Source organism: Plantibacter sp. CFBP 8775, assembly GCF_014839505.1.
GTDB lineage: Bacteria > Actinomycetota > Actinomycetes > Actinomycetales > Microbacteriaceae > Plantibacter > Plantibacter auratus.
Genome location: NZ_JACYNV010000001.1, coordinates 619,094 through 1,065,919, shown reverse-complemented (window position 1 = coordinate 1,065,919; position 446,826 = coordinate 619,094). Strand labels below are relative to the sequence as shown.

Here is a 446,826-nt window from a genome sequence, read left to right as displayed (position 1 = left end):
TACCGACGATGATCTTGCCCCGCGCGTGCAGCCGCTCAAGATCCTCGAACGCGTCGATGATCAGGTCGAACGGGTAGAACGCCGAGACGACGACCTTCAACGCGTGGTCGGCGGCGTACTCCGCGAGACGTTGCAGCTGCTTCGTGGCGTGCGCGGCGAACTCCTCGTCCGGCTCGAGTGCGGCGAGCTCGATGGCCTTCCGATCCTCGCTCGACCGGTACTTCTCCGGCGGGACGCCGAGTTCGAAGGCGAGCTCTTGGCCGTCCTGACCGAAGTTGTCGATGAACGCCGTCACGCCCTCTGGCGCGAGCTTGCGGATCCGATCCGCCATGCCCTCGCCGTAGACGACCGGCTTGACGCCCTGTTCACGGAGGAAGTCGTGATTGCGCTCACCACACGTGCCGATGACCCGGACCCCCGCGAACTTCGCCAACTGCGCCTCGATGTTCCCGACGCCACCGGCCGCCGCCGAGATGACGAGGGTGTCGCCCTGCTTGAGGTGCAGCCCGTCGAGCGTGTCGAGCGCCGTCAGTCCAGCGAGGTAGAGCCCGCCGGCCTCCTCCCAGCTCACGCGCTTCGGCTTGCGGACGAGGGATGACGCCGGGACGACGACCTGGGTGGCGTGCGCGCCGCGGACGGCGTGACCGATCACCTCGTCGCCCCGTTTCCAGCCCTCGACCCCGGTTCCGACCTCGCGGACCAATCCGGCGAAGTCGCTCCCCTGCCCCGTCGGCAGCTCGATCGGCACCGTCTCGGCGAGGTGCCCCTCGCGGACGAACGCCTCGATGTGGTTGATGCCGCTCGCGAGGACGTCGACCACGACCTCGCCCCATCTGGGATGCGGCATCTCGGACTCGATGAACTCGAGTACGTCGGGCCCGCCGTAGCGGGCGTAGCGGAGTGACCTCGTCGTCTGCTTCGAACCGAACATGGTTCATCTTCCACCTGTCGGTCGCTAGCCGATCGAACTATCAGCTGGCTTACAGGTTCACCGGACGGCTGCTCATGACGACGCCCGCTCGCCCAGGAATGGGCGAACGGGCGTCGGCTCGCCCATTTTTGGGCGAATGAGAGGGCTCAGCCCTTCACCGCTCCCGCGGTCAGGCCCTGCACGATGTACCGGCTCGCGAACGCGAACAGCACCATCGTCGGGATGATCGTCAGCACGGCGGCCGCCGACATGGAGCCCCAGTCGATGTTGTAGCTCGTGATGAAGCCGTTGAGCGCCGTCGGGATCGTCTTGTTCGCGTCACTGTTGATGAGCGTCACCGAGAGGAACAGCTCGTTCCAACAGTTCACGAAGTTGAAGATGAACGCCGCCACGATCCCGGGCTTCAGCACCGGGACGAGCACCCGGAAGAGCGCTCCGAACCGCGAGCAGCCGTCGATCATGGCCGCCTCCTCGAGGGCGTCGGGGATGTTCTCGAAGAACCCCCGGAGCATGACGGTGCAGAACGGGATGCACACCGCGATGTAGATGAGGATGAGCCCGTACCGGTTGTCGACGAGCTTGAGCTGCGTCATCAGCAGGTAGAGCGGGCCGAGCGCGATGAACGACGGGATCATCTGCGTGGCGAGGAACGCCAGCAGGATCGCCCCCTTGCTCCGGAACTCGAACCGCGCCAGCACGTATGCCGACAGCATCGAGATGAACGTCGCGACGACGGCTGCGATCGTCGCCACGATGAGGCTGTTGACGACGTAGGTGCCGAACTGCGCCTTGCTGAACAGGCCGAGGTAGTTCTCGACCGAGAACACCTCCGGCCAGTACGTCAGCGGGTAGGAGAAGATCGCGCCCGGCTTCTTGAACGAGGTGACGACGATCCAGTACAGCGGGAACACCGTGATGACGAGCCAGAGCCCGAGGAAGAGGAACTTGACGACCTTCGCCGTCCGGGTCTCCTGGTCGATCATGCCTTCACCTTCTTCTCACGCATGGACAGCAGGTAGAACGCGGTGAACACCAGCAGGATCGCGACGACGATGAGGCCGATCGCGGAGGCCCGGCCGTAGTCTCCGCGCTGGGTGGTCGCGATCATCCAGGTCGTCAGGATGTGGGTCTGGTTCGCCGGACCACCGCCCGTCATGCCGTAGATGATGTCGGGGAAGTTGAAGATCCAGATGACCCGGAGCAGCACCGTGAGGGCGAGCGTCGTGCGGATGTACGGAATCGTGATCTGGAAGAGCATGCGCGCCTTGCCCGCGCCGTCGAGCGCTGCGGCCTCGAAGAGGTCCTCCGGCACCGACTGCAGGGCGGCGAGGATCATGATCGCGAAGAACGTGACGCCGTACCAGACGTTTGCCACGATGACGGCGAACATCGCGGTGTTCGGGTCCGCCAGCCACGGGATCGGGGTGTCGATCAACCCGACCTTCTGGAGCAGGTCGTTGATCACGCCGAACTCGCTGTTGAACATCCAGCGGAACAGGATGCCGATGAGGAAGCCCGAGATGGCCCACGGGAAGAAGATCATCGCCTGGTAGAGGCCGCGGAAGCGGAACTTCCGGCGCAGCCACAGGGCGATGCCGAAGCCGATGACGAACTGCGGGACGATCGAGGCCACCACCCAGAGCACGGTGTTCGCGACGACCTTGCCGAAGGCGGGGTCGGCGAAGACGGCCAGGAAGTTGGCGAATCCCACCCACGAGGTGTCGGTGAGGTTGGCGAGGTTCCAGTTGCGGAACGCCATCTGCGAGCCGGCGATCATCGGGTAGTAGATGAAGATCGCCACGAAGATGAACGCGGGGGCGAGGAAGGCGAGGAGGCCGAAGCCGCGGCGCACCGTGAAGGTGCGCCGCCGACGCCCGCCGGCGGTCCGCGAGGGACCGGCCGGGGGTGTCGGGGTCGCACGCTGCTGCGTGCGACCCGCTTCGTCAGTGGTGGTCGTCATGGACGGTTACTCGCTCTTCCACTTCTCGGTCCAGTACTCGTCCCAGCCCGCGAGGAGCTTCTCCGGCGTCAGCTGGCCGATGAGGACCTGCTGGATCTCCGAGTCGGACTTCTGGATCCACTCGGTCCACCAGGAGGAGCCGCGCGGCTGCGTGACGCTCAGGTAGGTGTCCGGGTTCTCGTTCATCGTGACGTAGCTGGCCCACGGGCCGGTCTTGTAGAAGTCGCTGTCCGCCGCGCTCTTGACGATCGGGACGAGGCTGTTCTCCTGGGCGAAGGTGGTGGCCTGCTTGTCCTCGGAGAGGAACTCGATGAGCTTCGCGGCCTCGGCCTTGTGCTCGCTCGACGCCGCCGTGCCCCAGCCCGCAGTCGCCATGGGCTGTGCGGCCTTGCCGGTCGGGCCCGTCAACAGCGGAGCGGTGCTCCACTGCTCGGCCGTGATCGCCTCGGACTGCTCGACGGTCGCGATGACCTCCGGGTCCTGCAGGAGGAACGCGGTCGAACCGTTCGAGAAGCCTTCGACCATCTCGGGGTAGCCCCACGCGACGGACGACGGCGGCGAAGCCTCCTTGAAGAGGTCGAAGTAGGTGTTGACGGCGTCGAGCGCCTCCGGTGCGGAGAAGATCGTGTCGCCGTTGGTCAGCTTGAACGCGTTCTCGGTGTCGAGGTCGTCGGCGACGTAGGCCTCGATGGCCGCGACGACGTTGCTGTTCGCGTTGGTGCCGCCACGGAAGGCGTAGCCGAACTGGTTCTTCGCGGGGTCCTGGATCGCGGAGGCCTGCTCGAGGAGGTCGTCCCAGCTCGTCGGGGGCCCGTCGAAGCCGGCCTCCTTGATGAGGTCGGTGCGGTAGAACAGGCTCAGCCCGTAGAAGCCGTAGGGCACGTAGTAGACCTTGCCGTCCTCGCCCTTCGCGTACTTCGTCGCGTTGTCGGTGAGGTCGTCCCAGCCCTTCCAGTCCTCGAGCTCGCCGCTCATGTCGTCGAGCCAGCCGTTGGTGGAGAACGGGCCGACGGTGATGTCGCGGACCTCGAGCACGTCGACGCCCGAGCCGGACTGCAGCATCTGGGTGATCTTCTGGTCGGCCTGATCGGTCGGCGGCGAGATGAGCTCGACCTTGATCTTCGGGTTGTCGGCCTCGAAATCCGCGATGAGCGACTTCAGGACCTCGGTCCGGGCGGGGTTGGTCAGGCTCTCGACCATCTGCAGGGTGACGGTGCCGTCGCTCGCGCCGCCGGCACAGGCCGACAGGGCGAGGCCGGTGACGACGGACAGGCCGATGGCTGCCGTTGCGCGTGACTTCCTCATGCTCGCTTCTCCTTTGAGTGGTGCTGGTGGGGGTGCTGCGGGGGTGGGTGCTGTGGTGCCGGTGCGGTGCGGTGGTGCGGGTGTGGTGGTGTCGGGTCGGGCGGTTCCGCGCTCAGCTCGTGGCCGCGCGCTCCTCCTCGGCCCATCGCGCGAGGACCGGGACGGCGTGCTCGGCGAAGTGTTCGAAGTCCTCGGGGGTGTTGTAGACGTGGGTGGAGAGTCGGACGTAGCCGATCCCGTCGAGGCTCGTGAACGCGCCCTCGACACCGAGCTCGGCGGAGACGCGGTCGCGGAGACCGTCGGCGGTCGCGTGGGTCGTCGCGAGGCCGGTCGGGAGCTTGACGAGCCGGAGGGCGTTGACCGGCATGCCCACGTCGACGTGGCTGTCCTCGCCGGTGATGGCGGTCACGGCGTCGGCGACCACCTCGACGGCGTAGTCGGCGAGCTCGGTCATGTAGTCCCTGGCGGCCGACCAGCCCCACACGTCCTCGATGAACCCGAGCGACGTCGCCGCGGCGAGGTAGCTCGTGACGTCGACCGTGCCCTGGGTGTCGAAGCGCTGCGGGAACGGGTACGGCGAACCCCAGGAGTCGATGAGCGGGTAGAGCTCCTGCGCGAGCGGGCTGCGGGCGACGAGGACGGCCGCACCGCGCGGGGCGCACCCGAACTTGTGCAGGTTGCCGACCCAGAAGTCGCAGTCGAGGTCGCGCATGGGGTCGGCGTAGAGGCCGGGGACGTGGGCGGCGTCGACAAGCGTGGGGATGCCGGCGGCACGGGCCGTGGCGGCGATCTGTTGGACCGGCAGGAGTCTGGCGGTCGGCGAGGTGATCTGGTCCATCACGATGAGGGCCGTGCGGTCGCTGAACTCGGCGACGACGGCGTCGTGGGCGGTCTGCGCGTCGGCGTCGAGCGGGATGCGGGCGGTCCGGACGGTTCCGCCCCAGCGTCGCGCGAGGCGCTCGGCACCCATCGTGACGGCCCCGTAGCCGTGGTCGGTGACGATGATCTCGAGGTCGCGCTGCACGGGGAGGCTGGAGAAGACGACGCTCGCCCCGGCGCTCGCGTTCGGAACCATGGCGAGCTGGTCGACCGAGGCCCCGAGGAAGTCGGCGATCCCGACACGGGCCGCGCCGACCTTGGCCGGGAGGGCCGGGAACCAGGTGAGGGGTGCCGCCTCCATCTCGCGGCGGAGGGCCTGCTGGTGCTCCTGCGCGACGATCGGGACAGCCCCGAAGGATCCGTGGTTGATGTGACGCTTGGTCGGATCCAGCGTCCACCCGGCCGTTGCCGGTCGGCCGTCGCCGAGCGTGAGCGGCGCTGGCCGTGCGATGGTGCGAGTGTCCACAGTGACGTTCCTCCGAGTCGATTATGCAGTGGATTGTCCGATAACCATAGGGGCAACGTTTGATGACTTGGGTTTCTGTCGTGTTACAAGTGATCGCTCAGGTCGTTTCGGGATCGACTCATCGGATGACTTGGCTTTCAAGCGGGGAGTCATCGGATGTCTCGCGGCACGCGGCGGCTCGCGGATCACCGGCGAGGGGCCGCTACGATGGCGGGACGACCCCTGAGGAGGAGCCGCATGTCCGCAGTCGACACCGCGTTCCACGGCCTGCGACACATGATCGCGTCGGGACGGCTCGTGGCGGGGCAGCGGTTCCCGGCCGAGAACGAGCTCTGCGACGAACTCGGCGTGTCCCGCGGGTCCCTGCGGGAGGCCGTCCGCATGCTGGCCGCCCTCGGGATCATCGAGTCGCGGCACGGCTCGGGCACCTACGTGTCGATGCTCCGGCCCGAGGAGATCATCGGCAGCCTGTCGCTCACGGTCGACCTCCTCCCCCTCGACGGTCTCCTGCAGATGTACGAGCTGCGGCGGGTGCTCGAGACCCATGCCACCTCGCAGGCGGCTGCTCGCGCGAGCGACGAGGTGCGCGCCGAACTCGCCGAACTCGTGGAGGCGATGGAACGGACGACCGACCCCGCCGAGTCGAGCGAACTGGACCACCGGTTCCACGAACTCATCGCACGGACGGCCGGGAACGCCACGCTGACGGCCCTGTTGCAGGTCTTCCGGTCGCGCTCACGTGCCTACGACGTCTTCAGCCTGCCCGCCGGCGACGAGCTGCGTCGGGTCAGCAACCGCGGACACCGGGCGATGACCGAGGCGATCATCTCGCGCGACCCCGTCGGGGCGGCCGGGGCGGCGTCAGCCCACGTCGCGCAGACCGAGGAGTGGTTGCGGGTCCTGCAGCCGCCGGCGACCCCCGCCGACTGAGGTCTGGTTGCGCCAGCGCGGTGCGCTGACGTCAGCGCGGGTCTGTGGCGCGAGCGCGGGCCTCCGGAGGGGTGCGCTCAGCGCCATGCCCCGCAGTCACGCCGGTTGAGGCGCAGTCACGCGAGCGCACCGCGCTGGGGCCGATTCCCCCGCGCTCGTGTCAGCGCGGTGCGCTGACGTCTGTGCTCAGGAGGTCGGGAGGATGGGCGTGCCGATGAGCCGCTCGAGGTCCGTCCAGAGCGCCGCCGCGACGTCCCGGTCGGTCGTGATCGCGGCAGGGGTCTGCCGGACAGCGTCGCCCTTCGTGAGCCACCGCGGACCGTAGAACCAACCACCGTCAGCTGCTTCGTCGGTGATCGCCCGGAGCGTCGGCTCGGCACCCCGCTGCTTGCTCTGCGCGTAGACGGACTGCAGGGTGTCGGAGAAGCGGCGCCCGCGGGTCGGCTCGTTGACGCCGGGGACGCGACGGTCGAGTCCGTTGACCGAGTAGCCGGGGTGCGCGACGAGTGCCCGGACGGTGCTGTGCGACGCCGCGAGCCGACGGTCGAGCTCGAAGCCGAGCGACGAGAGGGCGATCTTGGACTGGGCGTACGCCTGCCAGCCGCTGTACCCGTCGCGGAGCTGCAGGTCGTCGCCGTGGAACCGGACGAGCAGGGTGGAGAGGCTTCCGAGGAGCACGACGCGCGGCGCGGAATCGTGCGCATCCGCCGTGCGCTGCAACACCGGCAGGGCCTCGGCGAGCAAGGCGGCGTGGCCGACGACGTTCGTCGCGAAGACCAGCTCGATGCCGTCGGCCGTCTCCTGCCGTTCCTTCGGCATGTGCACCATGCCGGCGTTCGCGACGAGGGCGTCGAGACGGTCGAGGTCCGCGAGTCGCTCGCCCGCCGCACGCGCCGAGTCGAGCGAGGAGGTGTCGAAGGGGAGGTGGCTGAGTCGAGCGTCGGGCACCTTCACCCGGATCGCCCGCATCGCCGCCTGCGTCTTCGTCGCACTCCGTGACGCGAGAATGACCTCCGCGCCCGCTCGCGCGAGCCCGAGGCTCGTCCAGAAGCCGAGGCCGGCGTTCGCTCCGGTGACGAGGACGACGCGTCCGGTCTGATCGGGCAGGGAGTCGGCGTTCCAGGTCATGGACTCATGATGGCGCAGGACGCTGGACACCGCCCGAAGAAGCGTCACTCCTTGCCCTGGCTCACCCGAGGTGCCAGCGCGGTGCGCCGACGTGACCGCGCGCGAATCGGGCCGACCGTGGACGAACGGGCCTGACCGCACACGAACGGGCGTGACCGCGGGCCACACGCGCGGGCGCGACCCTCCGGAGACCCGCGCTCACGCCACAGACCCGCGCTCGCGTCAGCGCACCGCGCTGGCGGAACGGAACACGAAGGATCAGTGCTGGTTGGCGAGACGCTCGTGGTGGTGGATGACCTCGGCGACGACGAAGTTGAACCACTTCTCGGCGAAGGCCGGATCGAGGTGCGACTCCTCGGCGAGCGCCCGGAGACGGGTGATCTGCCGCTGTTCGCGAGCCGGGTCGCTCGCAGGCATGTCGTGCTCGGCCTTCAGGCGACCGACCTCCTGCGTGCACTTGAACCGCTCGGCCAGCAGGTGGACGAGTGCCGCGTCGATGTTGTCGATGCTGCTCCGCAGGCGGCCCAATCGCTCGGTGGCCGCCTGGGCGTCCGCCGCAGCGGCGCCGGTCGTGGGTTCGGGTTGCTGCTCGGCCTGGCTCATGCGAAAACTCTAGCAACGCGCCGGGGGCCGGAGACGGGTCGCCGGGCGATCCCCAGCCGGTTCACCGCGGATCCTCGACGAGACATCCCGCCTCGAGGTGCACCCGCGCGTCGGCCTCCGCGACCGCGACCGGATCATGCGTCACCTCCACCACCGTCGCGCCACGGTCGGCCTCCGCCCGGAGCACCTCGCGGATCGCCAGCCCAGCAGCACGGTCGAGGCCGACGGTCGGCTCGTCGAGCAGCAGCAGGTCGGCCTCACGCGCGAGCGCCTGCGCGACGAGGACCCGCTGGCGCTGCCCGCCCGACAGCTCGCCGAAGGAGCGCCCGGCGAGGTGCAGGACGTCGAGGCGGGCGAGGCTCTCGTCGACGATGCGTCGGTCCCGAGCCCCGAGTCGACCCCACCAGCGACGCAGCGTCGGCCAGCGTCCCATCGACGCGACGTCGCGCACCGTGACCGGGAAGCGCTCAGGCACGGCGCTGCGTTGCGGGACGTACGCGGCCGACCGACCGTCGAGGCCGTCGACGCCGCCCGAGGTCGGTCGGTGGAGGCCCGCGATCACCGCGAGCAGCGTCGATTTCCCTGCGCCGTTCGCCCCGGTGACGACGGTGATGGCGGCCGCCCCGACCTCGACTGAGATCCCGTGCAGGACGCGCGCGCCGTCGTACTCGGCCGACACGTCGTGGAGTCGGATGCCGGACACGACGGGCCGTCCCGCCATCGGAGGGCGAGGAGTGCTCGTCGCGGATCGCATGTCATCACCCTATCAATACTGAGAATCATTTTCATGTAGAGTGCTCGACCATGACCTGGATCACCGAGCCGTTCACTGCGGCCTTCCTCCTGCGCGCCCTCGTCGGCGGTCTGCTGGTGGCGGCCGTCTGCGGTGTCGTCGGCACCTGGGTCGTCCTCCGTGGCCTCGCGTTCCTCGGGGAGGCGATGGCCCACGGCATGCTGCCCGGCGTCGCCACCGCGGCACTCCTCGGCCTGCCGCCGGTCGCCGGCGCGGCCGTCAGCGCGGTCGTCATGACCGCCGGCGTCAGTCTCGTCTCGCGGCGCGGCAGGCTGTCCCACGACACCTCGATCGGTCTCCTCTTCGTCGGCATGCTGGCCCTCGGGGTCATCATCGTGTCGTCGAGCAGATCGTTCGCCACGGACCTCACGGCGATCCTCTTCGGCGACATCCTCGCCATCCGGCCCGCGGACCTGGTGGGCCTCGCCATCGCACTCCTCGTCACCGTGGGCGTCGCGGTCGCATTCCACCGCCCGTTCGTCGCCCTCGCCTTCGACCGCCGGGTCGCCCAGACCATGGGTCTCCGGCCGCGATTCGCCCACGCGATGCTCGTCGGCCTCGTGACGCTCGCAGTCGTCGCCTCGTACAGCGCCGTCGGCACCCTGCTCGTCGTGGCGCTCCTCCTCGGGCCGGCCGTCGCCGCGGCCCACTGGGCGCGTCGCATCCCGCTCATCATGCTGCTCGCCACGGGTTTCGGGGGCCTGGCCGTGCTGCTCGGCCTGCTCCTCTCCTGGTACGGCGACACCGCGGCCGGAGCGTCCATCGCCGCCTGCTCGATCCTGCTCGCCACGGTGTCGTGGGGCGCGCGGGCGCTCGTCGGACGGCTCCGGCGGCCCATCGACCGACACCTCGACCACCCCGACGACCACCTCACCGAACCGACCCACCTGGAAAGCGCACCGTGCACCGACTCCTCCGACCGACCATCCGACCAGGCGGCCTCCGCCCGACCGACGACCGGCTCCCCCGCGCCACACGCACCGCGCTCGCTCTCGGCGCCCTCGCACTGACGCTCAGCGCCTGCGCGCCGCAGGGGTCGGCCTCACCCACCGCGACGGCCTCGGACGAACCTCGCGGACACGGCTACGTCGAGGGCGCGAGCGAGCTCCCCGAGCCGCAACTGCACCTCGCGACCGCCGACGTCGACGGCACCGTCGAGCTGACCGACCTGCTCAGCGAGGAGCGCACGACGCTCGCCGAGCTCGGCCCGATCTCGGCGCTCACGGGCGACGGCCGGTTCGTCGCCGCGCAGTCCGAGCCCGCCGGCACCGTGACGATGATCGACACCGGTGTGTGGACGGTCGACCACGAGGACCACCAGCACTACTACCGCGCCGAGGCGCGGGTCGTCGGCGAGATCGAGGGCGACGGACCAGCGACGATCACCGCCGGTTCGACGACCACCGCCGTGCGGTTCGCCGATTCGGGCGAAACACTCCTCCTCGACACCGCCGCACTCGGCACGGGCGACATCACGCAGTCCGGTCGGATCCGGACCTCGCCCGGTGCTCCCGGAATCACCGTGCCGATCGGCGAGACGGTCGTCGCGACCGACGGGACCGGCAAGCTGCATCTCCATGGCATCGACGGCGACCTCCTCGACCCCTCGTCGGCGTCCGTGACCGCTGCCGACGCCGTGCTCGCCGGGTGCACCGATCCGGCCGGCAGCATCACGACCAACGTCGGCGTCGTCATCGGCTGCGCGGAGGGCGCGCTCCTCGCCGTCGTCGACCGTGGCTCGAGCGAGGCCGACCCGGTCCCCACGTTCGAGGCGATCCCCTATCCGCAGGCTGTCGCCGCCGCCGACCGCGCGACGTCCTTCCACGCGCGTCCCGGCCGTCCGACGGTCGCCGCCGTCGCCGGCACCTCCGGCGCATGGCTGCTCGACACCCGCGAGCGCAGCTGGGCGCTGCTGCCGGCCCCCGCACCCCTGCAGCTGGTCACCGCCGTCGACGACCGCGACCAGCACGTCGTCGGCCTCACGACGACCGGCGACCTCCTCATCCTCGACGGTGCCACCGGCGCCGTGACGGGGACCGCGGCCGCACTCGTCGGTGCAGCCGACCTCGCCACGGGCGTCCAGCTGGAGGTCGACCAGAACCGCGCCTACCTGAACACCCCGGGCACGCGCACCGTCTCCGAGATCGACTTCGGCGACGCCGCGCGGATCGCCCGCACCTTCACCTTCGACACGGCACCGGCGTTCCTCGCCGAGACGGGACGCTGACCATGCGAGCGACCATCCCCCGGACGACCGCCCTCCTGCGCACGACCGCCGTCCTCGCGGCCGGCCTCGTGCTGGGCACCGGCCTGACGAGCTGTGCGGCGAGCGCCGACGACCGCCCGTTCGTCGTCGTGACCACGAACATCCTCGGCGACGTCGTCGGTGAACTCGTCGGTGACCAGGCCGAGGTCATGACCCTCATGCCGCCCGACGCCGATCCGCACTCCTTCGAGATCTCCGCGCGGCAGGCGGCACGCATCACCGGTGCGCAGCTGCTCGTGTCGAACGGCCTGGGACTCGAGGAGGGACTCACCCAGCACCTGGAGACCGCGGCCGACGAGGGGGTGCCGATCGTCGAGGCCGGCTCGCTCGTCGACGTCCTCGAGACCGCGTCAGGCGCGACCGATCCGCACTTCTGGACCGACCCGACGCAGATGACGTCGGTCGTGGACGGGGTCACCGAGGCGTTGCTCGAGGAGATACCCACGCTCGACGCGGCCGAGCTGCAGGCGAACGCCGCCACGTACACGGCCGAGCTCGAGGCGCTCGACGCCGAGATGGCCGAGGCGTTCGCCGCCATCCCGGCCGAGCAGCGGAAGCTCGTCACCAACCATCACGTGTTCGGGTACCTCGCCGCCCGCTACGACTTCCAGGTCATCGGCGCCGTCATCCCGAGCGGCACCACGCTCGCGGCCCCCAGCGCCTCGGACCTCGACGAACTGTCGACCGCGATCGAGGAGGCCGGCGTCCGGACGATCTTCGCCGACTCCTCGCAACCCGACCGGCTCGTGCAGGTGCTCGCCGACGAGGCGGACGTCGACGTCGCCGTCGTCCCGTTGTTCACCGAGTCGTTGACCGCCGAGTCGGGCGACGCCCCCACCTACCTCACCATGATGCGCGCGAACACCGAGCGCATCGCCACCGGACTCTCGCCCTGAGCGGGCGTCCACGAACCGATAGGAAACCATGCAGCAGCACCACCGCAGTCCCCTGGCATCGCGCCTGAAGCGCGGCCGGGTCCCGTTCCTCGCCGTCGGCACCGCCGCGGCCCTCCTCCTCACCGGATGCTCGACCGCGAGCGGCTCCGCGCCCGACCCGAGTGCGTCGACCTCCGCCGACCCGCAGCGTCGGATCACCCTGACCTACGACGGCGGCCTCCTCGTCCTCGACGCCGCATCCCTCGAGGTGGTCGGCGACCTCCCCCTCGACGGGTTCAACCGGGTGAACGCCGCCGGCGACGGGCGGCACGTGCTCGTCACCACGACGAAGGGCTTCCAGGTCCTCGACACCGGGACGTGGACGGACGAGGACGGCACCTCGAAGCAGGCCGACCCGGTCCTGACCGACCTCGTCTTCCCCGCCGACACCGCAGGCCACGTCGTCCGTCACGCCGACAAGACCATCCTGTTCGCCGACGGCTCCGGCGACACGACGATCTTCGACAGCGCTGACCTCCTCGAGGCCACCGACGAGCTGCCCGAGACCGAGACCATCCCGTCGGAGGCCGCGCACCACGGTGTCGCCATCGAGCTCGAGGACGGCACCGTGCTGTCCACGATCGGCACCCCGGACGCCCGGACCGGTGTCCGGGTGCTCGACGACTCGCGCACCGAGATCGCCCGCAACGAGCAGTGCCCGTCGGTGCACGGTGAAGGCACCGTCAAGGACGAGGTCGTCGTGTTCGGCTGCAGCGACGGCGTGCTCGTCTACGACAGCGGCGTGTTCACGAAGATCCAGGCGCCGGACGCCTACGGGCGCACGGGCAACCAGTACGTCAGCGAGACGTCCTCCATCGCGGTCGGCGACTACAACAGCGACCCCGACGCCGAGGGCTACGACCTCCGCCAGCTCGCGTTGACCGACACGGTCGCGAAGACGACGAAGATCGTCGACCTGCCGGAGGGCGTCGGCTACACCTGGCGCGACGTCGCCCGAGGGCCGAGCGACGAGGTCATCGTGCTCGGCAACGACGGTTCGTTGCACGTCCTCGACGAACAGACGGGTGCCGTCACCGACACGATCAAGGTCATCGACGCCTGGGAGCCGCCGGCCGAGTGGCAGGACGCCCACCCGGCGCTCGTCGTCCAGGACGGTGTCGCCTACGTGACCGACCCGGCGACGAAGTCGATCCACGCCGTGGATCTCGCGTCGGGCGACATCACGACGGGTGAACTACCCGGCGTCCCGAACGAGATCGCGGTCGTCACGGGCTGACCCGACCTCACCGAGAGCGCCCGTTCCGTCCTCCCCGCGTCATGCAGGGGACGGAACGGGCGCTCTCGTCGTGCGGGCCGGGCGCTCAGACGCGCTCGGGCGCTCGGAGCACCCCGGAGACGACTGGACGGGTCGCGCGAAGGGCCGCCCACACGAGCCCGATGCCACCGGCGAAGCACCCGACGATGACGAGGACCGACAGCGGGGCGAGGATGACACTGATGCCGGCCATCGGCAGGACGAGGAGGACGCCCAGTCCGGCCGAGCCCAGCGCGACCACCCGCAGGGGCAGCATGACCGCGCGACCGCGAGCCCGTTCCATCACGTCCCGCGGCACCCCCAGGCGGTCGAGGCTGACGTACAGGTCTCGCCGGTCGAGGACCGCCGACGCCTGGTTCACCCCGACGGAGCACGCGACCATGAGGAACGACGCGACGAGCGTGATGATCACGCCGGTGCGGATGTCGTCGATGAGGATGGCGCTCTCACGGTCGAGGTCGGAACCTCCGGCGGCGTCCATGAGCGCCACCCCGGTCCCGGCGACGACGGCGACGAAGCTCGTCATCGCCACGCCACTGACCTGACGCCACGCCGCCTTCGGCGACTCCAGGATCGTGCGGGCAGCGAGGAGCCGCTCCGGTGTCTTGGCACGCTTGGCCGACCCACGGCCGATCACCCCGACGACCCAGGGGCCGATCAACCCGAGCACCCCGACGCCGGCAGCGAACCCCACCCCCAGGACGGCGATCATGACGGCGACCTCCTGCAACCCCGTCACGACGGAGAGCATGCCGTAGGCGACGATCACGACGACGACCCCGACGACGATGCGCAGCCAGTGCACGGTCGGCGCCTGCTGCTTCGTGCGGACGCCGAGCGGGCTCACGTTCACCGCGCGGAGACCGATGGCGGCACTCGCTGCTGCGAGCAGCACAACACCGAGGATCACCGCGGCGATGATCGGGACACCGACCCAGACGCCCTCGACCCCGATCGGGGAACCACCGAACGGGATGAGCCCGACGAGCGGCAGCATGCCGAGGTATAGCAGGATCCCGGCGAACGCACCGAGGAGGGCGACCCCGGCCGACTCGAGGACGGTCATCGCCGTGACCGTGCCGGGTGTCGCGCCGAGGAGTCGGAGGGTGGCGAGTCGGTCGTCGCGGCGCCGGGTGGAGAGCCGCGCGGCCGCCCCGCCGAGCGAGCCGAGCGGGACGAGCAGCAGGGCCAGCGCCAGCACACTGAGCACCTGGTAGATGAAGGCCGTCTCACCGGTCCACCGCCAGAACATCATCGCGCCGCCGAGCACCGTGAGTACGAGAGCGGTGGTCAAGGCGAACGCGACCGCCGGGAGCACGATCGTCGCAGGGCTCTGCGCGCCCGGGCGGGCGAGCATCCAGGTGAGACGGACGACGTGACTGCGACCGCTGCCGGCGGGGACCGGGATCCGGGTCGGTGCGACCCCGACTGCGGCGGTCACGGTCGGGCTCCGTTCGGGACGACGCCGGTCGCCTGACCCGGGTGGGCCTGCGGCGGGTACGGCTGCGCAGCGGGCTGGGCGTACGGCTGCGGCGGGAACGGCTGCCCGGCGGGCTGCTGCTGGTACGGGGGCTGCTGCGGCGGGTACGGCTGCTGCACCTGCTGCGGCACGGGTGCCTGCCCGGTCGCGAACTGCTGCGGCGGGGTCGGCGCGCCGACCCCGCCCGGCTGCCCGACGATCCGACCGTCGGCCAGGCGGATCGTCCGGGAGCACCGCGCGGCGACCGTCTCGTCGTGCGTCACGAGGACGAGCGTGCGTCCCTGCCCGGTCGTCGCGTGGAGCAGGGCTCCCATGACGTCGGCCGAGGTCCGGGAGTCGAGCGCGCCGGTCGGCTCGTCGGCGAAGACGATGGGGGCGCCGGTCACCTGGGCGCGGGCGATCGCGACGCGCTGCGCCTGACCACCGCTCAGTTCGCCGATCCGACGGGTCTCCATGCCGGCCAGTCCCAGGGCGGCGAGCCACGCCGCCGCGCTCGTCTCAGCGGCGATGCGCGGTGTCCCGCCGAGCATCAGCGCGATCGCGACGTTCTCGACGGCGGTCAGCTCGGGGATGAGCAGGCCCTGCTGGAAGACGAAGCCGAAGGACTCGCGTCGCAGCTGCGAGCGGTGCCGTTCGTCGAGCTGGTCGACGCGGACGACGCCCGTCGGAGTGTTGAAGGCGATCGAGCCGGTGTCGGGGGTGACGATCCCGGCGAGCGCATGCATGAGCGTGGTCTTGCCGGAGCCGGAGGCACCCATGATGGCGACCGACTCACCGGGGAGGATGTCGAGGTCGACGCCGGCGAGGGCGACGGTCGGCCCGTACTGTTTCGTGAGTCCGCGAGCGGAGAGGATCGAAGTGTTCATGCTCCCATCGTCGGCGGCAGGTGTCCCTCGGCGCGTCGGCCGGGCGATGCAAGCTCCGCCGCCCGGGTCATCCGCGAGGTGGACCCGGCGTGGACCTCGCGGTCAGTTGCCGCGGCGGCGGTACTGGGCGAAGACCGCCGCGTCGGCTGCCCAGCCCGCACCGAGGAACCGGAGGCCTGTTCCGGCGTCGGTCCCGTCGGTTCCGGCCGCGGGCGCTTGCGTCGGCTCGACCGAGGCGGTGAGGTCGACCCCGGCAGCGCCGGCGGCGACGTGTGCCGTAGCGCTGACGCGCTCGGCGACCACTCCCTGCTCCGCGGCCTCGTCGCGCCGGCTCGGCATCGGCTCCGTCAGCGGGACCGCCCGCAGCGGTGCGGTGACCCGGGTGTGGACGGCGTGCGAACGGGTGATCGATGACATGTTCCCATCGTCCTGAACCCGAGCACCCGGCACATCCCGCAGTCGGGTGATCCTGCAGGGCCCGGTCTCATCCTCCGGTACCACGACAGCTGTCGGGCAAACGGGCGGTGGGCAATACGCTTGCGGCATGACGAGTGCACCCCATCGCCACCAGCCGCTGCGTCCGGCGGCACGTCAGCAGCGGGTCCGGTTCCGCGCCCACCGCCCGGCCGAGGTGACGACCACCGTCAGGACGACCCTTCAGCGCCCCTTCACGATCGGCTTCGTCGGAGCACTCGGAGCCCTCGCGGCCATACTGCTCATCCTCACCCTCGGCTCGCTGTCGACCATCCTCGTCTCCATCGCGGTCGGCCTCTTCATCGCGCTCGGCCTCGACCCGGTCGTCGTCCGGCTCGAGGCACGCGGCATCAAGCGCCCGTTCGCGATCGCGATCGTCTTCGCCGTCTTCGCCGTCCTGCTCGCGTTCCTCCTGGCCCTCGTCATCCCCGTCGTCACCCGGCAGGCCGTCGAGCTCGTGAGCAACGCCCCGACCTTCCTCACCGGCATCCAGGACCAGGAGTGGTTCCGGTCACTGAGCGACTACCTCGGTCCGGGCGTCGACCTCCAGGGCGCGCTCGACTGGCTCTACGGGGTGGCCGCCGACCCGAAGACGTGGGTCGTCCTGGCCGGCGGCGCCCTCAACCTCGGCGTCGGCATCGCGAACGGCTTCTTCGGCGGCTTCATCGCCCTCGTCCTCGCGCTCTACTTCCTCGCGTCCATGCAGGCGATGAAGAACGCGTTCTACTCCTTGGTGCCCCGTCGCTCCCGGCCACGCGTCGTGTCGATCACCGACCAGATCACCGCCTCGATCGGCGGATACGTGAGCGGCATGGTGGTGCTGGCCGGGATCAACGCCGTCCTCGGGCTCATCATGATGCTCATCGTCGGGGTGCCGTACGCCGGGATCCTCGCCGTCGTCATCTTCTTCGTGACGCTCATCCCGCTCGTCGGCTCGATCATCGCGACCGTCGTCGTCGCGACCGTCGGGCTGTTCGACTCACCGACGACGGCACTCATCGTCATCGTCTACTACCTGATCTACATGCAGATCGAGTCGTACGTGCTGACGCCGCGGGTCATGAACAAGGCGGTCGCGGTGCCCGGCGCCCTCGTCGTCATCGGCGCGATGGTCGGCGGTTCGCTCATCGGGCTGCTCGGCGCCCTCGTCTCCATCCCCGTGACGGCGTCGATCCTGCTGATCATCAAGCAGGTCGTCGTGCCACGGCAGAACGCGAAGGCGTAGCCCTTCGACAAGCTCAGGGACCGGTGGTGGGCTCAGGGGACCGGTGGTGGACTCAGGGGACCGGTGGTGGACTCAGGGGACCGGTGGTGGGCTCGGGAACCGGTGCTCAGGCCGCCTGCACCGGGACGGGACGACCGGCGAAGCGGATGCGGACGGACTCCCCCGCCTCCAGTCGTTCCGTCGCGCCGTGCTGCACCGCGACCAGCGTGCCGTCCGGCAGCTCGACGGTCGTGCGACGCACCGGGCCGAGGAAGCTCGAGGTGAGCACGACCGCAGCAGACCCGACCGCGGGCTCCGTCGCGTCGGTGAACACGACGTCCTCAGGCCGCACGAGCGCGACGACGGCCCCATCCCCCGGCTGCTCGCCGATCACCGGCAGCACCTGCCCGAGCACCTCGACCCCACCGGGCACGAGCTCCCCCGGGATCCGGTTGCTCAGGCCGATGAACTCCGCGACGAACGGCGACGACGGCCGCGAGTAGAGCTCCTCCGGCGTCCCGATCTGCTCGATGACGCCGGCACGCATGACGGCGACCCGGTCGGCGACGGCGAGCGCCTCCTCCTGGTCGTGCGTGACGAAGAGGGTCGTGATCTGCAGCTCCGACTGGATCCGACGGATCTCGTCGCGCAGCTGGACGCGCACCTTGGCGTCGAGGGCGCTGAGCGGCTCGTCGAGGAGGAGGACCCGAGGACGCGTGACCAGCGCCCGGGCGAGGGCGACGCGCTGCTGCTGCCCGCCCGAGAGCTGGTGGGCGTAGCGGGCGGCGAGGTGGCCGAGGCCGACGAGGTCGAGGCTCTCGGCGGCACGCGTCCGTCGATCGGCCGCGGGCACCTTCCGCATGCGCAGGCCGAACTCGACGTTCTCGAGCACCGTGAGGTGTGGGAAGAGCGAGTACGACTGGAACACCATGCCGAGGTCGCGCCGGTTGGTGGGCACGGACACGACGTCGACGCCGTCGATGAGCACGCTCCCCGAGGTGATGTCCTCGAGTCCCGCCAGGCTGCGGAGCGCGGTCGTCTTCCCGCACCCCGACGGCCCCAGCAGCGCGACGAACTCACCGGGCGCGAGGTCGAGGCTCACGCCGTCGAGGGCGCGGGCGCCCGAGCCGTAGTCCTTCACGACGCGATCGAACCGCACCGCTGCGCCGGCCGGGCGTCCGTCGCCAGGCGTCGCTGCGGGTGCCGACTGGTCGATGGTGGTCATGGTGTCTCCCTGATGCGTCGGATCGATCCGACGCGGCCGATGATGAACAGCAGGACGAAGGCGAAGGCGAGCGCCAGCAGGGCGAAGGCCACCGCGACGAAGGGGTCGCTCTTCGACACCTGCACGAGCGAGGTCTGCAGCGTGTTGCGTCCGAGGAGCGAGGCGATCGTGTACTCACCGAGGACGACGGCGACCGAGATGACCGACGCCGTCAGCACGCCGCGACGCAGGTTGGGCAGCAGGACGCGGACGAGGACGGTCCCCCAGCCGGCGCCGAGCGTGCGCGCGGCCTCGGCGAGGGTACCGAGGTCGACCGACTGCAGGTTCGCGGCGATCGCCCGGTAGGCGTACGGCAGCACCGTGATCCCGTAGGCGAACGCGAGCGTCCACGGCGCACTGCCGAGCAGCCTGGCGACGACCGAGTAGACCGGTGCGAGTCCGACGACGAGCACGATGGCCGGGACGGTGATCGGGATGATGCAGACGAACTCGAGGACGCGCTGCAGCTTCGGGAAGCGGAGCTTCACGAGGATCATCGTCGGTAGCAGGAGCACCACGACGATCAGCACGGTCACCGCGGCGAGCACGACGGAGTTGCCGATGCCCTGGAAGAGCACCCGGTACTTCCGCGAGTTCTCCGGGTCGAGGATCGCGGCCCAGTGGCCGAGGTCGTGGCCGCCGTCGATCCCGGCGCGCAGGGTGAACTCGACCATCGACAGGATCGGGACGGCGAACACCACCGCGACGACGACGAGGATGATGCGGCTCGCGAGCTTCGACGGCGTGGCCGAGTCGCGGACGGCGCTCATCGCTGCCACCGTTCCGTCCGCGCCTGCAGGGCGGAGTAGGCCGTCATCATGACGACCATCACGACGATCATCCCGATCGCGAGCGAACCGGCGAGGTTCTCCCGGCCGAGGACGGTCTCGCTGATGAGGGCACCGCGGATCTGGAGCGGCACGATCTGCGCCCCCTGGCTGATGAGCGCGGCGGCGGTCGCATAGCTCGAGAACGCGTTCGCGAACAGCAGCAGGAGCGACCCGAGGAAGGAGGGGGCGAGGATCGGCATCGCGATGCGGGTCCAGTAGGTGAAGCGCGTGCCGCCGAGGGTCGCGTTCGCCTCGGACCAGGTGCGCTTCAAGCCCTCCATCGCGGGCATGAAGGTGATGACCATGAGCGGCACCTGGAAGTACAGGTACGGCAGGAGGAGGCCCGGGACCTGGTAGAGCCAGACGCCGTCGGCGAAGAGGTCGACCCCGAGGCGGTCCTTGAGGAACACGGTCACGAGGCCCTGGATGCCGATGGTCGCGATGAAGGCGAAGGCGAGCATGACGCCGCCGAACTGGGCGAGGACACTCGAGGCCGCATCGACGAAGGTGCGGATGAGCCCGTCGGGTCGGACCGCGAGGAGCGCGTAGCAGACGAGGGCTCCGATGACGGCTCCGGCGACCGCGGTGACGGCGGAGACCCAGAAGGAGCTGGCGAACGCCCCGAGGACCGCCGGCTCGGCGAGCGCCGTGAGGTTGTCGAGCGTGAACGCGCCGTCGCCGTCGAAGAAGCCGGTGGCGAGGGCGAGGAACGTCGGGACCGCGAGGAAGAGCAGGGTGTACAGGGCGAACGGCGTCAGGCCGAGGAGCGCCCAGCGCGGACGGCGGCGGGGGCGCGCCGCGGCGGGTTCGGCCGAGGCGTCCGATGCGTCGGTCGGCGGGAGCGAGACGGCGGGGCCGGCGTGTGCCGACCCCGCCTCACTCCGCCGGGTGGCGGAGGCACTCATCAGGAGATCGCTGCCGCCCACTTCTCGGCGAGCAGCGAGGTGGCCTGCTCGGTCTGCTCGGGCGTGAACTGCACGAGGTCGGCGGGCATCTCGCCCACGGCGTCGAGGGCCTTCTGGTCGACGGTGTCGGCCTCGACCATCGCGGCGAGGGTCGACGGGTACGCGCCGGCGGCGAGGTACAGGTTCTGCGCCTCGGGGCTGAAGATGAACTCCTGCCAGAGTCGCGCGGCCGCGGGGTGCGGGGCGTCCACGTTGATGGCCTGGTTGTAGTAGCTGCCGACGGCCGAACCCGGGAGGACGGTGGTCTTCCAGTTGCGCTGGCCCTCGTTCTCGGTCGCCGCGGCGAGATTGTTGTAGCTCCAGTCGATCACGACGGGGGTCTCACCTGAGGCGATGGTCGCGGGGGTCGGGTCGAGGGGCAGGAAGTTGCCCGCCTGGTTGAGCTTCTGGAAGAAGTCGACACCGGGCTGGATGTCGTCGGCCGAACCACCGGACTGCAGGGCGGCGAGGTAGACGCCGGCTGCGGCGGCACCGGCCTGGGTCGGGTCGCCGTTCAGCGCGACCTTGCCCGCGAACTCGGAGCCGAGGAGGTCGTCGAGCGACTTCGGTGCCGGGACGGCGTCCGCGTCGTAGCCGATGGAGACGAGGCCGGTGTAGTCGTAGACCCACAGGCCGGTCTTCTCCTTCGAGCCCTCCGGGATGTCGTCCCAGTTGGCGACCTGGTAGGGCGCGAACTGGTCGAGGTTGTCGAGGGCGACGGCGGAGCCGAGGTCGAAGACGTCGGGAGCGGTGTCCTGGCCCTTCTGGTTCTTCGCGGCCGTGATCTCCTCGGCGCTCGAGACGTCGGGGTCGGCCGAGTTGACGGTGATGTCGTACTTGTCCTCGAACGCGGAGATGATCTTCCCGTAGTTCGCCCAGGTGTCGGGGAGGGCGATGACGTTGAGCTGGCCTTCGGCCTTCGCCGCCTCGACGAGCGCGTCCATCCCGCCGAAGTCCTCGGCGGAGGTCGCCTTCTTGGCGTCGACGTCGGAGCCGGCTCCGGTGTCCGCTCCGGCGGAGCATGCGGTGAGCGCGGTCGCTGCGAGCGCGACGATGGCGAGGGCGGTCATACGCCTGGTGTTCACGGTTCCTCCAGTGACGTCGGCGGCCGCCCGTGCTGTCGGGCCGTCGGATACCGCGTCCGTCGTCTGGAGGACAAGCTAGGGTCGCGACGTAGCGCGATCGGGGCCTGCCGGTGTCGCGCAGGTGAACAGTGCCCTTCGACAAGCTCAGGGACCGGGCGGGGGGGGCTCAGGGACCGGGCGGGGGGGCTCAGGGACCTGGCGGGGGGCTCAGGGACCGGGCGGGGGGCTGAGGAACCGGGCGGGGGCTCGCGGCCGCGTCAGCCGCGGAGGGCCACGGGGCCGGGGCTCCTGGCGAGGCGCTCCTCGAGACCGGCCCGGACCTCCGGCCACTCCTCGGCGAGCACGGAGAACAGTGCGGTGGTCCGCCACGTGCCGTCGGCCCGCTGCTTGTCGCGGCGGATGAGCCCCTCGAACGTGGCCCCGAGGCGCAGGATCGCGGTGCGTGAGCGCTCATTGCGCTCGTCGGCCTGGATCTTCACCCGGCCGAAGCCTGCGTCGAAGGCGAGTCCGAGGAGCAGCAGCTTCGTCTCGGCGTTGACGGCGGTGCCCCAGACGCGCGGGTCGTACGCGGTCCAACCGAGGTGGGCGGCCTCCCCCGGCTCGTCGAAGTCGCCGAGCGTGGACGTGCCGACGAGGAGCCCGTCGTGTTCGCCGCCGAAGAGCCGGATGACGTAGGTGTTGCGCACGCCGGTCGTGAAGTAGCCGTCCGCGAAGGCGTCGAACTCGGCCTGCGTCGTCGGCAACCCCGCAGGTCCGCCGCCGTAGCCGCCGGCGAAGACCTCCGGGTGCGCGATCGCCGTGAACAGCTCCGGATAGTGCGCGCTTTCCAGCGGTTCGAGGCGGATGGTCCGGCCGTCGATGGGACGGGGCTCAGGGCGTCGTGCGGTCACCGTTCCACCGTATCCGGTGGCGGGCGTCGCACGAGGACCGGTCTCGCGGTCAGGCGAGGATGAGGCAGGTGGGCGAACCGGCGTCGAGCGTCCCGAGGAGCGTCGTCGGGACCCCTGTGCGCTCATCGAGCCGGAAGCTCGCGATGGAGTTCGACAGCTGGTTCGCGACGTGCAGGAAGCGACCCGACTCCCGGTGGTGGCGCGGCATCGTCCCGCCGCACTCGACGTCGGCCACGGCCTCGACCCGCGAACCGTCGCCGGTGACGCGCAAGGTCGCGATGCGGTCGCTCCCGCGGACGCCGACGTGCAGCTGCTCCCGCGAGGCGGCGAGGCTGATCTCGGCACCCGTGTCGCCCTCGGACACGCCCTCCGACGTCGCGACGGTCGCTGCGAGCATGTGCCAGTGCCCGTCCGTTCCGTCGACGCCGAGGGTGAAGACCTCGACCGAGTACTCGGTGATGACGTGGAGGTGCCCGCTCGGGTGGACGACGAGGTGTCGCGGACCCGTGCCGCGCGGGAACACCACGGTGTGGTCGAGCACCAACCGCGATCCACGGAGCTGCCAGATGCGGACCGTGTCGTGGCCGAGGTCGGTTGTCGCGATGCGGCCGTCCGGGAGGAGTGCCGAGGCGTGCGCCCGCGACGGTCGGGACGGCAGCGCCTCGCCGACAGCGGCCTCCAGCGCGAGGAGCGTGAGCGCGTCCTCACCGGCGTCGGCTGACTCCGCCGCGAGCGCGGTGGGTGACGCCCAGGGGTCGACCGACGCCTCGCCGAGACGCGGGTCGCCGGCGAACGCCGCGTTCTCCGCGAGCGGCACCGTCACGACCCGACCGTCGCCGTAGCAACTCGCGATGAGGATGTCGGCACCGGGGACCGTCGCGACGTGGCACACCGAGTCGCCGGCTTCGATGGGCTTGCCGAACGGCGCGAGCCCGAACTCTCCGGAGCGTTTGAACGCCTCGACCGCCCCGGTCGACTCGCTCGCCGCGTAGACGATCGGCAGCGTCGGGTGCAGGGTCAGGAACGAGGGCGACTGCGCCTCCGACGACTGCACGAGGCGGAGGGTGCCCGCCTCGTCCTGGCGCAGCAGGCTGATGCCGGCACCGGTGCCGTCGGCCTCCGAGGTGTAGGAACCGAGCAGGAGATAGGGGTTGTCGTCGCTCACCCCCACAGTCTCCCATCTGCGCCGTCGGACACCGGCGCCCGCTCAGGAGATGCGGCGGGCGCGGACGCCGGCCGCGTACTCCTTCGGGGTCATGCCGATCGCCTCACGCACGATCCGGATGAGCGTCGCGCGGGTGATCCCGAGCGCGTTCGCGAGGGTGACCAACGAGAGGTCGGGATCGTCGTCGAGGGTCGCCAGAGCGCGCCGGACCCGCGGGTCGAGCGCACCGGCGTCGCGCTGGGCACGCACCGCCGGCCGAGGCCTGACCTCACCGCTCGTGAGCTCCTCGACCGGTGGCAGCCCGGGCAGGGACGGCTGACTGGATTCGTCCACCATGGCGCGTTCGACGCTCGTCGTTCGCTACTCGGATCAGTCGACGAGGTCGTGACGCACGACGATCGCGTCGCGCCCGGGACCCACGCCGATCGCGGAGATGCGCGAACCGCTCATCGCCTCGAGCGCCAGCACGTAGTCCTGGGCGTTCTTCGGGAGGTCCTCGAAGCGGCGGACACCGGTGATGTCTTCCTGCCAGCCGGGGAACTCCTCGTAGATCGGGACGGCGTGGTGGAAGTCGGTCTGCGAGACCGGCACCTCGTCGACCCGGACGCCGTCGACCTCGTAGGCGACGCACACCGGGATGGTGGCGAGGTCGTCGAGGATGTCGAGCTTCGTCAGGACGAAGTCGGTGACGCCGTTGATGCGCGCCGCGTACCGGGCGATCGGGGCGTCGTACCAGCCGACGCGACGCGGACGACCGGTCGTCGTGCCGAACTCGAAGCCCTTCGAGCGGAGGTAGTCGCCGGACTCGTCGAACAGCTCGGTCGGGAACGGGCCGGCGCCGACGCGGGTCGTGTAGGCCTTGACGATGCCGATGACGCGGTCGAGGCGGTTCGGTGCGACACCGGAGCCGGTCGCGGCACCACCCGAGGTCGCGTTGGAGGAGGTGACGAAGGGATAGGTGCCGTGGTCGACGTCGAGCATCGTGGCCTGGCCACCCTCGAAGAGGACGATCTTGCCGTCGTCGAGCGCCTCGTTCAGCACGAGCGCGGTGTCCGCCACCATCGGGCGGAGTCGCTCGGCGTAGGCGAGGAGGTCGGCCACGATCTCGTCGACCGTGATGGCGCGGCGGTTGAAGACCTTGACCAGCAGGTGGTTCTTCTGGTCGAGGGCGCCCTCGACCTTCTGGCGCAGGATGTTCTCGTCGAAGAGGTCCTGGATGCGGATGCCGACGCGGTTGATCTTGTCGGCGTAGGCCGGGCCGATGCCACGGCCGGTGGTGCCGATCTGACGCTTGCCGAGGAAGCGCTCCGTCACCTTGTCGATGGTGCGGTGGTACTGGGTGATGACGTGCGCGTTGGCGCTCACGAGGAGGCGCGAGACGTCGATGCCGCGGGCCTGGAGTGCCTCGAGCTCGTGGAACAGCACCTCGATGTCGATGACGACACCGTTGGAGATGACGGGGACGACGCCGCTCGTCAGGATGCCGGACGGCAGGAGGTGGAGCGCGTACTTCTCGTCACCGATGACGACCGTGTGCCCCGCGTTGTTGCCGCCGTTGAACTTCACGACGTAGTCGATGCGGTCACCGAGCAGGTCGGTGGCCTTCCCCTTGCCTTCGTCGCCCCACTGGGCGCCGACGATCACGATTGCTGGCATCTGGATGCCGCCCCTTCCGGATTCTCGTGTGCCCGGCGGATCCGCTGGGGAACCACGCCCTGACAGGCCGGACGCCCACCCTCTGCGGGCGGGCGTCTCGTGCACGCACCCCTCCATCGTACCGGAGGAGGGTCACGGGCACCGAGTCCCAGGCTGCGCTCGATACCATGAGGGGATGTTCAGGCCTCGGGCGGCCGTCCTGCCTGCCGATCGCCCTCGACGACCGTCCTCTCGACCGACCGAACGGAACCCATGACCTCCTTGCCGCGCCTCGTCGCCTTCGACCTCGACGACACCCTCGCCCCGTCGAAGTCCGCGCTCGACCCTCGCATGGCCGAACTGTTCGTTGCGCTCCTCGAACGCACCTCGGTGTGCATCATCTCGGGCGGCCAGATCGTGCAGTTCCAGAACCAGGTGCTCGACCGGCTCGGAGCCGCGTCGCCCGAGGCCCTCGGCCGACTGCACCTCATGCCCACCTGCGGCACCCGGTACGACCGCTTCGACGGCACCGCGTGGGTCACCGTCTACAAGCACGACCTCACCGACGACCAGAAGGCCCGCGCCATGGGCGCGCTCGAGACCGAGGCCAAGCGACTCGGCCTCTGGGCCGACGAGACCTGGGGACCGATCCTCGAGGACCGCGGCTCGCAGATCACCTTCTCCGCCCTCGGGCAGGCCGCGCCGGTCGCCGAGAAGACCGCCTGGGACCCCGACGGCGCGAAGAAGGAGTCGCTGCGCGCCGCCGTGCAGGCGCTGCTCCCCGACCTCGAGGTCCGATCCGGCGGCTCGACCTCCGTCGACATCACCATGGCGGGCGTCGACAAGGCGTTCGGCATGACGCGGCTCGCCGAGCACACGGGCATCCCGCTGGAGGAGATGGTCTTCGTCGGCGACCGCCTCGACGAGGGCGGCAACGACTACCCGGTCCTCGCGCTCGGGGTGCCGTCGGTGGCCGTGCACGGCTGGCAGGACACGGCGGCGTACCTGGAATCGCTCGGCCTGTAGGGCGTCGGTCCGGCCCTTCGACAGGCTCAGGAACCGGGGACGCGGCCTGCCCTTCGACAGGCTCAGGGACCGGGGAGGGAGCTCAGGAACCGGGACCGACAGGCTCAGGGACCGGGGAAGGGCTAGTCGGAGCCGAGGATGACGATCGCGGAGGTCGGCGGGGCCGCCGCCGCGACGAGGTACTCGATCTCTTCGGACGCAGTGGGGTCGGCCTCGCGCAGGAAGGTGTCGAGACGCTCGACCTCCTCGGTCTCGCCGATCGCCTTCGCGGAGCGGCGGAGCGCGTAGAGCGAGCGCAGCACCCCGCGGTTCGGCGCGTGCGACCACGGGATCGGGCCCTGACCGCGCCAACCGGCAGCACGGAGCGAGTCCAAGCCGCGGTGATACCCGACCCGTGCGGCCGCGTAGCCGGGGATCGGCGACTGCGGGTCGTGGACCGCGTCGGCGAGGAGTGCCCAGCCGAGCGAGGAGCGGGGGTGGGCCGCGAGGAGGTCCGCCAGCGCCTCGATCGAACCGACGGCCGCGTGGAACTCGGCATCGGTGGCGCTGTCGTCCGGCAGCAGTGTCGGAGGGGTTGCCATCAGATTCTCACCGGTCATCGTTCAACCATAGCTCCGTTCCCCGGGCCCGGCGTGGAAGGAACCTGGCAGCCCTCGCTGAGAGCTCGCCGCATCCACGAACGTCGATATTGCACACCGCTGTGCAAGATAGTACGATCGCTGTCATGACCACCACCCAAGCGCCCGCGAGCGGGTCGCGCGCCCCTCGTCGCGACGCCGCCGAGAACCGCGTCGCGCTGCTCGAAGCCGCCCGCCTGGCGCTCCGCAGCGACCCCGACGCCAGCCTCGAGACCATCGCGGCGGCCGCCGGCCTCACCCGCCGTTCGGTGTACGGACACTTCGCCACGCGCGACGAGCTCGTGAACGCCGTCGTCGTGGCGGGGGCCGAGCGCGTCGCCTCGTCGATCACGGCCGTCCAGGGCGACGACCCGCTCACCACCATCGCGCTCATCGGCGACGTCCTCTGGGCCCAGGTGGACCACGTCCGCATCATGGCGCCGCTCGCCGTCCGCGGGCCGCTCCGCGCGGTCACGGCAGCAGCCCTCGAACCCGTTCGGACCCTCCTCCTCCGCACCGTCGAGGCCGGTGTCGCGGACGGTTCCATCCGCCCCGACATCGACGCCGGCGTGCTCGCGCGACTCGTCGAGAGCACGGCCGTCGGGGTGCTCGAGGAGGCGACCCGATCCGGCCTCTCGACGAGCGCCGGCCGCCGCCTCGTCATGCTCGCCACCCTCGGGGCGGTCGGTCTGTCGTGGCAGGACGCCACGGCGGTCGCCGACCGCGCCGACACCGAACACGCAGACACCCACCGCCACACCACCGGCACCGGCACGAACGAGGAGTCCTCCCATGCGCGTTGAACTCGACGGCGTCTCCAAGGGCAAGGGCGGCATCGTCCTCGAGCCGACCTCCCTCTCCTTCCGGACGGGCGAGGCGACCTTCGCCCGCGCCGAGACCGAGCAGCGGCCGACCGTCCTCGGCCTCATCGCCTCCGGCCGGATGATGCCCGACACCGGCACCGTCCTCGTCGACGGGGCGACCGACCGCAAGACGATGCGCCGCGTGATCGCCCTCATCGACGCCCCCGACGTCTCCGAACCGGCCAGCGGCGTCGCGGTCTCCGGCGTCGTCGCCGAGGAGCTCATGTTCGCCGGCCGGGCGAGCCACCCCTTCGCCGTCGCGCGGTTCCTCGAGTCGCTCGACCTCGCGCACCTCGCGAAGCAGCCGATCTCGACCGTCGCACCGACCGACCGCGTGCGGCTCCTCACCGAGCTCGCGGTCCTCCGGGAGGACGTCACCGCGCTCGTCCTCGTCTCCCCCGACCGCCACGGCGGCGACCCGCTCGAGTGGTGGAACCTCGCCCGCAAGCTCGCCGCCCGCGGCTACGGCGTCCTCGTGATCGCCGGCGACGCCTCGGCGACCGCCATCAACGCCACCGCCGACGCCCCGGTGTCCGAGAACGCCACGGACGAACTCGTCCCCCTCTTCCAGCAGGACTGGTCGTGACGCACACCGTGCACCACGACCGTCCAGCCCTCCCCTCATCCCGCACCACCCGTCCCCAGAAGGACCTCCTGTGAAGATCTTCGCGATGATCCGCGCTGAACTGTCCCGCCTGTGGGCCACGCCCATGTCGCGGCTCGCCCTCGTCGCCCTCATGTGCGTCCCGTTGCTCTACGGCGGCCTGTACCTCTGGGCGAACCAGGACCCGTACGCCAAGCTCGACCAGGTTCCCGTGGCGCTCGTCGTCGAGGACACCGGTGCGCCGGCGACCGACGACACGACCGGCGATGCGACAGGCGAGACGGAGAACTACGGCGACGACATCGCCGACCAGCTCATCGAGGACGGATCGTTCGCCTGGCACGAGGTCAGCGCGGCCGACGCCGCCCGGGGCGTGAACGACGGCACCTTCGACTTCAGCGTCACGATCCCCGCCGACTTCTCGACCTCCCTCACCTCCGCGTCGGGCGACGCCCCGCAGCAGGCGACGGTCCAGCTCACGACGAACGACGCCAACAGCTACCTGGCGACGACGATCGGTGAGCAGGCCGTCAAGCAGATCAAGGCGACCATCGTGCAGACGGTGAACCGCCAGGCCGCCGGACGGTTCCTCATCGCGCTCGACACGATCAAGACGAAGCTCGTCGACGCCACCTCGGGCGCGACGCAGCTGGCCGACGGCGCACAGCAGGCCTTCGACGGCGCCGGGACGGCCCAGGCCGGCGCGGCGACCCTCGCCTCCGGCACCGCGCAGATCGCCTCGGGGACGGCCAGCCTGCCCGCCCAGACCGACCAGCTGGCCTCGGGTGCCGAGCAGGTGGCGTCCGGGACCTCGACCCTCGCCGGCAAGGGCGACGAGGTCGGCGCAGCCGCCCAGCGACTCGTCGACTCGATCCCCACGGCCCGCGCGCAGATCTCCCAGACCCTCGCGGAGAACGGCTTCACCCCCGAGCAGATCGCCCAGGTGCTGGCGCTGCTCGACCCGGTGGCCGCCGACGCCACGACGGCGAACGAGCGCGTCCAGACCGTCGTGTCGCAGGTCGACCAGTTGAACAGCGGCGCCCAGCAGGTCGCGGGAGGTGCCCGGAAGTTGAGTGACGCCATGCCCGCGCTCGCCTCGGGGACGCAGCAGGCCGCCGACGGAGCCGCATCGTTGCAGACCGGCCTCACGAGCCTGCAGACGGGCCTCGGCACCCTCCGTGACGGCATCGTCACCCTCCGCGACGGTCTGCAGTCCGGCGCGGACGCCATCCCCGCGACCACCGCGGACTCCCGCGAACTCCAGGCCAAGACGATCGCCGATCCGGTCAAACTGACCAACTCCTCGGTGACGAGCGCGGGCACCTACGGGGCAGGACTCGCTCCGTTCTTCGTCAGCCTCGCCGCCTGGATCGGCATCTACGCGCTCTTCCTCATCGTCAAGCCGGTCTCGCGGCGCGCCATCACCGCGCTCCACAGCCCCATCAAGGTGACCGTCGCCGGCTGGCTCACGCCGGGCCTCCTCGGGACGATCCAGATGGTCGCGCTGTTCGGCATCCTCGCCGGCGCCCTGCACTTCGAGGTCCACAACCCGCTCGCGACCTACGGGATGATGGCGCTCGCGTCCCTCACCTTCGCGGCGATCATCCTGACGCTCAACGTGTGGTTCGGCAGCGTCGGGCAGTTCCTCGGCCTCGTGCTCATGGTCGCCCAGCTCGTCACCGCCGGCGGGACGTTCCCGTGGCAGACCCTCCCGGCGCCGCTCGCGGCACTGCACCACGTGCTCCCGATGTCCTACGCGGTCGACGGCATGCGCCAGTTGATGTATGGAGGGCGGATGGACGCCGCCCTGCAGGACGCCGGGGTCCTGCTCGCCTGGCTGGCGATCGCGCTGAGCCTCTCGGCGATCGGCGTGACGCGGATGACGCACGCCAGGACGCTCCGCGACCTCCGGCCGAGCCTCATCGGCTAGGCACCGGTCGAGCGCGCAGGCGCCCGCGCAGGAGCGTCGTCCTCGGGTGGGACGACGCTCCGGCGCGTGTGGTCCGCCTGCTGCGTGCGACGCCCTTTCGGGTCGGGCATCGTTCGACGTCGGCGTCTGAGCGCCGCGTCGATCCGGGTTCGGGTCCGCCCGACAGCGTTGCACTCCCTTGAGTGATCGACCGGAGGCGCGATCATGACGCGGAACGCGGCAGATTCTCTGGAACGTCGTCGAGCCAGCGGACGGACCGGCCGTCNGGCGGCCACCGGTGCGACGGAACGGGCGCGTTCCGTCTAGAGCAGCTGAGCGACGTGGTTCGGGCCACGGCGATCAGCTGCGGGTGCAGCGCGCTGATCAGCTGGAGAGCAGCGACGCCTCCTCGCGCTGTTCGGCGAGCATCCGACGACGAGTCGCGAACGCGGCTCCGGCTCCCCAGATGAGGAGCGACGCGAACAACGCACCGGCCGGAGCGATGAGCTCGCCCGAGCCGGTCTGTGTCGCACTGATCGAGCTCGACGCCTCGTCGACCCGGGCGTCGGCCTGAGCCGGCGCGGCGACGCCGACGATGAGGGCGACCGCGAGGGCGGCGGGGACGGCGAGCGCGGCGATGCCACGGACCTTGGACGGGTGGGTTCCTCGTTCGGGCGAGGCTCCCAGGGCAGAACGGTGCGTCATCTTCGATTCATCCTTCGGGTGACCGCCGATTCGCACCGCACGGATTCGGGTCCGTGCGGTGGCCCTCGGTGGCTTCGGGTGCCGGAGGGATTCGGGTTCAGCGGTGGAGTGTTGCTCCGCTAGACAGTATGCCGGGCGGTGTCGGCACTTTGGGGGACCGCGGGGTCAATTGAGGGAATCTTGAGGTGTTCCTGAGGTAGGCGCAGCGGTGCCGTCGGAAACCACCCGCGGACGGGGGCCAACCCGATCAGGATGCGTCGAAGGAGACGTGCTGCATGACCCAGGCGTGCATCGCGACGGCCGCTGCCGCGGAGGCGTTGATCGATCTCGTCGACCCGAACTGGGTGATCTCGAGCACCGCATCGGCCGCGGCGAGCGCCTCCGGCGAGAGTCCGGGCCCCTCCTGTCCGAAGAGGAGGAGACACCGCTCGGGGAGCCTGAACGTCTCGATCGGGACCGATCCCGGCACGTTGTCGATCGCGATGATCGGCAGCTCGGCCACCGACGCCCAGGCGACGAGCGCCGCGACGTCGACGTGGTGCTCGACGTGCTGGTAGCGGTCGGTCACCATGGCTCCGCGCTTGTTCCAGCGACGGCGGCCGACGATGTGGACGGTGTCGGCGGCGAACGCGTTGGCGGTGCGCACGATCGACCCGATGTTCATGTCGTGCTGCCAGTTCTCGATGGCGACGTGGAACGGGTGGCGGTGGTCGTCGATGTCGGCGACGATGGCCTCCATCGACCAGTACCGGTAGCGGTCGACGACGTTCCGGGTGTCGCCGTCGCGCAGCAGCTCGGGGTCGTACCAGGGGTCGTCCGGCCACTCCCCCTGCCACGGACCGACGCCGGCCATCGGGCTCTCGGCCTGATCGGGACCGGCGACCGGGTCGTCCGGGTGGAGCGGGGTCTCTGGCACCAGCCAACCCTACCCGCGCCGTGCCACACTGGAGGTCCGGGCCCGACGCCGCGCCACCCCCGCGGCGCAGCGCTCGCGCAGCCCGCACGGAGCACCTGGAGGAACGCATGTCACGACGCGACGAGGTCGAATGCTGGCTCACCGACATGGACGGCGTGCTCGTCCATGAGAACCACGCCCTCCCTGGTGCCGCCGCGCTCCTGCAGCAGTGGCAGGACCAGCGGACGCCCTTCCTGGTGCTCACCAACAACTCGATCTTCACCCCGCGCGACCTGAGCGCCCGACTGCGCGCGTCCGGGCTCGACGTGCCCGAGGAGTTCATCTGGACTTCCGCTCTCGCGACGGCCGCCTTCCTGGCCGAGCAGGAGCCGGGCGGCTCGGCGTTCGTCATCGGGGAGGCCGGGATCACCACGGCCATCCACGAGGCCGGCTTCACCATGACGGAGACGAACCCCGACTACGTGGTCGTCGGCGAGACCCGCAACTACTCGTTCGAGGCCATCACCAAGGCGATCCGCCTCATCGCCGGCGGCGCACGCTTCATCGTCACGAACCCGGACGCGACGGGACCGAGCAAGGACGGCCCGCTTCCGGCGACCGGCGCCATCGCGGCCCTCATCACGAAGGCCACCGGCATGGAGCCCTACGTCGTCGGCAAGCCGAACCCGATGATGTTCCGATCGGCGCTCAACAAGATCGGCGCCCACTCCGAGAACACGGGCATGATCGGCGACCGCATGGACACCGACATCGTCGCGGGCATCGAGGCCGGTCTCCACACGATCCTCGTGCTCACGGGCATCAGCGACGAGGCCGAGATCAACCGCTACCCGTTCCGTCCGAACGAGATCCTGAGCGGCGTCATCGACCTCGTGAAGACGGAGCCCGTCGAAGTCGAGATCTAGGCCCTCCGCCACCACCAGCCCCACCGAACCACTCCGCCCCGCCCCGAGGACTTCCATGCGCGCCGTCGTCTACGACCAGTTCACCGCCGAGCCCGAGGTCCGTGACGTCGCGGATCCGGTGCCGTCCGACGCCGGCGTCGTGGTGCGGGTGGAGACCACGGGGCTCTGCCGGAGCGATGCGCACGGCTGGCTCGGGCACGATGACGGCATCGCCCTCCCCCACGTGCCCGGTCACGAACTCGTCGGGCGCATCCACGCCGTCGGCCCCGCCGTCGAGCGGTTCCGCGTGGGCGATCGCGTCACGGTGCCCTTCGTGTGCGCGTGCGGACGCTGCGTCCAGTGCCTCGCCGGGAACGGGCAAGTCTGCCCGAATCAGACGCAGCCGGGCTTCACCCACTGGGGTTCCTACGCGGAGCTCGTCGCCCTGCACGACGCCGACGTCAACCTCATCCCGGTGCCCGAGTCCCTCGACGCCGGTGCCGCCGCCCTCCTCGGGTGCCGCTTCGCGACGGCCTTCCGCGGGCTCGTCCACCGCGCCGGGCTCCGCAGCGGGGAGCGCCTGCTCGTCGTCGGCTGCGGCGGCGTGGGGCTGAGCGCGGCCATGATCGGCGTCGCGCTCGGTGCCGAGGTCATCGCCGTCGACATCGATGCCTCGGCCCTGGCGCGTGCGGCGTCGATCGGCGTCTCGCACACGATCGATTCGAGCGGGCTCGACGAGGCCGCCGTCCTCGCGCGCATCGCCGAAGCCGCACCGGCGGGCGTGCAGGTGTCGGTCGAAGCCCTCGGGCGTGAATCCACGATGCGCCTCAGCCTCCTGGCGCTTGCGCCGATGGGCCGTCAGGTGCAGATCGGGCTGTTCTCGAGCGAACCGACACTCCCGCTGCCGCGCATCATCTCGCAGGAGCTGTCGCTCCACGGCAGCCACGGCATGCCGGCGTCGGACTACTCGGAGCTGCTCGACCTCGTCGCGAGCGGTGCGCTGCGCCCGCAGGACCTCATCGAACACCGCATCGGCCTCGACGAGGCACCGGCAGCACTCGTCGCCCTGGCGTCCGGCGACCGCTCGACGGGCGTGACCGTCATCGACGTCGCCTGACCCGCGACCGCGTCAGGTGCGTCGTCAGACGGTGTCCGGGGCTCCGGCCGTCGACCACCCTGCGGACACGCTCGGCATCGTGGCGTCTGCAGCCGCACCGGCCGCGTTCGCGGCACCGACGAGCGTTCCGAAGTAGAACGCGAGCAGGAGCAGGACCGCGGCACCCAGCCCGACGACCGCCCAGAGCAGCGCCTTCGGGATGCCCTGATCCGCGTGCTCTCCACGGTATTCGGGGAGGTCGCGGTCGGGAGCGGACTGCGTGGCCTGTGGGGGCAAGGTGGCGCCGACGATACCCGCAGCCGCGGCCGGGGTCGTGAGCGCGCTCGCGCCGTCGAGTTCCGGGAACGCGACCGTCTCGCCGGGGAGCGCGGCCGGGGCCGTCTGCGGCACGTTCGCGACCGGTCCCTGCGAGGGGACGGCCGCGGCGTGTGCGCCGAAGACGGAGACCGAGGCGGGGATCACGGGTGTGGGCACGGTGTTCGAGGCGACATCGGGCTCGGCCACCGGGGAGGTGTGCGGAGCACTGTCGTCGTCTCCGGCCGCGTGGGCCCCCGTTCGTCGTGACCCGCCGGTGTCGCCGTCGGGGTCCGTGTCGTCGACATCGGCGCCGTCGGCGGCGACGAGGCCCGGGATGGGGGCGAGCGGGAGATCAGGCTCGGCGATCGCGTCGGCCTGGAGCGACCAGCCGCCCTCGGCGGCGAAGGCGTCGGCGAGCGACCGTGCCGAGGCCGCCTCCGCCGTGGCGGTGGCGGTGGCGTCTGGCTGATCGGACGGTTCGGACGGGGCGACCGTGGCCGTGCCGTCGGCCTGCTCGGTGTCGGCGAGCGGCGTGGCAGCCGGCTCACCGTCGGTCGCGGCGTCATCGGCCGGGGCGACCTGGACCGCATCCGTCTCGGGTCCGAGGTCGAACAGCGACTCGAGCCGCAGCTCCTCGCTGACCGGCTCGGGCTCGCCGACCGGCTCGAAGTCGATCGAGCCCTCGTCGGCGAGTGGGGCATCGGACGCCGCGGGATCCGTGGTGGGTTCGGTTGTACCGTCGGCAACGGTCCCGTCCGGCACGAACGACGGCAGCGGTGTGACGCCCGCCGCAGCGAGTGGGACGGCGTCGAACTCGACGATCTCCTCGTCGAACTCGTCGTCGAGCTCCTCCGGGTCGACGGCGAACGCCGGGGTCTCTGGAGCGGGAGTATCGATGACGGGGGTCGGTGCCGTCTCGGGAGCGGAGTCGGCGTCGCGGTCGGCCGAGGTCTCCGTGTCGTCGGAGTCGGCGCCCGAGCCGAGGCCGGAAGCGGCACCGGCAGCGGTTGCGGCCCCTGCGGCGGCGAGGCCACCGGCCGCGACGGCTGCGTCGAACCCACCGAGCGACAGCGTCGGGAAGAGGTCGACCGTGTCGTTCGCGGCGGGGACGATCGGCGCGGCGTCCGGCGCGGAGCTGTCGGTGTCGGTCGCGTCGTCGGTCCAGCTGGCGAACTCGTCGCCGGGTCCGTCGACGAGCGGGCGACCGAGCGTGACGGCGGCGAGGCCCGGAGCGAACGGCTGGACGTCGCCGGCGATGAACGCGGCATCGGGCACCTCGCCCTCGAGCGCGAGTTCCGACGGGGACTCCGCACTCACGGCTGACGACTCGGCGCCCTCCCACTCCACCGGCGGGACCGGGATGGGCTGGGTCGTGGGAGCCGCGTGCACGAGCGGGTCCAGGGCGTCGTTCGGCGCGAGGTCCCACACGAATGGCGCGGTGCCGAAGGGGCTGACCGTGGGCTCGGGTTGCACGCCGTCGAGGGAGATGAGCTCCGTGATGGAACGCTCGGCCTTCGGGGTCGGCGGGCCGAAGGCCGGGGGGACGTCGGCGGTGTCCGTCGCGTCGTCGTCGACCGGCGCATCGTCACGGCCGAGCTCGGCGTCCGTGTCGGCGTCGGGTGTCGGCGCCGGAGGAACCGCTGCTGCTGCGGCTGCGGCACCCGCCAGGGCCGAGAAGCCCGGACCGCCGAGGCTGTCGAACGGCCGCGTCTCATCGAGCGGCTCGGCGTCGACGTCGGGGACCGTCTCGGGCCACGGGACGTCGGCTGGTGAGGTCGGCTCCGCTGCACGCGCGGGCGAGGCCGCCGGGACCGTGTCCCAGCGGAACGGTGCCGCGGGGGTGATCGGCTCGGAGGCGACGACGCCGTCGGACGCGGCCTCGGGGTCCGAGTCGGCGGTCGGCTCGACCGGCTCGCTCGCGGCCGGAGACATCGCCTCATCGGTGGCGGCGACGGCGACGGACTCGTCCGCGGTGTCGACTTGCTGGGGCGCCTCCTCGACCGGCTCCGCCTGCGGGTCCTCGGACGGCTGCTCCTCCGGTGCCGCCGGCGCGGCGCCGAACGTCTCACCGAACGGTTCCGTCAACCAGGCCAACGGATCCGTGCGCGGTGCGGAGGCCTCGGCAGTCGCCGGCTCGGCGGTCCAGACGTCGTCGGCAGCTGCTTCGTCGGCCGGGGTTTCGTCGGGTCGCGCGGCGGTGGGCGCCGAAGCGTCGATCGTCGTGTCACGGACCTCGACGGTCTCTCCACCGAGGACGTCGTCGCCGAACGTCTCGGACAGGCTCCAAGAGCCCTCCGGGAGATCGTCGTCCTGCGCCTCGGTGTCGGGCGTCGTCGCGGAGCCTGACGGCACGTCGTGGTCCGCGGCGGGCGGCGTCGGCGTCACCGGCGGGGCGGTGGGCGGCTGCGGTGCGGCGGGAGTGCCGCCGGCGAGCGTCGAGGTGGAGGTCGTCGCGGCGGTCTCCTCCGCTTCGACCGCGGCCCAGGCCGCCGGGTCGTCGGCTGCGAGTGCTCGGGCCGTGGGCAGGACGGCCGTCGAGACATCCTCCGCGGCCACTGGATCGGCGTCGGTGTCGTCGCTGCCGCCGAGGCTCCAGGGCTCGTCGTCGACCGGTGGCAGGACGACCGGGTTCGTGGGCGCGGGCCGGAAGGTGCCTGCGGGCGCGTGCTGGAGGACGGAGTCGGTGTCGACCGTCAGCTCGTTGCGGGCGGGCGGGACAGGCGATGCCGGGGCAGGGGTCGGCGGGACGACCGGGAGTTCGAGGGCGTTCGGGTGACGCAGACCCTCCGACCGGACGGGAGCAGCCTCAGGCATCGGGTCGGCCGGGGCTGCAGGCGTGGCGGGTGGGACGGGCTCCGCGCTGGGTGCATCCGGCGTCGGCGGCGCCGAGACCGGTGTGGTGTCGTCGGCCGGGTTCGGCACCTGGCTCTGCCACCAGGCGAGGAGTTCGGCCTCGCTCGCGAACTCGCCGGGAGCGGTGGCCGGGGCGGCGGGGGTCGGCTCGGCGGCAGCGGGCGTCTGCTCGACGGGAGCGGGGGTCTGTTCGACGGGAGCGGGCAGCGGCTCGACCGGAGCCCGCGTCGGCTCAGCGGCCGTCGGGGTCGCGGGCGCATCCGGCACGGACGGCGCGGACGGTGCGGACCACTGGGGCTCTGCCGGAACCGGCGCGGGCACCGGCGAAGCAGCGGCGTCGCCGACGACCGGCAGGACGCGCGTCCGGTCGTCGTCGTCGACGGGCGACGGAGCGACGGCAGCAGACGGCTGCTCGTCGATCGCGTCGGTGGCGGGCTGCGTCTCGATCGCCTCCGTGTCGTCGGCGTCGAGCTGCGAGAGCAGCCAGTCGGTTCCGTCCGCGGGTTCGTCCGGCAGCCCGGCCCCGCCGCGTCCGGTTCCGTCGCCGGACATCAGACGAGTCCCAGGTCTTCCAGGCCGATCGCGGCCAGGTACTGGTAGCCCGCGGCCTCGATGATCTCGCGGGCGCCGGTCGCGCGGTCGACGACGACGGCGACGGCGACCACCTCGGCTCCGACCTTCTCGAGCGCTTCGGCCGCCTTGAGCGGTGACCCACCGGTGGTCGAGGTGTCCTCCAGCACGATCACGCGCTTGCCCTGGAGGTCGGGGCCCTCGACCTGCTTGCCGCGACCGTGGTCCTTCGGCTCCTTGCGGACGACGAACGCGTCGTACGTGAGTCCGCGCGCGGCACCCTGGTGCAGGATCGCGGCGGCGACCGGGTCGGCGCCCATGGTGAGGCCACCGACCGCGAAGACGTCGGGGACGTCGGCGATGAGGTCGATCATGACCTGCCCGATGAGGGGCGCGACGCGGTGGTCGAGACTCACCTTGCGGAGGTCGACGTAGTACGTCGCTTTCTTGCCGCTCGTCAGGGTGAAGTCACCGTGGAACACGGCTTCCGCCGAGATGTGGTCAATGAGCTGAGCTCGTGCGTCCGTCACGTCGACGAGTCTACAAGCTGTGACCCCCATCGCCGCAGTCGCCCGGATGGGGGCGTTCCGCGTCACCGAGGCAGGAGAGCCCCGGCGTGTCGGGCACGACTCGCCGGGGCTCGGGACGCGACGCCGCCACCGGTCTGCGTCGGGGCGGCTGCGTCCGGGGGTCAACGCGCGGTGCCGGAGCCCGGGTCCTCGGGACGGTCGGCTGCGAGCAGCTCAGCCTCGGTCGCGCCGCCGTAGCCTTCGGTCTCCGGGTCGCCGTGCAGGCCGCCCGAGACCGCGTACTCCTCCTCGGGCGACATGACGAGCCGGTGGCGACCCCAGACCGCGAAGGCGACCAGCATGACGACGTAGACGACGACGATCGCGATGATCGCCGGGAGGAACGTCGGGTTGAGCAGGAAGCCGACGAAGATGAGCGCGGCGATGACGGCTGCGATGACCGCCCCCGGCACACCCCACGGGCTGAGGTAGGGCCGCTTGGCGTTCGGGAACTTCTTCCGCAGCAGCAGGAACGCGATCATCTGCATGAGGTACGCGAGCACCGCGCCCCAGACAGCGATGTTCAGCACGATCGCCCCGGCGACGCCGCCTGATCCGCCGGCCGCGTCGACGATGAGCAACGCGATGAACCCGATGATCGCCCCGGCCACGAGGGCCACCCACGGCGTCTGCCGCTTGCCGGTGAGGGAGAGGAACCGCGGGTAGTACCCGGCGCGGGACAGCGAGTACATGTTGCGACCGTAGGCGAACATGATGCCCTGCAGCGAGGCGAGGAGCCCGATGAGGGCGAAGAGGGCGAGGACCGCCGCCGCACCGTCACCGACGATGGCCCGGAAGCCGTCGAGCAGAGGCTCTCCCGCCGTCCCCGTCGCTTCCGCACCGATCACACCGGTGTTGAGGAACAGGACGAGCAGACCGGTGACGATCAGGGTTCCACGAGCCCAGAACCCGGCCTTCGGGATGTCGCGCACCGGGTTGTGGGACTCCTCCGCCGCGAGCGGCAGCTCCTCGATGCCGAGGAAGAACCACATCGCGAAGGGCAGGGCGAACAGGATCGGGAGGACGCCGTGCGGCAGGAACTCGGTCTGGCCCGCGTCGGGGGCGATGTCGAACAGGTTGGCCCAGGCGAACTGGCCGGAGAAGATCGCCATCGCGGAGAAGACGAGCAGGATGCCGATGGAGATGATCGAGACGACGATCGCGAAGCGGAAGGAGATGCTCGCTCCCGCGGAGTTCAGCGCGATGAACGCGACGTACAGGATCGCCCACCACACGGGCGACGGCATGGAGAAGCCGAGCAGCTCGCTCGTGATGGCGTCGGCGTAGGAGGCCGAGAAGTACACGATCACGGCCGTGGTCGCGACGTACTCGATGGTCTCCGCGAGGCCGGTCACGAACCCGCCGAGTGGTCCCATCGCCGCTCTCGCGAAGGAGTAGGCCCCGCCGGTGTGCGGCATCGCCGCGGCCATCTCCCCGATCGAGAAGATCATGCCGTAGTACATCGCGACGAGGATGACGAAGGCGATGAGCATGCCGCCGAACCCGGCGAAGTCGATGCCGAAGTTCCAGCCGGAGAAGTCGCCGGAGATGACCGCCGCGACGGCGAGGCCCCAGAGGCCCCACACCCCGGCGGACCGCTTCAGGCTGCGTTTCTCGAAGTACCCCTCGCCAGCCGCGGTGTAGGTCACCCCGGAGATCTTGCGCGTGTCGTCAGCCATCGATGCGTCCTGTCGCTCGGGTTGCGCGCTCGTCGGGCTCGCACAACGTCCTCAGATTCGGTTGGCCCGACTCTAGGACCTGCAATGGTCGCGTGTACATACCTTTGTGAGGAAACCCGTCTCACAATTGCTTCGATCCGGTGGAGGTGCTGTGATGTAATGGTCGAGTTCGCGACCTTTCAGTTCTCCATCGAGGCAGAACGCCGACGACGGGTCCCCCGGATCAACGAGGAGCTGCCATGCACCCACGCTCAGGAAACCTGACGCTCGAGGAGCTCACGACGGCCGTCGCCGCACGCGAGATCGACACCGTGATTCTCGCGTTCACCGACATGCAGGGCCGACTCGTCGGCAAGCGCGTCTCGGCCCGCCTCTTCGTCGAGGACGTCGCCGAGCACGGAGCGGAGTGCTGCAACTACCTGCTCGCGGTCGACGTCGAGATGAACACCGTCGACGGCTACGCGATGTCGAGTTGGGAGCGCGGCTACGGCGACATGGCGATGATCCCCGACTTCTCGACCCTCCGCCGCGTGCCCTGGCTGCCGGGCACGGCCCTCGTCACCGCCGACCTCCAGTGGCTCGACGACGCCCCGGTGGTCGCTTCGCCCCGCCAGATCCTCATCGCCCAGCTCGAGCGGCTCGCCGAACGCGGCCTCGTCCCGTTCGTCGGCACGGAGCTCGAGTTCCTCGTCTTCGACGACACCTTCCGGGAGGCCTGGGCGAAGGACTACACGAAGCTGACCCCCGCCACCGACTACAACATCGACTATGCGATCCTCGCCTCGACCCGCATGGAGCCGTTGCTGCGCGACATCCGCAACGCCATGGACGGCGCCGGCATGTACTGCGAGGGCGTCAAGGGCGAGTGCAACCTCGGGCAGCAGGAGATCGCGTTCCGCTACGACCACGCCCTCGTCACCTGCGACAACCACTCGATCTACAAGAACGGGGCGAAGGAGATCGCCGACGCCCACGGCAAGAGCCTCACGTTCATGGCGAAGTTCGACGAACGCGAGGGCAACAGCTGCCACATCCACATCAGCCTCCGCGGCGAGGACGGTTCGGCCGTGTTCGCGGACCCCGACGCGCCCGACGGCATGTCGAAGCTCTTCCGGCACTTCCTGGCCGGGCAGCTCGCCGCGATGCGCGAGCTGACGATGTTCTTCGCCCCGAACATCAACTCCTACAAGCGCTACGTCGACGGCAGCTTCGCCCCGACGGCCGTCGCCTGGGGGCACGACAACCGCACCTGTTCACTCCGGGTCGTCGGCCGGGGGCTCGGCATGCGCGTCGAGAACCGGGTGCCGGGCGGCGACGTCAACCAGTACCTCGCCGTCGCCGCGCTCATCGCAGCCGGACTGCACGGCATCGAGAACGAACTGGAGCTCGAGGATCCGACCAGCGGCAACGCCTACACGGGCGGTGCGCCCCGCGTCCCGACGTCGCTCCGGGAGGCGGCCGAGCTCTTCTCGCAGTCGACGATCGCCCGCGAGGCGTTCGGCGACGAGGTCGTCGACCACTACCTGAACTTCGCGAAGGTGGAACTCGCCGCCTTCGACGCCGCGGTGACGGACTGGGAGCGGGTGCGCGGCTTTGAACGCCTCTGACCCGAACGTCCCAGCGACCGACCCGCCCGTCTCGAGCGCCCCGCTCATCGGCATCACGACCTACCTCGAACAGGCCCAGACCGGGGTGTGGGACGTCCCGGCGTCCTTCCTCCCCAAGGTGTACCTCGACGCCGTGACGGATGCGGGTGGGATCGCGGTCCTCCTCCCACCCCAGCCCGTCACCCGTGCCGTGGCCGCATCCGTGCTGGCCCGCCTCGACGGCCTCATCGTCTCGGGTGGCGCCGACGTCGACCCCGGCCTGTACGGTCAGGTCGCCCACCCGCGCACGGGTCGGCCACGGACCGACCGGGACGCCTGGGAGGAGGCGCTGCTCACGGCGGCGATCGACGCCGAGCTGCCGTTCCTCGGCATCTGCCGTGGCGCGCAACTGCTGAACGTCGCGCTCGGCGGGACGCTCGTCCAGCACCTCCCCGACCTCGTCGGCGACGACTCCTTCCAGCCCGGCGAGGGCGTCTTCGGGCCGAAGACCGTCGCGATCGACGCCGACTCGCGACTGGCCGCGCTGCTCCGGCAGGACGACGACGAGCTCGACGTGCACGTCTACCACCACCAGTCGATCGACCGCGTCGCCGACGGGCTCGTCGTCACCGCTCGCACCGAGGAGGGCGTCATCGAGGCGGTCGAGCTGCCGACGGTCCCCTTCGGTCTCGCCGTGCAGTGGCACCCCGAGGAGGAGACGGCCGACCGGCGTCTCTTCGCCGGGCTCGTGGACGCCGCGCGTCGACACCGCGACGCCGGGACCACCGCAGGACGCAGCACCAGCACCACACCCGGCACCGAGAGCAGGAGCACCACACCGTGAGCTACACGATCCTCAATCCGGCGAACGAACACGTCGTCACGACCGTCGAGCACCTCGACCTCGCCGAGACGGACGCCGCCATCGCCCGCGCCGCCGTCGCCCAGCGGTCCTGGGCGGCCGTCAGCCCCGCCGACCGCGCCCAGGCGCTCCGCCGCTTCGCCGCATCGGTCGACGCCGACCGCGAGCACCTCGCGAGCCTCGAGGTCGTCAACTCGGGCCACCCCATCACCCAGGCGCGGTGGGAGGCCGGTCACGTCCGCGACGTGCTCGAGTACTACTCGGCGTCACCCGAACGGCTCTTCGGTCAGCAGATCCCGGTCGCCGGGGGCATCGACCTCACCTTCCACGAACCGCTCGGCGTCGTCGGCATCATCACCCCGTGGAACTTCCCGATGACGATCGCCGCCTGGGGGTTCGCACCGGCGCTCGCGGCGGGGAACGCGGTGGTCCTGAAGCCCGCGGAGTGGACACCGCTGACGAGCATCCGCCTCGGGGAACTCGCCCTCGAGTCCGGCCTGCCCGAGGGCCTGTTCCAGGTGCTGCCGGGCCGCGGGTCGGTCGTCGGCGAGCGCTTCGTCACGAACGAGACCGTCCGGAAGGTGGTCTTCACCGGATCGACCGCCGTCGGCAAGCGCATCATGGCCGGCGCGGCCGAGCAGGTGAAGCGGGTCACCCTCGAACTCGGCGGCAAGAGCGCCAACATCGTGTTCGCGGACGCCGACCTCGAACGCGCGGCCGCCGCCGCCCCCTACGGCGTCTTCGAGAACGCGGGCCAGGACTGCTGTGCCCGGAGCCGGATCCTCGTGCAGCGGAGCGTGTACGAGCGGTTCATGGAGTTGTTGGAGCCGGCCGTGCAGGGTGTGGTCGTCGGCGATCCGAACGACGAGGCCACCGAGATGGGGCCGCTCGTCTCCGCTCCGCACCTGGCCGCCGTGCGCTCGTACGTGCCCGAGGGCGCGCCGGTCGCCTTCACCGGGAGCGCCCCGGACGGCCCGGGGTACTGGTTCGCGCCGACGGTCCTGACGCCCGGCCGCGACGACCGCACCGTCCGCGAGGAGATCTTCGGTCCCGTCGTCGCCGTCCTGCCGTTCGAGGACGAGGCCGACGCCCTCACGCTCGCGAACGATACGGAGTACGGCCTCTCCGGCTCGATCTGGACCCGCGACATCGGCCGTGCGATGCGGGCCGCTCGGGCGGTGGAGTCGGGCAACCTGTCCGTCAACTCCCACTCCTCCGTCCGCTACTCCACCCCCTTCGGCGGGTTCAAGCAGTCGGGTCTCGGGCGCGAGCTCGGTCCCGACGCCCCGCTCGCCTTCACCGAGACGAAGAACGTCTTCCTCGCCGTCGACTGAACGACCCGCACCACCCCGGTCCCTGAGCTTGTCGAAGGGCGGGGCAGAGAGAAAGAGCACCACATGACCATCACCCCCATCGACCTCACCCAGCGGCTCGCCGGGAAGGTCGCCGTGATCACCGGCGGCGCGAGCGGCATCGGCCTCGCCACCGCGAAGCGCTTCGCCGCGGAAGGCGCGACCGTCGTCATCGGCGACCTCGACCCGACGACCGGCCAGGCGGCGGCCGAGCTCGTCGGTGGGCTCTTCGTCCAGGTCGACGTGACCGACCAGGCGCAGGTCGACCACCTGTTCGACACGGCGGCCGAGACCTACGGTTCCGTCGACATCGCCTTCAACAACGCCGGCATCTCCCCACCCGACGACGACTCGATCGAGACGACCGAGCTCCCCGCCTGGGAGCGGGTGCAGGACGTGAACCTCAAGTCGGTCTACCTGTGCTCGCGCGCCGCCATCCGCCACATGGTGCGGCAGGGGAAGGGCTCGATCATCAACACGGCGTCGTTCGTCGCCGTCCTCGGCTCGGCCACCTCGCAGATCTCGTACACGGCGTCCAAGGGCGGAGTGCTCGCGATGAGCCGCGAGCTCGGCGTGCAGTTCGCGCGGCAGGGCATCCGCGTCAACGCCCTCTGCCCGGGTCCCGTCAACACCGCGCTGCTGCAGGAGCTCTTCGCGAAGGATCCGGTGCGCGCGCAGCGGCGACTCGTGCACATCCCCCTCGGTCGGTTCGCGGAGCCCGAGGAGTTGGCCGCCTCCGTCGCCTTCCTCGCGAGCGACGACTCGTCCTTCATCACCGGGTCGACGTTCCTCGTCGACGGCGGCATCTCCTCCGCCTACGTGACACCGGAATGAGCTGACGACATGCCCGGGCGGGGGACGCGACCCCGGGGAAATAGACTGATCCGATGAGCGAGACGCGGAAGGGCGACGAGGCGACCGAGGTGCTCAGCGCCGAGCTCCTCCTGCGTCCGGGCCGCGCCGGGAACGCCTTCGAGGAGACCGTCCAGCGGCTCCTGCAGTCCATCCGCCTCGGGCTCATCGAGCCGGGCGGTCGTCTGCCTGCCGAGCGCGAACTCGCGACGATGCAGGGGGTCAGCCGCGACACCGTGCGGGATGCGATCGCCGCACTCACCGAGGCCGGTTACCTGACCTCGCGGCGCGGGCGCTACGGCGGGACGTTCGTCATGGACGAGTTGCCCGACGACGAAGCGATCAACGCGGCCGACTCCCCCGAGGTCGGCAGGGTCACGATCTCGGCGGCGGAGATCGAGGACACGCTCACGCTCCGCAGCATCCTCGAGGTCGGTGCAGCCCGCGAGGCGGCGCAGTGCAAGCTCTCCGGCGCCGACCGCGAACGCCTGTGGCAGGCACTCGGAGACTGCCGGGACGCGGCGCCCGCCGACTACCGCCGCCACGACTCCCGCCTCCACCTGCTCATCGCGGAGCTCGTGGGTGCCCCCAGCCTCCTGCCACTCGTCGCCGAGTCACGCATGCGGGTCAACGAACTCCTCAACGGCATCCCGCTGCTGGCCGTGAACATCGCGCACTCCGACGAGCAGCACGAGCGCATCGTCAAGGCGATCCTGCGCGGTCACCCCGAGGAGGCGGCGCAGGCGATGGCCGAGCACGTCGCCGGCTCCGAGGCGCTCCTGCGCGGCTTCCTCGCCTGAGCGCCTGTCGCGGCGTGGACATGGAACGACCTCCCGGCGACGAGTCGCGAGGAGGTCGGATGCGCCGGCCGGGCCGGCGGGTGCGAGGTCCTAGAAGGACTTCGGGTAGGTGCGGGCCGGGATGGCACGGTAGCCGTCGCGCTTGACGACGACGACCGATCCGACGGCTGCACTCGCAGCGAGGAGGGCGATGATGCCGAGATAGATGGTCATGGTTCTATGAAACGCCTGTCAGCCGTGAAGGACAAGCGAACAATACTGACGCTACTCGGTAGCATCGCTACATGGATGTCCGCCGACTCGACCTGCTTCGCGAACTCGCCGAGCGCGGCACCGTGCACGCCGTCGCGGAGGCCACGCACCGCACGCCGTCCGCGGTCTCCCAACAACTCAAGGTCCTCGAGCGCGAGGCCGGTCTGCCGCTCACCGAACGACGTGGCCGCGGCCTCGTCCTCACCGACGCCGGCCGGGCACTCGCGGCCAGCGCCACGGACGTCGCCGTCGCGATCGAACGGGCGACGAGCGTATGGGACGAGTACCGCAACCGTCCGATCGGCACCGTCACGGTCGCGACCTTCCCCACCTTCGGGCAGATGGTCGTCCCCGCCGTGCTCCGCACGCTCGAAGCGGTACCCGGCCTGCGGGTCGTCGTGAGCGACCGAGACCCCGACCTCGAGGACTTCCCCGATCTGGCGGCCGACTTCGACATCGTCATCGCGCAGGCGATCGGCGGCGAGCGCAACTGGGTCCGTCGCGGTCTCCGCATCACGCAGCTGCTCTCCGAGCCGCTCGACGTCGTGCTGCCGGTCGGGCATCGCCTCAGCGGACAGACCGTCCTGAGCCCGGCGGACCTCGCGGACGAGTCCTGGATCGGCGTGCCGGTCGGCTATCCGCTCGACCGCCTGCTCCGCAGCATCGAGGCCGAATCGGGCGGCGAGCTCCGAGTGGTGCAGCGGGTGAGCGACAACCGCATCGCGGAGGCGATGGTCGCGGCGGGCCTCGGTATCGGCCTCCTCCCGCGATACACGGCCAGCGGTCCGGAGCGCGGCATCGTCCTCCGTCCGCTCGCGGGGCTCGACGCGACCCGTCGGATCGTCGCACTGTCGCGTCCCGACCGCGCCGAACGCCTGGCGGTGCGGACCGTCCTCGACGCGATCCGCGTGGAGGCGCAGTCGGTCGCCGCCTCGCACACCGCGCCGGAGCCCGAGGAACTCACCACGCCCCGCTGGGTGTGAGCGGGACCGTTCTCAGGAGTCCGTCGGTGCGCCGGTGGCGGCGGCGACGGACACACCGCAAGCGTCCTGAGAACGGTCCCGCGGGGACGGTCAGCCCTCGGCCCGACCGGCGCCGCTGCGCTCCCGGCGGTACCGCTGCACGCCGCGCCAGACCGCGACGCCGACGGCGATCACGACGCCTGCGATGACCACCTTCTGCAGGATGCCCGCGTACTCCTCGACGATGTGCCACTGCTCGCCCAGGAAGAACCCGGCGAGCACGAAGATGGTGTTCCAGATGGCGCTGCCCGCGAAGGTGAGCAGGGTGAACCGCAGGACCGGCATGCGTTCGACGCCGGCGGGGACCGAGATGAGGCTCCGGAAGATCGGGAGCATCCGCCCGAAGAACACCGCCTTCGAGCCGTGCTTCTGGAACCAGGCCTCGACGCGGTCGACGTCCTCGACGTGGACGAGCGGGACCCGCTCAGCGAGGCGGCGCATGCGGTCACGTCCGAGGACGGCGCCGATCGCGTAGAGGGCCAGCGCGCCGATCACGGAACCGGCCGTCGTCCAGATGAGGACCTCGACGAGACCGAGCTTGCCCTGACTGGCGGCGAATCCGGCGAGCGGCAGGATGATCTCGCTCGGCAACGGCGGGAACAGGTTCTCGAGGGCGATGGCGAGCCCGGCTCCCGGACCACCCAATGTCTCCATGAGGTCGACCGCCCAGTCGGCGACCCCTCCGAGGGCACTGTCCCCTCCGGTCGAGGCGGCGGACAGGCTGAACGTGGCGGCGGTGGACGTCGTCATACCCTCGACGCTACGCGACACCCGCTCGCCATCCCTGGGAACCTCCGCTCAATCCCCCACCCGTCGGCTCCACCGAACCGGTCCCTTCTCAGGACCTCTCCGGCGTGGCGACCCTCCCCCGGGGCGACACGCCGGAGGTCTCCTGAGAAAGGAAACCGATAGCGTTGGGGCATGCGCATCGCCACCTGGAACGTCAACTCGATCCGTACCCGCGTCGGGCGCGTGGTCGACTGGCTCGTCCGTGAGGACGTCGACGTCCTCGCCATGCAAGAGCTCAAGTGCAAGCCCGAGCAGTTCCCGATAGAGGCCTTCACGAAGGCCGGCTACCAGGTGGAGCTGCACGGGCTCAGCCAGTGGAACGGCGTCGGTATCGCCAGCCGCCTTCCGATGGAGGACGTGCAGATCGGCTTCCCCGACATGCCCGGCTTCGGCAAGCCACCGGCGAGCCTCGCGCTGGACGGTCCCGGCTTCGACGCCGACGGCCTGCCGCTCGAAGCCCGTGCTATCGGCGCGACGGTCGACGGCGTCCGCCTCTGGAGCCTGTACGTCCCGAACGGCCGCGCGGTCGGCGACCCGCACTACGACTACAAGCTCCGCTGGCTCGCCGCGCTCGAAGCCGACACCCGCTCCTGGCTCGCCGAGAACCCCGAGCTGCCGCTCGCACTCATGGGCGACTGGAACGTCGCGCCGCTCGACTCCGACGTCGGCGACCCGAGCTTCGGCCCGGACTCGACCCACATCTCGGCACCGGAGCGCGCCGCCCTCGCAGCCTTCGTCGACGCGGGACTCCAGGACACCGTCCGACCGTTCGTCCCCGAGGGCTACACCTTCTGGGACTACAAGCAGCTCCGGTTCCCCCGCAACGAGGGCCTCCGGATCGACTTCATCTACGGCTCACAGGCGTTCGCGGACCACGTCGTCGAGGCGTCGATCCACCGCAACGAGCGCAAGGGCGACAGTCCGAGCGACCACGTTCCCGTCGTCGTCGACCTCGACTTCACCCTCTCCGAGGAAGAGGACGACGACTCGCCGATGATCTTCGGCTGAGCCGGCGCCCCCTCACTCGAGTCCGGTCAGGCGTTCCGACGCCGGCGGGCGAGCAGGAGCGCGAGGGTTCCGAGTGCCACCACGCCACCGCCGAGGACCGCGGGAGCGAGCGACGAGACGCCCGTGTCGGGCAGCCTGGCCGCAGCACCGGCCACCGGTTCGGCCACGACGACGCCGTCGGCGCCGACGGTCACCTGACGCTGCAGGCTGTTCACGCCGGTCGCCGCGTCCCAGGTGCCGACGTTCGCCGTCTGGACGGCGTAGAGCGGGTTCGCCGCGACCGACTCGTGCGTGGCCGGCAGCGACAGCGCCGTGTCGTAGCGACCGGCCGGGACGTCGGCGAGTGACGCCTGAAGTGTGACGGTCTCCCCCGCACCCCAGGTGCGGGCGTCCGAACCGAACGGGACGCGCACCGTGCGCTCGGCGTTCGACAGCACGAGGTACGCGAGCCGGCTGTTGTACGGAGCCGCCCAACCGTCGTTCCGGACCGTGAGCGAGAGCGTGTCGTCCACGACCGAGCTCTCCGTCATCACGAAGCGGTAGCCGAGTCGCTTCGCGGTGGTGTCGAGGTTCTCCCGGCCCCAGGACTGCAGGACGTCCTGGAGGTAGTCCCAGTTCAGGTAGCTGAAGTTGTATCGCTCCATCTCGGCCGAGGCGGTCGCCCACTCCGACCGCGGCGGGTTCACGTTGCAGGTCTCGCCGCCGACCGGCACCCAGTCGCTCTCCTGCGCGAGGTAGTCCTGATCGAGGGAGATCGGGTCGGACAGGTAGGTGCCCCAGTCGTCGGGTGCCGCGAGGAAGCAGTCGTTGTGGTGCCCGATGCGCGAGATGGCGCTGCCGTCGAACGCCTGCGCCTCGGTGATGGCCCCAGCGGTTCCGGACGGCACCCCGAGGATGTTCTGCTTCATGTTCATGGTCCGCACCTGGATGGAGCGGTCAGCTGGAACCGCCTCGAGGAGCGCCTCGACGACTGCGCGACGCTTCGCCCAGTCCTCGTCCGTGAGGACACCGGGGTTCGCCGGGTCCGCGGCGAAGTGGTCCGTGTAGTAGCCCTCACCCCAGAGGCCGACGAAGCCGGCCTGCACGACCGAGATGACGTCGGCGTTGTCCTGGAAGATCGGCGTGAGCTGCTCGATGTGGTTGAGCACGATGTCGAGCGGTGCGTCGCCGTAGGGCGGTGTATAGGGCCAGTCACCGCCCGCCAGGTACGCGAAGCGGGGGATGATCGAGATGCCGGCGGTGCGAGCCGCGTCGAAGTCCGCCTGGACGAGCGCGAGCCAGGCCGGGTCGAGGGTCGGCTCGGCCACGAATCGTTCCATGTAGAAGACGCGGACGAGTTCGGTGATGCCCTCCTCGCGGTAGGCCGCCAGGGTGGCGACGTCGAGCGGCGTGTACCCCGGCCCGCCCTCGGTCCCCTCGGGGTAGTAGTGCGTGTTGTTCGTGTGGTCGAAGCCGCGCTCGGGATTTGCGATGATCGCATCGCTCGGCTCGTAGGCGACCGTGTCGGCCGGGGTCGGGGCAGGTGCTTGCGCCGCAGCGCTCAGCGGTGTGGCGACGACGATGCCGCACGCGGCGAGCACGGCGACGAGACGGAGACGACGGTTCACGGGAACTCCAGCGGGGTCCGGTGGTGCACGGAAGAGGTTGCCCACATCCTGCTGAACCGACACCCGAGGTGCAAGAGAATGCTCGAAACCGACCCGAAGTGATCACTATCGCTTAGCGATTCCCCGTGAACCGCCGACCCGCCGGTACCCGCGCTCCCGCTAGGACCGCGGTGCGCCCCCGCGCTTCCGCTTGTTCGCATCGATGGCGGGACGCTCCGCGACCACCGGCCAGGTGCCCGTGTGCCCCTCGCGTGCGGCCGCAGCGGCGAGGATCCGCGGCTTGGCGGCGAACCATCCGACGATGAGCAGCGGGATGAGCACGACGAGGGAGGCGAGCACCCAGCGGCCGGTCTCCGAGAACCCCATCGTCACGAGGACGAACGCGAGGAACGCCAACGTGAGGTACGACGTGAACGGCGCCCCGAAGAGGCGGAACGACGGCCGCTCGACCTTGCCCTGCTTCGCCCAGCGCTGCAGCTGGATCTGGCAGAGGATGATCGTCGCCCACCCGCCGATGATGCCGATCGCCGAGATCTCGAGCACGATTTCGAACGCCTTCGACGGCACGAGCGCGTTGAGGCCGACACCCAGCAGGGTGAGTGCCGCCGTGAGCAGGATGCCACCGAACGGGACGCCGTTCTTGCTCATCTTGCCGGTGAACGCGGGGGCCGAACCGTTGACGGCCATCGACCGGAGGATGCGGCCGGTCGAGTAAAGCCCCGCGTTGAGGCTCGACAACGCCGCGGTCAGGACCACGAAGTTCATGACCGACGCCGAGATCGCCCCGGCCTGCTCCGACCCGATGTGCGAGAAGAAGGTGACGAACGGGCTCTCGCCGGCCTCGTAGGCCGTGTACGGGAGCAGGAGCGAGAGGAGCAGCACCGAGCCGACGTAGAAGATCGCGATGCGGAAGATGACCGTGTTGACGGCCTTCGGCATGATCTTCTTCGGCTCGGCCGTCTCACCTGCGGCGGTCCCGACGAGTTCGATCGCCGCGTAGGCGAACACCACACCGGAGATCGCGATCATCGGGGCGAACGCCCCGACGGGGAACAGCCCGCCGTTGTCGCCGATGACCGAGAACCCGACCGCACCGATGTCGGTCCGGCCACCGAAGATGATGAAGCAGACGCCGACGATGAGGAAGATCACGAGCGCCGACACCTTGATGAGCGCGAACCAGAACTCCATCTCGCCGAACAGCTTGACGGAGACGAGGTTGAGCGCCAGCACCACCACCAGAGCGGCGAGCGCGAAGACCCACTGCGGGAAGTCCTCGAGCTCCTTCCAGCCGAACAGCTTGCCGAAGGTCTTGATGTAGAGCGCGGCCGCGGTGACGTCGACGATCGAGGTCATCGCCCAGTTGAGGAAGTACAACCACCCCGCGCCGAACGCCATCTTCTCGCCGTAGAACTCCCGGGCGTAGGAGATGAACGAGCCCGAGGACGGACGGTGGAGGACGAGTTCACCGAGGGCGCGCAGGATGAGGAAGGCGAAGAACCCGCAGAGCGCGTACACGAGGATGAGCGCCGGGCCGGAGCTGTTCAGGCGGCCACCCGCACCGAGGAAGAGCCCCGTGCCGATCGCACCGCCGATCGCGATCATCTGGATCTGCCGCGGCTTGAGGGTCTTGTGGTACCCCTCCTCCTCGCTGGAGAAGTCCTGCACGGCGAGCATCTCGTCGCCGACGGTCTCGCGGGATGCGGCCCAGTCTCCGGAACGTTCGTGTCGTGGGGTCGTGCCTTCGGTCATGTCGTCCCATCGGGTCGGGTCCGACGGCGCTCCGCCGGACTGGACGGTGGTATATCTCAGTCGTGCCCGCCCAAGAGTAGTCGCGATCGTTCGGCTTTTCCGGCCATCACTGTCCATGCTTCGGAGGACAGCGGCGCTTCGGACAGACCGGTTCCCGGGGGTCAGGCGAGCAGGGCGGCGACGACGACGAGGACCGGTACGGAGAGGATCGTCGTCAGCAGGACCGTGTCGCGGGCGAGCGTGACGCCCTGCTCGTACCGGCTGGCGAAGTTGTAGACGTTCTGGGCCGCGGGGAGGGCGGCGAGGACGACGGAGGCGAACAACGGTGTGCCGCTCAGCCCGAACCCGAAGTGGGCGATGAGGTAGGCGAACCCGGGCATCACGACCGATTTGATCGTCGTCGCCACGAAGATCTCCAGACGTCCGCTGCCGGCCTGCAACGGCCGCATGCCGTGCAGCGACATCCCGAACGCCATGAGGATGAGCGGCACGGCTGCGCCGCCGAGGAGCTCGAACGGAGCCATGACGGGCTCGGGGAGCCGGACGCCGAACAGGTTGAGCACGACGCCGATGATCGACGCGACGATCATCGGGTTGCGGAAGGGTTGCGTCACGATGCCGAGGAAGGAGACGGAGCCGCGCTGTCTGACATCGAGGATGGTGAGTGCGATCGGGGCGAAGACGAGCAGCTGCAGCAGGATGACCGGGGCGACGTAGCCGGCCTCACCGAGGACGTAGACCGCCACCGGGATGCCGATGTTGTTGGCGTTGACGTAGCCCGAGCCGAGCGCACCGATCGTCGCGACGGAGAGGTCCTTGCGCAGCCACACGGCGTTCAGCAGCACGAAGAGTGCGGCGGCCGACAGGGCACTCGCGAGGGCGACCCAGATGAAACTGCTGAACACCTCGTGCAGGTCGGCCGTGGCGAGCACGGTGAACAGCAGCGCCGGGTTGGTGACGAAGAACGCCACCCGGTTGAGCACATGCCCGGTCGTCGGGCCCCCGACCTCGAGACGCCCGGCGAGGTAGCCGACGAGGATGACGGTGCCGATGATCGCGAACCCCGTCAGCACTCCACCCATGCCGTCCAGCCTAGGTGCAGCCCGTCTGGCGGCCCGGTCGAGCCGACGGTTGTGGAGCGGGCGGTCGGCGTGGAGAATCTGGGGAGGAGAGCCGGGCACCACCAACGCCCCGTGATCCGCTCCCACCAGGAGCCCGCACCAATCACCCACGAGGAGATCCGACGATGACGTCATTCGACCCGGTCGCGTCCAGCGACGCGATGCACAGCACCACCCTCCCCCACGAACACCTCTCCATCAGCCGCGGACCGCGTTCCGGGCTGACCATCAGCGTCGCCCTGCACTCCACCGCCCTGGGACCGGCCCTCGGCGGCGCGCGACTCTGGCGGTACGGCTCCTGGCTCGAGGCCGTCGACGACTCCCTCCGCCTCGCCGCAGGGATGACGATGAAGAACGCGGCCGCCGGTCTCGCGCACGGCGGCGGCAAGTCCGTCATCCACCTGCCCGTCGGCACGACCCTCGACCCCGCGGAGCGCCGCGACGCGATGCTCGACCTCGGCGACGCGGTCGAAGCACTCGGCGGCGCGTATCGCACCGCGGAGGACGTCGGCACGACCGCCGAGGACATGGCCGTCGTCGCCGAGCGGACCGACCACGTCAGCGGGCTGCCGGCGGACCGCGGAGGCGTCGGCGAACCGAGCGAGGCGACGGCGGCCGGCGTGCACGCGGCCATCACCGCGACGCTCGAGACGGTCTTCGGCACCCCGCTCGTCGCGGGCCACCGGGCGACGATCTCCGGGCTCGGCCAGGTCGGCGGCCGTCTGGCCCGACGGCTCGCGGCCGAGGGGGCTCGCCTCATCGTCACCGACGTCGACCCACGGAAGCGCGCCCTCGCCGAGGAGATCGGCGCCAGCTGGATCGAACCGGGCGACGAGCACCTCGTCGAGACGGACCTCTTCGTGCCGTGCGGTGTCGGCGGCGCCCTGAACGCCCGGGTGATCGGGCAGCTGCGGTGTCGCGCCGTGGTCGGGGCGGCGAACAACCAGCTCGCCTCCCGCGCCGACGCGGTGGCCCTCGAGGAGCGCGGCATCCTGTGGGCGCCGGACTTCGTGGCGAACGCCGGCGGGGTGATCTACCTCGCCATGGCATCGGAACCGGGCGCCGACGCCGCGGCAATCGAACAGCGGGTGTCGGCGATCGGGCGGACCGTGCAGTCGATCTACCGGGACGCCGCCGCCGAAGGCGTCACGACGCTCGTCGCCGCCGAGCGCCTCGCGATGGCCCGCATCGATGCGGCCGGCGGGGTCCTCGCAGCGGTCTGACGACGGCGAACGGCCCGTCCACCCGGAGCGGGTGGACGGCCCGTCGGTCGCCGGTGTCAGGCGAAGTCGAGGGATCGCGTCAGAGCTTGACGACCATCTTCCCGGTGTTGGCGCCGCGCATGAGGGCGAGGAACGCGTCGAGCGTGTGATCGAGGCCCTCGTAGACGGTCTCGTCGAAGACGACGTCACCGTTCTGCAACCAGGCACCCATCTCACCGGAGAACGCCGGGAAGTGCTGCGTGTAGTTGCCGACGGTGAAGCCCGTGAGGGTGAGCCCGCGGGTCACGATGTTCGACAGGTTGCGCGGGCCCTCGGCACGCTCGGTGTCGTTGATCTGCGAGATGACGCCGCAGAGCGCTGCGCGTCCGCCGTCGTTGAAGGCGTCGATCGCCGCTTCGAGGTGCTCGCCGCCGACGTTGTCGAAGTACACGTCGATGCCGTCGGGTGCCGCGGCCGCGAGCTGCTCGGTGACGGGGCCGTCCTTGTAGTTGAACGCGGCGTCGTAGCCGTACTTCTCCGTCAGCAGGGCGACCTTCTCAGCCGATCCGGCCGAACCGATGACGCGCTTCGCGCCCTTGAGACGGGCGATCTGGCCGACCATCGTGCCGACGGCACCTGCAGCACCGGAGACGAACACCGTGTCGCCCTCCCGGAACTTGGCGACCTCGAGCAGACCGACGTACGCGGTGAGGGCCGTCATGCCGAGGACGCCGAGGTAGGCGGACAGCGGGACGCCGGGGAGCTCAGGGACGACGCGGAACCCGCTGGCGTCCTCCTGGACGAGGTCGCGCCAGCCGAACTGGTGCAGGACGACGTCGCCGACGGAGAAGCCCTCGGCGGCCGACTCGACGACCCGGCCGATGGCGCCGCCGGTCATCGTCTCACCGAGCTGGTACGGCGCGACGTAGGAGCGGGCGTCGTTCATGCGACCGCGCATATAGGGGTCGACGGAGAGGAAGAGGTTCTGGACCCGGAGCTGGCCGGGCGCGAGCTCCGGGAGTTCGACGGAGACGGTCCGGAAGTCGGACTCGGTCGGCCACCCGACCGGTCGCGAGACGAGCTGGATCTGGGTGCTGAGCGCGGGGGTGTTCATGTGGTGCCTTTCCTTGGTGCGGTGATTCGGTGGGAGGGCGCAGCACGTCGTCGGGTTGCGGACGGGGTGACGCCTGGGGCGTCGCGGAGGTATCAGACGGCCAGTGCGATGACGAGCGCGATGAGTCCGAGCAGCGGGGTGGTCCCCTGGACGATCGCGGCGCGGGCCTTCGTGCGGTCCGAGGTGATGAGGACGAGCGAGGCGAGGAGCATGGAGCCGGCCGAGGCGAAGACGAGGGCCGCGCCGATACCGGTCGAGCCGGTGATCAGGAAGACGATGCCGACGATGGTGCCGATCGCGAGGAACAGGTTGTAGAAGCCCTGGTTGTACGCCATCCCTCGGGTGGTCTCGGCCTCGAGCTCCGAGGTGCCGAAGGTCTTGCGGGTGGCCGGCTCGGTCCAGCGCAGCGACTCGAGCACGAAGATGTAGACGTGCAGGAGGGCGGCGATGCCGACGAGGACGAGACTGACGACGAGCATGGGACGGGCCTTCCGGGAGATCGGCGTCGAGTCGTCCAGGTGGAGCGACATTCTGTACCGATGGGTCTACTATAATAGTAGAACGCTCGGTACACAACCCGCCCTTCCGGAGGGCCGGCCGAGCCAGGAGGAGGCATCCATGGGACGCACGCAGGAGTTCGACACCGTCGCCGTCGTCCAGGCGGCGCGCGACGTCTTCTGGGACCGCGGGTACGAGGCGACCTCACTCGCCGACCTCGAAGCGGCCACCGGCCTGCGGCGGTCGAGCCTCTACCACGCCTTCGACAGCAAGCGCGGGCTGTTCGACGCCGCCGTGCAGGACTACCTCGACACCGTCATCCGACCGCGCCTCTCGGTCCTCGCGCGGGCGACGGACGGCAGAGCCGGGCTCACCACCTACTTCTCCGGCGTGCAGACGGTCATCGCGACCCTGCCCGACGACTCCCCTCGCCGCGGCTGCCTCCTCCTCAACAGCGCGGCCGGCCTCGCGGCCCACGACGATGCACTGCGCGAGGTCGTCGACGGCTACCGGGCCGAGCTCACCACCGCGGTCTCGGACGCCCTCGCCCTCGCCCGTCCCGAGGCGGACGCGGACGAACTCGCCGCGGCCGCACGGCAGCTCACCTCGTTGTCGGTCAGCGCGCTGCTGCTCGCCCGGGTCAACCGGGAGGAGGCCGTCGCCATCCTCGACGTCGCCCTCACGCAGGTCGGCAGCTGGTAGTGGACGCATAACACCGGAACCCTCCGGATGTCTCCGGCGGACGCCAATGTGACGCTCTGTTTCGGCGGCCGAGAGCGGTGCATCACCCTCGCGTAGCATGGCGGGCACCCCACCCCTGGAGCCCGAGACCCATGACGAACGCTGCCCCAAGCCCGCTCGCCGCGAGCTCGCCGGTCACCCGCGACGCCGTCCCCGTCGGCTCGGCGGATCGTGCGTCCACGGTCGCGTTCGCCGGGGTCGGCCGCACCTTCGCGAGCGGTGCCGGCAAACGCACCGACGCCCCGCGGCCCGTGCTGCGCGACGTCACGATCACCGCCGAGGCCGGCGAGGTCGTGGCGATCCTCGGCACGAGCGGCTGCGGCAAGTCCACCCTGCTGCGGATCGCGGCCGGTCTCGACCACCCGACCGCCGGCTCCGTGCTCATCGACGGCACACCCGTCGCCGGCATCGACCCGCGCACGGCCTTCGGCTTCCAGGAGCCTCGACTCCTCCCCTGGCGCACCATCGCGGCGAACGTCGCACTCGGTCTGCCCAAGCGGACGCCCGCAGCCGAAGGGCGTGCCCGCGTCGCCGAGCTGCTCGAACTCGTCGGGCTCGCGGACTTCGCCGAGCACCGCCCACGGGAGGTCTCCGGCGGCATGGCGCAACGCGCCTCACTCGCCAGGGCCCTCGCCCGCCGGCCGGGCGTCCTGCTCCTCGACGAACCGTTCGGTGCCCTCGACGCCCTCACCCGGCTGAAGATGCAGGATCTGCTGCTCGCCATCCACCTCGCCGCGCCCACCACGATCCTGCTCGTGACGCACGACGTCGACGAGGCCCTCCAGCTCGCCGACCGGGTCATCCTCCTGGGTCGTGAGGACGGACACCCCGGTTCGACCATCGCCCAGACCGTGACCGTCCCCGGCAACCGCCCGCGCGACCGCGGGTCGGCAGAGCTCGCCGAGCTGCGCGGCCGCCTCCTCGACGGACTCGGCATCGACCGCCACGGTCTCGCCCGCGGCGACCAACGACTGCCGTCCATCCCGCACTTCCCGTACTGAGCCACCCACCACCTCCGCCGTCATCCCGCACCGATCCACAGCAAGGACCAACGCATGACCTCACGACGCCGCTTCACCACCTCCCGCGCCGGGCGCGCGGCCATCGTCGCCGCGACCGCCGCCGCAGCGCTCCTCCTCAGCGGCTGCGTCGCGGGCGAGAACGCTCCTGCGGCCGGCGGTGACAGCACCGTCGGCACCACCGAGGGCGGCACGCTCGACATCGACTTCGCGACCTACAACCCGCTCTCGCTCATCATCAAGGACCAGGGCTGGCTCGAGGACGCACTCGACGACCAGGACATCACCGTCAACTGGGTCCAGTCGGCCGGCTCCAACAAGGCGAACGAGGCACTGCGGGCCGACGCGATCGACGTCGGGTCCACCGCCGGCTCCGCCGCACTCCTGAACCGGGCGAACGGATCGGCCATCCAGGCGATCGACGTCTTCTCGCAGCCCGAGTGGTCGGCGATCGTCGTCGGCCAGGGCTCGACGATCACGGACGTCGCCGAGCTCAAGGGCAAGAAGGTCGCCGCGACGAAGGGCACCGACCCCTACTTCTTCCTCCTGCAGGCACTGGAGGAGGCCGGTCTGTCCGCCTCAGACGTCACGATCGAGAACCTCCAGCACGCCGACGGCTGGGCGGCCCTGCAGAACGGTTCCGTCGACGCGTGGGCCGGTCTCGACCCGATCATGGCCGGCGCCGAGGAGGCGGGCGCGAAGCTCATCTACCGCAACGTCGACTTCAACAGCTACGGCATCCTGGCCGCGACCGAGTCCTTCATCGACGAGCGTCCGGACGTCGCGCAGACCGTCGTGAACGCCTACGAGCACGCTCGTGAATGGGCTGCGTCGAACCCCGACGAGACGGCGCAGATCCTCGCGGACGCCGCGGGCCTCGACCTCGCCGTGGCGACGAAGGTGATCACCGAGCGCTCGAACCTCGACGTCGACCCGGCGCCCGGCAAGGCGCAGGAGCAGGTCCTGTCGGTCATCGGCCCGATCTTCGTGGAGTCCGGCGACGTGTCGTCGCAGGACAAGGTCGACGACGCCCTGTCCGACCTCTTCAATCCGAGCTTCGTGGACGACGCGGACCCGTCCGCCATCGGCACGAAGTAGTCCGGCGCCTGAAGCCTTCCCGGTCCCTGAAGCCCAACCCCGGTCCCTGAGCTTGTCGAAGGGCGCCTGAACCGTCCCGAGAGGAAACCATGACCGAGTTCGCCGGTCTCGGCACCACCGCAGCCGCGGGTGCCCAGGCGACCCAGTCCGGCCGCGACGCGCGCGCCGTCCTCGGGTCCCGCAGGATCGTCGTCGTCCTCGGCGGCTTCCTCGTCCCCGTCGTCATCCTCGGGGCCTGGCAGCTCGTCACCGCGTTCGGCCTCGTCCCGGCCTCGCAACTCCCGGCACCCGCCGAGGTCTGGGCGGCCGGCGTCGATCTCGCGCAGCGCGGCTGGCTGCAGCAGGACGTCGCCATCTCGGTGCAGCGCGTGCTCATCGGGTTCCTCATCGGTGCCGTGCTCGGTCTCGTCCTCGGCGCGGTCGTGGGGCTCTCGCGCCTCGGCGACATCCTGCTGTCGACGACCTTCGCGGCGATCCGCGCCGTCCCGTCGCTCGCGTGGGTACCGCTGCTCATCCTCTGGCTGAAGATCGGTGAGGAGTCGAAGATCACGCTCATCGCGATCGGCGCGTTCTTCCCGGTGTACACGACGGTCTCCGCCGCGCTCCGCCACGTCGACAAGCACCTGGTCGAGGCCGGCCGCGCCTTCGGGCTGAACGGTGTCGCGTTGTTCCGGACGGTGCAGCTGCCCGCCGTGACGCCCTCGGTCGTCTCCGGCCTCCGGCTCGCGCTGGCGCAGTCGTGGCTGTTCCTCGTGGCGGCGGAGCTCATCGCCTCGTCCATGGGACTCGGATTCCGCCTGGTGGACTCGCAGAACAACGGCCGGGTCGACCGCATCTTCTTCGTCATCATCGTGCTCGCGCTGCTCGGCGCGATCACCGATGCGCTCGTCGGTGTCCTCGACCGCTGGATCAAGCGCCGCTGGGGGTAGCAGCCCGCCGAGGCCGACCGTGCAGTTCCCCAGCGCGAACGGCCGAATGTTGCAGCGAAGTCGCTCCTGACGCAAGAAATCCGCACCCCCTCCGCCCCTACGCTCGAAGGAATCGTCACCCACCCCGGGCGACGCCTGCGCACGCGGAAGGAGGTTCACCATGTCGAACGTCGCCACCACCCACACGAAGAGCATCGTCGGAGAGCCGGAGGTCGTCGAAGACGCCGCCGCACTCGTCGGGCACCCGGCCTGGACGGACCTCAAGGCCGCCGCGACCGCGCTGCAGGCCGTCCAGGTGAAGGACGGCTCGATCCCCGAGTCAAACGACCACCAGCCGGCGGCAGGGCACGTCGCCACGATCGTCACGAGCGTCCGCACCCTCGCTCCGAACTTCCCGCACGACGCCGAGTACCTCGACGCCCTCGTCGCCGACTTCGACCGCTGGGAGCGCGACGGCTTCGGCGTCCCGGACTTCCTCGACTCGCTCGTCGCCTTCCACCCCGAGCGGCATCGCGTGGACGGCCTGGGACACCTCGTCGTGTTCCCGATGGTCACGCAGAACGGTTCGACCGACCGCCACATCGAGGCCGTGCTCGTCGAGGTCATCTGGCCCGAGTTCATCGCCGCCCTCGAGGCCGGCGACTACACGAACGCGCTCTTCGTGCCGATCCGCTTCCTCGACTTCACGCCGGGTTACGACACGAACTCAGCGGTCCTCTTCCCCGAGACGGTCGCGATGCGCGCGATCCCGGCGTTCACCTGGGGCGCGATCTTCCAGGACCGCGAGGCGGCCCGGTACCGTCGGGTCGTCCGAGCCGCTTCCGAGATCACCAAGCTCGAGCTCCCGGCCGACGCCGCGTCCCTCCTGGACGACCAGCAGCTGGCCGAGGAGACCTTCGTCATGTGGGACCTCATCCACGACCGCACGCACATGCGTGGTGACCTCCCGTTCGATCCGTTCATGATCAAGCAGCGGATGCCGTTCTTCCTGTACTCGCTCGAGGAGCTGCGCTGCGACCTCACGGCGTTCCGCGAATCGGTCCGGCTGGAGCGCACGCTGACGACCCGCGCGGAGACCGAGACGCTCGACGCGGCGGACGTGGCGATCCTCGAGCACGCGAAGCTCGTCCAGTACGCGATCATCTTCGACCGCATCTTCCGGTTCGCCATCACCGGCTCACGCGTCCGGAACTACGACGGCGTCGGCGGCCAGCTGCTGTTCGCGTGGATGCACCAGCACGGCGTGCTGCACTGGACCGACACCAGGCTCACGATCGACTGGGACGAGGTCCCCGACGTGGTCGTGCGGCTCGGCGAGAGCATCGACGAGCTGTACTGGCGATCGATCGACCGTCCGAAGACCGCGCACTGGCTCGCCGCGTACGAGCTCGTCCGGACGACGCTGACGCCGCACCCCGCGTCGCAGTGGGCGCGTGGGCTGTCCGACGAGATCCTGAGCGGACCGCCGCGCGGGCTCACCGACGCGGTCCTCGACGACGAGTTCCCCCTGTCGATGTTCTATGAGGCGCTCGGCAAGAAGATGGCGGACGTCATCACGTCGACCGCCGGGATCACGGGACGATCCGCGGCCTGACCCGACCGTGCCGCGGAGGAGCCCGGAGCAGCACTCTCCTGAGTGCCGCTCCGGGCTCTTGTTCGAGTGCCGGACCGCCGCGCTCCGTCGCTCGACGGATGTCCCCGGCGGGGCGTCGCGCTAGCGTGGACGGCATGAGCGAGCCCGCCGTCGACCAGCAGGAGGAACGCCCGGTCGACCCCTACGACGCCGAGTGGCGGCGTCCGGCCGCGACGCCGTCGGAACAGCGATCCGACATCATCCTCGCCATCGCCCTCGGCGTCGGCACCCTCCTCAGCCTGACGCTGTACACGATCGCCGGGTTCTACCCCGAGCCCGCACCGATGTGGGCGTCCGTCCTCTGGGCGATCGGCATCACCGCGCCGCTCGCGTTCCGTCGCCGCTTCCCGTGCTCCGTCTCGATCGTCGTCGCCGTCATGTTCATCGTGGGCGGCACGGTGCTCGTACCCGAGGTCCTCTTCACGAACATCGCCCTGTTCCTCGCGATCTACACGGTCGGGGCATGGGTTCCGAACCGACGTCGCGCTGCGCTCGTCCGCGTGCTCATCATCGTCGCCATGTTCGTCTGGCTGCTCGTCTCCATGTTCATCCAGGCGACCGACCCCGACGCGCTGCCCAGCCTCTCCCGGGTGGGGCTCTTCTCGCCCCTCGTGGCGTTCATCCTCATCCAGATCCTGACGAACATCCTCTACTTCGGAGCCGCGTACTTCTTCGGCGAGCGCGTGTACCAGTCCTCCCGGGAACGGGCGGCGCTCGAGCAGCGCACGGCCGAGCTCGAGGCGGAGCGCGCCCGGTCCGCCCGCCAGGCGGTCGCCCTCGAGCGGGTGCGGATCGCGCGCGAGCTGCACGACGTCGTCGCCCACCACGTCTCGGTCATGGGGGTCCAGGCCGGCGCCGCGCGCACCGTGCTCGATGCCGACCCGGCCGCCGCGCGGGATGCGCTCACGAACGTCGAGCTCGGCGCACGGAGCGCGATCGACGAGCTGCGCAAGATGCTCGGCACCCTCCGCGCGCACGGCGAACCGACCGACGAGGAGAGCAGCCCGTCGACCGTCGGCGTCGGCCAGCTGGGCCGGCTCGCCGACGAGTCGACGGCGAACGGGCTGCCGACGAGGTTCGAACTCGTGGGCACACCGGTCCCGATCCCGGCCGTCGTGTCGTTCAACCTGTACCGGATCGCGCAGGAGGCGCTCACGAACGCCCGCAAGTACGGCGGTACCACGGCGACGGCCGAACTCAGGCTCCGCTATCTGGACGACGCGGTCGAGCTCGAGGTCACGAACACGGGGACCGTCCCGACGGTGGCCCGGCGCGGTGGGCTCGGACTCATCGGGATGCGGGAGCGCGTGGCGTCGTCCGGTGGCGTCCTCGAGGTCGGGGCACGAGCCCGCGGCGGCTTCCTCGTCCGGGCCGCCATCCCGCTCGGCCGGCCGGGCGACCAGGCGATGGAGCCCGTCGCCGCGTCCATCGCCGACGCCCGCCTCGCCTCCGCCGCCGCAGGACGACCCCAGACCACCACCACGAAGGACCAGGCATGACCGAGCAGCCCACCCGCATCCTCCTCGTCGACGACCAGGAGCTGCTGCGTGCGGGCTTCCGCATCATCCTGGGCTCGCAGCCCGGGATCGAGATCGTCGGCGAGGCGTCGGACGGCGCCGAGGCCGTCGCGCTCGCAACGACGCTCGCGCCGGACGTGATCTGCATGGATGTCCAGATGCCGGGCATGGACGGCCTCGAGGCCACCCGTCGGATCGTCGCGGATCCGGACACCAACGCCGCCGTCCTCATCCTCACCACCTTCGACCGCGACGACTACCTGGCCGAGGCGCTCCGTGCCGGTGCGAGCGGGTTCCTCCTGAAGAACTCCTCGCCGGAGGAACTCGTCGCCGCGGTCTCGGTGGTCGCGGGCGGGGAGGCGCTCCTCTCGCCGGCGGTCACCCGCCGGGTCATCGAGGGGTTCACCAGGCAGGCCCCCGCCGTCGAGGACGCCGTGGAGGATCGCACCGTCCCGGCCGGACCGACGACCGGCGCCGAATACGGGCAGCTGACGGAGCGCGAGCGCGAGGTCCTGCAGCTGGTCGCCCAGGGCCTGTCCAACCAGGAGATCGCGACCACGCTCTTCGTCGGCGAGGCGACCGTCAAGTCGCACGTCTCGAAGGTGCTGCAGAAGCTCGCCCTCCGTGATCGCATCCAGGCGGTCATCTACACCTACGAGCACGGGCTGGCGTCGCCGCGCAGCTGAGGGTTCGCTCCGTCTCCGCGCAACCCCGTCGGTCGGTCGGATGCGAGGAGTAGCGTGACGACCATGGAATTTCGATACCTCGGCAACAGCGGACTCAAGATCTCAGAGATCATCTTCGGCAACTGGCTGACCCACGCCTCGCAGGTGGAGAACGACGTCGCCACGGCGAGCGTTCGCGCCGCCCTCGACGCCGGCATCACCACCTTCGACACGGCCGACGCCTACGCGAACACGGCGGCTGAGCAGGTGCTCGGCGACGCCCTCAAGGACGAACGACGCGCGAGCCTGGAGATCTTCACGAAGGTCTACTGGCCCACCGGCCCGAAGGGGCACAACGACGTCGGGCTGTCGCGCAAGCACATCATGGAGTCGATCGACGGTTCGCTCACGCGTCTCGGCACCGACTACGTCGACCTCTACCAGGCCCACCGCTACGACAGCGAGACGCCCCTCGAGGAGACGATGCAGGCCTTCGCCGACGTCGTCCGGGCGGGCAAGGCGCTCTACATCGGCGTGAGCGAGTGGAACGCCGAGCAGCTGCGCGCCGGCCACGCCCTGTCCAAGGAGCTGGGCTTCCAGCTCATCTCGAACCAGCCGCAGTACTCGATGCTGTGGCGGGTCATCGAGGAGGAGGTCGTCCCGACCTCGCGCGAACTCGGCATCTCCCAGATCGTCTGGTCGCCGGTGGCGCAGGGCGTCCTCAGCGGCAAGTACCTCCCGGGCGCAGAGCTCCCGCAGGGCAGCCGGGCCACCGACGAGAAGGGCGGCGCCGACACCATCAAGCGCTTCCTCGACGACGAGGTGCTGACGGCCGTCCAGCAGCTGAAGCCCATCGCCGACGAGCTCGACCTCACCATGGCGCAGCTGGCGCTCGCCTGGGTGCTGCACAACGACAACATCGCCGGTGCGATCGTCGGGGCCTCGCGTCCCGAACAGGTCACCGCGAACGCCGCCGCGGCCGGTGTGAAGCTCGACGACACGGTCATCGCCCGCATCGACGAGGCCATCGGCTCCGTCGCCGAGACCGACCCCTCGAAGACGGTCTCCCCGGAGTCCCGCCCCGCCTGATCCAGCGCTCGGCTGGTCCACGACGCCCGGTATCCCCCACTCGACGGAGAAGGGGACCGGGCGTCGTCGCGTCAACCCGTCCTACGGCGGATGCCGGTGGCACACCACGCCGCGTAGCGTGATCGTCATACCGGGAGAACCCGACGCAGGACACTCGGTCCAGCACGCAGATCACAGGAGGCGGCCGATGCTCGAACTCAGCCACATCGACAAGTCGTACGGCGAGCGGAAGGTGCTCGACGACGTCAGCTTCCAGGTCGCCCCCGGCCGCATGACGGGGTTCGTCGGCGGGAACGGCGCCGGCAAGACGACGACGATGCGCATCCTGCTCGGTGTCCTCGCCGCGAACGCCGGAACCGTCACCCTCGACGGCACCCCGCTCACCCCGGAAGACCGCCGCCGGTTCGGCTACATGCCGGAGGAGCGCGGCCTCTACCCGAAGATGCGGGTCGAGGAACAGCTCGTCTACCTGGCCCGCCTCCACGGGTTCACGACCCACGCCGCCAAGCGCAACGCCGGCGAACTGCTCGAGCGCCTCGGCCTCGGCGAGCGCCGGAACGACGCCCTCGAGAGCCTGTCGCTCGGCAACCAGCAGCGGGCGCAGATCGCCGCGGCGCTCGTCCACGACCCGGACGTCCTCGTCCTCGACGAGCCGTTCTCGGGCCTCGACCCGATGGCGGTCGACGTGGTCGTCGGGGTGCTCAGCGAGTTCGCCGCAGACGGCTCCCCCGTCCTGTTCTCCAGTCACCAGCTCGACATCGTGGAGCGCCTCTGCGACGACCTCGTGATCATCGCCGGTGGCAGGATCCGCGCCTCCGGCTCGCGCGAGTCCCTCCGCGAAGCCCACGCCGGCAACCGCTACGAGCTGCTCACCGCGGCCGACACCGGCTGGCTGCGCGAGCGTCCGGGCATCTCCGTCGTCGACTTCGACGGTGGCTACGCCCTCTTCGACGCCGACGACGCCCAGGCGGCGCAGGCCGTGCTCCGTGAGGCGCTGACCCAGGGCGACGTCACGAGCTTCGCCCCCCTCCGACCCACCCTCGCCCAGATCTTCAAGGAGGTCATCCAGTGACCACGGCAACCGAGTCCCCGATCCAGCCCGCCGGTCGTCGTCGCTCCGGCCCGGCCTCCCCCAGCCTCGTGCAGAGCATCGGTCTCGTCGCCGAGCGCGAGGTCAAGATGCGTCTGCGCAGCAAGACCTTCCTCATCTCGACGGGCATCCTGCTCCTCGTGATCCTCGCCGGCATCGTCGTCGGTGGGTTCCTCGCGAAGAACACCGCCTCGGAGACCACGAAGGTCGCGGTCGTCGGGAACGCGGGTGCGGGACTCGTCGACGGCAAGACCTTCGACGTGACCGAGGCGACCGACGTCGCCGCAGCTGAGGCCCTGGTGAAGTCGGGCGACGTCGAGGCGGCGATCGCACCGGCCACCGACGACAACCCCACCGGCGTCCAGGTGATCTTCGACTCCGAGGCCTCCAACACGCTCATCATGCAACTGAGCGCGCAGCCGCAGGTCACCATCCTCGATCCCGACGCGGACGGCTCCGCGGGCTTCCTGCTCTACATCGTGTCGCTCGGGTTCGGTCTCGTGTTCTTCGTCTCCGCCACCACCTTCGGGGCGTCGATCGCGCAGAGCGTCGTCGAGGAGAAGCAGACCCGCGTCGTCGAGATCCTCATGTCCGCCATCCCCGTGAAGGCGCTCCTCGCCGGCAAGGTGCTCGGCAACAGCATCCTGGCGTTCGGGCAGATCCTGGCGATCGCGGCGCTGTCGGTGATCGGGCTGACGGTGACGGGCCAGACAGAGCTGCTCGCCGGCCTCGGGACCCCGGTCGTCTGGTTCGTGGTGTTCTTCGTGCTCGGCTTCATCCTGCTGGCGGCGCTGTTCGCCGCTGCCGGATCGCTGGTGTCACGTCAAGAGGACATCGGTTCGACGACGACCCCGATTACGATGCTGATCATGATCCCGTACTTCGCCGTCATCTTCTTCAACGACAACCCGGTGGTGATGACGATCATGTCCTACGTGCCGTTCTCGGCAGCCGTGGGCATGCCCGTCCGTCTCTTCGTCGGCTCGGCGCAGTGGTGGGAGCCGATCCTGTCCCTGCTGATCCTCGCGGTCACCGCGGCGCTCGTCATCCTCGTCGGCTCGCGGATCTACGAGAACTCGCTGCTGAAAATGGGTGGTCGGGTCAAACTCTCGGAAGCGCTCAAGGCATGAGCGGGCTCGGCGGGATCGACGAGGTCTTCAACCCGGGTGCATTCGAGGCCAAGCAGTTCCTCGACGCCGAGCAGCGCCTCCCCGCGCCGGCCCCGCTCGCGGGCGATCCCGCGGGCGACATCTACGGCGACGAGCCCATCGTGCTCGACCTCGTGGACGAGGACGAGGAGGACCAGGACGCCCGGCTGACGCCCGAGCAGGCCGCCGCGCTGGCGTCCGAGCAGCCGGCTCAGTCCTCCGCCGAAGACGAGGAGCAGGCCGCAGTCGCCTCCTCGATCGCCGTGCACGCGCTCGCCTACGAGCACGCGCTCGCGCAGGAGACCCCGGACGCGGAGCCGGAGCCCGGTGCGCACGCCGACGTCGACGCCGCGATCGACGCCGTGCCCGAGGAGGTCGTCCCCTCCTCCGACGGCCCGCGTCACGCCGCCGACTGACCTCGTTTCTCGGTTCACAATTCAGGAGCGCCTCGGCGCGTCCCCGCCGACACGCAAGGTGCGGGGGCGCCACGCCCGGGCGCTCCTGAATTGTGAACATGCTCGAAGGCGACCCGAGCACGCAGGAAGTCGGCCCGCGATGCACGGAAGCTGCGTGTGGCATGCGCGAGGATGGATCAGTGACCGACTCTCTGCATGACACCAGCATCCGTGGCTTCGCCTCCGACAACTACTCCGGCGTCCACCCCGAGATCCTCGACGCTCTCGCGGCGGCCAACGGTGGCCACCAGATCGCCTACGGCGAGGACGACTACACCCGTCGGCTGCACGAGGTCTTCGCCGATCACTTCGGCCGCGACGTCGCCGTGTTCCCCGTCTTCAACGGCACCGGAGCGAACGTCGTCGGTCTGCAGTCCATGCTCCCGCGCTGGGGTGCCGTCATCTCGGCGTCGACCGCGCACATCAACTCCGACGAGGGCGGCGCGCCGGAGCGGGTCGGTGGCATCAAGCTCCTGACGGTCGACGCCCCCGACGGCAAGCTCACGCCCGACCTCATCGACCGCGAGGCGTGGGGCTGGGGCGACGAGCACCGTGCACAGCCGCTCGTCGTCTCGATCACGCAGACCACCGAGCTCGGCACCCTGTACACGCCCGAGGAGATCCGCGCGATCGCCGACCACGCGCACGGTCACGGCATGAAGCTGCACCTCGACGGCGCCCGCATCGCCAACGCCGCCGCAGCCCTCGGCGTCCCGCTGCGCGCGTTCACCGCCGATGCCGGCGTCGACGTGCTGTCCTTCGGTGGGACGAAGAACGGGCTCATGTTCGGCGAGGCCATCGTCGTGCTCGAACCGTCGGCGTCGGAGGGCCTCGTCTACCTGCGGAAGCTCAACATGCAGCTGGCGTCCAAGATGCGCTTCGGTGCGGCGCAGCTCATCGCCCTGCTCGAGCCGGCGGCCGACGGTGGCGACGGGCTCTGGCTCCGCTCCGCGACCCACGCCAATGCGATGGCCGCGCGCCTCCGCACCTCCCTCGAGGCCCTCATCGCCGCCGGTGAGGCACCGGGACTCGGCTTCAGCCAGCCGACCCAGGCCAACGCGGTGTTCGCGACCCTGCCGGCGGGCGTCCCCGACCGCTTGCGCGAACGCTTCCGCTTCTACGACTGGGACGCCGCGAAGGGCGAGGTCCGCTGGATGTGCTCGTTCGACACCACGGAGGACGACATCGACGCGTTCGTCGCCGCGATCCGCGAGGAACTCGCCCGCGCGTAGCGGCCGGTCACGATGACGGCGGGCCTCTGCGCGTCGACCCCCGATATGGCAAGGTTGGAGATCGGGCTTCCAACCGGATGAGAGAGACGGTCATGCACTATCAGTCGACGCGGGGCCACGACCTGCCCCAGCACTTCTCGGACATCCTCCTCGGCGGGCTCGCCCCGGACGGCGGCCTGTACCTCCCGGCCGAGTACCCGCAGCTGACCGCTGACGAGCTCGAGTCGTGGCGCGAGCTGTCCTATGCCGACCTCGCGTTCGCCGTGCTGTCGAAGTTCGCCGACGACATCCCCGCAGCCGACCTCCAGGACATCACCCGTCGCACCTACACCGCCGAGGTGTACTCGAACGGCCGCGCCGGCGACGACGCCTCGCTCATCACCCCGCTGCGCGCCCTCGGCGAGGAGGGCGGCACCGAGCTGCAGCTCCTCGGCCTCTCGAACGGCCCGACGCTCGCCTTCAAGGACATGGCGATGCAGCTGCTCGGCAACCTCTTCGAGTACACACTCGCGAAGAGCGGCGACGAGCTCAACATCCTCGGCGCGACGTCCGGCGACACCGGGAGCGCGGCCGAGCACGCCATGCGCGGCAAGACCGGCATCCGGGTCATCATGCTGAGCCCGCACGGCCGCATGAGCAGCTTCCAGCGTGCGCAGATGTTCAGTCTCCAGGACGACAACATCGTGAACCTCGCCGTCGAGGGCAACTTCGACGACTGCCAGGACATCGTGAAGGCCGTCTCGAAGGACGCTCCGTTCAAGGCACTCCACGCCGTCGGTACGGTCAACTCGATCAACTGGGCCCGCGTCGTCGCGCAGGTCGTGTACTACGTGCACGGCTGGCTGCTCGCGACGGACGGCCCGGGCCAGAAGGTGTCGTTCTCGGTGCCGTCCGGCAACTTCGGCAACGTCTGCGCCGGGCACATCGCCCGCTCCATGGGGCTCCCGATCGACCAGCTCGTCGTCGCGACGAACGAGAACGACGTCCTCGACGAGTTCTTCCGCACGGGCGTGTACCGCCCGCGCTCGGCGGCCGAGACGCACCACACCTCCAGCCCGAGCATGGACATCTCGAAGGCGTCGAACTTCGAGCGCTTCCTCTACGACCTCGTCGGTCAGGACGCGACCCGCCTCGGGGAGCTGTTCCGGTCCCTCGACGAGGAGGGCGGGTTCGACCTCTCCGGGACGCCCGAGTTCGAGCGGATCATCGAGTTCGGCTTCGTCTCCGGTCGCAGCACCCACGCCGACCGCGTCGCCACCATCCGCGACGTGCGCGAGCGCTACGGCGTCACGATCGACCCGCACACCGCCGACGGCGTCACGGTCGCCCGTCGCCACCTGCGCGAGGGCGTGCCGATGCTCGTGCTCGAGACCGCGCTTCCGGCGAAGTTCGCCGAGATCGTCCGCGAGGCGCTCGGCGAGGAGCCGGAGCGTCCCGAGGCGTTCGAGGGCATCGAGGGGCTCGAGCAGCGCTTCGAGATCGTGCCGGCCGACGTCGACCGCATCAAGGCGATCATCGTGGAGCACACCGGCCGCTGACCCACCCCGGTCCCTGAGCCTGCCCCGGTCTCTGAGCCTGTCCCGGTCCCTGAGCCTGTCGAAGGGCACCGTGCTGTCGACACCGCGTCGGGTCCGGCGGGAAGCACGGAGGATAGGCGTCCGGCGTCCCTGAGCCAAGCCCCTGCGACGTCTCGGCGTCCGGCCTACGCTGCCGTCATGAGCACTCCCATGGATCCAGCAGCAGCAGACGCCCAACGCGAAGCCCTCGCCCACGGCGGCCCGGGCGCCCAGGCACACGTGCCCGGCGAGGACCAGACCGACAGCTCGGTCGGCGGTGTCGTGCCCGACGGCGGTGCGGTCGACCGCTCGGCCGACGACGCGGCCCCCGGTGACGGCGGCCTGAGCAACGCCGGCGACGGCGTCGGTGGTGACGACGTCGTCGGCGACGCGGGTCTGGACGACGACTCGGACACCGAGGACGCCGTCGAGGACCTCGACGACCAGGACGACCTCGCCGACCGCGCTCCCGTCGGCGACAGCTTCGGCGAGGGCCCGGAGTAGCGCTCGGTCCCTGAGCCTGTCGAAGGGCGCTCGCGCTCAAGTCACCCCGGTCCCCGAGCCTGTCGAAGGGCACTCCCGCTCAAGTCGCTCCGGTCCCTGAGCCTGTCGAAGGGCGCTCCCGCCCGAGCCACCCCCGGTCCCTGAGCCTGTACGAAGGGCACTCCCGCCCCAGCCACCCCCGGTCCCTGAGCCTGTCGAAGGGCGCTCCCGCCCCAGCCACCCCCGGTCCCTGAGCCTGTACGAAGGGCACTCCCGCCCCAGCCACCCCCGGTCCCTGAGCCTGTCGAAGGGCGCTCAGGGGATGAGGATGAGCTTCCCGCTCGGGTGACCCGACTCGCTCTCGCGGTGCGCCTCGGCGGCCTCGGCGAGAGGCCGGACGGTGCCGAGCTCGAAGCTGAAGCGCCCCTGTTCGACGAGGGACGCGACCGCCGGGATCGCCTCCGCCCGCCAGGCCTGTTCCTGCGACGTGAGCGGGAGCGGGTTGCCGCCGGACCACGCTTGGATCCCGAGGCCGGCCGCCTTCGCACCGACGACGATCGTGCCGATGTGCTGCCGGTCCTCGACCAGCTCGAACGAGGCCTCGAGCGCCTCGTCGGTGCCGACGGCGTCGAGCACGCGGTCGACGCCCTGCGGGGCCGCCTCGCGCACGCGCTCGACGAGCCCGGGACCGTAGGTGACGGGGATCGCCCCGAGCTCCCGCAGGCGTGCGTGGTTCCCCTCGCTCGCGGTGGCGACGACGGTCGCTCCCCACGCCACGGCGAACTGCACGGCGGCGTGCCCCACCGAGCCCGATCCACCGTGGATCAGGAGGGTCGTCCCCTCGGTCACGCCGAGCGACCGGAGCGCCTGGTAGGCCGTGCTCACGGGGATGCCGATCGCCGCCGCCTCCTCGAAGGAGATGGCCGCCGGTTTGCGGATGATCTGGTCGGGCGTGACGACGACGTGGGTCGCGTACGTCCCGGAGGCGTTGACGACGACGACCTCGTCGCCGATCGACCAGCCCTCGACCCCGTCGCCGACCTCGACGACGACCCCGGCGCCGTCGCTCCCGACGCGTCGGGTGCCCTGCAGCTCGCCGCCGCGGACACCACTGCGGAGCTTCCAGTCGATCGGGTTCACGCCCGCGGCGCGCACCTCGACGACGAGTTCACGGGGGCCCGCCTGAGGCGTCGGCACCTCGACGAGTTCGAGGACGTCGGCCGAGCCGAGTTCCTGGTACTGGATGACGGTCGCCATGTCGTTCCCTTCCCGAGATGCGCCTGCGCACCCCTGATCGACGTCCGCCACGCATCGCGGCGGCCCTTCGAGGCTACTCCCGACGCTCCTCCACAGCCCCTCGGAACCTTCGGACCGTGACGCCGCATGACCCGCGGATGGCACCGGCACCGGCCTCCCGCGTAGCGTTGCAGCATGCCTCCCACTGATGGATCGACGTCCGCAGCGCCCGCCGCCACGATCGCGAACCTCCTCGCCGAGACGCGCAGCTACGCCCCGCCGACCGACCTCGCCCAGACGGCGAACGTCGGCCCGGAGGAGTGGGCTCGCGCGGCCGCCGACCCGGTGGCGTTCTGGGAGGAGCAGGCCCGACGCCTCGACTGGGTCACCCCGTGGGAGACGGCGCACACCTGGGACCCGGCTCGGCCGGTCGAAGGGTCCGACCCATCGGACCCCGAGCCCGAACTCACCGTCCCCGCCGCCATCTGGTTCGCCGGGGGGACGCTCAACGTGGCGGTCAACTGCGTCGACCGGCACGTCGACGCCGGACGAGGCGACAAAGTGGCCCTCCACTTCGAGGGAGAGCCGGGCGACCGCCGCTCCATCACCTACGCCGAGTTGCAGCGCGAGGTCGCGAAGGCGGCCAACGCCCTGACGGCACTCGGCATCGGCCAGGGCGACCGCGTCGTCATCTACCTGCCGGTCATCCCCGAGACGGTCATCGCCACCCTCGCCGTCGCCCGCATCGGCGCCATCCACTCCCTCGTGTTCGGTGGGTTCTCGGCCGAGGCGCTGCGCTTCCGGGTGGAGGACACCGAGGCGAAGCTGCTCATCACCACCGACGGCCAGTACCGCCGGGGTACCGCCGTCCCCGTCAAGCAGAACGCCGACGCCGCCGTCGACGGTGTGCCGTCCGTCGAGCACGTGCTCGTCGTCGCACGCACGGGCGACGAGACGCCGAACGTGCCCTGGACCCCCGGTCGCGACGTCTGGTGGCACGACACCGTGGGTGTCGCCGCCGACACCCACGAGCCCGAGGCGTTCGATGCGGAGAACCCGCTCTTCATCATCTACACGAGCGGCACCACCGGGAAGCCCAAGGGACTCGTCCACACGTCAGGCGGCTATCTCACGCAGGCGTCCTGGACCCATTGGGCGATCTTCGACGCCAAGGACGACGACGTCCACTGGTGCACCGCCGACCTCGCCTGGGTCACGGCACACACCTATGAGATCTACGGTCCGCTCTCGAACGGGCTCACCCAGGTGATCTACGAGGGAACGCCGAACACCCCGCACCAGGCGCGGCACTTCGAGATCATCGAGCGCTACGGCGTGACGACGTACTACACGGCGCCCACGCTCATCCGGACCCTCATGACCTGGTTCCCCGAGGGGCCGCCCGCCGAGTACGACCTCTCGACCCTCCGGCTCCTCGGCACCGTCGGTGAGGCCATCAACCCCGAGGCCTGGATGTGGTTCCGCGAGCGCATCGGGCGCGGCGAGACCCCGGTCGTCGACACCTGGTGGCAGTCGGAGACGGGGTCGGCTGTCATCGCACCGCTCCCCGGCGCGACCACGATCAAGCCGGGTTCCGGCAGTCGCGCACTCCCCGGCCTGGAGGCGCTGGTCGTCGACGAGGACGGCGAGACGGTGCCGTACGGATCCGGCGGGTATCTGGTCGTCAGCCGCTTCGGGCCGTCGCTCGCGCGCACCGTCTGGGGCAACCCGGAACGCTACCGCGATTCGTACTGGGCGAAGTACTGGAAGCAGGGCTACTTCTTCTCCGGCGACGGCGCGAAGTGGGACGAAGACGGCGACATCTGGGTCCTCGGGCGCGTCGACGACGTCATCAACGTCTCGGGCCACCGCCTGTCGACCATCGAGATCGAGTCGGCCCTCGTGTCGCATCCCCACGTGGGCGAGGCCGGCGTGGTCGGCGTGCACGACCCGATCACGGGGAGCGCGATCGCCGCGTTCGTCATCCCGTCCTCGCGGTCCCACGGGCCGGAGGCGGACGGCGAGGCGTACTGGTTGGAGCGCTCTGCGGCACTCCGCGAGGCCCTGCGGTCCCACGTGGCGAACGAGATCGGCCCGATCGCGAAGCCTCGCGACGTCTTCGTGGTCCCAGACCTCCCGAAGACCCGCTCGGGGAAGATCATGCGGCGTCTGCTCGGCGACATCGTCGACCAGCGGGCCCTCGGCGACACGACGTCACTGCAGGACGAAGCGGCCCCGCACCGGATCGCGGAGATCGTCACTGCTGCACGGACCCCTCGAGCCCGGGAATAGCGCCCCGATCGATGCAGTTGCATCCATCGTCAACGGCGACGCAACCTCTGTCCACTTCCCTTGTTTCGCTTGGAGACCGCATGTCCATCGTCACCCGTACCGCCCAGACCGACGCCCCCATCCTCGACGTCCTCGCCGACCGCTGGAGCCCCCGCGCCTTCGTGAGCGAGCCCGTCGCCGCCGCGAAGATGGCCTCGGCCCTCGAAGCCGCGCGTTGGTCGCCGAGCGCCAACAACGTGCAGCCCTGGCGGTTCATCGTCGGCACCAAGGGGACCGCCACGTTCGACACGATCGCTGAGCAGCTGGTGGCCTTCAACCGCGGTTGGGCAGCGCAGGCCGGCGCGCTCATCGTCGCCGTCGCCGAGACCCTCGACGACGAGGGCAACGAGCGTCCCTGGGCCATCTACGACCTCGGCCAGGCGATGGCGCACCTCAGCATCCAGGCCCACAGCGACGGTCTCTTCGCGCACCAGATGGCCGGCTTCTCCGCCGACGGCATCCGGGAGGCGTTCTCACTGCCGGACGGCCTCGTGCCGTTCACCGTCACCGCGCTCGGCGAGCTCGGCGACCCCGAGCTCCTGCCCGAGGGCATGCTCCGCGACCGCGAGACCGCGCCGCGTGAGCGTCGTCCCCTCGCCGACCTCGTGATCGTCCAGGAGTAGTCCGCTCGGTTCCTGCACCACCACGCTGCGCAGTCCGGTCCGCCGGGCTGCGCAGTCGTCGTTCGCGGGGCTCATCCGTCATCGCTCGGGCTAGGCCGGTGACGACGCAGTCCAATAGCCGACACGATGAACAACGCAGTCAAGGCTGCTCCCACGCATGATCGCAAGATGAGTTCTCCAGTCGCGCCCCAGTGGGCCCCGTAGACGATCATGCTGACCGTCGCGAGACCGGCGAGCAGGGCAGCGAGAGCGCTCATCGAAGCTCGTTCCGTCAGACGCCACCAATCGCGCGACGTATCCGGCTCCGTTGCACCGCGTGACAGGCGGGCTATCGCCCAGACGCCGACCCCTTGGAACACCGCGACCACGGAGCCGCCGTCCGCCGTTCCAAACTGAACTGGCGCAGCCAGGAGACCGACGACAAGGCACACTCGCAGCAACCGCGAGCGTATCCTCAAAGGCTCAATCTGCTTGCACATATAAAATATGTAAGTATATCTCGAATCGCGACCGACAACTCGATCGGTCAAGGACCAGTGACGGTCGAGGAGTCCGCCCCCGTCCGCTCAACGCAGGCGGACATCCAACCGCCTGTCGAAGGGCGTGTCCGTCGCGCCGCTACAGCCCTGCGACGAGGTTGATGACGGTCGCGAGGATCACGGAGCCGAAGAGGTACGACAGCAGGGTGTGCTTGAGCACGGTTCGGCGCAGCTCGCTGGACCGCAGCGTCGTGTCCGAGACCTGGTAGGTCATGCCGAGGTCGAACGAGAGGTAGGCGAAGTCGCTGTACTGCGGCGCCTCCTCCTGGTTGAAGTCGATACCGCCCTCCGGCGCCGCGAAGTACATGCGCGCGTACCGCAGCGTGTAGATCGTGTGGATGAGCGCCCAGGAGAGCGCCACGCTCACGACCGCGAAGCCGGCGAGCACGCCCTGCTCGACCCCGGAGGATGCCCTCGCCTGCAGGATGACGACACTCAGGGCCACGAGGCTCCCGACGCTCGCGAGCACGATGAGCACCTCACTGGTCGTTCGCCCGGGCTCCTCCGAGGTCGCGTGTTCGCGCGTCCGCTCCGGACCCATCCGCCAGATGCGGATCCAGAGGGAACCGACGAAGACCACGCAGGTGGTCCCCCAACCGGCGAGGATCGCACCCGCCCAGAACCAGTTCAGGCCGACGATCACGCCCACGGCGACACCGATGAGGGCGGAGACGGTCAACCGGAGCTTCGCGCCGTGCCGCACCATGATCGTTCCGGACGTCGATGAGCTCACGAGCTGATCGTGTCACCGTCCGTCGAGCGGGTGGGGCAGGCTCGCGGCCGACGCCGCACCTCACACCGCTTCGACGAACAACTCCTCCAACTCGGCGAAGACGCCGACGGCGAGGCGCTCGAACTGCTCGGCGCTCAGCAGGATCGTCTCACCCGGGACGAGGCCGGTGAACGACGTCCCCTCGGAGTACTGCAGGACGGTCCCCACCGTGAACACCCGGTCGTGGTCGAGGACCGACGCGACGATGAGTTCGAGCTCGTTGAGGGCCCCGGGACCTTTCCCGAGCACCGAGCGCACCCGGTGGACGAACGGCCGGTCGAGCACGAGGGTGAGGCCGGTGAAGAACTCGGGGTCGACCACGGCGAGTGCTGCGGGGTCCGCTCCGGCTTCGGCCAGCGTCTCGCGTCCGGCGACAAGCGCGGCGATCATCGTCTTCGCCTGGTCGACCTCTCGCTGTTCGAAGGTCTTGCGTCCCAGCATGGGTGTCTCCTCGGCGTCGCGGATCAGGTGCGCTTCACGCTACTCCCCGGCACACCCGGATCACAGCAGGCCTCGCGCGTCCGTTGGTCAGGCCTGCTTCCGCTCGCGACGCGGGACGTGGAGCGACACGACGCCCGCCTCGCGGTTGATGCGACGGACCCGCGCCCGCCAGATGAGCGCGAACGCGACGACGAGCACCACCATGGCCGGCACCACGAGCGCCCTGAACACCGGCATGCTCGGGAACAGCAGCCCCCAGAGCACGGTGTTGCCGTCCCAGAGGCCGTGCATGACCGCGACGAGCAGGTAGGTCAGGAGCACGCCCACGGTGATCCGGAACCGGCCGTTGCGCGCAGCCGCGAACACGGCCGCGGCGAACAGCGCCGTCCACAGTGGGTGTCCGACCGGGTCGAAGACGGTCCGGGCGAATGCGGCCCCGGCCGCCTGGAACGCCGGGTGCGAGAGGATGGTCTCGAGTGGTGGCGAACCGGCGGCGAGCTTCTGCGAGGCCTCGACCCCGTTCGCCCACCCTTGCCCGATGTACCAGAGGTTCTCGAGGACGGCGAAGCCGATCCCGACAGCGCCGCCGACGAAGAGCCCGCCCCGGGCGGTCTTCACCGGCAGCCGCCACGCCACGATCACGACGGCGATGATCTTCGCGAGTTCCTCGGCGACCCCGGCGAAGAACAACCCGATGTCGTGCGGGTTCTCGCCGGCATCGGTCGCGGCGACGCCGATGAGGGAGTCGAAAGTGCTGCCGAGCGTGATGGCTATGAAGCCTCCGACCAGGACCGCCCAGAGGAGCGTCGCCGTCGTGACGCCGTCGCCCGGCTGGAGACGTCGGGCCATGATGAGCAGCAGGGTGGAGGCGGCCAGCCCTGAGCCGAGCAGGATCCACGCGGGGATCACCGCCGGGTTGCCGAGGAGGACGTGCGGCACCAGCAGCAGGAACAGCCAGAGCGCCAGGCCGCCGAAGAAGAACCAGGCGGGGGCGTGTGCGTGACGCCAGAGGGGCATGGCGGTGTCGCTGGTCTCAGGCGTCGTGCTCGGGGCTGCGTGTGACATCGGGTCCTCTCAGGGCGCGCCGATCGGGCCCACCGCGAGGATCACGCTAGTGCGCGGCATCCGTCGCGCACCAGGGGTTTCCTCCCCCACTCGGGGGTCACGGCCAGCGCGGTGCTGTCGCGCGAGCGCGGGGCACACGCGTGAGCGCGCCCCTCCGGAGGGGCGCGCTCACGTCGGTGGGTCGGGCTCGGGTCAGCGCACCGCGCTGGCCGCAAGCAGCCGGGCTAGGCCGGGACCACCGCTCGCTCGACCGTGAGGCCGTCGCCGTCGCTCGCGAGCCCGACGTGGACGGTGTCGCCGTCGCGGATCGAGCCGTCGAGGATCGCCCGCGCGAGGCGGTCGTCGATCTCCCGCTGCATGAGTCGACGCAGCGGACGCGCACCGTACATGGGGTCGTATCCGCGCTCCGCGAGCCAGGCACGGGCGTCGGGCGTGACGGCGAGGTGGAGCCGACGCTCACCCAGTCGACGCTGCAGGCGGTCGATGTACAGCTCGACGATCTGGCCGAGCTCCGCTTCGCTGAGCGACTGGAACACGACGATGTCGTCGAGACGGTTGATGAACTCCGGCTTGAAGGCCTGGCGCACGAGCTGCTGGACCGCCTCCTCCTTCTGCTCGAGGGAGAGTGAGGCGTCCATCAGGTACTGCGAGCCGAGGTTGGAGGTCAGCACGAGGATGACGTTCCGGAAGTCGACCGTGCGCCCCTGTCCGTCGGTCAGCCGACCGTCGTCGAGCACCTGCAGGAGGATGTCGAACACCTCGGGGTGCGCCTTCTCGACCTCGTCGAGCAGCACGACGGAGTACGGGCGTCGACGAACGGCCTCGGTGAGCTGCCCGCCCTGCTCATAGCCGACGTACCCCGGAGGCGCACCGACGAGCCGGGAGACCGAGTGCTTCTCCCCGTACTCGGACATGTCGATGCGGACCATGGCCTTCTCGTCGTCGAAGAGGAACTCGGCGAGCGCCTTCGCCAGCTCGGTCTTGCCGACGCCGGTGGGGCCGAGGAACATGAACGAACCGGTCGGGCGGTCGGGGTCGGAGATGCCGGCGCGGGTGCGCCGGACGGCGTCGGACACGGCGGCGACCGCACGGTGCTGCCCGATGAGCCGGCGGGACAGCTCCTGCTCGAGGTGCAGCAGTTTCTCCGTCTCGCCCTGCAACAGGCGACCGACGGGGATGCCGGTCCACGCGGCGATGACGGCGGCGATGTCCTCGGCGGTCACCTGGTCGTTGACCATCCGGGGTTCGCCGTCGGTATCCTGCTCGGCCGACTCCGCGACCGCGAGTTCGCGTTCGAGCTGCGGGATGTCGGCGTAGAGCAGCTTGGACGCCTGTTCGAGCTTGCCCTCGCGCTGGGCGCGTTCGGCCTTGCTCCGGGCGGCGTCGAGCTGCTTCTTGAGATCACCGACCCGGTTGAGGCTCGCACGCTCGCGCTCCCAGCGCGCCTGCAGCTCGCCGAGCGCGGCCTGGCGGGTAGCGAGGTCCTCCCGGAGGCGGGCGAGGCGCTCCTTGGAGGCGTCGTCCTTCTCCTTCTTGAGGGCGAGCTCCTCGAGCTTCAGGCGGTCGACGCTGCGTCGGAGCTCGTCGATCTCGACGGGTGCCGAGTCGATCTCCATGCGCAGCCGGCTGGCCGCCTCGTCGATGAGGTCGATCGCTTTGTCGGGCAGCTGCCGAGACGTGATGTAGCGGTTGGACAGGGCGGCCGCCGCGACGAGCGCGTTGTCGGCGATGGCCACCTTGTGGTGCGCCTCGTACCGCTCCTTGAGGCCACGGAGGATGGCGACCGTGTCCTCGACGCTCGGCTCCCCCACGAACACCTGCTGGAAGCGACGCTCCATGGCGGCGTCCTTCTCGATGAACTCGCGGTACTCGTCGAGCGTGGTCGCACCGATGAGCCGGAGCTCGCCGCGGGCGAGCATGGGCTTCAGCATGTTGGCCGCCGCGACGGATCCCTCGCCACCACCGGCCCCCATGAGGACGTGGAGCTCGTCGATGAAGGTGATGACCTGCCCGTCGGACTCGTCGATCTCCTTGAGCACCGCCTTGAGGCGTTCCTCGAACTGCCCGCGGTACATGGCGCCGGCCACGAGCGCGGAGAGGTCGAGGGAGATGAGCTGCTTGCCCTTGAGGCTCTCAGCGACGTCGCCCGCGACAATGCGCTGGGCGAGGCCTTCGACGACGGCGGTCTTGCCGACACCGGGCTCGCCAATGAGGACGGGGTTGTTCTTGGTGCGTCGCGTGAGCACCTGGCTCACGCGGCGGATCTCGGCGTCACGGCCGATGACCGGATCGAGCTTGCCGGAGGCGGCGATCTCGGTCAGGTTGACGCCGTACTGCTCGAGCGCGCTGCGCTGATCCGCTTGCTGAGGCGTCTGGCCTGCTGGCATGGGTACGGTCTCCTGTTCAAAACTTGAGTGGATCTGACTCAAGTTTACCACCGCCACTCCCTACCGACAAGGTGCGATCGGCAGGTGACCTCCAGCGCATCGAAGGGTAGGCTTACCTATCGATGCCTCGCCTCAGTGAACAGACCCCCGACTCGATCTTCATCCTCCTCGCAGCCGTCGTCCGGCGTATCGAGCAGGTGAGCCCGAGCTATCGGCGCTTCACGTTCACGGGCCCCGAGGTCCAGCACATCGCGGACAACCGTCACGACCAGCGCATCAAGCTGCTCTTCCCGCTACCCGACACCGGTTTCGACGAGCTGCCGATGCACGACGACTGGTACCAGGCCTGGCGACTCCTGCCCAACGACAAACGTCACCCGATGCGCACGTACACGATCCGCGAGGTCCGGCCCGAGCTCGCCGAGTTCGACGTCGACATCGCCCTGCACGGCCGCGTCGGCCCCGCGTCCACCTGGGCGATGGACGCGAAGGTCGGCGACGAGCTCATTGTCAACGTCCCGAACGCCCGGTCGGCCGTCCCGGCCGGCGGCATCGACTGGCACGCGCCGGCCACCGTCGACCAGGTGCTCCTCGCCGGCGACGAGACGGCCCTGCCCGGGATCGCCGGGATCCTCGAGCGTCTGCCGAGCACCGCGCGCGGGATCGCCGTCGTCGAGCTGCCGCACGAGGACGACATCGCCGCCCTGTCCACGAAGCCCGACGGCGTCGAGGTCGTCGTCCTCCCCCGCGGCGACCAGCCCGTGGGCACCCTGCTCATCCCCGAGGTCGAGCGCATCGCGAGCCGCCTCGCGCCGAGCGTCGACACCGCCACGATCGCCACGCAGCCGGCACTCGAGGACGTCGACGTCGACACCGAGCTGCTCTGGGAAGCGCCGGTCAACGCCACCGGAGGCCCCGTCCTCGAGAGCGCACCGCTCTACGCGTGGCTCGCCGGAGAGGCGTCGGCCATCAAGACGCTCCGTCGGCACCTCGTCTCCGGGTGCGGCGTCGACCGCAAGTCGGTCGCGTTCATGGGCTACTGGCGACACGGCAAGGCCGAAGACAACCGATGAGCCGGTGAGCGCCGACCTCGACAGCCTGCGGCTCCCGACCGCGGCCGCCCGCGCACGAGAGGCGTCGACCGGCATCGCCCGATCGACCGCCTCGCGCTGGCTCCTGCTCGTCGCCGCGCTCGTCGTGCTCGCCGCCATCGCCGCGGGCAGCCTCTTCATCGGCTCGGGGACGATCAGCGCCGCAGAGGTCTGGCGGGCGCTATCACAGGGCGGCGACGACACCAACGCGATCCTCGTCACCGGGTTCCGGGTGCCGCGCATGCTCCTGGCCATCGGCGTCGGTGCGGCGCTCGGCCTCGCCGGAGCGATGATGCAGGCCGTCACGCGGAACCCGCTCGCCGACCCCGGCATCCTCGGCGTCAACGCCGGGGCGTACATCGCGGTCGTGCTCGCCGTCGCCATCGCCGGCACCGCCGACCTGAGCTCCTACGTGTGGTGGTCCTTCGCCGGCGCGGGTCTCGCCTCCGTCATCGTGTACGTGATCGGCTCCCGGGGCCGCGCCGGGGCGACCCCGGTCCGTCTCGTCCTCGCCGGTGTCGCGCTCTCCGCAGCGCTCCAGGGGGTGACCTTCGCCATCACGATCCGCAACCCCGACATCTTCGACAAGATCCGCTTCTGGCAGGCCGGCTCGCTGCAGAACCGCCAGATGGACGTGTTCCTCGGGGTGCTGCCGTTCCTCATCGTCGGGGTCGTCCTCGCCCTCGTCGTCTCCCGGTCGCTCAACGCCGTCGCCCTCGGAGACGACCTCGCGACCTCACTCGGCACGAAGGTCCTCCGGACGCGGGTGCTCTCGGTCGTCGCGATCACCCTGTTGTGCGGTTCGGCCACCGCGGCAGCCGGACCGATCGCCTTCCTCGGACTGATGTCGCCCTACCTCGCCCGGGCCATCGTCGGACCGGACCAGCGCTGGGTGCTGCCGTTCACGATGGTGTTCGCGCCGATCATCTTCCTGCTGTCCGACATCGTCGGGCGGGTGGCCGTCCCCGGCGAGATGCCGGTCGGGATCGTCACGGCGTTCGTGGGTGCCCCGCTCCTCATCGTGCTCATCCGCCGTTCGAAGGCGCAGGGGCTGTGACCGCGGTCGCCGAACCGGGTCGGCGCACCGTGCGGATCGGTCGAGTCAGCTGGGTGGTCCACCGGCGTGAGCTGATCGTCGTCGGCGCCCTGGTCGCCGTCATCGTGGGGGTCGGCGCCTTCGCGCTCACCCAGGGCGAGTACCGCATCCCGCTCGACAAACTGCTCGCCGCGTTCACCGGCACGGGTTCGGAGAGCGTCCTCCGCATCGTGTTGGAGTGGCGCCTGCCGCGGGTCGTGATCGCCGTCGTCGGCGGGATCGCGCTCGGGCTCTCCGGCGCGATCTTCCAGTCGATCACCCGGAACCCGCTCGGCAGTCCCGACATCATCGGGTTCAACTCCGGCGCGTTCACCGGCGCGCTCATCGTCACCCTCGTCGTCGGCGGGAACTATGCGGCGATGGTCTCCGGGGCGTTGATCGGCGGGCTCGCGACGGCCCTCGTCGTCTACCTCCTCGCGTGGTCTCGAGGCGTCCAGGGGTTCCGGCTCATCGTGATCGGCATCGCGATCAGCGCCGTCCTCAACGCGTTCAACGACTACCTGCAGCTGCGGGCGGACCTCAACGCCGCCATCGCGGCCGCCAGCTGGGGCATGGGTTCGCTCGCCGACCTCGGGTGGCAGGACGTCGTGCCCGTGACGATCGCGGTCGCGGTCCTCGTCCCCCTCCTCGCGCTCATGTCCCGCCGACTCGGCATGCTGGAGTTCGGTGACGACATCGCGAGCGCCCTCGGCATCCCGGTCGAACGCACGCGGTTGCTGCTGCTCGTGATCGGCGTCGCCCTCACCGCGACCGTCACAGCGGTCGCCGGCCCCATCATCTTCGTCGCCCTCGCCGCACCCCAACTCGCCCGGCGCCTGACGAAGTCCGCCGGCATCACCCTCGTCCCCTCGGCCGCCATGGGCGCGGCGTTGCTCCTCGTGAGCGACGTCGTGGCCCAGCGGATCATCGCCCCGGCCGCCCTGCCGGTCGGTGCGGTGACCGTGACCCTCGGCGGCATCTACCTCATCGCCCTGCTCATCACGCAGGCGGGAAAGCGCTGACATGAAGACCGACAGCCCCACCACCAGACTCGCCGGAACCGCCCTCCGCGTCGGCTACGACCAGCGGACCATCATCCACGAGCTGGACATCGCGATCCCCGACGACTCGTTCACCGTCATCGTCGGGCCGAACGCCTGCGGCAAGTCGACGCTCCTACGCGCCCTCGCGCGGCTGCTGAAGCCGACCCAAGGACACGTCGTGCTCGACGGTCAGGAGATCACACGCTACCCGTCGAAGGAGGTCGCGAAGCGCATCGGGCTGCTGCCGCAGACGTCGATCGCGCCGGACGGCATCTCGGTGATCGACCTCGTGTCGCGTGGCCGGTACCCGCACCAGTCGATCCTCCGACGCTGGTCGGCGGCCGATGAGGCGGCGGTGCTCGCGGCGATGGAGGCGACGAACGTCACCGAGCTGTCCGGTCGCCTCGTCGACGAACTGTCCGGCGGCCAGCGCCAGCGGGTGTGGGTGGCGATGGCGCTCGCGCAGGAGACCCCGTTGCTGCTGCTCGACGAGCCGACGACCTTCCTCGACATCACGCATCAGGTGGAGCTGCTCGACCTCTTCACCCGGCTCAACCAGGAGGGTGGCCGCACCCTCGTCGCGGTCCTCCACGACCTCAACCAGGCGGCACGGTACGCGACGCACCTGATCGCGATGCGGGACGGCCATGTGGTCGCGCAGGGTGCGCCGGCGGACATCGTGACGGCCGAGCTCGTCGAGGAGGTCTTCGGGCTCCGCTGCCGGATCATCGACGACCCCGAATCACACACGCCGCTCGTCATCCCGCTGATGGGCGCGCACTGACCCGTGGTGGTGGCTGGCGTCAGCGCGGTGCGCTGGCGTGAGCGCGGGTTTGCAGGCGTGGGCGCGCCCCGCTGATGTGAGCGCGGGCCTCCGGAGGGGTGCGCTCACGCCGGTGGGGCGCGCTCACGGGGTGGACGCGTGCCGGTGTCAGCAGCCGATGGCTGGTGTGCCGGGGCGACAGGGTTTGTCGACGCCGACGGTCGAGTTCCGCACGATCTGCACCGCGTGGGGTTCTTCGGTCGGGATCGACAGGGTCCCGACGACGGGAAGCCAGCCACTGTCGCCGATACGGTACTCGGCGGCGTACTCGACCTCCGCGGTGATGGTCTTCGTTCCGACGCTTGTGTAGCGGTGGCTGGTCGGTGTCTTGGAGAACTCCGCGAGCCCGAGGGCAGCCCATGAGGATCCGCCGGTCCGGCTGGTGGTCGTGTCGCCGTCGCCGTAGTCGAAGGTGAAGCCGACGGGGATGAAGTTCACCTCCGCGACCTGGCCGAGGAGCGTGCCGGTGCGGGTGTGTCCGGAGGCGCCGGCGATGACGTTGGTGTGGAGCCCGCGGACACCCCAGGCGGCGGGTTCGGTGGTGACGGTGGGTGCGGCGGGTGCGAAGCTGGCGACGTCGCGGATCGTGACGGGCTGCGCTACTGGTGCTGCACCGAGGTCGGTACCGAGGTCGCCGGGTGTGAAGGTGTAACACTCGTCCGGCCGCATGAGGCTGCAGACCGTCCGCTCTCCGTTGGGCCCGTCGGTCACACCGGGCGGAAGCTCGGCTGAGCCGCCTCCTTCGTAGTCGCCTCCGCCCGTTCCGCTACCGGAACCACCGCCGGCGCCAGGGCGTTCGACGCTGCCGCCGATGTCGACCGAGCCGTTTCCGATACAAGCGCCATTCATGTAGTCCACCTCGGTGCAGCTGTTCGCAGACGCCGACGTGACCGGAGCAGTGAGCGATACAACGGCGATCAGTGCGAGTACCGTAGCGAGTCTTCTGGTCATGAGCAGATCTCACTTTCCGGGACGGGCTTTTTCGTGGAGATCAGCAGTTCCCCGTCCGCTGCGGTGAGCTGAAGCTCCGTTGAGCGGAGTTGATCTCGCTCTGGATTGACAACTGAGGTTCCGCCGGAGTCCAGAACATCGACGCTGGTGTAGTCGATGCACGCTTGAGCAACTGCGATCACGCCCACAGAATCGGGCCGAGGCCACCACTGGACGAGCTCGACGCGCTGAAGGGTGGCTTCGCCGGTGGTTCTCCAGCCCTTCGCAGCCATGTCTGCGAATCCTGCAGTCTCTGTTTCTTTCAGATCGGGCGCGAGAAGGTGGTCGAGTCGTTCTGGGTTTTGTCCGCCTTCGGCGCCAATCGTGTTCACGACGGTGACAAAGGAACCGACCGTCTCCGTCACCGCAGCCAGTGCCTGTTCCTCGTTCTCGAAGACCGGAGGAGTCCTGCTCGGAGCGGGAGCAGGCTCGGCTGCGGTGCACGCGGTGAGGGCGAGGATCCCTATCGTGAAAGCGAGTGCGGAGGCGGTTCGAGGTAAGGAGGTCGTTGACATTCCTCGACGCTACGGCCGGTCGAGGAGGCCCCTCGGGTTATCCACAGAGCAGATATGCCTACACCGACATATGTCGGGCATTCGTGTCCCCAGGGCCAGCGCGGTGCGCTGGCGTGAGCGCACCCCAGGGGACGTGAGCGCGGGTCTCCGGAGGGGCGCGCTCACGTCGGTGACCCGCGCTCACGTCAGCGCACCGCGCTGGCCGAAGCACAAGCGTTACCGGGACGTGACTTGGGAAGCTTAGGCTTACCTCATACCCCACGTCTTCAACGGAAAGCAGAACATGCGCCGCATGCCCCGCACCCTCACCGCCGTCGCCGCCCTCGCGGTCGCCGGCCTCGCCCTCGCCGGCTGCACCGCCGGGTCCTCCACCGACGACGCCTCCACCGGCACGCTCGGCACCGTCGACACGATGTTCGGCGAGGTGACCGTCCCGGAGCCCGCCGGCGACCTCACCGTCGTCGCCCTCGGCTGGTCCGACGCGGAGATGGCACTCTCCCTCGGCGTGGTGCCCGTCGGCGTGTACGACTGGCAGTCCTTCGGCGCCGACAACAAGGCCGTCGGCCCGTGGGCCACCGACCTGTTCGGCGACGTCACCCCCGAGATCATCGAGGACAGCGGCGACACCGTCAACTACGAGCAGATCCAGGCGCTCGAACCCGACCTCATCCTCAACACCCGCTCCGCCGGCGACGAGAAGCAGTACGAGCGACTCTCGGAGATCGCACCGACCGTCTTCGCACCGAAGGGGACCGCCGCGTTCGCGACCCCGTGGGACGTCCAGCTCGAGCAGGTCGCCGCCGCGCTCGGAAAGACCCAGGAGGGCGACGCACTCGTCTCCGCCACGAAGCAGTCGATCAACGAGGCCGCCGACCTCCACCAGGAGTTCGCCGGGCTCACCACCGTCGCCGCGACGAAGTTCGGCGACGCCTACGGCGCTTACCTCGAGGGCGACGGTCGCTTCGACATCCTCGCCGACCTCGGCTTCCAGCAGAACCCGGCCGTCCTCGACCTCGAGGCCTCCGGCTTCTACGCGGCGGTCTCCGCCGAGCAGGTATCAGCATTCGACGCCGACGTCGCCGTCCTCCTCCCGATCGGGTTCAGCGCAGCGGACACCACCGCCGACCCGCTGCTCGCGAGCCTCCCCGTGGTGCAGGACGGTCGCGCGATCGTCCTCGACCTCACCGACGAACTCACGCAGGCCTACAGCGCGGCGTCCGTGCTCAGCATCCCCGTCGTCCTCGAGCAGCTCGTCCCGAAGCTCGCCGAGGCCGCCGCGAAGGTCGCGAAGTAGGCTCCACCCCACCAGCACCACAGCAGGAGATCCGCGCGAGAGCCGGACGGAATCGCGTCTTCCGTCCGGCTCTCGCGCTGTTCTCCGGCTCTCGTGCCTGCCGGGTGCCGCTCGGGCTCAGGCAGGCCGGGACAGCTTCAGCAACCGCGCGAACCCCAGCGCCGCGACGATCACGAGCACCACGACGAGCAGGACGGCGGCCGCACCCGGCGCCACCGGTACCAGCGCCGTCAGCCCACCGCCGACGATGAGCGCCAGCAGGATGGCGTCCGACTGCCAGAGCAGGACGTTCAGCGAGGAGGCGTCGCCGAACGGCGTCGGGACGGGCATGAGCAGCAGGATCGGCAGTGGTCCCTTCGCGGCGTCGAACGTCCGGAGCACGACGATCCACACCGCGAGCAGCAGCCACCACCCGAGCGGCTGGAGGAGCGCCATCCCACCGGGAGCCGCGGAGGCGAGCACCCCGAGCAGGGCACCGATCCCACCGATCACGACCGCGGCCAACAGCGGGGCGACGGCTCCGGCGAGCACGAGCGAGCGCGGGCTCCGACCGTAGAGCGTCGGCGTCCCGGCGCTCTCGACCCCGTGTCGCACCGCGTCGCACCAGACACCCACCGCGAGGTAGGCGAGGAACGCAGCGGGGACGGCGAGCATCCACCGCACACCGTCCGGGAGCCCGAAGGAGAGACCGACCGCCGCACCGGACGCCGCCAGGATCAGCGAACCGAGGGCGACCCGCCCGGGTGTCCGCCGAGCTCCGACGATCGACCGCCGGAGGACGAGCCAGAACGGCCCGGTCATCCGCAGCGGGACACGGCGACCGCTCGTCGGGGAGGCTCGCAGCCCGCCGACGGCACCCGAGGCGTCACCGCTCTGCAGCATCATCCCGACCCGCTGCCAGCGCAGCGCCTGGTCGAGGAGGGGTCCGCTCCGCAGCCCGTCCAGCGCCCTCGGGACGAGCAGGAGGGAGACAGCCCCGAGCACGACGAGCGCGACCGCCGGCCACCACGACACCGGCACCCCCACCGACGCGAACCAACCACCGCCGCCACCCCAGGTGAAGAGCCCCGCCCAGTCCCCCGTCGCGAGCGCGCTGCCGAGCACCATGGCCTCGATGCCGCCAGCCACCGGCGACCAGAGGAGCCCCAGCCACCCCCACGGCGAAACGAGCAGCATGCCGGGGACGAGGAGACCGAGCACTCCGCCCACACCGGCGACGATGACGACGGCGGCGACCGTCCGTCGCGAACCGTGCTGACCGAGCAGCCACGCCACCGCGAGGAGCAGCGAGAAGCCCACGGCACCGACCACGAACGCCACCACGGCGGCGGGCACGGTCGGTCCGGTCATGCCGATCACCGAGGCTGTGTCGGCGGCCACGCCGATCGAGACGGCGGCTCGCTCCCCCGGCACCAGGAGTCGCGACAAGCCGACCACCCCGGCCACGAGGACCGAGAGCCCCGCGAGTGCGAGCGTGGAAGCGACGAAGGGACGACGCAGCGTGAGCCGACGCGGCAGTGGCGAATCGGCGAGGAACTGCACCGCCGCAGGCCTCGGCACGACCGGTCCCCTCGTCCGACCACCGAGCACGACGACGATCGTCGCGATCGCCGAGAGCAGCGCGACCGCCCCGGGCCGGACGGCCGCCACGACGCCCGCGGCATCCGGCTCGATCAGCCCGAGGACCGCGAACCGCACGAGCGGAGCGCCCACGATGAGTGCGACGAGCAGCGCGGCGTAGACGACGAACGCGACGTCGGTGACCCGCGGACGCCCGTCGCGCGCGGCGAGCACGGCCCGGCCGGCGCGGAGGATCCGACGGTCGTCGCGCGAGATGTGCCCGGAGTCGGTGCTCACGGGGCTTCGACCGTGATCGCCTCGTCCGCGATCCGTTCGACGAGTCCGGCGTCGTGGCTCGCGAAGACGATGGCCGCCCCGCGCTCCTTCGCGAGCAGGATGCGGTCGGCGACGAGGCCACGTCGTTCGGCGTCGAGGCGCTGCTCCGGTTCGTCGAGCACGAGGACGTCGAAGGGCCGGACGAGCGCCGTCGCCAGGGCGAACAACTGCGACTGACCCGAGGACAGCTCGGTGGCGAAGCGGCGCGCGAGCGTGTCGATGCGCAGGGCCGCGAGCAGCTCGTCGGCGGCGTCGTCCGCCGCCTGCCCGGTCACACCCCACGTCGTCGAGATGTAGCGCAGGTGTTCGCGCAGCGTCAGGTCCGGCGCGTAGGCCGGTGTGCCGACGAGGGCTGAGACGGAGCGACGCACCGTGCGGTCGCGGTCGTCGATGATCCGGCCGCCGATCGTCGCCGTCCCGCTCGACGGGCGCAGCCGTCCACTGAGGATCCGCAACAGGGTCGTCTTGCCCGATCCGTTCCGACCCCGGACGGCGAGCGCCATCCCAGGCTCGACCCGGATGTCCGTCGGCGCCAGCAGGGTCTCCCCGTCGATCACCGCTCCGACGCCGTCCGCCTCGATCAGCGGCTGCATCGCGGCAACCGACTCCCCCTCGTGTCTCGACATCGTCCCATCCTCGCAGGCGTCCGCCGAGGTGTCCTCCACCGTGCGGCGGATCGCGCGGTCGGGCGTCGGGGCTCAGCACGCCGGTCGAGGGTGCAGAATGCAGAGCATGGGAATCGTCACCGGGCGCCGGAACGCGCGTCCGCCGAAACAGCGCCGCGCAGGCGGACCACCCGAGGGCGACGCCTACGACGAGGTCGTGCGGGAGATCCGCGCCGGACGCCTCGACGCCGACGCAGGCGCGGAACGACTGATCGAGCGGCTGACCGACGCGGAGCTCCTGGGGCTGCTCGACGGCGACTCCCCGCGCCGACTCCTCCCGCTGATCCCCGTGCTGCTCCACCGGCGTCCGTTCGTTGCCGGAGCCGTCCCCCGGCTCGGGATCCCGGGGATCCGGTTCAGTGACGGCGCCCGCGGTGTCGTCATCGGCGAGTCGACCGCGTTCCCCGTGACGATGGCGCGGGCGGCCACCTGGGACCCGGTGCTCGAGGAGCAGGTGGGTGAGGCGATCGGTGCGGAGACGCGGATCCGCGGGGCGAACTACTCGGCGTCCGTCTGCGTCAACCTGCTCCGCCATCCCGCGTGGGGGCGCGCACAGGAGTGCTATGGCGAGGACCCGGTGCTGACAGGCCGGATGGGGTCGGCCATGACCCGCGGCGTCCGCGTCCACACGATGGCGTGCGTGAAGCACTTCGCGCTGAACTCCATGGAGGACGAGCGGTTCGAGGTCGACGTCTCGGTGGACGACCACGCGTTGCACGAGGTCTACCTGCCGCACTTCAAAGCCGTGATCGACGCCGGCGCGGACTCGGTCATGAGCGCCTACAACCGGGTGCGGGGCGAGTACATGGACGTCAACCGCCCGCTGCTCACCGAGGTGCTGCGGGAGGAGTGGGGCTTCACCGGCTTCGTGACGAGCGACTGGGTCTTCGGGACGCACGACGCCGTCGGCAGCCTGGAAGCCGGGATGGACGTGGAGATGCCGCTCCGCCTGCGACGGGCGCACGAGTTGCCCGCCGCCCTGCGGGACGGCACTCTCCACCACGCCACCGTCCTGCGCTCGGCCCGGCGCATCCTGCGGACGACCCTCCTGCACGCCGCGACTCGCACCGAACCGCAGCCCTCGGCGGACGTCGTCGCCGGCTCGGCCCATCGCGCGCTCGCCCGACACGTCGCCGAGGAGTCGATCGTGCTCCTCGCCAACCGCCCGGTCGGCGACGGCGTACCACTCCTCCCCCTGTCGGCGACAACCCGTCGGATCGCGGTGGTCGGTCGTCTCGCGGATCGGGCGAACCTCGGCGACCACGGCTCGTCACGCGTCCGTCCGCCGACCACCGTCTCGCCGCTGCAGGGGCTTCGTGAGGCACTCCCCGACACGCAGATCACGACCACCCCGGCCGGGAACGTGCGGACCGCGGTCGCTGCGGCGGCGGCCGCCGACACGGCCATCGTCGTCGTCGGCTTCGACCAGCACGACGAGGGCGAGTCGGTCGTCACCGGCGGCGTCGACGTCGGCGTCCTCGGGGCGGCCCTGGACTCGGGTCGACTCCGCAGCGCGATCACGGGCGTCGCGCACCTGGCGTCGCGGTTCGTGCGCGGCGGCGATCGCACCTCGCTCCGCCTCCGGCCCTCGGACGAACGGCTCATCCTGGCCGTCGCCGCAGCCAACCCGCGCACGGTCGTCGTGCTCATCGGTGGGAGCGCGATCCTCACCGAGGTCTGGCGCGACCGCGTCCCGGCCCTCGTCCTCGCCTGGTACGGCGGGATGGAGGGCGGTCGTGCCCTCGCCGACGTCCTGACCGGTGTGGTCGAGCCCGGCGGGCGACTGCCCTTCGTGATCCCGACCGATCCCGCGCACCTGCCGCCGTTCGACCGCGAGGCGAAGGCCGTCGTGTACGACGACCGCTGGGGTCAGCGGCGGTTGGACGAGGAGGGCCACACGCCGGCCTTCCCGTTCGGCTTCGGCCTCGGGTACACGACGATCGACCACCGCCTGCTCGGGCACCGGTTCGACGACACCGGTGGGACCGCCGAGGTCCTCGTGACGAACACCGGTCGCCGCGAGGGGTCGACCGTCGTCCAGCTCTACGCCGCCGACACCGCACTTGATCGACCGGTCGCCCAGCTCCTCGGGTTCCGGAAGGTGACCCTGCAGCCAGGCGAGGAACGCGTCGTCCGGATCGTCCTGGATCCGACACCGACGCTCGAACGCGACCCGGTCACCCGCCGCTGGTCGGCCCGCGCCGGCGACTGGGCCCTGCAGGCCGCCCAGCACAGCCCGTCGACGTGGGCGGACGCGACCCCGCTGCGGATCGGTGACAGCGACCTCGACGATGACCCCGCCCGACTGCCGGACACAGCCGGCTGACCCGAGCCGATCAGCTCGGGCCGGCCGACTCGAGGTCGGCGAGGCCCTCGACCCGCACGGCGAGCTCGTCGTCCCGTCCGAGGACGGCGCGGAGCAGACGCTGCGTGTCGCGCCGGACGGAGAGCACGGCGTCGTCGCGTCGCAGCACGAGGGTGCCGTCCGGCCCGGTGTAGCGCTGCTGCAGGTCGTCCAGCTCACCGGCCCGGAGCAGCGCCACCGTACTGGACGCCGCCGGGTCGACGAGGCGCACGAGGGCCGACTCGCCCTCGAGCTCACTCGCGACCACCCGCCGCGCGCTCGCGTCGAAGATCGTCTTCTGCGCTGCCCGGGTCACGACGAACGGTCGCGCCGGACCATCGAGCAGCCCGTCGACGACGTCGCGGGCCGCGTCGGGGCGACCGACCCGTCGGGCTGCGGCCTGCATCCGCGCCAGACGCCCCGGCTCGCCGAGGATCCCGTCGATCTTCCACCCGATCGTCGTCGCGGTGTTGCACCGTACGGCGGCACCCTGCTCCATGAGGTAGTCGCCGTTGCGGACCTCCTGCCCGGGGATGGGGTTCACGAGCACCATCGGCAGACCGGCGGCCATGCACTCCGACGCCGACAGTCCTCCTGGCTTACCGATGAACAGGTCGGCTCGGCGCAGGAGCTGCGGCATCTCGTCGGTGAAGCCGAGCACGGTGTAGCGGTCGTCGCCGGGCGCGATGAGGTCCTCGACGCTCCGCCGCAGCGCCTCGTTCCGCCCGCACACGATCGTGGCGGTGAACGGCGACCGGAGGTGCAGCGTCTGTCGGACGACCGCGAGCGCGTAGTCACCGCCGGACGCGCCGGCCGAGATGAGCAGCATGGGCGGCGCCGCCGGGTCGCGTTCGGCCGGGGCGCTCGGCTGAGCGGCGATGGGGATCCCCGAAGCCACGACACGGTCGGGCGGAAGACCGAGGGCCGTCAGCTGGACCCGTCCCTCCTCCCGGGCGAGGAAGAGCGCGTGGAAGGCGCTCGTCAGCCACAGCCCCTGGAAGTCGTAGTCCGTGGTGACGATCGCGGTCCTGGCGTCGACGGCGCCTCGGAGGATGAGGGAGGCCAGCAACTGGGCCGGGAGGAAGTGGGTGCAGATGATAGCGGTGGGTCTGAAGCGTTTGATCGCGCTGACCACCGGCATCGCGTTCGCCCGCGTCCAGGGGTCGAGCGGGCCGCGACGACGGAACGGCGCGTCGCTCAGGTCGTAGCCCCACTCCACGAGCCAGGGCGTCTCCTCGACGAGCACGAAGTACCCCTTGCCGAGGACGTCGCGGTACAGGGAGGTGCTCGCCTGGAGGACGTCCAGGACCTCGACCTCGGTGACGTCGGGACGCCCGGCGCACGCCTGTTCCACGGCGGCGGCGGCGCTGTTGTGTCCGGACCCGACCCCGGCCGACAGGATCAGGACGCGTTCGCCGCCGTCCGGCCCGGGGTGCTGCTTCGATGTCCTGCGCATGAGCCGATGCTAGCGCGCGGCCTCCGGCGCCAGGGCTGCCTCGTACAGGGCAAGGAGGCGGGTGGTCTGCGTCGACTGTCGCAGGGTGCGGGCGAGGCCCGGTGCGACGACCGGTGCCGTTCCCGCCTCGATGTCGGCGACGGCACGACGGATCGCTTCGGCGAGCGCCTCGACCCCGCCGTCCGTCGGCTGCCACATCGAGTCGGCCGGGAGCTCTGCCGCGATGTTCGGGTCGCTGATGATCGACGGCGTGCCGAGTGCGGCCGCCTCGAACACGGTCATGCCCTGCGTCTCGAACCCGATCGACGTCTGCACGAGGGCGTCGGCGTCGGCGATCGCGCGCAGCGAGTCGGGGTACGAGACACGACCGGCGAAGACGACGTGGTCGGCGAGGTCGTGTTCGGCGACGAACGCCTGGGCCTTCGCGAGCAGGAGTCCGGCCCCGTACAGGCGGAACACCGCGTCGACGTCCGCGAGCCGGACCGCCTCGAGGAACTCCATGAGCCGCTTCTCCTGGCTGAAGCGGCCGATCCACACGAACGACGGCAGGCGGTGCGGCACGTGGAGCGTGGTCGCGCGTTCGTCGAGGATCTCGTCGAGCACCGCGTCGTCGACGCCCGTCGACAGGACCTCGGCGTGGGCGGTCACCCCCTGCTCGCGGAGGACCCGCGCGAAGTGGTGCGATGGCGCGATGACGACGGACGCACGCTTGGCGAACTCCTGCAGATAGGACCAGACGCCGGTCGGCAGGGTCGAGAGCCGCGGCCGGAGGACCCGGCGCTGCCACCAGGACAGGGCTCCGACGACGAGGCCCGGCGCCGGCATGGTCTGCTCGATGCCGACGTCCATGCGGTTGTGCATCGTGTGGAGGGCCGGGATCCCGTGCCGTTCGGCGTAGCGGTAGGCCGTGAGCGCCTGCCAGAAGTCGGCCTGCACGTGGACGACGTCGACCGGGGGCAGCTCGGCCAGGCGTGCGTCGAGCCAGCGGTCGGTGAGCCGGCCGGGCACGGTCATCGAGTACTCGCGGTCGAGCGTGATAGGGATCGAAGGGGTGTCGAGATAGTGCGGGTCGTCGTCGTGCTCCTGGTGCATCCGCGGCGAGCACACCGTGACGGTGTGCCCCGCGGCCTCCAGGAAGCGCCGCTGCAGCCGGATCGAGACCTGGGCCCCGCCGGACGACTCGGGGTGCTGGTCGCTGAAGACGAGGATGTGCATGGTCACCAAGGCTACCCGTGGCGCCCGGGTCGCAGGTGTCCGGCGCCGCGACTCAGGCTTCGTCGAGGACGGCGACGATCGACTCCTGCAGGTACCCGAGCCAGGCGTAGATCGCCATCATGAGCTGCGGATCCTGCTCGTCGTCCGAGGTCGTCGGAGCCGGGTCGAACGGCTCCCCGTCGTCCTCCTCGATGCCGAGTCGCGCCGCGATGGTGAGCCGGGTGTCGTTGAGGAACCGCAGCCAGGTCCAGGCCGTCTCGCCCTCGAGGGTCACGGCTGCACCGTCCTCGTGCCCGACCGGGATGTCCGTCGGCTGAGCCGCGTCGGACGCGTCGGCGGTGAGCGCCGCCAGGACGGTCCGCGCCGCGGTCACCTTGCCGCCGACGAGGTCGTCGGCGGTGAAGCGTCGGAACTCCGCGGCGGCCTCGGGGTCGTCGCGGTACCCCTCCGGCACCAGTCGCGCCATGGCGGGGTCGAGCTCCACGGCGGTCGCCAACCCGGCACGCGTCGCGTCCTCGAGCATGTCGACGAGCTGGCTCGCCAGTTGCTCGAGGATCGAGGTCTCCTGCTCGTCGAGGCGGAGCACGACGGGTCCGACGGGCGGACGGACGAAGGCGCTCATGCGTCGGCCTTCGCGAGCGAGGCCCAGAGCCCGTACCCGTGCATGGCCTCGACGTGGCGCTCCATCTCCTCGCGGTTGCCGGTCGCGACGACCGCACGGCCCTCGTGATGCACGGCGAGCATGAGTCGCTCCGCCTCCTCGTGGGTGTGGCCGAAGTAGCTGCGGAACACGAGCGAGACGTAGGACATGAGGTTCACCGGGTCGTTCCACACGATGGTGACCCACGGCTGCATGGTGAGGGTCGCCTCGTCGACGATCGGCTGGTCGAGGATCTGCGCCATCCTCCAAGCCTCCCACGATGCGTGCCGCAGCGCCTCCCTGCCGGGGTCCGACTCAGGAAGCGGACGGTGCGCCGGCGCGCGGCTGGCGGAGCGGCAGGGTCACGGTGAAGGTGGAGCCGCGGCCCGGGCGGCTGGACACGGTGATCCAGCCATGATGCGCCTCGGTGATGGACTTCACGATCGACAGCCCGAGGCCGACGCCGGGCCGCGCGTCGTCGCGGACCTCCCTGGCCCGGAAGAAGCGGTCGAAGAGTTGCCGCTGGTCGTCGGGCGAGATGCCGATGCCGGTGTCCGCGACGTTCACGGTGCAGGTCTTCCCCTCCACCGCGACGGTCAGGACGACGCGCCCACCTCGCGGGGTGTACTTCACCGCGTTCGAAAGCAGGTTGTCGAGGACCTGGCGGAGCCGGCCATCGTCGCCCTCCAGCTCCACGTGCGGAGGGATCTCGGCTCGGACGACGACACCGGCCTCCGACGCCTGCGGCAGGATCGCGCCCACGCTCGCCCGGGCGATGTCGGCGATGTCGGTGTGCGCGATCCGCACCCGCATCTCGGCGTCGCCCGCCGCGAGCAGGTCGCCGATGATCGCGTACAACTGCTCCGCATTGCGCTGGATCGTCGAGACCTCGCGCTCCAGTCCGAGCTGCCGCAGGTCATGCCCCTCGGTGAGGAGGTCGAGGTAGCCGATGATCGACGTCAGCGGGGTGCGGAGTTCGTGGGAGACGTCGATGAGGAACGCTTCGCGCAGCGCCACCGCGTCGGCGAGGTCGGTGACGTCGTGACCGACGGTGATGGTACCGACGAACGTCCCGTCGTCGGTGTGCACCTGTCGCGCGTTCCCGATGATGGCGCGCTGGTTTCCCGGCTCCCCCACCCAGTACAGTTCGCCACGGAAGCTCTCTCCGCGCAGCGCCCGGTTGATGACCTGCTCCTCGGGAAGCAGCCGGGTCTTCCGGTCCGGTCCGTAGACGTGCACGCCGGCACGGGTCTTCCGGTCGAAGCCCGCCAGCTCGGCCTGTTCGTACGTCGCCTGATTGCGGAGCGCGGCCGTGCCGTCCGGTCGGAAGAAGGCGACGGCGGCGTCGACGGACTCCGAGACCGTCGTCGCGACGGCCGCCGCCTCCGTCGCCGCGGCGAGCGCGATGCGCGCGCGTCCCTCATGGGCGCGGAGTTGACGGGCGGCGAGGTGCACGGTGACGGAGATGATGAGGACGAGAGCCGGCAGGATGCAGATCGCACCCCACCCGCCCGGCGTCGTCGGCCATGCTCCGGCGCGCGCCACCGGGATGAGGGAGACGAAGATCGCCCCGAACACCGGCACGGGCAGTGCCGAGACCCCGAACCCACCCGCGAGCCAGAGCACCGGGATGACGATGAGGAGACCCGACGTCGGCAGGTTCGGCAGGGTGTCGCGGAAGAACCCGACGGCGAGGATGTCGATGGTCGGTACGAGCACGAGCAGACCACGGAGCGCGCCGGACGGTGGCACGGCGAAGAGCAGGGACGTCGCCGCCGCCGTCAGGGAGAGCCCGATGAGGAAGTCGGGTTCGAGTAGGGTCCAGGTCGAGGTCAGCCCGATGTACAGCCCGAGCATCAGGATCGAGGCGATGAACGCGAACTGTGCACCGGCGAAGAGGTGGTTGGTCCGCGGCAGGGGTGCGGCTGCCGCGGCCGGGACGGAGATGCCGACGGCCGGTGATGCGGGCCGTGGAGCGGCGGCAGGTCGAGCCGGGGCAGGGCGGGCCTGGCCCGCCGGAACGGGACCCGACTGCATGGGGACCGGCCGAGCGCCGCCACGATCACGGAAGCGTGGATCCTGGGGCTGACGCTGGGCCATGGCTGCTCTCCGGAAGGGGACGAGCGATCACCGGGATCGGGTCGCTCACTCCCGAACCCTACCCGGTGAGCGCACCGCCTTCAGCAACCGTTGACAGTAGGCGACTCAGGTCGGGAGTCGATCGGGCCGCTTGGGCGGGTACACCCAGGTGACCATCACCACCGAGATCATCATGAGGAGGAACCACGACACCAGCTTGGTGAGCGGGACGAGTTGCCAGCCGTCCTCCTGGTTCGGGTACAGCCAGGCGCCCGTGATCGTCCCGATGTTCTCGGCGATCCAGATGAAGCAGGCCACGAGCAGGAACGCCACCAGGACGGGCATGCGGTGCGTCCGACGGAACACGCGGAAGTGCATCATCGTCCGGGCGAACACGAGGAGGACGGCCGCGAGCAGCACCCATCGCAGATCCACGATGAAGTGCTGGCTGAAGAAGTTCACGTAGATGCCGGCCGCGATGATCGTCGTGAGCCACACCCGTGGATAGCGGTCGAACCGGAGGTCGAAGAGCCGGTACACCCGGACCATGTACGACCCGACGGCCGCGTACATGAACCCGGTGTACAACGGCACGGCGCCGAGGTGCAGGACCCCGCCGCCGTCGTACTCCCACGACCCCACCCCGGTCTTGAACAGCTCCATACCCGTCCCGACGACGTGGAACAGGACGATCACCCAGAGCTCGCGGCCCGTCTCGAGCCTGGTGACGATCATGACCACCTGGATGACGATGGCAGCGACGACGAGCGCGTCGTTCCGGGCGAGCCAGACGTCGTCCGGGTACCAGAGGCGGGCGGCGACGATGACCGCGAGCATCGCTGCGCCGAAGATGCACGCCCACGCCTGTTTCGCCCCGAAGACGAGGAACTCGACGGCCTTCGCCCGTGCACCGCCGTCGGGGGCGTCGCGCAGGAGCCGGTTGGCCCGGTCGTCGATCCAGCGCTCGACCGCGGTGAGATCGTGCTGATCTCGGCGGCGCGAGCCGCGAGGTGCTCCGTCTGCAGGGGTGGACGGCTCGGACATCGGGCCAGCATACGGGCACACTCGGCGCCGCACCTGAGACGTCGGGAGCACCCCGACGCGGGCTGCGGCGTGCGGCTCCTAGGGTGGATCCATGCAGCAGAACCGCACGATCCGGACCGTCGCCACGGCGCTGTTCACCGTGGCCGCCGTCCTCGGTCTCTCAGGCTGCGGCGACGTGAACGCGGCTTCCGCCGCCGGACGGGACTTCGAGCAGCTCCTGGACGGTGTCCCGGAGGTGGCCGATGTCGACACGACCGGGAGCAACACCCTGCCGTGGAGCGGAACGGCATCGGCGTCGGTGCTCCTGGACGACGACGTCACCGACGATCGACTGAGCGCGATCGTGGACCGCATCGGCGGATTCCTGAACGAGCAGGCGAAGCGGAGCGGCGGAGCGACGTGGGAGGGCGTCGACCTCACCGTCCGCGGGTTCACCCTGTCCGTCCTCGACCGACGAGCCGACAACGCGACCCAGCTGGAGCTGCTCGCCTCGCTCGAGGACGAGGGCGTGCCGGGCGGCGAGCTGCAGCTCGCCTCCGCTGGAACCGACGGTGCGCGCGCGGCCTCGCTCACCCTCGTGGCGCGTCCGGGCGAGGACTTCCTCGATGCCTACGACCTGGCCAGGGCGACCGCCGACGCGACGCCCGCCTACACCGCCGCGGTCGTCACCGGCCGCAGCGATGACGGTGTCGACCCGGCCGAACCCGGCGAGGACGATGCCGACGATGCGCCCCCCGGCTTCCCCAACTGGGACGGGGACGCGCGGTTCTCCATCTCCTCAGGCGTCGACGACGACGCGACGGTCAGCGGCGACCCCGATACGACTCGCGCCGCCTACCTGGCCGTCGCCGAGCAGTTCGAGGTCATCGGCGCCACGCTGACCCCGGACACGATCGACCTCCGCATCGCGAGCGTCGAGGACGTGGCCGCCGCGACCGCGGTGGCGACGGGTGCGGTTCCGGCGAACGTCGCAGTGGAGATCCAGGGCGGGATCGTCACCTGGGATGACGGCGACCAGTCGGCGGACATGCTGCCGGTCGTCCAGGCTCTCGGCGCGGTGCCCGGCGTGACCGCGATCGCGGCGTCAAGTGACCGCCTCGGGATCACGGTGTCGGATCCGATGGCGGGGCGCGCCGCCCTCGATGCGCTCGACGCGCTGCCGGCGGCGTCGATCGTCGAATCGCTTCGGATCGGTGGCCCTGTCGCGAGCGGCGACCCAGGCACGTTCTCGGTGAGCGGCTCTCGCGCGGAGGCCGCATCGCTGTTCACCCTGGTCGAGCAGCTGACCGCATCGGGCTCGCTGGCCTCGTTCGAGAGCAGCGCCGACCGCCTGCAGGTGGACGTCCGCGCGGCGGACGACGCGACACTCGGGGCGGCCATCGGGCTCGTCAAGGCTGGCATCGCGCCGGGGACCTGGACGAGAATCGGCGTCGACGGTGAGCCGGGGACCTGGTGGTTCGACGCCGCGAACACCATCACGATCGACGCCTCCGAGTACGCCGACGAGTCCCCTGAGGAGACCGCACTCCGCGAGCGCATCGAGCGCCTCTGGAACGCCGCCTGACGTCCACAACTCCTGCAACGCCCGTCCGGACGGTCGACGATGCCGGTGCCCGAGCGGCCGCTGCTCGTCGAGCGGTCCAAGCAGCAGGAGTTACGGACGCGGCTCGCCGGGGGCGCGGGGGCGCGAGATCGTCACCGTGAACTTCTGGTTGCGCGCGAACTGCGTCGTCGGACCGACGAGCCGCTCGAGGGCAGCCCGGTAGCCGAGGTGCGAGTTCCACACGACGGCGAGGGTGCCACCCGGCTGCAGGACACGCGCGGCCTCGGCGAACAGGTCGTGGGCGACGCCCGTGTGGACGGTGGTCCCGCTGTGGAAGGGCGGGTTCAGGACGATGAGGTCGGCTGACGCGTCCGGCTGCATCGACAGGCCGTCGTCGCGGAGCACCGTGATGCGCTCGGCCAGCCGGCGGTCGGCGTCGTCGTTGGCCGCGATGGTCGCGGTGGTCGAGGCGACCGCTGCAGCGGACTGGTCGGTCGCGATGACTGCAAGCTCGGGTCGGGCGATGGCGAGCGACACCGCGAGGACGCCGGTGCCGCAGCCGAGGTCGATGGCCGTCCGGGCGTCGGGCGCGATCTCCGGCAGCGCCTCGAGCAGGAAGCGGGTACCGATGTCGAGCTTCGTGCCCGCGAACGCCGTGCCGGCGGCGGCGATGGTCAGGCCGATGTCGGCATGGTGCTCGGTGCGCAGCGCGGTCGGGGCCGTGGTGTCAGCCTCGTCACGCGCTCCCTCGACGGCGGCGGTCACCGGGTCGCTGGCGCGGAGCACCCGGGACTTCTGCCGGGCGAGGCTCGCGGTGACGGTCGAGAAGCTCCGACCGAGGACCTCGTTCATCGCGGGCGTCAGGTGTTTCACCCGGCCACCCGCCAGGAGGCGGACGTCTGCGGCGCTCCAACGGGTCACGGCGGCGGCGATCTCGTGCAGTGCTTCGAGGTGCTTCGGGAGTTGCACGAGGACGAGTGATGCGCCCGTGAACAGCTCCTCGCCGAGCGGCAGGTTGCGGAAGCCGCCGTCGACGCCGAGCCGTTCGGCGTTGGCCGCGAGGGCCCGTTCTCCGACGGCAGCGTCCTGGTGGACCCGGACGTCGGTCGCCCCCAGGAGCGCGATGGCGCCGAGGGTCAGCGCCCCGTAGGCGTCGCCGACGACGACGATCTCGCCGGGCGTCGGCACCCGCCCGGCCAGGGCCTCGGACGCTTCGTCGAGCAGGAGCCGGTCGGTCGCGTCGACGGCGAAGAGGTTGGGTGCCTCGTGATCGGGGAACCGGCGCAGCGCGTCGAAGGAGAACTCGGGCATCCCCTCAGCGTACCGGCGGGTCGTCCGCACGGGTTCGCGCGGTCAGGACGCGGGGACCGCCGCCACGGCGTCGATCTCGACGAGCGCTCCCGGACGTGCCGGGGCGACGGAGACGACCGTCACCGCGGTCCGGCGACCACCCCAGACCGCCGTGGTCGCCGCATAGCCGTCGGACGGATCGATCCCTGGCGCGAGGTAGATGGTGAGCTTCGCGACGTGCTCGGGCCCGGAACCGGCCTCGGCGAGCACCGTGAGGACGTTCCGGAGCGCCTGTTCCGTCTGCGGACCGAGGCCGTCGAGGAGTGCACCCTCAGCGTCGACGCCGTTCTGCCCGCCGACGAACAGCGTCGGGCCGGCCGGGAGGATCATGCCCTGCGCGAAGGCGGGGCTCGTGTACATGGAGGGCGGATCGACGGCGATCGGCGGCGTGGACATGGCTGCTTCCCTTCTGGAGCGGCGACACAGCCTGGACCGGCTGATGCAGCGATTCTGCTCCCGGGGACCGACACCGTCCAGTGGTCAGCCGCGTCGACGGGCGCGCCGAGCCGGCTTCTCCGCCTTCACTGCTCGGAGGACTGCCGGGAAGACGAGGACGCCGAGCCCGGCGGAGACGAGGAGGTTGACGACCGTGGCGATGGCGACGCCCTGGCCGAAGGCGCGGACGGTCTCGAGGCCGCTGGCGTCCTCGGCGCGGACGGACGCGATCGCACCGAACACGATCACGAGGCTGATGACCGCGAAGATGAGCTGCAGCGGGACGGTGGCCCACATGCCCCAGTGCGTGACCGCTCCGGCGCGACGCACGCCGTGACGTCGCAGGATCCGCAGGCTGAGGGCGATGCCGCCAAGGAAGGCGACGACCCCGAGCGCGACGTACCCCCACACCCAGGCACCGAACGGCGGTGTCAGGAAGAGCAGGATGAAGCCGAACACCCGCGAGAAGCCGTCGACCCATTCGGCCTCGCCCGCACCGAGCAGGACGCCGACGAGGATGGGGGCGCCGATCACGACGAGCGTCAGCAGCGGAAGCACGCCCGCGATGACGCCGAAGTACATGAGCGGGTAGGCGGTCAGCCCGGTCAGGCGGGCGCCGCGCCGCCTCCGGGCCGTCGCGGGTGCGGTCTGCGCCGGGTCCGGCTTCGTCACCACGGGCTGCGCGCTCATGCCCCAACCCTACGCGGCGCGCACCCATACGACAGCGCACCCGTGGTCGTCATCCACGCGGGATGACGGCGACGAGTGCGCTGTGGTCGGCTACTCGGAGAGCGACGGCCGCCAGACGACGACCTCGGTCCGGCGGCGGGTGCGGGTACCGCTCCGCATCGGGACGACGCTCCCCTCCATACCGGCGGCGAACACCCGGTTACCCGGGGTACGCAGCAGGGCGTTGGCGAGCGCGTGCTCGAGCTCCCGCACCCGACCCTGGAGCGAGCTGACCTCGTTCTCCAGGGTCAGGATGCGGGAGATGCCCTCGAGGCTGACGCCCTCGGCACTGAGCCTCGACACCTCACGGAGCTGGGCGATGTCGCGCATCGAGTACCTGCGTGACTTCCCCGCGGTCCGCGTCGGCGACACGAGCCCGAGCCGGTCGTACTGCCGAAGGGTCTGCGGGTGCATGCCGGCGAGCTCGGCAGCCATCGCGATCGCGAAGACCGGCGAATGCTCGTCCATGCTCCCTGCCCTTCCGTGTGCTGCTGGCTGCTAGCCCCGCGCCCGAGCGATGAGCTCGTCGCGGGGGTTGTCCTTCGGCTCCAGCTCGTGGAACCGTTCGAGTGCTTCCTTGGCCTCGCCGCCGAGATGCGCCGGGACGACGATCTGCACGACGGCCAAGAGGTCGCCGGTGCCCTTCGTCGTCGCGACACCGCGGCCCTTGACGCGGAGGACGCGGCCGCTCGGCGTACCGGGGGCGACGCGCAGCTTGACGGGGTCGCCGCCGAGCGTCGGAACCTCGATCGTGGCGCCGAGCGCGGCCTCCACGAAGGTGACCGGCACGGTGACGCGGAGGTTCAGGCCGTCGCGTTCGAACACGGGATGCTTGCGGACACTCACGGTGACCACGATATCGCCGGGTTCGCCGCCGTCCGGACTCGGCTGCCCCTTGCCGCGCAGGCGGATCTTCTGTCCATCCGACACACCCGCCGGGATCTTCACCTTGATGGTGCGTCCCTCGGAGGTCTGCAGGGAGATGGTGTCGCCCTGCGTGGCCGTGATGAAGTCGATCGTCGTGTGCGCGGTGATGTCGCGGCCCGGCGTGGGTCCGCCGTAGCCGCGGAAGCCACCTGAGGTCTGGCCGAAGCCACCCTGGCCGAACATGCCGCCGAGGATGTCCTCGTATCCGGGAGGAGCCTGCTGGTAGCTGTAGCTCTGGCGACCGCCACCACCACCGCCCCCACCGAACATCGTCCCGAAGACGTCCTCGAAGCCGCCCTGGCCGCCGCCGGCACCCGGGGCGGTGAAGCGTGCTCCACCGCCCATGGCACGAACGGCGTCGTACTCCTTGCGCTGCTCGGGGTCGCCGAGGACCGAGTGGGCCTCGCTGATCTCCTTGAACTTCGCCTCCGCCTTCGCATCACCCGGGTTGGAGTCCGGGTGGTACTGCCGGGCGAGCTTCCGGTAGACCTTCTTCAGCTCCGCGGGCGTCACGTCCTTCTTGACGCCGAGGACCTTGTAGAAGTCCTTGTCGAACCAGTCCTGACTCGCCATGGCTAGCTCGCCGGGACCGCGACGACCACCTTCGCGGCGCGCAGCAGGGTGGAGCCCAGGTGGTACCCGGTCTCCACGACGTCGAGGACGGTCTCGCCCTCGGCGCCCGGCGTGGGCTGCTGGAAGATGGCCTCGTGCACGTTGGGGTCGAAGGTCTCGCCGACCGCTCCGAACGGCTTCAGCCCGAGCTTCTCGGCAGCGCCGCGGAGCTTGGCCGCGATCTGCGTGAAGGGGGCGTCGCCCTCGAGGTCGCCGTGCTTGTCAGCGCGGTCGAGGTCGTCGAGCACCGGGAGCAGGACCTTGGCGACCTCGCCGGTGGTGCGCTCGCGCTCCACCTCGCGGCCGGCCTCGGTGCGCTTCCGGTAGTTCGCGTACTCGGCCGTGACGCGCTGCAGGTCGCCGAGGCGTTCTGCAGCGAGCTGCTCGGCCGGGGAGAGGTCGCCGCCCTGCACGGGCTCCTCGGGAGCCGCATTGAGGATGTCCTCGACGGTCAGCTCGTCGTCGGCGGCCGGTGCCTCGGCGTCGGCGGATTCGGCAGGTGCGCCCGAGGGGGCCGACGCGTCGGCGTCAGCCCCCTCGGTGCCAGGCTGACGAACCTCGCCGGTCTCCGGGTCGTCCCCATGCTTCGCGGCCTGTCCTGAGCCTGTCGAAGGGATGATGGGATCGTCCTGGTTCTGGTTCTGGTTCTCGTCAGTCATGGTTACTTCTTGTCCTTGTCGTCTTCGTCCTCGACGACCTCGGCGTCGACGACGTCCTCATCGGAGGTCGCCTCCTCAGCCGGGGCCTCGGTTCCTGCGGCGGACTCGGAGGCCTGCGCCTGGGCGTAGATCGCCTCGCCGAGCTTGACCTGGCTCTCGTTGAGCTTGTCGAACGCGGTCTTCACCGCGTCCTCGTCCTCACCGGCGAGCGCGCTCTTCAGGGCGTCGACATCGGCCTGGACATCGGTCTTGATGTCCTCGGGCAGCTTGTCGTCGTTCTCCTTGATGAGCTTGTCGATCGAGTACGCGAGCTGCTCGGCGCTGTTGCGGACCTCGGCCTGCTCGCGGCGGGCCTTGTCGTCCGCAGCGTGCTCCTCGGCCTCGCGGACCATGCGCTCGATGTCCTCCTTGCCGAGGGACGAGCCACCGGTGATGGTCATCGACTGCTCCTTGCCGGTGCCCTTGTCCTTGGCGGACACGTGCACGATGCCGTTGGCGTCGATGTCGAAGGTGACCTCGACCTGCGGCACACCGCGCGGAGCCGGCGCGATGCCGGTCAGCTCGAAGGTGCCGAGGTTCTTGTTGTCGCGGGTGAACTCACGCTCGCCCTGGAAGACCTGGATCGCGACGGACGGCTGGTTGTCGTCGGCCGTGGTGAAGGTCTCGCTCCGCTTCGTGGGGATCGCGGTGTTGCGCTCGATGAGCTTCGTCATGATGCCACCCTTGGTCTCGATACCGAGCGACAGGGGGGTGACGTCGATGAGCAGCACGTCCTTGCGCTCACCCTTCAGCACGCCGGCCTGGAGGGCGGCGCCGACGGCGACGACCTCGTCAGGGTTGACGCCCTTGTTGGGCTCCTGACCACCGGTGAGCTTCTTGACGAGCTCCGCGACGGCGGGCATACGGGTCGATCCACCGACGAGCACGACGTGCGCGATGTCGGAGACCTTCACGCCGGCCTCGGCGATGACGTCGTTGAACGGCTTGCGGGTGCGCTCGAGGAGGTCGTTGGTGAGCTCCTCGAACTTCGCGCGGCTGAGGGTCTCATCGAGGTTCGCCGGGCCGTTCTCCGTGAGGGAGAGGTACGGGAGCTGGATCGAGGTCGACATCGAGGAGCTGAGCTCCTTCTTCGCCTGCTCGGCGGCCTCCTTGAGGCGCTGCTTCGCGATCTTGTCGCCCGAGACGTCGACACCGGTCGAGTCCTTGAAGCGCTTGATCAGGTAGTCGACGACGCGCTGGTCCCAGTCGTCTCCACCGAGGCGGTTGTCGCCGGAGGTGGAACGGACCTGGATGGTGGAGAAGTCGTCGTCCTTGCCCACTTCGAGCAGCGAGACGTCGAAGGTACCGCCACCGAGGTCGAAGACGAGGATGAGCTCGTCCTCCTTACCACGGTCGAGGCCGTAGGCGAGGGCAGCGGCGGTCGGCTCGTTGATGATGCGGAGCACGTTGAGGCCTGCGACCTCACCGGCCTCCTTCGTGGCCTGACGCTCGGCGTCGTTGAAGTAGGCGGGGACGGTGATGACCGCGTCGGTCACGGTGTCGCCCAGGTACTGCTCGGCGTCGCGCTTCAGCTTCGCGAGGATGCGGGCGGACAGCTCCTGCGGCGTGTACTTCTTGCCGTCGACGTCGAACTTCCAGTCGGTGCCCATGTGGCGCTTGACGCTCGCGATGGTGCGGTCGACGTTGGTGACGGCCTGGCGCTTCGCGGTCTCGCCGACGAGCACCTCGCCGTCCTTGGTGAATGCGACGACGGAGGGGGTGGTGCGGAAGCCCTCGGCGTTGGCGATGACGGTGGGTTCTCCACCTTCGAGGACGGCGACCACCGAGTTGGTGGTACCGAGGTCGATGCCTACTGCACGTGCCATGTGTTGGTTCTCCTTGTGTTGACTGCCGGTTCGGAACTCGTCGACTCGGGCGGCATGCTGTGGGCGTCCGGCCGACTCGACGAGCTCGGCACCGAGCTGGTTGATGGGTGATGCTGGTGTGACGTCGAGACTTGAGCCCCGATGACTCAATGCTACCGAGGCCCGGTTTCGACGTCAAGAAAGTTGAGTCCGCCTGGCTCAACTCCCAGCGGATGGCCAGTTTGCCTGCGCGGCGGCCAGCCGGAACGGCGACAGGCCCAGGGTCCGGAGGTCCGGTCCCTGAGCCTGTCGATCCATCTCCCGGCTTAGGCGGCTTCCGCCACCACCACGGACCGTTCGGTGACGACGATCTTCCCGCCGACCGCGTCGACGTGCACGGTCGAGCCGTCGCCGACCCCACCACTCACGACGAGCTCGGCGATGCGGTCGTCGACCTCACGCTGGATGAGGCGACGCAGGGGGCGCGCGCCGTACTCCGGCTCGTAGCCGAGCTCCGCGAGGAGCGCGAGCGCCTCGGGCGTCGTCTCGAGTGACGCACCGCGCGCGGCCAACCGTTCGGTCGTGCGGCCGAGCATCAGCCCGACGATCTCCTGCAGCTGCTGCTGGTCGAGCTTGCGGAAGAGGACGATCTCATCGATGCGGTTGAGGAACTCCGGACGCATCGCCTCGCGCAGCTTGCCCATGACCCGGGCACGCAGCGCCTCCTCGGAGCCGAAGCCCGTCGGGTCGTCGGCGCCGCCCGCCACGAAGCCCATCGCACCGGACCGGGAGGCCAGGAACTCGGAGCCGAGGTTCGACGTCATGACGACGACCGTGTTGCGGAAGTCGATCGTCCGCCCCTGACCGTCGGTCAGGCGACCGTCGTCGAGCACCTGCAGGAGCAGGTTGAACACGTCCGGGTGCGCCTTCTCGATCTCGTCGAACAGCACGATCGAGTACGGGTTGCGTCGCACGCGCTCGGTGAGCTGGCCCGCCTCGTCGAACCCGACGTACCCGGGAGGGGCGCCGACGAGTCGCGACACCGTGTGGCGTTCGCCGAACTCGCTCATGTCGAAGCGGATCACCGAGTGCTCGTCAGCGAAGAGGGATCCGGCGAGCGCCTTCGCGAGCTCCGTCTTACCCACGCCGGTGGGGCCGAGGAACAGGAAGCTGCCGACGGGTCGGTTCGCATCCCCCATGCCCGTGCGGTTGCGACGGACGGCCTTCGACACCGCGGTCACGGCGTCGTGCTGGCCGATGACGCGAGCGTGCAGTTCGTCCTCGAGGCCGGCGAGACGTTCCCGCTCGCCCTCCGTGAGCCGACTGACCGGGATGCCGGTGGCGCGGGACACGACGCCGGCGATCTGGGCCTCGTCGACGACGGCGTCGCGGTCGGTGCGCGCGCCGGGGCCGTTGGAGGCGGCGTCGAGCTTCGCCTGCACGGCGGTGATCTCATCGCGGATGCGCGAGGCCTCCTCGTAGTGCTCGGCCGACACGGCAGCGTTCTTCGACGCCTCGAGTGTCGCGAGCTCCTCGACGAGGGCGCTCACGTCGACCGCCTTCCCGAGCCGCAACCGCAGCCGGGCTCCGGCCTGGTCGACGAGGTCGATGGCCTTGTCGGGCAGGACGCGGTCGGGCAGGTAGCGGGCCGAGAGCTCGACGGCGGCGCGGAGGGCGTCGTCGGTGAAGCGGACGTCGTGGTGCTCCTCGTACGCCGGACGGAGACCGTCGAGGATGAGGACGGCGTCCTCGATCGACGGCTCGCCGACGCGCACGGGCTGGAAGCGGCGTTCGAGTGCCGGGTCCTTCTCGATCCCGCGGTACTCACGGAGCGTGGTCGCACCGATGAGGTGCAGCTCACCGCGCGCGAGACGCGGCTTGAGCATGTTGCCGGCGTCCATGCCGCCCTCGCCGGAGCCTCCGGCGCCGACGACGGTGTGGACCTCGTCGATGAAGACGATCAGCTCGGAGCGGTTGGCTGCGATCTCGTCGAGCAGGCCGGTGAGGCGCTCCTCGAAGTCACCGCGGTACCGGGTTCCGGCGACCATGGCCGGCAGGTCGAGTGAGATGACGCGCTTCCCGCGCAGCTGCTCCGGGACGCCGCCGTCGACGATCGCCTGGGCGAGCCCCTCGACGACCGCGGTCTTGCCGACGCCGGCCTCGCCGACGAGCACGGGGTTGTTCTTCGTGCGTCGGGAGAGGATCTCGATGGTCTGCTCGATCTCCTCCGAACGTCCGATGACGGGGTCGAGCGATCCGCCGGCGGCGAGCGCCGTGAGGTCGGTGCCGAAACGGTCGAGCATCGGGGTGTCCGAGTCGAGGTCGTCGGCATCGCGGTCGTCCTGGTCGTCGGTGGCGACGCCGGGGTCGCCGACGGTCTGGCGCATGCCCTGGGTCAGCGCCTCCGCCGTGACGCCGGCGCGGGCGAGGACTTCACCGGCTGGCGAGTCCTGGTTGATGACGAGGGCGAAGAAGAGGTGCTCGGGGTCGACGTACGTCGATCCGGCGGCGCGGGCCACCTGGTAGGCGTGGAACAGTGCGCGCTGGGCCGACGGCGTGATGGCCGGGTCCTTGACGCTCGGCGAGGACGCCTGCGGCAGGCGCTGCTCGGCGGCCTTGGCGATGACCTTCGGGTCGACGCCGAGGCGCGCGACGGCGTCCTTCGCGGGCTCCTCGCTCACGATGACGCGCAGGATGTGCAGCGCGTCGAGCTCGTTCTGGCCGCGCTCGAGCGCGAACCGGCCGGCGCGCTGCAGGATCTCCTGCGTCCGCGCGGTGAGGAAGCGGCTGAGGTCGATGGTCCGCGCCGAACGCGCCCGCTCGCCCTCGAGGTATCGGGCGAGGAAGTCGTCGAACGACGACGATCCGCCGTCTGCTGCTGCGCCGCCCTGGGTGAAGTCTTCGGGCACGTGAACCTCCTGGATTCAAACTTGAGTGTCGTACGCTCAAGTCCAACGCGGGGTGCCCGAAGCTATTCCCGGGCCCGTTCCGCATCCCAGCGAACCTTCAGCGAGCGAGCCTGTCCACCGCCGACCGACGATGCTCCAGCGCCGCGGGCAAAGCGAGGGCGGCGGCCAGCACACAGAAACCTGCAGCGCCGACTGCGAGGCCTGGCACGACGGCGAGCAGGGGGCGCGCCCCCGTTTCGAGGCGACCGAACGCCTCAGCCTCCACCACTGAGACAGCCGCTGCCGTCAGGAGCCCGAGAAACGTCGCGGTCACGGCATACATGAAGGCTTCGACGATGCCGGCCCCGACGATCGAGCGGTGACTGACGCCGCCCACAGCCAGCAGCGCCCGCTCGTGCGTTCGCTCACGAGCAGCCATCACCACGACCGTCGCGGTGCCGGCGATCGCCAGGACGACCGTCGGACCGAGAATGGTCCAGACGCCGGAGTGGTTGATACCGTGCTCGCCGGCGGGCACAAGCCCGGCCGCCCTCCTGGCGGAATCGGCGGTCTCGAACACGGTGTAGATCGAACTCGCGAGGGCGACCGCGACGTAGAGCGGAACGAGGGAGACGCCTACACGGTCCAAGCGGAAGGCGCAGCCGCGACGCGCGAGGTACCAAGCGGTCGACCATCGACGTGGGACGATCCACGTCCACGCTGCGAGGAACAGCGCAGTGACCCGCGAGACGTGCAGCGCGATCAGCGGGATGATCAGCAACGACAGGAGCATCGCGAGGCCGACCAGGAGCCCGAGCCGACTGGACACGTCGCCGCTCGCCGAGCCGACCATTCCGGCCGCCATTGCGAGGACCGCCGCCGAGATGACCAGGCTGAGCGCGAGCCTGAACGCGGTCGGGCGACTGCGGACGACGTCTGCGCTCAGGACCGCGTCGACCGCCGGTACCCGGAGGATCGAGCCGACGCCTCGCAGACCGGCGAGCAACAGGATGCCGATGATTAGTGCCCAGGTCGACAGGAGCGCCAGCGTGCTCGCCGGGGCAACGACGATCGCGGTGACCGCGTTGGCCTGCAGGACCCAGGCGGTGAACCGCGGCGCGACCAATAGGGCCAGCGGCAGCCCGAGCGCTCCGCCCACGGTCCCGAGCACGATCAGCTGCGATACCAGGACGCCGGCGATCCGCACTGACGACATCCCCGCGAGCTTCCAAGTCGCGAACGGTCGACGCTGGAGTTGCACCGCCAAGGAGACCGCGCTGGAGGTGATGACGAGGACGGCGAGCGAGGCCATCCCGTACATCGGCGTGCTCAGATTCCGGACGATGCGCTGTTCCCGGACGGGCAGCCGATCGGCGACCTCCACGAGCACTCCCACGCTGACAAGGAGCGCGTTCGCGAGTGCCAGGAACAGGAGCAGGGAGATCCACACCCGCCACTGCTGCTGGAGTGTGCGGAGAACGAGACCGGCCATCGTCATGCTTCCACGGACGTATGGACACTGTCCGCGCGGGCCGTTTCGATGGCGGACAAGAGCGCTTCCGGGGTGGCGGACGTCAGCTCGGCGTGGACGGAACCGTCACAGAGGACCAGCACACGATCCGCACGCGCAGCAGCGTCGAGGTCATGAGTCACCATCACCATCGTGCGTTCGGAACCGAGCGATCCGAACAGGAGGTCGAGCACGACCCGTCCTGACGACGTGTCGAGTGCACCGGTGGGTTCGTCGGCGAAGACCAATTCAGCCTGGGACAGCAACACCCGGCCGATCGCGACGCGCTGCCGTTCACCGCCTGACAGCTCGTCCGGGCGATGCCGGAGGCGCGACGCCATTCCGATGTCCGCGGCGACATCTGCGACCGCCTGACGCCCGGCTGCGCGACCGGCGAAGAGCGCTGGCAACGCGAGGTTGTCCCGCACGTTGATGGAGGGGATCAGGTTGTAGTCCTGGAACACGAAGCCGACGGACCGCCGCCGGAATCGGGAACGACCCCATTCGGTCAGGGATGACAGCTCCGTCCCCAACGCCACGACGCTTCCACGTGTCGGAGCTCGGAGACCAGATAGGCAGTGCAGGAGTGTCGACTTCCCGGATCCCGAGGGCCCGACGACCGCCAACGACTCACCGGCGGCTACAGAAAGACTCACCCCCCGCAACACGTGGACCGGGTCGCGGCGACGCGGCGAATAGCCGAAGGAGAGATCGCGTGCTTCCAGGCTCATCGTTGCAGTGTCTTTCGTCGTTCAGGCACGGTGTCTCCACCAGCTCAGGTCGGTCGTGAGCATCGGGGCTGCTGCGCTCGATGTCCTCGAAATATCAAATGTAGAGTTCGGTGTCGTCGACTGCAACGCCGGGCCTCCGCGCTACCGCCCGTTCACCACGCGGCACTAGCCTCAGTGCATGAGCACGACTCCCCCAGGTGGCACCGACGACACCGGCCGGACAGGTGGGCCCGGCGACGAGGCCCCGCGTCTCGGATCCCGGCCCCGCAACTTCCCGCCACCACCGCTCGTCACCCCCGACGCCGCAGCAGCCACCGTCGACCTCGACACCTCGCAGGTCGCCGCTGTGAAAGCGCAGGCGGGTCGCAAGGGTCGCATCTTCGCGTGGAGCCTGTGGGACTGGGGCTCGGCGTCGTTCAACGCCGTCGTCACCACCTTCGTGTTCACCGTCTATCTGACGAGCGACTCCTTCGGCGAGGAGGCCGCGGTGTCGGCGTCCCTCGGGTGGGCGCTCGCCGCCGCCGGGCTGCTGATCGCGATCCTCGCGCCGGTCGTCGGCCAGCGGTCGGACTCCGCCGGGCGGCGGAAGTTCTGGCTCGGCTTCAACACCTACGTCGTCGTCGCGATCACCGCGCTCCTCTTCTTCGTCGCCCCCGATCCGAACTTCCTCTGGCTGGGCCTCGTCCTCCTCGCGGTCGGCAACATCGTGTTCGAGTTCGCCGGCGTCAACTACAACGCGATGCTCGCCCAGGTGTCGACGCCCACCTCCATCGGCAAGGTCTCCGGTCTCGGCTGGGGCATGGGGTACATCGGCGGCATCGTGCTGCTGCTCATCGTGTACTTCGGCTTCATCTCCCCCGAGGTCGGACTCTTCGGCGTCACCGGCGAAGACGGCATGGACGTCCGCGTCGCGATGCTCGTGTCTGCGGCGTGGTTCGGGATCTTCGCCCTGCCCGTGCTGTTCGCGGTGCCCGAGTACCACGCACCCCAGGCCGTCGCCCGGCCGCACGTCGGGTTCTTCGCCTCCTACGGGGTGCTCGCCAAGAGCATCGCGGAACTCTGGCGCGACAGCCGACAGACGCTCTACTTCCTGCTCGCGAGCGCCGTGTTCCGCGACGGGCTCGCCGGTGTCTTCACCTTCGGTGGCGTCCTGGCCGCAGGGACCTTCGGCTTCTCACCCGGCGAGGTGATCATCTTCGCGATCGCCGCCAACGTCGTCGCCGGGATCGCGACGATCACGATCGGCCTGCTCGACGACAAGGTGGGCCCGAAACCCGTCATCGTCGCGTCGCTCATCGGCCTCGTCATCGCGGGAAGCGCCGTGTTCTTCCTCCACGAGGGCGGCGCGACGATCTTCTGGGTCTTCGGCCTCATGCTGTGCCTGTTCGTCGGCCCTGCCCAGTCGGCGAGCCGCTCGTTCCTGGCGCGCATCATCCCCGAGGGCCGCGAGGGTGAGGTCTTCGGCCTCTACGCCACGACCGGCCGCGCCGTGTCCTTCCTCGCGCCGACCGCCTTCGCTCTGTTCGTCACGCTCGGTGGGGCGCAGTTCTGGGGGATCCTCGGGATCGTGCTCGTGCTGCTCATCGGCCTCGGACTGCTGATCCCGGTGCACGCGAAGCAGGGGCGGCTCGCCTCGCGGGTGTGACACGCGCCGCCACCGCTCGTGCCATCGGACCTTCTAGCTTGATTTCGTAATTACGATATTTGTACACTTGGGTCATGACGACCATCGATCCCGGCGATCTCGAGGCACGTCTCGCGCGTCTCGAAGCCGCCGTGTTCGCCCGACCGGCCGACGACGACACGACCACCGAGCGACCGGACGACGTCGCGTCCGCGACGGGCGATGCCGACGACACCTTCTGGGCGCTCCGTGGGCTCGAACAGCGCACGGCGGCGCTCGAGCACGGGGCGGTCCTCTTCACCGGATCGGTCGTCGCGGGCGGCGGACCCGTGCAGTGGCAGTACGCCAGGGCCACCGACGACCTCCTCGCGCTCGGTGACGACCCCGACGCCGCGGAATCAGCAGGCTCCGGTCCACTCGCGACGGCGGCATCGCGACTCGCGGCCATCGGCTCCCCCGTCCGACTGCAGCTGCTCCTGGCCGTCGCCGACGGCACCTCTGCACTCGCGGACCTCGGCGAACTCGACGGCATCGGGACGACCGGCCAGGTCTACCACCACGTCCGCGTCCTGACGGCCGCCGGCTGGCTGCAACCCGCCGGCCGCGGACGGGTGGCGGTCCCGCCCATGCGACTCGTCCCGCTGCTCGTCGCCGTCGCCGCCATGGAATGACCACCGGCCCCAGGAAGGACCCCGCATGACCACCACACCACGCAGCACGTCCCGACCCAGACGGGTCTGGGTCATCGCCGCCGTCAGCACCGCCGTCGCACTCGCGATCGGGCTCGCCTTCCGGCCAGGGCCCTCGACGCTTCCCCCCGAGGCGACGGGCGACGCTGAACTCGCGGCCACCGTCCGCGAGCTCGCCGGCCCCGACCGCAAGGCCCTGCTGGCCGTCGTCGTCACCCCGGACGGCACCCGCACCGCGACGATCGGCGCCCAGCCGGACACCCGGTTCGAGATCGGATCGGTGAGCAAGGCCTTCACGGGACTGTTGCTCGCCGACGCGATCGAGCGCGGCGAGGTCACCCCGGAGACCAGGCTCGGTGACCTCCTCGAACTGGGCGACGCGCCAGCGGCGGACGTCACCCTCGCGCAGCTCGCCACCCACACCTCCGGCCTGCCACGCCTGCCGATCGACCTCTCGACGATCCTCTCCTCGACGTGGTTCGCGCTCACGACGGCGAATCCGTACGGCGAGGACCTCGACCAGCTGCTCGAGCAGGCGCGGTCCGCATCCCTCGACACCCCGAAGGGTACCTACTCCAACCTCGGCTTCGAACTCCTCGGTGCAGCCCTCGGCTCGGCCGCCGGCACCAGCTACGCCGACCTCCTCGGGGAACGGATCACCGGTCCGATGGGGCTCGACTCGACCAGCCCCGTGAGCGATGCGGCCGAGCTCGGCGACCGCGACCTCCTCGGTGAGACCGCCGGCGGACGCACGGCCGCCGCATGGACCGGCACGGCGATCGGGCCCGCCGGTGGCATCCGCTCGGACACGGAGGATCTCGCGCGCTTCGCGGAGCGACTGGCCGACGGCAGCGCGCCGGGCATCGAGGCGCTCGACCCACAAGCGGCGTTCGGCGATCGCGAGATCGGCTGGGCCTGGATCACCGACCGGAAGGCGATCGACGGTGAGGACCTCGTGTGGCACAACGGCGCCACGGGCGGCTTCGCGTCCTTCGTCGGCGTCGTTCCGGCGACCGGCACCACGGTGGTCCTCGTCTCAGCGACCCAGGAGTCGGTCGATGCGGCCGGCGTCGCCCTCCTCGAGCAGATCGGAGCAGCACGATGATCGAGATCCTGATCCGCGCCGTCGTCGCCCTCGTCGTCGCGTGGGTCCTCGCCCTCCAGGTCGTCCACGCGTGGAGTACGGGACGCTGGGCGGCGACCGAGCGCTACCGACTGGTCGTCGACGCGGTCGACAGCATCGTGATCCTCGCCCTCGTCCGCGCCCTCGCCGCGCCGGTCGGCGTCTGGTCCTGGGCGTGGATCATCGCCGTCGCGATCGTCGGCTTCGGACTCGCAGGCGCAGCACTCCGCTGGAACACACTCCCCTGGCACGCACCCAAGCCGAAGCGGACCCTCGACGAGCACGGGGCGACGGTCGAGACAGCCGTCGAACCCCGCACCCGCGGTCGGCAGGTCCTGTCGGGGATCTACGCCGTCGTCGGTGCCGCGATCGTCGCGCTCTGCTGGTGAGCGACCGCAGCCCACGGTCGGGTCAGGCGCCCGGGAGCACGAGCCCCTTCCGCAGGGTGACGTTCCCGTACTTCCTGGTCTCGCCCGTGCGGATGATGAGGAACGCCGTGGCGGCCTCGTCGTAGTAGGCGAACCGGTCGACGAAGCGCACGGCGTCCGCGGTTGTGCCGGCGGCGGCGATGAGTTCCCGCTGGACGTCGAGCACCGTGCCGTCGGCACTCGTCATGAGGTCGAGCACGGGCTCGTCGTCGAGCGGGATCACCGTGCGCACCGCTCGGAGGACCTCCGGCGTCGACAGCGTCGGCAGCACGACGACGCGTTCGCCGAGCCGGGTGGCCGGGAAGTGCGCGTCGGCGATCACCACCGCGTCCGAATGTCCCATCGCGTCCAGGTGCAGCAGCAGTTCGCCGCTCAGCACCGGGTCGATCCCTGTCAGCATGGTGACCTCCTCGTCATGGTTCCGTGTCCATCCGTCTGCCCGATCATGTCAGTCCGTCGACGCCGACCGGCCCGCGGGGGTCGAGCCGGTAGACGCGCGTCGCCGTCCCGCCACGCAGTGCATCGCGTTCCGCCGGCGACAACTCGTCGACGAGACCGGACAGCTCGTGCCATACCGCACCGTACCCGCCGCTCGTGACGGTCATCGGCCAGTCGCCGCCGAGCATCAACCGCTCGGGCCCGAAGCAGGCGAGTGCGGTGTCCCAGGCCCGACGCACGTCGGCCGCCACGAACGGCCGACCGGCTCGATTGAGGCCCGACACCTTGGCGACCACGTTCGGTGACGCCGCCGCCGCGGCCAGCTCGGTCGCCCACTGTGCGAAGGCCTCATCGTCGCGCGGCGGCTTCGCGAGGTGGTCGACGACGATCGTCAGCCCCTCCTCCAGCCGTGCGAGTCCGGTGGCGTCACGGAGCAGCCGAGGGAAGGCGTTCGGGACGTCGAGCGGAAGCCCACGATCCGCGAGGACCGCCGCCAACCGGCGCGCGGGCGCGGCCAGGAGCAGGCCGTCCCGGGGATCGTCGTGCAGCAACTGACGAACGCCGCGGAACCGTGGGTGCGCGCCCCAACGGTCGAGCAGTGCCTCGGCCCGCTTCACATCGTCGATCGGCACCCAGCCGACGACGCCGGCGACCCAACTGAAAGCGTCCGATGCAGTGAGCATGGACATCGTGTCGAGCTCCGTGTCGTCGGCCTGGACGAGGATCGCCGCATCGACGCCGGCCGCCTGCAGCTCCGCGGCCGCGCGCTCCGGCGTGAAGTCCTCGCGAAGTGCCTCGTCGGCCGAAGCGAGCCAGTGATACCCGTCGGCGCGATTCCACAGATGGAGGTGCGCGTCGATCGTCCGCATCAGCCGAGCAGCCCTCTGGTGCGCAGCTCCGTCCAGAAGGTCTCGGGGATCGGAGCCTCGAAGCGCTCCACGTTCTGGATCATCTGCTCCGGCCGCGAGGCGCCGACCGCGACCGTCCGCACGGCGGGGTGGCGGAGCGGGAACTGGAGGGCGGCCGCGGGCAGTTCGACCTCGAACCGACGGCAGATCTCGGCGATGTCGACGGCGCGGTCGAAGACCTCCGGCGGGACGGCACCGTACTCGTAGCGTCCGTCGCGGTCGGGGACGGCGCGGGCCAGCAGGCCGGAGTTGAACACTGAGGCGGCGACCACACCGACGCCGTGTTCCAGGCAGACGGGCAGCACCTCCGCGCCCGCCGGTTGCTCGGCGAGCGTGTACCGACCGGCGATCATGATGAGATCGGTCAGGCCCGTGCGCACCGCGGCGAGCAGAGCGGCGACGTCCATCGACCCGATCCCGACCGCCCCGACGAGTCCTTCGTCGCGGAGTGCGGCGAGCGCCGGTATCCCCTCGGAGATCCCGGACTCCGGATCGTTGCGTTCCGGGTCGTGGAGGTAGAGCACGTCGACGTGGTCGAGTCCGAGTCGTTCGAGGGACTCGTCGAGCGAGCGCCGCACGCCGGCCTCGCTCGCGTCCCACTCGCGCCGCAAGGTCGCCGGGACGACGAAGTCGTTGTCGGTGTCGAGCGCACCCTCCCCCGCGGGGTTCGGCACGAGGAGACGGCCGACCTTGGTGGACAGGACGTACTCGTCGCGCGGTTTCGTCCGCAGGAAGGCGCCGAGCCGACGCTCGGAGAGACCGAGGCCGTAGTGCGGAGCCGTGTCGTAGAAGCGGACGCCGTGTTCCCAGGCCGCATCGAGGATCGCCCAGGCCTCCTCATCGCTGAGCTCGCGGTAGAGGTTGCCGAGGTTGGCGGCGCCGTACGCGAGCCGCGGGACGAGCAGGTCAGGCACCGGCGCCCCGGAAGGTGAACTCGGCGATCGACGTCGCGAGCATCTCCGAACCGCCGCCGGGGGCGAGCGGCGCGCGGTATCGGCCGGCAACGATCTCGACGGGCTCGACGAAGTGCTCGTGCAGGTGGTCGACGAATTCGATCATGCGTCCATCCTCGCTCCCGGACACGGCGATGAAGTCGAACATCGAGAGGTGCTGCACCGCTTCGCACAGCCCGACGCCACCGGCGTGCGGGCAGACCGGGACACCGAACTTCGCGGCCAGGAGGAGGATCGTGATGTTCTCGTTCACGCCGGCGACCCGCGTGGAGTCGATCTGGAGCACCTGGAGGGCGTCGGCCTGCAGGAACTGCTTGAACATGATGCGGTTGGCCATGTGCTCGCCGGTCGCGACCGGGATCGGGGCGACGCCGCGGGCGATCGCCGCGTGGCCGAGGATGTCGTCGGGGCTCGTCGGCTCCTCGATCCAGGCGATGTCGTAGGGGGCGAGTCGCGACATCCAGTCGATCGCCTCCGCGACGTCCCACCGCTGGTTGGCGTCGACGGCGATCCGGATGTCGGGTCCCACGGCGTTCCGGGCGATGGCGAGACGACGGACGTCGTCTTCCACGTTCCCGCCGACCTTGAGTTTGACCTGTGTGAATCCGTCAGCGACCGCTTCGCGACACAGGCGGTCGAGCTTCTCGTCGGAGTAGCCGAGCCACCCGGGCGTGGTCGTGTAGGCGGGGTACCCGGCTGCGAGCAGGGCCTCGATCCTGGCCTCCCGTCCCGGTTCGGCGCGTCGGAGGATTGTGAGGGCGTCGTCCGGGGTGAGGACGTCGCTCAGGTAGCGGAAGTCGACGAGCTCGACGAGCTCTTCCGGCGTCATCGTGGCGAGCAGCCGCCAGAGCGGCAGGCCGGCACGTTTGGCCTTGAGGTCCCAGAGCGCGTTGACGACGGCGCCGATCGCCATGTGCATGACGCCCTTCTCGGGGCCGAGCCACCGGAGCTGGGAATCGTAGACGAGTTCGCGCCAGAAGGCTCCGAGGGCGTCGAGCACGGGCTCGACCTCGCGACCGAGGAGGTGCTCCCGGAGGGCGTGGATGGCTGCGACCTCGACGTCGTTGCCGCGTCCGATGGTGAAGACGAAGCCGTGGCCCTCGTGGCCGTCGTCCGCGTCCGTCACGAGCCGGAGGTAGGCGGCGGAGTAATCGGGGTCGGGGTTCATGGCGTCCGAGCCGTCGAGGGTGGTCGAGGTCGGGAACCGGACGTCGTGCGTCTCGAATCCGATGATGGTACTCACGTCGGCATGCTCCTTCGGGCTGGTGCCACCGAGCTTAGACATCCGATGTCTGGGCTGTCAATGCGCTCAGCGTGGACCGAATCACCTGTTGCAACGGCTGGATCGGGCGGTAGAGTTCAGACGTTATCGGCTACGGAGCCGGGTCCGCACGCGGACACCGGCGGAACCGGAAGGACCAGCATGCGCTTCGCCAGACTCGGCCCCGTGGACGGGGAGACCCCCGTCGTGTTCGCGGGCGACACCGCCTACGACCTCCGATCGATCACCCCCGACATCGACGGAGCGTTCCTCGCCGGCGGCGGCGTCGCCCGCGTTCGCGCCGCGCTCGAGTCGGGTGCGCTCCCCGTCCTCGACGGCGCCGACGAGCTCCGGATCGGCGCTCCGATCGCCCGGCCGAGTGCGGTCGTCTGCATCGGCATGAACTACGCGGCGCATGCAGCGGAGTCGGGATCCGCCCCTCCCGAGATCCCGATCATGTTCCTGAAGACGCCCAACACGGTCGTCGGCCCGAACGACGACGTCCGCATCCCGCGAGGCAGCACGAAGACCGACTGGGAGGTCGAGCTGGGCGTCGTCATCGGCGAGCGCACCTCCTACCTCGACAGCCCTGAGGACGCCCTCGGCCGCATCGCCGGCTTCGTCACCGCGAACGACGTGTCGGAGCGCGACTTCCAGATGGCGGCGAGTGGCGGGCAGTGGTCGAAGGGCAAGTGCGCTCCGGGCTTCAACCCGACCGGCCCGTGGCTCGTGACGCCGGACGAGGTCGACGCCGGCGCCCTGCGACTCCGCAGCTGGGTCAACGGCGAACCGCGTCAGGACTCGAGCACGGCCGACCTCATCTTCGACGTCGCCACGGTCATCTGGCACCTGAGCCAATACCTGCAGCTCGAACCCGGCGACCTCGTCCTGACCGGCACACCCGAGGGCGTCGCGCTCTCCGGCCGCTTCCCCTACCTCGCACCGGGCGACGTCTGCGAGGTCGAGATCGAGGGCCTCGGCCGCCAGCGACAGCGGTTCGTCGACCCGGTCCCTGGAATCGCGCCGTCTGCCAAGCCCGCCGAGGCACTCGGAGGCCGCGCATGAGCGCGGCAGACACCGGCGAGTTCGACGGACTCGTCGCGATCGTCACCGGCGGCGCTTCGGGGATCGGCGCCGCGATCGTCGAACGCCTCGCCGCAGCTGGCGCGAGCGTCGCGATCCTCGACCTGAACCCGTCGCCCGACGAGGACTCCGCCACCCGCCTGTCGGTGCGGGCGAACGTCGCCGACGACGCGTCGGTCCGTGCGGCGATCGACGCCGTCGTCGCACGGTTCGGCCGCCTCGACATCATCGTGAACAATGCCGGTATCGGCGCGCAGGGCACCATCGAGTCCAACGACGACGACGAGTGGCACCGCGTCTTCGACATCAACGTGGTCGGCATGGCTCGCGTGACGCGCGCGGCCCTCCCACACCTGCGCGAGTCGCCGTCGGCCGCGATCGTGAACACCGCGTCGATCGCCGCGACGGCGGGACTCCCCCAGCGCGCGCTCTACACGGCGACGAAGGGAGCCGTGCTGTCCTTGACGCGAGCGATGGCCGCCGACCACCTGCGCGAGGGCATCCGGGTGAACTGCGTCAACCCGGGCACGGCCGACACCCCCTGGGTTGGCCGGCTGCTCGACAGCGCCGCCGACCCGGCCGCAGAACGCGCCGCACTCGAGGCACGCCAGCCGCATGGCCGACTCGTCGCCGCGACCGAGGTCGCCGGTGCCGTCGCCTACCTGGCGAGCCCGCGATCAGGCTCGACGACCGGCACCTCGATCGCCGTCGACGGCGGGATGCAGGAGCTCCGCCTCCGCCCCGAGTAGCGAGGGCCGAGTCCCGATGCCGCCTCACCGTTCACAACGCAGGAGCGCCCCGGCGGTTCTCCCGCGAGACGGCCATCCCCAGGCCGACACGCCTGACTCCTCCTGAATTGCGAACGGCATGGACCGGACGGGTCCGCTCGTGCAGAACTCAGGCGCACGCGGGCGCGTCCCGCCACCGAGGGGATGATCCGGCTCGACTCACCGGGACGCTCCTGAATTGCGAACCCGGGGCCGAGGATCAGGCGGGCGAGCTACCGGTCGGTGTCGGGGCGCGGCCACGCGGCGGCGAAGCGCTCGAGGTACGCGGCGAACTGCGCCACCTCCTCGGGCGTGAACCCCGAGAGCGCGGTCGTGACCGCGTCGCGTCGACCCCGGTGCGCCTCCTGCAGGACCGCGCGGCCGGTGGCGCTCAGCTGCACCACGCTGCGTCGACCGTCGTTCGGGTCGACCGCGCGAGCGACCTCGCCGCGTTTCGTCGCTTCGGCCACGAGCCGGCTCGCGCGGGGCTGGTCGACGCCGATCAACTCCGCGAGCGCACTGATCCCCATGCCACCGGCCGCCTCGTCACGAGCGAGCGCGTCCAGCATCCGGAATCGAGCCGCCTGGGCGATCGCCTGCTCGCGCGGGTGACGGGCGCCACCGCCAGGACCCCAAGGCCCACCGAAGCCGGGTCCGAAGCCCGGACCGCGCCCACGCCCGCGTTCGTCCTCAGCGCCGCCGTCGGCGTCGTGCCGATGACCGCCCCCGTGCTCATCGTGGTGGTGATGACCGGGCCCACCGCGCCCACCGCGTCCGCCGAAGCGACGACCTGACTGGTCCCGTCGGATCTGGACGAGGGCCTGCTCGATCATCTCCACCGGGTCGGTTGCTGTGGGTTCGCTGGGCTGCGCTTGACGATCATCGGACATACATGTCATTATACATTTACATGTAACAGAGCATGCAAATAAGGAGACCACCCATGAACACCCCAACGACTCACCCAGAGCAGTCCACCACCCAGTCCGCCGAGCGCCCGCTCGGCTTCTGGCTCCGCACCGTCGATCACGCGGTCAAGCACTCGATGCACGAGGTGCTCGCCGAGGACGGCCTCGGCCGCCGCAGCTGGCGCACGCTCGAGCTCATCGCCTCCGGCGCGTCGAGCATCGAGGAGATCGACGCCGCGCTCCCGCCACACCGCCGCGGACCGCGCGGCCCCGAACGGTTCGGCCGCCGCGGCGGGTTCGGCCCCGGTCGCGGCTTCGGTCGCCCCGAGCGCACTGCCGAGACGACGGCGGACACCGCATCCGCCGAGCGTCCGGGCGACCACGAGCACCGCCACCCCGCTCACGATCGGGCCTTCGGGCGCGGGCGCGAGTCCGGTCGCGGCTTCGGTCGTGATCACCGTTCCGGCGGCGCACCGTTCGGTCCTGGCCACGGCCACCACCGCGGTCCTCGTCGCTCGACCGCGGACATCGTCATGGACTTCGCCGCCCGCGGCTGGGTCATCGTCGACGCCGACGGCATCACCCTGACGGACGCCGGTCGCGAGGCGCACGACGCGCTCCGCACCAAGGTCGACGCGGTCCGCCAGACCGTCGCCGACGCCGTCTCGCCCGAGGACCTCGCGACGACGCTCGCCAGCCTCGAGAGCATCGCCCGAGCCTTCGGCCGGGACGAGCACACGGCGCACGAACACGGCCCGCGTGGTCGCTTCGGTCGCGGCCCTCGCAGCGAGCGCTGACCGGCCGCCGGCGTCTTCCGCCCATGCGGACCCCAGCCGACCACCATGCACAGAGCCCCGGGCAGCAACCGCTGCCGGGGGCTCTCTCCGTTCACAACTCAGGACCAGTACCGCGCGTCGCGGCCAACCGGACCGCAATCGGAGGCGCCGCACCGGAGGCGTCCTGAATTGCGGACACACACAACCTGCGGTCCCTCCGTTCACAACTCAGGAGACCCGTCGCGTGGCGCGACTCGTCAGCGGGTTCCGGGGACGGACACGCCGGAGACGTCCTGAATTGCCAACCTCCGCTACTCCGTGAGGCCGTTCGCCTTCGCGACGTTCCCGAGCCACGCGAGGCTCGGCTTCGGCGTGCGTACGAAGGTCTCGCGGTCGACGGCGATGAGGCCGAAGGTCGGCCGGAAGCCGCTCGCCCACTCGTAGTTGTCGAGCGCGCTCCAGTGGAGGTACCCCTCGAGCTGGACCCCGTCCTGGATGCAGGCGTGCAGCTCGCGCAGGGCGCCGTCCGTGTAGTCGATCCGACGGGTGTCGTCTGAGGTCGCGATGCCGTTCTCGGTGATCATGATCGGCACCCCACCCGACAGCTCCCAGGCGCTCCGCACACCTTCGGCGGCGGCCGGCGGGTAGAACTCCCAACCGGTGAGCGTCGTCTCGACGCCGTCCTCGACGGGCAGCGGACCCTTCGGCCCGATGAACGTGCGCGTGTACGCCTGGACGCCGAGGAAGTCGTCACCGGCGGACTGCTCGAGGTACCAGTCGTCTCGCGGGTAGCCGTACTCGCGCAGCATCTCGTCGGAACCCGGCTCGCCGTTCGACCGGAACGCCTGCGTCGCGATGGTCCAGCCGGACTTCAGGCCGGACACCTGCGAGAGCACCTCGCGCGAACGCGTGTGCGACTCGAGAAGCGCGTCCGCCACGAACAGATCAGGGTTCGGCAGGCCGTACGCGACGAGGTTCGCCGCGTCCTCACCACCGGCGAGCATCGCGGCGATGTTCGGCTCGTTGATGGTGCAGACGTGTTCGACGCCCTCGCCGACGATCGGCAGGGTCAGCTCGGTGTACCGCGCGAAGAGGTCGGCGGCGTCCTTCGCCCGCCAGAACCCGTCGCGCTCGAACCAGCGCGGCACCGTGAAGTGCATGAGCGTGACGACGGGGTTGAGTCCCAGCTCGTGCGCGGTGTCGACCATGCGACGGTAGTGGTCGACCTCGGCACGCGAGACGATGCCGCGCTCGGGCTCGATCCGCGCCCACTCGATGCTGAACCGGTAGGTGTTCAGCCCGGCGTCGGCGAGCAGCTGCATGTCCTCGCGGTAGCGGTGGTAGCTGTCCATCGCGTCGCCCGAGGGCTCGACGATGTTCGTCCCGGCTTCGTGCTCGTGCACCCACCAGTTGCTGTTGATGTTGTTGCCCTCGATCTGGTGGGCAGCGGTGGCGGCGCCCCAGAGGAAGCCGTCGGGGAAGGTCAGCACGGGTGTTGCTCCTGTTTCATGTTGGGGTGTGGCCCTTTGACAAGCTCAGGGACCGGGAGGGAACCAGGCCCTTCGACAAGCTCAGGGACCGGGGGGAAGCGCAGGGACGGGACGGGCGTCAGCGCTTGGCGCGGGCCGGGTTGGGGACGGCGTCGAGCAGCTGGATCGTGTACGGATCCTGCGGGTGCTGCAGGACGTGCGCGGTCTCGCCTCGTTCGACGACGCGACCCTGGTTGAGGACCATGATGTTGTCGGTCACGAGTCGCGCCGACAGCAGGTCGTGCGTGATGTAGAGCATCGAGACGCCCCACTGCTCCCGCAGGTCCTCGAGCAGTGCGAGCACACCGGCACGCAGCGACACGTCGAGCATCGAGACGGGCTCGTCGGCGATGAGCACCTGCGGGTCGCTCGCGAGCGCCCGGGCGATCACGACTCGCTGCCGCTGTCCACCGGAGAGCTGGTGGGGCAGCTTCGCCGCGAACTGCTCGACGGGCGAGAGGCCCACCGTCTCGAGGAGTTCGAGCACGCGCTTGCGCACCGCGTCGCCCTTCAGCCCGGTGAAGTTCACCACCGGCCGGGTGAGCGTGTACTCGACCGTGTGCAGCGGGTTGAGCGCCGCGTACGGGTCCTGGAAGATCATCTGCACGTTCTTGTGCAGGTTCCGGATGCCCTTGCGGTTCAGCTGGGCGACGTCGAGGTCACCGAAGCGGACCGCGCCGGAGGTCGGCTTCTCGATGCCCGTGATGAGCTTCGCGATGGTCGACTTGCCGGAGCCCGAGGCCCCCACGAGCGCGAGTGACTGGCCGGGTTCGAGCGTGAACGACACGTCGTCGACGGCCGTCACCGCGGACTCACCGCGACGCGGCGGCGAGTAGACCTTCGAGACGGCGTCGACGATGACCGCCGACTCGGCCGAACGACCGGCCCTGGCGGCAACGGTCCCTGAGCCTGTCGAAGGGCCCGACTCGGAGCTCGCGCTCGTCGCGGTCGGGACGCTCGTCGTCGTGCCGGACACCGGAGCAGTGCCCCGGTTCGCCCGTGAGGGGAAGCCGGGCAGCTCGACGACCGCGGCGCGCGGGTCGGCGTAGTGGCTGAGCAGCATCCGCGTGTAGGGGTCCTGCGGACGCTCGAGGATATCGCGGCTCGGGGCGTCCTCGACGATGCGACCCTCGTGCATGACGAGCACGCGCTGCGTCGCCTCGAGCACGACGCCGAGGTCGTGGCTGATGAGGATGGCGGTGAACCCCTCGGCCTGCTGCAGCTCGGTGATCGTGTCCATGATCGCGTGCTGCACGAGGACGTCGAGCGCGGTGGTCGGCTCGTCGAACACCATGAGACGGGGCTCGAGCGACAGTGCCAGTGCGATAGACACGCGCTGACGCATGCCGCCGGACAGCTCGCCGGGGAAGCGCGCGAGCACCTGCGGCGTCAGCCCGACCTTGTCGACCAGCTCGGCCATCCGGGCGTCCCAGCGGTCGCGGGAGACGTGGCCGTGCGCCTTGAAGATGTCCACGAAGTGGTTGCGGATCGTGCGGACCGGGTTGAGCGCGTTCATGCCCGACTGCAGCACCATGGCGAAGCCGCCCTGACGCTGCTCACGGAGCGCCTCGTCGCCGAGCTCGCGGATGTCCTTGCCACCGAAGAGGATCTGCCCGCCGTTGATGCGGGCCGGCGGCTTCTGCAAGCGGGTGGCCGCGAAGCCGAGCGTCGACTTCCCGGAGCCGGACTCGCCGACGAGCCCGATGAACTCACCGGCGCCGACGGAGAACGACACGTGGTCGACCGCCTGGACCGGCGCGGCGCCGACGGACTCGTAGACGACGGACAGGTCGCGGACCTCGAGGAGCGCTCCGGTCCCGGCTGCCGGCGCGGATGCGCTCTCGGCCTGGAGGTTGACGGCGTTCATCGTGACTTCCCTTCACGGAGGCGCGGGTTGCTGATCGCGTCGACACCGAAGTTGATGAGGGTGAGGCTCATCGCGAGGAGCGCGATGCAGAGACCGGGGGCGAAGAGGAGGATCCACTGACCGGTGAGCAGGGCGTTGGAGTTCTGCGCCCAGTAGAGGATGGTGCCCCAGCTGACGATCGACGAGTCGCCGAGGCCGAGGAACTCGAGGCCGGCCTCCGCGAGGATCGCACTCGTCGCGGCACCGAAGAAGCCACCGGCGATGAGGGACGTCATGTTCGGCAGGATCTCGTTGAACACGATGCGGAACGGTCGGTCGCCGGAGAAGCGGGCCGCGGTCACGAAGTCACGCGAACGCAGCGACTGCGTCTGGCTGCGGAGCACGCGGGCACCCCACGCCCACCCGGTGATCACGATGACCGCGACGATCATCACGAGCCCACCGTTCTGGAGGTACGCGGCGATGACGATCATGAGCGGCAGGCCGGGCACCACGAGGAACAGGTTGACGATGAAGTTCACGACCTCGGCGCCGAAGCCCTTGATGTAGCCCCAGCTGAGGCCGATCAGGACGGCGACGATCGTCGACAGGATGCCGGCGATGAAACCGACCGTGACGCTGATCTGCGAACCGTAGATGAGCTGGCTGAGGACGTCCTCGCCCGCCGCTGTCGTCCCGAACCAGTGCTCGGGACTCGAGTCGGCGTTCCGGGGGAACCCGTCCTGGCTCGCGCCGTACGGTGCGAGCACCGGGGCGAAGATCGCGACGAGGATGAAGAACGCGAGGATGATGAGCCCGAGGCGGGACTTCCAGTTGGCCCAGAGCGTCGCCGCCGATCGACCGATGAAGGCGAACTTCCTCGGCGGACGCACGGCCTGGTCGGACTGCAGTGTCTTGACGTGCTGTGTGGTGGTCATCGGCGGGTCCTTGGGTCGAGTACGCCGTACAGGATGTCGACGAGGAAGTTGGCGATGAGCACGCTCACGGTGATGAGCAGGAAGAGCGCCTGCATGAGCGGGTAGTCCTGTCCGATCACCGCGTTGAACAGGAGGAAGCCGATGCCCGGGTATCCGAAGACCTGCTCCACGAGGATCGAGCCGCCGACCACACCGCCGAGCGCGAGCCCGAAGCCGGTGAGGTTGGGGAGGATCGCGTTGCGGGCCGCGTACTTGATGGCGACCGTGCGACCACGGAGACCGTTCGCCTCGGCGAAGGTCACGTAGTCGTCACCGAGGGTGTTGATCATCGCGTTGCGCATGCCGATGATCCAGCCACCGAGGCTCGTCACGAGGATCGTCAGCGCCGGCAGCACCGCGTGGTACGCGACGTCGACGATGAAGTCCCAGGTGAAGGCAGGCGAAGCCGTCGGGCCGAAGGCACCCGAGGTCGGGAACCAGTGGAGCACGTAGCCGGCGAAGAACAGCAGGAGCAGTGCGGTCCAGAAGTACGGGAACGTGCTGGCGAAGGTGCCGCTCAGCGTCGGCAGGGCATCGAGCCAGGTGTTCCGCCGCCAGGCCGCGAGCACGCCGATGAGGGTGCCGAGGATGAAGGCGACGATCGTCACGATCCCGAGCAGGATGATCGTGTATGGGAACGCCTGCCAGATGAGCTCACCGACCGACTGCGGGAAGAAGGTGTACGAGACCCCGAAGTCGAGCGTGACGACCTGGTGGAGGTACGTGACGTACTGCTCCCAGAGGTTGCCGCCGGGGACACCGAGTTGGGCCTCGATCGCCGCACGCGTGGCCGCGGAGACCGGGCCGTTCTGCGCGAGCTTCGCGATCGCGGCGTCGGTCGGGGAACCGGGCATGAGCCGCGGCAGGAGGAAGTTCAGCGTGACCGCCGCCCACAGGGTGAGGACGAAGAGGCCGAGTTTGCGCACCATGTACACGGTCACTCACCGTCCTTCCGGAGCTTGAGGTGCGTGAACACGAGGAGCGGGGTCTGGTCGTAGGTCTGCAGCGGTGCGTAGGGGTTGTCCGCATCGGGCCAGCCGGTGAACTTCTTGTCGTTGTAGAGACCCCAGAGTCCGCCGTAGTACATGCCGATGACCGGGAAGTCGCTGTAGACGATCTGCTGCATCTGGTGGCTCAGCCCCAGGCGAGTGGCCTCGTCGGTCGTCTCCTTGTACTGGGCGAGCAGCTGGTCCATCTGCGGGTTGCGGTAACGACCGAAGTTGCTGGACGTCGTCTCGCCGATCGGCTTCGCGAACTCGCTGTTGAAGCTGTTGTTGAAGCCCTGGAACATGATGCCGTTGCCCATGCCACCCATGGCGACCTCGAAGGCGCCGCTCTGGATCGCCTGCTGGTACCCCGGCGGCTGCGGCTGCTTGATCTGCACGTCGATGCCGAGGGCGCCGAGCTCCTTGCGGACCTCCTGGACCGCGCGGAGCCAGTCCGCGTAGCCGTTGGCGGTCGTGATCGAGAAGCTGAACTGCTTGCCCGCCGCGTCGACGAGCTTGCCGCCCTGCTGGGTGTACCCGGCGGCCGCGAAGGCCTCGAGGGCGCCGGCGGTGTCCTGCGTGATCATGCCCTGGTTCGGCAGGGTCGGGTCGAGTTCTGCCTCCTGGTTGGGGAGCATGAGGCTCGACTGGCCGGCGGCACCGAGGTAGCCCTCGGTCGCTGCGTCGGCGATCTTGTCGCGGTCGAGCGCCAGGGCGATGCCGCGACGGACGTCGACGTTGTCGAACGGGGCGACGTCCATGTTGGGCACGAGCCCGATCACGCCTCCCGGCGGGAACCAGAACTTGTTGTGGTCGTTGGCCGCACCCCAGGTGCCTTCGACGTTCGACAGGAACGAGTACGCCCAGTCGAAGCCCTTCGTGACGATGTCGAGTTCGCCGGTGGCCGCGGGGATCACGAGGTGGTTGACCTCGATCTTGTCGGCCTGCCAGTACGTCTCGTTCTTGTCCATCGTGTACTGCTGCGAGGTGTAGTTGCCGAGCACGTACGGACCGGTGCCGACCGGGTTCGGGTTCCGCCAGGTGTCGGGGCTCTTGACGTCCTTCCAGATGTGCTCCGGGACGATGAGCGTCTGCGAGACGATGTCGGCCGCAGGGGCGTCGTCGTCGAGCAGGTGCATGATGACGTGCTGGCCCTTGACCTCGATCGTGTCGATGTGCTGCCAGGCGCCCTTCTGATCGAGCGTCGGGTACTGCTTGATGAGGTCGAAGGTGAACTTGACGTCCTCAGGGGTGAAGGCCTCGCCGTCGGACCAGGTGGCGCCGTCGCGGATCGTGTAGTCGATCGTGCGGGCGTCCGGGAGGTCGACCTTCTCGGCGAGCCACGGCGTCTCCTTGCCGTCGAGCACGTTGATGATCACGAGCGGCTCGTAGATGTAGCTCGAGGCCGAGCGCTTGTTCACGAGGTAGGGGTTGAAATTCCGCTCGAGCATGGGGGTGCCCTTGTCGGAGGCCAGCAGCATCGTGTCGGCCGGGATCGAGGGATCCGGCTCGCTCTTGATCTGGATGCTACAGCCGGAGACGAGCAGGGCCGCCGCGGCGATCATCGCCGCTGCTCCGAGTCGTCTGCGCCTGCGGACCTTGGTCCGCTCGTGCGTCGTGTGCGTCATCGCCACCGTCCTTGCTGAAGTCTGTACCGGTTGAGTGTAAGCGCATACATTGCCCGGCGCAACCCGTGTCGGACATCCGATCCTGTTCGCAATTCAGGAGAGCCTCGGCGCGGCGGCCTCGCGGCGGACGGACGCGCCGCGGCACGCCGCGGGCTTCCTGAATGGTGAACGCGAAGGGAGGGGATGATCAGGACGTGATCGACTCGGAGCTCTCGCGGAGGACGACCTCGACGGGGAGTCGGACGGACATCGCGGGCAGCTTCGGCTCGGCGAGGCGACGGGCGAGCGCCTGCACGGAGACCCGGCCGAGCGTCTCCATCGGCTGCCGGACCGTCGTGAGCCGCGGAGCGGACAGGCGGCCGGCATCGATGCCGTCGAATCCGGTGACGATGAGCTCCTCCGGGACCGCGACCCCGGCGATCCTGGCGGCGTCGATCACGCCGAGCGCCATCTGGTCGTTGGCGCACACGACGGCGCGCGGCAGGCCGTCGCGTCGGAACAGCTCCCGACCGACCCGTCGCCCACCCTCCCGGGTGAAGTCGCCGCGGAGGGTCGGCTCCTCCGGGGCCTCGAGCGACCGGTCCGCGAGGGCCGCGCGGAACCCGCTCCAGCGCTCCGCATCATCGGGCGAGCCGAGGCTTCCCGCCACGTACTCGAGCTCCCGGGCACCGAGGTCGTCGATGAGGTGCGCCGTGAGTGTGCGCATCCCCTCGGCGTTGCTCACGGAGACGTGGTCGAGGTCGTCGCCGCGCCGGGGCCCCGCCATCACGACGATCGGGACGTGCCGCGACAGGCGCGCGAGCTCCTCCTCGCTCGCGCTCCCGGCCAGCACCATGAGGCCGTCCACCCGACCCGCCATGTCGCGCACGGTCTGCGTCGCCGTGGATCCGCGTCCGACACCGACGAGCAGCGCGAACCCGCTCCGCCAGGACTCCAGCTCGCAGCCGCGCAGCACCTCGTCGAAGTAGAGGTTGAGCGTCCGCGTGTCGGTCCGCTCCGGGATGTCGCGGACGATGCGCGCTCCCCCGGCCGCCGCCTCGTCACCCTCGAGGGCGATGTCCCCGAGGTCGTCCATCGCGTCGAGCCCCTGGAAGAACAGGCCGATGACGCCGGTGCGGCGTGCGGCGAGCCCCCGCGCGGCTCCACTCGGGACGTACCCGAGTTCACCGACCGAGGCGAGCACGCGGTCTCGCGTGGCCGGCTTCACGTCGTCGGGTCGGCTGAGCACCCGTGAGACCGTCGCGATGGAGACGCCGGCGTGGTGCGCGACGTCGTAGACCGTCGGCGGTTTCGTCATGGGAACGCCTTCCTTCGGCCACCAATGATACGCACGGCATCCTGCCCGCCCGGTCCACCGGCGGCGTGGGATGGCGCGCGGAGCGCCCTCGTCTTGCGTCACGGGAGCGGCCCACAGGAGCCGGGAACCGCAGCCAACCCGAACGTTCCCTGAATTCTCGACGCTTGTCGGCTGGGCGGCCGGCGTGCGCTGGCAGACTGCGGACATGACTGATCAGCATGCCAAAGCCGTCCTCCTCAACTCCCTCCACGAGCCGGGTTCCCCGCTCATCGTCACCAACGTCTGGGACGCCATCACCGCGAAAGTCGTCTCCGAGGCCCCCGGCGTCGTCGCCCTCGCCTCGGCGAGCCACTCGGTGTCGAACGTCCGTGGGCTCGAAGACGGCGGCGGCCTCGACGTCGACGAGGCGATCGCCGCCGCGAAGATCATCGTGGGCGCCGTCGACCTGCCGGTGACGATCGACTTCGAGAAGGGCTACGCGTCCGGCGCGGCCGGCGTTCGTGAGAACGTCCGCCGCCTCATCGTCGAGTCGGGTGCCGTCGGGATCAACCTCGAGGACTCCGTCGGTGCCGCGAAGGCTCCGCAGTTCCCGATCGAGGAGGCCGCGGCCCGTGTCGCCGCCGCTCGCGCCGGAGCCGAGGACGCGGGCATCCCGCTCGTCATCAACGCCCGGGTCGACACCCTCGCCGGCGACCCCGAGGCGTGGGACGAGGCCGTCGCGCGCGCCAACGCCTACCTCGAGGCCGGTGCGGACGTCGTCTTCTTCCTCGGACTCGGTACGGAGGAGCTCGTCGCCAAGGCCATCGAGCAGGTGCACGGACGCATCTCCGTCATCGGCTACCCCGGCGCGGTCCCGCTCAAGCGCCTCGCCGAACTCGGCGTCTCACGCGTCAGCTTCGGCCCCGGCACGCTCGGTCTGACCCTCGCCGCCCTCCAGCGCGCGGCGACCGGCCTCACCGAGCTCGGCGAGTACCCCGAGGACCTCGGCTTCTCCTTCGAGCTCTGAGCCTCGACTGACGACCCGTTCTCAGGAGGATCCGGGCGTGGCGCCGAGTGACCTCGGCGGCGCGCCCGGGGACTCCTGAGACAGGGTCGCCGCGGGTTCCGGTCAGGACGTCAGGAACCAGTACCAGATGATGAGCATCGTGATGAGGAAGCCCGTCAGGAAGTTGAGGCGGAGGAACCGCTTCCAGCCCGCGTTGGCCCGCTCGGCGTCCTCCTCGCGGAGGTTCCAGAACGGCAGCACACTCGCGGCATAGGGCAGCGCGAGCAGGCCGGCCAACGGGATCGGCCACGGGGTCACGAGCATGAGCGCACCGCCGGCCAGGTAGGCGACGAAGGCGAACCGGACGGTGGCCGCCGCACCGATGACCGTCGCGATCGAGCCGATCCCGCCCTCCCGGTCCGCGATGATGTCCTGCACCGCACCGAAGGCGTGGCTGGCGATCCCCCAGAGGAAGTAGCCGACGAGCAGCGCCCAGAGCGCCGGAGTGAAGACCGCGCCGGCGAGGACGAGGCCGTAGACCGCCGGGCTCACGAAGTGCGTGCTCGAGGTGAGCGAGTCGATGAACGGCCGCTCCTTGAACCGCAGGCCGGGTGCGCTGTACGCGATGAGCGCGAACACGCTGATCGCGAGGACGAGCCATGACAGCGGCGACCCGATGACGACGAGGTAGACGAGGAACGGGACGTTCGTCACGATCGCCGCGAAGATCGTCAACCGGTGCATCCGGCGGTCCAGGACCGCGCCCTCGACGCCGCCCTTGCGCGGGTTCCGCAGGTCGGACTCGTAGTCGAAGACGTCGTTGATGCCGTACATCGCGAGGTTGTACGGGATGAGGAAGTACAGCGTCCCGAGCCAGAAGGTGAGGTCGAGCTCGCGCGTGGTCAGCAGGTACGCCGCTGCGAAGGGGTACGCGGTGTTGATCCACGACAGCGGTCGGGAGGACAGCACGAGCTGGCCGAGTCGGTTCATGCCGGGTCCTCCTGGGACGGGGATGGGGAGACGGGAGCAGGGGTTCGGCGCTCGAGGAGCACCCAGAGCGACGGGAGCAGGACGGCCGCGGCGATGGCGTAGGCGAAGTCCTCGAGCGGCGCGATGCCGATGAAGGCGCCGGAGATGAGTGCCGGGTCGTAGCCGACGAGCCCGATGCCGATCATGATGTTGTCGAACAGCGCGGTCATGAGCAGGAGGACGACGAGCCCACCGCCCACCGCGAGCAGCCAGGTGCCCGCCGTCAGACCGGTGGAGCGCGATCCGCTCGCACGGCGCCGATCGAGCCGGACGACCGCGAGCAAGGCGACGACCGCCACGACGGCGAGGAACCATGCGTTGAGGGCCCAGTAGGTCATCGTCCGCTCACCTCGGTGGCGCCGGTCGTGCGACGGGACGACCGACCGAGCGTGTGTCGCGCCGCGCCGAACAGGTTCATCGTGAGGTAGCAGAGCAGCGTCAGGAAGAAGACCTCCTCGATCGGCAGCTCGGGCGCGACCTGCAGCCCGGTCATGAACGAGGTCTCACCGCGGAAGAAGATGCCGGTGCCGATACCGAGCAGGTCCCACACGAGGAAGAACACGACGCCGATCGGCAGGATGATCGCGGCCCGCCGTCGGTCGGCCCAGAAGAAGAGCCGGAACCGCCGGTCGAGCATGACCATCCCGGTGATCGAGACGAGCAGCGCCAGCAGGTACAGCAGACCCATCAGCCGGTCGCCTCGGCGCGCGCGCGCAACGGCTCCGCCATCGGTCCGGTGGTGATGTCGCCGCGCATGCGCTTCACGACGAGCTCCGCGCTGATGAGGCACATCGGCAGGCCGATACCCGGGATGGTGGAGCCACCGGTGTAGAACAGCCCGTCGACCTTCTTGCTGACGTTGCCGCTCCGGAACATCGCGCTCTGCGAGAGGATGTGCGCCGGCCCGAGGGCGGTGCCCTTCCAGACGTTGAGGTCGGTCACGAAGTCGGCCGGTCCGACGTCGCGACGCACCACGATGCGCTCGGCGAGGTCGGGGACGCCGGCCCACTCGGCGATCTGCGCGATGGCGGCGTCGCCGATCTCCGCGACCCGGGCGTCTCCACCGCCACCGATGGACGGATCGGCCGGGACCGGGACCAGGATGAACAGGTTCTCGTGGCCGTCGGGTGCGACGCCCGCATCGGTCGCGCTCGGACGGCAGACGTAGAGCGACGCCGGGTCGGGCACGCTCGTCTCCTCGCCGAAGATGCGGCCGAAGTTGTCGCGCCAGTCGGCCGTGAAGAACAGGCTGTGGTGCAGGAGTTCCGGCAGCTCGCCGCGGACGCCGAGCATCACGAGCACGGCTCCCGGTCCGGCGGTGCGCTTCTCCCAGTACTCGGCCGGGTAGGTCTGGAGTTCGCGGGGCAGCAGCGTCGTCTCGGTGTGGTGCAGGTCGGCGGCGGACACGACCCGGTCGGCGCGGAGCAGCTGCCGACGACCGTCGGCGTCGAGGTAGTTGACGCCGTCGACCCTGGCGCGGCGGCCGGCGGGCATCGTGGTGATGCCGGTGACCTCGGCGCCCGTGATGATCTCCACACCCTCGGCGCGGGCGAGCTCGGCGATCGTGTCGATGATCCGCGAGAAGCCGCCCTGCGGGTAGAGCACGCCGTCCTCGAGGTCGAGGTAGCTCATGAGGTGGTACATGCTCGGCGCCTCGAAGGGCGAGGAGCCGAGGAACACGGCCGGGTAGCCGAGGATCTGCTGCAACCGGACGTCGGAGACGGTGCGCGCAGCCAGGGTGTCGAGGTCCTCCGTGAGGAGCTTCGCGAGCTTCGGCATCCGGGCGAGCACCTCTCGGCTCGCGAGCGTCCGGTACGACTCGAACGTCGTGTACAGGAAGCTCCGGATGGCGATCTCGTAGGTCTCCTTCGCGCTGCGGAGGTACTCGTCCATCTTCGCGCCGGCACCGGGCTCGACCGACTCGAACAGCGCGAGGTTGCCGGCCCGGTCGGCGGCGAGGTCGAGGTGTCCGTCGCGGCCCTCCGAGTAGACGCGGTAGGCGGGGTCGAGTCGCCCGAGGTCGAGCTGCTCGGCGGCGGAGGTGCCGAGGAGGCGGTAGAAGTGGTCGAAGACCTCCGGCATGAGGTACCAGCTCGGGCCGGTGTCGAAGGTGAAGCCGTCCTGCTCCCAGGTGCCGGTGCGGCCGCCGAGCACCTCACGTCGTTCGAGCAGCGTGACCCGCTGGCCGTCGCGGGCGAGGAGGGCTGCGGTGGCGAGACCGCTGATGCCGCCGCCGATGACGACGGTCCGGTTGTGGGAGGTGGTCATGACTGCGAACTCTCGTCGATCGTCGGGATGGAGCCGGTGGTGCCGGTCGTGGCTGGTGTGCGACCGGCGAGCGCGCCGGCGGCGATGCGGAGCTTGACCGGGTCGGGCACCCGGACACGCGTGCGGACGAGCGCCGAGGCCGGCGTCGTCCGGATGCGTCGGGCGAGTTCCGAGAAGAGCTCCTGGGCGAGGGCGACCGCGCGACGGCTCGACTTCGGCAGCCGCCCGAGGACCGCTGCCGAGCGGTCGAGATCGGCTTCGATGTCGTCGAGCAGGCTGTGCTTCTGCGCCTCGGTGAGCTCGTCGACGGCGACACCCGGGAAGTAGCTGCGGCCGAGCTCGTCGTGGTCGGCCGAGAGGTCGCGGAGGAAGTTCACCTTCTGGAAGGCGGCACCGAGACTCCTGGCGCCGACGACGAACGCGGCGCGCTGGGCGTCGTCGACGTCGTGGCCGCGCAGGAAGATCCGCAGGCACATGAGCCCGACGACCTCGGCGGAGCCGTACACGTAGTCGCGGAACGTCTCCGGGGTGTGGACGGTCCGCGAGAGGTCCGCGCGCATGGACGCGAAGAACGGACGGGTGAGGTCGACCTCGATCCCCGCCGACCGCGCCGAGATGGCGAAGGCGTGGACGACGAGGTTGCTGCTGTACCCCGTCGCCATCGCGTCCTCGGTGTCCTGCTCGAGGGCGTCGAGCATGCGGAGGACTCGCTCGGGGTCGAGCCCGGCTGCCGCGGCCACGCCGTCGACGATCTCGTCGGCGATGCGGACGAGTGCGTACACGTTCTCGACGTCCTGGCGGATGTCGCCACCCAGCAGCCTGGCCGCCAGGCCGAAGGACGTGGAGTACCGACGGATGACGATGCTCGCGGTCTCCTGGGCTACCCGGTCGTAGAGCTGTCGTGCGTCGCCGACCGCCGAAGCGTCGTCGGCCGGTCGCCCGGTCCCGTCCCCTGCTGCGGTCATCGCGACCGCTCGAGCACGGTGGCGACGATGGGGCGGAGCTCGTCGCGGAGCTGCGCCGGGATGCTCGGCGAGGCCAGCTGCTCCCAGGCGCGGTTGGCGTAGTCACCGGCGAGCAGGGTCGCGTGCTGGCGGGCGCCCGTCGTCGTGAGGACGTCGCGCAGGACGGCGGCACCCTCCTCGTCGAGGTCCGGGTCGCCGAAGAGGTGCTCGACGGCGTGCCACTCGGGCTGCTCCGCCGCGAACGCCACCATGACCGTCAACTTGCCCTCGCGGAGGTCGCCGATCGTCGTCTTGCCGGTCGTCTTCGAGTCGCCGAAGACGCCGAGGACGTCGTCGATGATCTGGTAGGCGATACCGATCTGCTGCCCGAACGCTCCGAGCGCGTCGATCGTCGCCTCCGGAGCGCCGGCCAGGACGCCGCCCGACTGCAGGGGCGCCTCGAACGAGTAGTAGGCGGTCTTCAGGCGCTCCATGCGGATGATGTCGTCGACCGTCGGGACGACGCCGCCGACCGTGAAGTCGACGTCGGCTAGCTCGCCGGCCGCCGAGGCGGAGATCGCGTCGTCGAGGATCTCGCGCAGGCGGGTGCGGACCGCGTCGGCGCTCCCGGCGCGGTCGATCAGGCGGTAGGACGCGGACAGGGCGAGGTCGCCGGCGATGACGGCGACGGACATGCCGCGGTGCTCGGCGAGCGGCAACGGGATGCCCGCGGTCTGCGCGATGTCGCGGTAGCTGCCGGAGACGTTGGGGCTGCCGCGCCGGACGAAGTCGCGGTCGATCACGTCGTCGTGGACGATCAGCGCGGTGTGCAGGAGTTCGTAGGCGGCGGCGACGTGAGCCGCGGCGACGATGTCCGTTCCACCCAGCGCCTCGTAGGCCGTCATGACCATCCGTGGGCGGAACCGCTTGCCGCCGGCCATGCTGCGCTCGATGGTCTCCCAGAGCCGCAGGTAGCCGGCGCCGCCGAACGACACCGCCTGCGTCTTCGCCAGTTCGAGGAAACGCTCGAGGGCATCCTCGACCTGATGCTGTTGTCGATAGGGCGCGTCGACGACGTGGTGGGTCTCCATATCACGAGGCTACTTCACGGAGCGGTGAGATTAGTACGCTAGCTGTCCATTCGCGTTCGCCCCGATCGTCGGGGAGAATGGACGTATGTCGGTACCCGAAGAACTCGTCGTCCTGCTCGCCGAGGACGGCACCCGCATCGGCACCACGCCGAAGGCGACCGTCCACACGCTGGAGACGCCACTCCACCTCGCGTTCTCCTGCCACGTCATCGGGCCCGACGGACGCATCCTCGTGACCCGGCGCGCGCTCTCGAAGCTCACATGGCCGGGCGTCTGGACGAACTCGTTCTGCGGACACCCCGGCCCGGACGAGGACAGCGTCGACGCCGTGCTGCGTCGGGCGAGCGCCGAGCTGGGCCTGCCGATCTCCGCGCCGGAACTGGTGCTGCCCGACTTCCGGTATCGCGCCGTCGACGCCTCGGGCGTGGTCGAGTACGAGATCTGCCCGGTCTACGTCGCCTACACGGACGCGACGCCCGAGCCGAACCCCGACGAGGTCATGGAGTGGGCCTGGGCCGAGCCCGAATCGCTCCTGGCGTCCGTCGAGCAGGCGCCCTTCGCGTTCAGCCCCTGGCTGACGCTCCAGCTGCCGCTCGTCGTGCCGCTGCTCGCAGAGTCCGCGGCCCGCTGAGGCGCCCGGATCTGCGCGGATCGAGCCGGTTTCCGAACAGATTCAGGCGACTGAGCGAGGTCAGGCTCCGCGGAGCGCTTCGACGGCCGCGGCGATCCGCTTGTCGCGCGTCGCATCCGTCTTCGCCAACGCGACCGGCTCGGCCAGCGCGCGCTGTCGGCTGAACGACAGGGCTCCGTAGGCGGCGAGCGCCGGCTCGTCTCCCGCGAGCGCCGTCTCGAGCTCGGGCGGCAACGGGAACACGCGCGGTGCGTCGTCGACCTCGAGGTCCACGTCGACCTCGTCGCCTCCCGCGACCCCGGCGGCGGCGCGGTTGGCGGCGCTCAACGCGATCAGGTACCGGCCGCCCATCGGGGTGATGGTGCTGCGGTACGTGGTCGCACCGACGGTGACGACGACGGGCACGCGCTTGCCACGATCCAGGCCCTCGACGACGGCGTCGGGGACGAGGATGCCGGTGTTGTTGCCCTGGAGTTCGATGACGGTGCTGAATCTCATGCGCTCAGTATGGCCCGGGGTCGCCTCGCGGTGAAGACCAGGATGAGGGAGCCGGCGACGACCGCGATCCCGAGCACTTGTCCGAGGCTCAGCGCCTCGCCGAGGACCGCGAGGCCTGCCAGCACGGCGACGACGGGACTCAGGAGGCCGAGGAACGACACGGACCCGACGGGCAGCGCTGCGATGCCACGGAACCACAGGGCGTACGCGAGGGCCGTGCCGACGAGGGAGAGGTAGCCGTACCCGCCGATCGCCGCTGCGTCCGGCGCGTCCGACGGAAGTCCCTCGACGAGGAGCAGCACCGGCACGAGGACGAGACCGCCGGCGACGAGCTGCCAGGCGGTCAGCGCGAGGCCGGAGACCGGTGCGCCGCTGCCGGCGTTCGGGTCGAGGTCCGGGCTCGTGCGCCGGCGTGCGCCGATCCGGCGGCCGACCTCCGGTCTCCCCCACCGCTTGCTCAGCACCGATCCGAGCGACATCGAGACCGCCCCCGCGAGTGCGGCGACGACGCCGACCGCGTCGAGACGCGCGTCGACCTGCAGCACGATGAGGGCGACGCCCAGCACCCCGGCGAACCCGGCGACGACGCGACGTACGGTCAACGCCTCCCCGACCAGCAGGCTCGCGAGCACGGCGACGAGCACGGGCCCGATCGCCCCCATGGTCGCGGCGACCCCGCCGGGCAGTCGGTAGGCGGCGAGGAAGAGGAACGCGAAGAAGGCGCCGATGTTGAGCGTGCCGAGCACGAGCGACCGCCACCACCAGCCACCGACCGGCAGGGTTCGCGTGATCGCGAGGAGCAGGAGGCCCGCAGGCAGCGCCCGGAGCACAGCTGCCAGCAGCGGTCGTCCCGGCGGGAGCAGTTCGCTCGTGACGAGGTAGGTCGTCCCCCAGCTGATCGGGGCGATGGCGGTGAGGGCGGTGATACGCAGTCGATTGCTAAGCACTGAGCAATAATAGCTCAGCACTAAGCGAATTGCTACGCTGGCTGCATGAGCACGCGCGTCGACGACATCCTGGGCCAGTGGCGGACCGAGCGACCCGATCTCGACGTCTCGCCCATGGCCGTCATCGGACGACTGTCGCGAGCAGCGACGGCGGTCGACGCACGCCTCTCCTCGACCTTCGCCGAGCACGGTCTCGACAGCGCCTCGTTCGATGTGCTCGCCACCCTGCTCCGCGCCGGCTCACCGCACGAGCTCGCGCCGAAGGACCTCGCCCATTGGTCGATGGTGACGTCGAGTGCGATCGCCCAGCGCGTGAACAAGCTCGTCGAGCGCGGTCTCGTGACGCGCCGCCCGAGCGAGCAGGACGGTCGCGGGACGGTCGTCGCCCTCACCCCGGCCGGCAAGCGCCTCGTCGAAGCGGCCCTGCCCGATCATCTCGCCGCCGAGGAGCGTGTCCTCGACGGCTTCTCCACGGCCGAGCGCGAGCAGCTGGCGTCGTTCCTGGAGCGCCTGGCGCGCACCGACCCCTGAGTGTCGCGGTGGAGGGTGGAGACGGATCCGCTCAGGCGATGCGGCGACCCTCGTTGTGCTCCTGCAGCCACCAGGTCGCGCCCTCGTCGTCGGACACCCAGCTCTCCCAGGTGTACGAGTCCTCGGTGATGCCGCTGAAGTTCCACCGGATGAGCTTGTCGTCGTTCCGTGTGCCGTCCTGGCGGATGCCGTCGGCGCGGTGCGGCGTCGCGACGAGCTGGCAGAACTCGCCGCGCCGCGGCTCGACGTAGTTCACGCGCCAGGCACCCATCAACCGGTCGTAGACGCGGAGAGCCGTGCTGACCGTCTCCCAGCCCGACGGCTCCGCGTCGTTCGCGACGAGCTGGACGTCCTGCACGGCGCGCCCCTCGAGGATGTACGACACGATCCAGCGGAAGTCGGACTCGACCCACTCGCCACTCTCGTCGTCGAGGCGCTTCGAGTGGACGTCCCAGGATCCGACGAACTGCCCGAACCGGACCATGCGACGCGGGTAGAGCGGCGTCGGCCCGTCGGCGGTGATCGCGCGGGCGAAGTCGGGTCGCTCTGACGTGCTCATGGCGGGGCCTTTCTACTGGTCCACCTGCTCGCCCGTCGTCGGGACGCCCGCCTCAGTCCTGCGTCAGCGCTGCGTCTCGCCGACGTCGGTCCGGTGGAAGTTCTGGAAGGAACGGGAGGCGGTGGGTCCACGCTGTCCCTGATACCTGGAACTGTACTCGCTCGACCCGTACGGGCGCTCGGCCGGTGACGTGAGCCGGAAGAAGCACATCTGACCGATCTTCATCCCCGGCCAGAGCTTGATCGGCAGCGTCGCGACGTTGCTGAGCTCGAGGGTGACGTGGCCCGTGAAGCCCGGGTCGATGAAGCCGGCGGTGGAGTGCGTGAGGAGCCCGAGACGACCGAGCGAGCTCTTGCCCTCGAGGCGCGCGGCGACGTCGTCCGGAAGGGAGACCCGCTCGTACGTGGACCCCAGGACGAACTCGCCGGGGTGCAGGATGAACGGCTCGTTCGGGAGCGTCTCGATGAGGCGCGTCAGCTCCGGCTGATCCTCCGCGGGATCGATGAAGGGGTACTTGTGGTTGTCGAAGAGGCGGAAGAAACGATCGAGGCGGACGTCGATTGACGACGGCTGGATCATCTCCGGCGAGTAGGGGTCGAGCGCGATGCGGGAGGCGTCGAGTTCGGCTTTGATGTCACGGTCCGAGAGCAGCACGGTGACAGTGTATCGGCCGGGAGCCCGAAGCCTCGGGCCGGTGACGACGCCCGGATTCGCTACGATGCTCGCACGGTGACGACCTCCGCGACCCGGCGGAGACGGGTCGCGCCGCCCCAGCGACCTGGAGGCCTCCGATGACCAGACCGCACGTCCTCATCCTGCAGCACGTCCCCTGGGAGCGACCGGCGGTGCTCGGGGAGGTGCTGACGGCGTCGGGGATCGATTGGACGCTCGACACCATCGTCGAGCGTCGTGAGCTGCCGCCGGCGCGCGAGATCACCGGGTTCGACGGGCTCGTCCTCCTCGGCGGCCCGATGGGCGCGCTCGACGTGGAGGAGCACCCGGGTCTCGGGCTCGAAGCGCAGCTCGTGCGCGATGCGGCGGTGCTCGGCATCCCGGTGTTCGGGGTCTGTCTCGGGCATCAGCTCATCGCGACGGCCCTCGGAGCCACGCTTCACTCGGCGGCCGCGCATGAAGTGGGTGTCGGCGACGTCGAGCTCCTGACCGAGAGCGAACTCGGCATGCGTGGCGAGCGACTGCCGGTGCTGCACTGGCATGGCGACGTCGTCGAGGCTCCGTATGGAGCGACGGTCCTCGCATCGTCGCCGTCGACGCCGAACCAGGCGTTCCGGATCGAGGACCGGGTCTTCGCGACGCAGTTCCACCTCGAGGTCGACCCGCCGATGCTCGACCGGTGGCTCGCGGAACCGCTCATGCTCCGCGATCTGCCGTTCATCGCCGGGACCGCGGAGGAGGCGGCCGACCGGCTGCGGTCCGAGGTCGCCGCGGTGGCGGGGCCGATGCGCGAGGCCGGGGAGCGGTTGTTCGGGGCCTTCGCCGACGCGGTGCTCCGTCGGACGAGCGTCGACCCGTCCCTGCGGTAGGACTCGGATCGCGCCCCGGACACAGCGAAGCGGCCGGCCCCCGGAGGGACCGACCGCTTCGTGAACTCGAGTTCGAGTTAGAGGGCCTTGCGACCCGTGATCGTCCTGATCAAGAACGCGATGATCGCGATCGCGAGCAGCACGAGGCCGACCCACAGCAGGAAGTTGAGGGACTGGACGAACCCACCGGTGATGGCGAGAACGATGGCAACGACGATGACGATGATGAGCAGGATGTTCATGGTGAAGCTCCTTTCGCAGAACTCCGTCCACCGTATGGGGGCCTGACCATTCCGTCGCGGGGGTTGACATCGCCGGAAGTCGTTCCGCTACGCGCGCGGAGCGCCCCCGCGTTGCACACCTCCGCCGTCCTGCGTTTCGGCTTGCGCCAGCGCGGTGCGCTGACGCGAGCGCGGGCCGCACGCGTGAGCGCGGGTCTCCGGAGGGTCGCGCTCACGCGCGTGCGCCGCAGTCAGGCCTGATCCCAGGGGCTCGGACCAGCGCACCGCGCTGGCGCCGGTTGGTGACCTCTCGGGCGGCAGCACCGCGCTGACCAGGGATTCCCGAGCTGAGGGTCGCCCCGGCGAGCTGCGCTAGAGGAGGCCCGGCTGGTCCGCGGGGTCGCCGTCACCGGGCTCGGAGCCCGGGTCGTCGACCGTCGGCGCCGCCATCGGGTCGTCGCTCTCCGGCGCGTTGTCGGGCAGCGCTCGGGAGATCGCCTCCTGCGCGTCGCCGATCGGGTCGTCCATCTCGTCTCGTGGGTCGCTCATGCTGATTTCCTTTCCTCGTGTCCCGACGGTAACGCGGGACGCCTCACAGCCACACCCCCTGGCAGAACGGCCCGGTTCGTCCTACGAGTAGAGTGCCCGGGCCCGTCAGACCGGTGTCGATGACGTCGTCGACGCCGCTTCCGCGAGTCGCTTCGCCGCTGCGAGCACGCGTGCACTCGCGAACGGCTCGACCGTCGGCGCCCCGGCCGCGTCGAACACCTCGATCCCGGAGGCGTCGCGGTCGGACCGCGACCAGCCCGGCGACCCGTCTCGGACGAACGCCACGACCGCGCCGTGGATCCGATCCGCGAGCTCTTGCGGCGCATGCGGGCCCGCCACCCGGGTGACGTCCGGGTCGTCGAGCACGTCGAAGATGAACGGGACGTCGAGGCAGTGCTCCGCGATCCCGCTCACCGCCGAGCGCCACACGAAGTCGGAGACCCAGGTCTCGGCGTCGTCCCGCAGCGTCAGCCAGCGGATGACGCGTTCCCGGAACATGACGTCGCTCACGAAGCGCCCCGCGACGAGTCCCGTGCGTTCGCCGGGCTGGGTCGCGACGTATGCCTCGGCGAGCGGTTCCGGCACGCCCATCAGTTCCAGGGCTCGCGTCGGCGCCACGGCGTCGAAGTCGTCGAGTCGACCGGTGAAGAACCCGGCGAACTCCTCTCGGGTCGCGCTGACGAGCAAGGGCTTGTCCGCGCCTCGTCCCGCGGCCATGCCGGCTTCGACGGTGTCGACGACCAGCTCGCCGTCGACGACCGGGCCGAGGCCGAGGCGGCCGTTCATCGTCGTCATCCCGCGGAGTACGGACTCCGGGTCGGCCGCACCGCCGGGGACGAGTTCGAACCGCTGGGCCTCGATCAGCGTCGCCTCCGGGACACTCGCGAAACCGGCCAGGGTCGCGGGCACCCCGAGGTGCTCGGCGAGTCGCGCGGTCAGGGCCTGAGCCTCGACGAGCGGCACGTCGCCGGGGACTCCGGACACGGAGATCGCCCGCTGGAACAGGTGTTGCGCGGACGGGACCGTGAGCAGGGTCATGACGGACCCGCCGCCCGCGGACTGGCCGGCGATCGTGACCCGCTGCGGGTCGCCGCCGAACGCCGCGATGTTGTCGCGCACCCACTCGAGCGCGAGGATCCAGTCGAGGACGCCGCGGTTGGCGGGGGCGTCCGGCAGCCAGCCGAACCCGTCGAAGCCGAGGCGGTAGGACACCGAGACCGTGACGACTCCGTCGCGGTTGAAGGCCCGACCGTCGTACCAGGGGCTCGCCGGCGACCCGGCGATGAAGCCGCCGCCGTGGATCCAGACGAGGACGGGTAGACCGGCACTGTCTGCGGCGGGTGTCGGGTCGGGCGTGAAGACGTTGACGTTGAGCGTCGAGTCGCCGGGGATCGATGGTTCCGGGATCGTCGTGATCTCGGCCATGGCCTTCCGCTGCGGTGTCGCGCCGTAGGCGGTCGCGTCGAGGAGGCCGTCCCAGGGGGCCTTGGGCTCGGGGGCCTGGAATCGTCTCGCTCCGGTCGGCGGCTCGGCGAACGGGATGCCGAGGAAGGCGACCGATCCGTCGGCGCGGCGCGTGCCGCGGACCGCTCCCGAGGTCGTCTGTGCGGTGGGCTGCTCGGGGCTGGAATCGGTCGTCATCGGCGGATCCTCCGGGTACTCGGCTGCGCGCTCATCCGACGAGCGTCGCGTGGTGATCCGCCCAGTATGCCGTGCCGTCTTCGAATCCCGTTCGATGTTCGGGCTTCACCCAGCCGACCCACCCGATGCGCCAGCGCGGTGCGCTGACCCGAGCGCGCCCCGGAGCCGTGAGCGCGGGTCTCTGGAGACCCGCGCTCACGTCCGATGCACCGCGCTCACGTCAGCGCACCGCGCTGGCCAACCCGACAGGTGCGGGGTTGGCGGAGGGGGTTAGGCGACGATTGCCGCGCGAAGGGCTGCTGCGGAGGCCGCCGGGTCGTCGGCCGAGTAGATCGCACCACCGGCGACGGCGACCTGCGCGCCCGCCTGCTGCACCGACGCGATCGTCGACACGTTCACGCCACCGGCGACCGAGAACGGCACGGCGGCCGCTTCACCGTCGGACAGGAGCGTCTGGAAGGTGAAGCCCTCCTCCGCCTGCTCGTCGAGACCGGCGTGCATCTCGACGAACGCGGCACCGAGAGCGGTGACCTCCTTCGCGCGCTGCACCTTGTCGGCGACCCCGATGAGGTCGACGACGACGGACTTGCCGTGCGCCTTCGCGGCCTTCACGGCGCCGACGATCGTGCTGTCACCGGCGGTCCCGAGGACGGTGACGATGTCCGCACCGGCGGAGAAGGCGATGTCGGCTTCGAGCTCACCGGCGTCCATCGTCTTGAGGTCGGCGAACACGATCTTGTCGGGGTGGGCGTCCTTGATCGCGGTGACGGCACGCAGGCCCTCGCTCTTGATGAGGGGCGTGCCGAGCTCGAGGATGTCGACGTAGGGCGCGACCTTCCCGGCGAGTTCGAGGGCTGCCTCGGTGGTGAGGACGTCCATGGCTACCTGGAGCTTCATGTGGTGCTGCTTTCTGTCGTGATGGGATGCGTCCGACGTCTGCCGGGCGCGTTGGAAGGGATCGGGGTGACTACTCGAGGTTCGCGTGGCGCGGCCACAGCTCCTCGGCGCTGACGCCGTCGGACTGCCAGAGCGCATGGAAGAACGCGTCGCCGAGCAGCATGACCGCCTGCTCGAAGAGGCTCCCCGAGTACTGCACGGAACGCGTGCCGCCGTGGTCGGTCTTCTGCGCGGCGGGGACGACGATCGTCTCGGCGGCCAACTCGGCGAGCGGGGATGCGGGGTCGGTCGTGATGGCGATCACCTGTGCTCCGACGGAGACGGCCGTGTCCGCGGCGCGGACCACACCCGTCGTCGTACCGGAGCCGCTGGCGACGAGCAGGACGTCACCCGAGGTGATGGCGGGCGTCGTCGTCTCGCCGACGACGTGCACGGTGAGCCCGAGGTGCATGAGTCGCATCGCGGTCATCCGGAGCGCGAGACCGGAACGACCGGCACCGGACACGAACACGCTGTCCGCCGTTCGCAGGCGGTCGAGTGCGCCGGCGAAGGGAGCCGGATCGGCCTCCAGCAAGCTCGACACGGTGCGATGCAGCTCGGCGTCGATCGCGGCGAGCGCCCCCTGGACCGTTGAGGTCGCAGGCGTCACCGACGTGGATGGAGGGACGGTGGGGTTCGTCATCCCTCCATCCTGGGCGTGATCGGGTAGGTGCACCGCTGCTCGCCCGAACGGTTTCAACTACCCGAACGGGTAGGCGTGGACCGATGGGATAGGGTGCGGACATGACCGAACGCACTGTCACCTACCCGGTCGAGCTGCTCGACAGCTTGGCCTCCGTCGCATCGAGCTCGCTGCTGCGAATCGCCGGTGCGTTCCGGGAAGTCCTCGAGCCGGTCGTCGCCCATTCCGCGCTCGTGATCTTCACCGAGGACTGCACCGGTCGCCCCCGGAAGAAGGCCGGCGACCCGGCGATCGTCGAGGGCGTCACGATCGCCGAGCTCGACGCGGTCCGACAGCGCACCCCGCGCGGCCCGGTCACCACGGCACTCGCTGATGCCGACCCCCACGCCGACCGGCCGACGTCGGCGGTGATCGCAGGCGCGGAACGTCCGATCGCGGCGTGGTTGGCCGACACCGGCGCCCTCCTCGTCCTGACCGACCCGCAGGGACCGATCGACGACCGGCTCGTCGGCGCCCTCTGGGAGGTCGTCGCGGCCGGTATCCGACAGCAGGTCGCGACGGCGGCCCCAGACTACCTCCGCGACTCGCGGGCCGCGTCGAGCGAGCGGGCCGGCGCGATCGCGGAACTCACCGACGCCCATGCGACGACGCTGGAGTCGATCCTCGCGGTCACCAGGTCGCGCCAGACGTCGCCCGAGGACGCCCGAGCGGCCGTGACCGAGATCGCCTCGGCCGCGATGGTCGAGCTGCGGGCGGTGTCCGACCGCGACCGCCAGCTGGCCGAGGAACCGGTCGCGCGCGCCTTCGCCAGACTCCGCGAGGACCTCCGCCCGCTGGCCCGCTTCGGCGGTCCGGAGGTCCAGTTCATCGAGCCGCCCGTCGACGGTCGGGCCCTCCCCGGTGAGGTGGCGCACGCCGGACGGGCGATCGTCCGCGGCACGGTCCTCGCGCTCGTCGAGCAGTCCTCGGTCGGGCGGGTCCGGGTGCAGTGGGACTGCGACGGTAGCAACCTGCTCATCGGCATCCGCGACGACGGCCCCGGCGAGTTGACCGTCGACACCCCGAGCGTGCAGCAACTCGGCGCTCGGGTCGCGGCACTCCGCGGCAGTCTCGATGTCCAGGCGACGCCCGGGTGGGGCTCGGAGCTGCACGTGACGCTTCCGCTCGACCCACCGCCCGCAGCCCAGACACGTTCCGACTCGGCGGCCGCCGCGCTGACCGAGCGCGAGTGGAGCGTCGCCGAGCTGGCCGCCGGTGGAGCACGGAACCGGGCGATCGCCGAGACCCTCACCATCAGCGAGAACACCGTGAAGTTCCACATCGCGAACGTCCTGCGGAAGCTCGGCGTCGCCAGCCGCGTCGAGCTGGCGGCCGCGTTGGCCGCCAGCCGCTGAGCCCGTGCAAGCTCCCTCGCCGCCTACCGCTTCGAGCTCGTACGGCCCCGGTCGCGATCCCGGTCGCCGAACCGTCGCGTGATGAGCGCCCACCCGAGGATCCAGCTCCCGAGCGCCGTGACCAACCACACCACCAGCGGTGCGAGCACCCAGGCGAGGACACCGCGGATGTGGAGACCGCCGGGGAGGATCGACGCGATGAAGAGCGACACGAGCGTCGTCACGAGTCCGATGCCGCCGAGGATCGCCGAAGCGTAGCGCCGCGCGAGGCGGAGGATGAACGGCCCGAGGACGCCCTGCGCGATCGTGAAGACGACGACGGCGATGATGAAGCCACCGAGCGACAGACGGACGCCGGGCACGACCCAGTCGGCGACGAGCAGCCCGATCGCCGAGGACAGCAGACTGACGGCGATGCTGAGCAGGAAGCGGGTCATGTGCCGACCCTAGCGCCGGGTGTCGGCCGCGTCGAGAGCGCGACTGAGGGGAGGCGGGTCGTCACCTGGCGAACGGCCGGACGACGACATGCCTCCCCTCGGGAGTGCCGGGACGGCTCAGTCGAGCGCGAGCACGCGCCCGGTGCCGACACCCTCGACGGCACGGACGAACGCGAGGCCGACCACGTCGGACGCGACCGGAGGGAAGCCCGGGAACGCGTCGTGGTAGCCGGTGGCCTCGGCCAGCACCGTGGGGCTGACGGCGTTGATGCGGATGCCGCGCGGGAGTTCCGGGGCGGCACCGATCACGAAGGACTCGACCGCCCCGTTGGCCATCGAGGCCGCAGCACCCGTCGCGATCGGCTCGCGGGCGAGGATGCCCGTCGTGAGCGTGAAGGAGCCGCCGTCGCGGACGAACGGGGTCCCGATGCGCACGACGTCGAGCTGGCTGAGCACCTTGCCGAGGAAGGCCGCACGGTAGTCGTCGCGCGTCAACTCCTCGACGGGCTTGAACGGGACCGATCCGACGGCGACGATGACCGCGTCGACCTCGCCCACCTCGGCGAACAGCGCCTCGATCGACGCCTCGTCGGTGGTGTCGACGGCAGGCGCCGTCGAGCGCGACACCGCGATCACCTCGTGACGCTCCGCGAGGGCGTCCTGCGCCGCTCGTCCGACATGTCCACTCGCACCGATCAACAGGATTCTCATGCGGGCGACGCTAGCACCGGCTCCCGACGGCGGCATCGTCGATCGACGGCGTCAGTGGGCGTCGTCCATCCCGGTGACGTGGACGGCGTAGCCGTGGCAGCCGGCGAGCTTCCAGTCGTACGGTTGATCGTCGGGGTTCGTCCCCCACCGGGCCAGGAAGGCGGCGTCGGTCGTCTCGCTCATGACCATGCCGAAGAGCGGATCGAGGATCTTGGATCGATCGTTCGTCCACGCATACCAGAACCCCTGATCAGCCATGCACTTCGCGATGATCTGCTGCTGTGCCTCCCAGATCCCGTCACTGAGGTACGAGTCGGTGCTGGGCACGATCGAAGCCGGGTCGGTNGCCAGCGTCCGGCGTGGCAGTGGGATCCGCGGGCACCACGGGTTCGACGGGCGGGAGTTCGTCGAGCGACGCTGCGGCCTCGGCGACCGCTTCGAGGGACCGCGCGTCGTCAGCGGCCCCCTGGGCGTTCGACACCCCGATGAACACCCCGCCGGCCGCCACCGCGAGCACCCCGCTCATCGCGATGCCGAGCCCGATCCGTCGACGGAGCGTTCCGGGACTCCGGCGGACGGGTGCCACCTCCTGCGCCGCCTCTGGCCCGTCGTGGATCTCGTTCCCGCTCATACCGTCTCCCCCTGCATCGACGCCGCTGCGTCCCGTTCCGCCGTTCGGCGACCCCCCGGCCACCACCACACCGCGGCTCCGATGAACCCGAGCGCAGCACCCACGCCGATCGCCACACTCATCACCCACCACGGTTCGACACCGGCTCCGTGCGAACTCAGACGGGACACGATGAGCACGCCGGTCGCGCTGACGCGGTACATGATGTCGCCCGCGAGCACGCCGATGAGGACCGCTGCGGGCGCCAGGAGCCCCGCGCCGAGCCATCGACTGCGTCGCCGCAGCGACAGCACGAGCCCCACGACGCCCAGGACCGCCGCGACCGCCACACCGAGCGCGCCCGCCGGCACCTCGACTACGTCGCCGATGACGAGCGCACGGACGATCCGGACGAGGAGGAACAGTGCAGCTCCGGTGACCAGGACGCCACCGGTCACCACGAGGGCTGCGAGCACGTCGCCGGCCCGCCGCATGCCGAGCGGCATCGGGTCGACGCCGTGGCCCGCGCGCAACTGCCCGGAGCGCCACGAGAGGTCATGCGGGATCCCACGGATGGCCCGCAGCATGATGTCGCGCCGCAGCCGCTGCGGCGTGACGCCCGCTTCCTCGGCCCAGACGGCGTGCTCGTGCAGGTCGGACGCGATCTCGTCGCGGCGCTCCCCGGCGACGTCGGGCGAGAGGTCGCGCGTGTACCACCCGCACCAGTTCAGGACCCGGTGGGCTGCCGTGCGGTACTCCGGCGTCCGGATGGCGGTCATGCGATCGCCCCCTGCGTCCACGCCGCACCCGCCGGCCTCGCCGCGGCGGCCTGCTCACCGGCGATCCTCGCGTGCTCCCGATCCCGGGCCGTCGCTCCTTCGCCCGTGATCCGGTACAACCGTCGGCGGGGGCGACCCTCCGCCTCCGCGACCTCCGGGTCCTCCCAGGTCGCCTCGATCAGGCCGGCGTCCGCCATCCGCGACAGGGCTTTGTAGAGCGTGCCGTGCGCGGTGAGGGCGGCGTCCCCGGCTTCGGCGAGCTGCTTCGCGAGGGCGAACCCGTAGAAGCTCCCCTCGGTCGACTGCAACACGGTGCCGACGTCGAGGATGTCGAGCTCGAGCGGGAAGAGCGTGCCGGGTCGTCTGCGTGCCATGGAGCCACTATAGGAAGATAGGTTCCGATGCGTCAAGCTGCCCTCGCGCTGAGTCGCCCGGAACTGCACAGGTGCCGCCGGTTTCCGTGCAATTCCAGACGACTCAGCGGGGGTCAGCTCCCGTTGCGGAGGTCCGTCGGGGGTGCTGCACCGAAGGCGATCTCGTCGAACCGCGCCTCGCAGGGCGGACCGAGCGGCGCCTGCGAGAGGAACCCGACGCGCACCGGGGCGTCGCTGTGCAGACGGAAGACCCGGACGAAGTCCCACGTGACACCGTCGTTCGAGCTGTGGAACGCCCATGCCTCACCGAGACGACTGACGCGCATCCACACGTGGTCGGCCGTGACGTGCGTCGAGTTCACGTCGTCCGACCAGGTGTTCGTCACGACGCTCACCACCATCGCCTGCCCCTGCGGCGACTGCTCGAAGCAGAGCTTGGCCCAGTGCTCGTCGTCGATCCAGAGTGCGAGGGCACCGGCGTCGAAAGTACTGCGCTCGCCCACGACCGCGACCCGTGCCGAGAGCGTGAAGTGGTCGGGTGCGTCGAAGGCGAGCGCCGTGGCACGCAACTCACGCGGCCCACCGAGCGAGCTGTTGCTCCAGTCGACGCCGGCGGCGGAGGTGAGGGTGAGCGCTCCGGCATCGGCGTCGAACGATGCGATTCCGGGGGTCGAGGTCCAGGCGAGGTCGGGAAGCCCGTCGATGCGGGTCACGTCGGTGTGCATGGTCCGACCCTATCGGGACCGCACGTTCCCGTGAGTCGCCCGGATCTGCTCGGCATCCGGCTGATTCCGTGCAGATCCGGGCAGCTCAGCGAGGCGCCGGGACGTCGACGACCCGTTCCTCCCCGACGGCTACGGCGAGCGAACCGTTGGAGGCCGACGCGACGTCCGCCTGGAGCCGCTCCAGCTCCGCCGGCGGCACCCACAGTTCCAGCTCCGCCTGCGCCCCGTAGGTCTGATCGCCGAGCGTCGCGCCGTGGCTACCGGCCCAATCGCGCAGCAGGTTGTCGTACCGCCCGGCCTCGGCGTGCGGGACGACGAGGGTCGCGCGGGTCAGCGTCTCACGGCGCACGAGCGAGGCGAGGTCGAGGGCCTCGGAGGCCGCCGAGGAGTAGGCACGGACGAGCCCGCCCGCGCCGAGCTTGACGCCGCCGAAGTACCGCGTGACGACGACGACCACGTCGGTCAGTTCCCGCCGCCGGATGACCTCGAGGATCGGCATCCCCGCCGTGCCGGACGGTTCACCGTCGTCGGACGAGCGGGCCTGGTCGCCGAGCAGCCCGGTGACCATCGCGACGCAGTGGTGTCGTGCGTCCCACGCCTGCTTCTTCACCCGCGCGATGACCGCTTCGGCGTCCTCCGGCGACGCGACCGGGTGCGCGAGGCCGAGGAAGCGCGACTTCTTGATCACGAGTTCGTGCTCGACCGGCGCGGCGATCGTCGCCGGGTACTGCCGCGCGGTGGTCATCCGTCCGAGCGTACTCGGCCGGTCGACGAGACCCGTTCGGCCTACGGCCGCAGCACGTCGTCGGCCGGGTGGGCCTGCACGTGCCCACGGACGAAGATCAAGCCGATCACGGCCACGAGCATGATGAGCAGGTTGGCCGGACCGGCGATCGCCAGGAACACGCTCTGACCGGCGGCGGCTCCCGCGTGGTCGATCCCACCGGTCGAGAGGAAGAGCGTCGGGTCGTAGAGTCCGTGGATCAGGATCGGCCAGATGAGGTTGCCGGTCACCCGGAGCGTCAGGTACATGCACACGCCGAATCCGAAGGTGTAGACGACGGTCACGAGCACGGTCGTGACCGGTTGGCCCGACAGGAGGTTGGAGGCGTGCAGCAGGGCGAAGACCAGCGAGGAGACCACCATGACGATCCACTCCGAGCTGCCGGCGTCGCGCAGCATCTTCACGACCAGGCCGCGGGTCAGGATCTCCTCGGCGAACCCGATGAACACCCCGGACAGCATCGCGACAGCGACCACGGAACCCTCGTAGCTCCCGTAGTCGATGCCGAGCAGGCGCAGGACGACCGCGGCGAGGATCACGATCGGTGCGACCCACATCCACCACCGGCCGCGGATGGGCTGCCTTCCGAACAGCTCCCGGAACCATCCGACCGAGAGGACGAAGCCGGCCAGGAGGAGGGAGCCGACGACGAGCGGCAGCATGAGCCCGAAGAACACGCTCTGCGGGGTCGCGAAGACGTCCTCGCCGATCTGCGAGCCGAAGAGCTGCCCGACGACCCATCCGGCACCGAGGTACAGGGCGAGGTAGACGATCGCCAGCAGGAACGCCCGCCCGACACCGCCCTTCGCCCAGAAGTCGTGCCATCCGCTGGTGGTGAGTGTCCGCTGACCTCGGTGCCCGTGACCTCTGTGCTCGCCCATGCGTCGATCCAACCACTCAACGGGCCCGAGCGTCGGACAATCCGGGAGGTCAGTCGGCGAGCGCCGCCGCGGCGTTGCTCCAGACCGCGTAGAGGACGAAACCGCCGAGGGCGAGGAGCCCGAGCACCGGTTGAGCGAGGACGATGACCGCCCAGGCGGCCAGGAGGACAAGCGAGAGCAGCGAGGTGCCTGGCCGACGGACGGTCCGGACGAGCCCGCCGAGCAGCTGTGCCCGGAACCGCAGGCCCGGAGCGGCCGCCAGCCCGGCGAACACGCCGAAGGTTGCGACGACCGCGAGCAGCAGCACGACGACGAGCAGCGGCCCGAGCAGCATCGCGAACGGCGTCCCCCACACGGCGACGATGTCGATCACGACGACGAAGGTGAGCGCGCACACGAGCGACCACACGGCGAGCGCCGGTCGCCACGTCCGCAGCAGGCCGATCCCGACCTCCCGCAGTGGCCCCGCATCGGCGGCGTCGCGCGACCGCTGGAACGACCAGCAACCGGCGGCGAAGGCGGGGCCGAGCGGGAGCGAGCACAGCAGCAGGAACGGCCAGCTCGCGAGCGGCTCGGCGACGAGGACGATCGCGGCCGCCAGCGGGAGCGCGCCGATCCCGACGCCGACGCCGACCATGAGGGATCGGTACACGACGCCGAACACCGACTCGAAGGTCTCCCGGCGCGGCTGCAGCAGTCCGCGCACGCCGCCGGCACGGCTGTCCGCCCGCCGCTCGGTCACCGCGGTCATCCCTTCATCCCGCTCGTCGCGATGCCCTGGATGAAGTAGCGCTGGCCGAGGAGGAAGATCAGCACGATAGGGATGACGGAGACGACGGACCCGGCCATGATGAGCGCGTACTCGGCGTCGTACTGCCCGACGAAGGAGCGCAGACCGAGCTGCACGGTCCAGAGGTCGTTGCTCGTCAGGTAGATGAACGGACCCATGTAGTCGTTCCAGGTGGAGACGAAGGTCAGCAGCGCGAGACTCGCGAGCGCCGGCTTCGTGAGCGGCAGGATGATCCGCCACCAGATCGCGTACTCGTTGAGGCCGTCGATGCGGGCGGCCTCGCTCAGTTCGTCGGGGATGGTCAGGTAGTACTGCCGCATGAGGAACACGCCGAAGGCGCCGAACGCCTGCAGCAGGATGATCGAGAGGTGCGTGTTCACGAGGCCGGCGTTCTGCATCATGATGTACTGCGGGATCATGTAGGCCTGCCACGGCACGGCGATCGTCGCGATGTAGGCCACGAACAGGACGTCACGTCCCTTGAAGTGCATCTTCGAGAAGCCGTAGGCGGCGAAGCTCCCGGTGAGCACCTGCAGGATCGTGATCGTGACCGACAGGAACAGGGAGTTCTTGAGGTAGGTCAGCATCGGGATGCGGGTCCAGATGTCGACGTAGTTCTGCCAGACGAACTCGGTGGGGATCCACTGGACGGGGATCGAAAACACCTCGTTGTTCTGTTTGAGCGACGACGAGACCATCCAGAAGAACGGGACGAAGATGATCGCGGTCAGCACGGTGAGCATCACGTAGATGAGCACGCGGCGCAGCGGCGAGATCGGTCCGTGGCGGCGCACCCGGGTGCGCTTGCCTCCAGCCCCGGGCAGCACGGGCGGGGTGATGGCGTCGGTGACCTCGGCGATCGCGACCTCCGCCGACGACGGGACCGTGGACGAGGCACGCGTGGTGGCACTGGTCGACATCAGCGTTCCTTCCTCTGCTGCAGCTTGAACTGGACGACGGTGAAGACGAGCACGATGACGAACAGCACGAGCGAGATCGCCGAGGAGTAGCCGAAGCGGTTCTCGGTGATGCCCTCGCGGTAGATGAGCTGCGACAGGACGAGCGTGGATCGGCCTGGCCCGCCTCCCGTCATGACGACGATGAGGTCGAACACCTTGAAGCTCGCGATCGTCACCATGATGAGGACGAAGAACGTCGTCGGACGGAGCGACGGGATCGTGATGTTCCAGAACCGCTGCCAGGCGTTCGCACCGTCGACCTCGGCGGCCTCGTAGTACTCCTGCGGGATCGCTTGGAGGCCCGCAAGGTAGAGCACCATGTAGTAGCCCATGTCGCGCCACACGCTCGTGATGATCACGGCCGGCATCGCCCACGCGGAGCTCGTCGTCCAGCCGGGCGGGTCGGCGACACCGATGAGCTCGAGGAACTGGTTGATCGGGCCGGCGGTGGGGTTGAAGAGCATGTTCCACACGACGGCTACGGCGACGAGCGAGGTGATGTACGGGAAGAACATCGCGGTGCGGAAGAAGCCGAGGCCGCGCAGCTTGCGGTTGAGGAGCAGTGCCAGGCCGAGCGACGCGAGGATCGTGAGCGGGATGTGCCCGGCCGCGTAGTAGGCGGTGTTGCCGAGCGCGATCCAGAAGGACTCGTCACGCATCATGCGCGCGAAGTTCGCGAACCCGACCCACTCGGGCGGTGAGTACGAGTCCCACTTCATGAACGCGATGACGAACGCCGCGCACATCGGGATGAGGGTCAGGAGGGCGAAGCCGATGAAGTTCGGCAGGATGAAGCTCCAGCCGACGAGCGCATTCCTGCGGACGCGACTGCTGGAGCGGGTGCGTTGCGGTGGGGCTGCGATCGCCATGACGAGCCTTTCGAGGACGGTGGTGCGGGGTCGGTGGGGACGCGCCGGGCGGACGCGGGGATCGCGGGGCCGGGCGTGTCGGCCCCGCGATCGCGACTAGTCGACGAGGACGTCGTTCTTGACGCGGTCCTGCATCTTCGTGATGGCGTCGTCGACGTCCGACTCGCCGACCATGATGAGGTCGTGCTCCTCGTCGAGGATCGAGCTGACGTCGGAGGAGTACTCGCTCACGGGCATCTCGAGGACGACGTCCTTCGGCTCCTGGAACGCCTTGACCGAGAGGTCGTCGGTCGGGAGGGCCGTGAACGCCGCGGTGACGTCGTCGGACTGGTACGCGGGGACGACACCGATCGCCGCGATGGCCTTCGCACCGGCCTCGCTCGCGGCGAACTCGAGGAAGGTCTTCGCGGCGGCCTGGTGCGTGGAGTTCTTGTTGACGGCGAACGCGGTCGGCGAGCCGAACGTCACCGTCTCCTCACCGGACTCGAGCTGCGGCATCTGCGCGACACCCCAGTCGACGTCGGTCGCGCCCGTCTCGATCGACTGCGCGATGCCCGCGATGTACCAGGTGCCCATCGGCATCATCGCGGCCTTGCCGGTCTCGAACATCGTGCGGTAGCTGATCTGCTGGGTCTTCGCCGTGCCGTAGTCGAGCGCGTAGCCCTTGTCCTGCAGGTCGAGGGTGAGGTCGTACTGGTCCTGCATGAAGCCGTAGTCGCCGCTGATGAGGTCGCCACCGGTCTGGGCTGCGGCGATCGACTGGACGACGGAGCGCCAGTAGTGGTTGTACGTGCCGTAGACCTTGGAGTCCCCGTCGCCCGAGGTGAGCTTCGCCGCGATGTCCGCGTACTCGTCCCAGGTGAGGTTGTCGGGGTGCTCGATGCCTGCTGCATCGAAGATGGCCTTGTTGTAGTACAGCAGCCAGAAGTCCTGGCGGTACGGCGCCGCGTAGTAGGTGTCGTCGAGGGCGAACGGCTCGATCCCGGCGAGCTTGTCCGCGCCGATGTCGTCGACGACGTCGCCCACATCGACGAGCTGGCCACGGTTCGCGTAGCGCGCGTAATCGGTCACGTTCTTCATGGTGAGGACGTCGGTCTTGTCGCCGCCCGCGAGCATCGTCGTGACCTTGTCGGAGTAGTCGTCGGCGAGGATGTCGACGGGCTCGATCGTGATGTCGGGGTGCTCGGCCTCGAAGGCGTCGAAGAGCGCCTTGAACTCGGGCGTCTGGTCGTAGTTCCAGACCGAGACGCTGAGCGTGACGGGGCCGTCCTCGTCCTGCTGGGCGGAGCCGGCACCTGAGCAGCCGGTGAGGGCGAGGCCGGCTGCTGCGGCGATCGCGGAGATGGTCAGGATGGGTCGCTTCATTGCGGATGCTCCTCGGTGAGTAGTGGTGCTGTCGGTGGTGATGGCGGTGCTGGTGGGACGGGGATGCTGCGGGGTGGAGCGGTCGGTGGGCGTCAGTGCGACGCGGGCAGGTCGAGCGACGTCGTCGCGCCGTCCGGCCAGGTGATGGTGCGGGCGGTGGACCCGGCGACGCCCGCCATCGCCGGGGCGACGACGCCCGGCTGCGTGGCGCCGTCCAGGAGGAGCGCGAACGCGTGCCAGTGGTCCGGGCGGACGGGACCGTCGGTCTCGCACCACGGCGTGCCCGAACGGGGTCCGAGCGGGGTGGCGTCGTCGAGGTCCCGGACGCCCGACCGGAGCGCGCCGGTCGGAAGCGGGTCGTGCTCGCTCGGGAGCGCGACGACGACCGAACGCACGCCGTCGGCGACGGCGACCGCCGAGGTCTGGTCGGTGGCGACGGTCAGGTCACGACCGCTGACGGTCCACCCGCCGACACGCAGTGCGCCGAGCGGGACCTCGTCGCCGGCACCCGGGACGACGCGGACGAACCGCACCTCCCAGGGCCCGCGGACGGCCGAGCAGAGGTCGATCCGCGCGCCCGTGCGGGGCCGGTCCGCGGCGTGGCCGTGGCCATGGTCCGGGCCGTCGGCATCGGCGTCGATCCAGCGGGCGAGACCGGAGGACGTCGACCAACCGGTGGACGAACCGTCGGAGGTCGGCAGCGGCGTCAGGGCACCTCTGGTGAACCCGGAACGGTGACTCGGGACACCCTCGGCGTCCAGGAGCACGACCGATCCGTCGAACGGGTCGCGGGCATCGGCGGAGAGCACCGGCGCGGTCGCCGTCGAATACCCGAGGCGTGCGTACAGCGGGGCGTCGCGTTGGGCGACGCCGTCGTTCGCGTGGTCCGTCCCGTGGTTGACGACACGGACGATGCCGTCGGCGGTCATCCCGCTGACGATCCAGCCCGGGGCGACGATGGTGCGGAGGACGTCGCCCCGCTCGATCGGCAGTGCTTCCTCGGTGGCCGTCCACACCGGATGGTCGGCCGGGAGCGCGAGTCCGAGCATGCCCTTCGACGCCCAGTAGGGCGAACCGGGACCGGAGTAGGACTGTGCGAGCTGCCGCCACTCGTGGTGCCAGCCGAGCGTCAGGATCCCGCGGTCGTCGGGGGCACCGGCGGCGTCGAAGTGCGACACGACGCCACTGGCCGCCCGACGGATGAGTCCCGGCGAGAGCGCGGTCGATCCGGCCATCGCACCGGCCCAGAACGGTGCCGCGGCGGCGAAGCGGTAGATGAGACTCCGCCCCTGGACGAGCGGCGATCCGTTCGCGCCGACGAGCGTGACGGCGTCCTCCAGGTAGCGGTCGAGGTGGGCGTCGTAGCGGTCGAGGCGTGCCTGATGCGGGTGGCCCGGCGCGAGCATCGTCCGCCACAGCACTGGATAGAGGTGGAGCGCCCACCCGGTGTAGTGGTCGTAGGCTCGCGTGCCGCCGTCGGCGAACCAGCCGTCCTCGCGGAAGAAACCGTCCGCGATCGCGAGGTCCTCCTCGAGGTCCGCCTCCGATAACGGGCCGCTGACCGTGCGCAGGAACTCCTCGACGACGATGCGGAACCACACCCAGTTGATGGGCGGGTACGGCTGACCGATGACGGTGGCGAGCCAGTCGATCGTCGTGCGCTTGGTCCGGTCGTCGAGACGGTCCCAGAGTTCGGCACGGGTGAGGTGGAGTCCGATCGCGATGGCTGCGGCCTCGACCTTGGCCTGGTCGACCTCGTCCGGCAGCGGCCACCGCTCCGGGGAGTCCGGGTCGGTGCCCGTCGCGAGGCCGGCGGCGTAGCGCTCGACGAGGTCGCCCGTCCGTGCGGGATCACCGGCGATGCGGAAGGCGGCGAGCATGAACGTCCGCGCGAACCCCTCCAGGCCGTCGATGTCGGAGCCGTAGCCGCCTGGCGCACCCGGGAACAGGATGCGGGCACGACCGGGCGAGGTGAAGGGTTCGGCACCGCCGAGCAGCCGGTCCGCGAGGTCCTCCCAGTGCCTGCGCGTCCAGCCGGTCGATGGTGACAGGGTGCGGTCCAGGGCGAGTGTGTCCGACGCCGGGGCGGTCAGGAGCACGACCATCAGGCGCTCACCCCCAGGTCGGCGACCCGGACGGCTTCGCGCGGGTGCTCGCCGTTGAGGAACCGCTCGAGGTCGTCGAGCGCCGCGTCCGTCATGCGCAGCGTCTCCCGGCCGAGGGAGCCCGCGATGTGCGGGGTGATCGAGACGTTCGGGAGGTCGAGCAGCGGCGAGTGCACGGGCAGCGGTTCCGGGTCGGTGACGTCGAGGATCGCGTCCAGACGTCCGCTCGCGCACTCCGCCGCGAGGGCGTCGGTGTCGAGCAGGCTCCCGCGGGCCGTGTTGATCACCGTGGCGCCGTCCGGGAGCGCCGCGAGCTGGGCAGCCCCGATCATGCGCTTCGTCTCCGGGAGCTCCGGAGCGTGCAGCGAGAGCACGTCGACGTTCGGTAGGAGCTCGTCGAGCGGGACGAGGCGGGCTCCCGCCGCGGCGACGGCCGTGGCGTCGGCGTAGGGGTCGGCGACGAGCACCTCGACCGCGTCGAGCTGCTGGAGCAGGGCGACGACGCGACGGCCGATGCGCGAGAAGCCGACGACGCCCACGCGGCGTCCGAGGTTGGACAGGTTCGTGGTCTCGAGCAGGGTGCGCCACTCGCGACGGTGCGCCCGCGGGTCGCGGGCGAAGACCTGTGCCCGCTTGCCGGCGAGCACGATCGAGGCGAAGGTGAACTCGGCGACCGGGATGGCGTTCGCCTCGGCGGCCGTGGTGACGACGATGCCGCGCTCCCAGACCGCGTCGGTCACGAGCGAGCGGACCGTGCCTGCGCAGTGGAAGACCGCGCGCAGCCGGGGCATGCGGTCGAGTCGCTCCGCCGTGAGCGGCGGGGTGCCCCACGAGGTGATGAGCACCTCGACCTCCGCGAGCCGTGCGGCGAGCGCCGGGTCGTCGAGGTCGCCGGTGGTCTCGTCGTCGCGGACCTCGCACAGTGCGTGGAGCCGGGCCAGACGGGCGTCGTCGAAGAGCGTCGAGAACACGTCGGGCCACATGGCGACCAGGGCTGCGGGGCGCGCGGCGTTCGACATCTGGTGCTCTCCTTCGAGTGGGCCGCGGTTGCATGCGGTTGTCAGGTAGTGAATACTCCAATCCGATCGGAGTCAAAACAGTCGATCACAAACGAACAAGCTCGATCGAAGATGATCATGGAGACGTCGTGCATCCACCCTCGCAGACCGCACCCGCCACACCGGCCACCGATGAGCGGCGTCGGTCGCACGGCCCGTTGGTGACGGCGTGGTCACAGCGCCCAGCGACCGCACTGCAGTCCATCGTGCCGGACGGCGACTGGAGCTCGATCGACCGACGGCTGCTCGACTCCTTCGTCGCCCAGGCGACGCGCGAGTCCGCGGCCACCGACCGCGCGGCGGCGCCCTGGCCCCAGCCGCTCTTCTCGCAGTACAGCGCCTATCCGCTGATCGGGGAGCGCCTCTCCTACGAGACGGCGGTCGGTGACCGACTCGCACGCCTCTCCCGCGCCGTGGTCCTCGCCGCCGCGTCTGCAGCCGGTGTCGAGGTGACCGCACCGCTCGACCCGCTCGCCGAGGTCGCCGACGGCCTGTGGCTCCTCGCGGAGCAGACGACCTGGTGCTGGGCGGCCCACGACGACGCGTTCCGCCGGTTCGGGACGGTCACGCCGTCGCTCGGCGAACCGTTCCTCGACCTCGGCGCCGGTGAGGCGGTCGCGGCCGTCGCCTGGGCGATCGCCGTCCTCGGCGACGAGCTCGACGAGCGCTACCCGGGGCTGACCGATCGGCTGCAAGCCGAGGCCGAGCACCGGGTGTTCCGGCCGTTCCTGGACCGCGACGACTGGCACTGGCTCGGCCTCGATGTCGATCCTGACGGCGAGCCGATCGTCCTCCACAACTGGAACCCCTGGATCCTCGGCAACACGATCGCCGCGGCAGCGGTGCTCTGCAGCCCCGACCGCGCCGAGCTCGTCATCGACCGAGCCGTCGACGGCATCGACCGCTACCTGGCGGGCCTCCCTCGGGACGGCGCGATCGACGAGGGCTGGGAGTACTGGTGGAACGGAGCGGCTCGCGCCCTCGAGGCGGTCGAGACCCTCGATCGTCTCGCCGGAGGTCGCCTCGCGCTCGACGTCCTCGACCTGCTGCCCGAGTCACTGCGCTTCCCGCTGCGGATGCAGCTGTCCGCCGACTGGTACGTGAACGTCGCGGATGCCCGAGCACGCGGTGATCGCACGCTCCCGTTCGATCTCCTGCATCGCTGGGGCCGGCGACTCGAGCTGCCGGACGTCGTCGCGTACGCCACGGCGCATCGCGATCCCGACGCACCCGTCGCCACGGACCGGGCCGGACTCGGACGTCTCGTCCGCGTCTGCTTGGACGGTGCATGGGCGGTCGCGGACGCCCGGAACGCGACGCTGCCGCTGCCGCTGCCGGCATCGGTCGACCTGCCGTCGATCGGCGTGAGCCTCGCCCGTGAGCACGACGGGCGTTCCGACGGACTCGCGGTCAGCCTCAAGGGCGGCCACAACGACGAGAACCACAACCACAACGACCTCGGGAGCGTGATCGTCGCACTCGACGGCGTCCCCGCGGTCATCGATCCCGGGCGGCCCACCTACGACGCGCGGACCTTCGGCCCGGACCGCTACGACATCTGGTGCATGCGCAGCGACTGGCACAGCGTCCCGGCACCGCGCGGTCTGCTGCAGCAGCATGGACCGGAGTTCGCGGCGCGCGATCGCCGGGGCGGAGACCATGGCGCACAGGCGAGCTGGTCGATGGACCTCGCCGCGGCCTACGGACTGGCGGAGCATGAACACTGGCGCCGGACCGCGACGCTCGACCGCACGGCGTCGCGCGTCGTGATCGAGGACGTCTGGACGCTCGACGACCCGGCTGGCACGGCCGTCACCCTCATGCTGTGGGGCGACGTGACCGAGGTCGATCAGGCGACCCTCCGCCTCCACCGGCCGGTCGCCGGCGTCCGGGACGTGATGCTCCAGCACGACGCGGATGAGGTCACGATGGAGGTCGTCCGACTCGACGACGCGATGATGCGGTCGTCCTGGGGCGAGACGATCACCCGCGTGCGGCTGCTGCCACGTCCCGATGCGGATCGTCTGCTCGTCACCGTGGAGGCCGCACGATGAGCGACGACGACGTCTCCGGCGACCGGGGAGCACCGGCCGGCACCGGACCCTCGCAGGTCTTCGGCATCGAGCGCCGCGAACGGATCATGGACGAGGTCCGACGCAACGGTTCCGTCGTCGTCCGCGAACTCGCCGTCATCCTCGGCGTCACGGAGCTGACGATCCGACGCGACATCACCGCGCTCGCCGACCTCGGGCTCGTCACGCGGGTCCACGGTGGCGCGACCGCCCGGAGCTCCCTCGACCAGACGGTCGCGCGATCGGCCGACGCCGCTGGCCCCGCCAGGTACCGCATCGGCATGGTCGTGCCGTCGCTCAGCTACTACTGGCCGCAGATCGTCAACGGTGCCCGCGCCACGGCCGCCCTCAGCCGATCGCAGCTCGTGCTCCGCGGCTCGTCCTACGACCCGGCCGACCAGCGCCGGCAGATGGCCGCGCTCGTGGAGACGGGTGGGATCCACGGGCTCATCGCCGCACCCGACACCGCGGGCCAGGACGGGTACGCCCTCCTCGCCTGGCTCGATGCGCTGCCGATCCCGGTCGTGCTGGCCGAGCGTCGCGCGCCGTCCTCGCTCGCGCTGCGGTCGCTCGAGTGGGTCACGACGGACCACGAGTTCGGCGCGGTGCTCGCCGTCCGCCACCTGTACGAGCAGGGGCACCGCCGCATCGGCATCGCCGCGGCACGGCACTCCCCCACCTCCGACCACCTGCGGCGCGGCTGGGCCAGGGCGTCCGCGGACCTCGGGCTGGACACGGGACTGACGGTGAACGCCGAGATCGACGACGTCGAGAACGGCGCCAGGGACGCCCGGCTGGGTGCGCTCGTCGACGAATGCCTCGCCACGGGGACCACCGCGCTGTTCGTGCACGCCGATCCGCAGGCGATCCTGCTCGAGCACCACTGCCTCGACCGCGGCGTGCGGATCCCCGAGGATCTCGCGATCGTCGCCTACGACGACGAGGTCGCGGAGAACGGCGAGCCGCCCATCACCGCGCTGCGCCCACCGAAGCAGCACATCGGTCGGATGGCCGTCGAGACGATGGTCGCCCGCCTGTCCGAGGGCCGCCGACGCCCGACGCAGCGCACCCAGGTCCTCCCCGAGCTGCAGGTCCGCGCCTCGTCCCTGACCGCCCCGCCCGCCTGAGTCGCCCGGATCTGCGCGAAATCGACGGTATTTCGCGCAGATCCGGGCGACTCAGCGGACCTGTGGAGAACGTGGACGGGGAACCACTCGGTGCAGGCACAGTGAAGGGATGCCCCTTGAGCCTCCGGACGGACCGTTCCTCGTCGGCGACGCGCTCCGCAGCGGGATGACACCCGGCGAACTCCGCAGTCGTCGACTCGAGAAGCCGGGTCACGGCATCCGGTCCACCCGCCCGGTGGAGACGGTCGAGGATCACTGTCGTGCGTTCCTCCACCGCCTGTCCGAGCAGGTCTTCGTCTGTGGTCCGACCGCTGCGCTCCTCCTCGGCCTGCCGCTCCCGTGCCGGCTCTCCACCCCGGAACGCCTCGACCTCGCCGTGGCCGCGCCGGCCCGCGCTCCACACGCCGCCGGGATCGCCGGCCGGTCGGTCACGATCGATGACGAGGACGACGTGATCGTCCAGGGCGGCATCCGGCTGACGAGTCCGGTTCGAACGTGGCTGGACCTTGCCGCGACGCTCCCGCTCGCCGATCTCGTCGCAACAGGCGACCATCTGCTTCGGACGAGTACCGCAGGCCTGGCCGAGTTGGAGGAGGCTGCAGCCCGCTATCCGAGCCGGCGCGGCCGTGGAGCCATCGCCGCCGCACTCCCGCTGCTCGATCACCGCGCGGAATCACCGCCCGAGTCCATCGTCCGCGTCGCGCTGGTGCGCGGCGGCGTCACCGGCTTCGAACCGAACCAGGAGATCCGGGCGGCGAACGGCTCGTTCCTCGCACGCGCCGACCTCTGTCACCGTGCAGCGCGGATCGTCATCGAGTACCAGGGCGACTACCACCGGGTCGAGGTCGACCGGTGGCGCAAGGACCGCGCTCGCTCCAACCGCCTGCGGGCCGCGGGTTGGACGGTCATCGAGCTGACGGCCGACGATCTCCGCGACCTCCGCGCCGTCGTCGCCTCGGTGCGCGCCGCCCTCGCCGGCCGCTGAGTCGCCCGAATCTGCACGAAATTGGCCGGATTTTCGACAGATCCGGGCGACTCAGCGGGCCATCCGCACGCCGCCGAGGACACGGGCGCTCGTGCGGGCGAGCGTCCGACGCGACAGCAGCCGAGTCGCGAGCGCGGTGAGGTGGTTGCTGCGGCCGGACACGACACTGGGGCCACCGTCAGCCCGGTCGAGCGCGCGGAACGCGGTGTCGATGACCTGCGCGCTCGTCTGCTTGCGGCCGACGGCAGCGTCTTCGCTCCCGACGACGTCGAAGAACTCGGTCTTGGTGGGTCCGGGGCTCACAGCGAGCACCCGCAGCCCGGTGCCGCGAGCCTCTGCCCAGAGCGCCTCGGTGAAGCTCAGCACGAACGCCTTCGTCGCGCCGTAGACAGCCATGCCCGGCGTCGGCTGGTAGGCAGCGGTGCTCGCGACCGTCACCAGGGCGCCGGACCCCTCGAGCAACTGCGGCATGAATGCACGCGTGAGCTCGACGAGGGTCCCGACGTTGAGTTGGATCTCTCCCGTCATGCGCTCCGGGTCCGCCTGGTCGAAGGCACCGTGGCTGCCGAACCCGGCGTTGTTGACGAGCGAGGTGATCCGGATGCCGCGGCGATCCAGCTCCTCGTGGAGTGAATCGGCGGCACCCGCGACGGCGAGGTCGGCCGGCACAACCGTGACCTCGACACCCGAGGCAGACCGGAGTTCGGCCGCCAGCACCTCGAGGCGATCCGCGCGCCTTGCGACGAGCACCAGGTTCGACCCGCGGTTCGCGAACCGTCTGGCGAACTCGACGCCGAGGCCGGAGCTCGCGCCCGTGATGAGTGCGGTGCCACCGCGGAGATCGAGTGTCATGGGGAATCCTTCAGCTGGCGGTACACGAATGTTGTCAGTGACATCATCACCGTCTCTGCTCGTGTTGTCAATGTCAACATGGCGGTAGGCTCGTCTCGTGTCAGCCCAGCCCTATCACCACGGAGACCTCCGCCGGACGCTCCTCGAGGCGGCCGCAGCCAGCCTCGAGACGGACGGCGTCGACGAGCTGTCGCTGCGCCGCCTCGCCCGCGATGCCGGCGTCAGCCACGCGGCGCCGAGCCGACATTTCCGCGACAAGCAGGCCCTCCTCGACGCGCTCGCCGAAGACGGTTTCCGTCGTCTCTCCGCGGCGCTCGAGCGGGCGACCGAAGCCGAGGTCACGTCATCGGCAGGTGCCCGCGAACAGGTCGACGCACTGGCCCGAGCGTACGTCGGCTTCGCGCTCGCTCAGCCGACGCTCCTCTCGCTCATGTTCGGCCTCAAGCACGCGCCCGATGCCCGGGAGGAGCTGCTCGCCGCCGGTCACGCCTCGATGGAGATCGTCGTCCGGGTCGTCACCGCCGGGCAGGAGATCCGGGCGATCACCGCCGGCGATCCGCACCACATCGCGCTCGTCGCGTTCGCGACCTTCCACGGCATCGCCGCACTCGCCTCTGGCAGTCTGCTCGACGGCGTCCCGGCCGACGACCTCGTGACGAGCGCCGTCGACCTCTTCTGGCGGGGCCTGACTCCCGAGCCTTGAGTCGCCCGAATCTGCACAAAATCAGCCGGATTTCGTGCAGATCTGGGCGACTCAGCGGGTCAGCCGACGCCGTTCAGGACCGAGGAGGCGAAGGACGCGGCACGGACGCTGAGCGTCGCGATGCGCTCCTGGCGGGCCGCCTCCGCGTCGAAACCGACGTAGGCGAGCGGCGGCAGCTTCCGCACGTTGGCCGAGCACTGGAAGTCGGCGCAGACGAGCGTGCCGACCGTGTCGCCGTTCTTGCCGGCCTGTCCGGCCCGCTTCGCGCTGTAGAACACGACGTCGTTGCTGAGCGTGATGTCCTGGCACCACGCGCACTGCGGCCGGGTGCGGGGCATCGCGTCGGCCTGCCGGAGCAGGATGCCGACGGGTTCGCCGTCGACGATCGTGACCACGTACGCGCGTCGCGGCAGCTTCTTGTCGCGCCACCCGAGGAAGTCATGCACCTCGAAGTCGAGCGTGTCGAGGTCGATGGGAAGGCTCACGTCACTGACCTCCTTGCGCGACGCGTTGACGAAGGAGGCTCGGATCTGGGATTCGTTCAGGGGGATCATGGGTTCACCGGTTTCGGCTGGGCCGTCGTGGAGACGGCGGAGAGGCCCTCCGCGCGTCGATGCGCTGCGGTGGGTGCGTCAGGGTGCGCGGCCCCGTCGTCGTCGCTCGGACGAGCGCGATGGACGAGGCCGACGTCCTCACCGGGTGGGCGAGGTGGTCGACCGGGTGCGCTGCTCTCTCGGGCCGGCGTTGCGGACGCCGACGACCTCCAGACGCCCGACACGGGGCGGAGCGATGAGCTTGGACACACAGGCACTGTATCAAGCGATGGCGCGCTCGCTCCCCCGGTCCGCACGTTCAGGCTCCCGGAGCGGCAGGATGGACCCATGACCCTCGACGTCGCCCTCCTCCGTACCGCGTTCCCCTCCCTCGCCTCGGGCATCGCCCACTTCGACGGCCCCGGCGGCACCCAGACGCCACTCGCCGTCGGCCAGGCCATCCTCGACACCCTCACCGGGCCGCTGTCCAACCGGGGCTCGTCGGTCGCCTCCGAGCGTCGGGCGGACGACGCCGTGACCGCCTTCCGTGCCGCGTGCGCCGACCTGCTCGCCGCAGAGGAGCGCGGCATCGTCTACGGCCGCAGCGCGACCCAGCTCACCTACGACTTCTCCAGGCATCTGTCGCGCGGCTGGATCCCCGGCGACGAGATCGTCCTGTCCCGACTCGACCACGACGCGAACGTCCGCCCGTGGGTGCAAGCCGCGGAACGCGCGGGTGCGACCGTGCGCTGGATCGATCTGGACCCGGCGACGGGCGAGCTCGACCTGGAGGACCTCGACGCCCTCGTCACCGAGCAGACGAGACTCGTCGCTGTGACCGCTGCATCGAACCTCCTCGGCACCATCCCGCCGGTGCGGACGATCGCCGACCGGGCGCACGCGGTCGGCGCGCTCGTCTGGGTCGACGGCGTCCACTACACAGCGCACCACGTCGTCGACGTCGAGGCCCTCGGTGCCGACTTCTTCGTCTGCTCGCCGTACAAGTTCTTCGGGCCGCACTGCGGTGTCCTCGCCGCGTCGCCGGCGCTGCTCGAGTCGATCCACCCCGACAAGCTGCTGCCGTCGACGAACGTGGTGCCCGAGCGCTTCGAGTTCGGCACGCTGCCCTACGAGCTCATGGCCGGCGTGACGGCGGCCATCGGCGTGCTCGCGTCGATCGACCCCGGTGACGCCACGACGAGGCGCGACCGTCTCGTGGCCTCCGCCGCAGCCGTCCACGAACAAGAACTCGCGCTACGCACCCGCATCGAGGAGGCTCTCACAGAGCTCGGCCCGCTCGTCGAGCTGCACTCGCGAGCCGCCGAGCGCACGGCGACGCTGTTCATGACGTTCCCGGGCAGGCGTGCAGCAGACGCGGCCGCGTTCCTCGCCGCTCGCGACGTCCTCGCACCGGCTGGCTCGTTCTACGCGGTCGAGCCGTTCGCGGCACTGGGCCTCGACGACGTCGGCGGCCTCCGCGTCGGCGTCGCCCCGTACACCTCGGACGAGGACGTCGACCGCCTGCTCGACGGCATCAGGGCCTTCCTCGCCGACTGAACGGCTCGCGGGCTGACCGGCTCGCGGGCTGAACGGCTCGCCGGTTGAACGGTTGGCGAGGCGCCCCGGCGACAGCGACCTCAGGACCGCTTGCCGCTCTCACGTCGCAGCACGACGAACCCGGCGACCATGACGACCGCCCCGAGGATGAGGGTGATGATCCGGAAGAACCCGAAGTCGTCGACACCGAAGATCAGGGGTCCGGCGAAGAGGAACGTGGCGCCGACGAAGTACCAGACGGAGGTCGTCCCACCGTTGAGCGACGTGGGCGGCGGCGTCGATTCGGGCTCCGCCGAGGCGGGACCGTCCTGAGGCACCTCGTCCCCGTGTGGTGCAGGTTCGGGCTGCGTCGATCCGGTCATCATTCGCTCCGATCCGCGTCGCGCTCGGTGGTGTCCACGACGTCGAGCCCCACGCTACGCAGCCCTCGAGCCCGGCGAATCCCCCAGGTGACGGAGATCAGGCCTCGCTGGCGAACATCCGCCCGTCGGGGTCGAGCTTCGTCAGGAGGGCGGCGGAGATCTCGCCGAGCTGCTCGATCTGCGCCGGCGTCAGGGCGTCGAGGACCAGGGATCGCACGTGCTCGACGTGGCCCGGCGCAGCCTGGACGACCTTGTCCCAGCCCGCATCGGTGAGCGTCACGTTCGTCGCCCGTCGATCCTCCGGGCACGGTGTCCGCGCCACGAAGCCGGCCTCCTCCAAGCGCGTCAGCACCCGCGACAAGCGGGGCAGCGTCGCATTCGTCCGGGCCGCGAGCGCCGAGGTGCGCAGCGTGCGGCCCGGGGTCTCGGACAGCATCGCGAGCGTGAAGTAGTCGAAGTGGGTCAGGTGCTCGTCCCGCGTGAGCTGGAGGTCGAGCGCGGCCGGCAGGAGTTCGAGCACCGCGGCGAAGCGCACCCAGGAGCGTTGCTCGTCGTCGCTCAGCCATCGCGTGTCGGTCATGTCTCCAGCGTAGCAATAGTTGCGCCTACAACTAACCGGTGTTACGTTAGTTGTATCAACAACCAATTGACCCGTGACCAGGCGGCCACGAGAAGGAGCATCGTCATGACGAACGTCACCATCTTCGGAACCGGCAACATGGGCAGCGCCATCGCCGGCGTACTCGCAGCAGGCGGCGCCTCCGTCGACCACCTCGGGTCGGCCGAGACCGGCACGATCACCGGCGACATCGTCGTCCTCGCGGTCCCCTACCCGGCCCTCGCGACGATCGTCGAGCAGTACGCCGACCAGCTCGCGGGCAAGGTCGTCGTCGACATCACCAACCCCCTCGACTTCTCGACCTTCGACGCCCTCACCGTCCCCGCCGGCAGCTCGGCTGCAGCGGAACTGCAGGCGAAGCTCCCGACGTCCCACGTGCTCAAGGCCTTCAACACGAACTTCGCCGCGACCCTCGCCGCGAAGCAGGTCGGCGACGTGACCACCACGGTCCTCATCGCCGGGGACGACGCCGACGCCAAGGCGGCACTCCAGCAGCTCGTGACCGCCGGTGGCCTCGAGGCCGTCGACGCCGGGTCGCTGAAGCGCGCGCACGAACTCGAGGCGATCGGCTTCCTGCAGCTCGCGCTGGCGGCGTCGGAGAAGATCTCCTGGACCGCGGGGTTCGCGCTCGTCAAGTAGTCGTCGGATCGTGATCCGGGAGCAACGATCCTCCCGGATCACGACGGACTGGAGGACGATGGGCGCATGACCTTCCGCGCCCTCGCCCCCGGCCAGCGTTCCAGCGTCCTGCTCGGCGGGCCGCACGATGACGCGCCCGTGCTCCTCTTCGAGACCGACGAGCTCCTCGTCGAAGCACCGAACTGGTCCCTCGACGGCCGGACGCTGCTCCTCAACGGCAACGGGCGGCTCTGGGCGCTCGCGGTCGATGACCCGACCGCGGGGCTCACGCCGATCGAGTTCCACGGCCTTCCCGAGCTGAACAACGACCACGTCCTCGACCCCGATGGCGAGCACATCCTCCTCTCGGCGATGGACGGTCACATCTACCGCGGCGCGCTCTCCGGCGGGCCGGTCACGAAGCTCACCGCTGACGACGACCGGTGGCACTTCCTCCACGGCGTCTCGCCCGATGGCACGCGGATCGCGTACGTCGAGCTCGAAGGTTTCGAGCACCCCGGTCGACTCGCGATCGCTCCGGCGGTCGAGGGCGGCGGCCCCGTCACCGTCCTCGACACGGGCGACGGCCACCTCGACGGTCCGGAGTGGTCGCCCGACGGCCGGTGGCTGCTCTGCAACACGGAACACTTCGGCTCGGCCCCGGGCCATGCGCAGCTCGCACGGATCCCCGACGGCGGCGGCGAGCTCGAGCGACTCGTCGTGAACGACACCGTCGACTGGTTCCCGCACCTCTCCCCCAACGCGCGACTGGCCTCGTACATCGCCTTCCCCGCCGGCACGATCGGACACCCGGCCGACCTCGACGTCGAGGTCCGGCTCGTCTCGACCGACGACTGGGCGACCCCGCTCCGCCGCTATCCCCTCTTCGGCGGCCAGGGCACGCTCAACGTGAACAGCTGGGCACCCGACAGCTCACGGTTCGCCTTCGTCGCCTACCCGATCGACGACTGAGTCGCCCGACGCTGCACGGTTTCGACGAAGAATCGCACCGATCAGGGCAACTCGAGGGGCTCGTCGATAGGGTCGGAGCGTGACCGATGCCAGCAGCGCCCACTCCCAGACGCTCTCGCGCGGCATCCGGATCCTCGAGGTCCTGGCCGACGCGCGCACCCCGCTCACGATCGACGCCCTGAGCGCGACGCTCGGTCTGCACCGAAGCGTCACCTACCGACTGCTGCGGACCCTCGAAGACCACCGCCTGGTCGTCCGCGACGGTGCGGGACGGATCGCACTCGGATCACGCCTGGCCGCCCTCGCCGCCGGCGTCTCCCACGATCTGCAGGCCGCCGCCCTCCCCGAGCTGACAGCGATCGCGAACGAGCTCGGCATGACCTGCTTCCTCACGCTGCTGGACGGCGACGAGATCGTCACGCTCGTCAGCGTCGAACCACGGCACACGATGGGGTCGATCGCGCAGCGGCCCGGAACCAGGCATCCGGTCGGTCTCGGCGCGCCCGGGAAGGCGATCGCATCCCGCCTGTCGGAGTCGCAATGGCCGGACGCGCTCGACGACGACCACCGCGCCGAGCTGGCGGTGGTCCGCGAGCACGGCTGGGCGTCGAGCCACGACGAGGTCATCACCGGTCTGCGCGCCGTCGCGGCCCCGCTCGCTGCGCACGGCTCGCCGGCCGCCGCCCTCGCGGTCGTCTACGTCTCCAGCAGCCGCCCCGAGACCGAGATCGCGGCCCGCCTCATCGAGGGGGCCGCGACCATCGCGTCGTCGGTCTGACCGCGGCTACCTCCGCGCGCCGTAGACCTGACCACGGCTCTGCTCGTCCTCCGCCTCGCCACCGAGCGGGATGCCCGTGCGGTCACGCAGGAGGAGGGTCGCCGCGAAGGCGATCACGATCATGCCGGCGATGTAGAACGCGACACTCGTCGACGACCCCGTGACCTGCACCAGCCAGGTCGCGATCGTCGGCGCGAACGCTCCGCCGAGAATGGCGCCGATCGCGTAGGTGACCGACACACCCGTGTAGCGGATCGATGCAGGGAAGAGCTCGGCGAAGTACGCCGCCTGGGGTCCGTAGGTGAAGCCGTTGCCGATCGTGAACAGGGCGAGCCCGAGGAACAACAACCACGGATTGCCGGTGTTCACGAGCGGGAAGAGCACGAAGACGGTGGCCAGGAACGCGACCCACCCGATGATGTAGGTGTTGCGTCGGCCGATCCGGTCGGAGAGCGAACCCGCGAACCACGTGACGATCAGCCAGACGATGGCCGACCCGGTCACCGCGAGCAGCACCGGCGTCCGCTCCATGCCCACCAGGCCACCGTCGGCGAGCGGCGTCGTCGCGTAGTTCTGGATGTAGCCGCCCGTGGTCATGTAGCCGGCGGCGTTGTTGCCGGCGAAGGTGAGTGCCGCGAGCAGCACGAGCAGCCAGTGGTGGCGGAAGAGCTCGACGATCGGGACGCGGCGACGCTCCTTGTTGCGGGCGAGGGCGACGAAGACGGGGCTCTCGTCGACCTTCCGGCGCACGACGTAGCCGACGATGATCAGGACGAAGCTCAGCAGGAACGGGATCCGCCAGCCCCACTCGAGGAACGCCGCGCCGGGCGAGATCACGCCCGTCATGAGGGCGAGCATGCCGGAGGCGAGGAGGAGTCCGATCGGGACGCCGATCTGCGGGAACGCGCCGAACCGACCGCGGCGACCAGTCGGAGCGTGCTCGACGGCCATGAGGACGGCGCCGCCCCACTCCCCGCCGGTCGACAGTCCCTGCAGGATGCGGAGGAACACGAGCAGCGCGGGGGCGATGATCCCGATCTGGTCGTACGTCGGCAGCAGACCGATGAGCGTCGTGGCGGCGCCCATGAGGAAGAGCGTGATGACGAGCATCTTCTTCCGGCCGATGCGGTCGCCGAAGTGCCCGGCGACGAACGCGCCGAGCGGCCGGAACAGGAAGCTGACGCCGACCGTCGCGAACGACAGCAGCAGCGCGGCCTGCGGTCCGGCGGGCTGGAAGAAGAGCTGCGAGAAGACGAGTCCAGCGGCGCTCGCGTAGAGGAAGAAGTCGTACCACTCGACCGTGGTGCCGATGACGGTGGCGAAGGCCACGCGCCGGAGTTCCGCGGGCGTCGTCGCTCGCGCCAGTGATGCGGTTGTCATTGTCTCGAGACCCCTTTGTCCGTCGCGGCCCGTCATTGGACCGCCAGAATGTACACCACATCGTATACAATCGTGGTCACCGCGCAAGAGGCAGTCGATGACGACGCACCGTATCGTGATCGCAGGCCGCAGTCGACGCAGATGAGGACGGGACGCGATGCAGGATCACGAACGACAGGCGATCGCCGACGAGCTGGCGGCGGCGCACGAGGAGCGGAGCGTCATCCCCCTCCTCACCGCCCGGCACCCGGGCATGACCATCGAGGACTCCTACGCCGTGCAGGCACTGTGGGCCGAACGCCGCATCGCCGCCGGTCGGCGCATCGTCGGCCACAAGATCGGCCTCACCTCGAAGGCGATGCAGCAGGCCACCGGGATCACCGAACCCGACTACGGCGTCATCCTCGACGACCAGGTCTTCGACTCGGGGGCGACGCTCGACTTCGACGCCTACTCCAACGTCCGCGTGGAGGTCGAGCTGGCCTTCGTCCTCGGCCGCCCACTGCAGGGGCCGCACTGCACGATCTTCGAGGTGCTCGACGCGACCGACCACATCGTGCCGGCGCTCGAAGTCCTCAACTCCCACATCGAACTCGACGGTCGCACGATCGTCGACACCATCGCCGACAACGCGGCGCTCGGTGCCATGGTGCTCGGCGGAACGCCTGTCCGCCCCGACGCGATCGACCCGCGATGGGTCTCGGCCCTGCTCTACCGCAACCAGACCATCGAGGAGTCGGGGGTGGCCGGCGCCGTCCTCGGACACCCGGCACTCGGCGTCGCGTGGCTCGCCGGCAAGCTCGCCCAGCACGGCGGGAGTCTCGCCGCTGGGGAGATCATCCTGTCGGGATCGTTCACGAGACCGATGTGGGTCGAACGGGGCGACACCGTCCACGCCGAATACCAGGGACTGGGAGCCGTGACATGCCGATTCGAATGACCCTGCCGCCGACCTTCGGCGAGCGCCTGCGCACCGCGGATCGCCCCCTCATCGGAATGTGGGTGGTGTCTGGCAGCCCGATCGCGGCGGAGATCGCGGCGGGCAGCGGGCTCGACCTGCTCCTCATCGACGGCGAGCACTCGGCGAACACCCTGGAGAGCATCCAGCTACAGCTGCAGGTGGTGGCCGCTTTCCCGGTGTGTCCGCTGGTGCGGGTGCCGTTCGGCGACGCGGTCGTCATCAAGCAGGTGCTCGACCTCGGGGCACAGAACCTCATCGTGCCCATGGTGTCGTCGGCCGAGCAGGCGGCGGCACTCGTACAGGCCGTGCGGTACCCGCCGCAGGGCGTCCGCGGGGTCGGCAGCGCGCTCGCGAGGTCCTCCCGCTGGAACCGGATCGACGACTACCTCGCGCAGGCGAACGATTCGGTGTCGCTCACGGTGCAGATCGAGTCGGCGGAGGCCGTGGAGCAGGCGGACGAGATCCTCGCGGTCGACGGCGTGGACGCGGTGTTCGTCGGTCCGGCCGACCTCTCGGCGTCGCTCGGACTGCTCGGCCAGCAGGGGCACCCCACCGTGGTCAGCGCTGTCGAGCGGATGCTCGATGCCGCCGCCGCCGCGGGGAAGCCGGCCGGCGTGAACGCCTTCGACCCCGTCATGGCCGAGCACTACCTCGACCGCGGGGCGTCCTTCGTCCTCGTCGGCGCGGACGTGTCGCTCCTCGCCCGCGCATCCGAGCAGTTGGCCGAGCGCTTCATCGACGGCCGGAGCGACGCGACCCGCAGCGACGGGTACTGACCCTTCCCCACTGTGTCCGGATCGTATACGATTCTGGATACCGACAACGAGGACGTGTGATGAGCAGCCACCAGGGCATCGAAGGCCTCCCGAACAGCGGGGGCGGCAAGATCATCGCCGTCCACCTCAACTACCCGTCACGGGCCGCCCAGCGCGGCCGCACGCCGGAGCACCCCTCGTACTTCCTCAAGCCGTGGTCCTCCGTCTCGAGCACGGGCGGCACCATCGAGCGCCCGGCCGGCGCGGAACTGCTCGCCTTCGAGGGCGAGATCGCGATCATCATCGGTACCGCGGCGCGCCGCGTGAGCGTCGAGGACGCCTGGCAGCACGCCTCTGGCGTCACCGCGGCGAACGACTTCGGGCTCTACGACCTCCGCAGTGCCGACAAGGGGTCGAACCTGCGCTCGAAGGGCGGCGACGGCTACACGCCCCTCGGCCCGTCCGTCATCCCCGCCGAGCAGATCGATCCGGCCGCTCTCCGCGTGCGCACCTGGGTCAACGGCGTCGTGGTCCAGGACGACACGAGCGACACGCTGCTCTTCCCCTTCGCCCAGCTCATCGCCGACCTCTCGCAGCTCTCGACGCTCGAGCCCGGCGATGTCATCCTCACCGGCACACCCGCCGGCTCCTCCGTCGTCGTGCCCGGCGACGTCGTCGAGGTCGAGGTCGACGCACCGACCGCACCCGGCACCCCGACGAGCGGTCGACTCGTGACGACGGTCGTCGAGGGCACCGAGCCCTTCGGCGGGTTCGGCGCGAAGCCGGTCGTCGACGACCATCAGCGGATCGAGGCCTGGGGGGACGCTGTGGCGGCGGGTCTGCCTGCACCGGCTGAGCCTCTCACCGCTGCATCGCCCGCCGAACCGCTCGACCCCGCGGTCGCCGAGCAGCTCGCCTCGGTCTCGACGGCGACGCTGAGCGCCAAGCTGCGGGCCCGCGGGTACACCGAGGTCTTCATCGAGGGCGTCCACGCCTCACGACCGGGCACGCGCATGGTCGGCGTGGCCCGCACCCTCCGCTTCGTCGCCTACCGGCCCGACCTCTTCGCCGAGCGTGGGAACGGCTTCAACGCGCAGAAGCGCATCTTCGACACCGTCGAGTCCGGCGAGGTCATCGTGATCGAGGCACGCGGTGAGCGCGGCACGGGCACCGTCGGCGACGTCCTCGCACTTCGGGCGCAGCAACGGGGATCGGCCGGGGTCGTCACCGACGGCGGCATCCGCGATGCCGAGCAGGTCGCGGCGTTCGACCTGCCGACCTTCTCGCAGGGTCCGCACCCGTCCGTCCTCGGGCGCCGCCATGTGCCGTGGGAGACCGATGTCGCGATCACCTGCGGTGGGGCGACCGTCCTGCCGGGCGACGTGATCGTCGGGGACGGTGACGGCGTCATCGCGATCCCTCGGGCGCTCGCCGCCGAGGTCGCCGCGGAGGCGGTCGTGCAGGAGGCGGAGGACGCGTGGATCGCCGAGCAGGTCCGTGGCGGTGCCGCCGTCGACGGACTCTTCCCGCTGAACGCCGAGTGGCGGGCGCGATACGAGAGCGAGCAGGGACGATGAGCGGGCCACACCCGACGACCGGGCAGGAGGCGTCGCTCAGCAAGTCCGAGCGCGCCTACCGGTTCATCCGCGAGGCCATCGACGAGGGGCGCTTCGTCCCCGGGTACCGGCTGGTGCTCGGCCAGATCGCCGGCGAGCTCGACATCAGTGTCGTCCCGGTGCGTGAGGCGATCCGGCGGCTGGAGGCCGAGGGGCTCGTGACGTTCGAGCGCAACGTCGGCGCGCAGGTCGCGATGCTGCACGAGACCGAGTACCTCTTCACGATGCAGACGCTCGCCCTCGTCGAGGGCGCAGCGACCTCGATGAGCGCCGCCTACCTCACCGACGACCACCTGGCCCGCGCCCGCGAGATCAACGAGCGGATGCGCCGCACCCTCGACGACTTCGATCCGCACGCGTTCACGGCGTTGAACCTGGAGTTCCACACCGTCCTCTTCGAGGAGTGCCCGAACCCGCACGTCCTCGACCTCGTCCACCGCGGCTGGCGGCGGCTGAACGCGCTCCGCGATTCGACGTTCAGCTTCGTGCCCGGCCGCGCGCGGGAGTCGGTCGCCGAGCACGACGGCATCCTCGAACTCATCGCCGCCGGCGCGCAGCCGCTCGAGATCGAGATCGCCGCCCGCGACCACCGCACCGCGACGCTCGACGCCATGCTCGCGTACCAGGCGGAGCACCAGCCGCCCACCACGGCCCGCCCGCCGTCGTCACCGCCGTCCACCACCGACCGGAGGAACCACCCATGACCCAGCACGTTCCGGCAGCGTTGCCCGACCGTATCCGGCACTACATCGACGGCGCGTTCGTCGACTCGGTCGACGGCGACACCTTCGACGTCCTCGACCCGGTGTCGAACGAGACCTATGTCCGGGCCGCCGCCGGCAAGCAGGCGGACATCGACCTCGCCGTCGCCGCCGCCAAGCGCGCCTTCGACGAGGGTCCGTGGCCGCGGCTCCTCCCCCGCGAGCGCAGCCGGATCCTGCACCGGGTCGCCGACGCCGTCGAAGCGCAGGACGCCCGCCTCGCGGAGCTGGAGAGCTTCGACACCGGGCTGCCGATCACGCAGGCGCTCGGGCAGGCAAAGCGCGCCGCGGAGAACTTCCGGTTCTTCGCCGACCTGATCGTCGCCCAGCACGACGACACCTACAAGGTGCCCGGGCGGCAGCTCAACTACGTCAACCGCAAGCCCCTCGGTGTCGCGGGGCTCATCACGCCGTGGAACACGCCGTTCATGCTCGAGAGCTGGAAGCTCGCTCCGGCCCTCGCGACCGGGAACACGGTCGTCCTGAAGCCGGCGGAGTTCACCCCGCTCTCGGCGAGCCTGTGGGCGGACATCTTCCGCGACGCCGGAGTGCCCGACGGCGTGTTCAACCTCGTGAACGGGCTCGGTGAGGACGCCGGCGACGCCCTCGTGAAGCACCCGGACGTGCCGCTCATCTCGTTCACCGGCGAGAGCAGCACCGGTCAGCTCATCTTCGCGAACGCCGCGCCGTTCCTGAAGGGGCTCTCGATGGAGCTGGGCGGCAAGTCGCCGGCCGTCGTGTTCGCCGACGCCGACCTCGACGACGCCCTCGACGCGACGGTGTTCGGGGTGTTCTCGTTGAACGGCGAGCGCTGCACCGCCGGCAGCCGCATCCTCGTCGAGCGGAGTGTCTACGACGACTTCGTCGAGCGCTACGCCGAGCGGGCCCGCAACATCGTCGTCGGGCACCCGAACGACCCGGCCACCGAGGTCGGCGCGCTCGTGCACCCGGAGCACTACGAGAAGGTCATGGGCTACGTCGAGATCGGCAAGACCGAGGGCCGCCTCGTCGCCGGTGGTGGTCGCCCCGAGGGGTTCCCGACCGGCAACTACGTCGCGCCGACGGTCTTCGCCGACGTACCGCCGACCGCCCGCATCTTCCAGGAGGAGATCTTCGGGCCGGTCGTCGCCATCACCCCGTTCGACTCCGACGAGGAGGCACTCGCGCTCGCGAACGACACGAAGTACGGGCTCGCCGCCTACATCTGGACGAACGACCTCAAGCGGGCCCACACCTTCTCGCAGAACGTGCAGGCCGGGATGGTGTGGCTGAACTCGAACAATGTGCGCGACCTCCGCACGCCGTTCGGCGGGGTCAAGGCCTCGGGCCTCGGGCATGAGGGCGGCTACCGCTCGATCGACTTCTACACCGACCAGCAGGCGGTGCACATCACGCTGAACCAGGCGCACTCCCCGCGCTTCGGGACCGGCGGACCGCTGCAGGCCGCGCACTGACCGCTCCCGGTCGACCCCCACCCAGCAATCGAGATCAGCAAGGACGCAGATCATGTCGAAACCCATCACCCCGTCGTCGGCCGAGCCCGTCGTGACCGCCACCGACCCGATCCCCGTGCCGGTGAACCGCATCCCGACGCCCGCCGCCACCCCGCCGGACATCCTCCGCTGTGCGTACATGGAGATCGTCGTCACGGATCTCGCCGCGAGCCGGAAGTTCTACGTCGACGTCCTCGACCTCGTGGTCACGGAGGAGGACGAGACGACCGTCTACCTGCGGAGCTTCGAGGAGTTCATCCACCACAACCTCGTGCTGCGGCAGGGGCCGGTGGCGGCGGTCGCGGCGTTCAGCTACCGGGTGCGGAGTCCTGAGGACCTCGACCGCGCGGTCGCCTTCTACACGGAGCTCGGGTGCCGGGTGGAGCGTCGGGCCGAGGGGTATGTGAAGGGCATCGGCGACTCGGTGCGCGTCGAGGATCCGCTCGGGTTCCCCTATGAGTTCTTCTACGACGTGGAGCACGTCGAGCGGTTGGCGTGGCGCTACGACCTGTACACGCCAGGCGCGCTCGTGCGGCTCGACCACTTCAACCAGGTGACGCCCGACGTGCCGCGGGCGGTCGCGTACATGGAGGACCTCGGGTTCCGCGTCACGGAGGACATCCAGGACGAGGCCGGGACGACCTACGCGGCCTGGATGCGTCGGAAGCCGACGGTGCACGACACCGCGATGACGGGTGGCGACGGACCGCGCATGCACCACGTGGCGTTCGCGACGCACGAGAAGCACAACATCATCGCGATCTGCGACAAGCTCGGCGCGCTGCGGATGTCGGACGTCATCGAGCGCGGCCCCGGCCGGCACGGCGTCTCGAACGCGTTCTACCTGTACATCCGCGACCCCGACGGCCACCGGATCGAGATCTACACCCAGGACTACTACACGGGCGACCCCGACAACCCGGTGGTCACGTGGGACGTGCACGACAACCAGCGGCGCGACTGGTGGGGCAACGCCGTCGTGCCGAGTTGGTACACCGACGCATCGCTCGTCCTCGACCTCGACGGCGAGCCGAAGCCGGTCGTCTCCCGGACCGACGACTCCGAGCTCGAGGTCACCATCGGTGCCGACGGCTTCTCCTACACCCGCAAGGGCGACGACGCGCAGGGCTTCAAGCTCGGCAACACGCTCTAGGCCTCGGTTCATTCGCCCATCTTTGGGCGACGCAATGTCCGCTCGCCCAAACATGGGCGAATGAACCCGGAGACACCAGTCCGCGAGGAGACACGGTCGGCTAGGGTCAGCCCCATGAACGCGGACGACGCTTGTGGCTTCTGCACGAACATCACTGAGGGCACGTTCGACGTGGTCGCTCGGGGAACCGGTGTCATCGCTGTCCTCGACCGGCACCCGATCAATCGTGGCCATGTGCTCGTCCTGCCGACACGCCACGCGCCAGACCTCACGGCACTCCATCCCACGGAGATCAGCGAGATGGTTGTCGTCGCGCAGCGCGCGGATCGAGCGATCCGAAACGTCTTCGGAAACGCTGTCGAAGGGACGAATCTGCTGATGTCGAACGGCGCGGCTGCGGACCAGGGCGTCCCCCATGCCCATCTCCACGTCATTCCGCGTGCCACCGGTGACGGCTATGAGTTCCGTGAGGACGCGAGCCGTTATCCACTCGTCCCGCTGGACGCAGCTGAGCGCGCCGCCCTGAGCTCGGAACTCGACTCAACGAACTGATGCACTGAGTTGAGTCGAACGGTCGCACGCTCGCCGCTCATGCGACGATCTGCCTCACTTCGCGGGCTCGATGCTCTGCCACTTCCCTATGCTGGCTGGATGATGAGCCCGGTCGGCTACACCTCGTTCACCGGATCCGCACCCGACGGCGTGTGGGGTGAGGTCACGCAGCTGTTCGTCGCGGCGTTCACCGCCGAGCCGTACAACGAGGACGCGATCGACCTCGCGACCATCCGGCAGTGGGGCCCGGAGCATCTCGGGCACCGCGGCGGACGCCTCGTCATCGCCACGGTCGACGGCCGGGTCGTGGGCTTCGCGCTCGCCCACGGCCTCGATGCCGACCCGGCCTGGCTCGGCATCCTGGCGCAACTGGCCGACTCCAGCAGTACGGCATCGGCTGCGCTCGCGCGGCCGGAGGACGCCGTCGTGGTCCACGAACTCGCCGTCGCGGAGGATCAGCGCGGACGTGGGGTCGCCCGCGGCTGCCTGGCCGCGCTGCTGCAGGACCGGACGGAGACACAGACCTTCATCGGCGTCTACGAGCGCGCGACCGAGGCGGCAGCGATGTATCGCAGCTGGGGACTCAGCGAGCTCGGCCGTGTACCGATGCCCGGCGACGCGATCGCCCTCCGCGTCCTGACCACACCCACGACCGAGCTGGTGTCGCGCCTGCGATCCACCGGGGAGTCGGCACCGTGACCCGGCGGACCCTCTGGCTCACCCGCTGGGAGTGGCGCTGCTGCGGCGGCCCCCTGGTGACCGGGCAGCAGGTGACGCTGTCCGTCTGGCCCGTCGACGACAGACAGCGGACCTGGCTAATCGATGAGATCGGAGCCGATCTCACGGCGCGTATCGACGGTGTCGAGAGGCACCACGAGGAGGACCCCGCTCCGGAGTGCTTGACGGGCACGCTGTCGAGGCTGTCGACGGTGTCCGTGCTCTCGCGCCTCGTCCACACGGAGCGCCCTCCGTTGCCACTCGGAGCCCTGCCTGCGGCGAGGCGACTGATCGGTCCCCCAGGCAGCGGCGTGTACATCGGCGTACCGCACCCCCCGTTCGCGACGCATCATGAAACTGTGCCAGGGCCGCCCATCGTGCAGGAGACGCCGCGTATCCCGCCCCGGCGCGGGGTCGAGGGCGCCGACGCCCGGTCGGCAGCACGAGCCCGGTCAGCAGCACGCGCAGCGGAACAAGCGGCCGCGGACGCGGAAGCCGAAGCACATGCAGCGCGCGGGACCATCCCACCACCGGGCTATGTCGAACCACGACTTGTCGGCTATCTCGTCGAACTCGACCTGGACGTCGACTGAGCCGGACCGGCGTGGCTCAGTCCGCTCGGCGCAGTCCCCGCAGCGTCGCGTCGATCAGCCGTTCGGCACGCTCCGGCGTCAGCCGATCCGACTGCTCCGCCGCTCGCGCGACCGCGATGCCGTCGAGCACCGCGAGCAGGAGTGCCGCATCGTCCGCGGCCAGGCCGTCATCAGGGAACGCGGCGACGAGCAGCCGCAGGAGGACCTCCTCGGTGCGGGCCCAGTCAGCGGTGTGGATCGCTCGCACCTCGGTCTCCGTGCTCGCCCGGGCGGCGAAGGCGACCCAGACGATCCCGTCGGTCAGGTCATCACCCTCGATGCAGGCGATCTCACGACAGAAGATCCGAAGTCGCTCCTCCTCGGAGTTCACAGCCTCGAGCCGCGCTGCCACGCGCCGACGGAAGCGCTCGTTGACCTCGGTCATCGCCGCGACCACCAGTCGGTCCTTCGTCGGGAAGTGATGCTGGACCGCGCCGACGGAGACACCGGCCTCGCTCGCGACCGAGCGGATCGTCAACGCATCGGCGCCGCGCGACGCCATGATCCGCAGCAGTGCATCGAGGATCCGATCCCTGTTCGTGTCCTGCTCGGTCATCGCCTCCGCTTTCGCCATCGCCCACTCGACAGGGTACGGTCTTCACATGACCAATACGAGCGTATTGCCTCCGTCGCAGCCGACCTCCCGACGCATCGCCGCACTCGACGTGGTCCGTGGACTCGCGATCCTCGGCACGCTCGGGACCAACATCTGGGTGTTCTCGCACCCCTGGGGTCTGCTCGGGATGCTCTCGGCCCCGGTGACGCCGGAGACCGGCCCCGCGGCGGGCGCGATCCAGCTCGCCCTCATGGCACTCACGCAGGGCAAGTTCCTCGCCCTCCTGACCCTGATGTTCGGCGCGGGACTCGCGATCCAGCACGCCACCGCACGCCGACGCGAGCAGCGCTGGCCGGGCCGGTACCTGTGGCGCGCCACCCTGCTCCTCATCGACGGTGCCGTGAACTACGTCCTCATCGCAGAGTTCGACGTCCTCATGGGCTACGCGGTCACCGGCGCCATCGTCGCCTGGCTCCTGCTCACCAGGCCCCGCGCCCAGCGCGCCATGATCGCCGTCTTCGGCGCGCTGCACGTCCTCCTCATCAGCACGATCGTCGCGTTCATCGCCACGACGCCGGCGGTGTCGGGCGACCTCCCGCTCCCCGCCGGACCGAGCCCGTACGCCACTGAATCGTTCCTCGGCCTGGCGGTCTTCCGGCTCGACAACGTGGGGGTCTTCCGCGCGGAGCCCGTCCTGATCGGGTTCCTCACGCTCGCCATGTTCCTCGCCGGCGCGCACCTGTTCCAGGCCGGCGTCTTCGGTGAAACCGGTGGTCGACTCCGACGCCGCCTGATGATCATCGGGGCCTGCGCGCTCCCGATCGACCTCGCCCTCGGCATCTGGGGCGGCACCGCGGGACTCCTCGCCGAACGCTACCTGGCCGCACCCCTCGTGGCGCTCGGCATCCTCGGCGCCACCGTCGAGCTCTGTCGTCGCTTCGGCACCGACGGCTGGGTGGCCTCGCGTCTCCGCGAACTCGGGAAGGTCGCGCTGAGCGCCTATCTCCTGCAGAACCTCCTCGGCGGCGCGATCTTCTACGGGTGGGGCTTCGGCCTCGCCGAACTCACCGCTCCGTGGCGTGTCCCGATCACCGTCGCCGCGTTCGTCGTCATCGCCGCGCTCGTGACCGGCTTCGCCCACCTCTGGCTCCGGCGGTTCGCACTCGGTCCCGTCGAGTGGCTCTGGAAACGCGGCGCGGAGCTCGGGACGAAGCAGCCGGAGGGCCGACCCTCGCTACGGTGAGACCATGACCACCGTGCACCTGACCGGCCAGTTGATCTGCGCGACACCGACCGACGTGGCGATCGTCGAGACCCATCTGCCGGAGCATGTCGCTCTCACCCGAGCCGAACCGGGGTGCGTGTCGTTCGAGGTGACGCCGACGGACGACCCGCTCGTCTGGGACGTCGCCGAGGTCTTCGAGGACGACGAGTCGTTCGCGGCACACCAGGCCCGCGTCGCGTCCAGCGCGTGGGGACGCGCGACCGCGGGCATCGAGCGCCGCTACCAGGTGACCCGGTCGCCAGCGGGTCAGACCGTCATGGACGTCGGCGACGACGACCTCGCCGACCTCCGCCGCAGACTCCACGACACTCGCTGGCCTGACCGTTGGCCGACCGCCGGTTGGGAGGCCGGCACCGACCAGGACGAGCTGCGACGGCTCGTCACCTACTGGGCGGACGACTTCGACTGGGCGGCACAGCAGCGGGACATCAACGCCCTGCCGTGGCACCGGGCGGAGATCGATGGGGCCGCCATCACCTACCTCCGGTTCGACGCCGAGGCCCCGGGCGGCATCCCCGTCGTCCTCACGAACGGATGGCCGAGCACCGCCCTCGAACTGGTCGGACTCGCCAGGCGCCTCGCGACGCCGTCCCGCTTCGGCGGGGACCCGGCGAGCGCCGTCACCGTCATCGTGCCCGCGCTGCCCGGACTGCCGTTCTCGCCGCAACGGCCGACCTTCGGCGATCAGACCCACGAGCTGTGGCACACCCTCATGCACGATCACCTCGGCTTCGCCCGGTACGCCGCCCATGGAGGCGACCTCGGGGCCGGGATCACCTCTCGGCTCGCGCAGGCGCATCCCGAGGCGGTCGCCGGCATCCACCTCCTCGCGGTCGCCGCGCCGCTCGAGGTCGACGCCGAGATGCTCACCGAGGAGGAGCGGGCGCATCTCGCCCGGGTCGAGGCCTGGGACGCCGAGGAGGGTGCGTACGAGCATCAGCACCACACGCGTCCACTCACGCTCGCTCCCGCACTGTCCGACTCCCCCGTCGGCCTGCTCTCGTGGATCCTCGAGAAGCATCGGGCCTGGAGCGATTGCGACGGCGACGTCTCGTCCCGGTTCAGCGACGAGTACCTCGCGACACTCGCCTCCGTCTACTGGTTCACGAACGCGATCGGCACCTCGCTCCGCCCGTACTACGAGTCCGCGACCGGGATCACGACCCGTGTCGACCGGGTCGACGTGCCGACCGCGGTCGCGCTGTTCCCGCACGACCTTGCGAGCCCACCGCGCAGCTGGGCCGAGCGGAGCTACGACGTGCGACGGTTCACGACGATGCCCCGAGGCGGCCACTTCGCGCCGCACGAGGAGCCCGAGCTCCTCGCGGAGGACATCCGGGCGTTCCTGACGACGCTGTAGCGGACGGCAGCGCGACGCTCGTCGTTGCCGGGAGGCTGCCCGACATGTCTCCAGTTCGTGATTGATCGGTCCGCGCGTCGTCCCCGACGCTCGTCGTCCCGATCCTGATCACCCCGCGCGCCGTCGAGCGCGCCCGTTTCACTGGAGTCCTTCTCATGTCGTGCACCCGGACAGCGCGTTATCTCGACGTGCTCGCACTTCCCCATGTCCCGTTGACCTTCGGGTCCGCTCTCATCGGCAGATCCGCCTACGCGCTGGTACTGCTCCCCCTGCTCTACGCGGTCTCCGAAGCGACGGGTTCGATCGCCCTCGCGGGTGTCGCGGTGGCTGTCTACGGCGCCACGGCGAGCCTCCTCGCACCGCTTCGGGCCTGGTTCATCGACCGCCACGGCGCTCGTCGTGTCCTGGCCATCCTGATCCTCGTCTTCGGTGGCGCCATCGCGGGCCTGGCCGTCGCGTCCCTCACCGCCGCTCCCGGGGCGCTGTTGATCACGCTCGCAGGACTCGCCGGCGCGTTCGCTCCGCCGCTCGGCCCGACGATGCGTGTCGCCTGGGGTCGGCTCACGCCAGACGGTGAACTCCTGCGCAAGGCACTCAGCCTGGATGCGGTCATCGAGGAGCTCCTCTGCCTCGCGGGACCCGCGGCGGCCGGGTTGGCCCTCGCCGTCATCGCCCCGGGGACGGCACTCCTCGTGCCCGCCGGATTCGTCCTCATCGGCGGACTCCTCTTCGTGAGCACGTCGACCGTCGGCAGCATGGCGCCGCAGGATCGCAGCATCCCTCGGCAGGACCGTGGGCGGTCACTCCTGCTCGACGCCCGCTTCATCGCCATACTTCTGCCGGTGCTGGTCGCCGGGGCGGTCTCGGGCACGATCAGTGTCGCCGTACCGGTCGTGCTCGCGGAACACGGTGGTGCAGCTGCCGCGGGCATCGCCCTCGGACTCTTCGCCGGCGGGAGCGCCCTCGGCGGACTGCTCTACGGGGCGCTCTCGGTCCCGGGATCGGCCGTCCGCCAGCTGGTCGCACTCGCGGGGGCACTCCTCGTCTCGGCATCGCTCATCGCCACGGTGACCGGCTTCCTCGCCGTCAGCGTCGTCCTCGCGGTCGCCGGGCTGTTCTTCTCGCCGATCATGATCGTCTCCTACGTCGCCGCGCACGCAGCCGGTGGGCGGTACCAGCAGAACGCCGCGACGACCTGGGTGAACACGGGACACAACATCGGTGCGGCAGCGGGCAGTGCGATCGCCGGCGTCCTCATCCAAGCGGCCGGCGCACCCACCGCGGTCGTCGGTATCTGCGCGGCCGCAGCCGTCATCGTCCTCGTGGCGGCTGCGCTCGCCACGCTCACGCCGGGTGAGTCGTCCACCGGGGACGACTCACTGCAGGCGTGACCCGGGCCCATCGATACGGTGAGAGCATGAGCACCGTCCGAGACGCCTACGCCCGGCGGTCCGCCGAGTACGCGACGCTGCTGGGCACGATGGCATCGGTGCACCCGTCGGACCGGCAGCTCGTGACCTCCTGGGCCGACCGGATCGCCGGTCCCGCGCTGGACGCCGGCTGCGGCCCGGGGCACTGGACTGCGTACCTCGCCTCGCGCGGGCTCGACATCCGTGGCGTCGACCTGGTCCCCGAGTTCATCGCGCATGCCCGCGCCGAGCACCCGAAGACCCGGTTCGACCTCGGCAGCCTCGACACCCTCGACGCGGAGACCGGCTCGGTGGGCGGCGTCCTCGCCTGGTACTCGCTGATCCACCACCGTCCCGACACGATCGACACCTCACTCGCGGAGTTCGCTCGCGTGCTCCGGCCGGGTGCCGAACTCCTGATCGGCTGCTTCGAGGGGCCATCGGTCGAGCCGTTCGACCATGCCGTGGTGACGGCCTATCGCTGGCCGATCACGGAGCTGGCCGAGCACGTGCGCCGAGCGGGCTTCGAGGTCATCGAGACGCACACGAGGACGAGCCTCGATCAGCGACCGCACGGGGCGATCCTCGCCACCCGCATGTGACGCCTCGGGTGGGGCCGGGGGTGCTGGACGCAGCGGGCCTGCGTCTCCTCGCAGTTCCAGAGTACGCCGGGCACCGGGGCTTGCCGCAAGACCCCCTCCGGCCTCCAGAATGGGTGGCCGCGGTCGCCTCCGACCACGAGAACGGGGTCCTCATGCACGACGTCATCATCAGCGGTGGAGGCCCGACCGGCATGATGCTGGCCGCCGAACTCCGCCTCCACGGCGCCGACGTCCTCGTCCTCGAGCGGGACGCCGAGCCGAGCCCTGTCGTGCGGTCGTTGGGCCTCCACCCGCGGAGCATCGAGATCCTCGACCAGCGCGGCATCCTCGACCGGTTCCTCGCCGAGGGCACGCAGCACCCGGGGGCCACCGGCCACTTCGCCGGCATCGTCCCACCGCGACCCGTGCCGCTCGACACCGCGCACGACTACGTCCTCGGTCTCCCGCAGCCGGTGACCGATCGACTCCTGACCGAGCGCGCGGTCGAGCTCGGCGCCGAAGTGCGTCGCGGGAGCGCACTTGTCGACCTCGAACAGGACGACGACGGCGTCACCCGCGAACAGGACGACGACGGCGTCACCGTCGAGCTGGACGACGGCGAGCGCCTGCGGGCGCGGTGGCTCGTCGGGTGCGACGGCGGGCGGAGCACCGTCCGGAAGATCCTCGGCATCGGCTTCCCCGGCGAGCCCGCGCAGACCGAATGGATCCTCGGGGAGATCCAGGTCACGCTCCCCGCGGACGAGATCGCAGCCATCGCCGAGGAGGTCCGGAAGACGCACCGTGGCTTCGGCATCGGGCCGGTGTCGGGCGGCTTCTTCCGCGCGGTGGCGCCCGCCGATGCTCCCGCCGACGAACGCCTGGCGACTCCGACGATCGAGGAGTTCCGGGCCCGGCTCGAACGCTTCGCCGGGACCGACTTCGGCGCACATTCCCCGCGCTGGCTGTCGCGCTTCACCGATGCGACGAGACTCGCCGAGCGCTACCGGGTCGGCCGGGTGCTCATCGCCGGTGACGCCGCCCACGTGCACCCGCCCCTCGGCGGGCAGGGCCTCAACCTCGGGATCCAGGACGCGTTCAACCTCGGATGGAAGCTGGCCGCCGAGCTCGCCGGCTGGGCACCGGCCGACCTCCTCGACACCTACGCGATGGAGCGCCGCCCGGTCGCCGACGACGTCCTCACGCTCACCCGAGCGCAGAGCGTCCTCCTGTCCCCCGACCCCGGCCCGCAGGCGGTGCGTCGACTGTTCTCGGAGCTGATGCGGTTCGACGACGTGGCCCGCTTCCTGGGCGAGCGGATCGCGTCAACCGGCATCCGGTACGACGTCGGAGGTCCTGTCGCCGCGGTGGACGACGGCTCGGACGACGGGTCGCTGCTCGGTCGACGGCTCCACGACCTCCCCCTGGCCGACGGCGGGCGCTTGTTCACCCTCCTCCACGAAGGTCGCGGACTCCTGCTCGACCAGTCCGGAACCCACACCGTCACCGGCTGGGCGGACCGCGTCGACCGAGTCGTCAGCACGACCCCGGAGCTCGCGGCCACAGCGGTGCTCCTGCGCCCGGACGGTCACGTGGTCTGGCTGGCCGACGGGCGGGAGCCGCTCGAACCGGCCCTCCGGCGCTGGTTCGGCGAGCCGACACGGTGAGGTGAGGTGGTTCGTCGCCCGCCCCGAGACTCTGCGACGATCCGCCGCATCTCAGCGAGCGCTCAGTCGTGGTCGATGGAGGCGACCGCGTCGGCCACCTGCGACTTCCCCTCGGCCACGCGGTCGTCGTCGTCGGTGACGATGCCGATCGTCTCCTCGATCCGACCTCCGACGGCCTGGATGATGGCCGCTGGCTGCGGTGCCTCCGGCTCCTTGTCGTCGCTCCCGTCCGAGTCCTCGGGGTAGACCTGGAGTCGGTCGTCGTCGCCGTCCGCCACCGTGCGCCTGGCGTGGTCGACGCAGAGTTTCGCGACCTCCTCGGCGTGCGCGTACATGACGGAGTGCGCAGCACCCGGGATCTCCCAGAGGCGTGAGGAGGGCAGGAGTTCGCCGACCCGTTCCACCCACTCGCGCGGTGCGACGGCGTCGTACTCGCCGCGGATCACGAGCGTGTGCGCCTGCACCTTCGGCAGGGCCTCTTCGATCGGGTAGGTCAGCATCTCCGGCAGGACCCGCGAGAACCACTTGAAGCCGCAGAAGACGTAGGCGCTGACGGCGAGCACCTTCACCGTGAGCGGTTCGTGCCAGCTCGACTGCAGGAACCGGACCGCCTGGGTGAGCACCCGCCGCTGACCCGGCACGACGACCGGGCCGATGAGGATGAGGGTCGACAGCTCGGGGCGCCGGGAGACGAGGTCGCTGACGACCTGGCTGCCCATCGAGTGGCCGACGATGATCGGGTCCTTGAGATCGAGCTCGTCGATGACCCGACCGACGAGGTCCGCGTACTCGCGGATCGTGAGCGTCGACGAGGGGTGCGGCACCCCGCCGAAGCCGGGGAGGTCGAGCGCGTGCACCGGCCCGAACTCGTTGAGGTGCGGCGCGAGGCGCTCGAAGTACGTGGACGAGACACCGATGCCGGGGATGAGGATGAAGGAGCGATCCCCGCTGGACCCCACGGAGTTGACCCGGACGTAGACGTCGCCGTCGTACACGCGATCGACCCGCACACTCCGCTTGCGACGCTTGCGTTCGATCCTCGACATGCCCCAAGCGTACAAGCGGCCGGCGCCCGCACCGTCGGAGCTGTCAACCATGCGGGATTCGGATCGGCGAGCGCGATGATGGAGGCAACCGGAGCGGCAATCCCACGCTCCCCGAGAGGTGGCACCACGATGACCGTTCCCCGCGTCCTGATCTCCGGAGCCAGCATCGCCGGCCCCGGCCTGGCGTTCTGGCTGAACCGCTACGGCTGGGAGACGACGGTCGTCGAGCGCGCGCCGGCGTTCCGCGACGGCGGCCAGAACATCGACGTCCGGGGCGCTGCTCGCGAGGTCCTGCGACGCGCAGGCCTCGAGGACGCGGCACGCGAGGCGACCACCGGTGAGCGCGGCACCCGGTTCGTCGGTGACGCCGGTGAGACGATCGCCGAGTTCCCGGTGTCGGACTCCGAGACCGACGGCGCGACCGCCGAGGTCGAGATCCTCCGTGGTGACCTGGCCCGAATCTTCATCGATGCGACGGACGGCACCACCACCTACCGGTACGGGGACCACATCACGGGACTCGACGACGACGGCGAACGGGTCCTCGTGTCCTTCGCACATGGCGAGGATGAGGCGTTCGACCTCGTGATCGCGGCGGACGGCATCCGATCGTCGACCCGTGAGCTGGCCTTCCCCGGCGAGGCGGTGACCCGGTCCCTCGGCCTGGAGATGACCTACCTCACCATCCCGCGCGACGACGCCGACGTGCCGTGGTGGCAGTGGTACTCGGGCGTCGGCGGCCGCAGCGTCACGCTCCGACCCGACCGGCACGGCACCACCCGGGCCGTCCTCACGGAGGTCACGTCCGACCGCGGCGACGGCGTCGTCCCCGCGCGCCGCGACCTCGACGCACAGCGACGGCATCTCAGGAACCGGTTCGTCGGGCTCCCCTGGCAGGCGAACCGGATCCTCGAGCACCTCGACGACAGCGATGACGTCTACTACGAGTCCATCGGCCAGGTCAGGACGCCCCGCTGGGCATCCGGGCGGGTCGCACTGCTCGGCGACGCGGCCTGGTGCGCGTCGCCCGTCAGCGGCATGGGGACGAGCCTGTCGATCGTCGGCGCCTACGTACTGGCCGGTGAGCTGGCCGCGCACGTGCACCACCGGGACGCCTTCCGCGGGTACGAACGCATCATGCGCCCCTACGTCGAGCAGGCCCAGTCGCTGCCGCCGGGTACGCCGCAGCTCGCCAATCCGACGTCGAAGGCCGGCGTCGCGGCCTTCCGCACCGCACTCCGTGTGGCCGGGTCGAAGCCGGCGAAGCTCGTCGGTGCGCAGTTGTTCTCCCCGCCGGCCGACAAGATCGACCTGCCCGAGTACGAGCACCTGGCATGACCGGCGAGCCCCGGCCGATTGCCTCGAGCGCACCGGCACTGTCCGGCCCGGTCGTCGCCGCGCAGGAATGGCGGGACCTGGCGTTCGTCCACTGGCGCGTCCCGGCGAGCGCCGTCGCGCCGCTGCTCCCGCCCGGGGTGGTCCCCGACGTCTTCGACGGCTCCACCTGGGTCGGACTCATCGCCTTCCAACTGGGCGACGCGAGAATCGGCCCACTGCCGCCGTCGCCCATCGGCGGTTCCTTCACCGAGGTGAACGTCCGGTTGTACGGGGTCGATGCCGAGGGGCGTCGTGGCGTCGTGTTCCGGTCGCTGGAGGCGTCGAGCCTGCCGGCGGTCCTCGCGGCTCGCGCGATGTTCGGCCTGCCCTACCAGTGGGCGCGGACCGCGCAACGGCCGACGGACGACGGCTGGGAGTACGCGTCGCGGCGGATCGCCACGTCGCCGACGACACGAGGTCCGGGCTTCCAGCTCGGCGTCGACGTCGACCGGGCGACGGCCGTCGACGACGAGTTGTCACAGTTCCTGACGGCGCGGTGGGGGCTCTTCCAGAGCCGCTTCGGTCGGACGCAGTGGTTGCCGAACGAACACGAACCCTGGGTCCTGCACCCGGCGCGCGTCACCTCGTTGCGCGACGAGCTCTGCGCGGCGGCGGGCCTCCCGGGTGTCGTCGAGCACGAGCCCGACTCGGTACTCTTCAGCCCCGGCGTGACCGCCCGATTCGGCATCGGCTCGTTCCTCGCCCGCTAGTGCCGGATCAGTCCGCTGCAGCGACCGCGGCGAGCACGGCGGGGTCCTCGCAGCCGCGCGCGAAGCCTCGGATGCGGCGGTCGATGTCGCGCTGCAGGACGATCGCACCGATGCGCTCGGCGATGGGCGCCAGCCACCGCGGCTTGCACGTGAAGTTGTAGCGCCAGACGGCGAGGGTGCGCTGGTCGTCGCCCTCCACCGGGCTGAAGCGCCAGCCGCCGGCGAGCCGCTCGAAGAACCATGAGCCCTTCGTCATCTTCATACCGACGTTGGTCGGCGGGTGGTACGAGACGTACTCGCTGACCATCCGGAACCCGAACCGCTGGACGGTGAAGGTGCGGACGCCCTTGGCGGCCTCCTTCGCGCCGTCGAGGAAGTACTGCCGCCGGATGAACGGATCCCAGCGCATCCGGGTCTCGCCGGTGGTCTGGGAGATCGCGAACGCAACGTCGGGCGGGACGGGCACGGTGCAGCGGGATTCGACGACGGGCATGCCCCATCCTGACACGGGTGCTTGACGAGTATCGCTTGTTCGTGTTCAATCAGTCACATGAGCCGATCGACCGCCGAGGACCAACGCGTCCGCACCATCGCGAGTGCGGTGGAGGTCTTTTCGATCGCCGGTTACCGCGCCACCCCCGTCGCGGACGTCGCTGCGGCGGCCAAGATCTCCCCCGCGTACGTCTTCCGTCTGTTCGACGGCAAACTCGGCCTCTTCGTCGCCGCGGTCGAGCACTGCTACGAGCAGGTCGCGAACGCGATGTCCGCAGCCGTCGAGGACCACCCGGAGTGGGGCCCGGACGACAAGCTCGACGCGATGACCCAGGCGTACATCGAGCTCATCCGAGACCGCAGTCTCATCGCCCTCCAGGTGCACGCGCAGAGCGCCTGCGACGTCCCCGAGATCCAGGAGGCGGTCCGTTCCGGGCTCGCACTCGTGGTGCGCGTCATGTCCCGTGACTCCGGGGCGGACGCCGGCGCGGTCCAGCGCAGTCTCGCCTACGGGCAGCTCTGCCATCTCGTCGTGCAGGCGGGCCTCAGTGACGTCGACGCCGACTGGGCGCGCGTCGTCGACCACGGCATCCGGCACGACTGATCGACTCCGAGCCACTAAACGCACCCGCTGCTTTTCGTACCCACAGTTGTGACTGTTCAGTCACACACAACCATCACGAGATCGGAACACGCCATGAACGCCACACCCTCCGCGACCACCACCCAGGTCGTCCTGCCAGCCCTCGTCGAGCCGTCCGGCCTCGAACTGGCCACCGTGCCGACGCCCATACCCGACGCCGGCCAGTTCTTGGTCGAGATGGAGGCGACCGGGGTCTCCTTCGCCGAGCAGTCGATGCGCAAGGGCCGGTACTTCGGCCAGCCGGCGTTCCCGTTCGTCCCGGGGTACGACCTCGTCGGACGGGTGCTCGAGGTGGGCGCCGGTGGCGACGCGACCCTCATCGGCGAACGGGTCGCGACCCTGACCAAGACGGGCGCCTGGGCGACCCACGCCGTCGTGGCCGCGCGCGACAGCATCCTCGTGCCGGACGGCGTCAGCTCCGAAGACGCCGAGACGGTCGTCGTGAACGGGGTCACCGCCTGGCAGATGCTGCATCGCGCTGCGCGGGTCCAGCCGGGCCAGACCATCCTGTTGTTCGGCGCGAACGGCGGTGTCGGCGGAATCCTCATCCAGCTGGCGCGGCTCCACGGCGTCCGCGTCATCGGTGCGGCGTCACCCCGGCATCACGAGGCACTCCGCGCGACGGGCGTCATCCCCGTCGACTACGCGGACCCCGAGCTCGCGACACGCGTTCGCGAGCTGGCGCCGGACGGGGTCGATGCCGTCTTCGACAACGTCGGCGGCGAGACGACCCGCACGGCCTTCGGGCTCCTCGCCCGCGGCGGCACGCTCGTGACCTACTCGATCATCTCAGCGGTCGGCGGCACGGGACCGCTCATGGCGCCGTTCCTGCTGGCGATCGGTCAGGCGCTGCTCTGGACGGCCCTCCCGAACGGCCGCAGCTCGACCTTCTACGACCTGTGGGCAGGCCACCGCTTCCGTCCCGCCCGCTTCCGCCGCCACCTGGAGGCCGACCTCGGCGAGGTCTTCCGACTCCTCGAGCACGGCGACATCACCGCCAACATCGCCGCCCGGTTCCCCCTCACCGAGATCGTCGCCGCCATGGAACTCGCCGAGTCGCGGACCCTCAACGGGAAGGTGGTCCTGCACCCCTGAGCCGGGCCGCAGGCTGAGGTGAGGCAACTGGTCGCCCGGAACGCTGGCAGGCGACCAGATGCCTCACCTCAGCGACGGAGCGCGGCGGGCAGCACCCGGTCGACGAGCTTGAGCAGCACGGCGAACACGATCGCGACGACGAGCACCATGAGCGCGTTCCGGACGGCGCCGTCGAAGCCGAGCTGCGTCGCATCGAGGAAGGGGTAGGGGTACCAGCCGGTGATGCCGCCACGGATGAAGGTGAAGACCACCCAGGCGAGCGGCCAGAGGAACGCCCAGGCGACGGTGCTCCAGGTGAACCGCGGACGCGGACCGAACACGAGCCAGGCACCGAGCGTGAGCCACGGCGAGAGGTAGTGGAACCCGATCGTGATGACGAGCGCCCACCCCGTGAGGTTCACCTGCGGCGCGAGCACCACGGCGTAGACGATGCCGGTGATGACGATGCTGAGCAGGGCGTCGAGCCGTGCCACCCGCCAGAGCCGGCCGTCACGCAGGGGGTCGATCGCCAGCAGGACGGACACCGCGAGCACGATGAGGTTGCTGAGGATCGTGAACGCACTGAAGATACGTGCGAAGCGGGTCGCGAGGCCGACGGACATGTCCACGCCACCCGAGCGGGCGTCGGCGCCGCCGGTGATGACGAGGACGATCTGGATGACGAGCGAGATCGCGATGATCACGGCGATCAGGAGGTAGACCACACGGCTGGCGGTGACGACGACCGCGGACGGCGCGACCTGCGTGGGATGGACGGTGGTGCTCACCCGCCAACCCTAGCCAGCCCGCCGCACCCCACCTCCCCCAAGCCCTGACGCATGCGCTTTCAGGCCAACAGCGGCAGTCGCCCGACGATCCGGTCCACCCGGTTGCGCGGCCCGACCAGGGCGACGGCCAGCGGGGCGAGGGCCTCCGACGCGGTCGCCGCCACCGCCTCGAGGTACTCGTCGTAGACCCGGGTGAGCTGGGCCGCCTCCGGCATGTCGACGACGAGCACACCGTCCGAGCCCGCCGCCTTGGTCCGGATCGCCGCCAGTTGCTCGGCCGGAGCGGTCAACACGCTGCACCCGGCCCACGGCAGTCCGGGATGAGCCGAGCCGTCGGCGTCGACGGCGTCCGGTCCGAGAAGTCCCTGCACCCGTGCTCCGATCGCCGCCGCGACGCAGGCCGCCGCATTCGCGGCTCGACCGGCCGGGAGGTCCTGCTGCACGACGACGACCCATTTCAGCCGGGCGGACCGCGTGGGCGCCGCCGTGTCGATCTCCTCCGGCGCGAAACCGACGAGCTGTTGTTCCTTCATCTCTCTCCCTGATGTCGTACGTGAATCGACCATCAGACTATGTCGAGCGGCACCACAGCGAATTCAACCCCGTACATCGTCCGGACGAACTGGCACAATCGACCGCATGGACGAACTTGATACGGCGATCCTGCGCGAACTGCAGCGCGACGCACGGCGCACCAACCGGGACATCGCTGCCGCGGTCGGCGTCTCGCCCACCACTGCGCTCGACCGGACCCGCAGCCTGTACCGCCGCGGCGTCATCCGCGGCGCGCGACTCGACGTCGATCTGCCGTCGCTCGGTCGCTCCGTCCAGGCGCTCATCGCGATCCGGATCCGACCGCCGTCGCGCGTCAACATCGACGCGTTCCGCAGCTGGGCGATCACCCTCCCGGAGACCATCGGCGTGTTCGTCGTCTCCGGGAACGAGGACTTCCTGCTCCAGGTCGCCGTCACCGACAACGACGCGCTCTACGCCTTCGTCATCGACAAGCTGACCGAACGCGAGGAGGTCGCCGACGTCCGGACGAGCGTCGTCTACGAGCACGTGCGACCGCACGTGGTGATGCCCGCGGAGACGAGGGACTGAGCGACTGTGGCGACAGATCAGCCGACGTGCTCGCCGAGGAACCCACGGACGTCGTCGATCTCGGCCTGGTCGATCCCGTGGGCGAGGCCCGGGTAGGTGCGCTCGGTGAGGGTCGTGTGCAGCGGCAACCACGCTGCGGCGCGCGCGACGGCCGGCGCGGCGATGACGCGGTCCTCGAGACCCCGTCCCCAGAACACCGCGGGTTTCGTCGCTGCCAGCATCTCGTCGCCGGGCTGCGGCGCACTCAGCACGAACCCGGCGAGGATGACCGGCGCCACGACCCGCTCGGGTCGCGTGCGCAGCAGCTGCGAGGCCATGAAGCCGCCCTGCGAGAAGCCGATGGGCACGATGCGAGCCTCGGCCGACACGTGCTCGTCGATCCAACCCCAGACGGCGTCCGTGGCACGGGCGATCGGCTCCGGGTCCGGGTTGCCCGGCGTCGTGATCTCGAACCAGGCCGCCCCGCCGTGACCCATCTCGAGCGGCGCGCGCAGCGACACCCAGGGCATCCCGAGCGCGAGCGGCCCGACGAGGCCGGTGAGGTCGTGCTCGTTCGAACCGTAGCCGTGGAGGAGCACCGCGACGACGGGAGCGGACGACGCGGCGTCGGCCCAGTCGACGGAGCGGACGTCGCGCAGTGCGGTGGTCATCGGGACAGCAGCTCCTCGGTCGACAGGTCGGGCAGGGCCACCGTCACGCGGGTCCCCCACGGGTCGGAGACGGTCACGGAACGACCGTCCGCGTCGAAGGGGATCGTGCGAGCGCGCAGCCTCGCGGCCAGCGTATCGAGGTTCGCGAGGTCGGGGACGGTGATCGACACGTCGCCGAGGCCGAGGGCGGCCGCGCGAGGTCCGGCGCCCTGGCTGTTCCAGACGTTCATCGCGATGTGGTGGTGGTACCCGCCGGCGGAGGCGAAGATCGCGCCGGGGTACTCGGTCTGCGTGGTCTCGAATCCGAGGGCGTCGACGTAGAAGGCTCGGGCGGTCTGGAGGTCGCCGACCTGGAGGTGCACGTGCCCGACGGCACCGGCCAGCGACGGCCCGGCGCCGAGGGCGTCCTCCGTGAGGTGCCGCTGCAGGTAGGCGTTCGGGTCGAGGTAGGTGGTGGTCATGGCGATCTGGTCGCCCGAGCGCACCCAGCTGCTGCGCGGGCGGTCCGTGTACAGCTCGACGCCGTTCCCCTCCGGGTCGGTGAAGTAGAACGCCTCGCTCACGAAGTGGTCGCTCGACCCGACGAACTGTCCACGGGGGTCCTGCGCGGCCCGATAGACCGTCGCTGAGAGACTCGACTCGTCCTCGAACAGGAACGCCGTGTGGAACAGGCCGGCCTGCCGCCGGTCGACGGCCGGCAGGTCGGGCGTGTGCACGAGCCGCACGAGCGGGGTGTCGCCACGACCGAGCACCCGGTGCACCTCGCGGTCGCGGCTGCGCTCCTCGAGCGGCTCCATCGCGAAGGCGTTGGCGTAGTAGCCGGACATGAGGTCGAGGTCACCGACGCGGAGCGTGACCGCGCCCATCGACGTCTCCGGGGCGAGCAGACGCTCGTCGAGCACAGCGGACATTCGGTCTCCGATCGGGTGATGGGGTCGGTACAGGCTACCCCGTTTACTTGTAGATGTAACCAATTCCGGGTCGTCGTATTCCGTGATCGGCCGACACGCCTGTCAAGCCCTTGTCTCGCGCGCGCGAGGGGTGTGGGCTGGAGGACCACAACGAGAAGAGTGCTCACATGACCGATGCCAGCAGCGCGGCCGACCGCAGACGGAGTCGCCGCGGACTTCCTCCCATGAAGACCCTCCTCACCGACCTCCGCGAAGACGTCGTCCGCCTCGTCACGGGCGAGATCGCCCTGTTCAAGGCGGAGATGACGAAGAAGGCCAAGGACCTCGGGGTCGGCGCGGGAATGCTCGTCGTCGCCCTCGTGCTCGTGCTCTTCGGCTTCGGGACGCTCATCGCGGCCGCCGTCCTCGGACTCGCCACCGTGCTCCCCGCCTGGCTCGCCGCCCTCATCGTCGGCGTCGTACTCATCCTCGTCGCCGGGATCCTGGCGCTCGTCGGCGTCAAGAAGCTCAAGGCCGGCGCCAAGCCCGTCCCCGAGCGCAGTGTCGAAGCCCTCACCGGCGACCACCTCGCAGAGCACCAGCAGCACGACTCGAAGCACGACACCAAGGAGGCCGCAGCATGAGCGACCAGGATCTCGCCCGCCCCACTCCCCCCGAGGGTGCCGGACTGAACACCCTGCAGCTCGAAGTCGAACAGACGCGTGAGCACCTCGCGCAGACGCTCGACCTCCTCTTCCAGAAGTTCGACGTCCGCACCGCCGTGGCGTACCACCTGCGCACCACTGCCATCGTCGTCGCCTCGGTCGCGGTCGTCGGTGCGGGCGTCCTGCTGTGGCGTGCAAACCGAGGGCACCGTGTCTGAGTCCGCCAAAGAGGACCGTCTCGATCGGAGCACGGCTGACGATCCGCGGAACCGCGATGCGGACCACGCGGAAGAGACGATGAACCCCCAGCGCGTCCCCGTCCCCTGGGGCTACGTCCTGAAGCGGACGCTGCACTCCTTCACCTCGAACCAGTGCACCGACCTCGCCGCGGGGCTCACCTACTTCGCGATCCTGTCGCTCTTCCCGGCCGTCCTGGCGCTCGTCTCGATCCTCGGCCTCTTCGGACAGAGCCGCAACGGCACCGACGCCCTCCTCGAGATCGTCGGCAACCTCGCACCGGGCGACAGCCTCGGCTTCCTGACCGACGCGGTGAACCAGTTCGTCGAGTCACCGGCGATCGGCTTCGCGCTCGTCGTCGGTATCGGCGGTGCCGTGTGGTCGGCATCCGGCTACGTCGGCGGCTTCGGACGCGCGCTCAACCGCATGTACGGGGTCGAGGAGGGGCGCAAGATCTGGTCCCTGCGTCCGACGCAGCTCGGCGTGACCCTCGTCGTCCTGCTCGTCATCTCGGTGATCGCCCTCGCGCTCATCGTGTCCGGGCCGGTCGCCCAGGCCATCGGACAGGCGGTCGGTCTCGGTGAGACGGGCCTCACGGTCTGGTCGATCGCGAAGTGGCCGGTCATGGCCGTCGCGCTCGTCTTCGTCATCGCCGTACTGTACTCCGCGACGCCGAACATCAAGCCGGAGAAGTTCCGTTGGATCAGCATCGGTGCGCTCGCCGCGCTCCTGATCCTGCTCATCGCCTCGCTCGGGTTCGGCTTCTACATCGCCAACTTCAGCAACTACGACGCCACCTACGGCTCGCTCGCCGGCATCATCATCTTCCTGCTGTGGATCTGGATCGCGAACCTCGCGCTGCTGTTCGGTGCCCAGCTCGACATCGAGATCCAGCGAGGCCGCCAGCTCGCCTCGGGTGTCGCCGCCGAGCAGGAGCTGCAGCTGCCCCTGCGCTCGGACGCCGCGATCAAGGCGCTCGCCGACCGCGACGCGAAGGACGCCCTCGAGGGCCGTCGCGTGCGACGCGCTGCAGACCGCACGGACTGACCCAAACAGCCCGCGAACTGTCAGAAGAAGCTAGTCGGATGGTGGTCTGACTAGCCGCAACTGACAGTTCGCGGGCTGCTGTGGGGTGGGACGGGGTTACGGCGTGGGCATACCGCCGTTGACGTTCAGGGTCTCACCGAGCACGTAGCTCGACTCCGCCGACGCGAGGAACACGTAGGCGGGCGCGAGCTCGGCCGGCTGTCCCATGCGGCCGAGCGGGGTGTCCTCGCCGAACTCCGCGATCTTGTCCTGCGGCTGTCCGTCGGAGACCTGGAGCGGCGTCCAGATCGGGCCGGGAGCGACCGCGTTGACACGGATGCCCTTGGGCGCGAGCTGCTGCGCCAGCGCCTTCGTGAAGGCGTTGATGGTCGCCTTGGTCGACGCGTAGTCCACGAGGATGTCCGACGGCGAGTACGCCTGGATCGACGTCGTGTTGATGATGGACGAACCGGCCGGGAGGTGCGGCAGGGCGGCCTTCGTGATCCAGAACATCGCGTAGACGTTGGTCTTGAAGGTGTCGTCGAACTGCTCGTCCGTCAGGGTGGTGAGGTCCTCGTTGAACTTCTGCTTGCCGCCGTTGTTCACGAGGATGTCGAGGCCGCCGAGGCCCTCGACCGCGCGCTCCACGAGGTCGCGGCAGTAGGCCGGGTCGCGGAGGTCGCCGGGCAGGGTGAGCACGGTCGCACCGGCGTCCTGCAGGATGCCGGCGATGCGCTGCGCGTCCTCCTCCTCCTCGGGAAGGTAGGACAGCGCGACGGACGCGCCCTCGCGGGCGAAGGCGATCGCGGTGGCCGCGCCGATGCCGGAGTCGCCACCGGTGATGAGCGCCTTGCGGCCGGTGAGCCTGCCGGAGCCGCGGTAGCTCTTCTCGCCGAGGTCGGCCTTCGGGTCGAGCTCGGCGTCCAGTCCGGGCTCGGGCTGGTGCTGCTTCTCGGCGGTGATGTGGGCGTAGAGCTTCGCCGGGTCGGTGAAGGTGTACTGGTCGTTGGCCATGGTGATGGTCCTCTCGTTCAGTGTTCGGTCGTGGTCGGACAGGTCGGAATGGTTCAGGTCAGATGCGGTCGGTCGCCGGGTCGGGCACCGAGGTCGATCGGCGTCCGTAGGAATTGACGGGTCGGCCGGTCGCGAGTCCGTCGAATCGGAAGATGCCGCCGCTGAGCGGTGCGTCCACCAGGTCCGCCTCGGTGAGGTTCTCGCGGGCCGTCCCGACGAAGAGCGTCGTGAGCTCGGGCCCACCGAAGGCCACCGAGGTGACGCCTGGGGCGGGCACGCTCAGCTCATCCTCGACGGTGCCGTCCGGGCTCCACCGGAGCACGCGACCACCGCCGTTGACGCCGTTCCAGAATCGACCGTCGGTGTCGAGCGCGAGGCCGTCGGAGTCGTAGCCGACGAGGAAGGGCTCCAGCGGCCCGAGTCGGCCGTCTTCTCCCGTGCTCGCCCGGTAGACCGTCTTCACGGTGGTGTCGGCCACGTACACGGTACGACCGTCGTCGGACCACTCGAAGCCGTTGGTGACGCCGAAGCCGCCGAGGAGCGTGCGGAGTCCGGTGTCGTCGAGCAGGTACAGGGCGGCATTCGGTTCGCCGGTGGTGACGTTCATGGAGCCGACGAGGAACCGGCCGAACGGGTCGACCTTCGCCTCGTTGCTGCGCAGACCGGCGTGGACGTGGTCGAGCTTCGCCAGGGTCTCGGCGATGAGCCCGTCGTCGTCGAGGGTGACGATGCGGTCACCGAGTGCGGCGATGTAGCCGCCCGCGGCACGCGGCTGCACGGCGCTCAGCGGCGGTGGGAGCTCGGTGACGCGGTCGTCACTGCCGTCCACGGCGCCATCCATCCGTCCGCGGTGGAGCGTGCCCGCGGTGATGTCGACCCAGACGACCTCGTCGGTGCGGGCGTCCCACCAGATGCTCTCGACGAGGATCGCGGGGGTGTCTCGGAAGACCTGTGGGTGAACATCCATTGCCTCCACGGTACGGACCCGGACGGGTGTCCCCGCGGGGCTTGCTTTCCCAGCATCCGGCCGGTACCCGCGTGCGTGGGCCCTTCGACACTTCGACAGGCTCAGTGCGGCGCAGCTCAGGGACCGGGAGCGCTCAATCCTGCTCGGTGAGCTCCTTGATCGTGAGGGCCGCGTTGATGAGCGCGAGGTGGCTCAGCGCCTGCGGCAGGTTGCCCCAGTGCGCGCCGTCGGCCGGGTCGATCATCTCGGCGAGGATCCCGACGTCGTTGGTCATGCCGACGAGCTCGTCCATGGCCGCGATCGCCTCGTCGTGACGACCGACGCAGGCGAGCGCGGAGGCCCGCCAGAACGCACAGGCGACGAAGGTGTACTCCTCCTGCTGCACGCCCGAGTACCGGTACATCAGCGCCCCCTCGCCGAGTTCGGCCGTCAGCGCGTCGATCGTCGAGGACATCCGGTCACCGCGGTCGAACCCGCTCATCGCGTGCAGCAGCACGGAGGCGTCGAGATCGTCGCTCCCGGGGAACATGACGTACGCCCCGCGCTCCTCGTTCCACCCGTGCTCATCGATCCACTCCCGGATGCGGGTCTGCTCGGTGCGCCAGCGGTCGGCACTGCCGGCGACCTGCCCGAGCTCCGCCAGGTGCACCGCGTCGCCGAGCGCCTGCCAGCAGCCCATCTTCGACGACACGTAGTGCTCCTCCTGGGGCAGCTCCCACATGCCGGCGTCGCGGTTCCGCCACAGGTCGCAGGTGCGGTCGGCGACCTCGGCGAGGAGACGGCCGGTCTCCACGTCGAGGACGTTGCCGGCGTCGACGTAGGTGCGGCAGATCGCGAAGAGGTCGCCGTAGACGCCGAGCTGCAGCTGCCCCTGGGCCGGGTTCCCGCTGACCACCGGACCGATGCCGCGCCAGCCGGCGACGTCGTGCTCGACGACCCCGTCGGGCACCCCGCCCTCGAGTCCGTAGAAGATGTGCAGCTCCGGCCCGTTCTCGCGGATGGTGCGCAGCAGCCACGACACGGCGGCGTGCGTCTCCTCGCGGAGACCGAAGCGGACGAGCGCGTGCGCGGTGTACGCGAGGTCGCGCACCCAGGCGAAGCGGTAGTCCCAGTTCTTGGCTCCGCGCGGGTTCTCCGGGAGCGAGGTGGTCGCCGCGGCCGCGATGGCGCCGGTGGGGCTGAAGATCAGGAGTTTGAGCGCGAGCGCACTCCGCTGCACCTGATCCGCCCATGGGCCTTCGTAGGAGAAGGCCCGGGACCAGGCGCGCCAGTTGTCGATCGTCCGATCGATGCCCACGTCGACGTTCGCCGGGACCGGCAGATGGATCGGCTCACCGTGGGTGGCGACGATGATCAGCAGGTGACGGGAGTTCTCGGTCGTCGTGAAGCGACCGGAGAGCTCCGTCGGCATGGCCCCGTCGACCTCGACCTCCTCCGGCCCGTACTCGTCGCCGACGACCGCGATCGTCGTCGCGCCGGAGCGGATGATGGGGCCGCGCGTGCTGTCCTCGATCCAAGGCGAAGCCGTCCCCAGCGCCGTCCCGGGCCGGACGCGCCAGGTGAACTCGACACTGCCCGACACCCCGTCGATCCGGCGCGCGAGTTCGGCCCAGGGCAGGCGACCCGCGATGCCCGTGACGAGTGCGTCCGTGATCGTCGCGCGCCCGTGCTCGGTCGTGAAGGTCGTGCGCAAGACGTTGGTGCCGGACACGTAGCGTCGCGTGACGGTGTACTCGCCGACCGGCTCGAGCTCGATGCACCCGCCGGAGTCGTCGTCGAGCAGCCGGGCGAACACCGGCATGGAGCCGAGGTCGGGGATCGGCAGCCAGTCGACCTGGCCACGGAGTCCGATGAGGGCGACGGTGCGGCCGTCCCCGATCGGTGCGTACGAACGGAGATCCTCGCCAGCTGCGGTCATGCGATTCACCCTACGAGCCGCACCTCCGAATCGCCGGGGCTGGCGGCCCCGCCACGCGGCTGCTAGCGCGGGACGCCGGGTGCCGGGCGGGCGTCAACCCCTGGAGGCGGATCGCTCGGATCGGCTTGGGTTGGAGCACCACAACCGCAGCATGCCGACATCCACAGCAGCACGGATCCACAGCAGCACAGGGAGGAACACCATGAACCAGCCCGCTCAGCAGCAGCAGCCGCCCGGGACCGAGGGAGCGCTCACGCCGCAGGCCGACCACGGCGAGACCGGCTACCGGGGTTCGGGCAAACTCGAGGGCAAGGTCGCCATCATCACCGGCGGCGACAGCGGTATCGGCAAGGCGGTCGCCATCGCCTACGCCCGCGAGGGGGCGGACGTCGTCGTCAGCTACCTCGACGAGGACGAGGACGCCGCCGACACGGTCCGCTGGGTCGAGGAGGCCGGCCGGACCGCCCTCAGCATCGGTGGGGACCTCACGAGCCCCGAGCACTGCCGTGAGATCGTCCGCACGACGGTCGAACGCTTCGGCAAGGTCGACATCCTCGTGAGCAACGCCGCGTACCAGATGACCCGGGAGAGCCTGGCCGAGATCCCGGACGAGGAATGGGACCACACGCTCGCCACGAACCTGAGCGCGTTCTTCCACCTGAGCAAGGCGGCCGTCCCGCACATGGCTCCGGGCTCCTCGATCATCGCGACGAGCTCGGTGCAGGCCGACTCGCCGTCGCCGCAGCTCATGCCCTACGCCATGACCAAGGCGGGGCTCGCGAGCATGACCGCTTCGCTCGCCCAGATGCTCGGCGGCGACGGGATCCGCGTGAACGCGGTCGCCCCCGGCCCGATCTGGACGCCTCTGATCCCGTCGACGATGCCGCCCGAGACGGTCGAGTCGTTCGGAACGGACACCCCGCTCGGGCGTCCGGGCCAGCCTGCCGAGGTCGCTCCGCCCTACGTGCTGCTCGCCTCGGACGAGGGGAGCTACATCTCGGGCGCCGTCATCGCGGTGACCGGCGGCAAGCCGATCCTCTGAGGACCGCGCGCCGGGCGCCGCTCAGGCGTCGGGCGACCGCTCCGAGCGTTCGATCTCGGCGTGGATGCGGCGCAGCGCGAACAGCAGGTTCTCGCCGCCCGCATCCTCCGCCGGGTCGTCGTCGTCCGGCTCCCGACCCGCCGCCCCGTTCGCGCCCGCGTGCGCCGAGCGCGCCGCCCGTCGCAGCGTCGTCAGCGCCTGGTCGGAGGCACGCAGCGCCTCGGAGAGCCGCTCGTCGTCGATCGCGGCCTCGACGAGGTCGGCCGAGGCGTCGATCGCATCGGCGAGCGCGCTCCGGACGCCCTCGTCGAGGTCGACCGGCACCGGGATCCCCCAGAGCGCCGCACGCAGGGCGTCACCGATCTCCACGACCACCGGCGCGATCCGTTCGAGGGCGGCGAGCGCCCCCTCATCCCCGCGGAAGTCGTGCCGGTTCCACCGCGTGCGCGGATTGGCCCGGCGGCTCTCCGCGGCGTCCTTCATCAGCCCGCGGGCTGCGTCGACGTCGTGCCGGATGGCGAGCAGCGAGCTGTCCCAGGACGGCGGGTCGTCCGGGGTCGGTGCCGACTCGGATCGGAGGGTGTCCGACATGCTCCGGAGCGCACCGACCATCCGCGACCTCGCGGCCGAGATCCCCGCTGCCGACTCGCGGACGAACAACGGCGGCATGATGAGCAGGTTCACGAGGAGCCCGACGAGCACGCCGAGGGCCATCTGCACGAGGTAGCCGACCGAGAAGTCGTTGGCGTTCGCTCCGCCGATGATGATGACGAACAGCGCCGCGATGGGGACGTAGTCACGGCCCTGTCCGAGCCCCGGCAGGCCGGCGAGCAGCGTGCCGAGCCCCACCGACAGCGAGACGGACACCCAGCCGGGCGCGGGCGAGATGATGAGCAGCCACGCGAGTCCGATGCCGAGGCCCAGACCGATGAGGGTCTGCAGGCTCGAGCGCACCGAGTCCATGAGCGTCGGCGTGAGGCTCACGAGGGCGCCGAGCGGGGCGTAGTAGGAGAAGTCGCCGAGCTCGCCCGGGAGCAGGCTGCCGAGGAACCAGGCCGCGGTGGCCGCGATGGCCACCTTCAGCGCGAGCATGAGGCGCCACGGGCGCAGCGCGGGCATGATCCACGCGCCGACCCGTTGCTTCGGTGTGCGGATGCTCCCCGTCGGGGTCTCGCGCCCGGTCACCTCATCACCGCTCATCACAGCCGCCATGCTGGTCTGGCCCTGTCGAAGCGTCAACCCCCACGCGCCGATCAGCTCGGCGGCCTAGCGTTGGTCTGGTCATCTCCGATGGCGACAACCAGGAAGGAAGCGAACATGACGAACGCATCTGCATCATCCTCACGTCCCGACGCGGAAGAGATCCCCGACGGTTCGGGCTCCGACGGTTCCGAGCCGAACGACGGCGAGGACACGGCGTCGGGTGGCGGCGCCGACGACGAGTAGTCGTCGCCGGCCCTTGGTCGTCGACGAACGACCGGGCGGCGCTGCCGACGACGCGTGGTCGTCGGGCGCCGCCCAGGGTCACCGCCTGCAGGTCAACGACTGCGGGTCGCCGTCCGGTTCTCCGCGCTGATCATCCACGCGAACTGCTCCAGCTGCTGGATGATCGCGTGGAGGATGTCCGCGCTCGTCGGGTCCTCATCGTCGACGTCGTCGTGGACCCGACGCATCGTGCCGACGACCGCCTCGAGTCGGACGGTGATCAGGTCGATCGTCTCCGAGGTGTCGATCTCGCCCTGCGGGTATTCGGGCAGTGTCGTGGTCTCGGCGACGATGTCGCTGCGGCCGTCCGGCACGGCGTGCAGGGCACGCATGCGCTCCGCGACGGTGTCGCTGAACTCGCGCGCGGCGTCGATGATCTCGTCGAGCTGCAGGTGCGTGTCGCGGAAGTTGCGTCCGATGACGTTCCAGTGCGCCTGCTTGCCCTGGATCGACAGCTCGATGAGGTCGACGAGGACGGCCTGCATGTTGGCGTCGAGTTCCTTCGACGCGACGAAGCCCTTCTCGGCGTTCTGCCGACGGGTGGGCTTCGGCCCGGATCCTCCGGGAGCCGATCGGGTCGTGCTCTCGGTCTTGCTGGTCTTCTCTGCTGTTGCCATGGTTGGCACCTCCTGCACGGCAGGTTACGCACCGTACCTGTCGATCCCGGGGCCCTTGACATCGACGCCGAAGCGTCCCATTCGCGCCCGCGCGGCCGCCAGCTGGGTTTTCGGAGCCGGGAGTCTTAAGGTGAAGCAACACACAGCGCAGAGCGATACCGCATGACGCACGACGAGGAGAGCACGGCCCGCCATGGGAAAACTGATCTACGGTTCTGAGGTCTCGATCACCTTCGAGGACCGGCTGCTTGCGCACCTGCAGTTCGTGATCGGTGCGAAGCTCCGCCGGAACGAGGCCTTCTACTTCGGTTGGAAGGACGACCCGCGCGCCGGCGACGGGCGCAGCGTCATCTGGATCCACCCCTCGGTGCCATTGCGTTTCAAGTACTCGGGCAGTGTCCCGATCGACCTCAACCGCGCGTGGATCGACGCGCTGAACGTCACGGCGAACTCCGCCCACGGCCTCTCGGTCATCGCGGAGCCCGCTCCGAGCCGGACAGGACAAGTCGCATGAGCCGCATGGAGATCGTCTACCAGGGACTTCCGTACTCGATCGCCGTCGAGGATCCGGACGAGTTCCGCGCCGAGGTGCTCGACAGCATCTCCACCGGACAGTTCCGGTGGCTGCAGGTCGACCGCGGTGAGGGTCAGCTGGAGCCCATCACCATCTTGATCGGCCCCGGGATCGGCATCGCGATGGGCACACCGGACGGTCCTTCCCAGGACACCCCTTCCTCGGCACTCCCCCAGGGACAGGACCCCGACCTGCTGTCCTGACCGCCTCGCCAGCGGAAGCTGGCATAGCGCAGCCGACACCTGGAAATCAACAGTTCAGAGCGACGATTTCAAGTTTCCTACACTTGTTCGGCGGACATTGAAGTGGGTCTCCAGGCTGGCCGCTCGACACCGGCGCATCTCGCCGTGTCGATCGTCGGAGGCCCGGAGAAGGGCACAGCACATGGGCGCGATCGTATACGGCACGGGCGAGAACCGGTTCCACCTCGAAGACCGGATGCTGGCTCACGTCAAGACCATCACCCTCATGAAGCTCCGCCGGAACGAGTCGTTCTCGGTGACCCTGCGCGACACCTCGACGGAACGCGGCCGCGTCACGCTCTGGCTGCACCCGTCGATCCCGCTGCAGTTCAGCTTCGACTCGGACGAGACGTTCGAGATGGACCGGCCACTGCTCGAGGACCTCATGCACGGCGCCAACGGCGGCGAGGTCACCGTCCGCGCTGACGCGGACGAACTGGCGTAGTCATCGGGACCGCTCACGGGTGCCGCACGAAACAGGAGGGACTTCGTGCGGCCCCGTGAGGGTTCCGGCGGCCGACAGCTCAGGCGGCGATCGTGAAGCGGACCGCGTGCAGCGCATCGGCCCGTGAGGAGCCGCCCACCCGCAGCTCGAACTCGCCCGCTTCGACGACCCGTCGTCCCCTCGCGTCGACGATGGAGCAGTCGGCGACGGGCAGCTCGATCGTGACCGTCGCCGTGTCGCCCGGTTGGATCGCGACCTGACGGAACGTCTTCAGCTCCTGGTCGGCCCAGCTGACCGAGGTGACGAGGTCGCTGACGTACACCTGTACGGTCTCGAGGACGGGGCGCGAACCGCTGTTGTGCACCTCGACCTCGGCGCGCACGGTGGCGTCACGTCCGTAAACGGCCTGGTCGAGGCGCGGCTCTCCGTACTCGACGCTCGAGTAGGACAGCCCGTCGCCGAACGCGAACGCAGGCTCCTGGGTGAGGTCGGCGTAGCGGTCGCCGTGCTGTCCACGGATCTGGTTGTAGTACGTCGGCTGCTGGCCGGCGTGCCGCGCGAAGGAGATCGGCAGGCGACCGGTCGGATCGATGAGACCGAGCAGGAGTTCGGCGATCGCGCGGCCACCCTGCATGCCGGGGCTCGCCGCCCACACGATCGCGTCGGCGTGCAGCGCGGACGGCGGCAGCACGAGCGGCTTCGAAGCGAGCAGGACCACGACGAGCGGCTTGCCGGTGGCGGCCAGGGCGTCGAGCAGTGCCACCTGTCCGCCGATGAGCTCGAGCGTCGCGGTGGAGCGACCCTCCCCCACGAGTTCGATGCGGTCGCCCACGACGGCGACGACCACGTCGGCGTCCTCGGCCAGCGCGACGGCTTCCGCGATGAGCGCCTCGTCAGGTCGCGCGGGCGTGACGAGCGGCGGACGCGGCTGACCGTCGGGGAAGGTCGCCCCCGCGGGATCGGGTGAGAGCGTGAGGATGTCCGCTCCGAACGCGGTCGTGACCGTGCTCCCGGCGGGTGCGACCGCACGCAGGCCGTCGACCACGGTGGTGATCATCTCGCGCGGCTGGCCGTCGGGCAACCAACCGGCCTGGCCGGAGTTGCCCGCCCAGTCGCCGAGCTGCATCTGTGCGTCGTCCGCGAGCGGACCCACGACGGCGATGCGCTGCGGCCCGGCCTCGGACGTCGCGATCGCCCTGCCTGCCTCGTCCGCCCGGTAGCCGCCGGCGAGCGGCAGCACGCCCTCGTTGCGGAGCAGGACGAGCGAGCGACGCGCGGTCTCGAGGTTGAGCTCGGTGTGCTCTGGCGAACCGATCACCGCGAGCTGCTCCGCGGCGTCCGGGTGCCGCGGACGCTCGAACAGGCCGAGCGCGAACTTCAGGGTGAGGATGCGACGGACCGCGCGGTCGAGGTCGGCCTCCTCGAGCAGCCCGCGCTCGAGCGCCTCCAGGGCACCTTCGAAGAAGCCGGGCGTGGTCATCACCATGTCGTTGCCGGCGCGGATCGCGGCAGCCGAGGCGTGCACGTAGTCCGGGCTGACCTGCTGTTCCCACACCATGCGGCCCACGTTGTCCCAGTCGGTGATGAGCGTCCCCTCGTACCCCCACTCGCCACGGAGGACGTCGTTGAGCAGCCACTCGTTGACCGTGATCGGCACCCCGTCGATCGACTGGTAGCCGAGCATGAAGCTGGCGCAGCCCTCGCGGGCGACCCGCTCGAACGGCGGGAGGAACCATGACCGCAGTTTGCGCGGGGAGATGTCGGCTTCGCTCGCGTCGCGCCCGCCCTGCGTCTCGGAGTAGCCGGCGAAGTGCTTGGCCGTCGCCAGGATGGCGGTCGGGTCGGACAGGCCGTCGCCCTGGTAGCCGCGCACCATCGCGGACGCGAGCTCGCCGATGAGGAACGGGTCCTCACCGAAGGTCTCGCCGACGCGCCCCCAGCGGAGGTCACGGGCGATGCAGAGCACCGGCGAGAACGTCCAGTGGACACCCGTCGCGGCGACCTCGACGGCCGTGGCCCTGGCGACCCGCTCGAGCAGCTCGGCGTCCCAGCTCGCGGCCATGGCCAGTTGCGTCGGGAAGATCGTCGCGCCGAGGTGGAAGGAGTGACCGTGGATGCAGTCCTCCCCCACGATCAGCGGGATCCGCAGTCGCGTCCGCCCGACGAGTTCATGCGCGACCGCGAGACGCTCCGGTGACGCGTGCAGGATCGAGCCGACGTGTGTCTCGAGGACGTGCGCCTCGATGTCGTCGCGCGCGTCGAGCTGCATCATCTGCCCGACCTTCTCGCGGACGGTCATCCGCTCGACGAGGTCGTCGACGCGGGCTGCAATGGGCAGCGTGGCGTCGAGGTAGCGGGCGTCCTCGAGGTGAGGGGCGGTGTCGGTCTTCATCGTTCGGTGGCTCCAGCGCGTTCGGTGTGGGTCGTGTCGGTGATCGTGGACGGGCCGGTCGTCTCAGTGCGGACGGCGGTGACGCTCGCCCCGGGCTTGATGCCGCGCTTGCGCAGGGCCCTGGCGCGTTCACCCGCCGAGCGGAGTCTCGGGTTCACGTACTCGTCGATCCCGAAGTTGATGAGCGACAGCGCGACGCCGAGCAGGGCGATGCAGACACCGGCGGGCACGTACCACCACCAGAAGTCGGGGAACGCGCCGTTCTGCTGCGCCCAGAACAGGATGGTGCCCCAGTTGAGGTTCGTGATGGGGATGACGCCGATGAACGCGAGCGTGGTGAGCCCGAGCACTGCAGCGGTCACCGTGCCGACGAAGCTCGAGGCGATGATGGCGGTCAGGTTCGGCAGCATCTCGACGGTGATGATCCGGAAGAGGGACTCCCCGTTCGCCTTCGCCGCCTGGATGAAGTCACGGTTCCGCAGCGACATCGTCTGCGCGCGGAGCACCCGGCCGCCCCACGCCCACCCGGTGAGCGCCAGGACACCGGCGATGAGGAACAGGCTCGGGTTGTCGTACTGGGACGCCACGATGATCATGAGCGGGAGCCCCGGGATGACGAGGAAGACGTTCGTCAGCGCGGACAGCGACTCGCTCGTGAACCCCGAGACGTACCCGGCGGTGACCCCGATCGCGACGGCGATGATCGTCGCGAAGATCCCGGCGAGGAAGCCGACGAGGAGCACGCCCCTGGTGCCGTAGATCAGCTGGCTCAGGACGTCCTCACCCATGTGCGTCGTGCCGAGCAGGTGCGCGGCCGACGGAGCCTGGCGCAGCGCGGTGAAGTCCTTCTCGAGCGGGCCGTACGGCGCGATGAGGTCGCCGAAGACCGCGACGAGGACGAAGAACCCGAGGATGCAGAGCCCCGCGATCGACTTGCCGTTCCGGAACATCGCGAACGACGACGCGAACCGGGCGGCGAACGAGCGACCAGCGGGCGTCGGCTTGGGCGCCTCGGCGGTGGCGAGGGCCTCGGTGGTGGGGATGGTCATGTCAGGACTCCATCTGGCGGGTGCGGGGGTCGAGCACCGCGTAGGCGACGTCGGCCAGGATGTTCGCGACGAGGACGGTGAGCGTGATGACGAGGAAGAGCCCCTGCATGAGCGGGTAGTCCTTCGCCGTCGTGGCGTCGAGCAGGAGTTTGCCGACGCCCGGGTAGGAGAAGACCATCTCCATGACGATCGTGCCGCCGACGATGAAGCCGAGCGACAGGGCGAAGCTCGACAGCTGCGGCAGCATCGCGTTGCGCGCCGCGTAGTCGACGAGCACCCGGCGGGTCGGCAACCCCTTCGCCTGGGCGACGGTCACGTAGTCCTCGTCGAGGACGGTGACCATCATGTTGCGCATGCCGAGGATCCAGCCGCCCAGCGAGGCGAGCACGATCGTCGCCGCCGGGAGGAAGCCGTGCGCGATCACCTGCCCGAAGAAGTCGAGCGAGAACTCGGGCCTCGATCCCTTGCCGTAGGCGTGGGAGGCGGGGAACCAGCCGAGCAGGGTGGAGAACACCGCGATCGCGATGAGGCCCATCCAGAAGTACGGCACCGTCGAGAAGAAGGTGGACAGCGGGACGATGAAGTCCGCCTTGCTGCCGCGTCGCCATCCGATGAGGGCGCCGATGGACGTCCCGAGGACGAACGACAGGATCGTCGCGATCCCGACGAGACCAACGGTCCACGGGAGGGCGGCGGCGATCACGTCGGTGACGGGCGCGAGGCCCTTCGAGAAGGACCGTCCGAGGTCGCCTGAGAAGAGGAGCCGCCAGTAGTCGAGGTACTGCTCGAGCATCGACTTGTCGGCGTCGAGTCCGAACAGGGTGCGCAGTGAGTCCGCTGCCTCGGGGCTGATGCGGCCCTGGTTCTTGGCGATGTACGCCGAGACGGGGTCGCCCTTGAGCATCCGTGGCAGGAAGAAGTTGATCGTGATCGCGGCCCACGCGGTGAACGCGTAGAAGGCGGCGCGACGGAGGAAGAAGGTCATGCGATGGTCTCCGTTCCCGCGAAGTGGCGGTCGGGGTCGGGCGACGCGTTGCGGAGGGCGAGCGTGTACGGGTGTTGCGGGCGGAGGATCACGTCGTCGGCCGGGCCTCGCTCGACCACCTCGCCGTGGTGCAGGACCATGATCTCGTCGCTGAAGTGCCGCGCGGTCGCGAGGTCGTGCGTGATGTAGAGCACGCCGAGTTGTGACTCACGCTGCAGCTCGGCCAGGAGGTTGAGGACGCCCAGCCGGATGGAGACGTCGAGCATCGAGACGGGCTCGTCGGCGATGAGGAGGGACGGACGCGAGGCGAGCGCACGGGCGATGGCGACCCGCTGGCGCTGACCGCCGGACAGTTCGTGGGGCCGACGGTCGATCGTGCCGGCCGGATCGAGCTGCACGCGCTCGAGGAGGCGGTGCACCTCGTCCTCGACCTCGGCCTCGGGGACGACGTGGTCGAGGCGAAGCGGTCGCTCCAGGTGGTGGCGGATCGTGTGCGACGGGTTCAGTGAGGCGAACGGGTCCTGGAAGACCATGCGGACCTGCTGACGGTAGCGGCGGAGTGCACGACCACGACGCGGGATCGCCTTGCCGTCGAGCAGGATGTCGCCGCTCGTCGCCCGTTCCAACTGGGTGAGGATCTTCGCGATGGTCGACTTGCCGCTGCCGGACTGTCCGACGAGGGCGAGCGTCTGGCCGGACCGCAGGGTGAAACTGACGTCGTCGAGCGCGAGCATGTGGCCGGAACCACGGACCCGGTAGCGCTTCGAGACGTGCGAGAACTCGAGGGTGGTCATGCGGTCACTCCTGCCTGGGTGGCCGACGTGGCGGCACCGGTCCCACGGACGAAGTCGCCGCGCTCGCCGGTGAGGCTCGGGAAGGACGCGAGCAGCTTCCGCGTGTACGGGTCCTTCGCCTGTCGGTAGATGCGTTCCGCCGTGTCGATCTCGACGAGTCGGCCGGCGCGCATGACGGCGATGCGATCGGAGATCTCGAGGAGCAGCGGGAGGTCGTGGGTGATGAAGATGACCGAGAAGCCGAACTCGGTGCGGAGCTCGGAGATCTGTTGGAGGATCTCGCGCTGCACGAGCACGTCGAGCGCGGTGGTCGGCTCGTCCATGATCATCAGCTGCGGTTTCAGGGCGAGCGCCATCGCGATCATGACGCGCTGGCGCATGCCGCCGGAGAGCTCGTGCGGGTAGGACTTCAGGCGGTCGCGGCCGACCCCGACGATGTCGAGCAGCTTGCCCGCCTCCTCGCGGCGTTCGGCTCGCGACAAACCCCGGCGGTGCGTGGTGAAGACGTCGTCGAGCTGCCGCCCGATCGAGGTGACCGGGTTGAGGGCGTTCATCGCGCCCTGGAACACCATGGAGGCCTTGTCCCAGCGGAACGCGCGCATCTCCTCCTCGCCCAGCCGGCCGAGGTCGATGTCCTCGCCGGACTCGTCGTGGAAGACGGCGGTCCCACCCGTGATGACCGCCGGTGGTTTGAGGAGCCGTTGCAGGCCGTAGGCGAGGGTGGTCTTGCCGCAGCCGGACTCGCCCGCGAGGCCGAGGATCTCGCCGCGGCGGAGGGTGAGCGAGACGTCGCGCACGGCTTCGACGGGTGGTTCCACGTCGTAGGTGACGCTGAAGGAGGACACCGTCAGCAGGTCGTCGTTGGTCACTGCATGAGTCCGTTCTGTGCTGATCGCGGTGCATGCCGTTGCGCATGCGGGAGGTGACGGGCGGGGCGGATGAGCGCCCCGCCCGTCGGTGTGGTGCCCGTGTCTACTTCGCGGCTTTGAGCTGCGTGAGGATGTAGACCGCGGTCGGCTGCGTCGGGTCGGCGGGCGCGTAGGGGTCGTCCTCGCTCGGCCATCCGGTGTAGTTCCGCGTGTTGTACGAACCGATGAACGGGCGCGTGCCGATCGGCATGGCCGGGACGTCGGACACGAACAGCTTCTGCACGGTCTCGAGCGCGGCTGCGCGCGTGGCGTCGTCCGTCGCGTTGGCGTAGGCGGCGAGCGCCGCGGTGGCCTCCGGGCTGTCGTACCGACCGAAGTTGAAGTCGGCCGCCTCACCCTCGGCGACGAGCCAGCGGCCGTCCATGATGTCGGAGTACAGGTCGTACGGCGTCGCGCCGGTGTCGGTCCAGTGCAGGATCGCCTGGAAGTCGCCGTCCGACTTCGCCGCCCACCAGGTGTCCTGGTCGGGGGTGTCGACCGTGGCGGTGACGCCCAGCGTCTTGACCGAGTCGGCGATGAGGCTGATGCCGGTCACGTAGTCGTTCCAGCCCTGCGGCACCGACAGCGTGAAGGTGACGGCCTCGCCGGACGGGTCGGTGAGGACGTCGTCCTCCCAGGTGTAGCCGGCGTCGGTGAGGACCTGCTTCGCGGCCTTCGCGTCGACGGTGTAGTCCTCGCCCTCGAACTCGGAGGCGATGAACGCGTCGCCCGCCGGGGTCGGGAGACCGGTCACCGAGCTGAGCTCGGGGACGCCGCCCTCACGGGCGATCTGCTGGTGCTGCTCGCGGTCGATGACGAGGTTCACCGCCTGGCGGAACGCGGGGTCGTTGAACGGCTTCGTCTGCGTGTTCACGAACATCGCGTCGACGGCGAGACCGGCGGCCGCCCAGTAGACGTTGTGTTCCTTGTCCTTGTCGAGGTACGCGGACTGCACGTTCGGGATGAAGGCCTGCGCCCAGTCGGCGTCGCCGTTCGCGAGCGCGGTGGTGAGGGCCGTGTTGTCGTTGTACGACACGTAGTAAAGCGTCGGCACGGCCGGCTGCTCACCCCAGTAGTCGTCGCGGGCGGAGAGTTCGACGCTCTCGGTGCTGAAGCTCGTCAGCGTGTACGGACCGGTGCCGACGGGCTCCGGGTTCTCGAAGGTGGCGGGGTCGTCGACGGACTCCCACACGTGCTTCGGGACGATCTGCTTGAGGAGCACCTTGTCCTGCTTCACGAACATGGGGTTCGTGAACGACAGGGTGACGGTGTCGCCCTCGGTCGCGACCGTGGTGAGGCCGAGGGCCGAGTTGTCGAGTTCGGGGTGGTCGATGAACTGCTGGAAGGTGAACGCGATGTCGTCGGCGCTGAACGCCTCGCCGTCGTTCCAGGTGACGCCGTCGCGGGCGGTCAGCGCGACGGAGGTGTAGTCGTCGGACCAGGCGATCTCGGAGGCGAGCCACGGCTTCACCTCGGCGCTCGGGTCGACGAGGTTGACGATCGCGAGCGGCTCCAGGATCGCGTTGATGTAGCCGAGCTTCATCGCGGACGAGTCGCCGACGTAGGGGTTGTTGGACTCGGTGGCGATCGAGCCGTCCGGCTTCGCGATCGTCAGGGCGGCGCCGCTCTCGGGGCCGTCGCTCGACCCGCCGCCACCGGTGCATCCGGTGAGCAGCAGGGCTGTGGCCGCGAACGCGGCCAGCAGTGGGGTTCTCAGCTTCATCGCTTTCTCCTCTTGGGTGTGCGCTGCGGCAGTGCGGCGCAAGTCGGGATTCGGTGATAACTTACTGACCATTCAGTAAGTTGGCAAGCGCGGTAGTGTCGGGCGCATCGAGGCCCCCGCGGAACGGACACCATGAGCACGGTGAAACGACAGAACACGGCGAAACGACCAGCCCAGCCACGCCCGGCGACTGTGGCGAGACGAGCCGAGGTCGTCCGGTCCGCGCTCGACGTCTTCGGCGCCAAGGGGTACGCGAACGGCACCCTCATCGACATCGCCGAGCTCGTCGACATGACGCCGGCGGGCATCCTGCATCACTTCGGATCGAAGGACCAGCTCCTCCTCGAGGTGCTCAGCTACCGCGACGCGACGGATGTGCAGGACCTCGACGACCAGCACATCCCCGGCGGCATCGACCTGTTCAAGCACCTGATCCGCACTGCCGCCGCGAACGCGCAGCGCGCCGGGATCGTGCAGGCGTTCGTCGTCCTGTCGGCGGAGTCGGTGACCGAGGACCACCCGGCCAGGCACTACTTCGACGACCGCTACCGGACCCTCCGGCGTGAGATCGCGGAGGCGTTCGAAGTGGTGTGCGCCGAGCGGGGCGTGGATGCGCCCGAGACGATCCACCGTGCGGCGGCGTCGATCCTGGCGGTCATGGACGGCCTGCAAGTCCAGTGGCTCATCGACCCTGCGGACGTCGACCTCGCCGAGACGAGCGAGTACGCGATCCGGGTCATCGTGGAGTCGGTGCTCGGGCCGGGCGCGCTGGACGACTGAGTCGCCCGGATCGGTCGGTTTTCCGGCTGATTTCGAGCACTTCTGGGCGACTCGGTGGGCTGAGCAGGATTCGAGAAGCGCCGTGGGGCTCGCAGGGCTACCGTGAGAGGCGGACCACAGCCCCGGGCGGAAGGACACCGACATGGCCGAGAAGCAGTCGAGCACGAAGAGCGGATTCAGCGCCGAGGAACGCGCGGCGATGAAGGAGCGCGCCAAGGAGCTGAAGGCGGCCGCGAGTCGCGAGGAGGCTCTGCAGGCCGTCGTCGAGGCGATCGCCGACATGGAGGACGCCGACCGCGCGATCGCCGAGCCGTTGCACGAGCTGATCATGGGCGGCGACTCCGGCCTCGCGGCCAAGACCTGGTACGGCATGCCCGCCTACGTCGGTGCCGACGGCAAGGCGGTCGTGTTCTTCCAGGCGGCGGCGAAGTTCAAGGCGCGCTACGCGACCATCGGGTTCAACGACTCCGCGAAGCTCGACGACGGCGACCTGTGGCCGACCGCGTTCGGGGTCACCGCCTGGAACGACGCCGTCGCGAAGCGTGTCGCAGACCTGCTCGCCCGGGCGGTCTGACCCCGTCCGGCCAATGGGCCGGGCGCCGGTCGAGCGCCGGCCCCTGAGCCTGTCGCCAGTCGACCCCCGGTCCCTGAGCTTGTCAACGGGCACACGCAAGAACCCCACGAATCCGGCACCCTCCCACCGCTCCCTGAGCCTGTCGAAGGGCCCACGGACCACCCCACGAATCGGGCGACGCTCCCCGGTCCCTGAGCCTGCCGAAGGGCACACGAGGAACCTCCCGCTCCGGTGATCTTCCCCCGGTCCCTGAGCCTGTCGAAGGGCACACCAGCAACCTCCCGCGCCGGTGATCTTCCCCCGGTCCCTGAGCCTGTCGAAGGGCACACGGAGCACCTCACGAATCCGGCACCCTTCCCCCGCTCCCTGAGCCTGTCGAAGGGCACACGAGCAACTTCCACAACCGGCACAACTCGGCATCTGGAATGTCAGTGGTCCATGGTGGACTGGTTCCATGACCGAGACCACCACCACCGCGATCCGCGCGAGCGACGAGTACGCCGCGCGGCTGGCGGAGTTCTCGGATCACTACGCCGACATCCAGCGGCGGCGTGCGGCTCTGGACGGCGAGGAGGCCCGCCTCCTCGCCCGCTCCGCCGCCTATGCCGACGCCTTCGCAGACACGGTCGTCCCTGCCGCGTTCCCGCCTGCCGAGCGCCGCGCTCTGTCCCGCCGATCGACGTGTGCCGCGATGGCGATGGCGACCCGCACCTCTGAACGGACGGTTCAGCGGGCGACGAACGATGCCGAGGCGCTCGTGAACGACGCCCCGTCTGTCCTCGACGCTCTCGAGGCGGCGCGCATCTCGGCCCGGCACGCCAAGACGATCACCGACCAACTCTGCGATGTGCCCACCGAGGGGCGGGCCGCGTTCTTGGCCAAGGTGCTCCCGGTCGCGGAGCAGACCACTGATGCGGAGCTTCGGCGGCGCGCCCGGGTCCTCCGCGAACGCCTCCACCCGGACTCCATCACGACGCGCGCGAAGCGTTCCGAGGCGGACCGCCGCGTCGAGTTCGAACCCGCCGCCGACGGTATGGCGTGGGTGCACTTGTTCACCACGGCGCCGATCGCGCAGGGCATCATCGAGCGGATCGAGGCGGCAGCTGCCGAATCCCGCTCAGCAGGTGACACCCGCACCTGCGCCCAGCTCCAGGCCGACGCCCTCGCGGCCCTCGCACTCACCGGCGTCACGCCCGACGACATCATGACCAGCCCGGTACTCCCGCACCCCATCGAGGTTCAGGACCACATCAAGCCCACCGTGCAGATCACCGTCCCCGCCCTGAGCCTGGCCGGCGTCAGCGATGCCCCGGCAACGCTCGACGGCTACGGCCCGATCGACCCCGAGACCGCGGCGCGTATCGCGGTCAACGCACCCAGCTTCACCCGCATCCTGGTCCAACCGGAAACCGGCGCGATCCTCTCCGTCGGGCGGAACCAGTACCGGGTTCCGGCAGACCTCCAACGCGCGGTCCGCCTCAGAGACGGCACCTGTCGCGCACCGGGCTGCGGCAGACGCGCTCGGGCGTGCGACCTGGATCACTCGGTCGCGTGGGAGGACGGCGGGACGACGGATGTCGGCAATCTCGCCTGCTTGTGCCGGCATCACCACCGCATGAAGCATCTCCCCGGGTGGAACCTCGACCACGGGCCCGGCGGGGTGCTCGAGTGGACGACACCCGACGGAAAACACCACCGGACCGAACCGGATCCCGCGCCGTTCTGACCTCCACCGGTCCCTGAGCCTGTCGAAGGGTTACTCGTGGGCACTTCGACAAGCTCAGTGACCGGAAGAAGTATGCCCGGAACGATGGGGCATCCTCGTGGGCACTTCGACAAGCTCAGTGACCGGAAGAGGTTCGCCCGGAACGACGAAGCGTCCTCGTGGGCACTTCGACAGGCTCAGTGACCGGGAGAGGTGCGCCCGAACCGTTTCGGTCCCTGAGCCTGTCGAAGGGCGCCCAAGCCGCGCAACCTCGGTCAATGGAAGAGGTTCACCCGGATGAACCCGGTCCCTGAGCCTGTCGAAGGGTTCTTCGTGCGCACTTCGACAAGCTCAGTGACCGGGCTGGACTGTGCTCGGATGCATTTCGGTCCCTGAGCCTGTCGAAGGGCAGCCGAGCCCAGGCACCTCGGTCAACGGGGAAGGTGCACGCGGGTGACTTCCAGCTTCTTCCTCACCGCCCAGGCAGAGCCAGCCCGGTCGGTCGCCCTGACACCGCGAGCAGCAGGTCGAGCGCCGATCCGCGGACCTCATGGCCCGCACCCCAGCTCGTCCCGGCGTCCTCCGCGACGAGCCGAACCCCCTGGGCGCGTTCCTTGCCGCCGCCCATCGAGACGCCGGTCCGGAGCTGGTACTCCAACGCCACCAGGACCGCGGCTATCGGGTAGTCCGCGCTGACGCTGAGCGGCCGACGGACGTCCTCCCCGTGCACGATGATCTCGACGAGCCTGGTCGCGAGGTTCGCCGGCGGGGTGCATGTCAGCTCGGTGGTGTCCGCCAGGGCGCGGAGCGTCTCCTGCGGGTCGTTCCTCCGCTCCCGCTCGACCCCGCGTGCGTTGTCCAGGTCGAAATCGAACCGCGCCGCGATGAGCCGACGGGCGAATCCCAGCCGCGTCGTCTTCGCCGAGTCGACGAGATGAGCCACGACGTCATGCACATCCCATCCCGTGCACAGCGACGGCGTCCCCCACTGCTCGTCCCCCAGCACCGACAGGTCCGCGACGAGCCGCCGACGCTCCTCGTGGACGACCGGCCACACGGTCCCCGGTGACACCCTCATCCGCGCCGGTCCCCCATCATCAGCGGTAGTGCTGCTCGCCCCGAGCGGCCTTCTCGACCACGTCCGCGATGCGGGCGGCCCTGATCGCGGGCGTCTTGATGTTGCTCAGGCGGAAGAAGACGCGGAAACGGTCGGTGCGGCCGAGCGTCGCGAAGTAGGCCGCGGCCTCGGGGTTCGCATCGAGCGCCGCCTGGAGATCGTCCGGTGCGACGGCGTCCTTCTGCCGGTACGCCACGTCCCACCGCCCGTCGGCCTTGGCACGCTCGATCTCCGCGAGCCCACCGGGACGCATCCGCCCCTCCTCGATGAGGCGGGCGACGTGCTCCCGGTTGATCTGCGACCACGGGCTGCTCTTCCGCCGCGGTGTGAACGCCTGCAGCGTGTAGTCGTCGTCGAACCGTTTGCTCTGTCCGTCGATCCATCCGTAGCAGAGGGCGACGTCCAGCGCCTCCGACCAGGTGATCCCCGACGCCTTCGAGGTCTTCTTCCGCAGCTTCAGTCGCACACCCGCGTCGCTCGGCGCGCCGGCGAGGTAGGCCTCCCACTCATCGAGTGTGAGGTCCAGGATCGGTTTCTCCTCGAAGCTCGCCACGTGAGCGAGCGTAGCGCGCACGGGCGACGCAGCCCAGATCCCGGTGTAGCCCAGACCCCGGTGCCGTCCGGACCGCCACCCAGGACTGGATAGGGTCGAAGCATGCTGATGAACGACGAGACGCTGTCGCGCGCCGCCGACACCCTGCGAGCCTGGGCCCTCGACGAGGACCTCAAAGCGCGAGTCCTCGCCCACCCGGAGGCCGCCGCCGTCGCCAAGCGGGCCGCCCTGCGATACATCGCCGGCGAGGACGCGGCCTCCGCCTTGCGGCTCCTCGAAGCGAACGCCGATCGTGGGCATCGCTGGAGCATCGAGCTCGTCGGCGAGTCCGTCCGCGACGCACTCGTCGCCGACGAGCAGACCGCGGAGTTCATCGACCTCGCCCGCCGGATCAGCGAATCCGACCAGACCGCGACGATCTCGCTCGACCTCTCGCACATCGGTTCCGTCGTCTCGCCCGAGCTCGGCCTGCGGAACGGCCTGTCGCTCGCGCAGGCGGCCCGGGACGCCGGAACTTCGCTCATGATCTCCGCGGAGGGCTCCGACCGCACGGACCTCGTGTTGTCGATCTACGAGCAGATCGCCGACCCGTTCCCGGAGACCGGCATCACCCTGCAGGCGAGATTGCACCTTACCCCCGCGGACCTCGACCGCGTGCTGGACCGACCCGGGCCGATCCGCGTCGTCAAGGGCGCCTTCCTCGAATCGGCCGAGGTGGCCCACCCCCGCGACTCCGCACCGATGACCGCGGCCTACATCAGCATGGTCACGCGACTCGTTGGGTCGGGTCACCGGGTCAACGTCGCCACCCACGACGCGAACCTCGTCGCCGCACTCGAGGGCGCGCTCGGCGACGACCTCCGTCAGCCGCACGTGGAGTTCGAGATGCTGCAGGGACTCGGCACCGAACTGCTCGACGACCTCCACCGCCGCGGGTTCGCGACGCGTGAGTACCTCGTCTACGGACCCGAGTGGTGGCTCTACGTCCTCAACCGGATCGCCGAGCACCCCGAGCGGGTCATCGAGGCGATCGCGGACATCGGCCCGATCGCGCTCCTCGCCTGATCAGCCGAGCGGGTCGGACTCCAGGCGGTGGAAGTTGCGGTTCTGGTAGACGAGCGCCGGCGCATCCGTGCCGGGCGGGATGACCTCCAGCACCTCGGCGATGACGAGCATCGAGCTGCCGGCCGGGACCGTCTGCACGATCCGGCAGCGCAGTGCCGCACGGGCGCTCGGCAGATAGGGCTCGCCGGTCGCGAGTCGCTCCCAGTGCTGTTCCGGAGTGAAGCGCGGCTCCCCCGTCTTGGCGAACGCCTTCGCGACCTCCAGGTGGTGGTCGGCCAGGAGGTGGACGACGACCGTCCCCGCACTCAACAGTCCGCCCGCGGACCCCGTGGCCCGCGTGACCGAGAAGGACAGCATCGGCGGGTCGACGGCCACCGACGCGACCGATGACGCCGTCAGCCCGACGTCTCCCCGATCGGTCGAGGCACTGATCAGCGCGACGCCCGCCGGGTGGTCACGGAACGCCGTCTTGAACCCGTCGACGGTCGCGGCGCGGGCGAGGGCATCGGGATCAGCGGACGGCGTGGTGGGAATGGTCATGCTTCAACCGTAGAACCTCAATCGGTCTTGAGGTCAACCCAAGGAGCGGCGATCTCCGACTACTCGAACATCTCCGCCAGAAGCGCATGCGGGTCGCCGTCGACCCGGTGCTTCGAGCGGCCCTCGGGCCAGAACGTGACCCCGTCGTCATCCCAGCACGGGACGACGTGGAGATGGAGGTGGGGGACGCTCTGCCCGGCGTCGGCACCGGACGCACTCACCACGACGACGCCGGTCGCACCGAGCGCCGCCCGCATCGCGCGTCCCACCCGCTGAGCGAGTGCGGTCGTCGCCTGCAGGGCTCGCGGATCGGCGTCGAGCAGGCCGACGCTGTGCGCCCGCGGCACCACCAGGGTGTGGCCGGGCGCGAGCTCCGACTCGGGCAACGGCCGGAAGGCGACCGCCTCGTCCTCGCGCTCCACCCAGGTGATGTCGTCGGGCTCGTCACGCAGGATGCGGCAGAAGGTGCAGGTGTCGGGCATCGTCCCATTCTCGGGGCTCACCGCGGGCACGTCGATCACCTCAGGACACGCGGTCGCGCGCACCCCGGATCAGGCGCGGGCCGACGATCCACACCAGCCCGATGACGACGACCACGGCACCACCCGCCCACAGCCCGACCGCAGGTGATGCGACGAAGTCGAAGACGAACAGGACGATCCCCGCGAACAGCAGCGACGCCGCCCCGAGACACACCATGAGGATCCTGCTGGACAGCCGCACCAGCTGTGGTTTCTCCAGTCGTCCGAAGACGAGCCGGTGCATGATGACCGGTGCGAGCGCGAGGAGCGTCACCGTCACGGCCAGGACCACGAGGACGAGGTACAGCACGTGGTCGAATCCACTGAGCTCGGTGAACCGCGGCTGGAACGGCAGCGTCAGCAGGAAGCCCGCGAGGATCTGCGTGCCCGTCTGCAGGACCCGGAACTCCTGCAGCAGCTCCGACCAGTTGCGGTCGGATCGCTCGTTCAGCGTCTCGTCGCGACCGTCCCCGGGCAGGGCGTCGGCCGGATCACTTGCGGCGGGCATGACCGGACACCGTCAGCGGGCGAGCTTGCGCGCCACCGCGACCACCGGCACGGCGACGACGAGGACCGACGCCGCCCGCGCGAACAACGATCGCTTCGGGAACTCGGCGCGCTTCCGATCTTCGGCCGTCGGCTCGGCCGCCTCGACCAGGTGGGTGCCGCCGGCGCCGCCCTCGGCGAGGTGGGCGAGTCGGCGCAGCGTCTCGATGTTGCGGATGTGCAGCCCGATGTCGAGGAGCCAGACCGGGATCAGCGCACCAGGGCCTGTGACGGCGTGCTCATGCAGGTGGACGATGCACCCGCGCTCGTGCGGCTCCACCTCGACCGCGACGCGGGCCTCACCGAGCGGCCACCCCTTCGGCTGGATGACGAACCGGTGCGGAGCATCCCACTGGAGCACGGTCGTCTCGTCGTTCAGCACCGCCGGCCAGACACCGAAGGAGTGGTGCAGCTTCCCGCCCACGTGCGGCCACCGGTCACCGACGTCGCGCATGCGGGACGCGCCGACCACCCACGCCGGGAAGAGCCAGCCGTCGGCGAGGACGGCGAAGACACGGTCGGGCGGGCAGTCGAGGATCCGAGTGGTGTGGGACACGGTGGTGTTCCTTTCGCTGGAGCAGGGACGGGGTCAGGAGGTCGGACTCGGTCGGTCGGGCGCGAGCGACGGCATGCGGTCGCGGCCGAAGACCGAGCGGAGGGCGCTGCGGGCGGCGTGCCAGCCGGCGAGACCGTGGACGCCCGGGCCGGGCGGAGTCGACGAGGAGCAGAGGAAGATCCCCGGCGTCGGTGTCCGCCACGGGTCGTTCGAGAGCACGGGACGCGCGACGAGCTGCGCGAAGCTCGCGGCGCCGGCCGCGATGTCGCCGAGCACGTAGTTCGGGTTGTACCGCGCCATGTCGCGGGCGGTCATCGACGCCGACGTCAGGATCACGTCGCGGAACCCGGGGGCGAAGCGCTCGATCTGCCGGGTGATCGCCTCGGTCTGATCGAGACCGGACCCGCTCGGCACGTGCGTGTACGCCCAGAGGACCTGAGCGTCACCAGGAGCGCGACCAGGATCGCCGACGTCGGGCTGCGAGACGAGGACGTAGGGCGACTCGCTGTGCCGGCCGCGGGCGACGTCGCGCTCGGCTTCGGCGATCTCCGGGCGGGTGCCGCCGAGGTGGAGCGTGCCGGCCCGGGCCAGTTCCGGGTTCGTCCACGGGACGGGGCCCGAGAGCGCGAAGTCGACCTTGGCCACGCCGTCGCCGTAGCGGAACCGGGAGAGACGACGGAGGTACGCGTCGGGCAGTCGGCTGCCCGCGATCTCGGCGAGCGCCTTCGGCGTCGTGTCGAACAGGACGGCGCGGGCGGACGGCAGCTCGTCGATGGATCGCACCTCGGTTCCGGTGACGATCTCACCACCGTGGGCCAGCAGGTCGGCCGCGAGCGCGTCGACGATCGCTTGGCTGCCGCCGACGGGAATGGGCCAACCGCGGGCGTGCGCATACGCGCCGAGCGACAGGGCGGCGGCCGAGGTGGACAGGCTCGGCATCGGCCGGATGGAGTGGGCGGCTACACCGCTGAGCATGGCCGGGGCCGTCTCCTCGCGGAACCGGAGATTCCAGGCCGGGCTCCCCTGCTCGAGGGCGCGGAGGCCGAAGCGTGCGACCGTGACCGGGTGTCGCGGCACCTGCAGGAGCTTGCCGCCGGTGAACTGCGAGACGCGGTCGGCGTCGGCGGCGAGCGGGCCCATGAGCGAGCGCCAGGCCGCGCCGTCACGTCCGAGGGCGTCGGCGGTGCGGTCGATGTCTCGGTAGGCGATCCCGGCCCGTCCACCGTCGAGCGGGTGGGCGTAGGAGATCTCCGGTACGACGAGGTCGATGCGGCGCTCGAGGCCGAAGGACCGGAAGAACCCGGAGGCGAGCGCCATCGGGTGGACCGCGGAGCAGATGTCGTGGTGGAAGCCGGGCAACGTCAGCTCGGCGGTCCTGGCACCACCACCGATCGTGTCGCCCCGCTCGACCACCTGCACGTGCAGGCCGGCCCTGGCGAGGGTCACCGCGGCCGCAAGCCCGTTGGGACCCGCGCCGACGACCACCGCGTCGAACTGCTCGCGCCGCGCCATCGTGCTCAGCGCCGCTTCGCCGCGCCGGCCACCAGGGCGACACCCGCTGCGAGGGTGCCGGCGGCGGTCGCGTACACGGCCCGCCGGTGGCGGATCGCCCAGGTCTGCGGGCTCCACGAGTGGGCCTTGTCGCTGAACACGCCACGAGCGCCGTGGTCACCGGGGGCGGGCGTGTAGACGTTGTCGGGCATGCGCGGGTCGTGCTTGTCCGGCGCGAGCTGGCCGGAGTATCCGGTCCTGGCGAGGAACCAGTCGAGGAATCCGCCGGCGAAGCGGTCGCCGAGGATCGTGCCGACGGTGGACTCCCCCACCCAGGTGCGTCGCCTCGGTCGGTCTGCGACGTCGGCGATGGCGGTCGCACCGACCTCGGGCTGGTAGATCGGCGGCACCGGCTGCGGGTGCTCGGGCAGCTGCGACTTCACCCAGCTGAACTGGATGGTGTTGAGCGCCGGCATGTCCACGGTCGACAGCTTGACGTTGCTGCCGTCGTGGAGCAGTTCGGCGGTCACCGACTCCGTGAAGCCTCGGGCGCCGAACTTCGACCCGCAGTACGCGGCCTGCAGCGGGATGCCGCGGTGGGCGAGGGCGGAACCGACTTGGATCACGTGCCCACGGTCGCGCGGCGTCATTCGCGAGAGGGCGGCCCTGGTGCCGTTGACGAAGCCGAAGAAGTTGACCGCCACGGCACGCTCGAAGTCCGCCGGTTCGGTCGTGAGGAAGTCCCCGAAGACGCCGACCATGGCGCAGTTCACCCACAGCTCGATCGGTCCGAGTTCCGCCTCGACCCGGTCCGCCGCCTGCTCGACGGCCTCCCGGTCGGCGACGTCCGTCGGCACCGCGAGAGCACGACGCCCGGCCTGCTCGACTTCCGCGATGGTCGCCTCGAGTCCGTCCTCGCCGCGCGCCAGCACCGCGACGTCCCAGCCGCGCTTCGCGAGTTCACGGACGGTCGCACGACCGAGCCCTGCGGTTCCGCCGGTGACGACGGCGACCCCGCGGCTCATCGCGCCGACCGATCGGTTGCTGCGGACCGGTGGGCGGAGGGGCGCGGAGAGGTTGTCGTCGTCAGAGGCATGACGCCACGTTAGGCGAATCCACCCCGCCAAGGCGGCCCCTTGCTTTCCCAGGCAGGACGGATCGCCACCCGGCGATCGCAGCGGGATAGCCGTACGATGAGCGGAGACCACCCTTGAGCCCGGAAGGAATGCGGACATGAGCGACACCTTCGCCATCGTGTACAGCGCACTCGACCGGGTCGACGAGGACGACCAGCTGGTGGAGCCGATCCTCCGGCTCATGCCCCTCAGCGGCGTCTCGATCGCGACGCTCGGCGACACCCTGAGCCCCGAGACGATCGCCGCGAGCGACGAGCAGATCGCGCTCATCGACGAGCTGCAGTTCGACCTCTCCGAGGGCCCCTGCTGGGACGCCGTCGGAAGCGGCCGCCCGGTGCTCGAGGAGGCCGTCAAGCGGAACGGCTACGACTCCTGGCCGTCGTTCACCGAGGCGATCCGCGACCACGCGGTCGGCTCCATCTTCGCCTTCCCCCTCCGCGTCGGGCCGCTCCAGGTGGGCGCGGTCGAGCTGTACGACACCGAGGAGCGCACGCTGGACGCGCAGGCGGTCGAGGACATGATGTCCCTCACTCGCCCGCTCAGCCGGTACGTGCTCCGACGCACCCTCGAACTCGCGAGCCTTCCCGACACGACGCAGCTGAAGCCCCACGCCCGACGACGGATCCATCAGGCGACCGGGTTCGTGATCGCGCAACTCGGCCTCACGCCCGACGACGCCCACCTGCTGATCCAAGCTCAGGCCTTCGCCCAGAACCGCTCGATGTCGGACGTCGCCGAGGACATCCTCGAACGTCGCACCGGCTACGTGCTGCGCGACGACACGATCGAAGACGAGCGATGAGCGCGCGCGGCGACGACGGGACCGGCTCCGAGCTCCGTCACTCGACCGCCCTCCTCGACGTGTTCGCGACGCTCGCCGACACCCTGGTGGACGAGTACGACGTCGTCGACCTGCTCCAGACCCTCGTCGACGCGACCGTGGACCTCCTCGACGTCCAGGCCTCGGGCATCCTCCTGGCCGACCCGAACGGTGATCTCGAACTGATCGCGTCGACGAGCGAGTCCGGGAAGCTCGTCGAACTTATCCAGCTGAGCGCGGACGAAGGCCCCTGCATCGACAGCTTCCGTGATGCGACGCCGGTGTCGATCCCCGAGATCGCCGCGGTCGCAGCCGACTGGCCGAGATTCGCCGAGGTCGCGGCGACCGCGGGATTCCGGTCGGCTCATGCCTTCCCGCTGCGACTCCGCCGGACCACCATCGGCACCCTCAACCTGTTCCGCACGACTCCGGAAGCCCTCGACCGGTTCGAGTCCCAGGCCGCACAGGCGATGGCCGACGTCGCGACCATCGGGATCCTGCACGAGCGGACCCTCCGCGAGAGTGACGCGACCCGCGAGCAGCTGGAGTCCGCGCTGCAGTCCAGGGTCGTCATCGAGCAGGCGAAGGGCGTCGTCGCCTACACCGCCGCGATCTCGGTCGAAGAGGCCTTCGAGCGCATCCGGAAGCACGCTCGCGGCGGACGTCGTGCCCTGGCCGACGTCGCCCGCGACATCGTGGAGCGACGCCTCGAGCTCTGAGGCCCGGTCACCGGCCCCGGTCGACCTTCAGCGCGGCTTCCGCGCGAACACATAATGCACGACGCCACTCGGTGATGCGGTCACCTCGACCGTGAACCGCTCCTCGAGGCCTTCGAGCCCGTCCCAGAGCCGCACCCCACGACCGAGCAGGATCGGGACGACGACCACATGGAGATGGTCGACGAGGTCGGCCGCGAGGAACTGGCGGACCGTCGTCGGTCCTCCGCCGAGACGGACGTCGAGTCCGTCGGCGAGCGACGTCGCGAACGACAACGCGTCGACGGCGGACAGGTCACGGAAGAGGAACGTCGTCTCACCGACCACCAGGTCCGGGCGTTCATGGTGGGTCAGCACGACGACCGGCGTGTGGAACGGCGGCTCCTCGCCCCACCATCCCCGCCAACTCTCGTCCTCCCATGGTCCGAGCTGCGGACCGAACTTGCGCCGGCCCATGATCTCGACGCCGATGCGATCACCCGTGGCCGCGGCGAACGCGTCGTCGACCCCGCGCGTCCCCGCGCCGACCGCTTCGTCCTCGTGCCCGCTCATCGACACGAAGGTGCGGGTCGGGAAGAACCACTGCATGAGCCGGTGCTGGGCGTGGCCGAAGGGGGTCTCGAAGGACTGGCCCTCGCCCGTGGCGAACCCGTCGAGCGAGACGGCGAGATTGTGGACCCGGAGCGTCGTCATGGGCACACGCTAGTCCGAACGTCCGGGCCCGTCGAGTAGCAGCTCGACGACGGAAAGGCAAGAGCGCGCCGAACGGCCGAACGGGAACGACACTCGAAGGAGGGCACGGCGGTCTGACGACCGGTCGACGCAGCCGGCCCGCCTGACATCGGGTGCCACGACGCGCCCAGAGAGGAGATGCTCGTGTTCACCGAGCTCGACGAATTCCTACGCGGCATGGAGTACCCCTGCCGCCCCAGCGACCTGACGCGTGAGGCCCGCCGCGACCTGCTCCCGCCCCACCTGGTCGAGGCGCTCCGCTCACTCCCCGAGCGCAGCTACACCAGCCGCTGGGACGTCCTGCACCGCACCTCGATCGCGGAGGCGCTGCCGATCAGCGTCTGAGCGATCGCGCACCACCGCTGAGCGGCACCGGCATCGCGCCGATGCCGCTTCGGCGTGTCAGGTCCGGTGACTCGCGCCGGTTCGCAACCCCCGCGGGGAACGTGGTGCTTCCACAGGACCGGGCCTACGGTGGAAACCGGAGAGCGGAGCAGGAGAACCCATGGGCAAGATGATCTACGACGCAGACGTGTCGGTGACGTTCGACGACCGGGTCCTCGCCCACCTGCAACAGGTCATCGGCGCGAAGTTGCGTCGCGGCGAAGCGTTCTACTTCGGGTGGAAGGACGACCCGCGGTCAGGCGACGGCCGGACGACGATCTGGCTCCACCCGGCGATGTCCCTCCGGTTCAAGTACGCGGGCAGCGTCCCGGTCGAACTCAATCGCGCCTGGCTCGATGCCCTCGCGGTCAGCGCCGACTCGAACCAGGGTCTCGTCCTCGTGCCGGAGCCGGGTCCGCGCAGCTGAACCTCGCGGTCGCGCGCACCTCGCGGTCGTGATCGCAGCCCGATCTGCCCTCACATCGAGCGTTCGTCGAACTCCAGATCGTCGACGTCGGTGAGTTCGGTCGCCCACTCCGGTCGCGCCGGCTGGAGCGCGGCGGTCCGCCGTTCGAGCTCGGCGATGATCTCCTCGTCGAAGGGTTCCTTCGAGGCGTTCTCCACAGGGGTCGAGAACAACTGGCTCGCGGGTCCGACAAGGAGGTGGGCGTACCCGAGGCTGCCACCGTCCGAGATGGTCGGCACCACAGCAATGTCGGACTCGCCGGTCTGGGCGAGGGCTCGCGCATACCGGAGGAGCGCCTTGCAGGTCTGGTCGGCCATCAGCAGGTACCCGCCGGCGTAGTGCAACTTCCTCATACGACCATTCTGGGAACCGAAGCGGTCGGGCCGTCAGACCTTGCATCCGCAACCCGGAGGGTATACCGGAGGCACCACGCGCCCGTGCGCTATCGTCTGGGCATGACCGACAGCGACCAGACTCCCACCACGCACGACGAGAACCGCCACGACCAGCTGACGACCGCCCCGAACGCGACCGAAGCCGACGCGGCTCCCCGCATCGACGTCACCGACCAGGGCGACGGCGTGACCCGGATCGACATCCGCGACGACGCGGCCGTGCGGCCGGGCGCGGACCCCGAGGAGACCGAGCAGGGNAGCGAGCGTCCGTGTCCGGCTGCTCGAGCACGTCCGGCTCGTCCGCCGTGTCCTCATCCGTCGACTCGTCCGGGATCTCGGTGGGCGGCGTGCCGACCACCATGTCCGGGTCGGTACCCAATGCGTCTGCTCCGGTGAAGTCGCTCATGTCGCTCCTGCTTCCTGTGGTGGTGGTTTCGATGTGGTACTGGTGTCGGTCTGCTGCTGGTCAGGCGACGACGACGTGCAATCCGCCCGTGATCTCGATCTCCTCGAGCATCTCGGCGGCCATGCGCTCGTCGATCGGTGGCTCGAACTCCGCGTCGAACGCGAAGACGATCGGCTGCTCGGGCGACACGGTGACCGGCTCGGACGATTGGAAGCGCCCACGGTGGAGCTGCAGTCGGAACGAGCGCTCGCCGAGCATGCGGGTGAGGATCACGCGTTCCAGTTGGGCGAGCGTCTGGTCGTCGACCTGTGAGCGGAGCGCGCCGAGGCGGAGGAATCCCATCGTCAGCCCCTTTCTCAGGTGTGCCACGCTAGCCTGCGGACCTCGGCCTGCGGGGGCCATTGCGCGAAGGGCCCGAGCAGCGGACAATGCGCGGCCCCGCCAATGGGCCGTTCGTGTTGTGGATAATCGGGCGCGCGCCAAGAATGTCTCGTATCCTGAGAGAGCGCTTCACCGGCCCGGACCCCGTCGGGATGCGCACAGCAGTCGGCCGTTCGCGTCGTCGGCCATCGCAGGGGTCGGAAGTCGAGGGATCCCATGGGACAACTGGTCTACGGCACCGGCGATGCACGCGTTCGGCTCGACGATCGAACGCTCGCCCATGTCAAGACGATCGCGCTCATGAAGCTCAGGCGGAACGAGTCGTTCGCGCTCACGATCCGACAGGACTCCACCACCGACGGACGCACGACGCTCTGGCTGCACCCGGCGATCGCCCTGCAGTTCTCCTTCGACTCCGACGAGGTCGGCGACATGGACCGCGCGCTGCTCGAAGGCTTCATGCACGAGGCGAACACCGGCGAGGTCGTCGTCCACGCTACCACCGGTGACGACACGACCGCTCCGGCGAAGTAGCCCGGGCGATCGCGCCGCCTGTTCAGCTGTCGCGGAGCATCGAGATGAGTTCGCTCTTCCGCTTGCCGGAGTAGCCGCTCAGACCGATCTCCTTCGCGCGCTCGCGGAGCTGCGCGACGGTCCAGTCGTCGTAGGAGCCGGATTCACCGCCCTTCTCCCCGATCGTCGAGCGCCCCTGCTTCGCAGCGGCGTTCGAGATCCGGGCGGCCTTGCCCTTCGACGCTCCGTCGTCGCGGAGCTTCTCGTAGAGTTCGGGGTCCTTCAGTGACGGGTTCTGCTTCCCGGGCATGTCGTCCTCCCTCGTCGTCCGGTGATCGGCCGATCGGCCTGCCACCAGCCTCTCGCTGCCCGACGGATCGGTGGAGGGGCTGGTGTCAGGGACACGGACGCGCTAGTTCAGGAACCAGTCCCTCGGGTGCTGGTCCGCGGTCGGCGGTGTGCGCTCGATCGTCGGGCGCGCCCACTCGGCCGCGTTCGCCAGCACTCGACGGATGTCGGGGTGGTGGTAGACCGGGTACTCCTGGTCGCCCGGCGAGAAGTAGAACACGCGCCCGCGACCGCGGTGGTAGGCGACACCTGACCGGAACACCTCGCCGCCGGCGAAGGTGGAGAGGAACACCTCCTCGTCGGGACGCGGGATGTCGAACTGCTCGCCGTACATCTCCTGGCGGTCGATGACGATCGGGTGCGGGACGCCCTGCGCAATCGGGTGGTCCGGGAGCACCGTCCAGACGAGCTCTCGCTCGCCGTCGTTCCGCCACTTGAGGGCGCAGCTCGTGCCCATCAGCCGCTGGAAGACCCGCGAGTAGTGCCCGGAGTGCAGCACGACGATGCCCATACCGGCGTGGACGTGGCGCACGACCCGCTCGACGACCTCGTCGGAGACCTGGTCGTGGGCGATGTGCCCCCACCAGAAGAGGACGTCGGTGTTCGCGAGGACCTCCTCGGTGAGACCGTGCTCGGGATCCTGGAGGGTCGCGGTCGAGACGGACACGGCGTCGCCGAGCGACTCCTCGAGGCCCGCCGCGATCACTACGTGGATGCCGTCGGGGTAGTGGCCGAGCACCACGGCGTCACCGCGGGACTCGTGGACGAACTCGTTCCAGACGCGGATGCGGATCGGTGTCGTGGTGCTCATGCGGGGACCTCCAGTTCGTGCCCGGCGGCGGCCGAGGCGTAGGCGGCGTCGATGACGCGGCTGCGGTGCAGGGCATACTCGCCGTGGTGACCGGCGAACCGGAGCTCACCGCCGGCGGTCTCACCCGCGCGGATGGTGTCGAGGAACTCCGCGATGACCGACTGATGGTGGCCGGCCGGGACCTGGACCGCGGGACGTTCGATCGTCGGCGCACCGGCGACGTCGCGGTAGATCGTGACCGTTCCCTCGGTGTTGTAGTTGTCGACGTGGAGGCGGACGCCGCCCTCCGAACCGAGGAGCTCGACCGAGATGTCCTCGTGGGCCTTCGAGTAGGACGCCCACGACGCCTCGAGCTGCAGGCTGCCGCCGTCCTCGAACCGCAGGAGGGCGGACGCGAAGTCCTCGACGTCGAAGGCGTGCGTGGACCGGCTCGAGACCGGACCGCCGCCGGAGGAGCCACCGCGACCGGCGCGGCCGAGCTCGTTGTACGCGACGGCCGAGACGTGCGTCACGCGCGGCTCGCCGAGGAGCGACAGCGCGATGTCGAGCACGTGGGAGCCGAGGTCGATGAGCGGCCCGCCACCGGCCGCGGCCTTGTTCGTGAACCAGGAGTCGATGCCGGGCACACCCTGGCGACGGAGCCAGGAGGCACGCGAGTGGTAGACGCGACCGATCGGCTCCTCGGCGAGGTAGCGCGCGAGGTAGGCGACGTCAGCACGACGGCGGTGGTTGTACGCGACCTCGAGGACGCGGTCGGCGGCGGTCGCGGCCTCCACCATCTCGGCGGCGAGGTCGGCGGTCGTGGCGAGCGGCTTCTCGCAGAAGACGTGCTTGCCGCTCCGGAGCGCGGCCACGGCGATCGGGTGGTGCAGGGCGTTCGGCACGCCGATCGAGACGATGTCGAGGTCGTCGCGGGCGACGAGGTCCTCCCAGTCGGCGTAGGTCTCGGGGACCCCACGGCTCTCGGCCAGCTCGGCGAGGCGCGCCGGTTCCTGGCCGGACAGGGCGACGACGGTGGCACCGGGGAGCGCGGTGAAGGCGTCCAGGTGCGTGGTCCCGGCGAAGCCGAGGCCGATGACGCCGACCCGGAGGCCCGGAGCGTCTGATGATGTCGGGGCGGTACTGGTGCTCATGCTCGGACGGTTCCTTTCGGGGTGCGGAGCCGAGCACTGTCGTGACCGGCGGTGGTCGACCTTCGCCACTAAATATAGCGGCCATATCTAGTAATGCAACCCTGCTACAGTCGCCCCATGGCGGAACCGGGGATCGAGACGGGCAGGGCGAGTGTCGAACTCGTCGCCGCCTACGCCTTCGACCACGGTGCGTTCACGGCGAGTGACGTCATGGACGGGACCGGCCTGACCCGCGCCACCGTGCTGAACGCCTGCGACGCCCTCGCCGACCGCGGCTGGATCCGTGAGCTCGACGACGCCCGGGCCGCCGGTGACTACCGGCGAGGACGACCCGCCAGGCGCTACGAACTCGCCGCGGACACCGCGTTCGTGGTCGGACTCGACGTGGGGCAGCATCGGGTCGCGGCACTCGTCGCGACGCTCCGCGGCGAGGTCGTCGGCCGCGCCGAACGTCCCATCGTGGGCGGGGACGAGGACCCAGACCTCCGCCTCGCGACCGCACGGACCGTCGTCGAGGAGGCGACCGCGCAGGCCGGCGCGACCCCGGGACAGGTGCTCGTGACCGCCGTCGGCGTCCCGGCACCGGTGGACGCGCACGGCCGCTCCCCGCGCGGCGATCACGACTACTGGGCCCGGATGAACCCCGACTTCGCGAGCCGCCTCGGCCCCTGGGGCGACGTCGTGCTCGAGAACGACGCCAACCTCGCAGCCACGGCCGAGCGCGCCCTCGGGGAGGTGGCACGCGAGTCCATCGCCGTCCTCCTGGCCGAGGCGAGCTTCGGCGCGGGACTCATCGTGGACGGCGTGCTGCTCCACGGCGGGGCCGGCGGTGCAGGCGAACTCCGCGTGCTCGGCATGGTCGAGGGCGTCGGTTCGCCGGAGGGCCTCGACGGCGCGGCACGGTCGTGGCTGGAGGAGGATCAGCGATCCGGCGCGGTGCCGGCGGCCTCCCCCCTCGCCCGGATGCCGATCGGCACGCTCGACGTCGGCCGCATCATCGACGCCGCAGCCTCGGGCGACGCCTACGCCGGCAGACTCGTCGAACGCCTCGGGGAGCGCCTCGGGCGGGTGTGCGTCCTGCTCGGCAGCCTGCTCGACGTGGACGAGGTCGTCGTCGCCGGCGGCGTGGCCCGCGTCGCCTCACCCGTCATCGCCGCGGCGCAGACCTGGCTCGACGAAGGCACCTACGCGCCGACGCCGATCGTGCGGGCCTCGCGACTCGGCGCGGACGTCGTCGCCCTCGGTGCGATCACCCGGGCCGTCGCGACGATCCGCTCCCAGCCGTGGCGCTTCGCTACCGCGATCCCGCGCTGAGCGGCCTACACACGGTGCAGGGCGGCCCGGGCACAGCGCAGGGCCCCACCTTCCGCCAAGATCGGTGGGGCCCTGTGAGCGGTGTCACCGCAGTGCGAACGGTCGTTCCGGCCGTACTCGTTCAGAGCGTTCGCAGGGGACGGGCGACGCTGAGCGGGCCCGTGTGCTTCAAGATTCGCAGCAGAAACGCGTTCATCCAGCCCCAAACAGTTGTTAAGAATGGTTGTTCTTATCGATTGCTGAAGTTCTGCGCGAGCGCGGCTACTGCACCGACCATCCGCCGTCGGACGGCAGGATGACGCCGTTGACGTTGACGCCGTCGTCGCTCAGCAGGAAGGTGATGGACGCCGCGAGCTGCTCCGCGGTCGCGATCGTCGGGATCGCCGCCTGGAACGGTCCGAGCCGCGCCGAGCCGGCCTCGGAGACGTTCGGCGGGAAGGGGATCCCCGTGGCGACACCGCCCGGAGCGACCGCGTTGACCCGGACTCCGTGCGGTCCGTACATGAAGGCGGCGCTCTTGGTCATGCCGACGACCGCGTGCTTCGAGGTCGTGTAGGCGTTCCCCGAGGCGTTGCCACGAAGCCCGGCCTCGGACGCGATGTTGACGACCGAACCGGATCCAGCCGCGACCATCGACGGCAGCACGGCCCGGGTCAGCTTGAAGGCGCCGGTGACGTTCACGCCCATCACCCGCTCCCAGGTCGCGTCGGAGGTCTCGTGGAGCGGGGAGAAGTCGTCGTTGATGCCGGCGACGTTGGCCAGCGCGTCGATCCGTTCCCCCGCCGCGGCGACGATCGCGGCGATGTCGTCCTGCTTCGTGATGTCGCCGGCGACCGTCACGAGGTCGGCGTCCGGCAGGCTCGAGGCGAGGTCGGCGAGCTTGTCCTCGAAGAGGTCCACGGCCACGACCCGGCCGCCCTCGCGCGCGACGCGGGATGCCGTGGCACGGCCGATGCCGGAAGCGGCCCCGGTGACGATCACGGTCTTGCCGGCGAACCGACCGACGGTGATGCGCTCCTGCCACCCCTGGGGCGCGTCGTCGACGGGTGCGACGCCGTCGTTCGCGGCGAGGACAAGGTCGTCGATGAGTGACTGGGGCAGCTTGCCCTGGCTCAGGGCGACGAGCTGCTGGAGCGGGAGGCCCGAGATCGGGGCGAGCTGCGACTCCTCGGTGCCCAGCTGGGTGAGGAGGCCGCGGATGAGCGGACCGCCGGTGGGGTCGGCGAGCCACGCGGCGATCGGGGTGTTGGCGGTGAGGGCGCTCATGGGGTTCCTTCGTTCTCGGGAGGGCGATGAGCAGCGGGATCGCATGGGCCTCGATCCATACCGGACATCATTGTCCGGTACACGTTACGCCGTCCAGGTTATGGCCACCAGCCCTCACGGCGGGCTCCCAGCCGGGTGCTCAGGACCGGCCGCGCGGCGTTACGCTACCGGGATGTCGTCCACGCCCCCGAAGCCGAACCGCGGCCCGAGCGCAGGACCCGAGAACCGCCGTGCGCTCGTCGCCGCGGCGCGTCAGGTGTTCGCCGCGGACGGCTTCAGCGCTCCCCTCAGCGCGGTCGCGAAGCGGGCGGGCGTCGGACAGGGCAGCCTGTACCGACACTTCCCCGACCGACTCTCCCTCGCGCTCGCAGTGCTCGACGAGAACGTCGGCGAGTTGGAGGAGCACACCGGGCGACCCGATGCGACCCTCGACACCCTGCTCGACGTCGTGATCGACCAGGCCCTCGTCACCTCGCCCTTCGTCGAGGCGATCCTCGGCGAGGGCGACGACCCGCGCGTGATCGAGCTCGGCACCCGCCTCGACCGCCTCGCGCACGCCCTGCATGCGAAGGAGCTGGCTGCGCACCGCATCGCCGACCACGTCGAGCCCGACGACATTCTCATGGCGATCTCGATGGTGGGAGCGACGCTCACCCGCATCCCCGATTCCCATCGAGCCGACACCGCGGCGCGTGCGAAGGCGATGTTCCGCCGCTCGTTCGGCCGATGAACCGGGGCGGAATGATCGATGCGGCTGGGTCGGTGGCACAGGACACCAGCGAACCGTGTGCCGACAGCCCATTGAGGCGTGCGAGGGACGACCGTAGGGTCGGAGGGACAGAGAAGGGGTCCGCCATGCAGGCCAGCGCGTTCGCGTCGATCGACGTCGACACCATCCGTCGCTCCCTCGGCGAACCGGATCCCGCGGCGACGGCCAAGATCATGGACGAGCTCGACGAGAACTGCCTCGCCTTCCTCGCCCACTCGCCGTTCTGCACCATCGCGACGTCCGACGCCGACGGCCGGTGCGACAACTCCCCGCGTGGGGACTACCCGGGGTTCGTCCGGGCGCTCGACACCCGCACGCTCGTGATCCCGGAGCGCCTCGGCAACCGGCTGGCCGACTCCCTGCAGAACATCGTCCAGAACGGCCACATCGGCATGCTGTGCTTCGTCCCCGGCATGAGCGAGACCCTCCGGATCAACGGCAGGGCCACCGTCACCGACGACCCGGCGCTCATGGCGATGCTCGAGCAGGACCACGTGACGCCGCAGCTCGCGATCGTCGTGCGCACCGAGGAGGTCTACCTGCACTGCGGGCGGGCACTCCTCCGCGGCGGGCTGTGGGACGCCGAGATGCAGGAGCTCGCGGCCGAGGTGCCGAGTGCGGGCCGGATCTGGGCGAGCATGTCGGGCCTCAGCACCGAGGTCGGCGACGCCATCGACGAGGCGGTCGCCGTCGGGAACCAGAGCCTGTACTGATGCGCAATCGCGCGGGCATGACCCCGCTCATCGTCCAGGAGATCGTGCGCGAGACGCCGACGATCGTCAGTGTCGTGCTCGCCGATCCGGAGGGCCGCCGGCTCCCGCCGTGGGACCCCGGAGCGCACATCGACCTGCAGCTCATCACCCGCCACGAACGGCAGTACTCCCTCTGCGGTGATCCGGCGGACGAGTTCCGGTATCGGATCGCCGTCCTGCGGGAGGAGCACTCGCGGGGCGCCTCGCACTACATCCACAACTTCCTCAAGGTCGGTCGGAAGGTGTTCATCCGGCCGCCGCGGAACCTGTTCCCGCTCTCGGACGCGAAGCGGCACCTGCTCCTCGCGGCCGGCATCGGGATCACGCCGCTGCTCTCGATGGCGAGGCGGTTGGCCGCGGGCGACGCCGACTGGACGCTCGTCTACGCGGTGCGCACGCGCGAGGACATCGCGTTCGCGCCGGAACTCGAAGCCCTGGGCGACCACGTGCGGATCCACGTCAGCGCGGAGAGCGGCCGACTCGACCTGGCCGGCCTCCTCGCGGGACTCGAGCCGGGCACCGACGTGTCGGCCTGCGGGCCGCGCGGGTTCACGGACACCCTCACGAACCTGGCCGAGACGCTGCCCGAGGACTGCCGGTTGCACCTCGAGCGGTTCGAGCCCAAGCCCCGCTCCTACCTGCCGAACACGGCGTTCACCGTCGAGTGCGCGAGGTCGGAGCGGACCGTCGAGGTTCCCGCCGGGCAGACGATGCTGCAGGCGATGCAGGCCGCGCGGGTCGGTGTCGCCGGGTCGTGCATGCGCGGCGTCTGCGGATCCTGTGCCGTGCAGGTGGTGGACGGGACGCCAGAGCATCGCGACTCGCTGACGACCGACGACGCCTCGATGATCATGTACCCGTGTGTGTCGCGGTCGCTGACGCCGACGCTCGTGATCGACGCGTAGGCGGCGCAGCGCGCCCCCGGCCCCCGAGCACCCCATCCCGGTCCCTGAGCACCCCATCCCGGTCCCTGAGCCTGTCGAAGGGCGACGTACCCCCGTGGGCACTTCGACAAGCTCAGTGACCGGAGGAAGACACGACGACCAACAGCGGATCCGGTCCCAAACCGGACAACCCACCCCGATCCCTGAGCACCCCACCCCGGTCCCTGAGCCTGTCGAAGGGCAGTGCACCCCGTGGGCACTTCGACAAGCTCAGCGACCGGAGGAAGACACGACGACCAACAGCGGATCCGGTCCCAAACCGGACAACCCACCCCGATCCCTGAGCACCCCACCCTGGTCCCTGAGCCCGTCGAAGGGCAGTGCACCCCGTGGGCACTTCGACAAGCTCAGCGACCGGAGGAAGACACGACGACCAACAGCGGATCCGGTCCCAAACCGGACAACCCACCCCGATCCCTGAGCACCCCACCCTGGTCCCTGAGCCCGTCGAAGGGCAGTGCACCCCGTGGGCACTTCGACAAGCTCAGTGACCGGGTAAAGGCGCAGCGGCCACAAGAGGGGAGCCGGTCCCTGAGCCTGTCGAAGGGCGACGTACCCCGTGGGCACTTCGACAAGCTCAGTGACCGGAGAAAGGAACCCCGGACCAGGAGGTCCCAGCCCCAAACCGGAACACCTACCCCGGTCCCTGAGCCTGTCGAAGGGCGACGTCATCCGTGAGCACTTCGACAAGCTCAGTGACCGATGGAATAGGGCTCAGTGACCGGAGGACGGCACCCCGGTAGTCAGGGACGCCAGGTGGCGTCTGCCGAGGCCAGGACCGTGCCGTCGGCGGCACGCACGACGACCGAGGTGCCCTCCGGGCCGTCCGTCCCCGCGATGCGGAACGCCGTGTCGACGAGCACCGGCGCCTTCGCCCGGAAGCGGACCGACGCGAGCCGACGACCACCGGCGTTCGCCGTGAGGGCGTCGAGCACCAGGATGCGGGTGAGCGGGCCGTGCACGAGGAGGTCATCGAGCCCCTCGACCTCACGCGCCCACTGGCGGTCGTAGTGGATGCGGTGCGTGTTGCCCGTCACGGCCGAGAAGCGGAACAGCTGGCGGGAGTCGAGCGAGCGGGTCACGGTCCAGTCGGCTCCGGCGTCGAGATCGAGCGCATCCTCGGCGGCCACCTCGGGTGCCGCCGTCCGCGGCGAGGGCACCGCGGGCTGCGCCTCGAGGAACACGTCGTGCCAGGTGCTACGGACGGCGACCTCGCCGTCGACGAGGTACTCACGCACGAGGTCGGCGAAGACCAGGCGGCCGGCCCGCCCCTGCTTCTCGACGAGCGAACCGAGGCTCGTGCGCTGCGTCACCATGTCGCCGTAGCGGAGAGGCGACAGGAACTCGGTGTCCTCCCCCGCGTACATGCGGCGCGGGAGGTCGATGACCGGCAGCACGCCGTCCTCCGCGGGTGAGCCGTCCTCGCGGAGCTGCGCGAACGGCGTCTCGAACGGGAAGTGGACGCCTTCCCAACCGGCGGGGAGCTCCTCGCCGAGGACCGGTTCCGGTGCCGCGATCGCGAAGGTGCTCCGGTACCAGGAGGCGGGACGGAGATCGAGCTGCTCTGTCCGGTCCACGGCTTCCACTCAGATCACCCCGTCGGAACGCAACGCGGCGATGCGGTCGGCAGGCTGCTCTGTCCGCTCCACGGCTCCCACTCAGATCACCCCGTCGGAACGCAGCGCGGCGATGCGGTCGGCGTCGTACCCGGCGAGCGCCGTGAGCACGTCGTCCGCGTGTTCGCCCATGTGGTTCGCGGGACGGTCGGTGGTCGCGGGGGTCGCGCTCAGTTTGATCGGCTGGCCGAAGGAGCGGAGGGTGCCGAAGGAGCCGTAGTCGGTCTCGACGACCATATCGCGTTCGGCGGTCCCCGGGTCCTCGACGACCTCGCCGATGGTCTTCACGGCGGTGAGCGGGACGACGTCGCCGGCCAGCTCCTCGAGCTCGGCGCGGGTGCGGTCTGCGAACCAGGAGACGACGAGCGGCTTGACGCGTCGGGCGTAGACCTCCTCGTCGAAGCGCTTGCGCATGGTGTCGATCTCGGGGTCGGCGATCGCCTCGGGCGTGCCGAACAGCTCGCAGCTCGCCTTCCAGAGCTTGTCGGTGTACGCGCCGAAGAACACCTGTCCGTCGGCACAGGGGAACAGCTCGTAGGGCCGGACCCAGGCGTGTTCGTTGCCGGACGGCGACGCGACGGTCCCGTCGACGGTGTAGTCGACGACGGCGGTCTCGGTCATCGCGATGATGCTGTCGACCTGGGCGACGTCGACGAGCTGCCCGACGCCGGTGCGCTCGGCGTGCCGGAGCGCGGCGAGGGTGCCGATGACGCCGAACATCGTGGCGGAGAGGTCCCCGATCGTGACGCCGACGCGCACGGGCGGCTGGTCCGCGTAGCCGTTCATGGACCAGAGCCCGCCGGCGGCCTGGGCCGTGTTGTCGAACGCCGGACGGCGGCTCCGTGAACCCGTCTGCCCGTAGCCGGAGATCGCGGTGTACACGAGCTTCGGGTTGATGGCGGCGAGCGCCTCGTACGGCAGGCCGAGCTTCGCCATCGTCCCCGGGCGGAAGTTCTCGACGAGGATGTCGGCGCTCGCGACGAGGTCGCGCAGCACCTCCTTGCCGGCGTCGCTCGCGAGGTCGAGCGCCAGGCCGAACTTGCCGCGGTTGTACTGGCCGTAGTAGCCGCTGAACTCCTCGTCGCCGTCGCGCAGGTAGGGCGGGAAGCCCCGGGAGACGTCGGGGTCGTTCGGGTTCTCGATCTTGATGACGGTCGCGCCGAGGTCGGCGAGCATCGACGCCGCGTAGGGGCCGGCGAGGACGCGGGAGAGGTCGAGGACCACCACGCCCTCGAGCGAGCCGGGCGGGACGGCGAGTCGTTCCGTGGCCGCGAGGACCGCTTCGGTGTCGGCTCCGGTCGACGGCTGGTGCTCGGTCATGCGTGTCCTCCTGATCGCCGTACTCCGTACCGGTCAACGGTATCGGGCGGTGGAGGCCTCACCCATGTGCGAACCCCACACCTCCGGCGCCGATCCATGGACCGCCCGTCCGTCACCGACGATGACGGGTGTGCATCGCGACCGGGATAGGTGAGGCTAGGCTTACTTTATGCGCAGCGCGACCCTCCTCCGATCGAGACGCGCGCTCGCCGTCGGCACGCTGGCCGCCGCGCTCCTCGTCGTCGCCCTTGCAAGTCTGATGCTCGGGAGCAACCTCATCAGTCCCGTGGCCGTCCTCACCGCCCTGTTCGACCCCGCCCAGGACACCGGCGCCGTCGTCTGGGGGTCACGGGTGCCGCGCACGGTGCTCGGCGTCCTCGTCGGCGTCTGCCTCGGGATAGCCGGTGCCGTCATGCAGGGGCAGACCCGCAACCCGCTCGCCGACCCCGGCCTGTTCGGCGTCTCCGCCGGCGCGAGTCTCGCGGTCGTCGTCGGGGTCTACGTGCTCGGCACGAGCTCGGTGGTCACGACCCTCTGGCTCGCCCTGCTCGGCGCCACCGTCGCCAGTGTCGTCGTGTTCTCCGTCGCCGCACTCGGTCGCGGCCTGTCGAGTCCCGTCCCGCTCGCGATCGCCGGTACCGCCGTCTCGGCCCTCCTCGTCGCCCTGACCTCGTACCTCGTCCTGTCCGACGAGACGACCCTCGCCGCCTACCGCATCTGGGTGGTCGGTTCGCTGTCCGGCCGATCGCTCACGGGCGTCGACGCGGCCCTCGTCTTCGCCGGACTCGGCCTCGTGTTCGCGGTCGCCAACATCCGCTCGCTGAACGCCCTGGCGCTCGGGACGGAGCTGGCGAACGGTCTCGGCGAGAACCTCATCCGCGCGCGACTCGTCGGGCTCGCCGCGATCACCCTGCTCACGGCCGCCGCCGTCGCCCTGACCGGCCCGATCGCCTTCGTCGGACTCACCGCGCCGCACATCGCCCGCACCCTCGTGGGCGGGCATCACGGCTGGCTCCTCCCCGCCTCGGGACTCGTCGGCGGGAGCGTGCTGCTCGCATGCGACGTGATCGGTCGACTCATCGGTGGCACCGCCGAGGTGCCCGTGGGCGTCGTCCTCACCGTCGCGGGTGGGGTCGCCTTCATCGCCATCGTGCGCCGCGGACGGATGGCGGAGCTGTGAGCGCCGTGCAGGAGGGCAGCCGCTTCTTCGGCCGTCTGTGGCGAGGGCGGGTCGTCGGCGTCACGATCGCCTGCCTCGTCGTCGCCCTGGCGTTCGCCCTGCTCGGGATCGTCGCCGGTTCGTCGTCCCTGACGATCCCCGACGTGATCACCACCCTGCTCGGCGGCGGGACCGGTGGTCAGGAACTCATCGTGTTCGAGCTCCGCCTCCCCCGCGTCGTCGGCGGTCTCCTCGTCGGTGCGTCCCTCGGACTCGCCGGGGCGCTCACCCAGACGTTCGCACGCAACCCGCTCGCCACCCCGGACATCCTCGGTGTCACCTCGGGTGCCGCGCTCGGGGCCGTGGCCGCGATCGTCCTCGTCGGCGGCAGCTACTCCGTCGGGGCCGGCGCGCTCAGTCTCGGCCTGCCCGCCATGGCCGCGACTGGCGCGCTCATCACCTCGGCCGCCGTCTACGCGTTGTCCTGGCGCGGCGGGGTCGACAGCTTCCGACTCATCCTCATCGGCATCGGTGCCACCGCGACGCTCGGCGGCATCACGAGTTACCTCATCGCCCGGGCGCAGATCACCGAGGCGGCAGCGGCGGCGCAGTGGCTCGTCGGCAGCCTCTCGGGGATCTCCTGGTCGAGCGTGTGGCCGGTGCTCGTCGCGCTGGTGATCCTGACACCGATCGCGGTCCTGCAGACGAGCAGCCTCGACATCAGCCAGCTCGGCGACGAGTTGTCGACCGGCCTCGGCGTCGCGGTCCAGCGGCATCGGATCGTCGTCATCGCGTGCGCGGTCCTGCTCGTCGCCGCAGCCGTGTCCGCCGCAGGGCCGATCGAGTTCGTCGCCTTCGTCGCACCGCAGATCGCCCGCCGCCTCGCCCGCACCGGTCGTCCGCCGCTGCTCGCCTCCGCGCTGCTCGGAGCCGTCATCGTCACGGGCGGCGACGCACTCGTCCGTGGCGTCCTGCCGGGCGAGATCCCGGTGGGCATCATCACCGCGATCGTCGGCGCGCCCTATCTCATCTGGTTGCTGACGCGCCGCAAGGAACGGGAGACCTCCGCATGACCGACCCCGCCACGACCCCCTCGCTCGTGAAGGAACGCCCGACGCCCGCCCTCGAGGCCCGGGGCGTCTCCCTGGCCTACGACCAGACGGTGGTCTTCGAGGGGCTCGACCTCCGCATCGAGACCGGTGAGGTCACGACCCTCATCGGCGCCAACGGCTGCGGCAAGTCGACCCTGCTGAAGGCGTTCGGTCGCCTGCTCACCCCGACCGCCGGCACGGTCGAGCTCGACGGTCGCGGCGTGCGCTCGATCCCGACCCGCGAGGTCGCGCGCCGCCTGGCGATCCTGCCGCAGAAGCCGCTGACGCCGTCGGCGACGACCGTCCGCGACCTCGTCTCTCGAGGGAGGCACCCGCACCAGAGCCTCCTCAAGCCGTGGACGCCCGCCGACACGATCGCCGTCGACGAGGCCCTCGCCGCCACCGGTCTCGAGACCCTCGCCGACCGCGACACGGCCTCCCTGTCGGGCGGGCAGCTGCAGCGGGCCTGGATCGCCCTGGTGCTCGCGCAGCGGGCCCCCACGATCCTGCTCGACGAGCCGACGACCTTCCTCGACCTCAGCCACCAGCTCGACGTCCTCCGACTCGTGCGGTCGATCAACCGCGAGCGCGGCGCGACGGTGGTCATGGTGCTGCACGACCTCACCCTCGCCGGCCGGTACTCCGACCGCCTCGTCGTCGTGGGGGGCGGCCGGGTCATCGCCGACGGCACGCCCTGGGAGGTCCTCACCCCGGCCGTGCTCCGCGAGGCGTTCGACCTCGACGCGATCGTCATCCCCGACCCGAGCAGCGGCTCGCCGCTCATCGTGCCCGTCGACCCCGACGACGCGATCGCCCTCGACGCGGAGTGATCCGGGCGATCGGGCATTCCGATATCATTTCGTGACTTAGGTTCGGCTACCCTAAGTATCATGACGATCTCTTCACGCCTCCGCCGCGCCGCACTCGTACTCGTGCCGGCGCTCGCCCTGGTCGGCCTCGCCGGCTGCTCCCCCACCGCCGCATCCGACGCCGACAGCAGCGGCGCCTGGAGCTACACCGACGACACCGGCACCACGGTCAAGCTCGATGAGCAGCCGAAGCGCGTCGCGAGCTTCGCCGACTACGCGCTCGGCCTGCACGGCAACGGCATCGACCCCGTCGCGGTCTTCGGTCGCGTCGACGTCGCCACCGACAAGCGGTTCTCGGACTACGACCTCGGCGACACGGCCATCGTCGGCAACAGCTACGGCGAGATCGACCTCGAGGCACTCGCCGAGGCGGCACCCGACCTCATCGTGACCGGGATCTACCCGACCGACCGCGACGGCACGCTCGACCTCAAGGGTCCGTACTACGGCGTCGCCGACGTCGAGCAGCAGGAGCAGCTGGAGAAGATCGCTCCGGTCGTCGCCATCAAGGTCGGCGGCAAGGGTGCCGACGTCATCGCCTCGCTCAACAAGCTGTCCGAGGCGCTCGGAGCCGACGAGGACACCATCGCCGCGGCGAAGGAGAAGTACGACGCCGCTGCAGCAGACCTGACCGCCGCGGCGAAGGAGACCGACCTCGAGGTCACGCAGATGTACGCGGACGCGAGCGGCATCTACGTCGTCAAGCCGCAGGACGAGCCGGAGACCGAGCTGTACAGCGAACTCGGCGTGACGTACACGAACGCGAACCCGGACGGCTACTACTACTGGGACATCTACAGCTGGGAGAACGCGGGCCAGGCGATGACCGGTGACGTCCTGCTCGTCAACGTCGAGGGCTTCCAGCAGAGCGACCTCGAGGCGCAGGCGACCTTCGCCTCGCACCCGGCACTCGTCGCCGGTCAGATCCACTCCTGGAACACCGCCGCCCTCGACTACACGTCGCAGGCGAAGCAGATGGAGACCCTCGCCGGGATCCTCCGCGAGTCGAAGGCGCTGTAGCGGGCACGGGGTGGGGCCAGCCTCGGGCGCCCCACCCCGTGTGCTCCTCACGCACCGGATCGGCTTCGGAGTGTGCCGACCGCACATGGGCTGAGCCTCCAGACGGCCGGTAGCCTCGTCAGGCGTCCCGGCCGTCCGGGTGCGCCCAACACGAAGGAGTGCCATGGCCATCCAGAGCGCGCGCGAGAGCGACCCACGCGGAGCAGACACCACCGCCGTCGGCCAGAGCGACATCGATCGCGACGGCCTCGACTCCCGGGTGCAGCGTCGCCGCGCCATCCTCGCCAGCTCGGTCGGCACCGTCATCGAGTGGTACGACTTCACCCTCTACGGGCTGGCCTCCGCGCTCGTGTTCGCGCCGCTGTTCTTCCCCGGCGCCGGTGACCTCGCCGGCCTGCTCGGCGCGTTCGCCGGCTTCGCGGTCGGCTTCGGTGCCCGCCCGATCGGCGGCCTGATCTTCGCCCACTACGGCGACAAGCTCGGGCGCAAACCGACGTTGCTCATCACGCTCCTCTTCATGGGCGTCGCGACCACCTTCATCGGCCTCCTCCCCACCGCCGACGCCATCGGCATCTGGGCGCCGATCCTGCTCATCGTGCTGCGGATCTTCCAGGGCATGGGCTCGGGCGCCGAATTCGCCGGCGCGATCACGATGGCGAGCGAGTCCGCCGACGTGAAGCACCGCGCGTTCGCCGCGTCGTTCCCCGGTGCCTCCGTGTACGTGGGCATGGCGCTCGCCACCACCGTCTTCGCCGTGGTCAGCACGCTCCCGATCGAGCAGTTCCAGAGCTGGGGCTGGCGGATCCCGTTCCTCGCGAGCGTCGTCATCGTCGCATTCGCGCTGTACTTCCGGCTGCGGGTCAAGGAGACGAAGGCGTTCGAGAGCGCCGAGGAGCGCGGCGCGGTCACCTCGGCACCACTGGTCGGCGCCATCCGCTCGCACTGGCGGGTGATCCTCTGCGGCATGGGGCTCTTCGCGTTCGCGCTGCCGTGGGTCTACGTCGTGCAGGTGTTCTCGCTGTCGTACGTGACGGGCACGCTGAGCGTGAACCCGACGGAGGCGCTCATCGGCCTCATCGTCGCCGAAGTCCTGACCATCCCGACGGCGCTGCTGTTCGGTCGCCTCGCCGACCGCATCGGTCGGAAGCCCGTCCTCATGGGCGCCGCGATCTTCGGCGTGGTCTACGCGTTCCCGATGTTCCTGCTCTACGACACGGAGCAGTCGGCCCTCGTCGCACTGGGCCTCATCCTGGGCCTCGCCGTCATCCAGGGGGCCACCATCGGCACCTCGGGTGCACTGCTCGCCGAGATCTTCCCGACCTCGATGCGCTGGAGCGGCATCGCACTCTCGCGGGAGATCCCGGCCGCCCTCGTCGGCGGGACGGTCCCGCTGGTCGCGACCGCGCTCGTCGCCGCGAGCGGTGGCGCACCGTGGTTGGTGGCGGCGTACCTGCTGGTGCTCAGCGCGATCGGCATCGTCGGGATCGCGTTCCTCCCGGAGACCCTGCCGCGCAAGCAGCGCGGCTGACCTGTCCCCCCCGGTCCCTGCGCCTGTCGAAGGGCGACGTCACCCGTGGGCACTTCGACAAGCTCAGTGACCGGCGGAGGTGAGCTCAGTGACCGAAAGAAGTGAGCTCAGTGACCGGAACCAGGCCAACCCGGCAGACGCGGTCCCTGAGCCTGTCGAAGGGCGACGTCACCCGTGGGCACTTCGACAAGCTCAGTGACCGGCGGAGGTGAGCTCAGTGACCGGAAGAGGTGCGCTCAGTAATTGGGAGGGCTCTGGCCCGCAGACCCGGTCCCTGAGCCTGTCGAAGGGCGACGTCACCCGTGGGCACTTCGACAAGCTCAGTGACCGGAAGAGGCCGACCCGGTGACCCCCGGTCCCTGGCTAGTCCTCGTCCCAGGTCATGCGACGGCCCATCACGGGCACCGAGGCCAGCAGCTCGCGGGTGTAGGCGTCCTCGGGAGCGGCCAGGACGGTGGCCGTCGGGCCCGCTTCGACGACCCGGCCGGCCTGCATGACACTCACCGAGTCGCACATGTAGTTCACGACGGCGAGGTTGTGTGAGATGAACAGCACCGTGAGTTCGAGCTCACGCTGCAGCTCGCGCAGCAGGTTGAGGACGACGCCCTGCACCGACACGTCGAGCGCCGAGGTGATCTCGTCGGCGATGAGGACCTCCGGTTCGGCCGCGAGCGCTCGGGCGATCGTGATGCGCTGCCGCTGACCGCCCGAGAACGCCGACGGCAGGTCGCCAGCCCGGTCCGGGTCGATGTGCACGCGCTCGAGCAGCTCGCCCACCCGGGACCGCTGCTCGGAGCGGCTCCAGGAGCGCCCGGTCGCCCGGGACCCCTCGGCGATCGACAGACCGATCGGCATGCGTGGGTCGAGCGCGGAGTACGGGTCCTGGAAGACGAGTTGCACGCGTCGACGCGCACGACGAGCAGCGGACGAGCGCCCGACGATGTCGGCGCCGTTCAGTCGGATGCCGCCGGCGCTCGGGATGACGAGACCGACGGCGGCCGCGGCGACCGTCGACTTGCCCGAGCCGGACTCCCCCACGAGGCCGTGGGACGTGCCCGGGCGGACCGTCAGGTCGAAGCCGTCGACCGCGGTGTGCGCGGACGCGCCGTGGCCGTAGCGGACCGTGAGGCCGGAGAACTCGAGACCGGTCATGCGCGCTGTCCTTCGGTGGTGATGGGCCCTTCGACAAGCCCTTCGACAAGCTCAGGGACCGGCCCTTCGACAGGCTCAGGGACCGAGAACGACTCACCGATGACCGGGAGCGGCATGGTGCGGTCGGAGGTCATGTCGGGGACGCAGGCGATGAGCCCGCGGGTGTACGGGTGCCGCGCCTCGTGGAGGCGGTCGGCGTCGAGCGATTCGACGATGCGGCCGTCCTTCATGACGAGGATGCGGTCGCAGAACCCGCTGACGAGGGCGATGTCGTGCGAGATGAGCAGGATCGCAGCGCCCGTCTGCTCCTGCGCCTCGTGGAGCACGCGGAGGACCTGGCGCTGCACCGTCACGTCGAGCGCCGTCGTGGGCTCGTCGGCGATGAGCAGCTTCGGGCGTCCCATGAGCCCCATGCCGATCATGGCCCGCTGGCGCATGCCGCCGGACAGCTCGTGCGGGAACTGCTTCAGGCGCTTGGCCGGAAGCGGGATCCGCACCGACTCGAGTGCGGCCTCGGCGCGCTTCGTCGACTCGGCCGCCGACAGCCCCTCATGGACCTCGACGGTCTCGCGGAGCTGCTTGCCGATCGTGAGCGACGGGTTGAGCGAAGTGAGCGGGTCCTGGAAGACCATCGCCAGCTCGAGGCCGAGGCGGCTGCGCTCGGCCTTCGTCAGCGGTGCGGTCATGTCGATCCCGCGGAAGCTCAGCTCCGAGGCCTGCACCGAGGAGTCGGGCCCGAGGAGGGCGGCGATCGCCATCGCGCTCACCGACTTGCCCGATCCGGACTCGCCGACGACACCGACGACCTCGCCGGGCATGATCGTGAGGCTGATGCCGTGGACGCGCTCGACGAGTCGGCCGTCGCGGTCCGGGAAGGCGACGCGGAGGTCGCGCACCTGCACGACGGGCTCCTGGCCGGCCGGCGTCGCAGCCGCAGCCGAGGCGGTCGCGGGAGCCGCGGTGCGACGTCGCGCCGGCGCCGGCAGTCCGAGGAGCCGCTTCGACGACTCGTTCCAGAGTTCGCCGAGCTGCGTGAAGATGACACCGCACACGACGAGCGCGATGCCGGGACCGATCGCCGCCATCGGATTGCCGTAGATGCGGGCGATCCCGAGGCCGAGGAGGCGACCCCAGTCGTACTCGGGCGCCTGCACCCCGAGACCGAGGAAGGACAGGCCGGCGAAGGCGAGCAGCGTGCCGGAGGCGGAGACCGCCGCGTTCACGAGCATCGGCGGCAGCATGTTCGGCATGACGTGCCGGACGAGCACCTCCGCCTGCCCGACGCCGGCGATCCGCGCGGCCTTCACGTAGTCGCGACCGATGAGCGACGACGCGAGCGTGTAGGTGAGGCGGGCGAAGGTCGGCACGCCGGCGAACCCGACGGCGAGCATCGCGCCGGTGGCGCTCGCGCCCCAGATCACCGAGAAGAACAGGGCCATCAGGAGCCACGGGAACGACAGCAGGATGTCGATGAGTGCGGTCACGAGTCGGCGGAGCGGTCGAGGCAGGACCGTCGCGACGGCCCCGAGCAGGACGCCGCCGATGACGGAGATCGCCGTCGCGCCGAGGGTCAGCAGCACGGACACCCGCGTGGCGACCATGACCCGGGCGAAGACGTCCCGGCCGAGCTCGTCGGTGCCGAAGGGGTGGGCGAGGCTCGCACCGGCGAGGCGGTCGGCCACGGACGTCGTGTCGGCGGCGGACCCCCAGACGGTCGGGCCGACGACCGCGACCACGATGATGAGGAGCGCTCCGATCGCGCCGGTCAGGCCGCGCGGGGTGCGGAGGCGGTCGAGCACCGGGGACCGGCGTGAGGGCGTGGGCCTGGAGGTGGTCGGACGAGTGCTCATGAGCTCAGCCCTCCGTGATCGAGGAGCGCGGATCGATCGTCGCGAGCGCGATGTCGATGAGGAGGTTGAGGCCGAGGACGAGGATCGCGTACACGAGCACGATGCCCTGGATCATCGGGTAGTCCTTCGAGGTGATCGACGACACGATGCTCGTCCCGAGACCGGGGATGGCGAAGACCGTCTCGATGAGCACGGTGCCGGCGACCATGCCCGTGAGGATGATGCCGCCGATCGTGAGCGTCGAGGTCACCATGTTCGGCAGCGCGTGCCGGAGGTAGACGAGGTGTGTCGGGAGGCGCTTGCTCCGTGCCGTGGTCATGTACGGCATCTCGAGGACGGCCAGCATCTCCACGTGCACGATGCGGGCCAGATACGCCATCGGACCGACCGCGAGGGCGACCACCGGCAGGATCGCCTGGTCGAAGCCTCCCCAGCCGGCGGCCGGGAGCACCTTGAGCCCGATGCTGAACACGGCGATGAGACCGACGGCGAGCAGGAGGCTCGGGATGGCGATGAGCACGCCGAGCAGGCCCGAGACGCCGAGGTCGGCGAGGCGACGGCGGCCGGTGCGCGAGGACACCGCGGTCGCGACGCCGATGGGGAAGGCGCCGATCGCGGCGAGGAGGAAGGACGCGACCGCGAGGGTGAGCGTCACCGGGAAGCGCTGCGCGATCGTGTCGGCGACCGGCCGCTGCGACCCGATCGCCGTCCCGAAGTCGCCGCGGAACAGCCCGCTGACGTAGTTGACGAACTGCTCCGGCACCGGCACGTTCAAGCCGAGGTCGGCGCGTGTCCGCTCCACGAGTTCCGGGGTCGCGCTGTTCCCGAGCGCAGCCCGCACCGGGTCGCCCGGCACGAGCTGCACGATCAGGAACGTCGCGACGATGACGATGGCGAGGGAGACGAGTACCCGGCCGAGTCGTCGGAGGATGAACGAGGTCCGCGGGGAGAGTCCGCCGAGGACGCCGCGACCCCCTCGACGCGCGACCGCCGGGCCGCCGGGGCCCTGGGCCTGCTCGGTGGCCTGCTCGGTGGTCACGGTCGAGGGGATCGCCATGATCAGCCGACCATCCGGATGCTCGTCGGGCGGATGAAGTTCGGACGCTCGACCTCGGCGCCGTTCAGGTACAGGAAGTCCTGCGCGTCGGCGATCGGGAACACGTCCGTCCGCTCGATGAGCTTCGCCTCGGCCTGCTGCCAGAGGTCGCAGGTCTCCTCCGGGCTGGCCGTCTTGGCCTGCTCGGCGAGCGCGTCGTACTCCGGGTTGTCGACGAACATGAAGTTGTTGCCGCCCTTGTCCGGGGTCTCGCCACCGAAGAAGGTGTTCACGATGACCGGTCCGCCCGGAGCGATCTGCACGAAGCCGGTGTCCCAGTCGAAGGTCGAGAACAACTGCTCGGACCAGGCGTTCGCGTCGTTGCCCGAGAGCTCCGTCGTGACGCCCAGCTCGTCCCAGGTCTGCTGCACGAGCTCGGCCGCTGCCGCGTGGCTCGGGGTGGCCGCGTCGTAGATGAACTTGATCGTCAGCGGCTCACCGTCCTTCGAGCGCTTGCCGTCGGAACCGAGCGTCCAGCCCGCCTCGTCGAGCAGCTCGCCGGACTTCTCGACGTCCGTCTCGGGGAGCGTCCACTGCGGACCGTCGGCGACGCAGAGGTAGGGGCTCTTCACGACGAGGGACTTGGACTCCTCGGCGGTGCCGTCGGTGACGACCTCACCGACCTGCTCGCGGTCGATCGCGGTGACGAGGGCCTCACGGACGAGCGGGTCGGAGGTGGGGCGCTCAGGACGCTCGTTGAAGAGCATCTCGCCGATCGGGTTGCGCACGCCCTCGCTGCCGAGACCGGCGGCCTCGACGCGGTCCTGGTCGGCGCCGCCGATGCTCGCGGCGTTCACGTCACCGGAGAGCAGCAGGTTCGCGGCGGTCCCGGGGTCGGTGACGACGCGGACCTCGAAGGTGTCCGGCAGGCCCTTGGTGTCGCTCGTGACGTCCTCGGGGCCCCAGGTGTAGTCGTCGCGCTTCGTGAAGGTGTAGCTGGAGCCGGGGGTCGCCTTGTCGAGGGTGAAGAGGCCGGTGCCGTTCATCGTCTCGACGAGGGAGTCCGGGTCGTCGAGGCCGGCCTGGCAGACCATCTCGACGGTGCCGGTGTTGGCGAGGATGAACGGGTCGGGCGTCGAGCTCGTGACGGTGAGCTGGTTGCCGTCGGCGGTCGCGGTCATCCGCTCGGAGACCTGCGCACCGTAGTAGAAGGTCGCGTTGGCCGGGTCGGCGTTGTAGGTGATGTTCGCCGCAGCGGTCTCCGCGGTGAACGGGGTGCCGTCGGCGCAGGTGATGCCGTCCTTGAGCGTGTAGGTGATGGAGGTGGAGGTGGCGTCCTCCTCCCAGCTCTCGGCCAGCCAGGGCAGGAGCTCGCCGTCGGCGTTGACGTACACGAGCGACTCGTAGTGGAAGCTGATGATCTCGCGGGCCTCGAGGCTGATGCCCGTCATGGGGACGAGGCTCCCCGGGTCGCCGCTCATGGCGGTGACGAAGGTGCCGCCGGAGACGTACTCGCCGGAGGAATCGGAGGATTGCGAGGAGGTGCACGCGGTGAGGGCCACCGCGGTGAGGGCCGCGGTGGCGAGTGCCGCCGCGGCTTTCCGCTTGTTGTTCATGCTGGATCCTTCGTACTCGGGTGGCCGTGGTGCGCGGGTGGCCGGATCAGATGGGGTGAGAGGTGCCGTGCTGGTGCTGGTGGAGAGCGGTGCTGGTGCGGTGGTGCGTCAGATGCGCTGTCGGGTCGCCGTGCCGATGCGGGCGAGGGGACCCGCAGCCTTCACGGAGACCTTCAGGGTGGGGCGGGTCGCGTACGAGACGGGGGTCTCGAGCACGTCGACGATCTCGACCGAGCGCGGGTCTGCGCCGGCCTGGATCGCCTTCTCGATCGCGGAGCGTCCTGCCTCCTCGATGGCGGCTGCGCGGTCGGCGAAGTCGCAGAGCTGATCGGAGCGCCCGCCGGCGAGCGCGATGGCCGCGCCCACGGCGTTGGCGACGTTGCCGCGCGCCGGGCGCAGGACCTCGCTCGCGCCGAGGACGGCGTCCGGGACGAGGAATCCTCCGCCGCCGACGACGACGAGCGGGAGGCCGGTTCGGCCGAGCGACATGCGCTCGACGGCGGACTCGATGCGTTCGTGGGCGACGCCGAGCGCGTGCTCGAGGGCCTGGCGGGTCGCGCGGTCGAGGGGCGGTAGCTCGCGGTCGGCGATGCCGAACTGGAGCGAGGCCGCGTCGGTGAGGGTCGGGGTGGTGCCGCCGAACAGCAGCGCCTCCTCGGTGAGGCGGTAACCGACCGAGTCGTGCCGCGGGACACCGGTCGCGGTGTCGACGATCGTGCCGCCACCGAGGCCGACGCTCAGGATGTCGGGCATGCGGAAGTTCGTCCGCACGCCACCGACCTCGCGGGGCAGCGTCGACTCGCGGGGGAACCGGTCGACGAGCACGCCGAGGTCGCTCGTCGTGCCGCCGACGTCGATGATGATCGCGTTGTCGGCACCGGAGAGGAAGGCGGCCCCGCGGATGGAGTTCGCCGGCCCGGAACCGATCGTGAGCACCGGGTAACGCGCCGCGTACTCGACGGCCATGAGCGTGCCGTCGTTCTGGGCGAAGTAGGTGGTCGCGTCGAGTCGTTCCTCGGCGACGACGGTCGTGAGCGCGTTCGTCACGTCGCGGGCGACGGCGTAAAGCGACGCGTTCAGGACGGTCGCGTTCTCGCGCTCCAACAACCCGAGCGCGCCGATCTCGTGGCTCAGCGACACCGGGATGTCGACCCCGACGTGGTCTTGGACGAGCGCCTCGACCTCGAGCTCCTGCTCGGGGAACGACGGGCTGAAGATGCCGCAGACGGCGACCGCGTCGAAGGTGCCGGCCAGGGCGTCGAGCTCCCGGCGGATGAGGTCGCGGTCGAGCGGGGCGATCGGGTAGCCGTCGACGAGGTGGCCGCCGCCCGCGAGGATGCTCCCCGCGAGCACGACGTCGCGCAGTTCCCGCGGCCAGCCTGCGAGCGGCGGGAGCGAGGTGGCGGCGGGCGAGCCGAGTCGGATGACGACGACGCGACCGAGGTCGCGACGGTTGACGATCGCGTTGGTCGCGTGGGTGGTGCCGAGCATGACGCGGGTGACGAGGCTCCGGTCGTCGCCGAGCTGGTCGAGGACCTCGGCGAGCGCCGCCCGGATACCGCCCGTGACGTCGCGGGTGGTGGGCTGCTTCGTCCATGAGACGACCTCGCCCGTGCCCGAGAGCGCGACGGCGTCGGTGTTGGTCCCGCCGACGTCGATGCCGATCGCGAGTTCGCCCGAGGTGTCGGTGACGGTGCTGGTAGTGGTGCCGGCGCTCATCGGGTCGCTCCAATGGTCTCGTCGGCGCTCACACCGAAGGGCTCGTAGTCGAGGTCGTAGCCGAACGCGCGCGGGCCGGCGAGTTCGAGGCCGCGCTCGGTGCGCCACAGTGGATCGCACGCCCAGGCGAGGACGCTCACCCGCTGCCCGAAGCGCAGCATCTCGGTGGAGATCGCGTCGCCCGTCTCGGAGTCGACGATCGTGACGAGGTCGGGGACGCTGACGATGACCGCTCCGTCCTCCATGACGACGAGGTTCTCGTTCTGGATCTCCACGCGGGTGAGGCGACCGCGGTGCTCGCCGATCCCTTCGACCGTGACGGAACCACGGGTGAACCCGCCCTCGGTGCGGCGCTCGATGTCGACGACCTTGCCGCCCGTGATGAGGGACGCGCCGAGTTCGTCCGTCAGCGCACCGACGGGGTCGGTGGCGGTGAGGAGCCGGCGCCCGACCTGCACGGCGCGGCTGACGCTGCCCTCGATGACCGCGCCGCGGACGGTGTCGCGGTCCATGACGTAGTTGGCGCCGATCGAGATCGCACCGCTGGCCACGGTGAGGGCGCGGGCGTGGCGCTCGAGCCAGGCGAGGCTGACGGGCCGCAGGATCGAGACGTTGCCGATCACGTCGCTCAGGACCGCGTACCCGGGCGGGAGGTTCGCGACGTTCATCGCGGTCATCGGCGCTTCCGGGAAGGCGCGTCCCATGCCGTCGGCGTCGAGGAGGCTGAGGCCGAGGCTCGCGGCCCAGCCGACGGGGCCGACGCCGTTGCTGCCGCCGATCTCCGTCGCCATGATCGTGGTGATGCGCTTGCCGGTGAGGCGCTCGATCTCCTCGACGATGATCTCGGCCTGGCCGCTCGCGCCGAGCATCTCGAAGCCCACCGACGGGGCGCCGATGCCGGACATGGCGACCACCACGTCGTCCGCGTCGAGGTCGGCGACCTGTTTGACAGGGACCGGACCGAATTGCTCCAGGGCGATCTCGACGCCGAGCTGCGGGGTCTGCACCGCGCCGCCGCCGCCGGTACCGAAGATGGCGCATCCTGCGGCGAGCGCCGGCACGTCGGCCAGGGTGATGCGGGTGATCGGCGTGGCCGACGCTGCGGAGCGTGCAGCGGGGTGGTTCGTTGACATGTACCGAGCGTAGGCAGGGTCGGGAACCACGACAATGTTCCCGCAGCCCACACAATCGGGGCAGAATGTGCTCATGGCCCAAGTCACCGTTGCGGACGTCATCCTCCAAGCCGAGCATCTCGGCGCCCGCTGCGTCGCCGGCGTCCCCGCAGGCGTCCCGGTCACCGGCGTCGAGATCCTCGCGCTCGACGAGCTGAACGACGCGACCGAGCACTCCATCGCCATCGTGACGACCCCCGACGGCGCCGTCCCGAGGCCGTACCAGGTCGACATCGCCATCCGCCGGGCCATCGCCGCGGGCTGTGCCGGCCTCGTGTTCGTCGGTGCGTTCCCCGTCGCCGAGACCTCGCGGGCCCTCGCGGACCGCGGTGGTCTGCCGGTGATCATGAGCGAGGGCATCGCCTCCGACCTCGCCGTGCTCATGGACCGCACGATCCGCGGTGGTGCCGAGGAGGCGATGTCGCGCGCCGAGTTCGCGATCCAACGGGTGATCAGCGCGTCCGCGGCCGAAGCGGAGCAGGCGTCGGGTGTCGGCGTGCGGGAGGCGATCCTCGAGGTCGCCAGCACGACGCTCGGGGTGCCCGTCACGCTCGTCGAGGATGCGAGCGCGAGCTGGCTCGAACCGGACGCGGTGTGCATCGGTGAGATCCCGATCGGCCGGGTCCACGCCGAGCGCGACGACCCGGCCGCGGCGATCGCCCTCCCGGTCATCGCCTCCGTCCTCTCGCGCGCCCTACAACGGGAGCTGCACGGACGGTTCGGTTCGGTTCGCTCGCGGGCGGAGCTCATCATCGAGCTGATCTTCGCGGAGTCGTCCCGCATCGACGGCTTCGCGATGGACGCGGTCCGTGCCGGTCTGCCACTGCAGCTGTCGCACGCGGTGGCGTGGCTGACCCCGAAGCACGCGAGCGACCCGGACCGCCGCGCACCCACGGTCCTCGCGCCCTCCGTCGAGCTCTTCGCGCTGCAACTCGTCGACCAGCGCGAGGAGCAATGGCACCTCGCGATGCGGCGCGACGAGATCGTCGTCATCTCCTCCGAGGAGCTCGGCGCACCCGACCACCAGCGGCGACTACGCGACGTGATGGAGCGGATCGTCGCGCACGCTGCCACGATCGCGGGGCCGGAGTGGACCTTCACGGTCGGGCTCGGGACCCCGCAGAGCGGGGCGGCGGGGCTCCGGCAGTCGGCGACCGAGGCGCGGGTCGCGGCGGAGGCCGCCATCGCGGGTGGTCGTTTCGGCACCATGGAGGCGACGGACGTCACCGGGTTGCGGCGGGTGCTGCTCGACTTCTACGCCTCACCGCTCAGCCGGACACTGCTCGACGACATCCTCTCGCCGCTCGACGCCCTCGGGCCGGAGCGGGCCACGATCTCGGTGCGGACGCTCCTCTCCTACCTCAGCCATCGGAACTCGCTGGCGCGTGCCGGGGCCGAGCTGAACCTGCATCCGAACGCGGTGAACTACCGGATCCGGCGCATCGAGCAGTCGCTCGAACTCGACCTCGCCGACCCGGACGTCCGCTTCGCCGCGGAGCTCGCCTGCCGGGTGCGGCTCATCGGCATGCCGTAGGCCCCGGTCCCTGCCCTTCGACAGGCTCAGGAACCGCGTGCCGAAGGGCCCATGCATAGCCCTCCCGTCGGCGACACGTCCTCCGAGCCGCATTTCGACAGGCTCAATGACCGGACGAACTCCTCGCCACCCGGACGATGCCGGCGGCGAGCGTCGGCCAGAGCTCGGCGGGGATGAGGTGCCCCATGCCTGGCAGGACGTGGAGCTCGGCCGCCGGCATCGCCTGGGCGATGTCCACGGCGGAGGTCCAGTGCAGGACGTCGTCCTCGCGACCGTGGAGCACGAGGGCCGGCACGGTCACGTCGCGCAACCGTTCGAGTCGCTCGGGCGCACGTAGCAGCGCCGCCCACTGCCGGCTGAAGCCCTCCGGCGCGTAGCCGCGGTCGTAGGCCTCCCCCGTCGCCCACACCTCCCAGGCCGTGTCCGGCTGGTAGCGCGCGCCGGGCACGGGTGCGGCGAGCTCCGCCATCGCGGCGACGGACTCCTCCCGGGTGTACCGCACAGGCGCGACGAGCAGCTCGCGCCGGTCGCCGTGCAGGATGTAGCGCGGGTCCTGGCCAGGGATCGTGGACAGCAGACCGAGGCTCAGCACGCGCTCCGGATGGTCGAGCGCGACCATCTGCGCCATCATGCCGCCCATCGAGTGCCCGACGAGGTGCGCCTGCTCGACCCCGAGGTGGTCGAGCACCCGCAGGACGTCGTCACCCATGTCGGCGAGCGAGTACCCGCCGTCGAGGTCGGTCTCACCACCGAACCGCTGCGAGAAGCCGACGTCGCGGTTGTCGAACCGCACGACGCGGAAACCCTCGTCCACGAGCATCGCCCGGAACGGGTCACGCCAGGTGAGCAGCTGCGCACCGCCGCCCGCGATGAGCACGATCACCGGGTCGGCGGGGTCGCCCTCCACCTCGTAGTAGATCGAGACGTCGTCGGTGTCGGTGTACGGCATGCGGTGCTCACTCTCCTCGAACGTGCTCCCTGGCGGGCGTTCCGAGGCTAGCCCGCGGCCTGACCATGCACCATGTGCCCGGACACCACGGTTCCGGTGGAGACTGTGCCGGCGCCCCAGCCGTCGGCACCGAGGACAACGCGGGTAGGCTCGCGACATGAGCGCCGAACCCCTCTCCGGAGACGACACCCTGCAGCTGCCCGAGTTCGACACCCCGCCCGCCGAACCCATGCTGCTCGCTCAGCAGTGGCTCGCCGCAGCGATCGAGCGGGACGTCAGCGAACCCCGGTCGATGACGCTCGCGACCGCCACCTCGGTCGGTGTCGTCAGCGCGCGGACCGTCGATGTGAAGACGCTCGACGATCGCGGCCTGATCTTCGGCTCATCGACCGAGAGCCGGAAGGGCGGGCAGCTCGCCGAGAACCCGAGCGCCGCTCTCCAGGTGTACTGGCGCGAGACGATGCAGCAGCTCCGCTTCGAGGGCCGCGTCGAGCAGCTGAGCGCCGAGGAGTCCGACGCGCTGTTCGCCGATCGCTCACCGAAGTCACGAGCGGCGACGGCGGTCGCCCACCAGTCGACGCCGTTCCGCGACGGCCCGGAGGAGACCCTCGACGCCCTCATCGCGCAGGCGAACGCGTTGCTCGAGCGCGAGGGCGACGACGTCCCGCGGCCGGCCACGTGGGTCGGGTTCCGGCTCGTCCCCGACATGGTCGAGTTCTGGCACGCCAGTCGCGACCGCATGCACCGGCGCCTCCGCTACCTGGCGGCCGACGGCGGCTGGATCGTGGACCGCCTGCAGCCGTAGCAGGGAGGCAACCAACGGGCGTCTCTCCATATGGAGAGAATTTCCGTCATTAACGCGTATAGTGGCGAATATGTTCGTCATTAACGAGAAGGTGTCATCATGGCCGCCGGTCCAGGTCTGAGCCGCGAGATGGTCCGTCTCGGATCGAACGTCCGAGCCTGGCGCAAGATCATCGGCCTGACGGCGGACATCGTCGCTGAGCGCGCCGGTATTTCGCGGGACACGCTGCGCGCCATCGAGAACGGACGGTCGACCTCCTCCGAGAATCTGTTCGCGGCACTCCGAGCTGTCGGGATCCTGTCCCAGGTCGTCGACGCGTCCGATCCACTGGCGAGCGATTTCGGCTCGCGGAACTTCGCTCGAACTGGCGTCGAGCGCGTCCGGATCCCTACGCCGACGTCCTCAGACGATCCACGATGACCGTCGACATGGCGCCCGACCACCTGATCGAGGCGAACGTGAGCCTGGTGCTGCCAGACGGCGTCGAAGTCCCAGCCGGGCGGGTCACGACCGACGGGCTCCCGGGGTCGGCGGCGCCCGGCATCGTCTTCCGATACGCGGAATCGTTCCTCCTCGATCCACGCGGCTACGATCTGTCGCCGGACATGCCACGGAGCGCTGGTCCGCTCCGTGCGTGGTCGGGCAGTGAATCGCTCGGTGCACTCGGCGATGCCATGCCTGACAGCTGGGGACGTCGGATCATCCGCGCGGGAACGCAGGCGCGAAGCGGGCTGGACTACCTGCTGCACGTGAATGACGAAACACGCCAGGGTGCCTTGCGTTTCGCGGCGAAAGGCACGTTCCTCGGGCGACGCACCCATCCCGTGGCTCAGGTTCACGACCTGCCACGGATCCTTGCAGCAGCACGGGCATTCGAGACAGGCACCGAGTCCGACGAGGAGCTCGCGGTGCTGATCGAAGCAGGGACCAGCGCCGGAGGAGCGCGCCCGAAGGCGGTCGTCCGTCATCACGACGCACTCTGGATGGCGAAGTTCGCTCGCGACACCGAATACTCCGACCCGATGGCCTGGGAGGCGACGGCGCTCGCGCTCGCCCGTCAGTCAGGTGTCGAGACACCCGCCTTCGAGCTGGAGCGGATCGCCGAGGGCCGGTCGATCCTGCTCACGAAACGGTTCGACCGCGTCGGCGAGCAGCGCATCGGGTATCTCAGTGCTCACTCGCTCACCACGAAACCGGAGGACCAGCCTCTGTCGTACGTCCATCTGGCCGAAGCAGTCGCGTTCGCAAGCCCGACCCCGCGAGTGGATCTCGCCGAACTGTTCCGACGAGTCGCACTCAGCCTGCTCATCGGCAACGTGGACGACCATTTTCGGAACCACGGGTTCCTCCGGCAACACACCGGCTGGAAGCTGTCACCGGTCTTCGACCTGGAACCGAACCGGCGCCCAGACCGAGTGGAGGCCACGCCCATCACCGAAGGAGGCGAACGATACGGTCGTGACATCCGCGAACTCCGCGCCGTGCACGATGCGTTCCGTCTCTCGGCGACGGCCGCCGCTTCGATCATCCGCGAAACAGCGGAGCGCACGATGGATTGGCGGACGGTCGCGATCGGCTACGGCATCTCGCCTGAAGCCGCGGTCGTGGCCGAGCGTGCGTTCGACGGCGACAACCGGCACCGCGCCCTGGAGATGCCTTCCCAGTGACCGAGCGGCCCGGCCACCGGGAAGTCCCCGGCCATTGAGCCGAGCCCGGTCATTGAGCCCGAACCCGGTCATTGAGCCCGAACCCGGTCATTGAGCCTGTCGAAATGCCCTTCGACAAGCTCAGGGACCAAGTAGACCCGGTCATTGAGCCTGTCGAAATGCACCCGGAGAACCTCACCCTTCGACAAGCTCAGGGACCAAGTAGACCGCTCAGGGACCGGGCAGGCAGCTCTGGGCCCCGGGGCCCGCGCTACCTCGGCGCGCGGACGACCACGACGCCGCCGACCGGCGGCTCGACGACCGCGGTGCCGTTGTCGGCGTCGACCGCGATGACGTAGGCACCGACGGCCACGCGCTGCACACCGGCGGTCGCCGGGTGCACGATGACGTCGAGCCCGGGCTCCACCCGGGAGACCTGCTGGTCGGCCGGGTCGGGGTCGGTCGTGAGCACGTGGGCCGGGTGCGTCCGCTCGGCGGCGGCCGCCGCCTCCCGGCGGGTCAGCTCACTCGACGGTGTGGCCACGTGTGCGGCCGTCCCCGCGGTCACGCCGGCACCCAGGGCCGCCGTCTCCGCGCCGTCGACCGCGTTCCGCGGCTCGCCGCTCGACGGGGCGGTCGCGACCGAAGCCGTGTCATGCGGGTGGCTGCGCTCGAGCGCGGCACCCTCGACGTCGACGTTCGGCAGGATGCGGTCGAGCCACTTCGGGATCCACCAGGCGCTCTTCCCGAGCAGGTGCATGACCGCCGGGATGAGGAGCATACGGACGACGAATGCGTCGACGAGCACGCCGAACGCCAGACCGAAGCCGATGGACCGGATCATCGCCGAGTGGGAGAAGATGAACCCGCCGAAGACGGAGATCATGATGATCGCCGCCGCGACGACGACCGTCCGGCCGGCGTGCAGCCCGCGCTGGACCGCCAGTCGCGCCGGGGCACCGTGCGCGAACGCCTCGCGCATGCCGGACACGAGGAACAGCTGGTAGTCCATCGCGAGCCCGAAGAGGATGCCGATGAGGATCGTCGGCAGGAAGCTCAGGATGGGCCCCGGGTCGTGCACACCGAACACCGGGCCGAGCCAGCCCCACTGGAAGATCGCCGTGATGCCACCGAAGGTCGCTGCGAGCGACAGCATGAAGCCGAGCGTCGCCGTGAGCGGCACGAGGATCGAGCGGAACACGAGGATCATGATGATCAGCGACAGACCGACCACGAGCGCCAGGTAGAGCGGGAGGGCGTCGGACAGCTGCTTCGAGACGTCGATGTTGCCGCTCGCGCTACCGGCCACGCCGAGCTCGACGTCACCCGACAGCGGCGAGAGGTCACGCAGGTCGCGGACGAGCTGCTCGGTGGAGACGGCGTTCGGCCCCTCCTTCGGGATCACCTGGAAGGCGAGCACGGAGTTGTCGTCCGAGGCACCCACAGGCGCAACGGCCTTCACGTCGTCCTGGTCGGCGATCTCCTGGCCGATCCGCACCTGCTCCTCGAGGACCTCCTCGTCGGTGGCGGCGTCGGGCAGCGTGGCGACGACGAGCAGCGGACCGTTGACGCCGGCACCGAACTTGTCCTCGATGAGCGTGTAGGACTGGTACTGCGTCGAGTCGACGGCTTCCGAGCTGCCGTCCGGCAGACCGAGGCGCATGTCGAGCGCAGGGATCGCGACGACGCCGAGCACGACGAGTCCGGCGACGAGCGTGCCGACGGCGCGCAGGGTGCCCATGGGCTTGGTCGGGACGGCGTCCGGGCGCGGCGTGCCGATGGTGCCGCGTGCCTTCCGGCTGAGGATGCGGAGGCCGAGCAGCGACAGCAGGGCGGGCGTGAGGGTGACCGCGAGCAGGATCGCGACGGCGACGCAGATCGCGCCGACGGTGCCCATCAGGCCGAGGAACGGGATCCCCGTGACGTTGAGCGCCAGCAGGGCGACGAGGACGGTCGATCCGGCGAAGACGACCGCGTTCCCCGAGGTGCCGTTCGCGAGGCCGATGGACTCGTGCAGTTCGACGCCCGCGAGCAGCTGCTTGCGGTGCCGGTTCAGGATGAACAGCGAGTAGTCGATGCCGACCGCGAGCCCGAGCATGACGCCGAGCACCGGCGTGATCGAGAGCATGTCGACGACGCCCGAGAGCGAGAGCGACGCGGTGACGCCGACACCGACGCCGACGATCGCCGAGACGAGCGGGAGCGATGCGGCGATGACCGTGCCGAGCATGACGAGCAGTGTGATAGCCGCGATGATGAGGCCGATCGCCTCGCCCACGCCGAACAGCTGCGGCAGGCTCTGCGCGAGCTCGTTCGAGAACTCGACCTCGACGCCCGACGGGACGTCCTTCTTCACCTGGTCGATGACCGACTGCTTCGTCTCCGGCGTGACCTCCTGCTGACGCTTGTCGAAGACGACGTTCGCGACCGCGGTGGTGTCGTCGGTCGAGACGGTGCGGATGCCCGAGGAGAGGTCGAGGAGCTGGGAGGAGAGTTCGAGCTTCGTGCTCTGCTCGTCGAGCTTCGCGAGGTTCTCGGTGATGGTGGCCTGCTGGGCGTCGAGCGCCGTCTGCTGCTGCGTGATCGCGGTCTGCTGCGCGTCGAACTGGGCCTGCGCGGCGGCGGGGAGCGTGCCGCCCGCGGCCTGCTGTGCCTGGGCGAGCGCGGCGCTCAGCTGGGTCTGGGCGTCGGTCAGCTGCTGCTGTCCGGCGTCGAGCTGCGTCTGGCCGTCGGTCAGCTGGGTGCGGCCGTCGTCGATCTGCGTCTTGCCGTCGGAGATCTGCTTGGCCTGGTCGGCGATCGTCTCCTGCGTCTCGAAGGGGTTGACCGTGGAGTCGACGCCCTTCAGGTCGGCCGTCTCGTCGAGCAGCTCACCGATCGCGGTCTTCTGGCTGTCGGTGAAGGCGTCTCCGTCCTTCGTGTGGAACACCATCGCCCCGGTGCCGCCGGAGGCGCTCGGGAACGACTCCTCGAGCTGGTCGGTGACCTTCGCGGTCGGCGTACCCGGGATGGTGACGGCGCTCGAGAGGGTGCCGCCGAAGGCGAGGAACGCGCCGACCGAGATGCCGAGGATCACGATCCAGGAGATGAGGACGGCCCACGCGCGACGCGCGGAGAAGCGTCCGAGGCGATACAGCAGTTCAGCCAAGGGAGTCTCGATTCTTCGGGAGGTGGTGCTGGTGACGTGTGCGGGGACGGAGCGGGAAGCGGATCAGTGCGTGGACGCGTAGCCGGTGCGGACGCTCGCGATGAGCCGTTCCAGCAGGTCGGTCCAGAGGGCACGGGCTTCATCGTCCGTGGTGGCGCCGGTACTCGCGATCCAGTGATGGGCGAGCACTTCGACACCGTGCATGAGGGAGGACACCAGGAAGCCGGCCTCGAGTTCGTCGACGTCGGTGTTGCGCTCGGCCAGTTCGTGGGCGAGCTCTTGTGTGGTGCGGGAGAAGGTGGCCTGGAACAGCTGCTGCGGGCGCGAGTCGTCGGGTGCGAAGCCGCCGAGCGCGTTCCAGAGGAAGGCGATGACGCGGGGTATGTCGGTCGTGCGGAGCGCTGCGGCGACGTCCTCGAACATCGAGACGCGCGACCCCGGGCCTGCCGGTCGTGCGTTGACTGCGGACCGGAAGCTCTCGATCACGACGGCCAGCTCCTCGGTGCATGAGGTGGTGACGAGGTCGTCGATCGAGGAGAAGTGGTTGAACACCGTGCGGCGCGAGACGTCGGCGCGGTCGGCGATCACGTCGACGTTGAAGCCGGCGATGCCCTGCTCCGCGATCATGACGCGGGCGGCGTCGAGGATCGCCCGATGATGGCGCGCGCGGAGGGCGGCGCGTCGATCCTCGGCGGGGGCGGTGGTGGACACGTGGGTACACTACGTGCACCGATGCACTCAGTGCAACTTGTTGACGCGGTGTTCACCGATCTGCCAGGAAGCGCGCGAATCGCCGTCGATTCGGAGACGAATCGTGGCGACTCGGCCACACGCCCCGAGCGCGAGCTAGCCTGGACATCTGGAATTTCAGGAGAGATGGAGGTCGCAGTGGACATCACCACGGAAGCCCGCCCCACCAGGTCGACGAGCTGGGTTCCTCTGGCGTTCATGGTGGCGTGCGCGCTCGGCATCTCGATTGGAGTGACTGCCATCATGGGCATGTTGCTCGCGGCACTGGCCTTCAGCCAGACGACGACGATCGTCGTCCCGTTCATCGCGACCTTCCACGGGTTCCTGGACACCACCGGAACGCACGCGGTGACCGTCACCGGCTCCTGGGCCGCCGCAGGGGTCGTGGCGATGGTGGTCGCCGCCGCCCTATCGGCTCTCGCGGCCCGGCGTTGGCGCTGACTCGCCCGTTCTTGCACGAATATCGCCGATTTTCGTGCAAGAACGGGCGACTCAGCCACGCCGGGACGGGTGCCGGGATGGACGGACGGTCGGGTCGGGTGGACTGGGCGTCGGGTGGAGGGGTCGCGGCTCCGGCAAGCTGAGAGCATGACGACAGACGAGAAGCTCGACGCTCCACGAACGGGCTCGGTCCCCACGACGAACGCAGCCGCGTCCGACGCCCCACGCACGCGGACCGCGTGGGCGGCCGTCGCCGTCATGATGGCGACGAGCTTCGTGCTCGTGCTCGCCGAGTTCCTGCCGCCGAGCCTGCTGCCGTCGATGGCCGCGTCGCTCGGGATCACCGAGGGCCAGGCCGGCCAGGCCGTCACCGCGACGGCGTTCATCGGCTTCCTCACGGCACCGACGATCGGGATCCTCGTCCCGCGACTCGACCGTCGCCTCCTGCTCGTCCTGCTCGCAGCGGCCGCCGCGGTGTCGAGCGCGCTCGTCGCGATCTCCGCCGACTTCGTGATGCTGCTCATCGCCCGGCTCCTGCTCGGTGCGGCCCTCGGCGCCTTCTGGGCGATGTCGATCGCGATCGCCGCCCGGTTGTCCGCGCCGCACCACCTCGGTCGGGCGATCATGCTCGTGAACACCGGCACCACCGTCGCGACGGTCGCCGGTGTCCCGGTCGGCACCTACCTCGGTTCGGTCATGGACTGGCGCCTCATCTTCGCCGGTGTCGCGGTCATCACCGCGGTGGTGGCCATCGCGCTGCGGCTCGTCCTCCCGCCCGTCGCGCCGGCACCGTCCAGCGGCGGTCTGCGGTCGCTCGTCGACACGCTCCGGGTCCCCGGCATCCGCGTCGGCCTCACGGGGCACATCCTGACCGTCCTCGGCCACTTCATCGCCTTCACCTACATCCGGCTCGCGATCGAGCGGGTGCCCGACCTCGACGCGGCCGGTGTGGCCGTCCTCCTCGCGGCGTTCGGTCTCGGCGGCGTGGTCGGCAACTTCGTGATCGGGCTCCTCGTCGACCGCCACCTGGCGGCCCTGCGCTACGTCGTCCCGGCCTTCATCGGCATCTCGATCGCACTGGTGACCCTGTTCCCGGGGCAACCCTGGATCGTGACCATCGCGATCACCACCTGGGGCATGGGTTTCGGGGCCTGGCTCACGACCCTCAGCACCTGGATGGGTCGCCTCGTCCCGGACCGCATGGAGTCCGGTGGCGGACTCGTCGTCGCGGGGTTCCAGCTCGCGATCACCGTCGGTGCCGGAGCGGGTGGACTGCTCGTCGACGCGGTCGGCATCGTCCCGGCGCTCACGGTCGCGGCGATCTCCGCGATCGTCGGCGGCATCGTCTTCGGGTCGGCGCGCACGGCGCGGTGAGGCCGAAGGCTGTCCGGCCGAGCATCTACGCTGCGAGCGCCGCCTCGGCACGCCAGCGGGCCGGCGTCAGGCCCGTGTACCGCTGGAAGGCGCGCGCGAAGCCGTCTTCCGACACGTAGCCGAGTGCGCCGGCGAGCTCGGCAACGGACGCGTCGCCCGTGAGGATGAGCCCCTTCGCCGTCTCCATGCGAACGGTCGTGAGGTAGGCGCGCGGGGTGTGCCCGACGACCTCGCGGAACCGCTGGGCGAACGCCGACCGCGACATCATGGCGATGCGGGCGAGCGTCTCGAAGGTCCATGGTCGCCCCGGTTCGGCGTGCAGGGCGTCGAGGACCGCGCCGATGTGCGGGTCGCCGATGCGCTGCAGCCAGCGATCCGGAGCGCAGCCGGCCTCGTTCCACGTGCGCAGCGCGGCCGACACGATCGTGGTCGCGATGCGGCTGCAGATGACGGTGTCGCCCGGCCGCGGACGACCAGTCGCCTGCGGGCAGCCCATGCCCTCGATGAGCGCCACCATCGAGGGCTCCTGTCCGGCGAAGTCGGCGACGTACAGGTGCTCGGGCAGCGTCTCCGCCACCTGTTGGCGCTGACCCGGCGGGGTGAAGGCGACGTCGAGGAGCTCGGCGTCCTCGAGCGCGACCACCGTCGTGGCGTGGGCGCGGGGGAAGAAGACGAGGTCCCCGGCGTCGAGGTCGCGGGTGCCGTCTGCGGCGGTGAGGCGGACACGTCCACTGGAGAGGTAGACGAAGCCGGACGCCGTGTGCGGTCGTCGCAGCGGGTTGCCCGCGGCGAGGCGGTCGCGGTCGGTGCCGTGGATCGTCCACTCCAGGCTCGCGAGAGCGCGATCGAAGGTGTCGATCGTCGACGCTGGAGGGGTCGCGGTGAGGGTCACACCGATGCGAACGCGATCGCGTCGCCGGATGTTCCGCGACCCTGCCCGCTGAGTCGCCCGGATCTGTCCGATTTCGGCGTGGATCCGAGCAGATTCGGGCGACTCAGTCGCGGCTAGCGCCCGTCCACCACGGACATGAACCCCGCGAAGGCGAAGGCGGCGGGGATGAAGTAGAGCAGCGTGCGGGTGACGAGCCAACTGACCGCACCGACGGCCACCCAGATCGCATGGAAGCGCGCCCGGACGGTGAGGCGCCGGCCCTCCTCGCCGACGACCGTCTCCTTCCGGGTCCAGACCTGCTCAGCCTCCATGGCGTCCCGCGCCGCCTCGAGGACGCTCTCGGCGTCCTGTCCCGCCACCCGTTCGTCGCGGTACCGCTCGGCCCTCGTGATGAGACGCGGGACGAGGTCGGTGAGGATCGCATCGATAGCGACCCAGGGGGCGGCGTACGAGAAGTCGGCGGCCGGCTTACTGAAGAAGACGACCCGATCGTCGACCATCTCCACGTTGTAGTACGCCGCGGTGCTGACGAGCGACGACATCACGTCGGGGGTCAGCACGTATCGCGCGTCCGTCCCGTACCCGGACGGCGCGTAGACCCGGAACCAGCGGTCGAAGTCGCCCTCGAGGGAGATGCGCAGACCCCGGTCGAGGCCCGGCGGCAGGTCGCTGCGGACGGTGTCGTTCGTCGTCGCGTCGAGCAGGAGATGCGGGAGCGGGGCCGGCAGCTGCACGGTCAGGTAGTGCCAGTCCCGCGACCGCTTCACGTCGTCGACCAGGTTGCCGAACTCGACCCGGTCGCCGACGAACCGCGGGTGGGAGTGCACCTGTGGTCCCGGCACGGTGATGAAGGCGTTGTTGTACTTCCCCGTCGTGGTGATGAGCGAGGAGAACATCGCACGTCCTTTCGACTCCTCCTCGAAGCCGTTGGCCACCGCGGTCAGGTGGCGCCGCCATTCGGCGAGGCGCGCCTTCGGGGACGGCGGACGTCGCGACCAGCGGTACAGGAGCCACGCACCGACGAGCAGCCCGATGAGGACGAGCACGGCGACGATCAGACCGACGACGTCATCGGCCTCGACGCGACGGTCGTGATACTCGTCGACGCTGACGCCGACCGAGACGAGGGCGATCGCGAGGTACCAGAGGACGAGGCTGAAGTAGAGGTGGAAGAGCACCCTCCGCCCGGTGGGCACCCACTTGGACCGGCCAGAACGACGCTCGTCCGCCATCGCCGCGGCGACCTCGTGTTCGGGCGCCGTCAGCCACCGCAGTTCCACTGATCCAGATCCCCTCGACGCCCTCAGCCTCCCAGCGTAGGGCAGGGTGACTACCGGCTCGCAGCGTTGACGACGGCGCGGACCGACGCCTCGAGCACGGAGCGATGGCGCCCGGCTGCCCACACCGTCTGCGCGCCACGGCGGACCTCGAGGAGGGTCAGGGCCTCGGCGCCGCTTCCGGCACTGAGCGAGGTCTGATGCAGGGAGACGATCTCGACGTGGATGCCGTGGTCGGCGAGGAGACGGGTCGCCGCCTCGACCGGACCGACGTCGGCGAAGGTGGCCTCATGGCGATCCCCGTCGATCACGAGACCGATCGTCGTCCGCGAGGTCTCGCCGGTCGTCGCCACATCGACCTCGAGCAGCTCGACCCGGGACGGCGTCGCCGACAGGTAGCTGCGCTCGAACGCCGCGAGCAACGCCTCGGCGTCCAGTTCGCGACCGGTCTCGTCCGCCTGCTGCTGGACGCGACGCGAGAAGTCCACCTGGAGACGACGGGGCATCTCGATGCCGTAGTCGCGCTCGAGCAGGTAGGCGATGCCGCCCTTGCCCGACTGCGAGTTCACCCGGATGACCGCCTCGTAGCTCCGGCCGAGGTCCGCGGGGTCGACCGGCAGGTAGGGCACGCGCCACGGGAGGTCCTCCGGGCGGCTGCCGGTCGCCTCGGCCCGCGCTCGGTGTTCCGCGAAGCCCTTCTTGATCGCATCCTGATGCGTCCCCGAGAACGCGGTGTGGACGAGGTCGCCGACGTAGGGGTGGCGCGGGTGGATCTCGATGCGGTTGCTGTGCTCCACGACCCGACGGATGTGGTCGATGTCGGAGAAGTCGATCATCGGGTCGACGCCCTGCGTGTGCAGGTTGAGCGCGAGGGTCGCGAGGTCGACGTTGCCGGTCCGCTCGCCGTTGCCGAAGATGCACCCTTCGACGCGTTGGGCGCCGGCGAGGACCGCGAGCTCAGCGCACGCGATCCCCGTACCGCGGTCATTGTGGGGGTGGACCGACAGGATGACGGCGTCGCGGCGGTCGAGGTTGCGGTGCATGTACTCGATCTGGTCCGCATAGACGTTCGGGCTCGCCGCTTCGACGGTCGCGGGCAGGTTGAGGATCACCGGGCGGTCCGGCGAGGCATCCCACAGGGTCGTCATGGCGTCGCAGAGCTCGAGGGCGTAGTCCGGCTCCGTCAGGTTGAAGACCTCGGGCGAGAACTCGAACCGCACCCCGTCGAGGTCGCCGGCGAACTCGACGACGTCGGAGCCGCCGGCGAGGATGAGCGCGCGGAGTGAGTCGCGGTCGTGTCCGAGGACGACCTCCCGCCAGAGCGGCGCCGTCGCGGTGTACAGGTGGATGACGACCGGGTTCCGGATCCCACGGATCGACTCGACCGTGCGCTCGATCAGGTCGCGGCGGGCCGGTGTGAAGACGACGATCGTGACGTCCTCGGGGGCGATGTCGGTCTCGGCGATCAGGCGGACGAAGTCGTAGTCGGTCTGCGAGGCGGAGGGGTAGCCGACCTCGATCTCCTTGTACCCCATCGAGACCATGAGCTCGAAGAAGGCCCGCTTCCGCTCGGGGTCCATGGGCTCGGCGAGCGCTTGGTTCCCGTCGCGCAGGTCCACCGGCACCCAGAGCGGCGCCTCGGTCAGTCGTCTCGACGGCCAGGTGCGGTCGAGGAGGGGGACGTCCACCCGCGAGTACAGGTCCTGGTAGCGATGGGACGGCATCTGCGAGTGGCGCTGGCGATTCCAGCTCGGCGCGGAGGACGGGACGGGGCCGGCGGGCGTAGAGAGTCGGGAGTCTGCGGGGATCACGCGGCTACGCTAACACAACTTGTCAGACAAGCGGAGGACTATGATCGACACATGGACACCGTGCACCGCGAATCACTCTCCGACCAGGTCGCACGCTTGCTCCTGCAGCGCATCCAGGCCGGTGAGTGGGAGATCGGCCAGAAGCTGCCCGGCGAGACGACCCTGGCACCGCAGCTCGGTGTCGGCCGGTCGACGATGCGCGAGGCGATCCGCCAGCTGGCCGGCCAGGGCGTGCTGTCGAGCCGGCAGGGATCGGGGAACTTCCTCCGGTCGCGCACGCCGGTCCAGGATTGGGACGCGCTCGTCCTGCGGACCGCGATCGGCTCGGTCATCGAGGCGCGCATCGCCATCGAGTGCGAAGCGGCAGCCCTCGCCGCGCAACGCCACACGGCGTCCGACCTGACCGCCATCCGGGCAGCGTTGGCCCATCGGAACGCCGATCGCGCGACCATCGAGGGTCGTGTCGACGCCGACACGGCGCTCCACCGGAGCATCGTGGCCGCGAGCGGGAACGAGATCCTCACCGAACTGTTCGACACCTTCGCCGAGCGCAGCCGCGAGGCGATGATCCAGATGCTCCGCCTCAGTGGCGCGCCGGGGACGGACCACGACCAGCTCGTCCATGAGCACATCGTGCAGGCGGTCGTGGATCGCGATGCCACCGCGGCCTTCGACCGCAGCCGCACCCATCTCGTCGCCCTCCGCGACGGGTTGACCCGTTCGGACTGATCGCAGCGCGCGCGTGACTATACGCCTGTCGGCGCACGGATGACACGCCCCCACGGATATCGATCGGCAGGCGCAGGCTGGGCGTGAGTACCGCTCCGCCGGGGCGGGCACCGAGCACTGCACCAACGCGCCGATCAGGCGTCGAACTGGTCCTCGCGGGGACGGGCGGGAACACGCAGCATGTCGAAGGCTCCGAACCGGAACAAGCCACCCAAACGCATCCGGAAGGACCGCTACGAAGCGGAACTGGAACGACTCCAGATCGAACTGGTCGCGATGCAGCGCTGGGTGATCGAGACCGGCGCACGGGTCGTCGTGGTCTTCGAGGGCCGAGACGCCGCAGGCAAGGGCGGCGCGATCAAGCGCATCGTCCAATATCTGAACCCGCGTTCGGCACGGGTCGCCGCCCTGCCGACCCCTGGTGAGCAGGAGCGCGGCCAGTGGTACTTCCAGCGCTACGTCCAGCACCTGCCCACGGCGGGCGAGATCGTGCTGTTCGACCGCTCGTGGTACAACCGTGCCGGCGTCGAACGGGTGATGGACTACTGCACCCCTGAGCAGTACCGGCGATTCCTCCGCCAGACTCCCGTGTTCGAGCGGATGCTCGTCGAGGACGGCATCATCCTCATCAAGTACTGGTTCTCGGTCTCCGACGACGTCCAGGAGCAGCGGTTCCGCTCGCGTCTCGACGACCCGATGCGTCGCTGGAAGCTGTCCGACACGGACCTCCAGTCGATCACCCGCTGGGAGGACTACTCGCGCGCCAAGGACGAGATGTTCGAGGCCACCGACCACGCGGACGCACCCTGGTGGACGATCGAGAGCGACGACAAGCGGGCGTCCCGGTTGAACGCGATCTCGCACCTGCTCTCTCAGATCCCCTACGAGCAGCGCGCCCCCGAGCCGATCGACATCCCCGAGCGGCCGGGCGCCGACGGGTACGACCGACCCGCGCGCGAACGGTACCGGTACGTGCCGGATCACGCCCACACGCTCGGGCACTGAGCATCGCGGGCACTGCACGTCGCGGAGGAGGGTCGGCCCGAGTCAGTCGGCGCTCGGGCCACCCTGTCGTGCGCGGTGGGCGCGGACCCGACCCCGACTGGCACAGGCCGGCGACGGACACCAGTGCCGTCTGCCGGAGGTGTCGAGGAACACCCAGCGGCAGTCGACCTCGGCGCACTGACGCAACAGCTCCCGGTCCGGCCCCTGCAGCATGACCAGCGCCTGGACGGCGATCGCGGCGAGCGCCGCGTCGAGCGTGACGTCGGCCTGAGCGGGACCACTCCACAGCGCTCCGGCCGACCCTGACGCGTGTCCACGCACCTGCGTGAGATCGTCCGAGGCCGGTTCGCGCCCGGCGACCGCCGCCATCGCCAGCTCGCGGAGCGCTTCCCGCAACCGCACGAGGCGGTCGAGGTCGTCGGAGCTCAGCTCGCCAACCACCCCGAACCCGACCAGGCCGAGCCACCGCCGTCCCGCCTCGGGCGTCCCGATCCGCTCCACCGGCCGCGTTCCGAAGCTCTGTCCCTGCGTGGCGAGCAGGTTCAGCCAGGTGGCTCCGCCGTCGAAGCGGAAGTCGGTCTCGGTCGTCATGGTTCGAGTGTAACGTGTCAACCGTTACAACCGGGACGAGTGAGGGAACGATGATGCAGGGAGCGACGATGCACGAGGTGTTCGATGTGGCGGCCGGCCGCGAACGACTGGCGGAGCTGCAGGACGAGACGACGACCGCGGCCTGGCGCGCGACGGTCGATGCGGCGGCGCCGGGCTTCGACGAGTGGATCGTCGGCGCCGTGTTCGGTGGGACGTATCAGCGCGAGGGCCTGACGCCGCGCGACCGACAACTGCTCATCATCGGCGCGCTGACGGCGCTCGGCGGCGTCGACCCGCAACTCAGCGGCCACCTCACGACGTCGCTCCGGATCGGGATGACCCGGACGGAGCTCGCCGAGGCGCTCGTCCACCTCGTGCCGTATGTCGGGCTGCCCCGGGTGATGGCGGCACTGCGACTCCTCCCCGAGCCGGCGGCCGGACCACCGGCGACCGACCGCGACGTCGACGCCCGGTGACCCGGGTGCGGCTCGGGACCCGGGTGATCCGCACGGTGCTCGGCGACATCGACCCGGCCACCGCGGGCGTGGTCGACTCCCACGACCACCTCTTCCTGCGGACACCGGTCCTGGCCGGTGAGGACCTCGTCGAGGAGCCTGACGCCACGACCGCGGTCGAGCGGTTCGCAGCGGCGGGCGGCAGGACCGTCGTCCAGTGGACGCCTCGAGGTCTCGGACGCGGCCTCCCGGCACTCCGGCGGATCAGTGCGTCGACGGGGGTCCACGTCGTGGCGGCGACCGGACGACATCTGCGACGCGTCTACCCCGACGGCGCTGCGGAACCCGCGCGCTCGGCCGACGAGCTCGCAGCGGCGTTCATCGACGACGTCGACCGGCACGGGTGCGGACTGATCAAGATCGGTATCGGCCCCGACCGCCTCGCCGAGGACGAGCGGGACGCGGTGCGGGCCGCCGCGATGGCGCATCACGCCACCGGTGTACCGATCGCGGTACACCTCGAGCAGGGAGCCGCGGCCGACCTCGTCCTGGCCGCGCTGGACGCAGAGGAGGTGGACCCGAGGTCCATCGTCCTCGGGCATCTCGGCCGGAACCCTCACGTCGAGCAGATCCTCGATGCCGCGCGTTCCGGCGCGTGGGTGTGCCTCGACACGCCATCGCCGGCTCATCCGATGGACCCCGCTCGACTGGCGCGGATCCTCGAAGCCCTCATCGACGACGGACACCTGCCCGCCCTGCTCCTCGGCGCCGACACGACCACGTCCGCCTCCCGCGCGCGGCCGGAGGAGTACGGTCCGGCGGCGCTCCTGACGACCGTCGCACCGCAGCTCGCGCAGGCCGTCGGCGCGGAAGCGGTGTCGACGATCACCCGCGACAACCCCGCCCGCGCGGGGGCGTTCGAGCCCCGCGCACCACGCACCGTAGGGAGGTCGTGAGGATCCACGCGGAAGGCGTATGGAAACCGTGAGGACCGCCGTCGGAGGTCGTTGACGGGTGTTGGCTCTGAGCTGTCCCGAACGGGACACAGCACCACGCACCCGCACCACGCACCCACTGGAGTCCTCTTGCTCGACCTCGTCTACGTACTCGGCGTCATCGCCGTGTTCGCTCTGGTCGGCCTCGTCGCCCGGGGAGTGGAGAGACTGTGATCGTCTTCGAACTCCTCGCCGCCGTCCTGGCCGTCGCCGCCGTCGTGTACCTCGTGTACGCGCTCGTGAAACCCGAGAGGTTCTGATGCAGACCCTCTTCGCGATCCTCCAGGTCTCTACCCTCGTCCTGGTCCTCGTGCTGCTCTACCGTCCGCTCGGTGAGTACCTCGCCCGGGTGTACACCTCCAGTAAGGACTTCGCCGTCGAGCGCGGCTTCTACCGCGTGATCGGTGTCGACGCCCGCTCCGAGCAGACCTGGCAGGCCTACCTCCGCGGGGTGCTCGCCTTCTCGCTCGTCGGCGTCCTCCTCGTCTACGCCCTGCAGCGCGCCCAGGCCGTCCTGCCCTTCGCGCTCGGCCTCCCCGCCGTCCCCGAGGGCCTGTCGTTCAACACGGCCGTGTCCTTCGTCACGAACACCAACTGGCAGTCGTACTCCCCCGAGGTCACGATGGGCTACACCGTGCAGCTCACGGGCCTCGCGGTGCAGAACTTCGTGTCCGCGGCCGTCGGCATCGCGGTCGCGATCGCCCTCGTCCGCGGGTTCGCGAGTCGCCGCAGCGGCACCATCGGCAACTTCTGGGTCGACCTCACCCGCGGCACCCTCCGCGTGCTGCTGCCGCTCTCCGTCGTCATGGCGGTCGTGCTCATCGCGGGCGGGACCATCCAGAACCTCAACGGCTTCACCGACGTCACGACCATCACGGGCGCGACGCAGACCATCCCCGGCGGGCCGGTCGCCTCGCAGGAGGCCATCAAGCTCCTCGGCACGAACGGCGGCGGGTTCTTCAACGCGAACTCCGCGCACCCCTTCGAGAACCCGACCGCCTGGACGAGCCTCGTGCAGAACATCCTCATGCTCGCGATCCCGTTCTCCCTGCCGCGCACCTTCGGCCGCATGGTCGGCGACCACAAGCAGGGCTATACGATCCTCGCGGTCATGGGCGTCATCTTCCTCGCCTCGTTCTCGATCCTCACGGCGCTCGAAGCCCGCGGCCTCGGAGCGGCACCGATGGCGGCCGGCGGCGCGATGGAGGGCAAGGAGCAGCGCTTCGGCGTCTTCGCCTCGACGCTGTTCGGCTCGACCTCGACACTCACCTCGACGGGTGCCGTCAACTCGATGCACGACTCGTACACCGCACTCGGCGGCATGATGCCGATGATCAACATGATGCTCGGCGAGATCGCCCCCGGCGGCGTCGGCTCAGGCCTCTACGGCATGCTCGTGCTCGCCGTCATCGCCGTGTTCATCGGTGGGCTGCTCGTCGGCCGGACCCCGGAGTACCTCGGCAAGAAGATCGGCCCACGGGAGATCAAGCTCGCGAGCCTGTACATCCTCGTGACGCCGACCCTCGTGCTCGCCGGCACCGCACTGAGCTTCGCCATCCCCGGCGTCCGCTCGGACGTTGAGACGACGTCGATCTGGAACCCGGGCCTCCACGGCCTGTCCGAGGTCCTCTACGCCTTCACCTCCGCCGCGAACAACAACGGTTCCGCGTTCGCCGGCCTCACGGCGAACACCCCGTGGTTCAACACGGCCCTCGGTGTCGCGATGCTCCTCGGCCGCTTCATCCCGATCGTGCTCGTCCTCGCGCTCGCCGGTTCGCTGGCCGCACAGGACCGGGTGCCGTCGACCGCCGGAACGCTCCCGACCAACCGGCCGCAGTTCGTCGGCCTCCTCACCGGTGTCGCCGTGATCATCACCGCACTCACCTACTTCCCCGTACTCGCGCTGGGTCCCCTGGCGGAAGGGCTGTCATGAGCCACGTCCGCGACGCACACCGCGTGATCATCACCGCACTCACCTACTTCCCCGTACTCGCGCCAGGTCCCCTGGCGGAAGGGCTGTCATGAGCCACGTCCACGACGCACACCGCGTGATCATCACCGCACTCACCTCCTTCCCCGTACTCGCGCCAGGTCCCCTGGCGGAAGGGCTGTCATAAACCATGTCCACCACGCACACGCTTCCCGCCCCGGCGGAACCCGAGCAGGAGCAGGACCACCACCACGAGCCCGCGAAGGCCGCGTTCGGTCCGGCGCAGTTGCTCGCCGCGACCCCGGGCGCCTTCCGCAAACTCGACCCGCGGCTCATGGTCAAGAACCCGGTCATGTTCATCGTCGAGGTCGGGGCTGCACTGACGACCGTCCTCGCGATCGCCGAACCGTTCCTCGGTGGCGCGCAGGAGTCCGGCGGGTCGGCCGTGCCGGCGTCGTTCACCTGGGGCATCGCGATCTGGCTGTGGCTCACGGTCGTCTTCGCGAACCTCGCTGAGTCCGTGGCCGAGGGACGTGGCAAGGCGCAGGCCGACAGCCTCCGCAAGACGCGCACCTCGACCATGGCGAACCAGGTCACGGCCTACGACGCCTCGGCGGACCCGTCCGCGGAGCACGCCGCCGTCGGCCAGGTCTCCTCCGCGGACCTCACCCTCGGCGACGTCGTCGTGGTGACCGCCGGCGAGCTCGTCCCGGGCGACGGCGACATCGTCTGGGGCATCGCCTCGGTCGACGAGTCGGCGATCACGGGCGAGTCGGCCCCGGTCGTCCGCGAGTCCGGCGGCGACCGCAGTGCCGTCACCGGCGGCACCCGCGTGCTGTCCGACCGCATCGTCGTCCGCATCACCTCGAAGCCCGGTGAGACCTTCGTCGACCGCATGATCGGCCTCGTCGAGGGTGCGGCGCGGCAGAAGACGCCGAACGAGATCGCGCTCAACATCCTGCTCGCGAGCCTGTCGATCGTGTTCGTGGTCGTCGCACTGACGCTCAACCCGATCGCCTCCTATGCGGCGGCTCCCGTCAGCGTCCCGGTCCTCATCGCCCTGCTCGTCTGCCTCATCCCGACGACCATCGGCGCCCTGCTCTCGGCGATCGGCATCGCCGGCATGGACCGACTCGTGCAGCGGAACGTGCTCGCGATGTCCGGCCGCGCGGTCGAGGCCGCCGGCGACGTCACGACCCTGCTGCTCGACAAGACCGGCACCATCACCTACGGCAACCGGCAGGCGGTCGAGTTCATCGCTCTCCGCGGTGTCACGCCGGAGGAGCTCGCGCAGGCCGCAGCCCGGTCCTCGCTCAGCGACCCGACGCCCGAGGGCAAGTCGATCGTCGACCTCGCGGCCGAGCGGGGCATCCACCTGGACGGGTCCGTGGCAGGCGAGATCGTCCCGTTCACGGCGCAGACCCGCATGAGCGGCCTCGACCAGCCGGACGGTGCACAGATCCGCAAGGGCGCAGGCTCGGCCGTGCTGGCCTGGGTGGAGTCGTTCGGCCCCCTCGCCGAGGCGACCCGCGCCGAGCTCCAGGAGCACGTCGAGGCGGTGTCCGCCGGCGGCGGCACCCCGCTCGTCGTCGCGCAGACCGACACCAGCGGCACCGCGCGGGTGCTCGGCGTCGTCCGCCTCAAGGACGTCGTGAAGGCCGGCATCGCGGAGCGGTTCGCCGAGCTGCGCGCCATGGGCATCCGCACGGTCATGATCACGGGTGACAACCCGCTCACCGCGAAGGCGATCGCCGCCGAGGCCGGAGTCGACGACTTCCTGGCCGAGGCGACGCCCGAGCAGAAGCTCGAGCTCATCCGCAAGGAGCAGGAGGGCGGCAACCTCGTCGCGATGACCGGTGACGGCACGAACGACGCTCCGGCGCTCGCACAGGCCGACGTCGGTGTCGCGATGAACACGGGCACCTCCGCTGCGAAGGAGGCCGGCAACATGGTCGACCTCGACTCCGACCCGACGAAGCTCATCGACATCGTCCGGATCGGCAAGCAGCTGCTCATCACGCGTGGCGCGCTCACGACGTTCTCGATCGCCAACGACGTCGCCAAGTACTTCGCGATCATCCCGGCCATGTTCGCCGGGGTGTTCCCGGGGCTCGCACTGCTCAACATCATGCAGCTGCACTCCCCCGCGTCGGCGATCCTCTCGGCGATCATCTTCAACGCCATCATCATCGTGATCCTGATCCCGCTGGCCCTCCGCGGTGTGAAGTACCGACCGCTCAGCGCCTCGAAGGTCCTCAGCCGCAACCTGTTGGTCTACGGGCTCGGTGGCGTGATCGCGCCGTTCATCGGCATCAAGCTGATCGACCTCGTCGTCACCCTCATCCCCGGCTTCTGAGCCGACGACCCAGATCAAGCTGATCGACCTCGTCGTCACCCTCATCCCCGGCTTCTGAACCTCACCCAGCACACGAAAGCAGACAGATCATCATGAGTGCATCCCGCAGCGGCATCGCCCAGTACTGGGTCGCCATCAGGGCCATGCTCGCCCTCACCGTCGTCCTCGGCGTCGGATACCCCCTCATCGTCACCGGCATCGGGCAGGCGACGATGTCCTGGCAGGCGAACGGATCCGCGGTCACCGAGGGTGGCACGACGGTCGGCTCGGCGCTCATCGGGCAGTCGTTCACCGACGCCGACGGCAAGCCGCTGCCGCAGTGGTTCCAGTCGCGTCCGTCGGCGGCCGGCGACGGCTACGACGGTGGCGCGTCGAGCGGCAGCAACCTCGGGCCGGAGAACACCGACCTCGTCGCCTCGATCGAGGAACGCCGCGCGGCCATCGCCGCCTTCGAGGACGTCGATCCGTCGAACATCCCCGCCGACGCGCTGACGGCGTCCGCGTCCGGCCTCGACCCGCACATCAGCCCGGCCTACGCACTGCTGCAGGTGCCCCGTGTCGCCGCCGAGCGCGGCCTCGACGAGGGCGAGGTCCGTGCGCTCGTCGAGCGTCTGACGCAGGGCCCCGACCTCGGCTACCTTGGGGAGTCCACGGTCAACGTCCTGCAGCTGAACCTCGCCGTGGCCCGACTGAACGGATGACCATGCAGCGCGGACGACACAGCGCGGCCCCCGAGGTCGGCAGGCAGAGCGCCATGCTCCAGGAGGACTGAACACCATGCAGCGCGGACGACTCCGGGTGCTCCTCGGCGCGGCCCCCGGGGTCGGCAAGACCTACGCCATGCTCGAGGAGGGGCACCGCCTCGCCGGGGAGGGCGTCGACGTGGTCGTCGCGGTCGTCGAGACCCACGGTCGGGCCGCGACCGCCGCCCTGACCGAGGGGCTCGAGACGCTGCCGCGTCGGGGTGTCGAGCACCGGGGCGTGACGCTCGACGAGATGGATCTCGAGGCAGTCCTCGCGCGCCGCCCCGGACTCGCGCTCGTCGACGAACTGGCCCACACGAACGCCCCCGGCTCCACGAACGACAAGCGCTGGCAGGACGTCGAGGCCCTGCTCGCCGCCGGTGTCTCGGTGCTCTCGACGGTGAACATCCAGCACATCGAGTCGCTGAACGACGTCGTCCGGCAGATCACCGGGGCGCCGCAGCGGGAGACGATCCCCGACGCCGTGCTGCGGGCGGCCGACCAGATCGAACTCATCGACCTCGCTCCACAGGCCCTCCGCGACCGGCTCGCCGGTGGCCGGGTCTACCCGGCCGAGCGGATCGACGCCGCCCTGTCCAACTACTTCCGCCTCGGCAACCTCACGGCACTGCGCGAGCTGGCGCTGCTGTGGCTGGCCGACGAGGTCGACTCCGCCCTCCGCGACTATCGCGCCGAACACGGCATCGACAGCACCTGGGAGGCGCGCGAGCGGGTCGTCGTGGCCCTCACCGGCGGCCCGGAGGGCGAGACCCTGCTCCGACGCGGCGCCCGGATCGCCGCCCGTTCCTCCGGTGGCGAGCTCATCGCGGTGCACGTGACGACGCAGGACGGCCTCCGCACCGCGAACCCCGGCGCGCTCGCGCAGCAGCGGGCGCTCGTCGACACCCTCGGCGGCACCTTCCACCAGGTGGTCGGCGACGACGTGCCGCGCGCGCTCGTGGACTTCGCGAAGGCGGCGAACGCGACGCAGCTCGTCATCGGTGTCAGCCGACGCAGTCGCCTGTCCGCCGCCGTGACGGGGCCCGGCATCGGCAACACGGTCATCCGCGAGTCGGGCAACATCGACGTCCACATCGTCAACCACGAGGCGGCGGGCGGCCGGTTCCGACTGCCGAAGCTCGGCGGTGCTCTGAGCGCACGGCGCCACATCGCGGGCTTCGCGCTCGCGCTCATCGGCGGGCCGCTCGTCACCTGGCTCCTCCACCTCGCCCGGACCGAGGAGTCGATCACGAGCGAGGTGCTGTCCTACCAGCTCCTCGTCGTGCTCGTCGCGCTCGTGGGCGGGTTCTGGCCGGCGGTGTTCGCAGCCGTCCTGTCCGGGGTCACGCTCGACTTCGTCTTCGTCCAACCGCTCTACACCGTGACCATCGACGATCCGGCGCACCTCGTGGCGCTCGTGCTCTACGTCGTCATCGCCGTGATCGTGAGCGGCGTCGTCGACCTCTCGGCGCGGCGGGCCCGCACGGCCAGGCGCGCGGCCGCGGAGTCCGAGCTGCTCGCGACGGTCGCGGGCAGCGTGCTCCGCGGCGAGGGCGCCCTGCAGGCGCTCGTCAGCCGGACCCGCGAGTCCTTCTCGCTCGCCGGCGTGCGCCTCGTCGCTGGTGAGCAGGTCCTCGCCGTCGACGGCGAACCGACCCGCGGAGGCGACTTCACGAGCATCCCGATCGGCACCCGCGCGGTGCTCGAACTGCACGGCGGGGTGCTCGCCGCGTCCGACCGCCGCCTGCTCGCCGTCATCGCAGCGCAGCTCGACGCCTCGCTCGAGCACACCGATCTGCGCGCCACCGCCCAGGAGGTCGGCCCGCTGGCCGCGACCGACCGGGTGCGGAGCGCGCTGCTCTCGGCGGTCAGTCACGACCTCCGGCGCCCCCTCGCCGCCGCGACCGCCGCCGTCACCGGACTGCGCGCGACCGACGTCGAGCTCACCACGGCGGACCGCCGCGACCTCCTCGAGACCGCGGACGACAGCCTGCGCACGCTCGCGGCCCTCGTCACCAACCTGCTCGACGTCAGTCGCCTCCAGGCCGGTGTCCTCGCCGTGACTGTCGCGCCGATCGACGTCGAGGACGCGATCCTGCCGGCCTTCGACGAGCTCGGCATCGGGCCGCACGACGCCGAGCTCGACCTCGCCCCCGACCTCCCGCCCGTCCTCGCGGACGCCGGCCTCCTCCAGCGCGTCATCGTGAACCTCCTGACGAACGCGCAGCGCTTCAGCCCGGACGACACCCCCGTCCGGATCGCGACGAGCGGGTTCCGCGACGCCGTCGAGATCCGCATCGTGGATCACGGCCCGGGCATCGCGCCCGACCGACGCGAGGACGTGTTCGTCCCCTTCCAGCGGCTCGGCGACACCGACAACCTCACCGGTCTCGGCCTGGGACTCGCGCTGTCGAAGGGCTTCGTCGAGGGGATGGGTGGCACACTCGAACCGGAGGACACGCCGGGTGGGGGCCTCACCATGGTGGTGTCACTGCCGGCGGCACGTGATCAGGAGGGGACCGCTCGATGAAGATCCTGATCGCCGACGACGACCCGCAGATCCTCCGGGCCCTGCGCATCACCCTCACCGCCCGGGGCTACGAGATCATCACGGCCGAGGACGGCACCGCTGCGCTCAACGCCGCGACGACGCACCGCCCCGACCTGTACCTGCTCGACCTCGGCATGCCTGGGCTCGACGGGCGGCAGGTGATCGAAGGCCTCCGCGGTTGGACCGACGCGCCGATCCTCGTGGTGTCCGGTCGTGCCGGCTCGACCGACAAGGTCGAGGCGCTCGACGCCGGAGCCGACGACTACGTGACGAAGCCCTTCGCGATCGACGAACTGCTCGCCAGGATCCGCGCCCTCACCCGGCGAGTCCCCGGCGCCGAGGCCGAACCCACCGTGCGGTTCGGCGACATCGTGGTCGACCTCGCTGCGAAGCAGGTCACCAAGCAGATCCCTGGTGCGTCCCCGGCCACCGTCCGCCTGACGCCGACGGAGTGGCAGGTGCTCGAGCTGCTCATCCGGAACGCCGGCAAGCTCGTGACCCGACAGATGCTGCTCACGGAGATCTGGGGTCCGACGCACGTGACCGACACCGGCTACCTGCGCCTCTACATCGCGCAGCTGCGGAAGAAGCTCGAACCTGAGCCGGCCACTCCCCGCCACCTGCTCACCGAGGCCGGCATGGGGTACCGCTTCCAGCTCTGAGCGAGGGCTCGCGTCGAGTCGGGCAGGGTAACAGGTTGCAGCGCCCGAGGCCATGCCCCCGGAATCGCAGCTTGCACGCGTACCGTCGCAGTCGCGTCCGGGCTTTCCGGACGAGACCCACGCAGGTACCGCAGAACCAGAGAGGATGGCGCCCATGACCCAGGTCATCGAAACCATCGACGTCGACGTTCCCGTCTCCGTCGCCTACAACCAGTGGACCCGCTTCGAGGACTTCCCCAAGTTCCTCGACGAGGTCGACTCGATCACGCAGGTCACCGACACCCTTACCGAGTGGACGGTCAGCGTCGCCGGACAGACCCGCACCTTCGAGGCGGAGATCACCGAGCAGCACCCCGACGAGCGCGTCGCCTGGACCAGCACTGGTGGCGAGGTCGACCACGCCGGCGTCGTGACGTTCCACCGCCTCGAGGAGGCCAAGACGCGCGTCACCGTGCAGCTCGACTGGGAGCCCAAGGGGCTCCTCGAGCACCTCGGCGCAGCCGTCGGTGTGGCCGGCCATGCGGTCAAGAAGGACCTCGGCAACTTCAAGCAGCTCGTCGAATCCGAGGGCCAGACCGGACAGGGATGGCGTGGCGATGTCAAGTGACGGCCCCCGCCCCGGTCCCCCGCACACGCACGACGACGACGTGAAGCACGATGTGCCGAAGCCCGAGGAGGTCGACCCCGAGACGGGGACCGACGCCGAGGGCGACCCCGTCGAGAACCCGTCGGGCTAGCAACACGCCCGTCACACCGCATCACCGCCTCTAGGCTCGGAGCATGAGTGCTCGCGCCGGTCAGGCGAACCCCCGCCCCGCGCTGTCCGCCCCTCTTCGGCGGCGGCGCGGGGCGATCTTCGTCTTCATGCTCACCGTCGGCGTGGGCCTGTCGTCCTTCATCGTCCGGACGCCCGCCGTCCGCGACCTCGTGCACGCGAGCACCGCCGAGATGGGACTCATCCTCTTCGGGATCTCCGTCGGGTCGATGACGGGCATCCTGTCGTCCGCGGCGCTCGTCCGCCGGTTCGGTGCGCGTCGCCCGATCATCATCGGTGGGGCGGCGTTCGTCATCGGCCTCGCCCTCCTGGCGCTCATGGCGGGTGCCGGGCAGGGCGTCGGCGTCTTCCTCGGTCTGATCGGCATCGGTCTGGGCTTCGGCCTCGCCGAGATCGCGATCAACATCGAGGGCGCGATGATCGAGCAGCTGTCCGGGCGGTCCATCCTGCCCGTGCTCCACGGCTGCTACAGCCTGGGTTCCGTCATCGGCTCGGTCGCCGGCATCGCGCTCACGGCGATCGCCTTCCCGGTGATGATCCATCTACTGATCGTCGCGACCGTCGCGCTGGCGGCGCTGCTGTGGGCGATCCCGAAGATCCCGGCCGAGACCGGACGACAGTCGGACACGGGCGCTGGCTCCCCCGGGATCCGTGCGCAGCTCGCGGTCTGGCGGCAGCAGCGCGTGATCTTCCTCGGGCTCATCGTGCTCGCCCTCGCGCTCGCCGAGGGCGCCGCCGGCGACTGGTTGCCGCTCATCATGGTCGACGGGCACGGCACCACGGCAGCCGTCGGATCGATCGTCTTCGCCGGGTTCGCACTCGCCATGACGATCGGTCGCTTCGCCGGCGAACCGCTCCTCGCCCGCTTCGGCAAGGCCAACGTGCTGCGGGTGAGCGCGCTCGTGTCGGCGGTCGGCATCGCGCTCGTCGTGTTCTCCGACAGTGTGCTCGTCGCGGGGCTCGCGGTCCTGCTGTGGGGGCTCGGTGCGGCGCTCGGCTTCCCGGTGACCCTCTCGGCGGCGGGTGAGAGCGACGATCCGACGACGACCGTCGGGGCGGTGGCTTCGGCCGGCTACGTCGCATTCCTCGTCGGGCCGCCGCTGCTCGGGTTCCTCGGGGAGCACTTCGGTCTGCGCGGCGCGATGATCGTGGTGCTCGCCGTCGTCGTCCTGGCGTCGTTCCTGACGTCCGCGGCGAAGCCCCAGGAGCGGCAGCGTACGGCCTCCCCTACCGGTCCCTGAGTCGCAACCGCTGGTCCCTGAGCCGCAGTCACCGGTCCCTGGGCAACACCATCCCGGTCCCTGAGCTTGTCGAAGGGCGCACTTCGACAAGCTCAGTGACCGGGGACCGCTCAGTGACCGGGGCTGCTCAGCGCGGGTGGCGCTTGGAGCGCCGGATGTATCCGGGGAGCAGCACGCGGCCGGAGACGCCCGTGCGGCGGGCGAGGATCTCGCCGAGCGTGACGCCGGCGGCGAGCGCGAGACCGGTGAGGCCCGCCTGCAGCAGCTGTTCGACCCCCTCGGAACCCTGCTCGCCGTTCACGAGCGCGAGCATGCCGCGGTAGATCGCGAGCCCGGGCAGCAGCGGCACGATCCCACAGATGGTGAGGATGATCGCCGGGATGCGCAGCCGCGGGCCGAGCGCCTCCGCGGCGAAGCCGATGATGAGCGCGGCGAGCGCACTGGCTGCGGCGGGCGCGACGCCACTGCCGGAGACGAACACGAAGACGGAGAACGCGATCGCGCCGGTGACCCCGGCGAAGAACGCTGCACGGAGGGCCGCCTGCGAAGCCATCGCCCAGGCGGCGGAGGCCACGGCCGCGCCGACGATCTGCACGGCGACGGGCCACGGGCTCACCGGGAGGTCGAAGAGGACGAGAGAGATACCGAGGCGCCGGGCGAGGTCGAGGACGCCACCGATGCCGACCACGATCCCGATGGTGAGGAGCATCACCTCGACGAGCCGTCCGCTCGCGGTGACGGGGAAACCGTTGATCGCATCGTCGGCCGCTCCCACCAGGGATGCCCCGGCGAGGAGGACGACGATGCCCGACGCGACGATGAGGGCCGGCGGCAGGGCCGAGAGGTCGTCCGGGACGTAGGGGCTGAGGATCGAGATGAGGACGGCGATGGTCGTGGCGATGGCCGCCCCGGTGAGTTGGAGGAAGAAGACCGGCAGCTTCCAGACGTTCAGTGCGCGGAAGGCGCTGTCGATGAGCGCGGTGGTGGCGGCGGCGAGCAGCATCGAGACGACGCCACCCCCGAGGAGGACGGCGACGGCCGCCGCCATGGTCGACAGCAGCACGGTGACGAAGCCGCGGCGGTAGGTCCGTCGTGCGGTGAGGATGCGGTCGAGGTCGCGGTGGGCGGCGCCGAGGCGGGCGTGCAGTTCGTCGCGGAGGTCGGCTTCGTCGTCGCGGGCGACGTCGGTGACCGTCATGATCGGTTCGGATCGGTTGGTGATGCCCTCGGCGACCACGACGACCTTGGCGAGGCGATCGAAGTCGGCGGAGGGCGAGCGGACCACGCGGAGCACGGTGACGCCCGGCGACAGCTCGGACCCGTCGTGCGCGATGAGGATGGAGGTGAAGGTGAGGTCGACCTGGCATTCGAGGTCGAACGCGCGGCACACCCGGCGGATGGCGTCGGTGACCTCGGCCGCTGCTGCTCCGAGTGCCAGCATCGACTCGCCGATCCGGCCGGCCAGCTCGAGCACCTCGCGCACGGGCCGTTCCGCATTGAGGCGGACGACCGCCTGCTCGTCGACGCCCTCCGGCGCCGCTCCTCGGACTCCCCCGGCCAGCTGACTCAGCAGCGAACGCATACCCACCCGCTCATCGTACGAGCCACCGGTGACGGCGAGCTCGCCCTGGTGTTCGGCGGTCGTCTGTGCGAGGCGATGGGCGGGTCCGAGCGACCCAGATCCTCGTGATCATCTCGAATGTCAGTGGTCCATGTTGGACTGGAGTCATGACCGAGACCGCCACGTTCGAGGGCCCCGAGGTGCACGAGCGCTCGAGGTATCCGGAGCACCCGGAACACCCGAGCGATGCCTTCGCGGCTCGGATGGCGTCGTTCACCGACCGCTTCGTCGATCTCGCCCGGCGCCGCGCGGCGCTCGACGCCGAGGAGGCACGGCTCCTCGCCGAGGCGTTCGCGTATGCCGACGCCACCGCGTCAGCGCTCGTCTCCGCGAGCACCACCTCGACCGACGCCCGCGACCTCGCGAGGCGGTCGATGTGCGCGTCACTCGCGATCGCCACGAGGATGTCCGAGCCCACGCTCCAGGCACGGGTCGGCGACGCCGAGGCGCTCGTCCACCACGCACCCAGCGTGCTCGAGGCGCTCGCGGAGGGTTCCATCAGCGGCGGTCACGCCCGTGCGATCACCGACCAACTCCGCGACGTCCCGGCGGAGGGCCGTGCGGTGTTCCTGGAGCAGGTGCTGCCCGTGGCCCTCCGCTCGACGACCGCACGTCTCCGCCAACGCGCGAGGGTGGTGCGGGAGCGGCTGCACCCCGAATCGATCACCGCTCGACGCACGCGCTCGATCACCGACCGCCGTGTCGAGCTCGAGGCTGCGGCCGACGGCATGGCCTGGCTGCACCTGTTCACCACGGCCCCGCTGGCGCACGCGATCAGGAGCCGCCTCGACGCCGTCGCGGTCCCGGCGCGGATCGCCGGCGACACCCGCACGCTCGCGCAGCTGCGCGCCGACGCCCTCGCGTCGCTCGCCGTCGCCGGCACGGTGCGCGACGACGTCGGTCCCATCCCGGTGGACCCGGAGACGACCGGGACGTTCACGTGGCTCCCCGGTTCCGCGCCGCTCGACGACGCCACCAGGATCGCCGAAGAGGCGGTCGCCGCCGGGGCCGACCCCCTGCTCGCCGAGCCCGTCGGCATCGAGGCCCGCATCCGAGCCACCGTCCAGATGACCGTCCCGGCGCTGTCCACCCTCGGCGTCACCGACGAACCCGGTGTGCTCGACGGCTACGGCCCGATCGACCCCGACACCGCCGCCCGACTCGCGGTCACCGCGCCCTCGATGACCCGCATCCTCACCCAACCGGAAACGGGAGCCGTCGTGTCCGTCGGACGCGAGCAGTACCGGGTACCGGCAGATCTCGCGCGTGCCGTCCGCCTGCGAGACACCACGTGTCGGGCTCCGGGCTGCGGACGAGCCGCCCGGAACTGCGACCTCGACCACTCGGTCGCCTGGCAGGACGGCGGCACGACAGCGGTCGACAACCTGGCCTGTCTCTGCCGACATCATCACCGGCTGAAACACCTGCCGGGTTGGAACCTCGAGCACCACCCCGGCGGCATCCTCACCTGGACCACACCCGACGGTCGACGACACGAGACCAGACCCGAGCTCGCCGAAACGGGGTGAGTGCGAGCGCGCCCGACGCTCCCCGCACCCACGGTTACCATGGATACCCGTGACCAACCGCCGACTCCCGCTCCACGCGCAGCTGCGCCGGCGCATGCCGCTCGTCCGACTCGGGACGTATCCCGCCGACTCGGGGACGTCGCTCCGCCGTTCGCTCGGTGTCTGGCAGCTCACGATGATCAGCGTCGGCGCGACACTCGGCACCGGCATCTTCGTCGTCCTCGGCACCGCCGTCCCGCTCGCCGGGCCCGCCGTGTGGATCGCGTTCGCGGTCGCCGGGCTCGCAGCACTCCTGTCGGCCCTGTCCTACGCCGAGATGGCCGGTTCGGTACCCGTCTCCGGATCCAGCTACTCCTACGCCTACGCGACGATGGGTGAGGGCGTCGCCTGGGTGTGCGGGTGGTGTCTCGTGCTCGAGTACGGGGTCTCCGTCGCGGCGGTCGCCGTGGGCGCCGGGCAGTACGTGAACGAAGCGCTCGCGGTCTTCGGCCTGGGACTGCCGCCGGCACTCGCGAACCCGATCGGCGTCGCCGACGGCCTGATCAACCTGCCGGCCGCCGCCCTCGTCCTCCTCGCGATGCTGCTGCTCGTCCGCGGCGCGAAGGACAGCGCCTGGGCGAACACGATCATGGTGTTCGTGAAGCTCGCCGTGCTCCTCGTCTTCGTCGTCATCGCGTTCTCGGCGTTCTCCCTCGGCAACTTCGAACCGCTCGCGCCCATGGGGGTCGCCGGTATCGCGGCAGCCTCCAGCCGGCTGTTCTTCTCCTACATCGGGTTCGACGCGGCGTCGACCGCCGGCGATGAGGCGACGAACCCACGTCGCGACCTGCCGCGCGCGATCATCCTGTCGATGGTGATCGTCACCGCCGTCTACATCCTCGTCGCCATCGCCGCGATCGGTGCCCGGCCGTGGACCGTCTTCGCGGACGACGAGTCCGCGTTCGTCGGCATCCTCACCGAGATCACCGGACAGCCGATCGTCGCCCTGTTCTTCTCCATCGGCGCGGTCATCGCGATCGCGAGCGTGGTGCTCACCGTCTACTACGGGCAGACGCGCATCCTGTACCGGATGGCGCAGGACGGCATGGTGCCGCGGGTGTTCTCGCGCGTCGGTCGCCGCAGCGGGACACCCGTCGCCGGGACCGTCATCGTCGGAGCGGTCGTCGCGGTGGTCGCCGCCCTCATCCCGCTCGGCGAGCTCGCCGACGCCACGAGCATCGGCACGCTGTTCGCGTTCGCCCTCGTGAACCTCTCGGTCATCCTGCTGCGTCGCCTGCGTCCCGATCTCGACCGCAGCTACTCCGTCCCGCTGTTCCCGGTGGTCCCCGCGCTCGGCATCGTCATGTGCCTCGGGCTGATGGTGTCGCTCGGCGGGACGACCTGGATCGTGTTCCTCATCTGGATGCTCGTCGGAGCGGCGCTCTACCTCGGGTACGGGCGTCGGCACTCGACGGTCGGCGCCCTCAGCGATGCGGAGTACGCCGAGGCGATCGCGGCGGAGGACCCCTCGCGCGGGTAGTGCGCTGCGCCCAGATGACGCCCTGTTACGGGCGAGGCCGATTGCCAGGCGACGTCCGGGACTCGTGATGCAGGATCGTGCGTATGACCCGACAGATCCGCTTCAACGCCTTCGACATGAACTGCGTCGCCCACCAGGCATCGGGCATGTGGCGTCACCCCGACGACCGCTCGAGCACCTACAAGGACCTCTCCTACTGGACGGACCTGGCGCAGCTGCTCGAGCGCGGCAACTTCGACGGCATCTTCATCGCCGACGTCCTCGGCACGTACGACGTCTACGGCGACAGCAACGAGGCGGCGATCCGCAACGGCGCACAGGTGCCGGTGAACGACCCGATCCTGCTCGTGTCGGCGATGGCCGCGGTGACGAAGCACCTCGGGTTCGGGGTCACCGCCGGCACCGCCTACGAACACCCGTACCCGTTCGTGCGGCGCATGTCGACGCTCGACCACCTGACGAAGGGGCGGGTCGGCTGGAACGTCGTCACCGGCTACCTGCCGAGTGCGGCGCGCAACATGGGGCACGACGACCAGCTCGAGCACGATGAGCGGTACGACGTCGCCGACGAGTACCTCGAGGTCCTCTACAAGCTGTGGGAGGGCTCGTGGGAGGACGACGCCGTCGTGCGCGACCGCGAGACGGGCGTGTTCACCGACCCGACGAAGGTCCACGAGATCGGCCACTTCGGCAAGCACTACACGGTGCCCGGCATCCACCTGTCCGAGCCGTCCACGCAGCGGACGCCGGTCATCTACCAGGCCGGTGCGTCGCCGCGCGGCATCCAGTTCGCCGCTGGCAACGCGGAGGCGATCTTCGTCGGGGCGTCGACGAAGGCGGGCCTGAAGGCGACGGTCGGACGCATCCGCGATGCCCTCGAGGCCGCCGGTCGCGACCGGTACTCGGCGAAGATCTACACGCTGCTGACGATCATCACCGACGAGACGAGCGAGCAGGCCCAGGCGAAGCACGAGGACTACCTGCAGTACGCGTCGCAGGAGGGTGCGCTCGTGTTCATGTCGGGCTGGATGGGCATCGACCTGTCGCAGTACGACCCGGAGGAGCCGATCGGCAACGTCAAGAGCAACGCCATCCAGTCGGCGGTCGCCAACTACCAGGCGGCCAATGAGGAGGGTGGCGAGTTCAAGGTGAAGGACATCGCGCGCATGGGCGCGATCGGTGGGCTCGGTCCGCGGATCGTCGGCAGTGCGTCGGAGATCGCCGACACCCTGCAGGAGTGGGTGGAAGAGACCGACGTCGACGGCTTCAACCTCGCCTACGCCATCACGCCGGGCACCTTCGAGGACATCGTCGAGTTCGTCATCCCCGAGCTGCGACGTCGTGGTGCCTACCCCGAGGAGTACGTCGAGGGCAGTCTCCGCCACAAGCTCCACGGCCGTGGCGACCGTCTCCCCGAGGAGCACACCGGGGCCCGCTACCGCTACGCGAAGGACCCGGCCTAGGACGGACATCCAGGTCCCTGAGCCCCGACCACCCCGATCCCCGTCCGCCGTCCCGCTCGGTCCCTGAGCCTGTCGAAGGGCACCACGCAGCCAACCGACCGCGACCCGCTCCCCCAACCACCCCGGTCCCTGAGCTTGTCGAAGGGCACCACGCACCCAACCGACAGCGACCCGCTCCCCCAACCATCCCGGTCCCTGAGCCTGTCGAAGGGCACCACGCAGCCAACCCGCTCCGTCCGCCGTCCCGCTCCCCCAACCACGCCGGTCCCTGAGCCTGTCGAAGGTCACCACGCACCCAACCGACAGCGACCCGCTCCCCCAACCATCCCGGTCCCTGAGCCTGTCGAAGGGCACCACGCAGCCAACCCGCTCCGTCCGCCGTCCCGCTCCCCCAACCACGCCGGTCCCTGAGCCTGTCGAAGGGCACCTGGACTCACCCCGCCCTTCGACGAGCTCAGGCACCGAGGAGCACTCCGATCAGCGCGCTCCGAGCCACTCCCGCACGGCCACCTCGAACGCCTCCGGCGCGACGTTCCACTCCAACCCGTGCGGCGCAGCGGCGACCTCGACGAGCTCGAACGAGGGTGAACGGTGAGCGACGGCCCGCGTGAGCTCCACGGGGATCGTCGTGTCGCCGGGCGAGTGGATAGCGAGCGTCGGCAAACCGTCGATCGGCCCGGCGGACAGCGCGCGGACCGGAACCGCGCCGCGCACCCCGGCGGATCGCGCCAGCACCGGCGTCGAGAGTGCGGCGAGCGCCGAGTGCACGAGCACCCGCGGCACCCCGGCGACCGCAGCCGCATGGAGCACCGTCTCGCTGAGGCCGAGCATCGGCGAGATGAGGATCGCGCCCTGCACCATCTCGGGTCGCTCGCGTGCCGCCGCGAGGCTCAGGGCGGCGCCGTAGGACCACCCGCAGACGATGACCCGTCGCGCACCGAGCGCTACGGCGTCGTCGATGGCCGCGATGACGCGGTCGACGTCCGTGGCGTCAGCCCCGGAGCGACGCTCGGCGAACGCGGACCCGAGGCAGGTGACGAGCGACGGCAGGCCTGCGCGCTGCACGGCCTGCACGGAGCGGAGAGTCGCGAGCGGCGAGGCCCCGAGTCCGTGGGTGTGCACGACCCAGGTCATGTCATGTGCGGCGCTGTCGGCGTCGCCGTCGAATCGCCACGCCCCTGACCGCGCCCTCGGAACCCGCGCCTCGTCCACCCCGAGGTCCGCGGGCGTCACGGCTGCGCCGGTGAACCGCGCACGGGTCGCTCCGGCTGGAACCCGGCCGGCGATCACGGCTCGCATCACGGAACCGTCCGTCGTCTCGCGACCGATCACGGGCCCGACGATGACTCGCGAGCCGTCGTCGAACTCGAGCCCGTATCGTCCCGGCAGCTCGGTGGCAGCGTTCCGTTCGAGCCGCACGGTCTTCGGAGACGAGGTCGGCAACACGTCGCTGTAGTGCACGCGTCCTGCTCCGATGACGCGACGGGCGACCATCGCGCTCGCGATCCCGAACCCGGCGACGGCAACGGCGGCGAGGCCGGCCACGACGACACCTGTACTGCGCTTCACGTCACACCCTCGATCCCGTCCCGCTCGGGGAACGGTGAACCAGCCTAGCTCCGGGCACCCCGGAGGTCCCTGGCACCCCCGACCCGACCCCGACGACCTCACCAGTCCTGGTCCCCGGTCCAGCACCACTCGGTCCCCGGTCCAGCACCAACCCCCGGTCCCTGAGCTAGCACCAATCCCCGGTCCCTGAGCCAGCGCCAATCCCAGGTCCCTGAGCCAGCGCCAATCCCCGGTCCCTGAGCTTGTCGAAGGGCATACGACGACACCCGCCCTTCGACAAGCTCAGGGACCGAGGGTGAGACTCACGGGCCGAACGGTGCCCGCACGCAGGGACCGGACGAAGGCCACCTCTTCATGTACGATTACTCAGGACGCTCCGGCGCCACGCGGATGTAGTTCAATGGTAGAACTTCAGCTTCCCAAGCTGATAGCGCGGGTTCGATTCCCGTCATCCGCTCCAAAGACCTGGTCAGGATGGATTTCCTCACGACCATCAGGTCATCTCCGGACTGCAGCGCGAGCAAGCGTCAGCCTCAAGCCAGTTGGTGATCGCCTCCCCGATCCGGAGCCAGGTGGACTCTCCCGACACGGCGACGGCCTTCGCGATCGAGAACGGGAGGTCCGCTTCGACGTCGCGACCGGGGTGATGAAGTTGCGACCGTTCCGTTGAGTGCTCAGTTGCGGGTGGTTGCGTGGAGTTCTGCTTGGGGGGTCGCCCATGCGGTGACCGGGTTGACGTCGGTGTCCGGGCGCCCAGCACTGCTCAGCCGGGTCGCGGCGTCTCGTCGGCTTCTGATGAGCATCGCTGTCAGGGTGAGCAGGATGCCCGCAACCGCCCAGATCCCGAGTCGGATGATCGGGGCGGAGACAGCGGCGCCGTCAAAATATTCGACGGATCGTAGGAGGTCGAGAGCGTCTCCCTGCGGGAAGACGTAGTACAGGGTCTGGAAGAAGTCGTTGAGGACGTGAATGCCGAGGGGCCCGCCGGAGGACGTTTTGCCAAGAATGACCAGAGCCAGGGTCATGACCAGCGCGGCGATGGTTCCGCCGAGCGCGGCCACGCCGGTCACTGCCCCGCCAATGGCGACGGCGGTCAGCCAGAGGACCGCGAACACGGCAGGGGGATCAACGGTGATCGCGTTGAGGGCGGAGTCGATCCAGAGAGAGATCAATCCGGCGAGCATTCCCGAATAGGCGACGAGGACCACACTGCGCTCGACGAACTTCGCCGACGTGTCCACCGTTCCCAGGATGCGACCGAAGATCGTTGCACCAAGAGCCGCCCCGAGCCCCGCGAAGAGGATCGCGTAGAACTCGATGGATCCGACCGGGTCGTTCTTCCCCAATGGGGCAAGATCGGTGGTTTCGTTGGCGGCACTGAGCTTCCCGGCAATGGAGTCGCCGATACCAGCGACCGCCTGACTGAGGCCGCGGCCCCCACCGCTGGCGACGTACGTGGTGACAACGGCGTCCGCCCCGGGGGTCGGCAGCACGATAGCGCCGTCCGTATCTCGATCGAGGACCGCAGCTCGCGCCTCCATCGCGGAGCCCACCACGGTGAGCTCGAGGGAGTCCTGCTGCTCGAGCGCGACGATTGTGGCTACATCGCCCGTTACAGCGAGGTGGACGTTGTTCGGAGTCGGGTTGCCGAACGCACTCGAATAGCTGATGAGCATCGCCATCGCCAGCAGGAGGATGGCGAGACCGCCAAGGATGAGGTTCCGATATCGATGCGTGGATCCTGGTCCCTCAGAGGTCAGTGGGCCACCGGCCACTGCCGCTTCGAACTCCGGGTGCTGCGGAACGCTTTTGTGCTGCGGGGCCGGATCGTTTGCGTGCGTCATGGCGTCCTTTACGATTGTCAATTAGATGACGAATGTACATCATGCGGTCGAATCCTGGCAAGATGGAGGCATGTCGGAAAGAGCATTGACCGTGGAGGCAGGAGAACAGCGGGTGGACCCGCGGGTAACCCGGACGCGGGCTGCCCTCATTCGGGCATTGACGGCCCTGGTCTCCGAGTCACCGAAGGGCGAGACGATCGCGATGAGCACGGTGGCTGACCGGGCAGGCTTGAGCAGGCAGGCGCTGCACAACCACTACAGCAACGTCGGCGACCTCGCGACCGACGTTTGGATCAGCCGCCTGCTCAGCGACTGGCTTTCCCTCGATGAGGTTGCCGCGAATCTCGATGCGGCCCTCATCGAAGCCGTTCGAGCGCGCGGAATCGAGCCGCTACTCGCGGCCGGTCGAGAAGACCGCGCGTTCTTCGAGAAGCTTCGCGCGATCCCCCGCGGCGAGCGTGTTGCCGAGGTCATCGCGGCGGCGGTCACCGCCTGGTTGACGGAGTCGGACCGCGATCCAACCGGATCCACGATCGCGCTCGATGGCGATGCTCGCATCTTCACCATCGGCGGGATGGTGGCACTCGTGTCCACCTGGCAGACCGCGGACACCCCGCCGCCCATCGCCCAGCAGATCGCAACGCTCCGCGCTTTTGCGACCGGGGCAGCCGCCGTCACTACTGAATGAGCGCACCCGGAGCTCCAGCACTCTGAACGGCTTCCCGTCCGGCGCCGAGGGCACCGGACGGGAAGGATGTCAGTGGTCGTAGGCGACGTAGTGCAGTTCCGCGTCACGTCGCTCGGCGTAGAGCTTCACATACGCCTGCGCGATGACAGCGGGCTCGGCATCCGGGCGGCCTCCGCCGATGAGGGCGGTGATCGCGACGAACGCGACGTAGACTCCCGTGTCCGTCAGGGCGCTGTTGAGATTGAGCGTCCAGTTGCGGAGTCCCGCTGCAGCAATGTTGATGTTGCCACGAACCGGTGTCGGGGCAAGTGAGCCGCCGCCGGTTGTCACGAGGATGGTCCCGGTGCCACTGGAGATCATGTCCGGCAGCACTGCGCCGACGGCGGTGATAGCGCCGCCGAGATAGAAGTCGATCTGCGGCTGGAGGTTTTCCATGGTCACTTCCAGAGCATCGACGGATTCCAGGGTCCGGTCCGCCGGCGAGAACTCGAGGACGTCGATCGGGCCGAGTGCTTGCCGGATCGACGTGAGTGCATTCGTGATCGTGGCCGGCTCGCTGACGTCGGCAGTGAAACCCTGAGCGTGGATGCCTTCACCTGCAAGGGTTCGCGCAAGTGCGTCGAGCTTGGTCTGGTCTCGGGCGACGAGCGCGACGTCGAAGCCCTTCTGCCCGAAGGCCCGCGCGATCTCCAGACCCAGTCCAGGGCCAGCGCCGATGATGGTGATGAGGGGCATGACGTCTTCCTCCGTGGCCCACCGCCGAGCCGGTTGTGTTCTGGTGCGGTAAGTTGAGATGATCCTCAACTCACGCCAAGCATATGTTGAGGTGCCCCTCAATTTCTACTGGAGTTGCCGTGACCACCACGCCTGGCCTGCGCCGAGACGCACAGGCGAACCTCGAGAAGCTGCGCGCGGCCGCCCTGGCCGTGTTCTCACGCCGAGGACTTTCCGCCCCACTGGAGGACATCGCCCGAGAAGCCGGCGTGAGCATCGGGACGCTCTACAACCGCGTGGGCTCCCGCGAGGAGCTCATCGACGCCGTGGTTGACAACCTCGCCGGAGAGAAACTCAAGGCGCTCAGAGAGCGGACATTGGAAGCGGAGACTCCTCGCGCGCAGCTGGAGACGTTCATCACCGAGATGATCGACCTCCAACTCAGCGACCCGGCGATGAACGACGCGATGCTGCGCCGCTATCCAGACGCCGTACTGCTCATCAATGCATGTGAACGATCCATGGCGCTCGGGGCCGAACTCGTGCAGAACGCCCACGACGCTGGCGCGTTGTCCGAGGAGTTCACCCCCGACGACCTCATGACCGTGCTGTGGATGGCGGGGATGGCCAGCCACGACCCTGCCGCCCCCCACGGCTGGCGTCGCGTTGTCGATCGCAGCGTCTCTGCCGCCTGGACCGATCAACCCAACCACTGAGTCTCGGCGTACCTCCTCGATCGAAACGCCATCATCGCCGGCGAGGTCGGCCGGAGCGCGCCACTAGGGCGCCGTCATGCCGGAGTCCTTTCGGACGTCGGGCGCGGGTACCGCCTGCGGAATCGATGCGAGGGCGAGGCTGTCTGCGCCGTCGATCTCGAGAGCCTTGGGGAGGATGTCCCGTTCGATCGTCGTGGCCAGTGGCTTCTCCGTGACGAACAGCAGCAACACCGCCGCCGCGAGGACCATGGGGACCATGTACATGAACACGGGCGCAAGAGCGTCGTTGTACGCGCCGACGATCACGTCGCGGATCGCATCGGGTAGCTCTCGTACCAGTGCCGGGGTGAACGAGTTGCTTCCCCCAGCCGCAGTGGCGGCGCCGGCAGGGAGACGAACTGCGAGCAGATCCGTGAGGTTCGCAACGAACAGGCTGCCCACGATCGCAGTGCCCAGGCTGGCACCGATCTGTCGGAAATAGTTGTTTGCCGCGGTCGCAGTGCCCACCTGGGAATTGGGGAACGAGTTCTGCACGATCAGGATGAGGATCTGCATGCTCATGCCCAAGCCCAGACCCATGATCGCCAGGTAGGAGCAGAGTATCCAGATCGGCAACGTCGGCGTCATCGTGGACAGGAGGAACAGGGACACGGCGATGATCGCCGTTCCCACGACCGGAAGCCACTTGTAGCGACCGAATCTGCTGACGAGCTGACCGGAAACGATTGAGCTGACCAGCAGGGCGGCCATCAAGGGAATCATCAGCAGACCTGCCTCTGTCGCGTCGACGCCGGTGACCATCTGCAGGTAGGTGGGGATGTAGGCGATAGCGCCGAACATCGCAATGCCCGTGATCAAACCGGCGATCGTGGTCAGGTTGAAGTTGCGATCCTTGAAGAGCTGAAGCGGCATGATCGGCTCGGCGGCGCGACGCTCGACCAGGACGAAGGCGACGCCCGCCACGATGGTCGCGACGATCAGCGAGATGATCACGGCCGAGTCCCAGTCATAGGTCCTCCCGCCCCAGGTGGTGACCAGGACCAGGCCGGTCGACGCAGCGGCCAGCAGGCCCATCCCGGCGAAGTCGACGTTGGGTCGCCCTGCCGTGTTCTTGGGCAGATGCAGGAACACCGCCGCAGAGACGATGGCGAGGACTCCCAGAGGGATGTTGATCCACAGGCCCCACCGCCACCCGGGCCCTTCTGTGAACCAGCCTCCGAGCAGGGGCCCGGCGACGGACGAGATCGCGAAGACGCCGCCCATGATTCCCATGTACCGGCCGCGCTCGCGGGCGGGGACGACGTCGGCGATGATCGCCTGCGACAGGATCATGAGCCCACCGCCGCCGAGTCCCTGCACGGCTCGACCGACGATGAGCACCGTCATGTCCTGTGCCATGCCACCGATGATGGAGCCGAGGACGAACAGGCTGATCGCACCGATGAACAGTCCTTTCCGACCGATCAAGTCGCTGAGCTTGCCATAGACCGGCAGCATGATCGTGGAGGCGAGGATGTAGGCGGTCGTCACCCACAGCATGCTGTCGACACCGTCGAGTTCCCCGACGATCGTCGGCAACGCAGTGGAGAACATGCTCTGATCGAGTGAGGAGAGCAGCATGGTCAGGATGAGGCCGGCGAAGATGAGCAGAATGTTGCGATTCGAGGCCGGCAACGCGGTTGTGCCGTGCTCGCTGAGAGAGGTGTCGGTCATGGTCAGTACGCCGTGCCCTTCGGCTGTCGAGGGTGATCGTTGGTGATGCGTTGGATGAGTTCGATGGAACTGCTCAGGAGATCCCGCGTGGACGCTCCTGGGCGCGCGCTCACCCATCGGCGCCTCACGTAGTGCAGGACGCCGGTGGCGAGTGCGACGACCATCCGGGCTTCGTCCTCCAGCTCGGGATGGTCGGCGCGGTGTCGTCCTTGGAGCCCATAACGGGTGATGATGATCGCGACGAACTGGTCTTCGGATTCGCCCATGCGAGCCGTTTCTCTGGCGAGAAGCTCCGGAGTGCGCATGATCAACTCCCGTCGAGCCTTGAAGAGCGCGGCATCTGGTTCACGCTCCAGGAGCGATGAGGTGATCATCGTGAGGAAATCGGCAAGGACATTCGAGCCCGTCGACCGAGTGAACGCGTCGATGTGTTCGTCGCTCGGCATCAGTGGTGCGCCGCCGACGATGACCCCCTCCTTCGATCCGAAGTAGTTGAAGAACGTGCGTTGTGACACCGCACTTGCCGCGCAGATCATGTCCACGGTGACGTTCTCGAAGCCGTGCTCGAGCGCAAGCGAGATGGCGGCACGTTCGATGTGTTCCTGTGTCGCCGCTCGCTTCCGTTCACGCAACCCGCCATCCATGTTCGCCTCCGCTTGTTCCGACATTCCTGCGATTCGTGCAGTCTATGCATTTATGCAGCGTCTGCACAAGTCGGCTCGTCGGGGCCCTGGAGTTCGCAGCCGGAGGGGCCTTGCCGGAGTTCCGCAACAGACGTACACTCGTCATCTACTTGACGAATGTCAAAGAACAGGTTCGCCAAGTCGGGGCAACTGACCAGCGTCGCCGAGAACACATGGAGGGTGTCACCATGCCGGGCAAGATCGATGTTCACCAGCACCTGCTTCCACCTCGCTACCTGGAGGCACTGGCGGCGGCGGGAGATCTGATGGCAGGGAGCGGAGCCGGGGCGCAGGCCGTGGCTGGCGGGTCCGCGCAATGGAATCCGTGGGCTGAAAGCGGTGGCACAGCGGCGCGCACAGGTCCGCGGGCCGTCGGCGGATGGCTGATGCCTGAATGGGACCCTCAATCGGCGATTGCCATGATGGACGAGAAGAACATTGAGACAGGGATCCTGTCGATCAGCGCACCCGGTGTGCATTTCGGTGACGATGCCGCTGCCCGCGACCTCGCCCGCGAGCTGAACGACTACCAGGCCGAGCTGGTCAGAGAACACCCTGACCGTTTCGGACATTTCGCGGTGCTGCCGCTGCCGGATTTCGACGGCGCAGTCGCCGAAGCCGTACGGGCCCTCGACGAGCTCCATGCCGACGGCGTGCTCCTCCTGTCGAACGCGCACGGGCGCTACCTCGGCGATCCCGCGTACGAGCCGTTGTGGACCGAGCTCGCCGCGCGTTCGGCCGTGGTGTTCGTGCATCCCACGGCACCGCCGATCCAGCAGTTGCCCGGAATGCCCACTGCGCTGTTGGACTTCCCATTCGACACGACCCGCACTGCCGTGGACCTCGTCGCGCACGGGGTGTTCGACCGGCATCCGGAACTCCGCGTGATCCTGTCACACGCAGGCGGTTTCCTGCCCTACGCTGCAGATCGATTCAGCGCCGCCGCAACGTTCAACCCCGGCACGACGCCTGAGGGCATCCAAGCGGGCCTTCGTAAGTTCTACTTCGACACCGCCCTCTCTGCCACCCCCACCTCACTGCCGTCGCTTCTGACATTCGCGGAACCCGGCCACATCCTCTACGGCAGCGATTTCCCCTACGCGCACCCAGACTGGAGCGCCCGTTTCGACCACTCGCTGGCCACCTACGACGGCCCAGGTGCGGAACGGCTCGGCGCGGTGCACCGCTCCGCTGCTGAGCGACTCTTCCCCCGCTTGGCGACATAGTCCGCGACGCCGTCGAAACGCGCATACGAGCGGGCGCATCTGCATCATCGCCCAGCGGATCTTTGTTCCGTCGTGCCTGCTTTCGCTCGGCGATCAGGTGGTGACGACGAGCTTGCCTGAGTGCGTACCGTGTTCCATGTCGCGGTGGGCTTGCACGATGTCCTCGAGCGAATAGACCTGTGCAATGGGCACTCGCGCGGTGCCGGCTGCCACCGCCTCCAGGAATTCCTGCAGCACCGGCGAGGGAAGGTCGCTGGCTTCACCGGAGTATGCGGTGAGGCGGACCCCATTGGGAATGACATCCATCGGGTAGAAGTCCGGAATGGTCCAGACATCGGAGAGCATCCCGGTGAATGACACCGTTCCGTGAACGGCGGTGGCTCGGAGCGTGTCGGGCAGCGTGTCGGTACCGATGAGCTCGACGGCGCCGTGAACACCGCTCGGGATGATCGCGCGGACGTCCGCGGCGATGTTGCCTGTGTCGATGACGACATGGTCGGCGCCGGTGCGGTGCAGCAGCTCGGCACGGTCGGGGTTTCGGGTGGTGGCGATGACGGTCATGCCCTGGCCCTTCGCCAGGACGATACATGCGAGTCCGATCGACGACGTGCCACCCCGGATGAGGAGCGTGTCGCCCGGACGGGCGCCCACGCCCACCGTGAGCGACCCGTGCGCGGTTTGCAGCATCTCGGGGATCGCACCGAGGGTTGCCCACTCGAGGGTGCTGACGAAAGGCAGGACATTGCCGGCCGGGACGAGGGTGTACTCGGCATAGCCGCCGTCGAAGTCACGACCCATCCCTCCCATGAGCGCGGCGACCTGGGTACCGACTTCGTACTCTCCGCCGGGCGCTGCCTCCACGATTCCCACCGCCTCGATCCCAGGCACGCGCGGGAAGCTTCCGAAGTCGCCCATCCCACGTCGGAAGTGCAGCTCGGACCGATTCAGCCCGAAGGCCTGAACCTGGATCAGCACCTGACCTGCCTCGGGAGTGGGTATCGGGATGTCACGAAGCTGCAGAACCTCTGGTCCGCCCGGGGCCTCGATGACCACGGCCCGCATCCACCGAGTCATCTCGCAACCTCCAACGCGGCCTGCACCCGTCCCAGCGCTGCGATTCCGATGGTCATCGCCTCGGTGTCAGCGCCGGTCAGCACGCTGTCCAGAGCCTGCGTGAACCGTTCTTGCGTGGTGTTGTACGCGTCGCGTCCTTGGGCCGAGAGCGCGCTCCGCACGCTGCGGCGGTCGGTCGGGTCCGGCGAACGCTCGATGAGACCGTCGGCCGCAAGACGATCGAGGAGCCGACTGGATGCGGCGATCGATGTCCCGACGCCGGTCGCGACATCCTGCACGCGTGCGCCGGCCGGCGACGCCTCGATGACCCGCAACACTTCCAAACGCGCCAGACTCAACACCCCCTCGCCGCGCATCCGTTTCTCGACCAGGTTCCACAGATTGGTCTCGTGCCTCACGAGGGCCGCGAAGTATTCACGGGCACGAGCCGATCGCTCGCTTCCGCCTGTCTCTGGAGCGGCCGTATCGAGGACGGTTACCGGGTTCGCACGCATACCTCCACTCTAGCCGGGTTACTTGACATGTAAAGTAGTTGCTCCACCGCACCGCGCCCCTCGACGATTGGATCTTCGTGACCACCGACCCCAGAACTGCTCTGCACCGGTTTGTCGACTTCATCAACACCGCAGATCCATTGATCGGTCGGGAGGTCATCTCGCCCGACGCGGAGTTCCTCACGCCGTTCTCTTCAGAACCGTTCCGGGGCCTCGACGGGTACCTGCAGATCCTGTCGATCATGCGGAGTGGCTTCTCCGACATCCAGTGGAGGATAGACCGGCTGGTCACCGAGGGAGACGTCGTCGCCGCACGCTTCGAACTCTGCGGCACGCACGACGGCGAGTTCCTCGGCAATCCTCCGACCGGACGGAAGGTCGCCGTGCACGCTACCAACTTCTACCGCTTCACCAACGGGCTGATCGTCGACGAAGTCGGACAGCCAGACCTGGCGGGACTGCTCGGGCAGATCGGGGCGCTTTCGTCTCACAGTCCCGGAGCCGAGTAGGGCGCCGAACCCCCCTTGCGTCGCGAGTACGAGAGCTTGAGGCAAGGGGCTCCCATAGCGCGCCGGAACCCGCGGACGACCGTCCCGAGTCCGTACCGATAACTATGACTATGCACACGCGACGCCCCAGGAGCGAAGTGCCGTCTCATCGTCATGAGCTCCCTCAACTTGCGCCGCTCAGTCACCACCGCGGTGTTCCCGCTTTTCTCACCCGAAATTCGAACACACCAGGTCCAACCGTGTCTCACACTCCCCCCGACATCACGCGGAACTTCGCTCCAGTGAGCTCCAGTGAGCCGACAGTTGGTAACTTCGGCTTCCCAAGCTGATAGCGCGGGTTCGATTCCCGTCATCCGCTCCAAGTCCCGCTACGGGCTCGTCGTAGAGTCGACGACATGCCCTCGATTCGAAACATCACCGTCGGCCTTCCCATCCGAGACGGTCACGTACTCGTCTTGAACGGCGTGGACACCGTGAAGAACCAGGCCTTCCACCGCGCGATCGGGGGCGGCATCGAGTTCGGTGAAACCGCTGAAGCCGCCCTGCGCCGAGAGTTCGTCGAGGAGCTCGGCGTCACTCTGGGCCACGTGACCCTGCTCGACGTTGCGGAGAACATCTTCGAATACGAGGGTGAGCCAGGCCATGAGATCGCTCACATCTTCGCCGTCGAGTCGGCCGAGATCGACGCCATCCCGCTCGACGCCCGACTCCACGTCCTGGACGAGGGAAGTCCTGTTCGGTGGGTGTCGATCAGCGAGACCGATCACCCCTTCTACCCGGCAGGTGTCACGCGCCTCCTCCGTTCCCCGGCACTCGCGGCCTCATCGCGCCAGGTCGTTCTCCACATGGACTCGCCGTGACAACACCTGGCCCGGCCACGCTTCAGCCCCGTCGCCGACCGTGAACGTCACGTCACGCTCATAGCCAGCGGCCTCATAGAACCGTACGAGATCCCCCGAGCCTCCCGCGTAGCAGTCGACCCGCATGCGACCGACCCCGGCGGCCTGCGCGCGCTCCTCGGCGAATGCCAGCAATCGGCGACCGGTGCCCTTCACCCGCGGGTCGCGCGAGCCGATCAACACGCGGACGTAGACCTCCGGCTCGGTGGCGGCCGGCACGTACTCGAGCGCCTCGCCCAGCACGAGCGCTCCGCAGACGCCGACCGTGGGATGCTCGGCGACCCAGGCATCGGATGAGGCACACCACTGCTCGACACGCGTGATCCAGCGCTCCTGCCCAGATGCAGGTTCGGTACCCCACTGCCGTGTGTTGCCGATCCGCACGAACCAGGCGATCGCTGCATCGAAGAGTGCCAGCACCGCACCTGCGTCCGCCGGAACGGCCCGACGAATCTTCAACTGCACCCGATCGCCCATGCGCGACGCAGGCTCCAACCCACCCGTCATCGAGCTTTCCCAATACGCTTCGACATGTCGCCTGCTCTCTCGATCCGATGCCAGGTTGGCATGAGTCGCCCACGGGACGCCAACACCTGCAGGGCTTGAGCCGGCGGACTCGACGAGCTCGGGTCAGTCTGTCGAGCGTCGAAGGATGGCCCACCAGATGAGCCCGGCGAGGCCGATCACGAAGAACACCGCACTGAGAATGTAGCCTTCAGCGCTACCTCCCCCCATGGCCGTGGTGACTGAAACGAGGAACGCTGGCAGCAGTCCGAGGACAGTGATCCAAGCGGCGATCCGACGCTGCAGCATGCGCCTGCGCGTGGTGGTCATGAGTGGCCTCTCCGGTGTTCGTTCGAGCATCCGTGTCAGACGTCTCCGCTGGACGATCCTCTCATCAAGGCGATCAGCTGTGCGTCGTGTTCGCGCGCATCTCCTCGACGGTCATCTCGGGTGCGCCGCCGGCGGCCGCCTCCGGGTCCATCCAGACGAAGTCCCAGTGGTGGCCGTCGAGGTCGTCGAAGCTCTTCGAGTACATGAAGCCGTGGTCCTGCTCGCCTGCAGGTGTAGCCCCGCTCGCGATGGCCTTCTCAAACATCGAATCGACGTCGCCTTTACTCTCGGCACTGAGAGCGAGCTGCACCTCGGTGGAGGTGGTGGCGTCGATGATCGACTTGCTCGTGAACTCCGCGAAGAACTCCCGCGTGAGCAGCATCGCCGTGATCGTGTCGCTGATGACCACGCTGATCGCGTTCTCGTCGCTGAACCCCTCGTTGATCGAGTACCCGAGCGCCTCGAAGAACACCCGTGACCGGGCCAGGTCGCTGACAGGCAGGTTGACGAAGATCATGGTGGACATCGGGGCCGTCTCTCTCGAGGGTGCCGGCGGCTCGTCGCCGTCGATCGCACTCGAATGATGGCGAGGATGCTCGACGACGTCAAGAGTCATCCGACGCGAAGGGGCTCGAGCAGCGCACGCCTGTGGTCACGACGGAACGTCCGCGCACGGATTCACGCCTACCTGTGGTGGACAGCAGCCACCGGACGTTCAAGCACACCACATCCACGAACGATCGCGGTCGACCTCTGGTCGTGAGTGAGCGGGAGACACCGTACCGATGCGGCGCTCAGCGAGGCAGTGGTCGCAGCTGGTCCTCGGTCACGGGGAAGGAGACCTCGTAGTACAGCTGCGTGGCGGTCATGTCACCCCAATCGTCCTTCTTCACCCGGATACCGGCGGTCGAGACCTCGGCGATCCGGACACGCAACCAGGAGCCGTCCTCCAGACGAAGCTCGTGCGGGTCGGCGAGATAGCCCATGCCGATCTCGTCGAGCGCCTCCTCGGCATGGAACCAGTCCAGCGCATCGGTTCGCTGACGCCCCAGGAGATCGATGACGACGAACCCCTCACCGACAGGCTTCATCCACCCCAGTCGCTCCCGATCCTCCGAGCGCCGGTGTTCGATCCAGTCCGGTTCCATGCAGCGAGCGTAACGGCCACCGAGGAACAACGACTGACGGATGACTGACCGAACGCCAGCCCACCAACAGCACGAGGGGGCCGACTCGAGAGCCGGCCCCCTCGTGCGTCGTACGACGACGAGCGATCAGTGCTCGTCGTAGTGCTCGCCGTGCGCCGCGTGCTGGTGGCCGTCGTGAACGTAGTCGACGTGACCGTCGTGGTCGACGGCGTCGTGACCGCACGCCGCACCGTGCTCGTGGTCGGCGACGGTGTGCTCGGCGACGCTCTCGTGCTCGTCGTAGTGACCGTCGTGCAGAGCGTGGTGGTGCGTGCCGTGCACGTAGTCGGTGTGGTCGTCGTGCTGGACGGCTTCGTGGCCGCAGTCCGTTCCGTGCTCGTGCTCGGTGACGGAGTGCTCGGCGTGGATGTCAGTCGTGCTCATGATTGCCTTTCGAAGGAAGAGATCGGGTGTCGCGACGGGCGGCGACACGTCATCAGTACATCTCATTCATAAGCGAATTGCAATACATGCAGCTAATCGATAGTGGTTCTCGCTATCCCTCGAGCGCGTGCTGCACGGCGTCGTCGACGATGTGCGAGACGTGCACGTCAGCGACGTCGTAGTGCGCCTCTCGACCGATCCGTTGCACGGAGACCAGGCCGGCTGATCGCAGCGTCCGCAGGTGCTGCGAGACCAACGGCTGCGACAACTGACTCTGTTCCGCGAGCTGACCGACCGTGGACGTGCCGGCGGCCAGGATGCGCAGCAACCGCAACCGCGAGGAGGAGGACAGGGCCTTGAACAACTCGGCAGCGGGTTCGAGATCCTCGTTCATCTGTACATATAAGCAGATGTGAATGCATCAGGATCGCCTGAATCCTCGAAGACCCCGTTCGACGTCCACCCGATGGATCATCACTCTGACGATTAGGCTGGGCGACTGTGCTCGATGGACCGCTGATCGCCGAATGGCTCCCCGTCTCGGTGGCCGCGCTCGTCCTCCTCCTCGTCGCGGCGGGAGTGGCCGGCTGGGTCGACGCGGTCGTCGGCGGCGGCGGACTCATCCAGTTGCCCGCGCTCGTCATCGCCGTACCGAGCGACGTCGCGACCCCCTTCATCCTGGGTACGAACAAGCTGTCGTCGTTCTTCGGCACCCTGTCGGCGAGCTGGGTGTACCTGCGCAAGATCAGGGTGCAGTTCGTGCTGCTGGTGCCGCTCGTCGCCGGGGCCTACGCCGGGTCGACCGTCGGTGCCGCCTTGTCGCGGTACGTCCCTCGCGACGTGTTGACGCCCATCGTGCTCGTGGCCGTGATCGCCGTGGCGCTGTACACCCTCTTCAAGCCGACCATGGGCCTGCACCACGAACCCCGCCATGACCGCGCCACCGCCGTCGCCTGGCGGGCGGCGATGATCGGCCTGCTGGTGGGCTTCTACGACGGCATCCTCGGACCGGGAACGGGCTCGTTCTTCGTCATCCTCATCGTCGGCGTGCTGGGGTACGGCTTCCTGCAAGCCAGCGTGAACGCGAAGATCGCCAACCTCACCACGAACCTCGCTGCCCTCGTCGTGTACGGGGTGCACGGCGAGGTCCTGCTTGCGCTCGGTCTCGCCATGGCCGTGATGAACATCACCGGCGGGTTCATCGGCGCCCGTATGGCGACGAAACGCGGAAGCGGCTTCGTGCGGATCGTGTTCCTGGTGACCCTGTCCATCCTCATCGTGAAACTCGCCTGGGACACCGTGGTGCAGTTCACCGGTTCATGATGCACCCGGCAGAGCGACCTCGCCGGCGGGTGTTCCGAGCAGTCGCCTCGTCCAGTCAGCCAGGGCCGCGATGGCGGCCCGCGAGACGGCGGCACTCGGCACCATGCTCGTGAAGCCGTGGAACGCCCCCGGCCAGACGTGCAGTTCCGCGTCGCCACCCGCAGCCCACATCGCGCTGGCGTAGGCGACCGTCTCGTCACGGAACACCTCGGCGCTGCCACAGTCGATGTAGGTGCGCGGCAGGCCGGTGAGGTCGGTCGCCCGTGCGGGGGCGGCGTACATCGAGACGTCGTCACCGGCACGGCGGGGTCCGAGGTACGCGTCCCAGCCGAACCGGGTCAGCTGCCGATCCGCGACCCCGACCCCGTCGATCTGCATCGTCGACACGGTGGCATCGCGGTCGTCGAGCATCGGCGAGACCAGGATCTGCCCGAACAGGGCCGGCCCACGGCGGTCTCGGGCGAGCAGGGTGGTACCCGCGGCGAGCCCGGCACCCGCACTCTGGCCCGCGATCACGATGCGGTCCGGGTCGACACCGAGTTCGTCCGCGTGCTCCGCGATCCAGACGAGTCCGGCGTAGCAGTCCTCCACCGGGTACGGGTCGGGGTACTCGGGGGCGAGGCGGTAGTCGACGCTGATGAGCACCACGTCGTGGTCGTTCAGGAGCCAGTCGTCGTAGGACTCGAGGTTGCCGAGGTGATGACCGAACATCATCCCACCGCCGTGGATCGTGTAGACCGCCGTCGTCGCGCCGGAGCGCCCGATCCGCTGGATGACCGCGAGCGTGATCGGATCCCCGAGATGGCCGGGCACCGTGACGGAGCGCCGCTCGAACCCCCGGGAGCGCAGCCGTTCGTCGAGGGCCTCCTCGGTCGTGTCGAGGCCGCGCATCCGCGGAAGCATCTCGGTCGTCAGGGTGAACGGCCCGCGCGCCTCGAGCGCGGCGAGGAACGGGGTGAGTTCGGGATCGAACGGGGGACGGGGCATGCGGTCAGACATGGGAAGGCTCCTGGGTTGCGGGCTGAGATGGGAGGTGATGTGAACGGAGGACACCGACAGCCACCAGGGCTGCAGCGAGGGCGGTGATGGTCGATCCCGCGATGAGGACCGCTTGCTGGAACGACGCGACGAGGGCCGGGGTGAAGTGCTCGGTCGCGATGCCGCCGCCGACGACCGCAGCGAGGATCGTCCCGGTCGCGGCGATCCCGACAGCGGTGGCGATCTCGCTCGCGGTGTCGACCAGGGCCGCACCGATGGACGTGCGGTCCGCCGGGAGCCCGCGGAGGACGTTGTTGCCGGCGACGACGCCGACCACCCGCATCCCGGCGGCCACGAGGACGAGTGCGACGAGGACCCACGGGTAGCCGAACCGGCTCAGGAGCGCGAACACGGCGAGCCCCGACACGACGGCGGCGGCGCTCATCCAGGCCGCCCGATCGAGACCGACGCGGTGCACGAACGGACCGACGAAGTGACCGCTCGCCAACAGCACCACGACCTGCGGGAGCATCGCGACAGCGGCCAGGGCCGGCGGCCACCCCCAGGCGAACTGCAGCTGCAGGGTCGCCAGGTACGACAGCCCGGCCATCGCCAGCCCGGCGGCAGCCTTGTACGCCAAACCGGAGGCCACGAGCGGCTGAGCCACGAGACGGAGATCCAGCAACGGGTGGCGGGCGGTGCGCTCCCTGACCACGAAGCCGATCGCGGCGGTCACCGTTGCCGCCGCCGCACCCCAGCCCGCAGCGACGTCGGTGTCGGCGACGAACAGGGTCGGGGTGAGGAGGACGCCCACGACGGTCGCGGTCCCGAGGACGGCTCCGAGCACGTCGATCCGGTCCCGGTGCAGGTGCGACCGCTCGTCGGCACCGATCCCGGCACGGATCCCGATCCAGGCGATCACCGCGATCGGCGCGTTGGCGACGATGAGCACCTGCCACGGCGCCACGGCGAGCACGAAGCCGCCGATCGTCGGCCCGGCGGCGAGGCCGACCAGCCCGGCGGTCGAGATGACCGTCAGCGCGCGGACACGCAGGTCGTCCCGCTCGAACAGGCGGAACGCCAACGCCATCGATCCCGGAGTCGTCATCGCCGCAGCGAGACCCATGAGCGCGCGCACGGCGATCAACTGCTCCACCGAGGCGACGAACACGGTCAGCACGCTGACGACGGCGAGCAGCGTCAGGCCGATCAGCATGACCCGACGCCGGCCGAACCGGTCGGCGACCGCACCGAAGAGCAGCATCAGTCCACCGAAGGCGACCGAGTACGCCCCCGACACCCACTGCAGTGATGCGGTGGAAGCGGTGAGGTCACGGCCGATGGTCGGGAGCGCGACGTTCAGGACGGAGTTGTCGAGCATCTCGAACAGGAACACGGCCGAGAGGCCGGCAAGCGCGACCCACGCGTCGCGGAGGCGTGGCGGCGAGTCTTCGACAGCCGTGGAGGTTGAGGGTTCGAGCATGGGCGCACTCCTTCGATGAAGAAGTGGCGACTCCCACGAGCCGCGTGCGCGTTTCCGTCGGCCGAAGCACGACGGGATTTTTCCCTCTGCGACGAGGGTAACGCATCATCGGCCTGTCGTGGCACCTGCGGATCACCGCAGATACGCGTCGACCATGAACGGGCCTCGGATCGCCCTGAGCGTGTCGACCAGCCGGTCAAGCGCACGGCGGTTCCATGAGGAGAGCTGGAGATCGTGGGGGCCAAGGGGCTCGAGCTTCCCGGTGCGGAGGCGGACGACCTCCCATCCGGCGGACCGCAGCGCGCGGTCCTTCCGTCGGTCGACCTCCTCGCGGCGCCCGACGTGCTCGAGTCCGTGCCGGCCGATGCTGTCGTACTCGATGGCGATGCGCAGTTCCGGGTAGACCAGGTCGGGCCACACCTCCAGGTGCTGGAAGAACGGACGCTGCACCCGCACGGCGTTCAGTCCCTCGGTCAGCGCCAGCCGTTGATGGACGTCCGCGCGCAGCTGAGCCTCGACGGCGGACGCCGGTTTCGGCGCGCACACGGACGTGAAGGCCTCCCCCACCGGCAGGTCAGGGGTCTTCTCACACAGCGAGGGTTTCGGTCGCGCGCGACGCTCCCGGATGATCCCGGCGACCGCGGGCGCCGGATCGGTCACCGACTCCCGCATCGGCAACGCGACGACCCTCGACGGATCGGCCGCATCGGAACATTCGGGACACCAGGCGCTGCGGCGACGCTCGCGTCCGGGCCGCGAGCGCTGTTCGGCCGGCGTCGCGACGAACCGGTGACCCCGATCGCACTGCCACTGCAGCAGGACGTCGGCGGCCGGCGGCACCTGACTGAGGACGATGCCGGCGTTGAGATCGGCGTGGTACTGACGCCACAGCGCGGGGAACGACGCCCAGGCCTGCCGGTAGGCGCCCACCGGGTACGGCGTCTCGAGACCCTTCGACCACTGACGGCGGGCCCACCACGCTTCCACACGTTCCGGCACGAGCCGAACCTACGACGGGCCCCCGACACCGGCCACGAGTGAGGACCCAGTGGTCGTCACTCCAGCACCACTACCGTCAGACCGCGAAGTCGCTCGGCCACCCGTGGTCGGCGAGCGACCGGCGGACACGCTCCACATCCTCGTCGCTCGGCAGCTCCGCGGTGACCCGCGCGATCGCGGTGGCGACGTCGACCCGGCTGAGCGACGTGTCGCCCTCCGCCGCGAGGCGTGCGCCCACCTCGGCCACCTCGGCGTCGCCCAGCCGCCGACGGAGGAGCGCCACGAGCGGGACGAAGTCCTGGTCGGGGAATCCGGCAGGATACCCGGCTCGGAGCCAGCGCACGATGCGGGCGACCAGCCCTCCGCGTTCCTCGAGGAGGTTCGCGCGCGCCTCCCGACCGGCGTCGTCATGGTCAGTCGCCACCGCGCGGACGTCATCCGGGCTGCCGAGTGGCCAGCCCGCGCTCGCGAGCCGGGCGGAGACGCGGACGAGGTCCGCCGGGAGCGCCGGACCGAGGAGGAGCTGTTCGACACGCGCCCGCAGGCGATCGTGGCCGACCGGCTCACCGCTCGCATCGGCGTTCTCCGCCTCGATGAGCAGCCCGTCGACGACCTGGTCCAGCTCCTCGGGGGTGAGGCTCCGTCGGAGGATGCCGAGCAGCGGCACGTAGTCGTGCTCGGGCACGCCCGACGGGTATCCGGCGCGGAGCCAACCGACGACGCGCGCCACCACGCCGGACCCGTGGCCGGTGAGGTCTGCCCCGTTCTCGGAGGGCATCCTCAGTCCTTCGGGGTGAAGGTCGGGAACACGTGGTCGAAGCTGACCTCCTGCCCCAGACCGGTGGCCACGATGATCGTGAGACCGACCAGCACCGCGGCGACGACGACGGCGAAGCACAGCACGCCGATGGCACGCAGGAGCCCCGACGGGAGCGTCGGTGAGCCCGGCCCGCTCCGGTCTTCGGAACCGGCACCTCCGGCGACCGCGAACGAGCGGACACCCAGCGCGAAGAGCGCGGGAAGCCCTGCGCCGAGCACGAGCGCGATGACGGCCACCTGGGCGGCGGCTTCGAGGAAGAGCATGAACATGTCCGACGTCCTTACGCTGCGGTCTTCTGCGACGAGCGGGCGGGGGCGTCCTGCCAGTCGTCGTTCACGTTGTGGGATCCGATGCTGTCGCGGCGCGACCGCAGGTAGATGGCGAGCGCGACACCCACGAGGATGGCGACCATGAGGATCCCGCCGATCGCCCCGCCCGCGAGGTGACCGAGCCACCACATCACCGCACCCATGAGCGCGGCAGCCGGGAGGGTGATGATCCAGGCGACGACCATCCGCAGGGCCACCCGCCAGCGCACCTGCGCACCTGGCCGCCCGACCCCGGAGCCGAGGATCGATCCGGTCGCGACGTGCGTGGTGCTGAGGGCGAAGCCGAGGTGGCTCGAGGCGAGGATGACGGCGGCTGAGGAGCTCTCAGCTGCCATGCCCTGCGGCGTGTTCAGCTCCACGATGCCCTTGCCGACGGTGCGGATGATCCGCCACCCGCCGATGTACGTGCCGAGCGAGATCGCGAGGGCACACGCGAGCTTCACCCACAGCGGGACCGACTCGGTGTCGTCCCAGCCGCCGGCCGCGATGAGCGCGAGGGTGATGACGCCCATCGTCTTCTGTGCGTCGTTCGTGCCGTGGGCGAGCGAGACGAGGGACGCGCTGCCGATCTGCCCGATCCGGAAGCCGCGGTGGAGACGCCCCTGGGCGAGGTTGCCGATGACGCGGAAGACGAGCCAGGTGCCGATCGCAGCCACCGCGCCGGCGAGCAACGGCGACATGAGCGCCGGGAGGATGACCTTGCCGACGACGCCGTCGAGCTTCGAGCCGTCACCGGCCCAGTTCACGCCGTTCAGGCCGAGGCCGGCGAGCGTCGAGCCGATGAGACCACCGAAGAGCGCGTGTGAGGAGCTCGACGGCAGGCCGAGCAGCCAGGTGAGCAGGTTCCAGATGATGCCACCGATGAGCCCGGCGAGCACGATCAGCAGGAGCGCCGAGCCGCCTCCCTCGAGGAGCGCGGGATCGGGAGCTCCCGACGAATCCTGGATCTTCACGACCGCGTTCGTGACGGTGAGCGCGACCTCGATGCTGAGGAACGCGCCCACGAGGTTCAGCACCGCCGAGAGGGTGACCGCGATCTTCGGCGACAGCGCACCGGTGGCGATGGAGGTCGCCATCGCGTTCGCGGTGTCGTGGAAGCCGTTGGTGAAGTCGAAGGCGAGTGCCGTGATCACGACGAGCGAAAGCAGGATGATGGGGTCCACGGCGACGAGCTTGCTCCTCGATCGCGGGATCGACAACGGGTGAGCGGGCGGATTCACCCGTTGTTCACGTTCCGTGGAAGCCGACTCCCTCCATGGCGAGCGAGTCGGTCATCGGCCTCCTGGCCCGCTAGGACGTCGGATGATCGGCGTCCTCGACGACCGCGACCTCCACGCCGGCGGCACGCAGTCGATCGAGCACCGCAGGAGGGGCCGAAGCGTCGGTGACGAGGACGTCGACGTCTTCGAGCGCACACACGATGGCCATGGAGCGCAGGGAGAACTTCGACCCTTCCGCGATCAGGATGACGCGCGCCGCCGATGCGACGATCGCCTGCTTGATCGCGGCGTCGCCCAGGTCGAACGCCGTCACGCCGGCCGACGGATCAGCTGCACAGCAGGTCAGGATGGCCGTGTCGAAGCGGAGTGAAGCGATGGTCCGCTCCGCGATCGGCCCGACGATCGTTCCCTCTGCGCCACGCACGGTTCCACCAGACAGGACGAGGCTGACCGTCTGACTCGACGACAGCGCGGCGATGCCCTGCACCGACAGGGGCATCGCGGTCACCCTGCGGTGGGCGAGTTCCGCGGCGGCAGCCGCTCCGGTCGTGCCGCTGTCGACGACCACCGCTTCACCGTCGTCGATGTAGGCCACGGCTGCCGCTGCAAGCCGCGCCTTCAGTCCTTCGTCATCGACCGCTCGAACGGAGAAGGGCAGCCCCTCGCCATGCAGGGCCGTTCCGACAGCACCACCCCTGACCCGCCGCAACGCACCGACCGCGGCAAGATGCTCGAGGTCGCGTCGGACGGTCATCGACGACGTGCTCAACTGCTTGGCGAGCTCGTCGACCTGGACGCGGCCGGAGCGACGGAGCTCATCGAGGATCTCGCGGTGGCGGACTTCCATCTGCATGGACATATCGTACCCGATGTGTTCGAATGAACATTGTGAATGTTCATAACTCGTCTCGTCCGATCACCATCAAGGATGTCGCTCGCATGGCGGGCGTCTCGCACTCCACCGTTTCGCGAGTGCTCAACGGAGTCGACCTCGTCACACCAGCGACGCGAGCGCGGGTGCTGGAAGCCATCAACTCCTCCGGGTGGACCCCTGACGAGACCGCAGCCGCGCTTGGACGTCGCAAGACCCCCAAACCCGGGCCGATGTCCTGAAGCCGCACCACCCGGTTCGACAACGCCCGTCCAAGCCCATTCCGTGTCACCGCACCCGACCGCCCTTCCAGATCGGAACAGCCCCATGACCACGTCCTCCCTCCGGAGCACGCCTCCGTCCGCGTCCCTGGACGCCCGACACGCTCGCGTCGCCGTCAGTGTCCTGTTCTTCACGAACGGCGCACTGATCGCCAACATCCTCCCGCGGTACCCGCAGATCAAGGCGGATCTCGACCTGACCAACGCCGCCTTCGGCACCGCGGTCGCCGCCTACCCCTTGGGCGCACTCATCGCCGGGCTCAGCGCAGGACTCCTCATCCGCCGCTTCCGTTCCTCCCGTGTCGCCATCGCCGCGACGCTCGTCACCGCCGTAGGGCTGCTGCTCACCGGAGTCGCGCCCGGCTGGCTCATCCTCGCCATCGCCCTCTTCCTGGCCGGCGCCATGGACTCCATCACCGATGTCGCGCAGAACTCGCACGGCCTCCGCGTGCAGCGTCTCTACGGACGGTCGATCATCAACTCGTTCCACGCCGTCTGGTCCGTGGGCGCCGTGACCGGAGGCGCGATGGGCGCCGTCGCCGCGCAACTCGAGGTACCCCTGCTGGTCCACCTGACCATCTCCGGCGGGCTGTTCGGGATGGCAGCCCTCCTGTCCTACCGCTGGCTCCTGACCGGCCCCGAACCGGACCTCGGCGCCGAGGCCCTGCTGAACTCGGATGGCGACACCCGGCCGGAATCGGGCGCCACACCGACGGATGCGCCGAAGACCCTCGGCCTCGTGGCTCGCTACAGCGTCCTGCTCGCCCTCGTCGTCATCGCCTCAGCGGGAGCCATCGTCGAAGACGCGGGGAGCTCCTGGTCCGCGATCTACCTCTCCGACAGCCTCGGAGCATCCGCCTTCGTCGCCGGTCTCGGGTTCATCTCCCTGCAGGGGATGCAATTCGTCGGGCGCGTGTTCGGCGACCGCATGACCGACCGGTTCGGCCAGCGGACGATGGCCCGCGGTGGCGGTGTCCTCGTCCTCGTCGGCATGGGTGCTGCGCTCGCCTTCCCGAGCGTCATCGGCACCATCATCGGTTTCGGCATCGCCGGCTTCGGCGTCGCAACCCTCATCCCCTCGGCCATGCAGAACGCCGATGAGATCCCCGGCTTCCGCCCCGGCAGCGGGCTGACCATCATCGGCTGGCTCCTGCGGCTGGGGTTCCTCCTGTCCCCGCCCCTCGTCGGGGCGATTGCCGACGCCACGGCACTCCGATTCGGACTGATCGTGGTCCCCGCCGCCGGTCTGCTCGTGCTGCTCTTCGCCCGGGTCCTCTCGACGCGTCACCGCTGAGCGCCCAGGACGGTCACCCCCGTCCGGACACCGGCGGACAGCGCGAGTCCTCGCGCCGCAGGATGATGGGTCCATGTGGGATACGACGTCGCGAACGTTCGAGCTGCTGGGGATGCTCCAGCGCAACGGGTTCGTGGCCAGCGAGCGCCTGGCGCGCGACCTCGGGGTGACGACCAGGACCGTGCGTCGAGACGTGGCCAGGCTCCGTGATCTCGGCTATCCGATCGACACGCGCCAGGGCATCGACGGCGGGTACTCGATCGAGGCCGGGGCGGTGCTCCCACCCATCTTCCTGTCGACCGAGGAGGCACTCGCCTGCGCGTTGGCCCTTCGGCGGTGGAAGGAGGACGCCGATCAGACCCTCGCCACCAATTCGCTCGAGAAGGTCGCGGCGTCCCTGCCGCCCCGGGTGCGCTGGGTGCTCGACGCGGTGGCCGAGGTCACCGTCGATGCCCCGGTGGACGGTCTGGCTCCGATCGATCACCCGGCGGTCGACATCGGTCTCCTCGGCGAGTTGGCGAGATCGTGTCTGCTCCGACGCCGGGTGGAGTTCCAGTACACCGGGCGAGACGGCGACTCGAGACCGCGCCGGGTCGAGCCGCGCGCCCTGGTCAACACCGTGCGGCGCTGGTACGTCGTGGCCTTCGACATCGACGCCGACGACTGGCGGACGTTCCGCGTCGACCGGATCTCCGACCTCGTGGTGTCCGAGCTGCCGGCCAGGACGCGGGTCCTCCCCGACGCGGACCTCGAGGGTTGGGTCACGCGACGGCTCCAGCTCGGATGGCAACAGGTCAGCGCCACCGTCCGCGTGCACGCCCCGAGCGAAGCGGTGCGGCGGTGGGTCGCTCCGGTCTGGGGATCCGTCGAAGCCGAGTCTCCCGAGGTCACGGTGGTGCGCGCCGGAGCAGACAGCTACGACGCGATCGCCAGATGGCTCCTGCTGGTGCAGGCCGACGTCGAAGTCGTCGAGCCCGACGAGCTGCGCAACGCGTTCGGCCGGGTGGCCGAGCAAGCGCACCGAGCCAGCCGGCCCAGCTCGGGCGGGCCGAACCAGCAGGCCGACCCGCCCAGTGCTACCGGAGCGGCCTGAAGAACTCGGACAGATCGTCCATGAGGAGCGCCGGTTCTTCGAGGGCGGCGAAGTGGCCACCGCGGTCGGTGACGTCGGTCCACCGCGTGATGGTGTTCTCGCGCTCGGCGTAGCGGCGGATCCCGACATCGTGCGCGAACATGATCGCGCCCGTCGGAACGCCGGACGGTTCGCTGACCGCTCCCCACGCCGAATGCTGCGCGTATCCGATGTACGCGGCGGTGCTGGCCGTCCCGGTGAACCAGTACAGCGACACGTTGGTCAGGATGCGGTCGAGGTCGATGATCGTCTCCGGGAGCGCCTCGTGCGGCATCGTCCACGCCTGGAACTTGTCGATGATCCATGCCAGCTGGCCGGCCGGTGAGTCGGCGAGCCCGGCCGCGATCGTCTGGGGTCGGGTGGACTGGATCGCGATGTAGCCGATCTCGTCCTGCATGAAGGCCTGGACCCGGGCGAGACGGTCGAGCTCCAACGGGGTGAAGGCGGCGAGGTCCGCCTCGCTCGGAGCGCCCAGCGGCATACCCATCGATCCGTTGACGTGCACACCGACAACGCGCGTCGGTGCCGCTCTCGCGACCTCGGTCGACACGGCAGCCCCGATGTCCCCGCCCTGCACGCCGTACCGTTCGTAGCCGAGCCGTTCCATGAGCGTCGCCCAGGTCCGTCCGATACGAGCCGCATCCCATCCACCCTCGGCGACCGGGCTCGAGAATCCGAATCCGGGCAGGGAGGGGATGACCACATCGAAAACGTCTGCGGCGTCCCGTCCGTGCGCTTCCGGATCGGTGAGCGGGCCGACGAGGTCCAGGAACTCGACGAACGAGCCCGGCCAGCCGTGCGTCAGCACCAGCGGCAGCGCCCCCTCCACCGACGAGCGGACGTGCAGGAAGTGGATGGTCTGCCCGTCGATCACCATCGTGAACTGCGGGAACTCGTTCAACGCCGCCTGCTGCGCCCTCCAGTCGAAGGTCTCAGCCCAGTAGGCGACCAGTCTGCGGAGGTAGCCGACCGGGACTCCCGTCGCCCAATCGTCGCCCGGCAGGGCCGGCGGGAAACGTGTCTCCCTGAGCCGGCGGCTGAGCTCGTCCACCGCACTCGCGGGGATGTCGATTCGAAACGGCTGAACATCGGCGTGCATCACAGGTTCCCTCCATCGCGTGCGGGCTCGAGCGAGCCACGTCACAGGAGCGACGATAGGAACGAACGAGGACACGACCTGTCCTCCGCTGAGATGCGCGGAGCGACAGACAGCGATGAGTGCGATGCTCGATTCATGCCATGGCCCGTGATCGAACCGCTGAAGTCCGAGCGCCTCACGCTCGAGCCGTTATCGCTCGACCATGCCCGGCCGATGGTCGACGTCCTCGCCGACCCCTCCCTGTGCACGTTCACCGGCGGAGAGCCGCCGACGCTCGACGCACTCTCCACTCGATATGCCGCCCAGATCCGCGGGCCGGCCGACGGCTCGCAAGCCTGGTTCAACTGGATCGCGAGGCGGCACGACACCGGCGCGCTCATCGGGTTCGTCCAGGCCACCGTGACGTCCCAGGGCCAGGACACGCTGGCCGAGATCGCGTGGGTCGTCGATCCAGCCCACCAACGCCAAGGCTTCGCCTCCGAAGCGACGGCCGCCCTGATCGGTTGGCTGCACGCTCGAGGGGTCACCCGGCTCACCGCGCACATCCATCCGGAGCACACTGCGTCTCAGCGGGTGGCACACCGCCAAGACCTCCGTCCGACATCGAGCATCGAGGACGGCGAGGTCCGTTGGGAATCGCCGACTCACGACGATCTCTCCTGAAGCCGAGGGTCCGGTTCGGCGCGCCCGATAGCCTGTCTCCACCGAATCCAGCCCGATCGCTCCCGGAGAATCGACCATGACGCACACGCTCGACGCACAGCTCGACAGCATCTTCGCGGCTCGAGACCGGGCTGACATGGGTCCAACCATCGAAGCACTGCTGCCCATCTACGACGAGCACCCTCACCACCCGAGAGTCCTCTACGAGCTCGGTGGCGCCTACGACACCGCGGGCGAGGAGGCGAGAGCACTCGACCTCTACGAGCGGGCCATGGAGAGCGGCCTGGCAGGAGACATCCGTCGCCGTTGCTACCTGCAGTACGGAAGCACCCTCCGCAACCTCGACCGGATCGATGAGTCGCTGGATGTCTTCGCACGGGCGCGTGCCGAGTTCCCGGAGTCAGTCGCGCTCGGAGCATTCGAAGCCCTCACCCTCCACGCCGCCGGGCGGTCGAACGCCGCGCTGTCGAGCCTCCTCGAACTCCTGGCCGAGCACGTCGACGCGGCTGAGCTCACGCGTTACAAGCCGGCCCTGCGAGGCAATGCCGAGTACCTCCGGTCACTGGACGAGGAGCCCCGGTCCACGACGGAGGACTGACGGCGCCGACGCCCGCAGACCATCGGCCTCACATCTTCACACCGCCTGGACGATGAGGGCGACACCGAATGCGACGATCAAGCCGTTGCCGACGACAGCCGTCCACCTCCGAAAGGACGCGCCCGTCCTCCGCCGGAGTCCGGCTCCGAGCGCGACCAGCAGCGCCTGCCAGCCGAAGGATGCGAGCCCGACACCCGCGATGAAGGCGACCGCCGTCGACCCTGATTCCGTGAACTCGGCCAGCCCGGTCAAGATCGCCGCGAAGTACACCAGGGTGGCCGGGTTGAGCGCCGTCAGGCCGAGGAAGAGCAGGTAGCGCTGACGCGAGGAGCCCGTGCGCCCCGCCGGCCGGTCCCCCGCTGGCGGCTTTGCGCGCAAACCTTGCAGGAGTCCGTGCGCTCCGAGCGCGATGACGGCGACACCACCGAGGAGCTGCGGCCAGGGAGACCAGCCGCTCACGATGGGACCGGCGAGCGCACCGGCAGCGACGGCGGCCGCGCAGTACGACACGTCCACCGTCGCCACGGCGGCGGCGGCAGGCAGTCCACTGCGCAACCCGCGCGTGATGCCCTCCTGCAGGAGCAGGATCCCGATCGCACCGAGCGGAGCAGCCAGCGCGAGGCCGGCGACGGAACCGGCGAAGAGAGCGAGGAGGACATCCATGCCGACGACTCTGGCGCAGCGCGACGGTAGCGACGGTGCGTTCTGGCAGTGAGACGGCATACTGTGTCGCATGGACGATCTCGACAGTGAAATCATCGACGTGCTCCAGGTGAACGCGAGGATTTCGTTCAGTGAGCTCGGTCGCCAGATCGGCTTGAGCACGAATGCGACGGCGGCCCGTGTGCGTCGCCTGGAGCACAGCGGCGTCATCACCGGGTACCGCGCGATCCTCGGCTCCGATGCCCCGGTCGCCGAGGACGGCCTGGAGGCGTTCATCGACGTCCGACTCGACCCCGCGCGCAAGTCGGAGGAGTTCCTGGAGTGGACCCGTCGGATCCCCGAGATCAGAGACGCGGTGCACGTCACCGGCGCCTACGACTACCTCGTCCACATCCGTGTCGCCGGCACCGCCGCCCTCGACCGCCTCCTCCGCAGCATGAAGAACGACGGAGGGGCGACCCACACGCAGACGCGGCTGGCGCTCCGATAGGCGGGAACCACGCGCGCCGTCGCATCGCGCGACCGCGGCCTGTCTCTAGACCGGCGCAAGCGGTTCGCGGGCTCCGTCCGGCAGTTCCACGGTGATCGGGTCATCGGGCTGCACGACGCCACCGACAAGCACCACACCCATGACTCCCGTCTTGCGGACGGTGCGGCCATCGGCGTCCGTACCGACGACCTGCTTGAGCAGGCCTGGTTCGTGGCGGTCGATCTGGACACACGGGTTCCGCAGGCCCGTCACCTCGACGACAGCGTCCGTCCCGAGCCGGAGCACGGCTCCCTCGGGGAGGTCGAGGAGGTCCAGTCCCTCGGTGGTGATGTTCTCGCCCAGCTCACCCGGGGTGAGGTCCGCGTCCACCTCCGCGAACAGCTCCTGGTGGATGAGGTGGACCTGCCGGAGGTTGGGCTGCGTGGGATCGCGTCTCACCCGGGACCGATGCTGCACCGTCGCACCGAAATGCGCGTCCCTCTCGACGCCCAGCCCGGCGACGAGCGTGATCGCGTCCCGTCGCGGCTTGGAGAAACGGTGCTCATCGTCGCTGCTGACCGAGACGACACGGGCGATTGTCATCACCCCAGTGTGCACGGGGGAAGCGCGGAACTCCACTGGCCTCAGCGACCGACGGGCTCGTCACCTGCGTGGGCTCCGTAGAACTCGGACTGACGCCGCATGAGCTCGCGCATCGACACCTCGGGTCCGACGCCGTACACGGTCCCGCCGAAGTCGAGCTGTCGCTGGATCGCCCAGATCTCATCGTGACGTTCGGGCGGGAGGATCGATGCCGGCGTCCCGACCGCGACCCATCCGATGGGAACAACGGCACCCGGCTCCAGCACGGTGTTGACCTGGACGACACCGTTGATCCGGACTTCGGCACCGTGCCCGACTCGGCTGCCGGGGAACAGCGAGGCACCCGTGGCGATGAACGCCTCGTCGGCCACCACGCTGCCGTTCACGTGCGTGTGCGGCCCGATCATGACGGCGGCTCCGATGAGCGCTGGGTGACCGGACCGTCCGCGGATCAGGGCATGCTCCATGACGACGGTGTCCTCGCCGATGACGACCTCGCCGTCTTCGGCGGACACCACCGCACCGTGCAGGATCCGAGCACCCGCCTCGATCCTGACATCGCCCACGATCATGGCGGACGACGCGACGGTCGCGGTCTCGTGGATCGACGGTTCGCGGTCCCGGTGTCTGATCAGCATGCGCTCACGATAGCGAAGGCGCCCGGTCCCGGATGGTCAGCGGTGCAGGATCACCTGGTACAGGTTGTGGTCCTGCCAGGTGCCGGCGATCCGCAGGTACGACGGAGCCATGCCGATGTGCTCGAACCCCGCTTTGCGGAGCACCCGTTGCGAACCGTGGTTGTGCAGCAGGGTGCTCGCCTCGACCCGGTGCAGGCCGAGGTCGTCGCGCGCCACCCGGACGATCGCCTGCACGGCGGCCGTCGCGAGGCCCTTGCCCGCGTACCCCGCGTCCACCCAGTAGCCCAACCCGGCGTTCTGGAACGGGCCACGGACGATCCCCGACAGGTTGAACCTGCCGACGATGGTCGTGCCGTCGAACAGGCCGAGCGAGTATCCGCTCCCGGCGGCACTCGACGCGAGCTTGCTGGCGAGGTCAGCCGATTGCGCGGCCTCGGTGAAGAACTCGTCGGATCGAGCCGGCTCCCAGGGGGCCAGATGGTCGCGGTTCCGCGAGTACGCCGCAGCGAGTTCCCTCGCGTCGCCGAGTTCCAAGGGCCGCATGTCGATGCCGTCGGCGAGGTTGATCACGGTGAACACCCGTCAACGGTAGTCGCCGCCGGGCGCACTCGACCACCCCGATGCGACGTGCGTATCGCTGAGCGAGACTCAGCGGCTGGCGATGGGGTGGGCCCGGTACTCGCGCAGCACCAGGGCCGTGCTGACGGGACCGAACCGGCCGATGGCGTCGATGATCTGCTCGAGGCGTTCCGGCGAGGGGGCGTGCACGTCGAGGACGAAACAGTCCTCGCCGGTCACGCGGTAGATCCGGTGGATCTCCGGCAGCTCGTCGAACTGGGTCAGCGACGCCTGGATCTGTGCGTGGGTCGTCCGGAGTCGGACGACGGCGTGCGTCGTGAGGCCGAGCTTCTGCGGTGACACCCGAGCCCCGTAGCCGGTGATGTACCCGGCGAGCTCGAGCTTGCGGACCCGCGCCGACACCGCCGGCTGGGACAGATGCACGAGCCGGGCGAGGTCGGTCATCGTGGTTCGCCCGTCGACCTGGAGCACGTCGAGGATCGTCTGATCCGTTCGATCGAAGGAAAGCGAAGCATCGTCCGTCATCTGCTTAGTAAACAACGGATGATGACGCTCCAGCTGCTGACACCGAGGGCTCGACTGGCACGCTGAGAGCAGATCGCCCGACCACGACGAAGGAATCCCATGTCGATCATCACCATGCCCGGGATCGGTGGATCCGACGACGCCCACTGGCAGTCCCACTGGGAGCGCGCGACGCCTGCGATCCGACGGTTCGCACCGGCTTCCTGGGACGAGCCGGATCTCGACGACTGGTCCGCTGCGCTCGACCGGGCGGTGGCGGACGAACCGGCGATCCTGGTGGCCCACAGCCTCTCGTGTCTGCTGGCCGTCCGCTGGGCGGCGGCGAACCCTGCACGAGTCGCCGGGCTGTTCCTCGTCGCCGCCCCCGATCCCGACGGGCCGCGGTTCCCGAGGGTCGCCGATGCGTTCGCCGAGGACCTCGATGTCCGGCCATCCGCACCCGCGCTGCTCGTGACCAGTGACGACGACCCGTACTGTTCGGAGGCACGCGCGGCCGGGTTCGCCGCGACGTGGGGCGTGCCTCGGATCACCATCGGGCGCCAGGGCCACGTGAACTCGGCCAGTGGACTCGGCGCCTGGCCGGAGGGCCGGCGACTGCTGACCGCGTTCAGCGCGGGCACCGCGAACGCCTCCCCGCCTCGAGGGAGCTGAGCGCCGGGATTGGCGGCAGGAGCGAGCTGCGCGGTGCCGCTAACCGTTGTCGCTTACGCGGACTTCTTCACCAAGCGAGTCGATGGACCGGCGAGCTGCTGAACGCGCTGGTAGCTCACACCGAGAATGGCCCCGGCCGCTTCCATCGGGTAGCCCTCTTCGCGGAGCTTGCGCGCTGCCTCGCGCCGCAGTGCGTCGGCGCGCTCGATCGCGGCCTTGCCGGCCGCATTGGCGTCGTTGCTCTCGGCCACGAGCCGGACGATCGCACTGGGCGCCTCGACCGTCACCGTCACCTCGAGTTCGGAGGGCTCGATATCCAGCCAAACGGACGCAAGGTCCGATGCAGCCTTCTTCACTCCTCGGAAGGTGAGTGCGGAACCGGTGGCGATGATCGTCGCTCCACTTGGCGCGGCGGACGTGAGTTCCGGGATCGTGATCGTCCACGTGCCGTCCTCGTCGCGGGTGGCGTGTGCTGTGACCTGCGTCGTCATGGCGGTTCCTCTCAGTTCCAGCTGCTTGGGGTGTCGGTGAAGGCAACCTGGACCTGACGGACGATCCCTGCCTTCACCGTGTCGCCGTGGACCGGGATCGAAATCTTCATCATGCCGTCCTCTGATGACCAGATACGGTGGCTGCCCCGCGTGCGAATGTGCACCCACCCTCGCGCGCGGAGGAACCTACTCACGTCCCGGTACTTCTGCGGTTTCGTCACACAGGTTATACTATCTACCCTTGTAGTGTCGATACAAGCGACGATTGTAGTTTATCGATGCATGGTCGAACAGGATGTCACTGCCACCTGGCGACACGGCTCGCCCTACTAGTCGGTGCTCGATGCGGCGGGCCGTGCTCGGTGGTGGCGCTGCCAGTCGACTGACGCGACGCCGTTCAGGACGCTCAGCACGGTCCGTTCAGCCAGGCCGTCGTCGATCGGCTGGTGCCCGAAGAAGGCGCGGTAGTAGAGCGGGGCCGCCAGGAGGTCGAGCGTGAGTTCCATGTCGAGGCCGCCCTGGATGTCGCCACGCTCGACCGCGTGTTCGAGCACCGCTCGCGAGGTCGCCCGGCGAGCCTCGAAGTAGTCGCGGCGGAAGACCTCGCGCAACGCCGGATCCGCCTCGAGGTCGGAGACGAGCCCCGGAAGCGCCCGGGTGATCGGGGAGTCTTGGAAGGCGTCCGCCAGGGTGGAGATGCCGGTGATCAGGTCGCAGTGGACGCACCCGGTGTCGGGCGTCGGCGTCGCACCGAGCACGGAGATGAGGGTGTGCACGACGACCCCGGGCAGACTGCCCCAGCGGCGCCGCAACGCCGGTTTGCTCGTGCCGGCAGCCGCCGCGACCCCCTCGAGCGTCAGGGCGCTGTAGGGCACGGTCGCGAGCATCTCCACGACCGCGGCGGTCGCTCTCGCGTCGATCGTCGTGTCGCGCGGGCGACCCGCTGGTGGCGGGCTTGTCGCGGACGCATCCCCGTGCTCCGTTTGCTTCATTCCATGATCGTACTCTAGATTCATTACGTTCCGTAGTGGAATGAAACCGAAGGAGTGGCGATGACCGATGACACGATGACCGACGACGACACCGGAGGGGTCTTCGCGCCACGGTTCAGAGGCTTCACGATCGGCATCCTCGCGAGCGTCGGTGCGGTGGCGTTCGAATCGCTCGGCGTCGCGACGATCCTCCCGGCGGTCGCCGAGGAGCTCGGTGGCCTGGGCGGCTACGGCTGGGGGCTCTCGGCACTCATGCTGGCCAACATCGTCGGCACCGTCGTCGCGGGCACCGACATCGACCGACGAGGGCCGGCCCGAACCGTCCTCGTCGGCACCATCGTCTTCGCGCTCGGCTGCCTGCTCGCCGGACTCGCCCCCGGGTGGGGCGTCTTCATCGCGGCCCGCGCCCTCCAAGGGCTGGGCATCGGCGCGATCATGGCCTACGCCTACAGCCTCGTCGGCATCGCCTACCCGGCACGGTTGCAGGCCGTGATGTTCGCGTTCCTCTCGTCGGCCTGGACGATCCCGTCGCTCATCGGACCGGTGTTCGCCGGAGCGCTGACCTCGCTACTCGACTGGCGCGTCGTCTTCTGGTCGATCGCGCCGCTCACGCTCGTCCTCCTCCCGCTCGTGCTCCCCGGCGCCCGACGGCTGTCGCGTCCGGAACAGCGCTCGACATCCGGCTCACGGCGTCGACTCCCGGCACCGGTGTGGTTCTCGATCCTGCTCGCCGCCGGCACTGGAGCCGTGCTCCTCGGGCTCGAACTGGACGCCCTCCCCGCCCTCGTGGCGCTGGTCGTCGGCGGACTCGTCGGCGCCGTCCTGGCGCTGCGGTGGATCCTGCCGTCCGGAACCCTCCGACTCCGCCGTGGCGCCCCGGTGGGGATCGTCATCCGCTTCATCCTCTGCGGTGTCTACTTCGGTTCGGAGGCCTTCCTGCCACTCGGCTTGTCGAGTGTCCACGGACTCGACGTCACCCTCGCCGGTCTGGGTCTTGCCGCCGGTGCGCTCGCTTGGACCGTCGGGTCGTTCGTGCAGGCGCGGATCGACACTGCGCGCCCCGGCAGACGCGCACGGTCGACGCGCGCCGGCATCCTCGCGCTCGTCGGCGGCGAGGCACTCATGGGCATCGCCGTCGCACTGCCTGGCGTGTGGCCGGGCTGGGCCATCGTCGGCTGGACCATCGCCGGGATCGGCATGGGCGTCGCCTTCAACGCCGCGACCTCGGCGACGATGGCGGTGACTCCGGCCGACACCGCGGGGAGCATCAGCGCGAGCCTGCAGCTCGCGCAGACACTCGCCACCGCGACCATCGCCGGCGTCGGTGGGGCGTTCGTCGCCCGACTCGGCGCCACGACACCAGCCTTCCTGGCGGTCTTCGGACTGACCGCCGCGCTCGGACTCCTCGGGGAGTTGCTCGCCGGCCGCCTGGACGTCGGGAAGGCCGGTCACCGTCGGTGAACCCTGCGATGAACGGCGTCCGCGCTGTGCGCCGGTCAGGCAGACTTGAGCCGTGACCCGAGCCGACACCACCCGAGCAGCCCTCCTCCGCGACCGCATCGTCCAGCAGGTCGCCGAGCAGGGCTTCGGCGCGCACGGCCTGCACGTGCTCGCCGGTGACGACGAAACAGGGCATCGCTGGACCGAGGACGTCCGTGAGGACATCCATTCCGCAGCGAAGGGCGTCTGCGTGCTCGCCGCCGGCCTCGCCATCGACGACGGACTCATCACGATGGACACCACGCTGGGCGCCGTGTTCCCGGAAGCCGACTTCGGCGAGGGCACCGCAGACGTCACCCTCCGGCACCTCCTGAACATGACGAGCGGCGTCGACCTCCCCTGGTCGCCGACCCTGCTGTCCGACTGGCCGGACCTGACCCTCGAGTTCCTGAGCAGGCCGTCCCGCGGTCGCGTCTTCCAGTACTCGAACGCCAGCACCTACACCGCGATGCGCGCACTCGAGACCCGGGTCGGCGACGTCGGCGACTACCTCGAGCAGCGAGTCCTCGCGCCGCTCGGCATCCACGACGCGCCCTGGGAGCGATGCCCCCGCGGATTCATCGCATCCGGCGGCGGGCTGCAGCTTCGCACCACGGAACTCGCGCGCATCGGCCGCCTCATCCGCGACCGTGGCCGGTGGGCAGGCGAACAACTCCTGTCACCGGAGTGGATCGACGCCATGCACACCGACTGGGTATCCTCCGGAACCGGCATCGGCTACGAGCGGTATGCGCTCGCCGGATGGGATGGTCCGGGCGCGGCCTGGCGACTCCACGGCGCCTACGGGCAGCTCGTCATCTTCGCCGGCGATGCCGTGGTCACGATCACCGCCGAGGACCACGAGGGTGCCGACCGCATCGCGGCCTCCGTGTCCTCGCTCCTCGCCGACACCACGGGCTGAGCCAGGCTGCGGACGCGGGTCAGCTTCCGGCGCCGAGCACTCCCGCCGCCGCTTCGACGGTCGAGACGAATGTGGCGCCGACGCTCCGGTGCCCGGACCGGATCTCCTGCTGCGGAGTGCCGGAGAGCACGACCACGTCGATGTCGAGGATGCGACAGACACGCGCCTTGTACGCGATGTCGACGCGGTCCCCAGCTCGCGGGCACAAGACGACCGCGCTCGGTGGGAAGCGCTCGTTCGTGAGCATCTCGCCCCAGGAGGACGCCGCGATCGTCACCTGCAGATCAGGTGTGTGGATGCCGAGCCATGCGACGACCGACGCACGCGCTCGGTCGTCGCTGTCCAGAACACCGACCGTTCGCACTGGACACCTCGTCGTTCGGAACCTGCACCTGGTGTCGCACGCCGATGATTTCGGCGCCATCCGTAAGGTACCAGCGCCAGGACGAGCTTGCGTGCCAGCAGTCCTGGCGGGCATCATGGCGACGTACCGCGGTGTCGTGGTGATCGTCGAAGCCCAGGCCGACTTGTCTGCCGACCGATCCCCCGCTCCGCCTCGGAGGCATCGTCCATGACGACTGCTCGCTCATTCCCGCCCTCCATCCCCGGCCCCTTCCGCTCGGCCGCCAGCCGGTACCGCGGTGTCCTCGGCCGGCCCGGGGCGCCGCAGTTCTTCCTCGCTGCGGCCCTCGCCCGGCTCGGCGTCGCCATGACCGGACTCGGGCTGCTGTTCTCGATCCAGCACGCGACGGGGTCGTTCGCGGTCGCAGGTGCGGGGACGGGGGCGTTCGCCCTCGCCGAGGCGGTGGTCGGTCCGCAGATCGCACGACTCATCGACCGGTGGGGCCAGACGGCGACCGTTCCGGTAGCCGTGCTCGTGCACGTCAGTGCAGTCATCGTCGCGATCACCACTGCAGGACCTGCGCCGATCGGCATCACCCTGGCGACCGTCGTCATCGCGGGCGCCGCGATCCCGCAGCCCGGCGCCCTATCGGCGGCACGCTGGTCACGGCTCCTCCCGGAGCCCGAGGCGCTCCGGACCGCCTTCTCCCTCGAGGCGAACGTGAACGACGTCGTGTTCCTGTCGGGACCGATCCTCGTGACGCTCATGAGTTCCTTGCTCGCGCCGTGTGCGGGATCCGCAGCTGCGGGGATCCTCGTGGCCGCCGGCTGTGTCACACTCTCCCTCCAACGCTCCACCGCACCGCTACCGCGACGTCGACCGGAGCGTGGGGCGGACACCCACCGCTCCACCCTCCTCGCCCCGCCGTTCCTCGCAGCGCTCGGGGTGAACCTCGGGCTGGGGTGCTTCTTCGGTGCGGTGCCACTCCTCGTCACGGCGGCGGCGACCACGGAGGGACGGCAACCGTTCATCGGACTCGTCCTCGCGCTCTCCAGCGCCGCGAGCATCGTCGCCGGCGCGCTGTACGGGGCGATGCGATCGACCCCGCGGCCGCAGACCGTGCAACTGATCGCGTCCGTCGTCCTCACGCTCGCCGTCCTCGTCGGCACCGTCTGGCCGACCCTGCTCGGGCTGGCGATCATGCTCCTCGTCGGCGGGACCGCGATCGCGCCACTGCTCGCGTCCTCCTCGCAGATCGTGCAGGCGACGGTCGTCCCCCAGGAACTGACGCAGGGGTTCACCTGGATCAACTCGGCTTCCGCCGCGGGAATCGCGGCGAGCGCCGCGCTCACCGGTTGGCTCGTCGCACAGGGAGGCGTCGAGGCCTCGATGCCGACGCTCACGGTCCTCGTCCTGATCGCGGTCGCGTCAGCAGGTTTTGCGCAAGCGCGAGCGAAGGCGGGCCGACGTCGCGAAGATGTCTCGCTCAAGCCTCACCGGTGAGGCCCGAGGACTGTCAGCTGGGGATGCGACGTCGACCGGATCACACGCTAGAGCGCGCCACCGACACCGGTCACCGACATCGTGTGCAGCCGTGGTGTTGCAGAGCCCGTCGCACTCGTCAAGCGGGCTCGGGAGGTCGGTGGGCGGAGGTACCGTCACGGACATGGGTTCCTCTCGTACGTCCTCCGGTTCCGTCGACCGCATCGCTCGCGATGACTTCGGATGGGAGACGTTCCTGCCAGGACAGCGGGAGGCGATCCAGTCGGCCGTCGCGGGGCGCGATACGCTCCTCGTCCTCGCCACGGGCGGCGGGAAGTCGGCGGTCTACCAGGTCGCCGGTGCTCAGCGCGGTGGTGTGACCCTGGTGATCTCGCCGCTGGTCGCGCTGCAGGCCGATCAGCTCGCCTCGATCGAGGCGGCACCGGCGGCCCCTCCGGCCGTTGCGCTCAACGCCTCGCTCGGACCGCATGCGATCGCGAAGGCCTGGGACCGCATCGACGAGGACGGGCCCGTCTACGTGCTACTGGCACCGGAGCAGCTCGCGAACGAGGAGACCGTCGCCCGCCTCAGCGCGGCCGGTGTCTCACTCATGGTCGTCGACGAGGCGCACTGCGTCTCCTCCTGGGGAACCGACTTCCGACCCGATTACCTGCGCCTCGCCGACGTCCGTCACGAACTCGGCGACCCGCCGGTCCTCGCCATGACGGCGACCGCCTCCGGCCCCGTCCGCGCTGAAATCATCGAACGCCTGCGCATGCACGATCCGGACGTCCAGGTGCACGGCGTCGACCGCCCGGAGATCCGGCTCGTCGTGCACCGACACGAGAGCGAAGCCGAGAAACGAGCCGCGGTCGTCGGCGAAGCCCGCGCTTGGACCGCGCCCGGACTGGTCTATGTGGCGACGCGACGTGACACGGAGCGCTACGCCGAGGAGATCGCGGCCGAGGGACGCCGGGTGGCCGCATACCACGCCGGTCTGAAGACCTCAGAACGTCGTGCCGTCCACGATCGCTGGCGCGCCGGCGAACTCGACGTCGTCGTCGCGACCTCGGCGTTCGGGATGGGGATCGACCGCGCCGACGTGCGCTTCGTCCTCCACGCCACGACGACCGAGTCGCTCGACGCCTACTACCAGGAGGTGGGCCGCGCGGGGCGTGACGGCGAACCCGCGACCACCGCGCTGCACTACCGGGCGGAGGATCTCGGGCTCCGCCGCTTCTTCACCAAGCGGTCGGTGTCGGAGTCGGCGTTGCGCGCCGTGTGGCGGGCCGTCCGCGCGACCCCGGGCGCGACCGTCGGCGATCTGGCCGAGCAGCTCGATCGGCCGCGGCGCACGGTCGCCCGCCTGGTCAACGACCTCGCGGATGCCGGGCTCGTCGACACCGCCGACGGCGTCCGCGCCATCGACGAGGTCGGTCCGAAGCGCGCGATCGGCGCCGTTCGGGAGACGCTCGAATCACGCGAGCGGATCGCGGAGTCGCGGCTGGCCATGATGCGCGCCTACGCCGAGACGTCGCACTGCCGCCGGCGGGTCCTGCTCGAGTACTTCGGCGTCGAGGCCCCGGAGTGGTGCGGGAACTGCGACGGCTGCGAACGGCACGAAGCGCATCAGGAGCAGGAGCGGGCACAGCAGCACGCCGGGACGGACAGCGCCAGCGACGCCTCGCCGTTGCACGTCGACCAGGCGGTGCACCACGAGGAGTTCGGTCCAGGCACCGTGATGGGCGTCGAGCCCGACCGCGTCACCATCTTCTTCGACGCCGAGGGCTACAAGGTCGTGGCGCTCTCAGCGCTCGAGACCGGCGTCCTCACCGCCCGAGAGCTCGCCTCGGCCTGAGCGCTCGGGCGCCTGCGCACCGCGAACCGGTACTCCCGCGGCGTGCAGGCGACCCCGAAGGTCGTCGACCGTCGTGAACCGGTGCGTGGACATCGACAGGCGTGCTGCTCCGGCGAGCTTCGCTGCCGAGTCATCGGTGAAGAACACGTCCTCGCCCCGCACCTGCAGCGCATCGAGCATGTGCTGGAACGCTCGGACGTCGGGTTTCGCGAAGCCGATGTCCGCCGAGTTGAAGATCGCGTCGAAGTGGTCGGCGATGCCGGACGTCGCCAGCTCCGCAGCGATGGTGTCCGTGCCGTTCGTGAGCACCGCCGTCCTCAGCCCGGCGGCGCGGATCTCATCGGACAGGTCCAGTAGCGCGTCGTCGACCGACCACGTCTGAGCACCCCATTCCTCAGCTGCCGCCTGGTCACCGACGAGGTGTCCGATCCGGCTGACCCATTCGACTCTCGTGATCCGGCCGGTGGTGACCTCGTCGATGAGCGGCGCCGCGAAGGCGATCCCGGCGAGCGCACCGGGCTGCAGCCCGTACCTGACCTCGATGTCGGAAACCGGTGCCGGATCGAAGTGTCGGATCACGCCGTCGAGGTCGAACAGGACGACGCTGATCACGACCCGACCCGTTCCTCGCTACCCGCCGACTCATGTCCAGGGGCGTCGCCGATGACGCGATCGATCCAATCGCGTCGCGGCAGGGTCGGGATCTCGTCCCGAGCGAACCAACCGAGTTCGAGAAGTTCCTCGGGATCTGCGGTCGCCTCACTGAGGAGCTCGCAGTCGTAGGCGGTGGTGACGTACCCGACGTGGTCGCCGTTCGGGTAGCGCACCATCATCGGTTCACCGCCGTACACCCCGACGATGCCGCGGATGCGGACCCGGGCGCCGGTCTCTTCGAGGACCTCACGGAGCAGGGCGTCGGCGGGCTCCTCGCCCGGCTCGACGCCGCCGCCGATGAGGCTCCACAAGCCGGAGTGGTGATGGCGACCGAGGAGGAACCGGTCCCCGTCCCTGATCACCGCGGTGACCCCGGGGAGCATGAGGAACCCGGTCCCGATGTGGGCGCGGATCGAGGCGACGTAGTCGGACATCGGCATGCGGGGAGTCTACGGAACCGGTCTGACCGGAACGTGTCAGTCGGCGTGCTCCGGCGGCCACACCACGGCGAAGTACTCGAAGACGATGTCCTCGGACTCCGACCACGCCGCACCCCGGGCCGCGCTGGTCCGCTCCCAGTAGCGTCGGTGTTCGCGCTGCCAGCTCTCGAGCGTGCGGTCGTCCTCACCTTCGGCGAACGCGAACGCGGCGTCTGCACTCGCGAACGGTCCGATGCGCAGCGCGGTGCTGCGGATGATGATCCGCGGGGCCCCGGTACTGTCGCACGCGATCCAGTGCGACCCGATCCGCGGGAGCGGGTCCCCGCGGTGCGCGAACTCCGAGACGAGTTCGGCGGTGGCCCGCTTCCGCCCGGTCAGGACGATGTCGAGCAGTTCGTCGGCCAGCCCGGCCGTGTCGCCGAAGTGCTCGACCGTGTAGTCGGCGTCGTCCAGTCCCGCGCCGCCGCGATGCTCGGCATACGCCTGCCACATCGTCCTCGCGGCATCGACGTCGGGGGCGGCGACCGGGCTGGCGGCGTGTGCGGAGTCCATACATCCGATCGTGCCAGACCATCCGACAGACCCGTCGACCATGGCTCAGCGCAGACGGCCTCCAGTGAACGCGTTCGTCGCGGCGAGGACGGTGTCGACGGGTGTGTCGATCGCCACTTCGCCGACCTGGAAACCGAGCTTGCCGAGCGCGGCGAAGGACCTCGGCGGGAGGGTCGTCGAGACGCCCGGAGACTGCGCGGTCAGACCGGGGACGAGGTGGAAGGTCAGGATCCGCCACTTGCCGCGTGAGCGTACCGAGATGCGCTCGATCGCTCCCCACGGGAGGAAGACCTCTCCTTGCGGGATGCTCCCACGAAGGCCGTCGGCGTCGAGCGTCAGTACCGTGCGAGCCACTGACTGCGCTCCACGGACCGTCGCGAACTGCACCACCGCGAACAGCATGAGCCAGGAGATGACGCTGAAGGACAGTCCGGACAGCATGCCGAGGGCGAATCCGCCGGACGTCGTGGTCAGCACGGCGAGGAGCATCCCGAGCACCGGGATCAGTGCCGCTCCGATCAGGGTGAAGACGAACGCCGGGCGGGTCACCCGCTCCGTACGCACCGGGTCGGAGCCGACGACGAGTGGCGGGAAGGACTGCGGTGCACCGTTCATGAGGACAGTATGCCGCTCACCGCGCAGTGAGGCCCGAGCCGTCCGCATCGGCGACGAACGAGGTGGAACCGTAGTCGTCCCCGACACTGAAGGTGATCTGCGGCGGTCCGGCCGAACGGGCGAACGTGGGGCTGTCGACGTCGGTGTCGGTCGACCGGACGACGTATGCGAGCGCGTCACCCACGGGCAGGCCGACCTGCTCTGCGCCGTCCTGCATCAACGCCCAGACGCGGTCGAGCGCGACGTCCGACCAGGAGAACTGCTCGGCCGCCGATTCGGGTTGGATGCTCGCCGCGCCGTCGTTGGTGACCTGGCCATACCGGTACTCCCACCGGTCGGTCTTCGTGTCCCCCACGGTGAGCGGCGCCTGGACGATGACGAAATCGGCGGCGACCGTGATCGACACCACACGGTCATGACCGATCGCTTCCTGGAGCGCGCGCTGCGCCTCCGCGAGCGCCCCCGGGCGACGGAGGTCGGGTCGGAGGCGTCCGTCCTCGAGGGCAGCGATCGCCTGCGCGACGGACTGGTGGTACGGCACGACCACGATGGCCGCTGCCGCGATGGCGACGATCGCGAACAGGGCGAAGCGGCCGGGACGACCGGCCCGCCCGACGCCGAGCAACGGTCCGCGTCGCCGTCCGTCGACGATGCGCCGGTGCGGCTCGACGGGGAGGAACGGGACGGACGCGCGAGCCGGCACGCGCAACCGTGAACGCTCCGCCGGAGCGAGCTCGCCGGCGTCGATGAAGGCGACCTCGGGGCCGCCGTCGAGCAGGATCGCGACATCGCGCTCGGTGGCCGGCTGGAACATCGGGATGGCGGTCAGCGGGACGACGGTGCGCATCGTGCTCGCGAACGCCGCTCCGTGAAGCGGCTGGACGGTCAGGTCGAGTTCGCACAGCGGCTGGTCGTTGATCTGGGTGCCGGTCTGACGGAGCGCATCGACGCGGGCGACCCCGAGCCGACGAGCGTCCTTGGCCTGCTGCACGGCCTCGGGCGAGGCACCGATCGCACTGCCCATCGAGCGGCCGACGAGCGAGAGCACGGTCGCGAAGATGCAGACGGGGAGTGCGACACCGGCGACTGTGTACCCGACGTCGGGCGGACCGACGGTGATCACGATGACGCCGCCGAGCAGAGCACCGAGAGCCGCGAAGGCGATCAGACGAAGCATGCTTTCGACCTTATCGAAGCGCTCGATCCCACCACCGCTGGCGGTTCAGCCGGGTCCATCGCTCGCCGCGGCGAGCAACGGCACGATAACGTCGCTGATCGGCGTGGGGATGCCGTGCACGCTCCCCCGCCGCTGGATCACCGCGTTGCGGACGTCCCATTCGAGCGGTCGCCCCTGTTCGCGGTCGGCCAGGATCGACGTCCCACGGTCGAGCGGAGCTGCTCGGAACTGGTCGAGGAGCCGCCGAGGTTCGTCGTCGGTCAACCGCGCACCCTCCGCGCGTGCGACGGCCGCGCATTCCTCGAGGTAGCCGAGCATCAAGCGGCCGATGTCGTCGCGGCGGTACATGCCGGATCGGCGTCCGGTCAACGCCATGAGTCCGGCGGCGGCGTTCTGCAGGAGCTTGCGCCAGGCGAGGGTCGTGAAATCGGTCGAGACCTCGACGGTGCAGCGGGAGCCGCGCAGCGCGTCCTCGACGACGATTGCGCCGGGTGCCTCCGGCAGGGACAGGCGCGGCGGGCTCAGCAGGGTGACCGGGCCGCCGGGCTCGCGGGTGGCCGGGAACCACACGACCGCGGGGACGACCGTTCCCGCTCGGACGAGTGGCTCCACCATCTCGCGCTGCTCGACGCCGTTCTGCAGGACGCACACGACCGTGTCCGGGCCGCACAACGCGGCGAGCCAGTCGGCAGCGGCAGCCGTCTGGGTCGCCTTGACCGCCAGGAAGACGAGGTCCACCGGCCCCTGGGCCTCGCCCGGATCGGTGTGGACCGGCCCGGGGACCGTCACCGTCTCATCGCCGACCTGGAGCTGGAGTTCGGACCGTTCCGACCGTCCCGCGATGAACGGGGTCCGTCCCTGTTCGTGGAGCGCTGCCGCGACCACGGTGCCGATCGCGCCCGGCCCGATCACTGCGACGCGGTCGGGTCCCCCGGGCGTCACGCCTCGCTCGATCCGTGCAGGGCGACGCGGGTCGCGGCGATGACCGCTTCCGGGAACCGCCGGAGCTGGTCGATGTCCACCCATTCCTCGACGGCGTGCAGTCCGCCACCCGCTGGGCCGCACACGACGGTCGGGATCCCCGCCGCCTGCCACAGCGCCGACTCCATCCAGTAGGGAGCGCCGACCGCCGCCGGCACGGTCTCGCCCTCCGCGGAGAGCTCTGCTGCGAGGAGGGCGGCGAACCGTGCAGCCGGCCCCTGCTCGTCGGCCTCCCAGGCCTCGCGCTGATGGGTCAGCCGAGCGCTCGTGCGGAGACCAGGCGCCCGCGCGGTGACCGCGTCGAGGATCGCCTGGACCTCGACCAGGGCATCCTCCGCGCGTTCACCCGGCAGGGTGCGTCGCTCGATGACGAGGGTCGCGTCGGCGGCGATCGTGAACGGGGCGCTCCCTGCCCGGACCACCGTCGTAGTGAACGAACCGTGGTCGAGCAACGGGTGCGCCGGTCGCCGATGGAGCTCGTCGTCGGCCCGCTCCACCTCCTGCAGCAGCGCGCCGAGGGCGCGGATCGCATCGACGGCCAGACCGGGCTGTGACGAGTGCGCGGCCGTCCCCTGCAGCGTCACCTCGACGACTGCGTACCCCCGGTGCGCCGACACCCGATCCAACCAGGTGGGCTCGGCGATGAGGCACACGTCCGCCGTCACACCACGATCGGCGAGGTGTCGGAGGACGGCAGCGGCCCCCACGCTCGCGTCCTCCTCGTCGGCGACGCCCGTGAAGACGACCGTGCCGGGGTGGTCCGCCGCGGCGAGTCGCTCCGCGGCGACGATCAACCCCGCCAGGCCGGACTTCATGTCGCTGGCGCCGCGCCCGAAGAGCTTGCCGTCCGCGATCCGCGGGTTGAAGGGGTCGACCATGCCCTCGACGCCCACGGTGTCGAGATGGCCGTTGAACACGAGCGTCCGACCAGGCTGCGATCCCGCGTGCACGGCCACGACGCTGACGCGCTGCGCATCCTCCGGCGCGGGAACGAGGTCGACCACGAAGCCGGCGCCCTCGAGTCGCTGCGCGATCACCGCCGCGATCCGTCCTTCACCGGGAGCCCCTGGGACAAGGGTCGGACTGACGGAGTCGATCGAGATGAGCAGGCGGGCGAGCTCGAGCGCGTCGTCGCCGGGGCTGAGGTCGGACATGCCACGACGATAGCGGGACGGCTCGTCACGGAGACGCCTGAAGACCAGAACAGGCGCCCGTCTCCGTGAGGGGACAGACGCCTGAGCGCATCACCGACCACGATGGGCCGCTGATCAGGACTAGCGGTTCTTGACCCGCGTGACTGCGTCGGTGTTCTCCGAACGCGCGTTGCCGGCCTTCTTGTCGGCCTTCGCGGTGCGCTTCTCCTTCAGCGTCTTCGCGGGTGCGGTCTTGCCGCCTTCTTTCCGTGCGGACTTCTCGCCCATGGTGTTGCTCCTTTGCGAGCCACGATGGCCCGGTACCGCTGAGAGTACAACCACATGCTGTCCCCGAGTCCAGCGAACCCATCCTTGTTAGCATTCGGGGATGACGAACCCGGCACACATCACCGACGTCCCGATCGGCGGCGACTCGATCCGACTCGGGCAGTTCCTGAAGTTCGCCGGTCTGCTCGACTCCGGCGGCGACGTGAAAGCGGCCATCGCGGACGGCGTGGTGAGCGTCAACGGCGAAGTCGACCTCCGACGTGGTCGCCAGCTCCAGATCGACGACGTCGTCTCGATCGAGGGACGCGCCGTCCGCGTCCGCCCCTGAGAGGAACCCCCGTGAACCCGAGCACACCCCGACCCATCGCCGTCACCGGATCGACCGGTGTGCTCGGCGGCCTGGTGGCGCACGATCTCGCCGCTCGCGGGATCCCGCAGCGTCTGCTGGTGCGCACCCCGGCGAAGGCGCCGCAGCACCCGCAGAGCACCGTGCACCCGTTCAGCTATACGAACCAGGACGCTGCCCGCGCAGCGCTCGAGGGCGTCGACACCCTGTTCATGGTGTCTGGCTCCGAGAGCGCCGACCGGGTCGACCAGCACCGGTCGTTCATCGATGCGGCCTCCGCCGCCGGCGTGCAGCACCTGGTGTACACCTCGTTCGCTGCGGCGGCACCGGATGCCGTGTTCACGCTTGCGCGCGACCATCACGCCACCGAGGAGCACATCCGTGCGTCGGGCATGCGGTGGACGTTCCTCCGCGACGGCTTCTACCTCGACTTCATGGAAGCCCTCGTGGGTGAGGACGGCGTCATCCGCGGGCCGGCCGGGGACGGTCGCGCCTCCTTCGTCGCCCGCGCCGACATCGCACGGACCGCCGCGGCGATCCTCGTCGACCCGGCGTCCCACGCCGGTCGCACCTACGACCTCACCGGACCGGAGGCGCTCACGATGGCCGAGGTGGCCGCGACGATCAGCCGGGTACGCGACCGCGAGGTCACCTTCCACGACGAGACGATCGAGGAGGCGTACGCGTCCCGCGCCTCCTACGGCGCACCCGACTGGGAGGTCGACGCCTGGGTGAGCACCTATACAGCCATCGCCAGCGGTGTGATGGCCGAGGTGAGCTCGTCGATCGAGGACGTCACCGGTGTCCCACCGATGGACCTGGAGACCTACCTGCGGGCGAACACGAACTGAGGACTCCCCCGTCCGACGATCGACCGGGCACGACCACCCCGCTGGATCACAGGCCGTAGAACCCCAGTTCCCAGTCGACCGCTTCCGTGGGGCTGAGGTCGACGTGCGTCGACTCGGACACGTCGTTGGTCGTGAAGTAGATCGACGTCCCAGGGCTCACGAAGACGCTCGCGAAGTCCTCGCCGACAACGTCCAGGTCGACGAATCCGCCCCCGGACAGCGCGGTGCGCTCCATCGTGATGTCCTCAATGAGGTCATGGTGCGCGAACGGCAACCGCACGCCATCGAGCGGTGCGAACCCGTCTTACGGCTCCACAGCGACGCGCTTCCGACGGAACTAGGGCAGATGCCCGAGGTAGGCATCGGGCCTCAGCGAGGAACGTGAGTGGTCGAGCACGGACACCAGCACCGTGCGCAGCGGAGGAACCATGTTGATCACGAGCGCCAGTCACAGCCCGTTCACATCCGTCGAAACGAGACGGTTCATCGAGCAGGAACTCCAGCGGGATCTCGAGCGGGAGCGTCGCCGCCGGGAACGACGACTCGAGGAGCAGGGGCGACTCACGGAGGCCGCGGCCGATGGTGACGAGGGTGGGACCATGGAGTGGTGAGCCTGCCCACCACCAGCCCGACGATGATCGGGCGCGCCTCCGACCTCAGCGCGCTGCAGGCCGTGTTCGACGCCGTCGCCGCCGGCGAGTCACGCAGTGTGGTCCTGAGCGGCGAGGCCGGTATCGGCAAGACGCGCCTGCTCACCGAGTTCACGCGGTCGGTCCGGTCGTCGGCGCTCGTCATCACGGGCCAGTGCGTGGACCTCGGTGACGTCGCCGCACCCTACGCACCGGTCCTCGGCCTCATGAAGGACCTCGTCGCGCAGCGCGGACGCGACGCGGCGCTGGAGGCTGCGGGCCCGGGCAAGGCCTCCCTCGCGACGCTGCTGCCGACACTCGGTCCCGACGCGGGGGATCAGCGGGAGGGCGGCGTCGGGCGGCTCCACGAGACCGTCGCCGTGCTGTTCGAGGCGCTCTCCCGCGACCGGCCGGTCGTGGTCGTCGTCGAGGACGTCCACTGGGCCGACGGCGCGACGCTCAGCCTGCTCGCGTTCCTCGTCCGTGCCCTCACCTGCGATCGCGTGATGATCTTGCTCACGTTCCGGAGCGAGGACGTCTCCCGCGGACACCCGTTGCGCGGGTTCCTCGCCGAGCTCGACCGCACGAGGCGCGTCGAGCGGCACAGTCTCGAACGGTTGAGCCGCAGCGACGTGCTCCGCCAGGCGATCGCCATCCGTGGCACGTCGCTCGACACGGTCTCGATCGACAGCGTGTACGCGCGGAGCGAGGGCGTCCCGTTCTTCGTCGAGGAGTTGCTCGGTCTCGACCAGGACCGCGACGGCGAGGGCGACGAGCTCCCGGACACGCTCCGCGAACTGCTGCTCGCGCGCTACGAGCGCCTCGCGCCCGCGACCCAACAGCTGCTGCGCGTGATCTCGGCCGGTGGCGTCTGCGTCGAGCACGCCCTCCTGGAGCGGGTGTTCACGGGCGGCCCCGACGCTCTCGACATCGGCGTGCGGGAGGCGATCGGATCGAACGTCCTCGTCGCGGACGCGACCACGTACGAGTTCCGACACGCACTGGTCCGGGAGGCGATCCACGACGATCTGCTGCCCGGCGAACGGAGCCGGTTCCACGCGGGGTTCGCCGAGGCGCTGGAGGCAGGCGTCGGTGGTGAGCCGGTCGCTGCGGCGGTGTCGCACCACTGGATGCTCGCCCGCGACTTCGGACGGGCCTTCCCCGCGACCGTGCGCGCCATGGAGCAGGCTCACGCTGCATACGCGTACAGCACGGAGTCGCAGCTCGGCGAGCGTCTCCTGGAGATCTGGGACCAGGTCCCCGATGCCGCGGCACTCGTCGGCCGCTCGCGTTCGGAACTCATGCGACGGACGGCGAGCGCCTTGCGGAACGCCGGCTGGACGGACCGGGCGATCGCCATGGTCGACGAGGTGCTCGCGACGCCCGAGGACCGCGACGACCTCGACCAGGCCAAGCTCCTCCGCGACAAGGCCTTCTACCTCGCCAACCTCGGGCGACCAGGCTCGGTGGACCTCCTCGAACAAGCGCTCGACCGGGTCCCGCCGGGCACCCCCGGCGATCTGCGTGGTGTGCTGCTGACGAGTCTCGGCGCGCGGCACATGATCATCGGGCGGCTGGAGCGGGCGATCGAGTACGCCGACGAGGCCGCTCGGGAGGCCGTCCGCACCGGTTCCGCGCGGAACGCCTCGGTCGCCGCGAACATCGGTGGGATCGCGCGCATCCACCACGGTGACCTGGAGAGCGGCAGCAGGATGCTCGCGACCGCTGAGACGCTGGCGGACGGCGACGGCAGCGCCCTGCTCCGGTACCGGGTGAACGCGTCCGACATGGCGAACCTGCTCGGCTCGTACGAGGAGGCGCTCGCGTCGGCATTGGAAGGCGTCGCACGGGCGAAGGAGCTGGGTGTCGAGCGCAGCTCGGGCCTCATCCTGTCGTCGAACGCGGTCGACCCGCTGGTGGCGCTCGGACGCTGGGACGAAGCGGAGGAGCGTGTGCATCGGGCCCTGGCGCTGCAGCCGCCGCTCGCGTTCTCGGTGTACCTCCGCCAGTCGCTGATCCTGCTCACCCTCTGGCGAGGCGACACCGAGAGCGCGGCGACCATGTACCGCCGGTGGCGGAAGGGAATGCTCTCCCTGTCCGGCCTGGAGGTGCAGACGAGGTTCGGCGTCGCCCGTGTTGTGATGCAGGTCGGTTTGGCGGCCGGCGACCTCGCCGGGGCCTGGTCGCCGGCGGGGGTCGGCGTGTTCGATGCAACGGACCACCGCCCGATGCCGGCGTACGACCTGCCGGCGCTGGCGGACGCGGCCCGCGTCCTGGCTCGGGTCCGTGTCGCGCTGGCCACCGGCACGCTCGACGTGGCGTCCGGCCCCTTTGCCGGCGTCGACGACGATCAGCTCGGGCAACTGGAGGAACGCTGGCGGGCGCTGCTCGCCGAGGAGCGGTTCTGGCCGACCGCGCCGCTGTGGAGCGCGCTGGTCGACGCCGAACTCGGCGGGCCGGACGGCACCGGTGACGACGTCGGTGTGTGGGAGGCGGCTCGCGCGATGGCCGAGCGTCCGTTCGCACCGGCCGCGCTCGCGCCCTACACGGCGCTCCGGCTGGCTGAGGCGCGCGTGGCCGCCGGTGATCGCCCCGGCGCACAGGACACGCTCGTCGTCGCGGTCGCCGAGGCGACGACGCTCGGTGCCGGCCTCGTGCTCGACGGTGCGCGGGTGTTGGCGGAGCGAGCGTCGCTGAACCTCGACGGCCGCCCCCGAGCGCGCGGCACGAGCGGCTCCATCGAGTTGACCGCCCGGGAGCGCCAGGTGCTGCAGCTCATCGCGGAAGGCCTGAGCAACCGACAGATCGGCGAGCGCCTGTTCATCAGCGCGAAGACCGCGAGCGTCCACGTCTCGGCCATCCTGCGGAAGCTCGGAGTGGCGACCCGGACCGAGGCCGCGATGGTCGCCGGAGCGAGCGGATTGCTCGCGGCGAGCGCCAGACACGCCGACCGACCCTGACGTCTGCCTGGCGGTGAAGTGGGTCCCGGCCGGAATCGAGGGGAAGCCGGCCGGGAACCCTGACAGGGCGAAAGGGTCCTGTCGGGCATCAGCGTAATCACGGAGCCGGGCGTCGTGTGGCCCGTTGCGCTCTGTGGATATGCGCGCGCCCCAAACATCTGTACTGATGACCGCATCGTCATCCGGAGCACGCGCGACATCGGTCCGCATCACCGACGAGCCGCACTGGCCGCTATGGTTCTCGGGTGGCGAGAGACGGATCGAGGTCGGCCGGCGGCAGAGCCCGCCGCCGTGGGCAACTCGCCGCCGCGCGTCCCGTCCAGGTCATCTCGATCGCGTTCGGGGCTGCGACCCTCGTCGGCACCCTGCTCCTGATGCTTCCCATCTCGAAGACCGGCCCGGGCGGCGCGAACCTCATCGAGGCGCTGTTCACCGCGACGAGCGCCATCTGCGTCACCGGCCACATCATCGTCGACACCCCGGTGTTCTGGACGCCGTTCGGGCATGCCGTCATCCTCGCGCTCATCCAGATCGGCGGCATCGGGGTGATGTCGTTCGCGACACTTCTCGGTCTACTCGTCGCCCGGCGGCTCGGTCTGCGGACGCGGCTCACCGCGGTCAGTGAGACCCACACGTTGGCGATCGGCGACGTGCGCCGGGTCCTGCGCGGCGTCATCCTCATCGCGCTCGGCGTCGAGGCCCTCTGCGCGATCATCCTCGCCCTGCGCTGGATGATCGGCTACAACTGGGCACCGGGCGATGCGATCTGGTACGGGGTGTTCCACGCGGTGTCGGCCTTCAACAACGCCGGCTTCGCCCTGTTCAGCGACAGCATCATGGGGTACGCGACCGACCCGTGGATCTCGCTGACCATCTGCGGGGCGGTCATCCTGGGCGGGCTCGGATTCGGCGTGATCCTGGAACTCCGACGGCGGTTCCGAACGCCCTCGCGGTGGACGCTGAACACGATGACCGTCGTCGTCGGCACCGTGATCCTGCTCGTCCTCGGTTGCGGGTTCATCACCGCGTTGGAGTGGTCGAACCCGGCGACGCTCGGTGCGCTCGCTCCGGCCGACCGGCTGCTGGCGGGGTTCACCGCCGGCGTCCTCCCCCGCACCGCCGGGTTCAACAACCTCGACGTCAGTCAGATGCACCCGGTCACGTGGCTCGTCACCGACATCCTCATGTTCATCGGCGGTGGCCCGGCGAGCACCGCCGGCGGACTCAAGATCACCACCTTCGCGGTGCTGTTCTTCATCATCGTGACCGAGCTGCGCGGCGGTGCGGCGGTGAACATGTTCGGCAAGCGTCTCCCACGGTCGACGCACCGGGAGGCCATCACCGTCGCGCTCCTGTCCGTCGGCCTCGTCGTCGGCGCAACGGCCGCGATCATGCTGATGACCGACTACAGCCTCGACCGCGTCCTGTTCGAGGTCATCTCCGCCTACGCGACGGTCGGACTCTCCACCGGCATCACCGCCTCTCTCCCGGTCGCCGCGCAGCTGATCCTGGTGGTCCTCATGTTCGTCGGCCGCATCGGCCCCATCGCCCTCGGTTCCGCGCTCGCGCTTCGGACCGAGACCCGTCTGTATGAACTCCCGAAGGAGCGTCCGATCATTGGCTAGACCGTTCAGCAACAAGCGTCAGCGCGGCGTCGAGTCCGTCGTCGTCATCGGCCTCGGACGGTTCGGGCGCGCCCTCGCCACCGAGCTCGTCGAATCGGGCACCGAGGTCCTCGGGATCGACACCGACGAGGACATCGTCCAGTCGCTGAACGGCGTCCTCACCCACGTGGTGCGTGCCGACACCACCCGTGACGGCGTGTTCGACCAGCTCGGCATCGACGAGTTCGACCGGGTCGTGATCGCCATCGGCACCGACCTGCAGGCGAGCATCCTGACCGCGTCGCTCCTGAAGCGCCGCGGCACCACGAGCATCTGGGCGAAGGCCGTCAGCGAGCAGCACGGCCTGATCCTCGAGCAGATCGGGGTCGAGCACGTCGTCTACCCGGAGTCCGACATGGGGCGTCGCGTGGCGCACCTCGTCCGCGGCGGCGGGATGCTCGACTTCCTGGCCGTCGAGAAGGATTTCGTCATGGCCAAGACGACCGCACCGGCCGAGGTCGTCGGGCAGACCTTGACCGCAGCGCGCATCCGCGACCGGTTCAGCGTGACCGTCGTCGCCGTCCGGCACGACGACCGGTGGACCTATGCGACCGGCGACACGATCCTCACCGCCGGCCAGCGCCTCCTGGTCCTCGGACCGACGGACAAGACGGAGCGGTTCGCAGCGCTACCGCGGTAGACCCCGTAGCCGTCGGCGACGAAGGCTCGCACGTGCGGCGTCACCTTCGTCAGATCGATGAGCGCCGGTTCCTCAGCGCGAAGAGGGCGAGCGTCCACGTCTCGGCCATCCTGCGCAAGCTCGCCGTGGCGTCCTTGCGATACTGGGCGGATGTCACAGCTGAGCCTGCAACCCATCGAGCGCCCTCGGGACGACGACGCGTTCGTCGAGTTCTTGAGCACTCACGAGTTCCCCTTCCACGTGCGGCCGCGACCGACAGCTGAGGATGTACGCGCACGCCTGGTGGCCGGCGTCCTCGACGGGCCCGGCGCCTTCGGATGCTGGGTGCTCGCAGACGGCGAGGTGGTGGGAGTCGTCACCTTCGAGGACCTGGAGGACGACGCACCGTTGATCGACCTGCGGCTCGCCGAAAACGCACGAGGGCGCGGGATCGGAACAGCGGTGCTGCCGGTCATCGTCAACGAGGTGTTCGGGCGGTTCCCGTCGGTCCGCAAGCTCGAAGGGCAGACCCGCGAGGACAACGTCGCCATGCGTCGTGCCTTCCGTCGGGCCGGCTGGGTGAAGGAGGCCCACTACCGCGAGGGCTGGCCCGTCGACGGCGGACGTCCGCTCGCCTCGGTCGCCTACGCGATCCTCCGCAGCGACGTGCAGTCGGGCACGACGACGCCGGTCCCCTGGGACGACGAGCCGTGAGGCGGGCCGGCGCGCGTGTCTCGGCGCGGACCGGGAACCGCCCTTGTGAGGACCGTCCGATCACTCTCGTCCGGTCCGGTCACCCCTGCTCGGGAGGAGACCACCAGGACGAGCCGTCTTCGACGGGCGCGGGCCCAGCCACGGCGGCCAGCGCACGCAAGTACTGATCACCCGTGCGGACGAGGGTGATGGTCCGGAGTCGATAGCCCAACGGGCCGGCGTGCCACGTCGCATCAGATCGAACCTCGAGCAGATACAACCAGCGACGTCTCAGTTCGGCGGGCACACCGACCCACAGGAGGTCGGGTTTGTTCCGGCGTTCGAGCGCGCAGAGGACTCCCTCCGCGAGGAACGACCGCAACATGCCGCGGGTCGAGTCCAGATCGGGCGTCGGCCGACCGGGCGGAGGGTTCACGGGCCACTCGGGTCGAGTTTCGGAGAAGCGGCGTTGGAACGATCGATCGAACCGGACTCTGGCGATCTCGCGGACGCGGATGACCGTGTAGCCGTCGAAGAACCCTCCTGTGGCTATCGGTGCGACGAGCACCCACTTGTGACCGATGGCGACGACGAACCCATCGAGGGTCTCGTCCGGGGCGGACACCCGGTTCAGCTTCACGATCGTGGAGCTCTGCTGGGCGAGACCGAGCCGCTTGAGGATCTTTGAGCGCGTCTGCATGGCTCATTCTCCCGCGAGAAGCCGGGCATCGCCCGTCACGGCAGCAACAGCAGACGCAATTCCCTCCGGGCCGCCTCGTCGACGCCGACTGTTTCGAAGACCCCGTCCGCATCGGCGACGAACGCCCGCACGTGCGGGGTCACCTCGTCGAGGAAGGCGTCGACCTGCTCCGACGTCCACGACGCCTGGCGGTCGTGGGTCGGGCCGCTGTGGGGTGCCGTCCCCGCCACTGTGGAGCCGTCTCCAAAGAGGCGATGGCGAACCGGCAGCTCCTCACCCGCGCCGCAGTTCGGCCTTCACCGGCCGAGATTGACGATGGCCCGCTGATAGGCGTCGAGGTTCGCACGCCGCCCGACGGCGACAGCCTCGACTGCGACGGCGTGGATCTCATCCGGCGTGTAGCGGTAGACGAGTCGGTACCTCGGCTTTCCGGATCCGTCCGGGTCGAAGTAGAGCTTGCGACAATCACCCAGGTCCCCGGTGCCGACCCGCGAGTCGAGCTTCACGCCCGCGATCTTCCCGTCCCGGACGAGGACGAGCATGTCCAGCGCCATCTTCTTCGTGGCGAGGTCCGGGAGCGCGTCGATGTCTTGCTGAAAGCCCGGGAGAAGAGCAGTCAGCTTGAGGGACGCCGCCATCAGCGGTAGACGTCAGGATCGAGGCCGAGACCGAGAGCGACATCAGCCAGGGACCCCGACCCACCAACGGCAGCGCGCTCGCGCACCAAGTGTGCGATCTCGATGTCTTCGATCACAGGCAGCAACTCCGTGTAGAGCTCGAACGGGATGACGACGCCCTCGGCACGACGGTGACCGCCGAACACCATGGGCTGCGCCATCACACCCTCGGAGCGGAACCTGCGCAACGCGTTCGGCAACTCGGTACGCGCTTCAGACGTGGGCAGCACCGGCTGGATGGGCATCGCGGAAGAGATCGACATGGCGCAAGTGTACCAACTTCTCGTCCCGAAACTCGTACGACTTTGAGGACACCTGTGGGCTAGCGATTGCTCGCAGCACGCTGGACGGCTCCGAACGTGCCGGCCGCGCACAGTCAAGGCAGCAGGAGCTGACGCAGCCTCTGTCGGGATGCTTCGTCAACTCCCAGGGTGTCGAAGACACCGTCCGCATCGGCGACGAAGGCTCGCACGTGGGGCGCCACCTCGTCGAGGAAGACGTCGACCTGCTCCGAGGTCCAGGAGGCCTGGCGGTCGTGGGTCGGGCCGCCGTGGGGCGCCGTCCCGGCCATGGCACGGACCGATGCCGCGTAGTCGTCGACGATGGCGTCATCGGGGACGCCGGCGTTTGCGAGGAGCAGCGCGCTGATCATGCCGGTGCGGTCTCGGCCGGCTGCGCAGTGCACCAGGACCCCGGGGTCGGATGAGGCGACCGCCTTCAGCGCACCGCGGACGAGCTCCGGCAGGATGCGCACGTTGTGCTGCCAGTACTCCGGGGAGTCGAGGATCGGAAGACACACCTCGCGGAACTCCGGATGGGTCTGATCCTCGGTCGGCGCGAGCGTCATCACCAGCTCGGCTGGTGGCCGGACACCCGGGTCGGTTTCGCGCGCTCCGGTCTCATCGGCGCTGCGGAGGTCGACCACGGACCGCAGCCCCCATCGCATCGCGGCGTCCCACCCTGCAGCGGTGAGGAGCTCGCGTCGGGGACCCCGCGCGATCCGCCCGAACGCTGTCAGGCCGGTGGACGACAGCGGTGTCGGCAGGCCGCCGAGATCCCTGAGGTTGCGCAGGCCGTCCCAGTCCAGATTCCGCATCTGGCAGAGCGTACCCGAACCGACCGGGCGGCTTCCGACTGCGAGTTAGCGATTGCTGGCTGCGCGCCGGATGGCACCGAAGACGATCGTGCCGATGATGAGGACGATGCCGATGATCCCGAGCCACAGCAGGCCCTTCAGCGCGAAGCCGACGATGGAGAGGATCGCCCAGATGACGAGGAGCACGATGATGATCTGCATGACTTGGGTTCCTGATTCCGTGGGGTGATGGGAGTGGTGATGGTGGCTCAGTGGATGCGGAGCTCGGCGACGAGCGGACACGCGAACGGGTCTCGGGCCCCGAGACCGACGCGGTTGAGGTAGCGGACGACGATCCCGTAGGAGCGTAGCAAGGTGGTCTCCGTGTAGGGGACGTCGAGTGCGGCGCAGTGGTCGCGGACGAGCCGTCGAGCCTCTTTGAGCGCGGGGCGCGGCATCGAGGGGAACAGGTGGTGCTCGACCTGGTAGTTCAGGCCGCCCATGAGGAACGACACCCACCATCCGCCGGCCACGTTCCGCGACGTCAGGACCTGCCGGGAGAAGAAGTCGACGTTCGCGTCATTGGCGATCGTCGGCATCCCCTTGTGGTTCGGGGCGAAGGAGGCACCCATCATGACGCCGAACACCGCGAGCTGCACACCGAGGAACGCGCACGCCATACCGAACGGCAGGAACCAGAACACGACCGTGAGGATGATCCCGAAGCGTGCGACGAGCATCACGCCCTCGATCACCCGGTCGCGCACGCCGGCCCGCGTCCCGACCCCGCTCACGACGGAGCGGATCGCGAGCCAGTGCAGGTTGAGGCCTTCGAGGGTGAGGAGGGGGAAGAACAACCAACCCTGGTGACGGTAGAAGATCCTCGCCGCCCGGTTCCGCACGGCGTCGACGTCCTCCGGCAGGAAGCGGATCGTGTCGGGTTCGATGTCGGGGTCCTTGCCCACCGTGTTCGGGTTGCCGTGGTGACGGGTGTGCTTGTTCATCCACCACGAGTAGCTCAGTCCGACCAGGAAGGTTCCGAGGAAGCGGCCCGCCCAGTCGTTCCACGCACGGGACTCGAACACCTGCCGATGCGCGGCCTCGTGGGACAGGAAGGCGAACTGTGTGAACAGCACGCCCAGCGCCGCCGCGACCAACAACTGCAGCCAGGAGTCACCGAGGAACGCGAAGGCGACCCAGCAGCCGGCGGTGGCCAGCACCAGGACGGCGAACAGCGTCCAGTAGAAGCCGTAGCGCCGTCGGAGCAGACCGGCCGACTTCACCTCGGCGAGGATCGCGGAGTAGCTCGAGGTGCCGCCAGCCCGCGTTCTCCCGCTGGGTCCGGTCTTCCGGAACCCGCTGCTGCGTTCGACCGTCATCGGACGCGCTGCGCCGGTGGGACGGGCGGTCTCGTCGACCACGAAGGTCGCCGACGGCGCGCGAGAAGAAGGCCGACGGGGTGCGTGCTCATGAGGCTCCTGGGCATCATCAGAAAGGACGGACAATCCGGCAACCGGGGTCTGGGGCAGCGCTCGTTCAGCGTAGAACGGTCTCGCGACCCGGTGCAAATCCGCACGAGCGGGTCTCGACCACCGGCGGTCATGGACGACCTCCGGCCTCGGTTACGGTTGATCCGTTGATCAACAGATGAGGACGAACACGCCCATGGACGACACGCGCGAAGCACGGCTCATCGAGACATTCGTGACCCTCACCGACAGCCTCGTCGCCGACTACGACGTCGTCGACGTGCTGCAGACGCTGGTCGACCGGGCGGTCGAATTGTTCGACGCCGCCGCCGGGGCCATCCACCTGGCAGACCGCGACGACGTCCTGCAGGTCGTCGCGTCCACGAGCGAGCGGAGCGAGTTCATCGGTCTCCTCCAACTCAACGCCGGCGAGGGGCCGTGCATCGCAGCGGTGACGACCGGCCGACTGGTCACCGCGGAGAGCGCCGAGGAGCTCCAGGAACACTGGCCGAGGTTCGCGGAGGCCTCGAAGGAACGCGGATACGCGGGCGTCCACGCGATCCCCATGCGGCTCCGCGACACGACCGTCGGGTCACTGAACCTGTTCCGCGAGACCGAGGGCGCCCTCAACGGCGCCGACGCCCGCGCCGCCCAGGCGCTGGCCGATGTCGCGACGATCAGCCTCCTCCAGCAACGCACGATCGAGAACGCGACGCTCGCCGCCGAGCAACTCCAGCGCGCACTCGACAGCCGGATCGCCATCGAACAGGCGAAGGGGTATCTGGCCCGTGCGGCGGGAGTCGACATGGACACGGCCTTCGGGATGATCCGGCAGTACGCACGCACCCGCCAGCGGCGGCTCGGTGACGTCGCCGCTGCGGTCGCCCGTGAGGAAGTGCCGCTCGACGAGGTCACGGCGGCCGGCTCCCCCGGAGCGGACGGCGCCTGACCGCCGCTCCGGCCGTGGGGTGGCTGGTCGATCCTCCACAACCCACTCCAAACTCAGCCGGAACAAGGCAGGATGGAGGTTCGAACATCACCGAGCACTCTCGAAGGAACACACCCATGGCAGGCCTCAGCCTCTCCAAAGGCAGCAACCTCTCGCTCACGAAGACCAGCCCCGGTCTGACGATCGCCACCGTCGGTCTCGGGTGGGACCCGCGCACGACCGTCGGCGTCGCGTTCGACCTCGACGCCTCCGCGATCCTCGTCGCCGAGAACGGCAAGATCCGCTCCTCCGCCGACTTCATCTTCTACAACCAGATGTCGACCCCCGACGGCTCCGTCGTCCACCTGGGCGACAACCGCACCGGCGAGGGTGACGGCGACGACGAACAGATCACGATCGACCTCCGCACGGTGGAGCCCGACGTCGCCCGCATCGTCATCGCGGTCTCCATCCACGACGCCGACAACCGCCGCCAGAACTTCGGCCAGGTCCGCGACGCCTTCTGCCGGGTCCTCGACCAGGACCAGCAGGAGATCGTCCGCTACGACCTCACCGAGGACGCTTCGCAGGAGACGGCGATGCTCTTCGCGGAGATCTACCGCCACAACGGCGAGTGGAAGTTCCGCGCCGTCGGCCAGGGGTACACCACCGGTCTCGCCGGCATCGCGGGCGACTTCGGCGTCCCGCTCGACTGAGCCGGACACAGGCGCCCGAACGGCCGGCGGTCAGTGACCGCCGGTCAGCTTGCCGGCCAGCCGGCTGTGGATCCGCGTACTCGCGTCGTTCATCCCCTCGATGACGACCCGCTTCCCGCGACGCTCGTACTTCGTGGTGATCGCGTCGAGGGCGGCGACGGTCGACGCGTCCCAGACGTGCGACTGCGAGAGGTCGATGACGATCCGCTCCGGGTCGTCGGCGTAGGCGAACTGGGTCGTCAGGTCGTTACTGGACGCGAAGAACAGCTCTCCGGTGACGGTGTACCGGGCGGTGGGCGTCGCGACCGACAGATCGACCGTGCGTTCGACGGTGGCGAGGTGGGCGACCCGCCTCGCGAACACGACCATCGCGGCGATCACACCGACCACGACGCCGATCGCGAGATTGTGCGTCAGGACCACCACGACGACCGTGGCCACCATGACGACGGTCTCGCCGAGGGGCATGGCGCGCAGGGTCCTCGGGTTGATGCTGTGCCAGTCGAAGGTCGCGACGGACACCATGATCATCACCGCGACGAGGGCGGCCATGGGGATCACCGCGACCACGTCGCCCAGCGCGACGACCAGGACCAGCAGGAACACCCCGGCGAGGAAGGTCGAGATCCGCGTCCGCGCGCCAGAGGCCTTCACGTTGATCATGGTCTGGCCGATCATCGCGCAGCCACCCATGCCGCCGAAGAACCCGGAAAGCACGTTCGCGATCCCCTGGCCCAGCGACTCACGGGTCTTGCCCGACGGGGTGTCGGTGACGTCGTCGACGAGTTTGGCCGTCATGAGCGACTCGAGGAGCCCGACCAACGCCATCGCGGCCGCATACGGGGCGATGATCGTGAACGTCTCCAGGGTGAACGGCACGTTGGGGATGAACAGGGTCGGGAGGCTGCGCGGCAGTTCGCCCTGGTCGCCGACCGTCGGCACGTTCAGTCCGGTGACCACGGTCGCCGCGGTGATGAGCACGATCGCGACGAGCGGGGCCGGCACGACACTCGTGAGGCGGGGCATGACGACCATGACCACGATGCCGACCGCGACGAGCGGGTACACGAGCCACGGCACGCCGATGAGGTTCGGGAGCTGGGCGGTGAAGATCAGGATCGCCAGGGAGTTGACGAACCCGACCATGACGCTGCGTGGGATGAAGCGCATGAGCTTCGCGACGCCGAGGAGGCCGAGGACCACCTGGAAGACACCGCCGAGGATGACCGTGGCGATGAAGTAGTCGAGGCCGTGTTCGCGGGCGACCGGGGCGATGACCAGGGCGATCGCCCCCGTGGCCGCCGTGATCATCGCCGGGCGGCCGCCGAGGAAGGCGATCGCCACGGCCATGACGAACGAGGAGAACAGCCCCACCTGCGGGTCGACGCCCGCGATGATCGAGAAGGAGATCGCCTCCGGGATGAGCGCCATGGCGACGACGAGGCCCGCCAGCACCTCCCTGGTGAGGATGCGGGGGCTGCGGAGGGCGGAGAGGACGGTGGCGTCCGGTGCGGCGGGTTTGAGGCCAGTGGCCATGAGTGCTCCTGTCGGAGTCGGGGTCCTCAGCGCGAGGACCGGATGGGAATGTCTGGGTCCGGCGCTGCGGTGCGCACGCCACCGACCGCGCGGGGACGTCACGCGCGGGAGAATGGTGGGGAGATGCGGCCCGATCGGCCGCCATCCATAACTCTACCCTAACGTAAGGGTTGATTTGAAGTGAGGCGACCGTGACGAGCGAACCGACCACCATGCACATCGGCGAACTCGCCGAGCGCACCGGACTCTCGCTCCGCACGCTGCGGCACTACGACGACGTCGGTCTAGTCTCGGCCTCCGCGCGCACCGAGGGCGGATTCCGCTTGTACACGCAGGACGACTACGACCGCCTCATCCTCATCCGGCGCATGAAACCGCTCGGCTTCTCGCTTGAGGAGATGGCCGAGCTCCTCCGGGTGATCGACGCCATGGACACGGCACCCGACGACGACACCCGCGCGATCCTCGACGGCTTCGTCACCGACGCGGCCGAGCGCCGCGCCAAGCTACAACAGCAGCTCGCGATGGCGGACGAGTTCGTGTCACTCCTCGAAGCCCGCCGCTGATCAGCAACGATCCCGCCCGAGGTGACGATGGTCACCCCGGACGGGATCGATGCCGTGTCGGCGCGGGCTAGGCGGCGACGCGTCGGCGACGGACGACCAGCCACGCGCCGGCTGCGAGGAACAGCCCGGCCAGACCCAGGAATCCGACGACCGAGACACCGGTGGTCGACAGCGCACCAGGACCGGAGCCCGCAGCGCCGGGAGCCGCGGCATCCGCAGCCAGGACGGTCAGCGCCGCCTCGGCCGTGATGCCGGAGTCCGCACCCAGCGCCTGCAAGGTGTGTGCACCCGGCACCACCGTAGCGGGCACGGTGAGCGTCGCAACGAACGCACCCGAAGCGTCCGCGACGACGGTCCCGAGGTCGGTCGGGGTGGAGAACAGCGTGAACCGAACCTGCTCCCCCGCGGCGAAGCCGGACCCGGACACCGAGATCGACTCACCCACCCGCACCGACGGCTGGTCGATCGTCAGCGTGCCCTCGGCACCGGGCACCGCGATCCGCTGCGGGCCGACGCTCTCGAGGGTCGGGACGACCGGGTTCATGAGGCCCGTCTCCGGGTCGAACGTCAGCCGGTCGATCGTCGTCTCGCGGTGCTGGCCGTCACCACCCGGGATGGCGAACCGGTGGTAGACGATGTACCAGTCGTCGGTGCCCGGCACGTTGAGGATCGAGCTGTGACCGGTGGCGAGGATGCCGAGTTCGGGCTGCTTCTGCAGGATCACACCGCGGTACGTCCACGGGCCGTCCACACTCGTCGCCGTCGCGTACCCGACCCGGTAGTTCTCCGAACCGGTGTCGTCGATCGAGTACGTCAGGTGGTAGATCCCGTCCCGGTAGTTGACGAAGGCCCCCTCTCGGAAGTCGGTCAGGCCGTCGATGCGCTTGAGCGTGTCGGCCTTGATCGACAGCATGTCGTCCGACAGCTCGGCGTACACCGGCGAGCCGTTGCCCCAGAACAGGTAGCTCTTCCCCGTCACCGGGTCGGTGAACGTGGCCGGGTCGATCGCCTGTCCCGAGGTCACCGCTTCGTCGTTGAGGATCATCGCGTTCGGCTGGGCTGTGAACGGACCGGCCGGGCTGTCCGCGACGGCGACACCGATGGTCTTCCGGTCGACCGAGGGGTTGTGGCCGCTGAAGTAGAAGAAGAACTTCCCGTCCTTCTCCCCGATCGTCGGCGCCCAGGCGTTGCCGGTCGCCCACGGCACGTTCCCGTTCGCGCCGTCGAGCGTGAGGATCGGCTCCGCCGAGCGCTCCCAGTCGACGAGGTCCTTCGACGACCAGACGAAGAACTCCTTGCCACCCCAACCGGCGAAGCCGTCGGTGGTCGCATAGATGTAATAGGTGTCGCCCCAGACGAAGACGTTCGGGTCGGCGTAGAGACCGGGGATGACCGGGCTCTTCATCTCGACCGCCCGCATCGTCCACGTCACGGCCTCACCGGAGGTCGGCGTCAACGTCACGGACACCGGGCTGCTGAGGTCGACGGCGGTCCCCGAGGCGGGGCTCGCCGTGACACCGGCCGCGGTCGTGAACGTCGGGCTCAAGGCGGTGCGGTCCGTTCCCGGTCGCACCGGGAAGACGACCTCGTGGTGGTCGTCGTCGACGATCGGGGCGGTCTTCAGCACGTCCTCCTCGAGGCCGATGTCGGTCAGCGCAGCGGTGTTCCCGGAGCCGGCGAGCACCTCGTCCGCCGAGAGCGCGCGGCTGTAGATCGCGAACTCTCGGAACGCACCCTTCAAGCGGTTGTCGGCGTCGTAGTTCGAACGGCCCAGGTAGTTGGCGCTCGTCCACCCGCCGCCGATGTCGCCCGGATCGGACGTCACGGTCCCGGTGCCGACGGCGATGCCGTCGAGGTAGATCGTGGCCGTGGTGCCCTGCAACGTGTACGTCAGTTTCGCCCAGCGACCGCGCGTCAGGTCCTTGCCCTGCGACACCGTCTGCTCTGTGCTCCAGTTGCCGGTCGCGAGGCTCGTCCGATACGCGTTGCCGGTGCTGAACAGGTAGCCGTCGCCGGCGCCACCGGTGGTGTTGCCGAGCCCGTAGATGAAGTACGGGTTGGCCTGTGTCGGGTCGATCCAGACCTCCGCCTCCACCGTGACGTCCTTCACGCCGGCGAGCAGGTCGTCCGGCAGCTTGACGTAGTCGTCGCCGCCGTCCAGCTGCAGCGCACCGTCGGAGAAGCTCGCGCCGCCTTCGACCGTCGCGTCGAGGCCGTTGCCGGACACGTCGTTGAGCGTCGAGCCCGCGGAGCCGGCGAAGTCGTACCGGACGATCTCGCCGTCCTCGTTCGCGGGCACCGGCTCGGGTGCTCCGCCGAGGCTGTCCTCGAGCAGCTGCAGCTCTGCGGCCGTGACCGGGAGCACGGTACCGTGGCGCGGGCTCGCGGGCAGGTCGTAGTCCTTCGCGACCTGCCAGTCCGGGTTCGCGATGTCCTCGGTCTCGAGCGGGATGTAGCCGCGTCCGCCGTACTCGTCGACGAAGAGGTAGAACTTGTCACCGTTGACGTCGCCAGGATTGGCGGCGAACGCCGTCGGCCCCTCGACCGCACTGGTGCCGGCATCGCGACCGATGCAAGTGTCGAGCACCGTCCAGGACTCGAGCGTGGCCCGCAGGTCCGTCGAGGACTCCTGGATGATGTCGGCGCACCCGGTGCCACCGGCGCCCTCGTCCTTGGTGAAGCGGTAGTAGGTGTCGCTCGACTTGATCACCGTCGAGTCGATCCGCGAGACACCCTGGTCCTGCCAGACCTGCGGCTCGCTGAACGTCGTGAAGTCGCGGGTGGTCGCGTACATCATGCGGTGGTAGCTGTTCCCGGTGTGGTCCGGGTCGTCGGCGCCGTAGAGCGACGAAGCCCAGAAGACCACGTACGCGCCGATGGTGTCGTCGTAGTACGCCTCAGGCGCCCAGGTGTTGCCGGCGTTCTCCGGTGCGACCTCGATGTGCCGCTGGTCGGACCAGGTCACGAGGTCGTGTGACTCCCACACCTCGAGGTAGTGGCTGCCCTTCCGGACCGAGTCACCCCAGGACGTGCCACTGCCGATCGAGAGGTCGGTGGCGATGAGGTAGAAGGTGTCGCCCTCGGGAGAGCGGATGAGGAACGGGTCGCGCAGCCCCTTCGTCCCCTCGTCCGAGGTGAGGACCGGGCGTCCGGCGTTGAGTTCGTTCCAGTCGAGCGCGTTGTTGCCCTCACTGGCGGCGAAGTAGATGTTCTCGCCGGCGAGCGAGTTGCCGGTGAAGTAGGCGAACGCATAGCCCTCGTAGTCGGGGGCCGCGATCGCGGCGCGGACGGTCGCCGTGAACTCGCGCGTCGCGGTCGCCTCGCCCTGGCTCAGCGTGGCGGTCAGGGTGACGGTGGTGTCCGTGGCGGGCCGCGTCACGACACCGTCGGTGGTGATCACGGTGGTGTCCGACGACGCCCAGGCGATGTCGATCCCCTCGGGGGCTCCCGGCAGGGTCAGTCAGATTGCCGCGCACGTCGTCGACGTTCGCGATCGAGAGCGCCGCCGCGGCGGCGTCCAGATCCTCCTGCGCCGTGGGGGCGGCTCGGAAGCCGGACTGGGAGGTCGCTGCCGGGGCGGTCCCCGGCGACACCGCTGCGGCGGCGCCGGAGGCACCGACGAGCGGCAGGATCAGGGCCGCGATGGAGGTCGCGACGACCGTTTTGAGGCGCAGTTGTCTCATGGGGGTTGGTTCTCCTGGTTCGGCGTCGTTGTCGAGCGGGATGGAACGGGTGGTGCTGCGGGGGGGGTGCGGGCGTCAGGTCTTGCGTTTGCGCGAGACCACGAGTCGCTGGAGGAGGACGAAGACGAGCAGGATGCCGCCGGTGATGATGGTCGTCGCCTCCGGCGGGATGCTGCCGTCGCGGGTGATGAGCACGTTCATGAGGCCGAGGACGAGCGCGCCGACGACGGAGCCGAGGACGAAGCCGGCGCCTCCGGTCAGCAGCGTGCCGCCGATGATGACCGCGGCGATGGCGTCGAGCTCCCAGCCGACGCCCGTGATGTTCTGGGCGATGCCGAGCTTCGAGGTGTAGACGACGGCCGCGAGACCGGCCAGCGTGCCGCTGATCACGTAGACCATGAGTTTCGTGCGGACGACCGGCAGCCCCATGAGCAGCGCCGACTGCTCCGAGCCGCCGATCGCGTAGACGGTCCGGCCGAGGCGTGTCTTGTGGAGCACCACGAACGCCGCGGCGACGACGAGCAGAGCGATCAGGACGTTCGGGGTGGTGATGAGGTCGTTGATCTTCGGGCCGTCGATCACCTTCCACTCGGTGGACAGCGAACGGATCGGCGAGTCGTCGGCGAGACGCTCCGGGGTGGTGCTGAGCATCGACGCGAGACCGCGCCCGAGGAACATCATCGCGAGGGTGGCGATGAACGGTTGCACGTTGAAGTACTGCACGAGCACGCCCGAGAACACGCCGAACGCGGAGCCGATCAGGATCATGATCACCATGACCGCGATCGGGTTCCAGCCCGAGTTCGCGAGCATCACCCCGATCAGACTGCTGATGGCGATGATCGCACCGACGGAGAGGTCCACGCCGCCCGTGAGGATCACGAAGGTGAGCCCGACGGCGAGGATGATCAGGTAGGCGTTGTTGATGAGCAGGTTCGAGATCGTGCTGGCCTGGACGATCCGTCCGTAGGCGATCTCGCCGTAGACGACCATGCCGATGAAGATGACGACGGCCGCCAGGGTGGGCAGGGTCTCGAGGTTGGGCGTCAGCCGGGACAGCAGCGAGCGCCGCGGGAGCACCGGAGCGTCGGGCGCCGGTCGGTCGGTGAGGGTGCTCATGCTGACACCGTTTCCTTTCGCGTGGGGACCGACGCCGTGGGCGTCGTCCGGGACTTCCGCCGGGCGAACAGGGCTCTCACGCGCTGTGACTGGAGGAGGCAGATGATCACGATCACGACGGCCTTGAACGCCGGCGTCGCCGAGGAGGGGATGGAGAGGAACACGATCGTCTTGTCGAGGGTCGCGATGAGGAGCGCGCCGATCACGCTGCCGGTGAGGGAGAACTTGCCGCCGGCGAGCGAGGTGCCACCGATGACGACCGCGAGGATGGCGTCCATCTCCGCGTTCAACCCGGTCTTCGCCACCTCGACCGTCATGACGCTGGCGGTGCTGAAGATCCCGGCGACACCCGCGAGGACGGCGCTCACGATGTAGACGGCGATGAGGATGCCGATGGGGCGGATACCCGCCATCCGGGCGGCGCGCGGGTTGATACCGATGGACTCGATCATCAGGCCGAGCGCGGTGCGCCGGACGAGGAAGGCGACGATCGCGACGATGACACCGGCGATGATGAAGACGACGGGGAATCCGAACACGGTGCCGTTGGCGAGCCAGCGGAAGGGCTCGTTCGTGGCGGAGGTGTTCTGCCCCGAGGTGATGACCTTCGCGAGGCCGCGGCCGGCGAGCATCGTGATCAGCGTGGTGATGAACGGCTGTAGGCCGACGATCGAGACGAGCACTCCGTTGACGGTGCCGAGGAAGGCGCTCACGGCGAGCGCCAGCAGCGCTGCGACGATGGCCGAACCGGCGTCGCCGCCGCTCTGGTTGCTCATGAACTCCATCGACACGGCGCCGGAGACGGCCATGACGGAACCGACCGAGAGGTCGATGCCGCGGGTGGCGATCACGAGCGTCATCCCGACCGCGATCATCATGATCGGGGCGCTCGCACGCAGGATGTCGATGGGGTTGCCCGACAGGTTGCCGGTCGTGCCGTTGACGGAGACGCCGAGGTAGCCGGGGTCCTTGACGAGGTTGATGATGAGGAGGAGCAGCAACGTCACGATCGCCCAGATGTAGGGCTGGTGGACGATGGTGCTGACGACGCCGCGGGCTGAGCCCTGGCCGCCGCGTGCGGAGGAACCGGAACGGGCCGGCCCCTGACTGGTGGCGCTCACGTGGCGCTCCCTTCGGTGGCGATCAGGTCGACTATGGTGTCTGCGGTGACTTCGGGTCCGTTGACGATCTCGCCGATCTTACGGTGGTCCTTCAGCACGACGATCCGCTCGCTCAAACGCACGACCTCCTCGAGCTCGGAGGAGATGAACACGACGGACATCCCGTCCTCGGCGAGCGCGGCGATCGCCTCCTGGATCTCGGCCTTGGCGCCGACGTCGATGCCGCGGGTCGGCTCGTCGAGCACGATGAGCTGCGGCTTCGTCGCCAACCATCGGCCGAGGAGCACCTTCTGCTGGTTACCACCGGAGAGGTTCTTGATGGGTCGTTCCGGGTCGGAGGGGCGGACGTTGAGTTCGAGCAGGTACTTGTCGCAGAGCTCGTTCTGCTCGCGGCGGGAGAGCGGGCGCGCCCAGCCCCTGCGGGCCTGGACGGCGAGGATGAGGTTCTCCCGCACGGTCAGGTCGCCGATGATGCCTTCGTCGCGTCGGTTCTCCGTGGAGAAGGCGATCTGCTTCGACAGGCCGGCCATGGGCGTGTGGACCTCGGCGGTCGTGCCGTCGATCGTGACCGTGCCGGAGTCGGGACGGTCGGCACCGTAGATGAGCCGACCCAGCTCGGTGCGGCCCGACCCGAGGAGCCCCGCGAGACCGACGACCTCGCCGGCGTGGACCTCGATGTCGACGGGGTCGATCGAGCCCTTCCGCCCGAGGTCCTTGGCGCTGTAGAACGCCGGGGTGTCGGCTGTGGCGGTCCGGCCGCGGTTGGAACCCAGGGCGGCGAGCGCGCCGTAGTCCTTGCCGATCATCTTGGAGATGAGCTCGGTGCGGTTGAGGTCGGCGGTGCGGTACTCCCCGACGAACTCACCGTTGCGGAGCACCGTGAGTCGGTCGCTGATCGCGTAGACCTGGTCGAGGAAGTGGGAGACGAAGAGGATCGCGACGCCCTGGTCGCGCAGTCGGCGCATGACCTGGAAGAGGCCCTCCACCTCGTTGGCGTCGAGGCTGGAGGTCGGCTCGTCGAGGATGAGCACCTTCGACTTGGTGACCATGGCCCGGCTGATCGCGACGAGCTGTTGCAGCGCGAGCGAGATGCTCGAGAGCGGCTGCTTGGGGTCGATGTGCCCGAGGCCGAGCCCGACGAGCGCTTCGTGTGCAGCTTCGTGGGTGCGGCGCCAGTTGATGCCGAAGGGACCGCGGACCTCGTGGCCGAGCATCACGTTCTCGCCGACGGTGAGGTTGTCGCAGAGGTTCACTTCTTGATAGACGGTCGAGATGCCGGCGCTCTGCGCGTCCGCCGTTCCGGAGAAGGAACGGGGGCCTCCGGCGACCAGGATCGTACCGGAGTCGATCTTGTACACACCGGTGAGCGCCTTGATGAGCGTCGACTTGCCGGCGCCGTTCTCGCCCATGAGCGTGTGGACCTCGCCGGGGAAGAGACGGAAGTCCACGTCTTGCAGGGCTTTGACGCCTGGGAACTCGATGGAGATGTGCTGCATCTCGACGATCGGCTCGGTGATTGCCATGTCTGCCTGGTCGTTCTGCCGGTCGATCCGGCGTCGTCGCCGGGGAGTCTGGTCCCCGGGAAGCGGGTGGGCGGTCGCCCGGCAGCGAGGGAGTGGCTGCCGGGCGACCGGGTCGGATCAGTAGGCGCGTTCGGGCAGTGCTGCCGTCGCGGCGTCCGGGGAGTCGAACGTGACGCTCGGCACCACGATGTCCGATTCGACCTTGTCGCCGGCGAGTGCCTTCTTGACGATGTCGATCGCGGTCTCACCGAACAGCGGGTTGTACTCGGCGACGAAGCTCAGGCGTCCGGCGGCGAGTGCTTCGAGCGCCGCCTTGGTGCCGTCGATCGTGATGATCTTGACGTCGGTTCCGGGCTTCAGGCCGGCCTCCTCGACGGCGAGTGCAGCGCCGAGGCCCATCTCGTCGTTCTGTGCGAAGACGAGCTGGACGTCGTTGTTGTTCGCCTTGAGGATGGTCTCGAAGACGCTCTTCGCCTCTTCGGTGGACCAGTTGGCCGACTGCGACTCGAGCTTGGTGAAGTTCGGGTCGATGGTGTCGTCCCAGCCCTTGTTGCGGTCGTTGACGACGGAGAGGCCGGGAGGGCCCTCGAGGACGACGTACTTGGCGCCGTCGGGGAACTGACCGTTCGCCCACTCGGCGGCCGAGGCGCTGATGCCGACGTTGTCGGGGGCGATGCGGCTCGTGTAGAGCTCGGTGTCGTTCGGCTCGATGCCGCGGTCCAGCAGGACCACGGGGATCTCGGCCTCCTTCGCGCGCTCCAGGACGCTCTCCCAGCCGGTCGCCTCGGTGGCGGACAGCAGGATGGCGTCGACGCCCTCGTCGATGAACGAGGTGAAGGCGGTGATCTGCGAGTTCTGGTCGCCGTTCGTCGCCGGTGCGTACTTGAGGTCGAAGCCGTTCTCCTTCGAGAACGAGTCCTGGATGTTCTTCTCGTTCGCGGTGCGCCATCCGCCTTCGGGACCGACGGCCACGAAGCCGATGGTGGTGAGTTCGCCGTCGGAACCGGCGTCGCCGTCGGAGCTTCCGGAACCGCTCGAGCAGGCGGTCGCGCTGAACGCGAGAGCGCCGACCAGGGCGAGGCCCGCGAGTGCGCGGACACGTGTTGTCTTGAACATTGTTCTCCTCTTTGAGACCCGCGGTCCCGACGATGGGTGCGGCGTGAATGTGACGTGCGTGGTGCTGCGGTGACGCAGGTGGTCGGTGATTGTTAGCGATCACATCTGCGTTGTGCTGAACATTAGCCACGGCTCGAACCGGTTGTCAACAGGCAATGTTAGCCCTCACAATTCTTCCGGAGCGGCCTCCCGGCGGCGCCGTCGCGCGCGCTAGAGTCAGGTGATCAGCGGACACCCCGGCCGCGACCACCTCGATGGAGAGTTGCAGATGACCTCGCCCACGCCACTCGTGCAGTTGCGCGGTGTCTCCGTGAGCTTCCCCGGCGTCAAAGCGCTCGACGACGTCGACCTCCGGTTGTTCCCCGGTGAGGTCCACTCCCTCATGGGCGAGAACGGAGCGGGGAAGTCGACCCTGATCAAGTCGCTCACCGGGGTCCATCGGATCGACAGCGGAAGCATCCTCCTCGAGGGACGAGAGGTGTCGTTCTCGAGCGTCGCCGACGCCCAGGCGCACGGGATCAGCACCGTCTACCAGGAGGTCAACCTCCTCCCCAACCTGACCGTCGCCGAGAACATCCTCCTCGGCCGCGAACCACGCCATGCCTGGGGAGGGATCTCGGGGAGGCGCATGCGCGAGCGCGCCCGCGAACTGCTCGCCGTCGTCGGACTCGACATCGACCCGGCCTCGCAGCTCTCCGCCCACCCGCCGGCGATCCAGCAGCTCGTCGCGATCGTCCGGGCGATCGCCGTGCGCACCAAGGTGCTCGTCCTCGACGAACCGACCTCGAGCCTCGACAACGACGAGGTCACCGAACTCTTCCGGGTCATCTCGATCCTCAAGGCCGAGGGCGTCGCGATCCTCTTCATCTCGCACTTCCTCGACCAGGTCTACGAGATCTCCGACCGACTCACGGTGCTGCGCGAAGGCCGACTCGTCGGCGAATACCTCCCGCACGAACTGCTCCGGATCGACCTCGTCCACAAGATGATCGGCAAGGAGCTCGCGACCTTCGACGAGATCCGACGCGGGCTCGACACCTCCGACGAGGGCGACGCCCTGGACGGTGAGGACCCGTTCGTCGCGGCGATCGGGCTCGGGCGCCAGGGTGCGATCGAACCGATCGACCTGAAGGTCTACGAGGGCGAGATCGTCGGCATCGCCGGCCTGCTCGGCTCAGGACGGACGGAGCTCGCCAGACTTCTGACCGGCGTCGACCGGGCCGACACCGGCTCGGTGGAGGTGGCCGGGAGGGCCACCCGCCTCGGATCCCCGCGTCGCGCCCTCAAACAACGGATCGTCTACGCGTCGGAGAACCGTCGCACCGAGGGCATCATCGGCGACCTCAGCCTGCGCGACAACATCGCGTTGGCCCTCCAGGCGGACCTCGGGTGGTTCAGACGGATCCCGCTGCGTCGCCAGAACGAACTGGCCGAGAGCTACATCCAGGCGATGGGCATCAAACCGGCGAATCCCGATGCGCTCATGAAGGAGCTCTCAGGCGGGAATCAACAGAAGGTACTCTTGGCGAGGTGGCTCGCGCTCGCTCCTCGACTGCTCGTGCTCGATGAACCGACCCGAGGCATCGACATCGGCGCCAAGGCCGAGATCCAGAAGCTCGTGACCCGGCTCGCCGAGAACGGTCTGTCGGTCGTGTTCATCTCAGCCGAACTCGAGGAGGTCCTGCGCATCAGCCACCGGATCGCCGTGCTGCGCGACCGACGGAAGGTCGCCGACCTCCCGAACTACGACCTCACCGTCTCGAAGCTGCTGGCCGCGATCTCGGAGGGGCCGGACGAGGCCCCGCCGGAACCGATCACGACCGCCGACGACGAGAGGGGACCGCGTGGCTGAGCCGTCCCGTCATGCGACGATCTTCGACGTCGCGCGGCTCGCGGGGGTCTCGCACCAGACCGTGTCACGGGTGCTCAACGACCTCCCGAACGTGCGCCCGGCGACGAAGGCGCGGGTCGACGAAGCGATCAAACAGCTGCGCTACGTCCCCTCCCCCGCCGCCAGGACGCTCGTCACGAAGCGATCCCGGACCATCGGCCTCATCGCCACCGGCGGCACCGAGTTCGGGCCCTCGTCCTCGGTCCTGCACTTCAACGCCGCGGCCCGCGACGCCCGCTGGTCGGTCTTCACCGCGAACATGGTGGACAGCGACCCGGGTTCCGCGCGTGCAGCGGTCGAGGGGTTCCTGCGCCAGAACGTCGAGGGGATCGCCGTGATCAGCGCGCGCGAGGGGGTCACCGACATCGTGGCGGGGATGGAACTCAGCGTGCCGCTCGTGGCTCTGCACGCCACACCACGTGCAGGTATGGTCACCGTCGGCGTCGACCAGTACGCCGGCGCGCGTGCCGCGACCGCCCACCTCATCGGGCTCGGCCACCGGCGCATCGGGCACCTCGCCGGACCACCGGACGCGATCGACGCCCGCGAGCGCGAGCGCGGCTGGCGAGACGAACTCGCCACCGCGGGTCTCGTCGCTCAGGTCGTCGGGACCGGCGACTGGACGCCGACCTCCGGATACGCTCTCGGCCGTCAGCTGGACGACGAGGTCACCGCGGTGTTCGCCGCCAACGACCAGATGGCTCTCGGGCTCATGCACTCGCTCACCGAACGCGGACTCCGGGTCCCGCTCGACTTCAGCGTCGTGGGGTTCGACGACATCCCCGAGGCGGAGCACCTCTCGCCGCCGCTCACCACCGTGCGGCAGGACTTCGAACAGGTCGGCCGGACGCTGCTCGCGACCCTGCTCGACCACGTCAACGGGGAACCCCCGGGAGCGGTGTCACCCTCGGTACCGGAGCTGATCCTGCGCGACTCCACGGCGACGGCGAACGCCGAGCGCTTGGCGAGGCGCCGGGTCGACGTCCCCTGAGCACCTCCGGTCCCTGAGCCTCAGCCAGCCCCTGCCCCCACACCGGTCCCTCAGCCCCATCCCGGTCCCTGAGCCGCCCCTCCTCCGGTCCCTGAGCCGCCCCTCACCCGGTCCCTGAGCCTGTCGAAGGGCGAATTCCCAGGTACCCGTCCACCCCCTGACCTACACTTGTCGGAGCAGGGGGAGTACTCCTTCGCGACATGCTCGTCAGTACGGATCCGCCATCGGGTCCCGGGGTGTCGGCTCTCATCGAGAGTGGAGAAGACCGTGTTCCGACCATCGCGTCGGAGTCCCGTCCTCGAGCCCCTGGAGCCACCATGGCCGTCACCCCGCTGATCTGGATCATCACCATCGGTGTCACGATCCTCTTCTTCGTCTACGAGTTCTTCGCGCACGTGCGGAAGCCCCACGAACCGACGATCGCCGAGTCGGCACGCTGGTCGATCTTTTACGTCAGCCTCGCCCTGCTGTTCGGCGTCGGTATCGGCCTCGTCTCCGGCTGGACGTACGGCGGCGAGTACTTCGCCGGGTATCTGACCGAGAAGGCGCTGTCGATCGACAACCTGTTCGTCTTCCTCATCGTCATGGCCGGGTTCGCCGTCCCGAAGGCGTACCAGCAGAAGGTGCTGATGATCGGCATCATCATCGCCCTCATCATGCGCGGCGCGTTCATCGCCGTCGGCGCCGCACTCATCGAGAACTACTCCTGGATCTTCTACCTGATGGGCGCGCTGCTGCTGTTCCTCGCGTACCGCCAGGCGTTCGGCAGCCACGAGAGCGACCCGGCCAACGGAAAGGTCGTGGGATTCGCCCGCCGCATCCTCCCGATCACCGACACCTATCACGGTGACCGACTCTCGGTGAAGATCGACGGCAAGCGCTTCTTCACGCCGATGCTGCTGACCATCGTCGCGATCGGGTTCGTCGACCTCGTGTTCGCGGTCGACTCGATCCCCGCGATCTACGGCCTCACCGAGCAGGCGTACATCGTGTTCACCGCGAACGCGTTCGCCCTGATGGGCCTCCGCCAGCTGTTCTTCCTCATCGGTGGTCTGCTGGAACGCCTCGTCTACCTCGCCCAGGGTCTCGCCGTCATCCTCGCCTTCATCGGCGTGAAGCTCGTGTTCCACGCCCTCCACGTGAACGAGCTGCCGTTCATCAACGGCGGTCAGCACATCGACTGGATCCCCGACATCCCGATCTGGTTCTCGCTGCTCTTCATCGCCGCGACCATCACCGTGGCGACGGTCGCCTCGCTCGCGAAGACCCGTCGCGACGCGCGGGCCGGCCTCGAGCGGTAGGGGTCGACCGACCGCACATGCGCTCCTAAGCTGAGCGCATGTGCGGTCGCTTCGTCGTCGGAGCGGCCGGCGGCCTCCTAGCCGTTCAGGGCGCTGAGACTCCGACTCCATGCCTGTGTCGCGACCTGCACGGCGTCCCACGGGGAGCCGAGTGGCGGCGTGTACGAGAGGTCAAGGTCGCTCATCGCGTCAACCGTCATGCCGTGGTGCAGGGCGGTGGCGTAGGTGTCGACGCGTTTCGCGATCTCCGCGCCGCGGGTGCCGACGAGCTGCGCACCGAGCAACAGCCCGCTGTCGGTCGCTCCGGTGATGCGGATGCTGATCGGTGTTGCGCCCGGGTAGTAGGCCTTGTGGTCGTCCGCGATCGCCGTGGAGCTGTGCGGCGTGTATCCGGCCGCGACCGCTTCGTGGTCACGGAGCCCGGTGCGAGCGGCAACCAGGTCGAAGACCTTCACCACTTGGGTGCCGAGGCTGCCGGCGAAGCGGGTGTTGCCGCCGATCGCGTTCTCGCCAGCGACCCGGCCCTGCTTGTGCGACGTCGTGCCGAGCGGCAGATACGTGACGCCCAGCAAGCGGTGGTGGGTGACGATGCCGTCGCCCGCCGCCCAGACGTGCGGCAGGCCGGTGCGCATCTGCTCGTCGACGACCACCGCACCACCCGGCCCGGTCGACGCGCCGGCCTCGGTCAGCAGGCTCGTGTTCGGCTGCACGCCGACGACGACGAGCACGAGCTCGGCGCTGCGCTCGAATGGCCGGCCGTCCTGCAGGCCGGTCACGGTGAGGCCAGCGCTCGTCTTGCTGAGGTGCTCGACGCGGGTGCCGGTGATGACGTTCACGCCGTGGCGGGTGAGTTCGTCGTGGACGAGGGAACCCAGTTCCGGGTCGAGGGTGGAGAGCACCTCGGGGCCGCGCTGCAGTTGGGTGACCTGGAGGCCGCGGACAGTGAGCGCTTCGGCCATCTCCAAGCCCACGTACCCGGCGCCGACGATGATCGCGGTGCCTGGCTGGTGGGTGTCGAGGTAGTGCTCGAGGGCGAAGGTGTCGCCCATCGAGTGCAGCAGGTGCACGCCGTCTGCGGGGCCGAGCTGGTCGAGGCCGGTGATTCCGGCGGTGGAGGGTGAGGCTCCGGTGCCGACCATGAGTTCGTCGTAGGCGATCGTCGATTCCGTGCCGTGCTCGTCGCGGACGGTGAGGCGCTGTCCGGCGACGTCGATCCCGGTTGCGAGGGTGTTCAGGCGCAGGGTCATGCCGGTGGCTTCGAGGTCGGCGTGGGTGCGGTGCGCGAGGGACTGCCAGGGCTGGACCTCGCGGGAGAAGTAGTAGGGGATGCCGCAGATGGAGAAGTTCGGGTAGGCGTCAGCGACGATCACCGTCACATCCACGGAGGGGTCGAGTTCGCGGGCGCGGAGAGCGGTGGAGATACCGGCGTCACTGCCGCCGATGACTGCGAGATGCATGAGGGTGCCTTTCAGAGCTGAGCTGCAGGTTGTGGAGCCACGGCCGCAGCGGTGCTGCGCGCGGGAGTCGGATAGAGCACGAGGACCAGGCCGAGCCCGAGGATCGCGCCGATGAGTTGCGCGGCGATGAACGGGCCGACCGAGGCCGGGGCGATCCCGGCGAAGGTGTCGGTGAACATGCGGGCGATCGTCACGGCCGGGTTCGCGAACGACGTCGAGCTCGTGAACCAGTACGCCGCCCCGATGTAACCACCGACCGCAGCCGCGGTCACCGCGCCCTTCCCGGAGCGAGCTAGGGCGAAGATCACCAGGATGAGCCCGGCAGCCGCGACGACCTCACCGAGCAACGTCCCAGCGCTCGCCCGGTCCGTCGTGGAGAGCACTGGTGCTGTGCCGAACATCGCCCCGGCCAGTACGGTGCCAGCGATTCCGCCAACGATCTGCGCGGCCACATACGGCGGGACGTCGCGCACCGGCAAACCGTGCGGGGTGCCGCGGCTCACCCACCAGTCCACGAGTGACACCACCGGGTTGAAGTGGGCCCCGGACACGGGCCCGAGCACCAGGATCAGCACGGTGAGCCCGAGCGCTGTCGTCAGGCTGTTCTGCAGCAACTGCAGCCCGACGTCATCCGGGGACAGTCGTTGCGCCATGATCCCGGAGCCGACGACGATCGCCACCAGGAGTCCGGTGCCGACGAACTCGGCAAGCATCCGACGCAGCAGGTGCGGTCGGACCGGGATGGGAGCGGGATTCGATGGGTTCATGGCGGCATCATCTTGACTCACAAAGTTACTTCAGTCAATATTGAACCAATGAACGTCGAACGAACTGAAGTGGTCGAAGCGCGGGCGGCGAAGCACGCCGCGCTGAGCGATCCCACGCGCCTACAGATGATCGACCTGCTGACGTTGGGTGACCTGTCCCCGACGGAGATCCGGGTCGCACTCGGCACCCCGGGCAACCTGCTCACGCACCACCTGAACGTGCTCGAATCCGTCGGCATGATCACCCGCACGACGTCCGAAGGCGACAAGCGCCGCAGCTACGTACACCTCACCCCTGGCGGGTTCGACGGCCTGATGCCCGGTGCTGCAGGCGCGGCCAGCCGGGTCGTGTTCGTGTGCTCCGCGAACTCCGCCCGCTCACAACTCGCCGCCGCCCTCTGGGCGCGCCAGAGCACCATTCCCGTCGCCTCCGGCGGCACGCACCCCGCCGAGCGAATCGCGCCCGGCGCGATCGCCGCCGCCGAGCGCCACCAGCTCGCCCTCCCGTCGAGCGCGCCGAGCGCCCTGGACACGGTGCTGAGTGATGGGGACTTCGTCATCACGGTCTGCGACAACGCGCACGAGGAGATCGGCGTCACGGGCGATCTGCACTGGTCGATCCCCGACCCGGTGCGCGTCGGCACCGACGCCGCGTTCGACGCCGCCTACACCGAACTGGAGCGCCGCATCGCGGGCCTCGCTTCCCGCCTGCTCGCCTCCTGACCAGAAAGCACCAGCACCCTCATGACCACGACCAAGCCCGTCGTCCTGTTCATCTGCCAGCACAACGCCGGCCGCTCCCAACTCGGCGCAGCCCTCCTCGAACACCTCGCCGGAGACCGCTTCACCGCCACCTCAGCAGGCCTCGCCCCATCGGGTGCCGTGAACCCTGCGGTCGCCGCGACCGTCGCTGAGCTCGGCCTCGACATCACCGACCGAGCGCCACGGGCGGTCACTGCCGCAGACCTGGATCAGGCCGACGTCGTGGTGCTGATGAAGCCCGGCCTGATCTTGCCTGCCACCCCGCGCGGCGAGGTCTTGGCCTGGTCGTTCCCGAACCCCGAGGCCTGGGACGTCGAAGCCGTGCGCCCGCTGCGGGAAGCCGTGGCCGAGCAGATCCGCACCGAGCTGCTCGCCCGGTAGCTCCCGCAGCGAGCGGTCAGACGCTTGCCGGCGCGCGACCGATCTGCAGCACCTGCTCCGGCACCGCGCAGCACGAACCACCCAGCGACGCACCAGCGGCATCGAACAGGCCGGCCCCGCCACACACGCCGGTGTCCGGGAGGACCAGTTCCACCCGCTCGGCCGCAGCCTGGTCGCCGGCGAGGGCTGCGACGACGGAGCGGACCTGCTCGTAGCCGGTCATCGCGAGGAACGTCGGGGCACGCCCGTAGGACTTCGCGCCGACGATGTAGAAATCCGGTTCCGGCTGCGCGAGATCCTTCGCACCGGTTGCGGCGACCGATCCGCAGGAGTGGAGGTTCGGGTCGACCTCGGCCGCGATCCGCACCGGAGCCTGCAGCGTCGCATCCAGCTCGATCCGCAACTCCGACAGGAACGACAGATCAGGCCGGAATCCGGTCAGCACGATCACCCGATCAGCGCCGGGCAGCTCGCGGCCGTCCTCCGACACCAACACGGTCTGATCGCCGTCGCGCGTCACGCGCTCGACGCGGAAGCCCGTCACCAGGTTGATGAGGCCACCGTCGACGAGTTCCTTCGCCTTCACACCCAGCGCTCCGCGGGCGGGCAGCTCGTCAGCGTCGCCGCCGCCGAAGGTGTTCCCGACCGTGCCGCGGCGCAGCACCCAGGTGACCGTGGTGTCCGGGTTGCGGCGTACGATCCGCGCGAGCGCGATGACCGCGGTGACCGCGGAGTGCCCGGACCCCACGACGACGGTGTGCTTGCCCTCGAACCCGGCCCGGTTCCGGAAGTCCGGGATCCGGTAGCTGAGCGTCTCGGATGCGGCCCGCTCCCCGAGTGCCGGCAGACCGTCCGCCCCAGCCGGGTTGGGCGTCGACCAGGTGCCCGAGGCGTCGATGACCGCCCGAGCGTCGAGGCGGTACTCGCCGTCCGCGGACTCCACGTGCACCGTGAACGGCTGCTCTGCCCGGCCGGCATCGACCAGGCGATCGCGGCCACGGCGGGACACGCCGACGACGCGGGAACCGAACCGCACCCGCTCTCCCAGGGCGTCAGCGAGCGGCGCGAGGTAGGAGCTGATCCACTGCGCGCCAGTCGGGTACCCCGTCGTCGGCGCCGTCCAGCCGGTCAGTGCGAGCAGTCGAGCGGATGCCGCGTCGACCAGCTCGGACCAGTCGGAGAACAACCGCACGTGACCCCACTCCGACACCGCCGCAGCAGCCGAGGAACCGGCCTCGAGGACCAGCACCGGAACGTCGCGCTCCACCAGGTGCGCTGCAGCAGCCAGCCCCTGCGGCCCTGCACCGATCACGACCACGGGCAGCTCGTTCACCATCATCAGCTCCAATCGACAACCATCAATGCATCGAGACTGATCGATACATCGACAGATGTCAATACGACGTGTCAGAATGTGTCCATGCTGATCGAACTGCCCCTCCTGGAAGCCGACGCCACAGCGTGCTGCACCCCCGTGACCGGCGGGGTGCTCGCGCTCGACGAAGCCGAGCGGATCGCGCACACCTTCAAAGCGCTCGGTGACCCGACCCGTGTCCGGCTGCTGTCGCTGATCGCAGCGAGCGAGGGCGGGGAGGCGTGCATCTGCGACCTCACCGAGCCCGTCGGGCTCTCGCAGCCCACCGTGTCGCACCACATGAAGATCCTCGTCGACGCCGGGCTCGCAACCCGCGAACAGCGCGGCCGCTGGGCGTACTTCCGCATCATCACCGACGGGCTCGAACGCGCCTCCCAGGCGATCCGCCCGTGACCGACGCCGTCACCATCCGTCCGCTCGACGCCGCCGACTGGGCTGCGGTCGAGACCATCTACCGCGAGGGCATCGCCACCGGCAACGCCACCTTCGAGGCCGACCCACCGAGCTGGGAACAGTTCGACGCAGGCAAGCTGACCATCGGCCGACTCGTCGCCGTTGATGATTTGGGTTCGGTCGTCGGGTGGGTCGCCGCATCGCCGGTCTCTGCGCGCGAGGCGTACCGCGGCGTGGTCGAGCACTCTGTGTACGTCGCCGCGGCAGCGGCAGGACGCGGCGTCGGAACACGGCTGCTCTCGGCATTCATCGCGGCCGCTGATGACGCCGGGATCTGGACAATCCAATCGAGCATCTTCCCCGAGAACATCCCGAGCCTGGTCCTGCACGAACGAGTCGGGTTCCGCACGATCGGGCATCGCGAGCGGATCGCCCGCATGAGTTATGGACCCTACGCCGGACGCTGGCGTGACACGGTACTCCTCGAGCGGCGGGCCCCTTCACCTCCGCTTGACGTGTGAGAACTCTCGTAACCTGGTGCCCCTCGGCCGAATAGTCGCCCGCTGCCGGGGAGGCCTCGACCTCACGGTTCCCCGCTTCTAAGCTGAGCGCATGTGCGGTCGCTTCGTCGTCACCGATTCCACGTCCACTCTCCTCGCGGACCTCGTGGCCGAGTTCGAGGCGCCTGCGCCCGACTACAACGTCGCGCCCACCACCGAGGTGACGGTGGTCCGCACCCGGCACGAGGAACGGACCGCGACCAGCGCCCGTTGGGGCTTCGTCCCCGGCTGGGCCAAGGACTTCGCGAAGCAGCGCCCGCAACCCATCAACGCGCGCATGGAGACGGTCGCGACCGCCTCCATGTTCCGCAAGGCCTTCGCCTCGGCACGGTGCATCGTCCCGGCCAGCGGGTACTACGAGTGGGTCGTCACCGAGACCGGCAAGCAGCCCCACTTCATCCACGACCCCGAGGCCGCGCTCGCGATGGCGGGCATCATCAGTGCCTGGCCCGACCCCAGCAAACCTGAGGGCGACCCGGACAAGTGGCGTCTGTCGATGGCGATCATCACGCGGGACGCGCACGTCTCACCGGGCGAGGTCCACGACCGCATGCCCGCCTGCCTCACCCCCGACGGCTACGACGACTGGCTCGGCGACCACCTCGACACCGACCAGCTGTTGCAGCTGCTCGACCGGGAGTCCTTCGCGGTCTCCCACGACCTGACCCACTACGAGGTGACGCGCGACGTGAACAACGTCCGCAATACAGGCCCGCGCCTCATCGAACCGCTCCCGGCCTGAGTGGTCGGTGCGGGTGGTCGTCGCATCCCTCAGCTTCCTCACAGACGCTCGTCTAAGCTAGACGAACGTCTGACTCAGACGATCGTCTAACGGCCCGATCGACGGGCCCTCCACCTCGAAGGAGCGCCGGTGAGCGGTCTGCGCCAGTACGCGATGAACCAGGTCCGCGACGAGATCATCGACGCCGCCGGGCTCGAGTTCGGCCGGAACGGGTACGCCGGGACGTCGTTCTCCGGCATCGCGTCCGTCATGGGCAAGCCGAAATCGGTCATCGGGTACCACCTGTTCCCCTCGAAGCGGAGCCTCGCGCACGCGGTGATCGCGGAGCAGGACGAACGATGGCAGGCGGCGGACGCACGGATCGGCGTGCCTTACGGCGCGCTCCGGTGGGTGACGATGATCCTCGCCTCCGCGCAGGAAGCGCAGCGATCCCCCATCGCGATGGGCGCCATCCGGCTCCTGCACGAACTGCCACGGATGGACGACCCGGTCTACACGGTGTTCGACTGGCGGGCGTACACCCGCACGAACCTCCGCATGGAGGCCGCAGCGCACGATCTCGACCTCCCGGACCTCGACGGCGTCGCAGACGTCCTGCTCGACGCCTGCTTCGGACTCGTCACCACGACGGTCGGCGACGACGATGCGGCTGAGCTCAGCGAGCGACTGATCACCCTGATCCGGCCGATCCTCGCGACCGTCGATCCCGCCGGCGCTGCAGCCACGACGACCGCCGCAGCGGCCGCTCATGAGCTCGTCGCCGGACCGGCCGAACACTGACCCTCTCCCGAGCACCGACCCCTCCCCCGAACCCCGTCTCCGCAATCGGAAGGACGCCCATGTCCCAGATCGACGCCGTGCCGAACGGCACCACCCGCAGCACCACGGTCACGGATCGGGTACACCTCGTGCAGGGTCCGTCCGTCAACTGGATCATCGTCGAGGGCGACCTCGGGCCGGTCCTCATCGACACCGGCTACCCCGGCGACGGCGCGGCCGTCACCGCGACCCTCGGCGCGCTCGGCTACGCGGTCGAGGACGTGCAGGCGATCCTCCTCACTCACGGACACAGCGACCACATCGGCAACGCGACGTTCATCGCCGGGTTGGCGGAGTGTGACATCCTCGCGTCCCGCGACGAGATCCCCAACGTCCGCCGGGAGGTGCTCGAGCAGGTCGGACTCGCCGACGTGCAGCCACATCTGGAACGTCCCGGGGTCGCCGCCTGGGTCAGCCACGCCGTCGAGGCCGGCGGACTCGAGGTCGTGCCGCCGACGTCGGTCACCGCGATCGAGGACGTGCCCGAGCTCCGGGCGACCCTCGGTGTCGCGGTCCGCCCGCTCCCCCTCCCCGGCCACACGCGCGGGCACCTCGGATTCCTCCTCGTCGAGCACGGCGTCCTCGTCGCGGGCGACGCACTCGTCACCGCGCACCCCACCAGCCCGCACGACGGCCCGCAGTTGCTCCCCGAGATGTTCCACGGCGACCTCCAGCGCGCCCGCCAGTCGTTGACGACGCTGGCCGGACTCCCGGCCTCCGTCGTGCTGCCGGGACACGGCCCGGCGTTCTTCGGCTCGCCGGCGCAGGCAGCGGCCGAAGCCCTCGCCTTCGGGAGTGCGTTCTGAACCTCCGGCTCCCCGTCGGACCCCTGCGATAGCGTTGGCCACGTCCCCGAACCCGGATCCCGAGCCACGAGGAAGTGACCATGAAGAACCCGTTCCGCCGCGACGGCAGCCCGAACGACGACAGCCCGAACGACGACAGCCCGGTCGATGAGCAGATCGACGCCCCGGAGCAGCCGAACCAGGGCCGCACCCTCGAACCCGCTCCCGAGGTGCTGACCGAGCTCGACGCACTGAACGAGGCCTGCCGGGCGGCGCCGGACGACATCGACGCTCAGATCCGGCTCTGGCGGGCGGTCGCCGCACTCGACCGGTGGGTCTTCATCAACCGTGGTCCGGAGGACAACCCGCGGCCGTACGCGCTCGCAGCGCAACCCGGGAACCTGATCGGCATCTACAGCAGCGGGACGCGAGCGCAGGAGGCCGCGTACGCGAACGGGCTGGTCCCGCCGGACGCCACGGTGTCGCTGCTCGCGGTCCCGATGCCTGCGGCGATCGACTGGGTCCGGTCCTTCGGCGAGCACGGGGTCGTCGGCGTGACCATCGACTACCCGCGCCTCGGCGCCTGGTGCCCGCTGCAGAACCTGGCGGGGCTCAAACCCACGGACAGCCAGGGCTGACGCCGACTCCGAGGAGGACCACGATGCACGGCTCGGAGCTGCAGGACCGGGCGGCACGCCGCGCCGACGAACTCCCCGGTGCGGAGCTGACGCACCCGTTCGGCGAGGAGTGGGACGTCTACAAGGTCCGCGGCAAGGTCTTCATGCTGCAGACGGGGGCGACGGGCGAACCCATCGTCACCCTGAAGGCGAGGCCCGAGGACAGCCACAGTCTGCGCGAGGCCTTCCCCGACATCATCCCCGGCTATCACATGAACAAACGGCACTGGATCTCGCTCAAGCCGGATGGCGAGCTCGAACCGGCGTTCGTCGACGACCTCGTCACGGAGTCGTACCTGCTCGTCGTCGAGGGACTGCCGAAACGGCTGCGGCCGGTCGATCCAGCGACGTTCGGACAACGCCGCGACGGCTGAACACCGGGCAGGCAGTGCACTCAGACCGGGATGCGCCTGGCGCCGGTGCCGGTGTCGCCGAGCTCGTCGTCGGGGTTGAGGAGCGTGCACGCCTTCATCGAGAGGCAGCCGCAGCCGATGCAGCCGGTGAGCTCGCGTTCGAGTTGCTCGATCCCGCGCCGACGCTGTTCGAGGACCTTCTGCCAGCGGCGGGAGGCACGCTGCCAGTCCTCGTGACTCGGGGTGCTGGAGAGCGGCACGTCGGCGAACGCCTCCGCCACGTCCTCGAGCGGGATACCGAGGCGCTTCGCGACCGAGATGAGCGCGACGCGGCGCAGCATGTGCCGGGGGTATCGCCGCTGGTTGCCGGCGGTCCGCTCGGACCCGATGAGGCCGAGCCGCTCGTAGTAGTGCAGCGCCGACACCGCGACGCCGGTGCGACGACTCATCTCGCCGACACTGAGCAACTCGTCCGGACTGTGCACGGTGTCCCACCCTCGTTCATCGCATCGACCTCAAGCCGCCTTCAGGTCCGACGCTCGTCTCGACGGTACACGAGCGGGTCGGGGCGGATGGGGAGCGCTCCCCATCCGCACGCTCAATGCCGGCGGACACCTGTCGCCGATCAGTGTGCCGCTGGCAGGATGGTCGGAATCGCACATCGACCGGGGGGACGACATGACGCAGGACGAGGACTTCCTCGAGGTGATCGCGGCGGAAGTCGCGCAGGATCCGCAGAACGCCGCGCTCCGCGAGGACTTCGTCACCCTGCTGCTGCAGCACGACGTCGACCGCGCGGCGCAGGAGGTGACGACCTTCGAGCGACTCGGGGGCGACCCGGCGCGGGTCCGGCTGCTGCGCGCCCGCGTGATGGCGGCGCGACTCCGGGGAACAGCGACCGACACCTCGATCGAGCCCGACCGCTCGGCGATCCCCGCCCCGTCGGCATCCGAAACCGCCACCATGCCGATCGACCAGCCGAGCCTCTGGGACGCGGAACGACCAGCCGTCACGCTCGCGGACGTGGCGGGACTCGCCGACGTGAAGCAGCACCTCGACTCGACGTTCCTCGCGCCACTCCGCAACCCGGAGCTCGCCGCAGCGTTCGGGCAGAAGCCCGGCGGTTCACTGCTCATGTACGGCCCGCCCGGCTGCGGCAAGACGTTCATCGCCAAGGCGATCGCCGGTGACCTCGGGGCGTCCTTCATCCACGTCACCCTCGCCGACCTGCTGAGCAAGTGGCTGGGTGACAGCGAGAAGGCGATCCAGAGTGTCTTCCACGATGCTCGGGCCGCCGCTCCATGCGTCATCTTCTTCGACGAGTTCGACGCGCTCGGTGGCCGCCGCACGTCCGGGGGCGGATCGCAGTCGATGCGTACGATCGTGACACAGCTGCTCGAGGAGCTCGACGGAGTGGCGGACGAGAACGACGGCGTCTACTTCCTCGCCGCGACCAACCGCCCGTGGGACATCGATCCGGCGTTGCGGCGCCCAGGCCGCATCGACAAGACCGTCCTGGTGCTCCCGCCCGACGCCGTCGCCAGAGCGGCCATCCTGCAGGGCGGCCTCGACGGCAAACCGACGGACGAGGTCGATGTGATCGCAGCGGCCGCAGCGACCGAGGGCTTCTCCGGTGCCGACATCGCTCAGGTGACCAGGATCGCACTGCAGCAGTCACTCACCGCCTCGATGAACGCTGGCACCATCGTGCCGGTCGACACGCAGGCGCTCCTCGACGCCGCAGCCGGACTCACCCCCTCGACGGCATCGTGGTTCGACCAGGTCGCACCGGTGCTCGAATACGGTGTCGACGACGGCACCTTCGCCCAGCTCCGGGCGTACCGCGTGCAGCACGGGCTCCGATGAGCGACCCCGTCGGCGTCGAACGCGAGGCCATCGAACACGACCGCGACCTCGCCTGGGAGCTCTACGACTTCCAGCCCGAACACCCGCGGATCCCCGAGCTGGCGATGAGCGTCCTCGCCCGGGCGCCGCAGTTCACCGGGATGATCATCCTGCTCTCCATGCACCGGCAGGCCTGCGGCGACGTCGATGAGGCCAGACGCCTCCTCCGGGAGTTGCTCGGCCGACGCGACCGACAGTTCCTCGGTGCACTGCGTCGCCTGCGCGATCTCGAAGGGTCCGAGGGCGACTTCGCGGAGGCCATGCGACTCGGTGAACTCGTCCTCCGCGAGGACCCGGAGGCGGACTGGTTCGACCACATGGACCACGCGGCCGCCGTCGCGATGGCAGCCGATCCCCAGCGCGGGTGGGCACTCATGGACGACGCGGTCGAGCTCGCCGGCCGGACCGCCCCGGAGGCCCACGCCGGCGCGCTCGGGCTCCGAGCCGTGCACTTCCTGTCGACGGGCACCCCACCCGGTCGATTCCTCGTCGCCGCGCAGCAGGCGATCGAGGCGGATCCGAGCGAGATGACGCTCTCGACGGCACTGGCCTTCGCCTATCTCTACGACTACCGTCCGCAGGAGGCCCTGGAACTCCTCGCCCGGGTCCTGCGTGAGGACCCGATGGACGGGGTCGCCCAGGGCGGGATGATCGTCGCGCGGGCGTTCCTCGATCCCATCGAGCGTGGCGTCGGGACGATGGACGACCTGCGCCGGGCCGGCATGGGCGAGATCGCCTGGCGGATCCTGCGCGACAAGCTCTTCGAGGCCGGGCTCGCCGACGCATTGGCCGCTCTGGACCCACTGCTCCCGGAGGAGCTGGCGGCCTCGCTGCGCCCGTCGCTCGACCTCGACGCCGCGGGCGCGAGCGGCGGTGACGACAAGGTGCTCGCCTGGCACGACGGGCAACTTCCCGGCACCGGCGGGCGTTGGGGCGACGGTAGCCCGTTCCGTCTCATGAGCGGCGCCGAGATCGGCGAGATGGACGAGGCGATCGAACGGGACCCGGAAGCGTGGCCGCAGTGGGACGCCGAGCGCGACTACTACACGCAGCTCTTCACCGACGATGCGGGCGCCTACCTCATCGAGGGTTCCGGCGGACGGCTCCTTCGTCGTGCCGCCGGACGTGACGACGAAGAGGTGGCCGCGAGCCTCACCGACTGGTTGTGGGACCGCGTCGTCGCCTTCGGAGGCGACGACCCGCGCCCGGGACGATCAGCGAGTGGATCGACACCGCCGGAATCGCCTGGCGGGCCCTCCGTTCAGCGGCCCTGAGTCAGGTCGGCCGGCGGCCAGGAACAGACGACGTCGCACGAAAGACCTTCGACAGGCTCAGGGACCGGAGCTACGCGGGCACACCCATCCCGCTCGCTGAGCTCGTCGAACTGCCCACGAGGACTCCTCATCGTTCCGGGCACACCCATCCCGGTCACTGAGCTTGTCGAAGTGCCCACGAGGAACCCTTCGACAGGCTCACAGCCGAAGCTACGCGGGCACACCAATCCCGGTCACTGAGCTCGTCGAACTGCCCACGAGGACGCCTCATCGTTCCGGGCACACCTCTCCCGCTCACTGAGCTTGTCGAAGTGCCCACGAGGAACCCTTCGACAGGCTCACGGCCGAAGCTACGCGGGCACACCCATCCCGGTCACTGAGCTTGTCGAAGTGCCCACGAGGAACCCTTCGATCCGAGTACGTCGAGGCAGGTCAGAACGGTGCGGGATCAGGCTCGGTCCGGTGGTGCTTCCCGTCAGGTGTCGTCCAGTCGAGGACCCCGCCCGGCCGATGGTCGAGGTTCCACCCGGGGAGGTGCTTCATCCGGTGGTGATGTCGACAGAGGCAGGCGAGATTGCCGACATCTGTCACCCCGCCGTTTTCCCACGCGACCGAATGGTCGAGGTCACAGGCCCTGGCTCGCCTCCCGCAGCCCGGTGCCCGACAGGTGCCATCCCGCATGCGCACCGCCCGTTGCAGATCGGCTGGAACCCGGTACTGATTCCGCCCAACCGACAAGACCGCGCCGGTTTCCGGCTGGACCAGGATCCGGGTGAAGCTCGGTGCATTGACCGCGATACGTGCTGCGGTCTCCGGGTCGATCGGGCCGTACCCGTCGAGGGTGGCCGGGGCGTCGCTGACGCCGGCCATGCCCAGTGCCGGCACCGTGATCTGCACCGTCGGCTTGATGTGCTCCTGCACCTCGATCGGGTGCGGGAGGACCGGGCTCGACATGACGTCTTCCGGGGTCACGCCGGTGAGTGCGAGCGCCGCGAGGGCGTCGGCCTGCAGTTGTCCACAGGTGCGGGTGTCACCGGCATTGCGTGACTCCGCCGCGGCCGCCTCGATCCGCTCGACGATGCCCTGCGCGATCGGCGCTGCGATGAACAGGTGTACCCAGGCCATGCCGTCGGCTGCGGGTTCGAACTCGACGCGGCGGTCGGCTTCGGAGCGGGTTGCTCGGGCGGTGATGGACTCGGGGTGGAGGCGCTCCCGCAGGACGCGGGCGCGTTGCCGGAGGTACGAGACGGTCGCGCTCTCGGCTACCGGAAGGACCTGTTCCAGGAACGCTGCCCGACCTGCGGCCGGGACGTCGCACAGCTGGTCGGTGATCACCTGCGCATGCCGAGCCGAGATACGGCCGGCCTCTAGTGAGGCGAGCACGGCGGGTGCGTCGTTCACGAGGCGCTCGGCGTCGTTGGTCGCCCGCTGGATCGTCCGCTCCGGTATTCGGGTCGCCATCGCGAGAGCCGCACACGTCGACCGGCGGGAGAGCGCCTGACGCTCGGCCGGCGGGAAGATCACGGGGACCGTGGCGTCCGCGAAGGCATCGGCGTAGGCGGCGGAGCGGGCGAGGAGGCGCGCTATCCGTGCGTCGAGTACGGCCTGCTGCCGGTGGATCTCAGTCCACTCGTCCGAGAACTCCGCGAGGTGCGCGGCGTAGTCATCGCCGACGCGGGTCGCGGTTGGGGTGGTCTCGGTCATGGAACAAGTCCATCATGGACCACTGACATTCCAGATGCCGAGTCGCACCGGTTGCGGAAGTTGCTCGTGTGCCCTTCGACAAGCTCAGGGACCGGGAGAGGTTGCTCAGGGACCGGGAGAAGATCACCGGAGCGAGAGGTCCCACGTGTGCCCTTCGACAGGCTCAGGGACCGGTGGAAGTTGCTCAGGGACCGGTGGAAGTTGCTCAGGGACCGGGAGAAGATCACCGGATTCGGGAGGTCCCTCGGCAGGGACCGGAAGGGGTTCGTCCCGGAACACGACGTTCCGTAGGCTGGAGGGGTGAAGCTCATCGCCACCGTCCGCGACCGCGCGACCATCACCACCGAAGCCTCCGCACCCGACGTCGCAGCCCTGCGGGCCGCCGTCCTCGCTTCCACCCCGCCCGGGCACGCCCTCGCCGGGCTGCACGGCGGTGGCCGGGTGAACGGCGACCTCGTCGGCACCGCGGTCTTCCGACCGACGGCAACCCGCACCATCGAGGCCGAGGGCCGCGACTACCCGAGCGCTCGCAAGGCCCTCGAGGCGCTCGTGCCGGAGGAGCAGGTCGTCCTCTCCGTCCACGCCGTGGACCAGTAGGGACACCGGCATGAGTGGCCACGCGTTCGCCATCGGATCGATGGTGCGCGTCCATGAGGTCGTTTCCCCGCTCCCGCCGACCGACACCATGACGGCACTGCTGTCGGCGTTGCAGACGGACGGCTTCACCGTGGTTCCCGAGGAGTACGCCGCCGGTCCCTGGACTATCCGTTACGCCGTCATCGGGGATGACGCGGCCTCGAACTGGAGCGGGTTCGCCCTGGAGATCGTGCCGCTCCTCTCGTTGCTCGGCGTGCGTCGGCCGTTCGCGCGATGCGCGGTGCCGGTCGCCGTCCGGCCGACCGAACACGGCTCCGTCCTCCACACGACGACGGTGTGGGGCTTCCGGGGCGAAGCCGGGACGGTCGGCATGGTCGCCAAACGCGTCGCTGCCGCCACCGAACAGGCCACCAGGGCCGTCGGCGGGACCCACCAGGCCTCACTGTCGTTGCCCGACCGCACGGTCCCGATCGACGGCAGACGCTTTGAACGGCTCACCGGCTGGAAGCGGCGCTCGCGGGCCTGAACCGCTGGAGCAGCAGCAGCAGCAGCAGCAGCTCAGCAGCAGCGCGAGCCGGGCGTCCGGTCCTGCTCCGCGAAGCGCTCCCGCCAGAACGTGCGCTCGTCGGGGACCGCTGCGTCGGGATGGACGCGACGCTGGTGATCCACATAGGTGGCGTAGGCGGTGTCACCCATCAGCGAGGTGACGAACCACCGCAGCGCGGCCCAGCCCCGTCGTATGCCGGACATCAGTGCCCCGACCGCGCGGGTCGCTTGTCAGCATCCACGGTCGACCACTCCCGCTCGAGTGCCTTCTCCGCCTTCGTGGCGATGAGCCCCGACGGCGCATACCGGCGTGACGGCAGCGCCGGATCCTCCGAACTCGGCCCACCACCCGAGCGGAACGACCGCACCGTGTGCAGGATCGCGAAGAAGATGACGATGATCGCGAGGGTCACGAACAGGATCGAGAGCACTCCCTGCACGGTGGTGTTCCGCACGACCGCCTCCATCGCCGCCCGCGTCGGTGCATTGCCGAAGCTGTCCTCGCCCGCGGCAAGCGCCTCACGGAACGCCGCGTTCTGCGCCCAGTAGCCGACGGCAGGCACCGGCGAGAAGATCTTAAACATCGACGCGGTGATCGTCACCACGGCGGTGAACGCCAGCGGGACGGCGACGATCCACAGCCAGCGGAAGTTCCCGCGTTTCGCCACGATCGCCATGCAGACGGCGAGCGCGATGGCGGCGAGCAACTGGTTCGCGATGCCGAACAGTGGGAAGAGGGTGTTGATGCCGCCGAGCGGATCGGTGACGCCCATGATGAGGATCGCTCCCCACGCCGCCACCATCACCGCGGTGCAGATCCACGCTCCGACCCGCCAGTCCGGATCGCGGAACTTGGGGATGATGTTGCCGAAGGTGTCCTGCAGCATGAAGCGCGCCACGCGCGTCCCGGCGTCGACGGCGGTGAGGATGAACAGCGCCTCGAACATGATCGCGAAGTGGTACCAGAACGACATGAGCGATGTGCCACCGATGAGTTGCTGCATGATGTGCGCGAGGCCGAGGGCGAGCGTCGGCGCCCCGCCGGTCCGGGAGACGATCGACTCCTCCCCCACGTTCGCCGCCGTCTGCGTGAGCACGTCGGGTGTGAGGTTCACCCCGGCGAGGCCGAGCGAGTTCACGAAGGCGACCGCCCCCTCGACGGTGCCGCCCGTGGCCGCTGCGGAGGAGTTCATCGCGAAGTAGATGCCGCGGTCGATCGACAGTGCCGCGACGAGGGCCATGATCGCGACGAACGACTCCATGAGCATGCCGCCGTATCCGATGAAGCGGGTCTGGCGCTCCTTCTCGATCAGCTTGGGTGTGGTGCCGGACGCGATGAGCGCGTGGAAGCCGGAGAGGGCGCCGCACGCGATCGTGACGAAGAGGAACGGGAAGAGCGAGCCGCTCACGACCGGCCCGGCGTCACCACCGGCGAACTCGCTGAACGCCGGCACCGTGATCTCCGGGCGGACGAGGACGATCGCTCCCGCGAGCATGACGATCGTGCCGATCTTCATGAACGTGGAGAGGTAGTCGCGTGGTGCGAGGAGCAGCCACACCGGCAGGATCGCGGCGACGAAGCCGTAGACGATGATTCCGACCGCGATGACCGTGCGGTCGAGCGTGAACGCCGCGGCGCCCCACTCGGTCTCGGCGACCCAGCCGCCGGCGACGATCGCGAACATGAGGAGGACGAAGCCGATGATCGAGATCTCGGTGATCTTGCCCGGCCGGATGAACCGCAGGTACACGCCCATGAAGAGTGCGATCGGGATCGTCATCGAGACGCTGAAGACACCCCACGGGCTCTCGCCGAGCGCGTTGACGACCACGAGGGCGAGGATCGCGACGATGATGACCATGATCGCGAGCGTCGCGATGATCGCCGCCGTCCCGCCGATCACACCGAGCTCGTCACGCGCCATCTGGCCGAGGGAACGTCCGCCACGGCGCATCGAGAAGAAGAGGACGAGGTAGTCCTGCACGGCACCCGCCAGGATCACGCCGATGATGATCCAGATGGTGCCGGGCAGGTAGCCCATCTGGGCCGCGAGCACCGGGCCGACGAGGGGACCGGCACCGGCGATCGCCGCGAAGTGGTGGCCGTACAGCACCCGGCGGTCGGTGGGGACGAAGTCCTTGCCGTTGGCGAGGTACTCGGCCGGGGTCGCCCGCCGGTCGTCGGGGCGCAGCAGCTTGCGTTCGATGAGCTTCGAGTAGAAACGGTAGGCGATGAGGTAGGTGCAGACCGCCGCGAAGACGAACCAGATCGCATTGACCGTCTCGCCCCGGACGAGGGCGAGCATCGTCCAGGCGAGACCGCCGAGGAGGGCGATGGCGACCCACAGGATCACCTTCGCCGGGGTCCATCTCGGAGCGAGGTCGGCCTCGTCGACCGCCGTGGGCGGCAGCTCCGGATCCTGGACCAGGACGGGTTCGACCTCCCCGCCGCCCGCGGGCTGCAGCGCTCCGTCCCGCTTCGATCCTGCGCGTGCTCGGTCCTGTCGTCCGGCGTCGTTGCCCATGACGATTCCTCCCTCAACGGTGGTGTTCGTGCGTCGAGGGTAACAGCGTCGCTGCGGCGGGCGCTCGCGGCGTCGGGGTCAGACGCGGAAGGTGGTGCCTCGGACGACCAGGTCGGGTGCGAGCTGGACCGATGAGACGCGGGCGTGCTCACCCGACAGCCGACCGAGCAGGAGATCGAGCGCCGCGTACCCGGACTCCTCGAACGGCTGGCGGACGGTCGTGAGGTCGAGTGCCGACGCCAGCGGTCCGTCGTCGTAGCCGACGAGCGAGCGCCCCTCCGGCAGGTGCGCGCCGGTGACGCGGAACGCCCGATGCGCGGCGGCGGCCAGCTCGTCGTGGTTGGCGACCACGACGGTCGCTTCCGGGTCGGCCCGGAACGCCCGCTCGAGCGCGGCACCGACGGCTTCGACGAGGTCCGTCGCGGCGACGTCGGCCACGGCCTCGGAGATGGTGAGCAGGTGACCCAGGCCGCGCGCCCGCAGCATGCCGGCCGACACATACTCCTCGGAGCGTTGCGGTTCGTGGAGGAACACCACCCGTTCGTGACCGAGCTCCGCCAGATGTCGGGCGATGAGTTCACCACCCCGTTCGTCGTCGATGAGGACGGAGGGCAGCCCGAGCCGCCGCTGCGCGCCGTCCGGGACGTCGACGAGGACGACGGGTGGGCCGGGGAGCGCCTTCGACTCCAACGCGGCCGGTGACAGCGGCACGCCCATCACCACGATCCCGTCGATCCCCGCACGCATGGGAAGCGCGTCGAGGACGGGACTGTCGCTCCCCGCCGCCGAAGGGAGGTCGTGCACGACGATCTCAACCGAGTCCATCGCGGCGCGCTCCATGATCCCCGACAGTCGGCGGTAATAGGAGGCGTAACTCGAGAACGGCGCCGCGACGGCGATCCGCTGGGCACCGCTCGCGGCGGCACCACCGCGGTAACCGAGCTCCGTCGCTGCGGCGATGACCGATCGCCGCGTCGCTTCATTCACCCGCTGCGGGTGGTTGATGGCCAGGGAGACGGTGGAGATGCTCACGCCGGCACGCTTGGCCACCGCGTAGATCGTCGCCTTCTGCGGTCGCTCGTCCATGGCGCACCTCCTCCGACGATCCTAGCTCGTGAAAAGTTCTTTGATCGAAGTTCTTCGATAGCGGATACTCGAACCGGACACGGCATCGATGCCGGGATCGGAGGAACACCATGGCTCGGAGCAAGCCCACCGTCGACGCGTTCGTCACGGCGGTCTCAGGGCGTCTGGCAGCACTGCAGCAGACGCCCGAGCCGAAGGATCCCGTCGGGCGGCGTGCACACGCTGCCGCCTTCGACCGGATGTCCTCCGAGGCGCTCGGCACCGAGACCCTCGTGGCAGCGACCGAGGACCACACCGTCCACGTGCCCGGCCACCCGGACGCACGGCTCCGCGTCTACTGGCCCGACCAGCAGCGACTCCCCGCCCTGGCCGACGGTGCGTCCGGTGGTCGGCCCGTCCTCGTGTACTTCTTCGGCGGTGGCTTCACGATCGCCGGGATCGACTGGATCGGTTGGGATGCGGGGTTCCGTCGTCGCGCCAGGGAGGCCGGCGTCATCATCGTCGCCGGCGAGTACTCCTTGGCCCCGGAGGTCCGGTACCCCGCACAACCGGAGCAGTGCTGGTCCGTGTTCGAGTGGGCGGCCGAGCACGCGCGTTCACTCGGCGGCGACCCCGATCGACTCGCGATCGGCGGTGCATCATCCGGCGGGAACCTCGCCGCCGCCGTGACCCTCATGAACCGCGACCGCGCCAAGCGACCGATCCGGCTGCAGCTGCTCGAGGCTCCAGCGCTCGACCTGACGCGCGGACACCTCGACGCCCGTGGGATCACGCAGGTGCCGGGTGCCATCCTGCGTCGCCTCGCGCGCCAGCTCGTCGTCCAGTACCTGGGACCGGATCGGGCGATGCAGCGCGAACCGTACGCGTCGCCACTCCTCGCGACCGACCACCGGGGTCTGCCACCGGCCGTCATCTACACGGCGGAGATGGACCCGCTCCGCGGAGACGGCGAGGCCTACGCCCGCGTGCTGAGCGAGGCCGGCGTGCCGGTGAGCTGCGTCCGGTACATCGGGCAGACGCACACCTCCGGCGGGCTGACCGGTCACGTCCCTGCCGCAGACCACCTGCATCGCGACGTCATCACGACCCTGCGGACGCTCCACGAGGAGCCGGCGAGCTACGGTGCGCCGCTCCGCGAGCCGGCGGAGGCCTCGCGGTGACGTCCGTGGAGGAGCTGCGGCTGGATCCGGGCATCCTCGCCTGGGCTGCGCGGATCGAGCAGCACGCGGAGCAGCTGCCGGCACTCCGCTCCACGGACCTGGCCCTCCGTCGGCAGGCGGCGCGGCGGCTCTCCGACCTCCTGGCGGAGGAGTTCACCGAACCCGCGCCGTCGTCGGTCGAGATCACCACGAGCTGGATCGACGGACCGGCCGGGCCGCTCGAGCTCCGCCGATACCGCCCGGAAGGACTCCCGTCTCCGGCGCCCACCCAACTCGCGCTGCACGGCGGCGGCTTCACGTCCGGCACCGTCCACGAGCTCCTGAACGACCGACTCCTCGCCGCCCGGGCCCTCGCCGCCGGGATCCAGGTCGTCGCGCTCGGGTACCGACTCGCGCCCGAGCACCCCTATCCGGCCGCCGTCGACGACACCATCCACGCCCTGCGGGTCCTGACCTCCGAAGCAGGCCCGAGCCGTTTCGACGTCGACCCGGGCCGCCTGGGCATCGCCGGCAACTCGGCGGGTGGCGGGATCGCGGCGAGCGCCGTCCTCCACCTGCGTGACTCGGTTGACCTCCCCCTCGTCCATCAGGCGCTCGAGGTCCCCGCGGTGTCGCTGACCCCGTCGGGCGACTCCGCCACCCGGTACGCGCGCGGGTTCGGGCTGGACGACGCGGAGGCACTCGTGCCGCTCTACCTCGGCGGTCCGCGTGCGGCGGACGCCTACGCCTCCCCGCTCGAGGCCGACGACCTCTCGGACCTGCCGCCCACGCTGATCCAGGTCGCCGAGCACGACCCGCTCCGCGACGCGGGTCTGGCGTACGGACGCCGACTCGTGGAGGCGGGGGTCCCGACGGTGACGTGGATCGGGCGCGGCCACGTCCATGCGTCAGGTGGTCTCACGGCCGTCATGGCGGGCGCGAGGGAGTGGCAGGCGGTCCAGGCCACCGCGCTCCGTGAGGCCTACGGGACGAACCCGCTCGTACCCGAACCGATCCAGCCGAGGAGACGATGATGTCAGCTCACACCCCACCCACCGGTCCGTCCACGGGGCCAGTCGAGCCGGAGCCGCGCATCGGTGACGCCGTCCCCGTCGCGGCGGTCGATCCGGACGCCGTCCCCGGGTCCCCGCAGGCGCGCGGCTTCCTGCCGCTGTTCGTCCTGGCCTGGTTCGGGGTCACGCTGGCGCTCGGCACCATCAGCGGGGCGTCGATTCCGAAGGCCCTCGCGTTCCTCGACGACGCGACGAAGGGGACGAACCTCTCGATCGTCGCGGCGGTCGGCGGCGTCGTCATCATGATCATCACGCCGCTGTTCGGCCGGCTGTCCGACCGTTCGCTCTCGCGATTCGGGATGCGGCGGCCATGGATGCTCGGCGGAGCGGTCGTGGCGCTCGGCGGGGTCGCGATCCTGGCGACGGGTGACAGCCTCGCGGTGACGATCCTGGGGTGGAGCATCGTGCAGCTCGGCTTCGGTGCGACGAACATGGCGGTGCACGCGCTGCTCGCCGATCAGATCCCGGCACGGATCCGGGCGCGTGTCGCGGCCGCCGCCAGCGTCTCGGGCGGGCTCGCCCTGATCGTCGGTGCGCAGATCGTCGCCGCCCTCCCCAATGACGCGCGGTGGACCTGGTTCGTCGTGCCGGGCCTGATCGGCGGCGTCCTGAGCACCGCGCTCGTGTTCGGGCTCCGAGACATCGTGCGGACGGTACCTGCTCCGCCGTTGCGCGTGGCCGACATCTTGTCCACGTACTGGCTGAACCCCGTGCGCTATCGCGACTTCTTCTGGGCGTGGGCCTGCCGCCTGCTCGTGACGATGTCGATCGTCTCGGTGTCGATCTACCTGTTGTTCTTCATCATCGACCAGTTGGGCATCCCGAAGGAGCAGGCGTCGGGTATCCAGGCGAACGCGCTCATCATCTTCACGGTCGGGAACATCGTCATGACGGTCCTGTTCGGTTGGATCTCCGACCGGACCGGGCGACGCAAGCCGATCGTGCTCGTCTCCAGCCTCCTGAGCGCGGTCGGACTCGGGGTCGCGATCATCTCCCCCGACGTCACCGTGTTCCTCGTCGGCATCTTCATCGTCGGAGCGGCGCAGGGTGCCTACGTGTCCGTCGACATCGCCCTCACGACGGAGGTCTTGCCGTCGTTCGACGAGGCCGGCAAGGACCTCGGCATCGTCTCCCTCTCCTATCAGCTCCCACAGCTGCTCGTACCGATCGTCGCCGTCCCCCTGCTCGCGCTCGGTGGCGGGGAGAACTATCACGCGCTGTATGTCGCGGCGATCGTGTTCGCCGTCCTGGGCGGACTCGCCGTGCTGCCGATCAGGTCCGTGCGATGAGACCGGCACTTGCACGGTCAACGGATTGCAGGGGTTGGTTCCGGGGTGGTTTCCAGGTGAAGTCCACCCGGGGCGCAGGACCCGGAGTGACACTGGACCATACCCGACCTCTGACCACCGGATCCCCATGACCCTGCCGTTCCCAGCTTCGCCCGACGACACCCTGCAGCGGCGACCGCTCCGCGAGGCGCTCGCCGACGCCGTGCTGCAGGACTTCATCGACGACCTCCCGGTCCCCCTGCGACCGACCGACCTCGCGACCCGGCTCCTCTACCCGCGCTGGCAGGTGTACTCCGACATCCACGAGGGCAGACTCGTCGCCGAACGGGTCCGGAACAACAAACGGTTGTTGAAGATCGACGTCGAGCGGAACCGGGCGTGGATCGCTCGCGGGCTCGCCACCCGTCGAGCACGCGCCGGGTCCGCCGTGGGCGAGGCGGGGCCCGAATCGCCCGTCTCGGTCGTCATCGTGGATCCCGAGGCCCTCGCGCAGCTCAACACCCTCACGGCGACCGGCTTGAGCGTGCGGGAGGCGGTCGAGCTTGCACTCACCGTCCTCGGCTCACGCTCAGCGGCCACCACCGCCACGGTGCCCGACATCGACTCACGGGGCCGACAGGTGCGGGCGGGCTGACCGGTGCAGGCGGGCTGACCGGTGCAGGCGGGCTGACGCGGCGGAGACTCGTCAGATCGACGTGCGCATCGCGCGCTCGAACTGCGCCACGAACTGCGTGCCCGGGTCGGACCAGTCCGCGGCGGTGATCGACGCCGAGATGCGTTTGGCGTGCTCGACCGCGTCGGGCCGCTCGATGATGTCGACGAGGCGACGCGCGATGGCCGCGGGCGACAGCGGGACGTACTCGATGTGCCGGCTGTCGAGGACCCCGGTCGTGTTCGGGCTGTCGTTGACGACGGGCACGACCCCGGAGGACATGATCTCGAGCGGCAGCAACGACATGTCGGTCAGCGAGAGGACGAGGCCCGCGGCACACCGGTTGTAGACCGCGTTGAGCTCCGAGATGTCCATCGCCGACCGGTTGACGAACGGGAAGCCGGTCTCGTATCCCGACATGTCCCAGCCGACGAGGTTGATCGTGATGTCGGGGCGCAGTCGGTGGAACTCGGTCAGGGCGAGCTCGCCGATCTCCCAGCCGCGCCGAGGAGTCGGCGGGCGGGCATAGAACAGGATCTCGGTGCGGGGCGCGTCGTTCACGTGCGAGTAGTGCTGCTTGTCGACCGAGTAGTCGAAGTGGTCGCAGCTCATCCCGTACTCGTCCGCGACCTTCTGCGCGAGCCAGGGGCCTGCGGAGAAGCCGTGGAACCCGAATCGGTAGGTGTTCTCCGCGAGCACGTACTCACTGCTGGCCGGGTAGAACCAGGGTTCGAAGTCCTGCACGAAGGAGAACCGCTTGGCCGGCCCCTCGTAGCGGAACGCGGGGTAGGCCGTCTGCCAATCGGAGGACACGACGACGTCCGCGCCCGGCGCGATGCCGGTCGTCGGGTCGTACCGGACGATGTCGGCCTGCAGCTCCGGGTACGCGCTACTCGCCGCCATCATCGCCCGGATCCCGGCGATGTCGACCGCGGGCTGGGCCGACGCCTGGTACAGGTAGATCGTGAGCCGGTGCCCGGCCCGCTCGAGGAACTCCATGAACCGGAAGGCGTTCTGGTGCCCGCCCGAGGTCCGGCTCGGCGGCGAGATCAACCACGCCACGTCGTACGGGCGCTCCGGGAACTCGGCGGCGTTGAAGTTCCGCGGCACCGTCCAGTCCGCGGCGATGGCGTCGCTCGGGTACAGGTCCGTCGGCTTGCGCCGCATCGGGTTGAACCGTCCGTCGGCGAAGTGCGCGGCGCGCCAGAGCGTCGATCGGACGCCCTCGCCGCGGATGGCCCGGAGCCCTTGCTCGATCACGCCCATATGGAGTCCCGTCCCGTCGATGCCGTCACCGCAGGTGCGGTGGGTGCTGCTGGTGTCACTGGTCCGAACGCTCGGACCGCCGTGATGACACGGTCCACCTCGTCGTCCGTCATGGCGGGCCACAACGGGAGCCGGACGAGACGCTCGGCGAACCGGACCGCGTGCTGCGGCTCGGTGACCACTCTGCCGTAGCGCCGACCCGCAGCGCTCGAGTGCAGCGGCACGTAGTGGAAGGCGGCACCGACACCGTGCGCCTGGAGGTGACGCAAGAGCTCCTGCTGCACCTGCGCATCCGGAAGCAGGAGGAAGAACAGGTGCGCGGCGTGCACGCCACCGGGTGGGTCCATGAGTGTCGCGCCGCGATCGTGCGCCCACTCGGCGAGTTCGGCCGCGTAGCGGTCCCAGATGCGATGCCGATGCCCCTGGATCACGTCGAAATCGCGGAGCTGGGCGTCGAGGACGGCGGCGTTGAGCTCGCTCGGCAGGTAGCTCGACCCGAGGTCCGCCCAGCTGTACTTGTCGACCTGCCCGCGGAGGAACTGTGCGCGATCGGTCCCTTTTTCGCGCATGATCTCCGCGTGCAGCAGGACGGTCTCGTCGGAGATGAGCAGGGCACCGCCCTCGCCGCAGTGCACGTTCTTCGTGTCGTGGAAGCTCTGGGCCGCCATCGCTCCGACCGTGCCGAGGCGGACATCGTCGCCCGCGACCCCGAGGCCGTGCGCGTTGTCCTCGAGCAGGTGCAGCCCGTGCTCGGCCGTGAGCTGCTGGAACGCCGGCACGTCCACCGGGACACCGCCGTAGTGCATGATCGAGATCGCCCGCGTGCGGGGTCCGATGGCGTCGGCGACGTGCTGCGGGTCCAGGTTGCCCGTCGCCGGGTCACTGTCGACGAAGACGGGCGTCGCTCCGGCGAGGACCACCGCGTTCGCCGCCGACGGGAAGGTGAAGGTCGGCAGGATGACCTCGTCGCCGGGACCGACGCCGATCAGTCGGGTCATCATCTCGAGCGCGTGGGTCCCCGAGGTTGTCAGCAGCACGTGCGGCGCGCCCGTGAGGTGCCTGAGGTGCTCGGAGGCCGACGCGGTGAAGACACCGTCGCCGTGGACGTGGTCTCCGGCGAGGACGCGTTCGAGCTGCTCGAGCTCGCCGGCCGCGCGATAGGGCTTCGACAGCGGGATCCGTTGCTCCACGCGCACTCGTATCATGACTGTTCTCGCATCGTGCTTCCCCCGGACGTTCGATCGACACCCTCGATGTCGATGCTCCGAGTGGCGCTCACGTCACCGGGGCGCTTCAGTATCCGCCCGAGTCGGCGCGACCCGCATCCTGCTGCGGGCTATTCCACCCCCGCCACCTGGCGGGTTCAGCCGTCTGGCCGTCGCCGGCCGCTTCCCGGGACTCGTAGGGTGAGAGTCGAGCTGAGGAGGACACCGTGATCGGAGTGGCCATCGTCGATGACGAGGCGTTGGTGCGGTCCGGATTCGAACTCATCCTGGGTGCCGTCGAGGACATCGAGGTCGTCGCCTCGGTCGACGGGATCGGCGCCGTGGAGGCGATCCGCTCGAGCCGTCCCGACGTCGTGCTCCTGGACGTCCGCATGCCAGGGCGCAACGGGCTCGACATCCTCGACGAACTGCAGACCTGGGACGACCCACCCGTCGTCGCGATCCTGACCACCTTCGACTCCGACGACTACATCGCACGCGCCCTCCGCAGTGGCGCCGCAGGGTTCCTCGTGAAGGACACGGACCCGGAGCAGCTCCCCATGCTGCTCCGATCCCTCTCCGCGGGCGGCATCGTGCTGTCCCCGCAGGTGTCCCGGACGCTCGTCGGCGGATTCGCCCGCGCAGCCGACCGCGAGGCGGCACGGCGTCTGTCCGGGCTGACGGGCCGCGAACAGGATGTGCTCGCCGCGCTCAGGACCGGCGCGTCCAACACCGAGATCGGCGAGGCACTGCACCTCAGCCGCGCGACCGTGAAGGACCACGTGAGTGCCATCCTCGGCAAACTCGAGGTGACGACCCGACTCGAAGCCGCCATCATCGCCGAGCGTGCCGGGGTCCGTGGCGACGAGGCGGAGACCCGGTGAAGCCGCGCTCCCGGCTCTGGTCGGTCCTCCTCGAACTCGCCCTCATCGCGGCGGCGGCCGTCGAGAGCCTGACGACGCTCGAGTGGGCGACACCCTGGGAGTCCGGCCTGGCGATCGCCGCTGCCGTCGGTCTGATCTTCCGGCGACGCTGGCCGTGGCTGTCGCTCCTCCTCGCCGTGCCTGCCTTCACCCTCAACCTCGCCACCCTGGCCGGGTTGGCGTCGCTCTTCTCCGTCGCGGTGCGGGAACGGCGACGCTGGCGGCTCGTCACGACGGGCGCCGTGGTCTTCGTCCTCGCCGCGGTGCCGTGGTGGGGGTGGACGTCGCCCAACTACACGATCCTGTCCATCGTGTACGCCGCGCTCTACGCGGCGGCACCGATCGCCTTCGGCCTGCTCGTGCGCACCCGCCGCGAGCTGTTCGACCGCATCCGCGACCTCGAACAGATCCGACGCAGCGAGCGGGCGCGCATCGCCTCCGACGTCCTGGTCGAGGAGCGCACGCGCATCGCCCGGGAGATGCACGACGTCGTCTCCCACCAGGTCAGTCTGATCGCCGTCCAGGCCGGTGCGATCCAGGTGCAGACCGAGGAACCCGGGACGAAGCGGATGGCGGTGACGATCCGGTCACTCGCGTCGCGCACGCTCGACGAGCTGCGCGACATGGTGACGCTGCTGCGTGCGGAGACCGGACATGCGCCGCTGGCCCCGCAACCGACGGTCGACGACCTCGACCGGTTGATCGCGGACAGCGGCATCGCCGTCACCTCCGCCATCGAGCTACCGGACGGACTCCCCGCACCCGTGCAGCGTGCGATCTACCGGACGGTGCAGGAGGGGCTGACGAACGCGCGCAAGCATGCACCAGGGGCCGCGGTCGACGTCCGCGCCGAAGCCTCCGCCGACGAGGTCACCGTGATCATCCGGAACGCCCGCCCCGCGCGGTCGTCCGACAGCTCGTGGTCGTCCGCGGGCCACGGCCTCGTCGGCCTGAGCGAACGCGCCGAACTCCTGAACGGGTCCCTCCTCACCGAGGACGCCCCGACCCGGTTCACCCTGACGTTCCGCGCGCCCTACTGACGCTCAGCCGTCCGTGCCGGACCGGCGGTGGTCAGTCGAGAGCACCGACATCAGGATCGAGTCGACCCATGCGCCGTCCCAGTGGAGCGTGTGACGCTGACGCCCTTCGACGACGAACCCGGCTTTGACGTAGGACCGTTCCGCCCTCGGATTGAACGAGTAGACGTCCAGGACGACTCGGTGCAGGCCGAGCACGGAGAACGCGTGGTCGAGGACCGCTGTCGTGGCCTCCGTCCCGAACCCCTGTCCGGTCCGCCCGGGAGTCAGCGCGATCCTGAAGTTCATCGACGCGTTGTCCTCGTCGAGCTCGTTGAGCACCACCTCGCCGAGGTACTCCCCCGAATCGATCGCGGTGACGGCCCAGTCGGCCCGGTCGTCCTGTCCGCCGATGGTCGCGAGGTGCCGCTCGATCAGATCGCGCGGGATCGGGCCGTGCGTGCCCGTGAGACGCAGCGTCTCCGGGTCGGCCAGGCCGCGCAGCGTCGGTTCGAGGTGCGCGGAGCCGAGCGGGACCAGCCGGAGCCTGGGCGTCACGAGGGTGTCGAGCTCCGCGAGCTTCGAGGTGTCGACGGTCGGGACGGTCATGCGCGTTCCTCCGCGACCGCCTGATCGCCGAAGAGCGGTGTCTGGAAACGACGCTCGAAGCGCACGATGCAGCCGGTGCCCCGCACGAGCTCGTAGGCCTCGATGCACTCCGGATCCGTCGCCGCGGCGATGCGGTACTGCTCGTAGGCGGCGAGCGACGGGAAGCTGAACAGCGCGAACGCCTCGTCGTTGTCGCCCTCCGCTGGGAGGAAGTAGCCGTGGTGGTCGCCACCGAGCCGGTTCACGAGGCGGATCCAGCGCCGCCCGTACTCGGTGAAGGTGTCGAGCTGCTCGGGGTCGATCTGGTAGCGGAGGTGGATGGTGATCATGGGTCCAGTCTGGCCGGTCACCCGGTGGCGACGAACACCTTCCCGTCCGTGGACACGGTCACCGGTTCCGGACCCGGCGAGACGAACACCGCGGCACCGCGCTCCAGCACCACCGTGTCCGGGCCCTGTTCCACGCGCGCGGTACCGGCGGTCACGATGATGACGGCCGCCCCGCCGCGAGCGAGGTCGCTCGCCGTCCCCCGGTCGACCTGGACGAGTTGGAAGTCGTCGACCGGCACCGGGTAGACGACCCCGCCACCGACACGCGCCACCGGCTCCACGAACGGGACCGGCATCGGAGCGATCTCGAGGACGGCGAGCAGTTCCGGCACGTCGACGTGTTTCGGCGTCAGCCCGCCACGCAGCACGTTATCGCTCGACGCCATGACCTCGACCCCGAATCCGGAGAGGTAGGCGTGGATGTTCCCCGCGGGCAGGAACAACGCCTCGCCTTCCCGCAGCGTCACGAGGTTGAGGAGCGCCGCGACGACGATGCCGGGGTCCCCCGGATACTCCTCGGCGAGCTGCAGGATGAGTTCCCGCTCGGCCGTCCAGCGCGATCGACCGTCGGTGTCCGGGGCCGCTCCACCGTCGGTGCCGACACCGGCGGCTGCGACGAGGGCGGCGACCACGCCAGGTGTGCGTCGTTCGAGCACGGCTTGCACCGTCGGCTCCAGCCCGGCGTCGAGCAGCCGCGCCGCCAGCTCGTCCAGCGCCCGCCGGTCCGGGCCGACGATGCGTCCGGCGAGATGCCCCAGCAGCGCGTGCGACTCCTCGACCGCACGGAAGCCGCAGAGGGCACGGAACCCGTCCCGCAGGGCGACGATGATCTCCGGCTTGTGCCACGCGTCCTTGTAGTTCCGATGCGGTGCGTCGAGCGGTACGCCGCGTCGGTTTTCATCCGCGAACCCCGCTCTGGCCCGGTCGGGCGTGGGGTGGACCTGGAGGGAGAGCGGCCTCGCGGCGGCCAACAGCTTCACCAGGAACGGCATCCTGGAACGCCCGCCGAGAGCCGCGTCGGGGTCCGACACGATCCACTCGTTGAGACTCTCCGGAAGACCGCCATCCCGATCGACGAACTCGGTCAGGCTGCCGGAGTGTGCACCGAGCCAGAGCTCAGCCTGAGGCGAACCGTCGGCGGGTATCCCCAGCAGCTCCGGGATGGCCGTCGTCGACCCCCAGGCGTACCGCTTGGGGTCGCTGGTGATGCGGTGCAGCGCCATCAGAGGGCACGCCGTCGACCGCGGACCAGCAGCAGGCCACCCATCGCGAGCAGCGTGAGCGCGCCGACGATCCAGGGTGTGGCCTCCCAGCCGGTGCGGGCGAGGTCGTCCGTCTGCGCCCCAGGGTCGGTGCCGCCCGACCCTCCAGGCTGTCCCGTGCCTGGCTGTCCCGTGCCCGGCTGTCCCGTGCCCGGCTGTCCCGTGCCCGGTTCCGGCTCCAGCGCCGCAACCGTCGTGACGACGTCGTCGACCAGCAGGGTGCCGGCTCCTTCACCACCGAGGTAGAACCCGATCTGGGTGACGGAGGTCGGGTCGAACGTCGCCTCGCCAGCCCAGGCCGGCGGGGCGAAGGCGGAGAACGGGATCTCGATCAGCTGCCAGCCCTCGCCCTCGATGGGCGCGACCGTCTCCCAGTACGTCCCACGCGTGACGAACTGGACGGTGACGTCGTCGCCCGGTGTCCCCTGCACCCAGAGCTGGAGCCCGGTGTAGCCCCACCAGTCCTGCGGCGTCTGGAAGGTGCGGACGACGCCGGCATAGCCGGGACCGGCGAGGTCGTACGCGGCCGACATCGCGTTCGTGCCGGTGTCGGGGTTCGGCGTGAGCGTCGGTGTCACGGCGCCGCCCCCGGTGTTCCGCACGTAGGCGGCCTGCAAGGCGGCGTCATCGACGTACGACTCGAAATCCTCGACGACGAGCGGTTCGCTCGGCAGCGCCTTCATGAGGAAGTCCGCCGCTCCCGTACTCGAGGCGGTCGTCCCGGCTCCGTTGACCGCGGTGACCGACCACCAGTACATCTGTCCCGGTGTGAGGGAGACCGTCGGGGTGACCGAGGGGGTTCCGACGCCGTCGACGACCACGACCGGGTTTCCGAGGTCGGCCTGCGCGGCGAGCGTGAAGCGGTAGTAGGCCGCGCCGGCCGCCGACTCCCAGGTGAAGGTCGGCGTCGCGGTCACATCGACGGTGCCGGGCGCCGGTGAGACGGATGCGAACGCCGCCGGCGGCCCGCTCGGAGCGTCCACCGCCGACCAGATGGTGGCCCGCGACACGGTCGCGCCGGCGGCGAGGGTCACCCGGAGGTACGGCCCCGTCAGATCGCGAGCGATCACCGTGCCGCCGGGTCCGGCCTCGGACGCGGCGGTCACCCAGGCTGAACCGTCAGCGCTGGACTCGACCACGACCGGTCCGGAGACGATGAACGACGCCGCCGAGAGTCGGTCCTGCTTCCAGGTGACGCTGGCTCCATCGGAGGCGGCGACCACGCTCGTCCCGTCCGCGCGTGGCGCGATCGTCGCACCGTCGTGCGCCTCGGTGAGCAGCCAGGACTCGAGCGGGTCGACGAGCACGCGGGTGTCGGTCTCGGTCATGACCGGGTCCGACGACGCTGCGTCGGCCCCGGCCCCGTCGATCGCGACGACGCGGTAGACCGCTCCCGTCGGCGAGGCGAAGTCCGTCGCGGACCCGGCATCGGCCCGGAGCGCGCCGGTGTCGACCGCGGTCCACGAGGTCCCGTCGAGCGAGCGTTCGAGCCGATACGAGACCGCACCGCCGGCCCCGCGCCACCGGACGGTGTTGATGCCGTCCGCGCGGTCGACCGCCGTGATGAGCGGTGTCCCGACGGCGGGAGCAGCCGGCACGGCACCGATCGCGGCGGCATAGGCGGTGATCGCGGAGACCCGGGCGCGCTCGGCGTCGGTCGCACCGGGTGCATGGATCGTGAACCCGTCGTCGTGCGGGACGAGCCCACCACGGTCGTCGTTGCCGAACAGCGACCAGAACAGCATGCCGGTCACGTTCGGGTCGGCGACGAGCGGTTCGAGCAGCGCCGGGCTCGCAGCCGTGGAGGCGTACTCGCCGGCCAGGTAGACCTTGCCCGCGGCGGTGACGGTGGCCGCGTCCGCGGACACGCGTGCGGCGGTGGGCGGGTAGTAGTGCACGTCGACGATGTCGAGCCCCGGCGCCGCGAGCGTGTCCGGGTCGATGTCGAATCGACGACCGGCCGCGACGAGCTGCTGCGGGGCGCGTTCCTTGATGAACGCGACCTGCCGGTCGATCCACGGGGCGGTCATCCCCTCCAACTCGTTCCCGAGCTCCCACGCCATGATCGTCGGGTCCTCGGTGTACCGGACGCCGGTGAGCGCGTTCGTCCGCTGGAGGATCGCGTCGACGTAGGCCTGGTAGGCGGCGATCGGCCGCTCGTCGGCGTAGAAGTCGTCCGACGTCAGCCCGTACGGGGTCGTGAAGTCGCGATGCCCGCCGTGGTAGTACTCCCACTCGTCGGTGAGCGGGAGCACCAGCCGGATGCCGAGCTTGCCGGCGTACGCGACGGCGAAGTCGATCGTCGCGAAGGCCTCCTCGTTCAGCTGCCCGAGGGCCGGCATGATGGCCAGGGGGTTCGCGCCGTCCTGGCCCGTCGAGGTCATCATGTGCGTCCGGACGACGGTCGAACCCATCCGTGCCGCCGCGTCGAGGGTGTCGGCGATGCGGAAGGCCGTTGGGTAGTCGACCCCGCCCACGTTCTCGTCCAGACCGAGCCAGTAGATGTTCGGGCCGCTGAAGCGGAAGGTCTCGCCGTCGAGCACGAGGCGGGAGCCGTCTCGCTCGACGAACGAGGTGTTGAGCGAGGTCCAGTCGGCCGGGGCGGCGGCTGCCGGCGACGCGAGCGCCGGGAGCAGTGCGGCGGTGACGGCCGCCGCGAGCATGCCGGCGGCGAGACGGCCGCTCGAGTTGCGGTGCGGTGGGCGGGGGTCGGGGGTGCGATTCATCGTGCCAGGCTCCTTCGTCTGGGATGGTGCATCGGGTCGAGCGGTGGGAGGCCGAGTGCCTCCGGTCGGTGGATGAGTGCTGCGGCGCCGAGGATCGGACCTGCGCCGTCGAGCGCGGAACCGGTGACGACCACGCCGGCCGCGTAGTCGAGGACGATGGCGTCCTGCACGGCGGCACGGACGAGGTCGAGGTAGTCGGTGCTGACGGCGGTGAACCCACCGCCGACGGCGACCGCTTCGAGGTCGAGGAGGGTCGCGGCGCTCGCGATCGCCTGGCCGACCGCGGAGGCCGAACGGACGACGGCGGACCGTGCGATGGGATCCCCTGCCGCGGCATCGACGGCGAGCGCCTCGCCGGTGTGCCCGTCCCAGCCGCGGGCCCGCGCCCAGGCGACGCTCCGTGGTCCGGAGGCGATGCGCTCGAGCGTCGCGTCGTCGGCCGACTCCCCCGGCACGCGCGAGGCGATCTGCACCTGACCGATGTGGCCGGCGTTCCCGCTCCGGCCGGCGATCAACCGGCCGTGGAGGATGACGCCACCGCCGACACCGGTCGAGACGATCATCGCCATCGAGTTCTCGGTGCCGCGCGTCGCTCCGAGCCAGTGCTCGGCGAGCGCGATGCAGGTACCGTCGAGGCGGACCATCACCGGGGCGTCCGGCAACAGCCGCGCGACATGGGTCCGGAGGTCGAAGCCGTGCAGTCGCGGGAGGTTCTTCGGGCTCACAGTGCCGCGGCCGAGGTCGACGGGACCCGCGGAACCGATGCCGACGCCGACGAGCGCGGAACCGTCCGGCAGGTGTGCGACCGCAGCGAGGACGACCCGGTCGACGGCGTCCTCCAGTGCACGGCGCCCGGCCTCGGGCCCCGTCGGCGCCCGATGCGCGCTGCCCTCGACCACGACGCCTTCGGCCGTGACGAGCGCCGCCTCCACCTTGGTGCCACCGAGGTCGACCGCGAGCGCGATCGACCTCGACGGGTCCTGCCTCCTGGTCAGGTCCGCCAGGGTCACCGCGCCCAGTCCTCGACCAGTTGGTTCGCGGTGCGCACGACCTGGGTCGACCGGAGCTCGTCCTCGCCGAGTTCGGCCTCGGTCCGCACGTGGAACGTCACGCGCTCTCCCGGCAGGAGGGTCACGAGCTGGTCGTCGACGACGGCGACCGGGTCCAGCTTGTCGACGAGCAGCGTGAGGTCGCGGAGGAACGACTCGGCCGTGATGGTCACGGCGTAGCCGTCCTCCTCGCGGGCGACCTCGGCACTGAACCGCGGGGCGGGGATCGTCGAATCACGTGCCTCGGTGAAGGACCAGAAGCCGCGTTCCGCCCCGAGCGTGGCGACGAGCACCTCGTCGGGCGCCGAGCCCGCGACCGCGACCGCTTCCGGGATGTCGACGAGCGTCGAGGAGCGTCGGTCCAGGTCGACCGGGACGCGCACTGCGGCGAGTTCGGTCCCGTCGAAGCGCACCCGTCGGATGACGAGGTCGTCGGCCCAGGCGTCGGGCCCGTCGTTGAGGACGGCGACCACGAGGGACTCCCCACGCGGCTGGACGGTCACGAGCCGGTCGGCGTAGACGTGCCGCAGGGCGTAGAGCAGCGGCTTCGCGCGCTCGTCGCCGTCGACGGCCGCCCAGGAGGTGACGGGCCAGCAGTCGTTCAGCTGCCAGACGATCGATCCCATGCAGCGTGGGCTCCACGACCGGAAGTGCTCGATCGCGACGGTCACCGCGTTCGCCTGGTTGAGCGACATCGCCCAGTGCCAGTCCTCGGTGTCGTCCGGCAGCGGCAGGTGCGCGACGAGTCCGTCGGTCAGCTTGTCGTTCCCGTCCGTCGCCTTCTGGTGGTGGATCATGCCGGGCGACTCGGGCGTGAGCGGGGAGTCCGAGATCGCCCGGTCGATCGTCGACCACGTCGCCGGGCCCTGCCAACCGAACTCGGCCACGAAGCGCGGCGAGACGTCGCGGTAGGCGGGGTAGTCGACGCGGTTCCACAGCTCCCAGAGGTGCACGGATCCGTGGTCCGGATCGTTGGCCGGGATGTCCGGCGTGCCCGACCAGGGGCTGCCCGCGGTGTAGTTGCCGGCCGGGTCGAGCTCGGCGACGAGCCGCGGCAGCAGGTCGAGGTAGTAGCCCATGCCCCAGGTACGACCCTGGACACGCTTCTCCCAGCCCCACTCCTCGAAGCCCCAGATGTTCTCGTTGTTGCCGTTCCACAGCACGAGGCTCGCGTGCGGCATGATGCGCGTGATGTTGTCGCGTGCCTCCGCCTCGACCTCGCTCCACAGCGGCTCCTCCTCGGCATAGGCCGCGCAGGCGAAGAGGAAGTCCTGCCACACCATGATCCCGCGTTCGTCGCAGAGCTCGTAGAAGTCGTCGGATTCGTAGTAGCCGCCGCCCCAGATGCGGAGCAGGTTGAGGTTCGCGAACTCGGCCTGGTCCATCCGGCGCGCGAGCCGCGCGCGGTCCACGCGGGTCACGAAGGCGTCATCGGGGATCCAGTTGGCGCCGCGCACCCAGACGGCCTCGCCGTTCACGACGAAGCGGAACGAGGTACCCTCCGCGTCGGGTTCGAGTTCGACCGCGACGGTCCGGAACCCGATCCGCTTCGACCATTCGCCGAGGCGTGCCTCGTCCTGCCCGAGCACGACGTCGAGGTCGTACAGCGGCTGCTCGCCGTACCCGCGAGGCCACCAGAGTCCGACGTCCGGCACGGCGAGTTCGACCACGGCGGAGTCCGCGCCGGCCGGGAGCACGAGGTCGGCGTTCGCGCCGGCGACCGTGGCCGAGAGTGCCAGGGCGACATCACCGTCGCCGGCGCGTTCCACGTCGACGTGCACGGCCACCCGGCCCTCGCCGCCGTCGACGGTCACGACCGGACGCACCGAGGCGAGCCGGGCCGTCGACCAGGACTGCAGACTCACGGGCTTCCAGAGTCCCGACGAGGCGGCGTCGAGTCCCCAGTCCCAGCCGAAGTTGCAGGCGGCCTTGCGGATGGCGTTGAACGGGTGGGAGTAGGTGTGGGGGCGGTAGCCGATCTCGAGGCTGGCCAGGTCCGCCGCGGCGACGGGAGAGGCGAAGTGGACGACGAGTTCGTTCTCGCCCTCGCGCAGGACGGCACCGACGTCGATGCGGTACGTGCGGTGCTGGTTCCGCGTGGTCGCGACGACCGAGCCGTTCACGGTCACCGTCGCCACGGTGTCGAGTCCCTCGAACACGAGGTCGTGCCGCTCGTGGCCGTCCGGCTCCCACGTGAAGGTGGTGCGGTACTCCCAGTCCGTCGATCCGATCCACGTCACGAGGTGCTCGTTGCGGTCGAGGAAGGGGTCGGGGATGAGCCCGGCGTCGAGGAGGTCCGTGTGCACGAGGCCGGGCACCGTCGCGGGGACGCTCGTCCCGACGAAGGCCTCGGGGACGGCACCGCCGACCGCACGCAGACTCCACCCCTCGTGCAGGAGGCGGGTGGTCAGGGGACGGACGGTGGCGGTGTCGATGATGCTCACTTGGTTGCTCCAGAGGTCAGGCCGTTGTAGATGTATCGCTGCAGGAAGAGGAAGGCGACGAGCGTCGGGATGATCACGAGGATCGTCCCGGCCGCGATGATCTGCCACTGGGCGCCGAACGGTCCCATGAACCGGAACAGCGAGGTGGAGATCACCCCCAGGTCCTGCGACGGCATGTACAGGAAGGGGATGTAGAACTCGTTGTAGATGGCGATGCCCTTGATGATGACCACCGTCGCGACGGCGGGCTTCAGCAGCGGGAGGATGATGCGCCAGTAGATCGTGAAGCGGTTCGCGCCGTCGAGCATCGCCGCCTCGTCGAGGGAGACGGGGATCGACTGCATGAACTGCAGGAAGATGTAGATCGCGACGATGTCGGTCCCCATGAAGAGGAGGATCGCGGCGCCACGGGTGTTGAACAGCTCGAGTGCGGACACCACCTGGAACGTGGCCACCTGGGTCGTGACCGACGGCACGAGCGTCGCGAGCAGGAACAGGCCCATGACGAGCTTCCGGCCGCGGAACCGGAACCGGTCGAGTGCGTAGGCCGACATGGTGCCGATCAGGATCGTCCCGGCGACGGACACGAGCAGGATGATCGCGGTGTTCAGGAAGCCGGTGACCATGCCGCCCTGATCGAACGCGACGACGAAGTTGTCGAAATTGAACCAGTTCGACGGCGGGGTGAGCGGACCGGTCGTCCGCTGCTCGCGGTCGGTCTTGAACGCGAGCATGAAGATCGTGGCGAGCGGGACGACGGCGAAGAGGCTCGCAATGATGAGCGAGGCGTACTTGATCGTCGTCGCGGTGAGGGCGGCGGCACCCTGCGGACGCTTCGGCCCGCGCCTCGTCCGCCGCAGCGGGGTACGGGGCTCGGGAGCGGACGCGGAGACCGGTCGGTCGGTGGTGGCAGTCACGACTCGCCTCCCTTCTCGTCGGGGAAGACCCGGCGTTGGACGAAGGTGATGATGAGGACGATCAGCAGCAGGACGACGGCCATCGCCGACGCCAGCCCCACCTTGGAGAACTTGAAGGCCGTGTTCACGGTCTGGATCACGAAGGTCTCGGACCCGTTGGCGCCGCCGGTCATGATGTACGGCATCTCGAAGGCGGACAGGGCGCCGGCGATCGCCAGGATGAACGAGAGGCCGAGGATGCGCCGGATGCTCGGCAGGATGATGAAGCGGAACTTGTGCCACGAGTTGGCGCCGTCGAGGTCGGCGGCCTCGTACTGCTCCGACGGGACCGACTGGATCGCGCCGAGGAACAGGACGAAGTTGAGGCCCATGTACCGCCAGACGGACGTGGCGGCGAGGGAGGCGTTCACGAACGACGGGTCGCCGAGCCACTGCGGGGTGTCCTGCACGCCGACCGCCGCGAGCAGGGCGTCGAGGGTGCCGCCAGGGCGGAGGAAGTAGAGGAAGACGAGCCCGATCGCGACCCCGTTGATGAGGTAGGGGAAGAAGATGACGCCCTTGAAGAGGTTCTTGAAGCGGGTGCGGAAGCTCAACAGCGTGGCGAGGTAGAGGGCCAGGACGAGCTGGGCGACGGCTCCGACGAGGTAGTACAGGCTCACGAAGAAGACCTGGAAGATCTCGGGCTTCGTGAAGATCTGCACGAAGTTGTCGATGCCGACGAACTCCTGTTCGGGCTCCAGGCCGTCCCACGAGGTGAGGCTGTACCAGAACATGTTCGCGACCGGCACGTAGGTGAGCACGATCAGGAAGGCGAGCGGCACGACGAGGAACAGCCACGGGGTGACTCGGGAGCCGGTGGACTTCGGGGGCTTGCCCGGCCGCAGCGTGCGCGCCCGGCGTGGATGGTTCGTCACCACCGCTCGTGTGGCGGGTGACGCTCCCTGGACTGTGACCATGTTCGTTGCCTTCGATTCGCTGGAGTGGGTGGATGGCGCCCGGGCCCGCCGGACCGGAGGTCCGTTGAGGGGTTCGTGGGCCCGGGCGCCGGTCGGGGTTACTCGGCGACGTCGGCGCGGGCGGCCGCCCAGCGCTCGTTGAGGTCGGCGAAGGCGCTCTCCTTATCGCCGTCGGCTGCGCCGCGGGCGATGTCGATGAGCTTCTGGCGGTAGGTGTTGCCGAAGAGGTCGATCTCGGCGGCGTTCGCGATGTCGTTGATCACGGCCTCCTTGCCCACCGGGTCCGGAGCGAGCTCCAGGTAGGTGACGCCGAGGTCGGCGAAGTCGGACAGCGTGTCGGGCGCCGGGTCGCTGATGACGGGGCTGATGGCACCCTGGCTCGCGGCGAATCCGGACTCGTTCGTGAACCAGTCGATCCAGGCCTTCGCGGTCGCCTTGTTCTTCGAGTACTTGCTGACCGCCAGGAACTTGTCGGAGGCGGTGACGGAGTTGAAGCCGTCGTCGGTCTTCCACGGCATCGGCCAGAAACCGATCACGTCGCGGGACTCGCCGGCCTTCTCGGCGGCGTCCTGCATCTGCGAGACGGCCCAGGAGCCGAGCACCATCGAGCTGATCTCACCGGAGGCGAGGAGGTTCTTCGACTCCTCCCAGTTGGTGGTGGTGGGATCCGGCTCGCTCAGGCCGGCGGCGACGGTGTCGAAGAGGAGACCGTCGATGTTGTACTGGTCGTTGCCCTCGGTCCAGGGACTGTCGGTGGCGATCATCTCCGTGCGGACCTTCGGGCCCTGCACCGCGCCGAGGTTGCCTTCGAGCGTCGCGAGCGGCCAGCCGTCCTTGTAGTTCGTGTAGTACGGGATCGAGCCGTTCGCCTTGATCTTCTCGAGTGCGGCGAGGTACTCCTCCTCGGTGGCGGGCGGCTCGGTGATCCCGGCCTTCGTCCACACGTCGCGGTTGAAGACGTAGCCCATGGCGGAGCCGAAGGTCGAGACGCCGTAGGCCGTGCCGTCGAAGGAGGCCTCGTTCGCGAAGCGGTAGGTCTTGGACTGCTCCTCGGTGCTGCCGAGCGGCTCGAAGAAGTTCGCGTACTGGTCCTTCGTGACGTTCGACGAGGGGATGAGGAGCACGTCGCCGTAGTCCTTCGAGTTGAGGCGGATCTTGGCATCGCCCTCGTAGTCGGTCAGAGCCTCGAACTTGACGGTGGTGCCGGGGTACTGCTTCTCGAACTCGGTCGCGTAGTCCTTGAAGGTGGTGTCGACGAGGTCGGTGCGGTTCGTGAGGACGGTGATCTCGCCGCTCGGGTCGCCGTCGTCGTTGGCGGCTCCGCCGGAGCAGCCGCTGAGGACGAGTGCCGCGGCCGCAGCCGTTGCGGCGAGGCCGATGATCGGTCTCCGGGACATGGGGAACTCCTTCGTTCATGAGGGCGAAGGGCCGGGTCGCCTCGTCGCTCGCTGTCCAGCATCGTCTGCCGCCTCACGCTCGTCAAGACTAAACATTATTAATTTATATAACAAATCGATCACAGGGAATCCACCCCACTCGCGCCCTCGACACCTCAAGCGACGGGGACGCGACCCGACGTAGAGCGCTCGATGACCACGGCGTGCGGCGCTTCCCGTGTGGCACCTGGGCGACCCGCTAACAGCTCGAGCAGCTCCTCACCCGCCATCTCGCCGATGCGTTGCACGTCGTGGCTGAGCGCCGACATCGGCGGGTCCGACAGCTGGCATTGCGCCGAATCGTCCCACGCCACGATCGACAGGTCGTCGGGCACCCGCAACCCGGCCTCCTGCACCGCCTGCAGCCCGCCGAGCGCCATCACGTCGCTGTCGAAGACGACCGCCGTCGGCCTGGGGTCGCGCGCGAGCAACGCCTGCATGGCCTGGAGGCCGGACGCCCGGGAGTAGTCGCCGCCGATCGACACCGTCTCCACGTCGGGCCGGTCGGAGGCGAGGGTGAACGCCTCCATCCGGGACAGCGTGTGGGTGAGTTCGCGCGGACCCGTGACGTGTGCGAGCCGTCGGTGCCCGAGCGAGACGAGGTGGTCGACGGCCTCGTGCATCGTGACCGCGTCGTTGGTCCAGACCGCCGGGAGACCCTGCGCGGTCGTCGGTGCGCCGATCACGATCGCCGGGATCCCGGACCGCTCGACGAAGGCCACCCGCTCGTCGTCGTCGATGAGGTCCACCAGGATGACGGCGCTCACCGTGCCGTCCTGCTGCCAGCGTCCGAGCTGCAGCAGCTCCTCCTCCCGCGTCGGCAGGACTCGGAGCAACACGGACAGACCGTGCGGGCGGACGACACGATCGATGCCGGCGATGAGCTCGTGGTAGAACGGCTCCGCGCCGTAGATCTCCGAGGCCCGGAACAGCGTGAGGCCGATCGGCCGGGGCTGCGCGATAGTCTGTTCGGCGTCGAGACCCATCGGGACGCGGCCTTTCGTGAGGAGTGGTCGTGTGGCCCTCACACTACGCGCTCGAACATCGTCGGGAGGGACAGTTGGCCAGACGAGAGTCCGTGCAGTCGGGCCCCGGGAGCCAGGCGCTCATCGTCGACCTCATCCGCTCCGCGGGCACGATCAGCCGCACCGAGCTCACGGAGGCGACCGGCCTCACCCAGCCTTCGATCTCCAACATCGTGCGTCGGCTCATCGAGGACGGACTCGTCCGCGAGACCGGACGGGCGGCACCCCGAGGCGGCAAGCCACGGACCCTCCTCGAGATCAACGCGAGCGCCAAGTACGGCGTCGGGATCCAGCTCGGGTTCGAGTCGATCACGCTCGTCGCAACCGACGTCCGTGGTGGCGTGGTCGGCCGGCAGCTCGTCGACGGGGCGGGTTCGGCCACCCCGGAGCAGGTGACCGACCGACTCGTCACGCTCTATCGTGACTTCGTCGCCGGCGTCGGCCTCGCAGCCCTGTCGATCGCGGGCGTCGCCGTCGTCGCTCCCGGCCCGATCGCCCAACTCGGCGGCGTGCTGCTCGGACCGCCGACGCTCGTCCGGTGGGACGACTTCCCACTGCAGCAGGCGTTGCAGGACAGCCTCGACGTGCCGGTGGTCGTCGACAACGACGCCGCCGCAGCGGCCGTCGGCGAGTTCTGGAGCCGCCAGGTGTCGCGCACGGAGTCCTTCGCCTGCGTCTACATGGGCACCGGGATCGGCGCCGGCATGGTGCTGGGCGGCGCGCTCTACCGCGGTTCGAGTTCGAACGCGGGCGAACTCGGCCACATCAGCATCGAGGTCGACGGTGTCCCCTGCCACTGCGGCAACCGCGGTTGTCTGGAACGCTACGCGGCACCGGCGGCCGTGATGGCCACCGCCGAGACGGTGCGGGATCGCCTCGACGGACTCGGGCTCGGTTTCGCACCGGAGACGCTCAGCCGTGACTTCGACCAGCTCGCCCGGGCGGCCGTCAGCGGCCATGACGTCGCGCTCGACCTCATCCAGAACTCGGCCGACCGGGTCGCCGCGGCCACGGTGACGCTCGCGAACCTGCTCGACCTCGACCGACTCGTCCTCGCCGGCCCCGGGATGGCGGTCGCCGGTTCGCTCTATGCGCGTGCGATCCGCGAACGCCTCGACCAACGGTTCTTCGCCCGACGGGCCCACCCGATCATGGTCGAGCTCTCCGCCAACCCGCGCGATGCGGCCGCGATCGGCGCCGCGTCACTCGTCCTGCAGGGCACCATCGCACCAGGACACGGGCCGGCACTCACCCGCTGACAGCGCGTCGATACGTCGCCGGCGGAACGACTCCCGCCCGCTTCGGGGAACCCTGCCGGCGCCGTGCGCTTACGCTGGATGGGAACCGACACAGCCCTGGGAGGTCGCGCGATGAGCCGGGAACACGACGCCGCTGCGGCGAACGGTCTGGCGATCGCCCTCCGCGCGCCCGTGCCCTCGGACCGGCTCCAGGCCGCACTCGCGGCGGGCACCAGCCCGAAGACCACCTACATCGAGGTCCTCGTCGACCGCTGCGCCGTCGAGCCCGACTTCTTCGTGCGCGACATGCTCACCTGGGCACTCGTGCGGCACGACCCCGAGGTGACCGTTCCTCGCCTGATGGAGGAACTCGGGTCGGTCTTCCCACAGGCACGCAGCCAGGCGCTGCACACCCTCTCGAAGACCGGAGACCCACGCACCTGGTCGGCCATCACCCTCGCACTGCTGGAGGACGAGGAGGATCAGGTCGCCCGAGCCGCCTGGCGCACCGCCGCAGGGGTCGTCCCGGAGCGGGAGGCGTCGGCGCTCGCCGAGCTGCTGGCGAGGCAGTTCGGCCGTGGCGACCGCGAGGTGCAGCTCAGTCTCACCCGCGCGTTCGCCACGATCGGCGAGCCCTCGATCGAACCCGTCGAACAGACGGCCGCATCCGACGCGTTCGAGCGAGAGGCCCGTGCGCACGCTCGCGCGACCGCCCGGATCCTCCACGACCCCGAACTGGACTTCGACGAGGCGATGCAGGAGGCCCAGCACTCGCTTCGCCAGGGTGACTGACCGAGCGGGTGCGCGCCGACCGCCTCAGTGCCGACCGCCTCAGCTGAGCCGGGCCGTGCGAAGCGTCGCCGTCGCGCTGTGCGCCGCCATCCCCTCCGAATCGGAGATGACCTGCACCGCGTCGGCGAGCTCGGGTGTCGCCGCCTCGGCGATCCGCTGGTAGGTGAGCGGCTTCAGGAACCGCGACACCGAGAGCCCGGCACTGTGCTTGGCGCCGCCGGCGGTCGGGAGCACGTGGTTCGTGCCGGCCATGCCTTTGTCCGAGTACGCCACGGTGCTCCACGCACCGAGGAAGATCGACCCGTAGTTGAGCAACCGCTCGTGGTACCAGGCGTCGTCCGCCGTGATGACCTCGAGGTGCTCCGGGGCGAGGTCGTCCATGAGCGCCGCGGCGGTCTCGCGGTCGTCGGCCACGGTCACCGAGCCGTAGTCGCGCCAGGCGGGCCCGCAGATCGACTCGGTCGAGAGCGTCGGGAGCTGGCGTTCGACCTCGGCGATGACCGCGCGGCCGAGCTCCTCCGACGTCGTCACGAGGGCGGCCGGCGAGTTCGGACCGTGCTCGGCCTGCCCGAGCAGGTCGGCGGCCACCAGGATCGGGTCCGCGGTCTCATCCGCGAGGACGGCCACCTCGGACGGACCGGCGAGGAGGTCGATCGCGACCGTGCCGAACAGCTGCCGCTTGGCCTCGGCGACGAAGGCGTTGCCCGCACCGACGAGCATGTCGATCGGCAGCTCGCCGAGCAGACCGTAGGCCATCGCGGCGAGCGCCTGCACACCGCCGAGGACGAAGACGCGGTCGACGCCGGACACGTGCGCGGCGTAGACGACGGCGTCGTTCGCGCCGCCGTCGGGCTGCGGCGGGGTGCAGGCGATGACCGTCGGCACCCCGGCCTGCTTGGCGACGCCGACCGTCATGAACGCGCTGGCGGTGAGTGGGAAGCGGCCGGCCGGGAGGTAGGCGCCGACGCGGGAGACGGGCACGTACTTCACGCCCGTGACGAGTCCGGGGACGAGCTCGGTCTCGAAGTCCTGCAGGTGCGCGCGCTGCTCCTGGGCGAAGGCGCGGGTGCGCTCGCCGCCGAGGTCGATGGCGGCTCGGAGGTCGGCGGGCAGGCGGTCGCCGCTGGTCGCGATCTGCTCGGCCGTCAGCTCGACGTCGCCGCCCTCGTACCGGTCGAGCCGTCGCGCGGCGTCGAGCACGGCGTCCATGCCGCGCCGCTCGATGTCGAGGAGCATCGCGGAGACGGTCTCGATGACGGCCGGGTCGCGCTGGGCCGGTGGGGCGTCGACGAGCGGGGTCTTGAGGTGACGGAAGGAGCCGTCGAGGGACTGGAGCACAGGAGGACTGAAACGCATGGTGCGAGCGTACGAACGCGGCGCGAGGGCGACAACGGGGGACGTGCCTGCGCGAGCCATCGGGTCATCCGATACGCCGGTTCGCAAGCGACGCTCAGCGCCTCGGGGTGGTCGCGATCACCTGGTCGGGCTCGGCCGCCGCGAGCAGCGTGTGCTCGGCGAGCTCCGCGATCCGCGCGGTGGCCGGCGACAGGTAGGCGCCCTCGCGCTGGACGAGCGCGATCGTGTCGTAGAGCGGTTCGGCGAAGGGGGTGAGCGTGAGTTGCTCCGGGAACCCGCCGGTGCGGGCGACCGTGCCGGACACGATCGTGTCCGCGGCCCCGGTCGCGGCGAGGCTCAGGGCGGTCTCCACGTGCTCGACCTCGACGGCCGGTTCGATCGACCGTCCCTGCAGGCGGGCGCGCTCCAGCAGTTGCAGCCGAGTGGGATCCCGCCATCCGGCGTAAGCGTCGTAGAGCACGAGCTTGGCGTCCGCGAACTCGTCGATCCCGACCGGGCCCGCGGCGGGATCCCTGGTGGTGGAGGCGTAGAAGACCTCGTCGCGGAAGAGGGGCCGGATGGCGAGGCCCGCGACGGGCACCGGGAGGACGACGAGCCCGGCCTCGATCTCACCGCTCGCCACGGAGTCCGCGACGAGCGCGGAGTTCAGCCCCACGAGTCGCACGCGCACGTTGGGGTACCGCTGGTGGAAGCGCTGCACGAGGTCGGACAGCTCGTAGTAGGCGGCGTTGCGCAGGACGCCGAAGGTGCACACGCCGCCGTCGAGGGAGGTGATCGCCGAGAGCGCGTCGAGTCCGCCGTCGATCGCGGCGACTGCGCGTCTGGCGTGCTCGCGCAGCTCCTCGGCGGCCGCCGTCGGGACGAGCCGACGCGCACCACGGGCGAACAACTGCAGGCCGATCTCGCGTTCGAGGCGGCTGACGAGCTCGGACACGGAGGCCTGGCTGCTGTCGAGCTCGGCGGCCGCGGCGGTGAAGGAACCGCTCTCGTAGGCGGCGAGGAAAGCGCGGAGTTGCGCGAGGGTCATGGGGTCAGCCTAGCGAGGAGCCTTTTCCCGTCACGGCGCCGTACAGCTCAGGCCGCCGGTCGGCGAGCACGTCGTTGCGTGGTCCGATTCTGGTCGCGCCCCGGTCGATCCGGACGGTCGCGTCCACCCGTCCCCGCGCGTCCTTCCCACCGACGGGCCACCCGTCGGCCGGGATGATCGTGGTGCCCTCGGTCCAGGGGTTGCCGGCCTCGGTGCCGGAGCGGTCGCAGCACACGATCGGGATCGCGGACGCTCGTGCCGCCGCCATCGCCTGGACGACCTCGGGTGCCCGCTCGCCCTCCGGGCGCTCGACCAGGGGCCAGTTCGTCGGGACGACGAGGAGGTCCGCGCCCCTGAGCGCCAGGCCCCGCGGCACCTCGGGGAACTCGAGGTCGTAGCAGACGAGGACGCCGAGCCGGCCGAGCGGCGTCTCGACCACCGGCTGGGTCTCGCGACCCGCCACGAAGACGGACTGCTCCTCGTCCCACAGGTGCACCTTCCGGTAGACCCCGAGCACACCCGAGGCGCCGAGCACCAGGGCGCTGTTGCGGATCTCCTCGCCGTCGAGCTCGCAGAACCCGACGACCACCACGGCGTCCTCGGGGAGCAGCAACGCCCACTCGGTGAACACCGACGCGTCGCTCGGGAGCGCGACGGCGCGAGCCGCCTCCGGGCTGCCCAGGTAGTAGCCGCTCGTCGCGAGTTCGGGCAGCACGAGGAGCTGCACCCCGTCCGTGACAGCGTCCCGGACGGCCGTTTCGATCGTGCGCAGGTTACCGTCGAGGTCGCCGAGGACGGGGGCGAGTTCCTGAGCGCGGACCCGGATGCTGTGCGCGTCGGGGTCGCTGTGGTCGGTGGACCCCGTGGGGTCGGTGCTGGTCATCCAGCGATCATACGAAGCCCTCGCGGACGGGACCATCGTGTTCCCCGATGGCTGGGATCGGGGCATGGCCGATTGTGCCGGTCCGTGGGCTGCGGATACCGTCGTCGGCACGAGCGAGTCCCCGACCTGAGGCAGACCCCCGGCTGCCCGTCGCACTCCTCGACCGCCCGAGCCCTGGAGGCCAGCCATGGCGACACCCGCCGCCCCCACTCCCCCGTCCGGTTCCGCCGCCGGAGCGGGTGACGCCCAGCCGTCCCTCGTCGAATCCCGCTCCATCGACTGGGTCCCGCTCAATGAGCGTCACGGTCGCCCGCGCTCGCTGTTCTCGCTCTGGTTCATGTCGAACGCGCAGGTCACGACCCTGGCGACCGGCATGCTCGGTGCGGCGCTCGGCGCGAACCTCGCGACGTCCCTCCTCGCGATCGTCCTCGGCGTCGCCGTCGGCACCGTGTTCACGGCCTTCCACTCCGCACAGGGGCCGCAGCTGGGACTCCCGCAGATGATCCAGTCGCGTGCGCAGTTCGGCTACCGCGGCGTCGTCCTCATCTGCGCGATCGTCGTCTTCAGCCTCGTCGGCTTCAACATGTTCAACCAGATGCTCGGCGCGGACGTCCTCACCATGACGACCGGAGTCGACGCCGGTGCGGGCTGGTATGTGCTCATCAGCGGCGTCGCCGTCCTCCTCGCGATCTTCGGGTACTCCTGGATCCACCGGACGCAGTCGTGGCTCACCGCGCTGTTCCTCATCACCTTCGGGCTGTTCACGGTCGTCGTCCCCTTCGTCGTGCCGCTGCCGGCCGACGCGCTGTCGCTCGCGAACTTCAGCTGGGTCGCGTTCCTCGTTCAGTTCGGCGGTGCCGCAGCGTACGCGCTCGGTTGGGCACCGTACGTCTCCGACTACTCGCGCTACCTCCCGCCGCAGACGAACCCCGGGCGGGCCTTGTTCTACACCTACGGCGGCGTGTTCGTCGGCGCGGTCTGGCTGATGGGGCTCGGTGCGTTCGTCGCCAGCGCGTTCCAGGGCGCCGACCCGCTCGAAGGGGTGCGTGACGCCGCCGACGCCATCCTGCCAGGCTCCGGCACCTGGCTGCTCGTGGCCGCGCTGCCCGGGTTGATCAGCGTCATCACGGTCAACATCTACGCGGCGTCGATCGAGACCATCACGATCATCGACTCCATCCGACCGGTCCGGCCGACGCGCACCCTGCGGGTCGTCACCTGCCTCGCGATCGCCACGGCCGCCGTCATCGGCTCGTTGCTCAGCACCGGCGAGTTCCTCGCGAACTTCAGCAGCTTCCTCGTCGTCCTGCTCTACGTCCTCGTGCCATGGACCTCGATCAACCTCGTCGACTACTACCTCGTGCGGAAGGGCCACTACGTGGTCCGCGACATCTTCACCCCGAACGGCGTCTATGGCGCCTGGGGCTGGCGCGGCCTCCTCGCCTACGCGATCGGGATCGTCGCGATGATCCCGTTCGTGGTCACGGTGTGGTTCACCGGTCCGATCGCGCAGGCGCTCGGCGGTGCCGACCTCGCCCTGTTCATCGGTCTCGCCGCGTCCGCGATCGCGTACGTGCTCCTCTCCCGGTCGCTCGACCTGGACCGCGAGCGGGCCGCGGCCGAGCGCGACGTCACCGAGACGGGCCACCAGGCGGTCGCCTTCACGTCTCGACGTCGCTGAGTTCTCGGCGACGCTGACCACCGGCTGACGCTCAGCAGCGCGACGCCACACGATTACACTCGACGACGTGATCGGATCGGACGGGGCAAGCGGAACAGACGCCGTCGAACCGGACACCCGCATCCCGGATCCCGCGCCCCGGCACACACCGCTGTGGACCGTCCTCTCCGCCTGGCTCCTGCGTGTCGAGCGGTGGTTGCAATCGCGCGGCGGCTCCCGCCTCCGTGGCGGGCTGTGGCAGCTCTGGGGGCTCGTCGCCGTCGGCGGGATCCTGCTCCTCGTCGGTCCGGTCATCAACCCGCCCCTCACCCTCGACGACCTCACCGACGAGGCATCCGACGTCACCGACACCTGGATCGCCCGTTCCTTCGCGGCCGACTACCGCGTGACCACCGATGAGGACGGCCGGCTCGTCACCGACGTCGAGGAGCGCATCGACGCGTTCTTCCCGAAGGACCTCGACGACCGCACCATCGAGCGGGTGCTCGCGACCGAGTACCAGGGGCACGCCCTCGAGCCGTCGGGGATCACGGTGACGTTGGACGGCGTGAAGCAGGACGTGACCCGGGAGCGGGCCGCGGTCTTCCTCAGGCTCGTCGTCGATCCCGGCGAGCAGCTCACGGGCGACCACGAGCTCGTCATCCGGTACCGGCTCTCCGATCTCGCCTACGTCGCTCCGGACCCCGCCACCGGGCAGCCCGTCGACCTGCTCCGGTGGGACGTGTTCGGCCCCGACCTGCAGCAGGCCGTGGCGAAGCTCGACGTGCGGGTGACCATCCCGCAGGAGCTCGACGACCGGCTCGTCCGGCAGCCGTACGGCTCCCTCGCCTGGACCCTCATCGGTGCCGGGCAGTGGCTCAGCCCGGAGGCCGACTCGCCTCCCGGCGAGGTGGCCTATGCGTTCACGAGCGAGGACGCGGCCCCACCGCACGCGCAGGCGCGGTTCACCATGCCGTTCGAAGCGGGCTCGATCACGATGCCGCCGCAGTCCTGGATCTTCTGGGTCCAGACCTTCGGGCCCGTCCTGCCGATGCTCGTCCTCGCGGCGACGCTCCTGCTGTCGTTCGCGGCCCGTGCGGTCGCGTGGGGTGATGCCCGCGGACGTCCGTGGTACCTCGCGCAGTCGGAGCCGCCGGACGGCATCTCGCCCCGCACCGCGGCGCATCTCCTCCGGTCACCCGCCACGATGGAGCTCGCCGAACGTCTCAAGGACGCCGCGATCAGCGGCACGAAGCAGCAGGCCAAGCGACAGGCGCGCCTGATCGCGGCGGCGGGTGCCGCCAAGCGGGCGGGCCGTCTGGGCGACCGACCCCGCGCCCTGCGTCGGTACCTCACCGGGACGGAACGCGCCGGACAGGTCCGTGCGGGTCTGCGCCGGGTGCCGAAGGGCTTCGTCCGTGACTGGTTCATCGCCGCACCGATCGCGCTGACCATTGTCCAGTGGGGCATCGTCCGGCAGCTCTCCCATCAGACGGTGCTCGCGGTGGTGTGGTGGCCGCTCGCCTTCGTCGCCCTCTCCACCGTCTTCGCCGTCATCGTCCTCGCGATCGCCCTGACCGCCCGGCCGCTGACCCGCCGGGGTGCGCTCGTGAAGCAGCACCTCCTCGGCATCCGGGTGTTCGCCGAGCGGACGCAGCTGCTCGACCGCGCCACCCTGCGCGATCGCCTCCTGCCCTATGCGGTGCTCGGCGCCCCACCTCGGGCGACCGGCCGGCGGGTGGCGGCCCTGATCGCGCCGGAGATCACGATGCCGGCGGCCGCGGCCGATCGTGCCTCGCGCGCCGACGGGTCGACAGCGGGCTTCCTGACCGGTCCGCGCATCGCCGTCCGGGTGCTCGCCGTGCTGCTCGTCGTCGGCGCGATCGTCGCCGTGAACGTCCTCCCGGCACCGTCGCTGGAGTCCGAGACACCCCGTTCCTACACGGGCGACATCCCCGGATCGACCCTCACGACGATCGCGACAGCCGACCTCGATGCGGAGCTCACGCGGACCGACGGCGACGGTGCACGACTGCGCGTGACCGAACGGCTCGGTGTGGACTTCTCCGACGAGGGCTCGGTGCCCGCACAGGTGGTGCGCGAATGGCCCGCCGTGGTCGACGGCCAGGACCTGGGCCTCACCGTCGACCGGGTGACGATCGACGGCGAGGACGCGCCGTTCACGACGGAACACGAGGACGGTCGACTGCTGCTCCGCACGACCTTCGCCGACGTGCGCACCGGCCTGCACGACGTCGTGATCCAGACGACCGCCACGAGGCCGGCCGTCTCCGCGTCCGTCGATGGACGGGAGGTCGACCGGGTCAGCTGGGTCGGGTTCCTCGACGGCTGGACGAGCGGCGTCGCCTGGGACGAGGACGTCGCGCAGGGACCGTTCCGGCTCAGCTTCACCGCCGACGACGAACTCCTCGACGACGCCGTCGACGCCGGGTGGACCCCCACCGACGCCGGGGCTTGGCGACCGGCGTCCGAGGGTGGTTCCGGTCGCGAGACGGCGACCATCGAGCTCGCGCCTGACGACGGCGGGTGGCCACTCGACGTCCGTGGCGACGACCTCGGTGTGGTCCTCGACCTCCCGGCCGGGACGGTCGCCGGTACCGACGCCGGCGCCGCGGCCTGGGCCCGGACGGCGGCGCTGGCACCGGGGCTCCTCACGGTGGTCCTCGCCGGCATCGCGGTCCTCGGTTCCGTGATCGGCGCCCTCGGGGCGGCCCGGCGCCGAGCTCCGAAGCCGGGTCTGCTCCGCGATGCGGTGCGCTGGCTGACCCCGTCGGCCCTCGCCGCCGCAGTGATCTTGGGCATCTGGACCCTGAACGGCGTCGCGGGCGACGACCCGTTCGGCGACCTCGTGCTCGGCGGGCTGATCGCCGGCGTCGTGGCGGTCATCGCCTGGTACGGCGTCGTCATGTGGGCCAGGCCGCGCGCCTGACGATCGCAGCCCGGGCGAGGACCGTCACGCTCCGGCGGGTAGCATCGTCGGATGTCGAACGCCGCACCACCCGAGATCCTCCGCCTCACGGCCTTCGCCGCCGAACCCGGCGGCGGCAACCCCGCGGGTGTCGTGCTCGACGCCTCGGCGCTGACGGACGCCGAGATGCAGGCGATCGCCACCGAGGTCGCGTATCCGGAGACGGCGTTCGTCGTCGACCCGGGTGTCGGCGGCGACGACCGCCACGTGCGCCTGCGCTACTTCTCCCCCGGTGCCGAGGTGCCGTTCTGCGGTCACGCGACCATCGCCACCGCCGTCGCCCTGGCTGAGCGCCGTGGCGTCGGACGCTTCACGCTGGAGACGAACGTCGGCCCCCTCGTCGTCGAGACGGCGTCCGACACGCACGGCGACACGAACGGCGGCACCGGCTCGATCACCGCGTCGTTCACGAGCGTCGAACCCACCGTGCGCGATCTCGACGCCGGGGTCGCCGATCGCCTGCTGTCACTGCTCGGGCTCGAGCGTTCCGACCTCGACGAGCGGTGGCCGCTCCGTGAGTCGTTCGCCGGCAACCGGCACCCGGTCGTCGCGGTCCGCGAGCAGGAGGTCTTCGACGCGTTCACCTTCGATCCGGCCGCCCTGCGCACGCTCATGGACGAACAGGGTTGGGCCGGAACCGCGACGGTCGTGCACGATCATGGGATCGACGCGAACGGCCACCTGCTCGTCGAAGCCCGGAACCTCTTCCCGGTCGGCGACATCACCGAGGATCCGGCGACCGGCTCCGCAGCCGCCTCCCTCGGCGGCTACCTGCGGGCGCTCGGTCTCCTCACCCCGCCGGCTCGGATCCTCATCCGGCAGGGCCACCACGTCGGCGCCCCCAGTCTGCTGACGGTCGACGTCCCGGCCACCGGCGGTATCACCGTGACGGGGACGGCCCGCCCGATCGGCTGATGCGGGCGGATCGTCGGACCCGCCCGCACCCCACTCAGGACAGCTTCTCGCGCCGCCGCCGACTAGGGCAGCACCACCTCGCCCTGGTTGAGCACCCGTGGGTGGAAGTACGTGTTCTGGATCTCGGTGTTCGAGTTGTTGCCGCGCAACTGCTCGGACCAGATCATGAAGTACGACCAGCGCGTCTGGGACTGCAACAGGTTCGCGTCGGGCACCTTGCCCATCTCCGCGATGGCGATCGGCTTCGTCCCGGCGATCGACTGCAGCTGCTGGTAGTCGGCGGTGCTCGGGTAGTTCTTGTACCAGACGTCGAGCGAGACGACATCGACGTAGGAGTTCCCGGGGTAGTAGCCCGACCACCCTCCCTGCGGGTTGTCCTGGACGTTCCAGACCCAGATGAGGTTGTCGAGGCCTTGGGCGTCGAAGTAGTCGCGCATCTGCTGGAAGATCTTCGCGCCACCGTTCGCGCCGGAGCGGCCACCCCACCAGTTCCAGGTCTCGTTCATCTCGTGGAAGGGACGGAAGAGGACGGGGATCCCGGCGTCCTTGAGCTGCCGCAGGTAGGGCACCACCTCGGCCATCCGCTGCCGCCAGGTCGTGTTGAGCGCGGTGCCGCCGGTCACGATCTGGGTGAACTGGGTGTTCGATATCTGGGTCTTCACCCCGCCGTCGAACTCGCAGGTGGAGGGTCCGGTGGGTGAGCAGGCGTGCCAGGTGAGGGCGACGAGCGAACCGTTCGCCCACTCCGTCTTCGCCTGGTCGACCACGCGCTGGCGGTTCGCGGCGTCCTGGCCGCGGAACATGAGGTCACCGCCCCAGAGCCCGGGATACTGCCCGGTGATGTCCTTCACTTGCTGGGTGTACTGACCCGGCAGGCTCGCCGGTTCCTTGTTGTGTTGGCCCGAAACGATGCTCGTGCCCGCGATCGTCTTGAGGTATTGGATCACCGTGGCCTTGTTCTTCGTGGGGAACGCCTCGGCGTCCACCGGTTGCGCGACGGCCGAGCCGACGAGGCCGAGGACGAGTGCGGCGCCCAATGCGATGCGCGTCCTACGGGTGTGCGATGTCATGTTCATCTCCCTTTCGCCCTGCGTCGTCGGAGGGCGGCGACCCCAGGATCGCGGCCGGGGACACCGGCCGTCAAGGAGTTTCATAAATTAATGCTTAAACGCGGCCTCGCGGGAAACGACCATCGCCGACCAGGAGCCGACGCGCTAGCATCGAGCCAGTCGCGGCCGGGCGGCCACCCGCTGGAGGGGATGGACATGTTCACAGGCACCACGTCGAAGCGTGGGCGTACCGCGGGCCTCGGCGCCATCGGTGCAGCAGTGCTCGCACTCGCCCTCGCGGGATGCGCCTCCGGAACCGAGAGCGGCGCCGACCCCTCGACCACAGCGCCCGCCGAGTCCGGCGACGCTGTCGGTGTGGTCGGCGTCTGGGGAGACGCCGACGCACAGAACACCCCGTCACTGGTGTTCGCGGAGGACGGCACGGTGACGGGGACCGACGGCTGCAACCGCCTCATGGGCTCCTGGACGGCCGACGGCGACACGGTCGAGTTCGCGCCGCTGGTGTCCACGCGGATGGCCTGTGAGGGTGTCGACACGTGGTTGTCGGGCGGAGCGTCCGGTACTTGGACCGACACGAGCCTCGTCGTCCTCGACGAGAGCGGCACGGAGATCGGCACGCTCGAGCGATCGGAGTGAGCGAGCCCACGGTGCTCGGGCCATGTGGCGCCCAGAGCGGGTGGGATCATCGCGTGAACGTGACGACGGGGTGCCCTCGACGGGGATCCAGCGTCACCTCGGCCACCACGCCGTAGACGTCCGCGATCAGCGCCGCGGTCAGCACCTCACCCGGCGCTCCGGCAGCGACAACCCGACCGGCCCGCAGTACGACCACCGTGTCGCAGTACATCGCGGCGAGGTTGAGGTCGTGGATGGCGATCACGGTGGTGACCGGGAGCGCGCAGACGAGATCGAGCAGCTCCAGCTGGTGTCGGATGTCGAGGTGGTTGGTCGGTTCGTCGAGGAGGAGCTCGCGTGGCTCCTGGGCGAGGGCCCGCGCGATCTGTGCCCGCTGGCGTTCGCCTCCGGACAGGGTGTGCCAGAGGCGGCCGGCCTGGTCGAGCAGGCCGACGTGGGCGAGCGCGCGATCGACGGCGGTCTCGTCGGCTGCGGTGTCACCGCCGAGTCCCGAGCGGTGCGGGATCCGGCCGAGCCGCACGATGTCGCGCACCGTGATGTCGACGTCGGTGTCGGCGTGCTGCGTCACCGAGGCGACTGAACGCGCGATGCGCCGTCGACCGACCGACGCCAGGTCGACACCGTCGAGCGTCACGAGTCCGGCGGTCGGCTTCACGAGGCCGTGGAGCACCCGCAGGAGCGACGACTTGCCCGACCCGTTCGGTCCGAGAAGGCCGACGGTCTGGCCCGGTTCGGGGTGCAGGGTCACCCCGTCGACGACGAGCGCACCGCCGCGGTTCCAGGAGACGTTCTCTGCGCGGAGTGTCATACCCGCCTCCTCCTCCGGGCCAGCAGGGCGATGAAGACCGGCACCCCGACGAGCGCGGTCCCGACGCCGACCGGCAGCGGCGTCGGTGAGAACGCGACGCGCGAGCCGGCATCCACCCAGACCATGAAGATCGCACCGATGATCGCCGTGGCCGGGATGAGGCGACCATGACGGGGTCCGACGAGCAGGCGGGCGGCGTGGGGCAGTACGAGCCCGACGAAGCCGATCGCCCCCGCGACGCTCACCAGCGTCGCCGTGATGAGCGCCGTCGCGATGAGCAGGATCGCCCGCGTCCTCGCGACGTGGATGCCGAGCGATGCCGCGACGTCCTCACCGAAGGCGAACGCGTCGAGCGCATGGGCGTACCGGAGGCACAGGACCGACCCGGCGACGACGACGATCGCACAGAGCGCGACATCGTCCCAACGCACGCCCTCGAGTGAGCCGAGCAGCCAGAACATCACGCCGCGCGTCTCGTCCGAGTCGGCGAACGCGAAGATGATCAGCGAGGTCAGCGCGGAGAAGAGTTGTGTGCTGGCGACGCCCGCGAGGACGACCCGGTCGGTCCCGCCGCCGGAGAGACGGGAGAGCAGGAGCACGAGTCCGAAGGCGACGAGCGCGCCGATGAACGCGCCACCGGACAGCCCGATCGACGCACCGCCGAGTCCGAGGATCCCGATCGCGACGGCACCGGTCGACGCACCGGAGGAGATGCCGAGGATGAAGGGGTCGGCCAGCGGGTTGCGGAGGAGCGACTGCATGATGACGCCGCAGAGCCCGAGCCCGGCACCGCAGGCGGCCGCGACGAAGGCCCGCGGCAGACGTTCCTCCCACACGATCGCGTCCTTCGACAGCTTCACCGGGATGTCGGTGACACCGAGGTGGTTCGCGACGATGTCCCGCACGTTCACGAGCAGGATGTCCGCCGGTCCGAGCGTGATCGCCACGCCGACGGAGACGAGGAGCAGGACCACGCCGGCGAGGACGAGCAGGCCGGTGATCGTCGCGCGGCGTGCGCGTGAGGCGGGTCGCCGCGCCGTGCCGCTGTTCGTCACCGTGTCGCCACTCGTCACCGTCTCCGGGTTCAGAGCTCGTCCTCGTGCTCGACCCACCACGCCTTGATCTTCTCGAGGCCGTCGACGAAGCGGATGGACGGGTTCAGCTCGGCGCCGTGGAGAGCGATGTACCGCTGGTTGCGCACCGCGTCCATGGTCTTCGTCAGCGGGTCGGACTCCAGGAACGCGACCTTGTCGTCGAGGCGGTCGCCGGGGAACCGGTCGCGCTGCAGGTCGCCGAGGATGAGGACCTGCGGGTCGCGGTCGACCAGGTCTTCCCAGGTGGTGGCCGGCCAGTCGTCCTCGAGCTCGCCGAAGACGTTGTCGAGCCCGGTGGTCGAGCCGAGCAGCGCGGCGGATCCGAGCCCACCGCCGACGTACGGGGTCTTCGTGTCGGCGAACCAGAACGCGACGGTCGTGCCGTCGAAGTCGACACCTTCGGTCGCCTTCGCGGCACGACCCTGCAGGTCGGCGACGAGCGCCGCGGCGCGGTCCGAGACGTCGAAGACCTCTCCCATCTCGGTGATCTCCTGGTAGAGCGCGTCGATTGTGAGCGGCGTCGTGCGCGTCCCGCCGCCGTTGATGCTCGTCCCGTTGTCGCAGTCGGTGGGCGAGAGGTAGCTGGCGACACCGGTCTCGGCGAACCGCTCGCGTGGTGCGACGCCGCCCTCGTTGAAGTGGCGACCGAAGGACGCCGTGACGAAGTCCGGGTCGGCTCCGAGGACGACCTCGTAGGTGGGTGCGTTGTCGGCCAGGCGCGGGACGTCGGCGTTCGCGTCGGCGAGTGAGTCGAGGACGGGGTCCGTCCAGGAGGCGGTGCCGACGATGCGGTCCTCCAGACCGAGGGAAAGCAGGATCTCGGTCGAGTTCTGGTCGAGGGAGACGACCCGCTGGGGTGCGGCGTCGATCGTGACCTCGGTGCCGCAGTTGTCGAGTGTGAGCGGGTAGTCGGTCGCGCCCTGCCCGGCGGCGGCTGTCGATGCGGGCTCGACCGCTTCGGACGCGCCGCAGGCGGACAGTCCGACGGCGAATGCCGCGGCGAGGACGAGGCTGATGGCGGCGCGCTGGTGCACGTCGTCTCCTTCATTCGAGGGGCGGGACCTAGGAAGGATAGCCTTACCTGAGTGTCGGAGGCGAATCGGTCCGCTCCCACCTCCGAACGCAGCTCAGCCGAAACGCAAGAATCCCCAGCTCAGCGCAAAACCGGCGGTCACCCACGCGATTGGACCCCAGTACGTCCACCACCACCGGATGCGTTGACGGAGGGTCAGGTCACGTCGCGCGGCCCGAACCGTCTGCAGGAAGAGTGCGGTCGGAAAGATGAACATGAGGCTCAATCCGAACACCAGGGTGATCCGGGACTCGTTTGTGTCATCAGCCGAAAGGAACTGCGTTGATGTCGATGCAAGCCGGTCGATCACGATTCGGAGGATGATCTGCAGCACCAGCGCGATGAGTGCTGCGGTCGCTGCGACGACCCACACTCGCGTTCCACTTGAAGTAGCTTCACCTCTGCACGGATCGTTTGCACGTCCGGGCGACGGATCGGACATGCGTTCCTCCTGAGCCACAGCGCCGAGGCTGTTGAGCCGACTTCTTCGTAGTGTCCCTCTCACCGGAGCGACCTGATGAGCATGAGCGTTGCCAAGGTGGCGGCAAGAAGTCCGAGCCATCGCCAGAGAGCTGCATGTCCGTCGGGAGAAGCCTGCTGCCTCCTGATGGTCCTCTGCAGGCGCGGTCCTGCGTACCGGTCGAACGCCCTGGGGAAGACCATCAGACCCCCACCTGCGATCAGCACGTTGATCGCTCCGATCATCATCTCAACATTCATAACCCCGCCATTCCTACCAGGGTGAGACTTGCACGATCGAGCAGGCGAGACCAATCCGGACCGATGCGGAGGTGGCGGGCTCAGTGCCGATTCGCCACGCCGACTCCATGCTCAACGGCCGAGAAGCCACTCTGCCTCAGGAAGCTACAGATCTACGAGACACATGGCTCCGCGGCCAACTGGGCCAACTCGGGTGCGAAAGTCCGCGGATCTCACAGCCGGCACCCTGTCTCGAAAACTCGTCTCACAATGCGGCGTGTCTCACTCGTGCCCACGCGGGTTTCTGAGACACGATGGAGCGATGAGGCAGATCGGGTACACCAGGGTCAGCACCGCCGGCCAGGACGCACAGCTGCAGCTCGACGCGCTCATCGATGCCGGCGTCCAGAAACGCGACGTGTTCGCAGACGTGACCTCCGGCAGCAAGACCGCAATCGAGCGTCCGGGCATGACGAAACTGCTCGAGTACGCCGAAGCCGGCGACACCGTGATCGTCTGGCGCATCGACCGACTCGGCCGATCACTCATCGACGTCCTCAACACCGTCGAGCTCCTGCGCGGCCGCGGAATCCACGTGCGATCACTCTCCGACGGCATCGACCCCGCGACGCCGACGGGCAGACTCATGCTCCACATGCTCGCCACCCTCGCCGAGTACGAACGCGAACTCATCGTCGAACGCGTCAACGCAGGCATCGCCGCAGCACGCGAATCCGGCACCCGATTCGGGCGACCACCCGTGAACGCCGACATCATCGCCGACAAATTAGCCATCGTCGCCGAAGCTCGTAGTCGCGGCCGCACAGCCACGCAAGCCGCCGCGCTCGTCGGCTGGAGCCGCGCGACGCTTTACCGACACCAGACCGGCACAACCACATCGACGTCGGCGGGCGGTGCCCGTATTCTCCCCCTAGGGGGTAATGGTGATTGATCCGTTTTCTGGGGCTGCGGTCTCGGCTGGAACGAAGATTGCAACGAACGCAGCAGTAGGGCTCGGTAGGAAGTGGACGCTGGAGTGGCGAATCGCGAAAAGCACCGTGTCGGCAGCCAAACGCCAGGGCGTGCGGGTCCCTCCCAAACCTCTCAGACGGACGCTGATGCAGGCCGAGGTGATGTCGGCCTGCAGGACAAGTGGGCCGGCGAGTGCGAGAGCCCGAGAGCTGCTCGATGGGATTATCTGCTTAGGGGTTGAGGGTCCCTCCAGTGTGTTCTTGCTTCCGCTCCTGCGCATCGCGACGGCGGGGCAGCTGAGCGTGGGTGACTCCCAAGCATTGATGTATGAGCAGGTCGCTGTCCCGATGGCAGAAATGGGCGAGCTTGGGAAAGAAGCTCCGGCATCCGTTCGCGCTTCTTTTCCGACGCCGCTCGCTCAGGATGCGGAGACACTCGAGGCTGTGATTGGGGAGCAAAATGCCCTGCGCATGCTGCAGGCGCTAGCCGCACCCGGCGCGCGTCTAGAGGCACTCCGCGATTGGTTGCGTGCGCGCCCCTCGTGGCTTGATGAGAGCGAGGTTGTCGATGGCTGGCTCGGTCTCTTGGCGCACATCTCTGGGAGCGGGGCTCTTGCGCGCGAGTGGATTGAGCATGCACTCGCTGGGGGCGCGACCCCGCGTGCGTATTGGTTGGTCCTGATCGCGAATATCGATCGGCCGGAAGCAGAGGCGCTCGAAATACTCGAGGAGGTACGTGGCCACCCTTTGGTCGAAGCTGTCCTGACGGAAAACGACATCATCGAAAGACAGCGACAGATTCTCCTGTGGGCACCGCAGACTGCGATGCAACGTGCTCTTGCCGCGTCCATCCGTGCCCATCAGCTATTCGAAGCAAAGCGCTTGGACGAGGCCGTGGATTTTGCTGTGGGCGCGTTCGAAAGCGACGGGTTCACCGGCGCAGGTGCGATCGGTGTGCAAGCTCTGCTCGCGCGGTCAGTGACCGGCGAGCGCCAGACACAGACGGAGGACCTCTCAGCCGCGCGGCGTCTCGCGCTGGCAATAAGAGATTCCCATCGCCGCACGGGAACCCCGAGCGCCGCGTCCGTTGTGCTCGCGATCGAGGCCTCCATGCTCTTGGAAGATTCGGACCGCGCCCAGTCACTGTTCACAGCGGCACCGAGCGGTGAAGCTACCCCCGAAGAGGCCGCCCACTCGAGCGTTCGCAATGCCGCCGCATTTGCACTCCTCAACATAGGGCAGCTGTCGCGCGCTCACGCGCTAATCGACGACGCTGCATCCCCCTCCATGCGTCTACAACTTCGCGCGCGACAGGCTGAGATTGAAGCTGATCTCGAGAAGGCTAACCAGCTCTGGTCTGAAGCCATCGCCGCGACCGACGACTGGGGCGAGAAGGCCACGATCTGCTCGTTGCTGGCGCTGCGAGGAATTGTCCATCCGTTCGTCGACGTCATGCGCCCGCTCAATCAACAGTTGGCCGAAGAGATCGACGATATTGCCGCGCTCTTCCGCAATCAGCCTGGAGCCGAGTCCCGCATGGCAACGGGTGCTCTCGACAACCCCCGGCTAGCTCGCGCCCTCGGGCAGTACTACGCGGAAAGCAGCCGACACGATGACGGACTCCGTCTCGCGGAACAGTCCGCGCGCCGATGGGGCGATCCAGACGAGTGGCTTCGTGCCGCGCGGTATCGCCTTGACCGTGGAAACTACGATGAGGCCGTCGATCGAGCGAGAAGCGCGATCCTCGCTGGCGGAAACGCCTGGGGGGCCCGCGCGCGCGCGCTTCGCCTACAAATTCAAGCGCTCTATCAAGCCAAACGGTGGGAGGAACTCGTCTCCCCAGCGCGCGCACTGCTGCGCATCGACCCGACGGCGGTCGACGCCGCCTGGACCTTGGTATACGCATACCACCACGCAGCTGACGACCTTCAGGCGTTCAAAGAATGGAGATCGAATCCAATTTGTCGGACCCCAGAAGATGCCGGGCAGGCATCAATCTGGTTGCACCTGTTCCAACGTTTCGGCACGGAAATGGCTCAAGTCAGCGATGTACTCGCGTTAAGCAGACGGTTCTCGTCCCACGAGCAAGTGCGGCGACTAGCTATTGGGGCGATTCTGATCGCGCCAATCGAGTTCACGGACACAGACGTTCAGTTGCTGGATCTCGCTGAGGAGTACCACGCTGATTTCCCAGATCGTCCCCGGCTGCTGTGGGCGATTCCCACAGACACCGATGACCCCAAGGAACTCCTCGCGGCGATTGATCGGGCGGCCGGAGGTCCGCACCAGAACAGTGAGCTCGAAACCCACATGAGTGGGGGGACTCTTCCCATCGGCCTGATTGGTCGCTTCGGTAAACGCGGTGCGGCTGAGTTCCTTGTCAAGAGTCGACACTCAGCGCGTTTCGCAGGCGGCGCGGACGAAGGCGCCGTTGACTGTTCGGTGGTTGAGAGGGCTGAGAAGGAGGGTGCTGCCCTCGACACGACGACGGCCCTTACGCTTGCCCTACTTGACGACGAAGTTGCACAGCTCCTCACCCGCATCCCGGCACGGTTGCTGGGGACATACGGGCAGTTGCGGGACGCGAACGACGCGGGCCTTGAGTTCGAAAAGGCCGGGGACCTGTTCATTCCCAGCACGAGCGATCACGGGCCCAGCTTGATGTTGATCCCGGAGGAGGAGGCCACGGAACGACGTCGCTTGACCGGGAAGATAATCACTCGTCTCCGACTCATTGAGCGCTCCGATCCGCCGGAGCTCGCTACCCCTACAGATGGATTGGCTGACCTTTTTGGACCATGGTCCGAAGCAGTCCATCGTGCGGTCGAAGCGGATGTCCCTCTCTGGTGCGACGACGCGGCAACTCGTCAAGTCGCAAGCGCCTTCGGCGTTAGTTCATTCGGAACGCCCACTCTCGTCGAATACGCGCGAATCTCCGGCCTGATCGCCGAGGAAGAAGCGGATGTCATCGACGCAGCGTTGATACGCGCCAATGTTGTGGGGATCCGGTACCGGCCAGCTCCATGGGAGCTTGCCGCCGCAATCAGCCTTGCTCCATCGGGACTAGGGAACGCGATCCTCTACGGCGGACCGACTGCCGCTACAGACAAGATTCAGATCGTCGTCAAAGGCTTGGAACGCTCCGCCCACGAGCCCGATACGATGCAGGAGTGGGCTTCATTAGGCGCCCGATACGTACTCGAAATCGCAGGAACGGAGGAAGATGCCGTCGATAACCTCGCACTCTTCATCCAGGCGACATTGACGATGTCGTGGACCGCAGCCCACGTCCTCCAGTTCATTCTGAAGGGCGTGCGTGAAGTCGCCGCCGATCGCTGGTACCCCGCGTTCCGACAGGCTACGTCGGCCCACTGGTCCGGTCTCAAGACGATCGTTCCGCCCGGTCTCGCAGCAGACATGCTCATCGGAAAGGTGCAACTCCTGCCCGAAACCGATCGTCAGCTTGTCCTAGAAGTAATCTTCCGCGACAACAATTGACGACGTGCCGGTGGCTGAGCATCTGAGCGCCTCTACCATGCCACCGTAGGTCAGTTAGAGTTTCAGACACCGATAATATCTCTTATGTAAGTTTAGCTTGAGTGAGCCGGCTCATCTGGATATCCCTCCCCGACCGCAGCCCCGCACTCACGAGCGCCGGCGGGATCAGCCGATGCGCAGGAGCTATTGTCCGCGAACGTGCCACCGTTGAGGCCGAGGCGTCCGCGCCGGACGTTGCCGAGCCGCGCGCCGCGGTGGTCGTGCTCACGCCGCCGGGTCACGCGCTGGCCCAGCTCCGCGGCCGTGGCCGCGTCGACGGGAACCTCGTCGGCACGGCCATGTCCGGTCGACGCCGACGAGCACGATCGAGGCCGAGGGCCGCGACTACCCAGGCCGCGCGTGCTGCGCTCAGCGCCATGATGCCGGCGGAACCGCTGGTGCCCTCAGTGCACGTGCTCGAATAATCCCTGGTCAGGGCACAAAAAAACCCAGCCTACAGCGCGCGACAAATAGGCCCTTGCGTAGGGGGCCGCGTGGGTGTAGGCTGGGAGGGTGCAGCAATCTGTCCAGATCGGACAGAAGGTGCCCTAACGATAACAGTTTGTGTGTGTAGAAAGACTATACGAGTTAGTTTCTGAACTGTCAACCAGGCGTGGTTGAGGGTTCTGTCGCAGGGGTTACTGAGAAGGCACAGAGAGGTAGGAACCGATGCGAATCATTCGACGTCGGACCATCCGAATTCGGATCCGGCCCCGCCGCTAGACGCGGCGGGTGATCCCCACGGTTGGTCACGAGCGTGCTCGTAGCTCGTGACCAACCACCCCCTCGTAACCTCCAACGATTGGAACCAGCATCATGGCTCGAAACAGCAAACAGACCTCGAAGAAGGTCGCAACCGCCGCCAGCAAGATTCTCAGCAACCCGCGTTCGTCCGCGGCTGCGAAGAGGGTTGCCGGTAGCGCTCTCGCTCAGAAGGGCAAGGGCGGCAAGTAACACCTGACGGAAGGGCGGGGTCGCTACGAGCGGCCCCGCCCTTCCGTTTGACCACGACGGACGTCTACGCTGCGGGCATGAGCACCGAAGAGCGGTACAACGAAGTCCATGTCGGCGGCGTCCACCTGAGTGACGTTCTCTCCGGAGACGTCTCCGACGTCCAGGAGCAACTAGAGAGGGCGATCGCGAACGGCGATGAATGGGTAACCATCACGGCCCCTCACGGCATCCACTACGTGGTGCGGATGACCCCGACCACCGACGTCGTGATCCGGTACGTGTAAACAGCTCCGGACACGCAGATGGGGCGGCGCTAAGAGCCGCCCCATCCTGTGGATAACTCCCCGACTGGAATACGCGGATAACGTCAGATTATGTATTCACGGCTCGCCACCCACAGCTCAACGCGGGTCGACGAGTCCCGCGCGGATCCCCCAGAGCACGGCTTGGAGGCGGTCACGCGCTCCCGTCTTCTGCAGCAGACCGGCGAGGTGGTACTTCACCGTGGTGGGTTCGACGAAGAGCCGGTCGGCGATCTCGGCGTTGGAGAGTCCCTGCGCCAGCAGGTCGAGGACCTCGAACTCGCGATCGGTGAGCGGTGACTCGACCGGCGCGGTCGCGACCGGGGCCTCGCGCCGGCGCTCCGAGAACTCGCGCAGGATACGACGGGTGAGGCGTTGGTCGAGCGTCCCCTCCCCCGCTGCGACGGAACGGATCGCGGCGAGCAGCGTCGCCTCATCGGCGCCCTTCAGCAGGAAGCCGGCCGCACCGGCCTCGAGGGCGGCGAACACGTCCGCATCGACGTCGAACGTCGTGAGGATGAGGACGTCGGCGTCGAGCTCCGGGTCCGCCGTGATCGTGCGGGTCGCCGCGATCCCGTCCGTGCCCGGCATCCGGATGTCCATGCAGATCAGGTCCGGACGCAGCTCCTTCGCCAACCGCACCGCGTCGGCACCGTCGATCGCCTCACCGACGACCTCGATGTCGGGCTCGGCGCCGAGGATCACCGAGAGGCCGGCGCGGACGACCGCCTGGTCGTCGGCGATGAGAAGGCGGATCATGAAACACTCCGATGCTGGTCGGGACGCTGCTGGTCGGGACGGTGCTCGTCAGGGATGGTCAGTTGGTTGCGCCACCCACCCTCGTCCGTCGGCGCCGCGGTCAATCGCGCCCCGATGAGCTCGGCGCGCTCGCGCATGCCCCAGAGGCCATAGCCGTCTCGCGACGGCGAGGCAGGCCGCTGCGACGACGCTGCGTTCGTCACGGTGAGTTCGATCGCATCCGCTTCGAACCGCACCGCCACACGACAGACGGCTCCGGGCGCATGGCGGGCGGCGTTCGCCAGCGACTCCTGGACGGTCCGGTACGCAGCCGTCTCCGCAAGCGGCCCCAGCACACGAGGCTCACCGGTCACGGTGTACGCGACGTGCTGCCCCCGCGACCGCGCCGCCTCGACGAGTTCCGGGATCGCCGCGATCGTCGGAGTGGTCGCCGGCCCGAGGGTCGATCCGTCTCCGCCGCCCTGGGCGTCCGCGTCGTCGCTGCGCAGCAGGCCGACCGTCCGCCGCAGGTCCACGAGCGTCGTGCGCGCGTCCGACTGCACCGTCTGGAGCATCTCCCGAGCGCGTTCCGGGTCGCGCTCCACCAGAGCGCTGGCCGCCTGCGCACTGACGATGATCCCTGACAGGTGATGTCCGGCGATGTCGTGCAGTTCCCGCGCGAGGGCGGTGCGCTCGGCGCGGAGGTCGTTCTGCACGCTGATCCGACGCTCGTTCTCGGCCATACGCGCCTGGTCCTCGATCGCCGACAGCAAGCGCTCACGACCCCTGGCGTACTCGGCGACGCCGGCCGGGAGCACGTACTGCAGCACGATGCGCGCGATGGCCGCGAACACGAGGATGAGCGGCTCCTCGGACGACCCGAAGGCCATCGCGATGCCGCCGACCACCGTCGTCGCGACCGCGCCGACCACCAGCGCGCGGATGACCGTCCGCCGCTCCTCGTGCCGAGCGAGCGCGTAGGTGGCGAGGATCACGCCGAACGAGCCGATCCCAAGCTCACCGCCGGTGCTGCCGAGGATCACGAGGTCGAGCGTGACCACGACCCCGAACACGACCACCGGGTACCGGACCCGCAGCAGCAACGCGACGGCCTGGAGCACGACCAGGGCCGCGTGCACCCACGGCGGGATCCGACCCGGCACGGCGTGCAGCTCGTCGACCCACGGGACGACCCCGAGATACCCCACCGCACCGGCGAGGACCAGGACCGGCGGGAGCGCCGAGCGCAGACGGGCCGCGACAGGGGCGGGNTCCGGTGGGAAGCGATCATCGCTCGCAGAGGGTCGCGTCGAGGGCGTCGACGACGATCCGGTACTGCTGCATCAACCGCTCGTTGTCGTCGGGCGACACGACCGCCCACGGCAGCGACGTGACGGCGATGGTGACAGCCGTGCCGTCGGGACCGACCGCGTTGCGCGTCTGGGTTCCGGGGATGTCGCCGCCATGGCCCCATGCCACACCGCCGCAGCTCAGCGGGTAGCTCTGCAGGCCGAGCCCGTAGCCCGCCCCCGGCCACAGCTCGTCACCAGCCGGGACCGTGGTCTGCATCTCGGCGAGGGTCTCCTTCTCCAGGAGTTCACCGTCGAGCAGGGCCTTCATGAAGACGTTGAGCTCGTGCGGCGTCGAGACGAGCGCCCCGGCGGACCAGGCGAACGAGGTGTCGAGGGCCGTGATGTCCAGGAGGTCGCCGACGGTCTTCGCGTGGTACCCGTGCGGGTGCTCACCGCGCAGCTCGAGTTCGCCCGGCGCCGGGAAGTACGTGTGCTCGAGGTCGAGCGGCTTGACGATGCGCTCGTCGATCTGCTGGGCGAGTGCCCGATCGGTGACGTGCTCGACCATGAGCCCCAGCACGAGGTAGTTCGTGTTGCTGTACGCCCACCGCTCCCCCGGCGCGAACACGGCCGGCTTGGCGAGGGCGATCTCGAGCATGTCGCGGGGCGAGATGTAGCGCTCCTGTGCAGCGAACGCGTCGGCGGCGATCTGGTCCGCGTACTCGGGGAGTCCCGCCGTGTGCTGGAGCAGCTGACGAACCGAGATGCGGGTGCCATCGATGCCGTCGCCGGTGATGAGCCCAGGGAGGTAGGTGTCGATCGGGGCGTCGAGCGCGACCTTCCCCTCCTGGACGAGCTGCAGGACGACGGTCGAGACGAACATCTTCGTGTTGCTCGCGATCCGCACCTCGCCGTCGACCGGGGCCGGCTCGTCGGTCGCGAGGTCGCCGATGCCGGCCGCGACGTCGATCGCCTCGCCGTCCGGCCCGATCACCGAGGCGAGCGCCGCGGGGTAGCCGGCGTCGACGAGCGACTGCATCCGGTCCTGTAGCGGGCCGGATTCGGAGCCGGCGGTCTGCTCCGTGGCACTGGAGCAGGCGCTGAGGGAGACGGTTCCGGCGAGCAGCGCGGCGGCGGCCGAGACGGCGATGATCGTGCGGTGACGGGTCTGGTGCTGCGTCTTGGTCTGAGTGTGGGTCTGGGTCTGGTCGTTCATGTGGGTGATTCCTTTCAGATGTCGCGGCGCGCGAGCGCAGCGGATGCAGCCGCAGTGAGGGCGGCGGTGAGGGCCACGAGGGCGAGGATGACGACGGACGGTCCGAACCCGTCCGTTCCGCCGTGGATGACGCCCTGGGCGAGGGCGACGGGCAGGAACTGGGTCCAGACCGGCACGATGCCGCCGGTGATCAGCTGGATCGAGGAGACGGCGATCGGTTCGAGGATGAGGATCCCGATCGTCGTCAGGACGCCGGCGAGCTGGGTGCGGACGATGAGTCCGACCGCGAGGCCGATGACCGACAGGGCGGTGACGGCGAGGACACCGAGCCCGAACCGTGCTGCGAGGTCCGGGAGACCGAGGACGAACGGCGTCCCGGTCGCTGCCAGGGTGATGACGAGCGTGACCAGGCTGACGAGGGCGAGTACGACACCGAGGGCGGCGCCGACGAGTGCGACCGCGCCCGCCTTGGCTGCGACGATGCGGAACCGCTTCGGCGAGGCGAGGACAGCGCCGACGATGCCGCCGTAGCGGTCGTCACTCGTGCCGGCGAGCACGCCGAGCAAAGTGATCGCCAGGAGTGCGACGCCGATGGAGCCGCTGCCCATCGACGCACCGAGCGGGTTGAGCGCGTCGAGTTGGACGGCGCGGGAGGTGAGGTCCAGGACGGGGAAGTCGCTCCCGAGGGCGTCGAGCCCAGGACCGATGTCGCCGTCGGCGAGGGCGGGCATGAGGGTGACGAAGGCGAGTTGCGTGACGATGAGTCCCACGACGGCGACCGCCGCGGTGACCTTCGTCGCGGTCGTGGTGACGAGCCCGATGAGTTCAGCGCGGAACATCAGCGCACCTGCCCGTTCTCGGTGAGCTGGGCGGTTCCGGTGACCTGGAGGTAGTACGCCTCGAGGTCACCGCCCGATGCGGCGAGGATGTCGCCCATCGACGAATGGGCCAGGACGCGACCGTCGGTGATGACGACCACGTCGTCCGCGATGTCCTGGACGTCGGACAGGAGGTGGGACGAGAGCAGGACCGTCCCGCCCGCGTCGGCGAACGCGCGCAGCCGGAGGCGGAGCCACTGCATGCCTGCCGGGTCCAGGCCGTTCGACGGCTCGTCGAGGATGAGCACGGCCGGCTCGCCGAGGAGGGCTGCGGCGATCGCGATGCGCTGACGCATCCCGAGCGAGTACCCACCGGCGGGGCGGTCGGCGTCGCGTGCCATGCCGACCTCGGTGAGGACCGCTTCGATGCGGGCTGCGTCGACCCCGATCCGCGCGGCGGCGATGCGGAGGTGCTGCCGCCCGGTGCGGGCCGGGTGGAGTCCGCCCGCGTCGAGGACGGCGCCGACGGTGCGCGCCGGCTGCTCGAGCTCGCGGTACGGGCGGCCGAGGATGAGGCCGTCCCCCGCGTCGGGACGGGCGAGTCCCAGCAGCAGACGGATGGTGGTGGTCTTCCCGGCACCGTTGGGGCCGAGGAGTCCGACGACCCGGCCAGGGGCGACGGTGAAGGACACGTCATCGACGCGGGGGCGACCGTGGAAGGTCTTGCGGAGGCCGCGAGCCTCGATGGGATGAGTGGAGAGGTTCATGGCTCCAGCCTCGGCGCAACCCGTTCCGGGCACCCCCGCCTGCCGCACAGTCCCGGGCTGGCCGAACGGACAGTGATCGACGACCTCTAGGCTGCTGGCATGGACACGACTGCTCGGATGCATGATCGACGTCACCGCCTCGCGCCGCGCGCGACCGTCGTGGCCACGGTGGTCGTCGTGGTCGCCGGTCTGCTCGCCGGCTGCGCGTCGTCACCCTCGCCAGACCGGACGACGGCGGCATCCGCAGCGGCATCGGACTCCGCCACCCGCTCGGGCACCGGTGAGATCCGGCACGAGCTCGGGCCGCTCACCGACCGCTTCCCACAGCTCGCCACCGCCCTCTCGGCGACCTGGATGTCGGGGACCATGGGTGACGAGCGGGTTCCAGGCCCGAGCACGTACTGGATCGACGCGGTCGTCGTCCTGGATGAGGCCGGCTACGCGGAACTGCGCGCGCTCGCACCAGGTGAGGCGGGCTCGGACGCGGAGGCGGAGCTCCCGGACCTCGACGCCGGACTCGATGACGCACTGCCGCCGGGACCGCTCGTACGTTCGTCCGCTCTCGACGACGCCTTCTCGCAGGACGGCCGCTCGACGCAGGTGTTCCTCGACGATGCGACCAGCTCGGTGATCCTCACCAGCCGGTTCCAGTAGCGGGCGGCACTGCGGCTCGCACGTTCTGCGGCGAATGACCACCGCTTCACAATCGCGGGCTCGCGGGTTTGACTGGATGCATGTCCGAATCAGCTGACACCACCGTCCCCGAGAACTCCGACGACCGCATCGCGGTGCTCTTCGACATCGACGGGACGCTCGTCGACTCGAACTACCTGCACGTCGACGCGTGGGATCGCGCGTTCGCCGATGCCGGCAGGCCGGTCGACGCATGGCGCATCCACCGTTCGATCGGCAAGGACGGCGGTGAGCTGCTCGAATCGCTGCTGGACGGTTCCGACGAGGTCGAGCAGTACGGCGAGCGGGCGAAGGAGTTGCACAGCGAGTACTACCTCCAGACCACCTCCCGGCTGCGGGTGATCGGCGGTGCGCGCGAGCTGCTCGGCGAGTTGGCGGGGCGCGGGATCGAGGTCGTCCTGGCGACCTCGGCTCCGGAGAACGAACTCGAGATCCTGCGGGACCTGCTCGACGTCGACGATGCGATCTTCGCAGCGACCTCGTCCGGGGACGTCGAGACCGCCAAGCCGGAGCCCGACATCGTCGAGGTCGCGCTCGATCGTGCGGGTGTGCCGGCGTCGAGGGCGGTCATGGTCGGCGACGCCGTCTGGGACATCGAGGCGGCCGCGCGGGCCGGTGTGGAGTGCATCGGGGTGCGCAGTGGAGGCTTCGGCGAGCAGGAGCTCCGTGATGCCGGTGCGGTCGCGGTCTACGGCGATGTCGCCGAGCTACTCGCGAACCTCGACGACAGCCCGATCGGCAAGCTCGCGGGCTGACTGCGGGCGTGAGCGCGGGCTTGAGCGCTGCTCAGCTCCGTGTGGCGCGGCTGCGGAACCAGCGGGCGAGTTCCTGCAGCGCGCGCATGGTGGCGGTCGGGTCGTCGCGGTCGAGGTCATCGAAGGTGTCGCGGTAGCCGTCGAGCTCTGCGGCGGAGCCGGTGTCGGCGCGTTCGAAGCCCATCGTCCAGGCGGCGAACTGGCGTTCGCGGAGGGGCTCCTCGAACATCACGCGGATGCCAGTGTGACGAGGGTCGGCGGCGAGGGTGGCCATCAGTTCGCGGACGGCGGGCTCGGGGCCTTCGAGGACCTGGAGGAACCGGCCGTCGCGGTGGACGAGCATGCCGGTGAGCTGTGCGCGGACGTTGTTCTCACGGCAGACGGCGAGCAGGGCGGTGAGGTCGTCATCGCTGAACGGCTGTGTCGCCGTGCTCGCGTACACGAGTGACAGCATCTGGTCTTCGTCGGTGCCCACGTTTGGAGCCTACCCGGCGGGGTGCGGAGGTGGTCCCGGAAGCAGCTCCCCGCGCTGCGTGCCCTCACCCCGACTGCCCTTCGACAGGCTCAGGGACCGAAGCGCATCCGAGTACAGTCCAGCCCGGTCACTGAGCCTGTTCTCCCCGGTCACTGAGCCTGTCGAAGTGCCCACGAGGACCCCTCAACGCTCCGGGCACACCTCTCCCCGGCCACTGAGGCAGCGCACCCCGAGTGCCCTTCGACAGGCTCAGGGACCGAAACGCCTGCGAGCACAGTCCAGCCCGGTCACTGAGCCTGTCGAAGTGCCCACGAGGACCCCTCAACGGTTCGGGCGCACCTTTCCCGGTCACTGAGCTTGTCGAAGTGCCCACGAGGAACCCTTCGACAGGCTCAGTGACCTGCGGGGGCTAGAACGGTGCGGGATCTGGTTCCGTCCGGTGGTGTTTGCCGTCAGGTGTAGTCCACTCGAGCACCCCGCCGGGTCCGTGGTCGAGGTTCCAGCCTGGGAGGTGCTTCAGCCGGTGGTGATGTCGACACAAGCAGGCGAGATTGCCGACATCCGTCCCGCCGCCGTCCTCCCACGCGACTGAATGGTCGAGATCGCAGGCCCGGGCGCGCCTGCCGCAGCCCGGTGCCCGACAGGTGCCGTCCCGAAGCCGGACCGCGCGCTGCAGGTCCGCCGGAACGCGGTACTGATTCCGCCCGACGGAAAGGACCGCGCCGGTCTCGGGTTGGACGAGGATCCGGGTGAAGCTTGGGGCGTTCACCGCGATACGCGCCGCGGTCTCCGGGTCGATGGGTCCGTAGCCGTCGAGCGTCGCCGGGGCATCGCTCACGCCGGCCATCGTGAGCGCCGGGACCGTGATCTGCACGGTCGGCTTGATGTGTTCTTGCACCTCGATCGGGTGCGGGAGGACCGCGCTGGACATGACGTCGTCGGGTGTGACGCCGGTGAGTGCGAGGGCTGCGAGGGCGTCGGCCTGGAGCTGTGCGCAGGTGCGGGTGTCGCCGGCCTTGCGCGATTCCGCAGCTGCCGTCTCGACGCGCTCGATGATGCCTTGCGCGATCGGTGCCGTCGTGAACAGGTGCACCCACGCCATGCCGTCTGCGGCAGGTTCGAACTCGACCCGACGGTCAGCCTCCGAACGGGTTGCGCGTGCGGTGATCGATTCCGGGTGGAGGCGCTCGCGCAGAACGCGGGCACGCTTCCGGAGGTACGCATTGGTGGATTGTTCGGCGACCGGCAGGACCTCGGCGAGGAACACCGCTCGCCCTGCGGTCGGGACGTCGCAGAGCTGGTCCGTGATGGTCTGCGCATGCCGGGCGGAGATACGACCGGCCTCAAGTGAGGCAAGCACAGCCGGCGCTTCGTTCACGAGCAGTTCGGCATCGTTGGTCGCACGCTGAACCGTCCGTTCAGGCGTGCGCGTCGCCATCGCGAGGGCTGCGCAGGTGGAGCGGCGTGAGAGCGCCTGGCGCTCAGCGGGCGGGAAGATCGCCGGGACCGTGGCGTCGGCGAAGGCGTCCGCGTAGGCGGCAGACCGAGCAAGCAGCCGGGCCTCCTCGGCGTCCAGAGTCGCGCGGCGCCGCTGGATGTCCGCGTAGTGGTCCGAGAACTCCGCGAGGCGCGCGGCGTGCTCGTCGCTCGCGCGGATCGCGGTGAGGGTGGTCTCGGTCATGGAACAAGTCCACCATGAACCACTGACATTCCAGATGCCGAGTCGAGTTGGTTGTGGAAGTCTCCTCGCGTGCCCTTCGACAGGCTCAGGGACCGGAGGGGGTTGCTCGGAGACCGGAGTGAGTACGGCTGCACCTCTTCCGGTCACTGAGCTTGTCGAAGTGCCTGCGAGTGCCCTTCGACAGGCTCAGGGACCGGATGGGGTTGCTCGGGGACCGGAGTGAGTGCGGGTGCACCTCTCCCGGTCACTGAGCTTGTCGAAGTGCCTACGAGTGCCCTTCGACAGGCTCAGGGACCGGATGGGTGTCGCTGGTCTTGGACGCTTCCTCGTGCGCCCTTCGACAAGCTCAGGGACCGGATGGGGTTGCTCGGGGACCGGAGTGAGCGCGGGTGCACCTCTCCCGGTCACTGAGCTTGTCGAAGTGCCTGCGAGTGCCCTTCGACAGGCTCAGGGACCGGCGAGGGTTGCTCAGGGACCGGCGAGGGTTGCTCAGGGACCGGCGAGGGTTGCTCAGGGACGGGCGAGGGTTGCTCGGGGACCGGAGGGACTCCGCGGCTCCCAGTCCACTCACCGGCCCATGAGCGCCTTCACGACCGCGATCGCGGCAGGCCCGTCGAGCGACGGATGACCCGCCCACTGCCCACCGGTGACGGATATCTCCGTCTCCGGCAGCACCACCGTCGTGACGATCACCGCGGCGACTCCGGTCTCGACCGTCGCGCTGTAAGCGGTCCCTCCGGCAGCCTCGATGGTCGTATCCGGGATCGGCGTGAGCCCGGCGGCGGCGAGCTCATCGGCCGACAGCGCCTCGCTCGATTCGGGCGAGACGACGACCTCCACCGACCGGATGTCCGCCGCATCGACCGTCCCCTCCGGCGCCTCCCAGCCGCAGACGGTCCCGTACTCGTCCGCCCCGTTGTCCTCTCGTGCCACGAGTCCCTCGATGTACGGCGCGACGGCCGCCTCCACCGCCGCGCAGTCGACCTGCAGGGACGATCCGTCTCCCGAGCCCCCGCTCGACGACTCCGCCGGCACCGACGCAGCGGGCGATGCACTGCCGGCGGAGCCGCCAGCGGGCCCACTCCCACCAGTGCACGCCGTCAGCGCGAGCACGATCGTTCCGGAGACGAGAAGCGGCAGTCCTGCCCGCTGCAACAGACGCATGATGTCGACGATATGGGTTCCGGAGTAGTGTCCGGAAGAGACCGACGGGAGCAGCGCGATGAAACCGACGACCCGCACCGACAGCGATCACGGCGACCACACCGTCGACCACACCAGCGACCGCGACTGCGTCATCGCGGGTGGCGGCCCGGCCGGCATGGTGCTCGGCTACCTCCTCGCCCGGGCCGGCCTCAGCGTGACCGTGCTCGAGAAACACGCCGACTTCTTCCGCGACTTCCGCGGCGACACGATCCACCCGTCGACCATCACGTTGCTCGGCGAGCTCGGCCTGCGCGAGCGGTTCCTGCGGCTGCCGCTCAACCGGTTGCAGACGATGGACGCCGTGATCGACGGCCTGCGGATGACCATGGTCGACTTCCGCACCCTGCCAGCACCCGACCGGTTCCTCGTCCTCGCGCCGCAATGGGACTTCCTGAACTTCCTCGCTGAGGAGGCCGCCGCACTGCCGAACTTCGAGCTCCGCCTCCGCACCGAGGCGACCGGCCTGATCGTGGAGCAGGGCCGGGTCCGCGGCCTGCGCGCGACCACGACGACCGCCGACGCCCCAGCGACCGAAACCGACCCAGCGACCAGCACCTCCACCGACATCGAGATCCGAGCCACCCTCACGGTCGCGGCGGATGGACGCACCTCTGCCCTCCGCGACGCGGCCGGACTCATCCCCGACGAGAGCGGCGTCCCGATCGACGTCCTGTGGTTCAGCCTGCCGAAGCCGGCCGACCCGCCACCCCCGACCCTCGCCTACCTCTCGCCGCGCGGCATGGTGCTCACGATCGACCGGGGTGACCGGTACCAGTCCGGCATGGTCATCCGGAAGGGCGGCGCGGAGCGGCTCAGAGCCGAGGGTATACCGGCGCTTCGCCAGAGGATCGTGGATGCCGCACCCGTCCTGCGTCCGGTGGTCGACACCCTGACCGACTGGGACCAGGTCAAGCTCCTCTCGGTCCAGCTCAACCGCCTCGACCGCTGGTACCGCCCGGGCTTCATCGCCATCGGCGACGCCGCGCACGCGATGTCACCGATGTTCGGTGTCGGGGTCAACTATGCGATCCAGGATGCGGTCGCCCTGTCCAACGCGATCGCCGGCCACCTCGCCGAGGGGGACGCACCATCCCACGTCCTCGCTGCCGTCCAACGTCGACGCGAGCAGCCGGTCAGGATCATGCAGCGCGTCCAGCGGGCAGGGCATCGGGTGATCTCCCGCACGACCACGGGCGCCCACATCGCGCCGCGGTGGGTGATCCGGCTGATGCGGCTCGCCAGCCCCGTCGTCCGACCGCTTGCGGCGAGGTTCATCGGGATCGGGATCAGGCCCGAGCACGTCACCAGCCCGAGGCGCGAAGCGTAGAAGAAGCGGGCACGGAGCCTCAACCTCCGACGAGGGGACGGCCGCTTGTCGGTAACGTGGACGCCGCAGACGCGACCTGAGCGTCTGCGCCGGCGCTGCTCCTCAACCTGGCGCCGGCGCGGCTGTGGGGCGCCGCTTCCGCCGCGCCCCACAGCCGCCACCCGCATTCCCGACCGATGCGCATCACTCGTAGCGGAGCGACTCCACCGGATCGGCCTTGGCGGCACGGGCGGCGGGCAGCGTTCCGGCGAGGAACGCGATCACCATGACGACCAGGACGATGATCCCGAGTGACACCGGGTCGAACGCGATGAGGTCGAGGCCCGGCAGGTCGGCGAGGAGCGATCCGGACAGCGCGGCACTGATGCCGGTACCGGCGAGCACCGCGACACCGACGCCGATCGCACTGCCGAGGAAGCCGATGAACGCGGCCTCGAGGCTGAACAACCCGAAGACCTTGCCGCTCCCCATCCCCATGGCCTTCATCAGACCGATCTCGCGGGTGCGCTCCTGCACGGACATGAGGAGGGTGTTCACGATCCCGAAGCTGGCCGCGAGGAGGGCGATGATCGCGAAGGCGTTGAGGACGAGGACGATCCCGTCGATCACCGTCTTGATGGTGCCGAGTTGGTCTGCGACGGTCGTGCCGGTGTAGCCCGCATCGGCCAGGCGGTCCTTCAGCGCCGTGACCTGCTCGTCGGTGGCGTCCGCGCTGAACCGGATGGACGCCTGCGCGTACCGCTCGACCTGGTCGGACGGGACGCCGATGTTCTGGGTCTCGTAGAGGAGGTCGGTGAGCGCGGCGTTCGGCACGATCGAGGCACCGGTGGGCGAGGCGAGGCTCTCCTCGGCGACTCCGACGACGGTCGCGTCCACGGTGTGCTGCGTGCGCTGCGCATCCGTGATCGCGACCGTGACCGTCTGCCCGACCGCGTCGGCGTCGCTTCCGAAGCCGAGCGGCTCCACATAGGAGGTGGGGAGCACGAGCTGGAGTGTGTCGGTGTCGTCGTCGGGCTGTGCACCGTCCAGCAGCGTGACGCTCTGCCCGGAGATGAGTCCACCGACACCGACGACGTACTTCGTGCCGCCGCCCGCCTCGATGTAGTCGGTCGAGATCGACTTCACGGCCTGCACGTCGAGGACCCCGTCGATCCCGCCGAGCTCGTCGAGATCGGTCGGTGTCAGTGCGACGACGGTCGATCCCGGCGCGCCGGCACCGGTGGAGGCGACCGCGTCCGGGTCGTACTCCTTCGGTCCGCTCGTGCCCGCACCAAGACCGCCGCCGGTGTCGGCCGTCTTGGTGACGGTCATCGTGTCGGACGCACCGACGCTCGACACCGTGTCGTCGATGTAGGCGTTGATGCCGGTGCCGAGCCCGTTCGTCAGGGTGAGCGTGAACGCTCCGACGAAGATCGCCAGGATGGTCAGGATGGTCCGGGTCTTGGACCGGAACGTGTTCGCGACGGCGGTCCCGATGAGGTCGACGGTTCTCATGCGGCCACCGCCTCGTCCTCGACGAGCAGTCCGTCGCGGATGAGGATCCGCCGATCGCAGCGTGCCGCCAACTCCTCGTCGTGCGTGACGACGATGAGGGTGATGCCGCTCTCCCGGTTGAGGGAGAAGAGGATGTCCTCCACGACGGCGCCGGTCGCCGTGTCGAGGTTGCCGGTCGGCTCGTCGGCGAAGATGATCCGTGGGTTGTTGACGAGCGCGCGGGCGATCACCGTCCGCTGCTTCTGCCCGCCCGAGAGGTTCACCGCGCGGTTCCGCGCCTTGTCCTCGAGCTGGAGCTGCGCGAGTGCGGCGAGCGCCCGGCGACGTCGGTCACCACGGCGGACGCCGGCGATCTTCATGGGGAGCAGGACGTTCTCGAGCACCGTCGCGTTGGCGGTGAGGAAGAACTGCTGGAACACGAACCCGAAGGTCTTGTTCCTGGTCGTGTTGAGGCGGCGACCGCGGAGGGTGCTCGTGTCGACCCCCTCGAGTTCGACGGTGCCGGAACTCGGTGCGTCGAGGAGCGCGAGCACGTGCATGAGCGTGGACTTGCCGGAGCCGCTCTTCCCGACGATCGCGACGCTCTCGCCGGCGTGGATGTCGAAGCTCACCCCCTTCAGCGCGTCGAACCGGTTCTGACCGCGACCGTAGGAACGCCGGACGTCCCGGACCGAGATGATCGGCGGCGCTGTGGTGCTCTGCATGGTGTCTCCTCGTCTGGGGCCGGGTGCTCCGGCACCAGTCCAGACTCGCGGCGACGACCGTCCGACGCGTCCCCCACCGGCGGACACCCGTGTACCGCGTCCGTGGTACCGCGGAATGCCACGTGCGGAGGAGTCGCCGGGCGCCGGTTCCCGGCAGACTGGGCCCATGACCTCCGCGACGCAGGATCACCGGGTGCGCGATCCGCATCCGAGACCCCCGGTGTGGGTGGGCGATGTGGTCGCCGCGGTCCTCATCATCGCCTCGGCGTTCATCCCGTTCCCCAACGCGGAGTTCCGGCCGGGCAGCCCGCTCGTCGTCGCCCTGGTCGTCGCGCCCGCGCTCCTCCTCCCGCTCCGTCGGCGCTGGCCCATCCCGGTGCTCGCTGCCGTCATCGCCTGTTACGGTGCGGCGGCGATCACGGGGACCCTCGCTCCCGGTGTCGTGATCGCGGCCGCCATCGCGATGTTCGGGGTGGCCGTGCGCTCCGCGCGGCGGACGACCCTCATCACGGCCGTCGCGACGATGGTCGCGGTCGCCCTCCTCAGCCTGCTCGCGTCGATCGGCAGCTTCGATCCGCGGACGGTCCAGTTCGCGGTGATGATCGCGTTCGCCGCCGCAGCCGGTGACGGGACACGATCACGCCGCGCGTACATCCTGGCGATCACCGAGCGCGCGGAGCGGGCCGAACAGACCCGCGAGGCCGAGGCGAGGCGTCGGGTGACCGAGGAGCGGCTCCGGATCGCGCGCGACCTCCACGACACCGTCGCCCATCAGATCTCGGTGATCAGCCTGAACGCCGGGGTGGCGTCGAGCTCCCTGGAGTCGCGGCCGGAGAAGGCGAAGGAGGCGCTCGTCTCGATCCGCCGGGCGTCCCGGACGGTGCTCGGCGAGATCGGTGATCTGCTCGAGGTCCTGCGCAGCGACAGCGACGGCGCTGGCGCAGGCTCCCGGGGAACGCTGCCGCAGCCGGGACTCGACCGACTCGACGCATTGATCGCCGAGTTCACCGCCGCAGGCCTCGACATCACGACACGGATCGACCCCGACGCACCGGAGCTGTCGACCGCCACAGACATGGTCGCGTACCGCGTCCTCCAGGAGGGGCTGACGAACGCGCTGAAGCACGGTCCTGAGCGTCGTGCGCACGTGCTCGTGGAGGGCGAGAACGGGAGGATCGTCGTCAGCGTGAGCAACCCGACGACACCCGGGGTCCCGCGTGAGCAGGCCGACGCGGCGCCGACCACCGGGCACGGACTCCTCGGCATCCGTGAGCGCGTCGCCGCCGTTCGCGGGACCGTCGACGTCGGCGCGACCCCGGGCGGCTGGCGGCTGTCCGCGACCCTCCCCACCGGCGAGCCGAGGCAGGCAGACACGATGAACCCCGAGGAGTCCCCCGCATGACCACCGTGCTTGTCGTCGACGACCAGTCGCTCATCCGCCAGGCCGTCGCCGACATCCTCTCGGCCGAGGCCGACCTCGAGGTCGTGGGCGAAGCCGTCGACGGCGCGCAGGCGGTGTCGCTCGCCCGCGAGTTGCGACCGGACGTCGTACTCATGGACATCCGCATGCCTGTCCTCGACGGCATCAGTGCGACCGCCGCGATCTGCGCCGACCCCGACCTCGCGGACACCCGGGTGCTCATCCTCACCACGTTCGAGGAGGACGAGAACCTCATCGCCACCCTGCGAGCCGGCGCGAGCGGCTTCATCGGCAAGGGCTCGGAGCCGGAGGAGATCGTCCGCGCCGTGCGCGCGGTGCACGCCGGCGACGCGCTCCTGTCCCCTGCGGCGACCCGGAGTCTCATCACGAAGTACGTCGTCGCTGCGGACGAACCGATGAGCCCGCGCCAGGTCCCCACCGAGCTGGCGCTGCTCACCGAGCGGGAACTCGAGGTGCTGCTCCTCGTGGCCCGCGGACGGTCGAACCAGCAGATCGCCGACGACCTCGTCATCTCACCGCACACCTCGAAGACCCACGTGAACCGCATCATGACGAAGGTCGCCGCCCACGATCGCGCCCAGCTCGTCATCCTCGCGTACGAGAGCGGCCTGCTGCGGCCGGGCGCCGACGACTGAACCGGTACTGTCGTCCTGTCCACGACGCCGTCCGGCGCGCGGGCCCAGCAGACGAGGAAGTGCGATGGCCGGATCCCCCACAGCCCGACAGGCGGCGAGCACGCTGCCGGCCCTCACGCCCGGGCCGCACCGCCGCCACCTCGGCCTGATCTCGATCGTCGCCTGTTTCGGCGGGTTGCTCTTCGGCTACGACACCGGCGTGATCAACGGGGCGCTGCGTCCGATGACCGCCGAACTCGGGCTCACCCCGTTCACCGAGGGCGTCGTCACGAGCTCGCTCGTCTTCGCGGCCGCCGTCGGTGCCCTGCTCGGCGGTCGGGTGTCGGACGCATGGGGCCGGCGGCGGAGCATCATCGTGCTGGCGGTGCTCTTCTTCGTCGGGACGCTCGTGGTCGTCTGCTCGCCGAACGTCGAGCTCCTCGTCGCCGGTCGCGTCCTCCTCGGACTGGCCGTCGGCGGTGCCTCCGCCGTCGTCCCGGTCTACCTGGCGGAGCTCGCGCCCTACGAGATCCGTGGGTCGATCACCGGCCGGAACGAGGTCGCGATCGTCCTCGGACAGTTGTCGGCGTTCGTGATCAACGCGGTCATCGGCACCGTGTTCAGCGAGCACACGAGCGTGTGGCGCATCATGTTCGCCGTCTGCGCCCTCCCGGCGGTCGCGCTGTTCGTCGGCATGCTGCGGATGCCCGAGTCACCGCGGTGGCTCGTCGACCACGGTCGCCGCCAGGACGCCCTCGACGTGCTGCGGACCGTCCGCTCCGACGACCGCGCCGTCGCCGAACTCGCGGAGGTGGAGGCGTCCATCACCGCGCAGCGCGACCAACACCGGATCGGGCTCGGGGCCGTCCTCCGCAACCCGTGGCTCGTGCGCATCCTGCTCGTCGGTGTCGGCGTCGGGATCGCCCAGCAGCTCACGGGGATCAACTCGATCATGTATTACGGGCAGACCGTGCTCGTGGAGTCGGGCTTCGACGAGAGCGCCGCGCTCATCGCCAACATCGCGCCCGGGATCATCGCCGTCGTCGGGGGCTTCATCGCCCTCACCTACATGGACCGACTCGACCGACGGAAGACGTTCGTCATCGGCTTCTCGCTCACGACCGCGTGCCATCTGCTCATCGGCTTCTCCTCGATGGTGCTCGAGCCGGGCGACCCGATGCGTCCCTGGGTCATCCTGGTCCTCGTGGTCGTGTTCGTCGGCTCCATGCAGACGTTCCTCAACGTGGCGGTCTGGGTCTACCTCGCCGAGGTCTTCCCGCTCCAGATGCGCGGCCTCGGGATGGGCGTCTCGATCTTCATGCTCTGGGTCGCAAACGGGTTCCTGGCGCTGTACTTCCCGTCGCTCGTCGACGGCCTCGGCATCACCGGGACCTTCTTCCTGTTCGCGGGTGTCGGCGCGCTCGCGCTCCTCTTCGTCGCCACCCAGGTACCCGAGACGCGTGGGCGGGGCCTCGAGGCGCTCGGCGAGGACGTGTCGACCGGCGCGATCTTCACCCGGAAGCGGTGATCTCCGACTAGCCGGTGAGGTGGTCGATGAGGATCTTGACACCGATGAGGATCAGGATGACTCCACCGGCGATCTCCGCCGGCTTGCCGAAACGCTGACCGACGCGACGGCCGATGAAGACGCCCAGGAAGGCGAGCACGAACGTCGTCAGTCCGATGAGGACGACGGCTTCGAGGATCGAGCCGGGCAGGAACGCGAGCGTGATGCCGATGGCGAGCGCGTCGATGCTCGTGGCGAGCGCGAGGATGAGGAGTCGCCGGACGTCGATGCGGTCGGAGTCGACCTCGGTGTCCTCGTGGCTCGAGAACGCCTCCCAGAGCATCTTGCCGCCCACGAGGGCGAGCAGGCCGAAGGCGACCCAGTGGTCGACCTCGGTGATGTACCGCGCGAACTGCGTGCCGAGGAACCAGCCGATGAGCGGCATGACCGCTTGGAACAGTCCGAAGGTCCCGGCGATCACGAGCGCGTGACGCACGGTGAACCGCCGCATGTGCAGGCCCTTGGTGAGGGCGACGGCGAAGGCGTCGGCGGAGACGCCGAGCGCGATGAGGAGCAGCGGCCAGAACGTCATGTCGCGAGGTCTTCCTGTGATGCGTCCTGGACGCGGAGATGCGTTCGGGCGCCATGCCGCGAGGACCCGTCAACGTTGCCAGCGCCGTGCGGCGGCGGCAAGCCGAGACGCCCGATTGCCAGCGTTTCGCCTCGCCTAACGCGGCTGTTCGGGCGACCGCGAGGCTTGATCGATACAGCATTTCGTGTACTGTTTTTCACGTGACCGACACCATGACACCGACCGCGACCCTGACGCACACCGCCGCGCTCGCGAGGCTGGGGCACGCCCTGTCGGACGAGACCCGGGCCCGGATCCTCCTGACCCTGCGCGAGGCACCGGCCTTCCCCTCCGATCTCGCGGACGCACTCGGCGTCTCCCGACAGGTCATGTCGAACCAGCTCGCCTGTCTCCGCGGCTGCGGCCTCGTCGAAGGCGTCAAGGAAGGACGCAACACCTGGTACCGCCTGGCGGACAGCCACCTGGCGCCGGCGCTCGACGACCTCCTCCGGCTCGTCCTGATCGTCGATCCCGCCTGCTGCTCGGGTGAGAGCTGCACCTGCGCATGAGCACCGTCGGCCTGCCGCGCCCTCGTCTCCGCGCCCAGCTGAGCCCCGCCAGACGCGCGACGCTGCAGCGCCGGATCCGCTGGATCGTCGCGGCGACCATCGCCTACAACGTCGTCGAGGCCATCGTCGCCCTGTCGGCCGGGACCGTCGCCTCATCGGCAGCCCTCGTCGGCTTCGGTCTCGACTCGATCGTCGAGGTCCTGTCCGCCGCCGCGGTCGCCTGGCAGTTCTCGAGCCCCGATCCCCATCGTCGGGAACGGGTCGCGCTCCGGGTGATCGCCCTGTCGTTCTTCGGCCTCGCCGCGTTCGTGAGCGTCGACGCCGCCCGCTCGCTGCTCGGGTTCGCCGAAGTCCAGCACTCGACCGTCGGCATCGTCCTCGCGGCGGTCAGCGTCGTGATCATGCCGGCGTTCTCGCTGCTCGAGCGCCGGACCGGCAAGGAACTCGGCTCCGCCTCCGCCGTCGCCGACTCGAAGCAGACGCTCATCTGCTCCTACCTGTCGGCCGCGGTCCTCATCGGGCTGGTCCTCAACAGCACCCTCGGCTGGGCTTGGGCGGACGGCGTCGCCGCCCTCGTCATCGCCGGCTTCGCGGTCCGTGAGGGCGTCGAAGCCTGGCGTGGAGACGCGTGCAAGCGGCCGGTCTCATCGCTCACCTCGGAGAACACGGACACCTGCGACTGCTGCTGAGCACGCGCACCTTCCCACACGGCCGGGATACGCTGCTGGCATGCCTGCCGCCGACGACGCACCCGACGCTCCCGACATCGAAGCCCTCCTCGCCGCAGCCGCGAACGACCGCTCGAACGCCCCCGCGTTCCTGACGGCGCTCCTCGAGAGCACCGTGATCGTGGCAGGGACCGTGACCGACGACGGCATGGCGACCCTGGCGGACCTCCTCGACTCGGATGGCAGCTCGGTGCAGCCGTTCTACACCTCGAAGGCGCGCTTCCAGGAGACGCTCCAGGTCGTCCCGTCGTTCGAACAGCACCTCCTCGCCCTCCCCTGCCGCGTCCTGTGGCAGATGACCCGAGGCGCGAGGCTGGTCCTGAACCCGCATTCCACACACGGCAAGGAGTTCCTCCCGGGCGAGATCGCCCAGCTGCTCGACGGCGAGGCGGTACTCACACCACGCGTGGTCGAGCGCGAGACCGAGGTCATGGTGGGACAGCCGGCTCGCATCCCACCAGGGATGACCGAGACCCTGGCCGCGGTCCTCGCCGAGTACGGCGAGGTCGACGAAGCGGTGCTGGGCTGGAAGGTCACCCCGCAGGAGGGCGGCACGTTCGACGAGTGCTACCTCCTCGTCATCGTCGGCGCCCCGACCGCCCGTGAGACGATCAGCGGTCCGCTCGCACGAGCCCTCGCGACGTACTCGGCGAGCGTGCCGATCGACGTCATGTACGTGGCGCCTGGCGCGAAGCATCTCCTGAGTGGTGTCCCGCCGTTCCATCGCCGCAAGCGAGGGTTGTTCCGGCGACGATGAGCAGTGGGCTGAGTCGAACGGTGCCCGCGGTCGCACGTGGCGCACGCGTCCTCACGATCGCCGCGCTGCTGGGCGTCCTCGCGGCGTGTAGCGCGCCGCCGTCGGGGGTGCCCACCGGGACTCCGGCCGGCTCCGCACCGAATGCATCGGTGGCACTCCCACCCGCGCCGACGTCCGCCTTCCCGGGGCTCGCCTGCGATGCGCTCGTCCCGGACGCGGAGGTCGCATCCTTCCTGGGCGCCGCAGCCGCGCCGCAACCGCTCACCGTCGACGACGCCCCGGTCCTGCAGGACGGCGGGAGCGTCTGCGCCTGGGCCGACGAGGCGGACGGCACCTCATTGACCGTCCGACTCGTCGGAGACGGTGTCGACCACTGGGCCACCTTCAACCACTGGTACGAGCACACCGACTGGAGCGACAGCGTCGGCGAGATCAACGGGACGATGTGCTCGGACGGCGCCTGCTCCGTCCACGCCCTCGACGGCGAGCGGTTCATCGAGGTCGATGCGGCGGGGGTCGACGACCCGGCAGGGACGCGCACGGAGGAACTGGCTCGCGCAGCGCTCGCGGCAGCCCCGGTTCCGGCGCCCGCCGCACCCCCGTCATCGGCGCCCACCTCGCGCTCGTGCGCCACGGCGCTGCCGGTGGACATCGCTGCAGCACACCTCGGCGCAGCCGCCACCGGCGCGAGCTACGTGAGCACCGCGACACCGAGCTACCACCTCGTGCAGGACTCGCTCCAGCGGGTCGGCGGACTCGACTGCCGACTGCTGTCCGCGGACTCCCGCGAGCTCGTCCGGTTCACGGTGCTCCCCGGAGGCACGTGGGTGCTTCGCGAGGACAGTCCGGTCGGCGCCGTGGATGCGACTGGGAGCGAGCACTCGGCGCATGCTCGACGTGGCGACGACTGGGTGCGCCTGCAGGCCGCCGGGGCGAGCGAGGAGACGACTCGGGCCTTGTTGGCCGAGCTGCTCGGCTGAGCTCGACGTGCGTTAGAACACCGGCCGGTCCGCGATGGACACGAGGACCGCGGCGATCACGGCCACGGCCACGAGCAGGACCGCGACGATCCACTGCCAACGGGACACCGCCCGCCGGATGACGATGAGCAGGTGGACGAGCAGCGCGAGCACCGCCACGGCGGCGATCACGGTGCCGACCACCGCCGGCTCGAACACCGCGACCTGTTCCGTCGCGATGCCGTCGGCACCCGGCGCCTGGTACCAGATCATCGTGGTCTGCGTCGCCGCGACCAACAGGCCGAGTGCGGCCATCACGAGCAGGGCTGACGCTACGAGGATCCGTCGGACGCGGGACATGCCCCCAGTATGCCGACCGCCGGTCGCACACGGGCGAACGCCCCACCCACGGATCGTGGGCGGGGCGTTCGGTTCGTTCGATTCGTTCGATTCGGACGAGTGTCGAGCACGGCTCAGGCGTTGATCGACTGCGGGTGGTCGGTCGTGGAGTCGACGGTGATCTTCCGCGGCTTCGCACGCTCGCTCACCGGGATGATCACGGAGAGCACACCGCTGTCGTAGGACGCGGTGATGCCGTCGAGGTCGACTCCCTCGCCGAGGGTGAACTGCCGCAGGAAGTGGCCGCCACCGCGCTCGCGTGCGAGCCAGCGGACACCCTCGCGACTGTCGGCCGTGCGCTGAGCACGGATGGTCAGCTGACCTCCGTCGACGTCGACGTCGATGGATCCGGGGTCGATGCCGGGGAGGTCGGCGACCATCATGTACCGGTCGCCGTCACGGAAGAGGTCCACCGGCATGGGCCGGGGTGCGCGCACGGAGTCCAGTACGGAGGCCGCGAAGCGGTCGAGCTGGCTGATGGGATCGAGGGTCATTGCCATGGGTGTTCTCCTTCCCTGTCGCCCGATGACGGATCGGGCTCATCGATTGTCAGTGCCCGGAAGCCACAGATCCGGTGGTTCAGATCTGCACTTCGTGGTGTAGATTTTTTATACATCCGAAACCTGATCCATTGCAACCCGTTCAAAGGAAACCTCAAGCATGGCCGATCGTGACGGCGCGACACCCGTGTACGGCATCGCCGTCGCAGCCCAGCTCGCCGGCGTCCCGGAGGCGTCCCTGCGGCTCTTCGAGAGCAAAGGCCTCCTCACCCCGTCCCGGACCGAGGGCGGCACCCGTCGCTACAGCGAGGATGACATCGAGCGACTCAAGCGCGTCACCGACCTCCGCGACGACGGCGTCAACCTCGCCGGCATCGCTCGCGTGCTCGATCTCGAGGACATCAACCAGGGACTCCGAGACCAGCTCGACGCCGACCAGGACTGAGCGTCGGGTCGATCCCACCGCCGGCAGATGGCAGCATGGAGGGATGAGCCTGCAGCGAAGCACTCCGTCCGCCCAGCACGTCGACGCCGCCGGGATCGAGGCGTTCATCACGGCCCTCGAGCACACGCCGAACGTCGAACCGCACAGCCTGATGCTCCTGCGCGGCGGGAACGTCGTCGCCGAGGGCTGGTGGGCGCCGTACTCGGCTGATCGGGTGCACCTGCTGTACTCGCTGAGCAAGAGCTTCACCTCGACCGCCGTCGGCCTCGCCGTCGAGGAGGGCCTGCTCGGACTCGACGACACGATCATCAGCCACTTCCCGGAGCTCGACGCCGAGATCACCGACCCCCGCAGCCGCGCCATGCGCGTGCGACACGTGCTCGCGATGGCGAGCGGCCACCGCGAGGAGACGATCATGCGGGCCGCTGCGATCGACCCGACGAACCTCGTCCGCGGCTTCCTGCTCCTCCCACCCGACGATGACCCGGGAACCGTCTTCGCGTACAACCAGCCCTGCACGTACACGGCCGCGGCGATCGTCCAGCGCGTCACGGGCGGGACGCTCACCGACTACCTGCGACCGCGGTTGCTCGAGCCACTGGGTATCGGCGAGTTCGACTGGCAGCAGGACGATGAGGGCTTCGAGCTCGGGTACAGCGGCCTGCACGCGACGACGGAGGCGATCGCCGCACTCGGTCAGCTCTATCTGCAGGGCGGCGCCTGGGAGGGCCGACAGTTGCTGCCGGCCGCCTGGGTCGCCGAGGCGACGCGATCGCACATCGCGAACGGCGACGACCCTGAGTCGGACTGGGCGCAGGGGTACGGGTTCCAGTTCTGGATGGCCCGTCACGGGTTCCGCGGCGACGGCGCTTACGGTCAGTACTGCGTCGTCCTGCCGGAGCACGACGTCGTCCTGGCGATCACGGGGCAGAGTCTCGACATGCAGGCCGTGCTGAACGCCGCGTGGG

The 446,826-nt window shown here is 69.8% G+C and carries 442 protein-coding genes, 1 tRNA gene and 2 pseudogenes (2 of these 445 only partly in view); 201 read left to right on the top strand and 244 right to left on the bottom strand.

The window, feature by feature from the left end; genetic code table 11:
• From IFR14_RS05140 to IFR14_RS05120, 5 genes are all read right to left on the bottom strand, one after another.
• Positions 1-931 carry the 5' portion of an NADP-dependent oxidoreductase gene (locus IFR14_RS05140; protein WP_085511877.1) on the bottom strand. The gene continues 62 nt to the left of window position 1, outside the view, so 931 of the gene's 993 nt are visible here — the first part of the coding sequence; the start codon lies at positions 929-931; the stop codon falls past the left edge of the window.
• 146 nt (positions 932-1,077) lie between these two features.
• A complete protein-coding gene (locus IFR14_RS05135; RefSeq protein WP_191940455.1) occupies positions 1,078-1,914 on the bottom strand; it encodes a carbohydrate ABC transporter permease in 837 nt (278 codons plus the stop codon).
• Complete coding sequence (locus IFR14_RS05130; protein WP_079705023.1) at positions 1,911-2,891, bottom strand: carbohydrate ABC transporter permease; 981 nt, start codon at positions 2,889-2,891, stop codon at positions 1,911-1,913. The genes IFR14_RS05135 and IFR14_RS05130 overlap by 4 nt, the downstream gene beginning before the upstream one ends.
• A 6-nt stretch (positions 2,892-2,897) precedes the next feature.
• On the bottom strand, positions 2,898-4,196 hold the full coding sequence (locus IFR14_RS05125) for an ABC transporter substrate-binding protein (protein ID WP_191940454.1): 1,299 nt from the start codon (positions 4,194-4,196) through the stop codon (positions 2,898-2,900).
• Positions 4,197-4,308: 112 nt separating this feature from the next.
• Positions 4,309-5,541 carry an aminotransferase class V-fold PLP-dependent enzyme gene (locus IFR14_RS05120; protein ID WP_191940453.1) on the bottom strand — a complete coding sequence of 411 codons (1,233 nt, stop codon included), beginning with the start codon at positions 5,539-5,541 and terminating at the stop codon, positions 4,309-4,311.
• A gap of 237 nt (positions 5,542-5,778) precedes the next feature.
• Here IFR14_RS05120 and IFR14_RS05115 point away from each other — a divergent pair, with 237 nt between their 5' ends.
• Positions 5,779-6,471, top strand: coding sequence for a FadR/GntR family transcriptional regulator (locus IFR14_RS05115; protein ID WP_071262252.1), 693 nt, complete (start codon positions 5,779-5,781; stop codon positions 6,469-6,471).
• A 186-nt stretch (positions 6,472-6,657) separates the two neighbouring features.
• Here IFR14_RS05115 and IFR14_RS05110 read toward each other — a convergent pair whose 3' ends face one another.
• The 3 genes from IFR14_RS05110 to aztA form a co-directional block, all read right to left on the bottom strand.
• Positions 6,658-7,599: an SDR family NAD(P)-dependent oxidoreductase gene (locus tag IFR14_RS05110; protein ID WP_191940452.1), complete on the bottom strand. Its 942-nt coding sequence runs from the start codon at positions 7,597-7,599 to the stop codon at positions 6,658-6,660.
• Between the two features lie 258 nt (positions 7,600-7,857).
• Entirely contained in the window at positions 7,858-8,202 is a 345-nt protein-coding gene (locus IFR14_RS05105) for a chorismate mutase (RefSeq protein ID WP_064296108.1), read from the bottom strand.
• Between the two features lie 61 nt (positions 8,203-8,263).
• Positions 8,264-8,956: a zinc ABC transporter ATP-binding protein AztA gene (aztA, locus tag IFR14_RS05100; RefSeq protein WP_198425033.1), complete on the bottom strand. Its 693-nt coding sequence runs from the start codon at positions 8,954-8,956 to the stop codon at positions 8,264-8,266.
• A gap of 50 nt (positions 8,957-9,006) precedes the next feature.
• Between aztA and aztB the strand changes: the two genes are divergently transcribed.
• Genes aztB through aztD form a run of 4 tightly spaced genes read left to right on the top strand, consistent with a single transcriptional unit; the run spans position 9,007 to position 13,433 of the window.
• Positions 9,007-10,005 carry a zinc ABC transporter permease AztB gene (gene aztB / locus IFR14_RS05095; protein ID WP_191940451.1) on the top strand — a complete coding sequence of 333 codons (999 nt, stop codon included), beginning with the start codon at positions 9,007-9,009 and terminating at the stop codon, positions 10,003-10,005.
• Entirely contained in the window at positions 9,897-11,222 is a 1,326-nt protein-coding gene (locus tag IFR14_RS05090) for a hypothetical protein (protein ID WP_342365645.1), read from the top strand. Before aztB ends, IFR14_RS05090 begins: the two co-directional genes overlap by 109 nt.
• A gap of 2 nt (positions 11,223-11,224) precedes the next feature.
• Complete coding sequence (gene aztC / locus IFR14_RS05085) at positions 11,225-12,157, top strand: zinc ABC transporter substrate-binding protein AztC (protein ID WP_191940450.1); 933 nt, start codon at positions 11,225-11,227, stop codon at positions 12,155-12,157.
• Positions 12,158-12,185: 28 nt separating this feature from the next.
• Positions 12,186-13,433, top strand: a complete 1,248-nt coding sequence (aztD, locus tag IFR14_RS05080; RefSeq protein WP_191940449.1) for a zinc metallochaperone AztD — start codon at positions 12,186-12,188, stop codon at positions 13,431-13,433.
• A gap of 85 nt (positions 13,434-13,518) precedes the next feature.
• On the opposite strand, the gene IFR14_RS05075 is transcribed toward aztD, so the two are convergent.
• The 3 genes and pseudogenes from IFR14_RS05075 to IFR14_RS05065 form a co-directional block, all read right to left on the bottom strand.
• A complete protein-coding gene (locus IFR14_RS05075; RefSeq protein WP_342365644.1) occupies positions 13,519-14,913 on the bottom strand; it encodes an FtsX-like permease family protein in 1,395 nt (464 codons plus the stop codon).
• Between the two features lie 227 nt (positions 14,914-15,140).
• Positions 15,141-15,818 (bottom strand): annotated as a pseudogene (locus IFR14_RS05070) (ABC transporter ATP-binding protein); the annotation flags it as partial.
• Between the two features lie 102 nt (positions 15,819-15,920).
• Complete coding sequence (locus tag IFR14_RS05065; protein ID WP_086474678.1) at positions 15,921-16,235, bottom strand: hypothetical protein; 315 nt, start codon at positions 16,233-16,235, stop codon at positions 15,921-15,923.
• A gap of 127 nt (positions 16,236-16,362) precedes the next feature.
• Between IFR14_RS05065 and IFR14_RS05060 the strand changes: the two genes are divergently transcribed.
• The gene (locus tag IFR14_RS05060) at positions 16,363-17,517 is read left to right on the top strand and encodes an AI-2E family transporter (RefSeq protein WP_137242362.1); all 1,155 of its coding nucleotides are present in this window, start codon (positions 16,363-16,365) and stop codon (positions 17,515-17,517) included.
• A gap of 106 nt (positions 17,518-17,623) precedes the next feature.
• Here the strand turns inward: IFR14_RS05060 and IFR14_RS05055 are convergent, their stop codons facing one another.
• The 8 genes from IFR14_RS05055 to IFR14_RS05020 all read right to left on the bottom strand — a co-directional run bounded on the left by IFR14_RS05055 (position 17,624) and on the right by IFR14_RS05020 (position 25,330).
• Positions 17,624-18,721 (bottom strand): ABC transporter ATP-binding protein, encoded by a 1,098-nt coding sequence (locus tag IFR14_RS05055; protein ID WP_191940447.1) that lies wholly within the window; start codon positions 18,719-18,721, stop codon positions 17,624-17,626.
• Positions 18,718-19,530 (bottom strand): ABC transporter permease, encoded by an 813-nt coding sequence (locus IFR14_RS05050; RefSeq protein ID WP_191940446.1) that lies wholly within the window; start codon positions 19,528-19,530, stop codon positions 18,718-18,720. Before IFR14_RS05050 ends, IFR14_RS05055 begins: the two co-directional genes overlap by 4 nt.
• On the bottom strand, positions 19,527-20,495 hold the full coding sequence (locus IFR14_RS05045) for an ABC transporter permease (RefSeq protein WP_249406891.1): 969 nt from the start codon (positions 20,493-20,495) through the stop codon (positions 19,527-19,529). Before IFR14_RS05045 ends, IFR14_RS05050 begins: the two co-directional genes overlap by 4 nt.
• Positions 20,495-21,604: an ABC transporter substrate-binding protein gene (locus tag IFR14_RS05040; protein WP_137242365.1), complete on the bottom strand. Its 1,110-nt coding sequence runs from the start codon at positions 21,602-21,604 to the stop codon at positions 20,495-20,497. Before IFR14_RS05040 ends, IFR14_RS05045 begins: the two co-directional genes overlap by 1 nt.
• Positions 21,605-21,876: 272 nt before the next feature.
• Complete coding sequence (locus IFR14_RS05035) at positions 21,877-22,509, bottom strand: GNAT family N-acetyltransferase (protein ID WP_342365643.1); 633 nt, start codon at positions 22,507-22,509, stop codon at positions 21,877-21,879.
• A gap of 49 nt (positions 22,510-22,558) precedes the next feature.
• A complete protein-coding gene (locus IFR14_RS05030) occupies positions 22,559-23,674 on the bottom strand; it encodes a lactonase family protein (protein WP_161578556.1) in 1,116 nt (371 codons plus the stop codon).
• 42 nt (positions 23,675-23,716) lie between these two features.
• Positions 23,717-24,010 (bottom strand): winged helix-turn-helix transcriptional regulator, encoded by a 294-nt coding sequence (locus IFR14_RS05025; RefSeq protein WP_079705009.1) that lies wholly within the window; start codon positions 24,008-24,010, stop codon positions 23,717-23,719.
• Between the two features lie 33 nt (positions 24,011-24,043).
• Entirely contained in the window at positions 24,044-25,330 is a 1,287-nt protein-coding gene (locus tag IFR14_RS05020) for an adenylosuccinate synthase (RefSeq protein WP_064295554.1), read from the bottom strand.
• A 252-nt stretch (positions 25,331-25,582) separates the two neighbouring features.
• On the opposite strand from IFR14_RS05020, the gene IFR14_RS05015 reads away from it, so the two are divergent.
• A complete protein-coding gene (locus tag IFR14_RS05015; RefSeq protein ID WP_064295553.1) occupies positions 25,583-26,335 on the top strand; it encodes an HAD-IIB family hydrolase in 753 nt (250 codons plus the stop codon).
• Between the two features lie 122 nt (positions 26,336-26,457).
• Here IFR14_RS05015 and IFR14_RS05010 read toward each other — a convergent pair whose 3' ends face one another.
• On the bottom strand, positions 26,458-26,934 hold the full coding sequence (locus IFR14_RS05010; RefSeq protein ID WP_064295552.1) for a DUF3151 domain-containing protein: 477 nt from the start codon (positions 26,932-26,934) through the stop codon (positions 26,458-26,460).
• A 125-nt stretch (positions 26,935-27,059) separates the two neighbouring features.
• On the opposite strand from IFR14_RS05010, the gene IFR14_RS05005 reads away from it, so the two are divergent.
• From IFR14_RS05005 to IFR14_RS04995, 3 genes are all read left to right on the top strand, one after another.
• Positions 27,060-27,755, top strand: coding sequence for a TetR/AcrR family transcriptional regulator (locus IFR14_RS05005; protein ID WP_137242368.1), 696 nt, complete (start codon positions 27,060-27,062; stop codon positions 27,753-27,755).
• The gene (locus IFR14_RS05000; RefSeq protein WP_191940444.1) at positions 27,745-28,401 is read left to right on the top strand and encodes a hypothetical protein; all 657 of its coding nucleotides are present in this window, start codon (positions 27,745-27,747) and stop codon (positions 28,399-28,401) included. The genes IFR14_RS05005 and IFR14_RS05000 overlap by 11 nt, the downstream gene beginning before the upstream one ends.
• 70 nt (positions 28,402-28,471) lie before the next feature.
• Complete coding sequence (locus IFR14_RS04995; protein WP_079705006.1) at positions 28,472-30,349, top strand: YhgE/Pip family protein; 1,878 nt, start codon at positions 28,472-28,474, stop codon at positions 30,347-30,349.
• 363 nt (positions 30,350-30,712) lie between these two features.
• On the opposite strand, the gene IFR14_RS04990 is transcribed toward IFR14_RS04995, so the two are convergent.
• Both IFR14_RS04990 and IFR14_RS04985 read right to left on the bottom strand, forming a co-directional pair.
• Complete coding sequence (locus IFR14_RS04990) at positions 30,713-31,033, bottom strand: hypothetical protein (RefSeq protein ID WP_137242369.1); 321 nt, start codon at positions 31,031-31,033, stop codon at positions 30,713-30,715.
• A gap of 247 nt (positions 31,034-31,280) precedes the next feature.
• Positions 31,281-31,886 (bottom strand): TrmH family RNA methyltransferase, encoded by a 606-nt coding sequence (locus tag IFR14_RS04985; protein WP_086473183.1) that lies wholly within the window; start codon positions 31,884-31,886, stop codon positions 31,281-31,283.
• Positions 31,887-32,056: 170 nt separating this feature from the next.
• Here IFR14_RS04985 and IFR14_RS04980 point away from each other — a divergent pair, with 170 nt between their 5' ends.
• Both IFR14_RS04980 and IFR14_RS04975 read left to right on the top strand, forming a co-directional pair.
• A complete protein-coding gene (locus IFR14_RS04980; protein WP_079705004.1) occupies positions 32,057-32,854 on the top strand; it encodes an HAD-IIA family hydrolase in 798 nt (265 codons plus the stop codon).
• A gap of 55 nt (positions 32,855-32,909) precedes the next feature.
• On the top strand, positions 32,910-33,950 hold the full coding sequence (locus IFR14_RS04975) for an alcohol dehydrogenase catalytic domain-containing protein (RefSeq protein WP_191940443.1): 1,041 nt from the start codon (positions 32,910-32,912) through the stop codon (positions 33,948-33,950).
• A 24-nt stretch (positions 33,951-33,974) separates the two neighbouring features.
• On the opposite strand, the gene IFR14_RS04970 is transcribed toward IFR14_RS04975, so the two are convergent.
• The 3 genes from IFR14_RS04970 to IFR14_RS04960 form a co-directional block, all read right to left on the bottom strand.
• Positions 33,975-37,652: a hypothetical protein gene (locus IFR14_RS04970; protein ID WP_191940442.1), complete on the bottom strand. Its 3,678-nt coding sequence runs from the start codon at positions 37,650-37,652 to the stop codon at positions 33,975-33,977.
• Positions 37,652-38,200: an orotate phosphoribosyltransferase gene (pyrE, locus tag IFR14_RS04965; RefSeq protein WP_175116436.1), complete on the bottom strand. Its 549-nt coding sequence runs from the start codon at positions 38,198-38,200 to the stop codon at positions 37,652-37,654. The genes IFR14_RS04970 and pyrE overlap by 1 nt, the downstream gene beginning before the upstream one ends.
• A gap of 161 nt (positions 38,201-38,361) precedes the next feature.
• Positions 38,362-39,918, bottom strand: a complete 1,557-nt coding sequence (locus IFR14_RS04960; protein ID WP_137242373.1) for an amino acid permease — start codon at positions 39,916-39,918, stop codon at positions 38,362-38,364.
• 239 nt (positions 39,919-40,157) lie between these two features.
• On the opposite strand from IFR14_RS04960, the gene IFR14_RS04955 reads away from it, so the two are divergent.
• From IFR14_RS04955 to IFR14_RS04935, 5 genes are all read left to right on the top strand, one after another.
• Positions 40,158-41,525, top strand: coding sequence for a glutamine synthetase family protein (locus IFR14_RS04955; protein WP_079704999.1), 1,368 nt, complete (start codon positions 40,158-40,160; stop codon positions 41,523-41,525).
• On the top strand, positions 41,512-42,348 hold the full coding sequence (locus IFR14_RS04950) for a gamma-glutamyl-gamma-aminobutyrate hydrolase family protein (RefSeq protein ID WP_191940441.1): 837 nt from the start codon (positions 41,512-41,514) through the stop codon (positions 42,346-42,348). The genes IFR14_RS04955 and IFR14_RS04950 overlap by 14 nt, the downstream gene beginning before the upstream one ends.
• The gene (locus IFR14_RS04945) at positions 42,345-43,700 is read left to right on the top strand and encodes an aldehyde dehydrogenase family protein (RefSeq protein WP_124768612.1); all 1,356 of its coding nucleotides are present in this window, start codon (positions 42,345-42,347) and stop codon (positions 43,698-43,700) included. The genes IFR14_RS04950 and IFR14_RS04945 overlap by 4 nt, the downstream gene beginning before the upstream one ends.
• A 63-nt stretch (positions 43,701-43,763) precedes the next feature.
• Positions 43,764-44,552 carry a 3-oxoacyl-ACP reductase gene (locus IFR14_RS04940; RefSeq protein ID WP_194718745.1) on the top strand — a complete coding sequence of 263 codons (789 nt, stop codon included), beginning with the start codon at positions 43,764-43,766 and terminating at the stop codon, positions 44,550-44,552.
• A gap of 53 nt (positions 44,553-44,605) precedes the next feature.
• The gene (locus tag IFR14_RS04935) at positions 44,606-45,370 is read left to right on the top strand and encodes a FadR/GntR family transcriptional regulator (protein ID WP_124768611.1); all 765 of its coding nucleotides are present in this window, start codon (positions 44,606-44,608) and stop codon (positions 45,368-45,370) included.
• A gap of 90 nt (positions 45,371-45,460) precedes the next feature.
• Here IFR14_RS04935 and IFR14_RS21150 read toward each other — a convergent pair whose 3' ends face one another.
• Positions 45,461-45,583 (bottom strand): hypothetical protein, encoded by a 123-nt coding sequence (locus IFR14_RS21150; RefSeq protein ID WP_255376692.1) that lies wholly within the window; start codon positions 45,581-45,583, stop codon positions 45,461-45,463.
• A 71-nt stretch (positions 45,584-45,654) separates the two neighbouring features.
• Between IFR14_RS21150 and IFR14_RS04930 the strand changes: the two genes are divergently transcribed.
• The gene (locus tag IFR14_RS04930; protein WP_191940440.1) at positions 45,655-46,605 is read left to right on the top strand and encodes a LysR family transcriptional regulator; all 951 of its coding nucleotides are present in this window, start codon (positions 45,655-45,657) and stop codon (positions 46,603-46,605) included.
• Between the two features lie 90 nt (positions 46,606-46,695).
• Here IFR14_RS04930 and IFR14_RS04925 read toward each other — a convergent pair whose 3' ends face one another.
• Positions 46,696-47,394, bottom strand: a complete 699-nt coding sequence (locus tag IFR14_RS04925; RefSeq protein ID WP_079704994.1) for a DedA family protein — start codon at positions 47,392-47,394, stop codon at positions 46,696-46,698.
• Positions 47,395-47,565: 171 nt separating this feature from the next.
• Between IFR14_RS04925 and IFR14_RS04920 the strand changes: the two genes are divergently transcribed.
• On the top strand, positions 47,566-48,441 hold the full coding sequence (locus tag IFR14_RS04920) for an exodeoxyribonuclease III (RefSeq protein ID WP_191940439.1): 876 nt from the start codon (positions 47,566-47,568) through the stop codon (positions 48,439-48,441).
• Between the two features lie 26 nt (positions 48,442-48,467).
• Here the strand turns inward: IFR14_RS04920 and IFR14_RS04915 are convergent, their stop codons facing one another.
• The 3 genes from IFR14_RS04915 to IFR14_RS04905 form a co-directional block, all read right to left on the bottom strand.
• The gene (locus tag IFR14_RS04915; protein WP_124768609.1) at positions 48,468-50,048 is read right to left on the bottom strand and encodes a DUF4832 domain-containing protein; all 1,581 of its coding nucleotides are present in this window, start codon (positions 50,046-50,048) and stop codon (positions 48,468-48,470) included.
• Between the two features lie 159 nt (positions 50,049-50,207).
• Positions 50,208-51,800, bottom strand: coding sequence for an amino acid permease (locus IFR14_RS04910; protein WP_191940438.1), 1,593 nt, complete (start codon positions 51,798-51,800; stop codon positions 50,208-50,210).
• 161 nt (positions 51,801-51,961) lie between these two features.
• The gene (locus IFR14_RS04905; RefSeq protein WP_191940437.1) at positions 51,962-52,882 is read right to left on the bottom strand and encodes an AEC family transporter; all 921 of its coding nucleotides are present in this window, start codon (positions 52,880-52,882) and stop codon (positions 51,962-51,964) included.
• 164 nt (positions 52,883-53,046) lie between these two features.
• On the opposite strand from IFR14_RS04905, the gene IFR14_RS04900 reads away from it, so the two are divergent.
• On the top strand, positions 53,047-54,144 hold the full coding sequence (locus tag IFR14_RS04900) for a Glu/Leu/Phe/Val dehydrogenase family protein (RefSeq protein WP_249406890.1): 1,098 nt from the start codon (positions 53,047-53,049) through the stop codon (positions 54,142-54,144).
• 79 nt (positions 54,145-54,223) lie between these two features.
• Here the strand turns inward: IFR14_RS04900 and IFR14_RS04895 are convergent, their stop codons facing one another.
• Together IFR14_RS04895 and IFR14_RS04890 are read right to left on the bottom strand one after the other, a co-directional pair.
• Entirely contained in the window at positions 54,224-55,237 is a 1,014-nt protein-coding gene (locus IFR14_RS04895) for an NADP-dependent oxidoreductase (RefSeq protein WP_085511912.1), read from the bottom strand.
• 92 nt (positions 55,238-55,329) lie between these two features.
• Complete coding sequence (locus tag IFR14_RS04890) at positions 55,330-55,767, bottom strand: DUF1304 domain-containing protein (protein ID WP_446728074.1); 438 nt, start codon at positions 55,765-55,767, stop codon at positions 55,330-55,332.
• Positions 55,768-55,855: 88 nt separating this feature from the next.
• Here IFR14_RS04890 and IFR14_RS04885 point away from each other — a divergent pair, with 88 nt between their 5' ends.
• The 14 genes from IFR14_RS04885 (at position 55,856) to IFR14_RS04820 (ending at position 70,411) form a co-directional block, all read left to right on the top strand.
• Positions 55,856-56,437, top strand: a complete 582-nt coding sequence (locus tag IFR14_RS04885; RefSeq protein ID WP_071262226.1) for a TetR/AcrR family transcriptional regulator — start codon at positions 55,856-55,858, stop codon at positions 56,435-56,437.
• A gap of 131 nt (positions 56,438-56,568) precedes the next feature.
• Positions 56,569-57,477, top strand: a complete 909-nt coding sequence (locus IFR14_RS04880) for an ABC transporter ATP-binding protein (RefSeq protein WP_191940436.1) — start codon at positions 56,569-56,571, stop codon at positions 57,475-57,477.
• Positions 57,478-57,531: 54 nt separating this feature from the next.
• Positions 57,532-58,593 (top strand): aliphatic sulfonate ABC transporter substrate-binding protein, encoded by a 1,062-nt coding sequence (locus IFR14_RS04875; RefSeq protein ID WP_191940435.1) that lies wholly within the window; start codon positions 57,532-57,534, stop codon positions 58,591-58,593.
• 89 nt (positions 58,594-58,682) lie between these two features.
• Positions 58,683-59,522, top strand: coding sequence for an ABC transporter permease (locus IFR14_RS04870; RefSeq protein ID WP_159877573.1), 840 nt, complete (start codon positions 58,683-58,685; stop codon positions 59,520-59,522).
• Positions 59,523-59,682: 160 nt separating this feature from the next.
• Positions 59,683-61,116 carry a DUF6421 family protein gene (locus IFR14_RS04865; RefSeq protein WP_191940434.1) on the top strand — a complete coding sequence of 478 codons (1,434 nt, stop codon included), beginning with the start codon at positions 59,683-59,685 and terminating at the stop codon, positions 61,114-61,116.
• Between the two features lie 134 nt (positions 61,117-61,250).
• Positions 61,251-62,654 carry a sensor histidine kinase gene (locus IFR14_RS04860; RefSeq protein ID WP_191940433.1) on the top strand — a complete coding sequence of 468 codons (1,404 nt, stop codon included), beginning with the start codon at positions 61,251-61,253 and terminating at the stop codon, positions 62,652-62,654.
• Complete coding sequence (locus IFR14_RS04855) at positions 62,651-63,358, top strand: response regulator (protein ID WP_191940432.1); 708 nt, start codon at positions 62,651-62,653, stop codon at positions 63,356-63,358. Before IFR14_RS04860 ends, IFR14_RS04855 begins: the two co-directional genes overlap by 4 nt.
• Positions 63,359-63,421: 63 nt before the next feature.
• Complete coding sequence (locus IFR14_RS04850; RefSeq protein WP_191940431.1) at positions 63,422-64,426, top strand: aldo/keto reductase family protein; 1,005 nt, start codon at positions 63,422-63,424, stop codon at positions 64,424-64,426.
• A gap of 187 nt (positions 64,427-64,613) precedes the next feature.
• Entirely contained in the window at positions 64,614-65,498 is an 885-nt protein-coding gene (locus tag IFR14_RS04845; protein ID WP_137242383.1) for an ABC transporter ATP-binding protein, read from the top strand.
• The gene (locus IFR14_RS04840) at positions 65,495-66,646 is read left to right on the top strand and encodes an ABC transporter permease (RefSeq protein WP_342365641.1); all 1,152 of its coding nucleotides are present in this window, start codon (positions 65,495-65,497) and stop codon (positions 66,644-66,646) included. Before IFR14_RS04845 ends, IFR14_RS04840 begins: the two co-directional genes overlap by 4 nt.
• The gene (locus IFR14_RS04835; RefSeq protein ID WP_191940430.1) at positions 66,643-67,080 is read left to right on the top strand and encodes a hypothetical protein; all 438 of its coding nucleotides are present in this window, start codon (positions 66,643-66,645) and stop codon (positions 67,078-67,080) included. The genes IFR14_RS04840 and IFR14_RS04835 overlap by 4 nt, the downstream gene beginning before the upstream one ends.
• A gap of 161 nt (positions 67,081-67,241) precedes the next feature.
• The gene (locus IFR14_RS04830) at positions 67,242-68,351 is read left to right on the top strand and encodes a threonine aldolase family protein (RefSeq protein ID WP_175116455.1); all 1,110 of its coding nucleotides are present in this window, start codon (positions 67,242-67,244) and stop codon (positions 68,349-68,351) included.
• 92 nt (positions 68,352-68,443) lie between these two features.
• A complete protein-coding gene (thrC, locus tag IFR14_RS04825; RefSeq protein WP_191940429.1) occupies positions 68,444-69,889 on the top strand; it encodes a threonine synthase in 1,446 nt (481 codons plus the stop codon).
• 177 nt (positions 69,890-70,066) lie between these two features.
• Positions 70,067-70,411, top strand: coding sequence for a hypothetical protein (locus IFR14_RS04820; RefSeq protein WP_191940428.1), 345 nt, complete (start codon positions 70,067-70,069; stop codon positions 70,409-70,411).
• 294 nt (positions 70,412-70,705) lie between these two features.
• On the opposite strand, the gene IFR14_RS04815 is transcribed toward IFR14_RS04820, so the two are convergent.
• Positions 70,706-71,647 carry an NADP-dependent oxidoreductase gene (locus tag IFR14_RS04815; protein WP_191940427.1) on the bottom strand — a complete coding sequence of 314 codons (942 nt, stop codon included), beginning with the start codon at positions 71,645-71,647 and terminating at the stop codon, positions 70,706-70,708.
• 174 nt (positions 71,648-71,821) lie between these two features.
• Here IFR14_RS04815 and acs point away from each other — a divergent pair, with 174 nt between their 5' ends.
• On the top strand, positions 71,822-73,918 hold the full coding sequence (acs, locus tag IFR14_RS04810) for an acetate--CoA ligase (protein ID WP_191940426.1): 2,097 nt from the start codon (positions 71,822-71,824) through the stop codon (positions 73,916-73,918).
• Between the two features lie 80 nt (positions 73,919-73,998).
• Positions 73,999-74,580 carry a nitroreductase family protein gene (locus tag IFR14_RS04805; RefSeq protein WP_191940425.1) on the top strand — a complete coding sequence of 194 codons (582 nt, stop codon included), beginning with the start codon at positions 73,999-74,001 and terminating at the stop codon, positions 74,578-74,580.
• Between the two features lie 618 nt (positions 74,581-75,198).
• On the opposite strand, the gene IFR14_RS04800 is transcribed toward IFR14_RS04805, so the two are convergent.
• From IFR14_RS04800 to IFR14_RS04785, 4 genes are all read right to left on the bottom strand, one after another.
• Positions 75,199-75,852 (bottom strand): DUF1345 domain-containing protein, encoded by a 654-nt coding sequence (locus tag IFR14_RS04800; protein ID WP_274499325.1) that lies wholly within the window; start codon positions 75,850-75,852, stop codon positions 75,199-75,201.
• A gap of 60 nt (positions 75,853-75,912) precedes the next feature.
• Positions 75,913-76,332: a hypothetical protein gene (locus IFR14_RS04795; RefSeq protein WP_191940424.1), complete on the bottom strand. Its 420-nt coding sequence runs from the start codon at positions 76,330-76,332 to the stop codon at positions 75,913-75,915.
• Positions 76,333-76,419: 87 nt separating this feature from the next.
• Complete coding sequence (locus IFR14_RS04790; RefSeq protein ID WP_191940423.1) at positions 76,420-77,397, bottom strand: PrsW family glutamic-type intramembrane protease; 978 nt, start codon at positions 77,395-77,397, stop codon at positions 76,420-76,422.
• A gap of 224 nt (positions 77,398-77,621) precedes the next feature.
• A complete protein-coding gene (locus IFR14_RS04785; RefSeq protein WP_191940422.1) occupies positions 77,622-79,784 on the bottom strand; it encodes an ATP-dependent Clp protease ATP-binding subunit in 2,163 nt (720 codons plus the stop codon).
• 122 nt (positions 79,785-79,906) lie between these two features.
• On the opposite strand from IFR14_RS04785, the gene IFR14_RS04780 reads away from it, so the two are divergent.
• The 4 genes from IFR14_RS04780 to IFR14_RS04765 are packed head-to-tail and all read left to right on the top strand — an operon-like array spanning position 79,907 to position 83,777.
• Complete coding sequence (locus tag IFR14_RS04780) at positions 79,907-80,857, top strand: siderophore-interacting protein (RefSeq protein ID WP_191940421.1); 951 nt, start codon at positions 79,907-79,909, stop codon at positions 80,855-80,857.
• A 4-nt stretch (positions 80,858-80,861) separates the two neighbouring features.
• Complete coding sequence (locus IFR14_RS04775; RefSeq protein ID WP_342365640.1) at positions 80,862-81,932, top strand: iron chelate uptake ABC transporter family permease subunit; 1,071 nt, start codon at positions 80,862-80,864, stop codon at positions 81,930-81,932.
• Positions 81,929-82,972, top strand: a complete 1,044-nt coding sequence (locus tag IFR14_RS04770) for an iron chelate uptake ABC transporter family permease subunit (protein ID WP_191940420.1) — start codon at positions 81,929-81,931, stop codon at positions 82,970-82,972. The genes IFR14_RS04775 and IFR14_RS04770 overlap by 4 nt, the downstream gene beginning before the upstream one ends.
• Position 82,973: 1 nt before the next feature.
• Entirely contained in the window at positions 82,974-83,777 is an 804-nt protein-coding gene (locus IFR14_RS04765; RefSeq protein WP_137242394.1) for an ABC transporter ATP-binding protein, read from the top strand.
• A gap of 147 nt (positions 83,778-83,924) precedes the next feature.
• Here the strand turns inward: IFR14_RS04765 and IFR14_RS04760 are convergent, their stop codons facing one another.
• Positions 83,925-84,767 carry a hypothetical protein gene (locus IFR14_RS04760; RefSeq protein ID WP_191940419.1) on the bottom strand — a complete coding sequence of 281 codons (843 nt, stop codon included), beginning with the start codon at positions 84,765-84,767 and terminating at the stop codon, positions 83,925-83,927.
• Complete coding sequence (locus IFR14_RS04755) at positions 84,764-85,321, bottom strand: hypothetical protein (RefSeq protein WP_191940418.1); 558 nt, start codon at positions 85,319-85,321, stop codon at positions 84,764-84,766. The genes IFR14_RS04760 and IFR14_RS04755 overlap by 4 nt, the downstream gene beginning before the upstream one ends.
• Positions 85,322-85,613: 292 nt before the next feature.
• Here IFR14_RS04755 and IFR14_RS04750 point away from each other — a divergent pair, with 292 nt between their 5' ends.
• On the top strand, positions 85,614-86,615 hold the full coding sequence (locus IFR14_RS04750) for an ABC transporter substrate-binding protein (protein WP_198425032.1): 1,002 nt from the start codon (positions 85,614-85,616) through the stop codon (positions 86,613-86,615).
• 117 nt (positions 86,616-86,732) lie between these two features.
• On the opposite strand, the gene IFR14_RS04745 is transcribed toward IFR14_RS04750, so the two are convergent.
• Together IFR14_RS04745 and IFR14_RS04740 are read right to left on the bottom strand one after the other, a co-directional pair.
• A complete protein-coding gene (locus IFR14_RS04745) occupies positions 86,733-88,472 on the bottom strand; it encodes a hypothetical protein (RefSeq protein ID WP_191940416.1) in 1,740 nt (579 codons plus the stop codon).
• Complete coding sequence (locus IFR14_RS04740) at positions 88,469-89,137, bottom strand: ABC transporter ATP-binding protein (RefSeq protein ID WP_249406889.1); 669 nt, start codon at positions 89,135-89,137, stop codon at positions 88,469-88,471. Before IFR14_RS04740 ends, IFR14_RS04745 begins: the two co-directional genes overlap by 4 nt.
• 106 nt (positions 89,138-89,243) lie before the next feature.
• On the opposite strand from IFR14_RS04740, the gene IFR14_RS04735 reads away from it, so the two are divergent.
• Complete coding sequence (locus IFR14_RS04735; RefSeq protein ID WP_191940415.1) at positions 89,244-91,502, top strand: beta-glucosidase family protein; 2,259 nt, start codon at positions 89,244-89,246, stop codon at positions 91,500-91,502.
• Between the two features lie 10 nt (positions 91,503-91,512).
• Here the strand turns inward: IFR14_RS04735 and IFR14_RS04730 are convergent, their stop codons facing one another.
• The 6 genes from IFR14_RS04730 to IFR14_RS04705 all read right to left on the bottom strand — a co-directional run bounded on the left by IFR14_RS04730 (position 91,513) and on the right by IFR14_RS04705 (position 97,954).
• Entirely contained in the window at positions 91,513-92,976 is a 1,464-nt protein-coding gene (locus IFR14_RS04730) for an MGDG synthase family glycosyltransferase (RefSeq protein ID WP_191940414.1), read from the bottom strand.
• A 9-nt stretch (positions 92,977-92,985) separates the two neighbouring features.
• The gene (locus tag IFR14_RS04725; RefSeq protein WP_191940413.1) at positions 92,986-94,191 is read right to left on the bottom strand and encodes a glycosyltransferase; all 1,206 of its coding nucleotides are present in this window, start codon (positions 94,189-94,191) and stop codon (positions 92,986-92,988) included.
• Between the two features lie 52 nt (positions 94,192-94,243).
• Positions 94,244-94,813, bottom strand: coding sequence for a DUF2017 family protein (locus tag IFR14_RS04720; protein ID WP_191940412.1), 570 nt, complete (start codon positions 94,811-94,813; stop codon positions 94,244-94,246).
• A complete protein-coding gene (gene clpS, locus IFR14_RS04715; RefSeq protein ID WP_191940411.1) occupies positions 94,810-95,094 on the bottom strand; it encodes an ATP-dependent Clp protease adapter ClpS in 285 nt (94 codons plus the stop codon). Before clpS ends, IFR14_RS04720 begins: the two co-directional genes overlap by 4 nt.
• Before the next feature lie 52 nt (positions 95,095-95,146).
• Positions 95,147-96,868 carry a sensor histidine kinase gene (locus IFR14_RS04710; RefSeq protein WP_191940410.1) on the bottom strand — a complete coding sequence of 574 codons (1,722 nt, stop codon included), beginning with the start codon at positions 96,866-96,868 and terminating at the stop codon, positions 95,147-95,149.
• Between the two features lie 168 nt (positions 96,869-97,036).
• Complete coding sequence (locus IFR14_RS04705) at positions 97,037-97,954, bottom strand: DUF817 domain-containing protein (protein ID WP_191940409.1); 918 nt, start codon at positions 97,952-97,954, stop codon at positions 97,037-97,039.
• 91 nt (positions 97,955-98,045) lie between these two features.
• Between IFR14_RS04705 and IFR14_RS04700 the strand changes: the two genes are divergently transcribed.
• The gene (locus tag IFR14_RS04700) at positions 98,046-99,518 is read left to right on the top strand and encodes a hypothetical protein (protein WP_191940408.1); all 1,473 of its coding nucleotides are present in this window, start codon (positions 98,046-98,048) and stop codon (positions 99,516-99,518) included.
• 90 nt (positions 99,519-99,608) lie between these two features.
• Here IFR14_RS04700 and IFR14_RS04695 read toward each other — a convergent pair whose 3' ends face one another.
• The 10 genes from IFR14_RS04695 to IFR14_RS04650 form a co-directional block, all read right to left on the bottom strand.
• On the bottom strand, positions 99,609-100,808 hold the full coding sequence (locus IFR14_RS04695) for a class I SAM-dependent methyltransferase (RefSeq protein ID WP_191940407.1): 1,200 nt from the start codon (positions 100,806-100,808) through the stop codon (positions 99,609-99,611).
• 42 nt (positions 100,809-100,850) lie between these two features.
• Complete coding sequence (locus tag IFR14_RS04690; RefSeq protein WP_191940406.1) at positions 100,851-101,243, bottom strand: RidA family protein; 393 nt, start codon at positions 101,241-101,243, stop codon at positions 100,851-100,853.
• An 84-nt stretch (positions 101,244-101,327) separates the two neighbouring features.
• Complete coding sequence (locus IFR14_RS04685; protein WP_191940405.1) at positions 101,328-101,972, bottom strand: hypothetical protein; 645 nt, start codon at positions 101,970-101,972, stop codon at positions 101,328-101,330.
• Positions 101,973-102,062: 90 nt separating this feature from the next.
• Positions 102,063-102,479 (bottom strand): heat shock protein transcriptional repressor HspR, encoded by a 417-nt coding sequence (locus IFR14_RS04680; RefSeq protein WP_064297156.1) that lies wholly within the window; start codon positions 102,477-102,479, stop codon positions 102,063-102,065.
• Positions 102,480-102,509: 30 nt separating this feature from the next.
• Positions 102,510-103,511: a DnaJ C-terminal domain-containing protein gene (locus IFR14_RS04675; RefSeq protein WP_079704948.1), complete on the bottom strand. Its 1,002-nt coding sequence runs from the start codon at positions 103,509-103,511 to the stop codon at positions 102,510-102,512.
• A 2-nt stretch (positions 103,512-103,513) separates the two neighbouring features.
• Positions 103,514-104,209 (bottom strand): nucleotide exchange factor GrpE, encoded by a 696-nt coding sequence (locus IFR14_RS04670; RefSeq protein WP_191940404.1) that lies wholly within the window; start codon positions 104,207-104,209, stop codon positions 103,514-103,516.
• A gap of 2 nt (positions 104,210-104,211) precedes the next feature.
• Complete coding sequence (dnaK, locus tag IFR14_RS04665; RefSeq protein WP_191940403.1) at positions 104,212-106,074, bottom strand: molecular chaperone DnaK; 1,863 nt, start codon at positions 106,072-106,074, stop codon at positions 104,212-104,214.
• Positions 106,075-106,379: 305 nt separating this feature from the next.
• Complete coding sequence (locus IFR14_RS04660) at positions 106,380-108,962, bottom strand: AAA family ATPase (RefSeq protein ID WP_191940402.1); 2,583 nt, start codon at positions 108,960-108,962, stop codon at positions 106,380-106,382.
• 97 nt (positions 108,963-109,059) lie between these two features.
• Positions 109,060-110,433, bottom strand: coding sequence for an FtsX-like permease family protein (locus tag IFR14_RS04655; protein ID WP_191940401.1), 1,374 nt, complete (start codon positions 110,431-110,433; stop codon positions 109,060-109,062).
• Between the two features lie 2 nt (positions 110,434-110,435).
• A complete protein-coding gene (locus IFR14_RS04650; RefSeq protein WP_191940400.1) occupies positions 110,436-111,182 on the bottom strand; it encodes an ABC transporter ATP-binding protein in 747 nt (248 codons plus the stop codon).
• Positions 111,183-111,360: 178 nt separating this feature from the next.
• On the opposite strand from IFR14_RS04650, the gene IFR14_RS04645 reads away from it, so the two are divergent.
• The 4 genes from IFR14_RS04645 (at position 111,361) to IFR14_RS04630 (ending at position 115,007) form a co-directional block, all read left to right on the top strand.
• A complete protein-coding gene (locus IFR14_RS04645; protein WP_191940399.1) occupies positions 111,361-112,827 on the top strand; it encodes an MFS transporter in 1,467 nt (488 codons plus the stop codon).
• A gap of 74 nt (positions 112,828-112,901) precedes the next feature.
• The gene (locus tag IFR14_RS04640) at positions 112,902-113,477 is read left to right on the top strand and encodes a winged helix-turn-helix domain-containing protein (protein WP_191940398.1); all 576 of its coding nucleotides are present in this window, start codon (positions 112,902-112,904) and stop codon (positions 113,475-113,477) included.
• A 25-nt stretch (positions 113,478-113,502) separates the two neighbouring features.
• Entirely contained in the window at positions 113,503-114,600 is a 1,098-nt protein-coding gene (locus IFR14_RS04635; RefSeq protein ID WP_191940397.1) for a serine hydrolase domain-containing protein, read from the top strand.
• Positions 114,597-115,007 carry a hypothetical protein gene (locus tag IFR14_RS04630; protein WP_191940396.1) on the top strand — a complete coding sequence of 137 codons (411 nt, stop codon included), beginning with the start codon at positions 114,597-114,599 and terminating at the stop codon, positions 115,005-115,007. The genes IFR14_RS04635 and IFR14_RS04630 overlap by 4 nt, the downstream gene beginning before the upstream one ends.
• A gap of 22 nt (positions 115,008-115,029) precedes the next feature.
• Here the strand turns inward: IFR14_RS04630 and IFR14_RS04625 are convergent, their stop codons facing one another.
• The 4 genes from IFR14_RS04625 to IFR14_RS04610 are packed head-to-tail and all read right to left on the bottom strand — an operon-like array spanning position 115,030 to position 118,588.
• Positions 115,030-115,446 (bottom strand): RbsD/FucU family protein, encoded by a 417-nt coding sequence (locus IFR14_RS04625; RefSeq protein WP_124768569.1) that lies wholly within the window; start codon positions 115,444-115,446, stop codon positions 115,030-115,032.
• Between the two features lie 43 nt (positions 115,447-115,489).
• Positions 115,490-116,353, bottom strand: a complete 864-nt coding sequence (locus tag IFR14_RS04620; RefSeq protein WP_191940395.1) for an amidohydrolase family protein — start codon at positions 116,351-116,353, stop codon at positions 115,490-115,492.
• Positions 116,353-117,306 carry an aldo/keto reductase gene (locus IFR14_RS04615; protein WP_191940394.1) on the bottom strand — a complete coding sequence of 318 codons (954 nt, stop codon included), beginning with the start codon at positions 117,304-117,306 and terminating at the stop codon, positions 116,353-116,355. Before IFR14_RS04615 ends, IFR14_RS04620 begins: the two co-directional genes overlap by 1 nt.
• Complete coding sequence (locus tag IFR14_RS04610; protein WP_137242411.1) at positions 117,299-118,588, bottom strand: L-fuconate dehydratase; 1,290 nt, start codon at positions 118,586-118,588, stop codon at positions 117,299-117,301. Before IFR14_RS04610 ends, IFR14_RS04615 begins: the two co-directional genes overlap by 8 nt.
• Positions 118,589-118,768: 180 nt before the next feature.
• Between IFR14_RS04610 and IFR14_RS04605 the strand changes: the two genes are divergently transcribed.
• Positions 118,769-119,671, top strand: coding sequence for a fumarylacetoacetate hydrolase family protein (locus tag IFR14_RS04605; RefSeq protein WP_191940393.1), 903 nt, complete (start codon positions 118,769-118,771; stop codon positions 119,669-119,671).
• On the top strand, positions 119,668-120,438 hold the full coding sequence (locus tag IFR14_RS04600; RefSeq protein WP_079704937.1) for an SDR family NAD(P)-dependent oxidoreductase: 771 nt from the start codon (positions 119,668-119,670) through the stop codon (positions 120,436-120,438). Before IFR14_RS04605 ends, IFR14_RS04600 begins: the two co-directional genes overlap by 4 nt.
• Positions 120,439-120,689: 251 nt before the next feature.
• On the opposite strand, the gene IFR14_RS04595 is transcribed toward IFR14_RS04600, so the two are convergent.
• A complete protein-coding gene (locus tag IFR14_RS04595; protein ID WP_249406888.1) occupies positions 120,690-121,346 on the bottom strand; it encodes a MarR family winged helix-turn-helix transcriptional regulator in 657 nt (218 codons plus the stop codon).
• A 53-nt stretch (positions 121,347-121,399) separates the two neighbouring features.
• Here IFR14_RS04595 and IFR14_RS04590 point away from each other — a divergent pair, with 53 nt between their 5' ends.
• Complete coding sequence (locus IFR14_RS04590; protein ID WP_191940392.1) at positions 121,400-122,161, top strand: hypothetical protein; 762 nt, start codon at positions 121,400-121,402, stop codon at positions 122,159-122,161.
• 290 nt (positions 122,162-122,451) lie between these two features.
• On the opposite strand, the gene IFR14_RS04585 is transcribed toward IFR14_RS04590, so the two are convergent.
• The 6 genes from IFR14_RS04585 to IFR14_RS04560 all read right to left on the bottom strand — a co-directional run bounded on the left by IFR14_RS04585 (position 122,452) and on the right by IFR14_RS04560 (position 130,403).
• Positions 122,452-123,630, bottom strand: coding sequence for a family 1 glycosylhydrolase (locus IFR14_RS04585; protein WP_191940391.1), 1,179 nt, complete (start codon positions 123,628-123,630; stop codon positions 122,452-122,454).
• 118 nt (positions 123,631-123,748) lie between these two features.
• Positions 123,749-125,536 (bottom strand): ABC transporter ATP-binding protein, encoded by a 1,788-nt coding sequence (locus IFR14_RS04580; RefSeq protein WP_191940390.1) that lies wholly within the window; start codon positions 125,534-125,536, stop codon positions 123,749-123,751.
• Positions 125,533-126,453 carry an ABC transporter permease gene (locus tag IFR14_RS04575; protein WP_064297140.1) on the bottom strand — a complete coding sequence of 307 codons (921 nt, stop codon included), beginning with the start codon at positions 126,451-126,453 and terminating at the stop codon, positions 125,533-125,535. Before IFR14_RS04575 ends, IFR14_RS04580 begins: the two co-directional genes overlap by 4 nt.
• Positions 126,450-127,421, bottom strand: a complete 972-nt coding sequence (locus IFR14_RS04570) for an ABC transporter permease (protein ID WP_085512196.1) — start codon at positions 127,419-127,421, stop codon at positions 126,450-126,452. The genes IFR14_RS04575 and IFR14_RS04570 overlap by 4 nt, the downstream gene beginning before the upstream one ends.
• 8 nt (positions 127,422-127,429) lie before the next feature.
• A complete protein-coding gene (locus IFR14_RS04565) occupies positions 127,430-129,106 on the bottom strand; it encodes an ABC transporter substrate-binding protein (protein ID WP_191940389.1) in 1,677 nt (558 codons plus the stop codon).
• Between the two features lie 187 nt (positions 129,107-129,293).
• Positions 129,294-130,403, bottom strand: coding sequence for a LacI family DNA-binding transcriptional regulator (locus tag IFR14_RS04560; protein ID WP_121291487.1), 1,110 nt, complete (start codon positions 130,401-130,403; stop codon positions 129,294-129,296).
• 205 nt (positions 130,404-130,608) lie between these two features.
• Here IFR14_RS04560 and IFR14_RS04555 point away from each other — a divergent pair, with 205 nt between their 5' ends.
• On the top strand, positions 130,609-131,409 hold the full coding sequence (locus tag IFR14_RS04555) for an isocitrate lyase/PEP mutase family protein (protein ID WP_191940388.1): 801 nt from the start codon (positions 130,609-130,611) through the stop codon (positions 131,407-131,409).
• A 102-nt stretch (positions 131,410-131,511) separates the two neighbouring features.
• Here IFR14_RS04555 and IFR14_RS04550 read toward each other — a convergent pair whose 3' ends face one another.
• From IFR14_RS04550 to IFR14_RS04525, 6 genes are read right to left on the bottom strand one after another with little or no spacing between them, the layout of a single operon-like run.
• Positions 131,512-132,378 carry a prenyltransferase gene (locus tag IFR14_RS04550; RefSeq protein WP_064297137.1) on the bottom strand — a complete coding sequence of 289 codons (867 nt, stop codon included), beginning with the start codon at positions 132,376-132,378 and terminating at the stop codon, positions 131,512-131,514.
• The gene (locus tag IFR14_RS04545; protein WP_137242421.1) at positions 132,375-132,755 is read right to left on the bottom strand and encodes a lycopene cyclase; all 381 of its coding nucleotides are present in this window, start codon (positions 132,753-132,755) and stop codon (positions 132,375-132,377) included. Before IFR14_RS04545 ends, IFR14_RS04550 begins: the two co-directional genes overlap by 4 nt.
• Complete coding sequence (locus IFR14_RS04540) at positions 132,752-133,105, bottom strand: lycopene cyclase domain-containing protein (protein WP_191940387.1); 354 nt, start codon at positions 133,103-133,105, stop codon at positions 132,752-132,754. The genes IFR14_RS04545 and IFR14_RS04540 overlap by 4 nt, the downstream gene beginning before the upstream one ends.
• Entirely contained in the window at positions 133,105-134,685 is a 1,581-nt protein-coding gene (gene crtI / locus IFR14_RS04535; protein ID WP_191940386.1) for a phytoene desaturase family protein, read from the bottom strand. Before crtI ends, IFR14_RS04540 begins: the two co-directional genes overlap by 1 nt.
• Entirely contained in the window at positions 134,682-135,650 is a 969-nt protein-coding gene (locus IFR14_RS04530; RefSeq protein ID WP_191940385.1) for a phytoene/squalene synthase family protein, read from the bottom strand. Before IFR14_RS04530 ends, crtI begins: the two co-directional genes overlap by 4 nt.
• Complete coding sequence (locus tag IFR14_RS04525; RefSeq protein WP_124768556.1) at positions 135,647-136,720, bottom strand: polyprenyl synthetase family protein; 1,074 nt, start codon at positions 136,718-136,720, stop codon at positions 135,647-135,649. The genes IFR14_RS04530 and IFR14_RS04525 overlap by 4 nt, the downstream gene beginning before the upstream one ends.
• Positions 136,721-136,805: 85 nt before the next feature.
• Between IFR14_RS04525 and idi the strand changes: the two genes are divergently transcribed.
• Positions 136,806-137,351, top strand: coding sequence for an isopentenyl-diphosphate Delta-isomerase (gene idi / locus IFR14_RS04520; RefSeq protein ID WP_079704925.1), 546 nt, complete (start codon positions 136,806-136,808; stop codon positions 137,349-137,351).
• 60 nt (positions 137,352-137,411) lie between these two features.
• Here idi and IFR14_RS04515 read toward each other — a convergent pair whose 3' ends face one another.
• Together IFR14_RS04515 and IFR14_RS04510 are read right to left on the bottom strand one after the other, a co-directional pair.
• Positions 137,412-137,849 carry a YdeI/OmpD-associated family protein gene (locus tag IFR14_RS04515; RefSeq protein WP_191940384.1) on the bottom strand — a complete coding sequence of 146 codons (438 nt, stop codon included), beginning with the start codon at positions 137,847-137,849 and terminating at the stop codon, positions 137,412-137,414.
• On the bottom strand, positions 137,846-138,796 hold the full coding sequence (locus IFR14_RS04510; protein WP_191940383.1) for an EamA family transporter: 951 nt from the start codon (positions 138,794-138,796) through the stop codon (positions 137,846-137,848). Before IFR14_RS04510 ends, IFR14_RS04515 begins: the two co-directional genes overlap by 4 nt.
• A gap of 45 nt (positions 138,797-138,841) precedes the next feature.
• Between IFR14_RS04510 and IFR14_RS04505 the strand changes: the two genes are divergently transcribed.
• Positions 138,842-139,327 carry a MarR family winged helix-turn-helix transcriptional regulator gene (locus tag IFR14_RS04505; protein WP_137242426.1) on the top strand — a complete coding sequence of 162 codons (486 nt, stop codon included), beginning with the start codon at positions 138,842-138,844 and terminating at the stop codon, positions 139,325-139,327.
• Between the two features lie 31 nt (positions 139,328-139,358).
• Here IFR14_RS04505 and IFR14_RS04500 read toward each other — a convergent pair whose 3' ends face one another.
• Positions 139,359-139,886 (bottom strand): hypothetical protein, encoded by a 528-nt coding sequence (locus IFR14_RS04500; protein ID WP_137242427.1) that lies wholly within the window; start codon positions 139,884-139,886, stop codon positions 139,359-139,361.
• A gap of 63 nt (positions 139,887-139,949) precedes the next feature.
• Entirely contained in the window at positions 139,950-140,540 is a 591-nt protein-coding gene (gene dcd, locus IFR14_RS04495; protein ID WP_056009122.1) for a dCTP deaminase, read from the bottom strand.
• A gap of 137 nt (positions 140,541-140,677) precedes the next feature.
• On the opposite strand from dcd, the gene IFR14_RS04490 reads away from it, so the two are divergent.
• Positions 140,678-141,427, top strand: a complete 750-nt coding sequence (locus IFR14_RS04490; RefSeq protein WP_191940382.1) for a type 1 glutamine amidotransferase — start codon at positions 140,678-140,680, stop codon at positions 141,425-141,427.
• 77 nt (positions 141,428-141,504) lie between these two features.
• Here IFR14_RS04490 and IFR14_RS04485 read toward each other — a convergent pair whose 3' ends face one another.
• The 5 genes from IFR14_RS04485 to hxlB all read right to left on the bottom strand — a co-directional run bounded on the left by IFR14_RS04485 (position 141,505) and on the right by hxlB (position 145,417).
• A complete protein-coding gene (locus IFR14_RS04485; RefSeq protein ID WP_162852292.1) occupies positions 141,505-141,669 on the bottom strand; it encodes a hypothetical protein in 165 nt (54 codons plus the stop codon).
• A gap of 351 nt (positions 141,670-142,020) precedes the next feature.
• Positions 142,021-142,197: a hypothetical protein gene (locus tag IFR14_RS04480; protein ID WP_159453388.1), complete on the bottom strand. Its 177-nt coding sequence runs from the start codon at positions 142,195-142,197 to the stop codon at positions 142,021-142,023.
• 105 nt (positions 142,198-142,302) lie between these two features.
• On the bottom strand, positions 142,303-143,838 hold the full coding sequence (locus IFR14_RS04475; RefSeq protein ID WP_191940381.1) for a carboxylesterase/lipase family protein: 1,536 nt from the start codon (positions 143,836-143,838) through the stop codon (positions 142,303-142,305).
• A gap of 270 nt (positions 143,839-144,108) precedes the next feature.
• Entirely contained in the window at positions 144,109-144,735 is a 627-nt protein-coding gene (gene hxlA, locus IFR14_RS04470) for a 3-hexulose-6-phosphate synthase (protein ID WP_085511986.1), read from the bottom strand.
• 70 nt (positions 144,736-144,805) lie between these two features.
• Positions 144,806-145,417, bottom strand: a complete 612-nt coding sequence (gene hxlB, locus IFR14_RS04465) for a 6-phospho-3-hexuloisomerase (protein ID WP_191940380.1) — start codon at positions 145,415-145,417, stop codon at positions 144,806-144,808.
• Between the two features lie 101 nt (positions 145,418-145,518).
• On the opposite strand from hxlB, the gene IFR14_RS04460 reads away from it, so the two are divergent.
• The gene (locus IFR14_RS04460; RefSeq protein WP_191940379.1) at positions 145,519-146,811 is read left to right on the top strand and encodes a helix-turn-helix transcriptional regulator; all 1,293 of its coding nucleotides are present in this window, start codon (positions 145,519-145,521) and stop codon (positions 146,809-146,811) included.
• A 23-nt stretch (positions 146,812-146,834) separates the two neighbouring features.
• On the opposite strand, the gene IFR14_RS04455 is transcribed toward IFR14_RS04460, so the two are convergent.
• The 14 genes and pseudogenes from IFR14_RS04455 to IFR14_RS04385 all read right to left on the bottom strand — a co-directional run bounded on the left by IFR14_RS04455 (position 146,835) and on the right by IFR14_RS04385 (position 159,219).
• A complete protein-coding gene (locus tag IFR14_RS04455) occupies positions 146,835-147,248 on the bottom strand; it encodes a phage holin family protein (RefSeq protein WP_191940378.1) in 414 nt (137 codons plus the stop codon).
• 117 nt (positions 147,249-147,365) lie between these two features.
• Complete coding sequence (locus tag IFR14_RS04450) at positions 147,366-147,959, bottom strand: short chain dehydrogenase (RefSeq protein ID WP_191940377.1); 594 nt, start codon at positions 147,957-147,959, stop codon at positions 147,366-147,368.
• Between the two features lie 346 nt (positions 147,960-148,305).
• Positions 148,306-148,590, bottom strand: a pseudogene (locus IFR14_RS04440) (hypothetical protein); the annotation flags it as partial.
• Positions 148,587-149,348: a hypothetical protein gene (locus IFR14_RS04435; RefSeq protein ID WP_191940374.1), complete on the bottom strand. Its 762-nt coding sequence runs from the start codon at positions 149,346-149,348 to the stop codon at positions 148,587-148,589. The gene IFR14_RS04435 and the pseudogene IFR14_RS04440, both read right to left, overlap by 4 nt.
• On the bottom strand, positions 149,345-149,722 hold the full coding sequence (locus IFR14_RS04430) for a PadR family transcriptional regulator (RefSeq protein WP_159877445.1): 378 nt from the start codon (positions 149,720-149,722) through the stop codon (positions 149,345-149,347). The genes IFR14_RS04435 and IFR14_RS04430 overlap by 4 nt, the downstream gene beginning before the upstream one ends.
• 113 nt (positions 149,723-149,835) lie before the next feature.
• Positions 149,836-150,447 carry a DUF1349 domain-containing protein gene (locus tag IFR14_RS04425; RefSeq protein ID WP_191940373.1) on the bottom strand — a complete coding sequence of 204 codons (612 nt, stop codon included), beginning with the start codon at positions 150,445-150,447 and terminating at the stop codon, positions 149,836-149,838.
• An 85-nt stretch (positions 150,448-150,532) separates the two neighbouring features.
• Positions 150,533-151,192, bottom strand: a complete 660-nt coding sequence (locus IFR14_RS04420) for an IMPACT family protein (RefSeq protein ID WP_191940372.1) — start codon at positions 151,190-151,192, stop codon at positions 150,533-150,535.
• Positions 151,193-151,233: 41 nt separating this feature from the next.
• Positions 151,234-152,112 carry a CPBP family intramembrane glutamic endopeptidase gene (locus tag IFR14_RS04415; protein ID WP_191940371.1) on the bottom strand — a complete coding sequence of 293 codons (879 nt, stop codon included), beginning with the start codon at positions 152,110-152,112 and terminating at the stop codon, positions 151,234-151,236.
• A 49-nt stretch (positions 152,113-152,161) separates the two neighbouring features.
• Positions 152,162-152,863, bottom strand: coding sequence for a hypothetical protein (locus IFR14_RS04410; RefSeq protein ID WP_191940370.1), 702 nt, complete (start codon positions 152,861-152,863; stop codon positions 152,162-152,164).
• The gene (locus tag IFR14_RS04405; protein WP_137242439.1) at positions 152,860-153,822 is read right to left on the bottom strand and encodes a carbohydrate ABC transporter permease; all 963 of its coding nucleotides are present in this window, start codon (positions 153,820-153,822) and stop codon (positions 152,860-152,862) included. The genes IFR14_RS04410 and IFR14_RS04405 overlap by 4 nt, the downstream gene beginning before the upstream one ends.
• Complete coding sequence (locus tag IFR14_RS04400) at positions 153,822-154,730, bottom strand: carbohydrate ABC transporter permease (RefSeq protein ID WP_124768540.1); 909 nt, start codon at positions 154,728-154,730, stop codon at positions 153,822-153,824. The genes IFR14_RS04405 and IFR14_RS04400 overlap by 1 nt, the downstream gene beginning before the upstream one ends.
• A gap of 96 nt (positions 154,731-154,826) precedes the next feature.
• Positions 154,827-156,095 carry an ABC transporter substrate-binding protein gene (locus tag IFR14_RS04395; RefSeq protein ID WP_124768539.1) on the bottom strand — a complete coding sequence of 423 codons (1,269 nt, stop codon included), beginning with the start codon at positions 156,093-156,095 and terminating at the stop codon, positions 154,827-154,829.
• 92 nt (positions 156,096-156,187) lie between these two features.
• Positions 156,188-158,200: a DUF2264 domain-containing protein gene (locus IFR14_RS04390; RefSeq protein WP_191940369.1), complete on the bottom strand. Its 2,013-nt coding sequence runs from the start codon at positions 158,198-158,200 to the stop codon at positions 156,188-156,190.
• On the bottom strand, positions 158,200-159,219 hold the full coding sequence (locus IFR14_RS04385) for a hydroxyacid dehydrogenase (protein WP_198425031.1): 1,020 nt from the start codon (positions 159,217-159,219) through the stop codon (positions 158,200-158,202). The genes IFR14_RS04390 and IFR14_RS04385 overlap by 1 nt, the downstream gene beginning before the upstream one ends.
• 128 nt (positions 159,220-159,347) lie before the next feature.
• Between IFR14_RS04385 and IFR14_RS21355 the strand changes: the two genes are divergently transcribed.
• The 3 genes from IFR14_RS21355 to IFR14_RS04370 all read left to right on the top strand — a co-directional run bounded on the left by IFR14_RS21355 (position 159,348) and on the right by IFR14_RS04370 (position 163,442).
• Positions 159,348-161,312, top strand: a complete 1,965-nt coding sequence (locus IFR14_RS21355) for a heparinase II/III family protein (protein ID WP_191940368.1) — start codon at positions 159,348-159,350, stop codon at positions 161,310-161,312.
• A complete protein-coding gene (locus tag IFR14_RS04375; RefSeq protein ID WP_191940367.1) occupies positions 161,309-162,457 on the top strand; it encodes a substrate-binding domain-containing protein in 1,149 nt (382 codons plus the stop codon). Before IFR14_RS21355 ends, IFR14_RS04375 begins: the two co-directional genes overlap by 4 nt.
• A 109-nt stretch (positions 162,458-162,566) precedes the next feature.
• Positions 162,567-163,442, top strand: a complete 876-nt coding sequence (locus IFR14_RS04370) for an endonuclease domain-containing protein (protein ID WP_124768535.1) — start codon at positions 162,567-162,569, stop codon at positions 163,440-163,442.
• Positions 163,443-163,493: 51 nt separating this feature from the next.
• Here the strand turns inward: IFR14_RS04370 and IFR14_RS04365 are convergent, their stop codons facing one another.
• Positions 163,494-164,294, bottom strand: a complete 801-nt coding sequence (locus IFR14_RS04365; RefSeq protein ID WP_137242445.1) for an SDR family NAD(P)-dependent oxidoreductase — start codon at positions 164,292-164,294, stop codon at positions 163,494-163,496.
• A gap of 97 nt (positions 164,295-164,391) precedes the next feature.
• On the opposite strand from IFR14_RS04365, the gene IFR14_RS21350 reads away from it, so the two are divergent.
• The gene (locus tag IFR14_RS21350) at positions 164,392-164,997 is read left to right on the top strand and encodes a TetR/AcrR family transcriptional regulator (protein ID WP_137242446.1); all 606 of its coding nucleotides are present in this window, start codon (positions 164,392-164,394) and stop codon (positions 164,995-164,997) included.
• 59 nt (positions 164,998-165,056) lie between these two features.
• Here IFR14_RS21350 and IFR14_RS04355 read toward each other — a convergent pair whose 3' ends face one another.
• Entirely contained in the window at positions 165,057-165,551 is a 495-nt protein-coding gene (locus tag IFR14_RS04355; RefSeq protein ID WP_191940366.1) for an FBP domain-containing protein, read from the bottom strand.
• Positions 165,552-165,878: 327 nt separating this feature from the next.
• Here IFR14_RS04355 and IFR14_RS04350 point away from each other — a divergent pair, with 327 nt between their 5' ends.
• Complete coding sequence (locus IFR14_RS04350) at positions 165,879-167,087, top strand: cysteine desulfurase-like protein (protein WP_191940365.1); 1,209 nt, start codon at positions 165,879-165,881, stop codon at positions 167,085-167,087.
• A gap of 80 nt (positions 167,088-167,167) precedes the next feature.
• Here the strand turns inward: IFR14_RS04350 and IFR14_RS04345 are convergent, their stop codons facing one another.
• The gene (locus tag IFR14_RS04345) at positions 167,168-167,449 is read right to left on the bottom strand and encodes a hypothetical protein (RefSeq protein ID WP_191940364.1); all 282 of its coding nucleotides are present in this window, start codon (positions 167,447-167,449) and stop codon (positions 167,168-167,170) included.
• A gap of 97 nt (positions 167,450-167,546) precedes the next feature.
• Complete coding sequence (locus IFR14_RS04340) at positions 167,547-168,029, bottom strand: MarR family winged helix-turn-helix transcriptional regulator (protein ID WP_191940363.1); 483 nt, start codon at positions 168,027-168,029, stop codon at positions 167,547-167,549.
• Positions 168,030-168,134: 105 nt separating this feature from the next.
• Here IFR14_RS04340 and IFR14_RS04335 point away from each other — a divergent pair, with 105 nt between their 5' ends.
• From IFR14_RS04335 to IFR14_RS04325, 3 genes are all read left to right on the top strand, one after another.
• Positions 168,135-168,707, top strand: coding sequence for an NADPH-dependent F420 reductase (locus IFR14_RS04335; protein WP_191940362.1), 573 nt, complete (start codon positions 168,135-168,137; stop codon positions 168,705-168,707).
• Between the two features lie 66 nt (positions 168,708-168,773).
• Positions 168,774-169,658 (top strand): TolB family protein, encoded by an 885-nt coding sequence (locus IFR14_RS04330; protein ID WP_191940361.1) that lies wholly within the window; start codon positions 168,774-168,776, stop codon positions 169,656-169,658.
• A gap of 79 nt (positions 169,659-169,737) precedes the next feature.
• Positions 169,738-170,436: an IclR family transcriptional regulator domain-containing protein gene (locus tag IFR14_RS04325; RefSeq protein WP_191940360.1), complete on the top strand. Its 699-nt coding sequence runs from the start codon at positions 169,738-169,740 to the stop codon at positions 170,434-170,436.
• A gap of 6 nt (positions 170,437-170,442) precedes the next feature.
• On the opposite strand, the gene IFR14_RS04320 is transcribed toward IFR14_RS04325, so the two are convergent.
• Complete coding sequence (locus IFR14_RS04320) at positions 170,443-171,816, bottom strand: MFS transporter (protein ID WP_138946222.1); 1,374 nt, start codon at positions 171,814-171,816, stop codon at positions 170,443-170,445.
• A 157-nt stretch (positions 171,817-171,973) separates the two neighbouring features.
• Here IFR14_RS04320 and IFR14_RS04315 point away from each other — a divergent pair, with 157 nt between their 5' ends.
• The 9 genes from IFR14_RS04315 to IFR14_RS04275 all read left to right on the top strand — a co-directional run bounded on the left by IFR14_RS04315 (position 171,974) and on the right by IFR14_RS04275 (position 180,417).
• Positions 171,974-172,756 (top strand): 2-keto-4-pentenoate hydratase, encoded by a 783-nt coding sequence (locus tag IFR14_RS04315; RefSeq protein ID WP_191940359.1) that lies wholly within the window; start codon positions 171,974-171,976, stop codon positions 172,754-172,756.
• On the top strand, positions 172,741-173,553 hold the full coding sequence (locus tag IFR14_RS04310) for an HpcH/HpaI aldolase family protein (protein WP_191940358.1): 813 nt from the start codon (positions 172,741-172,743) through the stop codon (positions 173,551-173,553). The genes IFR14_RS04315 and IFR14_RS04310 overlap by 16 nt, the downstream gene beginning before the upstream one ends.
• Positions 173,554-173,612: 59 nt before the next feature.
• The gene (locus tag IFR14_RS04305) at positions 173,613-175,109 is read left to right on the top strand and encodes a fumarylacetoacetate hydrolase family protein (RefSeq protein ID WP_191940357.1); all 1,497 of its coding nucleotides are present in this window, start codon (positions 173,613-173,615) and stop codon (positions 175,107-175,109) included.
• Positions 175,106-175,852 (top strand): GntR family transcriptional regulator, encoded by a 747-nt coding sequence (locus tag IFR14_RS04300; protein ID WP_071261785.1) that lies wholly within the window; start codon positions 175,106-175,108, stop codon positions 175,850-175,852. Before IFR14_RS04305 ends, IFR14_RS04300 begins: the two co-directional genes overlap by 4 nt.
• Positions 175,849-177,363 carry a 5-carboxymethyl-2-hydroxymuconate semialdehyde dehydrogenase gene (hpaE, locus tag IFR14_RS04295; RefSeq protein ID WP_191940356.1) on the top strand — a complete coding sequence of 505 codons (1,515 nt, stop codon included), beginning with the start codon at positions 175,849-175,851 and terminating at the stop codon, positions 177,361-177,363. Before IFR14_RS04300 ends, hpaE begins: the two co-directional genes overlap by 4 nt.
• A gap of 52 nt (positions 177,364-177,415) precedes the next feature.
• Positions 177,416-178,555, top strand: coding sequence for a 3,4-dihydroxyphenylacetate 2,3-dioxygenase (gene hpaD, locus IFR14_RS04290; protein ID WP_191940355.1), 1,140 nt, complete (start codon positions 177,416-177,418; stop codon positions 178,553-178,555).
• Positions 178,556-178,669: 114 nt separating this feature from the next.
• Entirely contained in the window at positions 178,670-179,107 is a 438-nt protein-coding gene (locus IFR14_RS04285; RefSeq protein WP_191940354.1) for an HIT family protein, read from the top strand.
• A gap of 99 nt (positions 179,108-179,206) precedes the next feature.
• Complete coding sequence (locus IFR14_RS04280; protein ID WP_191940353.1) at positions 179,207-179,806, top strand: GNAT family N-acetyltransferase; 600 nt, start codon at positions 179,207-179,209, stop codon at positions 179,804-179,806.
• A complete protein-coding gene (locus IFR14_RS04275) occupies positions 179,803-180,417 on the top strand; it encodes a DUF6578 domain-containing protein (RefSeq protein WP_191940352.1) in 615 nt (204 codons plus the stop codon). Before IFR14_RS04280 ends, IFR14_RS04275 begins: the two co-directional genes overlap by 4 nt.
• A 16-nt stretch (positions 180,418-180,433) precedes the next feature.
• On the opposite strand, the gene IFR14_RS04270 is transcribed toward IFR14_RS04275, so the two are convergent.
• Positions 180,434-181,030: a TetR/AcrR family transcriptional regulator gene (locus tag IFR14_RS04270; protein WP_191940351.1), complete on the bottom strand. Its 597-nt coding sequence runs from the start codon at positions 181,028-181,030 to the stop codon at positions 180,434-180,436.
• A 28-nt stretch (positions 181,031-181,058) separates the two neighbouring features.
• Between IFR14_RS04270 and IFR14_RS04265 the strand changes: the two genes are divergently transcribed.
• The 5 genes from IFR14_RS04265 to IFR14_RS04245 all read left to right on the top strand — a co-directional run bounded on the left by IFR14_RS04265 (position 181,059) and on the right by IFR14_RS04245 (position 187,311).
• Positions 181,059-182,255 carry a DUF418 domain-containing protein gene (locus tag IFR14_RS04265; RefSeq protein WP_191940350.1) on the top strand — a complete coding sequence of 399 codons (1,197 nt, stop codon included), beginning with the start codon at positions 181,059-181,061 and terminating at the stop codon, positions 182,253-182,255.
• A gap of 4 nt (positions 182,256-182,259) precedes the next feature.
• Positions 182,260-183,657: an alpha/beta fold hydrolase gene (locus IFR14_RS04260; RefSeq protein WP_191940349.1), complete on the top strand. Its 1,398-nt coding sequence runs from the start codon at positions 182,260-182,262 to the stop codon at positions 183,655-183,657.
• Positions 183,658-183,869: 212 nt separating this feature from the next.
• A complete protein-coding gene (locus IFR14_RS04255) occupies positions 183,870-185,048 on the top strand; it encodes an MFS transporter (RefSeq protein ID WP_191940348.1) in 1,179 nt (392 codons plus the stop codon).
• A 26-nt stretch (positions 185,049-185,074) separates the two neighbouring features.
• On the top strand, positions 185,075-185,668 hold the full coding sequence (locus tag IFR14_RS04250) for a class I SAM-dependent methyltransferase (RefSeq protein WP_191940347.1): 594 nt from the start codon (positions 185,075-185,077) through the stop codon (positions 185,666-185,668).
• A 152-nt stretch (positions 185,669-185,820) separates the two neighbouring features.
• Positions 185,821-187,311: an FAD-dependent monooxygenase gene (locus IFR14_RS04245; protein WP_191941237.1), complete on the top strand. Its 1,491-nt coding sequence runs from the start codon at positions 185,821-185,823 to the stop codon at positions 187,309-187,311.
• Positions 187,312-187,373: 62 nt separating this feature from the next.
• On the opposite strand, the gene IFR14_RS04240 is transcribed toward IFR14_RS04245, so the two are convergent.
• Positions 187,374-188,357 (bottom strand): alpha/beta fold hydrolase, encoded by a 984-nt coding sequence (locus IFR14_RS04240; protein ID WP_124768512.1) that lies wholly within the window; start codon positions 188,355-188,357, stop codon positions 187,374-187,376.
• Between the two features lie 129 nt (positions 188,358-188,486).
• Here IFR14_RS04240 and IFR14_RS04235 point away from each other — a divergent pair, with 129 nt between their 5' ends.
• Both IFR14_RS04235 and IFR14_RS04230 read left to right on the top strand, forming a co-directional pair.
• On the top strand, positions 188,487-189,695 hold the full coding sequence (locus IFR14_RS04235) for an FAD-dependent monooxygenase (RefSeq protein WP_191940346.1): 1,209 nt from the start codon (positions 188,487-188,489) through the stop codon (positions 189,693-189,695).
• Complete coding sequence (locus IFR14_RS04230; protein WP_191940345.1) at positions 189,692-190,444, top strand: YqjF family protein; 753 nt, start codon at positions 189,692-189,694, stop codon at positions 190,442-190,444. Before IFR14_RS04235 ends, IFR14_RS04230 begins: the two co-directional genes overlap by 4 nt.
• A 7-nt stretch (positions 190,445-190,451) precedes the next feature.
• Here IFR14_RS04230 and IFR14_RS04225 read toward each other — a convergent pair whose 3' ends face one another.
• Positions 190,452-190,937 carry an SRPBCC family protein gene (locus IFR14_RS04225; protein WP_085512028.1) on the bottom strand — a complete coding sequence of 162 codons (486 nt, stop codon included), beginning with the start codon at positions 190,935-190,937 and terminating at the stop codon, positions 190,452-190,454.
• 57 nt (positions 190,938-190,994) lie between these two features.
• On the opposite strand from IFR14_RS04225, the gene IFR14_RS04220 reads away from it, so the two are divergent.
• A complete protein-coding gene (locus IFR14_RS04220) occupies positions 190,995-191,540 on the top strand; it encodes a TetR/AcrR family transcriptional regulator (protein WP_191940344.1) in 546 nt (181 codons plus the stop codon).
• A 93-nt stretch (positions 191,541-191,633) separates the two neighbouring features.
• Positions 191,634-192,674 (top strand): medium chain dehydrogenase/reductase family protein, encoded by a 1,041-nt coding sequence (locus tag IFR14_RS04215; protein ID WP_191940343.1) that lies wholly within the window; start codon positions 191,634-191,636, stop codon positions 192,672-192,674.
• Positions 192,675-192,742: 68 nt separating this feature from the next.
• On the opposite strand, the gene IFR14_RS04210 is transcribed toward IFR14_RS04215, so the two are convergent.
• Together IFR14_RS04210 and IFR14_RS04205 are read right to left on the bottom strand one after the other, a co-directional pair.
• A complete protein-coding gene (locus IFR14_RS04210; RefSeq protein WP_191940342.1) occupies positions 192,743-193,441 on the bottom strand; it encodes a Pr6Pr family membrane protein in 699 nt (232 codons plus the stop codon).
• Positions 193,442-193,500: 59 nt separating this feature from the next.
• Complete coding sequence (locus IFR14_RS04205; RefSeq protein ID WP_191940341.1) at positions 193,501-193,974, bottom strand: DUF2000 domain-containing protein; 474 nt, start codon at positions 193,972-193,974, stop codon at positions 193,501-193,503.
• 106 nt (positions 193,975-194,080) lie between these two features.
• Between IFR14_RS04205 and IFR14_RS04200 the strand changes: the two genes are divergently transcribed.
• Entirely contained in the window at positions 194,081-194,545 is a 465-nt protein-coding gene (locus IFR14_RS04200; protein WP_191940340.1) for an Lrp/AsnC family transcriptional regulator, read from the top strand.
• A gap of 17 nt (positions 194,546-194,562) precedes the next feature.
• On the opposite strand, the gene IFR14_RS04195 is transcribed toward IFR14_RS04200, so the two are convergent.
• Together IFR14_RS04195 and IFR14_RS04190 are read right to left on the bottom strand one after the other, a co-directional pair.
• A complete protein-coding gene (locus tag IFR14_RS04195) occupies positions 194,563-195,195 on the bottom strand; it encodes an alpha/beta hydrolase (RefSeq protein WP_191940339.1) in 633 nt (210 codons plus the stop codon).
• Complete coding sequence (locus tag IFR14_RS04190) at positions 195,192-196,106, bottom strand: VOC family protein (protein WP_079704870.1); 915 nt, start codon at positions 196,104-196,106, stop codon at positions 195,192-195,194. The genes IFR14_RS04195 and IFR14_RS04190 overlap by 4 nt, the downstream gene beginning before the upstream one ends.
• 167 nt (positions 196,107-196,273) lie before the next feature.
• On the opposite strand from IFR14_RS04190, the gene IFR14_RS04185 reads away from it, so the two are divergent.
• The 3 genes from IFR14_RS04185 (at position 196,274) to IFR14_RS04175 (ending at position 198,034) form a co-directional block, all read left to right on the top strand.
• On the top strand, positions 196,274-196,729 hold the full coding sequence (locus IFR14_RS04185; RefSeq protein WP_064297085.1) for a phage holin family protein: 456 nt from the start codon (positions 196,274-196,276) through the stop codon (positions 196,727-196,729).
• Positions 196,726-196,968, top strand: coding sequence for a DUF3618 domain-containing protein (locus IFR14_RS04180; protein WP_191940338.1), 243 nt, complete (start codon positions 196,726-196,728; stop codon positions 196,966-196,968). The genes IFR14_RS04185 and IFR14_RS04180 overlap by 4 nt, the downstream gene beginning before the upstream one ends.
• A gap of 79 nt (positions 196,969-197,047) precedes the next feature.
• The gene (locus tag IFR14_RS04175; RefSeq protein ID WP_191940337.1) at positions 197,048-198,034 is read left to right on the top strand and encodes a YihY/virulence factor BrkB family protein; all 987 of its coding nucleotides are present in this window, start codon (positions 197,048-197,050) and stop codon (positions 198,032-198,034) included.
• Between the two features lie 96 nt (positions 198,035-198,130).
• Here IFR14_RS04175 and IFR14_RS04170 read toward each other — a convergent pair whose 3' ends face one another.
• The 3 genes from IFR14_RS04170 to IFR14_RS04160 all read right to left on the bottom strand — a co-directional run bounded on the left by IFR14_RS04170 (position 198,131) and on the right by IFR14_RS04160 (position 201,912).
• Positions 198,131-199,027 (bottom strand): SDR family oxidoreductase, encoded by an 897-nt coding sequence (locus IFR14_RS04170; RefSeq protein ID WP_137242476.1) that lies wholly within the window; start codon positions 199,025-199,027, stop codon positions 198,131-198,133.
• A 58-nt stretch (positions 199,028-199,085) separates the two neighbouring features.
• The gene (locus tag IFR14_RS04165; protein ID WP_191940336.1) at positions 199,086-199,994 is read right to left on the bottom strand and encodes an SMP-30/gluconolactonase/LRE family protein; all 909 of its coding nucleotides are present in this window, start codon (positions 199,992-199,994) and stop codon (positions 199,086-199,088) included.
• Between the two features lie 133 nt (positions 199,995-200,127).
• Positions 200,128-201,912: a glycoside hydrolase family 15 protein gene (locus IFR14_RS04160; protein ID WP_191940335.1), complete on the bottom strand. Its 1,785-nt coding sequence runs from the start codon at positions 201,910-201,912 to the stop codon at positions 200,128-200,130.
• Positions 201,913-202,114: 202 nt separating this feature from the next.
• On the opposite strand from IFR14_RS04160, the gene IFR14_RS04155 reads away from it, so the two are divergent.
• Positions 202,115-202,954 carry an SDR family oxidoreductase gene (locus IFR14_RS04155; protein ID WP_086472959.1) on the top strand — a complete coding sequence of 280 codons (840 nt, stop codon included), beginning with the start codon at positions 202,115-202,117 and terminating at the stop codon, positions 202,952-202,954.
• 21 nt (positions 202,955-202,975) lie between these two features.
• Here IFR14_RS04155 and IFR14_RS04150 read toward each other — a convergent pair whose 3' ends face one another.
• Positions 202,976-204,154, bottom strand: a complete 1,179-nt coding sequence (locus IFR14_RS04150) for an FUSC family protein (RefSeq protein ID WP_191940334.1) — start codon at positions 204,152-204,154, stop codon at positions 202,976-202,978.
• Between the two features lie 117 nt (positions 204,155-204,271).
• Between IFR14_RS04150 and IFR14_RS21135 the strand changes: the two genes are divergently transcribed.
• A complete protein-coding gene (locus IFR14_RS21135; RefSeq protein WP_255377977.1) occupies positions 204,272-204,400 on the top strand; it encodes a hypothetical protein in 129 nt (42 codons plus the stop codon).
• A gap of 92 nt (positions 204,401-204,492) precedes the next feature.
• Here IFR14_RS21135 and IFR14_RS04145 read toward each other — a convergent pair whose 3' ends face one another.
• Positions 204,493-205,056 (bottom strand): Dps family protein, encoded by a 564-nt coding sequence (locus IFR14_RS04145; RefSeq protein ID WP_086472957.1) that lies wholly within the window; start codon positions 205,054-205,056, stop codon positions 204,493-204,495.
• Positions 205,057-205,249: 193 nt separating this feature from the next.
• On the opposite strand from IFR14_RS04145, the gene IFR14_RS04140 reads away from it, so the two are divergent.
• The 3 genes from IFR14_RS04140 (at position 205,250) to IFR14_RS04130 (ending at position 206,317) form a co-directional block, all read left to right on the top strand.
• Positions 205,250-205,570, top strand: coding sequence for a DUF7882 family protein (locus IFR14_RS04140; protein WP_064297077.1), 321 nt, complete (start codon positions 205,250-205,252; stop codon positions 205,568-205,570).
• Positions 205,567-205,833 carry a hypothetical protein gene (locus IFR14_RS04135; protein ID WP_191940333.1) on the top strand — a complete coding sequence of 89 codons (267 nt, stop codon included), beginning with the start codon at positions 205,567-205,569 and terminating at the stop codon, positions 205,831-205,833. The genes IFR14_RS04140 and IFR14_RS04135 overlap by 4 nt, the downstream gene beginning before the upstream one ends.
• A gap of 181 nt (positions 205,834-206,014) precedes the next feature.
• Positions 206,015-206,317, top strand: coding sequence for a DUF7882 family protein (locus IFR14_RS04130; protein WP_085512050.1), 303 nt, complete (start codon positions 206,015-206,017; stop codon positions 206,315-206,317).
• A 79-nt stretch (positions 206,318-206,396) separates the two neighbouring features.
• Here the strand turns inward: IFR14_RS04130 and IFR14_RS04125 are convergent, their stop codons facing one another.
• From IFR14_RS04125 to IFR14_RS04100, 6 genes are all read right to left on the bottom strand, one after another.
• A complete protein-coding gene (locus IFR14_RS04125; RefSeq protein ID WP_191940332.1) occupies positions 206,397-208,709 on the bottom strand; it encodes an exo-beta-d-1,3/1,6-glucosidase in 2,313 nt (770 codons plus the stop codon).
• Positions 208,706-209,758: an ABC transporter permease gene (locus tag IFR14_RS04120; RefSeq protein WP_079704857.1), complete on the bottom strand. Its 1,053-nt coding sequence runs from the start codon at positions 209,756-209,758 to the stop codon at positions 208,706-208,708. Before IFR14_RS04120 ends, IFR14_RS04125 begins: the two co-directional genes overlap by 4 nt.
• A gap of 1 nt (position 209,759) precedes the next feature.
• Positions 209,760-210,743, bottom strand: coding sequence for an ABC transporter permease (locus IFR14_RS04115; RefSeq protein ID WP_079704856.1), 984 nt, complete (start codon positions 210,741-210,743; stop codon positions 209,760-209,762).
• Positions 210,740-211,537, bottom strand: a complete 798-nt coding sequence (locus IFR14_RS04110) for an ABC transporter ATP-binding protein (RefSeq protein WP_056009243.1) — start codon at positions 211,535-211,537, stop codon at positions 210,740-210,742. The genes IFR14_RS04115 and IFR14_RS04110 overlap by 4 nt, the downstream gene beginning before the upstream one ends.
• Positions 211,534-212,406, bottom strand: coding sequence for an ATP-binding cassette domain-containing protein (locus tag IFR14_RS04105; RefSeq protein ID WP_191940331.1), 873 nt, complete (start codon positions 212,404-212,406; stop codon positions 211,534-211,536). Before IFR14_RS04105 ends, IFR14_RS04110 begins: the two co-directional genes overlap by 4 nt.
• Positions 212,407-212,509: 103 nt before the next feature.
• Positions 212,510-214,168, bottom strand: a complete 1,659-nt coding sequence (locus IFR14_RS04100; RefSeq protein WP_124768494.1) for an ABC transporter substrate-binding protein — start codon at positions 214,166-214,168, stop codon at positions 212,510-212,512.
• Between the two features lie 132 nt (positions 214,169-214,300).
• On the opposite strand from IFR14_RS04100, the gene IFR14_RS04095 reads away from it, so the two are divergent.
• The 3 genes from IFR14_RS04095 (at position 214,301) to IFR14_RS04085 (ending at position 217,248) form a co-directional block, all read left to right on the top strand.
• Positions 214,301-214,948 carry a TetR/AcrR family transcriptional regulator gene (locus IFR14_RS04095; protein ID WP_191940330.1) on the top strand — a complete coding sequence of 216 codons (648 nt, stop codon included), beginning with the start codon at positions 214,301-214,303 and terminating at the stop codon, positions 214,946-214,948.
• Positions 214,949-215,090: 142 nt separating this feature from the next.
• Entirely contained in the window at positions 215,091-215,522 is a 432-nt protein-coding gene (locus IFR14_RS04090) for a DUF1801 domain-containing protein (RefSeq protein ID WP_191940329.1), read from the top strand.
• Between the two features lie 454 nt (positions 215,523-215,976).
• The gene (locus IFR14_RS04085; protein ID WP_191940328.1) at positions 215,977-217,248 is read left to right on the top strand and encodes an HNH endonuclease signature motif containing protein; all 1,272 of its coding nucleotides are present in this window, start codon (positions 215,977-215,979) and stop codon (positions 217,246-217,248) included.
• Positions 217,249-217,699: 451 nt separating this feature from the next.
• On the opposite strand, the gene IFR14_RS04080 is transcribed toward IFR14_RS04085, so the two are convergent.
• Both IFR14_RS04080 and IFR14_RS04075 read right to left on the bottom strand, forming a co-directional pair.
• Complete coding sequence (locus IFR14_RS04080) at positions 217,700-218,305, bottom strand: maleylpyruvate isomerase family mycothiol-dependent enzyme (protein WP_191940327.1); 606 nt, start codon at positions 218,303-218,305, stop codon at positions 217,700-217,702.
• A gap of 19 nt (positions 218,306-218,324) precedes the next feature.
• Positions 218,325-218,897, bottom strand: a complete 573-nt coding sequence (locus tag IFR14_RS04075; protein WP_191940326.1) for a YdeI/OmpD-associated family protein — start codon at positions 218,895-218,897, stop codon at positions 218,325-218,327.
• Positions 218,898-218,999: 102 nt separating this feature from the next.
• Here IFR14_RS04075 and IFR14_RS04070 point away from each other — a divergent pair, with 102 nt between their 5' ends.
• The gene (locus IFR14_RS04070) at positions 219,000-219,962 is read left to right on the top strand and encodes a proline dehydrogenase family protein (protein ID WP_198425030.1); all 963 of its coding nucleotides are present in this window, start codon (positions 219,000-219,002) and stop codon (positions 219,960-219,962) included.
• Here IFR14_RS04070 and IFR14_RS04065 read toward each other — a convergent pair whose 3' ends face one another.
• From IFR14_RS04065 to IFR14_RS04040, 6 genes are read right to left on the bottom strand one after another with little or no spacing between them, the layout of a single operon-like run.
• Positions 219,963-220,502: a flavin reductase family protein gene (locus IFR14_RS04065; RefSeq protein WP_082916284.1), complete on the bottom strand. Its 540-nt coding sequence runs from the start codon at positions 220,500-220,502 to the stop codon at positions 219,963-219,965.
• A 59-nt stretch (positions 220,503-220,561) separates the two neighbouring features.
• On the bottom strand, positions 220,562-220,984 hold the full coding sequence (locus IFR14_RS04060) for an HIT family protein (protein WP_191940325.1): 423 nt from the start codon (positions 220,982-220,984) through the stop codon (positions 220,562-220,564).
• A gap of 40 nt (positions 220,985-221,024) precedes the next feature.
• Positions 221,025-221,531: a DUF6328 family protein gene (locus tag IFR14_RS04055; protein ID WP_086472945.1), complete on the bottom strand. Its 507-nt coding sequence runs from the start codon at positions 221,529-221,531 to the stop codon at positions 221,025-221,027.
• A 12-nt stretch (positions 221,532-221,543) separates the two neighbouring features.
• A complete protein-coding gene (locus tag IFR14_RS04050; protein WP_124768485.1) occupies positions 221,544-222,125 on the bottom strand; it encodes an SRPBCC family protein in 582 nt (193 codons plus the stop codon).
• Positions 222,126-222,158: 33 nt separating this feature from the next.
• Positions 222,159-223,637 (bottom strand): phytoene desaturase family protein, encoded by a 1,479-nt coding sequence (locus IFR14_RS04045; protein WP_191940324.1) that lies wholly within the window; start codon positions 223,635-223,637, stop codon positions 222,159-222,161.
• A 5-nt stretch (positions 223,638-223,642) separates the two neighbouring features.
• Positions 223,643-224,641: an SDR family oxidoreductase gene (locus tag IFR14_RS04040; protein WP_159877323.1), complete on the bottom strand. Its 999-nt coding sequence runs from the start codon at positions 224,639-224,641 to the stop codon at positions 223,643-223,645.
• 208 nt (positions 224,642-224,849) lie between these two features.
• On the opposite strand from IFR14_RS04040, the gene IFR14_RS04035 reads away from it, so the two are divergent.
• Positions 224,850-225,554 (top strand): GAF and ANTAR domain-containing protein, encoded by a 705-nt coding sequence (locus tag IFR14_RS04035; RefSeq protein ID WP_124768482.1) that lies wholly within the window; start codon positions 224,850-224,852, stop codon positions 225,552-225,554.
• Positions 225,551-226,291 carry a GAF and ANTAR domain-containing protein gene (locus IFR14_RS04030; RefSeq protein WP_124768481.1) on the top strand — a complete coding sequence of 247 codons (741 nt, stop codon included), beginning with the start codon at positions 225,551-225,553 and terminating at the stop codon, positions 226,289-226,291. Before IFR14_RS04035 ends, IFR14_RS04030 begins: the two co-directional genes overlap by 4 nt.
• Before the next feature lie 27 nt (positions 226,292-226,318).
• Here IFR14_RS04030 and IFR14_RS04025 read toward each other — a convergent pair whose 3' ends face one another.
• On the bottom strand, positions 226,319-226,981 hold the full coding sequence (locus IFR14_RS04025) for a dihydrofolate reductase family protein (RefSeq protein ID WP_124768480.1): 663 nt from the start codon (positions 226,979-226,981) through the stop codon (positions 226,319-226,321).
• Positions 226,982-227,164: 183 nt separating this feature from the next.
• On the opposite strand from IFR14_RS04025, the gene IFR14_RS04020 reads away from it, so the two are divergent.
• Together IFR14_RS04020 and IFR14_RS04015 are read left to right on the top strand one after the other, a co-directional pair.
• The gene (locus tag IFR14_RS04020) at positions 227,165-227,365 is read left to right on the top strand and encodes a DUF2795 domain-containing protein (RefSeq protein WP_161578564.1); all 201 of its coding nucleotides are present in this window, start codon (positions 227,165-227,167) and stop codon (positions 227,363-227,365) included.
• Between the two features lie 160 nt (positions 227,366-227,525).
• Positions 227,526-227,831, top strand: a complete 306-nt coding sequence (locus IFR14_RS04015) for a DUF7882 family protein (protein WP_191940323.1) — start codon at positions 227,526-227,528, stop codon at positions 227,829-227,831.
• A 50-nt stretch (positions 227,832-227,881) separates the two neighbouring features.
• On the opposite strand, the gene IFR14_RS04010 is transcribed toward IFR14_RS04015, so the two are convergent.
• Both IFR14_RS04010 and IFR14_RS04005 read right to left on the bottom strand, forming a co-directional pair.
• Positions 227,882-228,223, bottom strand: a complete 342-nt coding sequence (locus IFR14_RS04010) for a hypothetical protein (protein ID WP_085512067.1) — start codon at positions 228,221-228,223, stop codon at positions 227,882-227,884.
• A gap of 508 nt (positions 228,224-228,731) precedes the next feature.
• Positions 228,732-229,013, bottom strand: a complete 282-nt coding sequence (locus tag IFR14_RS04005; protein ID WP_064297054.1) for a DUF7882 family protein — start codon at positions 229,011-229,013, stop codon at positions 228,732-228,734.
• 255 nt (positions 229,014-229,268) lie between these two features.
• Here IFR14_RS04005 and IFR14_RS04000 point away from each other — a divergent pair, with 255 nt between their 5' ends.
• Complete coding sequence (locus IFR14_RS04000) at positions 229,269-229,586, top strand: DUF7882 family protein (protein WP_138946165.1); 318 nt, start codon at positions 229,269-229,271, stop codon at positions 229,584-229,586.
• A 22-nt stretch (positions 229,587-229,608) separates the two neighbouring features.
• Here IFR14_RS04000 and IFR14_RS03995 read toward each other — a convergent pair whose 3' ends face one another.
• The 3 genes from IFR14_RS03995 to IFR14_RS03985 all read right to left on the bottom strand — a co-directional run bounded on the left by IFR14_RS03995 (position 229,609) and on the right by IFR14_RS03985 (position 231,857).
• A complete protein-coding gene (locus IFR14_RS03995; protein ID WP_191940322.1) occupies positions 229,609-229,875 on the bottom strand; it encodes a DUF7218 family protein in 267 nt (88 codons plus the stop codon).
• A gap of 102 nt (positions 229,876-229,977) precedes the next feature.
• Positions 229,978-230,724, bottom strand: coding sequence for a ThuA domain-containing protein (locus IFR14_RS03990; protein ID WP_191940321.1), 747 nt, complete (start codon positions 230,722-230,724; stop codon positions 229,978-229,980).
• On the bottom strand, positions 230,721-231,857 hold the full coding sequence (locus IFR14_RS03985; RefSeq protein WP_191940320.1) for a Gfo/Idh/MocA family protein: 1,137 nt from the start codon (positions 231,855-231,857) through the stop codon (positions 230,721-230,723). Before IFR14_RS03985 ends, IFR14_RS03990 begins: the two co-directional genes overlap by 4 nt.
• 117 nt (positions 231,858-231,974) lie before the next feature.
• On the opposite strand from IFR14_RS03985, the gene IFR14_RS03980 reads away from it, so the two are divergent.
• A complete protein-coding gene (locus tag IFR14_RS03980) occupies positions 231,975-233,171 on the top strand; it encodes an ROK family transcriptional regulator (protein ID WP_191940319.1) in 1,197 nt (398 codons plus the stop codon).
• A 261-nt stretch (positions 233,172-233,432) separates the two neighbouring features.
• On the opposite strand, the gene IFR14_RS03975 is transcribed toward IFR14_RS03980, so the two are convergent.
• Positions 233,433-234,437: an SDR family NAD(P)-dependent oxidoreductase gene (locus IFR14_RS03975; protein WP_191940318.1), complete on the bottom strand. Its 1,005-nt coding sequence runs from the start codon at positions 234,435-234,437 to the stop codon at positions 233,433-233,435.
• A gap of 172 nt (positions 234,438-234,609) precedes the next feature.
• On the opposite strand from IFR14_RS03975, the gene IFR14_RS03970 reads away from it, so the two are divergent.
• From IFR14_RS03970 to IFR14_RS03960, 3 genes are all read left to right on the top strand, one after another.
• Positions 234,610-235,167 (top strand): TetR/AcrR family transcriptional regulator, encoded by a 558-nt coding sequence (locus IFR14_RS03970; protein ID WP_138946160.1) that lies wholly within the window; start codon positions 234,610-234,612, stop codon positions 235,165-235,167.
• 125 nt (positions 235,168-235,292) lie between these two features.
• Positions 235,293-235,919 carry an MSMEG_1061 family FMN-dependent PPOX-type flavoprotein gene (locus tag IFR14_RS03965; protein WP_191940317.1) on the top strand — a complete coding sequence of 209 codons (627 nt, stop codon included), beginning with the start codon at positions 235,293-235,295 and terminating at the stop codon, positions 235,917-235,919.
• Positions 235,919-236,863, top strand: a complete 945-nt coding sequence (locus IFR14_RS03960) for a PDR/VanB family oxidoreductase (RefSeq protein WP_191940316.1) — start codon at positions 235,919-235,921, stop codon at positions 236,861-236,863. The genes IFR14_RS03965 and IFR14_RS03960 overlap by 1 nt, the downstream gene beginning before the upstream one ends.
• A gap of 782 nt (positions 236,864-237,645) precedes the next feature.
• On the opposite strand, the gene IFR14_RS21130 is transcribed toward IFR14_RS03960, so the two are convergent.
• Both IFR14_RS21130 and IFR14_RS03950 read right to left on the bottom strand, forming a co-directional pair.
• The gene (locus IFR14_RS21130; protein WP_198425029.1) at positions 237,646-238,479 is read right to left on the bottom strand and encodes an FAS1-like dehydratase domain-containing protein; all 834 of its coding nucleotides are present in this window, start codon (positions 238,477-238,479) and stop codon (positions 237,646-237,648) included.
• Positions 238,480-238,560: 81 nt separating this feature from the next.
• Complete coding sequence (locus tag IFR14_RS03950) at positions 238,561-239,838, bottom strand: CaiB/BaiF CoA transferase family protein (RefSeq protein WP_191940314.1); 1,278 nt, start codon at positions 239,836-239,838, stop codon at positions 238,561-238,563.
• A 169-nt stretch (positions 239,839-240,007) separates the two neighbouring features.
• Here IFR14_RS03950 and IFR14_RS03945 point away from each other — a divergent pair, with 169 nt between their 5' ends.
• From IFR14_RS03945 to IFR14_RS03925, 5 genes are all read left to right on the top strand, one after another.
• Positions 240,008-241,018, top strand: coding sequence for a FecCD family ABC transporter permease (locus tag IFR14_RS03945; RefSeq protein ID WP_191940313.1), 1,011 nt, complete (start codon positions 240,008-240,010; stop codon positions 241,016-241,018).
• Positions 241,015-242,070 (top strand): iron chelate uptake ABC transporter family permease subunit, encoded by a 1,056-nt coding sequence (locus IFR14_RS03940; RefSeq protein ID WP_191941322.1) that lies wholly within the window; start codon positions 241,015-241,017, stop codon positions 242,068-242,070. Before IFR14_RS03945 ends, IFR14_RS03940 begins: the two co-directional genes overlap by 4 nt.
• Positions 242,067-242,918 (top strand): ABC transporter ATP-binding protein, encoded by an 852-nt coding sequence (locus IFR14_RS03935; RefSeq protein ID WP_085512078.1) that lies wholly within the window; start codon positions 242,067-242,069, stop codon positions 242,916-242,918. Before IFR14_RS03940 ends, IFR14_RS03935 begins: the two co-directional genes overlap by 4 nt.
• A gap of 60 nt (positions 242,919-242,978) precedes the next feature.
• Positions 242,979-243,977, top strand: coding sequence for an ABC transporter substrate-binding protein (locus IFR14_RS03930; RefSeq protein WP_138946154.1), 999 nt, complete (start codon positions 242,979-242,981; stop codon positions 243,975-243,977).
• A 163-nt stretch (positions 243,978-244,140) separates the two neighbouring features.
• Entirely contained in the window at positions 244,141-245,505 is a 1,365-nt protein-coding gene (locus tag IFR14_RS03925) for an MFS transporter (RefSeq protein WP_191940312.1), read from the top strand.
• 363 nt (positions 245,506-245,868) lie between these two features.
• Here the strand turns inward: IFR14_RS03925 and IFR14_RS03920 are convergent, their stop codons facing one another.
• From IFR14_RS03920 to IFR14_RS03895, 6 genes are all read right to left on the bottom strand, one after another.
• On the bottom strand, positions 245,869-246,657 hold the full coding sequence (locus IFR14_RS03920; protein WP_191940311.1) for an ABC transporter ATP-binding protein: 789 nt from the start codon (positions 246,655-246,657) through the stop codon (positions 245,869-245,871).
• Positions 246,654-248,507 (bottom strand): dipeptide/oligopeptide/nickel ABC transporter permease/ATP-binding protein, encoded by a 1,854-nt coding sequence (locus tag IFR14_RS03915; RefSeq protein WP_191940310.1) that lies wholly within the window; start codon positions 248,505-248,507, stop codon positions 246,654-246,656. Before IFR14_RS03915 ends, IFR14_RS03920 begins: the two co-directional genes overlap by 4 nt.
• A gap of 4 nt (positions 248,508-248,511) precedes the next feature.
• Complete coding sequence (locus tag IFR14_RS03910; RefSeq protein WP_191940309.1) at positions 248,512-249,564, bottom strand: ABC transporter permease; 1,053 nt, start codon at positions 249,562-249,564, stop codon at positions 248,512-248,514.
• 2 nt (positions 249,565-249,566) lie between these two features.
• Positions 249,567-251,159: an ABC transporter substrate-binding protein gene (locus IFR14_RS03905; protein ID WP_191940308.1), complete on the bottom strand. Its 1,593-nt coding sequence runs from the start codon at positions 251,157-251,159 to the stop codon at positions 249,567-249,569.
• 108 nt (positions 251,160-251,267) lie between these two features.
• Positions 251,268-252,878, bottom strand: a complete 1,611-nt coding sequence (locus tag IFR14_RS03900) for a hydantoinase/oxoprolinase N-terminal domain-containing protein (RefSeq protein ID WP_191940307.1) — start codon at positions 252,876-252,878, stop codon at positions 251,268-251,270.
• A complete protein-coding gene (locus IFR14_RS03895; protein ID WP_191940306.1) occupies positions 252,875-254,011 on the bottom strand; it encodes a DUF917 domain-containing protein in 1,137 nt (378 codons plus the stop codon). Before IFR14_RS03895 ends, IFR14_RS03900 begins: the two co-directional genes overlap by 4 nt.
• A 73-nt stretch (positions 254,012-254,084) precedes the next feature.
• Between IFR14_RS03895 and IFR14_RS03890 the strand changes: the two genes are divergently transcribed.
• Positions 254,085-255,584: a PucR family transcriptional regulator gene (locus IFR14_RS03890; protein ID WP_191940305.1), complete on the top strand. Its 1,500-nt coding sequence runs from the start codon at positions 254,085-254,087 to the stop codon at positions 255,582-255,584.
• 103 nt (positions 255,585-255,687) lie between these two features.
• On the opposite strand, the gene IFR14_RS03885 is transcribed toward IFR14_RS03890, so the two are convergent.
• Complete coding sequence (locus tag IFR14_RS03885; RefSeq protein WP_191940304.1) at positions 255,688-256,533, bottom strand: alpha/beta fold hydrolase; 846 nt, start codon at positions 256,531-256,533, stop codon at positions 255,688-255,690.
• A gap of 157 nt (positions 256,534-256,690) precedes the next feature.
• Between IFR14_RS03885 and IFR14_RS03880 the strand changes: the two genes are divergently transcribed.
• The 3 genes from IFR14_RS03880 (at position 256,691) to IFR14_RS03870 (ending at position 259,005) form a co-directional block, all read left to right on the top strand.
• Positions 256,691-257,338 (top strand): pyridoxal 5'-phosphate synthase, encoded by a 648-nt coding sequence (locus IFR14_RS03880; RefSeq protein ID WP_191940303.1) that lies wholly within the window; start codon positions 256,691-256,693, stop codon positions 257,336-257,338.
• Between the two features lie 99 nt (positions 257,339-257,437).
• A complete protein-coding gene (locus IFR14_RS03875) occupies positions 257,438-257,758 on the top strand; it encodes a helix-turn-helix domain-containing protein (RefSeq protein WP_198425028.1) in 321 nt (106 codons plus the stop codon).
• The gene (locus IFR14_RS03870; RefSeq protein ID WP_191940302.1) at positions 257,755-259,005 is read left to right on the top strand and encodes a type II toxin-antitoxin system HipA family toxin; all 1,251 of its coding nucleotides are present in this window, start codon (positions 257,755-257,757) and stop codon (positions 259,003-259,005) included. The genes IFR14_RS03875 and IFR14_RS03870 overlap by 4 nt, the downstream gene beginning before the upstream one ends.
• 250 nt (positions 259,006-259,255) lie before the next feature.
• Here IFR14_RS03870 and IFR14_RS03865 read toward each other — a convergent pair whose 3' ends face one another.
• On the bottom strand, positions 259,256-262,132 hold the full coding sequence (locus tag IFR14_RS03865; protein WP_191940301.1) for an MMPL family transporter: 2,877 nt from the start codon (positions 262,130-262,132) through the stop codon (positions 259,256-259,258).
• A 63-nt stretch (positions 262,133-262,195) separates the two neighbouring features.
• Positions 262,196-262,843: a TetR family transcriptional regulator gene (locus IFR14_RS03860; RefSeq protein ID WP_191940300.1), complete on the bottom strand. Its 648-nt coding sequence runs from the start codon at positions 262,841-262,843 to the stop codon at positions 262,196-262,198.
• Between the two features lie 177 nt (positions 262,844-263,020).
• Between IFR14_RS03860 and IFR14_RS03855 the strand changes: the two genes are divergently transcribed.
• Together IFR14_RS03855 and IFR14_RS03850 are read left to right on the top strand one after the other, a co-directional pair.
• Positions 263,021-263,323 (top strand): hypothetical protein, encoded by a 303-nt coding sequence (locus IFR14_RS03855; protein WP_191940299.1) that lies wholly within the window; start codon positions 263,021-263,023, stop codon positions 263,321-263,323.
• Positions 263,324-263,470: 147 nt separating this feature from the next.
• A complete protein-coding gene (locus IFR14_RS03850; RefSeq protein ID WP_191940298.1) occupies positions 263,471-264,697 on the top strand; it encodes an MFS transporter in 1,227 nt (408 codons plus the stop codon).
• 25 nt (positions 264,698-264,722) lie between these two features.
• Here IFR14_RS03850 and IFR14_RS21345 read toward each other — a convergent pair whose 3' ends face one another.
• The 3 genes from IFR14_RS21345 to IFR14_RS03835 form a co-directional block, all read right to left on the bottom strand.
• The gene (locus IFR14_RS21345) at positions 264,723-265,589 is read right to left on the bottom strand and encodes a helix-turn-helix domain-containing protein (protein ID WP_198425027.1); all 867 of its coding nucleotides are present in this window, start codon (positions 265,587-265,589) and stop codon (positions 264,723-264,725) included.
• Between the two features lie 113 nt (positions 265,590-265,702).
• Complete coding sequence (locus tag IFR14_RS03840; protein WP_191940297.1) at positions 265,703-266,869, bottom strand: hypothetical protein; 1,167 nt, start codon at positions 266,867-266,869, stop codon at positions 265,703-265,705.
• 50 nt (positions 266,870-266,919) lie between these two features.
• On the bottom strand, positions 266,920-268,590 hold the full coding sequence (locus IFR14_RS03835; protein WP_191941233.1) for a 2-isopropylmalate synthase: 1,671 nt from the start codon (positions 268,588-268,590) through the stop codon (positions 266,920-266,922).
• A 138-nt stretch (positions 268,591-268,728) separates the two neighbouring features.
• Between IFR14_RS03835 and IFR14_RS03830 the strand changes: the two genes are divergently transcribed.
• Positions 268,729-269,406 carry a FadR/GntR family transcriptional regulator gene (locus IFR14_RS03830; protein ID WP_191940296.1) on the top strand — a complete coding sequence of 226 codons (678 nt, stop codon included), beginning with the start codon at positions 268,729-268,731 and terminating at the stop codon, positions 269,404-269,406.
• Positions 269,407-269,586: 180 nt separating this feature from the next.
• A complete protein-coding gene (ppk2, locus tag IFR14_RS03825) occupies positions 269,587-270,411 on the top strand; it encodes a polyphosphate kinase 2 (RefSeq protein WP_137242521.1) in 825 nt (274 codons plus the stop codon).
• A gap of 42 nt (positions 270,412-270,453) precedes the next feature.
• On the opposite strand, the gene IFR14_RS03820 is transcribed toward ppk2, so the two are convergent.
• Positions 270,454-271,002: a CGNR zinc finger domain-containing protein gene (locus IFR14_RS03820; RefSeq protein WP_191940295.1), complete on the bottom strand. Its 549-nt coding sequence runs from the start codon at positions 271,000-271,002 to the stop codon at positions 270,454-270,456.
• 14 nt (positions 271,003-271,016) lie between these two features.
• Between IFR14_RS03820 and IFR14_RS03815 the strand changes: the two genes are divergently transcribed.
• The 11 genes from IFR14_RS03815 to IFR14_RS03765 all read left to right on the top strand — a co-directional run bounded on the left by IFR14_RS03815 (position 271,017) and on the right by IFR14_RS03765 (position 282,710).
• Positions 271,017-271,478: a carboxymuconolactone decarboxylase family protein gene (locus IFR14_RS03815; protein ID WP_342365639.1), complete on the top strand. Its 462-nt coding sequence runs from the start codon at positions 271,017-271,019 to the stop codon at positions 271,476-271,478.
• A gap of 5 nt (positions 271,479-271,483) precedes the next feature.
• Positions 271,484-272,413, top strand: a complete 930-nt coding sequence (locus tag IFR14_RS03810) for a phosphotriesterase family protein (protein ID WP_198425026.1) — start codon at positions 271,484-271,486, stop codon at positions 272,411-272,413.
• A gap of 209 nt (positions 272,414-272,622) precedes the next feature.
• Positions 272,623-272,712 carry a K(+)-transporting ATPase subunit F gene (gene kdpF / locus IFR14_RS03805; protein WP_056009336.1) on the top strand — a complete coding sequence of 30 codons (90 nt, stop codon included), beginning with the start codon at positions 272,623-272,625 and terminating at the stop codon, positions 272,710-272,712.
• On the top strand, positions 272,712-274,385 hold the full coding sequence (gene kdpA / locus IFR14_RS03800; RefSeq protein WP_191940293.1) for a potassium-transporting ATPase subunit KdpA: 1,674 nt from the start codon (positions 272,712-272,714) through the stop codon (positions 274,383-274,385). Before kdpF ends, kdpA begins: the two co-directional genes overlap by 1 nt.
• A 187-nt stretch (positions 274,386-274,572) precedes the next feature.
• Positions 274,573-276,738, top strand: a complete 2,166-nt coding sequence (gene kdpB / locus IFR14_RS03795; protein WP_191940292.1) for a potassium-transporting ATPase subunit KdpB — start codon at positions 274,573-274,575, stop codon at positions 276,736-276,738.
• 92 nt (positions 276,739-276,830) lie between these two features.
• Positions 276,831-277,439: a potassium-transporting ATPase subunit KdpC gene (gene kdpC, locus IFR14_RS03790; protein WP_191940291.1), complete on the top strand. Its 609-nt coding sequence runs from the start codon at positions 276,831-276,833 to the stop codon at positions 277,437-277,439.
• A gap of 76 nt (positions 277,440-277,515) precedes the next feature.
• Entirely contained in the window at positions 277,516-280,011 is a 2,496-nt protein-coding gene (locus IFR14_RS03785) for a sensor histidine kinase (RefSeq protein ID WP_191940290.1), read from the top strand.
• Positions 280,008-280,694, top strand: a complete 687-nt coding sequence (locus IFR14_RS03780) for a response regulator (protein ID WP_191940289.1) — start codon at positions 280,008-280,010, stop codon at positions 280,692-280,694. The genes IFR14_RS03785 and IFR14_RS03780 overlap by 4 nt, the downstream gene beginning before the upstream one ends.
• Before the next feature lie 154 nt (positions 280,695-280,848).
• The gene (locus IFR14_RS03775; protein WP_191940288.1) at positions 280,849-281,301 is read left to right on the top strand and encodes an SRPBCC family protein; all 453 of its coding nucleotides are present in this window, start codon (positions 280,849-280,851) and stop codon (positions 281,299-281,301) included.
• On the top strand, positions 281,291-281,431 hold the full coding sequence (locus IFR14_RS03770; RefSeq protein WP_159877259.1) for a hypothetical protein: 141 nt from the start codon (positions 281,291-281,293) through the stop codon (positions 281,429-281,431). Before IFR14_RS03775 ends, IFR14_RS03770 begins: the two co-directional genes overlap by 11 nt.
• Before the next feature lie 43 nt (positions 281,432-281,474).
• Positions 281,475-282,710, top strand: a complete 1,236-nt coding sequence (locus IFR14_RS03765; RefSeq protein WP_191940287.1) for an MFS transporter — start codon at positions 281,475-281,477, stop codon at positions 282,708-282,710.
• Between the two features lie 127 nt (positions 282,711-282,837).
• Here the strand turns inward: IFR14_RS03765 and IFR14_RS03760 are convergent, their stop codons facing one another.
• The gene (locus tag IFR14_RS03760; RefSeq protein WP_249406957.1) at positions 282,838-284,292 is read right to left on the bottom strand and encodes a threonine/serine ThrE exporter family protein; all 1,455 of its coding nucleotides are present in this window, start codon (positions 284,290-284,292) and stop codon (positions 282,838-282,840) included.
• Positions 284,293-284,438: 146 nt separating this feature from the next.
• On the opposite strand from IFR14_RS03760, the gene IFR14_RS03755 reads away from it, so the two are divergent.
• From IFR14_RS03755 to IFR14_RS03745, 3 genes are all read left to right on the top strand, one after another.
• A complete protein-coding gene (locus IFR14_RS03755) occupies positions 284,439-285,860 on the top strand; it encodes an HNH endonuclease signature motif containing protein (RefSeq protein WP_191940285.1) in 1,422 nt (473 codons plus the stop codon).
• A 94-nt stretch (positions 285,861-285,954) separates the two neighbouring features.
• Complete coding sequence (locus IFR14_RS03750; protein WP_191941231.1) at positions 285,955-287,379, top strand: APC family permease; 1,425 nt, start codon at positions 285,955-285,957, stop codon at positions 287,377-287,379.
• Positions 287,380-287,462: 83 nt separating this feature from the next.
• Positions 287,463-288,842, top strand: a complete 1,380-nt coding sequence (locus IFR14_RS03745; protein WP_191940284.1) for an LLM class flavin-dependent oxidoreductase — start codon at positions 287,463-287,465, stop codon at positions 288,840-288,842.
• Between the two features lie 477 nt (positions 288,843-289,319).
• Here IFR14_RS03745 and IFR14_RS21340 read toward each other — a convergent pair whose 3' ends face one another.
• Positions 289,320-290,411: a serine aminopeptidase domain-containing protein gene (locus IFR14_RS21340; protein ID WP_191940283.1), complete on the bottom strand. Its 1,092-nt coding sequence runs from the start codon at positions 290,409-290,411 to the stop codon at positions 289,320-289,322.
• Positions 290,412-290,797: 386 nt separating this feature from the next.
• Between IFR14_RS21340 and IFR14_RS03735 the strand changes: the two genes are divergently transcribed.
• Positions 290,798-290,871, top strand: a tRNA-Gly gene (locus IFR14_RS03735).
• Positions 290,872-291,085: 214 nt separating this feature from the next.
• On the opposite strand, the gene IFR14_RS03730 is transcribed toward IFR14_RS03735, so the two are convergent.
• Positions 291,086-292,093, bottom strand: a complete 1,008-nt coding sequence (locus IFR14_RS03730; protein WP_191940282.1) for a hypothetical protein — start codon at positions 292,091-292,093, stop codon at positions 291,086-291,088.
• A 232-nt stretch (positions 292,094-292,325) separates the two neighbouring features.
• Between IFR14_RS03730 and IFR14_RS03725 the strand changes: the two genes are divergently transcribed.
• Positions 292,326-292,943, top strand: a complete 618-nt coding sequence (locus IFR14_RS03725; RefSeq protein ID WP_191940281.1) for a TetR/AcrR family transcriptional regulator — start codon at positions 292,326-292,328, stop codon at positions 292,941-292,943.
• Positions 292,944-293,012: 69 nt separating this feature from the next.
• On the opposite strand, the gene IFR14_RS03720 is transcribed toward IFR14_RS03725, so the two are convergent.
• Complete coding sequence (locus tag IFR14_RS03720) at positions 293,013-293,678, bottom strand: SDR family NAD(P)-dependent oxidoreductase (RefSeq protein ID WP_191940280.1); 666 nt, start codon at positions 293,676-293,678, stop codon at positions 293,013-293,015.
• 83 nt (positions 293,679-293,761) lie between these two features.
• Here IFR14_RS03720 and IFR14_RS03715 point away from each other — a divergent pair, with 83 nt between their 5' ends.
• Entirely contained in the window at positions 293,762-294,373 is a 612-nt protein-coding gene (locus tag IFR14_RS03715) for a TetR/AcrR family transcriptional regulator (protein ID WP_194718743.1), read from the top strand.
• Between the two features lie 63 nt (positions 294,374-294,436).
• Here the strand turns inward: IFR14_RS03715 and IFR14_RS03710 are convergent, their stop codons facing one another.
• Positions 294,437-296,086: an MDR family MFS transporter gene (locus tag IFR14_RS03710; RefSeq protein WP_191941230.1), complete on the bottom strand. Its 1,650-nt coding sequence runs from the start codon at positions 296,084-296,086 to the stop codon at positions 294,437-294,439.
• A gap of 2 nt (positions 296,087-296,088) precedes the next feature.
• Positions 296,089-296,754: a TetR/AcrR family transcriptional regulator gene (locus IFR14_RS03705; protein WP_198425025.1), complete on the bottom strand. Its 666-nt coding sequence runs from the start codon at positions 296,752-296,754 to the stop codon at positions 296,089-296,091.
• Positions 296,755-296,957: 203 nt separating this feature from the next.
• Here IFR14_RS03705 and IFR14_RS03700 point away from each other — a divergent pair, with 203 nt between their 5' ends.
• Positions 296,958-297,995 carry an amidohydrolase family protein gene (locus IFR14_RS03700; protein ID WP_191940278.1) on the top strand — a complete coding sequence of 346 codons (1,038 nt, stop codon included), beginning with the start codon at positions 296,958-296,960 and terminating at the stop codon, positions 297,993-297,995.
• Between the two features lie 93 nt (positions 297,996-298,088).
• Here the strand turns inward: IFR14_RS03700 and IFR14_RS03695 are convergent, their stop codons facing one another.
• Together IFR14_RS03695 and IFR14_RS03690 are read right to left on the bottom strand one after the other, a co-directional pair.
• Positions 298,089-299,057, bottom strand: a complete 969-nt coding sequence (locus tag IFR14_RS03695; RefSeq protein ID WP_244631823.1) for a zinc-binding alcohol dehydrogenase family protein — start codon at positions 299,055-299,057, stop codon at positions 298,089-298,091.
• A gap of 8 nt (positions 299,058-299,065) precedes the next feature.
• A complete protein-coding gene (locus IFR14_RS03690; RefSeq protein WP_191940276.1) occupies positions 299,066-299,563 on the bottom strand; it encodes a MarR family winged helix-turn-helix transcriptional regulator in 498 nt (165 codons plus the stop codon).
• Positions 299,564-299,640: 77 nt separating this feature from the next.
• Here IFR14_RS03690 and IFR14_RS03685 point away from each other — a divergent pair, with 77 nt between their 5' ends.
• Together IFR14_RS03685 and IFR14_RS03680 are read left to right on the top strand one after the other, a co-directional pair.
• Positions 299,641-300,072, top strand: a complete 432-nt coding sequence (locus tag IFR14_RS03685) for an ester cyclase (protein WP_191940275.1) — start codon at positions 299,641-299,643, stop codon at positions 300,070-300,072.
• 395 nt (positions 300,073-300,467) lie between these two features.
• The gene (locus IFR14_RS03680) at positions 300,468-300,932 is read left to right on the top strand and encodes an NUDIX hydrolase (protein WP_191940274.1); all 465 of its coding nucleotides are present in this window, start codon (positions 300,468-300,470) and stop codon (positions 300,930-300,932) included.
• Here IFR14_RS03680 and IFR14_RS03675 read toward each other — a convergent pair.
• The 6 genes from IFR14_RS03675 to IFR14_RS03650 all read right to left on the bottom strand — a co-directional run bounded on the left by IFR14_RS03675 (position 300,894) and on the right by IFR14_RS03650 (position 303,770).
• Positions 300,894-301,448 carry a GNAT family N-acetyltransferase gene (locus IFR14_RS03675; RefSeq protein ID WP_191940273.1) on the bottom strand — a complete coding sequence of 185 codons (555 nt, stop codon included), beginning with the start codon at positions 301,446-301,448 and terminating at the stop codon, positions 300,894-300,896. The genes IFR14_RS03680 and IFR14_RS03675 overlap by 39 nt on opposite strands.
• Positions 301,449-301,601: 153 nt before the next feature.
• Positions 301,602-301,805, bottom strand: a complete 204-nt coding sequence (locus tag IFR14_RS03670; RefSeq protein WP_191940272.1) for a hypothetical protein — start codon at positions 301,803-301,805, stop codon at positions 301,602-301,604.
• Positions 301,806-301,878: 73 nt separating this feature from the next.
• Entirely contained in the window at positions 301,879-302,331 is a 453-nt protein-coding gene (locus tag IFR14_RS03665; RefSeq protein ID WP_191940271.1) for a VOC family protein, read from the bottom strand.
• 268 nt (positions 302,332-302,599) lie between these two features.
• Complete coding sequence (locus IFR14_RS03660) at positions 302,600-302,953, bottom strand: hypothetical protein (RefSeq protein WP_079704759.1); 354 nt, start codon at positions 302,951-302,953, stop codon at positions 302,600-302,602.
• A gap of 126 nt (positions 302,954-303,079) precedes the next feature.
• A complete protein-coding gene (locus IFR14_RS20770) occupies positions 303,080-303,376 on the bottom strand; it encodes a hypothetical protein (protein ID WP_079704758.1) in 297 nt (98 codons plus the stop codon).
• A gap of 112 nt (positions 303,377-303,488) precedes the next feature.
• Positions 303,489-303,770, bottom strand: a complete 282-nt coding sequence (locus tag IFR14_RS03650; protein WP_079704757.1) for an ArsR/SmtB family transcription factor — start codon at positions 303,768-303,770, stop codon at positions 303,489-303,491.
• Between the two features lie 107 nt (positions 303,771-303,877).
• On the opposite strand from IFR14_RS03650, the gene IFR14_RS03645 reads away from it, so the two are divergent.
• Complete coding sequence (locus IFR14_RS03645; protein WP_191940270.1) at positions 303,878-304,699, top strand: TSUP family transporter; 822 nt, start codon at positions 303,878-303,880, stop codon at positions 304,697-304,699.
• On the opposite strand, the gene IFR14_RS03640 is transcribed toward IFR14_RS03645, so the two are convergent.
• The 7 genes from IFR14_RS03640 to IFR14_RS03610 all read right to left on the bottom strand — a co-directional run bounded on the left by IFR14_RS03640 (position 304,694) and on the right by IFR14_RS03610 (position 311,381).
• Positions 304,694-305,698, bottom strand: coding sequence for an alpha/beta hydrolase (locus IFR14_RS03640; protein WP_191940269.1), 1,005 nt, complete (start codon positions 305,696-305,698; stop codon positions 304,694-304,696). The genes IFR14_RS03645 and IFR14_RS03640 overlap by 6 nt on opposite strands.
• Positions 305,691-307,160: an MFS transporter gene (locus IFR14_RS03635; protein ID WP_191940268.1), complete on the bottom strand. Its 1,470-nt coding sequence runs from the start codon at positions 307,158-307,160 to the stop codon at positions 305,691-305,693. The genes IFR14_RS03640 and IFR14_RS03635 overlap by 8 nt, the downstream gene beginning before the upstream one ends.
• Positions 307,161-307,292: 132 nt before the next feature.
• Positions 307,293-308,159, bottom strand: a complete 867-nt coding sequence (locus IFR14_RS03630) for a zinc-ribbon domain-containing protein (RefSeq protein ID WP_191940267.1) — start codon at positions 308,157-308,159, stop codon at positions 307,293-307,295.
• A gap of 76 nt (positions 308,160-308,235) precedes the next feature.
• Positions 308,236-308,937 (bottom strand): DUF3349 domain-containing protein, encoded by a 702-nt coding sequence (locus IFR14_RS03625; RefSeq protein WP_191940266.1) that lies wholly within the window; start codon positions 308,935-308,937, stop codon positions 308,236-308,238.
• Positions 308,938-308,939: 2 nt separating this feature from the next.
• On the bottom strand, positions 308,940-309,248 hold the full coding sequence (locus tag IFR14_RS03620) for a hypothetical protein (protein WP_191940265.1): 309 nt from the start codon (positions 309,246-309,248) through the stop codon (positions 308,940-308,942).
• 11 nt (positions 309,249-309,259) lie between these two features.
• Positions 309,260-310,471 carry an inorganic phosphate transporter gene (locus IFR14_RS03615; RefSeq protein WP_191940264.1) on the bottom strand — a complete coding sequence of 404 codons (1,212 nt, stop codon included), beginning with the start codon at positions 310,469-310,471 and terminating at the stop codon, positions 309,260-309,262.
• Between the two features lie 127 nt (positions 310,472-310,598).
• Entirely contained in the window at positions 310,599-311,381 is a 783-nt protein-coding gene (locus IFR14_RS03610; RefSeq protein WP_191940263.1) for a DeoR/GlpR family DNA-binding transcription regulator, read from the bottom strand.
• Between the two features lie 26 nt (positions 311,382-311,407).
• On the opposite strand from IFR14_RS03610, the gene IFR14_RS03605 reads away from it, so the two are divergent.
• The 3 genes from IFR14_RS03605 to IFR14_RS03595 all read left to right on the top strand — a co-directional run bounded on the left by IFR14_RS03605 (position 311,408) and on the right by IFR14_RS03595 (position 314,067).
• Positions 311,408-311,641, top strand: a complete 234-nt coding sequence (locus IFR14_RS03605; protein ID WP_194643484.1) for a LacI family DNA-binding transcriptional regulator — start codon at positions 311,408-311,410, stop codon at positions 311,639-311,641.
• A gap of 85 nt (positions 311,642-311,726) precedes the next feature.
• Positions 311,727-312,974: an MFS transporter gene (locus tag IFR14_RS03600; protein ID WP_191940261.1), complete on the top strand. Its 1,248-nt coding sequence runs from the start codon at positions 311,727-311,729 to the stop codon at positions 312,972-312,974.
• A 73-nt stretch (positions 312,975-313,047) separates the two neighbouring features.
• Entirely contained in the window at positions 313,048-314,067 is a 1,020-nt protein-coding gene (locus tag IFR14_RS03595; RefSeq protein WP_191940260.1) for a helix-turn-helix transcriptional regulator, read from the top strand.
• Here the strand turns inward: IFR14_RS03595 and IFR14_RS03590 are convergent.
• On the bottom strand, positions 314,051-315,205 hold the full coding sequence (locus tag IFR14_RS03590) for an epoxide hydrolase family protein (protein ID WP_191940259.1): 1,155 nt from the start codon (positions 315,203-315,205) through the stop codon (positions 314,051-314,053). The two genes, IFR14_RS03595 and IFR14_RS03590, sit on opposite strands and share 17 nt — an antisense overlap.
• 135 nt (positions 315,206-315,340) lie before the next feature.
• On the opposite strand from IFR14_RS03590, the gene IFR14_RS03585 reads away from it, so the two are divergent.
• Together IFR14_RS03585 and IFR14_RS03580 are read left to right on the top strand one after the other, a co-directional pair.
• The gene (locus tag IFR14_RS03585; RefSeq protein WP_191940258.1) at positions 315,341-315,868 is read left to right on the top strand and encodes a GNAT family N-acetyltransferase; all 528 of its coding nucleotides are present in this window, start codon (positions 315,341-315,343) and stop codon (positions 315,866-315,868) included.
• Positions 315,869-315,944: 76 nt separating this feature from the next.
• Positions 315,945-316,466 carry a tetratricopeptide repeat protein gene (locus tag IFR14_RS03580; RefSeq protein WP_191940257.1) on the top strand — a complete coding sequence of 174 codons (522 nt, stop codon included), beginning with the start codon at positions 315,945-315,947 and terminating at the stop codon, positions 316,464-316,466.
• A 36-nt stretch (positions 316,467-316,502) separates the two neighbouring features.
• Here the strand turns inward: IFR14_RS03580 and IFR14_RS03575 are convergent, their stop codons facing one another.
• Positions 316,503-317,129: a LysE family transporter gene (locus IFR14_RS03575; RefSeq protein ID WP_191940256.1), complete on the bottom strand. Its 627-nt coding sequence runs from the start codon at positions 317,127-317,129 to the stop codon at positions 316,503-316,505.
• A 70-nt stretch (positions 317,130-317,199) separates the two neighbouring features.
• Between IFR14_RS03575 and IFR14_RS03570 the strand changes: the two genes are divergently transcribed.
• Positions 317,200-317,619, top strand: a complete 420-nt coding sequence (locus tag IFR14_RS03570) for an Lrp/AsnC family transcriptional regulator (RefSeq protein WP_159877197.1) — start codon at positions 317,200-317,202, stop codon at positions 317,617-317,619.
• Positions 317,620-317,664: 45 nt separating this feature from the next.
• Here IFR14_RS03570 and IFR14_RS03565 read toward each other — a convergent pair whose 3' ends face one another.
• From IFR14_RS03565 to IFR14_RS03550, 4 genes are all read right to left on the bottom strand, one after another.
• Positions 317,665-318,201 (bottom strand): MOSC domain-containing protein, encoded by a 537-nt coding sequence (locus tag IFR14_RS03565; RefSeq protein WP_191940255.1) that lies wholly within the window; start codon positions 318,199-318,201, stop codon positions 317,665-317,667.
• Between the two features lie 41 nt (positions 318,202-318,242).
• Entirely contained in the window at positions 318,243-318,839 is a 597-nt protein-coding gene (locus tag IFR14_RS03560) for a gamma carbonic anhydrase family protein (protein WP_086472868.1), read from the bottom strand.
• Between the two features lie 36 nt (positions 318,840-318,875).
• The gene (locus IFR14_RS03555; protein WP_191941229.1) at positions 318,876-319,382 is read right to left on the bottom strand and encodes a GNAT family N-acetyltransferase; all 507 of its coding nucleotides are present in this window, start codon (positions 319,380-319,382) and stop codon (positions 318,876-318,878) included.
• 105 nt (positions 319,383-319,487) lie between these two features.
• A complete protein-coding gene (locus IFR14_RS03550; RefSeq protein WP_191940254.1) occupies positions 319,488-319,943 on the bottom strand; it encodes an Lrp/AsnC family transcriptional regulator in 456 nt (151 codons plus the stop codon).
• Between the two features lie 99 nt (positions 319,944-320,042).
• On the opposite strand from IFR14_RS03550, the gene IFR14_RS03545 reads away from it, so the two are divergent.
• A complete protein-coding gene (locus IFR14_RS03545) occupies positions 320,043-320,594 on the top strand; it encodes an RBBP9/YdeN family alpha/beta hydrolase (protein WP_191940253.1) in 552 nt (183 codons plus the stop codon).
• 53 nt (positions 320,595-320,647) lie between these two features.
• Here the strand turns inward: IFR14_RS03545 and IFR14_RS03540 are convergent, their stop codons facing one another.
• The 3 genes from IFR14_RS03540 to IFR14_RS03530 all read right to left on the bottom strand — a co-directional run bounded on the left by IFR14_RS03540 (position 320,648) and on the right by IFR14_RS03530 (position 322,077).
• Positions 320,648-321,085 carry a hypothetical protein gene (locus tag IFR14_RS03540; RefSeq protein WP_191940252.1) on the bottom strand — a complete coding sequence of 146 codons (438 nt, stop codon included), beginning with the start codon at positions 321,083-321,085 and terminating at the stop codon, positions 320,648-320,650.
• Positions 321,086-321,096: 11 nt separating this feature from the next.
• On the bottom strand, positions 321,097-321,306 hold the full coding sequence (locus IFR14_RS20765) for a type II toxin-antitoxin system HicA family toxin (RefSeq protein WP_191940251.1): 210 nt from the start codon (positions 321,304-321,306) through the stop codon (positions 321,097-321,099).
• Positions 321,307-321,414: 108 nt separating this feature from the next.
• Complete coding sequence (locus IFR14_RS03530; RefSeq protein ID WP_191940250.1) at positions 321,415-322,077, bottom strand: TetR-like C-terminal domain-containing protein; 663 nt, start codon at positions 322,075-322,077, stop codon at positions 321,415-321,417.
• 60 nt (positions 322,078-322,137) lie between these two features.
• On the opposite strand from IFR14_RS03530, the gene IFR14_RS03525 reads away from it, so the two are divergent.
• Positions 322,138-323,538, top strand: coding sequence for an MFS transporter (locus IFR14_RS03525; RefSeq protein WP_191940249.1), 1,401 nt, complete (start codon positions 322,138-322,140; stop codon positions 323,536-323,538).
• A 52-nt stretch (positions 323,539-323,590) separates the two neighbouring features.
• Positions 323,591-324,478 (top strand): serine hydrolase domain-containing protein, encoded by an 888-nt coding sequence (locus tag IFR14_RS03520; protein ID WP_191940248.1) that lies wholly within the window; start codon positions 323,591-323,593, stop codon positions 324,476-324,478.
• Between the two features lie 19 nt (positions 324,479-324,497).
• Here the strand turns inward: IFR14_RS03520 and IFR14_RS03515 are convergent, their stop codons facing one another.
• Entirely contained in the window at positions 324,498-324,842 is a 345-nt protein-coding gene (locus IFR14_RS03515) for a hypothetical protein (RefSeq protein WP_191940247.1), read from the bottom strand.
• A gap of 207 nt (positions 324,843-325,049) precedes the next feature.
• On the opposite strand from IFR14_RS03515, the gene IFR14_RS03510 reads away from it, so the two are divergent.
• Together IFR14_RS03510 and IFR14_RS03505 are read left to right on the top strand one after the other, a co-directional pair.
• The gene (locus IFR14_RS03510; protein ID WP_191940246.1) at positions 325,050-326,324 is read left to right on the top strand and encodes an MFS transporter; all 1,275 of its coding nucleotides are present in this window, start codon (positions 325,050-325,052) and stop codon (positions 326,322-326,324) included.
• Positions 326,325-326,487: 163 nt separating this feature from the next.
• On the top strand, positions 326,488-328,161 hold the full coding sequence (locus IFR14_RS03505; RefSeq protein WP_191940245.1) for a RecQ family ATP-dependent DNA helicase: 1,674 nt from the start codon (positions 326,488-326,490) through the stop codon (positions 328,159-328,161).
• Here IFR14_RS03505 and IFR14_RS03500 read toward each other — a convergent pair.
• The 8 genes from IFR14_RS03500 to IFR14_RS03465 form a co-directional block, all read right to left on the bottom strand.
• A complete protein-coding gene (locus IFR14_RS03500) occupies positions 328,111-328,773 on the bottom strand; it encodes an HAD-IA family hydrolase (protein ID WP_191940244.1) in 663 nt (220 codons plus the stop codon). The two genes, IFR14_RS03505 and IFR14_RS03500, sit on opposite strands and share 51 nt — an antisense overlap.
• Positions 328,770-329,255: an NUDIX domain-containing protein gene (locus IFR14_RS03495; protein ID WP_229939788.1), complete on the bottom strand. Its 486-nt coding sequence runs from the start codon at positions 329,253-329,255 to the stop codon at positions 328,770-328,772. Before IFR14_RS03495 ends, IFR14_RS03500 begins: the two co-directional genes overlap by 4 nt.
• Positions 329,256-329,291: 36 nt before the next feature.
• Complete coding sequence (locus tag IFR14_RS03490) at positions 329,292-329,807, bottom strand: ASCH domain-containing protein (protein WP_191940243.1); 516 nt, start codon at positions 329,805-329,807, stop codon at positions 329,292-329,294.
• Positions 329,808-329,852: 45 nt separating this feature from the next.
• The gene (locus tag IFR14_RS03485; RefSeq protein WP_137242572.1) at positions 329,853-330,422 is read right to left on the bottom strand and encodes a hypothetical protein; all 570 of its coding nucleotides are present in this window, start codon (positions 330,420-330,422) and stop codon (positions 329,853-329,855) included.
• Positions 330,423-330,438: 16 nt separating this feature from the next.
• Positions 330,439-331,599, bottom strand: a complete 1,161-nt coding sequence (locus tag IFR14_RS03480; RefSeq protein WP_191940242.1) for a hypothetical protein — start codon at positions 331,597-331,599, stop codon at positions 330,439-330,441.
• A gap of 45 nt (positions 331,600-331,644) precedes the next feature.
• The gene (locus IFR14_RS03475) at positions 331,645-332,541 is read right to left on the bottom strand and encodes an oxidoreductase (protein ID WP_307783545.1); all 897 of its coding nucleotides are present in this window, start codon (positions 332,539-332,541) and stop codon (positions 331,645-331,647) included.
• Entirely contained in the window at positions 332,538-333,734 is a 1,197-nt protein-coding gene (locus IFR14_RS03470; protein WP_191940240.1) for a M20/M25/M40 family metallo-hydrolase, read from the bottom strand. Before IFR14_RS03470 ends, IFR14_RS03475 begins: the two co-directional genes overlap by 4 nt.
• A gap of 120 nt (positions 333,735-333,854) precedes the next feature.
• Positions 333,855-334,001: a hypothetical protein gene (locus IFR14_RS03465; protein ID WP_157579891.1), complete on the bottom strand. Its 147-nt coding sequence runs from the start codon at positions 333,999-334,001 to the stop codon at positions 333,855-333,857.
• A 100-nt stretch (positions 334,002-334,101) separates the two neighbouring features.
• Here IFR14_RS03465 and IFR14_RS03460 point away from each other — a divergent pair, with 100 nt between their 5' ends.
• On the top strand, positions 334,102-334,329 hold the full coding sequence (locus tag IFR14_RS03460) for an RNA-binding S4 domain-containing protein (protein WP_124768382.1): 228 nt from the start codon (positions 334,102-334,104) through the stop codon (positions 334,327-334,329).
• An 11-nt stretch (positions 334,330-334,340) separates the two neighbouring features.
• Positions 334,341-335,198, top strand: a complete 858-nt coding sequence (locus tag IFR14_RS03455) for an NmrA family NAD(P)-binding protein (RefSeq protein WP_191940239.1) — start codon at positions 334,341-334,343, stop codon at positions 335,196-335,198.
• A gap of 46 nt (positions 335,199-335,244) precedes the next feature.
• Here the strand turns inward: IFR14_RS03455 and IFR14_RS03450 are convergent, their stop codons facing one another.
• Entirely contained in the window at positions 335,245-335,433 is a 189-nt protein-coding gene (locus tag IFR14_RS03450) for a hypothetical protein (protein WP_191940238.1), read from the bottom strand.
• A gap of 193 nt (positions 335,434-335,626) precedes the next feature.
• Here IFR14_RS03450 and IFR14_RS03445 point away from each other — a divergent pair, with 193 nt between their 5' ends.
• From IFR14_RS03445 to IFR14_RS03425, 5 genes are all read left to right on the top strand, one after another.
• Entirely contained in the window at positions 335,627-335,809 is a 183-nt protein-coding gene (locus IFR14_RS03445; protein WP_191940237.1) for a hypothetical protein, read from the top strand.
• Positions 335,806-338,787: an AAA family ATPase gene (locus IFR14_RS21120; protein ID WP_191940236.1), complete on the top strand. Its 2,982-nt coding sequence runs from the start codon at positions 335,806-335,808 to the stop codon at positions 338,785-338,787. Before IFR14_RS03445 ends, IFR14_RS21120 begins: the two co-directional genes overlap by 4 nt.
• 245 nt (positions 338,788-339,032) lie before the next feature.
• Positions 339,033-340,412 carry a TrkH family potassium uptake protein gene (locus IFR14_RS03435; RefSeq protein WP_191940235.1) on the top strand — a complete coding sequence of 460 codons (1,380 nt, stop codon included), beginning with the start codon at positions 339,033-339,035 and terminating at the stop codon, positions 340,410-340,412.
• On the top strand, positions 340,405-341,091 hold the full coding sequence (locus tag IFR14_RS03430; protein ID WP_229939781.1) for a potassium channel family protein: 687 nt from the start codon (positions 340,405-340,407) through the stop codon (positions 341,089-341,091). Before IFR14_RS03435 ends, IFR14_RS03430 begins: the two co-directional genes overlap by 8 nt.
• A 150-nt stretch (positions 341,092-341,241) precedes the next feature.
• Positions 341,242-341,784, top strand: coding sequence for a GNAT family N-acetyltransferase (locus tag IFR14_RS03425; protein ID WP_191940233.1), 543 nt, complete (start codon positions 341,242-341,244; stop codon positions 341,782-341,784).
• Between the two features lie 79 nt (positions 341,785-341,863).
• On the opposite strand, the gene IFR14_RS03420 is transcribed toward IFR14_RS03425, so the two are convergent.
• From IFR14_RS03420 to IFR14_RS03390, 7 genes are all read right to left on the bottom strand, one after another.
• Positions 341,864-342,463, bottom strand: a complete 600-nt coding sequence (locus IFR14_RS03420) for a hypothetical protein (RefSeq protein WP_191940232.1) — start codon at positions 342,461-342,463, stop codon at positions 341,864-341,866.
• A 35-nt stretch (positions 342,464-342,498) separates the two neighbouring features.
• Positions 342,499-342,693 (bottom strand): hypothetical protein, encoded by a 195-nt coding sequence (locus tag IFR14_RS03415; RefSeq protein ID WP_191940231.1) that lies wholly within the window; start codon positions 342,691-342,693, stop codon positions 342,499-342,501.
• 66 nt (positions 342,694-342,759) lie between these two features.
• Positions 342,760-343,101 (bottom strand): hypothetical protein, encoded by a 342-nt coding sequence (locus IFR14_RS03410; RefSeq protein ID WP_228501453.1) that lies wholly within the window; start codon positions 343,099-343,101, stop codon positions 342,760-342,762.
• On the bottom strand, positions 343,101-343,403 hold the full coding sequence (locus IFR14_RS03405; protein ID WP_191940230.1) for a hypothetical protein: 303 nt from the start codon (positions 343,401-343,403) through the stop codon (positions 343,101-343,103). Before IFR14_RS03405 ends, IFR14_RS03410 begins: the two co-directional genes overlap by 1 nt.
• A 113-nt stretch (positions 343,404-343,516) precedes the next feature.
• A complete protein-coding gene (locus tag IFR14_RS03400; protein ID WP_191940229.1) occupies positions 343,517-344,236 on the bottom strand; it encodes a tyrosine-protein phosphatase in 720 nt (239 codons plus the stop codon).
• Positions 344,237-344,281: 45 nt separating this feature from the next.
• On the bottom strand, positions 344,282-344,437 hold the full coding sequence (locus tag IFR14_RS03395; RefSeq protein WP_191940228.1) for a hypothetical protein: 156 nt from the start codon (positions 344,435-344,437) through the stop codon (positions 344,282-344,284).
• Between the two features lie 47 nt (positions 344,438-344,484).
• Positions 344,485-345,594 (bottom strand): acyl-CoA desaturase, encoded by a 1,110-nt coding sequence (locus IFR14_RS03390; protein WP_191941226.1) that lies wholly within the window; start codon positions 345,592-345,594, stop codon positions 344,485-344,487.
• Between the two features lie 286 nt (positions 345,595-345,880).
• On the opposite strand from IFR14_RS03390, the gene IFR14_RS03385 reads away from it, so the two are divergent.
• Positions 345,881-346,633, top strand: a complete 753-nt coding sequence (locus tag IFR14_RS03385) for a GAF and ANTAR domain-containing protein (RefSeq protein ID WP_191940227.1) — start codon at positions 345,881-345,883, stop codon at positions 346,631-346,633.
• 116 nt (positions 346,634-346,749) lie between these two features.
• Positions 346,750-347,328 carry a TerD family protein gene (locus IFR14_RS03380; protein ID WP_079704718.1) on the top strand — a complete coding sequence of 193 codons (579 nt, stop codon included), beginning with the start codon at positions 346,750-346,752 and terminating at the stop codon, positions 347,326-347,328.
• Between the two features lie 30 nt (positions 347,329-347,358).
• On the opposite strand, the gene IFR14_RS03375 is transcribed toward IFR14_RS03380, so the two are convergent.
• A complete protein-coding gene (locus IFR14_RS03375) occupies positions 347,359-348,864 on the bottom strand; it encodes a SulP family inorganic anion transporter (protein ID WP_124768370.1) in 1,506 nt (501 codons plus the stop codon).
• 212 nt (positions 348,865-349,076) lie between these two features.
• On the opposite strand from IFR14_RS03375, the gene IFR14_RS03370 reads away from it, so the two are divergent.
• Entirely contained in the window at positions 349,077-349,430 is a 354-nt protein-coding gene (locus IFR14_RS03370) for a MerR family transcriptional regulator (RefSeq protein WP_191941225.1), read from the top strand.
• Positions 349,431-349,497: 67 nt separating this feature from the next.
• Here the strand turns inward: IFR14_RS03370 and IFR14_RS03365 are convergent, their stop codons facing one another.
• The 5 genes from IFR14_RS03365 to IFR14_RS03345 all read right to left on the bottom strand — a co-directional run bounded on the left by IFR14_RS03365 (position 349,498) and on the right by IFR14_RS03345 (position 357,992).
• On the bottom strand, positions 349,498-352,830 hold the full coding sequence (locus IFR14_RS03365) for a family 43 glycosylhydrolase (protein ID WP_342365635.1): 3,333 nt from the start codon (positions 352,828-352,830) through the stop codon (positions 349,498-349,500).
• Positions 352,831-353,188: 358 nt separating this feature from the next.
• Complete coding sequence (locus IFR14_RS03360) at positions 353,189-354,232, bottom strand: ABC transporter permease (protein ID WP_079704715.1); 1,044 nt, start codon at positions 354,230-354,232, stop codon at positions 353,189-353,191.
• Positions 354,229-355,353 (bottom strand): ABC transporter permease, encoded by a 1,125-nt coding sequence (locus IFR14_RS03355; RefSeq protein ID WP_124768368.1) that lies wholly within the window; start codon positions 355,351-355,353, stop codon positions 354,229-354,231. The genes IFR14_RS03360 and IFR14_RS03355 overlap by 4 nt, the downstream gene beginning before the upstream one ends.
• The gene (locus IFR14_RS03350; protein ID WP_079704714.1) at positions 355,350-356,876 is read right to left on the bottom strand and encodes a sugar ABC transporter ATP-binding protein; all 1,527 of its coding nucleotides are present in this window, start codon (positions 356,874-356,876) and stop codon (positions 355,350-355,352) included. Before IFR14_RS03350 ends, IFR14_RS03355 begins: the two co-directional genes overlap by 4 nt.
• A gap of 117 nt (positions 356,877-356,993) precedes the next feature.
• The gene (locus IFR14_RS03345; RefSeq protein WP_086472835.1) at positions 356,994-357,992 is read right to left on the bottom strand and encodes an ABC transporter substrate-binding protein; all 999 of its coding nucleotides are present in this window, start codon (positions 357,990-357,992) and stop codon (positions 356,994-356,996) included.
• A 268-nt stretch (positions 357,993-358,260) separates the two neighbouring features.
• Between IFR14_RS03345 and IFR14_RS03340 the strand changes: the two genes are divergently transcribed.
• The 3 genes from IFR14_RS03340 (at position 358,261) to IFR14_RS03330 (ending at position 362,175) form a co-directional block, all read left to right on the top strand.
• Positions 358,261-359,844, top strand: coding sequence for a sugar ABC transporter ATP-binding protein (locus IFR14_RS03340; protein WP_191940226.1), 1,584 nt, complete (start codon positions 358,261-358,263; stop codon positions 359,842-359,844).
• Positions 359,837-360,874, top strand: a complete 1,038-nt coding sequence (locus IFR14_RS03335; RefSeq protein ID WP_191940225.1) for a substrate-binding domain-containing protein — start codon at positions 359,837-359,839, stop codon at positions 360,872-360,874. Before IFR14_RS03340 ends, IFR14_RS03335 begins: the two co-directional genes overlap by 8 nt.
• Positions 360,875-361,191: 317 nt before the next feature.
• On the top strand, positions 361,192-362,175 hold the full coding sequence (locus IFR14_RS03330; protein WP_191940224.1) for a TerC family protein: 984 nt from the start codon (positions 361,192-361,194) through the stop codon (positions 362,173-362,175).
• Positions 362,176-362,252: 77 nt separating this feature from the next.
• Here the strand turns inward: IFR14_RS03330 and IFR14_RS03325 are convergent, their stop codons facing one another.
• Both IFR14_RS03325 and IFR14_RS03320 read right to left on the bottom strand, forming a co-directional pair.
• Entirely contained in the window at positions 362,253-363,632 is a 1,380-nt protein-coding gene (locus IFR14_RS03325; protein ID WP_191940223.1) for an FAD-dependent oxidoreductase, read from the bottom strand.
• 11 nt (positions 363,633-363,643) lie between these two features.
• Positions 363,644-364,399, bottom strand: coding sequence for an aquaporin (locus IFR14_RS03320; RefSeq protein ID WP_244650625.1), 756 nt, complete (start codon positions 364,397-364,399; stop codon positions 363,644-363,646).
• Positions 364,400-364,447: 48 nt separating this feature from the next.
• Here IFR14_RS03320 and IFR14_RS03315 point away from each other — a divergent pair, with 48 nt between their 5' ends.
• Together IFR14_RS03315 and IFR14_RS03310 are read left to right on the top strand one after the other, a co-directional pair.
• Entirely contained in the window at positions 364,448-365,122 is a 675-nt protein-coding gene (locus IFR14_RS03315; protein WP_191940222.1) for an arsenate reductase/protein-tyrosine-phosphatase family protein, read from the top strand.
• Between the two features lie 21 nt (positions 365,123-365,143).
• A complete protein-coding gene (locus tag IFR14_RS03310; protein WP_191940221.1) occupies positions 365,144-365,542 on the top strand; it encodes an arsenate-mycothiol transferase ArsC in 399 nt (132 codons plus the stop codon).
• 16 nt (positions 365,543-365,558) lie between these two features.
• On the opposite strand, the gene IFR14_RS03305 is transcribed toward IFR14_RS03310, so the two are convergent.
• On the bottom strand, positions 365,559-366,878 hold the full coding sequence (locus tag IFR14_RS03305; protein ID WP_191940220.1) for an NAD(P)-binding domain-containing protein: 1,320 nt from the start codon (positions 366,876-366,878) through the stop codon (positions 365,559-365,561).
• A gap of 84 nt (positions 366,879-366,962) precedes the next feature.
• Between IFR14_RS03305 and IFR14_RS03300 the strand changes: the two genes are divergently transcribed.
• From IFR14_RS03300 to IFR14_RS03270, 7 genes are all read left to right on the top strand, one after another.
• Positions 366,963-367,310 carry an ArsR/SmtB family transcription factor gene (locus IFR14_RS03300; protein WP_191940219.1) on the top strand — a complete coding sequence of 116 codons (348 nt, stop codon included), beginning with the start codon at positions 366,963-366,965 and terminating at the stop codon, positions 367,308-367,310.
• Positions 367,307-367,831: a GNAT family N-acetyltransferase gene (locus IFR14_RS03295; RefSeq protein WP_191940218.1), complete on the top strand. Its 525-nt coding sequence runs from the start codon at positions 367,307-367,309 to the stop codon at positions 367,829-367,831. Before IFR14_RS03300 ends, IFR14_RS03295 begins: the two co-directional genes overlap by 4 nt.
• Before the next feature lie 91 nt (positions 367,832-367,922).
• Positions 367,923-368,612: an SOS response-associated peptidase gene (locus tag IFR14_RS03290; RefSeq protein WP_191940217.1), complete on the top strand. Its 690-nt coding sequence runs from the start codon at positions 367,923-367,925 to the stop codon at positions 368,610-368,612.
• A gap of 129 nt (positions 368,613-368,741) precedes the next feature.
• Positions 368,742-369,392, top strand: coding sequence for a TetR/AcrR family transcriptional regulator (locus IFR14_RS03285; RefSeq protein WP_064295974.1), 651 nt, complete (start codon positions 368,742-368,744; stop codon positions 369,390-369,392).
• Positions 369,393-369,451: 59 nt separating this feature from the next.
• On the top strand, positions 369,452-370,237 hold the full coding sequence (locus IFR14_RS03280) for an MBL fold metallo-hydrolase (RefSeq protein WP_191940216.1): 786 nt from the start codon (positions 369,452-369,454) through the stop codon (positions 370,235-370,237).
• An 80-nt stretch (positions 370,238-370,317) separates the two neighbouring features.
• Positions 370,318-370,854 carry a hypothetical protein gene (locus IFR14_RS03275; RefSeq protein WP_197977367.1) on the top strand — a complete coding sequence of 179 codons (537 nt, stop codon included), beginning with the start codon at positions 370,318-370,320 and terminating at the stop codon, positions 370,852-370,854.
• Positions 370,855-370,877: 23 nt separating this feature from the next.
• Entirely contained in the window at positions 370,878-371,267 is a 390-nt protein-coding gene (locus IFR14_RS03270) for an MmcQ/YjbR family DNA-binding protein (protein WP_079704704.1), read from the top strand.
• Between the two features lie 20 nt (positions 371,268-371,287).
• Here IFR14_RS03270 and soxR read toward each other — a convergent pair whose 3' ends face one another.
• A complete protein-coding gene (gene soxR, locus IFR14_RS03265; protein ID WP_255377972.1) occupies positions 371,288-371,731 on the bottom strand; it encodes a redox-sensitive transcriptional activator SoxR in 444 nt (147 codons plus the stop codon).
• Between the two features lie 193 nt (positions 371,732-371,924).
• Here soxR and IFR14_RS03260 point away from each other — a divergent pair, with 193 nt between their 5' ends.
• Positions 371,925-373,112 (top strand): ATP-binding protein, encoded by a 1,188-nt coding sequence (locus IFR14_RS03260; RefSeq protein WP_191940215.1) that lies wholly within the window; start codon positions 371,925-371,927, stop codon positions 373,110-373,112.
• Complete coding sequence (locus IFR14_RS03255) at positions 373,109-374,425, top strand: tetratricopeptide repeat protein (RefSeq protein WP_191940214.1); 1,317 nt, start codon at positions 373,109-373,111, stop codon at positions 374,423-374,425. The genes IFR14_RS03260 and IFR14_RS03255 overlap by 4 nt, the downstream gene beginning before the upstream one ends.
• A gap of 432 nt (positions 374,426-374,857) precedes the next feature.
• Here the strand turns inward: IFR14_RS03255 and IFR14_RS03250 are convergent, their stop codons facing one another.
• Positions 374,858-376,129: an HNH endonuclease signature motif containing protein gene (locus IFR14_RS03250; protein ID WP_191940213.1), complete on the bottom strand. Its 1,272-nt coding sequence runs from the start codon at positions 376,127-376,129 to the stop codon at positions 374,858-374,860.
• A 300-nt stretch (positions 376,130-376,429) separates the two neighbouring features.
• Between IFR14_RS03250 and IFR14_RS03245 the strand changes: the two genes are divergently transcribed.
• Entirely contained in the window at positions 376,430-376,726 is a 297-nt protein-coding gene (locus tag IFR14_RS03245; protein ID WP_079704698.1) for a hypothetical protein, read from the top strand.
• A gap of 10 nt (positions 376,727-376,736) precedes the next feature.
• Positions 376,737-377,252, top strand: coding sequence for a hypothetical protein (locus tag IFR14_RS03240; RefSeq protein ID WP_191940212.1), 516 nt, complete (start codon positions 376,737-376,739; stop codon positions 377,250-377,252).
• 32 nt (positions 377,253-377,284) lie between these two features.
• Here IFR14_RS03240 and IFR14_RS03235 read toward each other — a convergent pair whose 3' ends face one another.
• From IFR14_RS03235 to IFR14_RS03225, 3 genes are all read right to left on the bottom strand, one after another.
• Positions 377,285-377,476, bottom strand: a complete 192-nt coding sequence (locus IFR14_RS03235; protein WP_191940211.1) for a YbdD/YjiX family protein — start codon at positions 377,474-377,476, stop codon at positions 377,285-377,287.
• Complete coding sequence (locus IFR14_RS03230; protein WP_191940210.1) at positions 377,476-379,797, bottom strand: carbon starvation CstA family protein; 2,322 nt, start codon at positions 379,795-379,797, stop codon at positions 377,476-377,478. Before IFR14_RS03230 ends, IFR14_RS03235 begins: the two co-directional genes overlap by 1 nt.
• Before the next feature lie 78 nt (positions 379,798-379,875).
• Positions 379,876-380,883, bottom strand: coding sequence for a LacI family DNA-binding transcriptional regulator (locus IFR14_RS03225; protein ID WP_191940209.1), 1,008 nt, complete (start codon positions 380,881-380,883; stop codon positions 379,876-379,878).
• Between the two features lie 110 nt (positions 380,884-380,993).
• Here IFR14_RS03225 and IFR14_RS03220 point away from each other — a divergent pair, with 110 nt between their 5' ends.
• The 4 genes from IFR14_RS03220 to IFR14_RS03205 all read left to right on the top strand — a co-directional run bounded on the left by IFR14_RS03220 (position 380,994) and on the right by IFR14_RS03205 (position 385,018).
• Positions 380,994-382,043, top strand: a complete 1,050-nt coding sequence (locus IFR14_RS03220) for an alpha/beta hydrolase (protein ID WP_191940208.1) — start codon at positions 380,994-380,996, stop codon at positions 382,041-382,043.
• Positions 382,040-383,056, top strand: coding sequence for an alpha/beta hydrolase fold domain-containing protein (locus IFR14_RS03215; protein ID WP_191940207.1), 1,017 nt, complete (start codon positions 382,040-382,042; stop codon positions 383,054-383,056). Before IFR14_RS03220 ends, IFR14_RS03215 begins: the two co-directional genes overlap by 4 nt.
• A complete protein-coding gene (locus IFR14_RS03210; RefSeq protein WP_191940206.1) occupies positions 383,056-384,384 on the top strand; it encodes an MFS transporter in 1,329 nt (442 codons plus the stop codon). Before IFR14_RS03215 ends, IFR14_RS03210 begins: the two co-directional genes overlap by 1 nt.
• A 127-nt stretch (positions 384,385-384,511) precedes the next feature.
• Positions 384,512-385,018, top strand: a complete 507-nt coding sequence (locus IFR14_RS03205) for a hypothetical protein (protein WP_191940205.1) — start codon at positions 384,512-384,514, stop codon at positions 385,016-385,018.
• Positions 385,019-385,069: 51 nt separating this feature from the next.
• On the opposite strand, the gene IFR14_RS03200 is transcribed toward IFR14_RS03205, so the two are convergent.
• Both IFR14_RS03200 and rffA read right to left on the bottom strand, forming a co-directional pair.
• Positions 385,070-386,296, bottom strand: a complete 1,227-nt coding sequence (locus IFR14_RS03200) for a rhamnosyltransferase WsaF family glycosyltransferase (protein WP_191940204.1) — start codon at positions 386,294-386,296, stop codon at positions 385,070-385,072.
• Positions 386,293-387,492 carry a dTDP-4-amino-4,6-dideoxygalactose transaminase gene (gene rffA, locus IFR14_RS03195; RefSeq protein ID WP_342365634.1) on the bottom strand — a complete coding sequence of 400 codons (1,200 nt, stop codon included), beginning with the start codon at positions 387,490-387,492 and terminating at the stop codon, positions 386,293-386,295. Before rffA ends, IFR14_RS03200 begins: the two co-directional genes overlap by 4 nt.
• Positions 387,493-387,734: 242 nt before the next feature.
• Here rffA and IFR14_RS03190 point away from each other — a divergent pair, with 242 nt between their 5' ends.
• Positions 387,735-388,391 carry a response regulator gene (locus tag IFR14_RS03190; protein ID WP_191940202.1) on the top strand — a complete coding sequence of 219 codons (657 nt, stop codon included), beginning with the start codon at positions 387,735-387,737 and terminating at the stop codon, positions 388,389-388,391.
• Entirely contained in the window at positions 388,388-389,470 is a 1,083-nt protein-coding gene (locus IFR14_RS21110; protein WP_191940201.1) for a histidine kinase, read from the top strand. The genes IFR14_RS03190 and IFR14_RS21110 overlap by 4 nt, the downstream gene beginning before the upstream one ends.
• A 3-nt stretch (positions 389,471-389,473) precedes the next feature.
• Here the strand turns inward: IFR14_RS21110 and IFR14_RS03180 are convergent, their stop codons facing one another.
• The 10 genes from IFR14_RS03180 to IFR14_RS03135 all read right to left on the bottom strand — a co-directional run bounded on the left by IFR14_RS03180 (position 389,474) and on the right by IFR14_RS03135 (position 402,160).
• Positions 389,474-390,055 carry a GNAT family N-acetyltransferase gene (locus IFR14_RS03180; protein WP_191940200.1) on the bottom strand — a complete coding sequence of 194 codons (582 nt, stop codon included), beginning with the start codon at positions 390,053-390,055 and terminating at the stop codon, positions 389,474-389,476.
• Positions 390,052-390,384 carry an NIPSNAP family protein gene (locus tag IFR14_RS03175; RefSeq protein WP_191940199.1) on the bottom strand — a complete coding sequence of 111 codons (333 nt, stop codon included), beginning with the start codon at positions 390,382-390,384 and terminating at the stop codon, positions 390,052-390,054. The genes IFR14_RS03180 and IFR14_RS03175 overlap by 4 nt, the downstream gene beginning before the upstream one ends.
• 17 nt (positions 390,385-390,401) lie before the next feature.
• Positions 390,402-391,607 carry a mannose-6-phosphate isomerase, class I gene (gene manA / locus IFR14_RS03170; protein ID WP_191940198.1) on the bottom strand — a complete coding sequence of 402 codons (1,206 nt, stop codon included), beginning with the start codon at positions 391,605-391,607 and terminating at the stop codon, positions 390,402-390,404.
• The gene (locus tag IFR14_RS03165; protein ID WP_191940197.1) at positions 391,607-394,372 is read right to left on the bottom strand and encodes a CIA30 family protein; all 2,766 of its coding nucleotides are present in this window, start codon (positions 394,370-394,372) and stop codon (positions 391,607-391,609) included. The genes manA and IFR14_RS03165 overlap by 1 nt, the downstream gene beginning before the upstream one ends.
• Positions 394,369-395,382: an ROK family protein gene (locus IFR14_RS03160; protein WP_342365633.1), complete on the bottom strand. Its 1,014-nt coding sequence runs from the start codon at positions 395,380-395,382 to the stop codon at positions 394,369-394,371. Before IFR14_RS03160 ends, IFR14_RS03165 begins: the two co-directional genes overlap by 4 nt.
• Positions 395,379-397,865, bottom strand: a complete 2,487-nt coding sequence (locus IFR14_RS03155; RefSeq protein ID WP_342365632.1) for a glycoside hydrolase family 2 protein — start codon at positions 397,863-397,865, stop codon at positions 395,379-395,381. The genes IFR14_RS03160 and IFR14_RS03155 overlap by 4 nt, the downstream gene beginning before the upstream one ends.
• A complete protein-coding gene (locus tag IFR14_RS03150; protein WP_435892116.1) occupies positions 397,862-398,782 on the bottom strand; it encodes a carbohydrate ABC transporter permease in 921 nt (306 codons plus the stop codon). The genes IFR14_RS03155 and IFR14_RS03150 overlap by 4 nt, the downstream gene beginning before the upstream one ends.
• Positions 398,779-399,696: a carbohydrate ABC transporter permease gene (locus IFR14_RS03145; RefSeq protein WP_446728073.1), complete on the bottom strand. Its 918-nt coding sequence runs from the start codon at positions 399,694-399,696 to the stop codon at positions 398,779-398,781. The genes IFR14_RS03150 and IFR14_RS03145 overlap by 4 nt, the downstream gene beginning before the upstream one ends.
• 140 nt (positions 399,697-399,836) lie before the next feature.
• Positions 399,837-401,135: an ABC transporter substrate-binding protein gene (locus IFR14_RS03140; protein WP_191940195.1), complete on the bottom strand. Its 1,299-nt coding sequence runs from the start codon at positions 401,133-401,135 to the stop codon at positions 399,837-399,839.
• A 155-nt stretch (positions 401,136-401,290) separates the two neighbouring features.
• Complete coding sequence (locus tag IFR14_RS03135; protein ID WP_191940194.1) at positions 401,291-402,160, bottom strand: LacI family DNA-binding transcriptional regulator; 870 nt, start codon at positions 402,158-402,160, stop codon at positions 401,291-401,293.
• A gap of 29 nt (positions 402,161-402,189) precedes the next feature.
• On the opposite strand from IFR14_RS03135, the gene IFR14_RS03130 reads away from it, so the two are divergent.
• Both IFR14_RS03130 and IFR14_RS03125 read left to right on the top strand, forming a co-directional pair.
• Entirely contained in the window at positions 402,190-403,458 is a 1,269-nt protein-coding gene (locus IFR14_RS03130) for an ROK family transcriptional regulator (RefSeq protein ID WP_342365631.1), read from the top strand.
• Positions 403,459-403,569: 111 nt separating this feature from the next.
• The gene (locus IFR14_RS03125; protein ID WP_191940193.1) at positions 403,570-404,229 is read left to right on the top strand and encodes a HEAT repeat domain-containing protein; all 660 of its coding nucleotides are present in this window, start codon (positions 403,570-403,572) and stop codon (positions 404,227-404,229) included.
• A gap of 39 nt (positions 404,230-404,268) precedes the next feature.
• Here the strand turns inward: IFR14_RS03125 and hisD are convergent, their stop codons facing one another.
• From hisD to IFR14_RS03110, 3 genes are all read right to left on the bottom strand, one after another.
• The gene (gene hisD / locus IFR14_RS03120) at positions 404,269-405,585 is read right to left on the bottom strand and encodes a histidinol dehydrogenase (RefSeq protein WP_191940192.1); all 1,317 of its coding nucleotides are present in this window, start codon (positions 405,583-405,585) and stop codon (positions 404,269-404,271) included.
• A 94-nt stretch (positions 405,586-405,679) separates the two neighbouring features.
• Positions 405,680-406,612, bottom strand: coding sequence for a LysR family transcriptional regulator (locus IFR14_RS03115; protein WP_079704685.1), 933 nt, complete (start codon positions 406,610-406,612; stop codon positions 405,680-405,682).
• A gap of 4 nt (positions 406,613-406,616) precedes the next feature.
• Positions 406,617-407,495, bottom strand: coding sequence for a nitrilase-related carbon-nitrogen hydrolase (locus IFR14_RS03110; protein ID WP_191940191.1), 879 nt, complete (start codon positions 407,493-407,495; stop codon positions 406,617-406,619).
• Positions 407,496-407,682: 187 nt separating this feature from the next.
• Here IFR14_RS03110 and IFR14_RS03105 point away from each other — a divergent pair, with 187 nt between their 5' ends.
• The 3 genes from IFR14_RS03105 to IFR14_RS03095 all read left to right on the top strand — a co-directional run bounded on the left by IFR14_RS03105 (position 407,683) and on the right by IFR14_RS03095 (position 413,059).
• On the top strand, positions 407,683-409,176 hold the full coding sequence (locus tag IFR14_RS03105) for a purine-cytosine permease family protein (RefSeq protein ID WP_191940190.1): 1,494 nt from the start codon (positions 407,683-407,685) through the stop codon (positions 409,174-409,176).
• Between the two features lie 67 nt (positions 409,177-409,243).
• Positions 409,244-412,105, top strand: a complete 2,862-nt coding sequence (locus IFR14_RS03100) for a hypothetical protein (protein WP_191940189.1) — start codon at positions 409,244-409,246, stop codon at positions 412,103-412,105.
• 51 nt (positions 412,106-412,156) lie between these two features.
• The gene (locus IFR14_RS03095) at positions 412,157-413,059 is read left to right on the top strand and encodes a PhzF family phenazine biosynthesis protein (protein ID WP_191940188.1); all 903 of its coding nucleotides are present in this window, start codon (positions 412,157-412,159) and stop codon (positions 413,057-413,059) included.
• Between the two features lie 62 nt (positions 413,060-413,121).
• Here IFR14_RS03095 and IFR14_RS03090 read toward each other — a convergent pair whose 3' ends face one another.
• Positions 413,122-414,129, bottom strand: a complete 1,008-nt coding sequence (locus IFR14_RS03090; protein WP_191940187.1) for a glycosyl hydrolase — start codon at positions 414,127-414,129, stop codon at positions 413,122-413,124.
• A 195-nt stretch (positions 414,130-414,324) separates the two neighbouring features.
• Between IFR14_RS03090 and IFR14_RS03085 the strand changes: the two genes are divergently transcribed.
• Positions 414,325-414,765, top strand: a complete 441-nt coding sequence (locus tag IFR14_RS03085; RefSeq protein ID WP_191940186.1) for an META domain-containing protein — start codon at positions 414,325-414,327, stop codon at positions 414,763-414,765.
• Positions 414,766-414,811: 46 nt separating this feature from the next.
• Here the strand turns inward: IFR14_RS03085 and IFR14_RS03080 are convergent, their stop codons facing one another.
• The 4 genes from IFR14_RS03080 to IFR14_RS03065 form a co-directional block, all read right to left on the bottom strand.
• Complete coding sequence (locus tag IFR14_RS03080) at positions 414,812-415,573, bottom strand: ABC transporter ATP-binding protein (RefSeq protein ID WP_191940185.1); 762 nt, start codon at positions 415,571-415,573, stop codon at positions 414,812-414,814.
• Positions 415,570-416,685, bottom strand: a complete 1,116-nt coding sequence (locus IFR14_RS03075) for a FecCD family ABC transporter permease (protein ID WP_446728083.1) — start codon at positions 416,683-416,685, stop codon at positions 415,570-415,572. Before IFR14_RS03075 ends, IFR14_RS03080 begins: the two co-directional genes overlap by 4 nt.
• The gene (locus tag IFR14_RS03070; protein ID WP_342365630.1) at positions 416,658-417,701 is read right to left on the bottom strand and encodes an ABC transporter substrate-binding protein; all 1,044 of its coding nucleotides are present in this window, start codon (positions 417,699-417,701) and stop codon (positions 416,658-416,660) included. The genes IFR14_RS03075 and IFR14_RS03070 overlap by 28 nt, the downstream gene beginning before the upstream one ends.
• 93 nt (positions 417,702-417,794) lie before the next feature.
• Complete coding sequence (locus tag IFR14_RS03065) at positions 417,795-418,181, bottom strand: hypothetical protein (RefSeq protein ID WP_191940184.1); 387 nt, start codon at positions 418,179-418,181, stop codon at positions 417,795-417,797.
• 579 nt (positions 418,182-418,760) lie between these two features.
• Between IFR14_RS03065 and IFR14_RS03060 the strand changes: the two genes are divergently transcribed.
• The 3 genes from IFR14_RS03060 to IFR14_RS03050 all read left to right on the top strand — a co-directional run bounded on the left by IFR14_RS03060 (position 418,761) and on the right by IFR14_RS03050 (position 424,184).
• Complete coding sequence (locus IFR14_RS03060; protein WP_191940183.1) at positions 418,761-419,390, top strand: recombinase family protein; 630 nt, start codon at positions 418,761-418,763, stop codon at positions 419,388-419,390.
• A gap of 280 nt (positions 419,391-419,670) precedes the next feature.
• Positions 419,671-422,907 (top strand): tetratricopeptide repeat protein, encoded by a 3,237-nt coding sequence (locus tag IFR14_RS03055; protein WP_191940182.1) that lies wholly within the window; start codon positions 419,671-419,673, stop codon positions 422,905-422,907.
• A 1,070-nt stretch (positions 422,908-423,977) separates the two neighbouring features.
• The gene (locus IFR14_RS03050; protein WP_191940181.1) at positions 423,978-424,184 is read left to right on the top strand and encodes a hypothetical protein; all 207 of its coding nucleotides are present in this window, start codon (positions 423,978-423,980) and stop codon (positions 424,182-424,184) included.
• 117 nt (positions 424,185-424,301) lie between these two features.
• On the opposite strand, the gene IFR14_RS03045 is transcribed toward IFR14_RS03050, so the two are convergent.
• The 5 genes from IFR14_RS03045 to IFR14_RS03025 all read right to left on the bottom strand — a co-directional run bounded on the left by IFR14_RS03045 (position 424,302) and on the right by IFR14_RS03025 (position 429,033).
• On the bottom strand, positions 424,302-424,961 hold the full coding sequence (locus tag IFR14_RS03045) for a response regulator (RefSeq protein ID WP_191940180.1): 660 nt from the start codon (positions 424,959-424,961) through the stop codon (positions 424,302-424,304).
• Complete coding sequence (locus tag IFR14_RS21545) at positions 424,958-425,683, bottom strand: sensor histidine kinase (protein WP_446728082.1); 726 nt, start codon at positions 425,681-425,683, stop codon at positions 424,958-424,960. The genes IFR14_RS03045 and IFR14_RS21545 overlap by 4 nt, the downstream gene beginning before the upstream one ends.
• A 544-nt stretch (positions 425,684-426,227) precedes the next feature.
• Positions 426,228-427,448 (bottom strand): serine hydrolase domain-containing protein, encoded by a 1,221-nt coding sequence (locus tag IFR14_RS03035; RefSeq protein ID WP_191940178.1) that lies wholly within the window; start codon positions 427,446-427,448, stop codon positions 426,228-426,230.
• 14 nt (positions 427,449-427,462) lie between these two features.
• The gene (locus IFR14_RS03030; protein ID WP_191940177.1) at positions 427,463-428,287 is read right to left on the bottom strand and encodes a hypothetical protein; all 825 of its coding nucleotides are present in this window, start codon (positions 428,285-428,287) and stop codon (positions 427,463-427,465) included.
• Entirely contained in the window at positions 428,287-429,033 is a 747-nt protein-coding gene (locus IFR14_RS03025) for an ABC transporter ATP-binding protein (protein WP_191940176.1), read from the bottom strand. Before IFR14_RS03025 ends, IFR14_RS03030 begins: the two co-directional genes overlap by 1 nt.
• Positions 429,034-429,132: 99 nt before the next feature.
• Between IFR14_RS03025 and IFR14_RS03020 the strand changes: the two genes are divergently transcribed.
• A complete protein-coding gene (locus tag IFR14_RS03020) occupies positions 429,133-429,687 on the top strand; it encodes a hypothetical protein (RefSeq protein WP_191940175.1) in 555 nt (184 codons plus the stop codon).
• An 80-nt stretch (positions 429,688-429,767) separates the two neighbouring features.
• Positions 429,768-430,481 carry an HAD family hydrolase gene (locus IFR14_RS03015; protein ID WP_191940174.1) on the top strand — a complete coding sequence of 238 codons (714 nt, stop codon included), beginning with the start codon at positions 429,768-429,770 and terminating at the stop codon, positions 430,479-430,481.
• A gap of 31 nt (positions 430,482-430,512) precedes the next feature.
• Here IFR14_RS03015 and IFR14_RS03010 read toward each other — a convergent pair whose 3' ends face one another.
• The 3 genes from IFR14_RS03010 to IFR14_RS03000 all read right to left on the bottom strand — a co-directional run bounded on the left by IFR14_RS03010 (position 430,513) and on the right by IFR14_RS03000 (position 433,801).
• A complete protein-coding gene (locus IFR14_RS03010; protein WP_342365629.1) occupies positions 430,513-430,956 on the bottom strand; it encodes a BLUF domain-containing protein in 444 nt (147 codons plus the stop codon).
• Positions 430,957-431,365: 409 nt separating this feature from the next.
• On the bottom strand, positions 431,366-432,637 hold the full coding sequence (locus IFR14_RS03005) for an HNH endonuclease signature motif containing protein (protein WP_191940173.1): 1,272 nt from the start codon (positions 432,635-432,637) through the stop codon (positions 431,366-431,368).
• Between the two features lie 567 nt (positions 432,638-433,204).
• Entirely contained in the window at positions 433,205-433,801 is a 597-nt protein-coding gene (locus IFR14_RS03000; protein ID WP_191940172.1) for a hypothetical protein, read from the bottom strand.
• Between the two features lie 157 nt (positions 433,802-433,958).
• On the opposite strand from IFR14_RS03000, the gene IFR14_RS02995 reads away from it, so the two are divergent.
• Entirely contained in the window at positions 433,959-435,170 is a 1,212-nt protein-coding gene (locus tag IFR14_RS02995) for an FAD-dependent oxidoreductase (RefSeq protein WP_244631943.1), read from the top strand.
• A gap of 183 nt (positions 435,171-435,353) precedes the next feature.
• On the opposite strand, the gene IFR14_RS02990 is transcribed toward IFR14_RS02995, so the two are convergent.
• Entirely contained in the window at positions 435,354-436,664 is a 1,311-nt protein-coding gene (locus IFR14_RS02990) for an ABC transporter permease (protein WP_191940170.1), read from the bottom strand.
• Positions 436,661-437,368, bottom strand: a complete 708-nt coding sequence (locus IFR14_RS02985; protein WP_085511157.1) for an ABC transporter ATP-binding protein — start codon at positions 437,366-437,368, stop codon at positions 436,661-436,663. Before IFR14_RS02985 ends, IFR14_RS02990 begins: the two co-directional genes overlap by 4 nt.
• Before the next feature lie 166 nt (positions 437,369-437,534).
• Between IFR14_RS02985 and IFR14_RS02980 the strand changes: the two genes are divergently transcribed.
• The 3 genes from IFR14_RS02980 (at position 437,535) to IFR14_RS02970 (ending at position 440,951) form a co-directional block, all read left to right on the top strand.
• A complete protein-coding gene (locus tag IFR14_RS02980) occupies positions 437,535-438,770 on the top strand; it encodes a sensor histidine kinase (protein WP_191940169.1) in 1,236 nt (411 codons plus the stop codon).
• Positions 438,767-439,444: a response regulator gene (locus IFR14_RS02975; protein WP_191940168.1), complete on the top strand. Its 678-nt coding sequence runs from the start codon at positions 438,767-438,769 to the stop codon at positions 439,442-439,444. The genes IFR14_RS02980 and IFR14_RS02975 overlap by 4 nt, the downstream gene beginning before the upstream one ends.
• Positions 439,445-439,508: 64 nt before the next feature.
• Entirely contained in the window at positions 439,509-440,951 is a 1,443-nt protein-coding gene (locus tag IFR14_RS02970) for a sugar porter family MFS transporter (RefSeq protein ID WP_191940167.1), read from the top strand.
• Between the two features lie 7 nt (positions 440,952-440,958).
• Here IFR14_RS02970 and IFR14_RS02965 read toward each other — a convergent pair whose 3' ends face one another.
• Positions 440,959-441,522: a manganese efflux pump MntP gene (locus IFR14_RS02965; RefSeq protein WP_191940166.1), complete on the bottom strand. Its 564-nt coding sequence runs from the start codon at positions 441,520-441,522 to the stop codon at positions 440,959-440,961.
• Between the two features lie 212 nt (positions 441,523-441,734).
• On the opposite strand from IFR14_RS02965, the gene IFR14_RS02960 reads away from it, so the two are divergent.
• From IFR14_RS02960 to IFR14_RS02945, 4 genes are all read left to right on the top strand, one after another.
• Positions 441,735-442,070 (top strand): ArsR/SmtB family transcription factor, encoded by a 336-nt coding sequence (locus IFR14_RS02960; RefSeq protein WP_079706164.1) that lies wholly within the window; start codon positions 441,735-441,737, stop codon positions 442,068-442,070.
• A complete protein-coding gene (locus IFR14_RS02955) occupies positions 442,067-442,759 on the top strand; it encodes a cation diffusion facilitator family transporter (RefSeq protein WP_191940165.1) in 693 nt (230 codons plus the stop codon). The genes IFR14_RS02960 and IFR14_RS02955 overlap by 4 nt, the downstream gene beginning before the upstream one ends.
• A gap of 40 nt (positions 442,760-442,799) precedes the next feature.
• Positions 442,800-443,555 (top strand): enhanced serine sensitivity protein SseB C-terminal domain-containing protein, encoded by a 756-nt coding sequence (locus IFR14_RS02950; protein ID WP_191940164.1) that lies wholly within the window; start codon positions 442,800-442,802, stop codon positions 443,553-443,555.
• A gap of 149 nt (positions 443,556-443,704) precedes the next feature.
• Positions 443,705-444,535, top strand: coding sequence for a hypothetical protein (locus IFR14_RS02945; protein WP_191940163.1), 831 nt, complete (start codon positions 443,705-443,707; stop codon positions 444,533-444,535).
• Between the two features lie 12 nt (positions 444,536-444,547).
• Here the strand turns inward: IFR14_RS02945 and IFR14_RS02940 are convergent, their stop codons facing one another.
• The gene (locus tag IFR14_RS02940; protein ID WP_191940162.1) at positions 444,548-444,874 is read right to left on the bottom strand and encodes a hypothetical protein; all 327 of its coding nucleotides are present in this window, start codon (positions 444,872-444,874) and stop codon (positions 444,548-444,550) included.
• A 113-nt stretch (positions 444,875-444,987) separates the two neighbouring features.
• Positions 444,988-445,413, bottom strand: a complete 426-nt coding sequence (locus tag IFR14_RS02935; protein WP_071261327.1) for an Hsp20/alpha crystallin family protein — start codon at positions 445,411-445,413, stop codon at positions 444,988-444,990.
• Positions 445,414-445,573: 160 nt separating this feature from the next.
• Between IFR14_RS02935 and IFR14_RS02930 the strand changes: the two genes are divergently transcribed.
• Positions 445,574-445,858, top strand: coding sequence for a MerR family transcriptional regulator (locus IFR14_RS02930; protein WP_079704638.1), 285 nt, complete (start codon positions 445,574-445,576; stop codon positions 445,856-445,858).
• 43 nt (positions 445,859-445,901) lie between these two features.
• Positions 445,902-446,826, top strand: the 5' portion of a protein-coding gene (locus IFR14_RS02925; RefSeq protein ID WP_191940161.1) for a serine hydrolase domain-containing protein. The gene runs 548 nt beyond the window's last position; the window shows 925 of its 1,473 coding nt (coding positions 1-925); its start codon is at positions 445,902-445,904; its stop codon lies beyond the right edge, outside the window.

What these genes read in the sequence shown, in the direction of transcription:
- IFR14_RS05135 (WP_191940455.1), bottom strand. Translation starts at nt 1,914, where the DNA reads ATGATCGACCAGGAGACCCGGACGGCGAAGGTCGTCAAGTTCCTCTTC.
- IFR14_RS05130 (WP_079705023.1), bottom strand. Translation starts at nt 2,891, where the DNA reads ATGACGACCACCACTGACGAAGCGGGTCGCACGCAGCAGCGTGCGACC.
- IFR14_RS05125 (WP_191940454.1), bottom strand. Translation starts at nt 4,196, where the DNA reads ATGAGGAAGTCACGCGCAACGGCAGCCATCGGCCTGTCCGTCGTCACC.
- IFR14_RS05115 (WP_071262252.1), top strand. Translation starts at nt 5,779, where the DNA reads ATGTCCGCAGTCGACACCGCGTTCCACGGCCTGCGACACATGATCGCG.
- IFR14_RS05110 (WP_191940452.1), bottom strand. Translation starts at nt 7,599, where the DNA reads ATGACCTGGAACGCCGACTCCCTGCCCGATCAGACCGGACGCGTCGTC.
- IFR14_RS05105 (WP_064296108.1), bottom strand. Translation starts at nt 8,202, where the DNA reads ATGAGCCAGGCCGAGCAGCAACCCGAACCCACGACCGGCGCCGCTGCG.
- aztA (WP_198425033.1), bottom strand. Translation starts at nt 8,956, where the DNA reads ATGCGATCCGCGACGAGCACTCCTCGCCCTCCGATGGCGGGACGGCCC.
- aztB (WP_191940451.1), top strand. Translation starts at nt 9,007, where the DNA reads ATGACCTGGATCACCGAGCCGTTCACTGCGGCCTTCCTCCTGCGCGCC.
- aztC (WP_191940450.1), top strand. Translation starts at nt 11,225, where the DNA reads ATGCGAGCGACCATCCCCCGGACGACCGCCCTCCTGCGCACGACCGCC.
- aztD (WP_191940449.1), top strand. Translation starts at nt 12,186, where the DNA reads ATGCAGCAGCACCACCGCAGTCCCCTGGCATCGCGCCTGAAGCGCGGC.
- IFR14_RS05065 (WP_086474678.1), bottom strand. Translation starts at nt 16,235, where the DNA reads ATGTCATCGATCACCCGTTCGCACGCCGTCCACACCCGGGTCACCGCA.
- IFR14_RS05060 (WP_137242362.1), top strand. Translation starts at nt 16,363, where the DNA reads ATGACGAGTGCACCCCATCGCCACCAGCCGCTGCGTCCGGCGGCACGT.
- IFR14_RS05055 (WP_191940447.1), bottom strand. Translation starts at nt 18,721, where the DNA reads ATGACCACCATCGACCAGTCGGCACCCGCAGCGACGCCTGGCGACGGA.
- IFR14_RS05050 (WP_191940446.1), bottom strand. Translation starts at nt 19,530, where the DNA reads ATGAGCGCCGTCCGCGACTCGGCCACGCCGTCGAAGCTCGCGAGCCGC.
- IFR14_RS05045 (WP_249406891.1), bottom strand. Translation starts at nt 20,495, where the DNA reads ATGAGTGCCTCCGCCACCCGGCGGAGTGAGGCGGGGTCGGCACACGCC.
- IFR14_RS05040 (WP_137242365.1), bottom strand. Translation starts at nt 21,604, where the DNA reads ATGACCGCCCTCGCCATCGTCGCGCTCGCAGCGACCGCGCTCACCGCA.
- IFR14_RS05025 (WP_079705009.1), bottom strand. Translation starts at nt 24,010, where the DNA reads ATGGTGGACGAATCCAGTCAGCCGTCCCTGCCCGGGCTGCCACCGGTC.
- IFR14_RS05020 (WP_064295554.1), bottom strand. Translation starts at nt 25,330, where the DNA reads ATGCCAGCAATCGTGATCGTCGGCGCCCAGTGGGGCGACGAAGGCAAG.
- IFR14_RS05015 (WP_064295553.1), top strand. Translation starts at nt 25,583, where the DNA reads ATGACCTCCTTGCCGCGCCTCGTCGCCTTCGACCTCGACGACACCCTC.
- IFR14_RS05010 (WP_064295552.1), bottom strand. Translation starts at nt 26,934, where the DNA reads ATGACCGGTGAGAATCTGATGGCAACCCCTCCGACACTGCTGCCGGAC.
- IFR14_RS05005 (WP_137242368.1), top strand. Translation starts at nt 27,060, where the DNA reads ATGACCACCACCCAAGCGCCCGCGAGCGGGTCGCGCGCCCCTCGTCGC.
- IFR14_RS05000 (WP_191940444.1), top strand. Translation starts at nt 27,745, where the DNA reads ATGCGCGTTGAACTCGACGGCGTCTCCAAGGGCAAGGGCGGCATCGTC.
- IFR14_RS04990 (WP_137242369.1), bottom strand. Translation starts at nt 31,033, where the DNA reads ATGACGCACCGTTCTGCCCTGGGAGCCTCGCCCGAACGAGGAACCCAC.
- IFR14_RS04985 (WP_086473183.1), bottom strand. Translation starts at nt 31,886, where the DNA reads ATGGCCGGCGTCGGTCCGTGGCAGGGGGAGTGGCCGGACGACCCCTGG.
- IFR14_RS04980 (WP_079705004.1), top strand. Translation starts at nt 32,057, where the DNA reads ATGTCACGACGCGACGAGGTCGAATGCTGGCTCACCGACATGGACGGC.
- IFR14_RS04975 (WP_191940443.1), top strand. Translation starts at nt 32,910, where the DNA reads ATGCGCGCCGTCGTCTACGACCAGTTCACCGCCGAGCCCGAGGTCCGT.
- IFR14_RS04970 (WP_191940442.1), bottom strand. Translation starts at nt 37,652, where the DNA reads ATGTCCGGCGACGGAACCGGACGCGGCGGGGCCGGGCTGCCGGACGAA.
- IFR14_RS04960 (WP_137242373.1), bottom strand. Translation starts at nt 39,918, where the DNA reads ATGGCTGACGACACGCGCAAGATCTCCGGGGTGACCTACACCGCGGCT.
- IFR14_RS04955 (WP_079704999.1), top strand. Translation starts at nt 40,158, where the DNA reads ATGCACCCACGCTCAGGAAACCTGACGCTCGAGGAGCTCACGACGGCC.
- IFR14_RS04940 (WP_194718745.1), top strand. Translation starts at nt 43,764, where the DNA reads ATGACCATCACCCCCATCGACCTCACCCAGCGGCTCGCCGGGAAGGTC.
- IFR14_RS04935 (WP_124768611.1), top strand. Translation starts at nt 44,606, where the DNA reads ATGAGCGAGACGCGGAAGGGCGACGAGGCGACCGAGGTGCTCAGCGCC.
- IFR14_RS21150 (WP_255376692.1), bottom strand. Translation starts at nt 45,583, where the DNA reads ATGACCATCTATCTCGGCATCATCGCCCTCCTCGCTGCGAGTGCAGCC.
- IFR14_RS04930 (WP_191940440.1), top strand. Translation starts at nt 45,655, where the DNA reads ATGGATGTCCGCCGACTCGACCTGCTTCGCGAACTCGCCGAGCGCGGC.
- IFR14_RS04925 (WP_079704994.1), bottom strand. Translation starts at nt 47,394, where the DNA reads ATGACGACGTCCACCGCCGCCACGTTCAGCCTGTCCGCCGCCTCGACC.
- IFR14_RS04920 (WP_191940439.1), top strand. Translation starts at nt 47,566, where the DNA reads ATGCGCATCGCCACCTGGAACGTCAACTCGATCCGTACCCGCGTCGGG.
- IFR14_RS04910 (WP_191940438.1), bottom strand. Translation starts at nt 51,800, where the DNA reads ATGACCGAAGGCACGACCCCACGACACGAACGTTCCGGAGACTGGGCC.
- IFR14_RS04905 (WP_191940437.1), bottom strand. Translation starts at nt 52,882, where the DNA reads ATGGGTGGAGTGCTGACGGGGTTCGCGATCATCGGCACCGTCATCCTC.
- IFR14_RS04900 (WP_249406890.1), top strand. Translation starts at nt 53,047, where the DNA reads ATGACGTCATTCGACCCGGTCGCGTCCAGCGACGCGATGCACAGCACC.
- IFR14_RS04895 (WP_085511912.1), bottom strand. Translation starts at nt 55,237, where the DNA reads ATGAACACCCCCGCGCTCAGCACCCAGATCCAGCTCGTCTCGCGACCG.
- IFR14_RS04890 (WP_446728074.1), bottom strand. Translation starts at nt 55,767, where the DNA reads ATGTCGCTCCACCTGGACGACTCGACGCCGATCTCCCGGAAGGCCCGT.
- IFR14_RS04885 (WP_071262226.1), top strand. Translation starts at nt 55,856, where the DNA reads ATGGGACGCACGCAGGAGTTCGACACCGTCGCCGTCGTCCAGGCGGCG.
- IFR14_RS04880 (WP_191940436.1), top strand. Translation starts at nt 56,569, where the DNA reads ATGACGAACGCTGCCCCAAGCCCGCTCGCCGCGAGCTCGCCGGTCACC.
- IFR14_RS04875 (WP_191940435.1), top strand. Translation starts at nt 57,532, where the DNA reads ATGACCTCACGACGCCGCTTCACCACCTCCCGCGCCGGGCGCGCGGCC.
- IFR14_RS04870 (WP_159877573.1), top strand. Translation starts at nt 58,683, where the DNA reads ATGACCGAGTTCGCCGGTCTCGGCACCACCGCAGCCGCGGGTGCCCAG.
- IFR14_RS04865 (WP_191940434.1), top strand. Translation starts at nt 59,683, where the DNA reads ATGTCGAACGTCGCCACCACCCACACGAAGAGCATCGTCGGAGAGCCG.
- IFR14_RS04860 (WP_191940433.1), top strand. Translation starts at nt 61,251, where the DNA reads ATGAGCGAGCCCGCCGTCGACCAGCAGGAGGAACGCCCGGTCGACCCC.
- IFR14_RS04855 (WP_191940432.1), top strand. Translation starts at nt 62,651, where the DNA reads ATGACCGAGCAGCCCACCCGCATCCTCCTCGTCGACGACCAGGAGCTG.
- IFR14_RS04850 (WP_191940431.1), top strand. Translation starts at nt 63,422, where the DNA reads ATGGAATTTCGATACCTCGGCAACAGCGGACTCAAGATCTCAGAGATC.
- IFR14_RS04845 (WP_137242383.1), top strand. Translation starts at nt 64,614, where the DNA reads ATGCTCGAACTCAGCCACATCGACAAGTCGTACGGCGAGCGGAAGGTG.
- IFR14_RS04835 (WP_191940430.1), top strand. Translation starts at nt 66,643, where the DNA reads ATGAGCGGGCTCGGCGGGATCGACGAGGTCTTCAACCCGGGTGCATTC.
- IFR14_RS04830 (WP_175116455.1), top strand. Translation starts at nt 67,242, where the DNA reads ATGCGCGAGGATGGATCAGTGACCGACTCTCTGCATGACACCAGCATC.
- thrC (WP_191940429.1), top strand. Translation starts at nt 68,444, where the DNA reads ATGCACTATCAGTCGACGCGGGGCCACGACCTGCCCCAGCACTTCTCG.
- IFR14_RS04820 (WP_191940428.1), top strand. Translation starts at nt 70,067, where the DNA reads ATGAGCACTCCCATGGATCCAGCAGCAGCAGACGCCCAACGCGAAGCC.
- IFR14_RS04815 (WP_191940427.1), bottom strand. Translation starts at nt 71,647, where the DNA reads ATGGCGACCGTCATCCAGTACCAGGAACTCGGCTCGGCCGACGTCCTC.
- acs (WP_191940426.1), top strand. Translation starts at nt 71,822, where the DNA reads ATGCCTCCCACTGATGGATCGACGTCCGCAGCGCCCGCCGCCACGATC.
- IFR14_RS04805 (WP_191940425.1), top strand. Translation starts at nt 73,999, where the DNA reads ATGTCCATCGTCACCCGTACCGCCCAGACCGACGCCCCCATCCTCGAC.
- IFR14_RS04795 (WP_191940424.1), bottom strand. Translation starts at nt 76,332, where the DNA reads ATGCTGGGACGCAAGACCTTCGAACAGCGAGAGGTCGACCAGGCGAAG.
- IFR14_RS04790 (WP_191940423.1), bottom strand. Translation starts at nt 77,397, where the DNA reads ATGTCACACGCAGCCCCGAGCACGACGCCTGAGACCAGCGACACCGCC.
- IFR14_RS04785 (WP_191940422.1), bottom strand. Translation starts at nt 79,784, where the DNA reads ATGCCAGCAGGCCAGACGCCTCAGCAAGCGGATCAGCGCAGCGCGCTC.
- IFR14_RS04780 (WP_191940421.1), top strand. Translation starts at nt 79,907, where the DNA reads ATGCCTCGCCTCAGTGAACAGACCCCCGACTCGATCTTCATCCTCCTC.
- IFR14_RS04765 (WP_137242394.1), top strand. Translation starts at nt 82,974, where the DNA reads ATGAAGACCGACAGCCCCACCACCAGACTCGCCGGAACCGCCCTCCGC.
- IFR14_RS04760 (WP_191940419.1), bottom strand. Translation starts at nt 84,767, where the DNA reads ATGACCAGAAGACTCGCTACGGTACTCGCACTGATCGCCGTTGTATCG.
- IFR14_RS04755 (WP_191940418.1), bottom strand. Translation starts at nt 85,321, where the DNA reads ATGTCAACGACCTCCTTACCTCGAACCGCCTCCGCACTCGCTTTCACG.
- IFR14_RS04750 (WP_198425032.1), top strand. Translation starts at nt 85,614, where the DNA reads ATGCCCCGCACCCTCACCGCCGTCGCCGCCCTCGCGGTCGCCGGCCTC.
- IFR14_RS04740 (WP_249406889.1), bottom strand. Translation starts at nt 89,137, where the DNA reads ATGTCGAGACACGAGGGGGAGTCGGTTGCCGCGATGCAGCCGCTGATC.
- IFR14_RS04735 (WP_191940415.1), top strand. Translation starts at nt 89,244, where the DNA reads ATGGGAATCGTCACCGGGCGCCGGAACGCGCGTCCGCCGAAACAGCGC.
- IFR14_RS04730 (WP_191940414.1), bottom strand. Translation starts at nt 92,976, where the DNA reads ATGCGCAGGACATCGAAGCAGCACCCCGGGCCGGACGGCGGCGAACGC.
- IFR14_RS04725 (WP_191940413.1), bottom strand. Translation starts at nt 94,191, where the DNA reads ATGCACATCCTCGTCTTCAGCGACCAGCACCCCGAGTCGTCCGGCGGG.
- IFR14_RS04720 (WP_191940412.1), bottom strand. Translation starts at nt 94,813, where the DNA reads ATGAGCGCCTTCGTCCGTCCGCCCGTCGGACCCGTCGTGCTCCGCCTC.
- clpS (WP_191940411.1), bottom strand. Translation starts at nt 95,094, where the DNA reads ATGGCGCAGATCCTCGACCAGCCGATCGTCGACGAGGCGACCCTCACC.
- IFR14_RS04710 (WP_191940410.1), bottom strand. Translation starts at nt 96,868, where the DNA reads ATGCAGTCGGGTCCCGTTCCGGCGGGCCAGGCCCGCCCTGCCCCGGCT.
- IFR14_RS04705 (WP_191940409.1), bottom strand. Translation starts at nt 97,954, where the DNA reads ATGTCCGAGCCGTCCACCCCTGCAGACGGAGCACCTCGCGGCTCGCGC.
- IFR14_RS04700 (WP_191940408.1), top strand. Translation starts at nt 98,046, where the DNA reads ATGCAGCAGAACCGCACGATCCGGACCGTCGCCACGGCGCTGTTCACC.
- IFR14_RS04695 (WP_191940407.1), bottom strand. Translation starts at nt 100,808, where the DNA reads ATGCCCGAGTTCTCCTTCGACGCGCTGCGCCGGTTCCCCGATCACGAG.
- IFR14_RS04690 (WP_191940406.1), bottom strand. Translation starts at nt 101,243, where the DNA reads ATGTCCACGCCGCCGATCGCCGTCGATCCGCCCTCCATGTACACGAGC.
- IFR14_RS04685 (WP_191940405.1), bottom strand. Translation starts at nt 101,972, where the DNA reads ATGAGCGCGCAGCCCGTGGTGACGAAGCCGGACCCGGCGCAGACCGCA.
- IFR14_RS04680 (WP_064297156.1), bottom strand. Translation starts at nt 102,479, where the DNA reads ATGGACGAGCATTCGCCGGTCTTCGCGATCGCGATGGCTGCCGAGCTC.
- IFR14_RS04675 (WP_079704948.1), bottom strand. Translation starts at nt 103,511, where the DNA reads ATGGCGAGTCAGGACTGGTTCGACAAGGACTTCTACAAGGTCCTCGGC.
- IFR14_RS04670 (WP_191940404.1), bottom strand. Translation starts at nt 104,209, where the DNA reads ATGACTGACGAGAACCAGAACCAGAACCAGGACGATCCCATCATCCCT.
- dnaK (WP_191940403.1), bottom strand. Translation starts at nt 106,074, where the DNA reads ATGGCACGTGCAGTAGGCATCGACCTCGGTACCACCAACTCGGTGGTC.
- IFR14_RS04655 (WP_191940401.1), bottom strand. Translation starts at nt 110,433, where the DNA reads ATGGCCGGTCTCGTTCTCCGCACACTCCAGCAGCAGTGGCGGGTGTGG.
- IFR14_RS04650 (WP_191940400.1), bottom strand. Translation starts at nt 111,182, where the DNA reads ATGAGCCTGGAAGCACGCGATCTCTCCTTCGGCTATTCGCCGCGTCGC.
- IFR14_RS04645 (WP_191940399.1), top strand. Translation starts at nt 111,361, where the DNA reads ATGAGCACGACTCCCCCAGGTGGCACCGACGACACCGGCCGGACAGGT.
- IFR14_RS04640 (WP_191940398.1), top strand. Translation starts at nt 112,902, where the DNA reads ATGACGACCATCGATCCCGGCGATCTCGAGGCACGTCTCGCGCGTCTC.
- IFR14_RS04635 (WP_191940397.1), top strand. Translation starts at nt 113,503, where the DNA reads ATGACCACCACACCACGCAGCACGTCCCGACCCAGACGGGTCTGGGTC.
- IFR14_RS04630 (WP_191940396.1), top strand. Translation starts at nt 114,597, where the DNA reads ATGATCGAGATCCTGATCCGCGCCGTCGTCGCCCTCGTCGTCGCGTGG.
- IFR14_RS04625 (WP_124768569.1), bottom strand. Translation starts at nt 115,446, where the DNA reads ATGCTGACAGGGATCGACCCGGTGCTGAGCGGCGAACTGCTGCTGCAC.
- IFR14_RS04620 (WP_191940395.1), bottom strand. Translation starts at nt 116,353, where the DNA reads ATGCGGACGATCGACGCGCACCTCCATCTGTGGAATCGCGCCGACGGG.
- IFR14_RS04605 (WP_191940393.1), top strand. Translation starts at nt 118,769, where the DNA reads ATGCGCTTCGCCAGACTCGGCCCCGTGGACGGGGAGACCCCCGTCGTG.
- IFR14_RS04600 (WP_079704937.1), top strand. Translation starts at nt 119,668, where the DNA reads ATGAGCGCGGCAGACACCGGCGAGTTCGACGGACTCGTCGCGATCGTC.
- IFR14_RS04595 (WP_249406888.1), bottom strand. Translation starts at nt 121,346, where the DNA reads ATGTCCGATGATCGTCAAGCGCAGCCCAGCGAACCCACAGCAACCGAC.
- IFR14_RS04590 (WP_191940392.1), top strand. Translation starts at nt 121,400, where the DNA reads ATGAACACCCCAACGACTCACCCAGAGCAGTCCACCACCCAGTCCGCC.
- IFR14_RS04580 (WP_191940390.1), bottom strand. Translation starts at nt 125,536, where the DNA reads ATGAACGCCGTCAACCTCCAGGCCGAGAGCGCATCCGCGCCGGCAGCC.
- IFR14_RS04575 (WP_064297140.1), bottom strand. Translation starts at nt 126,453, where the DNA reads ATGACCACCACACAGCACGTCAAGACACTGCAGTCCGACCAGGCCGTG.
- IFR14_RS04570 (WP_085512196.1), bottom strand. Translation starts at nt 127,421, where the DNA reads ATGGTGCGCAAACTCGGCCTCTTCGTCCTCACCCTGTGGGCGGCGGTC.
- IFR14_RS04565 (WP_191940389.1), bottom strand. Translation starts at nt 129,106, where the DNA reads ATGACGCACACGACGCACGAGCGGACCAAGGTCCGCAGGCGCAGACGA.
- IFR14_RS04560 (WP_121291487.1), bottom strand. Translation starts at nt 130,403, where the DNA reads ATGACGAAACCGCCGACGGTCTACGACGTCGCGCACCACGCCGGCGTC.
- IFR14_RS04555 (WP_191940388.1), top strand. Translation starts at nt 130,609, where the DNA reads ATGACTGATCAGCATGCCAAAGCCGTCCTCCTCAACTCCCTCCACGAG.
- IFR14_RS04550 (WP_064297137.1), bottom strand. Translation starts at nt 132,378, where the DNA reads ATGAACCGACTCGGCCAGCTCGTGCTGTCCTCCCGACCGCTGTCGTGG.
- IFR14_RS04545 (WP_137242421.1), bottom strand. Translation starts at nt 132,755, where the DNA reads ATGACCTACTGGGCCCTCAACGCATGGTTCCTCGCCGTCGTGGCGGTC.
- IFR14_RS04540 (WP_191940387.1), bottom strand. Translation starts at nt 133,105, where the DNA reads ATGGGTCTGCTGTACCTGCTGGCGCTGCTCGTCTCGATCACCGGGATG.
- crtI (WP_191940386.1), bottom strand. Translation starts at nt 134,685, where the DNA reads ATGACCACCTCCCACAACCGGACCGTCGTCATCGGCGGCGGCATCAGC.
- IFR14_RS04530 (WP_191940385.1), bottom strand. Translation starts at nt 135,650, where the DNA reads ATGACCGCAGCAGGGGACGGGACCGGGCGACCGGCCGACGACGCTTCG.
- IFR14_RS04525 (WP_124768556.1), bottom strand. Translation starts at nt 136,720, where the DNA reads ATGGAGACCCACCACGTCGTCGACGCGCCCTATCGACAACAGCATCAG.
- idi (WP_079704925.1), top strand. Translation starts at nt 136,806, where the DNA reads ATGTCGGTACCCGAAGAACTCGTCGTCCTGCTCGCCGAGGACGGCACC.
- IFR14_RS04515 (WP_191940384.1), bottom strand. Translation starts at nt 137,849, where the DNA reads ATGAGATTCAGCACCGTCATCGAACTCCAGGGCAACAACACCGGCATC.
- IFR14_RS04505 (WP_137242426.1), top strand. Translation starts at nt 138,842, where the DNA reads ATGAGCACGCGCGTCGACGACATCCTGGGCCAGTGGCGGACCGAGCGA.
- IFR14_RS04500 (WP_137242427.1), bottom strand. Translation starts at nt 139,886, where the DNA reads ATGAGCACGTCAGAGCGACCCGACTTCGCCCGCGCGATCACCGCCGAC.
- IFR14_RS04490 (WP_191940382.1), top strand. Translation starts at nt 140,678, where the DNA reads ATGACCAGACCGCACGTCCTCATCCTGCAGCACGTCCCCTGGGAGCGA.
- IFR14_RS04485 (WP_162852292.1), bottom strand. Translation starts at nt 141,669, where the DNA reads ATGAACATCCTGCTCATCATCGTCATCGTCGTTGCCATCGTTCTCGCC.
- IFR14_RS04480 (WP_159453388.1), bottom strand. Translation starts at nt 142,197, where the DNA reads ATGAGCGACCCACGAGACGAGATGGACGACCCGATCGGCGACGCGCAG.
- IFR14_RS04475 (WP_191940381.1), bottom strand. Translation starts at nt 143,838, where the DNA reads ATGACGACCGATTCCAGCCCCGAGCAGCCCACCGCACAGACGACCTCG.
- hxlA (WP_085511986.1), bottom strand. Translation starts at nt 144,735, where the DNA reads ATGAAGCTCCAGGTAGCCATGGACGTCCTCACCACCGAGGCAGCCCTC.
- hxlB (WP_191940380.1), bottom strand. Translation starts at nt 145,417, where the DNA reads ATGACGAACCCCACCGTCCCTCCATCCACGTCGGTGACGCCTGCGACC.
- IFR14_RS04460 (WP_191940379.1), top strand. Translation starts at nt 145,519, where the DNA reads ATGACCGAACGCACTGTCACCTACCCGGTCGAGCTGCTCGACAGCTTG.
- IFR14_RS04455 (WP_191940378.1), bottom strand. Translation starts at nt 147,248, where the DNA reads ATGACCCGCTTCCTGCTCAGCATCGCCGTCAGTCTGCTGTCCTCGGCG.
- IFR14_RS04450 (WP_191940377.1), bottom strand. Translation starts at nt 147,959, where the DNA reads ATGAGAATCCTGTTGATCGGTGCGAGTGGACATGTCGGACGAGCGGCG.
- IFR14_RS04435 (WP_191940374.1), bottom strand. Translation starts at nt 149,348, where the DNA reads ATGACCGCCATCCGGACGCCGGAGTACCGCACGGCAGCCCACCGGGTC.
- IFR14_RS04430 (WP_159877445.1), bottom strand. Translation starts at nt 149,722, where the DNA reads ATGGCACGCAGACGACCCGGCACGCTCTTCCCGCTCGAGCTCGACATC.
- IFR14_RS04425 (WP_191940373.1), bottom strand. Translation starts at nt 150,447, where the DNA reads ATGCACACCGACGTGACCCGCATCGACGGGCTTCCCGACCTCGCCTGG.
- IFR14_RS04420 (WP_191940372.1), bottom strand. Translation starts at nt 151,192, where the DNA reads ATGACCACCGCGCGGCAGTACCCGGCGACGATCGCCGCGCCGGTCGAG.
- IFR14_RS04415 (WP_191940371.1), bottom strand. Translation starts at nt 152,112, where the DNA reads ATGGGCGAGCACAGAGGTCACGGGCACCGAGGTCAGCGGACACTCACC.
- IFR14_RS04410 (WP_191940370.1), bottom strand. Translation starts at nt 152,863, where the DNA reads ATGACCGCGGTGACCGAGCGGCGGGCGGACAGCCGTGCCGGCGGCGTG.
- IFR14_RS04405 (WP_137242439.1), bottom strand. Translation starts at nt 153,822, where the DNA reads ATGTCGACCAGTGCCACCACGCGTGCCTCGTCCACGGTCCCGTCGTCG.
- IFR14_RS04400 (WP_124768540.1), bottom strand. Translation starts at nt 154,730, where the DNA reads ATGGCGATCGCAGCCCCACCGCAACGCACCCGCTCCAGCAGTCGCGTC.
- IFR14_RS04395 (WP_124768539.1), bottom strand. Translation starts at nt 156,095, where the DNA reads ATGAAGCGACCCATCCTGACCATCTCCGCGATCGCCGCAGCAGCCGGC.
- IFR14_RS04390 (WP_191940369.1), bottom strand. Translation starts at nt 158,200, where the DNA reads ATGGTCGTGCTCCTGACCGCCCCGGCGTCGGACACACTCGCCCTGGAC.
- IFR14_RS04385 (WP_198425031.1), bottom strand. Translation starts at nt 159,219, where the DNA reads ATGTCGAACGCCGCGCGCCCCGCAGCCCTGGTCGCCATGTGGCCCGAC.
- IFR14_RS04375 (WP_191940367.1), top strand. Translation starts at nt 161,309, where the DNA reads ATGAGCGACGACGACGTCTCCGGCGACCGGGGAGCACCGGCCGGCACC.
- IFR14_RS04370 (WP_124768535.1), top strand. Translation starts at nt 162,567, where the DNA reads ATGCCCCTTGAGCCTCCGGACGGACCGTTCCTCGTCGGCGACGCGCTC.
- IFR14_RS04365 (WP_137242445.1), bottom strand. Translation starts at nt 164,294, where the DNA reads ATGACACTCGATCTCCGCGGTGGCACCGCACTCATCACGGGCGCGAGC.
- IFR14_RS04355 (WP_191940366.1), bottom strand. Translation starts at nt 165,551, where the DNA reads ATGATCCCCCTGAACGAATCCCAGATCCGAGCCTCCTTCGTCAACGCG.
- IFR14_RS04350 (WP_191940365.1), top strand. Translation starts at nt 165,879, where the DNA reads ATGACCCTCGACGTCGCCCTCCTCCGTACCGCGTTCCCCTCCCTCGCC.
- IFR14_RS04345 (WP_191940364.1), bottom strand. Translation starts at nt 167,449, where the DNA reads ATGACCGGATCGACGCAGCCCGAACCTGCACCACACGGGGACGAGGTG.
- IFR14_RS04340 (WP_191940363.1), bottom strand. Translation starts at nt 168,029, where the DNA reads ATGACCGACACGCGATGGCTGAGCGACGACGAGCAACGCTCCTGGGTG.
- IFR14_RS04335 (WP_191940362.1), top strand. Translation starts at nt 168,135, where the DNA reads ATGACGAACGTCACCATCTTCGGAACCGGCAACATGGGCAGCGCCATC.
- IFR14_RS04330 (WP_191940361.1), top strand. Translation starts at nt 168,774, where the DNA reads ATGACCTTCCGCGCCCTCGCCCCCGGCCAGCGTTCCAGCGTCCTGCTC.
- IFR14_RS04320 (WP_138946222.1), bottom strand. Translation starts at nt 171,816, where the DNA reads ATGACAACCGCATCACTGGCGCGAGCGACGACGCCCGCGGAACTCCGG.
- IFR14_RS04315 (WP_191940359.1), top strand. Translation starts at nt 171,974, where the DNA reads ATGCAGGATCACGAACGACAGGCGATCGCCGACGAGCTGGCGGCGGCG.
- IFR14_RS04310 (WP_191940358.1), top strand. Translation starts at nt 172,741, where the DNA reads ATGCCGATTCGAATGACCCTGCCGCCGACCTTCGGCGAGCGCCTGCGC.
- IFR14_RS04305 (WP_191940357.1), top strand. Translation starts at nt 173,613, where the DNA reads ATGAGCAGCCACCAGGGCATCGAAGGCCTCCCGAACAGCGGGGGCGGC.
- IFR14_RS04300 (WP_071261785.1), top strand. Translation starts at nt 175,106, where the DNA reads ATGAGCGGGCCACACCCGACGACCGGGCAGGAGGCGTCGCTCAGCAAG.
- hpaE (WP_191940356.1), top strand. Translation starts at nt 175,849, where the DNA reads ATGACCCAGCACGTTCCGGCAGCGTTGCCCGACCGTATCCGGCACTAC.
- hpaD (WP_191940355.1), top strand. Translation starts at nt 177,416, where the DNA reads ATGTCGAAACCCATCACCCCGTCGTCGGCCGAGCCCGTCGTGACCGCC.
- IFR14_RS04285 (WP_191940354.1), top strand. Translation starts at nt 178,670, where the DNA reads ATGAACGCGGACGACGCTTGTGGCTTCTGCACGAACATCACTGAGGGC.
- IFR14_RS04280 (WP_191940353.1), top strand. Translation starts at nt 179,207, where the DNA reads ATGATGAGCCCGGTCGGCTACACCTCGTTCACCGGATCCGCACCCGAC.
- IFR14_RS04270 (WP_191940351.1), bottom strand. Translation starts at nt 181,030, where the DNA reads ATGGCGAAAGCGGAGGCGATGACCGAGCAGGACACGAACAGGGATCGG.
- IFR14_RS04265 (WP_191940350.1), top strand. Translation starts at nt 181,059, where the DNA reads ATGACCAATACGAGCGTATTGCCTCCGTCGCAGCCGACCTCCCGACGC.
- IFR14_RS04260 (WP_191940349.1), top strand. Translation starts at nt 182,260, where the DNA reads ATGACCACCGTGCACCTGACCGGCCAGTTGATCTGCGCGACACCGACC.
- IFR14_RS04250 (WP_191940347.1), top strand. Translation starts at nt 185,075, where the DNA reads ATGAGCACCGTCCGAGACGCCTACGCCCGGCGGTCCGCCGAGTACGCG.
- IFR14_RS04245 (WP_191941237.1), top strand. Translation starts at nt 185,821, where the DNA reads ATGCACGACGTCATCATCAGCGGTGGAGGCCCGACCGGCATGATGCTG.
- IFR14_RS04240 (WP_124768512.1), bottom strand. Translation starts at nt 188,357, where the DNA reads ATGTCGAGGATCGAACGCAAGCGTCGCAAGCGGAGTGTGCGGGTCGAT.
- IFR14_RS04235 (WP_191940346.1), top strand. Translation starts at nt 188,487, where the DNA reads ATGACCGTTCCCCGCGTCCTGATCTCCGGAGCCAGCATCGCCGGCCCC.
- IFR14_RS04230 (WP_191940345.1), top strand. Translation starts at nt 189,692, where the DNA reads ATGACCGGCGAGCCCCGGCCGATTGCCTCGAGCGCACCGGCACTGTCC.
- IFR14_RS04225 (WP_085512028.1), bottom strand. Translation starts at nt 190,937, where the DNA reads ATGCCCGTCGTCGAATCCCGCTGCACCGTGCCCGTCCCGCCCGACGTT.
- IFR14_RS04220 (WP_191940344.1), top strand. Translation starts at nt 190,995, where the DNA reads ATGAGCCGATCGACCGCCGAGGACCAACGCGTCCGCACCATCGCGAGT.
- IFR14_RS04215 (WP_191940343.1), top strand. Translation starts at nt 191,634, where the DNA reads ATGAACGCCACACCCTCCGCGACCACCACCCAGGTCGTCCTGCCAGCC.
- IFR14_RS04205 (WP_191940341.1), bottom strand. Translation starts at nt 193,974, where the DNA reads ATGAAGGAACAACAGCTCGTCGGTTTCGCGCCGGAGGAGATCGACACG.
- IFR14_RS04200 (WP_191940340.1), top strand. Translation starts at nt 194,081, where the DNA reads ATGGACGAACTTGATACGGCGATCCTGCGCGAACTGCAGCGCGACGCA.
- IFR14_RS04195 (WP_191940339.1), bottom strand. Translation starts at nt 195,195, where the DNA reads ATGACCACCGCACTGCGCGACGTCCGCTCCGTCGACTGGGCCGACGCC.
- IFR14_RS04190 (WP_079704870.1), bottom strand. Translation starts at nt 196,106, where the DNA reads ATGTCCGCTGTGCTCGACGAGCGTCTGCTCGCCCCGGAGACGTCGATG.
- IFR14_RS04185 (WP_064297085.1), top strand. Translation starts at nt 196,274, where the DNA reads ATGACCGATGCCAGCAGCGCGGCCGACCGCAGACGGAGTCGCCGCGGA.
- IFR14_RS04180 (WP_191940338.1), top strand. Translation starts at nt 196,726, where the DNA reads ATGAGCGACCAGGATCTCGCCCGCCCCACTCCCCCCGAGGGTGCCGGA.
- IFR14_RS04175 (WP_191940337.1), top strand. Translation starts at nt 197,048, where the DNA reads ATGAACCCCCAGCGCGTCCCCGTCCCCTGGGGCTACGTCCTGAAGCGG.
- IFR14_RS04170 (WP_137242476.1), bottom strand. Translation starts at nt 199,027, where the DNA reads ATGGCCAACGACCAGTACACCTTCACCGACCCGGCGAAGCTCTACGCC.
- IFR14_RS04165 (WP_191940336.1), bottom strand. Translation starts at nt 199,994, where the DNA reads ATGGATGTTCACCCACAGGTCTTCCGAGACACCCCCGCGATCCTCGTC.
- IFR14_RS04160 (WP_191940335.1), bottom strand. Translation starts at nt 201,912, where the DNA reads ATGACCGCAGCTGGCGAGGATCTCCGTTCGTACGCACCGATCGGGGAC.
- IFR14_RS04155 (WP_086472959.1), top strand. Translation starts at nt 202,115, where the DNA reads ATGAACCAGCCCGCTCAGCAGCAGCAGCCGCCCGGGACCGAGGGAGCG.
- IFR14_RS04150 (WP_191940334.1), bottom strand. Translation starts at nt 204,154, where the DNA reads ATGAGCGGTGATGAGGTGACCGGGCGCGAGACCCCGACGGGGAGCATC.
- IFR14_RS21135 (WP_255377977.1), top strand. Translation starts at nt 204,272, where the DNA reads ATGACGAACGCATCTGCATCATCCTCACGTCCCGACGCGGAAGAGATC.
- IFR14_RS04145 (WP_086472957.1), bottom strand. Translation starts at nt 205,056, where the DNA reads ATGGCAACAGCAGAGAAGACCAGCAAGACCGAGAGCACGACCCGATCG.
- IFR14_RS04140 (WP_064297077.1), top strand. Translation starts at nt 205,250, where the DNA reads ATGGGAAAACTGATCTACGGTTCTGAGGTCTCGATCACCTTCGAGGAC.
- IFR14_RS04135 (WP_191940333.1), top strand. Translation starts at nt 205,567, where the DNA reads ATGAGCCGCATGGAGATCGTCTACCAGGGACTTCCGTACTCGATCGCC.
- IFR14_RS04130 (WP_085512050.1), top strand. Translation starts at nt 206,015, where the DNA reads ATGGGCGCGATCGTATACGGCACGGGCGAGAACCGGTTCCACCTCGAA.
- IFR14_RS04125 (WP_191940332.1), bottom strand. Translation starts at nt 208,709, where the DNA reads ATGAAGACCGACACCGCCCCTCACCTCGAGGACGCCCGCTACCTCGAC.
- IFR14_RS04120 (WP_079704857.1), bottom strand. Translation starts at nt 209,758, where the DNA reads ATGACCATCCCCACCACCGAGGCCCTCGCCACCGCCGAGGCGCCCAAG.
- IFR14_RS04115 (WP_079704856.1), bottom strand. Translation starts at nt 210,743, where the DNA reads ATGACCTTCTTCCTCCGTCGCGCCGCCTTCTACGCGTTCACCGCGTGG.
- IFR14_RS04110 (WP_056009243.1), bottom strand. Translation starts at nt 211,537, where the DNA reads ATGACCACCCTCGAGTTCTCGCACGTCTCGAAGCGCTACCGGGTCCGT.
- IFR14_RS04100 (WP_124768494.1), bottom strand. Translation starts at nt 214,168, where the DNA reads ATGAAGCTGAGAACCCCACTGCTGGCCGCGTTCGCGGCCACAGCCCTG.
- IFR14_RS04095 (WP_191940330.1), top strand. Translation starts at nt 214,301, where the DNA reads ATGAGCACGGTGAAACGACAGAACACGGCGAAACGACCAGCCCAGCCA.
- IFR14_RS04090 (WP_191940329.1), top strand. Translation starts at nt 215,091, where the DNA reads ATGGCCGAGAAGCAGTCGAGCACGAAGAGCGGATTCAGCGCCGAGGAA.
- IFR14_RS04085 (WP_191940328.1), top strand. Translation starts at nt 215,977, where the DNA reads ATGACCGAGACCACCACCACCGCGATCCGCGCGAGCGACGAGTACGCC.
- IFR14_RS04080 (WP_191940327.1), bottom strand. Translation starts at nt 218,305, where the DNA reads ATGAGGGTGTCACCGGGGACCGTGTGGCCGGTCGTCCACGAGGAGCGT.
- IFR14_RS04070 (WP_198425030.1), top strand. Translation starts at nt 219,000, where the DNA reads ATGCTGATGAACGACGAGACGCTGTCGCGCGCCGCCGACACCCTGCGA.
- IFR14_RS04065 (WP_082916284.1), bottom strand. Translation starts at nt 220,502, where the DNA reads ATGACCATTCCCACCACGCCGTCCGCTGATCCCGATGCCCTCGCCCGC.
- IFR14_RS04060 (WP_191940325.1), bottom strand. Translation starts at nt 220,984, where the DNA reads ATGCCCGACACCTGCACCTTCTGCCGCATCCTGCGTGACGAGCCCGAC.
- IFR14_RS04055 (WP_086472945.1), bottom strand. Translation starts at nt 221,531, where the DNA reads ATGCCCGCCGCAAGTGATCCGGCCGACGCCCTGCCCGGGGACGGTCGC.
- IFR14_RS04045 (WP_191940324.1), bottom strand. Translation starts at nt 223,637, where the DNA reads ATGGCGCGGCGCGAGCAGTTCGACGCGGTGGTCGTCGGCGCGGGTCCC.
- IFR14_RS04040 (WP_159877323.1), bottom strand. Translation starts at nt 224,641, where the DNA reads ATGAGCCGCGGGGTCGCCGTCGTCACCGGCGGAACCGCAGGGCTCGGT.
- IFR14_RS04035 (WP_124768482.1), top strand. Translation starts at nt 224,850, where the DNA reads ATGAGCGACACCTTCGCCATCGTGTACAGCGCACTCGACCGGGTCGAC.
- IFR14_RS04030 (WP_124768481.1), top strand. Translation starts at nt 225,551, where the DNA reads ATGAGCGCGCGCGGCGACGACGGGACCGGCTCCGAGCTCCGTCACTCG.
- IFR14_RS04025 (WP_124768480.1), bottom strand. Translation starts at nt 226,981, where the DNA reads ATGACGACGCTCCGGGTCCACAATCTCGCCGTCTCGCTCGACGGGTTC.
- IFR14_RS04015 (WP_191940323.1), top strand. Translation starts at nt 227,526, where the DNA reads ATGGGCAAGATGATCTACGACGCAGACGTGTCGGTGACGTTCGACGAC.
- IFR14_RS04010 (WP_085512067.1), bottom strand. Translation starts at nt 228,223, where the DNA reads ATGAGGAAGTTGCACTACGCCGGCGGGTACCTGCTGATGGCCGACCAG.
- IFR14_RS04005 (WP_064297054.1), bottom strand. Translation starts at nt 229,013, where the DNA reads ATGGGATTCCTCCGCCTCGGCGCGCTCCGCTCACAGGTCGACGACCAG.
- IFR14_RS04000 (WP_138946165.1), top strand. Translation starts at nt 229,269, where the DNA reads ATGGGACAACTGGTCTACGGCACCGGCGATGCACGCGTTCGGCTCGAC.
- IFR14_RS03995 (WP_191940322.1), bottom strand. Translation starts at nt 229,875, where the DNA reads ATGCCCGGGAAGCAGAACCCGTCACTGAAGGACCCCGAACTCTACGAG.
- IFR14_RS03990 (WP_191940321.1), bottom strand. Translation starts at nt 230,724, where the DNA reads ATGAGCACCACGACACCGATCCGCATCCGCGTCTGGAACGAGTTCGTC.
- IFR14_RS03985 (WP_191940320.1), bottom strand. Translation starts at nt 231,857, where the DNA reads ATGAGCACCAGTACCGCCCCGACATCATCAGACGCTCCGGGCCTCCGG.
- IFR14_RS03980 (WP_191940319.1), top strand. Translation starts at nt 231,975, where the DNA reads ATGGCGGAACCGGGGATCGAGACGGGCAGGGCGAGTGTCGAACTCGTC.
- IFR14_RS03975 (WP_191940318.1), bottom strand. Translation starts at nt 234,437, where the DNA reads ATGAGCGCCCTCACCGCCAACACCCCGATCGCCGCGTGGCTCGCCGAC.
- IFR14_RS03970 (WP_138946160.1), top strand. Translation starts at nt 234,610, where the DNA reads ATGTCGTCCACGCCCCCGAAGCCGAACCGCGGCCCGAGCGCAGGACCC.
- IFR14_RS03965 (WP_191940317.1), top strand. Translation starts at nt 235,293, where the DNA reads ATGCAGGCCAGCGCGTTCGCGTCGATCGACGTCGACACCATCCGTCGC.
- IFR14_RS03960 (WP_191940316.1), top strand. Translation starts at nt 235,919, where the DNA reads ATGCGCAATCGCGCGGGCATGACCCCGCTCATCGTCCAGGAGATCGTG.
- IFR14_RS03950 (WP_191940314.1), bottom strand. Translation starts at nt 239,838, where the DNA reads ATGACCGAGCACCAGCCGTCGACCGGAGCCGACACCGAAGCGGTCCTC.
- IFR14_RS03945 (WP_191940313.1), top strand. Translation starts at nt 240,008, where the DNA reads ATGCGCAGCGCGACCCTCCTCCGATCGAGACGCGCGCTCGCCGTCGGC.
- IFR14_RS03935 (WP_085512078.1), top strand. Translation starts at nt 242,067, where the DNA reads ATGACCGACCCCGCCACGACCCCCTCGCTCGTGAAGGAACGCCCGACG.
- IFR14_RS03930 (WP_138946154.1), top strand. Translation starts at nt 242,979, where the DNA reads ATGACGATCTCTTCACGCCTCCGCCGCGCCGCACTCGTACTCGTGCCG.
- IFR14_RS03925 (WP_191940312.1), top strand. Translation starts at nt 244,141, where the DNA reads ATGGCCATCCAGAGCGCGCGCGAGAGCGACCCACGCGGAGCAGACACC.
- IFR14_RS03920 (WP_191940311.1), bottom strand. Translation starts at nt 246,657, where the DNA reads ATGACCGGTCTCGAGTTCTCCGGCCTCACGGTCCGCTACGGCCACGGC.
- IFR14_RS03915 (WP_191940310.1), bottom strand. Translation starts at nt 248,507, where the DNA reads ATGAGCACTCGTCCGACCACCTCCAGGCCCACGCCCTCACGCCGGTCC.
- IFR14_RS03910 (WP_191940309.1), bottom strand. Translation starts at nt 249,564, where the DNA reads ATGGCGATCCCCTCGACCGTGACCACCGAGCAGGCCACCGAGCAGGCC.
- IFR14_RS03905 (WP_191940308.1), bottom strand. Translation starts at nt 251,159, where the DNA reads ATGAACAACAAGCGGAAAGCCGCGGCGGCACTCGCCACCGCGGCCCTC.
- IFR14_RS03900 (WP_191940307.1), bottom strand. Translation starts at nt 252,878, where the DNA reads ATGAGCGCCGGCACCACTACCAGCACCGTCACCGACACCTCGGGCGAA.
- IFR14_RS03895 (WP_191940306.1), bottom strand. Translation starts at nt 254,011, where the DNA reads ATGTCAACGAACCACCCCGCTGCACGCTCCGCAGCGTCGGCCACGCCG.
- IFR14_RS03890 (WP_191940305.1), top strand. Translation starts at nt 254,085, where the DNA reads ATGGCCCAAGTCACCGTTGCGGACGTCATCCTCCAAGCCGAGCATCTC.
- IFR14_RS03885 (WP_191940304.1), bottom strand. Translation starts at nt 256,533, where the DNA reads ATGCCGTACACCGACACCGACGACGTCTCGATCTACTACGAGGTGGAG.
- IFR14_RS03880 (WP_191940303.1), top strand. Translation starts at nt 256,691, where the DNA reads ATGAGCGCCGAACCCCTCTCCGGAGACGACACCCTGCAGCTGCCCGAG.
- IFR14_RS03875 (WP_198425028.1), top strand. Translation starts at nt 257,438, where the DNA reads ATGGCCGCCGGTCCAGGTCTGAGCCGCGAGATGGTCCGTCTCGGATCG.
- IFR14_RS03870 (WP_191940302.1), top strand. Translation starts at nt 257,755, where the DNA reads ATGACCGTCGACATGGCGCCCGACCACCTGATCGAGGCGAACGTGAGC.
- IFR14_RS03850 (WP_191940298.1), top strand. Translation starts at nt 263,471, where the DNA reads ATGACGACAGACGAGAAGCTCGACGCTCCACGAACGGGCTCGGTCCCC.
- IFR14_RS03835 (WP_191941233.1), bottom strand. Translation starts at nt 268,590, where the DNA reads ATGCCGTCCCATCGCTACCAGGACCTGTACTCGCGGGTGGACGTCCCC.
- IFR14_RS03830 (WP_191940296.1), top strand. Translation starts at nt 268,729, where the DNA reads ATGGACACCGTGCACCGCGAATCACTCTCCGACCAGGTCGCACGCTTG.
- ppk2 (WP_137242521.1), top strand. Translation starts at nt 269,587, where the DNA reads ATGTCGAAGGCTCCGAACCGGAACAAGCCACCCAAACGCATCCGGAAG.
- IFR14_RS03820 (WP_191940295.1), bottom strand. Translation starts at nt 271,002, where the DNA reads ATGACGACCGAGACCGACTTCCGCTTCGACGGCGGAGCCACCTGGCTG.
- kdpA (WP_191940293.1), top strand. Translation starts at nt 272,712, where the DNA reads ATGCAGACCCTCTTCGCGATCCTCCAGGTCTCTACCCTCGTCCTGGTC.
- kdpB (WP_191940292.1), top strand. Translation starts at nt 274,573, where the DNA reads ATGTCCACCACGCACACGCTTCCCGCCCCGGCGGAACCCGAGCAGGAG.
- kdpC (WP_191940291.1), top strand. Translation starts at nt 276,831, where the DNA reads ATGAGTGCATCCCGCAGCGGCATCGCCCAGTACTGGGTCGCCATCAGG.
- IFR14_RS03785 (WP_191940290.1), top strand. Translation starts at nt 277,516, where the DNA reads ATGCAGCGCGGACGACTCCGGGTGCTCCTCGGCGCGGCCCCCGGGGTC.
- IFR14_RS03780 (WP_191940289.1), top strand. Translation starts at nt 280,008, where the DNA reads ATGAAGATCCTGATCGCCGACGACGACCCGCAGATCCTCCGGGCCCTG.
- IFR14_RS03775 (WP_191940288.1), top strand. Translation starts at nt 280,849, where the DNA reads ATGACCCAGGTCATCGAAACCATCGACGTCGACGTTCCCGTCTCCGTC.
- IFR14_RS03770 (WP_159877259.1), top strand. Translation starts at nt 281,291, where the DNA reads ATGTCAAGTGACGGCCCCCGCCCCGGTCCCCCGCACACGCACGACGAC.
- IFR14_RS03765 (WP_191940287.1), top strand. Translation starts at nt 281,475, where the DNA reads ATGAGTGCTCGCGCCGGTCAGGCGAACCCCCGCCCCGCGCTGTCCGCC.
- IFR14_RS03760 (WP_249406957.1), bottom strand. Translation starts at nt 284,292, where the DNA reads ATGCGTTCGCTGCTGAGTCAGCTGGCCGGGGGAGTCCGAGGAGCGGCG.
- IFR14_RS03755 (WP_191940285.1), top strand. Translation starts at nt 284,439, where the DNA reads ATGACCGAGACCGCCACGTTCGAGGGCCCCGAGGTGCACGAGCGCTCG.
- IFR14_RS03750 (WP_191941231.1), top strand. Translation starts at nt 285,955, where the DNA reads ATGCCGCTCGTCCGACTCGGGACGTATCCCGCCGACTCGGGGACGTCG.
- IFR14_RS03745 (WP_191940284.1), top strand. Translation starts at nt 287,463, where the DNA reads ATGACCCGACAGATCCGCTTCAACGCCTTCGACATGAACTGCGTCGCC.
- IFR14_RS03730 (WP_191940282.1), bottom strand. Translation starts at nt 292,093, where the DNA reads ATGGCGATGCTCATCAGCTATTCGAGTGCGTTCGGCAACCCGACTCCG.
- IFR14_RS03725 (WP_191940281.1), top strand. Translation starts at nt 292,326, where the DNA reads ATGTCGGAAAGAGCATTGACCGTGGAGGCAGGAGAACAGCGGGTGGAC.
- IFR14_RS03720 (WP_191940280.1), bottom strand. Translation starts at nt 293,678, where the DNA reads ATGCCCCTCATCACCATCATCGGCGCTGGCCCTGGACTGGGTCTGGAG.
- IFR14_RS03715 (WP_194718743.1), top strand. Translation starts at nt 293,762, where the DNA reads ATGTTGAGGTGCCCCTCAATTTCTACTGGAGTTGCCGTGACCACCACG.
- IFR14_RS03710 (WP_191941230.1), bottom strand. Translation starts at nt 296,086, where the DNA reads ATGACCGACACCTCTCTCAGCGAGCACGGCACAACCGCGTTGCCGGCC.
- IFR14_RS03705 (WP_198425025.1), bottom strand. Translation starts at nt 296,754, where the DNA reads ATGTCGGAACAAGCGGAGGCGAACATGGATGGCGGGTTGCGTGAACGG.
- IFR14_RS03700 (WP_191940278.1), top strand. Translation starts at nt 296,958, where the DNA reads ATGCCGGGCAAGATCGATGTTCACCAGCACCTGCTTCCACCTCGCTAC.
- IFR14_RS03695 (WP_244631823.1), bottom strand. Translation starts at nt 299,057, where the DNA reads ATGCGGGCCGTGGTCATCGAGGCCCCGGGCGGACCAGAGGTTCTGCAG.
- IFR14_RS03690 (WP_191940276.1), bottom strand. Translation starts at nt 299,563, where the DNA reads ATGCGTGCGAACCCGGTAACCGTCCTCGATACGGCCGCTCCAGAGACA.
- IFR14_RS03680 (WP_191940274.1), top strand. Translation starts at nt 300,468, where the DNA reads ATGCCCTCGATTCGAAACATCACCGTCGGCCTTCCCATCCGAGACGGT.
- IFR14_RS03675 (WP_191940273.1), bottom strand. Translation starts at nt 301,448, where the DNA reads ATGGGCGATCGGGTGCAGTTGAAGATTCGTCGGGCCGTTCCGGCGGAC.
- IFR14_RS03670 (WP_191940272.1), bottom strand. Translation starts at nt 301,805, where the DNA reads ATGACCACCACGCGCAGGCGCATGCTGCAGCGTCGGATCGCCGCTTGG.
- IFR14_RS03665 (WP_191940271.1), bottom strand. Translation starts at nt 302,331, where the DNA reads ATGTCCACCATGATCTTCGTCAACCTGCCTGTCAGCGACCTGGCCCGG.
- IFR14_RS03660 (WP_079704759.1), bottom strand. Translation starts at nt 302,953, where the DNA reads ATGGAACCGGACTGGATCGAACACCGGCGCTCGGAGGATCGGGAGCGA.
- IFR14_RS20770 (WP_079704758.1), bottom strand. Translation starts at nt 303,376, where the DNA reads ATGAGCACGACTGACATCCACGCCGAGCACTCCGTCACCGAGCACGAG.
- IFR14_RS03650 (WP_079704757.1), bottom strand. Translation starts at nt 303,770, where the DNA reads ATGAACGAGGATCTCGAACCCGCTGCCGAGTTGTTCAAGGCCCTGTCC.
- IFR14_RS03640 (WP_191940269.1), bottom strand. Translation starts at nt 305,698, where the DNA reads ATGTCTGACCGCATGCCCCGTCCCCCGTTCGATCCCGAACTCACCCCG.
- IFR14_RS03635 (WP_191940268.1), bottom strand. Translation starts at nt 307,160, where the DNA reads ATGCTCGAACCCTCAACCTCCACGGCTGTCGAAGACTCGCCGCCACGC.
- IFR14_RS03625 (WP_191940266.1), bottom strand. Translation starts at nt 308,937, where the DNA reads ATGCCCTCCGAGAACGGGGCAGACCTCACCGGCCACGGGTCCGGCGTG.
- IFR14_RS03620 (WP_191940265.1), bottom strand. Translation starts at nt 309,248, where the DNA reads ATGTTCATGCTCTTCCTCGAAGCCGCCGCCCAGGTGGCCGTCATCGCG.
- IFR14_RS03610 (WP_191940263.1), bottom strand. Translation starts at nt 311,381, where the DNA reads ATGCAGATGGAAGTCCGCCACCGCGAGATCCTCGATGAGCTCCGTCGC.
- IFR14_RS03605 (WP_194643484.1), top strand. Translation starts at nt 311,408, where the DNA reads ATGAACATTGTGAATGTTCATAACTCGTCTCGTCCGATCACCATCAAG.
- IFR14_RS03600 (WP_191940261.1), top strand. Translation starts at nt 311,727, where the DNA reads ATGACCACGTCCTCCCTCCGGAGCACGCCTCCGTCCGCGTCCCTGGAC.
- IFR14_RS03595 (WP_191940260.1), top strand. Translation starts at nt 313,048, where the DNA reads ATGTGGGATACGACGTCGCGAACGTTCGAGCTGCTGGGGATGCTCCAG.
- IFR14_RS03590 (WP_191940259.1), bottom strand. Translation starts at nt 315,205, where the DNA reads ATGCACGCCGATGTTCAGCCGTTTCGAATCGACATCCCCGCGAGTGCG.
- IFR14_RS03585 (WP_191940258.1), top strand. Translation starts at nt 315,341, where the DNA reads ATGCCATGGCCCGTGATCGAACCGCTGAAGTCCGAGCGCCTCACGCTC.
- IFR14_RS03580 (WP_191940257.1), top strand. Translation starts at nt 315,945, where the DNA reads ATGACGCACACGCTCGACGCACAGCTCGACAGCATCTTCGCGGCTCGA.
- IFR14_RS03575 (WP_191940256.1), bottom strand. Translation starts at nt 317,129, where the DNA reads ATGGATGTCCTCCTCGCTCTCTTCGCCGGTTCCGTCGCCGGCCTCGCG.
- IFR14_RS03570 (WP_159877197.1), top strand. Translation starts at nt 317,200, where the DNA reads ATGGACGATCTCGACAGTGAAATCATCGACGTGCTCCAGGTGAACGCG.
- IFR14_RS03565 (WP_191940255.1), bottom strand. Translation starts at nt 318,201, where the DNA reads ATGACAATCGCCCGTGTCGTCTCGGTCAGCAGCGACGATGAGCACCGT.
- IFR14_RS03560 (WP_086472868.1), bottom strand. Translation starts at nt 318,839, where the DNA reads ATGCTGATCAGACACCGGGACCGCGAACCGTCGATCCACGAGACCGCG.
- IFR14_RS03555 (WP_191941229.1), bottom strand. Translation starts at nt 319,382, where the DNA reads ATGCGGCCCTTGGAACTCGGCGACGCGAGGGAACTCGCTGCGGCGTAC.
- IFR14_RS03550 (WP_191940254.1), bottom strand. Translation starts at nt 319,943, where the DNA reads ATGACGGACGATGCTTCGCTTTCCTTCGATCGAACGGATCAGACGATC.
- IFR14_RS03545 (WP_191940253.1), top strand. Translation starts at nt 320,043, where the DNA reads ATGTCGATCATCACCATGCCCGGGATCGGTGGATCCGACGACGCCCAC.
- IFR14_RS03540 (WP_191940252.1), bottom strand. Translation starts at nt 321,085, where the DNA reads ATGACGACGCAGGTCACAGCACACGCCACCCGCGACGAGGACGGCACG.
- IFR14_RS03530 (WP_191940250.1), bottom strand. Translation starts at nt 322,077, where the DNA reads ATGAAGCAAACGGAGCACGGGGATGCGTCCGCGACAAGCCCGCCACCA.
- IFR14_RS03525 (WP_191940249.1), top strand. Translation starts at nt 322,138, where the DNA reads ATGACCGATGACACGATGACCGACGACGACACCGGAGGGGTCTTCGCG.
- IFR14_RS03510 (WP_191940246.1), top strand. Translation starts at nt 325,050, where the DNA reads ATGACGACTGCTCGCTCATTCCCGCCCTCCATCCCCGGCCCCTTCCGC.
- IFR14_RS03505 (WP_191940245.1), top strand. Translation starts at nt 326,488, where the DNA reads ATGGGTTCCTCTCGTACGTCCTCCGGTTCCGTCGACCGCATCGCTCGC.
- IFR14_RS03495 (WP_229939788.1), bottom strand. Translation starts at nt 329,255, where the DNA reads ATGCCGATGTCCGACTACGTCGCCTCGATCCGCGCCCACATCGGGACC.
- IFR14_RS03490 (WP_191940243.1), bottom strand. Translation starts at nt 329,807, where the DNA reads ATGGACTCCGCACACGCCGCCAGCCCGGTCGCCGCCCCCGACGTCGAT.
- IFR14_RS03485 (WP_137242572.1), bottom strand. Translation starts at nt 330,422, where the DNA reads ATGAACGGTGCACCGCAGTCCTTCCCGCCACTCGTCGTCGGCTCCGAC.
- IFR14_RS03480 (WP_191940242.1), bottom strand. Translation starts at nt 331,599, where the DNA reads ATGCTTCGTCTGATCGCCTTCGCGGCTCTCGGTGCTCTGCTCGGCGGC.
- IFR14_RS03470 (WP_191940240.1), bottom strand. Translation starts at nt 333,734, where the DNA reads ATGTCCGACCTCAGCCCCGGCGACGACGCGCTCGAGCTCGCCCGCCTG.
- IFR14_RS03465 (WP_157579891.1), bottom strand. Translation starts at nt 334,001, where the DNA reads ATGGGCGAGAAGTCCGCACGGAAAGAAGGCGGCAAGACCGCACCCGCG.
- IFR14_RS03460 (WP_124768382.1), top strand. Translation starts at nt 334,102, where the DNA reads ATGACGAACCCGGCACACATCACCGACGTCCCGATCGGCGGCGACTCG.
- IFR14_RS03450 (WP_191940238.1), bottom strand. Translation starts at nt 335,433, where the DNA reads ATGGAGCGCACCGCGCTGTCCGGGGGCGGATTCGTCGACCTGGACGTT.
- IFR14_RS03445 (WP_191940237.1), top strand. Translation starts at nt 335,627, where the DNA reads ATGTTGATCACGAGCGCCAGTCACAGCCCGTTCACATCCGTCGAAACG.
- IFR14_RS03425 (WP_191940233.1), top strand. Translation starts at nt 341,242, where the DNA reads ATGTCACAGCTGAGCCTGCAACCCATCGAGCGCCCTCGGGACGACGAC.
- IFR14_RS03420 (WP_191940232.1), bottom strand. Translation starts at nt 342,463, where the DNA reads ATGCAGACGCGCTCAAAGATCCTCAAGCGGCTCGGTCTCGCCCAGCAG.
- IFR14_RS03410 (WP_228501453.1), bottom strand. Translation starts at nt 343,101, where the DNA reads ATGGCGGCGTCCCTCAAGCTGACTGCTCTTCTCCCGGGCTTTCAGCAA.
- IFR14_RS03405 (WP_191940230.1), bottom strand. Translation starts at nt 343,403, where the DNA reads ATGTCGATCTCTTCCGCGATGCCCATCCAGCCGGTGCTGCCCACGTCT.
- IFR14_RS03400 (WP_191940229.1), bottom strand. Translation starts at nt 344,236, where the DNA reads ATGCGGAATCTGGACTGGGACGGCCTGCGCAACCTCAGGGATCTCGGC.
- IFR14_RS03395 (WP_191940228.1), bottom strand. Translation starts at nt 344,437, where the DNA reads ATGCAGATCATCATCGTGCTCCTCGTCATCTGGGCGATCCTCTCCATC.
- IFR14_RS03390 (WP_191941226.1), bottom strand. Translation starts at nt 345,594, where the DNA reads ATGACGGTCGAACGCAGCAGCGGGTTCCGGAAGACCGGACCCAGCGGG.
- IFR14_RS03385 (WP_191940227.1), top strand. Translation starts at nt 345,881, where the DNA reads ATGGACGACACGCGCGAAGCACGGCTCATCGAGACATTCGTGACCCTC.
- IFR14_RS03380 (WP_079704718.1), top strand. Translation starts at nt 346,750, where the DNA reads ATGGCAGGCCTCAGCCTCTCCAAAGGCAGCAACCTCTCGCTCACGAAG.
- IFR14_RS03375 (WP_124768370.1), bottom strand. Translation starts at nt 348,864, where the DNA reads ATGGCCACTGGCCTCAAACCCGCCGCACCGGACGCCACCGTCCTCTCC.
- IFR14_RS03370 (WP_191941225.1), top strand. Translation starts at nt 349,077, where the DNA reads ATGCACATCGGCGAACTCGCCGAGCGCACCGGACTCTCGCTCCGCACG.
- IFR14_RS03360 (WP_079704715.1), bottom strand. Translation starts at nt 354,232, where the DNA reads ATGAGCACCCTCACCGACCGACCGGCGCCCGACGCTCCGGTGCTCCCG.
- IFR14_RS03350 (WP_079704714.1), bottom strand. Translation starts at nt 356,876, where the DNA reads ATGGCAATCACCGAGCCGATCGTCGAGATGCAGCACATCTCCATCGAG.
- IFR14_RS03345 (WP_086472835.1), bottom strand. Translation starts at nt 357,992, where the DNA reads ATGTTCAAGACAACACGTGTCCGCGCACTCGCGGGCCTCGCCCTGGTC.
- IFR14_RS03340 (WP_191940226.1), top strand. Translation starts at nt 358,261, where the DNA reads ATGACCTCGCCCACGCCACTCGTGCAGTTGCGCGGTGTCTCCGTGAGC.
- IFR14_RS03330 (WP_191940224.1), top strand. Translation starts at nt 361,192, where the DNA reads ATGGCCGTCACCCCGCTGATCTGGATCATCACCATCGGTGTCACGATC.
- IFR14_RS03325 (WP_191940223.1), bottom strand. Translation starts at nt 363,632, where the DNA reads ATGCATCTCGCAGTCATCGGCGGCAGTGACGCCGGTATCTCCACCGCT.
- IFR14_RS03320 (WP_244650625.1), bottom strand. Translation starts at nt 364,399, where the DNA reads ATGAACCCATCGAATCCCGCTCCCATCCCGGTCCGACCGCACCTGCTG.
- IFR14_RS03315 (WP_191940222.1), top strand. Translation starts at nt 364,448, where the DNA reads ATGAACGTCGAACGAACTGAAGTGGTCGAAGCGCGGGCGGCGAAGCAC.
- IFR14_RS03310 (WP_191940221.1), top strand. Translation starts at nt 365,144, where the DNA reads ATGACCACGACCAAGCCCGTCGTCCTGTTCATCTGCCAGCACAACGCC.
- IFR14_RS03305 (WP_191940220.1), bottom strand. Translation starts at nt 366,878, where the DNA reads ATGGTGAACGAGCTGCCCGTGGTCGTGATCGGTGCAGGGCCGCAGGGG.
- IFR14_RS03300 (WP_191940219.1), top strand. Translation starts at nt 366,963, where the DNA reads ATGCTGATCGAACTGCCCCTCCTGGAAGCCGACGCCACAGCGTGCTGC.
- IFR14_RS03290 (WP_191940217.1), top strand. Translation starts at nt 367,923, where the DNA reads ATGTGCGGTCGCTTCGTCGTCACCGATTCCACGTCCACTCTCCTCGCG.
- IFR14_RS03280 (WP_191940216.1), top strand. Translation starts at nt 369,452, where the DNA reads ATGTCCCAGATCGACGCCGTGCCGAACGGCACCACCCGCAGCACCACG.
- IFR14_RS03275 (WP_197977367.1), top strand. Translation starts at nt 370,318, where the DNA reads ATGAAGAACCCGTTCCGCCGCGACGGCAGCCCGAACGACGACAGCCCG.
- IFR14_RS03270 (WP_079704704.1), top strand. Translation starts at nt 370,878, where the DNA reads ATGCACGGCTCGGAGCTGCAGGACCGGGCGGCACGCCGCGCCGACGAA.
- IFR14_RS03260 (WP_191940215.1), top strand. Translation starts at nt 371,925, where the DNA reads ATGACGCAGGACGAGGACTTCCTCGAGGTGATCGCGGCGGAAGTCGCG.
- IFR14_RS03255 (WP_191940214.1), top strand. Translation starts at nt 373,109, where the DNA reads ATGAGCGACCCCGTCGGCGTCGAACGCGAGGCCATCGAACACGACCGC.
- IFR14_RS03250 (WP_191940213.1), bottom strand. Translation starts at nt 376,129, where the DNA reads ATGACCGAGACCACCCCAACCGCGACCCGCGTCGGCGATGACTACGCC.
- IFR14_RS03240 (WP_191940212.1), top strand. Translation starts at nt 376,737, where the DNA reads ATGAGTGGCCACGCGTTCGCCATCGGATCGATGGTGCGCGTCCATGAG.
- IFR14_RS03235 (WP_191940211.1), bottom strand. Translation starts at nt 377,476, where the DNA reads ATGTCCGGCATACGACGGGGCTGGGCCGCGCTGCGGTGGTTCGTCACC.
- IFR14_RS03230 (WP_191940210.1), bottom strand. Translation starts at nt 379,797, where the DNA reads ATGGGCAACGACGCCGGACGACAGGACCGAGCACGCGCAGGATCGAAG.
- IFR14_RS03225 (WP_191940209.1), bottom strand. Translation starts at nt 380,883, where the DNA reads ATGGACGAGCGACCGCAGAAGGCGACGATCTACGCGGTGGCCAAGCGT.
- IFR14_RS03220 (WP_191940208.1), top strand. Translation starts at nt 380,994, where the DNA reads ATGGCTCGGAGCAAGCCCACCGTCGACGCGTTCGTCACGGCGGTCTCA.
- IFR14_RS03210 (WP_191940206.1), top strand. Translation starts at nt 383,056, where the DNA reads ATGTCAGCTCACACCCCACCCACCGGTCCGTCCACGGGGCCAGTCGAG.
- IFR14_RS03205 (WP_191940205.1), top strand. Translation starts at nt 384,512, where the DNA reads ATGACCCTGCCGTTCCCAGCTTCGCCCGACGACACCCTGCAGCGGCGA.
- IFR14_RS03180 (WP_191940200.1), bottom strand. Translation starts at nt 390,055, where the DNA reads ATGACCGTCCCGACCGTCGACACCTCGAAGCTCGCGGAGCTCGACACC.
- IFR14_RS03175 (WP_191940199.1), bottom strand. Translation starts at nt 390,384, where the DNA reads ATGATCACCATCCACCTCCGCTACCAGATCGACCCCGAGCAGCTCGAC.
- manA (WP_191940198.1), bottom strand. Translation starts at nt 391,607, where the DNA reads ATGGCGCTGCACCGCATCACCAGCGACCCCAAGCGGTACGCCTGGGGG.
- IFR14_RS03165 (WP_191940197.1), bottom strand. Translation starts at nt 394,372, where the DNA reads ATGAATCGCACCCCCGACCCCCGCCCACCGCACCGCAACTCGAGCGGC.
- IFR14_RS03140 (WP_191940195.1), bottom strand. Translation starts at nt 401,135, where the DNA reads ATGTCCCGGAGACCGATCATCGGCCTCGCCGCAACGGCTGCGGCCGCG.
- IFR14_RS03135 (WP_191940194.1), bottom strand. Translation starts at nt 402,160, where the DNA reads ATGGGTCTCGACGCCGAACAGACTATCGCGCAGCCCCGGCCGATCGGC.
- IFR14_RS03125 (WP_191940193.1), top strand. Translation starts at nt 403,570, where the DNA reads ATGAGCCGGGAACACGACGCCGCTGCGGCGAACGGTCTGGCGATCGCC.
- hisD (WP_191940192.1), bottom strand. Translation starts at nt 405,585, where the DNA reads ATGCGTTTCAGTCCTCCTGTGCTCCAGTCCCTCGACGGCTCCTTCCGT.
- IFR14_RS03115 (WP_079704685.1), bottom strand. Translation starts at nt 406,612, where the DNA reads ATGACCCTCGCGCAACTCCGCGCTTTCCTCGCCGCCTACGAGAGCGGT.
- IFR14_RS03110 (WP_191940191.1), bottom strand. Translation starts at nt 407,495, where the DNA reads ATGACCAGCACCGACCCCACGGGGTCCACCGACCACAGCGACCCCGAC.
- IFR14_RS03105 (WP_191940190.1), top strand. Translation starts at nt 407,683, where the DNA reads ATGGCGACACCCGCCGCCCCCACTCCCCCGTCCGGTTCCGCCGCCGGA.
- IFR14_RS03095 (WP_191940188.1), top strand. Translation starts at nt 412,157, where the DNA reads ATGTCGAACGCCGCACCACCCGAGATCCTCCGCCTCACGGCCTTCGCC.
- IFR14_RS03090 (WP_191940187.1), bottom strand. Translation starts at nt 414,129, where the DNA reads ATGACATCGCACACCCGTAGGACGCGCATCGCATTGGGCGCCGCACTC.
- IFR14_RS03085 (WP_191940186.1), top strand. Translation starts at nt 414,325, where the DNA reads ATGTTCACAGGCACCACGTCGAAGCGTGGGCGTACCGCGGGCCTCGGC.
- IFR14_RS03080 (WP_191940185.1), bottom strand. Translation starts at nt 415,573, where the DNA reads ATGACACTCCGCGCAGAGAACGTCTCCTGGAACCGCGGCGGTGCGCTC.
- IFR14_RS03065 (WP_191940184.1), bottom strand. Translation starts at nt 418,181, where the DNA reads ATGTCCGATCCGTCGCCCGGACGTGCAAACGATCCGTGCAGAGGTGAA.
- IFR14_RS03060 (WP_191940183.1), top strand. Translation starts at nt 418,761, where the DNA reads ATGAGGCAGATCGGGTACACCAGGGTCAGCACCGCCGGCCAGGACGCA.
- IFR14_RS03050 (WP_191940181.1), top strand. Translation starts at nt 423,978, where the DNA reads ATGAGCACCGAAGAGCGGTACAACGAAGTCCATGTCGGCGGCGTCCAC.
- IFR14_RS03045 (WP_191940180.1), bottom strand. Translation starts at nt 424,961, where the DNA reads ATGATCCGCCTTCTCATCGCCGACGACCAGGCGGTCGTCCGCGCCGGC.
- IFR14_RS21545 (WP_446728082.1), bottom strand. Translation starts at nt 425,683, where the DNA reads ATGGCCGAGAACGAGCGTCGGATCAGCGTGCAGAACGACCTCCGCGCC.
- IFR14_RS03035 (WP_191940178.1), bottom strand. Translation starts at nt 427,448, where the DNA reads ATGAACGACCAGACCCAGACCCACACTCAGACCAAGACGCAGCACCAG.
- IFR14_RS03030 (WP_191940177.1), bottom strand. Translation starts at nt 428,287, where the DNA reads ATGTTCCGCGCTGAACTCATCGGGCTCGTCACCACGACCGCGACGAAG.
- IFR14_RS03025 (WP_191940176.1), bottom strand. Translation starts at nt 429,033, where the DNA reads ATGAACCTCTCCACTCATCCCATCGAGGCTCGCGGCCTCCGCAAGACC.
- IFR14_RS03020 (WP_191940175.1), top strand. Translation starts at nt 429,133, where the DNA reads ATGGACACGACTGCTCGGATGCATGATCGACGTCACCGCCTCGCGCCG.
- IFR14_RS03015 (WP_191940174.1), top strand. Translation starts at nt 429,768, where the DNA reads ATGTCCGAATCAGCTGACACCACCGTCCCCGAGAACTCCGACGACCGC.
- IFR14_RS03005 (WP_191940173.1), bottom strand. Translation starts at nt 432,637, where the DNA reads ATGACCGAGACCACCCTCACCGCGATCCGCGCGAGCGACGAGCACGCC.
- IFR14_RS03000 (WP_191940172.1), bottom strand. Translation starts at nt 433,801, where the DNA reads ATGCGTCTGTTGCAGCGGGCAGGACTGCCGCTTCTCGTCTCCGGAACG.
- IFR14_RS02995 (WP_244631943.1), top strand. Translation starts at nt 433,959, where the DNA reads ATGGTGCTCGGCTACCTCCTCGCCCGGGCCGGCCTCAGCGTGACCGTG.
- IFR14_RS02990 (WP_191940170.1), bottom strand. Translation starts at nt 436,664, where the DNA reads ATGAGAACCGTCGACCTCATCGGGACCGCCGTCGCGAACACGTTCCGG.
- IFR14_RS02985 (WP_085511157.1), bottom strand. Translation starts at nt 437,368, where the DNA reads ATGCAGAGCACCACAGCGCCGCCGATCATCTCGGTCCGGGACGTCCGG.
- IFR14_RS02980 (WP_191940169.1), top strand. Translation starts at nt 437,535, where the DNA reads ATGACCTCCGCGACGCAGGATCACCGGGTGCGCGATCCGCATCCGAGA.
- IFR14_RS02975 (WP_191940168.1), top strand. Translation starts at nt 438,767, where the DNA reads ATGACCACCGTGCTTGTCGTCGACGACCAGTCGCTCATCCGCCAGGCC.
- IFR14_RS02970 (WP_191940167.1), top strand. Translation starts at nt 439,509, where the DNA reads ATGGCCGGATCCCCCACAGCCCGACAGGCGGCGAGCACGCTGCCGGCC.
- IFR14_RS02965 (WP_191940166.1), bottom strand. Translation starts at nt 441,522, where the DNA reads ATGACGTTCTGGCCGCTGCTCCTCATCGCGCTCGGCGTCTCCGCCGAC.
- IFR14_RS02960 (WP_079706164.1), top strand. Translation starts at nt 441,735, where the DNA reads ATGACACCGACCGCGACCCTGACGCACACCGCCGCGCTCGCGAGGCTG.
- IFR14_RS02955 (WP_191940165.1), top strand. Translation starts at nt 442,067, where the DNA reads ATGAGCACCGTCGGCCTGCCGCGCCCTCGTCTCCGCGCCCAGCTGAGC.
- IFR14_RS02950 (WP_191940164.1), top strand. Translation starts at nt 442,800, where the DNA reads ATGCCTGCCGCCGACGACGCACCCGACGCTCCCGACATCGAAGCCCTC.
- IFR14_RS02940 (WP_191940162.1), bottom strand. Translation starts at nt 444,874, where the DNA reads ATGTCCCGCGTCCGACGGATCCTCGTAGCGTCAGCCCTGCTCGTGATG.
- IFR14_RS02935 (WP_071261327.1), bottom strand. Translation starts at nt 445,413, where the DNA reads ATGGCAATGACCCTCGATCCCATCAGCCAGCTCGACCGCTTCGCGGCC.
- IFR14_RS02930 (WP_079704638.1), top strand. Translation starts at nt 445,574, where the DNA reads ATGGCCGATCGTGACGGCGCGACACCCGTGTACGGCATCGCCGTCGCA.